We start from the raw sequence: 461,373 nt of genomic DNA, 5'->3' as shown, positions 1-461,373 counted from the left end.
TGACCATCGGCACGTTCATCGGGTATTGGTTCATGAAGGAACTGCAGATCGGCCTGACCGTCGCCACGTTGCCCGTGATGGTGCTGGCGGTGGGCATCGGCGTGGACTATGCGTTCTATATCTACAACCGGCTGCAGCTGCATCTCGCCAACGGCGTCGACATCGTCAAGGCGCTCGAACAATCGATCCTCGAGATCGGGACGGCCACCATCTTTACGGCGATCACGCTCGCGATCGGCGTCGCCACCTGGTCGTTCTCCGAGCTCAAGTTCCAGGCCGACATGGGCAAGCTGCTGGCGTTCATGTTCATCGTCAACATGGTCATGGCCATGACGGTTCTGCCTGCCTTCGCCGTCTGGCTCGAGCGCATCTTCCCGCGGCGCAAGCCCGCCCGTGCCCCCGGCCTGCTCGCCCATTGAAGAAAAAGAGGATTCCATGACCCTGTATCGCAAGGTTCTCTCCCTGTCGGCCGGCGCCGTCGTCTTTGGCGCGCTGCTGGGCAGTACGCCAAGCGCGGTATCCGCATCGGAACTCCGGCCCGTTCCGGCCGTCCAGTCGAGCATCGCGACCCAGTCCGCCGTGCTGGATGCCACCTGGGCCGGCCAGCGGGTCGTGAGTGTCGGCGCGAACGGCATCGTCCTGCTGTCCGACAACCGCGGTGCGACGTACCGCCAGGCCAAGTCCGTGCCCGTGAGCTCGACGTTGACGTCCGTCAGTTTCATCGACGCCAGGAGGGGGTGGGCAGTCGGCCACTGGGGCGCGATCCTGAAGACGACCGACGGCGGCGAGACGTGGGAGGTTCAACGCCTCGCGACCGGCGAAGATCGCCCGCTGTTCGGGGTGCACTTCATCGATGCCAACCACGGCGTGGCCGTCGGACTCTGGTCGCTCATCCTCGTCACCGATGACGGCGGCAAGACCTGGACCAAAAGGGAAGCCACTCTCCCGAACGGCAAGAAGTCGGACCTGAATCTGTTCGGCCTCTTCTCGAACGGCAATGGCGAGATCTTTGCCACGGCCGAGAAGGGGCAGCTCCTGATTTCCAGGGACAAGGGCAACACGTGGGAAAGCGTGGAGACCGGATATAAGGGCTCGTTCTGGTGCGGCGTGGCGCTGCCCAACGGTGTGCTGCTGGTCGGCGGGCTGCGTGGCACGTTGATGCGAAGCGAGGACAACGGCCATACCTGGACACGCGCGACGCTCGACACCAGGAATTCCATTACCGCGCTTGCGTACCGAGGCTCCACGGTCCTGGCGGTAGGTATCGACGGGTTGCAGGCTCAAAGCACCGATGACGGAAAGACATTCAAGCGCCTGCATACCGAGACCGGAACGAGTTATACGGCCGCGCTACCCTCGTCTGGCGACAAATGGCTGATTTTCTCCCGCGACGGGGTCGTCTCGCGGTAACGATTCAATGTTCGTGCGGCGCGGCAGGCCGTGATCGAGAAACACGGCCCGCTGCGTTGCAGCCGATACCGCAGTCGATACCATTGGCCGTCACCTCCCTTGGCAGCAGGGTTTTCGAAGGCGATAGCCGACGCCGTGCACACTCTCCAATACGCCAGATACCCCCGCGTCCATCAGCTTTCTCCGCAGGCGGCTCATGTGGCCGTCCACAGTGCGCGTAGACGCGCTCGCGTCCGTCATGCACGCGTTGAGCAATTCGATACGCGTAAACGCATGGTTCGGCACCTTGGCCATGTAAGCGAGCAGGCGGAATTCAACGAGTGTCACCGATATGGGCTCAACACCGAAGGATGTCCGAACGTACGCGACATGGTGTTCCATGTCGATCTCGAGCATTCCAACCCGCAGGCGGCGCGCCGGGGCGAACGCGCATGATCGCCGAAGAATCGCGAGCAATCGTGCAACGAACACTTCCGGGTTGAAGGGTCTGACAATGTAGTCATCCGCCCCGGCATGCAGTGCTCGCACCCGCTCCTTGTCCAGATCACACTCCGACACGACCACGGCCGGGGTATCGCACTGTCTTCGAAGGTTGGCGAGTATTTCGAGGGTATCCGCACGTAGTTGAAGAACGTCGAGAATGACCAGGTCGGGCTTCAGGTTCAGTCGTGCGGCGAGCACTGGTTGAGCCGTCGTGGTCTGAAATGTTCGGAACCCGTTGCGGATCAGGCAAGTGTCGAGCGTAGACGACATATCTGGCGTGTCATCTACGATGAGTATCAGGGAGTGCATGAGCGAAGTTCAGAGTCGCGGTCTTGCCGGCGTGTGAACATGCTCGGATCACGGACATAACGTGACCCATTGGCGACGATGCTCATCACGGCGCGTACCGACGCCCTTCGGGGAGAGAAGCTGATGACTGCCCCATTCCAGTATGCACGCAGGACCGGAGACGGAACCGGCGTCGATCAGCTAAGCGGCGCATCAATTGGCCTTGCTGCAGCGGACGTTGCAGCGCATACGATGCTCGCTCAACGTCCGCGTACGATCGCGACGCTCGCGCCGACGAATGCCGGCGCGAGAAGACACACGTCAAACCGCGAACCCGGCTTTCACATCGGCACCAGCGTGGAATCTCGAGATTCCGCGAATCAGGTCCGAAGCTTTTTCTCCGATCATGATCGTCGGCGCGTTGGTATTTGCTCCCACCAACGTCGGCATGATCGACGCGTCGACGACACGCAGGCCTTCCGTCCCCCGTACGCGCAATTGAGCGTCGACGACGGCGAGATCGTCGTTCCCCATCCGACACGTTCCCACCGGATGGTAAACGGTGTCGGTCCGCTCGCGCAGCAGCGCACGTATGTCTTCGTCCGTACGCGATCGGGATGCATACAGATCCTTCGTCACGAACGCCGACATCGCCGGCGTCGCCATCAACCGTCGCGTGAGCTTGTATCCCTCGACGAGGACATCCAGATCGTCCGCGTGCTCGAGGAAGGCCGGGTCGATCAGCGGCGCATCCAGCGGATCCGCGCTTCGCAGTTTCACCGATCCCCGGCTTTTCGGCCTCAACACGCATACGTGACACGAAATACCATGTCCGAGCTGCACCTTCCGGCCATGATCGCTGACCGGTCCCACGACAAAGTGCATCTGGACGTCCGGCCGATCCAGATCGGGACGCGTCTTCAGGAAGGCGCCGCCTTCGGCAAAATTGGTTGTCAGCGTACCGCTGCGCGACTTCCGGTATTGCCTGATGTCGGCCAGTGTCTTGATCCCTCCGCGTATCGATACGCCGAGCGCATCGAGGCTATTCGTCTTGTAGCTGACGACGAAGTCCGGGTGGTCCTGCAAGTTCTGACCGACGCCCGGGAGATCGACTACGACGTCGATCCCGTGACGCTGAAGCTCGTCCTTCGGACCGATACCGGACAGCATGAGCAACTGCGGCGACTGAAACGCGCCGGCGCAAAGGATCACCTCTCTCTTCGCCCAAACCGTCTCGACATTCCCCGCACGCGTGACTTCGACACCCACGGCCTTGTTACCGTCGAACACAATGCGCCTGACCTGCGCACTGGTTTCCAAGGTCAGATTCCCGCGCGTCTTCATATGCGGGAAAAGATAAGCACGTGCGGCACTCCAGCGCTCGCCATCCTTCTGCGTCACCTGGTAGATGCCGACGCCTTCCTGCTCCGCACCATTGAAATCGTCCGTGACGGGCAGGCCGCACTGCCGTCCGGCCTCCAGCCAACGCGCCTGAAACGGATTGTCCGTCTTCAGATCGCTGACCCAAAGCGGGCCGTCGCTCCCGTGCCAGTCATTGCTCAGACGCTCGTTATGCTCGCTTCGCTTGAAATAGGGAAAGACGTCGTTCCAGGCCCAGCCTTCGTTGCCGAATGCGGCCCAGTCATCGTAGTCGGCATGATGGCCGCGCGTATACACCATCGCATTGATCGCGGACGATCCACCCAATGCCTTGCCGCGTGGCTGATAGCCGCGCCGGCCCAGCAGCCCTTTCTGCGGCACGGTCTCGAACGCCCAATTGTTCAGCCGGGACGGAATCATCAGCACCAGGGCAGCCGGAACGTTGATTGGCCATCCGTCGCCGGTACCGCCGGCCTCGAACAGGCACAGCGTCGCGTCGGGGTCTTCGGTCAAACGCGAAGCCAGCACACTGCCGGCCGAGCCGCCGCCTACAACAAGATAATCGAATGAATTGTTCACGGGTCTGTGTCCTGGATAGTGCTTGAGCGCTTCACAAGCAACTTCCTGATGTATCGATTCCACCGCTCACGTAGCGCCACCGAGCCGCTGCGCAACCGGCTTCATTCCGTCATGCATCAGCACTGTGGCCGCATCGGCAACGCTGGAGATCGTCCATCGGGCCGCATGCAGCCACTCAATGGCGCAACGCACGATCAAGTCGCAATCGCCGACGTGTCAATGGTGCTGCGCGCTCTCGAGGATCCTGCGAAAGCTTGCGACGCCCTTCTCGATCCATGCCCGAGCGCCAGGCGAGATCGCGCCCATGTCGTAGAAGCCGTGCAGCATGCCATCGCACCGGATCGTCTCGACCTTGACTCCACTTGCGTGAAGCAGGCGACCGTATGCCTCGCCCTCGTCGCGCAGGGGATCGTATTCCGCGGTCACGATGACGGCCGGCGGCAACCCTGCGAAGTCCTTCGCATGGATCGGCGCCAGTCGCACATCCTCCGGGTTCGTGCCGTCGGGAACGTAATGCCCTTCAAACCACGCAATCGACTCGAGGTCGAGCAGATAGCCTTCACCGTTTTCCTTGAAGGACGGAAAGCCTGAACGGTCCTGTGCCACCGCGGGATAGATCAGGAGCTGCGCCGCAAGCGAAATTCCCTCGGCATGCAATTGCTGGGTCACGACGGCCGCAAGATTGCCGCCTGCGCTATCCCCGGCCACCGCCACGACGTCGTTTCCGCCCAATTCGCCTGCGTTGGCGATCACCCATTTGGTCGCGGCAACCGCGTCGTCCGCCGCGGCCGGAAACCGGTGTTCGGGCGCCAATCGGTAGTCCACCGAGACCACCACCGCATTCGCGCCGCGCGCCAGTTCCCGGCAAATGTTGTCGTGAGTGTCCAGATCGCCAATGACGAACCCGCCGCCGTGGAGAAAAACGACCGTCGCCAGACGCGTGTCCGCGCTCGGACGATAGCTCCGCGCCCGCAGCGATCCAGACGCGCCGGGGATGGTCAGGTCTTCCACGCTGTGGAGATCGACAATGGTCTCCGGCGCACGAACGGCCTGAGCCAGATGCAGCATCAGTCCACGCGCTTCTTCAGGCGTTGACTGCGGCAACGGTTTCGCGCCGGACCCGGCCAAGGATTCGAGAAAACCAGCGAGATGCAAATCGAGTGCCATAACATCACCTTGTAATCGAACGTTGCATGGGATCAGCGGTACTCCAGGACTTCGGCATCGGGGCTCAACTCCGGAATGGTCTTGCGCTCCTCCTCGTACTCGAAGTGGTGCTGCCACGGCATGCGATCGCCCCGCATGTGCATCTGGTGTTGCGACCGCATGACGTATCCCGCATTGAAATTGTTCGGGTCCGTCCAGGGCAGCCGCTGCATGTCGGCGTCCTCGGCTCTCAGGCGCGGTTCCACCGTCTTCGCACCGACCTTTTCCATATGCGCAAGGACCCGACAGGTGAATTCGCACACGAGATCGGCGCGGAGCGTCCAGCTCGAACGGTAGTAGCCATAGATGAATGCCATGTTCGGGATACCCTCGATCATCAGCCCTCGATACGAGACCCGCTTGGTCATGTCGACCGGATCTCCATCGATCTGAAAGGCGATCTGGCCGAACGCACTCATGTCGAAGCCGGTCGCCGTCACGACGATATCCGCCTGCAGGTGCTCGCCCGACGCCAGCGTGATACCGGTTTCGTCGAACGATTCGATGGTGTCCGTCACGACGGACGCTTTCCCGTCACGGATCGCCGCGAAGAGATCCCCCTCCGGGACCGCAGCCACGCGCTGCTGCCACGGGCGATAGCTGGGATTGAAGTGCTTGTCGACGTCGAAGCCTTCCGGCAGTTGTTGCCGGATCTCGTTGATCAGCCAGTCGCGAACCGCGTCCGGGTTCGCCGAGGACAGATTGATCAGGTCGAACGTCTGCTTCAGGTGTGCCCGCCGCAGAATCTCTGCGCGCCATTCTTCGGGAAGGTTCAGTTCGCGAAGGGTGGTGTCCAGCTGATGCGTCCACGGAACCGACGTGAAGAACGTCGGCGACCGTTGAAGCATCGTCACATGCGCCGCGGTTCCGGCGAGCGCCGGGATCAGCGTCGCTGCCGTCGCGCCCGAGCCGATCACGATCACCCGCTTTCCGGCATAGTCCAGATCTTTCGGCCAGTGCTGCGGATGAACGACCGTTCCCTTGTAGCGATCAAACCCGTTCCACTTCGGGGTGAAACCCTGACGATGGTCGTAGTACCCCGCCCCCAACCACAGGAAGTCGGTGGTCATCGAAAAGCGTTCGCCCGTATCGCCACGCGATACCTCGACCGTCCAGCGCTTGTGTTCGTTCGACCAGTTCACCGTTTGAACACGATGCCCGTAGCGGATCTTCGAATCGAGCCCGTATTCCTTGATGACCTCGCCCAGATAGCTGTGAATCTCCTCCGCCGTGGCGATCGAGCGCCCCTGCCACGGACGGAATCCGAACGCATACGTGTACAGATCGCTGTCGGAACGTGCGCCGGGGTAGCGGTGGGTCCACCAGGTACCGCCGAATCCGTCCATGGCCTCCAGAATGGCCAACGAACGCCCTGGCAGATTCATGCGGAGATGGCAAGCGGCGTCAATCCCCGATATTCCGGCCCCGACAATTAGTACTTCTACGTGCTCAGGCGAGCGCGAAGTTGTTTGTTTCTCAGTCATGAGATGCCTCCGATGACCAGTTATTGAAGATTTTCGTCAGGCCGCAAGACCATATCGACTGACTTAGTCATTTGACTATCTATATTTGAGACGCTAAACCGTGCTGGTAGCGATAACCCGTGAGACTCGAGGAAGATCATCTACATCCCGCCCGACATGCAAGCAGGTCATTGCAATACGACCCCAGTTCGAGCGGTCATCCCGAATATGATCAAATGACCAAGTCCAATGACTCCCAGTCTTATGCAGCCGAAGGACAATTTGAATCAGGGCTTTCCATTACACGGTCGGTTGAGAAGGAGTCTTCGCGAAGCGCCCTCCGCCGGCGATGTCAAGTCCTTTCCGCCCGCAACTCTCGCCGAAGGATCTTCCCTACGTTGCTCTTGGGCAGGCTGTCGCGAAACTCGATGCTTTTCGGACGCTTGTAGCCCGTCAGTTGATCTTTGCAGAAGGCCATCAGGTCTTCGACCGTCAGCTCCGGCGCTTTCCTGACCACGAACAGCTTGACCGCCTCTCCAGAGTGCTCGTCGGGTACGCCGATCGCCGCGACCTCGTATACGCCGGGGTGTTTGGCCACGACCTCTTCGATCTCGTTCGGGTAGACGTTGAAGCCGGACACGAGGATCATGTCCTTCTTGCGGTCGACGATTCGTACGAAGCCGTCCGCGGAGATCGATGCAATGTCGCCCGATCGGAAGAAGCCGTCCGCGGTCATCACTTTCGAGGTTTCGTCCGGTCGCCGCCAGTAACCCGCCATCACCTGGGGACCGCGGATGCACAGCTCGCCGGCTTGTCCCGGCGGCAGTTCCTTGCCGTCGTCGTCCCGGATCGACACTTCGGTGGAAGGCAATGGCAGGCCGATCGTGCCATTGAACTCGTGACGGTCAACGGGGTTGACCGTCACGCACGGCGATGTCTCGGACAGTCCATATCCCTCGATGATCGGTGCGCCGGTCATCTCTTTCCAGCGCTTTGCGACAGCTTCCTGAGTAGCCATCCCGCCGCCGTTGGCCAGCAGCAGATTGGAGAAGTCGAGGCGCAGGAAATCGGGATGGTGAAGCATCGCGTTATACAGTGTGTTCACGCCCGGAAAGCTTGTGATCTTGTATCCGGCGAGCGACGCGATCATCCCGCCGATGTCACGCGGGTTCGGAACCAGTACGCACATCCCGCCCGTATGCATCGTCAGCAGGCAGCAGACGTTGAGCGCAAAGATGTGATAGATCGGAAGGGCTGCCACCGTGATGAACTGCTTCACGTCGGGACGCCAACTTCGAGCGGGCTTGAGCCAGATGTCCGTCTGCAATACATTCGCGACGATGTTCCGATGCAACAGTGTCGCCCCTTTGGACACGCCGGTCGTCCCCCCCGTATATTGAAGAAACGCAATGTCATCCGGCGACGGGCAGACCGGCGCGAATGTGCTCCGGCCGCCCTCTGCAATCGCGTCGTCAAACGCCGTGTGCGCGTTCGGGATCGCCGCGATGGACGCGCCGTCCTGCGTGGCAATCAGGACATGCTTCACCTGCGTGTGCGCAATGATGGCGTCCAGCGTTGCAGCACAACTGTCGAGTATGACGATCGCCTCGGCACCGCTGTCTTTCAACTGATGTTCCAGCTCACGCGGGGTATAAAGCGGGTTGACGTTGACGACAACGTAGCCGGCGCGCAGGACTGCACAGATCGAGATCGGGTACGGCAACACATTCGGCATCATGATCGCAACGCGCGCACCGCGCTCGAGCCCCCGCGATTGCAGCCACGCGGCCAGCGAGCGCGACATCACGTCGAGTTCACCATACGTCATCAGCGTGCCGTTACACGCAAACGCGGGACGTTCCTGAAACTGGGCGAAGCTTGCCTCGATTAGCTCGCTGACGGATCGATACGCGCTCCAGTCGATCTCTGCCGGCACCTCTGGCGGATAGGAAGCAAGCCAGATCTTTTCCATACCCAATCTCCTCTGTCCTGTTTGAATAATCGTGCAACGCCCGTCGCCTCATCACGATCGCCGCAAGCTCGATGACCTCGCCCGACGCGAGAACGCTGTCCGGCCTACTCGTCGCAAACGGTGTCGCACGGACGGCGAGGCGCCAGGTCGCGCGAAGGTCGAAGCGTCAGATATTGACGCCATGTTTTTCGGCAAGCCGCCGAACGAAGGAAGCGGCTCGCTCCAGCAGATATCTCGCGGTCGCGATATTGCGGGCTGCGGTAACGATGCCGTGATGATGCCCGGGCAGATGGTGATGCTCGACTTTGCTGCCGGCGCGTGCCGCGCACGACGCGTAGGCAACGCCCTCGTCACATAGCGGATCAAGCCCGACCGTTGCGATGAACATCGGCGGCTGCCGCCGGCCCTCCGCATGCAGCAGCGGAGACAGGCGCGGAAGGTCGAGCGGCGTGCCGGCCGGCACGTAGTGATCGCGGAACCAGTGCATCGATTCGGCCACGAGCGGAAATCCGCCTTCAATACGTCGATACGAAGGCAGCGACGCCGTCAGGTCCGTCACCGGATAAAACAGGATTTGTCCAACGATCGAGGTCGCTAACGCCGACGCCGCATTAGCGATGATCGTCGCCATGTTGCCGCCAGCGCTGTCGCCTGCCAGCACCACGCGAGATGCGTCGATGGAGAGCGCTGAGGCATGGGCAACCAGATAGTCCAATGCCCGCTCACAGTCCTCGAGCGGGACCGGCCACCGATGTTCCGGCGATCGCCGGTACTCTACCGAAGCGACCGGGCACCCGCTATGACGTGCGAGATGACGGCAAATGCCGTCATGCGTGTCCACACTCCCGATAACCCAGCCGCCTCCGTGAATGAAGACGACCAGCGGATTGCCGACGACAGCTTCCACATTGCTTGTGCGATAGAGCCGTACCCGAATGCTGCCGCCTGTTACGGGAACAGCTATGTCGTCGTGGACAACAGCGTCGTCAGCGGCGATGCCGTTCAGTTCGCACGCACGCACGAAGTTCATGCGGGACTGATCCACGGAAAGACTGCCGTAGTGCAGTCCGCCCAGTTCGCGGAACGCCCGTACGGCGTCCCGGGCATCGTCAGCCACTTCCGTCAGCGGTAACCAGAGCTCCGATGTCATGCGCATCTCCGCTCAGCGCGTACCGAATACGCTTTGATCCCATCGCGTGACGGCACGATATTCATCGACCGTTCCCGGCCAGTTGTTGATCACTTTCCCCTGCGCGTTCTTGTACCAGCTCGAGCAGCCGGCGGAAAACGCCGAGCCGGCCATCGCTGCCTGCAGCTTGCTGTTGTATTCGTCGAACACCGTCCTGTCGACGTCCACTGCGTCGACACCCGCGGCCGCCATGCCTCCGATCGCATCGATGATGTAGTTCTGCTGGATCTCGAGCATCGACACGATCGAGTTGTGGTTCAGGTTCGTGTTCGGCCCGTACAGCATGAACATGTTGGGAAAGCCCGGCACCGTGATGCCCAGATAGGCTTCCGGGCCGTGTTCCCACGCCTGCGCCAGCGTGCCATTCGTCCCGCGGACCTGCAGACTGCCCTGGAATGCCTGGCTTTCGAATCCGGTTCCGAACACGACCACGTCGAACGGCAGAACACGGCCGTCACGGGTCTCGATGCCGTCTTCGACGAATGCCTCTACGCCTGCCGTTTCCAGCGAGACGTTGTCACGCATGAGCGCCGGATAGTAATCGTCCGAACGCAAAATCCGCTTGCACGCGTATTCGTAGTCCGGCGTCAGCTTCTCGCGCAGTACCGGGTCGGGCACCTGCCGATGAAGATGGGCCAACGCCAGACTCTTGCCTTCCATTTGCGCATTGGATCCGATCCGCGTGCGCTCGAACCCCGATTCGCGGAAGGCGTGTAGCGATTTCCGGCTTTCCTCGAAGAGATGAGGTTCTTCCTCGTACAGATCGAGCTGCTCCTTCGGAAAGATGATCTGGTTGCGCGGCATGATCCAGTTTGCGCTGCGCTGGAACACCGTAAGTTGCGCAACCTTGGGCGCGATGGCCGGCACGTATTGCACGGCGCTTGCGGCATTGCCGATGCTCGCCACACGCTTGGCGCTCAGATCAACATCGTGCCGCCACTCCGCGGAGTGGAAGTAATCCCCCTTGAAGCTTTCCAGGCCGCGAACCGCGGGAATCATCGGCCGGTTCAATTGTCCCCACGCCGGCACAAAGAAGCGGGCGGTCAGCCGCGAACCGTCGCTCAGCTCGAACCGCCAGAGGCGTGCAACCGCATCCCATTCCGCGCTGCGAATCTCGCGATTGAACCGGAGGTGTTCTGCCAGGCCGAACCGCGTGGCAAGCGATTTCAGGTAATTGAGCAGTTCATTTCTTCCCGCATACATCGCGCTGACGCGCAAGTGCGGATGGAAGCTGTAGCAATACAGGTGCGATTCGGTATCGCATGCTGCGCCGGGATACGAATTGTCGAGCCAGACACCGCCAAGCTCCGGACGCTTCTCGAGCACAACGAAGTCGTCGATACCCGCGATTTTCATGCGGGCCGCCATCCCGAGGCCGCCGAAGCCGGCACCCAGAATGACGACCTCGTGATGCTCAATCCTTTCTACAGTATTCACGGTGCACTCTCTCTATTAACGTTACGGCGACAACGGATTGGCCTGCGTCGGTTCAATAGGCCTGTTCATACAGGCGCAAGGCATCGGCATCCGTAACAACGACCGGATTGTTCTGCAGCAGGCGCTGCTGCTTCATGGAATCTGCCGCCAGTGTCGCCAGACTCGAACGCGTGACGCCTACGTCGCGCAGGCGTCGCGGTGCGCCGGATCGTTCCATCAGGTCATCCAGGAATCCGATGAATGCGGCGGTGCGCGCGTGGACGTCGCCCTCTCCGCCCGCTCCTACGAGGTCTGCCAGTTCCGAATATTGCTGAGCAGCCGCTTCGGCGTTGAAACGCAGTACGGGGGCGAGCATCAATGCGTTGGACAAACCGTGCGGGATGTGAAAATGGCCGCCCAACGGATAAGCCAGTGCATGGACCGCGGCCACCGGAGCATTGGCGAACGCTTGGCCCGCCAGGGTTGCGCCCAGGAGCATGGCCTCCCGCGCGCGCTGATCTTTCCCATTCTCGCAAGCGGGGATCAGGTTGCTTGCCAGCAGACGCAGTGCTTCACGTGCAAGCGCATCGGAAATGGCATTCTTCTTGTGCTTGCTGGTATAAGCCTCGATGGCGTGAACCATCGCGTCGATGCCGGTTGCAGCCGTATGACTGCGTGGCAGGCCGACGGTCAGTTCGGCGTCCAAGATCACTTTGTCGGCGTACAGCTGACGGGAGACGATTCCCATTTTGTTCGTTTCGCCTACCGAAACGATGGAAATATTCGTGACTTCCGATCCAGTGCCGGCAGTCGTCGGGATCTGCACCAATGGCAGGCGCTCGCCCTGAACGTTGCCAATGCCGTACATGTCCGCGAGCGACTGCTGCGACACGGTCAGAATGGCGGCCAGTTTCGCAATGTCCATCGACGAGCCGCCACCCAGGCCGATGACGACGTCTGCCTCGGCACTGCGGGCGAACGCTACGCAACGCGATACCACGCTCTCCGGCGGATCGGCCACGACCTCGTCGAAAACAGCCGCACGGAATCCCGAGGCTGCCAGCGATGCTTTCGCCGGCTCCAGTACGCCGGCCTTGTGCAGCCCTGCGTCAGTAACGATCAGCACATTCCGGCGATCCGTCCATCGCGCCATCACTTCGCCCAGGCGGCGCGCACTGCCCCACTCCTGGAGGATCGACGGAACGGTTTCGAAGAGCAGCGACCGCGGGGACATTTCCATTGACGTTTCCTTCATGCCGACATTTGCAGTTAGATCTGGGTACACATGTACTTGATTTCCAGATATTCCTCGATCCCGTAACGGGAGCCCTCGCGGCCGAGGCCGGACTGCTTCACCCCACCGAACGGCGCGACCTCGTTGGAAATCACCCCGGTATTCAGGCCAACCATGCCGTACTCGAGCGCCTCGCCTACCTGCCAGATGCGGCCGTGGTCGCGTGTATAGAGATAGGCTGCCAGGCCATACTCGGTGTCGTTGGCCATCGCAATCGCCTCCGCCTCATCCTCGAAGCGGAACACCGGACCGACGGGCCCGAAGAGTTCCTCGCGCGCCAAACGCATGGCCGGCGTCGCATCCGTGATGACGGTCGGCTCGAAAAACGTCCCACCGAGCGGATGGCGTTTCCCGCCAGTGACGATTCGTGCGCCCTTGCTTACCGCATCGTCGACGAGTTCGTCCAGGTGATCGCAGGCGGACTGCTGGATCAGCGGCCCCTGCTGCACGCCCGGCTCCGTTCCGCTTCCTACCTTGAGCGCCTGGACTCGCCGGGCGAGCGCATCGACGAAGCGGTCGTGAATGCCAGCCTGCACGAGAAAGCGATTGGCGCACACACAAGTCTGGCCGCTATTTCGGTACTTCGATGCCATCGCGCCTTCAATCGCTGCGTCGAGGTCCGCATCGTCGAACACGATGAAAGGTGCATTGCCGCCGAGTTCGAGAGAAAGCCGCTTGATCGTCGCCGACGATTGGCTCATGAGCACCCGCCCCACTTCGGTCGAACCGGTAAACGAAAGCTTGCGCACAATGGGGCTGGCCGTGAGGACCGCGCCGATCTCGCGCGACGGGCCACACACCACTTGAAGGACACCGGCGGGAATACCCGCTCGCTCGGCGAGCACGGCAAGCGCAAGCGCCGTCAATGGCGTGAGGTCCGCCGGGCGCACGATGATGGAACAGCCGGCAGCCAGCGCCGGCGCCACCTTGCGAGTAATCATCGCGGCGGGAAAATTCCACGGCGTGATCGCGGCACAGACGCCGATTGGCTGACGAATGACGCAGATGCGCTTGTCGGATTGCGGGTGGGGAATGACGTCGCCATATACCCGCTTCGCTTCTTCGGCAAACCACTCCACGAAAGAAGCGGCATACATGATTTCGCCGCGCGCCTCGGCGAGCGGCTTGCCCTGCTCCGACGTCATGATGAAGGCAAGGTCGTCCGCATGCTCGACGATCAGGTCATACCATGCGCGCAGTATCCTTGCGCGCTCGTGGCTGGTTCGTGTGCGCCATGCTTCTTGTGCCGCAGCCGACGCCGCAATGGCCTTCTCCACCTCTGCAGCACCGAGACTCGTCACGCGCGCCAGGACTTCACCCGTAGCCGGATTCGTGACCGGAAACGAACGACCCTCCTCGCCTTTTTCCCATCCCGAGGCAAGCCAGACCCGCGTCTCCAGCAAGGAGGCGTCACGCAGTCGGGCGCTCAGCGCCGAAGATACAGTCGTTTGATTCATCCTTTCGTGCTCTGTCTGGTGAAAATTGAATGGATAACAGTCCGAAGTCCCGATGGCGCTAGACGCCCGCTTCGTGATCCGCATGGGTGATCTGTCGTGCATGCAGCGACATCCGCCCCCAATACTCGGTCTTGCCCGACCACGCCCGGCTTCCTTGTCGACGAAGCATCGTTCTGTCGTCACATGCAAAAACCACTTCCTTCTGTCCAGCCTTTCCCGGCCTCCGTCGAACACCGCGCCGCAGGTGATGGCCCATCCCTGAAAACGCGACCTCCTGTTTTGGGATAGATTACGCGCCCTTGGTCAATTGACATGGTCATTTGACCATATTGGGAAATTTGCAGCAACTTAGTAGTTGCACGGGGCTGCGGCACCGGAACCGTTTATGCCATCCTCGAACACAGAATGCGGGCCATGGGTCCTGCGTCTCAAGGAGTCCACATGAAAAATCACAAACGATGCTGCTACAGCGCCGTCGGCGCGCTGGTGACGGCGGCGATACTGGCGGGTTGCGGGCAATCCGAACAGCAAGCCGCTGCACCCGCTACTCCGGTTGCGGCAATGACCCTGGCGACCTCGCGTCTCGACCTGACCGAAGACCTGCCCGGCCGTGTCGCAGCCGTCCGGATCGCCGAGATCCGGCCGCAGGTGAGCGGCATCGTCCAACGACGGTTGTTCGAACAGGGCACGGAGGTGCGCGCCGGCCAGCCGCTGTTCCAGATCAATCCGGCACCGTTCAAGGCCGACATGGACACGGCCGCGGCGTCTCTGCAACGCGCGCAAGCCGCGCTCGAACGGGCCAAGGTCCAGACCACACGACTCAAGCCGCTCGTCGAAGCCGACGCAATCAGCCGTCAGGTCTATGACGACTCGGTGTCCCAACGCGACCAGGCTGCCGCCGACGTCGCGCAAGCTCGCGCGACACTCGCACGTCGCCAACTCGACCTGAAGTTCGCGACCGTCGAGGCACCGATCGCCGGCCGCATCGATCAGGCCCTCGTGACCGAAGGCGCACTGGTGGCAAGCACCGACAGCCAGCCGATGGCGCGCATCCAGCAGATCGACCAGGTCTACGTGGACGTGCGCCAGCCGGCCGCCTCGCTCGAAGCGCTGCGCGGCGCGCTCGCGTCGCAGCCGCAAGCGTCGGACAGCAACGGCGTGCCGGTCGACGTTTTGCGCGACGACGATACACGCTACGACGCGCGCGGCCGCATGCTGTTCTCGGGCGTCAACGTCGATCCTGGCACCGGCGACGTGCTGGTGCGCGTGCTGGTCGACAACCCGAAGCGCCAGCTGCTGCCGGGCATGTACGTACGTGCCCGCATCCCGCGTGGGCATTACGACAACGCGTTGATCGTGCCGCAGCAGGCCATCGTCCGCGCGGGCGGCAAGCCGCAGGTATGGGTGCTCGACGCGAAGGGCACGGCGCATCTGAAAGCCGTCGAGGTCGGCGAACTGACGCATCGCAGCTATCGCATCAAGTCGGGGCTACAGGCAGGCCAGAAGATCGTCGTCGAGGGCATGGAACGCCTGACCGACGGTGCGGCGGTAACGGCGACTGCATGGAAGGCGCCTGAAGCGGTCGAGACCGCTTCGTCGCACTGAGTCACGGGAGCATCCAGTCATGTCCCAATTCTTCATCCGCCGCCCGGTCTTCGCGTGGGTGATCGCCCTCTTCATCATCTTGCTGGGCCTGATCGCCATTCCCGAACTGCCGGTTGCGCGCTATCCGTCGGTCGCACCGCCGACCGTCACCATTACCGCCACCTACCCCGGCGCCACGCCGCAGACGATGAGCGACAGCGTGCTGAGCCTCATCGAGCGCGAGCTTTCCGGCGTACGTAACCTTCTGTACTTCGAATCGTCAGCCGATACCTCCGGCCAGGCGCAGATCACCGCGACCTTCAAGCCCGGTACCGATTCGGCAATGGCCCAGGTGGACGTACAGAACAAGCTCAAGTCAGTCGAACCGCGCCTGCCGCCCGTCGTGCGGCAGAACGGCGTGATCGTGCAATCGGCCGCCACCGGCTTCCTGCTGTTCGTCGGCCTCAAGTCAGACAGCGGCCGCTACGACGAAAACGCACTCGCGGACTACATGGCGCGCAACGTCGTCGAAGACTTGCGACGCGTCGAGGGCGTCGGCAAGGTGCAACTGTTCGGTTCGGAACAGGCCATGCGCATCTGGGTCGATCCGCAGAAGCTGATCACCTACGGTCTGTCGATGAACGACCTGACCACTGCCGTCAGCCAGCAAAACGTTCAGATCGCGCCGGGCAGCCTCGGGGCTGCGCCTGCGATGCGGGGCCAGCGCGTGACGGTGCCGCTCACCGCGCAAGGCCAGCTCACGACGCCGGAGCAGTTCGCCAAGATCGTGCTGCGCGCGAACGCGAACGGCTCGAAGGTCGTGCTCGGCGATGTCGCACGGGTCGAACTCGGCCCGCAGGCGTTCACCTTCGTGAACAGCGAGAACGGCAAGCCGGCCACTTTCGCCGGCGTGCAACTGGCGCCGGGCGCCAATGCGGTGAAGACGGCGGAAGCCGTGCGCGAGCAACTGGACATGATCGCCAAAACCATGCCGGCCGGCATGACCTACTCGATCCCGTTCGATACCGCACCGTTCGTGAAGATCTCGATCGAGAAGGTGATTCACACGCTGCTCGAAGCGATGGTGCTCGTGTTCCTCGTGATGTACCTGTTCCTGCAGAACGTGCGCTACACGCTGATCCCGGCGATCGTCGCGCCGGTCGCGATGCTCGGCACGTTCGCGGTGATGCTGATGACCGGTTTCTCGATCAACGTGCTGACGATGTTCGGCATGGTGCTCGCGATCGGCATCATCGTCGACGATGCGATCGTCGTCGTCGAGAACGTCGAACGCCTGATGGTCGAAGAAGGGCTGTCGCCGAAGGATGCAACGATCAAGGCCATGAAGGAGATTACCGGCGCGATCATCGGCATCACGTTGGTGCTGACGGCCGTGTTCCTGCCGATGGCGATGTCGAGCGGCTCGGTCGGTGTGATCTATCAGCAGTTCACATTGTCGATGGCCGTGTCGATCCTGTTCTCCGCACTGCTCGCGCTGACGCTCACGCCGGCCCTGTGCGCAACGATGCTCAAGCCGATCGAGCACGGTCACCATGAGAAACGCGGCTTCTTCGGCTGGTTCAACCGCCGCTTCGATCGCCTGACGGGCTGGTACGAGACGCGCGTCGGCCGCCTGGTCGGCCGCACGGGCCGCGTCATGCTGCTGTTCATCGCGATTTCCGTCGCACTGGTATTCGGCTTCCGCATGCTGCCGTCGTCGTTCCTGCCCGAAGAAGACCAGGGTTACTTCATGACCGGCTTCCTGCTCCCGGCGGATTCGACCGTCGAGCGCACGGGCGACGTGGTCAAGACGCTCGAGAAGCACCTCGCCTCGCGTCCGGCGATCCAGTCGAGCATCTCCATCATCGGCTACGGCTTCTCCGGTCTCGGTTCCAACGCGGCACTGAACTACGCGGTCCTCAAGGACTGGGGCAAGCGGGAAGGTTCGTCCACGATGGAAGAAGCGATGCACGCGCAGGCTGCAATGGGGGGCGTGACCGAAGGTACGGTCATGAGCCTGCTGCCGCCGGCCATTGACGGGCTGGGCACCAGCTCGGGATTCACGATGCGCCTGCAGGATCGTGCCAACCAGGGCTACGCCGCGCTCAAGGCGGCAGAGATGAAGCTGCTCGAACTGGCCGCCCAAAGCAAAATCGTGACGGGGGTCTATCCGGACAGCCTGCCGGCCGGCACAAGCGTGAAGCTGGATATCGACCGCGACAAGGCCGAAGCGCTAGGCGTGTCGTTCACGACCATCAGCGATACGTTGTCGGCCGCGATGGGCTCGACCTATGTGAACGACTTCCCGAACGCGGGCCGCATGCAGCAGGTGATCATCCAGGCCGATGCCCCGGCACGCATGCAGATCGACAACGTGATGAAGCTCTACGTGCGCAACGCGGCCGGCGGCATGGTGCCGTTGTCCGAGGTGGTGCGTCCGGTCTGGTCAGAGACCCCGCTCCAGTTGGTGCGCTTCCAGGGTTATCCGTCCGCACGCATCTCCGGCGGTTCGGCGCCCGGCTACTCCAGCGGCGCGGCGATGGCCGAGATGGAGCGCCTGGCCGCGCAGTTGCCGCCGGGCTTCACGGTGGCGTGGACGGGCCAGTCCCTGCAGGAGCGCGAGTCGGCCTCTCAGGCGCCGATGCTGATGGCGCTGTCGATGATCGTCGTGTTTCTGGTGCTCGCGGCGCTCTACGAGAGCTGGGCGATTCCGCTGTCGGTGATGCTGGTGGTGCCGCTCGGCCTGATCGGCGCACTCGCCGCAGTCCTGCTCCGCGGGCTGCCGAACGACGTGTTCTTCAAGGTCGGGATGATTACGGTGATCGGCTTGTCCGCGAAGAACGCAATCCTGATCGTCGAGTTCGCGAAGCAGTTGCGCGAGGAAGGCAAGGGGCTGATCGAGGCGGCCGTACAGTCGTCGAAGCTACGCCTGCGCCCGATCCTGATGACCTCGCTCGCGTTCGGCCTCGGTGTCGTGCCTTTGATGATCGCAACCGGCGCCAGCGCCGAAACGCAGCACGCGATCGGTACCGGTGTGTTCGGCGGCATGGTCGCCGCCACCGTGCTGGCCATTTTCTTCGTGCCGGTTTTCTTTGTGTTCGTGATGAGCATCCAGGAACGCATCTCGGCATGGCTCGCGTCTGGCAAGAAGCGCGCCAACGTGACCCCCGAACAAGAAGGTTGATGCCATGCGACTACTCATTCTTTCCGCTGCGGTTTCCGCCGCTCTCGCGTTGTCGGCGTGCTCGATGGCGCCGAAGCTGGTCAGGCCCGAGATGCCGGTGCCGACCGCCTATACGACTACTGCCGCGGCTGACCAGCACGCGAACGCAGCCGATCTTGGCTGGCGCACGATGTTTGGCGATCGTCGCCTGCAGCGCCTAATCGAGCTCGCGCTCGAGAACAACCGCGACCTGCGCCTGGCTGCGCTGAACGTCCAGGCCGCCGAAGCGCAGTATGGCATCCAGCGCTCCGCGCGCCTGCCGTCGATCAGTGCCGGCGCGAGCTTCACGCGCCAGCGCACGGCGGCCGACTCGCAATCGAACCCGCCGCTACTCGAAAACACGCAGAACCAGTATGGCGTGAACGTAGGCGTCAGCGCCTTCGAGATCGACCTGTTCGGCCGTGTGAAGTCGCTGTCCGATGCGGCGTTCGCGCGCTACCTCGCGACCGATCACGGCCGTCGCGCCGTGCAGATTGCACTCGTCGGCTCCGTGGCCAACGCGTATTTCGCCGAGCGCCTCGCGCAGGAGCAGCGCGCGCTGTCCGAGCGCACGCTGAACGACTGGCGCCAGTCGCTCGACCTCGCGCGCCGGCTCAAACTCGCGGATCAAGCCAGCGGCGTCGACATCGCGCAGGCCGAAGGCCAGGTCGCGAGCGCCAGCGCCGATCTCGAGGCGCGTTCGCGCGCCGTCGAGCAGGCCAACAATGCGCTGCGGCTGCTGGTCGGTACCGACCTGCCGAAGAACCTGCCCGACCCGCTGTCGCTGGAACGCCAGCCGGTGATGACGCAACTGCCGGCCGGACTGCCGTCGGAATTGCTGTACCGCCGGCCGGACATCCAGCAGGCCGAGCAGAATCTCGTGGCCGCCAACGCCGACATCGGCGCGGCGCGCGCGGCGTTCTTCCCGCGCCTGTCGCTGACCTCGTCGATCGGGTTCCTCAGCCCGGGGCTGGGCAGCCTGTTCGACGGCGGCCAGCGCGTATGGAGCTTCGCGCCGCAGGTCACGCTGCCGATCTTCCAGGGTGGCCGGCTGCGTTCCGAGCTGAATCTCGCGGAAGTGCGCAAGTCCAGCGCGGTCGTCGAGTATGAACGCGCGATCCAGACTGCATTCCGGGAAGTGGCCGACGGCCTCGCCGGACGCGAGACCTTCAGCCGTCAGATCGACGCGCAGGCGCGGGTCGTCAAGAGCGCCGAGCGCCGTACCGACCTCGTCAATCTGCGTTATCGCGCGGGCATCGAGGATAGGCTGGAGCTGCTCGACTCGCAGCGACAGCTGTATGCCGCGCGTCAGACGCTGTTGGACCTGCGCAACGCCGAACTGGACAACGCGGTCGCGCTCTACAAGGCGCTCGGTGGCGGTCTGATCGACACCGAAGTCCCTCCCGCCGACAGCACGGCGAACTCCTGAGCCATGGGCGGTCGGCGATCCGTTCGCGAGGACTGAAAGCATCGCGAAGTCCGGTGGCGCACGTGCTGCGTCGCCGGCCGCCTCTCGATCACGCCCACTTCCAGTGAACCCGATGAACCCTCTGATACTCATTGCCGAAGACGATCCGGAGATCGCGGAAATACTCGACGCCTACCTCGCTCACGACCGCTTCCGTACCTATCGTGTCAGTCACGGGCAGGCCGTGCTCGACGTGCTGCCGATGCTGAAGCCCGACCTGATCCTGCTCGACGTCAGGATGCCGCAGAAGGATGGCTGGGAAGTCCTCCTCGAAGTGCGACGCCGCAGCGACACGCCTATCGTCATCCTCACGGCGCTGGACCGCGAGATCGATCGATTGCAAGGGCTGCGTTTCGGCGCGGACGACTACATCACCAAGCCATTCAATCCAGCCGAGGTGGTCGCGCGCATTCGTGCGATCCTGCGCCGTTTCGAAACGGCCAAGTCGGGACGCGTCATCAAGGTCGGCAAGCTCGAGATCGACACACAAAGCTATCTGACCACGATCCGCACCGACACCGGAGGGACCAGCGTCTCGCTGACGTTGACCGAGTTTCGGCTGCTCGCCCATCTGGCAAGTTCGCCGAATCGCGTGTTCACGCGCAGCGAACTGGTCAGCGCCTGCCTGCCCGACGGCGATGCACTGGAGCGTACCGTCGATAGCCATATCAGTCGGCTACGCAAGAAACTCGAATGCGCTGGTGCGCCCGGGATGCCGGACGTGATGCGCGGCGTGGGCTATCGACTGCTAGGTGTCCAATAAATGCGTGTCGCCGGTCGTGGTTGCGTAGCATGTATATTCGCGCTACTGATCGCTGCAATCGCACTGGGAATCTTGACCGGGTGGTTCGTCGTCTATGGTTTGATCGTCTTGACCGCGTCTTCAGTCATCGATAACCCGATCGCGGTCGTGATCCGGGAAACGCCGGACTATCTGGTCCTTGCCATTCTGCTTCTGGTCGGGCTCGTCTCGACCGTGGTTGAACTTGTCAAACTGGGGCACAAAGCAGGTTCGTAATTCGTTTTGCTCCGCATGCGGTGACGCCGCCGTTAGCAGGCAGCCGGTGCCTTGATCTGAGCCAACGCATCGACGGACGCAATGAGCCGTGCTATCCGTGTCTCAATCGCCACGTTCGAACCGATGATCAACAGCGACAACACCATGATCTGGTAGACGCGCTTTCTCGGTACCTTGGCCGGCGCCGTCGGGTCGAGCCACGCGTCGTGGCCGGCCAATAGCTCGAGCGTCTCGAGGCCGATAAGAATCGGCCACAGGCACGCGAGCCGCAACCGCACGAAGCGACGCGGGATCGCGAGTGTATACAGACACGCATCGCGATACTGGTCGAGCGCTACGCGCAACAGGTCGATCAGGACGCCGCGCGCACGCGTCGACGCACCCGGCTGCATCAGATCGGACACGCCAAGCCCGTGCGCGGCCAGCACGTCGTCCGGCAGGTAGCAACGGCCAATAGGGAGATCCTTCGCGCAGTCGCGCAAAATGTTGGTCATCTGCAGCGCCTTGCCGAACTGGATCCCTTTATCAAACATGTCCTGGAAGTCCCAGCTGCGTGCAGCACATGTGTGCGCGCCCGTCATATCCGTCCAGAACTCTCCGACGCAACCCGCGACCAGGTAGGTGTAGCGATCGAGCATGTCGTACGTCGGCAGTGAAGCGACCTGCCCCGACTGTTCGTCCGGAAACGTGCGCAGGTCGAATTCCATGCCGGAAGTGAGCGTTGCGACGACCTTGCGGATCGCCGCGCTGTCGGCATCCGTCTGCGCGCGCAGCAGCGCGAGCATCGGCGGTATCGAGCCGAGCAGCACGTGTTCGTGAGAATCCGTCTGCATCCGCGTCACGTCCTCGAGTGCATGGGACAGTGAGACACCGTCGTCAAGCTGCTCGACGTTCTCGCGCAATTGCGTCAGCAGCGCCACACGGCGGTCCGGGGCGACGAGTGCGGTGTCCGCGATGGTATCGGCCGCGCGCGCGATCAGGTATGCGAGCCCGACCGGTTCGCGCATGCCGTCAGGCAGCACGCACAGCGACAGGTAAAAGGAGCGCGAAACATTCTTGAGGAGATTGCCGAGCAGATCGGCGGAATGGGTATCGGTGGTCATGGGTACGAGAATTCAGCGGAGCCGCGCGCCGGACGCACGTGACATCCGCCCCGCCCCGCGGCCGTCAACGCAAGAGTCCGCAGAGTTTAGTGGATATCGTCCGTGGTCGCGCAAAGACGTTCCTCGGTAGTCCCTGCTTTTTTCCACCGCGTTCTGCGAGAACCGTCGTCAACTCGACGCTCATGGCATGTGTATCGTCGGTCTATCTCAATCGGCATGGTGAACCGATGCCTCGGGAGACCGCATGCATCCGGCGTAGCCGCCACGTTAACGCAGCAACCCCATGGCGATGTTCAGCATGCCGCTCTTGAACTGCTCGGGATGCTCGGTAAGATCCGAGAATTTGGCCAGCACGTGACCATAAGAGACCGTGTTGCTTATTGCATTGACGATCATCGCATGCATAAGCTCAGGATCGCATGGCTTTACCTTGCGAGCCTCTATGGCGTCCTGGAGAAGCGGGACGACTGCGTCGCGATAAGGGCCGATCAACCTGTCGACCAGCAGATCCAATCGCGCACCATGTTCTGTCGTCGCGGTCGCAAAAAACATTCCGACGTCAGGCGTTTCGAACAGGCTGTCGATAAAAAGTATCATGGCTTGCCGGACACGCTCGATCGAGGACATGCGGCTATTGCGCAATTGCTTCGTCGTTTCGATCACGGGTCCCAGCTGTACGGCCAGTTGTTCGACTACCGCAGTCCAGAGCCCTTCTTTCGACCCAAAATGATGTGACATCAACGCCGGATCGACCCCGGCAAGGCCAGCGATCTTCCGCACGCTTGTGGCGGCATAGCCTTGTTTGGCAAACATCTGTCGCGCACATCGCAGAAGCGAATCAAATCCCACATGCGTATCGCCAGACGGACGGCCCCTGGCACGTTTTACCGTTGGTAAATGCTGGGTCGAAGTATCAGAGCACGGCATGTCGGAACGACATCAAGGATAGGAAGCCGGAAGTATACCAACCGTATTCGGCATACCGCACTCGCCGAGCTCAAGAAATTCGATCTGCTCTCGCCCTTTCCGCACACACCGGACGATGCCGATCGGCAGTGCCTCATCTGGCTCTTGCTTGTGCTTCGCGAGTCGACGCCAGTACAGCTCCAGTTGGCTCTCGTGCTCTGCCTCGAAGGAACCGCCCGAGCCGGCGCGGTGAAAGAATGAATCCGGCCGAAGCACTACGTTATGAATAACGCAGCCGACTGCGCAACCTTCACGCGAAGTCGGTCAAACTGCACCGTGTGGCGAGCAAAACGCATATCCCGACTTATCGCATGCGCGCTCGCCGGACGCCATCAATCCGCTCAATAATCGTAGTAAGCCTCGTCATAGCGATGCTTGTTGCGGCGCATCCTGCGCATACTGTCGCGGTCTCGCGCATCGTCGCGGTCCCGTGCGTTACGTCCGAGGTTGCCACCCAGCGCCGCGCCTCCGCCACCGCCGAGCGCCGCACCGAGGAGCCCGCCGTTGCGGCCGCCCATCGCATGACCGGCCGCAGTGCCCGCACCGCCGCCGAGTGCACCGCCAATGATTGCCCCGTCGCGCTCGTTGCGGTCCGCCGCGATCGCGCCACCGGCACCGCCGCCGATCGCACCGCCCACTACCGCGCCAGTGCGGCCACCCAGTGCATCGCCGACGGTGGCACCGGCAATACCGCCGAGTGCACCGCCAAGCGCGTTGTCCCAGCTGTCCGCCGCGGCCGGCAGTGAAATCAGCGCGACCGCGGTAATGATGAATGCGGGGGCGATCTTCTTCAACATGCGAATGCTCTTCCTTGTGCTCAATCTCAAGTCCATGTTTCTTGCGTTGCTGCCCATTCGTTTCGACGAACGGGTGGCGAAAGATAGCACTCCCATACAACCCCGGTTCGCCATTGTCGTAACAGATTGTGTGGGCCTGCAGAGCTGAACCAGCATGGCTGTCAGGCGGCCTGCAATTTTTTACATCGATTCAATCATTTCTCCATCAAACCTCACAAAAACGTCCATCGAGTCGAAGCATACTGCGACGCAACTCATCGAATACACGTGCACGAGCAACACGAACACATGGACACGTTTCCGACCCTGATCGTCTGCGAGCATTGCGACAGCGTCTACCGACGCCGCGCACTGGCGCCTCACGAGATCGCGCGTTGCGAACGGTGTTCAGCCGTGTTGTTTCGATCGAGCTGGCTCGATATCGACCGGTGGCTCGCGCTGTCCATTGCTTCAGGCGTCGTCTTCGCCATCGCCAACCTTTGCCCGATCATGCGAATCAGCGTGCAGGGGCGGCATAGCGAAGCCACGCTGTGGCAATCCGCGCTTGCGCTCGCGCAGGGATTCGCCGCGCCGATCGCGATTCCAACGGCCCTTGCCATCGTGGTGGTGCCGTTTCTACAGGTTGCGACGCTGATCTGGTTACTGGCCTTTGCCCGCGCGAGGCATCGCGCGCCCGCGTTCGGCCCGCTGATGCGGTTACTTGTCGCGCTGCGACCATGGAGCATGATCGAGGTCGGATTGCTCGGCATCCTCATCGCCATCATCAAGCTGTCCAGCATCATGCAGATCATTCCCGGCGCCGGCTTGTGGGCCACGGCGGTGCTGATGGTGCTGATTCCGGTGATCGCCGGCCACGATGCGCGCCAGTTATGGGACTGGGTTGTGCCGGTGGAGCCCGCCGGAGGACACCCGTGAGCCTGCCCGTGCGCGCCAGTCAGCTGGGTATGGTCGGGTGCCATGCTTGCGGCCTTGTCTGCCGCCCATCTTCACCCGCCGAGCAGGATGCGGTTCCGCACGCGTCCGAAACGAAACACTGCCCGCGATGCGAGTCCGCGCTGCACCCTCGTCGTTCGAACAGCCTCGTGCGCGCCTGGGCGCTCCTGATCGCCAGTCTGATTTTCTACATCCCGGCCAACCTTTTGCCGGTGATGCGCACCACGCTGCTCGGCAGCCAAAGCGAATCGACGATTCTCAGCGGCGTCGTGATGTTCTGGAATGCGGGTTCGTACGGCATCGCGTCGGTCATCTTCATTGCGAGCGTCGTCGTGCCGTGCACGAAGTTCCTCGCTATCGGAATGTTGCTCGTCACGACGGGTCGGCACAGCGTGTCGGCCATGCGCGAGCGGACCGTGCTGTACCGCGCGGTCGAACTGATTGGCTACTGGTCGATGCTCGACGTGCTGGTCGTCGCGATCATCTGCGCGCTGGTGAGGTTCGGTCCGCTTTCCGAGATCGAGCCACGCGCCGGCATTTTGTTTTTCGGCATGGTCGTCATTCTCACGATGCTGTCTGCGATGAGTTTTGACCCACGCCTCATTTGGGACGCCGAGGAAGCATGAATCCCGCATCCGGCCCGCATGGCCTCGAACCTCACGATCCGCCCGTGACACGCAACCGGATGCGGCTCTCGCTCGTCTGGCTCGTGCCGGTCGTCGCGGCGTTGATCGGCCTGTCGATGGTGATACACGCATGGTTGTCCGTCGGACCGGAAATCACGATCACATTCAACACTGCACAAGGCCTCGAAGCTGGCAAGACGCCCGTCAAGTACAAGGACGTCGTGATCGGCACCGTGACCGCAATTTCGCTGAGCGACGACAGTTCACACGTGGTCGCGACCGTTTCGTTCGTGAAGAATGCGCGCAACCTCATTCGCGACGATACGCGGTTCTGGGTCGTACGGCCCCGCGTCGGCATGAGCGGCGTATCAGGCATCGATACGCTGTTCTCCGGCGCGTACATCGGCATGGACACGGGCCGCTCGGACAAATCGCGGAAAGCCTACACCGGGCTAGAAACGCCACCTACAGTCATCAACGGCATGCCGGGGACAAGCTTCACATTGCTGGCCACCGATCTCGGCTCGCTTGATATCGGCTCGCCGGTCTATTACCACCATCTGCTGGTAGGCCACGTCGCGTCGTACAAGCTGAACATGCAAACTCGCGACATGAACCTGCAGGTGTTCATCGATGCGCCGTACGATCGTCTGGTGACGACCGATACGCGCTTCTGGAACGCGAGCGGCATGGACCTTTCGCTCGACGCGAATGGCCTGAAGCTGAAGACCCAGTCGGTCGCGACGATCGTGGGCGGCGGCATCGCGTTCGCGACGCCGGACGACAGCAGCGCACCGGCCGCGCCCCCCGATACCGTGTTCAGGCTAACCGCCAACGAAGCGTCGGCGATGGCCGTTCCGGACGGGCCTTCGCAGCTCATTCGGCTGAAGTTCGAGCGGCCATTGCGCGGGCTTGCGGTCGGGGCGCCGGTGGAATTCTCCGGCGTCGACATCGGCAAGGTCGTCTCGACCCAGCTCGACTTCGACAGCGCCGCACGGCGCTTCCAGTCGATCGTCATGGTCAAGGTCTATCCCTATCGGCTCGGCCCCGTCGTCGAGAAACTGCAGAAGACTGAAGGCAACGGCAATCCGCGCGTGGCCCAGTTCCTGGCGGGGCTGGTCAAGCACGGGCTCCGGGCGGAGACGCGCACCGGCAACCTGCTGACGGAGCAACTCTACATTTCGTTCGATTTCGTGAAAAACGCGCCGAAGGTACCGTTCGACGCCAATGCCACGCCGCTGACCCTGCCTACCGTCACGAGCACGTTTGACAAACTGCCCGAACAGATCGCCGACATCGTCGACAAGATCAACAAGATGCCGCTGGAGTCGATCGGCAAGCATGTCGATTCGAGCCTGACGACTCTGGACGCAACGCTCAGGCAGGTCAACGGCCAACTGCTGCCATCGACGACACGCGTGCTCGACCAGGCGAACCAAACGTTCGGCACGTTGCGCCAGGGCCTCGCCGAGGACGGCCCGCTTCAGGAAAACCTGACGAACACATTGACCGAAGTCCAGCGTACCGCGCGATCGCTGCGCACGCTGACCGACATGCTGGGCCGCCGGCCCGAATCGCTGCTCCGGGGAACCGGGGCCGATCATGCGCCGATCGCGCCGGCCGATACTTCAACCCCGCCGGTCAAGCAGGAGCCAAGACAACCATGAGCTTCCCGATCCGCGCCAGAACGATCGCCCTGAGCGCCGGCGCCGTCATCGCGCTGACCGCCTGCGCGTCGAACCCGGTCCATTACTACACGCTCGTCTCGCCGGCCACGTCGGCGACGGCGACGACCGCGCGCGGCACCACGCCGCTGGCGATCAACGTGTTCCCCGTCGGCATCCCGGCCCAGCTCGACCAGCAGCAGATGGTCGTTCGCAACGGGACAGGCACCGCGGTGATCCTGGACAACGAACGCTGGGTCGCGCCGCTCGGCGACGAGCTGCGCGCGGCGCTGTCGTCGTCACTCGTCGGGCAACTGGGCGCGCGCAACGTCACCGGCCTTCCACGTCCGTCGAACCAGACCGTCATGAGCATCCGCACGCAAGTGCGTCGCTTCGATGCGTGGCCGGGGCGCATGGCCCAGTTCGAAGCGGATTGGGCCGTCGGTGTGCAACAGGACACGCCTGGCACGCGCATTTCGTGCAGCACGCGGCTCATTGAGGCCGCCCCCGGCAACTACGCCGACATGGTTCAAGTGCAACAACGCATGCTCGAGCAGTTCGCCGCACAGATCGCGAGCGCGGTGCGCAGCTTGGAAAGCGGGCGCCCGGCCTGTCCGGCCGATTCGTAATTCACCCAGCCCCGGGAGCGATCTATCGGGGCTGACCAACAAACAAGGCCGCTTTGGCGGTTACAGACCCGCTTTATCAACAAGGTCGCAAGACCTGCCTCTTTTTAGAAGGAGCTCCACGAATGAACAAGACTCTGATCGTTGCAGCAGTTGCAGCATCGTTCGCTACCGCCGCTAACGCGCAAAGCAGCGTCACGCTGTACGGCGTGCTGGACGCAGGCATCACCTACCAAAGCAACGTCCAGACCGCATCCGGCCAAGGGAAGTCGCGTTGGTCGTTGGGTTCAGGCATTGACCAGAGCCGTTTCGGTCTGCGTGGTTCGGAAGACCTCGGTGGCGGCCTGAAGGCAATCTTCACGTTGGAAAGCGGCTTCAACATCGGTAACGGCCGCTTCGCAAACGGCAACGGCGGCATGTTCAACCGCCAGGCTTTCGTCGGCCTGTCGAGCCAGTACGGCACGGTCACGCTGGGTAAGCAGTATGACGCAACGCAAGACTACCTGGCGCCGCTGACGGCAACGGGCTCGTGGGGCGGCACGTACTTCGCGCACCCGCTGAACAACGACCGTCTGAGCACGAACGGCGACGTCGCGCTGAATAACACAATCAAGTACACGAGCGTGAACTACGCCGGCCTGCAATTCGGCGGCACGTACTCGTTCTCGAACAGCACGAACTTTGCCAACAATCGTGCATATAGCGCCGGTTTGTCGTATCAGTTCGAAGGCCTGAAGCTGGGTGCGGCATACTCGCAAGCAAACAACGCAGGTCTGTCCACGACGGGCGCGGTAAACCCGAGCATTGATTCGACGACTGGTACGGCGTTCGGAGTCCAAGGCCGCACTCGCACCTACGGTATTGCAGCAGGGTACGCGTTTGGCCCGGCGCAAGTCGGCGCAGCGTGGACGCAATCGCGCCTCGACAATCAAACGAGCGGAGCCGGTACGCTGCGCGCTGACAACTATGAAATCAACGGGAAGTACAACCTGACGCCGGCCCTCGGCCTGGGTGCTGCTTATACGTACACGAGCGCAAAGCAAAACGGCCAAAGCACGCACTGGAATCAGTTCGGCGTGCAGGCTGATTACTCGCTGTCGAAGCGTACGGACGTCTACGCTCAGGCAGTGTACCAACGCGGCACGAAGGGTGCCGGTTTGGGCGCTTCCATCTACAACGGCGACGTCAATGCATATCCGAGCTCGAAGGTCAGCCAGACCGCGGCAACGGTGGGCCTGCGTCACCGCTTCTAAGCCTGTGACTGGTTAGTTGGTTAGGAAAAGCGCCTTCGGGCGCTTTTTTTTGACGTGTGTGACTGACTGGTCCTGAAATAGGTTGGCACTTTTTCGCCGAAACGAAGAGCTGCCAAGTGGAGCAAGGGATCAAGCGAACGCAACGGGACTACAATCTGGCTTTTAAGCTGTCCTAGACCGAAATTGAGTGTATGCGGTCTTTTAACGACGCCCATCAGAGGTTGGGAGTGGCAGGCATGCTCCATGGCATGAGGGCGGCATAGTCGTCGGCGGTTGCGGCGAGCGGCAACCTGGTGAACAGCCAGACCAGATAGCGATACGGCTCGACGCCGTTCGCCTTGCACGTCTCGACGAGGGAGTACAGGTTGGCGCTGGCCTGCGCGCCAGCGACAGTATCGGAGAACAGCCAGCCCTTGCGGCCGACGACGAACGGCCGGATCGCGTTCTCGCACAGGTTGTTCGAGATCGGCCAGTTGCCGTTACCGACGTATCGGACCAGCTTGGGCCACTGTCCGCTCATGTACTGCAATGCCTTGCCGAGCAGACTCGACGGCACGACGCCCGGCAGATGCTCGACCAGCATGCGCTCGATGATGGCGAGCACGCGGGCGCTGTACCGAGCGCGCAGTCCTTGCCGACGTTCAGACTTCCACTTCGCGCTGCGCGCCTCGGCCGCGAACAGCTTGCCGATCAGCACGACGAAGCGCGTGGCCAGCAGATCCGGCGAGCGTGCCGCCTTCGGCACCGACTCCTCGGCCTTGATGAAGCCGCGGCGCACGTGTGCCCAGCATCCGAGATGCACGAGCTGGTGATCGTGGGCGATTCCGTTGTAGAGCTCGTACCCGTCAGTCATCAGCACGGTGCCAGGCTGCACGCCAGCATAGAGCTTCTGCGCATGCTGGGCGCCGCGCCCCGGCGAGTACGAGAACATCCGTACAGGCGGCCCCGAGCCGTTGATCTGCGCCCACAAGTAACTCTTCGCCTGCGGCCTTCGTCCCGGTTCCTTCAGCACCTGGAACGTTGTCTCGTCGCCGTAGATCAGGTCCGATTCGAGCAGCGCGTCGCGCATCAGGTTGATCACCGGCTGCGTGGCCAGTCCCACCCGCACCACGCTGGCGGCCAGCGTATTCGACGAGATGTCTCCGCCGAAGCGACGCAGCAGCGTGGCCTGACGATACAGCGGCATACCGTACTGGTACTTGCCGGTGATGATCCACGCCAGCGCGGATTCCGTGAGCAGCCCGCGAGGGATGATACGCGCCGGTGCGGGCGTGACCTTGATACCGAGATCGCAGCATGGGCACGCGTATTTGACCCGTTGGTGCTGAACGACGCGCACTTGCTCGGGAATCACGTCGAGCCGCTCGCTCGTTTCCACGCCGATCTCGACGAGAGCATGGCCATCATGCGCGCAGAACCGTTCTGACTCGGGCAACTCGTGCCGCACGACCTCGCGCGGCAGATTCGGATCGAGTGGTTTGCGCCCGCGCTTGCCTCGCGTGTGGGCAGCGACCGATGTGCCGGGCATATCCTCGCGCGCGGGCGCGTCGGTAGTCGTCGCCAGCGCCTCGGCTTCGTTGAACAGACCGAGCTGGTCGACATGGCGCGCTTCGCTCGATGCGCCGAACAGTTCGTGCTTGTAGGCCCGCAGTTTCTCCTCGGCCAGATCGCGCTGAGCCGTCACGAGTCGAAGCTCACCGCGCAGCGCATCGCGTTCGGCGATCGCGGCAATCAGCGCTTCGTACTCCTCCGCGCTCAACATGACGGGGCTATTCGGCATGGCCGATTAGACCATGCCACCTGCGTAGTGTTCAGCTCATCCGCGCGTAATATCGCTGGGGATGCTTCTGGATCACTGTCAGGTCGATTCCGTCGAGCAGCCAGTGCAACTGCTCGGCGTTGAGCGTGATCGTGTCGCTTCCGTTCGGCCAGATGAAGCGATCGGCTTCGAGTCGCTTGAGCAGCAACCAGAAGCCGTTGCCGCCCCAGCCGAGAATCTTGATGCGATCGCGACGGCGATTGCCGAAGACGAACAGCGCTGAGGTCATTGGGTTCAGGCGCATCGCCTGTTCGACCAGGATCGACAGCCCGTTGATGCCCATGCGGAAGTCGACCGGATCGCGATGCAGGTAGACCTTCAGCCCTTCGTCGAACCGGAACACGGCAGCCTCCCGAGCATCTGGATCACCGTGGCCAGCTCGTCGACGCTCGCCTCGCCAAGATCAAATTCGACACCATTCGACAGGCGCACATGTAACGAGAGCGCCATCAACGACGTGTCCGGTGGCAGTACAGGGGAAACGGCAGGCACTGTCGATGGCGCGGTGACGACAGGGACAAATGCCTGCGCTTCACTCACCGGAACACGACGCGCTGGGCCTGGGATGTCGATCGATACGCCGTCTATCACCAGCGGGTCTGGTCTCATTGGTGTTTGCAGCGTATGCTGCTGATGGCGCGAGATCCAGCGACGCAACTGGTTCGGATTAACGTCATGGTCCATGGCCGCCCGGGCGATCGATACCCCCGGCCTCAGGCAAAACTCGACCAGCTCCCGCACGGCATCTTCATCAAATTCCCGCCGGCCATCCCGTCTGCGGCCAATCACCAGTCTGCTTCGAAGGTCCTGTTTCTCTGTCATCACGGTCTGAGTGCATGTGTCCACGCGGACACTTAGCATCTGACCTTCTGCCTACCATTGGTAGGGCGTCGTTTATTGACGGCTTACAATTGAGTCACCACGGTCGATTAAGAGGTGCGGCGTCACTGGCAAAGAGCGCTGGAAGTCCCGGTCACGGGTTGTTCGGAAGCAGAGTTTGTACGGCCAATCACGCTGTTGCGATAAGGTTCCCTGATTGGATAGTGATCTCACTGGATTTCGCAAACGCGGTTCGGATACGCCAACAGACGTCGCCCGAGTTATTGGTTTTTGATCTTGTACCGTGTGGTTCGGCACACATTCGCATATAGCGTCTAGCGGGGACTATCTGTGCGCGGTTTGCGTGCGCCGCGCAGTGCTATTTTTTTCACCTCGCTTTGAGAAGGATCCGTGCCCAAACATTTCAACGTCCGTGCGCATCGCCTCGAAGGCATCGCTATCGATGTATCTGTTGACGTTTTTTCGGAACGCTTCATCAATCTTCTGATGTCGCTGGCCGGACATGCTCTCCAGGAGGGTTGCCATGCGCTGCGCCGTGACCGAAGCGCTCGTCATGACAAGAATGTGCAGAAATGGATCATCCACGCACCGTGGTGAAACCGTGTGCCAGAGTTGTCGAGATAAGGATGGAACAGTTGCGTTGCAAATGATCGTTCCGAACGGCTGAGCACATTCTCACACGAGGAACAGAGCCAGTGTCGTTTGATCCCGTCTTGAGCACGCTGGTTGGGATTCGTGCCCATTCTGAAATGGCCGTTTCCGCGGACTCCCTCAGCCAACGGAAAGCAAATGCTGGGAAGATATGGCTCAATTGGAGATCAGATTCCTGACCGCAAAGAAGGCAATTGCTGCTCGACATATATTGTGTCCCCGCGTGGATACGCCTGTCCGTGTGCTTCGTTTTTGGTGATTATGAGACTTCGCATAACCCCACCAGCCGGAATCGAGGCACGGCAACCGAGAATTACCGCTCAATCATCGTCATTACCCGCCGATCGGGCCTTGCCCCCTGAGATGACGTGTCGCTGCCGATGACCATGTCGTCCAATGCCGCTCCGCCCCCTCACTTCGGGCGTGAGGGATTGCACAGCGCAAATATGAGACATTGACGCCGATCTAGATTTTGGACGTTGACGAAGCTGGCCCGTAGACTGTTCAATAGAGCAATGGACCTCCTCGACCAGCAACTTCCGGCGCCAAAAAACTGGGACAAGTTCGAAGCGCTGATGCGGGCTCTCTTCGCGGCGGTATGGGAGAACCCGCTCATCCAGCGGCACGGCCGGGCGGGTCAAGTGCAGCACGGCGTCGACGTTTTCGGCCCACCAAAGGACGAGCCGAGTCGCACCTATGGCGTGCAGTGTAAGGGGAAGGATCAACTCTACGGCGCCGCCGCGACGGCTGACGAGTTCGATGCCGAACTCGCGAAAGCGGAACGCTTTTCGCCCCAACTCAGTCAGTGGGTGTTTGCCACCACAGCTCCGAACGAGGGGGCGCTTCAACGACACGTCGCGGCTGTATCGGAGCGGCGTGTAAAGGCTGGCCAGTTCCCCGTGGCAGTACTCGGGTGGGAGTCGATCGTTGGCCTGCTTTCGTCCTACCCCAAGGTCGTCGAGGAGTTCTACCCAGAACGATCTAGCGCGATCCAACAGCTCTTAGGCGCACTGGCTGAAAAGACTGCCGCGGCTCCCGACTGGGCAGAGGTCTCCTTCACGTCGTTGCGCGATCTCGGCCCTGCACTTATGGGACGCCCACTTGGGCCTGCGGACGTTGGCGCCTGCCCGACCTTACCAGAGGCCGAAACCCTGCTTCAGGAGCTTCGCCAAGCCGGGACAGCGCGGCTGGCCGGTGTTCCTGGCGCAGGCAAATCGATATGCGCCTTGCAGGCCGCGCGCGCCATTGGCGCGAGCGGTTGGCGCACCTTCCGTCTTACCGACCCGACGGCGGGTGTTCCGACCGCGGCGTCGACTCCAGAACCGACACTCTACATCGTTGACGATGCCCATCTGGCGCCACCCACGCAGCTACGGGCGCTGGAGGAATCAGCCTCAGCTACCCGATGGGTGCTGAGTGCTCATACGCTGTTGGATGGAAAGGTGACTGGCGCTGGCACCATTCACCTTGACGCCAAGAGAGCAGTCGCGGTCATCGCCCACGGCCTTCGTGCGGATGCCGAGCGCACACTTGCCGCCGTCCGGAAAGCTGACGACCGTGTAGGGCCTGGGTTGTCCCAGGAGCCTCTCGACTGGCGCCTCAATCAGGCCGAAACCGCACAATTTCCATGGCAATTCTGTTTCATCCTCGGTGGAGGCTGGCGACGGTCTAAATCAATGGCAGATTCTGCGCGTGCCGCCGGCGCGGACGTGGTACTGGCTGCTGCAGCCATCCGACAGCTTGCCTCTCGCGACGCGTCCTGTCCTTTTGACAGTCTGAGAGCACAAGTAGAAGGCCACGTCGCAGATGCCGAACTTCAGCCTGCCATTGACTGGTTGGTTGCCCAACGGCTGCTGCTCACGCGTTCCGACTTGCGCTGTCCTCACCAGCGCCTAGCCGGCGTTCTGCTCGGGCAAATTCTCGGCGGCCAGGACGCGGAAGGCATCAATCGAATAGCTCGCCTGCTGCAGTCCACACTTGCCAATCCGATGCTCCCCTTGGGGGGCTTTGCGGTACTTCTTGGTGAGTTGCGGCGCACTGACGACTATGGGCGTTGGTCGTGCCTAATAAAGCCGGAATGGCTGCGTCCGCTGCTCGATCGAGCCTGGGCCGCCTGTACCCCAAGTGAAATCCTCCATGCAAGCTGGGCCCTGAGCGAAGTCAGGAGCTACCTCGAACCTGACGGGATCGGTGCCGCAGACCATCAAGATGTCGTCGTCGGCTGGATCGAGGTCACGCCCAAAGGCGCCTGCTATGCCTTGGGCAGGCTTGTGAACCAAATCATGTCTCATGAAAAAGAACTGGGCGCCGCCATCAAGGCCCGAGTCTCTCCAAACGTCGTGGCGGATGCGATCAGCACTGCTGCCTCGGTCCATGCCTGCGAAATCGCCGAGTTGATCTCCCTGAGTCACTTGACGAACGATGAGCCGTGGAAGGTCGCCTACCTGGCTGCGCTTGATCGCGACCACCTCTTTCGCCTTGTCTCCACTTGGCCCTTCGACGCCCCGCTCTCCCTAGTCGCCGACCTTTGCAAGCACATCAGCTATGTCGATGAGGCTTTGGCCTGCGAGTTGATCGAAGCGCTCGCGCCCTCGATCGCAGAGCGGCTTCAAAACGATCCTCAAGACGCGTTCCACGAGCTTAACGATCTCTTTTGGCATGCGCTGCGAGTCTACGATCCGCTCGGACTGTACGTTGGAAAGCGGCGCCCCACGACCAAGATGAAGCGCGCCGCACGCCGGATGTGCGCCTGCTGGAAGCCGAGACACCTGGCGGACAAGCTGTCGCGAAGCGACCAGCGATCGTTTCAAGCAGCCGCCGGTCTCTTGGATGTCCTGAGAAAAGTCTGCCCAACCGTCTTCGCGGAAACGGTCCAAGCGCTCGATTGGCAAAGGATCGGAACCGCCATCGGCCCCGGCTGGAAGGAGGAGATCGGCGACGCGCGCATGCTGTTGTCTGTGGCTTGGCAGCTTCCCCCGGCCCGGCCGGCTATCAGCGAACTTATTGCACGCAATGAAGCCCAAATCGCCAACCTCTCGCCCCGCCTCGCCTGGATGGCTCCCGAAGTGGCTTTTCGTCACTTGGCTGCGGGCAAACCCGTCTCAATTACCAAGCACGGTCACGGCGAATGGGAGCTCGGCGTAGCCATGCTGGCACGCATCGCGCGCACTAGACCCAGCCTATTGGCCGCCCTCCTGGAGCCGCACTATGCCCCCATCGCAGCGATCTTGTCGCAACAAAGTCCGTCCTTCTGGGACGAGGCGGCCGTGTTTATCCGCGTTCTCGCCGAAGTCGACGAAGCAGGCTTGACCCGCATCCTGGATCAGATCGATCCGGCAAGGGCCACGGAGGGATGGCGCAAGGCCCTGCTCGGTGGGGACGCCCATCGCAAGCATGATAAGGATGCCAACCCGCGCGAAGCTGCGGCGCTCCTCATCCACTATGCCATTGGCCGCGCGGATGCCCTCGGTGATGTGGCGCGGCGTCTGCGCCGCGAGCACCCCAAACGCTCGACCCCTTCCGCGAAAATGCTGGAGCCGATCGTGTGGCCGGAATCGTTCGATGACATGCCCGTTACCGAAAAGCCATCAAATGTTGCGCCGCAGGACGCCTGACAAGGTGTCTCCGCTCGACTCACTGACCCATTTCCTTCATGCTCCGGTAACGATCGCCTGTGCTCGCTTGCCGCTGCTCGCGCGCGATTTTGAGCTGCTGATCGTCGAGGTCCGGGGACGTTCACGGTCGTTCCGGAAAGGGATTAGTCGTTGTCGATTGGCCGCACCTGACGGAAAGGATGACTGAGAAATGGAGCCGCAAGCCTACGTTCGCGCCCTGCACGCACAATTCACCTACTTGTTCGCCTATGCGCGGACGATCAACGAGATCGACACCGCCGCAGCTTTGTCAGGCGAGTTTCGCGGTGCGCAGGACGCCGGCTGGTCAACAGTCCAGACGGCTTACGAGGTGTTTGGGGAGTTGAAGGTGCTCGGCAACAAGGGCGCACCCTTGACCAAACCGGAACTGCGCCAGGTGCTCTGTCTGTACGCTCAGCTTGCCGAAGCCGGCGGAGTGTACGAAGGCCTGCTCAACACCATGCGCGTTGCGCAGCTGAAGGCCTATAACCTCTGGCCCTTTCAGAACCTCGTCCGGGTGCGCCAAGAGCCCCGTGCCGTGATCGGCCCCAACGCCAATGCGATGTTCCGGCACCTAGCGAAGGTCGCAACGGCAATCGGCATGACAGGCCTCGCCCACCTGCTCGAAATCGCTTTCCGCGACGATATCCGCAACGGCATGGCCCACGCCGACTACATCCTGGGTCCAGATTGTCTGCGACTGCGGCGGCGCAACGGCGGTCAGCCGGTCGCCGTCTCATTCCAGCAGATACAGGACGGTTTGCAGATCGCCCTGTTCTTCTTCGAACTGTTGCAAGGCTTTCAGCAGGCAACCATGGAGACTTATCGCTCCCCCAGGACCATAATCGGCCGGTTTAGCGAGAACCCGCCGATGCCCTGGACGATTGAGCTGACCGAGGACGGAAGGTTCAGCATCTCCAGCAGCGCGCCCGGCCCGCAGATTGACGCCGCGTATGAACGCCAGACGCGGATAAACGACAGATTGGGCGGCCGGATGGTGGCCGCCTATATCGGCCCTGGGACCGACGTCCAGCCCGCGCTTATGACCGAGATTGCCGCGGCTGGCTTCGAGGTGCTCGTGATAGCCATGGAGACGACCGACCAATACGAAGCGCTGATCGCCGAGATCGAGGCGCACGGCCTTTGGGACCCAGCGCCGAATCCCGATGGCATCACCGTGCTCATGGTCACGCCCCCTGGTTTCCGGTGGATCGCGACGAGTACCGACTTCCGGGCGTGGCTCCCCGCCGTCGACGAGATCGAGGTTGCCTGATCGCAAGGCGCAGAATGAATCTACGGAGATACGCTGATTCATTAGTATAACCAATATATTAAAAAATTAACGGCAATTTGGCCCGTCAATTTTGGCTGCAATAGCCGTAAGGAGTTTTGTGGCGCGTTTCAAAAAAAACACCGCTTGTTAGACGGCCAGACGGGGATCGATGCGATGATGTGATGTTGAATTCAGAAAGACTTTTTGAAAAATGGGCTGAGTGCTTTCATCAATTCGTTGCATCGACGGGTTGAATCCGCAGGCGATCGCGGTCAGCTGAATGTGGACGGCTTAGACTGAGTAGCTGTTTTTCGCCGTCTTTAGGAGAGATTGCCCGTGGCTGCTTGGTTGCTTGATCTGCCTGCTTGCAAACACATTGATGACCAAGGCCAGCTTACCACTGCTAGCGGTGAGCTGTTCGAGGCCTGTCGACGTCAGAACGAGGTAGCAACCCTCGCCCCACTGAGACTCCGCATCGATGTCAACTGGGCCAGCGTCACGCCACCAATAGAGCTTTGCGACTACAGCCCCGCTCGCGTTGAGGAAGACGCTCGGTTCTTCGTCATGGGTGTGCCAACGAAGCCTCTTCACCCAGTTCGGGCACAACGCGAACGGATAGGCCGCTGCGTCAAAGCCCATGTCCACAGAGCAAACAACTCGTCTTACCAGCGTTGGCGCCAGTTCATTGTCGAGGGCGACATGCTTGCCTAGCCAGACAGCGAGTGGAAACGTGGCATAGCACTGGTCGAAGTCTTCCCTGTCAATTTGTGCCGAGGGTGCTCGAAATCGGTAGAGGCGACGCTCTGACTGGCGTGGCTTGAAAATTTTGATACGCGACACCTCAGCCACGACTTGACCATCGTGGTGTGCCGGGACGGAAGCAACGTCGCTGTCGACCTCGTCAACCCACTTCTGCTCTCGCTCGGACCAACCCACATGTCGGTCCAAGAGCGGCATGCGAATCCATTCGGGGCGCACTTGCGGGAACTTCAGCGGCCGAGGCGGAAGAGGGCAACCCAAACGCTCCAACAGCGTCGGCCTGTCGCGGCCGTTCAGCCTGCCTGCCAACCGTAGCTCTCCCGCGACATGGCGAAGGGCGGTAATGGCAATGTAGGCATGGGGCTTCAGGTATGTGATCTGCATGTCAAGGGCGCGAAGCTGAGCCTCAAGCCTTTCGACACCAGAAGGCCCGAATGCCTCAAGTCCGCCCCAATCTTGGATGAGCATCGCCGCGCGTCGGCGGATTGTCATCTCGTCGACGCCTGCAGCGTGCGCAAGGTGCTGTGCTGTCGAGCGTAGCATCTGGGTCCAGCCAAGCAGCGACTCAACTCGCATCGCACCAGTTCTCTCGTCCTTGAAGGCATGGTCGCCCTCTGAGGGGGCCTCCAGTTCGAGGCTGTAGAAGAGCGGCAGTGGCTTCGCGTCCAAGGATACTGCCACCCCCCACCGATGCGACAAGAGCGCGGCTGACTCTGCCACCGAGATATCGCGGTGACTGACCAACGCAGCCACGGCAGTGCCCAGCTCAGGCGCGAGGTCCGCGCTGTCAACGGCCAGCAGCGTTCCGAGCGCTTGCAGGGGGGCATCGGAATCGCCGGTTAGAAGTCGCCGCATAAGGGACGTGAACAAAGCTTGACCGTGTCCGGCTTGCCCTGCCAAGCGCAGCGTGCAGTTGCGTGCGTGTCGCTGAACTTCGGCGACGGGCAACCGATAGGCAAAGTGCAGCAAGTCCTGCAGAAGATCCGTGTCGCTGAGCGGTAGCTCGCTCGGCTGGAATGACCGTCCCAGCTGGAACTCGCGAGTGCAGGCCATCTGCTCCTCAAGCAGTGACCATATGGCCGGCCAGTCCGGCGTCGCGCTAATTACTGGCAATATCGAATCCAGCTCTGTCAGCAACGACTGGATATTCTCCTCGCCCGCTGTCACTGAATCGACGATGTTGTCGAAGGCGACAGGGGATGTGGATGGTCCCTCCAAGAGCTTCTTCGCCTCAAAGTAGAAGAACTTGCCTCCGCCCATCCATTGGCTCCAGGAGCTCCAGGGTTCCGTGCTTGTCTCGTAGCCCTGCATCAGGTTCTTGGCGTACTCAACCTCACCCGCCGCAGCCAACCGTTTCACCATCAGGAAGCGGCAGCGCGCGTTGTCCCGCAAGACCTGCCAACGCTCAAATATCCTCCGCACTAAATGGAGTGGAGCTTTCTCGGCCAGATCTCTGAAACGGTACGGGGCGTTGTAGTCCAGCTTGTCACCATCCGCTTCAAACGCGCGTTCAAGATCCTCGAGGGTGGCCTCCGAGTCGTACTTGCTGGGCGTATACGAGTGTCGAGGTTCCGGCGCTTCTGACATCCATCTGGCTACAGCGGCTTCAAGCCCCGAGGGCGAGAACTCATGTCTTCCGGCCGCAGTGCGAAGGCGCTGGAGCAGTCCGACCCTCTCGTGTGCTCTGCTTGCTACTTCGATCGCCTCCAATAGCATCAGCGTGAGCGGCTCAATCTGGCTCGGGCCTGCAGCGTTGGCGGCGCTGTCGATGAAGTCGCCGACGTGATACGGATCCCGGTAGTACGGTTCCATGTAGAACGGTAGGCAGAGCCCGCACCAGATGGTAGCGCAAGGCAAGACGAGCTCAGGGCTTCGCCGAACCATCCCCGTCATGAGTAGGTCGATGCGGTTCGGCCACCCGATCAGATGCCAATCCGCCAGTGTCTTTGACACCTCGAAGCCGAAGCGAGGCCCGACCTGCATCGCTTCTTCTATGAGCGACATCGTCAGGCGTTGCGCGGCCGACGACCCTTCCGTTTCGGTCATGCCGCCGACCTGGCGCATCAAGTTTGAGACGCGTTTGACACGGTTCTCTGGATCAGCGGCGTTCGCAAGGACCAGGATGTCTCGCCAGATTGCGTACTGTGGGTCTTTTTTAGGAGCCAGCGCGTAGCCAAGGCATTGCTCCGGAACTGCCGCCAGCAACTGCTTCGCCCGTTCGACGTCCCCGACCGCAGCCAACGCGATGGCCAAATCCGCCAGCCCGTCAATCTGTTCGCTCGGCGTGCTCTCTTGAAGCTCCGTCACGAGGCCGTTGAGCCGGTCGACGGCCCCCGCGCGATCACCGTCAATCCGATACGCATCGACGGACAGCCGGCGCCGTAGATATGCAGTGCCTCCCAGGATCGATGAGGAGATGGCTGCGTCAATTTCTCGGAGTACTGTGCGGTACTCATCCTCGCCACATTTGGCGCCGAGCGTGAGCAGCGCTTGCGCTAGCACAGGGGTCGCTTTGAAGGCCTGCCGGATGCGATATGACTCGGTACCGCCTTCTGACGTCAGACGTAGCACGTACCCAAGGGCAACGCGGGCTTCGGCCTGGACGCTGCCAGCCTGCACGGTCGCGTTGTCGAGAGCGGCGCGACCTAGAAGCACGCCTATTGTCGACGCGTGCTGCTGGAACGGATGAAGGAAGGCATGCTTCGACTGTATCGCGCTTGGCAGCGGCTTGTTGAGCAGCGTGCAAAGCCTTGCGTGATGCATCACCGCGCCGACCAGATAACCCAGCCCAGCCAGGTTCACCTCGTCGTCGCATATGGAGATCATCGGTGCACTCAACTTGTCGAACAGGATCTCGGCTAGGTCACGACGGCCAGCTTGGAATGCAATCAGTGCCATACGGCGGCGGTAACCGTTGGGCACCTCTCCGAAGCCAGGAAGGGTGGTAGCGGCGTCAAACAAGGCAAGCGCTTGCGCGACGTCGCCACGCTGATTTGCCACAAGCCCTGCGTAAGCCATCACAGACGGCTTGTCTTCGTCGACTACCCCGAGCTTGTTGCAGAGTTCTTGTGGATCGGCGTCAATCTCCTGGAGGAGCGTCGCCTCTGCGGCTTCCCTCCTCAAATGCCGGCGCAGCGCGGCGACAGTTTCTGGATCCAGCCTCTCGGGCTGGCGTAGCCCCTCTGCGGTGAGATGGTCAATCGCTGTCTGGACCTGCTCCGTGTCTCGGAAATGGATGGCGCGCCTCACCCACCTCTCGAATTCCTTGATGTTGTGGTCGTGCCCGTGGTTCTCGAACTTGGACGTATGGAGCTGTGATAGTGGCTCGATGCTTTCAAATAGCTCCTTCGCGCGCTCGAAGTCACCTCGCTTCAACAGGACGTCGACAACCTCGTAGCCCTGGGTGGGGAAGTACTGCACGAAAGAAAGGGCTGAATCAATGTCCCCGACCGCCAGCATCGCCAGCGGAAGCTGGTTGGCATACTCAAGAGCTGTTTCGCGCCGCCCCACTTCGTCACGACACAGCAGTAGCCGTGTGAAGGCGGTCGCATCATGCGTTCCGCGCACTGCTAGCAGTGCCAGCCGGATATCGGCGTGGATTTCGGCGATAGAGCGCCCGTCGGCCAGTTGCCGCCTGAAGCGAGCGGGCATCGCTAATGCCAGTACATCGGCACCGTCGCCGGCACGGGCGCGGTAGCGCAGCTCGAGCCATCGCTGCGCCGATTCGTGCGGCGCGTTCTTCGCCAGCTCGGCGAGGTCGCGATACGCGCGCTGGGAATATTCGGCGTCGACACTTCCGAGGCGGGTTCGCGGTTGTGCGATGACGAACAGCCTGAAGCTGTTGTGGAAAACGCTCCATCCCTGGGATGAACTGCGGAGCAGGTGCCGTGCAACGACTAGGGCGCGTTCAATCGCGGACTCCTTGACTATCGTGGTCAGCAGCCGCAGGTCCATGGGCGCCTCAGCCCGGGCGATGAAGCCCAGCACGTCCATGGCATCGCTGTCGCTTGCGATTTCGCGCCAGGCGGCGGTATACACGGTCTCAATGTCACCTTCGAACGGCATCGCGCCACTGAGTAGGTGCACGCGGCCGACTCCGTCCGCGTGCATCAGTGCCTGAATCAAGTAGCGCGTTGCCAGCGGGTGACCATGCGTGAGCTTGCTTAGCTCTAGTCGCGGAATGTCGGTAGGCAGGCCAAGCGCATCCGCCATCCGAGCGACCTCCTCGCGGCCGAGGGGGCTCATGAGGACCAGCCGCTCGCTCTTCTCTGCTTGTTCCTTAACGGCGGGCTTCAGATTCGCGAGATCCAGGCGCTGCGTGCCGAGGACGAACACAACCCCATTTGGGATAGCCGCGGGAAGAGGTAGCTCGCCCAGCAGCGAATTGGTCGGCCGCTCTTCGCGAGGCACATGGTCGAGCCCGTCGACGACGATGATCGTTCGGATCCCGTCGCGGTCGAAGCGTTCCCCAGCCTGCCGCACCAGGACGCCGAACTGTTCGCGTCGCTCATGCAGCGAGTCATCGCGAAGACGCAGTCCAATCAAACCGCTGTTGCGCAGCTGCGTGCCAACATCGGTCAGAAAGTTGTCGGCCTCTCCGCGTCCCACGCCCTGGGCAGCGCCCGGCACGTACGCGAGGTAGCGGACGAGCCGGATATTTGCTTCGGTGGCCAGTGCCACCTGTAGGAGGGTGGATTTCCCGGAGCCAGGCGGACCTATGAGTGAGACGTAGCCCTGGGCGGTGGTTTGCAACGCGGCTAGTAGCTTGACCTCAGTGTCGCGGTTGCGCTGGACATAGGCGCCGACTGGGAACCGATGGATGAGCAGCGTCTTGGCGGGATCGCGCCAGCCAAGCTCACGAAGCAGCTCGTCACGCGTCCACCTGTCCTTGTCGCGTGCGTCGACGACCAGCTTGGGCAGTACGCTGGCAATCTCGGATGCCTGTCGTGCCTGCTCGGCGTTCAGCTTGTGCGATAGGACGAAGTCCGCCGCAGCTCCGCACAGCACACGGAGGCTGTGCAAGAACTGTTCGAAGTCGCCATCACTCAGGCTAGCTTCCCGGCGTAGGTGATTGATCAGTCGGCTCCATTCCGGCGTGTACCAATCCGCCAGCGACCGATGTGTATGCTGCTGGAACTCTTCAAGAAATGCCGCGCTGTGGGGCGGCGTGCCGTCGCCTGGCTTGTCAGTAGTCGATGGAAAATCGTTGATGACCAAGCGAATCTCGACACGGCTTCCCGGGTTGTCCTTTCGCAGGCATTGCCAAGCATGAACAAGGGGCTTCCAGAGGCCATTGGCACCAGTAAACAGCGTCTCAACAGTGAAGGTCCCCGGGAACTTGGACGTCTTGAACTGGTGGCCGACGACCAGTCCATCGAAGCCAAGTACCAGGTCGTCGGCAATACCCGCGTTGCGGTCGGCGACGCCGATCCAGAGCAGCTCGTCGCGCTCGAGCGCTGCGTAGATGGCAGCGCCTGCCCGCTCATACTGGCCGATATATCCACGGAGCGCTCGGCGTTCGCCTTCCGCCGGCGCCGTTGCAGGAGCTACAGCGGTGGATGGATTCGGCTTTTTGGGCTCTTTCGGGGCCATGGAATCGGATTGAATAGTTGATGCCAACATGGATCAAGAGAACGGCGTCAGCATCACCTGGTGCGTCCGGCGCCAGAGAGGCATGCTGCTGACTCATCGAACGCCTTTCTGCTGCGAAGTATGGCATGCGCCGATCGACGACAGCTGATGACCGCGAGCAGCCAGACACAATCGGCCCCGGACGTCCGGCAACACTGCTTTCCAAACATAGGGGACTGGCTCAAGGCAGAGAGCATCCCGTCTGTCCTTGGCGCTTCGACCGGCCGAGCGCTGCGTCGACAATCGGACTAGAAATCAGGACGTTACCGCCGGAACGCTTGGTCCACAACGCGAGTTGACAAATTTAATGCGGACGTAGGCGAATTGACGAAATTATTTTGAAGGGACCGCCAATAAAGTCGTCAGTTCGCGGGCCGGAGGCCTTGATCCACAAGGACTCGAAGTGACAGAATTATTTCGCTCTACGGCACTCGAGCCCCCCAACGCACGAAACGCTCGAGCTCGCGCCAGTACGCGCGCTGCGTCGCGGCCTGACCACCGTAGCGGTGGAGGTACGCGAACACCGCGTCGAGGTCGTGGGCCGCCGAGACTTACGGATACGCCGGCGCGCGATTGGCGCCGCGCGCGCCCGCGGGCCTGTCAGGAATTTTGTGTTTAAGGCATAACATGCTCCCAAGGAGAGTTTATGCCTCGCAAACCGAAAGCCCAGCCGGCGGCTCTGCCGGCGATTCCGGCCGAGCTGCTCGAGCAGTTCGGCAACGGTCCGATGACGGCCGAAGCCATCAACGCCGCGACGCTGGCGCTCAAGAAGGCGCTGATCGAACGGGCGCTGGGCGGCGAGATGAACCATCATCTCGGCTACCCTCCCGGTGCTGCCAAGCCGGTCAACGCCACGAATCAGCGCAACGGCAAAGGGGCCAAGACGGTTCTGACCGAAGACGGCCCGATCCGTATCGAGGTGCCGCGTGACCGCGACGGCAGCTTCGAACCCATCCTGATTCCCAAGCACGAACGGCGCTTCACGGGCTTCGACGACAAGATCGTCGCCATGTATGCCCGAGGCATGACCGTACGCGAGATTCAGGGCTTCTTGCTGGAACAGTACGGCACCGAGGTCTCGCCCGACTTCATCAGTTCGGTCACCGACGAGGTCATGGCCGAAGTAACCGCCTGGCAGGCCCGACCGCTTGAGCCGATGTATCCGGTCGTGTTTTTCGACGCACTGCGGGTCAAGATTCGCGAAGACGCCGTCGTGCGCAACAAGGCGGTCTATCTGGCGCTGGGCGTGCTGCCCGACGGCACGCGGGAAATCCTGGGCCTGTGGATCGAGAATACCGAGGGGGCCAAGTTCTGGATGAAGGTGTTCAACGATCTGAAGACGCGCGGCGTTCACGACATCCTGATTGCCGTCACGGACGGGCTCAAGGGCATGCCCGAAGCGCTGGCCGCCGTGTTCCCGGCCACCACGCTGCAGACCTGCATCGTCCACCTCATCCGCAACAGCCTCGATTACGCCAGTTGGAAGGACCGCCGAGGCTTGGCCGCGGCGATCAAGCCGATCTACGCCGCTCCCAGCGCGGAAGCCGCTCAGGCCGAACTCGATGCGTTTGCGGATGGGCCGTGGGGTCAGAAATTCCCGACTGTCAGTAGCGCGTGGCGCAACGCCTGGGATCGCGTGATCCCGTTCTTTGCGTTTCCGCCGGGTGTGCGCAAGATCATTTACACGACGAACGCGATTGAAAATATCAACTCGCAGTTGCGCAAGATCATCAAGACCCGTGGTCACTTCCCGACCGACGAGGCTGCCACCAAGCTCATCTGGCTGGCCTTGCGCAACATCACCGCGAACTGGGGGAGCGCCGCTCACGACTGGAAGACGGCCATGAACCAATTCGCTATCCTTTACGCAGATCGATTCGTTCGGCCTTCCGTGTAATTACTCCACCCGCCTTGAACACGGAAATCCTGACACCCCCGCGCCCGCCAGATCCTACGGCATCAGCAGCCGGTCGACGCTATCATCGGAGTCAACTGCAATAAACTTGCCGCGACGCAAGCCACTTAGTGGACCGGCTCGCGGCCGGGGATACTTGCTCCGAATAACATACTAGGTGGTTGAGTACGCAACTCAGTCCGGTGGCGCAATCCACTGCGATGGGCTGGCTCGCAGTGAATGCCGCAATTTGCGACTGCAACGGGCTATAGCACTGCCTCTTGCCCTGCAAGTATTCGGGGCACGTCTGCAAGATCTAAAACTGTCAACGACCCGCCATATGCCGCCCCGGTATCAACGTTGATGACATTGGCACGTGCAGTCGGCCGTTTAACCGGTGTATGCCCGACAACGACCGCGACCACACCGTGAACCCACTGATACGGGTCGTGCGTCGTGTGTTTTGCGACGTCTGCAGGCAGGCCGAATAAGCTGTTCAGCTGCGCCGATAATTCGCCAAATCCTCGGGCTCCGGCGCCACGCCAGCGCGAACGCTGCCATAGCACGCGCCTGCGCATTAAGCCATCAGGCCCCTCTAGCTGGATCTGAGTTGTCAGATCAGCCCACTCGCCACAAGGGGCGTCAGCATGCACTAGCGCAATCAGGCCATGCGGACTTTCGATCTCGATCACGTACGGCAACGACGACATGAAGTTGGCAAACCGTCTCGCTCGCCCACTTCCGTCGACCATGTTCATGAACCATGCCCCACCATTTTCGAACATTACGTCGCTAGACACGTCCCCGCGATACCAGCGCAGAATCATGTCCTCATGGTTGCCGCGTATTGCCTTTATCCTGTAACGACCGACTACATCGAGCACGAACACCGATTCATGACCACGATCGATGAGATCCCCGACACTGAAAAGCCGATCGCAACCAGGATCAAAGTTCAATCGCGCGAGTTCGTCGCTCAGCTGAGAAAAGCAGCCATGGACGTCGCCCACCACAAAGTCACGCCCACATGGATTGGGTGGATAGCGCCGCACTGCTCGATAGGGCTTCCGCATATCGCACTCGCCGAGTCAACAACATGGATCAGAACGCAAACGCCGACGCCTTAGTGAACATGGAGCCGCGACAGATCCCATCCGATGTGCGTCAGGATGTTCTCCGCTTGCAGCCTAGAACACGGAATCTCTATGTACGCCAACGATGAGTCAAGTGCAATGCCCAGCGTGCGTGTCTGAATGCTATAGCCGGCATCGGCAACGTCACCGAGACCGACGGCGACACTTAACCGTTGTTTCTCCGCCGTCACCCAAATCAACCCTTCGGCGTAGACGATATCTACGGCTACCCCGCAGTCGGCGGGGCAAGAAACTATTTCTTGTGGCACACGGCTCGGTGTATCGGATTGTTTGCGCATCTCGAGTCCCATGATCGGTGAGAATCTGATGCCGATTGTGACTCAAAAACCACACAAAAGGAAGAAGTATCAGGCGTCAGCTAGCGGGCAACTGGAGTCGCGAAAAATGGGGCTCAAACTCACCCGAACGACCATACTTTTCCTGTCGGACATCAAATCCGATGTCATCCACATGGGCTGGACCTTGACCTCCGAAGCCTGCCCGCCACAACCACGTCAAAGCTCTAACAGCTTGGAGATTGGCACGTCCAGAGCACGTGCCAAGCGTTCCATATTGTCTAGAGAGATGTTCCTGACCTGTCGCTCAACGTGAGCGATGAACGAACGATCCAGCCCGCTATGTTCCGCCAGATCTTCCTGCGTCCAGCCTCGTTCAGCGCGCATGCGGCGAAGATTAATTGCAAGTACTTCACGGGCCGGAAGTGACTGCGGAGGAGGAACGAGACGAGTGCGCGACATGCGCAGAATACTGCGAACACTAGCGGACGGAGTCAGTAGTCTTTAAGTCACAATATTGACGTCTCATCTACAGAGTGCCCAGCCGGCTTTGTCTGGGCTTTGTCGAATAACACAGAGAATGGGAGGCTTGCGTCGGTAGCAGCAAGTGCCCGGTAATCTGGCTCATGCGAGATCAGCCATTCATCCCTATCGGCCACCGCGTGCTGTGGTTCGCGATGAGGCGGTTGCATACTGCGCATCTGATGGCCAGTCGGTCAACAGTGCGTCGCTCGATGAGAGAGCGTGCGGACGCGGCCGACAGCGCTACCGAATTGGCTTACTCACAGATCGGTCTCACAACGCAAAGGAGACTCAACTCGATACGATGCCTGATACGCACATACCACTTCGGATCCTAAATTTGATGTTGGAATTAGAAATACGTACTACGATCTTCGCGCATGAATCGCTCCAGGCTGATCCTGTTAGATCATGCAAATATGCACACACATCTCCGGAGCTCGACTATTCGCCACGCATCCCAACTACAATTGCGTCACGCGATCAAGCACTGATATCTTTTTGGAGCAAATCGCCGAAAGCACTTTATCTTAAATAATATGTCGTTATAGATAATATCAATCCACATATTTCGAGCCTCAATTTCAATATAGGGACCATCGACGCCAGTCATACATTCACGATCACGGCGTCGACGCTTACATCTCTCAGAAGCACGATCCAAGAGAACTTGCCCGTCCGGAACCGTCACCACGAAAGTCCCTTTCGGCTTCACACCAACACCCTCAGAAGGTTCGATGAAAATAGATGGCAGTGGAATCTCGCGATACCCCTCGAAATCAACAAGCGTTCCACTCACCCTTGATTTAGCAATTATTTTCACATTCCATTTCATATCATCCAAATTCATCAGCAACCTTAGATAATCTATATAGAGTAGATTGGCCAAGTCTCGCGACAAAATCGAAGCCCCGGATAATGGGAGATTTTTCAGCTCTTTTCGGGATATACCCCGATAACGATCCGCCGGACGGCTAACGCCCCCCTCGTTAACATGGCGCCACGTGAGATAGGCGACGCAGACGGCACAAACATAGTCCCGCTCAAGATGCAACCAATCGAGTCGGGACAACAACGTCAGTTCTGCGAGACAGGACCGGTGTGTTCGAACGAATGTTCGGAATACTTTGCGCCGTACAGATCGATAGCAGGATCTCGCTAGATATTCGCCATCGCGCCCCTCCTTATCTTTAGCATCAGATTCCCAAGCAATAATTTTGCCCCTTATGGCCTTCTCACCACAAGGCCAGGTCGCTGGCGGTTCTGAAACGCTTTTCAGACATCCACGCCTCAATTCAACATTTTCGAGCCGCTCGGTCTCGACATCTTGCTTACATAACGCGGGCCCGAGGAGTTCCTTGGCGTGAGGAACTTCCACGCAAACTCCATTCCACCAATTTGTGAACTCAGAACATCGCTCTGACGTCTCACGCAAAGTATCGGGATGCATCCCACTTCTAGCGAAAGGATACGTGAGATCGATAATTTTTACTCTACATGCAGGACAAATTAACTTACCTTTATCAACATGTTTAATTATAGTCCGTACAGCCTGACAGCATCGTCGACAAGGAGCCGTCAAAGGGACGCCATGCCACGGACAATGACTTAATGCCTGAATATCAAATAACGCACAGTGATAATCCAATTCCGCACATTCCGGGCAATGTCTAATACCTAAATCGTAGGTCAACAATTTCGGAAATCCGAGTCTATCAAGGAACCCCGAATTTACCAACTCAAGCGGCTCGCGCAACAGAGCAGCGCATCTATCGACGTCAACCCAATATCCGTAAATTAATCCATTGATAACCACATCCGACTTAGCCGACCGAACAGCAATCAAAGACCTTAGCGCATCCCAGCTAAGATAATTAACTGCCATTATTTTTGCAAAGGTTACCCAGGCAGCCTCGAACGGCACAATTGTCCCAGGAATCCATGTAAGCCGTTGATTGATCGTTAATTTCATAACATATATCCATAAATTAAAAATCAAATGCAGCCAGTCGAAATTTACCGGCCCAACTAAAATCCGAAATCTATAATAATCTGACACCCACCATCCTCCGACAGCTACACCTCTGTGGCAGATACGCATTCACGACGCCATCCCTTGACGCCACTCGATCTCGTAGGGCAACGTTTCTCATATCGATGCAATGGAACAACGATAATTAGTGTGATCGCCTCCGCCATGACGAGGAGCAGCCTACCGGGTATGACAGGCACGTTAACAACTTCTCAATGTAGCCCGCCTGACTATAGGCATACGTATCTAAACACTCGAGCACTGCTGTCGTGCCGATAACGCAGCATGAAAAGTAGATCGATCGACTCAGATGGTCGCCAAGTGAAGATCTGCGCATTGACTTGCGGTTGTGCGTCAAACATTGACCAGCTATGCGACTCCCGTTGCGTGCAGCGCTCCCAGGCCTGCCGTGCGAGGGCCAAGGCGTCTGGTAAAACAACCGTCCAGCCCGACACCGCTGCATTTGACAGCAATTCACCTCCATACGCAGATGCCGCAGCCGGTAACTGCAGGTTGCGCGCTCCCAGAGGATTGACGATTATCTTAAGGTTGGTACCAATATGCCCAACCTCGAGTTCCATCCAGATTCTCAAGAATTCAGCATAGAGAACACGCGGCACGAGTTCAATCGACGGAGCCGAGCCACCGAGATTCGGCATTCGAAGCCTCCAGCTTCTAACAGGTCGATCGGCAAACGTGAATGGACGCCCCGTAGGCAAGGTTGGCGGACGGTCTGATAGATATCGAAATACCCGACTACGGGGAAATGCGGTATTTGTTTGCTTCATTTTGTGAAGTACTTGCTCGACCGCATCGAATTCTTGCTCAATTGCACGTCGCCAAGCAATAAAGGCAATGCACACTGCACAGGCTTGCTCACGGTCGAGGCAATAAAGATCCGGCCGCTTTGCCGACGTCAGAATCGATAGACACCGTCGATGCGGGCGGACGAATTTTCGGAAAATCTGTCGCCGAACGGAGCGATAGCATTGAATAAGCGGCGTCCGCCCTGCTTCGATATCATTCACCGCGTCGCGCCTGCACTCTTGCCACCGAACAATGTTGGCAGGCGTTGCACATATATTGGTCAACCAAGATTCCGGTGGCAGAGCAAGCGCACATACGGCCCCCCATTTCAGCGCGATCTGATTCTCAGGATCTGCCTTAGTTGCAGCGCGCAGCGAATCGCCCATCAGTTCATTGGTAGCCTGCTCGTTGGTACTGACGGTGCGCCACCACGCGGTGATTTCCCTGCAGCAGCCTTCGGCTGCTCTGCGAATACCTGGGTCGACGACACCGCAGAGACGATAGGCTGGGTCGACGATTCGCATGCCGCAACCCGGACAAGTGACGATCTCCGAGAAATTGAGCGGTCCCATGGTGCGCACGACCTTCGCGCATTGCACACAGCCCTGCGTGAGTGGGATGCGATGCCACGGGCAATACGTCAGAGCGCCAAGGGAAAACAACGTGCAGTGGTAGCCCGCCTTGGTACACACCGGACAGTGTCGAATGCCCCGCGTGCTCAACAGCGACGCCGGAAAACCCAGCGTGTCGAGAAAACCCGCCTCAAGATCGGCACGCCGCTCGCCTAATAGCGCCGCGTATGTATCGAGCTCGATGTTACGTGCCGAAAGGAATTCATTGCCTGTCCAAACGGCTACTGCCGACGAAAACGATACCAAGCTCCGTAGTTCGCTCCATGTTAGGCGATTCGTTACCATTACTCTCGCGAACACCGACCAGGCCGACTCGTATGGTGCGACACTACCGGCGTGCCACGTAAGCCGTCCGCTGAAAGTCTCACCATCACTTGCATCGAGTCGCTTACGCACCTAATCACCCAATCCGAGATCCGAGGCCTGGATAGCGCTCTGTATGTTGTCCGCCTGCAGCACGAATGCCTCTTCATCGTTTTGGTGAAGGGACAGGAAGAGCCACTCGACCGTCATGGCAACGGCCTCCATACTGAGTCCACGGTCCACATCGGGGATCGCAGCAGTCATCTCGTTCCAAATCAAATTCGCATACTTGCAGAACCGAAAACCTCGGCTAAACGCCAACGGAAAGAAGAATTCCGTATAGCTCCAGCCCGAGCCGTCCGGCCACTCGCTTCTTTCGTCCAGAAAGCGCAGAACGTCTTCGAGCATTTCCCTGGACCTACAACCGTCGAACGACTTGGGCCGCCGGAAGAAGCGGGCGATCAACTGGTGCTTGTTTTGCTCTTGAAGACTGGTAATGAGTTGCTCGACTTCCGGCTGGCCAAATGAAATCGCAGTCATTTTAATGTGACGTAGATGCAACGCATTGCTGAGTTCTAGCAGGTTGACGATATCATGCTGCTTGAACAGATTGATCTCATCAAGAATTAAAACAAAGTGATCTCCCCCTTTTGCATACAAGGCGGTTTCGACGTCAGACACCACATTTCGAAGTAGGATTCCCGCGTCCGTGCGTGAAGCGCAGACGTGGTTTTCGCTCTCGAGAATGACACGGAACGCGTGACCGTCAATGGGGCGAAGCGTCGAGCGCGCAGGAACAACGATGACATGGATTCGAGGAAATTCCTGTAGCAGGTATTGCTGTACTGCCAGTGCGCAGGTGCTCTTTCCGTACCGCGTTTTTCCGACGAACACGAGACCCGTTCGCCTCGCAAACACGCGCTCGCGAATTGCCTGATAAGCGTACCGGACCATCGGAGTGGGAATGGTATAGTCCCGACGCACCAAGGGATGACGGTCCAACAACCCGGCACGGTGCGCGGCCATCCACCCGTCTGGAGGCATCTCGGGTTGAGTGTCAAGCTTCTGACTGCGTTGCCGTTCACCAAAATCTTGATCGGCTGTCTCATCCATATTGCCACCTCATCGACTTTTGGTCCGGTTCTTCACTGTAAAGAAACCCTCGGGTAACGGCTTCAACACAGAGAGCCGCAGTGGCACCGATACCGGCTCAACATGAAGAGAAGACTTGCGCGTGTCGCTGTCATGCCGCACGCGCGGGGGTACTCCCGCGTCATTCGCTACTCGGACAGCTTCAGTCGCATCCTTTGGAGCTGGACCAGGACGCTTCCCCTTCCTCCCAGCCTTGTCGGCCAGATAATCGAGGTACGCGATAACCGGGTCATTCGTCTGGCTGAGTACAATGACTCGTCTATAAATTAGGCTATAAATTGCTTTTCGTGTAGTAAGGTTGTGCTTCGTGATACCCCACTTCGCTTGAGCGACAAGAACGCCGTATTCCCGGCCACTTGCGAGAAACGCCCAAATTTGTCGCAAATCGGAATCGTCGATATAAATCACAAGCTGCTTGCCAACGAGCCATTCGGAGTCGGAAAGCAAGGAATTGGTATAGCGCACATGCTCGAGTTGAATGTACGGTCGACGCCCGGATCTGACTGATCCTCTGACCGTTACCAGTTCTCTACGCAGTGCGAGCTGTGATTTTCCTGCAATACCGGGTGGGATTGTTCTGGCCATACACTTTGGGGAGGCTCCGCAAAGATACTGGCTCATGGTCTCAAGCGGCGACCTGAAATAGTTACGCTCTCCCGGCGTGGCGTTGTGCCCGGCGCAATAGACGTCAACGAGTTGCTCCACCTCGTTTGCAAGGATCGAAAACTTGCTCGCAACCTCTGATGCGTCCTTGGCTCTCCCATGTTTCGGATCAGATCCGGTTGTCGAGGGGAGGCGCTTGAATACGTTGCGCGCAATTTCGTTAAATGTCCTTTCCACATTAGGGCGATGTTCGAAATGACCCGGCGGCCCCCAATTGATCATGAAGCCCGTGCTCTTCCGCACCACATCATGAATCTTGCTGGCGAGATTAGCGAGCGCACCATCGAGCATCGTCACAGTCCAGACGGCGCACGCGGCCTCGCGAATGACTCCGCTCGGCAAGCCACTTCCGGGGAGATAGTCAAGCGGCACCGTCAGCGCCTTGGGTTTCCAAGTTTCGACAATCGCCTTACGAATCAGCTCAGATACATCGTTGGCCGTCACCTCGCTTGCATAGACGATGCTGTATGCAAGTATGGCGGTCGTCATCCGATCAACCGCCGCGAGTAACCAGAGCCGTTGCAATGTCACTTCGCTAGTTGTGCCGTCCGGTGCTTCGAATGCAACGGACAAGAAGGCGTCGACGTGATAGGCGTCGATCTCTACGACGTCGAATGGTTCTGCGCACGGGAGGATTGGCACAAACCCTCTCCCCGTCGCCGCGAGTGCCTTGGCATCAGAGTTCCCATCCTGCTTGATGGCATCACTGAATGAGTCGCGCAATAGGGATCGCATGTACTTCTCGATCGACCGTCTTCCTTGATGCTTAGAACTGAACGGCCATTCATTTGGCGTGACATTCCGACTGCGAAGCGCAGTATGAAAGAGTCGTACCAACGCCATACCGGTCGGTCGATGACCGGCGGGAACACCGTTCCTTTCCCTCTTAAGTTTCGTGATCAGCATTTCCTCAAGGTCAGGAAAGCGCTCCAGCGTGTCGTTGAGCGCACACGACATTCCACCACGTTGCTCCTGCCGTTTCACCGCAATCGGACGGCGCCGCACGTTAGGTTGAAGATGTGCATAGGGCACTACAGCGCGATACCCATGAATCCGGCCATCGTCAGCAATTTCGAGACATTTTCTAACGAGGCTCAGTATCGTGGAGCGATGCTGGCCGGTTACTCGCAAGATTTCTCGAAACGTCCTACCTGCAATCAACATCTCGATCGCTTTTATCCGGTTAGCAATTGTCTCCGTGTACTGACCAGTTCCCAGGGATCCATCAATCGACGGCCATGTATCAAGTGACGGAACACTCGCAATCAGTTCCCTCTTGCTCCGCTGGTCCTGGTGATTGGATCTCATGCCGCGCCCTCCCACTGCCATCGCGTTTCCTGGGTAAAGCTCCGATGTGACAAATCCAAACTCAACCAGCCTTTAATGGCCAGCCGTGCGATCAGCCCTTTCGCAATGGCTTCGCCTACGTCTGGCATTGCATCAAGAAGCTGTTGGACAGTTCCGTTCTCAGTCGAACGAGCGGTTTCGCTTAACAAGATGGTCGGGGCATCTAGCCGTTGCCCCCGTAAAGCAGCAGCAAAGCAAACGACCTTGGCGTAACGCATGGCAAGATTTGCCTTTTCACGCAAGTCGGATTGAAGGATGAACCGAACATTGCTAGCAGTATTCTCCTCGTCTGACCGCGCAACCTTATCCAATTCGGCGCGCTCGTCCGCGACGATTCTGTGGGCAACGACGCGACGGTCTCGCATCGTTGCCCATGCGTGTACGTCATCCCATCCGATGGCCGGGCCATTATCCACAGCCGCGTCGTCCCGTAATTCGAAGGCGATCACATTAGGATCGGCTTCCAGGTATAGGAGCCAATGCAGGAAGCGATAATTTGAAGGAAGAATGCAGTCGCGATCCGTTTTGACACTATATGAGAGATACAGTTGTCGGTCTCTGCGGCCGCGATATCGGTACGCGCGTAACACGTTGGCGCGCTGCTGCGATGACGGCGTGGGATGAGATGCCATGACGCCTCCAATTGTCGGAAACCTATGCGTCTGCAAAGCACACGTTATCCAACTTTAGTTGACACCACGGCCTTATTCATCCTCTCGTTCTACAACGTCGGTGTAAAGTCCGCTCAGTGAGTGACTCGCATTAATGCGGTCTGCAGTTGCCACGAACTCGCCTCCTGGGGCCCAAGTGATGCGGCGAACGCATCAACTTCAGGAAGGCGAAATTTCGTTATCGGACCAGGCAAGCTTACGAACTGGTGCCATGTCAAAGGAAATCGACATGTCGTGCCGGGGATGCATAGTCCGTACAGCCTCAGCGGCATCGATATCGTCCGCGGCTCCCTGCAAGTCGATAACGCCGGTCGCGCCGCAACGGCCAACTAGACCAATATTTCGTCGTTAGGTGGCCCTGACTAACTCGTTTCGTCGCAGGATGCTGCACCCACTAGTCAAACACATCAGATGTTCCGAACCGGGATGCCAAGAAACCATATAACGAATTTGAATGCAGTTGCCGGTGCCCTCCTCCGATACATGTCCTCATACAAGACAAGCCAGTTCCCACCCAAACACATTCGTCCGCGCGGCAGAAATCGCGCAACTCTAGTTCACGCATCAACTTTGTCCAATCTTTTGTTCCGAAATTTTGGCAGTAAACATGCACTCTCAGTAATCAAGTAGCACCGGCGACGCTTGATACACATGCCTTCCTCAGCATTCGAAAAGAGCGCAACTTTAGTTCGTCGGCCTCCCGGCTTGAGGCATCCCCCTCGTCCACTCCGCCGCCCCCCTTTATCCGCCCCCGCGCGGGGACGATAATGAACCTCGGCGTGCACTACCATCACGACATCGACGCTGCACCCCGCGAAAACCGGCGAACACCGCGGAGGACCCACGGCATGACGCAACCCTTCAGGCTGGGCGACTACGTCCGGTGGAATTCGGAGGCCGGCTACGTCACCGGCACGATCATCGCGATCCATACGCAGGATTTCGACTACAAGGGCCATCGCCATCGCGCGTCGCCGGACGATCCCCAGTACGAAATCAAGAGCGACCGGACCGATCACGTCGCCGCCCATCGCGGCCGCGTGCTCGAACGCATTGCCGACGAAGACGACGCATGACGCTCCCGTTCTACACGATCGGCCACTCCAGCCACTCGCTCGACGAGTTCATCGCGATGCTCGAAGCGGTCGACATCGCGTTGCTCGTCGATATCCACAAGATGACGCGCTCGCGCACCAATCCGCAGTTTAACGAAGCGACGCTGCCCGATGCGCTGGCCGCGGTCGATATCGCGTACGAACATGTGGCTGCGCTCGGCGGCCTGCGCGGCAAGTCGCACGACGTGCCCGACGACGTCAACGGCTTCTGGACCAACCGCAGCTTTCACCGTTACGCGGACTATGCGCTGTCGCCGGCATTTCGCGCCGGCCTCGACGAACTGATTGCGCAGGGGCACCGGCAACGCTGCGCGATCATGTGCTCGGAAGCCGTATGGTGGCGCTGTCACCGGCGCATCGTCACCGACTACCTGATCGCGCGCGGCGAAACGGTGCTGCACATCATGGGCGGCAATCGCGTGGAGCCGGCCCGCCTCACGACGGGCGCGACGATCCGTCCCGACGGCACGGTCGTCTATCCGGACACCGAACCATCCGGATCGACGACGCACCCGGACGCGTAACAGCGCGCATGCGGCGCGCCCCGGAGCGAGGCACGCCGCATCGTCACTTCCGCGTCGACGTGGACACAGCCTTCATCTGAATCAGATTCCGCCGCACCGTCGGCAGCGACGCCGTCACCGCGCCGCCCGCCGGAATCGCGCCCGAAGTCGTCGCGCCAACCGGCGAAGCCAGCGCGACGCCGTCCACCGAATTGCCGGACACGACCATGCCGGCGGGCGAGCAACCGTTCGTGATCAGCGACACCGGCACGCCCGCGATCGACGCGAAGGTATTGTCGGCGACCGAGAAATGGCAGACGTTGCCGATCGCCCGGAAGCCGGCATGGCCCGAACCCGATACGCGGTTGCCCCTGACGACGACGTGCGATACCGCCCCCGACCACGTATCGAGCTCGATCGCGCCCTGCTGCGTAGTCTGCAGGCCGTTGTTCGCGTTCGTGCCGTCCTGGATCGCGCTGACGACATTGTTCTCGATCCGCACGTCCGACGCGCCATACGTGTGCCAGCTGTCTTCCTGCGCGACCAGGATGCCTGCCGCCTTCTGCACGCCGGCGACGTCGTTGTTCGAGATCGTTACGGCGCGCCCGCCGACCACCGAAATGCCGCGTCCCCAGTAATTGCCCGATACCGAATTCCTGTCGATCAGCACGTTGCCGCTGAGGCGGCCGTCGCCTTGATAGCTGACGACGGAGATCAGGTCGTCGCCGGTGCCCTTCACCGTGTTGCCCTGTACGAGCACGTCGGTCGAGCCCAGCGTCATGTGGATGCCGTCGGACAGCGTGGCCTCGACGTGATTGCCGACGATCGCGACCTTGCTGGCATCGAGCACGACGATCCCGGCACTGGCGCCGCCGTGGATCGTGACGTCCAGCACCTGCATGTTCGTGCCGCTCACCGCCACCTTCCACGCCCGGAGCGCCGACAGACGCGTGCTGCCCGTGCCGAGCAGCGTGACGCCGACGAGCGTGGCGCCGCTGCCCTGCATCACCAGTGCCTGGTCGTCCGGCGTCGTCGCGACCAGCGTCGCGCCGTAGCCCGAGATCACGACGTCCGGTTTCGAGACCAGCAGCGAGCGGCTGACGAGATAGCGTCCCGGTGCAATCACCAGATGCTGGCCGGGCTGCAATGCATCGAATGCGGCCTGCAGCGCATCGGCCTGATCGCCGCCGTTCGCCGTCGGCCGGACGGTGACGACCGGCTGCACCGGCGCCGTGCCCGACGCGCCCGTCGGCGTGATGGCGACCGCCGGCGATGCGATGAAGCAGGTCGCGCAGGTCAGGAAGACAGCCGCACTCAAGCCGATCGCATGAAACGATTTCTTCATGATTTTTCTCTCTCTCGCACTCGCCCGCGACGGCCGGCGGCAGCCGCGAACCGTTCACGCAAGGGTGGTCGTCGGCGAACGGCCCCGCCGCCGTACGATGTGGACTGCGAAATTCGTTTGCGCCGCCGAAACGGCAGGCAAGGGCAACGCTGCATCGCCGCATGACCGCGATCGATGCCCGTTCGCCCATTCACCCGCCGGCGCACACGCGTATCCCCCGTAAAGGCGGCCCGATTCCGACGGCGCCGGCATTGCATGGCCGGAATCGAACCGATCGACGGCGACTGCATTTCCGAGCGCGGCTGCGGATTTTCCCCGCCGCGCATCAGACAGTCCGTTTCGTCTGCATCATACGTAAACGACAGCGGCCGCGCGATGTCGCAAGACTGCGCGTCGACAGTTTCGGCGCATCGCGCAGCGAGGCCACTGCAGTTGCGGATCTCCCGCTGCCCAGGCAGGGAAAACGCCGCCATCGCAGCCCCGCCGCACGACACCGATCCTGCATTACCATCGTGCGATGCGTCCGTCGCGCCTGCCCGCTTCCGGCATGCGAGCCCAGCCACCTTGCCGCCTTCGCACCCATGCTCGCCCTCGTCATCGTCGCCGGTCTCTGGGCCGGCCTGCAGAACACCCTCGCGGGCGGCGGCTCGTTCGTCACGCTGCCTGCGCTGATCGTGTCCGGCATGTCGCCGCTCTCGGCAAACATCACGTCCACCGTCGCGCTGTTCCCGGCACAGGTCACGACCGGCTGGGCAAGCCGCCATATGGTGCGCGGCGCGGGCCGGCTGTCGTTTCGCGCGCTGTTCGCGATCAGCGTCGTCGGCGGCGCGCTCGGCGGCCTGCTGCTGCTGAAAACCCCGTCGTCGATTTTCTCGCGGCTGGTGCCGTGGCTCGTGCTGTTCGCGACGATCGTATTCGCGTGGGGCAGCTTCTTTCGCAAGCCGGGCGACGCCGCCACGCATCTCGGCCCCGTCCCCGCCGCGATCTCGCAGTTCCTGATCGCGATCTATGGCGGCTACTTCGGCGGCGGGATCGGCTTCCTGATGATGGCCGCACTGACGATGGCAGGCCTGTCGCCGCGTCACGCGATGTCGACGAAAAATGCGCTGGCGGGCGTGATGAATGCGTCGGCCGTCGTGCTGTTCGTCACGTCGCCGCATCTGCACTGGGGCGCGGCGCTCGCGCTCGGCGGCGGCGCGATCGCCGGCGGGCTGCTCGGCACGTGGGCGCTGCACCGCGTCAACGAACGCGTGCTGCGGATCGGCATCGTCTGCATCGGCGTCGCGCTGACGGTCGGGTTGTTTGTCCGGCCGATCTGATGCAGGCGCGCAGCCGGCCGCGACACGCCGGCAATTGATGAGCAAACCGCAAGACGTCTTTCGGATATCTCGTTTGCCGCCGCCCGCCCGTGCACCGCACAATGCGGGGCGGCTTTCGTCGTGGCCCACGCGGCAAGGATCGACGAAGCCCGGCCGGCGCCGGCCGCGTTCGCTGCACCACACGCACCCCGACATCGGCGCCCCGCCGCGACGGCGAAAGATCCGCCATCGCGCCCGCCCGATCCCTTTCCAACCGACAATAATCAGAGGCAGGAGATGCAGGACAACTCATTGAGGCAAAGCCTCAAGCAACGGCATATCACGATGATCGCGCTGGGCGGCGTGATCGGCGCAGGCCTGTTCGTCGGCTCCGGCTCGATCATCGCGACGGCCGGGCCCGCGGCGATCCTGTCCTATCTGTTCGGCGGCATCATCGTGACGCTGGTGATGTTCATGCTCGGCGAAATGGCGTCGCGCAACCCCGACAGCGGTTCGTTCTCCACCTATGCGAGCGCGTATCTCGGCGAATGGGCCGGCTATGCGGTCGGCTGGCTGTACTGGTTCAAGTCGATGATGACGATCACGGTGGAAGCGATCCTGCTCGGCGCAATCCTCCACGACTTCCTGCCGTGGCTGCCGATCTGGGGCGGCGCGCTGTTCATGCTCGTCACGCTGATCGCGAGCAACGCATACTCGGTCCGTTCGTTCGGCGAGGCGGAATACTGGCTGTCGTTCGCGAAGGTTGCGACGATCGTCGTGTTCATGGCGCTCGGCGTATCGATCCTGCTCGGCTTCCAGCCGCGCATTCCCGCACCGGGCCTCGTGAACCTGACGAACCACGGCGGCTTCATGCCGAACGGCGTCACGCCGGTGCTCGCCGGGATCATGGTCGTGATCTTCTCGCTGGGCGGCAGCGAGATCGCGGCCGTCGCGGCCGGCGAATCGGAGAACCCGGCAAAGAACGTGATCAAGGCGATCAAGAGCGTGATCGTGCGCGTGATGGTGTTCTACGTCGGCTCGGTGTCGATCCTGATTCTATGCATGCCGTGGACCGACAAGGCCAACCTGAAATCGCCCTACGTGTCGCTGTTCAGCATGGCCGGCTTCAGCGGCGCGGCGGTCGCGATGAAGATCGTGCTGTTCGTGTCGTTCATGTCGGTGATGAACTCGTTCCTGTTCTCGAACTCGCGCATGCTGTTCTCGCTGAGCCAGCGCGGCCATGCGCCCGCACTGTTCGGCCGCACCAACGCGAAAGGCGTACCGATCAACGCGCTGGCGCTGTGCCTCGCGATCTGCGTGTCGATCCTCGGCGTTCACTTCGTCAGCGGCGGCGACCTGTTCCTGATGCTCGCGAAAAGCAGCGGCGCATTCGTGATGATCGTGTGGATCTTCATCATCGTCGCGCACTTCGCGATGCGCCGGCAGACGAAGCACGTTCCGCACGATCCGTCGGCATTCCGCGCCTGGTTCTATCCGGTGTCGAACTGGATCGCGCTGCTGGCGCTGGTCGCGGTGCTGGCTTCGCAGGCGTTCAATCCGGATTCGCAGTTCCAGTTCTGGTTCACCGTACTGACGGCGCTTGCGATCGTCGCGTCGTATTTCCTGCGCCGCAAACCGGCATCGCTCGGCGAGACGTCCGGCGCGAATCCGCGCTGACAGACGGCGGGCGGTGCGCCGTCGCCAGCCGTTCGCCCGTCGGCCGTCCGCTCAACCGAACGGCCGCACGCCGATCAACCAGCCGTGCAGGAACAGCGCGAACACGGCCCACACGACGACTCCGCCGACGACCGCGACGACGTCGCCGCGCAGTCCGCCGGCCGGATAGCGGACGCCGTCACGCCGATCGCGCGCACGCGACACGATGAAATCGACGAGCGACCATACGAAGAACGCGCCGAACAGCACGACCGCATGCAGCGTGCCGTTGGCGAGCAGGTGCGCGATCGCCCAGACCATCACGCCGGCCACCATCGGGTGGCCAACGAGCGTCTTGATGCGGTTGCGCGGCACGTAGGACGCGGCGATCAGCACGAAGGCGATCGCGGTCAGCATGCCCGTCAGGTGGCGCACGCCGACCGGCGACACCCACAGCAGCGTCGCGTTCTCGCGCGCGATCCCGTAGCCGCGCACGATCAGCACGAACCCGATGATCGATGCGATCGAATAGCCGGCCTTCCAGCCCTTCTCGCCGATCCGCGCGATCGTCGCGGACCGCCAGCCGTCCGCGACGATCCGGACCGAGTGCACACCGAGAAAGATCGCTAAACCGAGAATCAGGACGAGCATCGGCTGTCTCCGTCTGGAATGAAGGTGGGGAATGCAGCCCGCGCGGCATTCTGCGCGCCGTTCGCGGTGCCGGCGACGCCGCCGGCGCGATCGCGCCGGGCACGGACGCGACCGCGCCGATCATAAACGCGGCGAACGTCATTGTGAAGCCCGCGCATCCCGGTCCTGCGCTGCGGCAAACCGTGATCGTGATGCGTCCTCCGAAACGTCGGCGGTTCGTATACCGGAAATAGCGATGGAGCGGAACTCGCGCAGCCTTCGCTTCACGCGCGCGGCGCTAAATCTTGTTGCGCTTCGACGGCGATTTCGCTGCCGGTTTTGCAGCCGGTTTCGCTGTCCGCTTCGACGCCGGTTTCGACGCCGGCTTCACCACCGCCTTCGCCTTGCGTTTCGGCACGCCGGCCAGCAGCGCCGCGCGATACGCGCCGCGACACCAGTCGAACAGCGCGCCCGCATCCTCGAGCACGTCGGCCGGCGTTTCGTAGTAGCCCTCGAGCGCGACGGTCCGCGTCGGCCGCTCGTACGAGAACGGCCCCATCCCGGCCGCCACGAACGCCGGCCGGTTCACGTCGTCGACGCGCAGGAACAGCGAGCCGCGCGACATGAAGCCGAACATCACGCCGTCGAGCCGCATCGCCGCGCCGCTGAAGAAGCGCGCGACCTCGACCTTGCCGAGCGGCGCAAGCCGATACGCGATCTCCTCGCCGTGCGCCTTCTCCGCTTGCCAGCTCATGCCGGCTCCGTGCAGCGCCGCGTCCACGCATCGAGTTCGGCGGCGTCGAAGCCGACGGCCGCCGCGCTGTCGCGAATCTGCCGCCACGTCGCGCGATCGACCGGAATGCCGTTCGCACCGCGTGCGGCTCGGCTGGCCTCTTCCGGCTCGCCGGGCATCTGTACCGGCGCCTCGCCCGCCTGCGGCGACGCCTTCGCCCATGCGACGAACGCATCGGCTTCGCGCTGCGCATCGGCCGCATCGAACGCGTTCGGATCGATCAGCACCGACAGCATCCCGTTGACGATCGCACTCGTCTTCTGCAGCGTGTCGCCATAGGTCGTATGCCCGCCGACGAGCGCGCCGCCGAAGATCTCGCACATCGCCGCAAGCGCGTAACCCTTGTGCAGCCCGAACGGCAGCAGCGCGCCGAACGGCTTCTCGTGCATCACGGCCGGATCGTCGGTCGGCTGGCCGCGATGGTCGATCAGCGAGCCGGCCGGCACGCGCCGGCCCTGGTTGTACGCGACGCGCGTCTTGCCGTATGCGATCGCACTGGTCGCGAAATCGAGCAGCAGCGGCGGCCGGCCCGCACGCGGGTACGCGGCGCAAAACGGATTGGTGCCGAACCGCGGATCGGTGCCATGCAGCGGCGCGACCAGCAGGTCGCCCGGCACGTTGACGAAATGGAACGACACGAGCCCGGCCTGCGCGCACTGCTCGGCCCAGTGCCCGATGCGGCCGAGGTGATGCACGTCGCGCAGGCCGATCGCGCAGATGCCCATCCGCCGCGCGCGCTCGATCCCCTCGACCATCGCCTCGAAGGCGATCACCTGGCCGAAGCCGCGCCCGCCGTCGATGGTCAGCACCGCGCCGCCGTCGCGCACGATCGACGCATGCCGGTTCAAATGCAACTGCCCTTCGCGCCACGACGCGACGTAGTTCGGGATCATGCCGACGCCGTGCGAATCGTGCCCGGCGAGGTTCGCGCCGACCAGATGATCGGCGACGAGCCGCGCCTCGCGCGCACTGCTGCCGGCCCGTTCCCACAGCGCCGCGACGAAGGCATGCAACGGTTCGGCGCGCATGCGCAGCGGATCGGTATCGGGTGTCGTCGGCGCGGTCATCGGCAGGTCTCCTCCTGGTCGAAGCGGATCGAATCGAATGGGCGGCGGCCCGGGCGAGCGGGCCGCCGTGACGTCAGCGTGCGGAGGCGATCACGTCCGCGACCGCCGCGGTCAGTTTCTTCGCGTAAGGCACATGCAGGAACTCGTTCGGGCCATGCGCGTTCGACTTCGGCCCGAGCACGCCGCACACCATGAACTGCGCGGCCGGGAATCCTTCCTGCAGCACGTTCATCAGCGGAATCGTGCCGCCGAGGCCCATATATGCGCAGTCCGCGCCGAAGTGGCGACGCGACGCGGCATCGAGCGACGACGCGAGCCACGGCGCGAGATCGGGCGCGCTCCAGCCGGTCGCGGCGCCCGCATCCGGCTTGAACGTGACCTTCGCGTTGTACGGCGGATCGAGTTCGAGCAGTTCCTTCAGCTGCTGCACGGCCTGCGCGGCATCGACGAGCGGCGGCAGGCGCAGCGACAGCTTGAACGCGGTGCGCGGACGCAGCACGTTGCCCGCGTCGGCAAGCGCCGGCAGGCCGGCCGCGCCCGTCACCGACAGCGACGGCCGCCACGTCGAGTTCAGCAGCGCCTCGCGCGGATCGGTCGTGGTCGGCAGCACCGGCTTGCCGTCCGCGCCGCAGGCCCACGGCAGCCCCTTCCACACCGTATCGCCGAGGATCGCGGCAGCCGCATCGGCCTCGCGCACGCGGCTGTCGGGAATCTCGCAGTGGAACGCGGCCGGCAGCAGGTTGCCGCTCCCTGCATCCTCGAGCCGCTCGAACAGCTGGCGCATCACGCGGAAGCTCGACGGCGCGATGCCGCCGTACACGCCCGAGTGGATGCCCTCTTCAAGCACCTCGACCTGCAGGTCGCCCGACACGAGGCCGCGCAGCGACGTCGTCAGCCACATCTGGTCGTAGTTGCCGGCGCCCGAATCGAGGCAGACGACGAGCGACACCTGGCCGAGCCGGTCGCGCAGCGCGTCGACGTACGGCAGCAGGTCGTAGCTGCCCGATTCCTCGCAGGTCTCGATCAGGCCGACGCAGCGCGGCCGCTCGACGCCTTGCTCGTCGAGCGCGCCGAGCGCGGCGAGGCTCGCGTAGATCGCATAGCCGTCGTCCGCGCCGCCGCGGCCGTACAGCTTGCCGTTCTCGAACTTCGGCGTCCACGGGCCGAGATCCGCGCGCCAGCCGTCGAATTCGGGCTGCTTGTCGAGGTGGCCGTACAGCAGGATCGTATCGGTGCTGCCCGAACGCGTCGCGGGCGTCTCGAAGAAGATCACCGGCGTGCGGCCCGGCAGGCGCACGACCTCCAGCTTCAGCCCCTTCACGGGCTGGCGCTCGGCCCACTGCGCGGCATCGGTGACGACGCGTTCGAGATAGCCGCGCTTCGCCCAGTCGGGGTCGAATGCGGGGCTCTTCGCGGGAATCGCGATGTAGTCGGTCAGGGCGTGGAGGATTTCATCGTTCCACTTGCGCTCGACGAAGGTAACGAGCTTGTCATGGTCGAGGACGGGGGTAGTGTCGACGGAGGTCATGGTGGGGTGCCTGGATCGGGCTGACGAAAATCCAGATGATACGCCGATGCACCGCCGCCGGCGGCCGTTTCCGCGCGACCCGGCGCGGCCGCTATCCGCCAGGCCGAAACGACGATTACGGCGGCCTTTTTTCGTGAAATGAATTAACCGGTTCGGCAAAAAATCGATTATCTGAACCGTTTTAACTTCAATACGTTTCACGCGCCGCTACCGATATCGCGTGCCGCCATAAATTCCCGCCTATATCGCCCGAAAGCCCGTCACACGCGCCTCAGCACCCGACCGATTTATCCCGAAAATGACATATATCAATATTCGGCCGATTAACGACCAGCGTTTACCCTGATTCCCCGTAATTAAGAGATAACATCCGAACGTTCAATAAAACGACGATCCGCGCCGGAATCGTCGATTCGGCGCCGGCCTCGCCACCTCAACCGCATCACGCCTTCTCAAGGAGCCTTGCATGTCGGATGCCAGCTCGTCCTCTTCAAAATCTTCCACGTCGTCCGCGGCCGCGTCCGCGCCGAAGATCGGCGTGATTCCCGCGACGCTGATGGTCGCCGGCAACATGATGGGTTCCGGCGTCTTCATGCTGCCCGCGAACCTCGCCGCCACCGGCGGCATCGCGATCTTCGGCTGGCTGATCACCGTCGTCGGCGCGGTGTCGCTCGCGCTGGTGTTCGCGAAGCTCGCCGCGATCGACCCGGCCGCCGGCGGCCCGTACGCGTATGCGCGCAAGGCGTTCGGCCCGTACATGGGCTACCAGACCAACCTGATCTACTGGCTCGCGAACGTGCTCGGCAACGTCGGCCTCGCGGTCGCGGGCCTCGGCTACCTGACGCACTTCTTCCCGATGCTGCGCGATCCGCTCGTGTTCGCGCTCGCGCAGATCTTCGTGATCTGGCTGTTCACGTACGCGAACATCCTCGGGCCGAACGTCGTCGGCCGCGTGCAGTCGGTCACGACGATCTTCGCGCTGGTGCCGATCCTCGCGATGGCCGTGTTCGGCTGGTTCTGGTTCAGCAAGGACGTCTATCTCGCCGGCTGGAACGTGTCGGGCACCAGCAGCTTCGGCGCGATCGGCGCGACGCTGAACTTCACGCTGTGGGCGTTCATCGGCGTCGAGAGCGCGTCGGTGTCGGCCGGCGTCGTCGAGAACCCGTCGCGCAACGTGCCGATCGCGACCGTCGGCGGCGTCGTGCTGGCGGCGGTCTGCTACGTGCTCAGCTCGACCGTGATCATGGGGATGATCCCGAACAAGGCGCTGCTCGCGTCGAGCGCGCCGTTCGCCGATGCCGCGCGCCTCGCGCTCGGCGACACCGCCGCGAACGCGGTCGCCCTGTGCGCGGCCCTCGGCTGCCTCGGCTCGCTCGCGGGCTGGACGCTGCTGGTCGGCCAGACCGCGAAGGCGGCCGCCGACGACGGCTTGTTCGCCAGCGTGTTCGCGCGCGTGAACGCGAAGAACGTGCCGTCGGCCGGGCTCGCGATCGTCGCGACGATCATGTCGGTGCAGGTACTCGCGACGATGTCGCCGAGCGCCAGCGAGCAGTTCGGCAAGATCGCGTCGATCGCCGTGATCATGACGCTGCTGCCGTACATCTATTCGTGCATCGCGATCAAGGTGCTCGGCTACGGCAAGATGCCTTCGCACCAGTTCACGTTCTATACGATCGTCGGCCTGATCGGCGCGGTCTATGCGCTGTGGGCGATGGTCGGCTCCGACGGCCAGCAGACGCGCTGGTCGCTGATCTTCGTCGTCGCGACGATCGTGTTCTACGAACTGTCGATCAACCGCCAGCGCGAGATCGAGGAAACCCACGTGCATCCGGGCGGCCGCTCGCCGCGCTGGGTGCGCTATCTCGCGCTGGCCGTCACGATCGCCGCGCTTGCCGCGACCTTCTGGATCTCCGTCGGCCGTCACCGCGCCGACATCCTTCACGCGCGCTCGCCGGCCGTCGCCGCGGGCGCCCCTGCAACCCAGCAAACGGGGGAATGACACATGACCGCTTCCTTGACCCAACAGGCGTTCCGTCGCCTCGGCATGAAGGCGCTGCTCGTGCAGCACGACATCGACGCACGCACGGCCACCGGACGCGCCGCGACGGCGCTCGCCGACGAGCTGCGCGCGCGGCTTGTCGACGTCGTGATCGCGACGTCCGCCGACGATGCGCGCGCGGTCGTCGATGCCGATCCGGCAATCCAGTGCCTGCTGCTCAACTGGGAGCTCGGCGACGATTCGCAGCACACGCCCGCGCAGGTCGTGCTCGACGCGATGCGTGCGCGCAATGCGACGGTGCCCGTGTTCCTGCTCGCGAGCCGCGCGAGTGCGTCCGCGATTCCCGTCGACGCGATGCGCAAGGCCGACGACTTCATCTGGCTGCTCGAAGACACCACCGCGTTCATCGGCGGCCGGATCGTCGCCGCGATCGAACGCTATCGCGAAACCGTGCTGCCGCCGATGTTCCGCGCGCTCGCGCAGTTCTCGCGCGTGTACGAATACTCGTGGCACACGCCCGGCCACACGGGCGGCACCGCGTTCCTGAAATCGCCGGTCGGCCGCGCCTATTTCGAATTCTTCGGCGAATCGCTGTTCCGCTCCGACCTGTCGATCTCGGTCGGCGAACTCGGCTCGCTGCTCGATCACTCGGGTCCGATCGGCGACAGCGAACGCTATGCGGCCCGCGTATTCGGCGCGCACCGCACGTATCACGTGACGAACGGCTCGTCGATGTCGAACCGCGTGATCCTGATGGCGAGCGTCACGCGCAACCAGGTCGCGCTGTGCGACCGCAACTGCCACAAGTCGGCCGAGCATGCGATCACGATGTCGGGCGCGATCCCGACCTACCTGATCCCGTCGCGCAATCACTACGGCATCATCGGGCCGATCATGCCCGAGCGGCTGACGGCCGCCGCGGTGCGGCTCGCGATCGACGCGAACCCGCTCGTGCGCGGCCGCGACGGCATCGACGCGACGCCGGTGCATGCGCTGCTCACGAACTCGACGTACGACGGCCTCTGCTACAACGTCGCGCGCGTCGAAGCACTGCTCGGCCAGAGCGTCGACCGGCTGCATTTCGACGAAGCATGGTACGGCTATGCGCGCTTCAACCCGATCTATCGCGATCGCCATGCGATGCACGGCGACCCGGCGCAGCACGACGCCAGCAAGCCGACCGTGTTCGCGACGCAGTCGACGCACAAGCTGCTCGCCGCGCTGTCGCAGGCATCGTTCATCCACGTCCGCGACGGCCGCAACCCGATCGAGCATGCGCGCTTCAACGAGGCGTACATGATGCATGCGTCGACGTCGCCGAACTACGCGATCATCGCGTCGAACGACGTGAGCGCCGCGATGATGGACGGCCCCGGCGGCGAAGCGCTGACGACTGACGCGATCCGCGAGGCCGTCGCGTTCCGCCAGATGCTCGGACGCCTGCACGCCGAATGCGCGGAGAACAACGACTGGTTCTTCAACGGCTGGCAGCCCGACACCGTGGTGGACCGCAGGACAGGCCGGCGCGTGCGCTTCCATGAAGCGGACGAGACGCTGCTCGCGACCGATCCGTCGTGCTGGGTGCTCCATCCGGGCGACGCGTGGCACGGCTTCGGCGATATCGAGGACGACTACTGCATGCTCGACCCGATCAAGGTGTCGATCGTCACGCCGGGCGTCGCGCCGCATGGCGGGCTGATGCCGGTCGGCATTCCGGCCTCGGTCGTCACCGCCTATCTGGACCGGCACGGGATCGTGGTCGAGAAGACCACCGACTTCACGATCCTGTTCCTGTTCTCGCTCGGCGTGACGAAGGGCAAGTGGGGCACGCTCGTCAACACGCTGCTCGACTTCAAGCGCGACTACGACGCGAACGTGTCGCTCGAACAGGCGCTGCCCGACCTCGTCGCACGCTATCCGGACCGCTACCGCAAGCTCGGCCTGCGCGATCTGTGCGACCTGATGTTCGCTGCGATGAGCGACCTGAAGACGACCGAGATGATGTCGCGCGGCTTCTCGACGCTGCCGAAGCCGGATTTCAGCCCGGCCGAGGCGTTCGAGCATCTGGTGCACAACGACATCGAGATGCTGGAGCTGTCGGAGATGGAAGGCCGCACCGTCGCGACCGGCGTGGTCCCGTATCCGCCGGGCATTCCGCTGCTGATGCCGGGCGAGAACGCAGGGCCGGCCGACGGCCCGCTGCTCGGCTACCTGAAGGCGCTCGAACAGTACGACCTGCGCTTCCCCGGCTTCACGCACGACACGCACGGCGTCGAGGTCGAGGACGGCGTGTACCGGATCGCGTGCATCAAGCAGCCGAAACGCGACGGCGGCAATACGCGCTGAGCGTACGCGTCGCGCGCCGTCGAGCCATCGCATGGCGGCGCGCGACACACCGGGCGACGGCCGCCGTCCGTCACGCGGCCGGCTGCCCCGGCAGCTGGCCGATCCATGCGGCAAGCTGCGCCTCGCCCTCTTCGTCGAGCTTGCCCGTCAGTTCGCCGTACCACGACGCGATTGCGTCGGCCGGCTGCGTGGCCTTCAGGATCTCCAGGCTGCGTTCGAGAAACGACGAAAAGAACGGAATGCCGCGCATATAGAGGAAGGTCGAATCGGTGATGCGCACGTGGCCGTAGACGTCGCGCACCCAGGCGAGATGCGGCAGCGCCTCGCGCAGATGGCCGCTTTGCATCAGCGCCGAAATGAAGTTCACGCGCGCGGCGACGTCGGATTGCTCGTGCGTGTCGTGATTGACCTCGGCGGCCTTCTGCATCCACGCTTCGCCGCGCGCCACCTCGCCGCACATCACCGACGTCGTCGCGAGCTGCACGGCGTTGTGCGCGCTCGGCTCCTTGTCGAACAAGGCGAGCCAGTACGGGAACGCTTCCGGATAACGCTGCATCGCCGAGTATGCGAGCGCGCACAGCCGCGCCGCATCGGCGAGTCGCGCTGCATGCGGCGCGGCCGCCGCGATCGCGGCCTCGTGCCGGTCGGACTGGAACGCAGCCAGTGCGGATGCGAGTTCCGGCGCGATGTCGGGGGCGCGTTGCCCGGCTGCTTCGCGAGCTTCGTCGGCTGCATCGACAGTCGAAGTCGACGCGGATGCCGTCGCGTCGCGCGGTTTTTTTCCGAACAGTTTTCCCAGCAGGCCCATGTTGGTTTTCCTTGTAATGATCGTGCGTGAACGGCGGGACATGCGTCGCGCCGAAGGCGTGCGGCGCACTTCGCACCGCCGCACGGCGATTGCAATCCTGCGCCGGTGCCAAGTCGATTGCGAGAAACGCCTGCACCGATCAGCCGGCGCCCGGCGCCCGCACCGGCACGTCGGTCGCGTCGTCGCCGATGCAGAACAGCAGACGGTCGTCGAGCACGTCCCACACTTCGGCGTGGCCGCGCGCGTTTGTCGGCAAACCGGCGAACACGAGGCGATCGCCGACCCAGCCTGCGAGGCTGCGGGTCCACCTGCGCTCGCACCATGCGCCGCGATGCAGCGCGAGCCGCTTGCCGCTGTCGACGTCGAACACGCGCAGCACCTGTTTCGCGTCGCGCGCCACCAGACGTTCACCGTCGGCCGAAAACGCGCACGGAAAGCCGTTGCTCGCGCCGGGCAGCACGCGCTCCGCCGCGCCGTCGGCTCGAATCACGACCCCGCCGTCCCGCACGAATGCGCGGCGGCGTCCGTCGGCGCTTACCGCGAACGGCGCATCGGTGAAGCGCTGGTCGGCCATGTCGTAGTCGAGCACGTCGAGCGTGCCGCCGTCGAACAACGGAACGCGATAGAGGCGATTGACGACGCGCACCCACGCTTCGCGCGCATCGGCCGTCAGATGGACACGCTCGAGATAATCGTAGCGACCGTCGGCGCGCCAGCATTCAGTCGCCGCGCCGCTCGCGGCATCGATACGGTACAGCGCCGCGTCGTCCCAGAACGCGACAACCAGCGTCGACTGCGTCGCGTCGGCCGCGCAGCTCACCGGCAGATCGCGCAGCAAGTCCGTCGGGGACGGCGTTTCGTCGTCCGGCACGACGGTGCACGGCAATTCGAACGACGCGACCACGCGCCGTTGCGCCAGATCCCAGATATCGCAGAATCGCTTGCCCGCCACGACGAGCCGCAACTCGCCCGTGACGTCGCGCGCCCAGTCGAGCACGAACGCCGGACGGGCGGGCGGCGATGCCGCGAGGGGCGACGCCCACGATCCGGCCGCCGGCTCCGCAGCGACCGGCGCACCCGATTCGTGTGCCGCTGCCGCGTGCACGGCGGAAGCATCGTCGCGCTCTCCCGGCACCGCATCGTCAGCCACGGGCCGGTCTTCCGGCGCGTCACCGCCCGGTCCATCGGATTCGGGGCCGGGCGGCACATAGTCGGGCATCGGCTCGCGCTCCCGCGCCTGCCATGCCGCGAGCCATGCCTGGTAGACGTAACGCCGCGTGCCGTCGGTCGCGACCTCGGGTTGCTCGAGCCGGAAACCGGCCGGATCGACACCGGACAGCGGCACGAGTTCGCTGCCGTTGCAGTAGACGTAGGCCCGCGCACGGTCGCGTGCGAAGTATTGCGACAGGAACGTCAGCGTCGGGCCGTGAACGCCGCGACGATACGGCTGGTTGTACTGCAGCAGCCGGCCCTGTCCGTCGCGCAGGAAGCCATGCCCGACGACTTCGAGCGTCGCGACATCGAACCGGGCTTTCACCTCCTTGCCGTAGTAGAACAGGCGATCGCCTTCGCGCAGATGGGCGCCCTCGACGACTTCGGCGCGCTGCGGATCGATGCCGCGCTTGCGCACCAGCATGCACAGCACGCCGTTGCGATCCCTCGCATGGATATCGTTCAGTATCTCGAAGGTTTTTCCGTCGACCTTCGCCGCTTCGGCGTGACCGCGCCATGACAGGCGATAGCAATGGTCGCCGGCCTGGTACCACGGCCCGCCCAGATGGCGCCATTGCGCCGGATCGCCGGGCAGCGGCCCGCCCGTGAGAAAGCCCTTGTGATACTCGGCATACGAATAGAGCCGCTCGCGATCCGCGATGAACGACTCGCCGAGCCAGCGCACCGTCGCGACATCCGGTTCGAGCAGCGCCTGCTCGTTCAGGTACAGCTGATCGCCGACGATGCGGAACCCGCCGCCCAGCTCCGTGACTGCCGGCTCCGATGCCGCTTGTGCGACCAGCGCATGCCACCAGTAGCCTTGCAGTTCGGGGCGTTCGACAAAGAACGGCGACCAGTCGCGCTCCCACCATTCGCGCGGGCCCGGATCGCTGGCAGCGCCGTAACGATAGGGGCGCGCCCGATCGGTCGCCATGTCCGGCGCGACCTCTTCCGGGCTGACGAAGCTCGCCGGGTCGGCGCCCTTCACCTCGCGCCCGGCGTACCAGACGCGCTGCGCATCGACCAGATAGCGGCCGACCCGGCGCAGCGTCGCCGGATCCGCGCCGCGCATGCGCCGGCCGTAGTGGAACAGATAGCGGTCATCGTGCCCCCACGCATGGTCCAGCAGACGGAAGCGCTCCGGCGATGCGCCGTTCAAGCGGCGATTCTGGAAGTACACATGCTTCGCATCGGCCGCATGCGACTCGTCGAGCCGCCGGAACGTCGCCGCGTCGACGTCGAGCACGGTGAAGCGAAGCCACGTGTAGGTCCGCGCGTACGCCCGCACGCCGTCGGTCGCCAGATAGGCAGACAACGGCCGGAAGCCGTCGAGTGCGATTCCTTCGATCGGCTTGCCGTCCCGGTCATGCAACGGGCCGTCGTGGTAGTACACATGCGCGTCGTCGCGCGAAAAGCCGTAGCCGAGGTTCTCTCTCAAGGTCATTGTCATTGTTCTTGCTTCCGTCCGGAATGCCCCGGTTCGGCCGTGCGCCGCCGGGTACGAAAGCCGTCGTCGCGACCGCGCGCGACGCTCAAGCGTTCCCGGATCTTACGCCATGATCCATCTCGCGCCGGTAAGCGGCCGGGCTTGTCGCCGCGACGCGGCGGAAATGCCGGCGCAGCGATTCTTCCGAACCGAAGCCCGCGCGCGCGGCGACCTGCGCGAGCGACAGCGCGGGATGCGCTTCGAGGATGTCCTTCGCGACGTTCACGCGCTCGCGGATCAGCCACGCGACGGGCGACATGCCCGTTGCGTCGGCGAACTGCCGCTGCAGCGTGCGCGGGCTCATCGCGGCCTGCGCGGCGAGCGATGCCAGCGTGTGCGGCTCGGCCGCGTGCGCGCGCATCCAGTCGATCAGTTTCGCGAGCCGGTCGCTGCCGCCCGGCGCAACCGGGCGCGGCACGAACTGCGCCTGTCCGCCGTCGCGATGCGGCGGCAGCACGAGACGCTGCGCGACGCGATTCGCGATCGCGCCGCCGTGATCGCGGCGCACCAGATGCAGCAGCATGTCGAGCCCGGCCGCGGACCCGGCCGACGTGACGATCTGCCCTTCGTCGACGTAGAGCGCGTCGGGATTCACGCGCAGCGCCGGATAGCGCGCCTGCAGTTTCTCCGCATAGCGCCAGTGCGTCGTCACGGTGAGGCCGTCGAGCACGCCGGCCGCCGCCAGCACGAACACGCCCGAGCAGATCGAGCACAGCCGCGCGCCGCGACGATGCGCGGCGCGCAGTTTCTTCAGCAGCGGCTCCGGCGGCGGTTCGTCCGCATCGCGCCAGCCGGGAATCACGATCGTGTCCGCGCGATCGAGCATCGCGAGCCGGTACGGTGCGGCGACCGTGATGCCGCCCGCCGCGCGCACCGGGCCGGGCTCGCTCGCGCAGACCGCGAAGCGATACCAGTCGACGCCGAGTTCCGGACGTTCGAGCGCGAACAATTCGACCGTGCAGCCGAATTCGAAGGTGCAGAGCCGGTCGTAGGCCAGCGCGACGACGAGATGATTTTTCATGGCGCGATGTTACCGGAACTTGTCGATCGCGCCACTGCCGCGCGGCACGCGGAACCGCGATACTGCCCTTCATTCCAGTCCGTTTCCCGACCATTCAAGGAGAACCTGCCCATGTCCTGCGTCACCGACGTTCCCGCCGCCGACAGCCCCGCCGCCCTGGCTCATTTCGAGGCATCGCTGCGCTTCGAGACCGATTGCTGGGACGTGCACGACGCGCTCGCCTCCGGCGCGCCCGATTTCGTGCTGCTCGACGTGCGCGGCCCCGACCAGTACGCGGCCGGCCACGTGCCGGGCGCGCTCAACCTGCCGCGCCGCAAGATCGTCGCGGGCAAGCTCGCCGACTATCCGGCCGACACGCTGTTCGTCGTCTATTGCGCCGGCCCGCACTGCAACGGCGCCACGCGCGCGGCGATCGGCCTGGCGCGCCTCGGCCGGCCCGTGAAGCTGATGATCGGCGGCATCACCGGCTGGCTCGACGAAGGTTTCGCGCTGAGCAACGATGCCGCGCCGGCGGTAGCGGCCGCGGGCTGATCATCACCAAAAGCGCAACAATCAATTGCCGGCACACGAACCGAAAAAGCGCGACAATCAGCCTCATTGCAGTTCGGACGGAGCAGCACCATGCAGAACGCAGTCCTGATTCAAGTCGCCGGTTCGGTTGCCGCGATCGCGCTCTATTTCCTGCCGGCCGTCGTCGCCGACCGGCGCGCCCGGCACGACAAGCTGACGATCGCGCTGTTCAACGCGCTGTTCGGGTGGACCGTCATCGGCTGGCTGATGACGCTCTACTGGGCCTGTCAGCCGAACCCGCAAACCGACGTCGCGCAGACGATCCTCGCAAAGCGCCGCGGCGTCAGCATGCGGACCTTCTCGGCCGGTCTCGTCGAACGCGTGCAGCGCCGCGTCGCCGCCCAGGAACAATGGGCGGAAAAGCAAGGCTGCCGCTGAGCCCCGCTGCTCCCGTTACGGCCTCGCCTCGAACTTCGGCATCCTGACGTTGGTCGAGGCCCGATAGCCCCACTTCAGCGCATCGCGCGGCGGCCCGCCGCCCGCGCGCAACAGCGCCCCGAACGCTCCCACCGTCACCGCCCGCGCGATTCGTTCGCCCGGACAAGCGTGCGGCCCCGTGCCGAAACCGAAATTCGGCCCCGCCGCGCGGCCCGGCATCAGCCGTTGCGGGTCGCTATGCACGGCCGGATCGCGGTTCGCGGCGGCCAGCACGACGAGGATCGCGTCGCCGGCTTCCACGCTCGTGCCTTCGATCGTCGTGCGCGCGGCAACGAAGCGCCGCGTGTTCTGTACCGGCGAATCGAAACGCCCGACCTCGGCGACGAATGCGTCGAGTGCGGCGTCATCCCGCGCCGTTTCGGCCGTGCCGTTCGTTTGATGCCACGCGACGACTGCATTGCCGAGCCACGCGGCCGTCGCCTCGCAGGTCTGCGACAGCAGGCCGACCAGATTCGCGACCAGCGCACCGCTCGCGTGCCAGCCCGTCTCGCGCGCCGACTGCCGGATCGCGTCGACGAGCGTGCCGTCCTGCGCATGCGCGTTCGCGACGCGCTCGGTCATCCGGTCCAGCAGTTGCCGCGCCGCATCGCTCGCCCGCGCCAGCGCCGCGGCGTCCGACAACGGCGACAGCGCGGCGACGAAGTCGACGACCGATGCGGCGATGCCGTCGAACTGCGACTCGTCGAAGCCGAGTTGGGCGGCGACCGCACACACGGGCGTCGTCATGCACCACGCGTTCAGTGCGTCGGCATCGAGCCGCGCCGGCAGGCGCCCGGCTGCGATCCGCGCGGCCCGGTCGCGCAACGCACGCGCATCGACCGATGCGAGTGCCGTGCGCAGCGCCTGCTTCGGCACGTCGTGCCGCAACGCGCCATCGTTCATGCGCACCAGTTCGCCGAACAGCGCGCCCGCCGTCGTGCCGCGCAGCGCGGGCGGCACGGGCATGTCGAGCGGACGAACGCGGCAGGCCGGATGGCCGAGCACGGCCGCGACGCTCGCCGCGCGGCTCGCGACCCACAGGCCGAGCGACGCGTCGAATGCGAGCGGCGGCCCGTCGACGAGCGTCGCGTAATAGGGGTAAGGATCGCGGTGCGTGACCGCGGCAATGGGATCGGTCGGGTTCATGCGATCAGTATCGGCGCAACCGGCGGCCGCATGTTTCGGCCTGGCATGAAATGTCGCTGAACGCGCGGTGTGGAGCGTTTCCGCGCAGCGGCGACGTGCCGGCCTGTATCGGCCGGTACGATGCAACGCATTGCGCGACTGCCAGCGTTCGCGGCAAGCGCCGCGGGCGGCCTCGCCCGATACGCGTCGGCGTCAGGCCGCCGACCGGTAGCGATGCGCCAGCATCCGCACGCGTACGCGCCCGGCCGAAATCGCGCGCGGCTCGGGCACGACCGTCTCGTGATGGAACATTTCCTGGCGGAAATGGCCGCTGTCGTCGAACCACTGGCAGATCAGCCAGTCGGCGTCGTCGAACACGACCGGCCCGGCGTAGGTGACCGTCATGCGCGGCCCGCCGGTTTTCAGCGTCACGACATCGCCGACGCGAAACCTGCTGCGGTGATTTTCTCGGATCGTCATGGTTCTCTCAGTTTTTTTATATATTGATTTTTTTCCGGCGGCTGCCGCCCGATTATCCGGTTTTATCCGGCTGTCACGCAGATTAACAATCCGGAAAACAACCCGCAACGCCCGCGCGTCCAAACAGACCGCTCAGGAAATCGCAACAATCCGCGCCGGCGATGCGCGGCAGGCGCATGCCGGCGCAGTTGCGCCGCAATGCGCGGGCGGCACGCGGAGCATAATCGATGCTTGCCGCGTCGTCATCCGCGTTTGAATCGAACGCTTCGTCGATTGATTATCGTCAATCGCCGTTTCGGCTGAAAACGATTCGGGCTTTTATCCCGCGTCATGGTTCGAACGACACGCGCGCATTGTCCGGCGCCGCGAACCAGCGGTTCAGGTCGCGCCCCGGCACCGCGGCTTCCGCAAACGTAAACGTGCCGTCGCGCGCCATTTCCATCGCGCCGCGCAGGAATGCGCCGAGTGCGGCCCGCGCCAGCGCGCCGCCGACGCTCACGCGCTTCACGCCGAGCGCCGCGAGCGCGTCGAGGCTCAGCAGGCCGCCCTGCAGCCCCATCACGACATTGACCGGCGCGCCCACCGCGCGCGTGATCGCCGCGATCTCGCCGGGATCGGTCACGCCGGGCGCGTAGAGCACGTCCGCGCCCGCATCGCGATACGCGACGAGCCGCGCGATCGTATCGCCGAGATCGCGGCGGCCATTCAGGTAGTTTTCGCAGCGGGCGGTCAGCGTGAACGGGAACGGCAGCGCGCGCGCCGCTTCGACAGCCGCCGCGACGCGCTCGACCGCCGCGTCGAACGCGTAGATCGGCACATCGGCGCGGCCGGTCGCATCCTCGATCGAGCCGCCGACCGCGCCGGCCTCGGCCGCCAGCCGGATCGTGTCGGCGACGATCGCCGGCGCGTCGCCGAAGCCGTTCTCGAGATCGGCGCTGACGGGCAGGCGGCCCGCGGCGACGATGTCGGCGATATGTTCGAGCATCGCGTCGCGCCCGATCGCGCTGTCGGGCAATCCTCGCGAGAACGCAAAGCCGGCGCTCGTGGTGGCGAGCGCCTCGAAGCCGGCCATCGCCAGCAGGCGCGCGGTGCCGGCATCCCACGGGTTAGGGATGATGAACGCGCCAGGACGCGCGTGCAGCGCGCGGAACGCTTCGGCATGACGGGCTTGAAGCTCGGACTGGGACACGGCGTGCTCCTGATCGGGACGAGAGGGATTCAGCATACGCCGCCGACCGGCAAGAACGTTTCGCGCACGGATGAAACGTGTCGATGCCGATGCGCGGGGCGGTACGGCGTCGAGACGTCGAACCATTCGGCAGGCCCCTTCAATAGCACGATCGCAGTCGAATGCCGTGTTGCCGCAATCGGCTGCGTACGCGTCGGACAGGCCCCGACGCGGACTTCCGCCGCCGTCCGCGCGACGCCCGTCCGCTTCCGCTTACCTCGATCCGGCCGGCGCTTCGCGAGCGGCCAGCAAGACCTCGGTCACCGCCTCGGAAAACCGCATCGACCGGCCGTCGATCAGCAGCCGTTCGGGATCCGACGGATCCCGCACCGCGGCCGGCAGACCGTGCGCGACCAGCGCGCGCGCACACGCCGCCCAGTCGGGCTCGCCGACGTCGGCCGGTTCGTTGACCGACGCCCACGACAGCGTGCCGAGCACGTCGCTGCCGAAGCCCTGGGTTTCGCGCCAGCTGGCACCGTGCGACAGCAGAAACGCGGTCAGTGCCGCGTTGCCGCGGAAAACGGCATGGTTCAGCGCGGTCGCGTCCCAGTCGCCGCCGCGCGCGTCGAGCGGCCAGCCCAGTTCCACCATCACCTGCACCGTATCGCCGGAACCCCACGCCGCCGCATCCGGCAACAACCGCAACCGGTCTTCAGGCAGTGCGCGGGGCAGTTCCGGATGCCGCGCCTGAATGCGCCGCGCTTCACCGGCATCCGCCCGCGCGCAAGCCGCCACGAATTCGTCTTCGGGATCCAGCGGTTCCTCCGCGCCCGCTGCGCGCAGCAGGTCCGCGACTTCCAGCAACCCGGTCTGCATCGCCAGACGATACGCCCCGACGCCTGCCGCCGTCTGCACGCGCGGATTTGCGCCGGCCGCCAGCAGCGCGGCGACGTGACGCGCGGACCGCCGCAGCGCAATCGCGCGCAACAGCGGCGCGCCCCACACTTTCGTCGGCCCTTCGCCGGCCGGTTCGTCGGGATCGGCGCCGTGCGCGAGCAGCAATTCGAGCGCGGTCGCATCCGGCATGTCGAGCGCGCGCCGCAGCGCGTTCGTGCCGTCGATGCGCGCACCGCGCGCGAGCAGCATGCGCGTGCAGGCCGGATTCTCCAGCGAGTGATACAGCGACTCGCCGTCGTCCGGATCCGCACCCGCACTCAGCAGCATGTCGGTCAGCACCGGATCGCGATTGATGCCGGCCGCGCCGTAGAGCGCCGACAACGGCTGCGATTCGTCGGGCGCCGCGAGCGACGCCGGCGGGAACCGGTTGCCGATCCGCTGGTTCGGATCGGCGCCGGCGTCGAGCAGATAGCGCGCGCATGCGCGCAGCCCGGCGGCAAACGCGGGAATCTGCGCGAGACGCGAATGCGTGACGGCAACGAGCGGCGGCAGCTTCAGCATGCCGCCCGCGCGTCCGATCCACGCCGGATCGGCGGTCACGGCCTGCTTGACGGCATCGAGATCGCCCGCCGCACAGGCCACGTACGGATCGTCCGCGACGAGTTCGGGATGTTCGTTCAGCAATTGCGCGGCGACCCGCGGCCGGGCCGCGTCGAAACTGCCGGTCACGTCGCCGCCATACGCGAGCCCCAGCCAGCGACGGACCAGACGCGATCGCTCGTGCCCCGCGATCGCATGGGCCTCGACGAACGCGCCGAGATCGGCCCACGACGCAAAGCCGTACTCGCGCGCGACGCAGGACTGTGCGTCATGCAACCGCAGGTCGAGCGCGACCACTTCGTCGGGCGAGCGGTGCGCGGCGGCCGGAAGATGCTCGATGAAACGGGCGATCGCGCTCGCATCGCGATGGCGATACAGGCGCAACAATTCCTTCGCCTGTTTCTTCAGATGTTCGAGATTGGCCTGAAACGGCAGCTTTTTCATGCGGATCCTCGTGCATAAATGGCTGAAGGTCCGCAATACCGCCAGCACAAAGGACAGGGATCGACGAGAGCAATGCGACAGGTGGGTTCAACCCTTTCCGCGGACCCGGAAGCGACCTGCATCGCTGAGCGGTATGCTAGGCGATCGCGAACGACGCCGTCAATCGCGACGCGCGGCTAAAACGCGGGCCGCCGCCGTCGCGACTCAGGGCACCAGGATCTTCTTCAGAAAGATGCGCGCATGCCCGACCGGATAATCCGCCAGCTCGCCGAAGCGCACATAGCCGAGCTTTTCGTAGAACGGCCGGGCCTGGAAGTCGAACGTATCGAGCCACGCGCCGCGGCAGCCGCGCGCCACGGCTTCCTGTTCCGCCAGCTGCATGATGCGCGTGCCGACGCGCTGCCCGCGCGCGGCCTCCGGCACCACCAGCAGATCGACGTGCAGCCAGCCGAACCCCGTGCTGCCCCACAGGCCGCCGACGATCGTCTCGCTCGCATCGGTGACCAGCACCGCAAGCGGGCGATGATCGATCGGCCCCGCCCGGCTTTCGTTGAACTGCACGAGCGGTGCGGCGATCTGCTTGCGGACGTTCGCGTCCGCCGCGTCCGTGACCTGGAAATGGAACGTCATCGACGGGATTCGATAGGGAATGGCGAACGGTCGTCGCCGATCGCGGCGCGCATCGCGATCACACCACGTACGCGCCCTTCGCGTGCAGTTCCGCTTCCGCCCGTTCGAGCTCGGCGATCGCATCGCTGCCTTCGAGCGCCAGCAGCTGCGCGACCAGCGCCTCGGCCATCGCATGCGCGGCCACCAGCGACGGAAAGAACGACGGACTGTCGTGCGTGAAGATCAATTGCGCATCCGCATGCAGCGCGATCGGCGCGACCGCGCTGTCGGTGATCGCGACGATCCGGCTGCCCTGCGCCTTCGCGGCCTGGGCGACGCGCGTCGCTTCGGCCGAATACGGCGCGAAGCTGACGATCACCGTCACGCTGTGCTTCGCGATCGTGCGCAGCTCCATTTCGAGCGAACCGGCGACGCCGTTGAGCAGCGACACGGTCGGCCGGAACAGCCGATAGCCGTAGACGAGCCCGAACGCGACCGGATAGCACGAGCGGAATCCGGCCACATGCACGTGCGACGCCTTGCGGATCAGCTTCGCGGCATCGGCGAGCGCGTGCTCGTTCTGCGCGGCGGTCGCCGCCAGGTTGTGCTGTTGCGCGGCAAGCAGGTCGTGCGCGAGCGACGCCTTCGCGTCGGGCCGCACGAGCGAACGTGCGCGCTGCGTCAGCGGCTCCGGGCGCGTGCGCACGCGCGCGACGCATAGGTCGCGCAACTCGTTCCAGCCGGGAAAGCCGAACTGCTGCGCGAGCCGCACGAGCGACGCCGGCTGCACCTGCGCGCGCTGCGCGACCTTGCGCATCGACGATGTCGCGACTTCGTCGGGATGATCGAGCAGGAATGCCGCGCCCGCCTGGAATTGCGGGCTCAGCTCGGAAAATTGCGCCCGGATCCGGGACGCGAGTTCGTCGAAATTGGCAGCCATCTGGGTGAAAGCGGGAACCGGTCGTCCATGGTATCACCGGCCCCGCGCGCGCCGGTCAGCGCAGCACTTCGACGTGATCGACGTCGACCTTCACGCGGCCCGACCACTTGCGCTCGAACTCGCCGGTCAGCTTCACCTGGTCCTTGTCGCCGACGGGCGGGCGGCCCACCCACAGCTTGTCGTCGATCTCGACGCTGATCGCACCCGTCGCATCGGCGAACTCGTAGTCCTCGCCGCCGACGTGCCGGACGATGCGCCCCTGCAGTTGCACGTGCTGATCGTCCCTGCCGTTCGCGAGCAGTTCCTTCACGGTCGTCGTGGTAATCGCGGACGGCCCCGTATATTGCGCATGGACCGCGGCAGGCAGCACGGCGAGCGCGACGGTCAGGATTCTGGCCAGATGATTCATGATTGCGTTCCCTCTGTTCGATATGGGCTGTCGCGCTCCGTTGAACGCGACGCGTCAAGCTTACGAAACGTAAGATTAAGCAAACCTGAAGGCCGCGCCGAAGTGACACGACGCCGCATCGGACCGGTACGAAAACGCGCCCGCCTGCCTTGCCGGCGCTGCCGGCATTTAAGCTTCGCCTAATACGCGTCCGCTTATCATGGATGCTTCGGGCGCCCGCGCCCTGCTGAAGAGACCTCCCCCCATGCGTGTACTGCTCGTCGAGGACGACCCGCTGATCGGCAGCGGGCTCGAACAAGGCCTGAAACAGGAAGGCTTCGCGGTCGACTGGGTCAAGGACGGCGACGCCGCATCGCTCGCGCTGCGCTCGACCGGCTACGGCCTGCTGCTGCTCGACCTCGGGCTGCCGAACCGCGACGGCCTGTCGGTGCTCGCATCGCTGCGCCGCCGCGACGAAACGCTGCCCGCGATCATCATCACCGCGCGCGACGGCGTGCCGGACCGCATCGCCGGCCTCGACAGCGGCGCCGACGACTATCTCGTCAAGCCGTTCGTGCTCGAGGAACTGCTCGCCCGGATTCGCGCGGTGAACCGCCGCCACGCCGGGCGCGCGCAGACGACGCTCGCGATCGGCGCGCTGCGGCTCGATCCCGTCAGGCACCAGGTCTGGCTCAACGACGACGAAGTGCCGCTGTCGCCGAAGGAGTTCGTGCTGCTGCACGAGCTGATGCGAGATCCGGGCGCGGTGATTTCGCGCGAGCAGTTCGAGGAGCGGCTGTACAGCTGGGGCGAGGAAATCGAGAGCAACGCGGTGCAGGTGCATATCCACAACCTGCGCAAGAAGCTCGGCCACGACATGATCCGCACGGTGCGCGGCGTCGGCTACCGGATCGGTGACGGCACATGACGCGCGTGCGACGCGCGATCGAGCGCTGGCGCGGCGTATCGCTGCGACGACGCCTGCTGATGTGGCTGCTGCCCGCCGCGTGCGTGATCGGCCTGCTCGCGAGCGCGGGCACCTACTGGGGCGCGCTGCGCGAACTCGACGACCTGCTCGACGACCAGATGCGCAGCATGTCGAAGCAGATCGTGGTCGGCCCGAACGGCGAGCTGTCGTTCCGCAATCATGCCAACGGCAAGCACGACTTCGAGGCCAACGATCCCGACGAGGTGCTGCTGCAGATGTGGCGCAACGGCAAGCTCGTCTATTCGACGGACCGCGATTCGAGCCTGCCGCCGCCTGCCCGGAACGGCATCGCGACCATCGATGTCGGCGGCCAGTCGTGGCGCACCTACGTGACCGAGCGCGGCGGCACGACGATCCGGCTCGCGCAGGCGCGTCATGCGCGCTGGGAAGCGATCGCCGGCATCGCCGTGCATCTGCTGTGGCCGGTATTCTCGATGCTGCCGGTGCTCGCGATCGGACTGTGGTTCGGCATCGGCGCGGGACTGCGGCCGCTGCGCACGATCGCGTCCGGCCTGAAACGCAGGAACGCGAACAATCTCGAACCGGTCGACATCGCGTCGATGCCCAACGAGGTGCGTCCGCTCGCCGAAGCGATCAACGACCTGCTCGCGCGGCTCGATCGCTCGTTCACGCTGCAGCGGCACTTCATCGCCGATGCCGCGCACGAGCTGCGCACGCCGATCATGGGACTGTCGATCCAGTCGCAACTGCTGCGCCGTGCGGCAACGCCCGACGAGCGCGAGCAGATCCTCACGCAGATCCATGCGGGTACGACGCGTCTCGGCCATCTTGCCGAACAGCTGCTGACGCTCGCGCGCCTCGAACCCGATGCGCAGGCGTCCGCGTTCGCGCCCGTCGATCTCGCCGCGCTGTGCCGGTCGGTGGTCGCGGATCGCGCGCGCGTCGCCGACGCGCACCGGATCGATCTCGGCGCGATCGTGTCGTCGCCGGTGCCGGCCGCGGGCAATGTCGACACGCTGCGCGTACTGCTGAACAACCTCGTCGACAACGCGATCCGCTACGCGGGCGACGGCGCGCGCGTCGACGTGTCCGCACGGCTCGACGGCGCGACGCCGGTGCTCGAAGTCGCCGACGACGGCCCCGGCATTCCCGAGGCCGAGCGAACCAGCGTATGGGAGCGCTTCTATCGCGGCGAAGGCGCGCAGGCGGCCACGTCGCCGGGCAGCGGGCTCGGACTGTCGATCGTCAAGCGCATTGCCGAACAGCATCGCGCAGCGGTCACGCTCGGCACGACCGCCGGCGGGCGCGGGCTCACCGTGACGGTGCGGTTTCCCGCATCCGCGTGACGCACGCGCGAGGCCCGGCTTGTCCACAGATTTTGTTGGCAAGCTTGTGGATATCCTGCGCATCGCGACGCTAAGCCCTTGATCCGACGGGCTTTGGCACAAGTGATGCAGACGCTGCGTCGCACAGCGGCCGCCCCTTGCGCGCTTCGGCGCACTTCGCATCGGGACGCCTCATCGCTGCATGCGGGGCAATCGCCCGCGCGCGAAACGATGCCGCAGCCCCGCCACTTACCCCCAGATTTTGTTGGCAAGCTTGTGGATATCCTGCGCATGCCTGCGCTAAGCCGTTGATCGCACGACGATTCATGCGTCGCGCCATCGTTTGGGCAGTGTGCCGAGCCGCCGTCGACGATCGGCCGCTCCGGCTGCCGCAGCGGCCCGACACGCCCCCTCCTTGTCCACAGATTGTGTTGGCAAGCATGTGGATAGCCTGCGCATACCGCGATCAAGCGCTTGATCCGTAAGGCTTTGTTCACGGCGCTACGAAAACGGCACGCGACCGGCCGGTCATCGGCGCGCATGGCCGTGTCGCGCGACGCGCGCCGAGCTTGTCCACACATTTTGTTGGCAAGCGTGTGGATAGCCTGCGCATACCACGATCAAGCGCTTGATCCGAAAGGCTTTGTCCGCGCCGCTGCAAATCGGGCACGGCCGCATTCGCGCGCGCCAACCGATGCGTTGCCGTCGCGCACATCGCCTCGCACGCGCGAACCCGCCCGCTTGTCCACACTTTTTGTTGGCAAGGATGTGGATATCCTGAGCATGCGTGAGCCAAGTCGTTGATCTCACAACGTTTAATCGCGCGGATCACGATGGCGGCAACGCGTCGCGCAGACGCATGCCGCCCGCCCGTTTCACGCGGCGCGCAAGCGCAGCGTCGCGTGCGCGCCGCTCAACCGAACGCCGCGACCGCGATCCGCGCGACGGCCGCGATCACGTCGTCCTTCGCGCGCGCATCGGCGCGCGCCTGCGTGTAGTAGACGACCAGCACGATCGGCGCACGCGACGTCGGCCAGATCACGCCCGCATCGTTGGTCGTCCCGTAGTCGCCGGTGCCGGTCTTGTCGCCGACCTGCCAGCCGGCCGGCACGCCCGCGCGAATCCGCTTGTCGCCGACCTTGTTCCCGCGCAGCCATTCGAGCAGCTGCGCGCGCTGCGCAGCGGGCAATGCATCGCCGAGCGCAAGCACGCGCAGGCTCGCGGCCATCGCGGCCGGCGTCGTCGTATCGCGCAGGTCGCCGGGCAGCGCGGTATTCAGTTCGGTCTCCCATCGATCGAGGCGGAACGTGTCGTCGCCGATCGAGCGCGCATACGCGGTCACGGCCGACGGGCCGCCGATCAGCTTCATCAGCAGGTTCGCGGCCGAGTTGTCGCTGTACTGGATCGCGGCCGCGCACAGCTCGGCGACCGTCATGCCGGTGTCGACGTGCTTGCCGGACACCGGCGAATAGTTGACGAGGTCGGCCTTCCCGTACGTCACGCGCTGTTGCAGCAACGCCGGGCGCTCGACGCTCTGCGCGAGCACCGCCGCGGCCAGCATCGCCTTGAACGTGCTGCAGAACGGAAAGCGCTCGTTGGGGCGGTGCTCGACGCTGCGGCCGCTCGCGGTGTCGACCGCGTACACGCCGAGGCGGCCGCCCGCGTCGCGCTCGAGCGCCTGCAGCGCGTCGTATGCCTGCGCGTCGGCATCGTTGGCCAGGGCCGCTGCGGCTGCCGCGGCGGCCGCGCTCGACGGGTCCGGCGCGGCGGTCTGCTGCGCCGCGCGCGCGCCGGCGGCCAGGACGAGCGGCGCCGCCGCCGCGGCCAGCAACAGGGTTCGTCGTTGCGATGAGTAGGTCATGTCGGTTGTCTCGTGATGGAAGAATGGCGTCGATGAAGTCCTGACGTGAACGCAAGGCGGCCGGCCGGCGAGACAGCACTATCGTGACTTTACGGTCCGCTGACAAGCAACGATAATTGAGCACTGACGAAAGAAATTCTTATGGCCAAGCTCCGCCCTCATCTTCCGCTCAATGCGCTGCGCGCGTTCGAATCGTCGGCGCGCCACCTGAACTTCACGCGCGCCGGCCTCGAGCTCAGCGTGACGCAGGCCGCGGTCAGCCAGCAGGTGCGTGCGCTCGAGGAACGGCTCGGCTGCACGCTGTTTACACGGCTGCCGCGCGGGCTCGGTCTCACCGACGAAGGGCGCGCGCTGCTGCCGGTGCTGAGCGACGCGTTCAGCCGCATCGAGACAGTGCTCAAGCAGTTCGAGGGCGGGCGGCTGCACGAGGTGCTGACGCTCGGCGTCGTCGGCACCTTTGCCATAGGCTGGCTAATGCCGCGGCTGAAACGGTTCGGCGATACGCATCCGTTCGTCGAACTGCGGCTGCGCACCCACAACAACGTCGTCGACCTCGCCGCCGAGGGCCTCGACTTCGCGATCCGCTTCGGCGAAGGCAACTGGCCCGCGACGCGCAACGAGCGGCTGCTCGACGCGCCACTCACCGCGCTGTGCGCGCCGGAGATCGCGCGACGGCTCGCGCAGCCGGCCGATCTCGCGAACGAGACGCTGCTGCGGTCCTACCGGATCGACGAATGGCTCGGCTGGTTCGACGCGGCGCAGCTCGAACCGTGGACGGTCAACGGCCCCGTGTTCGATTCGTCGCGGCTGATGGTCGAAGCCGCGATGCAGGGCGCGGGCGTGGCGCTCGCGCCGGCCTGCATGTTTGCGCGCGAACTGCAACTCGGCCTGCTCGCGCGGCCGCTCGACATCGACGTCGAAGCCGGCGGCTACTGGCTCACGTCGCTGAAGTCGAAACCGCTGACGCCGGCGATGACGCTGTTTCGCGACTGGATCGTCGCCGAGGCGGCGGCTGCGGCGCCGGCGGCATAGCGCCGGCCGCGCTTGTCCACAGAAAGTGTTGGCAAGGATGTGGATATCCTGGGTACCCGGGCGCTAAACCCTTGATCGCGCACGATTTACCGCGCCGACGCGGACATCGGGCAGCGCGCGCGCCAAACTTCTCGCGCCGCCCGCATCCGCAACCCACGCGATGCAATCGGGCAGGTCTTGTCCACAGATTTTGTTGGCAAGCCTGTGGATATCCTGCTGACGCGGCACGTAACATCTTGATACAACGGCATATTTTCAGCGCCGGGCCGACCGGGTCAGCGCGACGGCGGCCGGTTGACAGTCGCGCGCATCGCCCGCGCGCGCGGCGCGCACGACGCGCCGGTTCTCCACAGATTGTGTTGGCAAGCTTGTGGATATCCTGCGCATCGCGCCGCCAAGTCGTTGAGCGCACGGGGTTTTGCGCGTTCTCCCCGAAATCGGGCAGCGCCGGCGCGCACGCCGGCGCCCGGCGTCAGTGCCGCTCGAGCCCGCCGCGCAGCTCGCTCGCCTTGTCGCGCAGCGCCTCGTAGCCCGAGCGCGCGTGCTCCGGCAGGTCCGGATCGCCGATCAGCGCGCCCAGCGTCTCGATCAGGCTGAACAGAATGCCCTTCGCCGCGCCGACCGCGATGCTCTGCGACTCGATCGACTTGTGCAGGTGGTCGACCGCCGCTTCGAGGTTCTCGAGCTTGTGCTCGCCGTCGTCGGGCCGGTTGTCGGTCGTCATCGTATGCCTCCACATTTGCTCAAGGGTCATGTGACGATTCTATGCCGCTGCGCGCGAACGTGACGCGACATCGCGCAACGTCCGCGCCGCGCGCCGCTACAGCACCGCGACCACCTTCACGCGCCCCGGCTCGGCGGCCGCGACCACCTGGCCGTCGACGCGGCGGAACGTCAGCGACACGCTCTCGTCACCGACCCGCAGTTCGTCGATCCGCAACCAGTCGACGCCTTCCGGCAGCGCCGGGCGCTCGACGCGCACTTCGTGGCGCGCCGCATCGACGCTGACGCCGAGACACGCCTGCAGCATCATGAACGGCGCACCGGCCGCCCACGCCTGCGGCAGGCACGCGACCGGATACGCGGTCGGCGGCTCGCCGCGCCGGCGCGGGAAGCCGCAGAACAGCTCGGGCAAGCGCATCTCGAAGCTGACCGCGGCCTCGAACAGCGAGCGCAGCAGGTTCACCGCGGCCGTCTTGTCGCCATAGCGCGCGAGGCCGCGCGCGATCAGCGCGTTGTCGTGCGGCCATACCGAGCCGTTGTGATAGGCCATCGGGTTGAAACGCGGCTGGCCGGCCGCGAGCGTGCGGATCCCCCAGCCGGTCTGGAACAGCGTCGAGCCGAGCACGCCGGCGACCGCCGCGCCGCGTTCGGCGTCGGGCAGCCCGAACGCGAGCAGATGCCCGGCATTCGACGCGAGCACGCGGCACAGCTCGCCGTGACCGTCGAGCGCGATCCCGTAGAAGTCGCCGTCCGGCATCCAGAACAGCGCATCGACCTGCTCGCGCAGCATCTTCGCGCGCAGCGCATAACGCGTCGCGTCGGCCGCATGGCCGCGCCGCTTCGAGCATGCGGCCATCGCGTCGAGCGCCGCGCACGCATAGGCCTGCACTTCGACCAGCGCGATCGGGCCGTCCGGGAAGCGGCCGTCGGCGTGGAACACCGAATCGTGGCTGTCCTTCCAGCCCTGGTTCGCCAGCCCGCGCTCCGACGTGCGCTGGTAATCGAGCAGCCCGTAAGGACTGCGGTCGCACTTGTCGAGCACCCATTGCGCGGCGCGCTCGAGCGCGGGCCACAGCTCGTCGATCAGCGCGTCGTCGCCGGTGTGTTCCGCATAAGCGCCCGCCAGCACGATGAACAGCGGCGTCGTGTCGACACCGCCGTAATACAGCGCGAACGGCACCTCGCCGGTCGCGGCCATTTCGCTGCGGCGGAACTCGTGCATGATCTTGCCGGGCTCCGCATCGCGAAACGCGGACGTCTCGCGCGCCTGATGCTCGGCGAGGAAACGCAGCACGCCGCGCGCGAGCGACGGCTCGAGCCACAGCATCTGCAGCGACGTGATCACCGCGTCGCGGCCGAACGGCGTCGAGAACCACGGAATGCCCGCGTACGGGTACGGCCCCGTGTCGAGCTGCGTGGTCAGCAGCCCGAGATCCGCGAGCGAACGGTCGAGCCACGCGTCGAACAACGGGTTGCCGGTGCGCACGCGCGCCATCGTCTCGCGCCGCGCGCGCATCGTGCGGTGCACGCCGACCAGCGCGGTGCGCAGCGCGACGCGGCCGCAGCCCGGCGCCTCGGTCGGCCGCGGCCCGAGCGTCGCGTCGACGGTCAGGTAGATCGAGATGCACGCCTGCGCGGCGATCGTCAGCGTGTAGTCGGCGCGGTCGACCGACAGCGTGTCGGGCGCCGGCGAGAAATTCACGGTCACGTTGCGCTCGACGCCGTCGAGGCCGTCGTAGCGCAGCCGCACCGCGCCCGCCTCGACGCTCGGCGCGGCGGCCGTGCCGCGCTTCGGCCGCGGCGTGCCGCGCACTTCGAACATGTCCTTGAAATCGGCCGCGAACGACACCGACAGCGGCACCTCGGCCTCGCTCGCGCCGTAGTTCGTCAGCGTCAGCGCCTCGTACAGCACGTCGCCCGCGAGCACGCGCTGTCGTTCGATATGGATCACGCCTTCCGGCGTCTCGCGGCCGCCGAGCGGCGGCAGCGGGCGGTTCGTCAGGTGCGCGGTGAACGACGCGTTGTCGGCGCTGGTCGCGCCCGACAGCAGCGACGGCGCGCGGCCGCCGAACGTCAGGCGCCATTTCGACAGCACGCGCATGTCGTCGACGAACAGGCCGTCGTCGCGGCCGCCGATGTCGCCGAGCGCGTCGCTGACCACGAACGCGTCGCCCGATTTCAGCACGTACTGGTTGTTGCGCGCGGGCGCCTGCGAATCGGCTTCCGGGGCGATGAAGGCGGGGCCCGACGCTTTGGCCGGGGGAGCAGGCGCGACTTGCGGCGCCTGGGTCGTCGTTGCTTCGTCGTGATTCGGCATCGATGCTCCTGGGTCGAAACGCCACGCGCGGCGCGCGTCGCGTGTGTTTCGCACAGGATAGGCCAGAACGGCGAACGTGCGCAGCGATCAGCGCGTCGCGCCGGCCAGTGTCGCACCCCGACGGCCGCGCGGCGCGCGACGGACCGTCATCCGAACAGGCGCATCAGATACAGCATCGGCCGGAACGAAACCGGGCGCGCATCGGGATTCAGCCACAGACGCACCGCATACACCGCATAGGCCGGCACTTCGCGCCAGCTCGAATAGAGGTCGCGCCACTGGAAGCCGCGCGGATAGGCGGCGCGGAGGTCGGCCCGCGCGATGCCGACCCGCTCGAACGCGAGGCGCGCCCGCGCGAGGTGGTAGGACTGGCTGACGATCAGCACGCTCGACAGCCGTTGCGCGCGCATATAGGCGAGCGTGTGCTGCGCGGTCGCGAGTGTGTTGTCGCCCAGCTCGTCGACTACGATCCGCTCGGCCGGCACGCCGCGTGCGACCAGATAGTCGCGCATCGCGGCCGCCTCGTTCAGGCCGGGACCGTCGATTGCGCCGCTGACGAGCAGCGTCGGGCACCGCCCCGCGTGATAGCAGCGCACGCCGACGTCGAGCCGCGCCGCCAGCACGGGTTTCGGCGCGCCGTTGTCGTCGAGCGCGTTGCCGAAGATCACCGCGAGGTCGGCCGGGCCGTCCGGCATGCGCATCCCGGATGCGACGAGCGCGACGGCCGCGCCGATCCACAGGCAGGCAAGGACGGCCAGCAGTCGGCCGGTTCGGGCCACGAGGCCCCGTTGGGCGGTACGGTTGTTCAATGTCGTCGGTCTTTCGGAACGGGCGCGTAACGCTACCACGGCGCGCGCGCCGGCCCCAAGCGGCAGGCGGCAGGCGGCCCCACCGGCCGACGGTTCGACGAAGACGGGACGTGCCGGCTGCCGCGCAACGGATGCGCGTCGCCCGGCGTTCGAAAGAATGTCAACGCGTGTTGGTGCGCACGCCTTCGCGCGTCAATCCGCCGGGCACATCGTGAGCCGCCCCATCGCCTCGCCGGCGCCGCGCACCGCGCAGGTGGCCGGCTCGTCGGCGATCCGCGCGCTCAGGCCGGTCTCGTCGTACAGCAGCCGTTCGAGATCCGCGAGCAGCGCGCCGCCGCCCGTCAGCACGATGCCGCGATGCGCGATGTCGGTCACGAGTTCGGCCGGCGCGTTCTCCAGCACCGACTTCACGGCGCCGATCACCTGCTTCAGCGGCGCGGCCAGCGCATCCGCGACATCGTGATTCGACAGCTCGATCGAGCGCGGCAGCCCGTCCTCGACGCCGCGCCCGACCGCGCGCGTCGACGTGCGCGGCACCGCGCTCGTCGCCGAACCGATCGTCTTCTTCACGTGCTCGGCGGTCTGCTCGCCGAGCAGCACGCGATACAGGCTGCGGACGTGATTGACGATCGCCTCGTCGAACTGGTTGCCGCCGACCCGGATCGCCTCGCGGTAGACGATCCCGCCGAGCGCGATCACCGCGACCTCGGTCGTGCCGCCACCGATGTCGATCACCATCGAGCCGACCGGCTCGGTCACGGGCAACCCTGCGCCGAGCGCGGCGGCCAGCGATTCCTCGATCAGCTCGACCTCGGACACGCCGGCCGCGAACGCGGCCTCGCGAATCGCGCGGCGCTCGACGGGCGTCGCGTCGGACGGCACGCACAGCGTCACCTCGACGCGGCGGCCGAACCGCGAGCGCGTGTGCGACATGTCGATGAACCGGCGGATCATCTGTTCGGCCGCATGCGCGTCGGCGATCACGCCGTGCTGCATCGGCCGCACCGCTTCGAGATGGCCCGGCTCGCGGCCGAGCAGCGCCTTCGCGCGTTCGCCGACCGCCTCCAGCGTCGGCCGCGCGTCGGCGCCGCCCGCCTTGCGGAAGCACACGACCGACGGCTGGTTCAGCACCACGCCGCGCGCATGCGTATAGATTCGGGTACTCGCCGTCCCCGGGTCGATCGCGACGGGTTGCGCAAACAACTTTCCGAACAGCGGTGTCGACATATCGAGCCTTTGTTGTACGAACGGACCACACGCCGCCCCATCACGACACTAGCGGCAAATCGTTCCGATACTTTAGGCAATTCCGATGATTTTTTCGCGACGAAATTGCCGAAAGCGGCCGCCCGGGCGCGACAGACTCCGAAACGGCCCCTCGCGCGGCCGCTGTAAAACACGGTAATCTCTCGGTCTTGCCTGCTCCCGGCAGGCCTCCGACGCCCGATCACGCCAGGTATTCCACAATGACAGCGCTTGTCTTCTTCCGCTGGCCGGGGGTGCGCCCGCTCTGCTCGACGCTCGTCGCCCTTTGCTGCGGCACGGCCGCCGCGCAATCGCTGCCGGCCGCCGCACCCGCCGCCGCGCCCGCGCCAGCCGCCACCGCGACCGCATGCACGGCCGACGGCGGCCCGGCCGGCCGCCCGTCGATCGGCCTCGTGCTGTCGGGCGGCGGCGCGCGCGGCTACGCGCACCTCGGCGTGCTGAAGGTGCTCGAGGAGAACCGCATTCCGGTCGACTGCGTCGCGGGCACCAGCATGGGCGCCGTGGTCGGCGGGCTGTACGCGAGCGGCATGGCGGCCGACGAGATGCAGCAGCGCCTGTCGGAGGTCAATCTCGCGGACATCGCCTTCGACGTGACCGAGCGCGCGGATCTCCCGCAAAGCAGCCGCGAAGACGAGCGCCTGTACATCAACGGCCTGACGCTCGGCTTCGGCAAGAAAGGCGTGAAGGCGCCGGCCGGCCTCGTGCAGGGCAACCGGCTGCAGGCGCTGCTCGCGGACTGGACCGCCGCCGTGCCGACCAACCAGCCGTTCGACCAGTTGCCGATCCCGTACCGCGCGGTCGCCACCGACCTGCAGACGGGCCAGATGGTCGTGCTCGACCGCGGCTCGCTGCCGCTCGCGATCCGCGCCAGTATGGCGATGCCGGGCCTGTTCGCGCCGGCCGAGATCAACGGCCGCGCGCTCGTCGACGGCGGCCTGGTCAGCAACCTGCCGGTCGATACCGTGCGCCAGATGGGCGCGAAGGTCGTGATCGCCGTCGACATCGGCTCGCCGCTGCGCCCGCTCGACGCGCTCGCGTCGCCGGCCGACGTGATGCAGCAGATGGTCGGCATCCTGATCCGCCAGAACGTGACGGCGCAGCGCAAGCAGCTCGACGCGCAGGACGTGCTGCTCACGCCCGATCTCGGCTCGCTCGCCTTCACCGACTTCCAGAACGCGAAGCAGGCGATCGCCGCCGGCGCGGCTGCCGCGACCGCGGCGCTGCCGCGGCTCCGGCGTTTCGCGCTGTCGCCCGCCGACTATGCGGCCTACCGGTCCGCGCACGCGCAGCCGCTGCCGCCGCCGATCCGGATCACGCGCATCGAGATCAAGACGAGCGGCGGCGTGCCCAAGCGCGTCGTCAGCGACGCGCTGCACGTGAAGCGCGGCGACATCTACGATCCGAAGGAAGTCAGCCAGGACCTGCTCGGCCTGACGACGGGCGGCAACTTCGAGAGCGTCACGCAGCAGATCGTCAGCCACGGCGACGACAACGTGCTCGAGATCAACGCGCGCGAAAAGTACTGGGGGCCGAATTTCCTGCTGTTCGGCCTGGGCATGTCGAGCAGCTCGACCGACGAGGGCGGCTTCCGCCTGCATGTCGGCTACCGGCGGCCGTGGCTCACCGAATCGGGCCTCGAGTTCCGCGCGGATACGACGATCGGCAGCGACCTGCAGTCGGCGCGCGTCGAGTTGCGCCAGCCGCTGCCGGGCGCCTACGGTCTCTATATTTCGCCCTATGCGGAATACCAGCGCCGCTACGTCAACCTGTACGACGACAGCGGCGAAGTGAAGCTGAACCAGTACCTGATGCAGACGACCCGCACCGGAATGGACTTCGGGCTGCCGATCGCGCGGCTCGGCGACTTCCGGATGGGCATCGGCTATGTGACCGGGCACGGCTCGCCGAACTACAACCTGCCGATCGACGACACCACCGGGACGCTGTTCTGGCCGAGCTTCTCGTCGCAGGCGCTGACCGCGCGCGCACGGCTCGTCATCGATCAGCTCGACGATCCGATGTTCCCGCGCCGCGGCTACTTCACCGAGTTCCGCGTCGAACGCTCGCTGTGGTCGCACAACAGCCAGTCCGCGCAGGAATTCGGCGACGGGATCTCCAATACGCCCTATACCGAGATCTACGGCAAGGCGATGATCGCGCAGCAGTTCGGCCGGCACAGCGTCAGCGCGACGATCGAGGGCGGCAAGAGCATCGGCGGCACCAACCTGATCAACGCGTTCAACTTCACGCTCGGCGGGTTCCAGCATCTGGCCGCGTATGCGGCCGACCAGCTGACCGGCAACGAGCTCGCGTACGGCAACGTGACCTACATGAACCAGCTGATGACGTTCAACGCATCGCCGATCAAGGCGCTGTCGGTCGGCGCGAGCGCGGAAGTCGGCAACGTGTGGTCGAGCGGCGTGAAGGTCGGCGGCGGCGTGCTCAAGCAGAGCTATACGTTCTTCACGAGCCTGTCGACCGCGTTCGGCCCGCTGTACATGGGCGTGGCGCTCGCGCCGGGCGGCCGGCGCAACGTCTATCTGCAGCTCGGCCGCACCTACTGACGTGCGGACGGTGCGGCGAAAACGGGCAGCCGGCCGCCGCCCGTTCTCGCCGGCCGCTCGCTATGCAGGGCGCGCCGCGCGCGTGCGCAGCTGCGCGAGCCCGATCGCATTCTTCACGTCGAGCTTCTCGAACACCCGCGCGCGGTGCACCTCGACGGTCCGCACGCTGATGCGCAGCGCATCGGCGATTTCCCGGTTCGTGCAGCCGGCGACGATCCGTTCGGCGATCGCGCGCTCGCGCGGCGTCAGGTTCGCGAACCGCTCGTCGGGCGTCGCTTCGGGCGGCGCCGCATGCGCGTACGCATGATCGAGCCCGGCGACCACGCGGTCGACCAGCCGGTTGTCGGAGAACGGCTTTTCGAGGAAATCGTAGGCGCCGGCCCGCAACGCGTCGACCGCCATCGGAATGTCGCCGTGCCCGGTCAGGAACACCACCGCATGATGCGCGCCCAGCCCCGCGTCGCGCAGTTGCGCGAACAGCTCGAAACCGCTCATCCCCGGCATCCGGACATCGATCAGCAGGCACGCGGGCGCACGCGCGAGCCCGCCCTCGCGCCACGCATCGAGGAATGCGCGCGCGTCGCCGAACGCTCGCGCGGCCAGCCCGCGCGAACGGAACAGCGCGTCGAGCGCATCGCGAATGACGTCGTCGTCGTCGATCAGGTAGAGGTTCCGCATGATTCTTCGGTCATCCGCAAATCGAAGTAGAAACACGCGCCGTGCTCGGCGGGCGCGTGGCGCAAACGCGAGTGCATCGTCTCGAGCGCTGAGCGGCAGACCGCGATGCCCATCCCCATGCCGTCCGGCTTGGTCGTGAAGAACGGCCGCTCCAGCGCGTCGCGCGCATCGTCCGGCAGCCCGCGGCCGCGATCGCGCACGCTGATCCGCACGACGGCCGGATCGCCGTCCGACGCCGCGATCCGCGCCGCGCGGATCAGCACGATCCGCTCGGCCGCCGGCAAGTGCGCCATCGCGTCGAACGCATTGCGCGTGAGATTCAGCAGCACCTGTTCGAGCAGCACGCGATCGGCCAGCACCGGCGGCAACGCGGGTTCGAGCACCGTGTCGACGCGCTCGCCCGAGCGGCTGGTCTGCAACTGCACGAGCGGCAGCAGGCCGGTGATCACCGCATCGGGCGCGACCGGCCCGAGCGACGGCGTGGTCTTGCGCACGAACTGCTGCACCCGCCGGATGATCTGGCCGGCCCGCTCGACCTGGTGCCGCCCCTTCGCGAGCAGTTCGCGCGGGCCGCCGGCATCGTCCTGCGGCGCTTCGCCCGTCATCAGGTTCAACGCCGCGGTGCAGTAGCTGTTGGCCGCGGCGAGCGGCTGGTTCAGTTCGTGCGCGAGCGCGGACGCCATCTCGCCCATCGTCATCACGCGCGACATGTGATGCAGCTGCTCGTTCTGCGTGCGCTGCAACTCCTGCGTGCGCTTCTGTTCGCTGATGTCGACGATCGACGCGGTCCAGCCGACCTGCCGGCCGGTGCCGTCGCGCAGCGGCGCCTCGTTGATCAGCACCGTCAGTCGCTCGCCGTCGCGACGCAGGAACACCGATTCGTACGCGTGGCGCGGCAGCGTGCCCGACAGCAGCTGCGCGTGGCGCTGCGACGAACGCTCCGAGAACTCGGGCGCCCAGTACGGCATCGGCGGCGCGCAGCCGATCAGTTCGTCCGCGCGATAACCGACCATCTCGCAGAACGCGGCGTTCACGTAGGTAATGCGGCCGTCGAGATCGCGCGTGCGCAGGCCGGACACCAGCGAGTCCTCCATCGCCTGGCGCAGCGCCTGTTGCTCGCGCAGCGCATATTCGGCGCGAGCGCGGCGCACCAGGTCGCGCCACAGCCGCCAGACCGACCAGGCCAGCAGCAGCGACAACGCGGCGACGGCGCCGCTCAGCAGGTTCGGCACCAGGTACGGCGGCCCGCGCGTGCTGTTCGCCTCGAGGTAGAACGTCTGGTCGGCAAAGCCGACCTCGATCCGGTGCGTATAGACGCCGCGCCCGATGACACGCGGATCGTGCACCGCGATCAGGTCGCCGCGCGGATCGGTCAGCGTGATCGCATTCTCGTGCGCGAACCACCACGGCAGCGTCGCCGTCAGCAGCCGCTCGATCGACACGAGCGCGGCCATCGCGCTGCCCGAGCCGCCCGGCGTCGGCACGACGAGCAAGGCGACGCGCGGTGCGCCAGCCTGTGCGTCCGCAAGCGCTGCGACCGGACGGCCGAGCCGCCGCGCACGCTCGGCCGTCTCGCGCCATTCCGCGGCGGCTGCGTCATGCGATATCGCAGCGCCTTCCCGGCCGCCGGGAAAGCACTGCATCGCGGCGAGCGCGCGTTCGAGCCGGCACAGCACGATCACTTCGGGGCTGCGCTGCAGCAACTCCGCCGCGCGCCGCATGAACAGATCCGGCGCGGGATCGGCCGCGAGATCCGTGCCGACGATTTGCATCGCCTCGGCAAGCCGCTGCGCCTCGAAGCCGAGCGACTGCTGCGCCCATAGCGTGTCCGAAATCAGCTGCTCGTGACGCTGCTCGCGTTCGAAGCGCATCGCGAGCAGCGGCGCCGCAAACGCGCCCGCGACGATCAGCCCGATCGCGGCGAACGGCAACAGCACGCGCCAGCGCTGCTGCGCGAAACGGCCGGGCGCGCCACCGCCGTCCGACATGCCCGTCGCGTGTGCCGCTTCCGAATGTGGGAAGTACGTATTGTCCGCCATGCATCGAGAACCGAGACTGGGCGCCACCTGCCGACCGTGCAGGCAAGCATTCAACGAGGAGACAAACCATGAACCTGCGCCGTGTTGTCACGGGTCTGTGCCTGTCCGCCTTCGCGCTCGCCGCGGCCGCGCAGCAGCCGATCGTCATCAAGTTCAGTCATGTCGTGGCCGCCGACACGCCGAAGGGCAAGGCGGCCGACTACTTCAAGAAGCTCGCCGAAACGCGCACCAACGGACGCGTCAAGGTGGAGGTCTATCCGAACAGTCAGCTGTACAAGGATAAGGAGGAACTGGAGGCGCTGCAACTCGGGTCGGTCCAGATGCTCGCGCCTTCGCTCGCGAAGTTCGGCCCGCTCGGTGCGAAGGAATTCGAACTGTTCGACCTGCCCTATCTGTTCGACAGCTACGACGCGCTGCACAAGGTCACCGACGGTCCCGTCGGCAAGCAGCTGATGGCGAAGCTCGAATCGAAGGGCATCACCGGCCTCGCTTACTGGGACAACGGCTTCAAGGTGATGAGCGCGAACCGGCCGCTGCGCGAGCCGGCCGATTTCCGCGGGCTGAAGATGCGGATCCAGTCGTCGAAGGTGCTCGATGCGCAATTCCGCGCATTGAACGCGATTCCGCAGGTGATGGCGTTCTCGGAGGTCTACCAGGGCCTGCAGACGGGCGTGGTGGACGGCACCGAGAACACGCCGTCGAACCTGTACACGCAGCGCATGAACGAGGTGCAGAAGTATGTGACGGTCTCCAATCACGGCTATATCGGCTATGCGGTGATCGTCAATCGCAAGTTCTGGAGCGGGCTGCCCGACGACGTGCGGACCGCGCTCGAAGGCGCGATGCGCGACGCGACGCGCTACGCGAACGAGATCGCGAAACGCGAGAACGACGACGCGCTCGCGAAGATCAAGGCGACCGGCAAGACCGAGCTGATCTCGCTGACGCCCGCGCAGACGGCCGACTGGAAGAAGGCGCTGTCGAAGGTGCATCGCGACCAGGAACAGCGAATCGGCGCGGATCTCGTGCGCGACGTGTACCGCGCGACCGGCCAGTCGATGTAACCGTCGCGAGGGCTGCCGCCATGAAACTGCTCGACCGCCTCGAGGAATGGCTGATCGCGACGCTGATGGGCGTGGCGACGCTCGTGATCTTCGTCGCCGTGATGCATCGCTACGCGTCCGGCGTCGCGATCCCGTACCTGCAGGACTGGCTGCTCGCGCTCGACCTGAGCTGGGCGCAGGAGCTGTGCATCTACCTGTTCGTGTGGATGGCCAAGTTCGGTGCGGCCTATGGCGTGCGCACCGGCATCCACGTCGGCGTCGACGTGATGATCAACCGGCTGCAGCCGCCGGCGCGGCGCGTGTGCATCGTGTTCGGGCTGCTGGCCGGCGCGCTGTTCACCGGCGTGGTCGGCACGCTGGGCGCGCGTTTCGTGTGGGCGCTCGCGCAGACCGACCAGGTATCGCCCGATCTCGAACTGCCGCGCTGGATCGTGTTCCTGTGCGTGCCGCTCGGCTCGTACCTGATGTGCTTCCGCTTCCTGCAGGTCGCGCTGCGCTTCCTGCGCAGCGGTGAACTGCCGAAACACGATCATGCGCAGGTCGACGGGCTCGATGCGCCCGCGCCGTCCACGCCCGTTCCGCAAGGAGTGCAGTCATGAGCCAGAGCCAGCCGCTCGCCGCGCCCGCGGTCGGCAATCCGCGCGTCACGCGCGTCATCTTCGGCATCGTCGTCATGCTGCTCGGCGCGCTGCTCGTCGGGTTCGGCAAGAGCGCGTTCATCTTCTGCCTGCTGATCGGGCTGCTGCTGACCGGCATGCCGGTGTCGATCGCGCTCGGCCTGACGGTGCTCACCTACCTGTTCACGATGACCGCCGTGCCGATCGAATCGGTCGCGCTGAAGCTGTTTACCGGCATCGAGAACTTCGAGATCATGGCGATCCCGTTCTTCATCCTCGCGGGCGGCTTCCTGACGCACGGCGGCGTCGCCCGCCGCATGATCGCGTTCGCGACCAGCATCGTCGGTCACATGCATGGCGGCCTCGGGCTGGCCGGCGTGCTCGCGTGCGCGATGTTCGCGGCGATTTCCGGCTCGAGCCCGGCGACCGTGATGGCGATCGGCTCGATCCTGCTGCCCGCGATGGTGCGCCAGGGGTTTCCGAACCGCTTCGGCGCCGGCGTGATCGCCACCTCCGGTTCGCTCGGCATCCTGATTCCGCCGTCGATCGTGATGGTGCTGTACTCGGTGTCCACCAACACGTCGGTCGGCGACCTGTTTCTCGCCGGCGTCGTGCCGGGCATCCTGCTCGCGCTGCTGCTCGGCTTCGTGACCTGGTTCATCGCGCGCCGCAACGGCTATCCGCGCTTTCGCGAATTCGACGGCCACGGCCCGCTCGCGGCGACCGGGCACGCGCTGTGGGGCCTGCTGCTATGCGTCGCATTCTCCGTCGTGCCGCCCGCGGTGCTGATCGGGCTGCTGTACCTGCTGCTGCGCGCCGCCGCGCCCGGCCTCGCGGGCGGCATCGGGCTGATCGGCGTCGCGGTGGCGCTCGCGTGGCTGTACGTCGCCTACCGCGCCGGCCGGCGCTTCACGCACCCGACGCTGCTGCGCGCCGAGGCGCAGCGGGTCTGGACCACCTACTGGGAAAGCGTGTGGGGCCTGCTGCTGATCGTGGTCGTGATGGGCGGCATCTATTCGGGCGTCTTCACGCCGACCGAGGCCGCCGCGGTGAGCGCCGTCTACGCGTTCCTCGTGTCGACCTGCGTCTACGGCGACCTGCCGCTCAGGCGCGTGCCGAAGGTGCTGCTCGACTCGGCCAGCATGAGCGCGATGCTGCTCTACATCATCACCAACGCGGTGCTGTTCTCGTTCCTGATGACCTCGGAGAACATCCCGCAGCAGATGGCGAGCTGGATCCTCGACCAGGGGCTCGGGCCGATCGGCTTCCTGCTCGTCGTCAACGTGCTGCTGCTGATGGCCGGCAACGTGATGGAGCCGTCGTCGATCGTGCTGATCATGGCGCCGATCCTGTTCCCCGTCGCGCGCCAGCTCGGCATCGACCCGATTCATTTCGGGATTCTGATGGTCGTGAACATGGAAGTCGGCATGTGCCATCCGCCCGTCGGACTCAACCTGTACGTGGCGAGCGGCATCACGCGGATGGGCATCACCGAGCTGACCGTCGCGGTCGCGCCTTGGCTCGCCGCGATGCTCGGCTTCCTGCTGCTCGTGACCTACGTGCCGGCGATCTCGCTGTGGCTGCCGGGGCTGATGCGGTGACGCATGCCGCGTGCGCGTCGAACCGGCGGCCGCGGCGGGCGCGGCCTAGATCGGCCAGCTGATCTCGAAGCGCGCGCCGCCGAGCTCCTGCGGATCGACGACCGCGATCCGGCCGTTGTGCGCGTGCAGCACCTGCCGCGTGATCGCGAGGCCGAGCCCGTAGCCGCCGGTGCGGCGATCGAGGCGCACGAATGCGTCGAAGATCCGCTCGCGCTCGTGCTCGGGCACGCCGGGGCCGTCGTCCTCGACGAAGATGCCGATATTGCCGTGCTCGATCGCGAGGCCGACGACGATCCGCGACTTCGCATACTTGCTCGCGTTGCGCAGCAGGTTGCGCATCGCGTACGACATCAGCCGCCGGTCCATCTTCACGCGCAGGTCCGACGCGATCGCGATGCGCGACTCGATCGCGCGCTCCGGATACAGCAGCTGCGCATCGCTCACCTGATGCTCGAACCATGCAACGGGTGCGGTCATCTCGAGATTCGACTGCAGCGAGCTGTATTCGAGGCGCGCGTAGGTGAGACTCATGTCGATCAGTTCGTCGAGTTCGGTCACGTCCTGCGCGATGCTGTCGAGCGCGCCCTGGTACTCGGCGGCCGAGCCGGGCTCGCGCAGCATCTCGAGCGCGAAGCGCACGCGCGCGAGCGGCGTGCGCAATTCATGCGAAATGCCGTTGGTCAGATCGCGCTGCGCGGCGATCAGCCGCTCCATTCGCATCGCGAGCGCGTTCAGCGTGCGCGCGAGCGGACCGATGATCACGCTGTGCGATTCGCGCGCGCGCGTGTTGAAGCGCCCGCCGGTGAAATCGATCGCGCGCTCGCGCACCATCACCAGATCCGACCAGACCGGCCGCATCCACCGGTAGGCCGCGAGCGCGGGCGCGACGAACACGAACGCGAGCACGATCCAGATGTCGCCCGGCAGCGCGTCGAACGCATGCCACACGACTTCCGGCGACAGCACGACGCACAGCGCCAGCGCCGGCACCAGCGCGGTCAGCAGTACGAGGCCGAGCAGGTGCAGGTAGGTGCGCACGTACAGGCGCGACCAGCTCGGAATGCGGTCGGCGCGCGTGTCGGTCCACGCGCGGCGGAAATGCAGCCAGCGCCATTTGAGGTAGCGCAGCGGCGACAGCCGGTGCGCATCGGCGGGCGAACGGGTCGGTCGGATCATCGCGGGCTCCGGCTAGCGAACGGAACGCCTACGCGCGGATGCGGGCGCGGGCGCGGCGTCATTCCCACGCATGCTTGCTGAACTGGTAACCCTTGCTGCGGATCGTCTTGATCCGCTGCGGGTTGCTTGCGTCGTCGCGCAACTTGCGGCGCAGCTTCGAGATGCGGCCGTCGATCGTCCGGTCGAGCCCGTCGAATTCGACGCCGCGCAACTGCAGCATCAGGTCGTCGCGGCTCACGACTTCGCCGGCATGGCAGGCCAGCGCCCACAGCAGGTCGAATTCCGCCGACGTCAGGTCCGGCACGCTGCCGTCGGGCAGCACGACGCTGCGGTCGGTGCGGTCGATCGAGAACTTGCCGAACGTGTAGCGCTCCGGCTGCGGCGCGGCGCCGTCCGCGACGCGTGCGGGCGCGCGGCGCAGTTGCGCCTTGATCCGCGCGAGCAGGATGCGCGGCTCGACCGGCTTGTGCACGTAGTCGTCCGCGCCGAATTCGAGGCCGAGCAGTTCGTCGAACTGCTCGTCGCGCGCGGTCACCATGATGATCACGCCGTCGTACTGCTTGCGCGCCTCGCGGCAGATTTCGAAGCCGTCCTTGCCCGGCAGGTTCACGTCGAGAATGACGAGATCGGGGCGAATGGACAGGATCGCCGGCACCGCGGCGTCGCCGTGCAGCACAGTGTCGACTTCGTAGTCGTTCTTGCGCAGATAGCCGGCAATCAGCGTGGACAAGCGGGTGTCGTCTTCGACGAGCAGGATGCGGAAAGACATGGGCAACGGTCGATTCATGCGGGAAAGCCGGGGCGGCGCCCTCCACTGCCGGGCGCCGGCCATCGGCCGAAACGTACCGCATGATACTGCGCCTGCCGATTGCCGGTTTGCCGGTCTGAAAAATTAGGGCGCGATATTTCGCGGCGCTTGACGGATCGGCGCCGAAACGGTTCCATACGGGCTCGCCGGAATCCGGGCGGCGCGCCGCCCTCGCCTGACGTGATGAACTACCAACCGATACTCGAACGCATCCAAACCGAACTCGCCCCCTGGATCGGCCAGGGCCGCGTGGCCGACTACATTCCCGAACTCGCGAAAGTGCCTGCCGACAAGTTCGGCATGGCCGTCGTGACGCTCGACGGCAACGTCTGCACGGTCGGCGACGCGCACGAGCGCTTCTCGATCCAGAGCATCTCGAAGCTGTTCGCGTGCACGCTCGCGTTCCAGCTGCTGGGCGATGCGCTGTGGGAACGGGTCGGCCGCGAGCCGTCCGGTACCGCGTTCAATTCGCTGGTGCAGCTCGAAAGCGAGCGCGGCAAGCCGCGCAATCCGTTCATCAATGCCGGCGCACTGGTCGTCACCGACGTGCTGTGCCGCCGCTTCGTGAAGGCGGAGACGGCGCTCGTCGAATTCGTGCGGCGGCTGATCGGCGCCACCGACATCGACTACGATTCGCGCGTCGCGCTGTCGGAGCTGCAGCATGCGGAGCGCAACCGCGCGATGGCACATTTCATGGCGAGCTTCGGCAACATGCAGATGCCGCCGGAAACGGTGGTCGACGCGTATTGCCGGCAGTGCGCCATGACGATGAACTGCGTCGAGCTCGCGCAGGCCGCGCTGTTTCTTGCGAACGGCGGTGTTGCGCCGGTCACCGGCGAGCGGGTCGTCGATCCGAGTTCGGCAAAGCGGCTGTCTGCGCTGATGCTGACCTGTGGCACTTACGATGCGGCCGGGGATTTCGTGTATCGGGTCGGGCTGCCCGCGAAGAGCGGCGTCGGTGGCGGGATCGTCGCGGTGCTGCCCGGCGAGATGGCGGTTTGCGTGTGGGCGCCGGGGCTCGATGCGAATGGGAACTCGTTGGCGGGGACGCTGGCGCTGGAGTGGTTGACGACTTATTCGGGGCGGTCGATTTTTTGAGGCGTCGGAGTTAAGCGTACTTCATCTTGCACAACGGCAGCCGCTTCGTATCGGCACGCGCCGGCGCGCTTGACGGTAATTCGACCATTGGCGGCAATCGACCCAAACCCGCCGCTACACTTAGCTGATCATTGACGACCGCTTCCCGAGCATGATCAGTCATTCGCGCCAGACGGGCTTCGAGCGGTTGCCGCAATGCTCCCGATTTCACGCGCAAAGCGCGACCGCGCAATCCATCAGAGCAATGACCTGCGGCCACTCCGAAACGCCCCTTGCAAAGATCCCGAGGGGCGGCGAATCGTTTTGTAGGCGAATTCGATGAGGTAATCGTTCAGGGCGAGGGAGGCTTGCTCGGCGGCCTGCGGGTCGCTGGCGAGGATCGCGCGCAGGATCGCGAGATGATGCGTCGTGCCATTTCTAATCTCGTCCTCCTCGTCGCGCACATTGGCGAGCCAGAATCGGCGCGAGAGGCCTTGAAGAGGGGCCATCGCGTCCGCAAGGTACTCGTTGTGGCCGGCTGTTGCAATTATCTGGTGCGTGTCTTTGAGCGTTTCGGCGTACTCGGCCAATGGGATGGGATCCCCGGACAGACGACCCACTATGGCCTCCATGCGCGCCCGGTCGATGGCGGACGCGTCATGGCAGGCCAGTCGCACGGCGAGCACCTCAAGAACACGCCGCACCTCGAGCATGCGGAGTTGCGCCTCGACTGACGCGGGCGGAATGAGTACCCCACGGCTGGGATGGATCTCGACCATGCGGTTTCGGGCCAGTTGCTGGAGCGCCTCGCGGATCGGGGTACGGCCAAGTCCCGTCTTTTCCATGAGCACGGCTTCGGACACCAAAGTGCCCGGTGCCAGTTCCTCGGACACGATCAACTTCTCAATCTCTTGGTAGGCCTGTCCGGCCTTGCCCTGGTTCATCATCACGCTCCTCCAGCCGCTGGTGTGGGTATGAAAAACGAAGCATAACTCAACGTCGAGCAAGGGTATACGACCATTATCCAACCGATATATCGGCAGCATACTGGAAGCTCACCCAACAACCCGGAGGTCCCATGACGAAGACCGCCACCATCGAACGCCGCTCGATTGACTTCATTCCTCCAGAAGAACGGCACGGGTCGCCGCGCAGCCTGTTCTTCGTATGGTTTGCCGCCAACACGTCCATCACTGCAGTGGTGACCGGGGCGCTGTTCGTAATTCTGGGGAACAGCGCCATGTGGTCCATCCCCGCCATCGTGCTCGGCAACGCAGTCGGCGGCTTCTTCACGTCCCTGCATTCAGCCCAAGGGCCGAAGCTCGGCGTACCGCAGATGATTCAGAGTCGGGCCCAGTTCGGCTACTACGGGGCAATCCTCCCGCTGGTGCTGGCCCTGATGATCTACGTCGGCTTCTATGCCACCGGGCTGGTACTGGGTGGCCAGGCCATGAGCGCCCTGTTTCACATCTCCCCTCAAGCGGGCGCCGTCGTGTTCGCATTGATGTCCACCGCCCTCGCCATCGTCGGCTACCGGTACATCCACGCGTTCTCACGAGTAGCTGCGGTGCTCAGCGGTGTCGCGTTTGCCATCCTGCTGGTCCGGATCATCGCGGACGGGAACATGCCCATCCCTGCGACCCACGGCTTTGCCGCCGCGCCGTTCGCGCTGGGCATCTCAATCTCGGCCTCCTGGCAGCTCACGTTCGGCCCCTACATCGCCGACTATTCCCGCTACCTGCCCGCGGAAACCTCCACACGAGCGACCATCGGCTGGACGTTCCTCGGCAGTGTGCTTGGAGGCTCCGTCGCGATGATCCTCGGCGCGCTCGCTGCGGCCCTCGGCGGCGCCGCGTTCAGCAGTGACCAGGTGGGTTACCTTGCCGCCCTCGGCGGGGCGATCTGGCCGCTCGTTTTGCTCGCCGTGATTTGCGGCAAGCTTACCGGCAATACCCTGAGCTCCTACGGCGGATGCATGTCGCTCACTACGATCGTCACCAGCCTGACCGGCCAAGACCGCGTGAGCCCCCGGCAGCGCGCAGCCTTCGTTTGCATCATCTCCGCGATCGCGTTAGGCATCGCCCTCGCAGCCAGCCGCAACTTTCTGTCCAATTTCACGAACTTCCTGCTGTTTCTGCTTTACTTCATGACTCCATGGTCGGCTATCAATCTTGTCGACTATTACTGGGTGCGGCGCGAGCGCTACAAGGTCGCCCAGTTCTTCGCCAAGGACGGGGAGTACGGGCTTGTCAGGATCGGCGCCTTTGTCGCGTACTTCTTTGGCGTGTTGATCCAGATTCCGTTCATGAACAGTTCGCTCTACGTCGGCCCCATCGCCCATCTGCTCGGCGGCGCCGAAATCGCCTGGGTGATCGGGCTCGCCGTCGCCGGCGGTCTCTATTACGCCTCCACCGGCTCCATCCGAAGGGTGATGGCCGCGACGTCTGCGAACCAAGGCATTTAATCGATTTCCAAATCCCTATCACTATTCGGAACCGCTATGAAGTACGATCCGTCCCACGAAAAAAGCCCTCTCCCGTTTTCGCCGTTCAAGAGCTGCACAGTACCCCGTCCCATCGGCTGGCTCTCCAGTAGCAGTCCTGACGGCATCGACAACCTGGCGCCATACAGCCAGTGGCAAAATCTAACGTTCGACCCGCCGATGGTGATGTTCGCGGCGAACCAGTACCCGGACGGGCGTCGCAAGGACACCGTGCTTAACGCCGAGCAGACCGGCTGGTTCGTCTGGAATATGGCGACCTACGACCTGCGCGAGGCAGTCAATATCAGCGCCATGGCCCTGCCGCGAGGAGAGAGCGAGTTCGATCGCGTTGGCGTAACCCGGCGACGCGCCGATCTCAGCAATGTTCAAATGGTCGCCGAGAGCCCCGTGCACTTCGAGTGCCGTTACCTATCCACTCATCGCTTCACCGGTAACTCGAACGTAGGCACAATTGACGTGGTCTTCGCGCAGGTGGAGCGAATCCATATCAATGAGGACTTTGTTACGCGCGAGGGCAAACTCGATATCCCACGCATCCGGCCGCTGGCCCGGCTCGGTTACTACGACTACACCAGCGTCACCGAGGTCTTCGAAATGCGGATCCCGAACGCCAGCGAGGAGGAAGCCAATGGGCTCGAAGGGTCGGCTGGCTGACCATCGCTCGAAGGTATCGGCGTGCCACCGCGCCGGCGTGAGGTGGGCGAGGTGATTTCGTCGCGCCCGACTTCCGTGCACGACACCACGAAGGTACGGAGGAAGCTACACGCTGCGTTCTCGTGAAGCTACGTTTCGGCATCCACAGTGACGCCGACGTTCGAATGATCGGTTGCTGTGGTGGAACCGCCGCCATAGCTTCCGGGGAATAGGGCTGACGAGTGCCCTTTTTGGCCGAACCCGGTGGTCGAAGGCGCGGGCACTTGCCCGCGCAGTCTCTCCCCGAGAGATTACCCGTCAGTTATATTGCCGGAGAGCCAGCACGCTGGCGCTGGAGTGGTTGACGACTTATTCGGGAAGGTCCATTTTTTGAGACGTCGCGGGACTGTTATAGAGCGAAAGATCGAGGCGCGCCACGCACCGTTACAGCGTCTTCGCCATGCACGTAGCCGACGCGGGACAGAGAGACGCAAATTGCGAGGTGGACTGAATTCCGCCCGGCGCTACCGCCCTCTCGTACTTGTGATATCCGATGCCCGAGAAATAGTCGGCTGCGGTCGTCGTGAGCAGGAACAGACGGCGCACGCCGTGAGCTATTGCGTCCTGTTCCGCCGCAGCCACAAGTGTGCGACCCAGCCCTTCCCGGCGTGCGCCGTCTGCGACAGCTAGAGATCGCAGCAGCGCATCCGTCCCGTATTGCTCGATCGCAACACATCCGATGAGGCTTCCGTCCGCAACAGATGCAACAAAGAATCGAGGGATGCTCTCGACGGTTACATCCTCGTTTGGCAGATCTTCACTTTCAAGCAGCGTGCGTATGGCGGGATAGTCGGCGGCGTGCGCCCGACGAACAAGATGTGCATTCACACGAAGCCCCCCGAATATCAGCGACAGCCAGGAATGTAGAGCATGTCCGGCAACAAGAAGCAGGGTTCCCGGCATTCGCCGGAATCCCGATTCGGCCACCATTGTCAACGAACTTCGACGCCGGGTCGAATATCCCAGGTGTGGATCACGTTTTGCCGCCCCGTTATTTGTTTCGAAATTGTGACAAATGGAGCATCCAACCATTCGCAACGTCTTCGATATTGCGCCGCAACATAAACACCCGTAAACTGCACTCGGGCTTTCAAAGGAGTTGCCCCTTCAGTCGCTACATGTCGGGAGGGCACGCCATGACGACTTCTGCACCAACCTTGAGCGAGGCGCCCCCTGTTCTCCATGTGTTCGAGCAAGATGGAGGTTGGCATTGGGGCATTACGGTTCCGCGGTCGACAGGATCCGGATTCAAACTGATCGCGTTCAGTCAGCACGTCTTTCCCGCCGAAGACGCCGCTCGACACGATGGCGCGCAGGCATTGGCCGCCATTGCCGACAACAGCGAAAACTGAGCTCGATTCCTCCTTACAGCACGGCACTGCTATAGTTCGACGGTTGCCGCAAATCCCGACCGAAATGTCCTGCGAAGCCTGCGATCACATGCAGTGCAGCGACGCGACCGTGCCACACAACGGATTGCGTGCTTTGCGCAAACCCCGCAAGCTGCGTCCGCTTGGCCGGAACCCGTTGCTGGTTCAGCGCTATGAGTGTCGGCTGTGCGGGACAAACTGGATACGTGAATCCGATCCCCAGACACCCGACCGCATCGAATGGGTCTGTCTGCACCATGCATCGAACATCCTGGATCCGCTTGCGGCAATCGAGCCGCAAGCTTCATCGCCGACGAATAGAACTGAAAGCGCCATCGCCGAGGATCGCGCCGGTCCTTCCGACGCACTGTGCAAGGGAGTCGGCGCCGTACGCCGTGCGGTCTAGCGACCGACCGACCACGCCACGTCCTCGTTCCGCACGAACGCTCCGCGACACCATCGGCCGGCACCGTGGGCACCGGACGCGGAATGCGAAAACCGCGAGGGCGGCTTTTTCATTTGGCGCTCAGCGCCCGCAGATCTGAATTCAGCGGCGAATACGGTTTTCGACCGTCGACAACGCCGTCACGGGTCCGGTGGCGGCCGACTCGTCGGGCAATACGACACCCGGAAAACGCTCGAACACGCTTGCTTTGCGCTGTGCTTTCGGCCGAAAGGATCCGGATTGCTCCGATCTGTGCTGCGCCATAACGATGGCGAACAGGTCCATGCATGGGCAGACACCGACCGTTAAATGGGTTCGTGCGCGAGCCCCATGACCGATATCTTCCGCGAACCGCGTGCGGCGCCACCGCATCACGACGCCAATCGCCGCACGCCCGGCTCGCCCGGATACGACACGTCGAAACCCGGGCGTTCGAGAAAGAACGCGCTGCCCATCAGCATCGACGGCGTCCGATAGCCCGCCGGCACCGGCTCGGTCAGGCAGCGGCTCGCAATCGCGAGCGAGGTATCCGCCGTCATCGCATAGACGTTCGGCGCCGACATCTTCATCGTGACGGTTTCGCCCCGAGGGTTGGTCGCCTCGGCCCAGAACTCCGTTCGCTGCACATCGCGTGCGCCCGCGTCCGGACCGCCGGCAAAGAGCCGCCGTGCAAGCCGGTCCAGTACCCGCGAAACGGCACGAACGGCGAACAGCCCGCGCATGAAGTTGGTGAGCCGCATCGTCAGCCCGAGCGTGAGGGGCAACGCGCAATAGACGAGCCCGTCCGGTACGCCGGTCGATACGCCCGCGGTGAACACGTCGCCCCATGGAATCGACACGCCCCACCGCGCGCCGCCGGGAAACGGGATACGTCTGATGCGCCACGCATTGGGCACGGAAACGAGGCGGTGATTGCGTCGGACCAGCCCGCCGCTTGCCGCGGACTCCAGGATTGTCTTCGCCGTGCCGATGCTCGGTTTCGTTCCGAACGAAAACGCGAGGTCGATCCGCGTTGCATCGGGCATCCGCTCCTTCAGCGCCGCGGCAAGGCTATCGGTGGGCACGATGTCGAACCCCGCGCCGGGGCAGAGCACGATGCCGGCATCGGCGGCGCGTGCGTGCTGCGCATGGCAGAACTGGAAAACCGGAATTTCGCCCGTGATGTCCACATAATGGACATGCGAATCGATGCAGGCTTCGACGAACGCTACGGCAGTCGTCGAGAACGGCCCGGCGCAATTCAGCACGACGGCGACGTTTTCGAGGTTCGCTTTCGCGTTCGCCACCTCGAACGCCCTCGCCTCCAGACCGAACGCATCCGCAAGCGGCTTGAGCTTCCTGCCGTCCCGCCCGGCAACGATCGGCCGCATGCCCTGGCGCACTGCTTCACGCACGACCAGTTCACCCGTGTAGCCGTATGCGCCGTAAATCATCAACGCTTTACTCACCGCTCGATCTCCTTGCACCGGCCGTCACCGTCATTCATTCCCGCACGCATCGTCATGCGACATGCGCCGCTTGCAGGCGCTGCCCGGCGACCTCGGTCCGGACCGGCTCCGCAAGGCCGACGTGCCGGTCCAGAAAGCCGAGCTGCAGTTCGATACTCTGCATGCAAACCGCCTCGTCTTCCAGATGAAGCTCGAAATGGTTGCCATCCAGCAGGTGAAATTCGCACTGCGGAATGCGCATCGCCGCGCGCCACGCCGCCGAAGCCGGCGTAACCGTATCGCGCCGACCGGCGACGATCAGCGTCGGCGCCACGACCCGATGGGCCGAGCGGACCGGACTATAGAACGGCACTTCGAGGAAAACCCGCGCAAGCGTCTTGTTTTCCCAGTTGGCGCCTGCGGGTAGCAGCCGCGCATAACCTTCCCGGCATTCGGCGCTCGTCAGCGCTGCGACGTCGCCCGGACGCCCGACGATCGGCCTGTAATAAGGATGGCCGAACAGCCGGCTGCCATGGTCGAGCAGCGCCGCCATGCCCAATCGCGCCAGCACGTGCACCGGCACCTGCCGGACACTGGCGATGCCGCTCACATGCGGCACCTGGGCGATCACGGCATGAATCCGATGGTCGTTCGCGGCCGTCCGGATCACATGCCCGCCGGAAAACGACGTGCCCCACAACACGATGCGCTCCCGGTCGATACCGGACAGCGTCCGGACATGCGCGACGGCCGCGGCCCAGTCGGCGAGGTGCCGGCGCGGGCTGACCCAGTGCCGGGGCATGCCGTCGCTGTCGCCGAAGTTGCGATAGTCGAACAGGTACACCGCGTACCCGTGCGCAACGAAGCGCCGCGCAAACGCGTGCAGGCCGGCCGCGCGAATCGCGCCGAAGCCGTGCGCCATGACGATGACGGGCGGTCTTCCGTTCCCGTCCGGCAGCATGAGCGTCCCGGCGCAATCCTCGCCCTGGCTCGGAAACCTCGAATCGAAACTGAGCATGGTCGACTCCCGGTCACGCGGACGCGGCTTGCTCGCCGGCCAAACCGGCGACAGCCGCCGCATCCGCGCCGGCCGCCGCACGGCGGAATACCAGCGCGGAATCGGCGATGCCGTCCTTCAGCAGCATGTCGCGATCGGCCTCGAGGCTGTGCAGGACGCGCCACGGCAACGCCCTTCCCTGGCGCGGCAGCACATCCTGGCCGCGCTGCACATAGCCCGACTGCAGCGAACCGAGGATCGATTCGTCGAGCATCTCGCCGCCGGGCGCATGAGCCGTCACCGTCTGGAACCCTTCGGTATCCATATGCTTCAGCAGACGGCACACATAGTTCGCCGCCATGTCGATCTTGAGCGTCCACGGCGCGTTGGTATAGCCGAACAGGTAGGCAAAATTCGGCACGTCCTGCATCAGCACGCCCTTGTACGTCATCGTCTTGCCGACCTCGACCTTTCGCCCGTCGACATGCAGGCTCATGCCGCCAAGCGACTGAAGCTGCAGTCCCGTCGCGGTGACGACGATATCCGCTTCGAGCGTCTTGCCCGATTTCAGCAGGATGCCGCTTTCGGTGAACGTGTCGATATGATCGGTCACGACGGACGCTTTGCCGTCGCGCAGCACCTTGAACAGGTCGCCGTCCGGAACCGCGCACAGCCGTTCGTCCCACGGGTTGTACTTCGGCGTGAAGTGACGCATGTCGACGCCGCTGCCGACCCGCTTCTCGACGTGGGACAGCAGCCAGGAGCGGACCGGGCGCGGCCATCGTTTGGCCGCCTTGTAGATCAGACGCTGCAGGCGGATGTTGCGCCAGCGCGCCAGCCCGTATACCCACCGGGTCGGCAGCACGCGATCGAGCACCGCGGAGATCTTGTCGTAGGCCGGAACCGAAAAGATGTAGCTCGGCGAGCGCTGCAGCAGCGTGACGTGGGCAGCGCGACCGGCCATTGCGGGCACGAGCGTCACGGCCGTTGCCCCGCTGCCGATCACGACGACGCGCTTGCCGCGATAGTCGAGATCCTCGGGCCAGTGCTGCGGGTGAACGCGCAGCCCCTTGAATCGCTCTTGTCCGGGGAAATGCGGCAAGTAGCCCTGATCGTGGTTGTAATAGCCGGTACAGGGAATCAGGTACGCGCAGGTGAAGGTCAACGCTTCGCCCGTGTCCTCCTGCCGCGCACTGACTGTCCAGCGGCGCCGCTCTGTCGACCACGATGCGCCGTCGATTCGGACGCCGAACCGGATGAGCTGGTCGACGCCATGCTCGCGCGCGGTATCGGCGACGTATTGCCGGATCGATGGGCCATCGGCGAGAACCTTGTATTCATGCCACGGCCGGAATTGGTAGCCGAAGCTGAACATGTCCGAGTCGGACCGAATGCCGGGATAACGGAACAAATCCCACGTTCCGCCGATCGCGCGACGGCGCTCGAGAATGCCAACGCGCTTGTCCGGACACTCCCTCGCCAGGTGGCATGCCATCCCGATCCCGGAAATGCCGGCTCCAATGATCAGGACGTCGTAGTCGGTCTTCATCGGATGTCTCCTCGTTGTTGGTGATCGACACCCGCACTCTAGCAATCGCGCCCGCCCGTTATTTGACGTCACGAGACTATTGTTTTACATTTTGAGACATGGATCCCCTGGTCAGAGCGAGCGGCCTTCGCGGCTACCCTGCCCTCATGCGCGACATGGGCTGCGATCCCGTGCCGTTGCTGCGCCGGTATCACATCGCGGAAGCGGCACTGGAACGCGACGACACGCTGATATCGCTGCGCTCCGCCACGCATCTGCTGGAAGCCAGCGCCGAGTTCACCGGATGCGGCGATTTCGGTCTGCGCCTGTCGTCGTATCAAAGCATCGACGTGCTGGGTCCGTTGAGCGTCGTGCTGCGCAACGCGCCAACGATCCGGGATGCGCTGAACGATGTGATCCGCTACCTGTTCGTGCACAGTCCGGGCATTGTCGTGTCGGTCAACGAGCGTAGCCCGCTGGTCGAGAACACCGTCGCGGTGTCCGTCGAGCTTCATCTGTCCGGTCCGCTCGTCACCCGGCAAAACAGCGATCTGTGCCTCGCGGACGCACACAACTTCCTGCGGCTCTTTGCCGGAGACCGATACGCGCTGCAAGCGGTATCGATACCGCACGAACCGGTTGTCAGCCGCGCGGTGTACGAGCGTTTCTTCGGCGCGAGACTGCTGGAGGAACCGGTCGGCGCCACGCTGTATCTGGCGCGCGATACGTTCGCGGCCAATGTGCAGGGCGCGAACGTCTCGTTTCACCAGATCGCGGAAGACTACATTTTCAGGAATTTCGGGGCCGCCCAGGGAAGCACGTCGGATCGCGTCCGCCAGGTATTGCGGCAAACGCTCGGCACGTCGAGCGCCGACAAGGCCGGCGTCGCCGCCGTGCTTGCGCTGCATCCGAGAACGCTGCAGCGTCGCCTCTGCGCGGAGGGCACGAGTTTCGAAATTGTCAGGGACGACGTCCGCAAGCAGCTCGCCGTGCACTACCTTCGCAACACCCGGCTGACCATCGGCCAGGTTTCGTTGATGCTCGGATTTCCTGCGCAATCGGCGTTATCGCGCGCTTGCCGCCAGTGGTTCGATCTCACGCCCTCGGAAATCCGCGTCGGCAATCGGCCGACGTGAGCGCCGCCGGACGGCAAAGTAGACGATCGAGAGCCCACCGACGGAATGAGCGAAGACGCTTCACCGCTGGCGGACTCACCATGTTCGATGCACCATTCGCCCCACGCTGGACGACCCACACCCTTTGCCGGTACAAATAGCGCTATCCGAATCCGCAGCCCTGGGAGACCCTCCGTGACCCATCCGGGAAACGCATCCGATACCGCACCGGCAACCGGTAACCCCTCCGCGCAGCACGAAGCATCGCCGCTGCCGGCCATCACACCCGCGCGCACCGCGCTGCTCGTCATGCATTACCAGACCGACATCCTCGGGCTTTTTCCGGCGGTCGCGCCCACCCTGCTTGCCAACACGCGCGCGCTATGCGACACGGCACGAGCCAGCGGCGTCGCCGTCTATTTCGCGAACCTGCGTTTCAGCCCCGGCTATCCGGAGGTCAGCCCGCTGAACAAGAACGGGCAAGGTATCAAGCAACTGGGCCTGTTCATCGACGACGCGCCGTCGCCGGAACTCGCGCGGCGCGACGACGAGCCGCTGATCGTCGCGCATCGCGCCAGCGTCTTCTTCGGCACCGATCTGCAGGCGCGTCTGACCGCGCAACACATCGACACGCTGATCATGGTCGGCATCGCGTCGACCGGCGTCGTGCTGTCGTCGGTCGCCCATGCGAGCGACGCGGACTTCCGCCTGTACACGGTCAAGGACTGCTGCTACGACCCGGATCCGGTGGTTCACGAACACCTGTTCGCCACCGCGTTCGAAACGCGCACGACGGTGCTGGCGCTCGACGACGCGTTGCGAATGCTCGCATAGCGTCGCGCTCGTCAGGACATCGCCGTCGCCGCGCGGGAACGGCGCATCAGATACGCGGTCAGTGTCGGGGCCTTCGCCGACCCCGCGCCGATTCGCACGACGGCGCCCAAGGCGCCTACCCTGCCTTTGACACGGCAAGCGCCGCGCACCCGCATCATTTCGCGATCAGCACCCCCGAAGTCGGACACGTCCCCTGCGTATTGCCATCGGTCACGAGCGACGCGGCGCTCGGGAACTGCGCGGTCGCGTTCGTCTTCACCGCGATCCACGCCTCGGTGAAATAGCTGACGCCGTTGACCTTCGTGCACTTCAGCGACACCGCGCTGCGCGTGTTGCTGGCGAACGCGCCTTCGAACGCGGACAGCAGCTGGTTGCGCGTCACCGTCTTGCCCGCGTTCGCCTGCAGGAACGCGTTGAATGACGTGTTGCCGAGCCGGCCGATCATGCCGGTCGCCTCGTTCCAGTACGCATCGGGCGACGCCGAATTCGAGCAGGTGCCGTGCTTGAACCATTCGTGCCGGTCGAGGCACGACGCGACGCCCGGCATATAGGTCGACAGCGTGTTGCGGGTCGCGGTGCCGATCGGGTACGCATCCATGCTGCACCACTGGTGCGCGTTGTCGAGATCGACGTCGCTCTGCGGCACGCCGCAGTAGAACGGCTGGTTGCCGTCGTAGTTGTTCGGCCACAGCCCGTGCAGCGACAGGCTCGTCGCCGCATACGAGCCGGCGAGGTTCGTGCACTCGGGCGTATCGTGCGAAGCGCAGAAGCCCGGCTCCCACGATGCGGCGAGCAGCAGGTAGTCGTAGCCGGTCTGCGCGGCGGCGGACAGCGAAGCGGCGGCAACGGCGAGCGCGGCCGCAGCGTGAGTCAGCGTCTTGAGCATGGCGATTCCTCGGAAAGGCTCGCGGTCGCGGGATGCGCCGCAAGATCGTCGAATGTCTGCCCGCGATTGTGACCGCCGTAACATGGCACGCATATGAAGCTCTGCGAAACAGACGTGAGGTAGCCACCGCGTGCCGTGCATTCACTGCGCCGCGGGCGCGCTCACGATCCGCTGCCGAGCTGCGAACACGCGCGCGCCGCCGAATCGGGTCCTTCGAGCGCGAGGATCTGCCACACGCCGAGGCTGACGCGCTGGCGCGCCGCCACCGAGGCATCGGCCAGCAGCGCCTCGACGCGCGGCGCCGCGTCGGGTGCCTGCTGCTTCAGCGCCGCGTGATGCCGCGCGCGCGATTCGGGTTCGGACTCGTAGACGTCGCATAGCCGCACCATGCCGGCGAGTCCGGCGAGGTCGTCGTCCTGGTCGAGCGCGCCCGGCTCGACCGGCGCGAGCCCCTTACGCTCGGCCACCGGCAGCTTGCCGCGCGCGGCTTCGTCGATCGTCACCGCGGACGCCGGCGGCAGCCCGCCGATCGCCGCGACGATCCGGCTGCCCGCGGCGATCATGTCGCCCTGGCACGCGATTTTTTCGTCGGCCGCGACGTTCGAGCAGAACGACACCGAGGTCCGGTACACGTCGTCGCTCATGCGCGGCATCTCGTCCGCATCCGCATGCGCGAGACCGGCGCAGGCAAGCGCCGCGGAAAGGGCAATCAGGAGGCGAGCCGCATGCTTGTGGTTCATTGTTGTCGTTCGTGTTGTCGGTTATTTTTTGCAGGGGAATACGCCGGGCCCTCCGGCGTCGCACGCATCATTTCATCGATGCCGCCTTCGTGCCTCCGGCCGCCAGCGCATCGCTGTCCTGCTCGCGCCATGCACGGCGCGACGCGACGATCGCCCGCACCGCCGAGCGCGCGACCTTCCACCACGCAAACGGCCGCGGGTCCGCCAGCATGCTGAGCGCACGCGCATAGTCGAGCGTGAGCCCGGGCGTCCACGCCATCGTCACCGCGCGCTTGCGGATCTGGGCGGCGACCCACAGCTCGGGCGTCAGCAGCAGCCGCACAAACGCGCCCCACCCGGCGCGCGGGCCCCGCAGCCGCCACACCGCGCCGTCGAGCGCGGCTTCGAGCGCATTCGACACGGTGCTCGAGCAGTTCCGGTGCGTGAGGTTGTAGGTCATGTTCTGCCGGTACGACGACCAGAACGCGGCCAGCTTCGCGGGATCGTAGTTGCGGATGCGCACGCGCACGGTCGACGGGCACCATGCCTTCGACTCGGTCGCATAGTCCGGCTGGAACAGGCCCGGCACGTCGTTTTCTCGCGTGGCGCGCAGGATCCGCGTGAATTCGTCGGGAGACCGATCGATCTCGACGGCCGGATACAGGCTGATATAAATCCCCTCCGGCGATTCCAGCGCCGCGTGCCCGGTCGAGATCACGCCGTTGACGTCCACCGCCGCGATGTAGCGGTCGATCACCGGGTAGCGCTGCGCCTCGGCCTTCGATGTACCGGTCGGCGTCCACACGTGCACGGTCAGCGCATGCTCGTCGTCGGCCGGCGGGCCGTCCCATTCGGTTTGCGTGAACGGCGGGATGTCGGGTGCGGGGTCGACGTCGGGCGCGAGCGCCGGCGCGGGCGACGTCGCGAACGCCGGATTGCGCGTGAGCCGCCGCACGCGCGACGCGAGGCTCAGCATGTGCATGCCGCCGAACATCAGCAGCAGCCCGAGGCAGTACGGAACGGTGCCCGCATAGTGCGTCGGGTACGGCTGGTAGAAGAAGATCGCGAGCAGGATCTCGACCACGCCCCATGCAAACGCGACATGCCAGCGCCGATAGCGCACCATCCACGCGGCCGTGCATTGCAGCAGTCCGTCGACCAGAAACAGCGTGCCGAAGATCATCGACAGCAGGAAGTGGCCGTGGTGATGCCCGGCGAACACGAGCCCGGCGGCCACGACGACCGCGATACCCTTCACGTAGCGCAGGATGCGCTGACCGCCGACGCCGCTGCCGGCCACCGCGAGCGTCGCGAGCCCTTCGATCAGGAACAGCCACGCGAAGAACTCGATCGGAAAATGCAGTGCGCCGTCGAGCGCGTCGACGAAAATGCCGACGCCCGCGACGACCCACAGCCAGCCGAGCACGGTCAGCCCGCGCCAGCGCGTACGCAGATATTCGATGCCCAGCAGCAGCAAGACCAGTCGTACCATCGCGCCCTCGATTCATTTTTCTGAGAAACGCGCGGCGACGCGTTTCCTGTCGTTTCGACCGTGCGTCGCGCGACACACGCATCGGCAAGCGGACGTCGTTGCCGGCACGTCATGCCCCTCGACATGACCGATGGCGGCCGGCACACGCCGCACTGGCCGAATAATAAGACATGGCGCGGCGCGTTGAAAGCCTGCCGAAACCTGTCCCGCCGCGAACGCCGCGCACGGCCGGCCGCGTGCACGTGCATCGACAATTTCCGCGGAATCGGCCAGAATCGCCGGCTCCGAGGGCGAGAGCCACCTGTAACCGCATCAGACGGGACAACAAGAATGACCATTTCGACTACACGCCGACGCTGGCTGGGCGCTGCGCTGGCCGCGAGCAGCGTCATGCTGTCGGGCTGCTTCACGCCGAAACTGTACGAGGAAGGCGGCTACCATGAAGACGTGTCCGGCTTCATGGTGACGGAAGACGGCAAGAAGCTCGTCGTGCTGGGCGCACGCTACCACTACATCTTCGATCTGCCGGACCCGCTGCGGCGCGTGCTGCTGTCCGACTACCGGAAGTCGCTGCGCTCCGACTTCTACGCGTTTCATGCCAGCGGCAGCAGCGTAACGGGCCATTACTCGACCGTGTTGCCGAACGACGCTTCGGCGGAAGACCGGCAGGCGGCTGCCGCGGACGGGTTCACCCTCCGCAACAACAATTTCGAACTCGACGGCGAAGTCAGCGGCAAGCGCTATTCGACGGAAGGCTTCGCCGCGCAGCACAAGGTCGTCGCGCAGCCGTTCAACAAGCCGTATTCGGCGTATATCCGGGAATCGCCGTCCGTGGTCGGCATGGGCCTGCGGATTCTCGCGACGCCGGTCACGGTGGCCGCCGACGGCGTGCTCGTCCTCGGCGGCGTGGTGCTGCTGCCGGTCGCCTATGTCGTGATCCAGAGCAATGGCGGACTGCGCATCGGCCCGTAGCCGCCGCATCCCCTTCAAAGACCGGAGTACCGACATGCCGGATTCGCCGCTTCATGTTCCACCGCTCGGCCCGCTGCTCAGGCGCTGGCGCGCGCTGCACCGCGTGAAGCAGAGTCATGCCGCCGCGCTGTTCGGCGTCGCGCAATCGACGATCTCGCGCTGGGAAGCAGGCCTCCAGCAGATGTCGCCCGACGAGCGCGCGACCGCCGAACGGCTACTCGCCGCGCGCATCGACGCGGCGGGCGATCGCGCGCTCGCGCGGCTCGTCGCGGGCAGCGCCGGCCGCGTGCACCTCGTCTGCGACCTGACGCACCGCCTGCTCGCGTGCTCGCCGGCGCGCGCGGCCGAGTTCTCCAAACCGCTGTCGATGCTGCTCGGCACGTCGCTGTGGCGCTACGCGACAGCGGAAATCGCCCGCATGGAATCCGCACTCGACGCGCTCGGCTGGCATGATCGCGCAGGACCGCCGAGCGTCGAGTTCGACACCGGTGTGAACGCGTCGCGCATCGTGCCGATTCGTCGCAGCCGGTGCCGCTGGACACGGATGACGCTGTCGGACGGATCGGCGGCGCGGCTCGTCGAAACGCTCGACGACGTGCGCCCCGCGGGCGCGCCGCATTCGTGAAGCGGGAACGCGCGCGACAGGCATTCCGCCGCGTCGCTCGGCCGAATCGCCGCATCGACGCTCGCGTCGCCACATGACACGCCCGACAAGTCGTCGTCCACGCATATTCCATGCGTGGACGCACGGCCCGCACACCGCGTACGCTGGATGGCTCTCCCTGGGAAATCCGATCATGAACCCCGACACGATCCACGCGCGCGTCGCGTTCCTGCGCGAAGCCGAACGCCTGAAGGACGTGCTGCGCAGCGGTCACACGTCGGCCGGCCGCGCGGAAAGCACCGCGGAGCACAGCTGGCGGCTGTGCCTGATGGCGCTCGCGTTCGCCGACGCGCTGCCCGGCGTCGATACGCTGAAGCTGCTGAAACTGTGCGTCGTCCACGATCTCGGCGAGGCGCTGCACGGCGACATTCCCGCGAACGAGCAGGCCGCACATCCCGACAAGCACGTCCAGGAACGCAACGACCTGCTGACGCTGACGGCCGGGCTCGACCACGCGCTGCGCGACGAAATCGTGTCGCTGTGGGACGAATACGACGCGGCCGCGTCGCCGGAAGCGCAGGCCGCGAAGGCGCTCGACAAGCTGGAAACGATCCTGCAGCACAGCCAGGGCGACAAACCGCCCGACTTCGACTATGCATTCAATCTCGGCTACGGCCGGCGCTACACGGACGCCGCGCCGCTGTTCAGCGCGATCCGCGCGATCGTCGACGCCCACACGCAACGCAGGATCGACGCGCACGGCCCGCAAGCGTAAGCTCGCGGAGCCGGGCCGGCATCACGCGCCCGGCGCCCCGCCCTTCCGCCACGCGCAACGCACATGACCCGGAACATCTACGACGACCCCGCCTTCTTCGACGGCTACAGCCGCCTGAGCCGTTCGGTCCACGGCCTCGACGGCGCGCCCGAATGGCCGGCGCTGCGCGCGCTGCTGCCGGACCTGGGCGGGCTGAACGTGCTCGATCTCGGCTGCGGCTACGGCTGGTTCAGTCGCTGGGCGGCCGAACACGGCGCGGCGAGCGTGCTCGGCCTCGACCTTTCCGTACGCATGCTCGAACGCGCGACGTCGTCCGCCGCACACCCCGCGATCACGTACCGCCGCGCCGACCTCGAAACGGTCGAACTGCCGGCGGACGCGTTCGATCTCGCGTACAGCTCGCTCGCGTTTCACTACCTCGAACACCTCGACACGCTGCTGCGCACGCTGCATCGCGCGCTCGTACCGGGCGGCCGGCTGGTGTTCTCGATCGAGCATCCGATCTACACGGCGCCGCGTCGGCCGGGTTTCGTCGTCGATGCGGACGGCCACCGTTCGTGGCCCGTCGACGGCTATCAGCGCGAGGGGCCGCGCGTGACCGACTGGCTCGCACCGGGCGTCGTCAAGCAGCACCGCACGCTCGGCACGCTGGTGAACCTTCTGATCGCCAGCGGCTTCACGCTCACGCATCTGGACGAATGGGGGCCGACGCCCGAGCAGGTCGATGCGCAGCCCGCGCTCGACGAGGAACGCGACCGGCCGATGATGGCGATTTTTGCGGCGCGGCGGTAGCGCAGACGTCGCCACGCTTAGCGGTCGATCCGGCACTCCGCGACCGGCGCACGCCGCCGCGCCGGCGCAAACGCCACCGCACTCGCGGTCGCAAGCACGGCCACCCCCACCGCGCCGTACGCCATCACCCAGCCGAATCCATGCACGAGCGCCGCGTGCAACGCCGTGCCCGCCGGATCCGCGCGAACGAGTTCCGGTGCGATCGCCACCGCGCCGCCTGCATGGCCGCCCGCCACCTGCTGAGCCAGCGCGCGCAGCGCCGCGTCGCCGATCGCGCTGCCCAGGTTCGCCTTCAGGCTCGCCACGATCCCCGCGACCAGCACGAAGCCCATCGCGGCGATGTTCAGCGCGAGCGAAATCATCCGCGCGCTCATGTCGATGCCCGATGCCATCCCCGCGCGCGCGCTCGGCACCGCGCCCGTCGTCGTGTTGGTGACGGGCGTATTCGTGAGCCCGAGCCCGATGCCCGCGATCACGCAGCCCGGCAGCATCGTGAGCCAGTTTGCATGTTCGGCCGCGCTGCCGAGCCGCATCAGCGCAAAGCCGGCCGCGATCGTGAACAGGCCGCCCGGAATCACGGCGCCCGGCCCGTAACGCAGCGCAAGCCGTTCGCCGAACGGCGGCACGATCAGCGTCGGCAGCGTATACGCCAGCAGCGCGAGGCCGGCCGTCACGCTGTCGTAGCCGAGCGCGACCTGGAACCAGATCGGCAGGTAGATCATGAACGGCCAAAAGCTGAAATTCATCCCCATCGAACCGAAGATCGCGCCCGTGAATGCGCGAATCCGGAACACCGAGAAATCGAACATCGGCCGCGCGCTCGTGCGCTCCGCGACGAAGAAGCCGGCCAGCGCCAGCACGGTCGCCGCGAGCACGCCGAGACCGGCGGCGCTCGTCAGCCCGAGTGCCGCGCTTTGCGTGATGTAGAACGCGAGGCCCAGCACCGCGAGCGACAGCGTGACGATGCCCGCCACATCGAGCGTGCCCGCGTGCGGATCGCGCGACTCCTGCACCGCGCCGCCGATCAGTGCGAGCGCGACGGCCGCGAGCGGCGCGTGAACGAGAAACACCCACGGCCAGTCGGCAAGCGCGACGATCGCGCCGCCGACGATCGGCCCGAAGCCGAGACCGATCCCGAACACGATGCCCCAGATCCCGAACGCGCGGCCACGTTCGCGCCCCTCACGAAACTGGTGCGACAGCACCGCGATCTGGCAGATCAGCATCGCGCCGCCGCTCGCGCCCTGCAGCAACCGCTCCGCGACCAGCACCGGCACGTTCGGCGCGAGCCCGCACAGCAGCGACGTCGCGCCGAACAGCGCGGTGCCGATCACGTACACGCGCTTGCGGCCGAACCGGTCGGCCAGCGTGCCGGCCGCCATCAGCACCGTCGTGCACGCGATCGTGTACGCGTTCATGATCCACTGCATGCCGTTGAAGTCGCCGTGCAGCACGCGTTCGAGCGTCGGCAGGATCACCGGCACGCTCGAGATCTCGAGCCCGAACATCAGCGACGTGAGACAGACGGCCGCGAGTGCGACCGCATTCCTGCGGGAGTCGGATAGCGTCATGCGAGTTTGCGCCGCGCCCCTGCGACAGGGCGCGCGCCTCCAGGTGTCATATCGAAGAAGGGTCGCCGCGCACGGCCGGCGACGCGCGCAGGGCGGGAATCGGTACTATAGTGAGAATTTCCCTCCCCATTGACGCTGCAATTTCCCTGGATTCGGGAATTGCATACCCCAATAGGCGCTATCCACGATGACCGACAAACTCGACGGCGTCACGACGTTCGTGCAGGTGGTGGAGTCCGGCAGTTTCGCGCTGGCGGCCGAGCGGCTCGACATGACGCGCTCGGCGGTCGGCAAGGCGATCGCGCGGCTCGAACAGCGGCTCGGCACGCGGCTGCTGCAGCGCACGACGCGCAGCCAGAGCCTGACCGACGACGGCCAGGCCTACTACGACCGCTGCGTGCGCGCGCTCGCGGAACTCGAAGCCGCGGAAGCCGATCTCGATTGCGGCCGCCACGAGCCGCGCGGCAAGCTGCGCCTGAGCGTGCCGCTCGCGTTCGGGCATCACTGCGTGACGCCCGTCGTGCTCGATCTCGCGCGCACCTATCCGCATCTGCGGATCGACGTGTCGATCACGGACCGCTTCGTCGATCTGGTCGACGAAGGCATCGATCTCGCGGTGCGCATCGGCCCGCTCGCGGACAGCACGAGCCTCGCCGTGCGCCGGCTCGGCACGCAGTACGGCAGTCTCGGCGCATCGCCGTCGTATCTCGCGCGCTACGGGACGCCGCACACGCTCGACGACCTGAAGACCCACCGTACCATCGCCTACTCGCGCTCGGGCGTGCCGCAGCCGTGGGACTTGCGCGCGCCGGACGGATCAACGGTGCGCGTCGACATGCAGCACCAGCTGAGCTTCGACGACGTGCAGGCGATCGCGGCGGCCGGTGCGTCGGGGTTCGGGATCGCGTGGCTGCCGAGCTGGCTGCTCGACCACTATGTGAAGCGCGGCGAGATGGCGGTCGTGCTCGACCGCTGCTTCGTCTGCGAAGGCGGCATTCACGCGATCTGGCCGAAAACGCGCTACCTGCCGCGCAAGACGCGCTGCGCGATCGACGCACTCGCGCACGCGATTCCGCCGATGCTCGAACGATGAAGGAACGATAGACAAAAAGCACCGCGCGGCACGGCTGTCGCGCCCGCGCGGTGCCTCGACGCATCAACGCGTCATGCTGCGCCGAGATCGGCGAGCGGATGCGCGAACAGCTTCCACGGCGACGTCAGGAAATGCCGCACGCGCTCGGCGCGCAGCTCGACGAGCGACGCGGGCGCCCAGCGCGGCTTGCGATCCTTGTCGACCAGATGCGCGCGCACGCCTTCGCAGAAATCGCCTTCCTCGATCGCACGCGCGACGATCCCGAGCTCCATCCGGAACGACTCGGCCAGCGTCATCTGCCGGCCGCGCAGCAGCGCTTCGCGCGTCACGGCGAGCATCGTCGGCGAATGACCGACCAGCGCGTCGAGCGTCGCCTGCAGCCACTGACGATGCTCGCGCGACAGCTCGTCGCGCGCCAGATCCTGCTTCAGCGTCGCGACGATCCGCTCGACCGTCGAGCGCTTGTCGAAGTGCCGCACGATCCACGCCATCTGGCCGTCGAGCGCCGCGTGCGGCACGACATTGCACGGCGGCTCGAACACCCTGCGCAGCGCCGCCAACACGTCGCTGTCCCATTTGATGCTTTCGATGCGCGTCTCGAACGTATCGAGCCACGACGACGGCACGCACAGATCCGCGAGCTTCGCGGTCAGTGCGTCGGCGCCCGACAGCGTCGCGCCGGTCAGCCCGACGTACAGTTCGAGTTCGACCGGCATCCGCGCGAGGAAATGCGTCGCGCCGACATCCGGCACGAGCCCGATGCGCGTCTCCGGCATCGCGATCTTGCTGCGCTCGGTCGCCACGCGCAGCGCCGCGCCCTGCGCGAGGCCCATCCCGCCGCCCATCGTCACGCCGTCCATCAGCGCGACAACCGGCTTCGGAAACGTATGAATCGCATGGTCGAGCCGGTATTCGTCGACGAAGAACGGCAGCCACGTCTCGCGCTGCGCGACCATCCTGTACAACTGGCGCACGTCGCCGCCCGCGCAGAAGCCCTTCTCGCCCGCGCCGCGCAGCACGACCGCGACGATCTGGTCGTCGTGACGGCAGCGCTCGAGCAGCGTGGCCAGCTCGCCGATCATCGCGTACGACAGCGCGTTGAGCGCGGCCGGCCGGTTCAGCGTGATCAGCGCCACGCGGTTGACCACGCGAAACAGCACCTCGGGCGCGTGTTCCGCGAATGCGTCGTGACTCGTGACCGGCGTGCTCATCGTTGCTGCTCCCCTTCGGTATGCCATTGCGGCGCGCGCTTGCCGAGAAACGCCGCCACGCCTTCGCGCGGATCGCTGGTGTCGAACAGGTCGACGAAACGCTCGCGCTCGACCGCGAGCGCCGCACTGCGCGGCACGCCGCGGCGCGCGAGGCCGATCAGTTCCTTGCTGTATGCAACCGCATGCGGGCTCTGCCGCGCGACGTTGCGCGCCAGCGCGAGCGCCGCGTCGCGCGACGTGCCGGTGTCGACGACGTCCTCGACCAGGCCGATCCGCAGCGCGGTCGCCGCGTCGACGCGCGTGCCGGCGAGGATGATCTTCTTCGCCCAGCCTTCGCCGACCAGCCAGGGCAGCGTCTGCGTGCCGAGCCCGCACGGCAGCAGGCCGACCGACGGCTCGGGCAGCGCCATCTGCGCGTGCGTCTCCGCGACCCGCAGGTCGCACGCGAGCGCGCATTCGAGACCGCCGCCCATCGCGTAGCCGTTGATCGCCGCGATCGTCACGACGCGCGCGTCGTGCAGCGCTTCGAACGCGGCGCCGAAACGCGTCGCCATCGCACGCGCGACCGCGCGGTCGCCGTCGGCGAACGTGTTGAGATCGGCGCCCGCGCTGAAGAACTTCGGGCCGTCGCCGGTGATCACCAGCGCACGCACGCGCGGGTTCGCGTTCAGCTCCGCGACGATCGCCTGCAGTCGCTGCAGACCGTCGGCGGTAAAGGCGTTCGCGGGCGGGCGCTTGAGCGTCGCACAGGCGATCGCGCCGTCGTCGCCGTAGTCCAGTTCGATCATCACGCGTCCTTCTTCGTTGCCGGTTGATACAGGCGGATCACCGCCGAGAAATCGAGCTGCCCGTCGCCGCGGCTGCTCATCGTCTGATAAAGCTGCTGCGCAAGCGCGCCGAGATAAACGGGCTGGCGCGCCTGCTTCGCGGCATCGTTCGCGAGGCCGAGATCCTTCAGCATCAGGTCCGTGCCGAAACCGCCCGTGTAGCCGCGCGACGACGGCGCCGTGCCGATCACGCCCGGATACGGGTTGTAGGTGTCCGAACTCCAGCAGCGGCCGGTCGACGTGTTGACGATGCCGGCCAGCACCTTCGGGTCGATGCCGAGCGCGACGCCGAGCGACATCGCCTCGGCCACGGCCGCCATCGAGATGCCCAGCACGAGGTTGTTGCACACCTTCGCGACCTGCCCCATCCCGGTCGCGCCGCAATGCACGATGTTCTTGCCCATGCCGGCGAGCACGGGCTTCACGCGCTCGAAGTCGGCATCGCTGCCGCCGACCATGAAGGTCAGCGTGCCGGCCGCCGCGCCGCCCGTGCCGCCCGACACCGGCGCATCGACGAACGCGCCGCCGTGCTCGCGCACCAGCGCGCCGAACGCCTGCGCGCTCGCCGGGTCGATCGTGCTCGAGTCGATCACGGTCGCGCCTGCGCCGAGGCCGGCCAGCACGCCGTTCTCGCCGGTCAGCACCGAGCGCACGTGCGGCGCGGCCGGCAGCATCGTGATCACGAACGTCGCGTCCGTCGCCGCCTCGCGCGGCGACGCGGCGGCCTGCGCGCCGGCGTCCTGCAGCGCGCGCAGCGCGTCGGCACTCAGGTCGAACGCATGCACGCGATGGCCCGCCTTCAGCAGGTTCAGCGCCATCGGCGCGCCCATGTGGCCGAGGCCGATAAAACCGATCTTCATCATGGTGTCCTCGCTCAATGCAGCCGGATCGTCGTATTCACCGGGCCGGCCGTCGTATCGTCGTCGAACCAGCGCGCGGTGACCGTCTTCGTCTGCGTGTAGAACTGCACGACCTGCTTGCCGTACGGGCCGAGATCGCCGAGCTTCGAGCCGCGCGAACCGGTGAAGCTGAAGAACGGCACCGGCACCGGGATCGGAATGTTGATGCCGACCTGGCCGATGTCGATCTCGCTCTGGAACTTGCGCGCGGCCGCGCCGCTCTGCGTGAACAGGCCCACGCCGTTGCCGAACGGATTCGCGTTGACGAGCGCGATCGCGTCGTCGAGCGTGTCGACTTCCATCACGACCAGCACCGGCCCGAAGATTTCATGCGTATAGATCGACATGTCGGTCTTCACGCCCGAGAAGATCGTCGGGCCGATGAAGTTGCCGTGTTCGTAGCCGGGCACCTTCACGTCGCGGCCGTCGAGCACGAGCTTGGCGCCTTCCTTCACGCCCGCTTCGATCAGCGACAGGATGCGCGCCTTCGCACCGCGCGACACGACCGGCCCGACGTCGGTGCCGGCTTCCGCGCCCGCGTTGACCTTCAGCGCCTTCGCCTTCTCGACGATGTCCGGCAGCCAGTCGCGCGCGGCGCCGACCAGCACCGCGACCGAGGTCGCCATGCAGCGCTGGCCCGCCGCGCCGAACGCCGCGCCGACGAGCGCGTTGACCGCCTGCTCGCGGTTCGCGTCGGGCAGCACGATCGCGTGATTCTTCGCGCCCATCATCGACTGCACGCGCTTGCCGTTCGCGCTGCCGAGGTTGTACACGTGCGTGCCGACCGCGGTCGAGCCGACGAACGAGATCGCCTTCACGAGCGGATGCGTGCAGATCGCATCGACGACTTCCTTGCCGCCATGCACGACGTTCAGCACGCCCTTCGGCACGCCGGCCTCGAGCGCCAGCTCGACGAGTTCCATCGTCGTCATCGGATCCTGCTCGGACGGCTTCAGCACGAACGTGTTGCCGCAGACGATCGCCATCGGGAACATCCACAGCGGAATCATCGCGGGGAAGTTGAACGGCGTGATGCCGGCGCATACGCCGAGCGGCTGGCGCAGCGTATAGGTATCGACGCCGCCCGCGACGTTCTCCGCGAATTCGCCGAGCTGCAGCGTGCCGATCGAGCACGCGTGCTCGACCACTTCGAGGCCGCGGAAGATGTCGCCTTCGGCGTCGGGAATCGTCTTGCCCTGCTCGGCCGTCAGCGTCTTCGCGATGCGCGGGAGGTTCGTGCGCACCAGGTCCTGGAACTTCAGCATGATGCGCATGCGCGCGGCGATCGGCGTGTTCTTCCACGTCGCGTAGGCGGTGTGCGCGGCCTGCACGGCCGCGTCGACTTCGGCGACGGTCGCGAACGGCACGCGCGCAAGCACCTGCTGCGTCGCCGGGTTGACGATGTCGCGCCACTCGCTCGTGGCGGACTCGACGAAGGCGCCGTCGATCAGCAGCTTGACCGTCGGCACGTCTTGCCCCGTGCGGGGCGTCGGATTCGCACTCATCGCTTCTGTCTCCTTCAGTGCGCCGCCGCGCGAGTGCCGCGCGGCCGGCAGGTTCGGGCCGGCCGCGACGCCTTGCCCGCGGTCGCGGTGCACGGCGCGCAGCGCGGTCGGTTCATTTCAGTTCGGCGGCGAAATCCTCTTCCCAGTATTCGCCGGGCATGCGCGCGCCCGCGTCGTCGCCGCGCTCGATCTCGCGGCGGCGCAGCTCGACGCGGCGGATCTTGCCGGAGATCGTCTTCGGCAGTTCCGCGAACTGCAGCCGGCGAATCCGCTTGTACGGCGCGAGCTTCTCGCGCGAGAAGCGGAAGATCTCCAGCGCGAGCGCGGGACTTTCCTCGTAGCCCTGCCGCAGCGTGACGAAGGTCTTCGGCACCGCCAGTCGCACCGGGTCCGGGCTCGGCACGACCGCCGCCTCGGCGATCGCCGGATGCTCGATCAGCACGCTTTCGAGTTCGAACGGGCTCAGCCGGTAGTCGGACGACTTGAACACATCGTCGGCGCGGCCGATATACACGTAGTAGCCGTCGTCGCCGCGCATCGCGATGTCCGACGTGCGGTAGTGGCCGTCGCGCATCGCATGGGCCGTCGCATCGGGGTTGTTCGCATAGCCGTTCATCAGGCCGACCGGACGCGTCACGTCCGGCCCGATCGGCAAGGCGATCTCGCCTTCGGTCACCGGCGCGCCGTCCGGGTCGAGCAGCGTCACGCGATAGCCGGGCAGCGGTCGGCCCATCGAGCCCGCGACGACCGGCTGGCCCGGCGGGTTGCCGATCAGGCAGGTCGTCTCGGTCTGCCCGTAGCCGTCGCGAATCGTGATGCCCCACGCCTTCTTCACGCGCTCGATGATCTCGGGATTCAGCGGCTCGCCCGCACCGACGATCTCGCGCAGCTTCACGTCGAACGACGCGAGCGGCTGCTGCACGAGCATCCGCCAGACCGTCGGCGGTGCGCACAGCGTCGTCACCTGGTATTTGACGAGCGCGTCGAGCACGACCTTCGCGTCGAAGCGCGCGTAGTTGAACGCGAACACGCACGCCTGCGCATTCCACGGCGCATAGAAACAGCTCCATGCATGCTTCGCCCAGCCCGGCGAGCTGATGTTCCAGTGGATGTCGCCGGGCTGCAGCCCGACCCAGTACATCGTCGACAGATGGCCGACCGGATAGGTGCGGTGCGTATGCTCGACGAGCTTCGGCTTCGACGTCGTGCCCGACGTGAAATACAGCAGCATCGGATCGCCGGCATGCGTGACGGCATCGGGCTCGAACGCGGCGCTGGCCGCATAGCCGTCGTTCATCGCGAGCCAGCCCGCGCGCGGCGCGCCGGCGACGATCTTCTGCGCGAGGCCGAGGCCCGGCTGTTCGAACTTGTCGGTTTCGTTCTCGTCGACGATCGCGTATTTCGCGCCGCCGATCTGCACGCGGTCGCGCACGTCGTCGGGGGACAGCTGCGTGGTGGCCGGCAGCACGATCGCGCCGAGCTTCATCGCGGCGAGCATCGCGTCCCACAGCTCGACGCGGTTCGGCAGCATCAGCAGGATCCGGTCGCCGCGCGTCACGCCGATCCCGCGCAGCCAGTTCGCGATCCGCGACGAGCGCTCGGACATCTGCGCAAACGAATACGGATCACCGGTGCCGGTCGCGGCGTCGACGATCCACAGCGCGGGCTTGTCGTTGCCGCGCGCCATCGGGTCGAAATAGTCGAGTGCCCAGTTGAACGTGTCCAGCACCGGCCATTCGAAATCGCGGTAGGCGGTTTCGTAGTCGGTGCGATGGCGCAGCAGAAAATCGCGTGCGTCCAGGAATGCCTGTGCCGTCATCGTGTCGTCTCCTGTCCCATGCCTTGCGGCGGTGCGCGCCGGCGTCCGTTGCCGGTTTTCGTCCGCCGCCGGGCTGTCTCCATGCGTCCCGGCAGCCGGCGCATGCATGACAGCCATGCGCCGGCGCCCTCTTGCGCGGCGCACGGTCACGTCGTTGCGTGCCGCGTTCACCGCGCTACCCTCGTACCCTTTCCTTGTTGCTTTCGTGGTTTGCCGCTGCCGGTGCTTCTGCTGCTCGCGTTCCGGTCACCGCCGCCGCTCAAAGCTGCCGCGCGATCACCATCCGCTGAACTTCGCTGGTGCCTTCGTAGATCTGCGTGATGCGCGCGTCGCGATAGTGACGCTCGACTTCGTAGTCGGCCAGATAGCCGTAGCCGCCGTGGATCTGGATCGCGTCCGAGCACACGCGCTCGGCCATCTCCGACGCGAACAGCTTCGCCTGCGACGCTTCCGACAGGCACGGCAGCCCGGCCGTGCGCAGCTTCGCCGCGTGGTGCACGAGCAGGCGCGCCGCGTTGATCTGCACGGCCATGTCGGCGAGCTTCTGCTGGATTGCCTGATGCTCGGCGAGCGGCTTGCCGAACTGCACGCGCTCGCCCGCATAGCGGCGCGCCTTGTCGAACGCGGCGCGCGCGATGCCGAGCGCCTGCGCGGCAATGCCGATCCGGCCGCCTTCGAGATTCGACAGCGCGATCTTCAGCCCTTCGCCGCGATTGCCGAGCAGGTTTTCTTCAGGAATCGCGCAGTTCTCGAACGTGATCGGGCAGGTGTCCGACGCGCGGATACCCATCTTCTTCTCGGGCTTGCCGACGATGAAGCCCGGCGTGTCGGTCGGCACGAGGAACGCGGAAATGCCGCGCTTGCCCGCTTCGGCATCGGTGATGGCAAAAACGATCGCGATGCCCGCGCGCTGGCCGTTCGTCACGAACTGCTTCGCGCCGTTCAGCACCCATTTGCCGTCGCGCAGTTCCGCGCGCGTGCGCAGGTTGTGCGCCTCCGAACCGGCCTGCGGCTCGGTCAGGCAGAACGCGCCGATCACGCGGCCGGCCGCCATCTCGGCGAGCCAGCGATCCTTCTGCGCCGGCGTGCCGAAGCCGAGGATCGGCCCGCAGCCGACCGAGTTGTGCACGCTCATCATCGTCGCGCAGGCGGCGTCGCCGGCCGCGATCTCCTCCATCGCGAGCGCATAGGCGACGTAATCGGTGTACGAACCGCCCAGCTCCTGCGGCACGATCATCCCGAGCAGGCCGAGTTCGCCGAGCTGCGCGACGACGGCGTCCGGCAGTTTCGCGTCGAGATCCCACTGCGCGGCGTTCGGCGCCAGCACCTCGGTGGCAAAAGCGCGCGCGGCGTCGCGAATCATCCGCTGGTCTTCGGTGTAAAGCGCGTCCATGGTGCTGCTGTCTCCCGCGGCCGCCTGGCGCGACCGTCCCTCTGTTTCGATGCAACAAGTGTAGGCAAGCGCGCGCGACTGTTCGATGCTCGCGCCGCTCATTTACACTGAGCGTTTTTGCCATACCGGCAACGGCCATGAAGCAGGAAGACAAGGGAACCGTCGCGATCAGCCTGGTGGCTTACAGCGTCGCGCTCGCCACGCGGCGCGGCGTCGCGTCCGCGCCGCTGCTCGCGCAGGCCGGCATCGCGCCCGCGCTGCTCGCGCAGCCGCGCGCCCGCGTGTCCGCGCAGCAGTACGGCGCGCTGTGGAACGCGATCGCGCGCGCGCTCGACGACGAGTTCTTCGGGCAGGACCGCCACCCGATGCGCAGCGGCAGCTTCGTCGCGATGAGCCAGGCCGCGCTGTCCGCGCAGGACGGGCTGCATGCGATGGCGCGCGCGGTGAACTTCATGCACTGCGTGCTCGACGACCTGCACGCGGAGCTCGACGCGAACCCGCAGCGCGTGCGGCTGCGTTTCGTGCATCGCAACAACGGCGCGACGCCCGCGATGTTCACGTACGCGACCTATTTCATCATCGTCTACGGGCTGACCTGCTGGCTGATCGGGCGGCGCATCCCGCTGCTGCACGCCAGCTTCCGCTGCGACACGCCGCCGGCCGACCACGAATATCCGTCGATGTTCTGCGACGACATGCGCTTCAACCAGCCCGATTCCTATGTCGACTTCGACCCGGAATTCGCGACGCTGCCGGTCGTGCAGAACGCGAAGACGCTGAAGACGTTCCTGCGCAATGCGCCGGCAAGCTTCATCGTCAAGTACCGCAACCCGAACGCGCTCGCGCAGCGCGTGCGCGCGGTGCTGCGCGGGATGCCGCCCGCCACGTGGCCGGGCGCGGCGGGAATGGCCGCGCGGCTCTATGTCGCCGAGGCGACGCTGCGTCGCAAGCTGCATCAGGAAGGCCACGCGTACCAGTCGATCAAGGACACGCTGCGGCGCGACCTCGCGTTCGAGGCGCTCGCCGATCCCGCGCGCTCGATCGCCGACGTCGCGGCCGCCGCGGGCTTCGCGGAGCCGAGCGCGTTCTATCGCGCGTTCCGCAAGTGGAGCGGGCGCAGTCCGGCCGAGTACCGCGACGAAGTGCTCGCGCGGATGGGCGATGCGCGCTGAGCGCCGCGCTTTCGCGCTTTCGCCTGAAACCGCCTAATCTTTAAGCGTCGGGCCAACGCCCATTCCGCGAGCCGGACGGCGTGCGGCCGCGCGCCGCCCGGACGTCCCGATGCACATTCACCGTCACCCGCCGCCGCCGGCGCCTGCCCCGCCGCGCGGCCGCCCCCGTCACCCGCTGTCCGCGCGGGTCGCGCGCGCCGCGCTGTTCGCGGCGCTGCTCGTCGTATGCGCGGCCGTCGCGGCTCCGGCTGCCGACGCGCCGCCAGGCGGTACGCCGGTCGCGCCTCCCCCAGTCATCGTGATCCCGGTCAACGGCGCGATCGGGCCGGCCAGCGCCGACTTCATCGTCCGCTCGCTCAAGCGCGCGGCGCGCGAGCACGCGCCGCTCGCGATCCTGCAGCTCGATACGCCCGGCGGCCTCGACACGTCGATGCGGCAGATCATCAAGGCGATCCTCGGCTCGCCGGTGCCGGTCGCCACCTTCGTGGCGCCGAGCGGCGCACGGGCCGCAAGCGCGGGCACCTACATCGTCTATGCCAGCCACATCGCGGCGATGGCGCCGGGCACCAATCTCGGCGCGGCGTCGCCCGTGCAGTTCGGCATCGGCGGCGCGCCGGGCGCGAATCCGGCCACGCCGCAGCCGCCGCCGTCGGGCGCGTCGAGTGCATCCGGCGCCTCCCGCCCGGCCGCCGCATCGGCCGCATTGCCGGCCGACACGCAGTCGACCGAAATCCGCAAGGCGATGCAGGACGCCGCCGCGTATCTGCGCGGCCTCGCGCAATTGCGCGGGCGCAACGCGGAATGGGGCGAGCGCGCGGTGCGCGAAGCCGTCAGCCTGTCGGCGAACGAGGCGCGCGCGCAGCACGTGGTCGACCTGATCGCGCAGGACCCGGCCGATCTCGCGCGGCAGCTCGACGGCCGCACGGTGACGACGACGGCCGGCACGCTGCGCATCGCGACCGCGCACGCGCCGCTCGTCGTGGTCGAGCCCGACTGGCGCAGCCGGTTCCTGTCGATCATCGCCGATCCGAACGTCGCGCTGATCCTGCTGACGATCGGCATCTACGGGCTGTTCTTCGAATTCGCGAACCCGGGCTTCGTGCTGCCGGGCGTCGCCGGCACGATCTGCCTGCTGGTCGGGCTGTTCGCGATGCAGTTGCTGCCGATCAGCTATGCGGGCCTCGGGCTGGTGCTGCTCGGGCTCGGCTGCCTGGTCGCCGAGGCGTTCCTGCCGACCTTCGGCGTGCTCGGCTTCGGCGGGATCGTCGCGTTCACGATCGGCGCGCTGATGCTGATCGACACCGACGTGCCCGGCTACGGGATTCCGTGGCCCGTGATCGCGAGCCTCGCGCTCGGCGGCGGGCTGCTGGTCGCGGGCGTGTCGAGCGTCGCGCTGCGCGCGCGGCGCCGGCCGGTCGTGACGGGCGGCGAGGCGATGGTCGGCAGCATCGGCGAAGTGCTCGACGACGGGCTGCAGCCCGACCAGCCGCACGGCACAGCCGGCGCCGCGCCGTCCGCCGCGGGCTGGGCGCGCGTGCACGGCGAACGCTGGCGCGTCGCGAGCAGCGTGCCGCTCGCCGCCGGCTGCCGCGTGCGCGTGACCGGCCGCCACGGGCTGATGCTCACCGTCGCGCCGCTCTACGACGCGCCCGCGCCGCGCCAACACCAGGGAGAACCTTCATGATGGGTTACACGTTCGGCTTCGGCAGCGTCCTGATCGTCTTCGTCGTGATACTCGTCGCGTCGTCGATCCGCATCTTCCGCGAGTACGAGCGCGGCGTCGTGTTCATGCTCGGCCGCTTCTGGAAAGTGAAGGGGCCGGGGCTCGTGCTGATCATCCCGATCGTCCAGCAGGTCGTGCGGATCGACCTGCGCACCGTCGTGTTCGACGTGCCCGCGCAGGACGTGATCACGCGCGACAACGTGTCGGTGAAGGTCAATGCGGTCGTGTATTTCCGCGTCGTCGATCCGGAAAAGGCGGTGATCCAGGTCGCGCGCTTCTTCGAGGCAACCAGCCAGCTCGCGCAGACGACGCTGCGCGCGGTGCTCGGCAAGCACGAGCTCGACGCGCTGCTGGCCGAACGCGAGCAACTGAACGCGGACATCCAGAAGACGCTCGATGCGCAGACCGATGCATGGGGGATCAAGGTCTCGACAGTCGAGATCAAGCACGTGGACCTGAACGAGACGATGATCCGCGCGATCGCGCGGCAGGCCGAGGCCGAGCGCGAACGGCGCGCGAAGGTGATTCATGCGGAAGGGGAACTGCAGGCGTCCGAGAAGCTGCTGCAGGCCGCGCAGCGGCTCGCGCAGCAGCCGCAGGCGATGCAGCTGCGCTATCTGCAGACGCTGACGACGATCGCGGCGGACAAGAATTCGACGATCGTGTTTCCGCTGCCGGTCGATCTGCTGGGCGCGTTGCTGGAGCGGTGGGGTGGGAAGCGGGAGGGATAGTGCGGGTCCGGGGTGCATCGGCACGCGCGAGCCCATGCCGACTGTCCCGCTGCGTCTGCCGAGTGGTAGCGCCTCGCGCGAAGCCGACTGCGCGCAATCTCGCCCGGTATGCAGCGGAGATGACACGGCCGGAACGCAATACGACGCATTTTGACATCCCGACGACAGTTCGCTACGATCGCCAACGACAACGCTGGGGACGCCTCTCGACGATGCGCAACACCTCAGACGACAAAGGACGCGCAAGCGTCTTTTTTTATTCCCGCCCGTCTTGTCCGGGTCCGCCTCGCAGCTATCTCGCTGACGCCACGATGGAGTCGATCAATTCGGCTCCGCCTTCAATATCCTCGTTACCCACGAATCGGGACACCTCCATGTGTCCGTCGTCGAACACGTCGATCTCGACACGTTGTCCGACTACCGTCACGGAAACGAGAATCGAGTCGGGTCGATGGCGGCGGAGTGCATAGGCTAGATGGGCGCCATCCAGCTTCGTCAGCAAGTCGAAAATCGGATGAGTCATGCCGGATCCTGTTTCCTGAATCGGTTGTCGTTGAGCAGTTCACGGCTCCGAGCCTCTAGAGCCTCCCCTCCATTTCCCCGCTCCATTAGGACAAATCCTCACCCTTCGGGACTGGCGCGCCCCGCCGAACCGGCTATGATTATTACATCAACCAATGGCACATTAAATGCTGACTGAATAACCGGCGACAAAGCAGGCCACCGACGCCCATTCCGGATCAGCATCCCCTGGAGACACCCCATGTCCGATCATCCGCTGCCGGAAGTCCACCTCGACGAGCTGCCGCAATTCCGCGCGGTCCAGCAGCTCGCGTACCGCTGCGTCGAAACCGTCGGCGGCATGCTCTACCCCGGCATCACCGAGAAGGAAGCCGCCCGCCTGCTGACCGAATGGCTGCAGGACCACGGCGTGCACGACTGGCTGCACAAGCCGTTCGCATGGTTCGGCGACCGCACCGCGTTCGAAGGCTTCTCGGGCCTCAAGCACATGGGCGGCTTCAATCTCGCGTTCTTCCCGAGCAACCGGCAGCTCGAAACCGACATGCCGGTGATTCTCGACGTCGCGCCCGTGCTCGACGGCATCGTCGCCGACGTCGGCTACGCGCACTGCCTCGGCAGGAACCCGATCCTCGAGCAGCTGCAGGACGACCTGATGGACCATCGCGACATGATCGTGCGGCTCGTGAAGGCGCGCCGCCCGATGGCCGAGGTCGCGCAGGAAGTCGACGCGCTGTGCCGCCGCCAGGGCGTCGAGCCGCGCCACAAGGCGTATCCGTTCAAGGTGCTCGCGCATCGCGTCGCGAAGATCCACAAGCTGTCGAAGCCGCGCTTCGTCGCGCGCTTCGGACTGAATGCGACGCGCAACCTGCTGCTCGACCAGGGCCGCACGGCGAAGCAGCAAGGCTGGTCGCCGCTGTGGTCGATCGACCGGCGCTCCGAGCATGCGCCCGTGCCGGGCCTGTGGGCCGTCGAGCCGCATCTCGGCTTTTCCGGCGTCGGCGCGAAATTCGAGGAACTGCTCGTGATCACCGACGACGACGCGTACTGGCTCGACGACGACCTGCCGCACGTGCGCCGCTGGCAGCGCCGGCTGGCCGAACGCTCGCAGGCCGCCGCGACCGCGCCGGCCACCGCCTGACCGGCACCGCGCCCCCTGACCGACTTCCCGACGACGGACTCACGATGCAGCCTCTTTCCGACGAAGCACCGCTGGCCCTGTTCGAATCGCTTCACAACGAAACCGCCGTCGCCTCCGGCGACCTGACGCTCGCGGTCAGGACCTGGGGCGATCCGGCCCGCTCGCCGGTCGTGCTCGTGCACGGCTATCCCGACGACAGCAGCGTCTGGCAGCAGGTCGCGCCGCTGCTGGCGCGCAAGCATTACGTGATCGCCTACGACGTACGCGGCGCCGGCCTTTCCAGCGCGCCGAAGCACACCGCCGACTACCGGCTCGCGAAGCTGACCGACGATTTCATCGCGGTGATCGACGCACTCTGCCCCGGCCGCGCCGTGCACCTGATCGCGCACGACTGGGGCTCGATCCAGGGCTGGGAATTCGTCACCGAGCCGCGGCTCGCCGGCCGCATCGCGTCGTACACCTCGTGCTCGGGGCCGTGCCTAGACCATGTCGGCTTCTGGCTGCGCGAACGCCTGCTGCCTCCGACGCCCGCCTCGCTCGGCAAGCTCGGCGGCCAGCTGTTGCGGTCGTGGTACGTCTACCTGTTCCATCTGCCGTTCATTCCCGAACTCGGCTGGCGGCTCTGGCTCGGCCGCGCGTGGCCCGGCCTGCTCCGCCGGATCGAGAAGACGCCCGTCGCGCCGCGCGCGAGGCAGGCCGACGACGGCGCGCGCGGCGTGCGCCTCTATCGCGCGAACTTCATCCGCTGCCTGTTCACGCCGCGCGAACGCTATGCGCATGCGCCGGTGCAGACGATCGTGCCGCTCCGTGACAAATACGTGAGCCCCGCGCTGTCCGAGAACCTGTCGCGCTGGGTGCCGCACTACTACCGCCGCGAAGTCGCGGCCGGCCACTGGCTGCCGCTCGCCGATCCCGCGCGCTTCGCCGGCCTCGCCGAACAGCTGATCGACGCGGTCGAATCGGGCGACGAGCCGCCCGCACTCGCGAACGCGCGTCGCCGCGCAACGAGCGGTCGCTTCAGCGGCAAGGTCGCGGTCGTCACCGGCGCGGGCAGCGGCATCGGCCGCTGCGCGGCGCTCGCGTTCGCGCGCGAAGGCGCGACCGTCGTCGCGGTCGACATCGATCTCGCGAGCGCCGAACGCACCGCGCTGCTGATCGGGCTGACCGGCGCGCAGGCGCATGCGAAGCGCGTCGACGTCGGCTCGGCCGACGAGATGGAAGCGCTCGCGACCTGGGTCGGCAGCGCACTCGGCGGCGCCGACGTGGTGGTCAACAACGCGGGCATCGGCATGGCCGGCGGCATCCTCGATACGAGCACGCGGCACTGGGAGCGCATCCTTCACGTGAACCTGTGGGGCGTGATCCACGGCTCGCGGCTGTTCGCGCAGCAGATGGCCGCGCGCGGCACCGGCGGGCACATCGTCAACACCGCGTCGGCCGCTGCGTTCGGTCCGTCGCGCGATCTGCCCGCGTATGCGACGACGAAGGCCGCGGTGCTGATGCTCAGCGAATGCATGCGCGCGGAACTCGCGGAGCAAGGCATCGGCGTGACGGCCGTGTGCCCGGGTTTCGCGGAGACCGGCATCATGGCGTCGACGCAATACGCGGGCGCCAGCACGCAGGACGAAGCACGCCTGCGCAAGCGCGCGACGAAGCTGTACCAGATGCGCGGCCTGAAGCCCGAAACCGTCGCGCAGGCGATGGTCGACGGCGTGCTGCGCAACCGCCCCGTCGTCGCGGTCGGCGGCGAAGCGCACGCGCTGCGCTTCGTCGGCCGCTTCATGCCGTGGCTCGGGCGGATGATCGCCCGCGTCAGCATGGCATCGCATTGACGGCGCCCGGCGCCGCACAGGGAGACACCGATGACCGATACCGCCGAATACCACAAGATCAAGGCCCGCCACGTCAAGTTCGACTTCAGCGATACGCCGATCACCTGGGTGCCGAACGATCCGGGCAGCACGCACATCATCAACACGCTGAACCTGTTGTTCCCGGAAGGCGAGCTGTGGTTCTGCCGCGTGTACAACAAGGCGCTGCCGCTGATCACCGATGCGCGCCTGCGCGACGAGGCCGAAGGCTTCCTGCGTCAGGAGGCCGTGCATTCGCGCTCGCACGGCGGCGTGCTCAAGCACTACTACGATCGGCACGGCATCGACACGAAGCCGTTCACGCAGAAGCTCAACCGGCTGTTCACGCGCGTGCTCGGCGAACAGCCGCTCGGACTGAAGATCGGCCATACGCGTTTCTGGCTGCGCCAGCAGCTCGCGGTGATCGCGTCGCTCGAGCATTTCTTCGGCTATCTCGGCAACTGGGTGCTCAACGCGCACGGCCTCGACGCAGGCAAGGCCGACCCGACGATGGTCGACCTGCTGCGCTGGCACGGCGCGGAGGAAGTCGAGCATCGCACCGTGGCGTTCGACATCTACCGGCACATGGGCGGCTCGTATCCGGAGCGCTGCGTGCACATGGCGTTCGTGATCGTGCTGCTGCTCTACTACATCACGACGGGCGCGAAATTCATGTACCGGCTCGACCCGGGCGCGGGCCGCTATCCGGGCTTTGCGATGGCGTGGCGGCAAGGTTCGCGGCGCGGTCATCTGCCGTCGTTCTGGAAGGTGATCGGCGCCGCGCTGCGCTACTTCAAGCCCGGCTATACGCCGCACCATGAAGGCTCGACCGAGCAGGCGCTCGCGTATCTGGCACGCTCGCCGGCCGCTCGGGCAGCCGCGCACGGCGGCAACTGGGGCGCCACGAAGGGCGCATGACGACGCACGCGGCGGGCAGCGCCCGCCGAAATGCGTACAATCGCGGCTTCATTTCCCGGAGGTGCCGCGATGGCCATGAAGAAAACCGATCTCGAAAAGAACAAGGCGCTCAAGCTGACGCACGCGATGAAGCAGTCCAGCTCCGCGCGCTTCGGCAAGGGCGTCGAGGCAGCGGCTGCGCTCGACCGTCGCGCACAGCGCAAGCTCGACCAGGAACAGGGGCTCGTGCCGTTCGCATGCAAGCTGAACGCCGAACTCGTCGAGCAGTTGAAGGCGCGCGCGGCGACGCACCCGAACGGGATGACGGGCCTGCTGTCCGAACTGCTCGTGAACGCGCTCGCACAGCGCGACGCATGACCCGCTCCTGTCTCGAAAATAGTCGTTGACAACGCCGCGCGACGGCGACAAACTCGTTCGCATGCCTACGTTCAAGCTCATCGCCATCGCGATTAATGCCCCGGTGAACGCCCATATGGGTGCGTCACGGGAGGTGCTTGTGCGTTAGCAACCGAGCAGTACCGCAGTCACACAAGGCCTCACCGGAAACGGATGAGGCCTTTTTGTTCTGGTGCGCGTCATCCGTCCGGTCAACGAATGGAGCAAGACGATGGACCAGGCAAGCCCGCTGTTTGTTCGTCCCGATCCGCGCCGCACGGGCGCGATCGCCTTACCGACTGTCGTGATCCGTTTCGCGGTGACGCCGCGCACGACGCTGAGCTGGCGCGCGCCGCGCGATGCGGAGATTCGCGCGCACGGCGCGCCGCTGTGGATCACGCGTCCGCCGAGCGTCGACGATTTCTGGGTGCAGCCCGGCGACGTGCTGCGCGTCGCGCGCGGCGAGCGTATCTGGCTCGGCACCGATAACGGGGAATCGGCCGAAGCGTCGATCACGACGGCGTACGTGCAGCGCGGCGAGCGCTTCAGGCGCGCGCTCGCGCAAGTGCAACGTTTGCTCGTCGGACGATGGCGAAGAAGTGGATGATCGACGCGCTCACGCGCGGGGAACGCGGAACGGCCGCGACCGGAAACGGACGCACCCGCGGCGCAACGCGCCGCAGGTGCGCATCGAATGACGCGACATGCCGCTGCATGCCGCGAGCGATCGCGCGCCGTGCACAGCCATCAGTTGCATCAGATGACGGGATTCAGGTGCTGGCGGCGAGACGCGGGCCCGTGCTGCGTGGAGTCGAATCGAGCTCGGGCCTTTGCGTCGCCTGCGAGGTCACCCAGGGATCGATGCCCTGCTTCTGCACTTCCTCGAGGAACGACACACGCGTGCGCCAGTAATCCGCCTGTAATTTCGCGTCGATGACGCGCTGCTCGGCTGCGAACAGTTCCATGCGCGCCGTCACGAGCATCGACGCAGCGGTTTTTTCCGGCGTGGGGGCGTGCCGCATGGCCCAACGGCTGATCCAGTTCAACATGCTGACCTCCGTGATGGCGGACGAACCCGCATCGGGCAATCGCAACCGGCCGTGTCTGCCCGAACCGCACAACGGCCGTCACCGCGCTTCACCGCCCGGGCCCACACGTGCTGCCGCTCCCCCGCGCCGGCAGCAACCGGCACGGGCGTGTGTGCGCGGTTTCTCTATCCTAGAAAGACTTGCCGGTTTACGCGATGGGGTCTTGCAATCTTTTACACAGAAAACCACAGTCGGGCCCGCATCGCGAAATGACAGTTGCGGACGGGACGGCTTCGGCGCACGATAGCCCGATGCCCGCTCCGGCCTGGACTGACGAATGGCCGGCGCATGCCCGTCGTCCCGACAGCATGCGGGCGCTCCGTTTCAGTCGCATGTCATCGCAACGACCCTGCCGCTGCAGCGCCGTTGCGCACGCATCGGCCGCCTGCGCGCGCGCCGCCGTCCCGTTTCTCCTGTCCGCTGCCGCCGAACCGGTAAAATGCGCGCCGTCTTCGCGCGGCCGGCCCGGCCACCCTGCCATCGACCGCCCGCCCGTTCCGCACAAAGACCGCGATCATGCCCCGCGACTATATCGTCGGAGCTATCCGCGCTATTACAATCCGCCGATAGCCGGGCAATAGTGGCTGGTTACAGTTAGCCGGCCGCACGCTGCCCGTACAACAATTCGGCACAACAAGCAACACGACAACCCGACCGGAGAAACGCCTTCATGGAATCCATCAAGCGGTATTTCGGCTTCGCTGAAGCCGGCACCGACTTCCGCACCGAAATACTCGCGGGCGTCACCACGTTCCTGACGATGGCCTACATCATCTTCGTCAACCCCGCGATCCTCGGCGACGCCGGCATGCCGAAGGAATCCGTGTTCGTCGCGACCTGCCTCGTCGCGGCGCTGGCATCGATCATCATGGGGCTGTACGCGAACTACCCGATCGCGTGCGCGCCCGGCATGGGCCTGAACGCGTATTTCGCGTACACGGTCGTCAAGGGGATGGGCTTCACGTGGCAGGCCGCGCTCGGCGCGGTGTTCATCTCCGGCTGCCTGTTCCTGATCGTCACGCTGTTCCGCGTGCGCGAGGCAATCGTCAACGGCATTCCGAAATCGCTGCGCATCTCGATCACCGCGGGCATCGGCCTGTTCCTCGGCATCATCTCGCTGAAGACCTCGGGCGTGATCGTCGGCAACCCGGCGACGCTCGTCACGCTCGGCGACCTGCACAAGCACGACACGATCCTCGCGATCGTCGGCTTCTTCACGATCGTCACGCTCGACCACCTGCGCGTGCGCGGCGCGATCCTGATCGGCATCATCGGCGTGACGATCCTGTCGTTCTTCTTCGGCGACAACCAGTTCCACGGCGTGTTCTCCGCGCCGCCGTCGATCGACGCGACGCTGTTCAAGCTCGACATCGGCGCCGCGCTGTCGACCGGCATCATCAACGTGATCCTGGTGTTCTTCCTCGTCGAACTGTTCGATGCGACCGGCACGCTGATGGGCGTCGCGAACCGCGCGGGCCTGCTCGTCGAAGGCAAGATGAACCGCCTGAACAAGGCGCTGCTCGCCGACAGCACCGCGATCGTCGCGGGCTCGGTGCTCGGCACGTCGTCGACCACCGCGTATATCGAGAGCGCATCGGGCGTGCAGGCCGGCGGCCGCACGGGCGTGACCGCGATCACCGTCGCGGTGCTGTTCCTCGCATGCCTGTTCATCGCGCCGCTCGCGGGCGTGGTGCCCGCCTACGCGACCGCGCCGGCGCTGCTGTACGTGTCGTGCCTGATGCTGCGCGAAATGGTCGAGGTGCCGTGGGACGATGCGACCGAAGCCGTGCCGGCCGCGCTGACCGCGCTGCTGATGCCGTTCACGTACTCGATCGCGAACGGCGTCGCGTTCGGCTTCATCGCATACGGCGGCCTGAAGCTGCTGACCGGCCAGGGCGGCAAGGTCAAGCCGATCGTATGGATCATCGCGGCCGTGTTCCTGTTCCGCTTCTTCTATCTCGGCAGCGAATGACGGACGCGCCGCCGCGCGACGCACGACAAGCAAACGCCACCTTCGGGTGGCGTTTGTCGTTTCAGGGGGATCGCGACGGACGGCCGATACGACACGGGCGCCGGCATACGGCGCCCGTTCCGTCACCGACCGCTCGACCGGTCAGCGCCAGTTCGCCTCGTAGAAGCGCACATAGCCGCTGCGCAGCGTCACGCATTGCGCGCGCGTTTCCGACAACAGCCGCCGCGCGGCCGCCTCGATGCGGTCGCGGTGCTGGTCGAACGCGCCGACCATGTCCTCGAAGCGCGGCGAGGCCGCACCGAAATGATCCTCCAGCGCCTCGGCCGTGATCTGACATTGGACGCGCTCGCCATTGACCAACGCCGTAAACGCAAGCATCAGGTCGCGCCCCGAATATTCGGGCGCATCGTTCGTGAAATGGATCTGCATGGGAGCCGCCTCAATCATCCGGTAGAAAACGAATGACCGCGTCCGTCGTCCGCCACCGGCCGGACGAGAATGACGCGGGCTCGCCGGCGGAGGCATCGGACACGGGGGTTGGCGTGGACAATGCATGCCGGTTGCATTCCACTTTAGACGGTTTCGCGCAGGAGACAAAATTTCGGTGTGCGTTGCCCCGACGCGGATCAACGGCGACCCGCGCGGCATCCGGCACCGTTTTCCCGACGCGCGTCAGTGCGGGTCGGTGGGCCAGACATTGAGTGCAATCGCGGCGGTCGTGGCGCCGGTTGCGATCGCGGCCGCCCCGTATCGCACCGCATCGGTCAGATCGAACAGCAGACCGTGGATCGCCACGGCGATGCCGCCCAGCATGATGAAGGTGGCGATGGCCGCCAGCACGACTCTCAGTTCCGTCCGAACCATGATGGCTCTCCCGAACGGATGCATGTCGCGTCGCATGCATGTTGCAGTGCGGAGTACGGCGCGTGCGTTCTCCATTTCCATCATTGCAGGTAGACGCTTAAAAGCAAGGAGAATTTGCCCGTGGTCGCGCATCGCGCGCGGCGCTTGTATGATGACGGATACTCGAATGACCGGCGCGCGCCGCGCGGAGCTGCGGCGGATGGACCGGCGATGATCGCGGTCGACCGCGAGTGCATGGGACCGCAGCAAGCGCTGACGCGCCAACTGCGGCCGACCGCGAGTGCATGGGACCGCAGTAAGCGCTGAAGCGCCAACTGCGGTCGACAGGAGACAACCGATGCCTCAATCTTCCGTGCTGCCCACCACATCGGGCCGCATCGACCTGCTCGCACAGGCGCATGGCCGTTCGACCGCGGTCGGCCTGCGCGCGGACGAGCGCCCCGATTTCTCGCCGCTGTCGCACATCGCGCTGCGCGAACTGCTCGACACGAATCACGCGCTGTTCGCGCACGCCCGCCCGGTGATGGAGAACCTGCACGCGCAGATCGCCGATACGCAGAGCCTCGTCCTGCTGACCGACTCCGCCGGCGTGATCCTGCACAGCATCGGCGACGCCGACTTCATCGAGAAAGCCAACCGCGTCGCGCTGTGCACGGGCGTGTCGTGGGCCGAACGCGCGCGCGGCACCAATGCGATCGGCACCGCGCTCGCGTCGGGACAGGCGATCGCCGTGCACGGCCCGGAACACTTCCTGCGCGCGAATCACATCCTCACCTGTTCATGCGCGCCGATCGTCGATCCGTTCGGCCGCACGCTCGGCGCGCTCGACGTCAGCGGCGATCCGCGCGGCTTCAGCCCGCATACGCTCGCGCTCGTCAGGATGTCGGCACAGCTGATCGAAAACCATCTGTTCGCGAACCAGTGCGCGGAAGCGCTGCGCCTGCGCTTTCACGCGCACGAGGAATGCGTCGACTCGCTGTTCGCCGGGCTCGTCGCATTCGGCCCGGACGGCGGACTGATCGCCGCGAACCGCAGCGCACAGTTCCAGCTCGGTGCGCCGTTCGATGCATTGCAGCATCAGGGCTGCGACGCGCTGTTCGGGATGCGTTTCGGCGAACTCGCACAGCAGGCCGCCCGCGCGCCGGGCGCGACGTTCCGGCTCACGCTGTCGACCGGCGTGCGCGTGCTCGCGCGCTGCGAATTCGCGGAGGCGCACAAGACGGCCGTCACCGTCGCGCCGCCCGCGCCCGCCGCACGCATGCGCGCACCGGACCCCGACGCGATCACGTTCGCGACGCTCGACAGCGGCGACGCGCGCATGGCCGCGGTGCTCGAACGCGTCGCGAAGATTCGCGGGCGCGACCTGCCGCTGCTGATCCTCGGCCAGACCGGCACCGGCAAGGAATGGCTCGCGCGTGCGCTGCATCACGCGTCGCCGCGCGCGGACGGCCCGTTCGTCGCGGTCAACTGCGCGGCGCTGCCCGATTCGCTGATCGAGGCCGAACTGTTCGGCTACGAAGACGGCGCGTTCACCGGCGCCCGCAAGCGCGGCAGCCCCGGCAAGATCGTGCAGGCCGACGGCGGCACGCTGTTTCTCGACGAGATCGGCGACATGCCGCTGGCGCAGCAGGTCCGGCTGATGCGCGTGCTGCAGGAGCGCGCGGTGATGCCGCTCGGCGGCGCACGTGCGGTGCCGGTCGACGTGCGCGTCGTCTGCGCGACGCACCGCGACCTGCGCGCGATGATCGCGGCAGGCACGTTCCGCGAAGACCTGTTCTACCGGATCAACGGCCTCGCGGTCACGCTGCCGCCGCTGGCTGCGCGTACCGACCTGCCCGCGCTCGTCGAACGCATCCTCGCGCGGCTCGCGCGCAGCGAGCCGATGCCGCGCCGGATCGCGCCGGCCGTGCTCGACGCGTTCGCGCGCCACCGCTGGCCCGGCAACCTGCGGCAGATGACCAACGTGTTGCGCACGGCCGGCATGCTCGCCGACGACGAACCCGAGATCACGCTCGCGCATCTGCCCGACGACTTCTGGCTCGACTGCAACGACGCGCCGGCCGCCGCCGCGCCCTCGCCCGCCGCGCGCGAAGCGGCGACGCTGCAGGACCACCAGGCCGCGGTCATCGACGCGGTGCTGGCGCGCCACGGCGGCAACGTGTCGGCTGCCGCGCGGGAACTCGGACTCGCGCGCAATACCGTCTACCGTTACCTGCGCCGCCACTGACGGCTGTCGCCGGCGGCCCGCCGCGCGCCGGCCGCCGACCGCTTCGGGTATGCTTCGCATCGCCGCCGATTCATCACCCGTCACCCATGACCGATTCCGAACGCCCTCCCGTCGTGCGCATCGAGCCGCTCGGCGTCAGCTTCGACGCGCCCGACTCGCTGACGCTGCTCGAGGCCGCCGCGTTCGCGCGCGTCTCGCTGCCGCGCACGTGCCGCAACGGCACGTGCCGTACATGCCTTTGCCGGATCGTCAGCGGCAGCGTACGCTACACGATCGAATGGCCGGGCCTGAGCCGCGACGAAAAGGCCGACGGCTATACGCTGCCGTGCGTGGCCGTCGCGACGTCGGATCTCGTGCTCGACGTGCCCGACGCGGTCGTGCTCGACTAGGGGTCCAAACGCGCATGCGTGCGCCGCGACCCGCAAACGTCTGATCCCTGCATGGAGAACGTCATGCCACCGCAAGCCGATCGCATCGAAAAACAGGGTCCGAGCCGATGACGCTCGTCACGTTCTCGCTCGCCGATCGACCGGACGGCACGCTGCTGACGGTCGTCGAATCCGGCTTCGACCAGCTCGCCGCGGAGCGCCGTGCGAAGGCATACGAGATGAACGACCAGGGTTGGGCCGCGCAGATGACGCTGATCGCCAAATATCTGACGAAACACGCGTAGCGCGACGGCCGACAGCGCGTACGCGCACGCCGCTGCGCGCCACCCTGACACGCGCAACCCCGCATATCCGCGCCGTTGCGCACATGGCATAATTCCGCTCCATCATCGTCCTCTCGCCGTTGCGCCATCGCATGCTGAGTCGTCGTCTGCGGAAGATCGGCAGTCTGATCGGGATGCTCGCCATCCTGATGGCGTCGCTCGCACCGACGATCTCGCAGGCGCTGACGACCCAGAGCCGCGTGGACGCGCTGCTCGCGAGCTACTGCACCGTGCAGCCGTCATCCGCGAGCGACGCGGCCAACGCATCGTCGAAAAGCCTGTGCGCGCATCTGCAGGCATGCGGCTACTGCAGCCTCCTCACGCATGCGCCCGCGCTGCCGACGCCCGAACTGACGTTCGCGGCCACCGTGCGCGTCCTCCAGCATCGCGAAGCGACCCGCTTCGAAAGCCTGCGCCGCACGCTGCCGCTCACGGCCGCGCAGCCGCGCGCGCCGCCTTTCCCGTCCTGAACCGCCGCTACAGTGCGTGATGCCGACGTGCATCGCGCTCTCCGCGCATGCCGTCGGCGTGCGTGAGCTGTCACGTTCCGAAGGACGATCATGAAGATCCCCGTTGCTGCACCCGCACTGCTCGCGGGCGCGCTCTGCTGCTGTTTCCCCGCTGCCGCCCGCGCCCATGCGATTGCCGGCGACCGTGTATTCCCCGCGACGATGGCCATCGACGATCCCGGCGTCGGCGATGAAATCGACTTCCAGTTCGGCCACATCAAGACGCCGGGCGACAGCGGCGACGTCAACGTCAACACCGCGTCGTTCGAATGGGACAAGCTGATCACGTCGAACCTCGCGTTCAGCGTCGGCAGCGCCTACGTCACGCAGAACGCGCCGGACGGCGGCTCGGCAAAAGGCGCCGACAACCTGACCATCGGCCTGAAATACCTCGCGTACGTGAACCCGGCGCACGAGTTCATGCTGTCGGCCGGCGTCCATGCGACGCTCGGCGGCACCGGCTCGAAGGCGATCGGCGACGCGTTCTCGACGATTTCGCCGGGCGTGTTCTTCGGCAAGGGCTTCGGCGACCTGCCCGACGCGCTCGCCTACCTGCGCCCGCTCGCGATCACCGGCGCCGTGTCGCCGAATTTCACGACCAACGCGTCCGCACCCGATTCGCTCGACTGGGGCATGACCGTGCAGTACAGCATTCCGTACCTGCAATCGTCGGTGAAGAACCTCGGCCTCGGCGCGCCGTTCGCGAACCTCGTGCCGATCGTCGAATTCCCGATGAACACCTGCACCGGCGGTGCATGCTCCGGGCAGACCACCGGCACGATCAATCCCGGCGTGCTGTGGTTGACGCGCTGGGGCCAGTTCGGCATCGAAGCGCAGATCCCGGTCAATCGCGCGTCCGGACGCCATACGGGCGTGCTGCTGCAAGCCCATCTGTATCTCGACGACATCTTCCCCCACTCGATCGGCAAACCGCTCATCCAGCCATGAAAACTTCCGCACTCCTGCGCGGCGCCGCCGCGCTGACCGTCATCGTCGCGCAGGCCGCGCACGCGCACGCGTTCCCGAAAACGCAGCAGCCAGCCGCGGGCGCCACGCTCACCAGCGCGCCGCACGCCGTCACGATCGATTTCGACGAGGCGCTCGAACCCGCGTTCAGCTCGATCGCGGTCACCGACAGCCACGGCCAGTCCGTCGCCGACGGCAAGTCGAGCGTCGACGACGGCAACCGCAAGCGCATGCACGTCGCGCTGTCGAACCTGACGGCCGGCACCTATACGGTCGCGTGGGTCGCAGTGGCCAACGACGGGCATCGCACGCAAGGCCACTACACGTTCACGCTGAAGTGATACTCGCTCGCGCCTTTCAATCAACCCAGGACAACCCACGATGAAGAAATCGCTCTCCGCCGGCCTGATGCTTGCCCTGCTGGGGCTGCACGCCTCGGCAACGTTCGCGGCGCCGGCCGTGCAGGCCGATGCGTGCTGGATTCGCGCAATGCCGGCGACGGTGCCGTCGTCCGGCTATTTCACGGTGAAGAACAACGGCGACAAGCCCGTCGCACTGACCGGCGTCGACACGCCCGCGTTCGGGATGGCGATGCTGCACGAGACGCAGACCAGCGGCAGCACCGCGAAGATGGTCCACGTCGACTCGGTCGAGGTGCCCGCGCACGGCACGCTGACGTTCAAGCCGAAGAGCTATCACGTGATGCTGGAAGAACCGCGCCAGCCCGTCGCGCCGGGCGCGAAGGTGCCGCTCGCGCTGCATTTCGCCGACGGCTCGACGGTGTCCGTGAGCTGCGACGCGAAGTCGCCTTCGTATACCGGCCAGTAAGGCGCATCCGCAACGACCGATGGAGGCACCATGAAAGACCGACTGTTGCTGGCCGACCTGATCGTCCGCTACCGGACGCCGCTGAACGTCGCCGTGCTGATTGCCTGCGGGTTATGGGCCGGATGGATCGCGTGGATGACGCGGCCGGGCGCCATCGATTCGCCGTCCGCGATCGCCGCATACTGCATGCGCGACGCACGTTGACGCCGGGCGTCGGGGTGAAGCACGCCGCCGCGTCGTCATGCGCGGCTTCACCCCGACCGCGGCGCCGCTTGCCGACCGCCGCCTGTCGACTGCGCGGCAGGCGCCAGCATCACCCCTTCGACGCGGCCAACACGGCCGCGATCTCGTCGAACGACGGCCGCGCGTCGATCTCTTCGTTCAGACAGGCGGCGGCAAGCGCATCGAGTACGTCCGAACCTTCCCACGCATGCGGCTCGCATCGCGCCAGCAACTCGTCGAGCAGATAACCGAAGGCCCTGACTTCCAGCCGTTCGAGCCGCGCCGCGCGCACGCGGTCGTTCACGTCGTAGACCGACGCCGCGCCAAAATCGCCGAGCAACGCGCCGCCCGCGCCGTCGTGCAGGATATTGTGCGCGTACAGGTCGCCGTGCATGATGCCGCGCGCGTGCAGATGACGCGCGACCGACGCGATGCCGTGCGCGATCCGCCATGCCGTCGCCGGTGCGAATCTCACATCGGCCGCATATACGTCGCGCGTGCAGGTCGCGAAGCTCGGCGGCCCGGCGAGGGTGTCGAGCGCGGGATCGACCAGTTCCATCACGAGGCCGTGTGCGCCGTCCGGATGACCGCGCAGCTGGCCGATCACCGGGATCATGTTCCGATGACGTCCGGCGTGCAGGCATGCGGCCATTTCGCAATCGGGCAGGCCGTCGCTCGTGACCGCACCCTTGAACAGCTTGACCGCGACCGCGCGCGGCGCCTGCCCTGCCGCGTGCCATTGCGCGCGGTAGATGACGCCCGATGCGCCTTCACCCAGCTTCTCCTCGCAGGCGAGTTCGCTCCAGTCGATCTCCGCGACGCTCCGATCGGTCGACGCTTCGGCCTCCAGCGCCGCACCGAACGGATTGCCCGCATACGCGAGCCACGCGAGGCGCGGCAGGCGCAGCAGCCAGTCCGGCAACGTCTCCAGCCGGTTCGCGGACAGGCGCACGAGTTCGAGCGCGCGGCATGCTGCCATTTCCGCGGGCAGTACACGCAGACGGTTGCCCGCGAGCATCAGCTTCTGCAATCGCGAACAATCGCCGATTTCGGCGGGCAGTTCGTCGATTTCGTTGTCGGTGAGAATCAGCCAGCGCAGCGCACGCGGCAGCGCGTCGCGCGGCACGGTACGGATCCGGTTCGCCTTGAAGCCGACCATGTCCAGCTGCGAACATGCGCCGAGCACCGCGGGCAGCTCGGTGAAACGGTTGCCGGACGCGAACAGGATGCGCAGACGGTGCAGCCTCGGCAGGTCGTCCGGCAGCGACGCAAGCGTGTTGCCGGTCAGGTCGAGCACTTCGAGCGTATCGGCCAGGTCGAAGATCTCGCGCGGGAATTCGGTCAGCCCGCAGGCGAGCTTGAGCTGCCGTGCGCCCGTCAGGCGGCCGGACTGCAGTTGTTCGAGGGTGTTTTTCACGATGGAAGCGGGCGGCAGTAGCGATGATCGTCGGATCGATCGCACGAATTTTACCGGGATCGCTTGCGCGCCTGCATCCGTCGGCCCTCTTCACAAACGCACAATGTGGCGCTAGAATTGCGCCCCTTGACGTGCCGACGTGGTGAAATTGGTAGACACGCTATCTTGAGGGGGTAGTGGCGAAAGCTGTGCGAGTTCGAGTCTCGCCGTCGGCACCAGAAACGATACAGGCGTGTCGCGAACACGTCCGTGGCTGGAAAAAGAAACCCGCGTCGGCGTCAGGCCGCGCGGGTTTTTTCGTGTCCGCAAGCGCCGGGCAGCAGGCAACCCGCGACGCGCCCTCAGTGCTGCAGGAAATCGATCACCATCCGGTTGAACGCATCCGCATGCTCCCACTGCGCCCAATGTCCGCAGCGGTTGAACACGTGCAGTTGCGCGTTCTGCATCCCGGCGATCAGCCGCAGGCCGATATCCATCGGCACGAAGCGGTCGTCGCGGCCCCAGATGACGAGCGTTGGCGCCGCGATTTCACCTAGCCGCGGGCCGTAGTCGGTGAACTGCTTCGGATTCGCCGCGAGGCTCTTCACGAAGTTCTCGAGGTGATCGCGCCGCGCGAGCATGTTGTCGAGGCGCGCCTTCATCAGTTCGTCCGTGATCGCGCTCGCATCGTAGACGAACACGTTCATCATCCGCTTCAGGTTCTCGATCGTCGGCTCGCGATACAGGCCCTGCAACAGCTTGATGCCTTCGGTCGGCATCGGCGCGAAGCTGCTCGGGCCGCCCGTTCCGCCGCCCATCAGCACGAGCTTGCCGACCCGCTCCGGGTTGCCTAGCGCGAACGCCACCGCGCTGTGTCCGCCCATCGAGTTGCCGAGAATATGCACGCGCCCGATGTCGAGTTCGTCGAGCAGCCCTTTCAGCACGCGGCCGTTGAGTTCCGAGCGGGACGACGTGCAGACGACCGGATCGCTCTTGCTCCAGCCCGGGCAGTCCATCAGGATCACGCGATAGCCGGCCGCGACCAGCGGCTCGACGTTGCGGTTGAAGTTCGCCCAGCCGCTCGCGCCGGGGCCTGAGCCGTGCAGCATCACGACCGTTTCGCCGGTCGGCCCGGCGCCCGTGTCGTTGTAGTGGATCCGCAGTTCGAGGTCGCCGTCCTTCACGCGCGCAAACCGGCTCGTGGACGCTTCCGTGATCGGTGCAGTCGTCGCAGTCATGATGATGTCCTTCTCCGTAAAAATGAATGTTCCCGATCGCGGACCGCGCATGCGCGCGGCCCTCACGAATCGCTAAACGCGCTGCGGCTCGCCCGCGCGCTGCTGCGTGAACGCGCCCACCACCGTCAACGCCGCCACCGCGGCGATCACGACCAGCGGAATGCTGGCCGACACCAGCATCGACGGGCTCTGACCGAGCGCGAACAGCTGTCCTGCCACCAGCGGCCCGAGAATCGACCCGAGCCGCCCCACCGCGACAGCCGCGCCCACGCCCGTGCCGCGCACTTCGGTCGGATACGCGTGACCGGCGAGCGCATACAGCACCGACTGGCCGCCGACCAGAAACAGCCCGCACAGCAGGCCGCCCACCGCCATCGACGTCGCACCGCCCGCGCTCGCGAGCGTGGCCAGCGCGACGCCTACGCCGACGTACATGCCGATCACCGTGCCGCGCCGCCCGAAGCGGTCCATCAGCGTCGCGATCGTCACCGCGCCGATTCCGCCGCCGATGTTGAACATCATCAGCACGACGTTGGACTGCACGCGCGTCAGCCCGCGCGACAGCACCATCGACGGCAGCCAGTTCATCAGGAAATACAGCACGACCAGCGTGCCGAGATAGCTGATCCACAGTGCGACGGTCGTGCGCGCGCGGCCGTAGCGCCACAGCGCGTCGCTCACGCCGGGCAGGCCGGCAGCGCGGCCGGCAGCGCTCGATCGCGTCGCCACGAACTGCTGCGATTCGTGCAGGAACAAGCCGAGCAGCGGCACCATCACGAGCGGCCCGAATCCGCCGACATAGAACACATGGCGCCAGCTCGCATCGCCCGCGCTCGCGATGCCGATCACCGCGGCAATCGCCGCGCCGAACGGCATCCCGCAGTACATCGCGCCGACCGCGGTGCTGCGCTGCTGCGGGCCGGCCGCTTCCGAGCACAGCGCGATCAGGTTCGGCATCGCGGCGCCCAGCCCGAAACCCGTCATCAGCCGCGCGACGAGCAGGCTCTCGAAACTCCAGACCTGCGTGGTCGCGAGCGAGAACAGGCCGAACATCGCGACCGACCACATCAGCACGCGCTTGCGACCGAAGCGATCGGCGAGCCGGCCGCCGAACGCGGCGCCCGGCAGCAGGCCGATCGCGCCCGCGCTGAATGCCCAGCCCATCTGCGCGACGGCGAGCGAGAACTCCTTCGCCATGCGCGGGCCGGCCACGCCGGCCGATTGCAGGTCCAGCCCTTCGAGCAACGCGATCGCCAGACACAACGCGATCGTTGCGTGCCCGTTTCGCGCGGTGCCGCCTTCCTTTCGTGACGTATTCATCCAAAGTCTCCAATGATCGATATGCAGGCCGCTCTTGTCGGCGGCTGTCATGGATCGGACCGCGTCGTGCGCGGCCCTGCGGTCCGTTCTTATGCGGCGTGGCCGCGCTTCTTCAGATCGAGCGCAACGTCGACGATCATGTCCTCCTGCCCGCCGACCATCCGGCGCCTGCCCAGCTCGACGAGGATGTCGACCGTCTTCAGCCCGTACTTCTTCGCGGCCACCTCCGCATGACGCAGGAAGCTCGAATACACGCCCGCGTAACCGAGCGCGAGCGTCTCGCGATCGACGCGCACCGGACGGTCCTGCAGCGGCCGCACGATGTCGTCGGCCGCGTCCATCAGCGTGTAGAGATCGGTGCCATGGTTCCAGCCCATCCGCTCGGCCGCCGCCACGAACACCTCGAGCGGCGCGTTGCCCGCGCCCGCGCCCATGCCCGCGAGCGACGCATCGATCCGGTCGCAGCCCTCCTCGACCGCGACGATCGAGTTCGCGACGCCGAGCGACAGGTTGTGATGCGCGTGCATGCCCGTCTGCGTCTCGGGCTTCAGCACGGCCTTCACCGCGCGGAACCGGTCGCGCACGTCGCGCATCGTCAGCGCGCCGCCCGAATCGACGACGTAGATGCAGTTCGCGCCATAGCTTTCCATCTTCTTCGCCTCGACGGCCAGGTTCTCCGGCGTGGTCATGTGGCTCATCATCAGGAAGCCGACCGTGTCCATCCCGAGCGCGCGCGCATATTCGATGTGCTGCTTCGAGATGTCCGCCTCGGTGCAGTGCGTCGCGACGCGCACGATGCGCGCGCCGGCGTCGTAGGCGGCCTTCAGGTCGTGGATCGTGCCGATGCCCGGCAGCAGCAGCGTCGCGATCTTCGCGTGCGTGACCACCTCGGCCACCGCCTCGATCCATTCGAGATCGCTGTGCGCGCCGAAGCCGTAGTTGAAGCTCGAGCCTTGCAGGCCGTCGCCGTGCGCGACCTCGATGCTGTCCACCTTCGCACGATCGAGCGCGCGTGCGATGTCCTGCACGTTCGCGATCGAGTACTGATGCCGGATCGCATGGCTGCCGTCGCGCAGCGTGACGTCGGAGATATAGATTTTCTTGCTCATCGCCGGATGCTCCTTACGCGCTCACGCGCGCCTGCGCCATGCGTTCGGCGGTCGCGAGCGCGGCGGAAGTCATGATGTCGAGATTGCCCGCGTACGCAGGCAGGTAGTGCGCGGCGCCTTCGACTTCGACGAACACCGACGTCTTCAGCCCGCTGAAGCGGCCCAGGCCCGGGATATGGAGCGGCGCATGCGCCGGAATCTCGTCGAACTGCACCTTCTGCTTCAGCCGATAGCCGGGCACGTACGCGTGCACCTTCGCGACGGTGTCCTCGATCGACGCCTCGATCGCGTCGCGGGACGCGAGCGCGGACAGCGTATAGACGGTGTCGCGCATCATCAGCGGCGGCTCGGCCGGGTTCAGCACGATGATCGCCTTGCCCTTCGCCGCGCCGCCGACCGCCTCGATCGCCTTCGACGTCGTCTCGGTGAATTCGTCGATGTTCGCGCGCGTGCCGGGGCCGGCCGACCTGCTGCTGATCGACGCGACGATTTCCGCGTAGTGCACGGGCGCGACGCGCGACACGGCTGCGACGATTGGAATCGTCGCCTGGCCGCCGCAGGTGACCATGTTTACGTTCGGCGCGTCGATGTGCGCGTCGAGATTGACGACCGGCACGCAGTACGGGCCGATCGCGGCCGGCGTCAGGTCGATCATCCGGATCGACGGCCGGAGCGCGCGCAGCAGCGCGTCGTTGCGCACGTGCGCGCCGGCGGAGGTTGCGTCGAACACGAAGTCGATCCGGTCGAACACCGGCAGGCGCGTGAGCCCTTCGACGCCTTCGTGCGTGGTCGCGATGCCGAGCCGCGCGGCGCGCGCGAGACCGTCCGAGTTCGCGTCGATGCCGACCATCGCCGCCATTTCCAGATGCCTGCCATGACGGAGGATCTTGATCATCAGGTCCGTGCCGATGTTGCCGGAGCCGATGATCGCCACCTTGAGTTTTTCGGAAGCCATGCGAATGCCTCGGTTAAGCCGTAAAAGTTGCCCGGACGCTGCCGAGCCCGTCGATCTGCGCGACATGGGTGCCGGCTTCGCGCACCGCGACCATCGGGCCGAGCGCGCCCGTCAGCACCACGTCGCCCGCGCGCAGCGGCGTGCCGAGCTGCGCCATCCGGTCGGCCAGCCACACGGCCGCGTTCAGCGGATTGCCGAGGCATGCGGCGCCGCTGCCTTCGGACAGCACCTCGCCGTCGCGCGAGAGCGTCATCGCGCAGGCCGTCAGGTCGAGTTGCGACAGCGGCACCGGCCGGCTGCCGAGCACGAAGCGCGCGCTCGACGCGTTGTCGGCGACCGTGTCGACGAAGCGGATGTTCCAGTTCTCGATGCGGCTGTCGACGACCTCGATCGCGGCGAGCGCATAGGCGCTCGCACGCAGGATGTCGGCGAAGGTGTGCCTGTCGTGCATGAGATCGCGCTCGAGCACCAGCGCGATCTCGGCCTCGACCTTCGGCTGGATCAGCGTCGACAGCGGGATCGGCTCGCTGTCGCCGTACGCCATCGACGCGAACAGCGCGCCGAAGTCGGGCTGGTCGACGCCCAGCTGCTGCTGCACCGCGCGCGACGTGAGGCCGATCTTGCGGCCGACGACGCGCTCGCCGGCGGCGACGCGCGCGTCGACGTTGGCCTGCTGTACTGCGTAGGCGGTGTTTACGTCGTCGAGCGCGATGCCGCCCGCAGCGGGCTCGCCGCGCACGGGCGCGATCGTGCTGCGCGACGCCTCGGCTTCGCGCAGTCGCGCCGCCAGTGCCGTCACAAGGTTCGAATCGGACATCCAGGTCTCCTGAAGTTCGGTCACGCCGCCGCCGCGACGGCAGTCGACGGCGTGGCATGCATGGTGGCGAAGCCGGCGATCCACTCGGGGATCGCACGGTAGTAGTCGAGCGACGCGCGATACGGGCCATACGCGGCGAGCGCGCCGAACGCGGCCACCCACGTGCGGATCTCGTGCGCGGACTTGCCGCCGTCGCGCGTGATCGCGTCGTTGGTCACGCCGTCCAGCGCGGCCAGCTCGCCGGACTCGAGCTGCGCGAGAAACGCGCGATCCCATTCGGGATTCAGCGGGTGCAGCGGGCTGTCGCCGGCGGCAAACGAACGGGCGGCGGCGACCGTGCGCGCCTGGCGCGCCGCGCGCGATTCGGCCGACGGATTGCGCCCGGCGATCAGCCGCTCCGCCACTTCGGGCGTCGCGCCGATCAGTTCCGGCACCGGCGGCTCGTGCGAGATGCCGCCCGAGCCGACCACCAGCACGCGCTGGCCGGTGCGCGCGAAATGCCGGCCGATCGCGTCGCCGAGCAGGCGCGCGCGGCGCAGCGTCGCCATCGGCGGCGCAACCGAGTTGATGAACACCGGAATCACCGGATAACGATCGAGGCCGCCGGTCAGCACTTCGAGCGCCTGTGCGCAGCCGTGGTCGACCTGCATCCGGTACGACAGCGCGACATCGACGTCGGCAGCCAGCACGCTTTCCGCCAGCGCGTGCGCGAGTTCGGCCGGCACCGGCAGCGCGCCGGCCAGGCTCGCGAAGTCGCCGATCGCGTCGGCACGCGCGCCGATGCAGAACGGCGGCATCATGTCGTAGAAGAAACCGTTGAAGTGATCGGGCGCGAACGCGACGATCAGGTCGGGCCGGAAACGCTCGACGCGTTCGCGCGCGGCCCGTCCGATCCGCTCGACTTCGGCGACCACGCCGGGCACCGGATCGAAGTAGCCGTGCAGCGGCGTATGGGAAAGACATTCGAGATGAATCGGCATACTCATGCTCCTGCCGTTTGCGCGACGACGAGGCGATCGCACGCCGGGCGTTGTGACGAAGACGAAACGTCGCCGTGCTCGTGCTGCGCGTCATCGGTGACGCCGAGCTTGACCGCGAGCTCGACGATGGCCGCGGACACCTGCTGCGGCGTGCACACGCCCGCGACGAAACGATCGGGACGCAGCAGCACGACCGACTCCGGCAGGCGGCTGAACCAGTCCTTCAGCCGGCCCGTGGCATCGCCGATCGCGAGCACGTCGGCGGGGACGTCGTCGGTGTAGGCAAGCTGCGCGTCCGGCTTCGCGATCGCGAAGCGGCCGCCGATCCGTGCCCACAGCGCGCGCGCCTGCGGCGTCATGCCGAAGGTCGGGTCGGCACCCCAGCCGAGTACGACGAAGCCGTTGCCGATCGCGTCGTCGAGCAGCACGGTGCGGCCATCGGCCAGCCGCACGCGCGGCTGGATGAACATGCGCCCGACCGGCGACGCCGCGAACGGATCGCGGCCGTATGCGAGCCGGCCGAGCAGCGAGTCGCGCTTTTCGCTCATCAGGCCGAGCAGCCGGCCCGGCGCGGAATTGCCCGATCGTTCGAGCACGCGCGCAAGCCAGCCGTGCCGCGGCGCGTACGCCGGCAGCAACACCGCGCCCGCTTCGTAACGCGGCATCGGCTTGAAGCGCATCTCGACGAAATAGCGCTTGACCGCCGGAAACAGGTTCAGCGCACGCACGAACGTGTCGCGAAAGCGCGCGCCGAAACGCGTGGTCGGCGCGAAGATGTCGCCCGCCACCTCGGAAAGATGGATCATCGAGCGCGCATGCGCGCGGCGCTCGACGGTATAGGTGTCGAGCAGGCGGCTATCGGCCAGCCCCTTCGCGACCATCGCGAGCTTCCAGCCGAGATTGTTCGCGTCGCGGATCCCGCTGTTGTAGCCCTGCCCCTGCCACACCGGCATGATGTGCGCGGCGTCGCCCGCGAGCAGTACGCGGCCGACATGGAACGTCGACGCGAGGCGCGCGTTGTGCGTATAGACGCGCTTGCGGATGTAGTCGACCGCGTCCGGATCCGCGACCACCTTGCGAATCAGCGCGGCCATGTTTTCGGGTTTCGACAGTTCCTCCTCGGTCTCGCCGGGCATCACCATGAACTCGAAGCGGCGAATCCCGTGCGGCAGCGCCGCCGACACGTACGGCCGTTCGTGGTCGCAATGCAGATAGATATGCGGCGAACCGATCGGATCGTTGCGCACGTCCACGACGATCCACTGGTTCGGCTTCGTGCGTCCTTCGAACGGCACGTTCAGCACGCGGCGCACGAAGCTGTTGCCGCCGTCCGCGCCGACCATGTATGCGGCGCGCACGGTTCGGCGTTCGCCAGCCGCATCGTCCACGTCGATGCTGACGCCGTCGGCGTCCTGCGCGAACGATGCGACGCTGTGCCCGAACAGCACCTGAACCTGCGGAAAACGCGCGAGGCCTTCGTGGAGCACGCGATCCGCGAGCGGCTGGATGAACGCATTGCGGCGCGGCCAGCCGAATTCGTCGGTGCGCGGCTCGATCGATGCAAAGCAGCGGCCGTCCTTCGTCACGAAGCGCATCCAGTGATCGGGCGTCGTATGCGGCACGAGTGCGTCGGCCAGGCCGATCGACTGGAACACGCGCAATGCTTCGTCATCCAGACCAATCGCGCGAGGATAGTCGATGATCCGTTCGAGCTTCTCGATCAGCGTGACACGCACGCCCTGAAGGCCCAGAATGTTGGCGATCATCAGGCCGACCGGGCCAGCGCCGATGATCGCGACGTCGGTGGAAAGCGCACCGCGCGGCTCGCGCTGCGCGGCTGGACTGGATGCGGGGTTCATGTGTCTCCTTCCTCGCGCGACTCGGCGGTCGCTGCGTATGCCGATGGATTCCGGCCGGACGTTTCGCGGGTTCCGTGTCGCGTCGTGTCGGCGGCGGGATGGAGGCAAGTCTAGGGAGCGGCAAATCCGCGCTCAACAATTTCAGCCAAATGTGCACGGGATGCACGCCGTTGATTTGAAAGACATTTTTAGATGAGCAAGTACGCAAATGTTCGAGGGTTGTCGCGCGGCCTGCTGGTGCTGCAGGCGCTCAACGCGCTGGAAAACGGTCGCGCGACGAGCCAGCAGTTGAGCGACGCAACGGGGCTTCACCGCACGACCGTGCGTCGGCTGCTGGAGACGCTGATCGACAGCGGGTTCGTGCGGCGCAGCGATTCCGACGACACGTTTCGCCTGACGCTGCGCGTGCGCACGCTCAGCGAAGGGTTCACCGACGACGAGCACATCGCCACCGTCGCGCCGCCGATCATGGCCGGGCTGCTGCAGCGCATCGTGTGGCCGTCGGACCTGACGACGCCGGACGGCGATTCGATGATCATCCGCGAGACGACGCATCGCTTCAGCCCGTTGTCGTTTCATCGTTCGATGGTCGGGCGCCGGTTGCCGATGCTGTTGACCGCATCGGGGCGCATCTACTTCGCGTCGTGCCAGGACGCGGAGCGCGAGGATATTCTCGACCTGCTGCGCGCCGGCGCCGGCGGCGAACAACAACAGCGGCTCGCGTCGGACAGCGCGTTCATCCGCAACCTGGTGCGGCAAACGCGTGCCGACGGCTTCGGCTCGAATCACGGCGACTGGGCCGACCAGCGCAAGATCGGTTCGCTCGCCGTGGCGATCGGCGCGCACGGGCGCGTGATCGCGGCGCTGAACGTGATCTACCTCGAACAGGCGATCACGCCGGCGGACGCGGTGCGCCGCTTCCTGCCGGAGTTGCAGCGCGCAGCGCAGGAGATGGTGAGCGCGCTTGAAACGTCAGGGGATTAGCCGGACGCCGCGCACTCCATTCACAGCAACGGCAACGCCTGCCGGATATGCTCGGCGAACGCCGCGGTCAGATGCGACGGCCGCTTGCGATCGAACTTCAGCGTGATCCCGACCGCCGGCAGCGGCGGCAGCCCCGGATCGCCGTCGAGGATCGCGAGATCGGGCGGCACGGCCGTCTGCGTGAGCACGGCGAACGCTTGCCCCGACCGCACCAGCGCGGTCAGGCCGGCGAGACTGCTGCTCGCATACGCGATCCGGTAGTCCCGGTTCGCGCGCTGCAACGCTTCGCATGCCGCGACATGATCGAGCGTATCGGGATCGGACAGCGCGAGCGGCAGCGGATCGAAATGCGTGGACACGAGCCCCGGATAACCGACCCACACCAATTGCTCGCGGCGAATGACATCGTCGCTGGCCGCATCGTCCGGCAGCGAAATCATCGCGAGATCGATCGCCCGCTTCTCCAGTCGTTCGAGCAGCCGCGGCGTCGGACCGCACACGACTTCGACGAGCGCCTGCGGATGCTGGCTCGAAAACCGCCGCAGCAGCGAAGGCAGGAACACGGCCGCGTAATCGTCCGGACACCCGAACCGGATGCTGCCCGACAAGCCCTTGCCGCACAGATCGGCCATCGCCTCGTCGTGCAGCCGCAGAATGCGCTGCGCGTGCACCAGCAGCCGCTCGCCGGGGTTCGTCAACACGACGCCGCGCCCGGTGCGCTGGAACAGCGGCTGGTCGACGATGGCTTCGAGCCGCCGCATCTGCTGGCTCAGCGCGGACTGCGTGCGGCCGATGCGCGAGGCCGCGCGGCTGAGCGCGCGGGCGTCGGCGATGACGACGAACGAGCGCAGCAGGTCGATGTCGAGCGAAAGTCCCAAGATATCAGCTCCTTTTCTACCTTGCATAAGAACTATTCGTTTCCATCAAACCAGACGCGCGCCTAGACTGCAAGCCATGCCTGTCCACCTGCCGGGAGCTGCACGATGTCCCTGAACGACGACGCAACCTTCTGGCGCAACGCCAGACAGCATCTGATCCGCTACGGCGGCACCTTCGAGCCGATGATCGTCGAACGCGCGCAGGGCAGTTTCGTCTACGACGCCGACGGCCGCGCGATCCTCGATTTCACGTCCGGGCAGATGAGCGCGGTGCTCGGGCACTGCCATCCGGAGATCGCGTCGGTGATCGGCGAATACGCGGGCCGGCTCGATCACCTGTTCAGCGGCATGCTGTCGCGGCCGGTGGTCGACCTCGCGACTCGCCTCGCCAGCCTCACGCCGGACGGCCTCGACCGCGCGCTGCTGCTCAGCACCGGCGCGGAGTCGAACGAAGCGGCAATCCGGATGGCGAAGCTCGTCACCGGCAAGTACGAGATCGTCGGCTTCGCGCAGTCGTGGCACGGGATGACGGGCGCGGCCGCATCGGCCACGTACAGCGCCGGGCGCAAGGGTGTCGGCCCCGCGTCGGTCGGCTCGTTCGCGATTCCCGCACCGTTCACGTACCGGCCGCGCTTCGAGCGCAACGGCACGTACGACTATCTCGCCGAACTCGACTATGCGTTCGACCTGATCGATCGCCAGTCGAGCGGCAGCCTCGCCGCGTTCATCGCGGAGCCGATCCTCAGTTCGGGCGGCATCATCGAACTGCCGCCCGGCTACATGGCCGCGCTCAAGCGCAAGTGCGAGGAACGCGGGATGCTGCTGATCCTCGACGAGGCGCAGACCGGCATCGGACGCACCGGCGCGATGTTCGCGTGCCAGCACGACGGCGTGACGCCCGACATCCTGACGCTGTCGAAGACGCTCGGCGCCGGGCTGCCGCTCGCGGCCGTCGTGACGTCCGCGGAGATCGAGGAACGCGCGCACGAACTCGGCTACCTGTTCTATACGACGCACGTGTCCGATCCGCTGCCTGCGGCGGTCGGCCTGCGCGTGCTCGACGTCGTGCAGCGCGACGGGCTCGTCGCCCGCGCTCACGCGATGGGCGACCGGCTCAGGCGCGGGCTGCTCGACCTGATGGAGCGCTTCGACTGCATCGGCGACGTGCGCGGACGCGGATTGCTGCTCGGCGTCGAGATCGTCAAGGATCGCCGCACCAGGGAGCCGGCGGACGGGCTCGGCGCAAAGATCACGCGCGAATGCATGAAGCTCGGCCTCAGCATGAACATCGTGCAGCTGCCCGGCATGGGCGGCGTGTTCCGCATCGCGCCGCCGCTGACCGTCAGCGAAGCGGAAATCGATCTCGGGCTGTCGCTGCTCGGACAGGCGATCGAACGCGCGCTGTAACCTCGCGACGTGCGGCCATGCAAGCGCCCCGTCGCACCGGCCTGCATGACCGGCGCGACAGATTCGGATCACTAACCGGTCAGTGCGCTTCGGCCGCCCACGCGACGGCATCGGCGCCGGCCGGAATGCGCATCGGGCACGACGGATCGGTCGCCGCGCGCCACACGGCCTCGGCGACGTCCTGCGCGTGCGTGATCGGCCCGGATTCGTCAAGCAGGCCCGCCAGGACCTTCCCCGCAAACTCCGCATAAGCCTCGTGCTCGAAGCCGTGCATGTGCGCCCGCGCGTTGTCGGCGAAACGCGTGTCGGGCGCGCGGCCCGGCAGCACGAGATGCGCGCGCACGCCGAACGGTTCGAGTTCGAGCGCCATCGATTCGGTATATGCATTGACCGCCGCCTTGCTCGCGCGATACGCGCTGAGCAGCGGCAATGCCTTCAGCGTGACGCTCGACGTGACGTTCACGACGACGCCGGCCGCGCGCCGGCGAAACTGCGGCAGCACCGCTTCCGTGACCGCGATCGTGCCGATCGTGTTGGTGTCGAACAGCGCGCGCACCGTGTCGAGCGGCATCAGCTCGGCGGGCGCGGCCGCGCCGATCCCGGCATTGTTGACGAGCACGTCGAGCGGGCCGGCGGCCTCGATCGCCGCGCGAATGCTGTCCGGTTTCGTCACGTCGAGCGGCAGCACGCGCAGGTTCGGCGAGACCGGCAGCACGTCGTTGCGCGGCGTGCGCATCGTCGCGACGACCTGCCAGTCGCGGGCGACGAAATAACGGGCGATCTCGAGGCCGAATCCGGAGGAACAGCCGGTAATCAATACGGTCTTCATGCGATTTCACTCCTGTGACGGGTTGGGCATGTGTCCGTACGATAGATGGCCGGATCCGTATTCTCTACAATCAGAAATCCGATTTTCTTTTGCGAGAGTCCGGCGATGATCGATCCGCTGGCCGAAGTCGTCACGCTGCTGCAGCCCAGCACGCGGTACGCGAAGCTCGTTCACGGCGCGAGCCCGTGGTCCATCAGCCGGACGGTGGCCGGCGAGCCGTTCTATTGCGCGGTGCTCGACGGTGGGTGCCGGGTTGCGATCGACGGGCATCCGCCGCTCGAACTGCTGGCCGGCGATTTCGTGCTGATTCCGGCCGCCTACGGCGTCGCGATGTCCAGTCTCGACGCTCCGCCGCCGGGGGTCGAAACCGCCGCGCCGGTCGCGCTCGACAACGGCGAATACCGAATCGGCGACGCGGGCAACGCGGTCGACATGCGGATGATGGCCGGCAACTGCAGCTTCAGTTCGCCCGATTCGGCACTGCTGGTGTCGCTGCTGCCGCAATACGTGCACGTACGCGGCGAGCCGCGCCTGACCACGCTCGTGCAGCTGGTGCGGGACGAAGCGCGCACCCAGCGGCCCGCGCGGGAACTGGTGCTGTCGCGCCTGGTGGAAGTGCTGCTGATCGAGGCGCTACGCTTGTCGGCGAGCACGGATGCGTCGCCCGGTCTCGTGCGCGGGCTTGCCGACAGCCGTCTCGCCGCCGCGATCCGCGAGATGCACGCACGCCCCGCGCATCCGTGGACGGTCGTCGAGCTTGCGAAGGAAGCGGCGCTGTCCCGTTCGACCTTCTTCGAACGCTTCAGCCGCGCGGTCGGCGTCGCGCCGATGGAATATCTGCTGACGTGGCGCATGGCGCTCGCGAAAAACCTGCTCCGCCGCAACGAAGCGCGCATCGCCGAAATCGCGGCGCACGTCGGCTACAGTTCGGCGAGCACGTTCAGCGTCGCGTTCACGCGGCACGTCGGCAAGCCGCCGGCGCAATACTCGCGTGACGAACGAGGCGCGACGCCCGGCGAATGAGCGCAGCGCATGCGGGCGGCGCGCGACCTGCGTACACTGGCGAACAGGCAACGACGGGAACGAAACAGCGATGACGACTGCGACGGAAAACGCCGGCGAATCCGACCACTGGCTCGTCGCGCAACGCGATCCGGAAACCGGCATCGAAAGCCTGCGCGCGCATTTCAGCGGGCACGCATACGATCCGCACGATCACGACGACATGCTGGTCGGCTATACCGAACAAGGCGTGCAGCGTTTCCAGTGCCACCGCTCGCTGCATACGAGCGTGCCGGGACGCGCGATCCTGATCGAGCCGGGCGCGCTGCACGACGGCCATGCGCCCGAAGCGGGCGGCTTTACCTACGCGATGCTGTACCTGCCGCAAGCATGGGTCGAGCACGCGGCACAGCGGCTGAATCTGCCCGGCCTGAGCGGCGTCGAGGCGACGTTCGGTCACACGCTCGTCGACGATCGCAGCCTCGTCGATGCGATTCGTCAGGCATTTCTCGCGCTTCACGGCAACGAAGGCAAGCTCGCGCGCGACCAGACACTCGACCGCCTGTTGACGCGACTCGGCGGCGAACTGGGCAATCCGTCTGCCACGGGCGAACGCGTGGTGCCGCCCGCGATTCTGCGCGTGCGCGACCTGCTGCACGCCCACATGGACGGCAATCTCGGCCTCGACGAACTCGCCGCGCAGACCGGCATCGACCGCTTCCGGCTGACGCGGCTGTTCCAGCGCGCGTTCGGCACATCGCCGCATGCGTATCTGGTGCGTCTGCGGCTGCGCGCCGCGCGTCGTCTGCTGGCGGCCGGCCGCACGCCCGCGCAGGCGGCTGCGGACGTCGGCTTCGCCGACCAGAGCCATCTGGGCCGCTGGTTTCGCCGCGCGTACCGGATCACGCCGGCCGCGTATCGTCGGATCTGCACAAACGTTCCAGACTGATCGCGCGCGCCGTCCGATCATCAGCGGCTCAACAAGGAGTCGTTATGTTCGATACCAAAGTGGCACTGATCGTGCGCGACGATCTCGCGGCCTGGCAGAAACTCAACGTGGTCGCATTTCTGGCGACGGGCGTCGCGGCAGAAGCGCCCGAAGCGCTCGGCGAGCCTTACGAGGATGCGGCCGGGCGCCGGTATGGCCGCATGCTCGGCCAGCCGATGCTGGTGTTCGCGGCCGATCTGAACGGACTGCAGGCCGCACACCGGCAGGCGCTGTCGCGCGAACTGACGATCGTGCCCTACGTGCGCGCGATGTTTTCGACCGGCCACGACGCGGCCAACCGCGCAGTGTTTCGCGCGGAGGATGCGGAGAATCTCGATCTGGTCGGCCTGGCGCTGCACGGCCCGAAGAAGGCCGTCGACAAGGCGGTGAAGGGGCTCGCATTGCATGCGTGAAGCCGGCGTGGCCGACGCGTAGTCGGCGGTCAGCGATGCGCGAGCACGTTGACGAGCTTGCCGAACGGATCGCGCACGTAAAAGCGCCGCACGCCCCACGGCTCGTCGGCCGGGCCGTATTCGACGGCAATGCCGGCCGCCCGGACCCGTGCAAGCGCTTCATCGACATCGTCGACCTCGATCGACAGATCGGGCGTCGGCGTGCCCGATCCGCCCTGCGATGCGAAGCTGATCTGCACGTCCATCCGTTCGGCATTGCCGTAGGTCGCGATCCAGCCGTGATCCATCAGCAGGTCGAGGCCGAACAGGTCGCGATAGAAGCGCTTTGCGTCGTCGACCGACTGCGTGTCGATATTGGCGACGATTCGTTTGACTTTCATCGGTTGCCTCCGCAACGCGTATTGCGCGATTCATCTCGAATCGTCATCGAGTCCTCGAAGCAGACGGGATTCGGCAACGCAACGGCTATCGCGCGTGCGGCCACTCGGGTTTGTTTGCAACCAGCCACGCCTTCACGTCGGCCATCAGCGCCGCCGCACTATCGAAGCACTCGCCAACCGCAGACATAGGCACGACGTCTCCCGAATAATCGGATAGATTGCGCTGCTTGCGCAGCGCATCGAGCACGATCATGCGATCGACCGGCAAACCGATCGTCTGCGACAGCGTCTGGATCGCCGTTTGATGATGACCGGGCCGGCTTGTCAATGGACGAAAACCGTTCGCGTGCAATGCCAACATCGCGAGTTGCATGATGGCCTTGTACGCTGCATCAAAACGGTTTTCGTTGCTCAGTCCAGCGAGTCGCGCGTCGGTGAGGTTCCGCTCGGCGGCAGCCAACAGTCGCGTCACCTGCTCCCGGTCCGGTTCGATCGCTTCAAGGCTAATGCCGAGCAAGTTCTGCAAGGTCATCTTCGGTACCGATCAAAAATATCTTGGGTTTTCCAAGCACGTCCCGCAAAAAAGCATCCTTCCCCTCGACGCCTTGACGAAACTCGTCGCGTGACAGCACCTTGGGATTAATGTCCCGCCGCAGCGTCGCCTGCATGTCGTAAAGCAGCCGGACCACGGCTGCGAAACCGACGGTGCCGATCACCATCACGTCGATATCGCTATCCGCCGTCTCCTCACCGCGCGCGACCGACCCAAACACGAACGCCACGTCAATTTGTCCGGCGCATGGCCTCAATGCATCGGTCAATACATCGCCGATGCCCGAAGTCTTTCGCATGATCGCAGCCAGTTCCTCGTAGACCGGACAGCTTCGATTGGCGCGATAGAGCACCTGATTTCCTTGCCGCTCCCGGCTCAAGATGCCGGCTTCGGCCAGTTTGCTCAACTCCTTGTGCAATGTTCCCGGCGCCGTATCCGTCAACCGGGCGATTTCGCGCACGTGCAGCGCCTCGTCAGGCCGCAACAGCAGCAGGCCCAACACGCGGCGCCGATAGTCACTAAAGAGGGTGGAGGCAATAGATCGTAGCATGATGGGCTACGATTGTAGCCTAACTGGCTACAAGGTATAGGCTGCGATATGAGGCGTCTTCGAATTACGGCACTCCCTATGTAGCCGATTCGACTACATTCGAAGCCAAACCGGCTACATGCGCCAGACCGACAAAGCGGGCACCGCTCCCGCATGCCGGTCAAGCGATTCGGTCCGTGCCCCGGCCGTCTCCGTCATCGACCCGGCCTGCCGGATCGATGACGTGTCCGATCAACCGCCCAGATAAGCCTGCTTGATCCGGTCATTCGCGAGCAAATTCGCGCCCGTATCGGCCAGCACCACGCGCCCCGTTTCGAGCACGTAGCCGCGATCGGCCACGCCCAGCGCCTTGTTCGCGTTCTGCTCGACCAGGAACACCGTGACGCCCTCGTCGCGAATCGTCCGGATGATGTCGAAGATCTGCGCGATCACGAGCGGCGCAAGACCGAGCGTCGGCTCGTCGAGCAGCAGCAGGCGCGGCTTGCTCATCAGCGCACGGCCGATCGCCAGCATCTGCTGCTCGCCGCCCGACATCGTGCCCGCACGCTGCGCCGCGCGTTCCTTCAAGCGCGGAAACAGCCTGAACACGTGCTCGATCCCGTCGTCGATCTCGTGACGGCTCGCGAAAAAGCCGCCCATCTTCAGGTTCTCGACCACCGTCAGGCTCGGAAACACGCGCCGCCCTTCCGGCGAAATCGCCATCCCCTTGCGCATGATCTGGTGCGTCGACATCGCGGTGATGTCGTTGCCCTCGAACAGCACGCGGCCCGACGATGCGCGCGGCGTGCCGCACACCGTCATCATCAGCGTCGTCTTGCCGGCGCCGTTGCTGCCGATCAGCGTGACGATCTCGCCTTTGTTCACCTCGATCGACACGCCCGCGAGCGCCTCGACCGCGCCGTAGTGCGTATGGACCTGTTCCAGCTTCAGCATCACTCTTCCCCCAGATACGCCTTGATCACGCGCGGATCGTTGCGGACCGCGTCCGGCGTGCCGATCACGATCGGCCGGCCGTGCTCCATCACGAGGATGCGGTCCGACACGCCCATCACGAGGCTCATGTCGTGTTCGATCAGCAGCACCGACACGCCGAACTCGCGGCGCAGCCGGTCGATCAGGTGCTGCAGCTCGATCTTCTCCTGCGGGTTGAGACCGGCCGCCGGCTCGTCCAGCATCAGGAGACGCGGCTCGGTGATCATGCAGCGCGCGATTTCCAGGCGCCGCTGGTGCCCGTACGACAGCGTGCCGGCAGGTCGATTCGCGACCGACTTCAGCCCCATTCGGTCGAGCCAGACGGCCGCGCGCTCGAGCGCTTCCTTCTCGGCGTGACGATACGCGGGCGTCGCGAACAGGCCGTGCAGCAGCCCCGACTTCACCTTGCGGTGCTGTGCGACGAGCAGGTTCTCGACGACGGTCAGCGACTTGAACAGGCGAATGTTCTGGAACGTGCGCACCAGCCCCTTCAGCGCGATCTTGTGGCTCGGCAGCCCCGCGATCGGGTGGCCTTCGAGCACGACGTCGCCGCCGGTCGGCTTGTAGAAACCGCCGACGCAGTTGAACACCGTGGTCTTGCCCGCGCCGTTCGGCCCGATGATCGCGAACACCTCGTCGCGGCGCACGTCGAAATCGATGCCGTCCACCGCGAGCAACCCGCCGAAGCGCATCTGCAGCCCGGCGACCTTCAACAGTTCTGCTTGTGCGCTCATTGCGGCAGCTCCACGTGAGGACGGCTCGCGGGCAACAGGCCCTGCGGACGCCACATCATCATCAACACCATCACCAGACCGAAGATCAGCATCCGGTACTCGGCGAAACCGCGCGCGACTTCCGGCAGCACGGTCAGCAGGATCGCCGCGAGGATCACGCCGAGCTGCGAGCCCATCCCGCCGAGCACGACGATCGCGAGAATCAGCGCCGATTCGATGAAGGTGAACGACTCCGGATTCACGAGGCCCTGCCGCGCCGCGAAGAACGCGCCGCCGATGCCGGCGAACGCCGCGCCGAGCGTGAACGCCGACAGCTTGATACGCGTCGGGTTCAGGCCCAGCGAACGGCATGCGATCTCGTCGTCGCGCAGCGCTTCCCATGCACGGCCCATCGGCATGCGGATCAGGCGGCTCGTGACGAACAGCGTGAAGCACACGAGCACGAGCGCGAGCAGGTACAGGAAGATCACGACGTGGTCGCCGCTGTATTCGAGGCCGATCAGTTCGTGGAAGGTCTTCGCGCCGTCGACGCTTGCGCTGCGCGCCATCTCGTAGCCGAACACGGTCGGCTTCGGAATCCCCGAGATGCCGTCCGGGCCGCCCGTGAGGCTCGTCAGGTTGTTGGCGAGCAGGCGGATGATTTCGCCGAAGCCGAGCGTGACGATCGCCAGATAGTCGCCGCGCAGGCGCAGCACCGGGAAGCCGAGCAGGAAGCCGAACGTCGCCGACGCGATCGCCGCGAGCGGCAGGCACTCCCAGAACGTGAGCCCGAAATACTGGTTCAGCATCGCATACGTATAGCCGCCGACCGCGTAGAACCCGACATAGCCGAGATCGAGCAGGCCCGCGAAGCCGACGACGATGTTCAGCCCGAGGCCGAGGATCACGTAGATCAGCGCGAGCGTCGCGACGTCCACCGCGCCGCGCGAACCGAAGAACGGCCACACGAGCCCGACCGCGAGCAGCACCCAGATGATCGTGCGCTGCTGCTGCGCGCCCATCGCGGGCATCGCCGGCAGCTGCACCGCGGATTTCGCGCGCATCAGCCACGGCTTGAACAGCTGGAACAGGAACACGGCCGCGACCGCGATCCACACCGGGCGCCAGTGGCGCTCGAGCACGACCTGATAGCCGTCGAGCTTCAGTTGCAGGCCCAGCACGGGCACCGTGAGGATCGCCGTCAGGATCGCGGCGGCCACGGCATTCTTCAGCGCCTGGCCGAACGACGCATCGGCGACCGGGCGGCGTACGGAAATGACTTGACTCATCTGCGTCTCCGTCAAACCTTTTCGATGTCCGACTTGCCGAGCAGGCCGGTCGGGCGGAACAGCAGGATCAGCACGAGCAGGCCGAACGCGACGACGTCCTTGTACTCGGCCGGCATGTAGCCTGCGGCGAAGGTTTCGGCAAGGCCGAGCAGCACGCCGCCGAGCATCGCGCCCGGAATGCTGCCGATCCCGCCGAGCACCGCGGCGGTGAACGCCTTGATGCCCGCGACGAAGCCGATATACGGATTCAGCTTGCCGATCGTCAGCCCGATCAGCACGCCGCCGACGGCCGCCAGCATCGCGCCGAGCACGAACGTGAAGGAGATCACGCGGTTCGTGTCGATGCCGAGCAGGTTCGCCATCTTCATGTCCTCGGCGCACGCGCGGCACGCGCGGCCCATCCGCGAATGTGAGATGAACAGCGTGAGCGCGATCATCAGCACGATCGTCACGCAGACGATCAGCAGGCGCGCATACGGAACCGTCACGTCGAAGTCGCCGCCGAGATGGATGTCGAATGCGCCGGAGATCAGCACGGGCACCGACACGTCGCGCGCGCCCTGGCCGATCTGCACGTAGTTCTGCAGGAAGATCGACATGCCGATCGCGGAGATCAGCGGCACGAGGCGCGGGCCGCCGCGCAGCGGCCGGTACGCGACGCGCTCGACCGCGAAGCCGTACAGGCCGGTGACGATCACCGACACGATCAGCGCCGCGCCGAGCACGAGCGGCAGCGGATAGCCGGCGGACACGCCGATCGCGGTGAGTGTGACGAGGCCCACGTACGCGCCGATCATGTAGATCTCGCCGTGGGCGAAGTTGATCATGCCGATGATGCCGTAGACCATCGAATAGCCGATGGCGATCAGCGCATAGATCGCGCCCAGCGTCAGGCCGTTGACCAGTTGCTGGGCGAATTGAGGAAAGAAGTCAGTCATGTGCGGGAAGCTCCCGTTGGCGCTGTGTCGCATGCCGTCGCCGGATCACGGCGTTCGGCCGCGCGCAACGCACGGTGTCGTCTCGGGCCGCCCGCCGGCCGCGCAATGGGCAGATGCGCGACCAATACGCACCCGCCCCGTCCGGGTCTCGGACAGGGCGGGTGCGCGGGCGGGTACTCCGTCTTACTTGGCGGCGGTCTTCGTCGCGTCCTTGTGCCACGTGTAGACGACGAACTTGAACGCCTTCAGGTCGCCCTGTGCGTCATACGCGACCTTGCCGATCGGCGTGTCGAACGTCGTCTTGTGCATGTACGCGGCGACCTTCGTCGGGTCGGTCGTCTTCGCTCCCGCGATCGAGTCGGCGATGATCTTCACCGCGGCGTACGCCGGCATCTGGAACGGACCGTTCGGATCGCGCTTCTTGTCCGCGAACGCCTTCACGAGCGCCGCGTTGGCCGGATCGGCAGAGAAGTCGGCCGGCAGCGTGACCAGCATGCCTTCCGACGCCGGGCCGGCGATCGCCGTCACGTCCTTGTTGCCGACGCCTTCAGGCCCCATGAAGGTTGCCTTCACGCCCTGCTCGCGCGCCTGGCGCATCAGCAGGCCCATTTCCGGGTGGTAGCCGCCGAAGTAGACGAAATCGACGCCTTGCGACTTCAGCTTGGTGATGATCGCCGAGTAGTCCGAATCGCCGGCGTTGATGCCTTCGAACAGCACGACCGGGATCTTCGCGGCTTCGAGGTCCTTCTTCACCGACGACGCGATGCCCTGGCCGTACGACTGCTTGTCGTGCAGGACCGCGACCTTCTTCGGCTTCACGTGGTTGATGATGTACTGCGCGGCGGCCGGGCCTTGCTGGTCGTCACGGCCGATCGTGCGGAAGATGAAGTGGCGCTTCTTGCCTTCGGTCAGCTGCGGCGCGGTGGCCGACGGCGTGACCATCACGATGCCTTCGTTCTCGTAGATGTCGGATGCCGGGATCGTCGAACCCGAGCACACGTGGCCGATCACGTACTTGATCTTCTGGCTGACGATCTTGTTGGCGACGGCGACGGCCTGCTTCGGTTCGCATGCGTCGTCCATCATCACCACTTCGAACTTGTTGCCGCCCGCACCGCCTGCCGCGTTGATCTGTTCGATCGCGGTCAGCGCGCCGGCTTTCACCATGTCGCCGTACTGCGCGACCGAGCCGCTCATCGGGCCGGCGATGGCGATCTTCACGGTTTCCGCTTGCGCGGCAGCGGCGCCGGCGGCGAACAGCACGGCGGCGACGGAAATGGACGTAAGACGGGACAGCGTCATCAGGAGCTCCTCGATGTTGTTAGTCATACGGGCAAAGGCGGCATGACTTGCGCAATCGAACAGCACCCGGGGCGAGAACATGGGACACGCCCGAGACACTCGAAGACGGACCTGCGGATGAATGATGCGTGCGGGGCCCGGCTCTTGCAGTCCCCGAAAGGGGACGTCTGGTTCGGAAAGACATCGTGATGCGTCTTGCATTGCGCAAGCGTTTCGCCTGCCCCGCTTGCCAACTCGCTGGATCGGAGGGATGGTCCGACAGCCGTTGGCAAGGCAGTCGAAATTATATGGTCGTTTTTAATTCATCTGTCAAAAATGCCGGGCGTCTGAGGGAAAACACGGAGACTTTTTGACGCGGCGGGTGGCGCTCCGGGCGCAACTTTGCGGGAGCGATAACGTTTGCCTTGAGTGCAATCGGGTTGCGACGAGCTGGGGCGGATCGGCTCAACGCCTTGCTGGGCGGGGGATCCGGCGGTTCTTTGATGGCGTTTCGTGGGTTTGCGGTCTATAGAGGGACCGATCGCCGTAAATCAATCAACTGATGATTTGGCGAGCCGGCACCACGGTGGGGCACTGCCGTGAGGTGCACTCTCTTTCTGCTTACCGACACTCACGACTATATGGAAAGCTAGTTGTTATTTTTATGAAATAATACGAATCCGTTTCTGCAATCCAGCCAGCCCTCCTCCGGTTCGCCTCTACCGCGCTTCGAAGTCGCTTCGGAGTCGCGTCAGGGCCGCTTCGACGACCTTCCGTCGCCCAGCCGCCAGCCAGTGATCTGCCGTCTTTCCCTCGCATGTCACCTGCTTCGGATCACACATGAATCACCGTTTCCGTTTTCCTTCCGCCGCCGTTGCCGCCGTTGTTTGTGCGTTTTCTCTTTCCGTTTCTGCAGTCGATGCGTCGGCGCGCGATACGTTGGACGCACGCTCGGGCGGCGCCAATGTTTTTCGTGCGGCGCGTCTTGGCGTCGCTCAGGACGATGGGCATCCCGCACGCGCGCCTCGTCGCGAACGGTACGCTGCGCCCGCCGAACGCAGCCCGTTCGATATGCCGGATACGCGGCCGCTGAGCGTGTCGGGCGATACGCTTGCGCCGCAACCCTCACCGGATCCGCGCGAACACGATCCGGCATGGCCGGCGAATCGCGTCGCGCTGGGTGCCGGCGGCAGCGATAGCCTCGGTCGGGCATTGCCCGCGCCTGAACAGCGCGCGCAGAACTGGAACGAGTATCTGCGGGCCAATGGGTCGCACGCGGCTGGTCGCGGCGGCACGTATGCGCCGACGCGCCCCTTCGATGCGGCGCGCGGCGCGGCGCCGAATCCGTTCGATCCGTCGGTGTCGCAACCGGAGACGCGGACGTTCTACGACAACGGCGCAGGATCGCATTGCACCGCCACGGGCGGTGCGGGGACGTCGCGGTCGTCGTGCAATATTGCGTGGTGATGTTTGATGCTCGCCAGCGATGCGCGGTGCGGTGCCGGGGTTCGGTCACATCGCCGTGAGGATCAGTCTGCCCGGCTCGACCGTTATCCGCGCCTTTCGGCCCGGGATGAATCCCGCGTCGTTGATCAGCCACATTCCGCCGATTCTCAACCACGGGTAGAACGTTTCCGGCTTCCTGCCCCAGGCCTTCGGAATACCCCAGGACTCCTGGATCGTCACGTAACGTTCCGTGATCGGGGGACGTGATTTATCATTTGCCTTAGCCATGGCAACTCCTGCTTAGTTGACTTTGGTTAGCGGGTCGTGAGTGTTCCTAGCACTTGCGGCCCGCGCTCGTTTACTGCGGTGCTTTGATGATTTGGATTCCTCCTTCGTTGCGGCGGTTGGATTCGGGATCAGCAATATACGCGTGAACAACGTCTATTAGATCATTGTTGACGCGCGATGTTTTCGGCTTGAGTGCTTGTTAGCCGTTAGGTATAGGTTCCGGTTGAGCAGTGATTGAAATCGCTGTGTTTTCTGATGGCAAAAAGGGAAACTGCTCTGGGAAGTCGAACGGTGATCCGCGTCGGGACGATATCGCTGAAATTCACTATTCGAAACAGTTCGAATGAATCGATATCGGTCCTGTGTGCATGCTTGGGCGGACATGGTGCTTTTCCGGTCCATATCTTCGAATACAGCCAGGACTTTTCTCGCATGAAACCATCTCGCTTCCTAGTTTCGGCTCTGCTCTCATGCGCATTGCAAAGTGCGTTCGCGCAGACGTGCCCGATGCCCGACGACGTGCTCGGGCATTCGATGGACGATGCGAAGCGCGCCATGTCGAAGGCCATAGGTACGAATTGGTTTTCCAATGACGTCGGATGCACTGATGTCTACGTCAATTTGATGTCCGACTGGGAACACGGTGATTGCAAAATTCCGGGGAGCAGTTCGGCGGCGAGGATCTCGGTTTGGGGGAATGACGGGTCCGGGACTGTGGTCGGGATGTTCTATTTGTTGCGAACCAGGATGCCCGAGTCGGATGTAAAGCGGCTTTTCTCGCGTGGAGAGCTAAAGCGGGTTGATGACTATCCGATGCCGCTGAGGAGTTTGTTTCCCGTTCCGTCGAATGACGCCGTATTTGTGTCGGCGGATGAGGAACGCGTGCTTCGGATCGGTTCGGAGCCGGGAAATGCCGATACGCAGGTTGTTCAACTGTACGATCTGCGTGCGGTTCGAAAGGAAATTGCTTCGTTGCGGGTGTGTGCGCGGGAAACTCGGACACTGCGGCGTGATAGTGCTCAACCGTAGTCGTGGAGGCGAAAATGGTCAGTCGAGATGTGGCTGGCGTTCGTAGTAGATGTCCCACTCCGCTTCGTCGGTTCGCACGAAGCCGTGCCGCTGGTAGAAGCCGTTCGCGTCGCTGTCGCGTAAAGCTCCCACGCGGATCGGCATACGCCGCGCGTCAGCACGCTTGAAGACTTCCTGTAAAACGGCCGCACCAATGCCTTTGCCCTGGTATTCGGGCAAGACATAAAGATGGTCGAGAAGCCAGTAGTCATCCAGTGGACGCACCATGACGAGACCTACTCGAACACCATCGACCTCGATGAACCGGCACAGTGCGGCATCGAATGACGCCAGGAAGCGTTCTCGTGCACGCTGCGGATCGAAGCGACCGATGCGCGACAGACTCTCCCGCATGGCGGCAATACGAATATCGACGAGGATGTCGGCATCGGATGGTGACGTAATCTGCAGAACTGGTTTCATGGGCGCTGGACTGTCAGGAAAGGCTGCTACGCAAGCCATTTGACTGTTGATCTGCTCAAAGACTCAGCTCGAGCACTTCACCATTTTCGGCGGCCAGCGAAAGAAAGGCACGGGTCGCTGCCAAGTGCGAGACCAGAGTCGCTCGAGGTGTTTCAAGAACGTAGACCTCCCCATGCGGCGTCCATCTGTATACGAAGCTGATGACCTCGTCTTCCCGTTCCTCAAGTTCGCAAATTTGACATGCAAGCTCATCTGCGATTTTTCTGAGTGTCGCGGGCCCGGCTACTTCCTCTTCGAACTGATCGAACATTGTTCCGAGCAAGGCGTTCGTCCTTTGCCAAAATTTTGAAACGAACAACCATTCCGAAGCGATCCCGTCCAGGACAAAAACAGGCGCTTCGATATCACCGGCGATGAAGAAGCGGGAGGGCCTGGCGTTCATAGGCGATCGTATGAATGGACTGTCGATGTCAGATTGTCGGCGATCTCGGCCGCGGCGTGGCGCCACCCTTCTCGTAGCCGTTTCGGTGATCCTGTCGTTGACGAACAAACCGATAAATTCGGGCGATACTCCGCTGCCGCAGCTTTCCGAAGGAAGATCCGCTCATCGCTTTCGAGACGACCGAGCCACGGCTGCGGGAAGCGCTGCACAATAGCTATCGTCAGGCCACCTTACGCAGTTCGGTAACTAGCGGCCAGTCGGCATCACTCCTTCATCCGCTCCACTACTAACCGTGCCCGGGTTTTACGCGCCCCGATCTACTTCGCTTTGAAGATCCTGCGCGATAAATTCGACGAAAGCGCGTATGCGGTTCGACATCTGGTGTCGTTGCGAATAGACCGCGAAGATGTCTGCGTTCGGCGTCTCGTAGTCGGGCAGTACACGAACTAACGAGCCATCTGCCAGATACCTCTTTATGTCCCACTCTGCCCTCATCAGGATGCCGTGTCCCTCAAGCGCCCATTTCACGGCAATCTCGCCGTCGTTCGTTGTGAGAGTGCCATTGATTCGGACAGCCTCTGTCTTGCGTGAAGCGCCCCGGCCGGAAGTCAGGCGCCAAACGCCATAAGCTTCGTCGCCCTGACGAATCCCGATGCAGTTATGGCGTGTCAGATCGTGCGCCGTGGTCGGCAGTCCGTGCGACGCGATGTATGACGGGGCGGCGCAGAGCAAGCGCCGATTGCCGGCGAGACGCCGGGCAATCACTCTCGTGTCCGGTGGCTCGCCGAACCGGATACAGACGTCAAAGGCGTCGTCTGTCAGGGGCGGAGGCGTGACCGACAGCTGAAGCTGCACCGATACCTGACGATACTTCGTGACAAACCGCGAAATCGCTGGCGCGACATGGCTGCGCCCGAAGCCCAGCGTCGCATTCACCCGCAATAACCCTTTGGGACTTTTCTTGGCCGTTCCAAGCAACTCGGCCAGCTCGTCAATCTCATCGAGAATCCGGCGCGCATGTTGGAGATATAGCTCGCCCTCTGGGGTCAGCATCATTCGGCGAGTCGTGCGATTGATCAGCCCCACGCCCGCACGGCTTTCCATCTGTGTCAGGCGCTTGCTGATTGCCGCTGGCGTCAGCCCTAATTCGCGCGCCGCGGCGCTCAGGCTGCCCGAGGCGACAAGCGTGGAGAAAAAGCTCAGATCGGACGGCTGGACGGTGTCGTGCACGAGTCCACCTGTGAATTCAGGTTAAAGATGCTTTAAGTTTAGCACCGGTTTTTGCATGCGGAGATGGGTAGAGTTCGCTTACAGCCACGACACCTGATGGACGGAGACATGAAGACCTATCGCATCGCAACTATCCCCGGCGACGGAATCGGCAAGGAAGTTGTACCCGCCGGCGCACAAGTTCTCGAAGCCCTTGCAAAAACCACGAAGTCGTTCGCCTTCGAATTCGAAAACTTCGACTGGGGCGGCGATTACTACCGCAAGCATGGCGTCATGATGCCGGCAGACGGGCTGGAAGCCATCCGCAACAAGGATGCGATTCTGTTCGGTTCCGCGGGCGACCCGGACATCCCCGATCACATCACGTTGTGGGGCCTGCGCCTGAAAATCTGCCAGGGATTCGACCAGTACGCCAACGTGCGCCCGACCCGCATTCTGCCGGGCATTGATGGACCGCTGAAGCGCTGCAAACCGGAGGACCTCAACTGGGTCATCGTGCGCGAAAACTCGGAAGGCGAATATTCCGGTGTTGGCGGACGTATCCATCAGGGACACCCGATTGAAGCCGCGACGGACGTATCTATGCTGACGCGCGCCGGCGTCGAACGAATCATGCGCTTCGCCTTCCGCCTCGCGCAGTCCCGTCCACGCAAGCTGCTGACCGTAATCACGAAAAGCAACGCGCAACGTCACGCGATGGTGATGTGGGACGAGATCGCGCTCGAAGTCTCCAAAGAATTCCCGGACGTCAATTGGGACAAGGAGTTGGTCGACGCCTCGACGGCCCGCATGGTCAACCGCCCAGCGACCCTCGACACGATCGTTGCCACCAACCTGCACGCCGACATTCTCAGCGACCTGGCCGCCGCGCTTGCCGGCAGTCTCGGCATCGCGCCAACGGGCAACATCGACCCGGAGCGCCGCTATCCGTCGATGTTCGAGCCGATCCACGGCTCCGCTTTCGACATTATGGGTAAGGGCCTCGCCAATCCGGTCGGCACGTTCTGGTCGGTCGTCATGCTGCTCGAACATCTCGGCGAATTCGATGCCGCGAAGCGCGTGATGCAGGCCATCGAAGCGGTGACCGCGGACAAGTCACTACATACCGGCGACCTTGGCGGCACGGCGACGACCGCGCAGGTGACAGCAGCCGTTTGCGCCTTCATCGAGAAAGCGGCATCACCTGAAGCCAACGCGGCGTAAGTCTCGTCGTCAACTCCAGCGGAGCCCGACCTACACGGTCCGCCATTCGGCGGCCGTGACCCGGCTCGTCCAGCAAACGCCGAACATAACGCAGGAGACGAGATGTTCACTCCCGTCAAACAAAGGCGGCCTGTTTCTTTTGGAGCGCGGAGATGAAGCCTCCCTCCCATTTCACGCTGCCGGCAGGCGACGGCGCAAATAGCGAGCTTGATGTCGAGCGCCTGTTGCAGGACATGTTCGAGACCGCTATTGCGACCGCACAGCCCGCGCTTCGCGTGCCCGGTTTCCTGCCCAGTCCGCCGCGCGGGCGCACCATCGTTGTCGGCGCGGGCAAGGCGTCAGCGGCAATGGCGCAAACAGTGGAAAAGCACTGGCCTGCCCCGCTCGAAGGCCTCGTCGTCACGCGTTACGGATATGCGGTGCCGTGTGAGAGGATCGAGATCGTCCAGGCTGCGCATCCCGTTCCCGACGTGAACGGCCTGAAGGCAGCGCAACGCATGCTGGATCTCGTCTCCGGCCTGACGGCCGACGACCTTGTTATTTGCCTTATCTCGGGCGGTGGCTCGTCTCTACTACCGCTACCCGCCGAAGGCCTGACACTGCAGGACAAACAGGAAATCAACCAGGCGCTGCTGGCCAGCGGCGCCACGATTGCCGAAATGAACTGCGTGCGCCGGCACCTGTCGGCGATCAAAGGCGGCCGTCTCGCGGCGGCCTGCTATCCGGCGCGCGTCGTCAATCTGATCATCTCCGACGTGCCCGCCGATGCCGCGCGCGACATCGCCTCGGGCCCGACCGTTCCCGATGCGACGACATGTTCGGATGCCCTTGAGGTTCTGCGTCGCTATGAAATTTGCGCTTCACCGGCAGCGATCGCTCTATTGGAGAGCGGCAGCTCCGAAACACTGAAGCCGGGTGATCCGCGCCTGCCTCACATTGAAACCCATCTGATCGCGACGCCCCAGCTCGCACTCGAAGCCGCAGCGAAGCAGCCTCGCGCAGCAGGAATCGACGTCCATATTCTTGGCGATGCAATCGAAGGCGAAGCCCGAGACGTAGGCACGGTGATGGCGGGTATCGCCCGCCAGGTGAACCGGCGAGGCCAGCCCTTTCAGGCGCCCTGCGTTTTGCTCTCCGGGGGTGAAACGACCGTCACCATTCGCGGCGACGGGCGCGGCGGCCGCAACGCCGAATTTCTGCTGTCGCTCGGGATTGCGCTGAACGGCGAGCCCGGCGTGTTCGCCATCGCGGGTGACACCGACGGCGTTGACGGTCAGGAAGAAATCGCTGGGGCGTTGCTACGTCCCGACACGTTGAAACGGGCGCGCGAACGCGGCATCCGTCCAATGGAGCGCCTCGAAAACAACGACGCGCACGGATTTTTTCAAGCCCTGGGCGACTCGGTCATCACCGGGCCAACGCTGACCAACGTCAATGACTTTCGTGCCATCTTCATTGCCGCTCATCACGGTGATATCTCAGGGAGTTGATAGATGCGCCGCAACCGTAATGCCAAAATCGTCGCGACGTTGGGTCCGGCGAGCACCAGCCGCGAGACCATCGAAGCGCTGCTTCATGCGGGCGCCGACGTATTCCGTCTGAACTTCAGTCACGGCACGCACGACGATCACCGGCGACGTCTCGACATCATCCGCTCGATCGAAGAAGACAGTGGTCGTCCGATCAGCGTACTGCTCGACCTGCAAGGCCCGAAGCTGCGAATCGGTACCTTTGCGAACGGTCCGATCATGCTGGAGAAAGGTGCTGCGTTCCGACTCGACCTCGACGCACAAACGCCCGGCGACAACGTACGTGTATCGCTGCCGCATCCTGAGATCTTCGCCGCCCTCAAGCCGCAGACGAACCTCCTGCTCGACGATGGCCGGATCCGGTTGCGAGTCGAACGCTGTGGCGCAGGCTTCGCGGAAACGACGGTCGTCGTCGGCGGCGCGCTCTCGGAGCGTAAAGGCGTGAATGTGCCGGATGTCGTGCTGCCGGTATCCGCAATGACAGAAAAGGATCGGCGCGATCTGGCGTTCGGCATGACGTTGGGCATCGACTGGCTTGCCCTGTCGTTCGTGCAGCGAGTCGACGACATTGTAGAGGTCCGCAGAATTGTCGGCGATAGCGTCGGCATAGTGGCAAAGCTCGAAAAGCCGGCGGCAATCAGCAGTCTCGATGCCATCGTCGAGGAAGCGGACGCCGTGATGGTCGCGCGCGGTGACCTCGGCGTCGAAATGCCAGCGGAACATGTCCCGGCAATCCAGAAGCGGATCGTCCGCGCATGTCGCAAGGCGGGAAAGCCGGTCATCGTCGCGACGCAAATGCTGGAATCGATGGTAGCGGCACCCGTGCCCACACGTGCGGAAGCCTCGGATGTCGCGACCGCGATCTATGACGGTGCTGACGCCGTCATGCTGTCTGCCGAATCGGCAAGCGGCGGCTACCCAGTCGAAGCCGTGCGAATGATGGATCTCATCATCTCCCAGACGGAACGCGATCCCTACTACAGGGAAGTCATCGCCGCATCCCACGCCGCGCCGCGTGCGAACACGTCGGATGCGATCGGCTACGCGATGCGACATGTCACCGGTCTGCTGAACGCGGTCGCGACCGTCGCCTACACGGCTTCGGGATACTCCGCGCTGTGCATGTCGCGCGAACGGCCGTCCGCACCGATCGTTGGCATGACACCGCAAAACGGCACGGCGCGTCGCCTGGCGCTGGTTTGGGGGGTGCACCCGGTCCTGTGCAAGGAAGTCGTCGACGTACTGGAAGTTAGCGATCTTGCGTGTCAGACCGTGCGTGCCGAAGGGTTCGGCGAACAAGGGGAGACAGTGGTCATCTCGGCGGGGATGCCGTTCGGCACGTCAGGCAGCACCAACCTGCTGCGTATCGCGCAGATTCCGTGAAGCGACCCTTGCGCATTATCCAAAGCGTTTGAGCCTCATGCGCGAGCCCCAGACCAGGGCTGCATCCGGAGGCCACGGGCGCGTCGCGCGCTGACTCCGTTTCCAAATAGAGCACTGCTCAAGCCTCCAAGGAGGAGACAATGATTTCTGATCTCGAAAACCGGGTTTCCCGCAAGCTCATGATACGGATCATTCCGTTTGTCATGCTGTTGTATTTCGTGAGCTTTCTCGACCGTGTCAATGTGGGCTTCGCCGCGCTGTCGATGAACAAGGCCATTGGCCTGTCACCGACGGCATTCGGTCTCGGCGGCGGACTGTTCTTCATCGGCTACTTCCTCTTCGAAGTGCCCTCAAACCTGATCCTTCACAAGGTCGGCGCGCGACGGTGGATTGCCCGCGTGATGGTGTCATGGGGAATCGTATCTGCGGCATCAGCATTCGTCGTCGGCCCGAACAGCTTCTATGCGTTGCGCTTCATTCTGGGCGTCGCCGAAGCCGGTTTCTTCCCCGGCATCATTCTCTATCTCAGCCTGTGGTTCCCGTCACGTCAGCGTGCCGTTGCAGCGGCGTGGTTCATGGCTGCCGCGCCGATCTCGACGGCGATCGGCTCGCCGCTTTCGGGTGCGATCATGAAGCTGCCCCCGATCGCCGGGCTGGCTGACTGGCAAATGCTCTATATCCTCGAAGCAGCGCCCGCGATCATACTCGGCTTCTGTGTACTCAAATATCTGACGGATACGCCAGCGAAAGCGCACTGGCTTCAACCGGAAGAGCGCGAATGGCTGATTGCGAAGATGAAATTGGAAGCAGACGCGAAACAGTCGCATGCCGGACATACCGCGGGCGCAATCAGCGCGTTGCGGGATCCGCGAGTGCTGGCGCTTGCACTGATTTACTTCGGCACGTCAGCAGGGCTGTACACGCTCGGGCTGTGGGCGCCGCTGATCATCCGTCAGTACGGCTTCGGCTCGTTTGAGACCGGCCTGCTGGCAGGCGTACCCAGCATCCTCGCCGTGATTGCAATGATCGTTTGGGCAAAGCACTCGGACCATACTGAAGAACGCACGTGGCATGTGGTCATTCCCTGTGTCGTGGCATGCCTCGGATTCATATTCGCAGGCAATGCCACGACTGCCTTGATGATCATCCTGGCGCTCGTGGTCGTGAACGTGGGAATCAGCGCGGCAAAGGCCCCGCTATGGGCGATGCCTAGCATGTTCCTGTCGGGTGCCGGTGCAGCTGCTGGAATCGCGATGATCAACTCGGTTGGCAATCTTGGGGGTTTCGTCGGCCCGTTTGCAATTGGCTGGCTTAAGAACATCACCGGCGGGTATTCCGCAGGGTTATATGTGGTTGGCGCGACGTTGGCGGTATCTGCTGTCGTCACGTTGATGTTGAGCCGGCAATCGAAGCAGGCTCCTGTCCCGGCAGGCCGGCGACACGGCCACTGAACAGCCTGTAAGCCCACCGTCCGGCGGAACATGACGGACGTGGGTGCATGGTCGCCGTAGCCGCCGCGAATCGATTCGTTACAGCGACGAGGTCCGAGCGACCTCGGAGGGCATATCGGGCCCATCGTCGCTTACCGAAGCCGCGGGCGGCTCGCCGTCCTTCTGATTGACTCCCTCTTCTTTATCGTCTTGAGCGTACTGTTGCTAGCACGATATTCAACGTCGACGAATCCAAATCGACGATCGCAGTCGCTGCAGGTATCCCGTTTTTTTGGTGTTTGCGGTCTCTTCGCGCTATCACGGATGCTCCGAAGAATGCCAGCAATTATCCTTGACGATGAAGGACTCACCGACAACACGTCAGCTGCATCGGTAGGGTTTATTCCATGTACCTACTTGCATGTCAGCGAGCAATCACGCTCAATTGCCACGCACGAATGTGGGCTTTAACCCCTCACCCCGGCGAAACCACAATCGCCGCCCTCCGGTTCTGCGCCCGCCCTCCCGGCGTCCGGTTGTCCCCCACCGGATCCTTCTTCCCTCGCCCGACCACCACGATCCGCTTCCCGTCCAGCCCGACATCCACCAGTTCGATCGCCACTACCTCCGCCCGGCGCCTGGACAATTCCAGATCATACGAATCCGTGCCTTCGTCATCCGAGTACCCGTACACCCGCACCCCGTTGATCCCCGCCGACCTGAGCGTGCGCGCGATCCGCTCGACGATCCGCCGCACGTCGGGCTTGAGGTTATACCGATCGAAATCGAACAGAATCGGCCCGGTCGACCCGAACTCGAACCCCTGCCCGGTCTCCTGGAACCCGGCCGACTTGAGCGCCGTGACCTGCGTCTGCGTCAGACCGCGATGAAGCGGCGGCGGCGTCTTGCAGCCCCCAAGCAGAAGGCATGGAAGCAGCACGCTCCCGACACCGATCCGCCAAATGCTCACAGGAAACAAGTTATTCATCGCCGCGTCTCCTTCGATGCGCGCCCGCGTCGCGCGCGTTTTTTCAACCTTTTGCGACACCCCGTCCGCAGAGCGCGGCCCGAAACATCAGGCCGGGCCCGCAACGCCTTCGGCCAATTGCCACGACCCCGGCCGCGTACGCTTGGCCCGATACATCGCAGCATCCGCCGCGCGCACCAGTCCGCTCGCATCCGACGCATGATCCGGATACAACGCAACCCCGACACTCACCATCGTGTTCACCGCGCGGCCATCCGACAGCATGATCGACGGCACCATCCCGGCCAGCATTTCGTCGACGATACGTCCGACGCTCTCCGTGTCACGCACCCCCGTCAGCATCACCGCGAATTCGTCGCCGCCGAGTCGGGCGACCAGATCGGTCTCACGCAACTGCTCGCGCAAGCGCGCCGCGATGCCGATCAGCGCCGCGTCGCCGGCGTCGTGGCCGAAGCAATCGTTGATCTCCTTGAAGCGGTCGCAGTCGAGATACAGGATCGCGACCCGGTGCTCCGTCGCCGCCGCGTCGCCCAGCGCAAGCGTGAGACGCGACTCGAACTGCACACGATTGGGCAAGCCGGTCAGCGCATCGTGGGTCGCCTTGTGCTCCAGCGACGCGTTTTCGTGGCGCAGCGTGTTCTGCCAGTCTTCGAATTCGTCGAGCAATGCATTGAAGTCGTTGCCGAGCTGGTTCAGTTCGGCGATCGGCACGGGCTGGACACGCCGCGCGAACGCGCGCTCGCGCCGCACCGCATGTGCGACGTCGGCCAGCGCGCGCAGCGGCGAGACGATGCTGTGCAGCAGCCGCTTCGAGCTGACATAAGCGCCGAATACGCTGATGGCAAGACAGCCGAGAATGCCGCCGACACCGCCGAGCAGGAAGCCGAAGAACTGATGCCCGCGGCCGCGCACGACGACGTAGCCGACAACCATGCCGTCGTGCATCACCGGAACGGCCACGGGTCCCGGCAGCGCAACATCCGCGACGACGCGCTCGAGCCGCGCGATCTTGCTGGCGGCGGGCAACTGCCACGTCGCGAACGGTCGGCCCTGGCGATCCGCGACGACCACCTGCGCCACATCCTCGTCGTTGGCGATTAGCGCGATCGCCTCGGCCGCCGCGACGCGGTCGCCGAACACGAGCGCCGCCTCGACCGTATACCCGAGCGAGCGGGCCAGCAGGTTCAGATTGTTGCCGGCATACGCGCGCAACGCGATCACAGCGACGACGATCAACGACACGGCGGCCATCGCGACGGCGACGAATGCGAGACGCAGGTGCGCGCGTCGCAATACGCTTTGCAGCGTCGGGCGCGATATCCGCGAGAGGGACACATGAGGCGCGGGACGTGTCATGGCGCCCCCGGACGTCGCGCAAGATTGAGCACGTTCGGATGCACTCGCACGCCGCTGCGCGCGACGGCGTCGAGATTGATGTCGAAGGTCACGCGTTCGCCGTCGACAGTGAGACAGAACATGCTGCCCGCAGTGCACGACGTATCGTGTTCCGCGATCGTCAGCACCGGATGGCCGGCCACGGCGGTTCGCACCCGCGCCCTTTCGTCGTCGCTCAGCGTGCCGAGATAGATGATGTCGCACGCGATGCCGAGTGCGGAATCGTCGAAACCGACATGCTGAACGTCGAGCACCGTCGAACCGGCCTGCAGCGTGTCGGTCAGGCCACGCGCGTAGTCGGGCCGCCCCGTCACGCACAGATGCAGATGGACGGGCGTCGCCGGCCAGCGCGTGAAGCTGACGATGCCGAGTACGACCTGGCGTACGGCGATGTCGCGGGGAGAGATCGCAGGATCGGCGCGGCTCGCGGGAGCAGCGATGCGTATCGTGTCGGCTGCGCCATCCACATCGACGGAAGCCCCAGCGAGTGCAGTCAACGCCATGCCCAGCACGCAAACGATTGCCAACAGCGCGTCGCCTAACCACGTGGCCGCGCCGAGTCGGCCGGACGTCGTCCGCGTGGCGATCGCCGCCGCGCTCGTTGGCGTCTTTACTGTCGCATGACCAGCAGCCGACGCGCGCACTTTCGCATCCATGATGGAAACATCCGCTCGCGTTTCCGGCGCTGCCTCCAGCCTCCCGTCACGCGCGCGCAGGCACCGTTTCGCGCGCATGATTGCTTCATCTTAGGGGGAAAATCACGCGGTCAGCCAGTGGGAAACACCCGCGAGAAAACGTCGGAAGGTATAGGGAATTGAGGCTTGTGTGATGGCGTTGTTGAATAGGGTGATCGTCGTTAATTCGACGCCGAGGTCGATCGGTTATTGGTCGGCGGATTGGATGCCCCCGCTGCGTCAAAACTTCATATGTTCTGATGTGCCAGGCCGGATGGCCCGGCAGGCGGGCCTGTCAGGAATTTTGTGTTTAAGGCATAACATGCTCCCAAGGAGAGTTTATGCCTCGCAAACCGAAAGCCCAGCCGGCGGCTCTGCCGGCGATTCCGGCCGAGCTGCTCGAGCAGTTCGGCAACGGTCCGATGACGGCCGAAGCCATCAACGCCGCGACGCTGGCGCTCAAGAAGGCGCTGATCGAACGGGCGCTGGGCGGCGAGATGAACCATCATCTCGGCTACCCTCCCGGTGCTGCCAAGCCGGTCAACGCCACGAATCAGCGCAACGGCAAAGGGGCCAAGACGGTTCTGACCGAAGACGGCCCGATCCGTATCGAGGTGCCGCGTGACCGCGACGGCAGCTTCGAACCCATCCTGATTCCCAAGCACGAACGGCGCTTCACGGGCTTCGACGACAAGATCGTCGCCATGTATGCCCGAGGCATGACCGTACGCGAGATTCAGGGCTTCTTGCTGGAACAGTACGGCACCGAGGTCTCGCCCGACTTCATCAGTTCGGTCACCGACGAGGTCATGGCCGAAGTAACCGCCTGGCAGGCCCGACCGCTTGAGCCGATGTATCCGGTCGTGTTTTTCGACGCACTGCGGGTCAAGATTCGCGAAGACGCCGTCGTGCGCAACAAGGCGGTCTATCTGGCGCTGGGCGTGCTGCCCGACGGCACGCGGGAAATCCTGGGCCTGTGGATCGAGAATACCGAGGGGGCCAAGTTCTGGATGAAGGTGTTCAACGATCTGAAGACGCGCGGCGTTCACGACATCCTGATTGCCGTCACGGACGGGCTCAAGGGCATGCCCGAAGCGCTGGCCGCCGTGTTCCCGGCCACCACGCTGCAGACCTGCATCGTCCACCTCATCCGCAACAGCCTCGATTACGCCAGTTGGAAGGACCGCCGAGGCTTGGCCGCGGCGATCAAGCCGATCTACGCCGCTCCCAGCGCGGAAGCCGCTCAGGCCGAACTCGATGCGTTTGCGGATGGGCCGTGGGGTCAGAAATTCCCGACTGTCAGTAGCGCGTGGCGCAACGCCTGGGATCGCGTGATCCCGTTCTTTGCGTTTCCGCCGGGTGTGCGCAAGATCATTTACACGACGAACGCGATTGAAAATATCAACTCGCAGTTGCGCAAGATCATCAAGACCCGTGGTCACTTCCCGACCGACGAGGCTGCCACCAAGCTCATCTGGCTGGCCTTGCGCAACATCACCGCGAACTGGGGGAGCGCCGCTCACGACTGGAAGACGGCCATGAACCAATTCGCTATCCTTTACGCAGATCGATTCGTTCGGCCTTCCGTGTAATTACTCCACCCGCCTTGAACACGGAAATCCTGACACCCCCCGGCAGGCCGACGTCGATTCAAGAATCGCAATCGCTGGCGTCACCAGTCAACAAGAACGCAGGCACCGTCTGCGAACTTGCATGCCTTCCGAGTGCTACACGTCCGTTCCACACCGAGATCGCGCCGGCAATAGAAAGGCGGCAAGTCAGCATGGGAAGCGGACATTCAAAGCCGCCTGACTGTCGCCGCCCCTGCCCAATCCCACGCCTCCGCTAGCCCGATCCAAAGTATTCCCAATTCGCCGTCAAGGATCCACTCTGTTCATACAGCGAATCCGGCCAGGGTCGGGGGCGCGGCCTCTACTCCGGCTGATCTTCGTCGTCGCCACTCGACTTGTAGCTCTCGCGCGCCTTCCTGTAACTGTTGTCGAACGGCTTGATCTTCAACATCGCGGCGCGGTTCGTAAAGCCACCGACTGGAGTTGACCCTGTAATCCCGGACACGGCATCACACTAAGGTTGCTGAATCCATCGAGCGCCGGAACTCGCGAGGCGAGCGGTATTTCAGCGCGCTATGGGGATGCTTCTCGTTGTAATGCTCGAACGCGATGGCCAAGTTGCGTGCGGCAGTCGCTGCGTCCGGCTTCGGCATGAAGGCGACGTAGTCGCGTTTCATCGTCTTCACGAAGCTCTCTGCCATCCCATTACTTTGTGGGCTGCACACCGGTGTGGTCAATGGCTTCAGGCCGATGGCCACTGCGAACCGGCGCGTGTCGTCGGCCGTGTAGCCCGAACCGTTGTCGCTCAGCCACTCGATTTCGGACGGGGTATGCAGTTCGTTGCCAAACCGATTTTCCACTGCAGCCAGCATCACGTCGCGCACGATGTCGCCGCTGTGACCTGCTGTCGTGGCTGCCCAGCTCATCGCCTCTCGGTCGCAGCAATCCAGCGCAAACGTCACCCGCAGCGGCTCGCCGTTGTCGCAGCGGAACTCGAAGCCGTCCGAGCACCATCGCTGATTGCTGCGCGCGACGGCCACCTTGCCATCGTGCCGACGTTGCGGCCGAGGCGGGGCTGGACGCCGTTGCATCAGCAGACCGTGAGTGCGCATGATGCGATAGATGCGCTTCGCATTGAACGGCACCTGTCCGGCAGCAATGCGTTCATTGCGCAGCGAGCCCCACACCCGGCGATAGCCATAGCTGGGCAAATCGCCGACGACTCGGCGGATTTCCTCGACCACGCTCGCATCGTCCGTCTGCCGCGATTGACGGCCATCGCGCCACGTCGCCGGACGCGACAGTCGTGCCGATACGTTCGAGCGCGACACGCCGAGAACTTCACAAACCAGTTTCACTGGTCGTCCTCCGGCAGCGAGGGCGAGTGCGCTATCCATTTTTTTGCCCGGCCGTACTCGACTGCTTCGCGGAGAATCTCGTTCTCCATGGTCTTCTTGCCGAGCATCCGTTGCAGCTCGCGAATCTGCTTGAGCGCGTCGGCCAGCTCTGAGGCCGGAACCACTTCCTCGCCAGCCTTGACCGCTGACAGGCTCCCATCCTGGTACAGCTTGCGCCAGTGGAACAGCTGGTTCGGGTTCACGCCGTGCTGCCGCGCGACCATCGAAACCGACTTCCCTGGTTCGAAACTCTCGCGAACCATCGCCAGCTTTTGCTCCGCCGTCCAGCGCCGCCGGCGCTCCGGGCCCGTCAACACTTCCATCACTTCCTGCCTGGTGTTAGTCAAAAACACAGTCTTATGCCTACCCGTTATTGTAAGTGGGTGACTGTGTCCGGCGTTTCAGGGGGCTGCTCCACCGACCAACGCTATCCCGAAACCTGCCAGCAACACGATACCCCCCGAAATAGACGGGTAATAATCTGCACAGCGATATACACCGCCGAGATGCCAATTACGATCAAACTCCACCTTATCCATCGATGAAAATTCCCGTCCTCGATCACCTTAATCTTTCTCACCTCCACCCTCTTCACTTAAATGTCATTCACTCACTTGAACCACGACCCGAATTCTTCCAGGTTGTCACCCCGGATCCCTCTTTAAATTACAATTCAGACACATATTATCTACAAGCTTCCGCTTCGTGCCGCCGGCCGCAATTTCAACAGAAAAATTTTTGCACGGGCTCGAAACCCCCATTCCCCGGTCGACCCAAGCATTCGCAATTCCCCGCGACCTTCAAATTTTCTACTCTCTCAAATGCATCTTTACACTCACATACTTCCACAAACCGAGCACACAAAACGCTAAAGCCATGAGCGAGCCCCGAATCAAGACGAATCTGACGTCTTCGTAGCTCCACTCATATTTTTCTCGATAAAAGAATTCCGCCATACAGACAATAACGATCTTTATAATCGCAACAGTAGATATCGAAACCACAAATGAAAAAATAAAAAACATAATTAAACGAATCATTGCTTGCGGACCCTCACCCACTGCTACAATTTCACCGCTGACCAAACCGCCCGCCAGCTCACAGCCGCCGCCACGCAACGCCGCCCGACAGTCACCGTCCTTTACCTAGCCCCACGCCTCCCACTGATCGAATTCCAAGCGCTTCCAATTCCGCATCAAGGATTAGCTTTATTCACAAAACGAATCTGGAGAAGATCAGGTTCCTGGCCTCTACTTCGGCCGATCTTTGCCGTTGTGGTTGCACCACAAAAAATACCTCGGATGAAACCCAACTTCCCGACCCCTATCTCCTTTTCGCCCAAGCTATGAAAGTAATTGCGATTGCCAAAAGAGTTCCGCGTGCAAACACCCCTCTTCCATTCACGGCAGCCAAAATTTCATTAAATCCCAAATGACCAAGGCACCCTGATATAAAGATACATTTAATACATACCCCTAACACCCACGCGACATAGACACCGGAAGTACAAATAACCCATGCGCCCATAAACGCCAAAAGCCATCTTGTCACTTCTTGCCACCTAAATTCGTGAATGGATTCGCAGCCCCGATAGCCTCTTGCCCCATACCCCCCATCACTCCACCGCCAATCACGCCCGCAGTGTTGGGTCTAAAAATATTCCACCCACTACTAGACCACATATTTACAGAATCCCAATTCGATGCATTAATTGTTGGCTTTATTGTCGAATTGATCCAAGATTCACCCAACTTCCCAATCCCGTAACCCAAACTCGACAGTGCACCACTACCTACCCCCGCCGCTACAACACTATCGTTCTTGCCGTGCAGGTTGTTATTCAGTGCCGTCGTCGTTGCCCCACCAATCGTGTTCACACCAACATTCCACAACAGGCGACCATGCGAGCCAGCTACGATCGTGACAAACGTCCCCCCCAAATCCACCAAATTGATATGGCCGGTTTGCAGGTACTGCGAACCCGCAACAATCCCCGTACCGATCACCGCCGTCCCAACAGGCGACGCCATCGAGTTCGAACCAAGCAACCCACCCGTGCTAAATATCGGCACACCGGGCATCGCCGCGATTGGTGCACCTGCCGCAGTCCCCGTCGCAACCGCCGCCGCACCAAGCGTCAGCCTTCCGTACAAATCCTGGTAGGCCTGATCCCTGCCCGCCGAATTCACTATCGCCTGGTCGCTCGGCACATTCATCCCCGCACCGTTCGAATAGTAGTTCGCGTACATCTCGACATTCGCCTTCTGCTCCGGCGTTGCAAAGAACATATACCCGGGCCCGCTGGCCCCTTCCGATGGCAGCATATGGCCTAGCCGCTGTGCGTTCCCCAGGAATGCCCGCGCGGCCGGATCATCCGCCCCCGGCGAACCATTCTGTACCTGCCTATCCGCTTGAGCCGTCAACGCATTGACCGCTTGTTCCAACGTGATGTCCTGTTGCTTCGCGTAACTTGCCGCATTGTCTTTAATCCACTTCCTCTCATCCGGATGCAACTGCCGATTGAACCGATCCACCGATGCTGACATCGCCGCCCCAGCCCCACCCCCAACCACCGCCCCCGCCCCACCCGCCAGCAGGTTCGAAGCCAGATTCCCCAACAACGCATCCACATTCGCATTCCCCGTCGGCCCTGCATCCCTGATCGACTCGGCAATCTCATTCAACCGAGGCGCAAGCTTCGCCGACAAACCCGCCCCCGCCGCCCCGCCCACAGCGCCCAATCCGCCGCCCGTCAAACCACCCGTCAACGCACCACCGGCAACATGCAACGCCGTCCGGCTGTCGCCGCCCTCTGCCCAGTCACGCGCCTCCTGCTGATACCGAGCCTTGAGCGCCGGATCACTCGCGCCGTCCGCGTTCTTCAGCGCTTCATCGCGCTTCCTGTCCGCGTAGTGACCGATCTGCTTCGCAACCGCTTCCGCCGCCGCCTGAGCCGCGTTGATCAGATCCGACTGACTGCCCAGCACCTGCTGCAAATCCGGCGTCCTGTTCACCGTGCCGTTCAGATTCGACGTATCACGATTGAGCGTCGCCACGTCCTGTTGCTGATTCGCTTCGTCCGTGATCGTGATGCTGCCGACACTGATCCCGCTCTTCGTCGTCGCGCTACTGCTATCGCGCTCGCTGACAAAGAGCGGCAACGCACCGCCGGTGTTCTTCCCGCTCTGCGGCCCATGCGTCGCGTAGCTGTTCCCTCCGTTGCCTACGCCGCCGCCCGCGCTGATCCCGACACTGCTCGCAGCGTATTCCGAACGATTCCGGATATCCGAGAACGTCAGCGCCATGTGCTGCTCTCCGTCAATTACCGCTTCCAGCAATTGACCATCTCCCCCGATCACCACGACCGCATCGCCAATCGCGACATGACCGAACAGGAGATTCAGGACCGCATCCACCACGACGAACAATTCGCCGCTCAACAACGGCCTCGACGTCGTCGGCCTGCAACGTCAGCATAAACACCGAACCCGGCATACGCCGTGCTCGGTCGTTCAACTAAAAAAGATGTTCTTCAACACCACGTACACGATGAAGCCCATCATCGCCGCAAAACAACACCACCAGACGATTTTCTGTGCTCGCGTCTTCGGAACAGATGTAATTGACGGTCCCATGGCTACCACCTAACTCCCGTTTCACCTTGATCAACGGAGAAACCCCAACCAACAGATGCAGGATTGTTCGTTTTCCCTACGTTCACACCTGCACCGAAGCCGATAATGGTGGCCGTACCATTACCAGGCGACACCATAATGCCGCCTCCTAAACCACCATACAGTGCGGCCCCCCCACCTGCGTATCCGTCAGCAAAGTTATTTGTCTGGCCCGGCCTGACTGTACTCGTATTCAAATAGCCAGCCGATATATTCACGCCAGCACCAACCGTGTTCGGCAGCCCCATGTTCAATCCTCCGCCGAAGAATGCGTTTCCATCCCGTGTAAATGTCCCCCACACGCTTCCAACGAAGTAATCCACCTGGAAGTTCACGAAATCCGGTAACCGGAACAACCCCGGATTCTTGCCCGTCGTCGTCGACTGATACGAGAACCCGCTACCCTGTGCTCCCTTCGCAATATACGCCTGCAAATCAGGATCGCCCGGACCCAACGATTGCGTCCACACCGTCTGACCCGCCTTGTTCACGCCATACCGCGCCCACTCCGTCCCGTCCTGCGGCATCTCTCCCGACGCTACTCGCACATTGCCCGGCAACACCCCTCCATCGCTCATCACCAGATCCATTTGCGCCATCTGGTCTTGAATCTGCTGCATCGTATATTTTCCGGCGCTTTCCGCTGCCAGCTTCTTCGCCAGCGTCTGCTCCTTCGCCTTACCGTCCTCGTGCAACTGCCGATTAAACCAATCCACACTCGCGCCAGAGATCGCCCCAGCCCCAGCCCCACCCCCAACCACCGCCCCCGCCCCACCCGCCAGCAGGTTCGAAGCCAGATTCCCCAGCAACGCATCCACATTCGCATTCCCCGTCGGCCCTGCATCCCTGATCGACTCGGCAATCTCATTCAACCGAGGCGCGAGCTTCGCCGACAAACCCGCCCCCGCCGCCCCGCCCACAGCGCCCAATCCGCCGCCCGTCAAACCACCCGTCAACGCACCACCGGCAACATGCAACGCCGTCCGGCTGTCGCCGCCCTCTGCCCAGTCACGCGCCTCCTGCTGATACCGAGCCTTGAGCGCCGGATCACTCGCGCCGTCCGCGTTCTTCAGCGCTTCATCGCGCTTCCTGTCCGCGTAGTGACCGATCTGCTTCGCAACCGCTTCCGCCGCCGCCTGAGCCGCGTTGATCAGATCCGACTGACTGCCCAGCGCCTGCTGCAAATCCGGCGTCCTGTTCACCGTGCCGTTCAGATTCGACGTATCACGATTGAGCGTCGCCACGTCCTGTTGCTGATTCGCTTCGTCCGTGATCGTGATGCTGCCGACACTGATCCCGCTCTTCGTCGTCGCGCTACTGCTATCGCGCTCGCTGACAAAGAGCGGCAACGCACCGCCGGTGTTCTTCCCGCTCTCCGGCCCATGCGTCGCGTAGCTGTTCCCTCCGTTGCCCACGCCGCCGCCCGCGCTGATCCCGACACTGCTCGCGTCGTATTCCGAACGATTCTGGATATCCGAGAACGTCAGCGTCCCGGTCGTCAGCTGGTTCTTGTCCTGCGTCGCGGTACTCGCGATATACGCGCCCTTCAGGTCCGTATTGCCGCCGACCTTGATATCGAAGCCACCGTCTCCCGCCTGAATGCCCGCTTGCTCGTTCACCCCCGCATAGCTGCCGCTCGCGCGGCCAGCCTGCACGCTGACATTCGCGCTCGCACCGCCCATGCCTGCATTGAGCCCGCCGCCCGAACTGGTTTGGCGTGCGGCACTCGCGCTCGTATCCTGCACCGATGCGAGATTCAGGTCGCCGCCAATGTCTGCGATCACCGTGTTCGCTGTGACGTTTGCGCCGACGATATTGGTATCGCCGCCGCTGACGATCGTCGCGGTATTGCGCGCATTGACGTGCGTATTGTTCTGCGTGGCCGCATCCGAGTTCGCATCCCCCTGCGCGCGCGCCATCGACGCCGACACACCGAAGCCGCCCGTGCCATACGACACGCCGAGGCTCGCGCTCTTCGACTCGTTCGTGCTGCGCGTGCTGTCCGTATCGGTGCTGTTGACCAGATTCACCATGTGTGTCGCCCGCAACACCACGTCGTTCGCGGTCACGTCCGAACCCTGGATCGTCACGTTTCCCTGCCCGGCATGCTTGTCGCCGGTCGCGACGAACGCGGCCGTGCCGCCGGCCTTCACGCTGCTGCCGTTGTGCTGCGTGCTGTGCTCGGCGAACGTCGACTTGCTGGACGACGAGCCGAAGCTCAGTTCCAGCTTCGCGTCGATCTTGCCCTTCGGATCGTTCAGCGCGTGCGTCATGTTGCCCGTCGCGCCGACCAGGTCCGCCATGCCGCCCGCCGCCGCGAGTGCATGCAGCGCTGCCGCTCGTCCGTCCTGGCTGGCGCCCGCGCCCTGTGCCTGGCGCGATACGTTCTGCGCAGCATCGATCACCGGCGACTTCACCGCCAGCGCGAAACCCGTGCTCTTCACCTCGCGGACTTCTTCGCGTTGACGATCCGTCTGCGACGCATCGATCGTCACTTCCTTCGCGACGCCCGTCACGTTGCCGCCGGCGACGATGTCGGACCCGGTGATGTGCAGCTTGTTGCCGGCCTGCATCGACACACTGCCGCCCGTGCTGCCGATCAGGCTGCCCTGCGAACCCTTCACCGTTTCGCGGCTGCTGCCGATCGTCTGGTGCGTACCATACGAGATCCCCGCGCCGGCGCTGCCGAGGCCGGATTTCTTCACGTCCTTGTAGTGATATTCGCTCGAGGCCGTGTCCGCGGTCGTCACCCTGATGTCGTGTCCCGCGACGAGGTTCACGTCGCCGGTCGCGGCGATCGCCGCGGCCTTCGCCGTCAGGTCGTTTCGGGCCTCGACGGCGACTGTGTTGCCCGACAAGGTCGTGCCGATCGCGTGGGTATGGCTGCTCGAATCGATCGTGTGCGTCGACTTCGACGACAAAAGCCCGCTTTCCTTGCGATAGTGCGCTTCATGCACGCTCGCACTCTGCTCGCCGGCGTTCAGGGTGACATCGCGCCCGGCGCTGACGCCAATCGCGCCGCCCGCATTCGCATAAGCCGCCGTCGTGTTCACATCACGGCCGGCCACGATCGCCAGGTCGCCGCCCGTCGCGATCTGCGTGCCGGTATCGATCGACACCGTGTGTTGTGCGTGATTGCGATCGTCCCATCTCACCGCGTCCCGGCTGCTCTGGCGAACCGCATTCAGATTGATGTCGTTGTTCGCCGCCAGTACCGCATCCCCCGCCACCGCAATCACGGCCGCATCGGCATTCAGATCGCGGCCGGCGACCGCCTGCAACGTGCCCGCATTGACCGTCGATACGCGGTCGATACCGGTCGCGCTGCCATTCGCGGCGGTCACCGAACTCGTCGTACTCGTCAGGTTGAGGTCGCGGCCGGCCGACAGAGCAACGGCATTGCCGAGAATCAGCCCGCCCAGGTTGTTCAGGTCGCGAGTCGCGCTCGCGAGCACGGTTCCGCCCGACACCGTGCCGCTGTTATCGATCGAATCGGCGCGAATGATCGTCACGTGGCGACCCGCAATCGTGCCCGAGTTGCTGTATGCACCATCCGACTCGATCGTGACGTCCTTGCCGGAAACGATCGTGCCTTCGCCGGTCACGTCCGCCGCGTTCGCGCGCAGATAGACCTGCGGCACCAGCACCGTCTGCTGGCTGCCGTCCGGCAAGGTCACCGTCTGATTCACGAGCCACACGATGTCGCTTGTCAGCGCGGCCATTTGCGCATCGGTCAGCGTGGTGCCGATGTTCAGCCCGAACTGCTGCGCCGCCTTGACGCCATTCGCCATCAGGGCCTGGTATGCGCGCTGGTTGTCCGTATAGTCGCCGATGAAACGCTGCCCCGTCGCCTGGATGATCTGCTGCTGAATCAGTTGCTGCTCGTAGAAGCCGTCGCCGATCCGCCGGAGCACCGTAGCCGGATCGACCTTGAGCGCATCCAGCATCGTGTCGCTCGACGCCCACTGCCGGTAGTCGGTAAAGCGTGGATCGGTCTCGATCAGGAAGCGGCCGCCCGGGTCGGTCGTCACCCGATACAGCGCATTGCCCGGCACGCTTGTGTTCGGCGTGACTGTCCGCACGACCACGCCGCCGACATCGGCCTTCACGGCCGATACGTTCCCGACCGCAACGCCGGCGACGCCCGCCCCAACCCGGACTTCTCCATCGACGTTCTTGCCCGCAACCGGCGTCACGCCGGACCCGCTCGTGCCCTGCGCGGCGGCGATCGCCGCCGCGACACTCTTGACCGGACTGGACGGCGTGCCCGGATCGGTCAGCACTATCGGCAGATCGATCGTTCGCGATGGAATGGCCGGCGAGTAATCGGCGGTCGAGCTCGCGCGCTCGTCGCCCCTGAATGCGCCGCCCGACTGAACCCAGGTATGGATCGCCTTGCCCGAGCCCGTGAACGTCTCGGTGCCCGTCGCACCGATGTTCTGCACGTTTGTCGGATGGTTGCCGTCGCCCGCCACGATCCGGCTCTTGTCGTTGATGCCGGACGCAGCGTCGATCGTGATGTGACGGCCCGCGGTGATCGTGCCGGGCTGCGACGCGGTGACAACGTCCGTGGTCGACTTCACGTCGACGGTGTAGACCGTATAGGTCTCCACGAGCCGCCCAGCCACGTCGCCGTTATACGCGGCGATTGCCTGATTGAGGCTCCGATAGGCGGCTGCGGTCGCGTTGTACCACTGCTGGAATGGCGCACATGCGGCGTGGGTCGAAGTCATGCACGACGGGCTCGGCACCCCGAAAATCGGCCGCTTCTCGCCGGTCACGTCGGCTTCCGTCGGCGGCTTGACGGCAAACCAGTCGCTGCCGACCTTGCTTCGGCCGGCGAACAGGCTGCCGATTGCCGTCATCCAGAACGGTCCCGTCGTCATCCATGCCGGATTTGCGTCCGGGGGCGGAGCGACGCCGAACTGTGCCCAGATATCGGCAGGCACTGTCCGGTATGCACCGGTCTGAGCCGCAGCCCCGCTCGCCCCGAAGTTTCCGGCAGGGTAAGCCGTCACGTCGATCTTGCCGGCTACACCGTTCATCGTGTACTTCGCATACTCGGCAAACGGATATTTCTCCGACGGCAGCAAGATGAATTTCTGGTCGTCGTCCAGCGCCCAACGGTAGTCGGTGCCGGGACGGATTTCCTGACTGTTCTTCTGGTACAGGTAAATGGTCGACGGGTCGATCCTCTCGGTCGAGCCCGGCACCTGATACCACAGCTGATTGCCGCTGTCGGTCGCGATCGTCGAAGTCCGGAAGTTCGAATTCAGGTTCTCGAACCGGGTCGCGTCGATCGCGATATCGCGGCCGGCATCGATCTGTGCGCCGTCGTTCGTCACGGTCTGCGCGCTGCCGGTTGCCTGTCGGTTCGCATCCAGCGCGCCGCCGATGCGAATATCGCTACTCGCGTAAACGAGCGCGTCGTTCCGGTTCTCGAGCATCCGTGCACCGATGTCGAGATCGCCGCGGGAAGCGATCACGCCGCCGATGCCCTCGGCGTTCCGGTCGTTGACGATCGTGTTCGCGCCCATCGTCACGGTATCGCCGTAGATTCGGCCGCCGGCATTCGCGATGGTGTCGCCGGCAGTCACCTTCGTTGCGCCGCCGTCGATCAGGCCTTCGTTCGTCACCGAGTGGCTTGCATGAACATCGGTCGCGTTGCCGCCGAAAATCTCGCCGGTCGAACGGTTCAGCACAGTATCGGCGTACACGTTCGCGGCATTTCCCGCCGACAGCACCCCGCTGTTGTCGAGCACGCTGCTGGTCGTCTTCAAGTCGCGGCCCGCTACGATCCGGCCGCGGTTGTTCAACGCGCCTTGTGTCGTCACCTCGACGTCGCCCGCCGACTGGAGCTTGCCGTCGTTGTCGAGCGTGCCGACCGAGACCGTCAGTTGCCGACCGCCGTTGACGTCGCCCCGGCTGTTGATCAGCACATCCGATGCCGTCAGCGTGGCCACGCCTTTCGACTGGATGCTGCCCGACGTGTTGTCGATGCTCGATGCGGCAAGCGTCGCCGCCTGGTCCGCACGAATCGAGCCGCCGGCGTTGTCGATCGTCCGGCCGGCATCGAGTACAACGCTTGCGCCCTCCATCCCTGCGGCCAGCCCCGGCACGCCTGCCGTCGTCGGCAGCGACGCGTCGACAGTCTGCGCATTGCGGATCGTGTCGCCCGTCACCGACAGCGCGCCGCTCGCATGCATGGCGCCGCGCGTGTTGTCGATCGTCTTGCCGGCGACCGTCACGTCGCCGTTGCCGCCGATCTGGCCTGCGACGCTCGACACCGTGCCGGCACTTCGTACCGTCAATGCGCCATCGGCGACGAGCGAACCGGCGTCATTGGTCACGGATGCCGCGTCGACGCTCGCCGCACCGCTCGACGAGATCGCGCCGCCCGTGTTGTCCAGCGCGCCCGTCGCCAGTATGACGCCATTGCCGAGAACCCGACCGCCCGTCGATTGCCCCGGCAGGACGCCGTTATCGAACGTCCGGCCGTGTGTATCGATGTCGATCGCTCCCGCTGCCTGCATCAGCCCCGACCGGTTATCGAGGGCGCCCGAGCGACTCGTCAGCGACTGGCTCGCCGCCACGTTGCCGAGCGTGTTGTCGATCGCCCCGTGTCCGGCCGCGAGCGTCACATTCGCGCCCGTGATCGTGCCACCCGCGTTCAGCAGGCCCGCATGGGTCAATGTCGTGTCGCCGAAGGCCAGCAGTTTGCCGCCTGCGTTGTCCGTCGTACCGGATGTCGTCACCGACAATGCGCCGGACAGCGACCCGATGGTGCCGGCGCGATTCGAAACGGTCTGCGCCGTCACGGTCGCGTCGTGGGTCGCCGCAATTGTGCCGCCGGTGTTTGTCAACGCGTCGGCTATGTCGAGCTTCGCCGCATCGGCCGCCAGCGTACCGTCCGAATTGTCGAACGCACCGGCCTGCGCGTTCAGCGCGCCGGCGGCGGCAATCGTGCCCCGCGTATTGTCGAGTGCCTGCGAGACGGTCAGCGTCGCCTCGCCGCTGGACGCGCCGATCTGGCCTGCCCGATTGCTCAGCATGGCGGCCTTGACCGACAACCCGGTTGCGCCTGCCAGTTTGCCTCCGTCGTTCGATATCCCGCGCTCGGCGGTCAGCGACAATCTGGCCGACGAAGACCCGATCTGGCCTCCCGCATTGACGAGATCCCCGGCCCGGACCAGCGCGTCGCGCGCGGCCGCGATGCTGCCGTTCGCGTTGTCGATCGTGTCGCTTGCGATGTCGAGCACATTGGCGGAACCCACCGTGCCGCCCGTGTTCACCAGAGACTGATCCGCACGCAGCGTCGTGTCGCCGGCGACCGATCCGATCGTGCCCGATGCGTTGTCGATGCGGTTTGCCGTCAACGAGATGCCGTTGCCGCCGACCATGACGCCGGACCGATTCGAGACGACACCCGTCGCCGTCACAGTCAGTGCATCAGTCGTGCCGATCCGGCCGGCCGTATTTTCGACATCCGTTGCGTCGATTCGCGCGGCGTGCGCGCCGATCGATCCTGCCGAGTTGTCGAGATGCGCTGCGCGGACAGTCAATGCGTCGCCGGATGCGAGCTTGCCGCCCCCGTTGTTCAGCGATTGCGCGACGTCGAGCGACGTATCGCCCGCCACGGAACCGATCTGGCCCTGTGCGTTGGAAACCGTATGCGCGGCCAGCGTCAGGCCGTGGCCGCCTGCGATCTTCCCGTCCCGGTTCGACACGCTGCCGGTCGCCGTCAGCGCCAGCGCGCCCGGCGAGGTGCCGATCTCGCCCGCGACGTTCGTCACATCCTTGGCGGCGATCCGCGCCGTGCGGGCGATCACGTGCCCCTGCGTATTGTCGAGCGCGCCAGCCGCGCTCAGCGACAGCGCGTCCGCCGACAACGTGCCGGACCGGTTCGAAACCGCTTGTGCGGTCACGTTTGCCAGACCACGCGCGCTGATGACGCCTGCATCGTTGAACAGTTGTGCGGCATTCAGCATCAGGTCCCGGCCGCTCACTGTCCCGCCGACGTTCGACAACGTGCCGTCGGCCGTCACGTCGACCGCACCGGCCGCATTCACGGTCCCGCCATCGAGCGTCACGTCGTTCGCGAGCAGATTGACGCTGCCGCCCGCTGCCAGCGTGCCGCGGCTCGTCACCTGTGCGGCGCGCGCCGTGACCGAACCGCCGTCGACCAGTTGGCCCGCGGAATCCACGCCCGCGTACGCATGCCCGCCATTGTCGACCGACAGCGCGGCCGTCAGGTTCGTATTACCGCCCGACACAATCGTTCCGGTATTCGACAGCGCCTGCGATGCGTTCAGATCCGTGGCCTGCGCGCTGACTATCGTGCCTTGCTGCACAACTTCCGCGCCGTCGATCCGGATGTTCGCCGCCGACTGCAGACGCGCGGCCGGCGCAATCGTCACGTCGCCGTTGTTCGACACACGAATATCGCCCGTCAGCGAGGTGATCGATCCGGCATCGCGTACACCCACGCCCGCCTCGGTCCCGATCATTCGCACGCTATTGGCGAACATGCTGCCCAGCGCCTGCACGTCGATCGCGACGCCCGGCGCCCCGCCTGCGCCGTCACGGGCTTGCGCGGCGTTGTCCGCATAGTCGACGCGGTTCGCGCCGGCCACCGCATCGATCGAATCGGCCCACACCTGGCCGTTGATCGTCATCGCACGTGCAATCAGGTCGATCGCACTGCCGCGCGCGTCGAGCCCCGCACCGTCGATCCCGAGTCGCCCCTGCGTCACGTCGAAACCGGCCAGCGTACCGTCCGGATTGAAGGTCGGTGCACCGGTTGCCAGCGTCACGCGCGGGACGTTCAGAAAGCCGCAACCCGCACAGGTGATGCCCGCCGGGTTCGCGATCACGAGATTCGCGCGGTTGCCCGCGATCTCGGTCGGCCCGAGCAGCCGGCTGGGATTGCCCGACGTGACCTGATTGACGATCACGCGCGCCGCCTGATTGCCGAGGAACGGATTGCCCTGGACCCAGCCGGCGAGTTGCGTCTGCGTGTTCCGGCCGCTGTTGACGAGCACGGCGCCCTGCGTGCCGACGTTGTACTGCGTGAAGCTGTTCAGCGAGACGCCGTTCTTCGGCGCGGTGATATTGACGAGCGGCACGCCCGATGCCGACACGCCGACAACCGGATGCGCCGGCCCGCTGCGATCGGGTGTGATCGGCAGCGTGGCCTGCGCCTCGGCGACGAGCGGCTGCATGCCGAAGGTACAAAGCGCCGCAAACGCGATCGCGCGCGCCGCGAACCAGATCGAAACGCCGGATTCCGGCGCCGAGGTCGGTACCGTTCGTCGCATGCGCGCACCTTCGCCGCCTCCATGCGCAGACGCATTTTCGTCGACAGCCACCAGCATGTCGCGTACGGCATTGAACACCAGGCGAAAGATTCCGGAATTCATGTTCGAGGTCTTCCTGAAGAGTCGTGCGACCGGCGGCATCGCACGCGCGTCGATGCCGCCGGTCGCAGTCACGCGTTATTTGCAGCTCAGCATCGCGAGGCCGTTGATGCCGCCCGCCGTCGGCGCGTAGACGCCATACGACACGACGAGATACGGCGTCGCTGCGTTCGGGCCCATGAACGACGAGTAGAGCGACGAGCGCGTCCCGGACGACGTCAACATCGCGCCCACCCGGCTGTTGCCGCTGAAGCTCTGCGCCTTGTCGGTGCCGATCGAGTACTGCAGCGTCAACGCCGCGTTCGCGTAGAACTGGCCCAACGCGTCGCTCTGCCTCTTCACGACAGCAATCGCCACGTCGAGCGAGCCGGGCACGGTATTGCCGTCGGTCGACGTCGGCCGCGTGGCGGCGACCAGCGAGCAGTTCAGCTGCGACTGATCGGTCAGGCTGACCGTGACCGGCGCGCCGACCGCCCAGGTCTGCCCCTGGTTGGCGTTGTAGGAATGGCCGGCGGAGTCGCTGCCCGCCGTCCAGCGACCGATCGCAAAATCGCCGTTGCCGGCGAGGTCGGTCACGGTGCCAGTCGAAAGACTCAGCGTGTCCTTGCCGCGCGGCAGCACCGTATACGCGCCCGGCGCCTCGGACTTGAGCAGCGACGCGTCGACGCTTCTGGCCGACAGCACCAGCGAGCCGCTCGGGAACGACCCGTCTGCGTTCCACGAGACGGGCGGCGTCAGCACGTTCACCTCAGCCAAACTGCTCGACAGCGCCTTCGACTCGCCTTCCACGCGAATCGACGACGAGGACGAGGACGCACCGCCCGCCGATGCATCGATCGACGCGACGTTGCTGCCGCCATCATCACCGCCGCCACACGCGCTCAATCCCAGCGCGGCGGCCACCGCCAACGTCGCCGCCGCGACCTGCACAATGCGATGCTTCTCACCTGGGTGCTGCATGGTTTCTCCTTTCTTCTGATTGACGATCAACACAACGCCGGATCGAGATCCCCGACCTCGCCCGGTTCACCCCGCTACGCTCAGAACAACGTGCTGGCCTGAAACAGCAGTGTTGGCGAATCGGTCCTGAAACCTCGCGGCTTCGACAGTGGCCAGCCGAGCGACGCGTCGTAGCTCAGCGTCGCGCCGAACACGCGTTTCGCCGCGAGACTGCCGCGCACCCCGACGACGGCGCCGACGAGCGTGTCGCCGATCAGGAATTGCGCGGCCGCCCCGCGCACCCGCCCCGCATCGACGCCGGCATACAACGCCTGCGTGCCGACTCGCGTCGGCACATACCAGTCGAGTTCGTTGGAAACCACCCAGCCGCTCTCGGCGGCCAGCGTCAGTTGTTGATCGAAGCCGCGCACCGCATAGCGCGTGCCGATCGTAAAGTAATCCGAAGGAGTCAACGGCGTGCGGGCGTTCTGCATGTTCCAGCCGAACTGGTACGTGAACGCGTGGCCGCCGATCCTGAACGGCGCCTGGGCGCCCAGGCTCGCGAGTACCACCTGCGTCTTGCCGTCGAACGCCGGTGCACCCACCACGGTGCCGGCATGACTGGACCAGCCCGGCAGCGACGCGCGCCATGCGAGCGAGCCGTCGAGCACCACGTTGCCGATGTATTGCCGATGCGCGGCGCCCACTTCGTAGCCGACGATGTCGCGATGCTGGACCGGTATGTCCATTCCGTCGATTGCGTTGCGGCTGATCTTGCGGAACAGGTTGCCGTGCAGCGCCGTCCGCGCGTGTGCGTTCCGGTAAATCACGCCTGACAGGCCGGCTTGAAGCGAAGACTGGACGCCGCTGTATTCGATCGGCTCGCCGAAGCCCGCCGCGGTCTGCTTGTAGCGCGAGCGGCTCGCGTTCAACGTCAGCATCGCGTAGCCGATCGGCACGCTGTAGTTGGCGGACACCGACCGGTTGCCTTTGTCCGACGCGCCGAAGTTCGCGTTCGTCGTGCCGGCGATTTGCAGTTGGTCGTAGAGATGGAGCGGCGAGTCGAGCGTGAGCGAGCCCGACAACTCGTACTTGCCGGTCGAATCGAGACCCGCGTTGTCCGCGCCGATGACGGCGTGCCAGCGCTTGCCGGTACCGGGATGCAGCACGATTTCCGAGTCGCCCGGATGCGCGCCCGGCGCGATGTCGACGACGGCGTCGGACTGCGACTGCAGGCGGCGCAGGTTCTCGAGCCCCTGATCGATGTCGCGCTGGTTCAACAGCGCACCGGTCGAAGTCGGCAGCGCCGTGCGCAGCCAGCCGATGGCGGGGCCGTCCGCCCGCACGTCGCTGATGCGCCCCGGCACGACATGCAGCGTCAGCGTGCCTGCCTGCAGCGACTGGGTCGGTACCAGAACGCGCGCCGTCACGTAGCCGCGCTCGATCAGCGCGTTATTGGCCGCATCCTGAATCTGCCGGAGTGCGGTCTTGCCGACGCACTGCCCCACGACCGGTTGAAGGAAACGTGCGAGCCAACCGGACGTATTGCCTTCCAGCGCGACCGCCTGAATTGGAAAACACGGCGTGTCGAGCGGCAGGTTCGCGATGCCGGTGTCCGCCGGTTTTTCGCCGGTGGGCGCCAGCACGTTCGGGCTCGGATTCAGTTCCTTGACGGCTTCGAGCTGCTGCTGTTGAAAGCGCTGGATTTGCGGGCCGGACGTCATTTCGGACGGCTTCACGCCTTGCGCCAACGCTGAAACGCTCGCCAACGCCGAAATCAACGCTGCCGAAGTTTCTCGATGCTTCATTGGTTAGCGGCGTAATGATTGATCCTCGCCGCATCCTAATTCATCGATGCATTTACAGATATATCTACACCAGCTTCATTAAATCGTTTTTAACCTAGCGCCTTGAAATTATGATTTGTATTTGTCCTATATTTTGCGGGGACGTGGTCGCTTTACTTCCATCATCGACCGAACGGATTTGACGTTTTGAAACCTTTTCCGGCTTGATATCCATATTGCGCAGCCCATCTGAACACTGAAACCCACCACTTCCATTCATCCATCAAGACAGAATCAAGCCGATTCAAAGCATGCTTATTCGCATAAATAGAGATAACTCCGATCGGACGCCACAACGGACCCCGTTTTATCAGATTGACACATCGCCTTTTCTTATTCCTCGCCTCAACGCTTCGAATAAGACGAGTCCGCATTGCATCGATGTCGTGCATTTACAACAGACATCGAACTATCTCGAATTTGACGCGTCATTTTCGTCGTGCGCCAACGCCTTTCACCCGCGCATGTGATCCAGCGCTCCACCGCCCCCAACTCGGCACGATCCGCATTCCACCCGAGCCGCCCGCTCGCGAGTATGCTTGCAACTCAAAGGCTCACCAACAAAGGGCCGGCGCTGCACACGCCGGCCCGCCAACTGCCATTCACCACCACGATCCATGGATTTCGACGTCATCGTTCTCGGCGCGGGCATTGTCGGCGTGTCCGTCGCGCTGCACCTTCAGGATCGCGGCCGCAAGGTCGCGCTCGTCGACCGCAACGCCCCCGGCGAAGGCACGAGCTTCGGCAACGCGGGGCTGATCGAGCGCTCGTCGGTCGAGCCGTATCCGTTCCCGCGCAGCCCGTTCACGCTGATGCGCTACGCGCTGAACCGCTCGACCGATCTCTACTGGCACAGTGCGTCGCTGCCCGCGTTCGCGCCGTGGCTCGCCCGCTTCTGGTGGGAGTCCGCGCCGCAGCGCCACGCGGCGGCCGCGCGCGACATGCTGCCGCTGATCGAGCGCTGCATCGTCGAGCACGATGCGCTGATCGCACGTGCAGGCGCCGGCGAACTCGTGCGCGCAAGCGGCTGGATGGAAGCGTTCCGCACGCCGGCCGCGTTCGAGCGCGGCGTCGCCGACGCGCAGCTCACCGCGCGCCGCCACGGGCTCGGCATCACGCCGCTCGATGCGGCGGCGCTGCTCGCGCAGGAGCCGAGCCTCGCGCCGGGCTTTTGCGGCGCACTGCACTGGCGCGACCCGAAAAGCGTCGTCGATCCGGCCGCGCTCGTCAAAGCGTATGCGCGGCTGTTCGAACAGGGCGGCGGCACACTGCTCGACGGCGACGCCGCGACGCTCGAAGCGCTGTCGCCCGGCTGGCAGGTCAGGACGCGCGACGGCACGGCTGCCGCGCCGTCGGTGGTCGTCGCGCTCGGGCCGTGGTCGGACACCGTGTTCGGCAAGTTCGGCTATCGCATACCGCTGCGCGAGAAGCGCGGCTATCACATGCACTACGCGCCATCCGCGCGCGGCGTGCCGTCGGCGCCGATCGTCGATCGTGAATACGGTTACGTGATCGCGCCGATGCGGCGCGGGCTGCGGCTGACGACCGGCGTCGAGATCGCGCGACGCCGCGTGCCGCCGACCGGCGTGCAGCTCGAACGCGCGGAACGGATCGCGCGGCCGGTGTTCGGCTTCGGCGAACGGCTCGATCCACAGCCGTGGCTCGGCTTCCGGCCGTGCACGCCCGATATGCGTCCGGTGATCGGCCCCGCACCCGCGCATCGCGGACTGTGGTTCGCGTTCGGGCACAACCATCACGGGCTGACGCTGGGCCCCGTGACGGGTCGCCTGCTGGCCGAGATGATGACGGGTGAGACGCCATTTACCGACCCGGCGCCCTATCGCGCCGATCGGTTCTGAGCATGCTGCTGCGCCGCGCCGGCGAACGGTGATATCGCTCGCCTGCCGGCGGGCTGCACGAGACAGATTCGGATTCAGTCCCGAGGGGCAATCAGGATCCCGCGATTGGCAAAGAAGCGATCGAAGGTATCGCGCGGCATCGTCACGTATTCCTGCGTGTGCCGCTCGAAGCCCGACGGATTATGAAACACCCAGTCGCCCGTCTTGCCGTCCATGCCGAGCACCAGGACCAGATGACCGCCACGCGCCGGCGGCTCGGACGGTGCGTGCCGGATTCCCGGATGAACCGACGCCATCAGCATGTATCCGTCGCGCAGCCTGGCTTCGAGCGCCGACGACTCCGTATGTTCGACGACACTGCCCTGTATCCGAAATCGCTCGCCGAGCCAGTTCACGAACGGCCGGTAGTGCAGACGCTTGCCGCTGTCGCCGAGTTCGGGGCGATACACGCCGAACGCCACTGCGTCGCGAACCAGTTCGAGCAACGGGAATACGCGTTTCGTGCGATGCGCGAGCAGCATCTTCAGGCAGGCAATGCCGCAGATGTGCGGGCTCCATCGCGCGTATTCCTCGGGGCTCAGTGCGCCCGACTCGTGCCACAGCGGATCTTCGTCGGAGCGAAGCTCGCCGGACAGGAACTTGTCGATCAGCGTCCTCGACTCCCACTGCGAGAAATACGGTACCCGGGTCATGTGTGGTCCTGAAAATTGAAATGGATTCCGGTGACTGCAGCCCGTCAATCCAGCGCGCGCCCGAAAATCCGGATCACCTCGTCGAGATGCGCGGCCATCGCGTGCCGCGCGGCGTCGGGATCGCGCGCACGAATCGCATCGAGGATCGCACGGTGTTCGAGCTCCGACCGATGCGGCATGTCGTCCGGCATGTACAGCGACTGCAGGCGTCGGAACATCGGATCGTACTTGTGCGCCAGCAGCTGCTTGACCATCAGCGCATAAGCGGGGTTGTCGCTCGCCTCCGCGATGCGGATATGGAACAGCCGGTCGCCCGGATGCGTGAGCGAGCCGCTGCGATTGTCCTCCTGGTTGCGCAGGAATGCCGCGTGGATGCTTTCGAGCTGCGCGTCCGAGCCGTGCTGCGCGGCAAGCGCGGCAGCTTCCGGCTCGATCAGCCGGCGCGCCTGCAACAGCGCGAACGGAGGAATCTCCGTGTCGAGATCGAGCGCGATGCCGAACTCCGGATCGATTTCGACGACCTCGAGCGGCGCAGTATCGACGGCCTCGATGCGCGGCGATGCGGCAACCGGTTCGGCATGCCGGACCTTCACGCCGTCGCCGACGCGCACGCTGACGAGGCCGCCAACCTCCAGCGCGATCAGCGCCTCGCGCACCGACGTACGCGACACGCCGAACTGCTCGGCCAGTTCGCGTTCGGGCGGCAGATAACTGCCCGGCGGAAAATCGCCCGACTCGATCATCGCCGTGAGCTTGTCGGCGATCTGCTGGTAAAGGCGGCGGTTCTGAATCGGCTGGATGGGCATACGTGGACGCAGGGGATCGGTTTCATTGCGGACGCGCCTTCGAATCGGGCCAATCGTCCGCAGGCATTTTATCCGTCGTGTTCACATGGCGGGATGCCAACGCGCGCCTGCGTGCATGCTCGAATTCGGCGGGCGCGGGCTTGCCGGGATGATCGAGCATGAGCCCGTGCGCGTCGTGCCGCGCGCAGAATTCGCCCCCGCGCCGGCAACTGGCGTTCGAAGCCGAGCATCCGACCGAGCCAATACCGGTGGGCCTTTCAGCCGGTTTCCGGCCCCGCCCGGCGCGCCGATCCGCGCCAAACTGACAAAACGGTCATCTTCGCGTCAGGGTTTCAACGGGATGCGCGCGCGATCATGACGCGGTGGACTGCGCACCGGTACGTCGCCTTCCGCCCGCTGCCGATCCCTGCGGGCATCTCCGTCCCACGCGGCGTACCCCGTGACTGAGCGAGCAGACATGGCCGCGCAGCCCGCTTTGCCGCCCCGGACGTTCGCGTCCGGGGCGTTTTTGTCAGTGCTTTCCAAGAAAATAAGCGTGGATTGTTTCTAAATCGGCAAAAGGTAATTTGAGCCAGACAGGATGTTTTTTCCGGTCACAGACGCTTACATTTAGCGCACCACTCATGGAAACCCCTAACGGAATCGCCCTCGCGCAGTAACAGCCCTGCGGGGGCGGAAACCGCACGAGCTTTAGGAAACGGCAAAATGAAGGCTTCCAAATCTCTGCCTGCGCTCGATCCCGCCGACGTCCACGTCGAAATCCTCGAACAGTCCGACACGCTGCTCGTCGTCCGCTGGGTCGAACCCGGCCGCTGCCACTACGGCGAACAGCGCTGGCGCCGCCGCTTCGCCCAGCGCACCGGCACCTGCGCGCTGTCGCGCCAGGTGATCCACCGCGGCGACGAAGTGTTCCGTCCCGCCGAACGCCCGGCGCCCGCGAACGCGGCAGCCATGATCTCCGCCGCCGAAGTGCTCGGCCTGTCCGGCGGCAAGTAAGCTTCAGCGACCCGATACGGGCCCGGCAGCGCGATGCGACGCGCGCCGGCCTGGAAGCGCCGGTCTAATTCCCCGCTTGTCTGCCCGGCCGGCGCCCATTATTGTTACATCACTCAATGTAACGATGGGACGTGACAGCGACCCGTTTGCCCGTCGCGCGCCGTCCCGAGGGAGGCAGACATGCATGCATGGAGCGCGCGCCACGTCCCGGCGCAAGGCGGCAAGGTCGCGGTCGTGACCGGCGCCAACAGCGGCCTCGGCTGGCAGTTGGCGGAAACGCTGGCCGCAAAGGGCGCGACGGTCGTGATGGGTTGTCGCGACGCGATGCGCGGCGCGGCGGCGGCCGATGCGATCCGCCGGCGCCATCCCGATGCGCGTGTCGAAGTCGAGCCGCTCGATCTCGCGGACCTCGCATCGGTCGAACGCTTCGCGGCCGCAGTCGCCGACCGTCACGGGCGCGTCGACACCCTCTGCAACAACGCCGGCGTGATGTTCCTGCCGCTGCGGCATACGCGCGACGGCTTCGAGATGCAGTTCGGCACCAATCACCTCGGCCATTTCGCGCTGACCGGCCACCTGCTGCCGGCGCTGCGCGCGGCGCGACGCGCGCGCGTCGTGACGATGTCGAGCGGCCTCAACCGCGGCGGACGAATCCGCGTCGACGACCTGCGCGCCGAACGGCGCTACAACCGTTATCTCGCGTATTGCGATAGCAAGCTCGCGAACCTCGTGTTCGCGCTCGAACTGCAGCGCCGCTTCGAGCGCGCGGCGTTCGCCGGCATCAGCGTCGCCGCGCATCCCGGCTACGCGGCGACCAACCTGCAGTTCGCGGGCCCCGAGATGGACCGCGCGTCGGCACGGGCCGCGCTGATGCGCGTGGCGAACCGTTATCTCGCGCAGTCCGCCGAACAGGGCGCGTTGCCCGCGATTCATGCGGCGACGGCGCCCGATCTCGCGGGCGGCGCCTATCTCGGGCCGTCCGGCTGGCTGGAGGCGCGCGGCCTGCCGGCACCCGCCAGCGTGCCGTGCGCGGCGCGCGATACGGCCGCCGCCGCGCTGCTGTGGGAAGCATCGGAAGCCGCGACAGGCGTGCGCTTCCTCGATGCCAGCCGGCCCGCCGGTCGCGCGCCGCTCAAGCCGGTCGGCGCGGCAGCCGGAGCGCCATGAAGCCGGCGCGCACATTCTTCATACTTATTACGCCATCTGAGAGAAAGCCCGGTGAAAGATTGATTCGCCGCGCCACTGTTACCACCCAGGAAACAATCTATCGTCAAAATCAGCGTTTACCCTGAAGCCTCCGGTGACTAAGATTTAGTCAATCGCTTAAGACATGGTGTCGAGAGCGAACCGAATAAAACACCGGAGGTCATCATGAAATCGCTCGTTATCGCCGTTGCTGCCGCTGCCGCCCTGTCCGCTTCGTTCAGCACCTTCGCTCAAAGCACCGTGACCCGCGCACAAGTGCGCAACGAACTGGTCCAGCTCGAAAAGGCCGGCTACAAGCCGGGTCTGGCAAGCCCGTACTACCCGAACGACATCCAGGCCGCCGAAGCGCGCGTGCATGGCGCCGACAGCAGCGGCTACGGCGCGCAGCCGGCACCGGTCGTCCACTCGGGCGCCCCGGCTGCCGCGACGTCGAACGCACGCGATTCGATCTTCTTCGGCCAGTAAGCCGATGCGTCCCGAGCGGACGCCGCGTTTCACGCGAATCGCCATCCGGACGAGCCCCTCATGCGGGCTCGTCTTTTTTTGTGAAACGCATACCTCCGCCGCCCGGCAGCGGGTGGCTTCGCCCGGGCGCCTTGCGTCCGGGCGCTTTTTCGCGCGGTTCGGGAATACGCCGGCAGCGATGCCGACGGCGGTCGATCGGGAAATCGGCGGATCGGGACAAAGACGCCGCTAGGCACGCGGCGCGAGCAGAAATTCGCCGACGAGCCGGTGCATGCGCGCGGCCTGCGGGCTCGTCGCGAGCGCGCGCCAGCAGCCGTGCACGAGCCCCGCGCCCATCCAGTAACGCGCCGGCCCGCCGGCTGTCACGATCCGTTCGACATACACGCGCGCGTCGTCGCGCAGCGGGTCGTGCTCCACGCCGATCGCGAGCACCGGCGGCAATCCGTCGAACCGCTTCGCAGCCAGCGGCACCGAGGCGCGCAGCAGCGGATCGTCGTTCAGCAGCGCGTCGAGTGCCGCGTCGTCGTCCTCGAAGCGGCCGTTCCAGTACAGCGCGCGATAGCGATGCACGTCGTCGAGCGTCAGCATCGGCGCGTGCGCTTCCGTTTCGCGCGCCGGCGACTGCGGCTCGATGCCGAGCGCCGGATAGACGAGCGCGATCCCGTCGAGGCCGCCCTCGCCCGCGTCGCGCAGCGCGGTCGCGACCGCCGCGGCGAGATTGCCGCCCGCGCTGTCGCCGGCCAGCGTCAGCGGCCGCACGCACGGCCCGAACGGCAAACGGCCGTCGCGCGCCGCACGCGTGACGGCCAGGCAATCTTCGAGCGCGGCCGGCGCGCGATGTTCGGGCGCGAGCCGATAGTCGACCGCGATCACCGCCAGCCCCGTGTCGGCAGCGAGTTGCGCAGTGATCGATGCATGACTGTCGAGCGAGCCGACCACGAAGCCGCCGCCGTGAAAGAACAGCACCGTGCCGCGCGCTTCGCGATCCGCGGGCCCGTAGCGCCGCAGCGCGATCGCACGCCCGTCGGGCGCGTGCCACACCGCATCGTGCTGCACGACGCCGGCCGGCAACGCAGCGGGCGTCCACGCGGCCGCGAAGCGGTCGTACAGGCGGCGCTGCGCGTCGGGCGAGCGCGAAGCCGCGTCGGCCGGATACCACGTATCGACGGCCGCGACGAACGCCGCGATTTCGGGTTCGAGCATCGGTCGACGGCCCTAGCGGCGCGGCGGCAGTCCGATCACGCGCCCCGCATAGGCGGGCGCCGCGCAGTCGCGCTGCAGCGCATGAAGCTCGGCCACGCGCGCGGCGACATCGTCGTCGAACGGCGCCGACTTCGCGCCGCCGCGCGTATCGACGTGCAGCATCATCTGCTCGCTCGCCGACACCGCGCCGTCATGCCCGTCGGCGAACAGTTCGAGATACAGGTGCAGCCGCTTCGCGTCGTGCGCGAACACGCGCGCATCGACGCGCACGCGCGTGCCTTCCTTGATCTCCTGCAGATAGTTCACGTGCGCTTCGAGCGTATAGACCGAGCGGCCCCGCTCGCGACGCGTCGCGTCGTCGAGACCGATGCGGTCCAGCAGCGCATCGGTCGCGAAGCTGAAGATCAGCATGTAGAACGCGTCGCGCAGGTGGCCGTTGTAGTCGACCCACTCGGGCCGCACGACGTCGCGGTATATCGTCAGCGGGGTATCGCCCGTCATCGTCTAGTCCTCGAATCGCATCCCGTGCCGCGCCTTCACCGCGGCGATTGCCTTCAGCACCTCGGTAATGCACTCGTCGCGATAGCGTTCGAGTTCCTTGATGCTGCGCGTGCCCTGCTGCGCCGAGGTGCCGTCGACGACGCGGTCGATCAGCTCGTCGGTCAGCGTCGGCGCGACGAGCTTGGTCCACGGCAGTTCCAGCGCAGGGCCGAACTGCTGCATGAAGTGTCGCATGCCCGCATCGCCGCCGGCCAGCGTATAGGTCAGGAAGGTGCCCATGAACGACCAGCGGATGCCCGCGCCGAAGCGGATCGCGTCGTCGATCTCGCCCGTCGTCGCGACGCCCTCGTTGACGAGATGCAGCGCCTCGCGCCACAGCGCTTCGAGCAATCGGTCCGCGACGAAGCCCGGCACTTCCTTGCGCACGTGCAGCGGCCGCATGCCGAGCTTGCGGTAGATCTCGATCGCGGCTTCGACCGCTTCCGGGGAGGTCCGCGCGCCGCCGAGCACTTCGACGAGCGGCAGCAGGTAGACCGGATTGAACGGGTGACCGACCACGCAGCGCTCCGGATGCGTCGCGCGCGCGTAGAAATCGGTCGGCAGCAGCCCCGACGTCGACGACGCGATGATCGCGTCGGGCTTCGCCGCGCGGCTGATCTGCTCGTGCAGTTCGAGTTTCAGCGCCTCGCGCTCGGGTGCGCTTTCCTGGATGAAGTCCGCGTCGGCGACGCAGGCTTCGATCGTCGCGACGAACCGCAGCCGCGCGGGATCGGCGCCCGGCGCCAGGCCGACGCGTTCGAGCGCGGGCCACGCGTTCGCAATGTTCGCGCGCAGCTGCTGCTCCGCGCCCGGCGCGGGGTCCCACACCACCACGTCGAGACCGTGTGCGAGCGCGCGGGCCACCCACCCGCTGCCGATCACGCCGGTGCCGATGGCGGCGAACGTCTTGATGTCGGTCTTCACTGCCATGTCAACGCATCCTTCAAATCGAGGGGAATCGGTCGGCCGACGCGCGTGTCGCGCGCCGCCGGCTTGCAATGCAATACGGGTACAACGCTCATGCGTATTCGGCGAGTGCGCGACGTTCGAGCGGACGCTCGCCGCGCGCCGGCAGGCCGAGCTTGCGGCGACCCTCGGCCGGCGTCAGCACGCGGCCGCCGAGGCGTTCGATGATTTCGCGCGCGCGCTCGACCAGCGTGCCGTTGGTCGCGTGCACGCCGCGATCGAGCCAGATGTTGTCTTCGAGGCCGACGCGCACGTGGCCGCCGAGCAGCATCGCCTGCGCGACCATCGGCATCTGCATGCGGCCGATCCCGAAGCCGGCCCAGTGCGCGCCCGGCGGCAGGTTGTCGACCATCGCCTTCATCGTGCCGGTGTCGGCCGGCGCGCCCCACGGAATGCCGAGGCACAGCTGGAACAGCGGCGGATCGTCGAGCAGCCCTTCCTTCAGCAACTGCTTCGCGAACCACAGATGGCCGGTGTCGAAGATTTCCAGTTCCGGCTTCACGCCAAGCTCCTGGATGCGCTTCGCGCCGGCGCGCAACTGCGCGGGCGTCGACACGTAGATGTAGTCGCCGTCGCCGAAATTGAGCGTGCCGCAGTCGAGCGTGCAGATTTCCGGCAGCAGTTCCTCGACATGCACGAGGCGCGTGAGGCCGCCGACCAGGTCGGTGCCCTTGCCGAAGCGCATCGGATCCTCGCCCGGGCCGATCTCCAGATCGCCGCCCATGCCGGCCGTCAGGTTGATGATCACGTCGACGTCGGCCGAGCGGATCCGGTCGACCACTTCGCGATACAGGTTCGGGTCGCGGCTGCCGCGCCCCGTTTGCGGATCGCGCACGTGGCAGTGCGCGACGGTCGCGCCGGCCTTCGCGGCCTCGATCGCGGCGGCCGCGATCTCCTTCGGCGTGACCGGAATCGCCGGATGCTTGCCGACCGTATCGCCCGCGCCGGTGACGGCGCAGGTGATGATGACTTCGTGGTTCATGCTGTTGCCTCGCTTGACTCGGGTTGTGTCGTATTGCGGGTGAATCGTTCGGATGAACGGCCGACGCGCGTGTCGCCGCGCACCGGCCGTGACGGCGTCACAGGCCGAGGTAGGCCTTCACGGCGGGCAGGCCGTCCTTGCCGTCGAAGGTCTTGACGCCCGCAAGCCATGCGTCGAGCACCTGCGGATTCTTCTTCAGGTAGGCCTTCGCCGCATCGGTCGGCTTCGTCTTGTTCATGACCGACTGCATCAGCTGGTTCTCGAGCTGCGTCGTGAAGCGCAGGTTCGTGACGAGCTTGCCCGCGTTCGGACAGCGCGTCATGAAGTCGGGCGACGTCAGCGTGTACACGCGCGCTTCGCCGTAGTTCGGCCCGAACGCCGCATCGCCGCCCGACAGGTAGTTCATGCTGATCTGGATGTTCATCGGATGCGGCTCCCAGCCGAGGAACACGACCCACTTCTTCTCGCGGATCGCGCGCTCGACGGTGACGAGCATGCCCGCCTCGCTCGACTCGACGAGCTTGAAGCCGCCGAGCCCGTACTGGTTCGTGTCGATCATCTTCTGGATCGTCGCGTTCGCGCTGCTGCCCGGCTCGATCCCGTAGATCTTGCCGTCCAGTTCCGCGCGATGCCTGGCGATGTCGTCGAAGGTCTTCAGGCCGGCCTGGTATGCGTAGCTCGGCACCGCGAGCGTCGCCTTCGCGCCCGACAGGTTCGGCGGCTCGACGACGTTGATCGACTTGCTGTCGAGGAACGGCTGAAGCTGCTTCTGCTGCACCGGCCACCAGTAGCCGAGCGATACGTCGAGCTGCTTGCTCTTCAGGCCGGCGAACGAAATCGGCACCGAGGAGATCGTCGTCGTCGGCTTGTAGCCGAGCCCTTCGAACACGGTCGACGCGAGCGCCGTCGTCGACGTGATATCGGTCCAGCCGATGTCGGCGAAACGGACGTTGCGGCACGTCGCGCCGTCCGTCTCGGCCTGTGCGGCATTGGCGAGCGCGCCCGTCGCCAGCGTGACCGCGACGAGCGCGGCGATCTTTGTCGACTTCATGGTTTCTCCCGGTTGGACCGATATGCATCGGGTGCGCGGATTGCGCCCCGGCCTGCATCGTGGACTCAAAAGTAACGGGCCATTTTCAACGCAATACGACCGGCGGCGACCTGTTCTTGCCTGGTTGCGACTATGCGTGGAAACCACTACGGTTCGGCTCGGCCTTGTCGGACGGCGTCCCGGTCAATTTTCCGAGGAATCGGGGCTTGTCCCGATGCGTCATGCGTTGCGGTGCAGCGCGGGGGAGAGTGAGGAGCGGAAAGGCAGCGTTCGATCGGCGCCGAACGCGCGGCGTCGTGCCGGAACACCGGTGCAGTGGCGCAGGCATGGCCGGCGCGCCGGCCATGCGCCCGCCCGCGTTCACGCGTAATTCATCATCACCGATTTGCTTTCGGTGAACTGCTCGATCACCGCGCGGCCCAGCTCGCGTCCGAATCCGGACTGCTTCATGCCGCCGAACGGCATCGCGTTGTCGAGCAGCGAATGGCAATTGACCCACACGGTGCCCGCCGCGATGCGCGGCACCAGCTTGTGGATTGCCGACAGGTCGTTCGACCAGATACTCGCACCAAGACCATACGGCGTATCGTTCGCGAGCTGCACGACGGTGTCGATATCATCGAACGGCATCGCGACCAGTACCGGCCCGAAGATCTCCTCGCGCACGACACGCATCGCGTGCGTCGTATCGACCATCACGGTCGGCTCGACGAAGAAGCCGCGCCCGTCGATTGCACGCCCGCCCGCGAGCGCGCGTGCCCCCTCGTCGAGCCCCGAGCCGATATAGCCGCACACGCGCTCGCGCTGCTTCGCCGACACGAGGGGGCCGACCTGCGTCGCCGGGTCCATGCCCGGGCCGATCTTCAGGCTGCGCGCGATCTGCGCGACGCGCCCGATCACGTCGTCGAATACCTTTGCATGGACATACGCACGAGAACCGGCCGTGCACACCTGCCCCTGGTTGAAGAAGATCGCGTTCGCGACGCCTTGCGCGGCCTTGTCGGGATCGACGTCGGGCAGCACGATCACCGGCGACTTGCCGCCGAGTTCCAGCGACATCCGCGTCATGTTGTCGAGCGCCGCGTGGCCGATGAGCTTGCCCGTCTGCGTCGAGCCGGTGAACGCGATCTTGTCGATGCGCGGATCGCGCGACAGCGCGGCGCCTGCCGTGGCCCCGCGCCCCGTGACGATATTGACGACGCCGTCCGGAAAACCCGCATCGCGGATCAGCTCGCCGAGCCGCAGCGCCGTGAGCGGGGTATCCTCGGCCGGTTTCAGCACGACGGTGCAGCCTGTCGCCAGCGCAGGAGCGAGCTTCCATGCAGCCATCAGCAGCGGGAAGTTCCATGGAATGATCGCGCCGACCACGCCGACGGGCTCCTTGCGCGTGTATGTGAATACTTCGCTGTCCGGCAGATACGGCATGCCCGCGTCGATCACGCTGCCTTCGATCTTGGTCGCCCAGCCGGCCATGTAGCGGAAGCACTGCGCGGCCATCGGCACGTCGAGGCCCTGCGCGACCATCACCGGCTTGCCGTTGTCGAGCGATTCGATTTCGGCGAGTTCGCGTGCGTTCGCTTCGATCAGGTCGGCGAGCGTCAGCAGCAGGCGTTCGCGGTCGGTCGTCTTCGCGGTGCGCCACGGCCCCGCGTCGAATGCGCGGCGTGCGGCCGCGACGGCCTGCTCCACGTCGCGTCCGTCAGCGTCCGGCACGCGCGCGAGCACGCTGCCGTCGGCCGGGTTCACGACGTCGAGCTGGCGGCCCGACACCGCATCGGCCCATTCGGCGCCGACCAGCATCCGCTTCGGTTTCGCGAGAAACGCGCGGGTCGCGTCGAGCAGCGGGAAAGTATCGTTCGTCTCCATGTTCGTCCTTGAATAGAGCGGTCAGTAGCGTTCCGCGACGCCTTCGATCCCGCGTGCACGCAACGCACGAATCAGACCGGTTCGTACTGTCGCGACGTCGGCCAGCGCGGGACGGCGGTGTGCAGCGACTTCGGCGGCCGTATAAGGCCTGAAGTCGCTCGGCAGCGCGTCGCGGTTCATCGTCGTCAGCACCCAGTTCAGCACGTCGGCCAGTTCCTGGTCCGATAGCGCCGAGTTGGACGCGCCGGGCACGCGCATCACGTATTCGCGCCCCGCCGGCAGATGCGCGAAATAGCCGAGCGAATTCGACAGCGGCGGCACCTTGCCGGGAATGCCGCCGCCCGTCGCCGTATGGCAGCCCATGCAGTTGAGCATCCAGTGCTGTCGCACAAGCGCCGCGCCGGCTGCCCCGTCGGCATGCGCCGGTGAAACGGCCGCCCATGCGGCGGCCCAGGCGAGCAGCAGCGCCGGCAGTCGACGCGTCATGCGGCCGGCGCGCGACGGCGGCGAGCGCACGCCCCGGACGCCGTGCGCGGCGTTCACAGCCCGAGCCCCTTCGTGACGATCGCGCGCTGCGCATGAACGGCCGTGCCGTCCATTTCCTTCGCGCGCGCCGCACGGATATCGGCCGGCGTGAACGGCTTCGCGTCGCCATGCTGCGCGTTCAGGTCGAACACGACGTAATTGAGCACGTTCGCGATGTCGTCGTCGCTCGCGCTCGCAAACGACGGCATCTTGAAGTTGTAGTGCTTGTCGTGCACCTGGATCTCGCCGAACATCCCGTGCAGCAGCGTCGCGACGAGCTGCGCGCGGCCCTGCTCGACCGTCGCGTACTTGCCGGGATACTCGATCAGCGGTGGTGCGAGTCCGTCCTGCCCCTTGCCGCCCGCCTGATGGCACACCGCGCACTGCGCATCGAACAGCGTCTTGCCGGCCGGGTAATGCGCGGCCTGCTGCGCGACGGCCGCACCCGACAACGTCAGCGCCGCGATGCCCGCGGCGGCGATCTCGATCGCATGTTTCATCTTCATTGTTTCGCCGCTCCCAGCAGGACCGATACCGAGCAGTGATAGTTCGCGTTGCCGTTCGCCATGCACCAGTTGATGTCGTTGTTCAGCGACAGCTTGTACAGCGGCTTCTCGCGCTCGTTGCGATTGCAGAAGCACTTGCCGCACGACGTCTTGCCGCAGCAGTCGTTGTACGACACGATGTAGTCGGAGCCGTCGTGCGGATTGCGGCAGGTGCCGATCCACGTGATCGGCGACGGTGTCGTACCGGGCGGGCAGCTGCTCGACGTGCCGCCGCAGCAGCTGCACAACCAGCCGTCGATCGCGCAGTACTTCCAGTAGTCGCAGCTGGTCGGGTCGTCGCTGGCGCCCGCTGCGGGCGCACCGGATGCCGCCGGCGCCGCATCGGCCGCGTACGCAGTGCGGTCGACCGGCAGCAGCGGTAGCATCGCCGAGCCGACCAGCACCTTGCCGAGCTTCGCCATCGCACTGCGCCGCGAGCTGTGCTGCGCGACGCCGCGCGCCGACCGCTCGAACCATGAATCAAACAGCCCCATGTCGTTGTTCTCCCGTGATGTTGAAGGCGGTTCGGCCGGTCACGCGTGCTGCGCGTGCGCGCCGTGATCGTGAGCGTGATCGCCGTGCACGAACTGCTGCAGCGACGCGACGCCGCGCTCCTTTGCCTCGAACAGGCTTTCGAGGTGCTCGCGCGTATTGACGAGACCCTTCGCGCGCACCGTGCCGCTTTCGTCGAGCAGCACCGCATACGGCAGCTTGCCGATCTGGTATGCGAGGCCGAGCTCCTGCGACAGCACGTACGGGAAGCGGCCGAGATCGTGCTTCTGCGCGAAGTGCGCATGCTCGGCGAGATCGCCGTCGCTCGCGAGCACGATGTTCACCGGTGTCGATTCGCTCGCCTGCAGCGACGGCAGCAGCGGCAACAGCTTCTTGCAGACCGGGCAGGTCGGCGACAGGAAGAACAGCAGCGTCGCCTTGCCCGTCGCATCGATGCCGCCGACCTTCACGTGCGCGCCGCGGATATCGGTCAGCTCGAAGGTCGGCGCAATCGCGCCGACCGCCGGCCCCTTGTCGATCATCAGCGCGCCGGCCGGCATGATGCGTTCGTACAGAATGCCGATCTGGCGCACGAGCGCGAGACAGATCGCGCCCAGCGCGAGAACGACGACCCAGAGCAGTGCGGTGGAAACGGTGAGAGCGGTTTGCATCATGAATTCCTCAGGTGGGAAAGGCGCGGCAGGTTGGCAAGCAGCACGTCGACCGTGAGCAGCGCGCAAACGATCAGCAATACGGAGAAAAACAGCGTCAGGTAGTCGAACCACACGACCGCGCGCGCACCCGGTTCGACGAGCGCCGTCGCGACCAGCGCGACGAGCAGCAGCACGCGCGCGACATGCAGCCAGCCGATGCCGCGCGGTGCATGCGAAGGCGCGCGGGTCGCACCGAAGCCCGAGCAGCCGCAGTCGATGTCGGTATGGCCGCGCACGATGTTGATCGCGAGGCCGGCCGCAAATGCGGCGAGCAGCACGATCAGGCCGATCGCGCCGGCCACGCGTGTATCGGGGAACAGCAGCGCCGCCGCGCCGGCCGCTTCCGCGAGCGGAATCGCGAACGCCGCGGGCGCGGTCAGCGCGTCGGGCAGCAGCCGGTAGCCGGCCAGTGCGTCGCGGAATGCGGCCGGCCGCCGCCACTTGGCAAACGCGCCGAGCAGCACGACGACGGCCGCGCCGGCCGGTGCGCCGGTAACGAGAACGGGATCGAGCGTCATCGCGGCCTCACGGGTTGACGAGCAGCGTCGACGTATTGCCGATCTGCTTTTCGACGTGCTGCAGCCGGCCGGTGCGCGCGTCCATCACGACGAGGTCCGACGTGCCCGTCAGGCCGTAGAACAGCGGCTTGTCGTCTTCGCTCGCCTGGATCGACACGAGCGGATCGATCTTCTGCTGCGCGAGGTTCCAGCGCGTGATGCGCTGCTTCGTCTGCAGGTCGTACACCCAGACCTCCGTGCCGGGATCCTTGTGCGAGTGCTCGTCGCCCTTGTGCATCAGCACGTAGAAGCGGTTCAGCTTCGCCTGCACGGCGGTCTGCTGCATGCCGCCCGGCCGCCAGCCGTCGGCGCGCTCGGCAGCCGTCACCAGCGACCATGGCTTGCCGAAGACGGGCTGCGCGCCGCTGAAATCGGCACTGCGCACATTGCCGCTGAAGGTCGTGAAGAGATAGCCGCCGCGATACGGCGACGCGTTCACGAAGGCCGGATCCTTGTCGACGTCGATGAACGCGTCCGACATCGTGCGCCGGGTCTCCTTGCCGTTCGCGTCGAGCGCGACGGTCAGCGCCTTGCCGCTTTCGCACAGCGCCGTGAAGCGATCGTTGCCCGACGGATAGGCGAGCACGCACGCGGCCATGTCGACCTCCGACAGCACCTTCTTCGACGCGACGTCGATCACCGTCACCGACGCGGCCGGCGTGATGTTCGCGACGTACAGCCGCTTGCCGTCCGCGCTGAACGCGGTGTTGTACGGCGACGGCACGTGCTGCGCGTGCTTCGGCGGAATCACGATCTCGCCCGCGTGATCGAGCGTCGTGTTGTCCGTCATCTCGACGACATCGGTGCGCGTGCCGTGCGAGCCGCGCGAGAAGTACGTGGTCGCGACGAAGCTCGTGCGGTGATCGGGCGAGATCGCGAGCCCGGGCGCGAACCCGCCGTCGATCTGGCCGAGCAGTTTCCTCGCGTCGGCGTCGTACACGTAGATGCGCCCGTCGGTCATCGACGGCATCGAGATGTCGACCACATAGACCTCGTGCGGATGCCACGGCGGCATCTTCTGCACGACCAGTTCCTCGGGTTTTTCCGTCGCATGCGCGCCGCCGCACGCTGCCGCCGCGAACGCCAGCGTCGTCGCGAACGCGGCGGTTCGTCGCCTTGTCCTCATGTCGCCTCCAGTGGGATTCATGTTGTGTGCGGCGACTGTAGTCCTCCAATAAATGCGCTCAGCACCGAGACCGGCAACCCGTGCGTGCCAATTCGGGATATTGGAAATCGGCGTGAAAGGCACGTGCGGCCTCCGTCACAGGCGTCGTGATATCGCGCCCGGATTAACCCTCGTGGCGGTTGCACCGACCGCGCGGTCGGTTTAATCTTGCGCGGTCTGCTCGATCCCACCGGAGGCGCTGTGTTCGTGTTTCACCAGATGTTCGACGACGCGGACCGGCACGCGGAGGCGCTGCGCGGCTGGGATCAGCGCTATGACCAGATCGGCCCCGGTCCCTACCGCAGCACGGTCAAGCAGGCCGCACCCGACGGCCTGCTGCTGTTCCAGGAAACCGTCAACGTCCGCATCGCGCAGCGCGGACGGATGCCGTCCGGCCATACCGTAGTCGGCATCCCGCTCGCCGGAGCCGGCCCGCTCGCGTTCTGCGGCGCGCCGGTCGAACGCAGCGCGATCGTGATTGCGCGCGGCGGCGTGCCGTTCGAGGTCCATTCTCCTGACGATATGTCGCTGATCTGCGTCGTGGTCGATGCCGCGCTGATGCAGCAGATCGAGGATGCGGCCGGCGTCCGGCTCGACGACGGCGCGTACCGGCGCGGCGTCGTCGACATGCCGGGCGCCGCTCGGATGCGCGCGAGCCTGCAGATCGCGACGCTGCTCGAGCGGATGCTCGCGGCGCCGGACGCCTTCGCCGACGCGCGCGCACAGCGCGAACTGCGCGGCGAAATCGGCAATGTGCTCGTCGATCTGCTCACCTACGGAATGCCCGCGCAGCCGCACGGCCTCACGCATGCGTGCCGCGCCGACATCGTGCGACGCGTCCACGATTACGTGATCGAGCATCCGGAAGCGCCCGTCGACATCCTGAGCCTGTGCACGCAACTGCGCGTGAGCCGGCGCACGATGCAGAACAGCTTTCAGTCGGTCGTGCAGACGGGGCCGCTCAATTACGTGCGCTCGCTGCGTCTCGCGCAGGTGCGGCGGCTGCTGCTCGATACGCGACAGGCCGACCTGTCGATCGCCGATGCCGCCGCCCGCTGGGGCTTCATCCATCTCGGCCATTTCGCGCGCGCATACAAGGCCCAGTTCGGCGAACTGCCTTCGACGACGGTGCGCCGCTCGGCACGCCATACGAAAACCCGCTGACCACGCAAAACCCGCGATAATCACGAACGGCCAGCCCGACTCCCGCCGGGCCGGCCCCGGCGCACACCCGTGTGTGCACCGCCCCGCACGATGCAAGACGTTCACCGGATTTCATTCCCACTGCAATGCCCGAGGATTTCCACTTCCTGCTGCTGCCCGGCTTCTCCGCCCTCGGCTTCATGTCCGCCGTCGAGCCGCTGCGCGTCGCGAACCGGTTTCGCGCCGAGCTCTACCGCTGGCACGTGATCAGCGTCGACGGCGCGCCCGTCGCCGCGAGCAACGGCATCCCGGTCGCGGCCGAAGCCGCGTGTGCGGACGTCGAGCGTGTCGACACGGTCTTCGTCGTCGCCGGCTTCGATCCGCTCGTGTGCTACACACGCCCGCTCGCCGACTGGCTGCGCCGCCAGCACCGGCACGGCGCGACGCTCGGCGGGATCGACACGGGCAGCTTCGTGCTCGCGGAAGCCGGGCTGTTCGATGCATCGCAGCCGCTCACGCTGCACTGGGAAGCGCTCGCCGCATTCCGCGAACGCTATCCGGATCTGAACGCGACACAGGAGCTGTTCGAGATCGACGATCGACGCATCACCTGCGCGGGCGGCACCGCGTCGATCGACATGATGCTCGACCTGATCGGGCGGCGGCATGGCGCCGATCTCGCGGCCGTGATCTCCGAGCAGTTCGTGGTTACCCGGATCCGGCAGCGCTCGGACAGCCAGCGGCTCGAGATCGCCGCGCGCTACGGCGTGCACAACCGCAAGCTGATCCAGGTGATCGGCACGATGCAGCGGCACATGGAGAATCCGCTCGGCTCCGATGCGCTCGCGGAAGAAGTCGCGATCACGCGGCGTCAGCTCGAACGGCTGTTCAGCACGACGCTGAACGACACGCCGACGCGCTTCTACCAGAACCTTCGTCTCGAACGCGCGCGCGAGCTGCTGCAACAGACCGACATGAGCATCACGTCGGTGTGCGTCGCGTGCGGGTTCGAATCGCCCTCGCATTTTTCCCGCACCTATCGCGCGCGGTTCGGCGTGAGTCCGCGCAGCGACCGGCGCGCGACGCGCTGACGCCGGGCGCTGCGTTGTTGCGCGGCCCCGCGTTCGCATCCGGATAGAATCGTCGTTCGATCATTACCGCCCGCACCGGCTCCGCCATGAACGACACTTCCCGCTCCCTCGACGACCTCTCGCCCGATCGCGTGACGACCGCGTTCGATCTGCCCGGCCATACGACCGTACGCTCGCTCGGTGTCGCGCAAGGCATCGTGGTGCGCTCGCGCTCGATCGTCGGCTCGTTCGGCGCGGGCCTGCAGACGCTGTTCGGCGGCAACATCACGCTCTATACGTCGCTGTGCGAAAAAGCACGTCAGCAGGCCTTCGACAAGATGCTCGCCGAGGCGCGCCGGCTCGGCGCGAATGCAATCGTCGCAATGCGCTACGACTCGACCGAGATCGGCACGGGCGTGACGGAAGTCATCTGCTACGGCACGGCCGTGCGCGTGGCGCGCGACAGCGGGGCATGACGGTGGCCTCGCCATCACGCGACGGCACCAGTCGCCGCCGCGCCTGACGAGCGTCACGCATCGCGTTCGAGCGACTTCATGTTCGTCAGTTGCGGGAACAGGCGCATCCATGCGAGCGCGACGGCAATCGTCGCCGCCCCGCCGACGACGATCGCCGTCGGCGCGCCCCACCATGCGGCGGTCACGCCCGACTCGAATTCGCCCAGCTGATTCGATGTACCGATGAACAGCGCATTGACGGCGCTCACACGCCCGAGCATCTCGTCGGGTGTGCGCAGTTGCACGAGCGACAGGCGCACCACCACGCTGATCACATCCGACGCGCCGAGCGCCGCGAGTGCGAGCAGCGACAGCGCGAAATGCCGCGACAGCCCGAACACGATCGTCGCGATGCCGAACGCGAGCACGCCGCCGAACATCGCGCGGCCGGGCCGCGCTTTCAGCGGAAAGCGCGTGAGCCACAGCGTGCCCGCGAGTGCACCGACCGCGGGCGCCGCGCGCAACGCGCCGAGCCCCCACGGCCCGACCTGCAGGATGTCGCGCGCATAGATCGGCAGCAGCGCGGTCGCGCCGCCGAACAGCACCGCGAACAGGTCGAGCGACAGCGCACCGAGAATCGCCGGCTCGCGCCGGATGAATGCGATCCCCGAGAACACCGACCTCAGCGTGACGGGCTCGCGCGAAGGCGGTGCGCTGCGCAGCGGAATCCTGCCGCTCAGCATCGCCGCGATCGCGAACGCGACCACGCTGGTGCCGAATGCGACCGGCGCGCCGAAGCCGTACAACAGCCCGCCGCATGCCGGGCCGAGGATCTGCGCGGCCTGGTTCGCGGACGTCGACAGCGCGGTGGCGCGCGGCAGTTCGGGGCGCGGCACGACGGCCGGCAGCAGCGACGACACCGACGGCGACTCGAATGCGCGCGCAGTACCGACGATGGCGGCCAGTGCATAGACGCCCGGCGCGCCCAGCCAGCCCTGCGCGGCGCCCAGCAGGAACACGCCGGACGCGAGCGCCTCGACGCTCTGGCAGATCGTCGCGATGCGCCGCCGGTCGTAGCGGTCGGCGACCTGCCCGACGACGAGCGTCAGCGCGAACATCGGCACGAACTGCGCGAGACCGACGAGCCCGAGTGCGAACGCGCTGTGCGTGATCGCGTAGACATGCCAGCCGATCGCGACCGACAGGATCTGGAACGCCAGCGACGACATCACGCGCGTGCCCCAGAAGCGCAGGAACGGGACGTGGCGGAACAGGTTGGCAGGCGGGTCGGACGGCAGGCTGGCTTCGGGTAACGGGGTCGTCATCGGGGTCTCGGCGATCGGCGCATGGCGAGCGGCGGCACGGTGCATCCGGTCGCGGGCCGCTCGACCGGCGGCCGTGCCGCGGCCAAGTCGCGATGATATGACAAACGACGGAAACGAGCCGACGCCCGGGTCGGCGCGTGACGGCGAAAAAATTCGCCGGAATCTTGCGGACGGCGTGCAGGTTGGGGTATTCGGTCATCGCGTGAGTCGCTTTTATTGCGCCGCTCACGGCCCGCCCGAGGTCGTCCCGCTTGCAACGATCAACCGCGCCGGATACGAATCGCTGCGGAAAATCATTTGACGATTGGCAGGGCATCCGATAAATAGACGAACAGAGAGCGAAAGACGGGGTTGGCCGGCGATGCCGCGAATGTCGGGGCGCCCGCCCGCAGGCCACCACTGTCCGTCTTCCGGAACGTCGAAACACGGCAATCGACAAAAACATGTCGATTCAATAACGACAAGACACCATGATCAGCAAGGCCGGGATTACCAGAACAAAATATTGGCAACGGGCCAGATGGCTCGCGCTGTTACCCGTCAGCGCGTTGCTCGCGGGCTGTCCACCGTTGATCGTTCCGAATGTCCAGACGGAGACGTACCACAGGATTTACAGCATTCCCGCCAATCCGGTTCCGTGGCTTGCGCTGGAAAAAGACGGTATCGACCTTTACATGTATCAGGATTGCTTCCAGGGTAAGTGCGAAGAGCAAAACCTGGTTGCGTTGAAGAGCGGCGCCGCCCCGGACTGGAAAAATCTTCTTGATGCGCCCAAGCTCAGCTGGCAGGTTCAGGGTGAGAACGTGCCCATGCGTCGCCCGCTCTCCGCCTATGTTCCGGGAACGAAATATCGTTTGATGGGGGCATTCGGCCGCTATCCGGAAATCGTGCTGGCCAATCCCGGTTATCTGGCCAACAACAAGAACACCAGTTCGTCGCCGCCCGAGGTCCTTTACCGGAAAGTCGAGGATTTCAACACGCTGGCTTATCCCGGCAACATCGACATCCAGCTGGTGATTTACGACGACGATCATCAATGGATTTTTGCGAATCAGCCCGAATTCCATCCGGATCTCAAGGATCCGCCCACCGACCTGTTCGTGCCCGGCAAGCTGTTTCGCTTCGAAGCCAGCGACGACGCACGGTTGAACCGGCCGATGGCACTCTATTATTCGTCCCCGAAGCTCGCGCCTTCAGGTTATCGCGTCGTAGCCGGCAAAGCAGCGGAATGGCGCATCGACAAATACCGGACCAAACATGACGCCCGCCAGATCGCGCTGGCCGATGTCGTCTTTCCTGCGGTGCCGCTCAAGCTGGATACGCTGGCCGTCGATAGCAAGACCGTGTCCACTCGGCCCACGCTCCGGTGTCGTTACAGTCATACCCAGTTCAACCTCGGCTGGTTGGATGCCGCCCAGCATGGCGCCCCAACGGAGAAGGACCGGAAGGGCTGCGCACCATATCAGGAATAGACCGCGGCGAAGTGCCGATCGCCACGTGATCCGGAACGGCGCGCCCCCTGCGAATACGACTGCGACGACTACGATGATTTCCACCCAGTACATCAGCCGAATTTCCCTGCTGCGGGACAAGGTCGAGTCGTTCGACCGCTACCCGTTTTCATTGCCGGCGATCCGCTCGCTCATGCAGGCCTTTCTGAAGAATCCGAAGCGCATGCTGCACAAGCTGCTGGAGGGCGACTGAAAAAATCTGCCGATAACCGCGATTGTCGGCAACGTGATCGTACGGCCCGAAAATTCGGTCATGCCTCGCATGCCAGGATCGTACGCAATATTCCCTGTCCATGGATCGAGAACGGTGATGAAAGATGCTTTCGGTGTACGTCGGATCAAAGGCGATATCGTCGAGGCGATTTGCAAGAATCATTTTGCGGCAATGGGTTTTCAGATCGAGAATGCCGGTGTCGAGCATTTCGCATCCCAGTTTGCCAATCGGTCGTCGCGTGCGCGCAGCGACGCTGGCCGTAGCAACGCCAGCAAGATCCAGCGCTACATCGGCAACCTTCCGGATCTGCTGATCGGCCACGAGTCATACGATCATCATTTCGTCGAAGCCAAGTTTCGCACCAACATCTCGATCGACGAGTGCGCGAAGGAACTGCTGTGGGACTACCGCGAAACGCTGTTCGGCCGCGACTTCAACAAGGATCTCTGCGGCGCGATCACGCCGATGCAGTGGGCGGCGCAAACGCATGCGTTCGACCTGCCCGACCATGATCGCGCCCATCTTGCCAAATTCAAGGACATCCTGATGCGAGGCGGGATCGACGCCTCGTTGATCCAGGTGCCGGTGATGTTCTACGTCGTCGTCAAGGAAAACAGGAAGTTCTCGCTGTTCCTGATCCGCTTCAACGACGAAGACGGTTGTTTCCAGATCCATCAGGCCGGCAAACCCAAGGAGATTGCGGCGGAAGACGTCGCAACCCGGGATTTTCTCGATCGCTTCGACAAGTCTTACGGGGAAGTCGTCGCGCCCGTCCTGCGCGACGTGTTTTCGGCGGAAATCGATGAAACGGCGTCCCCCCAGCCCGACGCGACGAAAATCGTACCGGCGGGCTCGATCCTCGATATCTGCCTGCGCGCCGCCCTCACGCTGAAAGTGAAGCCGCGCCATGGCGTCTATTTCGGCAAGCTGCTGAAGCACCCGCCGATCGCTGCGTGGTTGCAGGAGAGAAAGCTGCCGGTCAACAAGGAGAACCTGCGCGCCGAGCTGGAGAAATGCGGCATCGACGCAACGCCGACAACCTTCGAACTGGATGGCGAAAAGATCGATCTGAGCATCCGGACCTACGATGCGGAGTTCGACTTTTACATGAAGTAACCGATCACCGAAATCGACAGGCAAAAAAAAGCGCGAACCGCAGTTCGCGCCAAAGAGAGACCTCGCTGAAGACGTGGAAAACCCGACCTGCCCCGCTCAGAACGAATGCCGCATCCCGATCCGCACGTCGGCCTGCGTCTGCGTCGTCGACGGCGTGAAGCTGTAGCCGATCACCGCGTCGACACCCTGCGACGCACGCAGGTAGTCGCCCGAGATATAGACGTCGGTGCGCTTCGACAGCAGGTAGTGGAGGCCGGCCGTGCCTTGGTTCCAGTGGTGGCCTTCGAAGCGCGTGTGCTGGTAGCCCGCGATGAAGCTCAGCGCCGGCGTGAACTGGTACAGGCCGCCGCCTTCGTACACCTGCATGTGCGACGACTGGCCAAAGCCCTTGATCGTCGTGTACGAGAAGTTCGCGTCGAGCGACAGCTTGCCGATCGTGTAGCTCGTGCCGACGCCGAACGTGCCCTGGCTGTCGACGTTCATCGGCGTGTTCGCGTACAGGTCGGTGCGCGCGCCCGTGACCGGATCGACGGTGACGGTCTGCTGGCCGAGGAACGTATGCGTGCCGATCATCGCGTACGGGTCGAACGCGTAGATGCCGTTCGGGTTGTTCAGGCGCGTGTAGGCGGCGCCGATCGAGAAATCGCCCTTCGTGAAGCTCGCGCCCGCGCTCCATGCGCTGTTGCGGTGGAAGTTGCCGGCGACGTTGCCGAACGAATACATCGCGCCGACCTTGAAGCCGTTGAGATCGTTCGACAGGAACTTCACCGAATTCGGCAGGCGGTCGCCGTTGAAGCGGTCGAAGTCGCCCTGGTGGATCGCATAGCCGCTGCCCCACGCCGAGATGTTGTAGATCGATACGAGTTCGTTCGTGATGTCGAGCTGGTTGCCGAACGACAGCGTGCCCCAGCCGTTCTGCAGGCCGACATAAGCCTGGCGGCCGAATTCGGCGCCGCCGAAGCCGAGCTGCCCGTTGCCGAGATGGAAGCCGCTCTCGAGCGCGAACACGGCCTTCAGGCCGCCGCCGAGATCCTCCGTGCCCTTGAGCCCGAAGCGGTTCCCGTATGCGACGCCGTCGTCGAACTTGACCACGTGCGAGCCGCCCGTGTTGTTCACATACGTGACGCCCGCGTCGAGAATCCCGTACAGCGTGACGCTGCTCTGTGCATGACCGATCGCGGGAATACACGCCGCGCACGCCAGCGCGACTGCCACGGCAACTTTCGATTGCTTCATTGTCGACCACCCTCCCTGACCCGTTCGATGGAAAGAATCCTTGCCGGCCACGTACCGCCGTGGGCCGGTTGATTCGTATTCGGTACATCCGATGGCTTCGGTATTGCGTTTTTCGCAATAACCCGGCCATTGGCGAAAAATACAAACCCATATTTCCCGTCACCCGTCTGAAGGCGACACCAAATGGTCTCGATGCGACCCGCTCGGGAAAACACGGATGACGGGCGGCGGCCGCAAAGGCCGCCGCCGGAGAACCGCCGGCGCCCGTCAGTGGCCGTCGAGCGCGGCCCGCACGGCGGGCAGGCCGGGCGCGCCGGCGCTCGTCGTCACGCCGTCCAGCCAGCCCGCGACGAGCGCGGGATCGGCCTTCAGCGCATGCTGCGCGGCCAGCGCGGGGGAGGTCTTGTTGTCGAGCATGTCGGCGATCATCCGGTTCTCGACGTCGACCGAGAACGTCATCTGCCGGAACAGCCGCGCGAGGTTCGTGCACTGGTCGGCAAATCCGGCACGCGTCACCGTGTTGACCGTCGCGCCGCCGTAGTTCGGCCCGAAATACGCGTCGCCGCCCGACAGGTAGGTCAGGTGGAACTTGGTGTTCATCAGGTGCGGCTCCCACGCGAGGAACACGATCCAGCGCTTGTCGCGCACCGCGCGCTCGACCTGCGTGAGCATGCCGGTCTCGCTCGATTCGACGAGCGACCAGTTCGCCGTGCCGAGCGCGTGGTCGGACAGCATCCGCTTGATGTTCTGGTTCGCCGGCGCGCCGGGCTCGATCCCGTAGATCTTGCCGCCGAAGCGGTCCGCGTAGCGCGCGAGATCGGCGAAGGAATGCACGCCGGCGGCCGCCACGTAGTCGGGCACGGCCAGCGTGAACTTCGCGCCGCTCAGGTTCGCGTGCAGCACGTCGATCGACTTCTCGTCGACGAACGGCTTCACGAGCGGCCCCTGCGCCGGCATCCAGTTGCCGAGGAACACGTCGACCTGCCCTTTCTTCAGCCCCTGGTACGTGATCGGCACCGACAGGTTCGCGATGTCCTGCCGATAGCCGAGCGCCTTCAGCACGACGCCCGCCATCGCATTCGTCGCGTCGATGTCGGTCCAGCCGGGCGCGGCCATCCGCACGTCGCGGCAGGTCTGCGGCTCGGCCGCGTGTGCCGCTGTCGTTGCCGTCATGCAGGCGGCCGCGGCAAGCGCCGCGCCGATCCGGGTTGCTGCATTGCATTGCCGTTTCATCGTCCGCTTCCTCCGTCGTTCATTCATGATCGCGATGTGGGACGCTCAGCGCCCGACGCGCGGAAAGCGCGCCATCGCTTCGAGCGTATCGAGCTCGATGTGATTGCGCATGTAGCGCTGGCTCGCGTCGGTGAACGGCTGCCAGTCCCACGCCTGGATGCGGCCCTGCGTCGTGGCCGCGTAATGGAAACGCCGCCGGCGCTGGCTCGCGCGCACCTGCCGGTCCAGCTCGGGCAGGTTCCAGCGCCGCGCGGCCTCTTCGCGGAACGCCGCGAGCATGTCGGCCGCCGCCGGCAGGCCGGCGAGGTTCGTACGCTCGCGCGGATCGTCGGCCAGGTTGTAGAGCTGGTCGGGATCGGCCGGGCAATGCACGTACTTCCAGTCGCCGCGGCGGATCATCACGACCGGCGCGACCGCGCCTTCCGCCAGGTATTCGCCGAGCGCGACGTCGTGCGAGGGCGCGCCGCGCAGGTGCGGCACGAGGCTGCCGCCGTCCACCGGGTCGGGCCAGCCGCCGTCGGGCGCGGCGCCGGCGAGTTCGACCAGCGTCGGCAGCAGGTCGACGTGCGACACCGGCCCGCGCACGCGCGCGGCGTCAAAACGGCCCGGCGCATGGACGATCAGCGGCACGCGGCAGCCGCCCTCGAAGAACGTCATCTTGTACCAGAGCCCGCGCTCGCCGAGCATGTCGCCGTGGTCGGACGTGACGATCACGATCGTGTCGTCGGCGAACCCGCATTGCTCGAGCGCGGTCAGCACGCTGCCGAACTGCGTGTCGACGTACGACGTCGCGCCGTAATACGCGCGGCGCGCGGCGCGGATCTGCGCATCGGTCGGCGGCGTACGGTCGTTTTCGCAGACGAATCGCAACCGCTGCGAATGCGGATCGCTGTCGGCCGCGTCGAGCCGCACGGCCGGCATGTCGATCTCGTCGTCGCTGTACAGATCCCAGTATTCGCGCGTGATCGCATACGGATCGTGCGGATGGGTCAGCGACACGACCATGCAGAACGGCCGCGCGTCGTGGCCCGCCGCGCGCTCGCGCGCGACGTCGTAGAGTTTCTGCTTCGCGGCAAAGGTGACTTCGTCGTCGAAGTCCAGCTGGTTAGTGCGCACGCACGGGCCGGCGTCGAGCACCGAGCTCATGTTGTGATACCAGCTCGGCCGCTCGGTCGGGCGATCCCAGTCCGGCACCCAGCCGAAGTCGGCCGGGTAGATGTCGGTGGTCAGCCGCTCCTCGAAACCGTGCAGCTGGTCGGGGCCGCAGAAGTGCATCTTGCCGGACAGCATCGTCCGGTAGCCGGCCGCGCGCAGGTAGTGGGCGAACGTCAGCGTTTGCGCCGGCAATTCGGCCGCGTTATCGTAGGCGCCGATTCCCGACGGCAGCTTGCCGGTCAGCAGCGAGAAGCGCGACGGCGCGCACAGCGGGCTCGCGCAATACGCCGCGTCGAACACCACGCCTTGCGAGGCGAGCCGGTCGAGCGTCGGCGTGCGGGCGACGTGGTTGCCGTACGCCGGCAGCGCGAATGGCGTCAACTGGTCGGCCATCAGGATCAGAATGTTGGGTGTCGGGTTCGTCATCGGCGTTCGTGGAGAAATCGGTGTTCGAATGGAGCGACGCGCCGTTTGCACGACAGTGCGTCCGGCATGACGGACGCCACGCGAAGAAAGTGCCGCGCGACCGTGCCGCGACTGGCTAGAATCGCGGAAAGCCTTGCGCGGCGCAGCTTGGCGCCGTCCGATGCACTATCGCCCGCCCGAATTCGCGCGGGAAGGCGTCCGGCCCTTATGGGGCCATTAGAGAGACTTATGTCGAAATCCGAAGCGTTACCGTCGATGCAGGCGCTGCGCGCGTTCGAGTCGGCTGCGCGGCTCGCGAGCTTCACGGCCGCCGCGCGCGAGCTCGGCTCGACGCAGCCGGCCGTCAGCCAGCAGGTGTTCCAGCTCGAAGCGGAGCTGGGCGTGCCGCTGTTCGAGCGCAGCCCGCGCGGCGTCACGCTGACGCACGACGGCGAATGCCTGTACGAAGCCGTGCGGCTGAGCCTCGACACGCTGCGCGGCGCCACCGCGACGCTGCGGGCGCGGCGCCAGCACGGATCGCTGACGATCGTCACCGATTTCGGCTTCGCGACCTACTGGCTGATGCCGCGTCTGGCGGGGCTGAAGCATGTAATGCCGGGCGTCGACGTGCGCGTGGTCACGTCGCAGGATTACGACGCGCAGCGCGACCATGCGGACATCGCGATCCTGTTCGGCGACGGCCACTGGCCGTCGTGCACCGCAGCACGGCTGTTTCCGGAAGCCGTCACGCCGGTATGCTCGCCGGCGTTCCGCGACGCGCATCCGCACGTCGCGCGCGCCGACGACCTGCTCGCCCTGCCGCTGCTGCACGTGCAGCCGACGCGCCCCGAGCGCTGGCTGTCGTGGGCCGGCTGGTTCGACGCGCACGGCCTCGATGCGCCGGCCGCCGCGCGCGGCGTGACCTTCAACAGCTACGCGCTGGTGATCCATGCGGCGCTGCTCGGCGAAGGCGTCGCGCTCGGCTGGGCGCCGCTCGTCGACGAACTCGTCGCCACCGGGCAGCTCGTGAAGCTCGTCGACGCGCCCGTCGTCACGTCGCGCGGCTATTTCCTGGTGCGGCCGCCGCAGCGGCCCGAGCCGGACGCCACGCACGTGTTCCGCCGCTGGCTGCTCGACGCGTGCGCGGGCGCGTAGCGCGGCCGGCCGTTTCCGGCGCGCTGGCGCGCCGATACCAGCCACACGGCGGGTTGGTTCTATCCGCTGCCAAATCGTCCTGATTTACTTGAGCCTCCCGCAAGCCATGCGGCGCGCCGTTTCCGGCCGCCGCCGCGCGGCTTCGCGCCCCCTGACATCCGAGGAGTCTCATGAGCGCCGACCCACGCCCCGATCAATTCGTCCTGACGCTGTCGTGCCCGAGCGCGGCCGGTCAGGTCGCCGCCGTCGTCGGCTTTCTCGACCGCCATCGCTGCTATGTCGATGCGCTGAACGTGTTCGACGACGATCTCAGCAACCGCTTCTTCGTGCGCTGCGTATTTCATCCGACGGATGAAACGCTGCAGATCGACGCGCTGCGCCACGAGTTCGCGCCGATCGCGGCGAGCCTCGCCGGGCCAGGCGGCGACATTCAATGGGCGATACACGACGTCAACGCGCGGCCGAAGGTGCTGATCATGGTGTCGAAGCTCGAGCACTGCCTCGCGGATCTGCTGTTCCGCTGGCGGATGGGCGAGCTGAAGATGGACATCGTCGGCATCGTGTCGAACCATCCCGACTTCGAGCCGCTCGCCGCGCAACACGGGCTGCCGTTCCGGCATTTCCCGATCACGCCCGAGACCAAGGCGCAACAGGAAGCGCAGTGGCTCGACTTCTTCGAGACGAGCGGCGCCGAACTCGTGATCCTCGCGCGCTACATGCAGGTGCTGTCGCAGGAAACGAGCGCGAAGCTCGCGAACCGCGCGATCAACATCCATCATTCGTTCCTGCCGGGTTTCAAGGGCGCGAAGCCGTATCACCAGGCACATGCGCGCGGCGTGAAGCTGATCGGCGCGACCGCGCACTTCGTCACCGACGATCTCGACGAAGGCCCGATCATCGAGCAGGTCGTCGAGCGCGTCGATCACGCGTTGCGTCCGGAGCAGTTGCTGGCGGTCGGGCGCGATGTCGAGTGCATCACGCTCGCGCGCGCGGTGAAGGCGTTTATCGAGCGAAGGGTGTTTTTGAACGGGGATCGGACGGTGGTGTTTTCGTAAGGCGCGCGCGGTCGTCGTTGCGGTCACGGCCGGCGCGGACGCGCACGATGCGCGGGTCGTGCGTGCTGCGTCCAGGCCGGACAAGAACTCAAAAAATCCGGCCTGGAAATCTCCGGATCGATCTCGATCACGCGCGCATCCGCCATTCCATCCGCGCGGTTTCCCGACTCAGCGCTGCAGCGCGTGGCTGCCGCTCAACGCGGTTCGCGCGCTTTCAATCCGCGGATCGATCGGCTCGCGATGCGGCGAGCAAATCCTCGGCAAAGTGATAAAACCCGTGCGCCGCGTGCGTATTGACGATCCACCTGACGGGAATCCGCGTCTCCCCGTAGCTCGCGCCGGCCACCTGCCCAAACACGGCGCCGATGGTATCGGCGTCCCCCGCGAGATTGACCGCCGCGAGCATTCCCGACTCGAAGTCGTCATGGTGATAGAACGCCCACAATGCCGCTTCGAGCGTATCGATCACGTAGCCCGACGACGATATCTCGCTGCGGGATTTTTTCTTGTACGAGCCGCGTGCGATTCGCTCGACCGCCGGCGCGAGCGGATTTTCATCCCAATACCCAGGCAGCGGCGAGAATCGGTCGCCGAGCATGTCTTCTTTTGAAAACCCGGCGAACGCGCCCCACAGCAGCGCGGCAAAAAAACGGCAGGCATCGACGGCCTCCTTCGCGCCATGTGTGAGCCTCGAGCTTTCGGCCGCGAAATGCACGGCCTTGTCGAAATCGTGCGCATAGAACAGCACGACCGGAGCCAGCCGCATCAGCGATCCATTCCCCGCCGAATGCGGATCGGTATCTCCGGCGAACGCATTTCCCGTTTTCAGGAAACGATCGAGCGCGGCCCGCGTGGTGCCGCCGATATCGAAGCACTCTCCAGTCGGGCTGTATGCACCGAATCGATACCAGTAGGAAAAGGCCAGCATCACATGGTCGGGATCGAATCGATGCGAATGCAGAAGACTGTACGCGAGACAGCACGCCATGCTCGTATCGTCGGTCCAGTCGCCGGGCCTCAGGTGAAAGGGGCCGCCGCCGACGATATCGGTAACCGTGGCGCTGTCCCGCGGCGAAAACTCGAGCGTGGTGCCCAGCGCATCGCCAATTGCCAGTCCCAGCATTGCGCCGCGGAACCGGTCGACGATGTCCGAGCAATCGGCGCCGAGCTGCTGCTGAACGGCCCGCAGCGTATCGCGATCGGCGTGCGGATGCCGGTTCCTGAACTTGAAATACTCGCTCAGCCACGGCGTCTTCAGCGTCACGTCCGCGTTGGTAAATCGCCCGGAATAGGGCTGAAAACCCATATCCTCGGGATACTGGCTACGTCGCGCCGCACGTGCGGCCGCGCGCTCGACGGCCGCACGCTGCTCTGCCGACAGCGCTGCACTCTTGTCACTCATCACAGCTCTTCCAATGTGATATTCCAGGACCCGTTCGCGGCATCGTGCGTACGGTCGAGAACCTTGAACGGGGTATCAGGCTTGAACAATACCTCCGCTTCCCGAGGATATTCGGAAAGCGAGCTGACCGATACGCCGCTGCGTGACGAGATGTTCATCGTCACCTTGCCCGGGAATACGCCATCCAGGTCGGAAGTCGTCGACAGGAATGCCTTGTCCTGGAAAACGCCGCCGACCGGGAACAACTGTTCGACCTGTTCATTGGTAAGGCGCAGGTTTCGCACGACGTCGCCCACATGCGCGTAGCCGTTGTCCGCGAGCTTGGTCAGCCCGTTCGACGCCTCCGTGGTCAACCGCCCCCATTCGCCCGGATTACCGGCGCGCAGCGCCGGGTTGATTTCCTCATACAGGTTGGACGTATAGCCGCGTATCGCAAGGTACTCGTTGTCGGTCAGCAATTTGTCGAGTACCGGATTGCCGCGTTTCGCCTCCAGCGCGTCCGCGACGTCCTTGCTGCCCCACTTGTCCTTCAGGAATTCGCGGAACTCGCATCCGGCAAGGCCGAGCGGGTCGATCCACTGGGTGGGATTGGCGACGTAGCCGTGAGTGCGGATGCCGCCAGCCAGTCCTATCGGGTCGATGGACAGATACTGCCCCGAATCCGGATCGTAGTACCGGTTCAGGTTGTAATGCAGCCCGCTCTCGTCATCGGCCCACTGGCCGGGAAAGCGCAGCGCCGTATCGATCGACGCGCCGCGTGCATCGTTCGCGGCCCGCCTGGCCGGCAGCAGTTTTCCCCACAACGCGTACGACGCCTTCCAGACGGACTGGCCGCGTTCGTCGAATACCGCGGTCGGCAAGCCCACCTGATCGGTCAAAACCGGATACACCCCGTCGTCCGTCTCCTGCGCGAGCGGCGAGAAACTGCCCGGCTCGATATGCCAGGTCACCACCTGTCCGGTCGTGCCGTCCCGTTGTTCGACCCAGCGCTCCGCCACGGTCGAGCCATCCCACAGAAACCGGACGGTTTCGCCGCTGCCGACCTGCTGCTTCCCGACCCGGCGGTTGAATGCGTCGTAGCGATACAGCCAGACACCGCGCTCGGGCGTCACGACCTTGACGAGCCGGTTGAGACCGTCCCACGTGTATTGCCACGTCTTCGGCCGGAACCCGGGCTGCTCGACCGTCTTTTCGATCGTGCGGCCGCGCGCGTCGTATCGATAGCGCGCATGACCGATCCGTTCCGGCAGGCCGCCTCGGCCGTAGTGGTGAACGTCGACCGGCGCCTGCCGCCCGTGCGCGGCGACGTTCATCGCCGCGTCGTAGCGGTAGTGCTCGGCCGGCTGCAGCAGACTGTCCGCCTGCACGACCTGGCCGCGCACGTCACGTCGGTAGGTGAGCGTATCGGCGTCGGTGTCGACGCGCTCCAGTTGCCCGGCCGCGTCGTAGTGATAGACCTGCCGCGTCAGCTGCTCCAGCGCACGTGCGGGGTCGGCCTGCAGGACCTCGATCGCCGCCGCCGGGCCGGCGATCTGCCGGCGGATGCGACCGAGCGCATCGTATTGCCGGTGCGTGGCGAATTCGCCCGCCTGCCGGCCCGTCTCGCGCCCGAGACCGTCGCGATGGATCGTCAACCTGCCGACCTGCGTCAGCGCGCCCAAGGCGTCGTACGCGTAGGCCGTCTCGCGGTGCGGCGTCATCCGCAGACGACGCAGCCCGTCGGCGTCGTAGACGTGCCGCAGCAATTCGCCATGCTGATCCTCGCCGATCAGACGCCCGTTTCGGTCGTAAGCGAAGCGCGTCACATGCGCGTGCCCGTCGTCGCCGTGCACCTCCGCGGACGCCAGCCGGCCCGATCGGTCGTAGCGATAGACGAGCTTCACGTCACCGGCGTCTACCTCGATCAGCCGGTCCTGCGCATCGTACGCATAGCGCCACTGGCCACCGTCGGGCAGCGTCCTGGCGAGCAGGCGGCCGGCGGCGTCGCGCTGGTACGCGGTCACGCGGCCGCCCCAGTCGATTTCGTCAGCGAGACGCCCGGCCGCGTCGTAGCGATACGTATAGACCTCGCCCAGCGCGTTGACGACCTTCGTCAGCCGCGTCGCGTGATCGTACTCGAACCGCGTTTCCTGGCCGGCCGCATCGATCGACGCCAACAGCAAATCGAACGGGCCATAGGCACGCCGGACCGTGTGCCCGAGCGGATCGGTCAGGCCGACCAGCAGGCCCTCGCTGTTGTATTGCGCCCGCGACACCGAGCCGTCCGCGCGCGTGACCGTCCGCAGCCGGCCGCGTGGATTGTCCGGGCCGTCGGTATAGTCGAAGCGCCTCGTATGCCCGTCGGGCGAGGTTTCCTCCAGCACCCGGCCGAGCACGTCAGTCCTGCGCCTCAGGCGCGCACCGCCGGGCAATGCGATGTCCGTCAGCCGCAGTCGCCGGTCGTAGTCCAGCCGCGTCTCGCGATCGCCATGAACCACGCGCAGCAGTTCGCCGCGGGAACCGTAGCGATACGTCGTCCTCGCGCCATCCGGCTCGGTTCGCGCAATCACCCGCTGCGCGTGATCGTATTCGAGCCGGATCCGGCCGCCGTTCGGCAAACCGACCGACGTCAAGCGCTGCTCTTCGTATTCGAGGTCGATCCTCCGGCCCGAACTTTCGGTAATCGAAACCAGCTGGCCGACATCGTCGTAGCGGTAGTCGGTCCGGCGCCCGAGCGGATCGATCCGCGCCATCAGGCGGCCGAGCTCCCATTCGGAGCGCGTGCAATGGCCGAGCGGATCGGTTTCGGCCGTCACGAGACCTTCGCCGTTGTAGTCGTAGATCCACTCGCCGTCGGCGTCGATCACGCGCGTGCGGCCGGTCTCGTAGACGAACCGCCCCGTGTGGTAGCCCTGCCGGGTGCCGGTCTCGACGACGCGCCCGGCCGTGTCGTACCGATAGCGCACGTCGGTCTGGTCGGTATCGCGCCACTGGGTCATCCAGCCGTGCTCGTCGTACGCGTAATGGAACCGGCCGAACTGAAAGCTCGCCACGCGGGCAAGCATGCCGTCCTGGTAACCGTAGTCGACGAGCGTGCGAACGCCATCGTCCGGATCGTGAAGCACGATCCGCCCGGGCTGGACATCCCGGCCGTGATACACGACTTCCAGCCGGTAGCCGTCGCTGTGGGCCAGGTCGCTCACGCGCCCGGCCGCGTCGTAGGAGAAGACGATGGCATTGCCGTCGAGATCCTCGATCCGCTCGAGGCGGGACGATTGGCCTTCGACCAGCGGCGAGAAAATCCGCAGTTGCCGCGTGTCGCGATCGAGGATGCGCGGCTCGAGCCGGCTGCCGACCAGCCGATAGCGCGGTTCGCGCAGGTTGATGCCGTCGAGCGGCAGTCCCGGCGGCGCATCGAAGCCGGTCACCAGGCCTGCGCCGTCGTGGAAATACACCAGCCGGCCGGCCTCGACGGTCAGGTGCTGCGACCAGTTGTCCGACCAGCGGCGGCCCAGCATTCCGCGATCGTCCGAGCGGGTCCGGTAGCGCCGCCTGAGTTCGAGCGGCAGCACCCCGGGAATCGCCAGATCGACGCGCACCTCCAGCACTTCGCCAGTCACGACGTCGACCGGGTCGTCCACACACTTGCTCTGCTCGTCCTTGATGCCGCGCTGCTCGGCCGATTCGGTCGATTTCGGCTTGAATCCCTTGCCGATGGTCCGCCCGACCGCCCCGCCCGCGAACGCGCCCAGCAGGCTCGCCCAGAACTCCTCGGCGGCGGTCAGCTCGGGATTTTTCGGACCGTACTGGGCGGTCGTCTTGTCGATCCAGATGCTCTTGCGCCCTGCGTTGACCTTCGCGCTGCAGTGCGTTTCATGGCCGATCCGCACGAGCGGCAGGTCGTTCACGAATACGGTCCGGCTGCCTTCGACGAGAGGTTGTGGCACGTCCGAGTGCTGGTCGCACTTGACGAGATCGGTGACGCGCGCAACCTGCCGCCCCTCGAAGTACACGTCGTGCGAGCCGGTCACGATCTGTCCGCAGTCGCTGCCCATCTGCTGACTCGCGGAGGCCAGCGCGCTGCCGAGGCTGAGGCCGCCCGCCATGCACGCGCCGACGATCAACGCGCCCGCCAGCCCGCCGGTCGCGACCGTTGCGACCACCGCCGCCGCCACGATCGCACCGACCGCGACGCCGACCAGCATGCCGCCGAAAAGGCCCCACGCGCCCATCGAGTGCGCGACCGCATCGCCGACGCAAGCGGGATGCGGATCGCCGTGGCCGATCGTCAGACCGAGCTCGTCGCCCACCCACACGAAGCCGCGCGACATCGCGTCGGTGACGCCGAGCTTGTCCAGCGCCCACGCGCCGCCGATCGCGACCGCAACCGGTGCGAGCTCGACCGCCAGCGCGCCGGCAATCGCCGATCCCGATGCGCCCGCGGTGATCCCCGCGTCGAGGACGCTGGCAGTCGCCCAGCCGATATCGCCGCCAAGCATCACATGGTTGACGTTCTCGTAGAACGGCTGCTCGGCGGCCTTGGCCGCCTCGCCATCCTCGAGATGGCGGAGGCGCTCCATACGCTCGGCGGCGCGTCCGCCCGGCTCGTCGTAAACAAGCGTATCCGACATGGCCCGCCCCGTCAGTCCGGCACGCGCAGTTGCAGGCTCTGGATCACCGCGTTGACCTGCTCGCGCTGCGTATCGCTCAACGCGCCCGGCGCCGTGAAGGTCAGCATCATCACGACCTGCCCGTATTCGACCATCGTCAATTGCTGATGAATCGACGCGCCATTATTGGTCCACGTGAACTCGTGGACGTGCGCATCGCGGCCCGACACGGTCGTGCCCGCGCTCGATACTTCCGCGTAGTCGGGCACCTTCTTCGCGACCTTGCGCGTCTCGTTCGCCACGTATTCGGCGAACTTCATTCCCCATGGCAGCCGCTCGCGCGTAATCACCAGGCTCACGCCCTCGGTGCCGGTCGCCGCCGACACGAACACGTTCATCGTCTTGTCCTGCCACTCGACCGGCAGCGCCAGCGTGCCCTCATGCATCTGGTACATGTGTTGTTGTCCTGTTGAAGATCAGCCGTTCTTGGGATTGATGTCGGTGCGCGACGCCTGGATGCTGATGTTCGCGTCGTCGAGGTGGATCACCGACGCGCCCTTGTATATGTCGATCCCGTCGGCCGTCATGTGGATCCGCGTCCCGCCTGCGCCGCCGATCTTGATCCACAGTTCCTTCGCCTCGATCGTGTGAACGCCGAGCGGCGTCTGCTGCAGCGTATTGCCTTGCGACACCACGTCCGACAGATTGCCGACCGACACCGTCGTCGCCTGGTTGCCCTTCGCGACCTGAACGGTCCGGTCGCCCTTGAGCACCGCGGTGAGCTGCGCATCCTCGACGATGACGTTCATGTCCTTCTGCGCGTGCATGTACAGCATCTGCGCACCGGCGACGTCGCTCATCAACAGTTCGTTCGAGCCTTCGCCCTTGTGCGTCTGGCTCTTGATCCCCATGGTCTGCCCGGCCGCACCATGGTACGGATTGCCCTGCTCGCCGTTGAACATGCGGCCGACGATCACCGGATTGTCCGGATCGCCCTGATTGAACGCGACGATCACTTCCTGCCCGATCCGCGGAATCGCGGCTGCGCCCCAGCCGTCGCCCGCCCACGGCTGCGACACGCGAATCCACATGGAATCCGAACCATCGCGCTTGCCGCGCCGATCCCACAGGAAGTGCACCTTGACACAGCTGCCGTTGGTATGAATCTCCTCGCCCTTCGGACCGACGACGATTGCGGACTGCGTGCCGTGAATCACCGGTTTCGGCGTCATGCGCGGCGCCCTGAACGGAATCTTCATCGGCAGCAGCACGAAGCTGTTGCGGTACGGCAGTTGCGCGGCGTTCTGCGTATAGTCGTTCACCGCCTCGTGGCGCACATGCAGGATCGCGTAATCCTGGTTGTTCGACTGCACCGGATGATCGACGACCTTGACCTGGCCCGCGGTGGTCATCTGCCACGCGTAGCCGCTGCCGAGGAAGCGATGCGCGATGGCCTCCTCCGCCTCCATCGCATAGCGTGCGTAGCGATTGCCGTCGTCGCCGTGATCGTAGAGCGACTGGTGCTCGAACCGTTCGGTGGACGCGAGCCGCGCATGATCGAGATTCTGCGAACCGGCCTCCACCAGCATCAGCGGCGACGATGGCTGATGATGATTGAAATCCTGGTAGGTGATCTTGCCGACGCCGAAACGCCGCCCCTCGTCGAGCCGGTCGATGCCGTTGAGCTCGCTCGATTCGGTATGGGAGAACGGCACCGTCGCGAGGCCGTCGATCGGACGGAATACGAGGTTGCTGTCCGCAATGACGAGGATATGCTTGTCCTTCTCGTAGCGATGCGTCCAGACCAGCCCTTCCTGCTCCATCAGGCGGGCGCAGAAATTGAAGTACGACTCCTGGTACATCACCACGTACTCGAGCGGCTTCTGCGTGCTGCGAATGTCGAACGCGAAATCCGGAAAGCCGTGCTCCTGGAAAATCTCGCGCAGGATGTCCTGCGCGGTCTTGTTCTGGAAGATCCGGCAGTCGGTCGAGCGCGTCAGGAACCAGAACCACGGCACGACGGTCATCTGGTACTGCGTGACCTTGCCGGGATTGCCGAGCCGATCGAACGACGACACATATCCGTCGAAGTGGCGCGTCGTGTCTCCGTCGCCTGAAGCAGTCGCGCGCGCGAGCGACAGCAGCGTCGACTCCTGGTCGAACTTGATCCGGACCGGTTGACCGATCAGATGCTCGGGCGTCAGGTTGTTCCGGTGCGACAGCAGATCCAGGTGGATCTCCGGCAGCCGGTTCACGTACTCGTCGACGATCGCCGCGCTGACTAGCAGCACGTCGGGCCCAAGCGGCGTATCGATCGTCACATAGCGGTTGAGCTGGGTCAGGCGCGCGACGCCGCCAGCCGCATCGTTCAATGCGTCGGCGATCGCGCCTGGCGTCTTCTGCATCAGGGAAAAGCCCGTTTGCGCGAGTTGCAGCGCGCGCTGCACGGTGTCGATGTGGCCGGCCACGCCGGCCAGCGGCCCGACATTGCCCGCGATCGTGGATGCGACAGGGCCGGCCAGGCCGCCGAGCGCACTCAACGAGCCCAAGGGGCTGCCGCCGAGACCGCCCGGCAGGCCGCCATTCGGAGCAAAACTCATTGTTCTTCCTTTCCGTCTCAGGTTCTGCCCGGCGGGCCGTAGGCCCGAGGCACGCTAACTTTAGGGGAAATCGTTGCGGAGTGGAAGTGTAGCCGAAGCGGATGACCTTGCCCGCAAACCGGCCGACGCGGCCGTCGGCCCGACGCCGCATTGCGCCGGCGCTTCCTTTACATTCTTACGAAGCAGCCGGCACATCGACCAGTCTCGACCGGCAAAAGGCGGGAGGAGGGACAGAGGGGGAAGGGTGAAAAAGAGAATGCCGCAGAACGCGGCCGCAGAGAAGAACGGTTCAGGCCAGCGCGCCTACCTCGCGCACCGCGATCGCGCGACAGCCCCGTGTGCGGTTTCCGGGACCGGCGCGCGAATCGCGCACGCGTAAAGCGCCTACTTCACCCACGCAAAGTAATACGACAACCCGATCGTCAGCGCCGCGCCGACGAGCGCCGCATACGGCGCGAGATTGAGCCACATGCTGCGCTTCGGCACCTCCAGTTCCATGTCGCGCTGCATCTGCGCGGGGAAGCGGCCGCGATCCTGCCAGTAGTGACGATAGAGGAACACCGGCACGATCAGCAGCATCGCGATCAGGCCGTTGCGCAGCGTACCGTCGCCCTGCAGGTTCGCGCCGGCGCCGACATAGACGAGGTTCGCGTATCCGCACAGCGAGCCGGCGACCAGCAGCCACGTCGGACAGCGGAACGGACGATCCCAGCTGCCGCGATCCATCCGGTGGATCCATCCCGACTGCAAATTCAGGAACACGAACAACATGTAGCAGACGTTCGAGATCGACAGCACCGTCATGTAGTCCGACATCATCAGCAACACGAGGTTGAAGCCGAGATCGGTCCACATCGCGCGCGTCGGCGAGCCGTGCTCGTTCACGTGCGACAGGTACTTCGGCAGCCAGCCGTCGACCGATGCCTGGTACAGCGTGCGCGACGAGCCCATCATCGACGTCATCACGATCAGCAGGATCGACAGCATCAGCATCACGACGACCGCATTCGCGACCCACGCGCCGCCGCCGACGATCTTCGCCATCGCGGCCGCCACGCCGGTGCCGTCGCCGATCGCCGGATCGAGCATCGCCTGCGTGCCGAGCGCGCCCTGGAACGCCATCGGCACGAGCGTCATCACGACCAGGCACAGCGCGCCCGACCAGAAGATCGCTTTCGCGGTGTCGCGGCGCGGATCGCGGAATTCGCGCGTGTAGCAGACGGCCGTCTCGAAGCCGTACGACGCCCAGCCGGCCATGAACATCGCACCCAGCGCCATCGTCACGCCCTGCCCGTTCCACGCGCCGAACGTCGCGGCCGTGAGGTTGCCGTGCGCGTCGTGACCGAGCGGCAGCAGCGGAAGCAGGTTCGACATCGGCACGTCGCCGGTGACGAACGGCACGATGCCGACGATCAGCAGCGGCGTGAGCGACGCGATGCCGAGAATGCGCTGCGTGCGCGCAGCCTTGGACGCACCGCTGTGCTGAAGCTTGAACGTGATGAGAAGCAGGATCGTCGCGATGATGAACGTCGCGTTGATCCGCAGCGACAGACCCGGCTTGATGAAACCAAGATCCGCAACCTTGAGCTGCCAGTGCAGCACCGCCGCATCGGCGGGAAAGAGACTCGTGAGCGCATAGCTCGCCGCGAGGCCGCAGCCGAGCGCAAGCATCGGCGACCATGCGAGCCAGTTGCACCACACGGAAACCGGGGCAATCAGCTTGCTGTAGCGAACCCAGCCGATCGCGCCGTACACCGACGCGCCGCCCGATTTATGAGGAAATAGCCCCGATATTTCCGCATAAGTCGCGCTTTGAATCAGCCCCATCGTGATCGCGGCGATCCAGATCGCCCACGCGGGCTGGCCGATCGTCGCACATACGCCGCCGATCGTGAACAGCACGCCTGCCGGCACGCCGCTCGTCACCCAGAATGCGTCCTTCCAAGTCAGGCCACGATGCAGCGTGTGGCCCGTCGAATCATGTGAGATGGTTGCCTCAACATCACTGGTGCGGTTCGCACGCAGTCCTGCCTGACTCATCCAAATCCTCCTGTGATGACTCTGCACAAGCGCGCTAGTGTAACAACATACGCACTTTTTTGCAGAATCGGCAAAAAAATTCCGGGATATGGCCGCAGTGCATCGCGATTATTTCGGATTCCTGCAAGCCATTCCCGGACTGTCTCTTTGGTTATTTCGTGTGACGAATCGCCGCGTGCTTACTGCGCACCCTCCGTCCATGCATTCACGCGGTCCGCATGCGCCGCGATCCATGCATCGGCAGCCGCTTCCGGCTTCGAACCGTTCTGGATCGACAGCATCACGCTGTCGATTTCGCCCGGCTTCCACTGGAACTTCTTCAGGAACGCGACCACCGGCTTCGCCTTCGTTTCGAGCGCCGGATTCACGACGCTGTCGACGTGCTCGGCTTCGCCGTACACCTTCTTCGGATCCTCGAGGAAGCGCAGCTTCCACTTCGCGAACATCCAGTGCGGCGCCCAGCCGGTGATGACCACCGCCTTGTTCGCATGGATCGAGCGGGCGAGTTCGGCCGTCATCGCGCTGCCCGAGCTCGGCATCAGCGTGTAGTTCAGCCCGTAGCTCTTGATCGCGTCGTCGGTCTTGCGCATCACGCCCGCGCCGGCATCGATGCCGACGATGCGGCCGCCGAAATCGCCCTTCTCCGCGTTGAGGTCGTCGATGCTCTTCGCCTTCACGTAGGCCGGCACGATCAGGCCGATCTTCGCGTCGGGGAAGTTCGTGCCGAGATTGACGACCTTGGTCTTGAACTGATCCCAGTACGCGCCCTGCGTGACCGGCAGCCACGCGGACAGCGTGCCGTCGAGGTCGCCGCGCGCGACGCCCTGCCACATCACGCCGGCCGCGACCGGCACCAGCTGGACCGGGTAGCCGAGCTTCTTCTCGATGATCCGCGCGGCGACGTTCGACGTCGCGACGCTATCGTCCCAGCCTTCGACGTAGCCGATCTTCAGCGTCGGCTTCGTATCGGCGAGCGCCGATGCGCTCAGTGCCACCATCGCCGACAGTGCGCCGGTCCACAACAGTTTTCCGAGTAGCTTCATGGTCGATCTCCTTGAAATGCGCGTCCGCGCGTTGTCTCTCTAGGTTCTTCAACCACAAATCCGCGGTAGCGTTTTTTTCCGACAGATGCTTGTCCGGATGCGACGCATCGCGTCGCATCGCGGCCAGTCGTCACTTATCGATCACCAGATCCGACAGCGGCTTGCTGCAGCAAAGCAGCACCATGCCCTGATCGATCTCGCGCTGGCGAATCCCGCCGTTGTGCTTCATGTCGACCTGCCCCGACACGAGCTTCACCTTGCAGGTGCCGCACATCCCCTGCGTGCACGATGCCGGCAGCCGCACGCCGGACTGGCGCGCCGCGTCGAGCACGTGCTGCTCCGAGCCGCATGCGATCTCGCGATTGCTCTTCGCGAAGCTGACCGTGTACTGCTTCGTCGCGACTCCACCGTCGTCGGCGACCGGCGCGAGATCGGCGAGCAGTTCGTCGCTCGCGGTCTGCGCGAGCGTTTCGAACGAGAAGCTCTCCTCGTGATAGCGCTTGCGATCGAAGCCCGCTTCGTCGAGCAGGTCGCGCACGGCCTTCATGTACGGCGCGGGGCCGCACGTGAAGATCTCGCGCTCCATGAAGTCCGGTGCGATCAGCTTCAGCAGCGGCAGCGTCAGGAAGCCCGTGACGCCCGGCCAGTTCGTGCGCGCACCGACGCGCTCGACGACGTACGACGCGCGGAAGTTCGTGTGATTCGACGCGATCAGGTCGAGCTCGCGCGCGAAGATGATGTCGTCCGGCGTGCGCGCGCTGTGCACGAACACGATGTCGCGATCCTCCGCGAGATCGTGGTGCGCGCGGCTCATCGACATCAGCGGCGTGACGCCCGAGCCCGCCGACAGGAACAGGTACTTGCGCGCCGGATGCCGCGCGCACGTGAATTCGCCGGCCGGCCCGAGCACGCGCACCGACGCGCCCGGCTGCAGGTTGTCGTGCAGCCAGTTCGACACCTTGCCGCCCGGCACGCGCTTGACGGTGATCGACACCGTATGCGGCCGCGTCGGCGACGACGAGATCGTGTAGCAGCGATTGATCGTCTCGCCGTCGATGTCCAGTTCGAGCGTGAGGAACTGCCCGGGCTCGAACGAGAACGTGCGGCCCTGCGGCGAACGGAAGAAGAAACTCTTCACGTCGTGCGTTTCCTGCCGCACGTGGCAACACACCAGCGTTTCCTCGACGTCGCTCGTCCAGCGCTCGGAAAGGGCGTTCCAGAAAGCCGGGCGCGTCACCCGGCTGTCGGTCGGCTCGAAATTGGCCGCATCTCGCATCATGTCTGACTCCGCTGCTAAATCGCTAGATCGCTAATCGCTATGCGCCGGTTTTTTCGGCGAGCCGGCCGATGTACCAGGCCGAGAATTTTTCGACGAGCCCTTCCGTGTACGGCGAGTACGGGCCCGGCTCGTATGCGCTGCTGTTCGCGCCGCGCTGCGAGAACTCGACCAGCGCGCGGTCCTGGTCGTTGGTCGCGTTCCACACGGCCGTCAGGTTCTTCACGTCGTAGTCGATGCCTTCCTTCGCGTCCTTGTGCACGAGCCACTTCGTACGCACCAGCGTCTTGCCGGCCGACAGCGGGATCACCGAGAACGTGACGATGTGATCGCTCATGAAGTGGTGCCACGAATTCGGCTGCGTCCAGAACGACAGCCCGCCGAGATCGGCCTGGTCGAACTTGCCGAGCAGCTTCTTCGATGCGACCTTCGCGTCGAGCGTCTGCGATTCGCCACTGCGGTCGAGCGGCAGGCGCTGCGTGCGGAACCCCGTCACGTCGAGCAGCTTCTCGATCTCGGCGGACGGCAGGCCCATCTCGGCCCATTCCTTGCCGCGCCGGACGCAGGTCTCGGCGAATGCATCCATGCCTTCGGCGTTCGCATCCGAGCGCTGGTAGCCGAAGCCGTACTCGTACAGCGAAATGGTCAGCTCCGGATGGTTCGCGACGCAGTGATAGCACTCGCGGTTGTTCTCCATCGTGAGCTTCCAGTTGCCTTCCTCGATGATGTCGATCTGCGCGGCGATCTTCGTGTTCGGCAGGTCGTGCGGCAGCAGGTACGGCTCCATCTCGGCGCGCATCTTCGCGAAGTCGACGGGCGGCTCGTCGGCGAGGCAGATGAAGATCAGGCCCGCGAGGTTCTCGACGTGCACCGACTTCAGGCTGTGCTTGCAGCGGTCGAACTTCTCGCCCATGTGCTCGGCGAACATCAGCTGGCCCGTCAGGTTGTAGGTCCAGCTGTGGTACGGACACACGATGTTGCCGACCGAACCCTTGTCCTCGTTGCAGAGGCGCGCGCCGCGGTGACGGCACACGTTATGGAACGCGCGGATCGCCATGTCGTCGTCGCGCACGATCAGGATCGAATCGCTCCCCAGTTCCACCGTCACGTAATCGCCCGGTTCGGGGATATCGGGTTCGACCGCCACCTGGATCCAGTGCTGGCGGAAAATCGTCTCCATGTCCAGCGCGAAGATCTCCTCGCTCGTGTAGAACGGCGCCTCGAGGCTGTAGCCTTCCTTGCGCCGCTCGATCAGTGCACGAATGTCTGCCGATACTTTCATCGTTTGCTCCGGATTCCTTGCATCCCTGGGTTCTTGCCGACAGGCATCAAAATCAATAGTCGATGAGCTGATGCTCGCGCAAATACGTGAGGATCACTTGTGCTTTTTCGACTGAACTCCCCTCAATTACGACGTTGCCGCCGCGGCTTTCGGTCGTCGTCGCCGACAGCATCCGGGCATGCCCGGAGCGCTTCTCGGCCGCGACCAGCTTGACGGGTTTGCGCTCGATCGCGCCGACCGTCCACGCCGCCGCTTCGGCATCCCGGCCGGTCGCCGTGCGGCTCGGACGGATCGCGCCGGCGCGCAGCCGGGCGTACGCGTAGCGCGGCTGCGCATTGGCAAGCGGATGGACCGCGACGACGGCCGGCAGCGCCGCATCGACGCGCCGCCGCAAACCTTTCGGCAAAAATTGCCGGACTGCTGCGCGGTCGCCGTCGATCGTCACGTCGACGGCCGAGCCGACGAGCGGATAGCCGAGCAACGCAGCGACGCGATACGGCAGCATCCCGGTGTCGTACGCGCCCTCGGCGCGCGTGCCGGTCAGCACGAGGTCGTAGCCCTCGACGCGCGCGGCGAGCGCATGCGCGACATCCTCGCCGTCGTCGCAGACCAGCACCTCGACCTCGCGCGCGCCGAGCGCCAGGTATTCGGCGAGCGCCGGATTCGCGGGATCGCCCGCATGGATCACGTCGAGCTTCGCGCGATGCCGCTCGGCGAGCGCGCGGCCTGTCTCGAGCGCGGCCGCGTCGTTGCGGCTGTAGCGCGCGGCGCCGCTGACGGGGTGCCGGCCGACGGACACGAGCACCGCGATGCGTTGCAACTGGCGGGGGGCATTCATGCTGCAACTCCTTCCGGTTCACGGGCGCCGACCGCGGCCGGCGATTGTCCGCGCGCGGCGCGCGCGGCCTGCACCTGTTCGATCAGCGCGGCGATCGTCGCCTGCGCGTCGCCGACCACCGTCAGGTTCGCGCGCTTCGCGATCGGCGCGCTGCCGTCGAGGTTCACCGCGATCACGTGGCGGCAGTCCTTGATCCCCTGCAGATGCTGCACCGCGCCCGAAATGCCGAACGCGATGTACACGCTGGCCTCGACCGTCTTGCCGGTCGCGCCGACCTGCTTGTCGCGCGTGAAATGGCCGTTGTCGACCGCGACGCGGCTCGCGCCGATCGCCGCGCCGAAGGTGGCGGCCAGCCGCTCGAACGCGCCGATGTCGGTCACGCCGTTGCCGGCCGACACGATGAAGTCGGCTTCCTCGAGCGCGACCTGCGCGGCGTCGAGTTCCTCGAGGCCGAGATCGCGGTACGGTTGCGCGGCGTCGCCGGCCGGACGGATGAAATCGGCGGCCAGGCGCTCGCCCGCGCCGACGAACGGCAGCTTCGCCTCGACCGCGTTCGGCGCGAGCAGGATCACGTCGGGCAGCGCGCGCGTCGCGAACGCGCGCTTCGCATGCACATACGCGCCGACGTGCTTCGCGTCGATCTCGACGACGTGCGTCGCGACGCTTGCGCCGGCCGCCGCCGCATAGCGGCGACCGAGATCGCCGTCGCCGGTCGCGTTGTCGGGCAGGAATACGTGCTTCGGCGCGAGCGCCGCCACGCAGGCCTGCAATGCTTGCAGTTCGCTTTCGGGCGCGAACGCGCGGCGATCGAAGCCGGCGAGTTCCACCAGCTTGTCGACGCCCAGTTCGGCGACGTCGTCCTTCAGTTCGCCGAACGCGAGCAGCGCGACTTCGGTCTGCGCATCGGCGAGCAGCGCGGCGGCCGCGATCGCCTGGCGCGCCGGGTCGTCGAGCGCGCCGCGCTCGCTGTGCGCGACCACCAGCAGCACGTGCTTCGGATCCTGCAGCGCGCGGCGCGGCTTGGCGGCCGACGCCGCGTGGCCGTGCCCGGACCAGTTCGCGGCGCTGGCGTCGGCGCTGCCTTCCTCGCCGAGCGTGATGCGCTTCAGGCCGGCCGGCGTGATGATGAAGGGCCGGCGCGGATCGATTCGTTTGATCGTGTTCATCCGGTTCACTCCAGCGAGGCAGCGACGAGTTCAGCCACATCGAGCACGTCCGGGCGCGGGCCCACGACGCCTTCGAGCATGGCCGTGCAGTTCGGGCATGCGACCGCGACCACGTCGGCACCGATGGTGCGCGCGTCGGCGATGCGAATGTCCGGGATGCGCTGCTTGCCGGGGATGTCGGTCAGCGGCGCACCGCCGCCACCGCCGCAGCAGCGGCCGCGCATGCCGTTGCGCTCCATCTCGACGACCTGGATCCCGATCGTCTTCAGCAGCTTGCGCGGCGCTTCCGTCTCGCCGTTGTAGCGGCCGAGGTAGCACGGATCGTGATACGTGGTGCGCTTCTCCTGCAGCGCCTCGACGGCCTTCGGCGCAATCCGGCCGCTGTCGGCGAGCTCCGCGAGATAGGTCGTGTGGTGCTTGACCGTCACGCGCAGTCCGAGCGCGCGATATTCGTTGCGCAGGCTGTGCATCACGTGCGGGTCGGCCGTGACGATCTGCTGGTACGACAGCTCGCCGAGCGTGCCGATCAGGCGTTTCGCCATCTGCTGGAACGTCGCCTCGTCGCCGAGCCGGCGTGCGACGTCGCCCGTGTCGGTCTCGGTGGGGCCGAGCACCGCATAGTCGACGCCGGCCTTGTTCAGCACCTTGACGAACGCGCGCAGCGTGCGCTGGTAGCGCATGTCGAACGCCCCCTCGCCGGCGACGAACAGCACGTCGACCCGCTTGCCCGGCTGCGCGACCGGCGCGTTCAGGTCGACCGACCAGTCGTAGCGCGCGGCCGTGTCGTAGCCGCCCATCGTGCCGGTCTCGCGCAGATTCGCGAGCACTTCCTGGCCCTTGCCCGGCACCGTGCCGTGCACGAGCGTGCGGTTGCGGCGCATGTCGACGATCGCGTCGACGTGCTCGATCAGCATCGGGCACTCCTGCACGCAGGCGCGGCAGGTCGTGCACGACCACAGCGTCTGTTCCTCGATCAGGCCCGACACGATCGGGCCGTTCGGCTCGCCGCGATGCTGGCCGACCGCGAGGCCCGGCGTCGGGCTGCCCGCATACGCGGCATCGGTGCCGCCCGCCATCCCGACCACGAGATCCTGGATCAGCTTCTTCGGGTTCAGCGGCTGGCCCGACGCGAACGCGGGGCACGCGGCTTCGCACTTGCCGCACTGCACGCAGGCGTCGAAGCTCAGCAGCTGGTTCCAGCGGAATTCGACCGGCTTCGCGACGCCATACTCCTCGTGCTCGATGTCGGGCAGCTTCAGCGCGGTCGGCGGCGTCGCGTCGCCGTCGCCGGTGAACGACTCGCGGGTCGCGGCGAAACGCTCCTGGCGCGGGTGGAAGGCCAGGTGCAGCAGGCCGGCGATCGCATGCTTCATCGGGCCGCCCTTTGCGGCGCCGATCGTCATCGTGAACGCGCCGGCGCCGATCAGCAGCGCGCAGAGCACCGCGAACGCACCCGACATCGCGCCGGTCGGCACCAGCATGAACAGCACGAGGCCGAGCGCGAACGAGCCGAGCAGCCAGGGCAGCGCGTTCCACGGGCCCTTGGAGAGCCGCGCCGGCACGTCCTTCGCTGCGCGGCGGCGCCATACGAACACCGCGCCGACCAGCATCGCGAGCGCCGCCAGGAAGATCAGCTTGTCGAGCCACGGCGAATAGATCGCGAGGCCGTAGTTGACGAACACCAGCGCGAGCGCGGCGATCGCGCCGCCGGCCGTCGCGACGTGCGTCTTCGCGATGTACGGATCGCGCGCGACCACGTGGTGCAGGTCGACGAAGTAGCGCTTCGGAATCGCGAACAGGTTCGCGATGCCGAACGAGCCGGGCGCGGTGGCCCGGCCGAGACGCCAGTACGACGAGCGCTTCGCGACCGCGAACGCGAGCCCCGCCACCGACAGCCACAACAGTGCGGTAATCAGGAAAGCCGGATTCATCTTTAGAAATCCTTGACGAGACGCAGCGAGTCGTAGATCGCGCCGTGGACGTTGTGCATCGAGATGCAGTCGCCGACGCGGAACAGCAGGAAGCGGCCGTTGCCGAGTTCTTCCGACAGGCACGGCTGCGGCTCGGCCGCGAACAGCGTGTGCGGATCGATCTGGCCGCGGTTCACCGATTCCGGCTTCAGCTTCCAGTACAGCTCGTCGTTCGGCGACGAACCGTTCTCGATCACGACCTGGTCGACCGCGCGCTCTTCCAGTTCTTCCGTGTACTCGTTGCGCAGCACGGCGATCTTCTTGCCGTTTTCTTCATAGACACGGTCGAGCATCGTGTTCGGCGTCGCGATCACGCCGAGCGCGTACAGGCGGCGATAGAAGATCGGGAAGGTCGTGCCGCCGCAGTCGTCGGCGACCTTCACGTCCGGCGTGACGACCTCGACCTTCGAGCCGCGGCTCGCCATGAAGTCGGCCACGCCCGCGCCCGCGTGAGTGCTCACGCCGTCGAACAGCAGCACGTTCTGCTTCGGCTCGACCTTGCCGGTCAGGATGTCCCACGAACTGACGGCCAGCCCTTCGGCCACGCCCCAGCCCGGCACCTGCCACGTGAAGCTCGAACCGCCGGTCGCGAGCACGACGATGTCCGGCTTCTCGGCCATGATCGTCTTTTCGTCGGCCGCCACGCCGAGGCGGCGATCGACGCCCAGGCGCTTCGTCTCCATGTCGAACCAGCGGATGATCCCCGACATCTGTTCGCGCTGCGGCGCCTTCGCGGCGATCATCACCTGGCCGCCGACTTCCGCGTTCTTCTCGAACAGCACCACGTCGTGGCCGCGCAGCTTCGCGACGCGCGCCGCCTCCAGCCCCGCCGGGCCCGCGCCCACCACTACCACCTTGCGCTTCGGCCCGCGCGACTTCTCGATGATGTGCGGCATCGTCGCTTCGCGCGAGGTGGCCGCGTTCTGGATGCACAGCACGTCGAGGCCGTTGTACTGGCGGTCGATGCAGTAGTTCGCGCCGACGCACTGCTTGATTTCGTCCTCGCGGCCGTCGCGGATCTTGATCACCATGTGCGGATCGGCGATCTGCGCGCGCGTCATGCCGACCAGGTCGATCATCCCGTTCGCGAGCAGGCGTTCGGCCTGGCCCGCGTCGCGGATGCTCTGCGCATGCATCACCGGAATCTTCACCACCGACTTGATGCCGGCCGCGAGATGCACGAACGGCTCCGGCGGCAGCGCCATCGGCGGCATGCAGTTCGCGATCGTGTTGTGCGTGTCGCCGCCCGAGCCGACCACGCTCAGGTAGTCGATCAGCCCCGTCTCGGCCATCGCCTGCGCGATTTCCTTCAGCGCTTCGTGATCGAGGCCGTCCTCGTGGAATTCGTCGCCGCACATGCGCAGGCCGACGCAGAAGTCCTTGCCGACCGCTTCGCGCACGGCCGTCAGCACCTCGATGCCGAAGCGCAGACGGTTCTCGAGGCTGCCGCCCCATTCGTCGGTGCGATGGTTCGAGCGCGGGCTCCAGAACTGGTCGATCAGGTGCTGGTGCGCGGCCGAGATCTCGATGCCGTCCATGCCGGCCGCCTGCACGCGCTTCGCGGCCGCGGCGAAATCGCCGATGATGCGGCGGATCTCCTCGATCTCGATGATCTTCGCGTTGCCGCGGTGCACCGGCTCGCGCACGCCCGACGGCGACATCAGGTGCGGCCAGTGCTCGCCGTGGAACGACGAGCGGCGGCCCATGTGCGTCGCCTGGATCATGATCTTCGCGCCGTGCTTGTGCATCGCGTCGGCGAGCCGCGTGAGCGGGTCGATGATCTTGTCGTTCGACAGGTTCACCGATTTCCACCAGCCCTGCGGGCTGTCGATCGACACGGGGCTCGACCCGCCGCAGATCGCGAGGCCGACGCCGCCCTTCGCCTTTTCCTCGTAGTAGCGGATGTAGCGGTCGCCCGGCAGGCCGCCCGGCTCGGCATACACCTCCGCATGCGCGGTGCTGACGATCCGGTTGCGCAGCGTCAGCTGGTTCAGCTGCATGGGTTTGAACAGGTGGGGATAACGCATCGCAGGCGACCTCTGGCGTTCGAATGTCTCGTGTTGCGGGTGTTTTCTGTATCAGTGCATCAGTGCGCGATCGGCGACACTTCGAAGACGCAGTGGTCGTGGTGCTCGGCCGCACACTGCACTTCCCTCGACTGCGCGCGCGGCGCATCCTTGCCTTCCGGCGTCGTGTCGTTGACCCAGTCCATCGCGCCGGCGAACCAGCCGGCGAACATGTAGCAGAGCTTGCCTTCCTTGCCCGGCTGCTGGAGCACGAACGACGAGTGGCGCAGTTCGATCTTCGCGTGCGCGCTGGCCGGGTCGGCCTCGATGATCGAGAACAGACCCCAGCCGCGCTGCGACAGGCGCTTCAGGTAATGCTCGAACACCGCCATGCCGGTCAGCCCGTGCTGCTTCGCTTCCTTGTCGCACCAGTGGTATGCGGACTTGTAGCCGGCCTTGTACAGGATCGCGGCGTACGCTTCGACGCCGAGCGCTTCCTCGACGGCGACGTGGTTGTTCGTGAAGAAGTGACGCGGCACGTACAGCATCGGCAGCGCGTCGGTGGTCCAGACGCCGGTATCGGGATCGACATCGATCGGCAGTTGCGGTTGCATCGTGGTGACTCCGTGAGGAAAAACGCCGCGCGGCTCGGGCGCAGGCATGTGTTCGTCCGCGCGCCCGCGCGACTGGCGCGGGCACGTCCCGTTTTTTTGTATCGAATCGCTGGCGGCTAGGCGGTCGGGCAGCGCGCGGCGCTTACGCGCCCCACACGTCCTTGAACACGCGCACCCAGTTCTCGCCCATGATCTTGCGGATCCGCGACTCCTTCCAGCCGGCGCGTTCCATCGCCGCGGTCAGGTTCGGGAACTCGCCGATCGTGCGGATGCCGTCCGGGTTGATCACCTTGCCGAAATTGGTCAGCTGGCGATAGCGGCCCTTGTCATGCGTGAGCATGTCGAAGAATTCCTTCGCGAAATCCTGCGTGAAGTCGGTGCCGATGCCGACCGCGTCCTCGCCGATCAGGTTCACGACGTAGTCGATCGCCTCGATGTAGTCGTCGATCGTCGCCTCGATGCCGCGCTTCAGGAACGGCGCGAACATCGTCACGCCGACGAAGCCGCCCGCATCGGCGATCTCCTTCAGCTGCGCATCGCTCTTGTTGCGCGGATGCTCCTTCAGCCCCGACGGCAGGCAGTGCGAGTAGCACACCGGCTTCTTCGAGAACGCGATCGCTTCCGACGACGTGTTGCCGCCCACATGCGACAGGTCGACCATGATGCCGACGCGGTTCATCTCGGTGATCACTTCGCGGCCGAAGTCGGACAGGCCGCCGTCGCGTTCGTAGCAGCCGGTGCCGACCAGGTTCTGCGTGTTGTAGCAAAGCTGCACGACGCGCACGCCCATGTCGGCGAACGCCTCGATGTAGCCGAGGTTGTCCTCGAACGCGTGCGCGTTCTGGAAGCCCAGGATGATCCCGGTCTTGCCTTCCTTCTTCGCGCGGAAGATGTCTTCCGTCGTGCGGACCAGCGTCAGCAGTTCGCTGTTGTCGCGGATCTTCTTCTTCATCACGCCGATGTTGTCGACGGTCTTCGTGAAGTTTTCCCACACCGACACCGTGCAGTTCGCGGCCGTGATGCCGCCCTTGCGCATGTCTTCGAACACCGGCTTCTCGAACTTCGAGATGTTCAGCCCGTCGATGATGATGCTGTCCTGATGCAGCGTACTCATGGTTTTCTCTCGCTCCAGTCGTGTCGGTGTCGATCAGTAAATCGGGAAGCGCTCGCAAAGCGCGAAGATCTCGCGGCGCACGCGCTGTTCGGTCGCGCGGTCGCCTTCCGGGTTCGCGCGCAGCGCGTCGAACACCTCGAGGATCAGACGGCCGATCTCGCGGAACTCCGCGACGCCGAAGCCGCGCGTCGTGCCGGCCGGCGTACCGAGACGGATGCCCGACGTGACGGTCGGCTTCTCGGTGTCGAACGGAATGCCGTTCTTGTTGCAGGTGATGCCGGCGCGCTCCAGCGCCTGCTCGACCGGCGCGCCCTTCAGGCCCTTCGGGCGCAGGTCGACCAGCAGCAGGTGGTTGTCGGTGCCGCCGGTGACGAGATCGACGCCGCCCGCCTTCAGCACTTCGCCGAGCGCCTGCGCGTTCGCGAGCACGTTGTCGATATAGGTCTTGAAGTCCGCGTGCAGCACTTCGCCGAACGCGACGGCCTTGCCGGCGATCACGTGCATCAGCGGGCCGCCCTGCAGGCCGGGGAACACGGCCGAGTTGATCTTCTTCGCGATCTCCTCGTCGTTGGTCAGCACGAAGCCGCCGCGCGGGCCGCGCAGCGTCTTGTGGGTGGTCGACGTGACGACGTGCGCATGCTCGACCGGGTTCGCGTGGCGGCCCGCGGCGATCACGCCGGCGATGTGCGCCATGTCGACCATCAGCTTCGCGCCGACGCTGTCGGCGATCGCGCGGAAGCGCGCGAAGTCGAGCGCACGCGGATAGGCCGAGAAGCCGGCGATGATCAGGCTGGGCTTGTGCTGCTGGGCGAGTTCCTCGACCTGGTCGTAATCGATCCGCATCGTGTCGCGGTTCACGCCGTACTGGACCGCGTTGAACCACTTGCCCGACAGCGCCGGCTTCGCGCCGTGCGTCAGGTGGCCGCCCGCGTCGAGCGACATGCCGAGCACCGTGTCGCCCGGCTTGGCCAGCGCGAGCATCACCGAGCCGTTCGCCTGCGCGCCCGAGTGCGGCTGCACGTTCGCATAGCCGGCGTTGAAGATCTGCTTCACGCGCTCGATCGCCAGCGCCTCGACCTCGTCCGCGAATTCGCAGCCGCCGTAGTAGCGCTTGCCGGGATAGCCTTCCGCGTACTTGTTGGTCAGCACCGAGCCCTGCGCCTCGAGCACGGCGCGCGACACGATGTTTTCCGACGCGATCAGCTCGACCTGCGACTGCTGACGCTCGAGTTCCTTGAGGATGGCGCTGCGCACCGGCGCGTCGCGCTCGGCAAGGGGCTGCGAGAAGAAAGACTGGGTGTTCGACATAGTGCGTCCGTGGCGAAGATTGGGGGGCTGCAACCGATGCTCAAGGCCCGCCGTACCTGGGTTTTCCGTCTGTCCCGGGCAAGGCTGCCGACGGCTCTATTCTTGTCGTTCGGATTTTCGGCAGATTGATGAATTTAGACGCGTTCTTTGCCTTTTCCGCCATGCGCGTCCGTTTTGTACAAGTAACCGGTCGTGCTTTTTCGGATGACCGACAAAACCGACGAACCGATTCACCTATGAACTGGCACGCCGGCAGTGCCACCGACGCCCGATCGGGGTGCAGGCCGTCACGGATTCGGTGCAGTGCAACATCGCGCTTCAGCCCAGACAACGTATGGAGCTAGGGTTTAGCCGTATGGCACGCTTGTTGCGCTCGCTCACACAATACCGTAGCCCGATCCGTGCCTCGGGCCAAAAGCTATTAGAGATTCAAGGAACGCTCCCCATGTCGCCCGACCGCACAGCGTCGCTGTCCCACTTCGCGTTCATGCCCTTGCCGAATTTCACGATGATCGCGTTCACCAATGCGATCGAGGTGCTTCGGATGGCGAACTACCTGAGCGGCCAGCCGCTCTACCGCTGGTCGGTGATCAGTCCGGACGGCGGCCCGGTCACGGCGAGCAACGGCCTGACGGTCGATACCGGCCCTGCCGAATGCGCGGGGCAGCCCGACATCGTGTTCGTCTGCGGCGGCGTCGACGTGCAGCGCGCGACGACGCCTGCCCATCTGTCGACGCTGCGCCGCTTCGCGCGCTCGGGCATTCCGCTCGGCAGCCTGTGCACGGGCACCTACGCCCTCGCGAAGTCGGGGCTGCTCGCCGGCTACGCGTGCGCGATCCACTGGGAAAACATGTCGGCGCTGAAGGAGGAGTTTCCGGACACGCGCTTCCTGAAGGAACTGTTCGTGATCGACCGCGACCGCATCACGTGCACGGGCGGCGTCGCGCCGCTCGACATGATGCTGAACCTGATCGCCGCGCGCGTGGGCACCGCGCGCGTCACGCAGATCGCCGAGCAGTTCATCGTCGAGCATGTGCGCGACACGAGCGCGCAGCAGCGCATGCCGCTCGTCGCGCGCCTCGGTTCCGCGAACAAGTCGCTGTTCGAGGTGATCTCGCTGATGGAGAACAACATCGAGGAGCCGCTGTCGCGCGAGGAGCTCGCGCGGCTCGCGAACATGTCGCAGCGGCAACTGCAGCGCCTGTTCCGCGAGCATCTCGGCATGACGCCGACGCACTACTACCTGACGCTGCGGCTGCGCCGCGCGCGCGAGCTGCTGTTGCAGACCGACATGTCGATCATGCACATCACGATGGCGTGCGGCTTCCAGTCCGCGTGCCATTTCAGCAAGAGCTATCGCGACGCGTTCGGCGTCGCGCCGACGCGCGAACGCCGCAAGCAGGTCGCCCCGCTCGCCCAGGGCGCGGCCGCCGGCGGCCCGGCGTTTCCGGCGCTCGTGATTCACGCGTGAGCCGAGCGCGCCGCGCAACGAAAAAAAGCGACCCGTCGAGGTCGCTTTTTTCATCTGCCGCCGGCGCGGCGCGCCGGCGCCGCATGGCTTACGATCCCCACACCTGCATCTGGTACAGCGAGTAGCCCCACTGCGTCGCGCGCTTCGTGCCGAGCATCCGCACGTAGCGGCCGCGACCGTTGAGGTTCGGCAAGGTCACGTGCTGGTACGACACGCCGTTGTTCGTCGAGTAGATCGTCGTCCAGTTCGCGTTGTCGTTCGACGTCTGGATCTGGTAGACGAGCGCGCCCGCGTCCCAGTACAGGTCGATGCTGCTGATCGTCTTCACCGCGCCGAGGTCGACCGAGATCCACTGCGGATCGACGCCCGTGCCTTCCGGCGAATCCCAGCGCGTGCTGGTCGTGTTGCCGTCGAACGCCTTGTCCGGCGTCATCGACGCGTTGTAGCTCGCCGATGCCGCGGCCGGTCGCCCTTGCGACAGCAGCGTCGGCTGCGCCGCGGCCGGACCGCCGTAGTAGCTCGCGCCGAGCTTCGCCTTGGTCGAGTCGGCGTTCACGCCGAACGGCGTCAGGCTCCAGCGCTGACCGGTCGTCACGTCGCCGACATACAGCTGATAGCCGCCCGCCGTCGTCGACGAGAAGAACAGGTAGTTGGTGCCGTTCACCGGCGCGGGATCCGAGTTGTTGCTGACGCAGTCGTTGAGCGGCAGCGCGTTCGGCGTCGCCGCCGGGTCGGCGCTCTTCGCATAGATCTGGTCGAGCCCGCCGCTGTCCTTCCAGCGCGCGTAGAACACCATGCCGTCTGCGCGCACGATCGGATAGTAGGTCTGCAGTCCGGCCGGATGATCGAACGTGGCGGTCGCGCCGGTCGCGATCGTGCGCTTCATCAGGCCCATGTTCGCGCCGGTGCCGGTCGCGTAGTAGACGGCGCTCGCATCCGGCGCGAGATACGGCATCGAATACTCGGCGCCGGACGGCGCGTTCGTCAGGCTCACGATCGACGTGAACACCGGACCCGCGCTCGTATACGACAGCGTGCCCTGCTTCACGTCGCCGTTCTGCTTGAACACGAGCGTCTTGCCGTCCGGGCTGAACTTCGGATCCTCGTTGCGCGTCGCGCCCGTGCTGTTCGTCATGTTGACCGGCGGCGTGCCCGCGCCGAGCTGCAGCATGAACACGTTCCATGCGCCGTTGCGGATGCCCATGAACGCGAGCCACTTGCCGTCGGGGCTGAACACGCCGTTCATCGGATCGGTGATGCCCCAGGTGCTCTTGCTCAGTTGCGTCAGCGTATGCGCGGAGAAATCGTAGAGGAACAACTGGCTCGTGCCGTCGCCGTATTTCACGTAGCTGTGATAGACGAGCTTGCCGGTCAGCGCGGCGGGAAACGATGCGCTCGACTGCGCCGGAGGATTGCTGATACAGGCCGCGATGGCGGCGTGGCCGAACAGGCCGAACGTCATGCCGGCCACGATGGCGGCAAGAACGGATTTCGATTTCACGCTGAATATCCTGACAAATGTGAGACGCCGGCAGACGAAGCCGCGCGCGGATGCGCGCGGCCACGGATCAGCCGTCGTGCAGCGTGAATTCCGTATTTCGAGTGGACGTCGGGTTGAAGGTGGCGAGAGCATGCCTGCGAATCGCTCGAGAAAACAGGATCAGAGCCCATCGAAAATAAACGGATCACGATGGAAGACCGGTGCCCGAGCGACACGCGCCGTGCTACTCTTTTTTCGGCAGGAACGCGCTCGACTTGAGGCAGGCATGAAGCGTTATGCGATGCTCGCCGGAACGATCGCCGATTCGATCCGGCGCGGAGATCTGGCCCCGGGTGCGCGCATCCCGACGGTGCGCGCCGCCTGTCGCGCGTATCACGTCAGCCCGTCCACCGTGTTCCGCGCGTACTACGCGCTCGAGAGCGAGGGACTGATCGTCGCACGTGCACGGTCCGGTTATTTCGTGGCGAACCTCGACGACCGCCACCTGCGCACCGGGCACGATCTGCCGCGCAAGCGGGCCGTGGCGCCGCCCGACGACGGCGCGCTGTTTCGCCTGCTCGATTCCATCAGCTGCGAGGACATCGTTCCGCTCGGCTCGGCGTTCGCGAGCTATTCGCTGTTTCCGATGAGCAGCCTGTGGCGATACGCGGCGACGGCAGCGCGCAACATGGATCGCAGCCAGGTGCTGTCCGGCTTCCCGCCCGGCGACGACGGACTGCGTCGCCAGATCGCGCTGCGCTACCTGACCGCCGGCGCGGCGCTCCCGCTCGACGAGATCATCATCACGACCGGCGCGCTCGACGCGCTGACGCTCAGCCTGCAGACGCTGACGCGCCCCGGCGACGTGGTCGCGATCGAGCGCCCCGCATTTCACGCGGCACTGCAGGCCGTGCGGCGGCTGCACCTGAAGGCCGTCGAAATCCCGGTCGATCCGCGCACCGGGCTCGATCTCGATGCGCTCGCCGAAGCGCTCGACACGCATCCGGTACGCGCCTGCTGGTTCATGACGTCGTTCCACAATCCGACCGGCGCGACCTTGTCCGACGAACGCAAGCGCGCGCTGATCGAGCTGCTCGCCGCGCGCCGCGTGCCGCTGATCGAGGACGACGTGTACAACGAACTGCATTTCGGACCGTCGCCGGCGCGTCCCGCGAAGCTGTATGACGATAAGGGGCTGGTGCTCCACTGCGGGTCGTTTTCGAAGTGCCTCGCGCCCGGCTTCCGGATCGGCTGGGTCGCGGCCGGACGCTACGTACAGCAGATCAGGCACGCGTCGTGCACCGGCGCACCGTCGGCCGACCTCACCGCGCAAATCGCCATTTCCCGCTATCTGCGCGACGGCGGCTACGACCGGTTCCTGCGCAGGCTGCGGCGCAATCTGGCCGCGCACCAGGCGCAGATGCTCGCGGCCGTGCGCGCGTATTTTCCACAGGGGACCGAAGTATTTGCACCGCGCGGCGGCTATTTTCTGTGGATCGAGCTGCCGCCGCGCGTCGATGCGCTGCGCCTGTTCGGCGCCGCGATGGAAAACGGCATCAGCATCGCGCCCGGACCGATCTTTTCGATGACCGGCGGATTCCGTCGCTACGTCCGGCTCAACTACGGCCGACCGTGGACGCCCGCCGTGGAGAGCGCGATGCAGACCATCGGTACGCTGGCGACCCGCCAGCGCGATTCGGAGTAGCGCAGATCATGCATATCCTGCCCAACCGGAACATCCGCGCACGCGAGACCGTGCGCGGCATCGCGCGCACACGCGCCGACGCACGTCGCACGACCAGCTGCCGATGCCGGCAATGCGGCTTCGTCGCGTTTCGCGCGCTCGAGCACTGCCCGGCCTGCGGTCGGCCCAGCTGGCCGTTCGAACCGCTGCCCGAGCGGACCGGCGATGCGCGCACCCGATACGCGGTGCGCTCGTTCGACAGCTGGTCGGCGCGCGTTGCGCGCGCGCTGCGCAACGCGTCGTTCCGGCGCCCCAGCGCATCGACCGCGCCGCTGCTGAGCATCGCGACGGTCGTGCTGCTGGTCGGCGGCTACGTGGCGACCGACCGGATGTGCAGGGCCGATCCGACCTGCCGCCCGCCCGGCGCATCGCGCGTGACCGTCGCCGACGCACACGCGTCCGACAATCCGGCGGCGTTGCAGGGCGATCCGTCGTTGCCGGTGCTGCCGGTGCCCGTCTATCCGTTTCATTCGGTCGACGCGCCGCAACTGGCGATCGACCGGCACGGCGCAACCGGCGCCGGCGCGCAGTGGGTTCGCGCGGCACGACCGGCCGGCACGATCGCGACGGCTGCCGCGGGCGGCAACGCATCGCTGTCCGCACCGAATCGCGCGCTTGCCGCACGAGCCTGCACGCGCCATGCGGACCCTGCCTGTCCGCACGCGACGCCGCCCGCGTCGGTCCGCACGGCCGTCTGGCACAGCCCGCGCGATCCCGCGCACCGGTCGCATGCGCTGCGTCGCGTCAGCACACACGGCGGCCATGGGCGGCGACACGCATCGAATACCTTCGAGGTCGCGAAGCTCTATCGCGGTCATTGAGCGGCCGCGGCCGGCGCTCGCCGCTCGATTCATTTTTCTAAACCGGCCCGCAGAAAACCTCGTTTGCGCCGCAGCGGCCGCCTCGCGTTCAATGGGTCATCCGGTCGCGCCGACGCGCCTCGCATGTCGCGCGTCGCGCCGGCCGCCCGAGCCAACGAACGGAGTTTCTTCATGAATGCATTGCAGCTCGTGACCCTCGCGGCAATCTGGGGCGCGTCGTTCCTGTTCATGCGAATGGGCGCGCCGGCGTTCGGCGTCGTCCCGCTGATCGCACTGCGCGTCGCGATCGCCGCGCTGCTGTTGTCGCCGGTGCTGCGCGACGCCGGCGCGCGGCGCGAACTGCGTACGCACGTCGTGCCGCTGTTCGTGGTCGGCGTGACCAATTCGGCGCTGCCGTTCTGCCTGCTGACCTATGCGGCGCTGTTCGTGACGGCCGGCACCGACTCGATCCTGAACGCAACCACGCCGCTATGGGCCGCGATCGTCGCCTACCTGTGGCTGCGCGCGCCGCTGACGAAACCGCAGGCGATCGGGCTGGCACTCGGCTTCGCCGGGGTCGTCGTGCTCGCCGGCTCGGCGGTCGGCGCGGGCACGGCCGGCGCGCCGGGCGCGATCGCCGCCGCGATGATCGCGACGCTGTCGTACGGATTCGCCGCGCACTACTCGAAGCGCAGGCTCGCGAACGTACGGCCGTTCGTGTCCGCGTTCGGCAGCCAGTTGTTCGCCGCGCTCGTCCTCGCGCCGCTGGCGGCGCCGATGTGGCCCGGCAGCGCCGTTCCGGCCGCCGCATGGATCGCCGTCGTGCTGCTCGGCGCGCTCTGCACGGCCGTCGCATACCTGCTGTATTTCGGGCTGATCCGCAGCGCCGGCGCGCAGTACGCGGCGTCGGTCACGTTCCTGATCCCGATCTTCGGCGTCGTCTGGGGCGCGATCTTCCTGCACGAAACGGTCACCGTGCAGACCGTCGCCGGCTGCGCGATCATCCTGCTCGGCACCGCGCTCGCGACCGGCAAGATCAAGGGCTTCACGGCTGCCGTCGCGCGCGGCTCACGGCAATAGCGCGTGCGGCGCGTCGGCGCCGTCGTCGCCGATTTCCCGCGCGAGCCAGTCGCGAAACGCGGCGATCTTCCATTCGTGCTGGCGGGCCTCGCTGCACACGACGTAATAGGACAGCTCGGTCGGCCAGGGCCGCGCCAGCACGCGCACCAGCCGCCCGGCCGCGACCTCGTGCTGCGCATAGATGTCGCGCACCAGCGCGATGCCCTGCCCGGCCACCGCGGCGCGAATCAGCAGCGCGTCCTCGCTGAAGCTCGCGCCGCGCTGCGCGCGCGCATCGTCGATGCCCTGCGCGCGCAGCCACAGCGCCCAGTCGGCGCGGTCCGCATCCTGCAGCAGCGGGTATGACAGGCAGTCGGCCGGCTGTTCGATCGGCCGCGCCGGATCGAGCAGCTGCGGGCTGCATACGGGCCACAGCTCCGGCGTCCAGATCCGGAACGACGCATGGCCCGGATAACGGCCCAGCCCGTGCCGGATCGCGACGTCGACGTAGTCGCGGCGCAGGTCGACCAGTTGCGCGCGCGTCTCGACGGAGATTTCGATTTCGGGGTAGCGCGCATTGAACGAGCCGAGCCGCTGCACGAGCCACGTATTCGCGAACGACGCGGTGGTCGTCACCGTGAGGCGCACGACGCGCCGGTTCGCGCCGTGCACGTTCGCCCACGCGGCCTCGATCTCGCCGAAGCCGCCGGCGAGCTGGTCGAACAGCGCCCGCCCGGTTCCGGTCAGTTCGAGCTCGCGGCCGTTGCGTTCGAACAGGCGCACGGCGAGCCGGTCCTCGAGATTGCGGACATGCTGGCTGACGGCGCCGGGCGACAGGCACAGCAGCTCGGCCGCCTGCTTCATGCTGCCGCATCGCGCCACCTCGACGAAGGTGTGCAGCGCGGCGAGAGGGAGTGACTTGGCCATCCGGGGATCCGCCTGCGGTCGGCGGCGGCAGGTTCGGGAACAGGGCGTCGATTATCGCAGCAATCCCGGACGGCGGCGACGGTCGCCCGGCCGGGCATCGCGCCCGACGCATGCCAAATCGCACCGCAAAAAAAACGGGCGGCGCCGTCGCCGGCGCCGCCCGTTTCATGTTCCGCCGAGGCGCGTATCGTCAGGCCGCGAGCAGGCCGTGCGGATCGATGACGAATTTGCGCGGCGCGCCGCCGTCGAACTTCTTGTAGCCTTCCGGCGCATCGTCGAGCGAGATCACCGACACGTTGACGATCTTCGCGATCGGCAGCCGGTCGAACAGGATCGCCTGCATCAGGTTGCGGTTGTATTTCAGCACCGGCGTCTGGCCCGTGAAGAACGAATGCGACTTCGCCCAGCCGAGGCCGAAGCGGATGCTCAGGCTGCCGTGCTGCGCGGCCTTGTCCTTCGCGCCCGGATCGTCGGTCACGTACAGGCCCGGGATGCCGATCGCGCCGGCCGGCCGCGTGATTTCCATCAGCGAGTTCAGCACCGTCGCGGGCGCCTCTTCCGAGTGGCCCGACGAGCCGTGGCCATGCGCTTCGAAGCCGACGCAGTCGACCGCGCAGTCGATCTCCGGCACGCCGAGGATCTGCTCGATCTGCTCGCCGAGCGTCGCGTCCTTCGACAGGTCGACCGTCTCGAAGCCCATCGCCTTCGCGTGCGCGAGGCGTTCAGCGTTCATGTCGCCGACGATCGTCACGGCCGCGCCGAGCAGGCGCGCCGATGCGGCGGCAGCCATCCCGACCGGGCCCGCGCCCGCGATATAGACGGTCGAGCCGGGCTTCACGCCCGCGCTGACTGCGCCGTGATAACCGGTCGGCAGGATGTCGGACAGGCAGGTCAGATCGCGGATCTTCGCCATCGCCTGGTCGCGGTCGGGGAATTTCAGCAGGTTGAAGTCCGCGTACGGCACCAGCACGTACTCGGCCTGGCCGCCGATCCAGCCGCCCATGTCGACATAGCCGTACGCGCCGCCGGCGCGCGACGGGTTCACGTTCAGGCAGACGCCCGTATGCGTGTCCTTGCACATCGCGCAGCGGCCGCACGCGACGTTGAACGGCACCGACACGAGATCGCCGAGCTTCAGCGTCTCGACGTCGCGGCCGATCTCGACCACCTCGCCGGTGATCTCGTGACCGAGCACGAGACCGATCGGCGCCGTCGTGCGGCCGCGCACCATGTGCTGATCGGAGCCGCAGATGTTCGTGCTGACCACCTTGAGAATCACGCCGTGGCCGATCGCGCGGCCGCTCGGATCGACCATCTTCGGATAATCGATCTTCTGCACCTCGACCTTGCCCGGCCCAAGATAGACGACACCTCGATTGCTGCTCATCGTATTGTCTCCATGTCTCGTTGGATGGCGCCGCTGCGCGCCGGCGGATGCGGTGCGCACACAGCGTGCTGTTCGAGAGTAGTCCCGGAGACGGGGGCGCCGATGTCCAAAACGCGACACCGGTTTGAACGGCGCCGACATGAATGGCGGAAATGCGAAAGTCGGGCGGGAAAGCGGCCGGGAGCCGTGCGCGGCGACGGCGCGCCGGAGGCCGGTCGCTGCGGGCGGCCCCGCAGCCCGGCCGCCGCTGCGGGCGCCGGCCCCGGCGGCACGCAGGCCGGCGCAGGAGGTCGGCCGCGCGCGTCAGCCGCCCTGATTGTCGCGAACGATCGCCGCGACCGCCGCGTCGGCCTCGCTGGCGACACCGTCGTGCACGCGCGTGGCGACGGCCGGCGTCGGCGGCTCGCTGTCGAGCGCGTGTCCGTTGCGATCGTGCGTGTCGACCGTCACGCGCATCGACAGGCCGACGCGCAGCGGATGCGCGGCGAGCTCCTGCGGCTCGAGCGCGATCACGACCGGCACGCGCTGCACGACCTTGATCCAGTTGCCGGCCGCGTTCTGCGACGGCAGCATCGAGAACGCGCTGCCGGTGCCTGCCGAGAAGCCCTGCACGCGGCCGCGATAGACGACGCGCGAGCCGTACAGGTCCGACACCACCTGCACCGGCTGCCCGACCCGCATGTGGCGAATCTGCCCTTCCTTGAAGTTCGCCTCGACCCACAGCCGGTTCAGCTGCACGACCGACATCAGCGGCACGCCGGGCCCGACCTGCTGGCCGACCTGCACCGCGCGCTGACCGATCGTGCCGTCGACGGGCGCGACGATCGTCGTGCGCTTCAGGTTCCGGTACGCGAGCCTGAACTGCGCGGCCGCCTGCACGACGGCCGGACTTTCGTCGACCGGCAGCCTGCTGCCGAGCGCGCGCGCCGCGTCGAGCTGCGCCTGCGCGGCCGCGAGGTTCGCCTGCGCGCCCGCGACCGCCGCCCGCGCGCGGGCCAGCTCCTCGGGCGCGACGATCTCGACCGACGCGCCACTGCGCGCCGCCAGCGCGCGCTGTGCAAGCGACAGGTCGGCGCGCCGCGCATTCACGGCCTCCACGTACATCGTGTTCGAGATCCGCGCGTTCGCGACCTGCCGCACCGCCTGCACGAGCTGCGCCTTCGCCTGTGCGAACGCGACCGACGCCTCCGCGTCGTCGAGCCGCACCAGCGGCTGGCCGGCGCGGACGGTCTGCGTATCGGCGACGAGCACGTCGGTCACGGTGCCGGGCACCTGCGCGGCGACCTGCACGATGCTGCCGGCGACGTACGCGTCGTCGGTGTCCTCGTCGTAGCGGTCGAGCAGCAGCCAGAACGCGAGCCAGGCGAGCGCGGCCAGCAGCACCACGGCAAGGAACAGCGTGAAGCGCTTGCGGCGCGTCGCCCGGCGGGCATCGAGCGCCGCGTCGGACGACGCGGCCGGCGGTAGCGCGGTATGGAGATTGTCGTGGTGCATCAGTCGCTTTGCGTAACGATCAGACGATCGTGCTGGAACACGGGGATGGCCGGCAGCGCGGCCGGTGCGGGGCTGGAAGGCGTCACCGCCGCCGGACGCAGCACGGCGAACGTCGATGGCGCGGCGATCGCGCCGGGCGCATCGCCGGGCCTTGCGCGACGCCCGGCGCCGGCGGCGGCCGACGTATCGCCCGCTGTCGCGAGCGACGCCGCATCGGCATGCGGGACGACGGCGCGCGCGCCGGCCTGCGCGGACGACGAAGCGGTCCCGCCCGCCGGCGCGTCCGTCCTGCCGGCCAGCGCATTCGCCGCCGCGCCGCGTTTCGCGCGCACGCCCCGCGCCGCATGCGCCGGCGCCGCCTGCGCCGCGGCCACGGCCGGCCCCGCATCGAAGCCGCCGCCGAGCGCGCCGATCAGCGCGACGCGCAGCGTCCGCTGCCGGCCGAGCAAGCCGATCAGTTGCGCGCGCTCGTCGACCAGCGTCAGCTCCGCGACGTCGACGTCCTTCTGCATCAGCACGCCGCGCCGATGCCGGTCGCTCGCGATCTGCACGATCTTCTGCGCGGCCGCGACCGCGTCCTGCTGCTGCGCGACCAGCGTCTGCGAAGTCTGCAGCGACGTGACGAGCTGCGCGACCTGCCCGAGCGCGTCGTCGACGGTCTTGTTGTACAGGCCGATCGCGACGTCGGCCTGCGCGACGTCCGCGCCGAGCTTCGCCTTCAGCCGGCCGCGATCGAAGACCGGCAGCGAGACCGCCGGGCCGACCGAGCCGGCGAGCGCGTCGCGCGAGAACAGCGACGCGGGCGTCAGCGCGAACACGCCGCCGAGCGCGACGAGGTTCACGTCCGGATAGAACTGCGCACGCGTCGAATCGGCGTTCGCGAACGCGGCTTCGACACGCAGCCTCGCCGCGACGATGTCGGGCCGGCGGCCGAGCAGCTCGGCCGGCAGGCGCGCAGGCAGCGCGGGGCCGGCGAATGCGCCGACGCGCGGCCGCTGCAGCGCGAGCCCGCGCTCGGGGCCGCGCCCCGACAGCACGCCGAGCTGCAGTTGCGCGAGCTTGATCTGCTCGTCGCTCAGCGCGATCTGTTCCAGCAACCGGCTGCGCTTGATCGACGCGTCGCTCGCGTCGTACGCGTTGTCGAGGCCGCGCGCGGTGCGCTCGCGCAGCACGGCCGTCACGCGCTGGCCGATCGCCAGCTTCTGCTGCAGCAGGTCGCGCGACGCATACGCCTGGTCGAGCTGGCAATACACGGTGACGATCGCGACGGTCAGCGCGAGCCGCACCTGTTCGGCCTCGACGCGCGCCGCGTCGCGCAGCGACATCAGGCTCTTCGTCGCGGCGCGGTTCCGGCCCCACAGGTCGAGCTGGTAATTCAGCCCGACGAATACCGACGACGGCGACACGACCGGGTCGCCGAAGATCTCGACCGGCACGCGATAGCCGCCGACCGACACGTCGGCGACGTTGTCGCCCGGCTTCGGCATCCGCGCGCGGCTGACCGTCGCGCCGGCAGTGCCCGTCAGCCCGGTCAGCGAGTCGAACTGCTGCAGCTGCGCCTGCGCGATCCGCAGCCGCGCCTGCGCGACCTGCAGGTCCGGATTGTTCTGCGTCGCTTCGGCGACGAGTGCGTCGAGCTGCGGATCGCGCAACTGCGTGACCCAGTCGGGCGCGGGCCATGCGCCGTTCGCGCCGGGGCCGGCCGTGCGCGCGAGCGCGTCGTCGGCCGGGGCGCGCAGCGACAGCGACGGCAGGAAGCCCGCCGGCGCGCATCCGCCCAGCGCCACCAGCGCGGCCGCCGCCACGACCGTCCAGCCGCGCCCTGCCCGCCGCCGCTTCGTCCAGTTCCGCATCGCGCGCCTCACCGCTGCGCCACGCCGCGTTGCGCACGCTCGGCGAGCCGCGGCCGCGTGCTTTCGAGCGGGCCGAGCCGGCCGAACAGGCCGTCCGCGACGCCGAACAGGATGCCGGCGAGCTTCGCGCGCTTGTCGCGTTCGACGAGCGCGATCTGCACGACCTGCCAGACGGTCAGCAGGTTCGGCACGATCGCCACCGGAAAGCGCAGCCCGTACTGCATGCCGAGCTGTACCGCATTGCGCGCGCTGTAGTAGCGCCGTTGCCACGAATGATTCATCGACGTCATTTCGAAAGGGCCGATCGCATGGCGCTGCTTCGCGCCGATCCGGTGCGGCATGACCAGCGAAGGCACGACATAGAGCGGCACGTTGCGCGCGAGCGCGCGGAAGCTGTACTCGGTATCGACGTGGTCGATGAACAGCGTTTCGTCGAAGCGGCCGAGCCGGTCGAACGCAGCGCGCGACACCATGCAGCCCGACGAGATCAGGAACGCGCAGCGCTGCATCGGCGCGTCCGGCTCGATCCGCAGCCGGCGCAGCGCGATGCCGTCGGTCGACAGCTCGGGCAGGAAGCTGCGCGCGTGCTCGTCGAAGATGCGCGGGCCGGCGAGAAAGGCGCGATCGCTCATCCGTGCGCCGACCTCGCGCATCGCCGCGAAGTAGCCGGCCGGCACCGACGAATCCTGGTCGAACAGCGCAACCGCCTCGATGCGCTCGCGAAACAGCGCGGCCAGCCCGGCGTTGTACGCGCCGGCGATGCCGCCGCGATTGCCGTGATGCAGCAGCGCGATGCCTTCGCGCGCGCACAGCTCGCGCGCACGCGCGTCGGGCTGCGGCGCGTTGTCGACGACCAGCAGCGCGTCGCAGGCGTGCCGCCATGCGGCGAGCGCCGCGAGCTGTGCGTCGGTCGGGTGATACAGGACCACGAGTGCGCCAAGCGTCGTCATGGCTTTCTCCTCAATGCCCGAAGGAGGCCGCCGCGCCGCGCTTCGGCCGCGTCAGCCACATCATTGCCGCGAGCACGATGCACGTGACGCTCGCCATCCAGAACATGTCGCCCGTTGCCATCATGTACGCCTGCTGCATCACGACCTGATGCAGCGTCGCCAGCTCGCGCGTGCCCTCGACGCCCATCGCGTTCAGCGCATGCACGAAGCGCTGCGTGTTCGCCGACGCATGCGTGACTGACTGCGACACGACGTCGTAGTGATAGGTCGCGCGGTTGTCCCACAGCGTCACGCTCATCGCGGTGCCGAACGCGGCCGACAGCGTGCGCAGGAAATTCGACAGGCTCGACGCGGCTGCGAGCCGGTCGTCGGGAATGCGCGACAGCGTCGCGGCCGTCAACGGAATGAAGAAGCACGGCAGCCCGATGCCCTGGATCAGGCCCGGCGTCGCGATCTGCACGAACGTCATCTTCAGCGTGAAATGCGCGTCCCATGCGAGCACGCCCGCGAACACGAGAAAGCCGAACGTCGCCAGCACGCGCGCGTCGAAGCGGTGCGCATGCAGGCCGACGACGATCGAGAACACCAGCGCGAGCACGCCGAGCGACGCGGTCGCGAGCCCTGCATGGAACGCGTTGTAGCCCATCACGGCCTGCATCCACAGCGGAAACACGACGCCGACCACCGAGAAGCTCATCATCCCGAGCGACACGATCAGCACGCAGAACGAGAACGTGCGGTCGCGAAACAGGCTCAGGTCGACGACCGGATGCGCTTCGCCCGCCTCCCAGATCAGCAGCGACACGATCGCGAGCGCCGCGACGACCGCAAGCGCTACGATCAGCGGCGAGCCGAACCAGCCCTTGTCGTGGCCGAGGTCGAGCATCGCCTGCAGTGAGCCGACCCCGATCACGAGCAGCACGATGCCCGGCACGTCGATCGGGCCGGCCGCGCCGCGCTGCGCGTCGGGCCGCAGCATCGCGGTGCACACCGCGAACGAGAACAGCCCGATCGGCAGGTTGATCAGGAAGATCCACGGCCACGACAGGTTGTCGACGATCCAGCCGCCGACCACCGGCCCGAAGATCGGCGCGAGCAGCACCGTCATCGCCCACAGCGCGAGCGCGACCGTGCGCCTGGCCGGCGGGAAGGCGCGCAGCAGGATGGTCTGCGACAGCGGCACCATCGGCCCCGAGCACAGCCCCTGCAACGCGCGGCAGACGACCAGCACGTGCAGGTCGCGCGCGAGCCCGCACAGCAGCGACGTCAGCGTGAACAGCAGCACCGCGCCGACGAACAGCCGCAGTTCGCCGATGCGGCGCGCGAGCCAGCCCGTCAGCGGCACCGCGATCGCGGCGGCGACCGAGTACGAACTGATCACCCACGTGCCCTGGCTGTTCGCGACGCCGAGGCTGCCGGAAATGGCCGGCACCGCGACGTTCGTCACGGTCGAGTCGAGCACCTCGATGAAGGTCGCGAGCGACAGCGCGAAGGTCAGCAGCGCGAGACGGATGCCGTGCACCGGCGCCGATGCCGGCGCGAGCGCGGACGCGTCGAAGGCGGCCGGCGCATCGTGAAGCGGCGACGCGGTACTCATGCGCCCGCCGTCGCGGTATCGGCCGGCGCCGCCGCACGGCCACGCGCCGGCACGAAGCGCTCGATGAAGTCGGCGGCCGCCTCGCAGCCGTCCGGCTCGGCCGTCAGCCGTGCGCGCACGTGCGCCGCGCGCGACGCGAATGCGGGTTCGCCGAGCACGCGCACGAGCGCCGCGCCGAGCCGCGCGCCGTCGACCGGGCCATCGACGCGCACGCCGCAGCCGCTCGCCGCGACGCGCTGCGCATTGTCGAACTGGTCGTGCGCGAACGGCGTGACGACCTGCGCAATGCCGGCCTCGAACGCGAGCGCCGCGGTGCCGATGCCGCCGTGATGCACGAGCGCGCGGCAGCGCGGCAACAGCGTGCGCATCGGCACGAAGCGGCGCGCCAGCAAGCGATCGGTGCCGGCGGCGGCAGCGTCCGGCGTCAGCAGGAGGCCGCGCGCGCCGGTCGCGCGCAGCGCGTCCGACACCGCGCGCGCATACGCGGCGTGATCGACGCGCGTCGAGCCGGCCGTGAACACGACAGGCGGCTCGCCGGCCGCGAGAAACGCGTCGAGTTCGGCGTCGTCGTCGCTCGTCGCGATATCGTTGAACAGCGGAAAGCCGCTTTGCCGATGATTCGACGGCCAGTCGCGCTGCGGCGGCGCGAACCAGTCGGGAAACAGGCACAGCACGCCGTCGGTCGAATGCAGCCAGCGGCCGAGCACGCGCCGCGCGGGCGCCAACCCGAGCGCGGCGCGCACCGCATTGAGCGCAGGCCCGCATACGCGGTCCAGCACCTGCCGCTCGATCAGCGTCATCAATGCCGACTTCAGCGGCAACGGCCAGCGCGCGGGAATCGTCAGCCGCTTGTGCGTCGGCGGCGCATGCGCGGACAGCAGCGTCGACGGCGACACCTGCACCGACACGTACGGCGTGCCGTGCAGCTCCTGCATGAAGCGCGCGGAAAACGCCCACAGCGTGCCGACCAGCACCGTGTCGGCGTCGGTCAGCGCATGGAGCGCATCGTAATGCGGGCGCAGCACCGGCGCGATCACCTGCCACAGCGTGCGGAACGACGTGCGCGGATCCCACAGCGCCGGGTTCGCCATCGCGGCCTCGTACTCGGCCGCGGTGCCGACCGGCACGAACGCGAAGCCGCAGCGGCGCACCGCCGGCTCGAACGGCGGATGCGTGCAGAACGCGAGTTCGTGACCGCGCGCGGCGAGCGCGCGGGCGACGCCGAGCAGCGGATGCACGTCGCCCGCCGAGCCGATCGCGGTCACGATCACCTTCGCCACGGTGCGCGCCGCCAGATTCAGTAGACGCCGGGGATCAGCGCCGCGACTTCGCGGCGGTACTGCGTATAGGCCGGCCCGAAATAGCCGGTCAGCCAGCTCTCCTCGACGCGCACCTTGTACGCGAGCGACGCGAACACGAGCAGCACGCCGAGCGCACCGCGCCATTCGCCGCCGATCAGCGCGGCGCCGACGAGCGCGACCAGGCAGCCCGTATAGATCGGATGGCGCACCAGCGCGTACGGCCCCGAGCGCACCAGTTCGTGGTTTTCCTTCAGCGTGACGGACACGCTCCAGTTGCTGCCGAGATGCAGCCGCGCCCATACCGAGAACAGCAGCCCCGCGACCAGCACCGCGAGCCCGCACTGCGCGGACAGGCCGAACCGCTGCCAGTCGGGCGCCAGCGCCTGCAGCGTCGGATCGGGCAGGATGATCAGCGCGCCGCCGACGATCAGCGGGATCGACTGCAGCGTGCGCGAACGCGACGCCTCCTTGCGCACGGTCGATTTCACGGCCCGCGAAGTCGCGATCCAGTAGGCGAGCCATGCGGCCCAGGGAACGACGATGGCGATGGACTGAACGATATTCACGGCTGGCCTGCCTCGTAGGATTGGAATGCGGGATGCGCGGGGCGCGGCGTCACGACGACAGCGCCGGCATCGGCGCCGGCATGCACGCGCCGAGATTGATGCCGGGCGCCGCGGCCGGTGCGTCGCAGAAGAAGCCGAGCAGCGCCGCGCGCGTGCGTTCGCGCTGCGCGCGGCCTTCGATGTCGAGGAAATGGCCGGCGTCGGCGATCGTCTGGAAACGCGCGCGCGGCACGTGCGCGGCGAGCTGGCGAACGTCGGCCGGCGTCGTGTAGTCGTCGCGCTCGCCGTTCAGGAACAGCAGTTCGCAGCCGATGTTCGAGAACTCGCTCAGGTAGCGCTCGGGCTGCAGCGACAGGATCTGGTCGACGTGGAACGCGACCTGGTCCTGTTCGTCGCGCGGCAGGCGCGTCAGGTAGCGGTAGTTGTACAGCTTCATGATGCGCGGCAGGTAGCGGCCGACGGTGTCGTTCAGCAGCTGTGCGGCCTGCAGGTTCTCGCCGGCCGCGATGTGGTCGCGCGCACGCGTCACGTAGTCGACCATCGCGTCGTTCAGGAACGGCGAGAACGAGCAGATCGCCGCGCGCCGCACGCTCGGGCAGCCGCGCGCGAGCGCGAACAGCGAGGCGACGCCGCCCCACGACACCGACACCAGGAACGCCGGCGCAAAACGCTCGACCAGATACTGGAGGATCGCGGCCTCGTCGTCCTTCGTCAGGATGAAGCAGCCCGGGTTGTGCTGGCGCGACTGCCCCGCATACGGCAGGTCGAAGCAGATTGTGTTCATCCGCTCGCCGAGATACTGGACGGTCTGCCCGAACGACGCCGTCGTCGCGAGTGCGCCGTTGACGAGCATCGCCGTGTCGAACGCCGGGTCGAACACGTTCCGTTCGACGTAGACCTTCAGACCATTCGGCAGCGGGACTACGTGTTTTTCGGTCGGCATCGTCGTTCTCCGGTGGCTGCGGCGTCTCGACGTCGCGTCATGCTGCAGGTGCGCAATCGTGCGCGGCGGCTCACGCGCGCATTCCATTCGCGCGCATTGCCGATACACCGCGGCGGATGCGGGCGGCATCGATTCGTTCCTCGTAGTGCGGCGCCATACTAATACGGACAATATTACTGACTCAAGTCGCCCCAACGATCCCCTCTATTCAGGCGGGAAATACGACCGATTCAAATTCTTCACGCATTTTTTATGGTAGGCGGAAGTGCCCGAAAGGCGAATCGCAATCGTTTGCGAGTTGGCGCGCAATCACCCTGAAAATCATCAATTTCCTTGTTCATTCAATAGCTTATCCAACTTTAATTCTCCGTTTGAAACGCATTTCCAAAAATTACCGGATCTCCTCAACGGGATCGCCATTTTCATATTATGAATAATGTTTCGATCCTCCACATTCTTTCGCTTCGTAATAAAACAAAATCCGCCATTTCGCCACTTCAGACGGCGGGTTTTCCGGATCCGTTTTAAAAAAACTTCAATTTATTTAACCCCCTTTCAATCCGTTTTTCCGCACCTGCACAATTTCCGCTTGCAACGGCTCGCCCGCCTTCGCCGCCTCGCCTCAGACCTCCGACCCCGATTTTTTTGTTGATTGAACGATCAATAAAAAACCGCTAAGCTCTCGACTTCCATGGGCGGCCCGTGCGGGCGAAGGAGTCGCGATGCCGAAAGTCGGAATGCGGGAGATTCGCCGCGCGCAGTTGATCGACGCCACGCTGCGGTCGATCGACGAAGCGGGGCTGCCCGGCACGACGCTCGCGTCGGTCGCGCAGCGCGCGAACATCTCGACGGGCATCGTCAGCCACTACTTCGGCGACAAGGACGGCCTGCTCGAAGCGACGATGCGCCATGTGCTGCGCGATCTGTGGGCAGCCACCACGCGCCGTCGCACGAACGCCCGCAAGGATCCGCGGGCCCGGCTGCGCGCGATCGCCGCCGCGAACTTCGACGACACGCAGGTCAGCGCACCGGTGATGAAGACCTGGCTCGCATTCTGGTCGCAGAGCATGCACGACCCGATGCTCAAGCGCCTGCAGCACGTCAACACGCGGCGCCTCCATTCGAACCTGTGCGCCGAATTCGCGAAGGCCCTGCCGCATGCGAAAGCACGCGAAGCCGCCAGCGGCCTCGCCGCACTGATCGACGGCCTGTGGCTGCGCGGCGCGCTCGCCGGCGGCCCGATCGACACCCGGGCGGCACTGAAGCTCGCCCACGATTACATCGACCTGCTGCTCGCGTCCGCGTGACGCGGCACGCAGTCGCCCTCAAGGAGATCCTCATGTCCGTATACGGTTTGCAGCGCCTCTACATCGGCGGCGGTTACGTCGATGCCACCAGCGGCAAGACTTTCGACAGCTTCGACCCCGCCACCGGCGAACTGCTCGCGCAGGTGCAGCAGGCGAGCGCGGCCGACGTCGAGCGCGCGGTCGCGTCCGCACGCGAAGGCCAGCGCGAATGGGCGGCGCTGACCGCGATGCAGCGCTCGCGCATCCTGCGCCGCGCGGTCGAGCTGCTGCGCGAGCGCAACGACGAACTCGCGGCGCTCGAAACGCGCGACACCGGCAAGCCGATCGCCGAGACGCTCGCGGTCGACATCGTCACCGGCGCAGACGTGATCGAGTACTACGCGGGCCTCGCCACCGCGATCGAAGGCCTGCAGGTGCCGCTGCGCGCCGACTCGTTCGTCTATACGCGCCGCGAACCGCTCGGCGTGTGCGCGGGCATCGGCGCATGGAACTACCCGATCCAGATCGCCTGCTGGAAGACCGCGCCCGCGCTCGCGGCCGGCAACGCGATGGTGTTCAAGCCGAGCGAAGTGACGCCGCTGAGCGCGCTGAAGCTGGCGGAAATCTATACGGAAGCCGGCGTGCCGGCCGGTGTGTTCAACGTCGTGCAGGGCGACGGCTCGGTCGGCGCGCTGCTCACCGGCCATCCGGACATCGCGAAGGTGTCGTTCACCGGCGGCGTCGAGACCGGCAAGAAGGTGATGTCGCTCGCGGGCGCGTCGTCGCTGAAGGAAGTGACGATGGAGCTCGGCGGCAAGTCGCCGCTGATCGTGTTCGAAGATGCCGACCTCGACCGCGCGGCCGACATCGCGGTGACCGCCAACTTCTTCAGCTCGGGCCAGGTCTGCACGAACGGCACGCGCGTGTTCGTGCACCGCTCGATCAAGGACGCGTTCACGCAGAAGGTGCTCGAACGCGTGAAGCGCATCCGCGTCGGCAAGCCGACCGATGCCGACACGAACTTCGGGCCGCTCGTATCGGCTGCGCAGCTCGACAAGGTGCTCGGCTTCATCGAGAGCGGCAAGGCCGAGGGCGCGAAGCTGCTCGCGGGCGGCACGCGCCTGACCGACGGCCATTTCGGCAGCGGCCAGTACGTCGCGCCGACCGTGTTCGGCGACTGCCGCGACGACATGAAGATCGTGCGCGAAGAGATCTTCGGGCCGGTGATGAGCCTGCTCGATTTCGAATCGGAGGACGAAGTGATCGCGCGCGCCAACGACACGCACTACGGCCTCGCGGCCGGCGTCGTGACCGAGAACCTGTCGCGCGCGCACCGCACGATCCATCGCCTCGAAGCCGGCATCTGCTGGATCAACACCTGGGGCGAGTCGCCGGCCGAGATGCCGGTTGGCGGATACAAGCAATCCGGTGTCGGACGCGAGAACGGCATCACGACGCTCGAGCACTACACTCGGATCAAGTCGGTGCAGGTCGAGCTCGGCCGCTACAACCCGGTATTTTGAGTCCTAAAGGAGTTCAACCGTCATGACGACACGCGAATACGACTACATCATCTGCGGCGCCGGCTCGGCGGGCAACGTGCTCGCGACGCGCCTGACGGAAGATCCGAATGTGACGGTGCTGCTGCTCGAAGCCGGCGGCCCCGACTACCGCTTCGACTTCCGCACGCAGATGCCGGCGGCCCTCGCCTATCCGCTGCAGGGCCGCCGCTACAACTGGGCATACGAAACCGATCCCGAGCCGCACATGGACAACCGCCGGATGGAGTGCGGCCGCGGCAAGGGGCTCGGCGGCTCGTCGCTGATCAACGGCATGTGCTACATCCGCGGCAACGCGCTCGACTACGACAACTGGTCGACGCACAAGGGTCTCGAGAACTGGACGTATCTCGACTGCCTGCCGTACTTCAAGAAGGCCGAGACGCGCGACGTCGGCCCGAACGACTATCACGGCGGCAGCGGCCCCGTGTCGGTCACGACCAGCAAGCCGGGCGTGAACCCGCTGTTCGAGGCGATGGTCGAAGCGGGCGTGCAGGCCGGCTATCCGCGCACCGACGACCTGAACGGCTACCAGCAGGAAGGCTTCGGCCCGATGGACCGCACCGTCACGCCGAAGGGCCGCCGCGCCAGCACCGCACGCGGCTACCTCGACCAGGCGAAGACGCGGCCGAATCTCGAGATCGTCACGCACGCGCTCGCCGATCGCATCCTGTTCGACGGCAAGCGCGCGTCGGGCGTCACGTACCTGCGCGGCAACGAGCGCGCGAGCGCGCATGCGCGTCGCGAAGTGCTGGTGTGCAGCGGCGCGATCGCGTCGCCGCAGCTGCTGCAGCGCTCGGGCGTCGGCCCCGGCGCGTGGCTGAAGGAACTCGACATTCCGGTCGTGCTCGACCTGCCCGGCGTCGGCCAGAACCTGCAGGACCACCTGGAGATGTACATCCAGTACGAGTGCAAGGAACCGGTGTCGCTGTATCCGGCGCTCAAGTGGTGGAACCAGCCGAAGATCGGCCTCGAATGGATGCTGAACGGCACCGGCCTCGGCGCGAGCAACCACTTCGAGGCGGGCGGCTTCATCCGCACGCGCGACGACGACCTGTGGCCGAACATCCAGTATCACTTCCTGCCGGTCGCGATCAACTACAACGGCTCGAACGCGATCGAGATGCACGGCTTCCAGGCGCACGTCGGTTCGATGCGCTCGCCGAGCCGCGGTCGCGTGAAGCTGCGCTCGCGCGACCCGAACGACCATCCGAGCATCCTGTTCAACTACATGGCCGAGGCGCTCGACTGGCGCGAGTTCCGCGACGCGATCCGCGCGACGCGCGAGATCATGCGCCAGCCCGCGCTCGACCGCTATCGCGGCCGCGAGCTGAACCCGGGCGCCGAGTGCAAGACCGACAAGGAACTCGACGCGTTCGTGCGCGCCCGCGCGGAAACCGCCTTCCATCCGTCGTGCTCGTGCAAGATGGGCTACGACGACATGGCCGTGGTCGACGAGGAAGGCCGCGTGCACGGGCTCGACGGGCTGCGCGTGGTCGATGCGTCGATCATGCCGATCATCACGACCGGCAACCTCAATGCGCCGACGATCATGATCGCCGAGAAGATCGCGGACCGGATTCGCGGCCGCAAGCCGCTCGAACGCGCGAACGTGCCGTATTTCGTCGCGAACGGCGCGCCGGCGCGCAATGTCGCGAAGGCCGTGCGCCAGCCGGAAACGGTCTGACCGACGGCGAGGGCGGCCGCCCTCGCCCGCGGCGCCGCCACTGGGACGCCGTCGACCACCTCGGTCGGCGGCGTTCGTTTTTTTCAGCTCATTCGTCGACTTCGCGCCGCAGCTTCGCAACGTCGACGTTCTGCAGGTAGGACGTGATGTTGCGCCAGACCGGATGGAACCCGTATCCGCCATGCTGCAGCTCGTCGAGCGCCTGCTCGCGCGTCCAGCCCTGGTACACGACGCGATACAGCGCCGACACGAGGCCGGTGCGGTCCGCGCCGTGCTGGCAATGGATCAGCACCGGGCCGTCCTGGTCCGCGGTGCGCAATGCCTTGAGCGCGGCGACCATGTCCTGGTCGCGAATGTGCCAGGTATTGATCGGAATCCGCAGCATCGTGATCTGCGTGCCGACCAGGATGCTGTCGTCCGAGTGGAACGCGCGGAAGCTGATGACCTTGCGAATGCCGAGCTTCTCCAGCTGCGGCACGTCCGCACGCGACAGCTGCGCGCTGCGGTACAGCGATGGCGTGATCCGGTAAAGATTGTTCACGCGTGTGTCGGTCATGCCCAGCGCCCAGTCCAGCGGCCGCGCGGGAACGCCGGAAGCCGGCGTCGGTGCGGCCTCGGCCGGCACTACGATGCCGGCAAGCGCGGCGGTCATCATCGCAACGATGGCAGTCTTCATGGTGTTTCAGCCTGGAATGGATTGCCGCTCGCGGGACAGCACAAACAGGACGATCGCCGCGGCGCTCATCGTCCAGTAGTCGGTCGGCGCGACGCCTGTCCAGTGGATATGCCACGGCACGTGGGCCGGGTTGAAGCGCGCGAGGCCATACGCCGGGTTCAGCACGAACCACAGAAAATCCTCGACCAGCCAGAACACCATGATGCACGCGACGATGCGCGCCTCGATGCGCCACGACCATCGCCCGTTGAAGACCGGCGGCAGGTGGAAGAACAGCGCGACGAACGGGAACACCCACGCGTGGTAGCCGGTCATCGGGCGGCCGCCCCAGAAGATGTCGAGCAGCCAGTGATGCTCGATGCGCCAGGTCGGCAGGTTCGCGGCCCAGCCGGCGCTGCCTTCGATCTGGATCTCGACGTTCGCGAAGAAGAACGCGAGCAGCACGACCCAGGCGACGACGAACAGCGTATGGCGCGTCGGCATGAAACGCGCGACGCTCATGCCGCCGGCTCCAGGCCCAGCACGCGGTCGAGCACGAAGCGGCCGGCCAGCGGCCGCCCGAGCGGCGCCAGACGGCGGCGCATGTCGGCGAGGCGCTCGGGCGTCTGCAGCAGCGCACGGATGCGGTAGACGAGCGCATCGTCGTCGATCGCCTTCAGCGCGACACCCTGTTCGAGCAGGAAATCCGCGTTGCGCTCCTCCTGGCCGGGAATCGGCGAGTTGACGATCATCGGCAGCTGCATCGCGAGGCACTCGGAGGTCGTCAGGCCGCCCGGCTTCGTGATCACGAGGTCGGCGCAGGCCATCAGGCGCTCGACGTGGTGCGTGAAGCCCTGCGGAAAGAGCCGCGCGGGATGCCGCGCGGCGAGCGCCTGCAGCGACGCCAGCATTGCCTGGTTCTTGCCGGCCAGCGCGATCAGCTGGAAGTCGGCGTCCATCTCCAGCAGGCGCGCGGCCAGCACGTCGAGACCGCCGAGCCCGGCGCCGCCGGACATCATCAGGAAAGTCGGCTTCGCCGGATCCAGCCCGAACTCGGCCGCGCACGCGGCGCGATCGAGCGGCCGGCCGAATGCCGGCATGATCGGGATGCCGCTGACGTGCACCGTGTCGGGCGCCATCCCGCGCGCACGCATGCGCCACGCGATCTCGTCGTTGGCCGCGAAATAGCCGCGCATGTTCGGCACGACCCACATGCTGTGCAGGTCGAAGTCGGTCACCTGCACCCACACCGGCGTATCGACGCGCCCCTTGCGAATCTCGCGCGACAGCAGCTCGGCCGGCAGGAAGTGCGTGCAGATGATCGCGTCCGGGCGCTGCCGTTCGATTTCCGCGAGCAGTTGCCGGCAATTGAGCCGCTCGATCGCGCGGCGGATCTTCTGCGACGCCGCGGCGGGATCGACCTCGTCGGTCTTCTGGTACAGATAGCCCCACAGCGCGGGCTGGCTGCTGACGAGCTTGAGGTAGAGATCGGTGTACAGCTTGCGAAAGCCGGTGGAAACGAAGTCCATCACGTCGAGGTGCGTGGCCTCGATGCCGGCCGGATGATCGTCTGCGAACGCGCGGATCGCTTCGGCCGCGCGGGTATGACCGGCTCCCGCGCTGACGCTCAGCAGCAGGATTTTCTTGCGTTGCTTTGACATCTGACTGACCGTTTTCGAATTGTCTGATCCGGCGGCGCCGCCTGCGGCGGGCAAGGCACGTCCGCCATTGGAGCATACTTTGGCGCTCCGTCGTCAAGCGGGGCGCTCGCGCCCGATGGCGGGCGCACGCCGGATCGAACGGAACCGCCGATGCGAATCAGTCCGTCCCGGCGCCGCCGCGGCCGAACGGCGCGATCGCGACGGCCCGCGTGCGCAGGCGCTTCGCCCGGACGATCGGGTTCCGGCGCGACGTCAGGCTCATCGCGCCGCGCAGCCGCTCGAACGCAGCGTCCTCCTGCGACCCGAAGCGGCCGACCGCAGGCGATGCCAGCACCGCATCGAGCCATTCCCGCCACGCGTCGCCATGAAAGCGGCGCCCGAATGCGTGCACGACGCCCGGCGCCGCGATCGCGATGCCTGCCAGCAGGTAGTACGCCCAGAAGCTTCCGGCGCCGACGAGTCGTTCGAGACGGCACACGGACAGCGACGCCAGCAGGCCGTCCACCGACGCGAGATCGGCGCGACGCGTGCGGATCGCGCGCGCGACGAGGTTGTGCGCACCGCCGTAGGCCGCGATCGAGATCGCATCGCCGGCTGCCAGCGCGGCGCAGAACGTCGCGAGCGCGGCCATCTCGTCGATACGCGAGGCGTCGTCGCGCGCACCGCAAATGCGCAGCACGACCGCATCGACCAGCGCACCGGGACGCGTCGACGGCTGCGCGCCGGCCGCCGCCACGGCGATGCGTTGTTCCGCCAGATGCTTCGCCGGCGGCACGGCAGCTCGCCCGCGCTCATGGCCCGCGTCGCGTGCGGCCGTCTCGTCGCTGTTGCCGACGCCTTCCGCGATCCGCTCGAGCGCGGCCCAGCCGGTCTCGCGATCGTCGAACGACCATGCATCCACCACGCCGTGCGCCGAGTCGTACACCGCGCGCGAGCCCGGGCAGCAACGCTCGGCGTGCGCGAGCTGCTGCGCGTTCGGCACATGCGTGCACGCGTCGTCGCGCGCGCATGCGCAGCCGCTGCCGTCCGTCGCGAGCCACGGCGCCAGTTCGTGCAGCGCGGCACGCGCATCGCGAGACAGGCCGGCGCGCGAACGCACGGCGATGTCCGCGGCGCCGGCCGCATCGTCGAGACGGTCGATCAGGTATTGCAGCCACGCGGCCGTGCGCAGCCGGTCGGGCAGCGCGCCGCGGGTGTCGCCGTCCTGCTTCGGGTCGGTGATCATGGTTCTTTCCGGGAAGGTTCTCGCAGATCGGTATTGCACCGTTTCAGTCGCTTCGGCCGGTGCGCGATGACGCACCGGCCACCGCACGACCGCACGCGCCGGATCGCGGCGCGCGCGGCCGGCCGTCGCGCCGCAATGCGCGCGACGGCATCAACCGTCGGAGATCGAGGCAGCGGACAGCCGCCGCACCTTGCATCACGGCCCTCGAATGGCAGCCGTCCGGCCCCGGTCCGCGACGCTTACTGCACGTGGAACTTCGGCGAGGTCGCGACCGTGCCGCTCACCGTGCAGTCCGGCGTCAGCAGCGCGTTGTTGAACGTCAGCGACGAGTTCGGGTCGCTCCACGTCGTCACGATCTTGCTCGGCCCGCACGCGCCGAGCAGCGAAACGGTCACCTTCGCGTTGTTGATCGACAGCTGCGTCGTGCTGTCGGCCTGCCCCGTCCACGGCGTCGTACTGCTCGCGCTGCCGCTGATCAGCCCGCACGTCGGCCCGCCGGAAAACGTCGTCGACGTGATGTTGACGATGCCCGTCGCGGTGATCGTGCCGTTGAACGTCGCGTTGCAGTTGGCGTTGATCGACCCCTTGGCGAGGGTCGTCAGGCCCGATGCGGAAAACGGTTCGCCGTTCGGATTCATCGGCTGGCCGTCGGCGCGCGATACGGTGACCGCGAAAGCAGGCGCGGCCGAAACCGCGGTGAAGGCCACTGCAGCAACAAGCGAGGCGATTTTGCGTATGCTCATTCGAACTGCCCTCTCTTCACAAATGGCGGCACGCCGCCGGGAACGCGCCGCTCCGGCCGCAACCACACCGGCCAGCCGGTCGCAGGAAACCGCCGGCGCGCGCCATGCGCGCCGGTCGGCTCAGAACTTGTAGGAAATCCCGACGAACGTGATCAGCGGATCGGCCTTCAGCCGCGTGCGCGTGGTCGCGAGCGTCGAGCCGTCGGCGGCGCGGATCACGAGCGACGAGTAGGTCTTCAGCGGCATGTAGGTCAGCGTCGCCGTCAGGCCCCAGTGCTTGTCGATCGCATAGCTCGCGCCGACGTTGTAGACCGGCGTGAACGACGACGATGCCTTGCCCTCGACCGACGTCGGCCCCGGCTTGCCGGCGCCCGCCGCGAGCACGCTGCCGAGGTTCTCGTTGATGTCCTTCGCGAAGTTGCCGTTCAGCTCGATGTTGCTGAACCAGCTGTAGGCCACGCCGATCCCGACGAACGGCCGGAACCTCGCGGTCGGCGAATTGAAGTAGTACTGCAGGATCACGGTCGGGCTCCACTGCCGCGCGTTCTTCACGGCCGGCTGGTTCGCCGACTTGTCCATGTCGACGTTGCCGAGCGCGCCGGCCGGGCCCGGCGGGCGGATCACGCCGTGCCCGGTCAGCGTGAACTCGGGCGGCACGCCGAGCACCGACGTGACCGCGATATGGTCGGTGAAGAAGTGCGTGAGCGTGAGGCCGACCGTATCGGCGTTGTTGACCGTCAGGCTCGTGCCCGGCGACGTAAACGAACCCGGCAGCCGCAGCGGCCCGTTGATCGGCATGTTCGCGAGATTCGTCGTCAGGCCGTTGGTCGAATCCTGCGGCATGATGTGCAGCCATCCGAGCGTCGCGACGTTGTCGCCCGCCTGCTGCGCCGATGCGAGCGTCGATGCAGCTGCGACGACACCCGCGACTATCAGCTTCTTCATGAGATCTCCCCCTCGTTCTGTCCGGGCGCCGCGCACCCGCGCGCGGCGCCGCCGTGTCTCCATCCATGCGCTCACTGCACGAACGCGCCGACCGTGAAGTACGGATTGCTCGTATCGTTCATGTCGAGGAAGCCGAACACGCCGCCGGTGAACACGAACTTGCCGGTCGCCGGCCCCGACGCCGCGTCCGCATGCACGGTCGTCACGACGCCCGGCACCTTCTGCGTGTAGTCGAGGTTCAGCGCGCGCGTGAGCGCGGCCTGCGACGCGTTGAACGGATCGAGCAGCGTCGCCTGCGCGCCGACCAACGCGGTCGCGCGGTAGTCGAACGCGCTGTCGACACCCGTGTACTCGCCGTTCTGCGAACCGGGCGCGACGGCCGTCTGCGGGCTCAGGAACGAGATGCCCGATTCGTCGTCCGCGCTCGGCGCGCCCTGCGTGAGATCGGCGTTCGCCGCGCCGGTGCGGATGAAGATCGGCACGAGCTGGCTGCGCAGCCGGCCGACGATCAGGATCCCCTTGCCGGCCTTTGCCGGATCGAGCGCGGCGAGCGTCGGCGCAACCTGCGGCTGGTAGTTCAGCGACTGGAACGCCGGCGCATCGCCGCGCAGCGTGAACGGCTGGTTCACGGTCGCGCTCGACGCGAGCGGCTGCCCGCCGTTCTTCTTGCCGAAGTTGTCGGTCTCGACATAGCTGCCGTCCGCGTGGATCGTCACCTGCTGGTCGAGCGCGACCGGCTGGAAGTTCTGCGACGGCACCTGGTGATAGCCGAGCTGGTTGTAGGTGCCGGCGATCTTCGTCAGGTCGGTTTCCAGCGACGAGAAGCTGATGAACGGGTAGTACGGGAACGTCGTCTTCGGAATCCGGCCGACGCCGATCACGCCGTCGAACTGGATCGTCGCGCCGGGGATCGCGCCGCCCAGCACGCCCTCGCCGAGGAACAGCCGCGCGGGCCGGCTCGGATCGAGGCTCGCGTTCTGCATCCGGAACGTGCACTGGTTCAGCTTGACGGTCGGCAGGCCGGTCTCGTCGACCAGCGTGCCGTCGACCACGTTGGCCGGCGCCGCATCGCGCGTCGGCTGCACGGTGCCGGTCGTGACCGGCACCGGCGACGCGAGGTAGGTCATCCGGTAGGTCATCTTCGTCGTGTCGAGCTGCACCTTCACGAGTTCGCCCGAGCCCGAGCCGCCGATGAACACGGTGTTGTAGTCGATCGTCTGCGGGCACAGCCGCACCACCGGCGCGGGCGGCGGATCGCCGTCGCCGCCGCAGGCGGCCAGCACGGGCGCGAGCGTCGCGGCCACCATCCAATGCTTCACATTCATAGGGAATCCTCTCGAATATCGATTCGCCGGCGGCGACGCCTGCGCCGCCGGTGTTCCGTGTCCGCTACGCCGTTACTGCACGAACGCGCCGACCGTGAAGAACGGGTTGACCTTGCTGTTGTTGACGACCATCGCGTAGACGTTGCCGGCCGTCACGATCCAGCCCGTATCGCCCTTGCTGAAGATCGCCACGTCGCCGTTCGCGCCCTTCGCGTTGAAGTCCTGCGTGGCCGTGACCTTGACCTTGCCGGGCGTGGCCTGCGTGTAGTCGAGCGCGAATTGCGACGTGACCGACGACGTCTGCGGATCGATGAAGGCCGCGGTATTGCCCTGGAACAGCGTCGACGTGTAGTTCGCGGCGAGCGTCGAAACCGCGGTGCCGTCGTTGCAGGTGCCCGCTTCCGGCATGAAGCTGCCGTTGACGAAGCGTCCGGGCAGGTCCGGGTGCGGCACGTTCGGATTGAAGCTCGGCCCCGCGATGGCAAAGGAGTTCACCTCGCCGCCGGATACCACGACGCCGCATGCGGATGCGCTGGTCGCGCCGATGTAGCCGCCCTTCAGCGAATTCGCGGCGATCGCGGTGGTCGGCGACAGCATCGAGATTCCGACCTCGGCATCGCCGACCGACGCGAGCGGATTGGCGGCATCGACGTACGTATAGCCGACCCGAATCACGACCGGCACCAGCACGCCGTTCAGCTTGCCGACGATCATGATGCCCTTCGCCTGGCTCGGCGAAAGAATCATCAGGTTCGCCGCCTGGCCCGCCATCGGATACACGGGCAGCCCGAACGCGTTCGGCACCGGATGGCTCACGAACACGTTGTCGGCCGAGCCGTCCGCGTTCTTGCGCAGCGTCCACGGCGTGCCGGTCGTCTGGCACGAGTAGTCGCTGCCCGGCGTGATCGTGCACGAACCGTCCGCGTTGAAGGTCTGGTTCCAGTTGACGACATCCGGCTCCCAGCCGACCAGTCCGGCCGCACTCTGCGCAGCGCCGCCGAGCGGCGACAGATGAATCCCGACCTCGTTGTAATTGCCTGCGACCTTCGCGAAGTCGGTTTCCGTTTTGACGAAGCCGATGAACGGATAGAAGTCGAACGTGCGCGACGGCACCGTGCCGAGGAAGACGCCGGGCACGACTTCGAGCCCCGCGAACGCGATCGTCGCGCCCGGAATCCCGCCGCCGACCACGCCGTTGCCGACGAACAGCATCGGCGGATCGGCGCGGTTGATCGTCACCGAGTACGCGCCGTCGCTCGTCGCGCCGCTGTCCAGCACGAAGGCGCAGCGATTCTGCTCGGCCGTCGGCAGATTGGTCGGATGATGGAACGTGCCGCTGATCGTCAGGCCCGCGCGCGTGTTGTTGACCTGCCCCGCCGAGGTCGGCACCGACGATTCGAGGAACTGCAGCTGGTAGGTGAGCTTCGTCGTGTCGAACTTCACCTTCACGTATTCGCCGCTGCCGGCCCCGCCCGTGTAGGTCGTCGTGTAGTCGAGCGCGTCGGGGCACAGCTTGTTGACCACGGGCGGCGTCGTGATCGGGCCGCTCGGCCCGCATGCGCTGCCCGAGCACTGCGGCACGTTGATCGGCCCCGGATCGTCGCCGCCGCCGCAGCCGGCGACGAACGGCATCGCCAGCACCGCGCACGACAGGATCATCTTCCGCCATTCAGGAATGCAAATCATCAACCCCTCCTTTTCGGATACGACAGGCCTCGTCCGGGCAGGCTGCATGGCCCGCCGGTTGGTATCGCGCCGCCGCCCGCGCGCGGCGCATGACGTGTGCGCGCCGCGGCCGGCACCGGTCATGCCGCATGAGCGGCGACGGCGGAACGGCGCGAGCGCGTTCCCGCGGCGCCGTGATCCGGCACGGCGCCGTCGGAACTTCAGGTCGGAATCGGATTCGCCGCTAGGCGGCGCTGCGGCAACGCGGGCGCGCGACTCGCGTCACGCCCGCATGCGCGGAAAAAACGGAAAAAGCGGAAAACGGCAGTCCGGCTAGCCTCGTGGATGCGCGTGTCATGGATGGTCTCCGTACGTACGCTTGATTCGTTATCGTGATGCGTCGTTCGGCAAACTATGATCGGACGATACGCACAAGTAAATGGATGCAGAGTTCCAAACGGGCCGGATCGCGCAGTCCCTGTCCTTGCGTGGTTTTTGACAGATTTTCAAACAGCCTACATTGCCTTTGCTCAGACAAATATCCAGCCGGTATAACAGGCGTTTGATTCGTCATGCGCGAACCGCGCGCGGCCCGACGCGGCGGCCCGCGCGGGCGGTCGTCCCGCCTGCGGCGCAAGCTTACACATCGACGATCGCCAGCGTGCCGTGACTGCCGGGCAGCACCGCGTGACGTACGCCCGCGTGCGCGAGATACATCTGCCCGGCTTCGACCACGATCGTTTCCCCGTCGACCTCGAGCATCAGCCGGCCGTCGAGCACCAGCAGCCCTTCGTTGTAGTCGTGGACTTCCGCGGCATACGGCTGCGCATCCATGCGCAGCACCTTGATCCGCGCCGGCCCGACTTCGCCGACGATCACGGACTTCCACGCGACGGCCTGCGCGGCCGCAACGGACTTGAAATCGATCAGGGACATGCATGCCGCTCCTGGAAGGGGAAGACATGCATTTATCACGAGCGCGCCGCGAGCCGTCCCGATACGGCGCGGCGAGGTCCGGGCAGCACAGTCGGCCGGCCGACGACCGCCGCCGGCGCGCAAAACGCGGATCTGCATCGATCGGCGCGAATCGATGCATATTGTTCGCCTTACTCGAATAAAAACCCGCGGCATTCAACGCACGCGCGATATTTCGAGCAAATCCCGCACGCCCGCCCCACTGCCTTTCCATCAGCATGCATTTCGATCTTCCGATTGCTAAGATGGCGGTCCCGCGATCCCGCACCCTGCACCGTTCGACATGACGCCTGCCCGCCATGCCGCGCCCGCTCTCGCCCGCTTGCCCGCGGCCGGGAAGCCGGGCCTGCATGACCGGCGCCGCGCTGCCGGACGGTCGTGCCATCCGTGAGCATGCAACCGATCCTCTCCGTTTCCGATCTCTCGAAAACCTACGCGTCCGGCTTCCAGGCGCTGAAGCACGTGACCCTCGACATCCGTCCCGGCGAGATCTTCGCGCTGCTCGGGCCGAACGGCGCCGGCAAGACGACGCTGATCGGCTCGATCTGCGGGATCGTCACGCCGACCGAAGGCCGCGTGACGGTCGGCGGCCACGACATCCGCGATCGATACCGCGCCGCCCGCGAAATGATCGGCCTCGTGCCGCAGGAACTGACGACCGACGCGTTCGAGACCGTCTGGGCGACCGTGTCGTTCAGCCGCGGGCTGTTCGGCAAGGCGCCCGATCCCGCGTACATCGAGAAGACGCTGAAGGCGCTGTCGCTGTGGGACAAGCGCAACAACAAGCTGATGACGCTGTCGGGCGGCATGAAGCGCCGCGTGATGATCGCCAAGGCGCTGTCGCACGAGCCGCGCATCCTGTTCCTCGACGAACCGACCGCCGGCGTCGACGTCGAGCTGCGCCGCGACATGTGGAAGCTCGTCGATACGCTGCGCGAGGACGGCGTGACGATCGTGCTGACCACGCACTACATCGAGGAAGCCGAGGAGATGGCCGACCGGATCGGCATCATCCTCGGCGGCGAACTCGTGCTCGTCGAAGAGAAGCGCGAGCTGATGCGCAAGCTCGGCAAGAAGCAGCTGACCGTGCAGCTCGAACATCCGCTCGCGACGGTGCCGGCCGAACTCGCGCCGTTCGCGCTCGAACGCGCGGACGACGGCGCCGCGCTCGTCTACACCTACGACTCGCAGCGCGACGACGCGAGCATCGCGAAGCTGATCAATGCGCTGGGCGCATCCGGCATCGGCTTTCGCGACCTGCATACGACGCAGAGCTCGCTCGAGGATATTTTCGTCAGCCTGATCGACAACCGCCGCAACGGCGCACAAGAGGCCCAGACCCGATGAATCTCCAGGCGATCCGCGCGATCTATCGCGCCGAAATGGCCCGCACGCGCCGCACGCTGATGCAGAGCATCATCGCGCCGGTGATCTCGACGTCGCTGTACTTCGTCGTGTTCGGCTCGGCGATCGGCTCGCGCATCAGCGACGTGAACGGCATCGGCTACGGCTCGTTCATCGTGCCGGGCCTCGTGATGCTGTCGCTGCTGTCGCAGAGCATCTCGAACGCGTCGTTCGGCATCTACTTCCCGCGCTTCACCGGCACGATCTACGAGATCCTGTCCGCGCCCGTGTCGTACTGGGAGATCGTGATCGCGTACGTCGGCGCGGCCGCGTCGAAGTCGATGCTGCTCGGCCTGATCATCCTCGCGACCGCCGGCCTGTTCGTGCCGCTGCACATCCTGCATCCGTTCTGGATGGTGCTGTTCCTCGTGCTGACGTCGATCACGTTCAGCCTGTTCGGCTTCGTGATCGGCATCTGGGCCGACAGCTTCGAGAAGCTGCAGCTCGTGCCGCTGCTGATCATCACGCCGCTGACGTTCCTCGGCGGCAGCTTCTATTCGGTCGACATGCTGCCGCCGGTGTGGCGCGTCGTCACGCTGTTCAATCCGATCGTGTACCTGATCAGCGGTTTCCGCTGGTCGTTCTACGGGCTCGCGGACGTGCACGTCGGCATCAGCCTCGCCGCGACCTCGCTGTTCCTCGTGATCCTGCTCGCGATCGTCGCGTGGATGTTCCGCACCGGCTACAAGCTGAAGAACTGACCGGCGCGCGCCGCGGCGATGACGCATTTGTTCAAGCCCGCGGCGCTTTTCCTCCAATGCGGCTTTTTGTGGTCGCGTCTACTGAATGCTCGAAGCCTTGAAGCCGCCCGCTTCGAGGCTTTCCTTCTTCAGAGGACGCCATGCCCGCCGCCACCGCTCCCGCCTCCGCCGCCGCCCGGCTCGAACGCCTGCCGTTCTCCGGCTATCACAAGCGGATCTTCTTCATCATCGCGATCGCGTTCTTCTTCGATTCGGTCGACCTCGGCACGATGACCTTCGTGCTCGGCTCGATCCGCAAGGAGTTCGGGCTGTCGACCGCGGCCGCCGGCCTCGTCGCGAGCGCGAGCTTCTTCGGCATGGTGCTCGGCGCGGCCGTCGCCGGCCTGCTCGCCGACCGCTTCGGCCGCCGCCCCGTATTCCAGTGGAGCATGGTGCTGTGGGGCGCCGCGTCGTACCTGTGCTCGACCGCGCAGAGCGTCGACGCGCTGATCGTCTATCGCGTGCTGCTCGGCATCGGCATGGGCATGGAATTCCCGGTCGCGCAGACGCTGCTGTCCGAATTCGTGCCGACCGAGAAGCGCGGCCGCCTGATCGCGCTGATGGACGGCTTCTGGCCGCTCGGCTTCATCACGGCCGGCATCGTCGCTTACTTCGTGCTGCCGCAGTTCGGCTGGCGCACGGTGTTCGCGCTGCTCGCGATTCCGGCTGTGTTCGTGCTGGTGGTGCGCCGCATCGTGCCCGAATCGCCGCGCTGGCTCGAACACGCGGGCCGGCACGCGGAAGCCGACACGGTGATGCGCACGATCGAGGCGAAGGTGATGCGCTCGGCCGGCGTCGCGACGCTGCCGCCGCCGTCGCGGCTCGCCGAGCCGGCCGCCGCGCGCGGCCGCGGCGCGCTGCGCGAGATCTGGAGTGGCGCATATCGCCGCCGCACGACGATGGTGTGGCTGCTGTGGTTCTTCGCGCTGCTCGGCTTCTACGGGCTCACGTCGTGGCTCGGCGCGCTGCTGCAGCAGGCCGGCTTCGAGGTCACGAAGTCGGTGTTCTACACGGTGCTGATCTCGCTCGGCGGCGTGCCGGGCTTCCTGTGCGCCGCATGGCTCGTCGAGCGCTGGGGCCGCAAGCCGACCTGCATCGCGTCGCTGGTCGGCGGCGGCATCATGGCCTACGCCTACGGGCAGAGCGCGCTGTACGGCGGCAGCATGGCGCTGCTGATCGGCACCGGCCTCGCGATGCAGTTCTTCCTGTTCGGGATGTGGGCCGCGCTGTACACGTATACGCCCGAACTGTACGGCACCGGCGCGCGCGCGACGGGCTCGGGCTTCGCGTCGGCGATCGGGCGCGTCGGCTCGCTGATCGGGCCTTACGTGGTGGGCGTCGTGCTGCCGGTGTTCGGCCAGGGCGGCGTGTTCACGCTCGGCGCGCTGTCGTTCGCGGCCGCCGCGATCGCGGTGTGGACGCTCGGGATCGAAACGAAGGGGCTCGCGCTGGAAGAACTCGCGACGGGCGACGATGCGGCCGGCGGCCGCTATCCGGCAACGGCCGACAAAGTGTTGTGACCGCGGCACGGCGCATTCGCAAGCAAGTCATCGGCGGAAACGGGCGCTGGACCGGCGCTTCGGTTTCCGCCGACACCCGCCCCACTGCCCATGCGAGGTGACCCCGACGAGCGCGTCCCGCATCGAATACAGTGCCTTCCCCGCCCGCTCCATCTTGCTCCAGGGTCAATTGGGAAGCTCGCTATCGACAATGAAGGTGCCATTCGCATAGCGATACTGTCGTGTAAGAGGTTCTGGTTTTGCGTAATTCGCCCAGTGAATACGGAAATCGTCTCCCGCCTCAGTCCAAGCGATCGCAAGATAGGGAGACTTGTTCCCTGAATCGGTGAACAAGTCGATGTTCTTGATGCAGCTCTGCACCAGCGTCGAGTAGACAGGTTCTGCGCGTTTTCCATCTAAACGAAGGACGTAAAGCGTTCCTTCCTCGCCGGCCCCGCAGTAGCCCGTTGGATTGTCGCTGGACGATTGATTGATCACCACCATGAGGAACTCATGCCCATCGATTATTCGGGAGCGCGCCGCTGGAAATGCGACGCTCGATGACGACGTCAATGCACGCCGTATCGCGCCAGGAACCTCCAGGGTCCGCAATTTTCCATGCCGCGCGTCAGTCACGACGAGCCGGTGCGCATGTTGCTGCACAATCGGTCCCGCGCTCAGTTGTACATACTGCGGCTCCGGTGTTTGTGCAATCGCGACGGCACTAAAAGCGCCGACAACCATTCCACACAATGCCGTCTTAATTGTTCGCCATGTGGTCTGCATAACAGATACCCGAATAGATCCAAGCGTGTTCATCGGTGGAGTTGACCCTGTAATCCCGGACACGGCATCACACTAAGGTTGCTGAATCCATCGAGCGCCGGAACTCGCGAGGCGAGCGGTATTTCAGCGCGCTATGGGGATGCTTCTCGTTGTAATGCTCGAACGCGATGGCCAAGTTGCGTGCAGCAGTCGCTGCGTCCGGCTTTGGCATGAAGGCAACGTAGTCGCGCTTCATTGTCTTCACGAAGCTCTCGGCCATCCCGTTACTTTGCGGGCTGCACACCGGCGTGGTCAATGGCTTCAGGCCGATGGCCACTGCGAACCGGCGCGTGTCGTCGGCCGTGTAGCCCGAACCGTTGTCGCTCAGCCACTCGATTTCGGACGGGGTATGCAGTTCGTTGCCAAACCGATTTTCCACTGCAGCCAGCATCACGTCGCGCACGATGTCGCCGCTGTGACCTGCTGTCGTGGCTGCCCAGCTCATCGCCTCTCGGTCGCAGCAATCCAGCGCAAACGTCACCCGCAGCGGCTCGCCGTTGTCGCAGCGGAACTCGAAGCCGTCCGAGCACCATCGCTGATTGCTGCGCGCGACGGCCACCTTGCCATCGTGCCGACGTTGCGGCCGAGGCGGGGCTGGACGCCGTTGCATCAGCAGACCGTGAGTGCGCATGATGCGATAGATGCGCTTCGCATTGAACGGCACCTGTCCGGCAGCAATGCGTTCATTGCGCAGCGAGCCCCACACCCGGCGATAGCCATAGCTGGGCAAATCGCCGACGACTCGGCGGATTTCCTCGACCACGCTCGCATCGTCCGTCTGCCGCGATTGACGGCCATCGCGCCACGTCGCCGGACGCGACAGTCGTGCCGATACGTTCGAGCGCGACACGCCGAGAACTTCACAAACCAGTTTCACTGGTCGTCCTCCGGCAGCGAGGGCGAGTGCGCTATCCATTTTTTTGCCCGGCCGTACTCGACTGCTTCGCGGAGAATCTCGTTCTCCATGGTCTTCTTGCCGAGCATCCGTTGCAGCTCGCGAATCTGCTTGAGCGCGTCGGCCAGCTCTGAGGCCGGAACCACTTCCTCGCCAGCCTTGACCGCTGACAGGCTCCCATCCTGGTACAGCTTGCGCCAGTGGAACAGCTGGTTCGGGTTCACGCCGTGCTGCCGCGCGACCATCGAAACCGACTTCCCTGGTTCGAAACTCTCGCGAACCATCGCCAGCTTTTGCTCCGCCGTCCAGCGCCGCCGGCGCTCCGGGCCCGTCAACACTTCCATCACTTCCTGCCTAGTGTTAGTCAAAAACACAGTCTTATGCCTACCCGTTATTGTAAGTGGGTGACTGTGTCCGGCGTTTCAGGGGGCTGCTCCAATCGGAACGACCTGCCTTCCCACTCTTGTATGTGTCCTTGTCGCGTTTGTGCAATTCTTCCACAGTCTTATCCTTGTTCGCATCTTTCGACATATCCCAGCCAATGTTGCTGGTGTCCGGATCGCACATAATCGTCCCATTCGGCACCCAAGCGTTCGATGATTCGTCCCACCGGTAGTAGACGCTGCCATTCCAACGAGAAAACGTCGCACGGATCAGTTGATCTTCGGTATATGGATGACCAGCCAAATCTTTCTTGGCATACCCCTGCTTCTCTTGATAGAGCTTGATGCCCACCTTGATATTCTCTTTCCAATTCCACACTTGTTCGTAAGTAGGCGCTGGATTGGTCATCTGTGTCATGCCGTACCCGTTGTCAAAGGCGACGACGGGTTCCTGATCCGCATTGATGAAGTTCTTGTAGTGACTTTCCTGATTGATCACACGATCGAAGCCGACGGCGTCCTTCTGGGTCTTCAAAAATTCGAGCACAGCGTCTTTGCTCGGGTTTGTGCCGACGATAAAAACCGTGCGTCGGAATTGCTCCGTACCTGCAGTGACCTCGACCACCAGTTTGCCGCCCAAGATCTTCCCGCCCAGATCGGCGACCCAGGTTTTGTCATTGCTCGAGAACGAGCCGGTATCCGAGAAGGTTTTGAGCTTTTTGCCGCGTGGTTTCTCCCGAAGTCCGCTCACCTGCGCGTCCCACGTGATCGTCCACTTCCATTGATACGGTGGAGGCTGCTCTGTCTTTATCTCGAATGTGATCTCCGGAAATTTGGTTCATCGCAGAAAACCGTGGAGGGTTTTCGAGCGATTGCATAATGTGACACCTGATTCTAAGGATGTCGGAGGAGGCAATTGCTCGATCGAAAGGCACTTCAGGCACTGGGCTGCTGGACCGGCTATCGGTTGGAGCGTGTGGAATGGCCGCAAGGAGAAAAGCGCACGCTATCGCTGCATTTGAAGCCGGTCAGCAAGGTGATGTACTGCGAGCAATGCGGTGCGCGGTGCAATCAAATCCACGAGACGATAGTTCGCCGCGTGCGCGATCTGCCGCTGTTCGAGTACCGAGTAGTGCTGCACGTCCCCCGCCGCCGGGTCTGGTGCGAACGCTGCGGCGGTCCACGGCTGGAGAAACTGGCGTGGCTGGGCCGTTACCAGCGAGTGACGGAGCGATTTGCCAAGGCCTGCGAGAAACTGCTGCAAGCAGCCAGCGTGCAGGCAGTGGCGACCTTCTACGATCTGGGCTGGCACACGGTCAAATCGATCGACAAGATGCGCTTGCAAGCGCGTGTGGCTGAGCCGGACTGGTCGACGATCCGTTATCTTGCGATGGACGAGTTTGCACTCCATAAAGGCCATCGATATGCCACGGTGGTGGTCGATCCGATCGGCCGGCAGGTGCTTTGGATTGGATCGGGACGCTCACGCGAGACGGCCCGCGCCTTCTTCGAGCAGCTTCCTGAGGGTGTCGCCGAGCGCATCGAAGCAGTCGCGATCGACATGACCACGGCCTACGAGCTGGAAATCAAGGCGCAGTGTCCGCAGGCCGAGGTGGTCTACGACCTGTTCCACGTCGTGGCCAAGTACGGGCGCGAAGTGATCGATCGGGTGCGAGTGGATCAGGCCAATCAGTTACGCCATGACCGGCCGGCCCGCAAGGTATTGAAATCCAGTCGCTGGCTGCTGCTGCGCAACCGCCACAACCTGAAGCCCGAGCAGTCCGTGCATCTGAAGGAACTGCTGGCTGCCAATCAGCCGTTGCTGTGCGTCTACGTGCTACGCGACGAACTCAAACGGCTCTGGTTCTACCGAAAGCCTGCCTGGGCGGAAAAGGCCTGGGAACACTGGATCGAACAAGCCCGGCAAAGCGGGATTGCCGCGCTACAACTGTTCGCGCAGCGCCTGCAGGGGTACTGGCACGGAATCCTCGCCCGCTGCCGCCATCCGCTCAATACCAGCGTCGTCGAAGGCATCAACAACACCATCAAGGTCATCAAGCGTCGGGCCTACGGGTACCGCGACGAGGAATACTTCTTCCTCAAAATCCGCGCCGCGTTCCCCGGTAATCCTCGATGAACCGGAAATTTTGGCGTCTCGTCGAGGTAGGCGCCTCGTGCATTGCCGGCCTGCTGGATCAGGTAGCCGAGATGGAGCGCGGAGTTCCCCTGACTGCTGAACAACGGCACCGCGGACTTCGCCGCAGCGTTGCGCGTCGCCGGGTGGCAGACCTGATCAACAGTCGCCGGGTCGAACCGAACCAGCCCGTCTCGAGGCACGAACTGGGCGACCCGCCGAACCGGACCGTAGACGGCACAGCCGGTGCTGGCGCAGGTGATCGAAAAGCCGGCGTAGCGCACCGTGGCGCTACCGATCGCGCGCTCGATGAACACCGGTTTGTACGTCGGCATCGGCAGTTGAGCCAGGTCGCACGACGTCATGGCCTGGCGCTGCTCTATACGGCACCGGCGCGCGCGCGACGGGCTCGGGCTTCGCGTCGGCGATCGGGCGCGTCGGCTCGCTGATCGGGCCTTACGTGGTGGGCGTCGTGCTGCCGGTGTTCGGCCAGGGCGGCGTGTTCACGCTCGGCGCGCTGTCGTTCGCGGCGGCCGCGATCGCGGTGTGGACGCTCGGGATCGAAACGAAGGGGCTCGCGCTGGAAGAACTCGCGACGGGCGACGATGCGGCCGGCGGCCGCTATCCGGCAACGGCCGACAAGGTGTCGTGACTGCGGCGCGGCGCGCGCCCGCGCGCCGCAAACGCGCCTTTGCGCCCGCAGGGCGGCGGCATTCGTCGTTACAATAGCCGGCAGCTGCCGCGCCTCGCCCCGCTCCGTTGAAGGCAGGTGACGCCGCGCATTCGCAAGCAAGTCATAGGCGGAAACGGGCGCTGGACCGGCGCTTCGGTTTCCGCCGGCACCCGCCCCACTGCCCACGCGAGGTGATCCCGATGAACGCGTCCCGCATCGAAGAAATCCGCAGCGGCCTGTTTCGCGCGACAACCTACGTCGACGCGCTGAACCTCGGCTTCAGCCAATTCTTCGTCCGCTCGCCGAGCGGCGAGGTCGTCTGCATCGAAACCGGCACCCGCGCCAATTTTCCGCAGCTGCGCAACAGTCTCGCGACGGTCGGCATCGCGCCGTCGAGCGTGGCGGGCGTCGTCGTCCCGCATTTCGAGGCCGACGAGATGGGTGCGCTGCCCGAATTCCTGGCCGCTAATCCCGCGCTCGTCGCCTACGGCCATCCGATCTGTACGCACGGGCTGGCCGACGTGTTCGGCGTACGCGTGAAGCCGCTGAAGGACGGCGAGCCGACGACGATCGCCGGCGTCGAGATCGTGCCGGTGTTCACCAAGCACGTGCACCAGTGGGATGCGATGGTCGTGTATCTGCCGGCCTACCGCGCGCTGCTATCGTCAGACATACTGATGCGCTTCGGCGACGACGACGCGGACGATCCGCTGCCCGTCATCCTCGACTCGATCAGGCGCTCCGACTATCTGCCCTCGCTCGCGCACATGGCGGCTGCGCTGCGCCGGATCCAGGCGCTCGAGCTCGACATCATCCTGCCGATGCACGGCGCGGCCATCACGCGCGACATCCCGCGCGTGCTCGCCGGCGCGATCGCGCATTGCGACGCGGCCGCCGCGTAGCGCCGCCCGCGCCGGTCAGGCGCCGGTGACGACGAACTCTTCGGCCGCCTTGCGCTGGATCGCGGCCATCATCGCCAGCTCGCGCTTGCTGCGCGGCTCGCTGGAAACGACGCCCGTCGCGTGCTTCGCCTTCGCACCCGGCGGGTAGAAGACGAACGACACGCCGGCCGGCGCATCCGGCTCGGCACGCAGGCGCTTGTTCAGGATCTTCAGATACTTCTTCTTCGAGACTTCCTTCGCGGCCATGACGCCCTCCGGCATGAACGTGGTGCCGGTCAGCATACCAGTTTTGCCCGCCGGCCCGGCGAGACCGGCGGCAAGCTGGCGGACCGCGCCAGGATGCGCGGTCACGCCGCGGGCGCCGCGTCCCATCGCCCGATCTCGTCGAGCGGATACACGGGCCGCGCGAGCCGCTCGTAGCGGAACAGCCCGTAGTCCGACCCCGTGACGCCGCGGCTGTCGCATTCGACGAGCGCGGCCGCGATCGGCACGAACACGGGGCGGCAGTACATCCGCGATTTCAGCAGCAGAAACCGCGCGCGGCGCGGATCGATGCCGACGCTCTCGAACACGCCGAGATCCCACGGCTCCTGCGTGCGCTCGGTGACGACGAGCGTCGCCGCGCCGATGTCGAGCACGACCGCGCGGCCCATGTACGCGCGCTGGCCGGTATAGGTCGGCCCCGTGATCACGTATTCGCCGTCGGTGATCGCGCGCACGACGCCGGTCGCGCGAAACGGCTCGCGCCGCGCGCCGCCGTGCGACGGCAGCTTGTTGCCGACCGGCACCGTGACGGTCGCGCCGACGCCGGCGTCGATCAGCCGCGCGACGGCCTCCGGGTCGCACAGCGGCCCGCTGACGAGGCCGTCGAGCCCCTGCGCGAGCGCTTCCTCGAGCACGTCCATCGTGTCGCACGGGCCGCCCGACATGCAGTTGTCGCCGTGGTCGAGCAGCAGCACCGGACGATCCGCACCGCGCGCGAGCGCCGCGGCCTGCGCGACCGATTCGGCGAGCGGCGCGCTGCGGTAGACGAATTCGTCGCGCGCGTCCCAGATCTGCCGCGCGATGCGTTCGGCGAGGGCGTCGGCCGCCGCGCGATCGCCGTCGCCGACCACGACGACGCTGATGCACGGCGCGGGAATGTCGGCCAGCGAGAACCCCGACAGCACCGACACCGCGAGCATTCCGTCGGCCTCGGCCGCGCGCGCGGCGTCCAGCGCGCGCCGCATCGCGCCTTCGGCGCTCGCGCTGCGCAGCGTCGAGGTCATCAGCGGCGGCTGCCGCCATGCGAGCACCGGCCGCGCACGGCCGTGGATCCGGTCGAGCAGCACGCGCGCGGCATGCTCGCCGGTCTCGTACATGTCGACGTGCGGGTAGGTCTTGAAGCTGACGATCACGTCCGCGTGGTCGATCATCTTCTGCGTGACGTTCGCATGCAGGTCGAGCGCGACCGCGATCGGCGCATCGGGCAGCGCCGCGCGCACGCGTTCGAGCAGGTCGCCCTCGCCGTCCGCGCTCTGCTCGGCGACCATCGCGCCGTGCAGGTCGAGCATCACCGCGTCGCAGCCGGGCGCGGCCGCGACGATCGCGTCGCAGATCGCCGCATACGCGTCGGCCGCGACCGGGCCGCTCGGGTTCGCGGCCGCCGACACGGGCGTCACGACCTCGGCGCCTTCGCGCGCCGCCGCATCGAGGAACGCGGCCATCGCGGTGCGCATCCCGCGATTCGCGCGATCCGCGTCGTCGCCCCAGTCGGGGCCGTTGCGGCCGAACGCCGACAGCGGCGTCGGCACCGGCGAGAACGTATTGGTCTCGTGATTCATCCGGGCAATCAGGATCTTCATCGTGCGTCGCCCTCCGCAATGCCGGCCGCGCCGAGCATCGCCTGCAGCAGCACGTTGCAGCCGGCTTCGAGATGCGCGGGATCGGCGTCCTCGATCTCGTTGTGGCTGATGCCGTCCTTGCACGGCACGAAGATCATCGCGGTCGGCGCGACGCGCGCGAGATACACGGCGTCGTGCCCTGCGCCGCTGATCACGTTCATCGACGACAGCCCGAGCGCGTTCGCGCCCGCGCGCACCTGCTCGACGAGCGCCGCATCGAACGGCTGCGGCGGGAAGTACACGACCTGCTCGACGTCGATCCGCATGTCGGCCTGCGTCGCCGCGTCGGCGCAGGCCGCGCGCAACGCGGCGTCCATCGCGGCGAGCGTGGCGTCGTCGACCGCACGCAGGTCGACCGTCAGCGTCACGCGCCCGGGAATCACGTTGCGCGAGTTCGGATGCACGTCGACCCAGCCGACCGTGCCGCGCCCGTGCGGCGCATGCGCGCGCGCGATGCCGTTCACCGTGCGGACGAGGTCCGCGGCCGTCAGCAGCGCGTCGCGCCGCAGTTCCATCGGCGTCGGGCCCGCATGCGCCTCCATGCCGTGCACGGTCACGTCGTACCAGCGCTGCCCGAGCGCGCCCTCGACCACGCCGATCGTCGTCGCATGCGCTTCGAGCACCGGGCCCTGCTCGATATGCGCCTCGAAATACGCGCCGACCGGATGCGCGCCGGCCGCGTCGCCCGCATAGCCGATCGCGGCGAGCGCATCGCGCACCGACACGCCGTCCCGGTCATGCTGCGCGAGCGCATGTTCGAGCGCAAACGCGCCGGCGAACACGCCCGAGCCCATCATCACCGGCACGAAGCGCGAGCCTTCCTCGTTGGTCCACACCGCGACCTCGAGCGGCGCGCGCGTGCGCACGCCCGCATCGTCCAGCGCGCGCAGCACCTCGAGGCCGGCCAGCACGCCGTAGTTGCCGTCGAACTTGCCGCCGGTCGGCTGCGTGTCGATATGGCTGCCGGTCATCACGGGCGGCAGGTCGTCGCACGCGCCCGCGCGCCGCGCGAAGATATTGCCGATCGCGTCGATCCGCACGCTGCAGCCGATCGCCTTCGCCCACGCGACGAACAGATCGCGCGCCTCGCGATCGCGCTCGGTCAGCGCGAGCCGGCACACGCCGCCCTTGCTCGTCGCGCCGATCTGCGCGAGACGCATCAGGCTGTCCCACAGCCGCGCGCCGTCGACGCGCAGCGCGCGCGTCGCGACGTCCGGTCCCGAATCCTCTACTTGCATCGATGGAACTCCTCGCAATATAAGAACGCGGCGCTCACGCGACGCCGACGCCCAGGTAACGGTCCTTCACTTCGTGGTCGGCCGCGAATGCCGCATTGCCGCCTTCGTAGACGATCACGCCCTGTTCGATGATGAAGTGGCGATCCGCGAGCTGCGTGCACACTTCGAGGTTCTGCTCGACGAGCAGGATCGCGACGCCGGCCGCCTTGATCTGCTTCAGCTGTTCGACGATTTCCTCGACGATCACGGGCGCGAGCCCTTCGACCGGTTCGTCGAGCATCAGCAGGCGCGGATGGTTCATCAGCGCGCGACCGATCGCGAGCATCTGCTGCTCGCCGCCCGACAGCTGCGCGCCGCCGTTGCGGCGACGCTCCTTCAGCCGCGGGAAGATCCGGTAGATGTCGTCGAGCTGCCACGGCGAATCGCGGCGCGCGCCGAGCCGCAGGTTCTCCTCGACCGTCAGCAGCCGGAAGATGCCGCGATGCTCGGGCACGAAGCACAGCCCGCGCGCGGCGATCCGGTGCGCGGGCTGGCCCGCGACGGGCCGCCCCGCGAACGCGACCGCGCCGCCGCTCGGCGCGACGACGCCCGCGATCGTCTTCAGCGTGGTCGACTTGCCCGCGCCGTTGCGGCCGAGCAGCGTCACCGTCTCGCCTTCCCGCACGTTCAGCGACACGCCCTGCAGGATATGGCTCTTGCCGTAGCAGGCGTGCAGGTCCTTCACGTCGAGCATCATGCGCGGCCTCCGGTAATCATGTTGCCGAGATACGCGGTGCGCACGCGCTCGTCGCCGCGAATCGCGTCGGGCTTGCCTTCGACCAGCACGCGCCCTTGCTGCATCACCGTGATCGTGTCGGAGATGTCCATCACGATCCCCATGTTGTGTTCGATCAGCACGACCGTATAGTCGTCGCGCAGGCCGCGGATCAGCGCCTTCATGTCGTCGAGATCGTCGATCCCCATGCCGGAGGTCGGCTCGTCGAGAAAGATCGCGCGCGGCCGCGCCGCCAGTGCCATCCCCACTTCGAGCCGGCGCTGCTGCCCGTGCGACAGCGCGGCCGCCGCGGTGCCCGCGAAGCGCTGCAGGCCGAGCCGCTCCAGCACCTCGTCGACGATGCCGTCGTGCGCGAGCGCGCCGCGCGGCGGCGTCCACGGGTTCAGCGCGCGGCGCGACTCGACGCCCTGCGCGGCGACGCGCAGGTTCTCGCGCACGCTCAGGTTCGGAAACAGGCTCGTGACCTGGAACGAGCGTGCGATGCCGCGCCGCACGCGCTTGTAATCCGGCTCCTGCGTGACGTCGTGGCCGTCGAACACGATCGAACCCGACGTGATCGGCAACGTGCCCGTCAGCGTATGGAACAGCGTCGTCTTGCCTGCGCCGTTCGGGCCGATCACCGAGTGCACGGTGCGCGGCATGATGCGCAGGTCGACGCCGCCGAGCGCCGTGAATTTGCCGTAGCGCTTGACGATGCCGCGCGCTTCGAGAATCGCTTCGCTCATGCCTGCTCCCCGCTCGTTGCCGTATTGCGCCGCAGCGACGCCGCGACGCGCTCGCCCAGCCCCCACAAGCCGCGCTGCATGAACAGGCTGACCGCGATCAGCACGAGGCCGAGCAGCAGCAGCCAGCGCGGCCACAGCGTCGACAGCCAGTCCGCGAACAGCACATAGAACGCCGCGCCGAGCACCGACGCGAACAGGTTGCCGGTGCCGCCGATCACCGTCATCACGAGGATCATCTCGCTCGTGTGATAGTCGATGTTCGACAGCGGCGCGATTCCCGTCATCAGCGCATGCAGCGCGCCCGCGAAACCCGTCACCGCGCCCGACAGCACGAACGCCGCGAGCTTGAAGCGCTTCACGTCGTAGCCGGCCGCCGCCGCGCGCGCCTCGTTGTCGCGGATCGCCAGCAGCGTGCGGCCGAATACCGAGCGCGACACGCGCAGCAGCAGCCAGAACACCGCGACGAACAGCACCGCGACGAAGCCGTAGTAGCGCCACGGCGAATCGAGCGACACCAGCGGATGCCCGAACGCGGACAGCGCGGGACGCGGAATGTCGAGCAGCCCGTTGTCGCCGCCGGTGAGGTCCGGCGTCGTATACGCGAGAAAGTAGAACAGCTGCCCGAACGCGAGCGTCAGCATCACGAAGTAGGTGCCGCGCTGCCGGATCGAGAACCAGCCGACCAGCGCAGCCGCGACCGCGCCGAGCGCGCCGGCCGCCAGCAGCGCGAGCGGCACCGACGCGACGCCGCGCGTGAGCATGAGCCCGGCCGCATAGCTGCCGAGCCCGAAGAAAATGCCCTGCCCGAACGACAGCAGCCCCGTCAGCCCGAGCAGCAGGTTGCAGCCGAGCGCGGCGAGCGCGAACACGAGCACTTCGGTCGCGAGCGACCCGGAGCTCAGCGCCAGCGGCAGCACGCATACGACCACGACCGCGAGCCAGCCTTCCGGCCGCCGCAGCGCGCCGCGCCATGCGGACGAACGCCGGGCGGCGGAGGCGCCGGGCGGCAGCGATTTCGACGATTCGATCATGCGGTCCTCCCCAGCAAACCGTTCGGGCGCAGCAGCAGCACGGCGGCCATCGCGACATAGATCATCAGTCGCGCGCCTTCCGGCCACAGCGTGCTCATCAGGCTCTGCACGATGCCGACCAGCAGCCCGCCGACCAGCGCCCCGAGAAAATTCCCCATCCCGCCGACGACCACCACCACGAACGCGACGCCGAGCGCCTCGATCCCCATGAACGGATCGACGCCGCGGATCGGCGCGGCCAGCACGCCCGCGAGCGCGGCCGTCGCGGCGCCCAGCGCGAACACGAGGCTGAACACGCGCGTCACGTTGATGCCGAGCAGCGACACCATTTCCGACGACTCGCTGCCCGCGCGCACCGTGCTGCCGAGCCGCGTGCCCTCGAGCACCCACCACAGCAGCGCGGCCAGCACGGCCGTGAAGCCGATCACGAACAGCCGGTATTTCGGATAGACGAAGCTGCCCCAGATCACGACGCCGCTCAGCGCGTCGGGCGGCGGCACGTTGTCGCCGAGCGGGCCCCACGCGAGAATCGCGCACTCCTGCAGCACCAGTGCGAGGCCGACCGTCGCGAGGATGTGGAACTCGTGCTGCTGCGCATACACGTGACGCAGCACGAGCTTTTCGACGAGCCACGCGAACGCGCCGACCACCAGCGGCACGATCGCGAGCGCGACCCAGAAATTCGCCGACCATTGCAGCGCCTGGTAGCACAGGTACGCGCCGAGCAGGTAGAACGCGCCGTGTGCGAAATTCACGAAGCGCAGCAGGCCGAACACGATCGACAGGCCGACGGCGAGCAGGAAGTACAGCATGCCCACGCCGATGCCGTTGACGATCTGCAGCAGATAGACGTTCATGGCTTCCGTATCGGAAAGGAGGAAACGGACGTCCGCGGCGCGCAGCGGCCGCGGACGCGCCCGGCGCGTTACGCGAGCTTGCAGCCGGTCTTGTCGACGGGCAGGAACGACTGCCCCGAGCTGACGATGTCCGCGTAGTCGTCCGCGTTCTTCATCCGGCTCTTCGGCTTGCCCTTCAGCAGGTAGTAGTTCTTCAGCACCTGATGGTCGCCCTTGCGGATTTCCTCGGGGCCGGTGAGCCCGTCGTACTTCATGCCTTCCATGGCGGCGACGACCTTCTTCGGGTCCGCGGTGCCGGCCTTCACCATCGCGTCGAGCAGGATCTTCGAGCAGATGTACGAGCCGGCGAGGCTGTAGTTCGGGTTCGACTTGAAGGTCGCGTTGGTGCGCTTCACGAGATCGCGGTTCAGCGGCGAGTCGATCCCGTGCCAGTACTGCGCGCCGAAGTAGACGCCGTCGCAGATGTCGGCGCCGAGCGTCTCGAACTGTTCGAGGCCCGACGCCCATGCGAGCAGGATCGTGCAGTTGCGCTTCATGCCGAAACTCACGGCCTGGCGCAGCGTGTCCGACGACTGCGAGCCGAAGTTCAGGATCAGCAGCACGTCGGGCTGCGCGGCCGCCGCGTTGGTCAGGTAGCCGCTGAACTCCTTCTCGGCGAGCGAGTGGTAGCTGTTGCCGACGTGCTCGATGCCCTTTTCCTTGAAGATCGCCTTCGCGGCCGACAGCAGCCCGTCGCCGAACACGTATTGCGGCGTGATCGTGTACCAGCGCTTCGCCTTCGGAAGCATGCCGATCAGCGGCCGCACCGTCTGCTCGATCGCGCCGAAGGTCGGCACCGACCAGCGGAACGTCGCGTCGTTGCAGTCCTTGCCGGTGATTTCGTCGGCGCCGGCCGTCGTGATGAACACGCCGCCGGCCTTCTGCACTTCCTTGCCCATCGCGAGCGACTCGGACGACAGGATCCCGCCGGCGAAGAAGCGCACGCCCTTTTGCTGCGCGATCTCCTGCACGCGCCGCACGGCGGTCGCCGGCTTGCCTTCGGTGTCGAGCGCGGTATAGGCGAGCGGTGCGCCGAGCACCTTGCCGTACTGCTTGACGACGAGCTGCATGCCGAGGTCGGCGTATTTGCCGTTGGCGGCGAACGGTCCCGACATCGGCACCGGGCATGCGAGCTGGAGCGGTGCGCCCTGCGCGAAGGCGGCCCGCGACGACAAGCTGCCGAGCGCGCCCGGCACGGCCGACAGAGCGGCCAGTTTCAACAGTTCTCGGCGATTCAAGTTGATGCTCCTGGTAAGAGGGACATGCGCGATACGACCGACTGCGGGCACGCTCCCGCCCGGCGCGGGCGGAGACCGGCCTCCACGATACGTTTCACCGGTTGATCCTATTTATCATGATAAATAGAATGAACCCGATCCTAGGGAGGATCAAAATTAGTGTCAATCAGGCAAAATTCCGTACCCCGCGCCGGAACGGATCGTCGACGATGACGGGCGCGCAGTCAGACAAAGGAGTCTCGAAGATGGTCATGGACCGAGCCAGGGCGGGCCTCGCGGTCGAAATCAAGCAGCCGAAGCGCGCGGATCTCGTCGCGGAGGAAATCAAGCGGCTCATCACCGAGAAGGACCTGAAGCCCGGCGACCGGCTGCCGCGCGAGGCCGAGTTGCAGCAGCTCTACGCGGTCAGCAAGAGCACGATCCGCGAGGCGCTGAAGTCGCTCGAGGTGCAGGGGCTGATCAAGGTCACGACGGGGCCGTCGGGCGGCGGGATGGTGGTCGAGGTGCCGCTCGACCGCACGCTGCAGCTGCTGCAGAACTACCTGTTCTTCAAGGACGTCACGATCGACGACATCTACACGGTGCGGCAGCTGCTCGAACCCGAGCTGGCGGCGGGCGCCGTCCCGCACCTGACCGAGCGCCACTTTGCGGCGCTGGAGGCGAACATCGCGTGCTGCGACGGCGCGTCGGGCGTGCACGATCGCGGGCACATGCTGCGGCAGCGACAGGAGGACACGACGTTCCACGACATCCTCGCCGCCGCGAACCCGAACCCGTTCCTGCGCTTCAGCTGCGAACTGATCAACGAGATGATCCGGCAGCTGATCGAGTTCCGGAACGACACGCCGCTCGCGGAACACAAGCGCTTCGGCGAAGCGAACGTGCAGATTCATCGCGCGATCCTGCAGGCGGCGCGCGAGCGCGACACGGAGCGCGTGCGCGCGCTGATGGTCGAGCACATGACCGAGGCGCCGAAGCACGTGAAGCGGATGAAGGGCAAGCTGCGCGGGCGGCTGATTCTCGATTCGGAGATCCGCAAGCGCGCGAGGGCGGAGATTGCGCCGGCCGATGCCGAGGAGACGGCCGACGACTGACGGCCGCCGCGCACCCGCCCCGCCGACGCGCGGCGATTCAACGCCACGATTGTTGTTCCGCGATGTCGATTTCCGTGCAGGTCGCCCGTCGTATCCATGCACGCCCCCGTTCGCGCTGCCGCGCGGCGGGGCCTGCGCCCCGTCACTCAACCGAAGGAGCAACGACAATGCGCGTCATGGTGATCGTCAAGGCGACGGCCGATTCCGAAGCGGGCGCCCTGCCCGATACCGAACTGCTGGCCGCGATGGGCCGGTTCAACGAGGAACTCGTCAAGGCTGGCGTGATGCTCGCCGGCGAAGGGCTGCACCCGAGCTCGCGCGGCAAGCGCGTGCGTTTTGCCGGCGAGGGCCGCACGGTGATCGACGGCCCGTTCGCCGAAACCAGGGAACTCGTCGCCGGGTTCTGGCTGTGGCAGGTGAAATCGATGGACGAGGCCGTCGAATGGGTGAGGCGCTGTCCGAATCCGATGCCGGGCGAATCGGAGATCGAGATCCGCCCCGTGTTCGAGCCCGAGGCGTTCGGTGCAGAATTCACGCCGGAACTGCGGGAGCAGGAGGCGCGACTGCGCGCGGAAATGGACGCGCGGAAAGGCACGTAGGCCGCCGCGCATGCACGGCGGGCGCGCCCGGTCACGCCGCTCGATCGCCGGCCGCCCCGCCGCACAAATCGATTGACGCGGCGCGTTTTCGTAACGTATCGTTTTGCGACGTTATTAAAACGCGCTGCATCGCATGCATTCCCGTTTCGACCGCTTCCGTTCGACGCCGCTCGGCGCGCAGCTCGAAGCGCTGATCACGCACCCCGATCGCTACCTCGAATTCGCGGCGCTGTCGCGCGTCGGCGTGGCCGCGATCGGCGCGATCCAGGACGAGCTCGCGCGGACCTTCCCCGAAATCGCCGCCGACACGACCGCCCGGCAGTTCTGCGGCGCGATGGTGGCCGACGTGATGCGCCGCCACGGCCACGAGGTCGTGCAGCCGCGCGGCCGGCTCGGCGGCGCGCTGTTCAGCTACGGTGCGGTGTTCAGCGCGGCGCCGTGGCGTGCGCCGTTCGCCGAGGTCGTCGCGGCGCTGTCCGCGATGCCCGCCCGGCTCGCCGGCTACGCCGCGCATGTGCCGGCCGCGCTGCAAACGCGCCGCCCGCCGGGCACCGGCTTCTCGCTGGTCGAACATGCGTGCCATCTGCGCGACCTCGACGCGGTGTTCGCGGCCCGCATCGACGCGGTCCGCACGCACGATCTTCCGCTGCTCGAATCGGTCGACGGCACCGCGCTCGCCGAACAGCGCGACTATCGCGCGCAGCCGCTCGACGAAGCACTCCACGCATTCCGCACATCGCGCGCCGCGCTGTGCGCCGACGCCGCCGCGCTGCGGCCGTCGCAACTCGCGCGCTGCGGACTGCGCGACGGCATCCGCCGCATGTCGCTCGACGACCTCCTGCGCGAACTGCTCGATCACGACCGCACGCACATGCTCGAACTCGACGAACTGCTCGCCGAGCTCGCGCTGCCGCCCGTTCCTTCATCGCCTGCCCCATGAGCCAGCCCACCCCCGTCGTCTTCGTTCACGGCTTCATCGGCACGTTCGACGTGCCCGCATGGAACGGCCCGCATCTCGCCCCCGACCTGCTCGGCTACGGCGCACACCGCGCGACGCCGTTCGACGCGATCACGCTGGCTGCGCAGGTGGCGCATCTGCGACGCATCGTCGACGCGCACTTCGGTGCCGCACCGGTCGATGTGGTCGGCCACTCGGTCGGCGGCGCGATCGCGATGCTGTTCGCGCATGCGCATGCCGAACGCGTGCGCCGCGTCGTCAACGTCGAAGGCAACTTCACGCTCGACGATGCGTTCTGGTCGGCGTCGGTCGGCCGCATGACGCCGGCCGAAGCCGACGCGATGCTCGACGGCCTGCGCGCCGATCCGCCCGGCTGGCTGCGCGGCGCGATCGACGCGCCGCCGCCGCGCCTGCACGACGACGCGCGCCGCTGGCTCGCACATCAGCCCGCCTCGACGCTGCGCGCGATGGGGCGCTCGGTCGTCGAGACGACCGGCGCGCCCGGCTATCTGCACACGCTCGCGCAGGTGTTCGACCGCCATCCGGTCTGGCTGGTCGCCGGCGAACGCTCGCGCGCGGGCTGGCACGTGCCGGACTGGGCGCTGGCCCGCTGCGCCGGCATCGAGACGATCGAAGGCGGCGGACATCTCGCGCCGGCCGAACGGCCCGACGCGTTTCGCGCGGCGCTCGAGCGCTGTCTCGCGTAGCACGCGAACGCAGGCGCGCTCGCCTACAACCCGTAGGCTTCGTCGAAATATGGTTGAAAGGCTCGGTTGCTAGAGTCGGTCGGCAGGGTTTTCCCGCGAATTCCGGACCTTCATGCACGAGCGACCCATGCGACGACCGACGACCCTCGCACGCGCCTTCTGGCTGCTTCTGCTGCTCGCCCTCGCCGGCCCCGCGCATGCATTCCAGACGCGGGTCGTCGCGATTCCGAGCGCCGCGATGCATGAAACGCTGAAGGCGACGGTCGTGCTGCCCGACGACTATGCGCGCGGCACGCGCAACGCCGAGCGCTACCCGGTCGTCTATCTGCTGCACGGCTCGGGCGGCGACCATACCGACTGGACGTCGAACACGCGCATCGGCGAGCTGGCCGACCGCTACCGCGCGATCCTCGTGATGCCCGACGGCGGCCACGAAAGCTGGTACATCGACAGCCCGTACGAATCGGGCAGCCGCTACGAGACCTTCATCGGCGACGAAGTCGTCGCGTACGTCGATGCCCATTTCCACACGCTCGCCACGCGCCATGCGCGCGCGATCACCGGGCTCAGCATGGGCGGCTTCGGCGCGCTGCGCATCGCGCTCGACCGGCCCGACACGTTCGGCGCGGTCGGCAGCATCAGCGGTGCGGTCGATCCGCGCAACTGCGAGGACGAACCGGGCATCGACCATGTGTTCGGCGATCCGGTCCGCCATCCGTCGTTCTGGAATCGCAATGCGATCGTCGAAAGCGCGCGCGCTTTCCTGCGCGCCCATCTCGACCTGACGATCGACTGCGGCCGCGACGACGCGTTCGTCGGCTCGAACCGCACGCTGCACGAACGGCTGGTTGCGCTCGGCGTGCCGCACGACTACGCGGAGCGGCCGGGCGGCCACACGTGGGACTACTGGGCGAACGCGATCCGCTACCAGATGCGCTTCTTCGCGGCGTCGTTCCAGCACGGCGGCTACGCATTCCATCCGCATCCGGCCGGCGCCGGCCGCGCGCCGGGCTTCACACGCGCGAGCTGAGCGGCGGCGCCTCGCGGCGCGCCACGGTGGTACGATGCGCAAGCTCCTACCATTCGACACGCTCCATGCCGCGCGACAATTTCGCGGACCTGCTTGCCTTCATCGCCGTTGCGCGCGAGCGCAGCTTCACGCGCGCGGCCGCCCGGCTCGGCGTATCGCAATCCGCGCTCAGTTACACGATCCGTGCACTCGAAACGCGCCTCGGCGTGCGGCTGCTCACGCGCACGACGCGCAGCGTGTCGCCGACCGAAGCCGGCGAGCGCCTGCTGCGCAACCTCGCGCCGCGCTTCGACGAAATCGAGGCCGAGCTGTCGGCCGTCGCCGAGCTGCGCGACAAGCCGGCCGGCACCGTGCGCATCAATGCGACCGACTACGTGATCCGCACGCTGCTGTGGCCGAAGCTGTCGCCGATGCTGCGCGACTATCCGGATCTGAAGGTCGAGTTCGTGACCGACTACGGGCTGTCCGACATCGTCGCAGAACGCTTCGACATCGGCGTGCGGCTCGGCGACCAGGTCGCGAAGGACATGATCGCCGTGCGCATCTCGCCCGACCTGAAGATGGCGATCGTCGGCGCGCCCGCGTACTTCGCGCAACGCGCACGGCCCGTCGTGCCGCGCGATCTCGTCGCGCACGACTGCATCAACCTGCGGCTGCCGACGCACGGCGCGCTGTATGCATGGGAACTCGCGAAAGACGGCGAGACGCTGCAGGTGCGCGTCGACGGGCAGGTCACGTTCAACGGCACCTACGAGATGCTCGACGCTGCGCTGGACGGCTATGGTCTCGCCTACGTGCCCGCCGATCTCGCGGCGCTGCATGTCGCCGCCGGCCGCCTCGACAGCGTGCTCGACGACTGGTGCCCGACCTTTCCCGGTCATCACCTGTACTACCCGAGCCGCCGGCAGTCGTCGCGCGCGCTCGCGCTGATCGTCGACGCGCTGCGCGAGCGCGCATGAGCGCCGTTTGATGAATCGGCGCGATAAGTGCATGCGAATTGTCGGGGATTATCGATAAGCGCCGAAACCGCTACGCTCTGCGGTGTTCCACTCCAGCCGGCCGGCGGGTTCCCGCAGCGGCGCACGCGCCGCGCGTCGCGCACGCGACCGCGCCCGGCCTGCCTTCCGATTCGAACCGACGCGGGCGCGCGCCCGCATGGAGCATGCACATGGATTACCGCTATCTCGGGCGCAGCGCGCTCAAGGTGTCGCCGCTGTGTCTCGGCGCAATGATGTTCGGCGGCGAGACCGACGAAGCAACGTCGACCCGCATCATCGACAAGGCCTTCGACCAGGGCGTCAATTTCATCGACACGGCCGACGTCTATCACGCCGGACGCTCGGAGGAGATCGTCGGCCGCGCAATCGCGCCGCATCGCGACAGCTGGGTCGTCGCGACCAAGTTCGGCTACCCGGCCGGCCCGGACGCCGGGCCGAACCGGCAAGGCCAGTCGCGCAAGTGGATCTGCCAGGCCGTCGATGCGAGCCTGAAGCGCCTCGGCACCGATTACATCGACATCCTCTATTTCCATCGCGCGGTGACCGACGCGCCGCTCGAGGAAGCGCTGCGCGCGGTGGGCGACCTGATCCGGCAAGGCAAGATCCGCTACTACGGGCTGTCGAACTTCCGCGGCTGGCGCATCGCCGAGATCGTGCGCATCGCCGATCAGCTCGGCATCGACCGGCCGGTCGCGAGCGAGCCGCTGTACAACCTCGTCGACCGCAGCGCCGAAGTCGAGCAGCTGCCGGCGGCAGCACACTACGGAATCGGCGTCGTGCCGTACAGCCCGCTCGCGCGCGGCGTGCTGACCGGCAAATACGCAACCGACGGGCAGCCGCCCGCCGATTCGCGCGCAGGCCGTGGCGACCGGCGCATTCAGCAGACGGAATGGCGGCCCGAATCGCTGCGGATCGCGCAGCAGGTCGCCGCGCATGCGGCCGCGCGCGGCACGACGTCGATCGCGTTCGCGCTGGCGTGGGTGCTGAACAATCGCGCGGTCAGCGCGGCGATCGCGGGGCCGCGCACCGAAGCGCACTGGGACAGCTATGTCGAGGCGCTCGCGCTCGAACTCGGCCCGGACGACGAACGCTTCGTCGACGCGCTGGTGCCGCCGGGGCATGCGTCGACGCACGGTTATACGGATCCGAACTATCCGGTCGAAGGCCGGAAGGTCTGACCGCGCGGCGCGCGCGGCGCGGCGCGGCGCGCGCGACCTTATCGCTCGCACGCAGTCGGGATCGACACAATGACATGCCGCGCGGCATCGCCCGGCAGGATGACGAAAGCGCGTCGATCGACGCGCCGGAGACGACAGCGGAAAGTGCGGGAATCAGAGGCTGCGCGCCGCGTCCGCGCTCACCACGCGGTCGAAGAATTCCTGCGCACGCGCCAGTTCGTCGAGCGCGCGATCGAGGCGCGACATCGCGCGTGCGTATTCGTCCGACGCGTGCTCGTCGTCGCGCTCGCCGCGCACCGCGCGAAACGCCTGATCGACGTTGCGCGTCGCTTCGACGAAGCGCTGCGCAGCCCGGGCTTCCCGCGAACAGATGTGACTCGGCATCGACACTTCTCCCTCAGGTTGCTTGAGTGAAGCAGGCCGACGCAGTGTGCGCGGTGCGCATGTCGGCGGCGTGAACGACAGGTTCCGCCGCCAGGCGACGCATCGGCCATCGTGCGGCGCGGCGCGCTTCGACCCGATTGTCCCTCTGCGCTCGCCGAACCGCTATCGCGAGATTGCAACAAATTCTTGCGCGCCGAACCGGCGCGCGCGTCATGCGCGCCCGATACGCGGATGCGCGATGCCGCCGAACGCCGCGGGCTCTCCCGGCGACAGGTCGAACAGATCGCCGGTCAGGCCGCGCGCATGCTCGGCCGCGGGACGGCTGCGCAAACGCGCGACATGCGCGGGCGCGACATACGCGGCCGCCGTTTCGATCGGCGGCACGTCGAACAGGTCGCGCGTGACGCCGCGCACCGCCTCGGTCGGCGACTTGCCGCGCAAGCGTGCGACCAGTTCGACGAAGCGGTCGAAATCGCCCGCGCGCGTCGCCTTGTTCACCTCCGCGAGATCGCGCGCCTTCAGCACGCACGGCTGCGCGAGCCGCACGAAATACGGCGCTTCTAGCTCGACCGACAGCGCGAGCGGATAGCTCTTGCCGGTCTGCTCCTTCGCGCGCCCGACGCAATCGACGACGGCCGCGCCCTGCGCGACGCCGAGCGGCTTGCCCGTGCTGACGCTGCGCAGGTGATCCGGATACACGCGCAACTGCGTGCCGACCGTCAGCGCGGTGGACGACGCGCATACCAGCGCGTAGTGCTGCTCGCGACGCCGGCCCGACGGCAGCCTCGCGCGGCTCGCGATGAACGTATGCGGCGGCAGCGGCCGCACCTGGCCGCTTGCGTCGATCCACGCATTCCACAGCAGCGCATCCTTGCGCTCGCCCGCCCGCGTGCGCGATGCGACCGGCGAGAACAGCGCGAGCAGCGAGCCGGTGCGATGCGCGGCGACCTGCGCGCTGTTGCCGAGCGGCTGGTTGATGCCCCACAGAAAACGACCGCCTCCGAGCCGGCGTTCCCATTCCTTGCGGAGCACGACGGTCGGCAGTTCCTCGCCGGACTCGGTACCGATCTTTGTCCAGCAGAACGTGGGAGGGAGGTGTTTCAGTGTCATCAACTTTCTCGGGATACAGCCTCGCCGGCGACAGCAAGCCCATTCAACAGCCGTAACTGTATAGGTATAATGCATCGCATGGAAGCCCCGGACCAAGATTTTCCCGTTCAAGACCTGTTACGCTGCTTGCTGGCGGATACGCGTTCGTCCAGCGAAATCGCGCGACTTTCCGGGGTCAGCCAGCCGACCGTGTCGCGCCTGCGGCTGTCGGACGGGCGTCGGCTGCGCCGCAGCGCGCCATTCAATAAGCTATGCACTTTCTATGGCGTCGAGATCGGTCCGTCGCGCCGCCGCTATAACGAACTGCTGCGCGACGCGATCGTCGACGCGTGGGACGGCTCCGACGAACACGGACGTGCGCTGCTGGTCGTGATTCAGGGCTTGAAGGATCTGCAGGCGAAGGCGGACGACGGGTGACGATGTCACTCCATCAGCGCAGCGACGTCCGGCCAGGCAACCGGGCGCGCGAGCGGAGCGCGCTGCGTTCTGCCGTGACCGATGCCGTCGGTCGTGATGGCAAGGTGTCCTGTCAATCGTCGAGATCGAACCTGACCGGCACGCGCGCACGCATCGGCGTCGGCACCCCGTTCTCGCGATACGGCGTGCAGCGGCTCGCCAGCACCGCGTCGCGCGCGGCCGCATCGAGGCGCGCGTAGCCGCTGCCGGCGGCGACATGCGCGGCGGCCACATGTCCGGCCGCATCGGTTTCCAGTTCGACGAGCACGGTGCCGTGCTCGCCCGCCCGCAGCGACTGCGGCGGGTAGTCGGGTTGCGTCAGCGCGCATTCGGGACGGGCGACGAAACGCGGCGCCGCCGGTGCGGGAGCCGTCTCGGGCGCCGGCCGGGAAGAGGATTGGGGTTGCGGTTGAACCTCCGCCGGCGCGTTCGGCGCGTCGGTCGCCGCATCGTTTCGCGCGACATGCTGGCGCACGTCCGGCGCGACCGGCCGCGACGGCGCGAGCCCGTGTGCATCACGCGCCGGCGATCGCGCGCGCGCAACCGGATGCGGCCGTATCGCCGATGACGCGACAGCGGACACGGGCCCGCTCGCAGGCTTCGCTCGCTGCATCGTGCGCGACGCCGTCATCGCGTCCGGCGCGGCCGCCGGGGCTGCGGTGGTCGGCACGATCAGCGTCGCCATCATGACGCGCGGCTGCACCGAAACGCGCCGCAGCGTCGTCGGCTGATGCGCGAGCAGCACGAACAGCGTTGCATGCAGCGCGCATACCGTCGCGACGACCGCCGCGATGCGCGCCGCACGCATACCGAAGCGCGTGCGGACCTCGCCGCTCGCCGATGCCGCGCCCGGCACGGCAAACGCGGTGGTACTCATCGTCACCTCCGTCCCGCGTCGATCCATGTGCGCGCGAACGCGCGGCTCGGCCGCCACGAAGCGCACGCCGCATCGCTCGTTCCGAGGTGCGTCGCTTGGCGCCGCGCGCATCGCCGGTCAACGCGCCAGCGAATTCTCCCGGCTGCGAAACACCAGCGGCTGCACATCGGTTCGCACGCGCTCGCGCGCGAACCGCACCGCCTGCTCGACCTGCCCGTGATGCGCGGATTTCGCGCACACCGGATCGGCCTCTGTCGGATCGCCGGCCAGCAGGTAGGCCTGGCAACGGCAGCCGCCGTGATCGACATGCCGCTCGTCGCAACTGCGGCATGGCTCGCGCATCCAGCCGTCGCCGCGAAACGCATTGAACGCGTCGCTGTCGTACCAGATCTCCCGCAGCGAAAGGTCGCGCACGTTCGGCAGCGCCAACCCCGGCAACCCGCGCGCGGCATGGCACGGCAACGCGGTGCCGTCCGGCGCGACGCCGAGGAACACCGATCCCCAGCCGTTCATGCAGGCCTTCGGCCGCTGCTCGAAATAGTCGGGCACGACGAACAGGATCCGGCAGCGCTCGCCGACCATCTTGCGATAGCGATTGACGGTGTCCTCCGCGTCGCGCAACTGTTCCGCGGTCGGCATCAGCTGGTCGCGGTTCAGCATCGCCCAGCCGTAGTACTGCGTGTTCGCGAGTTCCAGGTAATCCGCGCCGAGGTCGAGCGCCATCTCGATGATGCGGTCCACGTGCGCGAGGTTGTAGCGATGCAGCACGCAGTTCAGCACCATCGGATAGTCGTGCGCCTTGATGAGCCGCGCGACGCTGCGCTTCAGCTCGAAGGTGCGCGTGCTGGTCAGGAAATCGTTCAGCTCGCGCGTCGAGTCCTGCAGCGACAACTGGATATGGTCGAGCCCGGCGGCCTTGAGCCGTTCGATGCGCGCCGCATTCAGCCCGATGCCCGACGTGATCAGGTTCGTGTAGAAGCCGAGGCCGCGCGCATGTTCGACGAGCGTCTCGAGGTCGTCGCGCTGCAGCGGCTCGCCGCCCGAGAAGCCGATCTGCGCGGCGCCGAGCGCGCGCGCATCGCTGATGACGGTACGCCATGCGTCGGTATCGAGTTCCGCGCCGTGCTTCGCGAAATCGACCGGGTTGTAGCAGAACGCGCAGTGCAGCGGGCAGCGGTACGTGAGTTCCGCGAGCAGCCACAGCGGCGCCGATGGACGATCGAGGTCGGCCGTCATGTCAGTCGAGCCAGCCGCGCAGGCGTGCATGATCGAGGAACCGGTAGACGTCGGTCGCGAGGTCCGACTGGCTGAACAACTGCTCCAGCTCGCCGATGATGTCGTCCAGCTCGCGCGTGCCGTCGCAGCGCAGCAGGATCTCGCCCGCGCTCGGGTTGAGCTTGACCATTCCTTCCGGATAGAGGAGCACGTAGGCATCCTGGGCCGCCTCCCATTGCAGGCGGTACATGCCCCTCAGGCAGGGGCGCAGCGGCACGCCGCTGACGGCATCGATCGCGTTCATGCGGGATAGGCCTTTTCGACTGCGTCGAGGATCGACCACAGAATGTCGAGCTTGAATTGCAGGATGCCGAGCGCGCGCTGCTGCGCCTCGGGCGTCGTGAAGTGCTGCAGCGTGACGGCCAGCCCGTGCTCGACGTCGCGCTGCGCGAGCGGCACGCGGCTGCGGAAATAGTGCAGCCCGTCCGGCTCGATCCACGGATAGTGCGACGGCCAGCCCGCCAGCCGGTCGAGATGGATCTGCGGCGCGAACATCTCGGTCAGCGACGAGCACACGGCTTCCTGCCACGGCGCACGCCGCGCGAAATTGACGTATGCGTCGACCGCGAAACGCACGCCGGGCAGCACGTGTTCAAGCGACCACAGCGCGTCGCGATCGAGGCCGACCGCTTCAGCCAGCCGCACCCATGCCTCGATGCCGCCCGCGTTGTCGCCCTGCCCGTCGTGATCGATCAGCCGCTGGATCCAGCGCCGCCGCGTGTCGCGATCGGGGCAGTTCGACAGGATCGCCGCATCCTTGAGCGGAATGCTGATCTGGTAGTAGAAGCGGTTCGCGACCCAGCCGCGGATCTGCGCGGGCGAACACGCGCCGCTGTTGAGCCGCCGGTTGAACGGATGATGGATGTGGTAGCGCGACTCGAGCGCGCGCAGGCGCGCCTCGAACTCGGTCGCGGTCCAGGGCGTCGCGTGCAACGCCGCAGCGGGGATCGGTGCGTTCATCGTCATACCTGGAATTGCATGCCGTCGTGCGCGACGTCGATGCCGTGCGCGCGCAGCTGCGCGTGCTCGACGGAATGCGGGTCGAGAATCGGATTCGTGTTGTTGATGTGCGTGAGCACCTTGCGCGTCTGCGCGGGCAGCATATCGAGCCAGTCGATCATGCCGGGACGGCCGGCCTCCGCGCACTGCGCGAGATGGCCCATGTCCGCCGCGTGCTTCGCCGACAGCCCGAGGTCGATCATCTCGGTGCCGGTCCAGAACGTGCCGTCCACCAGCACGAGATCGGCGCGCTCCATCGCGGCGCGCACGTCGTCGGTGATCGCGGCGAGGCCCGGCGCATAGAACGCACGCCGGCCGCTCGCAAGGTCCTCGATCGACAGCGCGACGTTGTCGCCGGGCGCGGCCGATGCGCGCCGCGGCGAATACGGCGGCGCCTTGCTGTCGACCGGAATCGCGGTGAAGCGGATCCCGGGCGTCGCCGGCACCGCGAACGGCTCGCCGAGCGCGATCGGGTGCGCGTCGACGCCGCAGTAATGACCGAGCAGCGGCACCAGCGGCAGCCCGGTCGACAGGTCGTCGAGCACCGGCGCGCTCGCATACAGCGGCAGCGGCGTCGAACGCTCGCGCAGCATCAGCAGGCCGGTCACGTGATCGATCTGCGCATCGCACAGCACCACGGCGGCGATGCCGCTGTCGCGAATCGCGCGCGCGGGCTGCAGGTCCGGATCCGCGCGCAGCTGGGAAAGGATGTCGGGCGACGCGTTGACGAGGACCCAGTCGACGCCGTCGTCGCTGACCGCGATCGACGATTGCGTGCGCGGCAGCACATGGCCGCTGCCGCTGCGCGCGCGCCGGCAGTTCGCGCAGTTGCAGTTCCACTGCGGCAGGCCGCCGCCGGCCCCCGAGCCGAGTATCTTGATCTTCATGAGCGTCCGGTTCCGAGGCCGTCCGCGCCGCGTGTGCGGCACGAACGGCGTCTCGCGCGTCGATCAGCGGTTGGCGATGTACATCGTGATTTCGAAGCCGAAGCGCAGGTCGGTGTAAGACGGGGTCGTCCACTGCATGATGTGTCTCCTTGTTGAGTTGGTGAGTCGAGGAACCGCGCCAGTCGAGCGGTCGGTTCTTCTTCAGCAAGGAGCGTGCCGGTCGCGCATCCGGCGCATTGCGGCGCGGCGCAGGGCCGTCGCCCGGGCATCGGGACGGAATCCTTACGATCTGCCGACAGAACGCGGGCGCACGCGCCGCATCGCCCGGTCCGCATCGCGCGCGGCAGCCGTGACAGGTGTTGAATCATTGAACACCGGTGTTGCATCCTGACACACCGGCTGTGACAGAGGCCGGCCTGGCGAACCGACAAATACGGCGGTACGCGGCCGCGGATGCCGGCCCGTTGCGCGTCAGCTTTCGTCGCGCGCCAGCCGGCCCGGTTCGGCCGCCGGCATCTTCCGGTAGATCGTATTGCGCGACACGCCGAGCGCGCGCGCCGCCGCGGACACGTTGCCGCCGTGGCGGGCCAGCGCGGCCGCGATCGCCGACGCGGCGACATCCTGCAGGCGCGTATCGCCGAACGGGGCGGCGTCCGCCGCACCGGGCGCGGGCGCGGCCGCGGGCGCGTCGTGCGCGGGCTGCGCATCGACGTCGGGCAGGTCGTCGAAGAAGTCGTCGGGCAGGTGTTCGCGCCGGATCTCGCCGTCGTCGTCGACCATCGCCGCGGCCGTGCGCAGCAGGTTGCCGAGCTGCCGGAAGTTGCCGGGCCAGCTGCTGCGCACGAACAGCGCCATCACTTCCGGCGCGACGCTCAGCGGCCGGCCGGCGCCCGCGAAGGTTTCCCGCTGCAGCATCTTCTGCACGACGATCGCGAGATCCGTGCGGTCACGCAGCGGCGGCAGGCGCACCACGAGGCCGTTCAGCCGGTAGTACAGATCCTCGCGGAAGCGGTTCTGCGCAATCATCTCGCGCAGGTCGCGGTGCGTCGCGCAGATGATCGAGATGTCCACCGCGATCGTCTTGGTCGAGCCGAGCGGATTCACGAGGCGCTCCTGCAGCACGCGCAGCAGCCGCATCTGCAGCGGATACGGCATGTCGCCGATCTCGTCGAGGAACAGCGTGCCGCCGTTCGCCTGCAGCAGCTTGCCGATCGCGCCCTTGCGGCGCGCGCCGGTGAACGCGCCTTCCTCGTAGCCGAACAGCTCGGACTCGATCAGCGTCTCCGGAATCGATGCGCAGTTGACCGCGACGAACGGCCCGTCGCGCCGCGGCGAATCGTTGTGGATCGCCTGCGCGAGCAGTTCCTTGCCGGTGCCGGTCTCGCCGGTGATCAGGATCGGGATGTCCTTGCCGAGCACCTTGTGCACCTTCGCGATCACCGACGCGACCTGCGGATCGCCGGTGTCGAGGTAATTGAGCCGCGACAGGCCGGCCGCCGGCTGCTGCGCGGCCGGCGCCGTCGCGGCCGGCGCGCGTGCCGCCGGCGCGCCCGTGTCGTGCACGCCCGTCGGGCGGCTGCCCTCGGCCAGCGTCGCGCGCCGGAAATGCACGCGCGCGCAGACCACCGCGCCGTTGCAGAGATTCAGCGTCTGGTGCGGCGCGGTACTCATCCGCATCCGATCGATCAGCTGCGCGCTGGTGACGTCGAACAGCGACGACAGCGTATGCGCACGCAGCGCGGCAAGCGGCATCCCGAGCTGGAACTGCGCGCTGCGGTTCGCGGACAGGAAGCGGCCGTCGGCCGTAAACGCGACGATGCCTTCCATCAGCGTGCCGAGAAACTCCGGGCGGCCATGGAACGACACCTGCAGCGTCTCCTGAAAGGTCGTCGTAAACAGGTGATTCTCGATCATCTGCACCGACATCTTCGCGAGCGCCATCGTGTGCTGGTGGTAGCTGCGATGGTCGCCCGTCACGTCGAGCACGCCGATCGCGTCGCCGTACGGGTCGAGGATCGGCACGCTCGAACAGGTCAGGAAGCGGTTCGCGGCCAGGAAGTGCTGGTCGCCGTGGACGACCATCGGGCACAGCTCGGCGAGCGCGGTGCCGATCGCGTTGGTGCCCTGCCGGTTCTCCGCCCAGTTCGCGCCCGGCCGCAGCGCGACCTTCTCCGCGCGGCGCAGGAAGTCGTCGTCGCCGATCGAGTGCAGGATCAGCCCTTCGGCGTCGGTCAGCACGATCATGCTCTGCGTATTGACGATCTGCTCGTGCAGCGTCTCCATCACCGGCATCGCATGCACGCACAGCACGCGGTTCTGCTCGCGCTTCAGCACCAGGCCGGCGTTCGACAGCACATCGTAGTCGGGTCGCTCGGACACGCGCAGGCCGAACGTCTCGGAGCGCTCGTGGGCTTTCTGGATCGACGGCGGGGGCCAGCCAGCGGAAAGCGTTGCCTGTGATCCGGCCGCCTGATGTACGTCATCGCGCATTGTCTCCTCCGGGGGATCCTTCCGGTCATCTGCCGGACTCTTTGTCGTGATGGCAAGCAAACATCGGGCCATGGTTTTGCCATCGTGCAATACGCGTCGCACTGAAAGATAAATGCAAGAAACCGCGTGCGGTGCAGCGCGATGTCAGGGACCCGGCGCGCAGCCGCCGATGCCTCTCCCGATCTTCACGGCTGGCCCGATTCTGGCTTTGAGCAGGATCCAATCCGGTCGCCGCCCCGCGCGCACGGCCGGCCCACAGTTACGCCCTTTCCCCGCACGCCATCGACATGACGCCGCTTCCCGCTTCTCCCGTCCTCGCCTATCGGCGCCTGCGCCGCGACGCGCACTCGATCGCGTACGCGGTGGTCGGCGCTGCGAACGGTCACACGGTCGTCGTGCTGCACGGCGGGCCCGGCAGCGGCAGCCAGCCCGGCATCCTCGGCCTGTTCGACCTGACGCGCACGCGCGTCGTGCTCGTCGACCAGCGCGGCGCGGGCCGCTCGGCGCCGCGCGGCGGCACGCGCCACAACGACACCGCGCGGCTGATCGGCGATCTCGAAGCGATCCGCGAACGGCTCGGCATCGCGCGCTGGGGCGTCGTCGGCGGATCGTGGGGCGCGGCGCTGGCGCTCGCGTATGCCGGCGCCTGTCCCGATCGCGTGACCGGCGTCGTGCTGCGCGGGCTGTTCCTGACGTCCGCGCGCGAAGTGCGCGGGCTGTTCGTGCAGTCGCGCACGCGCGCGCCGCGCGAATGGCGACGCCTGTGCGACGCCGCCGGATGCCGGCGGCCCGCTCGCCTGCTGTGGTGCTGCGCACGACGCCTGCGGCGTGGCGCGAGCGCGGCCCGGCAGCGCGAAGTCGCGCTCGCGTGGCATGCGTACGAGAGCGCACTGCTCGCTTCTTCGTTCACGCGCCGCACGCGTGCGCGCGCGATCCGCTCGCGGCGAACCGTGAACCGGCTGATCGACAAGTACCGGATCCAGGCCCATTACCTGCAACACGACTGCTGGCTCGGCGAACGCCGGCTGCTCGCGCTGGCGCGCCGCGCCGCGGACGCCGGCGTGCCGCTGTTCGCCGCGCACGGCACGCGCGATCCCGTGTGCCCGGTCGACAACGTCGCGCGGCTGCGGCGCGCGGTGCGCGCCGCCCGCATCGAGCGCGTGCCGGCCGGCCATCTCGCCGGCGATCCACCGCTCGCGCGCAGCGTCGCGCGCGCACTCGCCGCGATGTTCGCCGCGCCCGCCGCCGCGTGATCGCGCCTCGACACAACGCGCAACGCCGGCGCGGCATGCGGCCGCGCCGCCGTCAGTCCCACGCATAACGCACGCCGACCCACGCGCCGCGCGGCGCCCCGGGTCCGACGAACTGCTCGTTGACCGGCTGCGCGCCATCGAACGTATGGTTCGGACCATTGAAGAAATTCTGGCCGAGCACGCCGAAGCTCGCGTAGCGCTTGTCGAACAGATTGGTCACGCTCGCGAACACCTCGAAGCGCTTCGTGATCCGGTAGCGCATGTCGAGATCGACGAGCAGATAGCCGGCGATCCGGCCGTTCGCGTCCTGGTTGTTCTCGTCGCCGCGCGCATAGACACCGCTGCGCCAGGTGGCGTTCATTCCGATGTCCCAGCTCGGCGTCGCCGCGTAGTCGAGCCGCAGCTTGACCGTATGCGCCGGAATGCCGGGGATGCGGTCGCCGGGTTTCACGGTCACGTTGCCGCTGGCGTCGGCAGCCGAGTTCGCCGGGCTGCGTTCGGTCCACGACGAGCGATAGGTCGCATCGACATAGCTGTACGAGAGCCCGACGCCGAGCGGCCCGAACTGCGTGCGGCCCGCCAGCTCGATGCCCTGGCGCCGCGTGTCGCCGACATTGCGGAAATAGCCCTGCGCGCTCGCCGGGTCGCTGATGAACGCGATATCGTCGGTCAGCGTCGTGCGGTACGCGGCGGCGCTCCACGTCGTAGCCGCGCCGATGCGGCCGCGCATGCCGGCCTCGAAGGTCTTCGAGATCACCGGCTTGAGCGCAGGATCGGCGACGAAGTCGTTCGGCAGCGAACACGGCGCGGCCGGGTCCGCGCACGCAAGCTCGATCGCGGTGGGCGCACGCATCCCCTCGTTGTAGGTCGCATACGCGGTGAAGCCGGGAACCGGATTCCAGTTCAGCCCGACCGCCGGATTGAAGCGCGAGAACGTGTGGTCGCCGTCGAGCAGCGGCTGCACGCCGCTCTCGTCGCCGATCTTCGAGCGCGAACGATCGTAGCGGCCCGACAGCGTCAGCGTCCAGTGCGGCGTGAGCGACAACGCATCGCTCACGTAAATGCCGAGGTTCGCATTGCGCGTGTTCGCGTCGGTCCGCGGCACGAAACCGCCGATGCCGACCGCCGCGCGCGTGTCGGTGAAGTAGGCGTCCTGCGACGACGCGACATAGCTCGAATTCGCGACATCGACGGCGACGCCCGAGACCAGCTGGTTCGACAGCCCGAACAGCTTGCCGAGCAGCGTCAGCTGCAGGCTGCCGCCGTAGCTGTCGGTGACGATCGTCGACTGCGCGTTGCTGCCCTGCAGCGTGTCGACGCCGCCGTCGTCGTCGACCGATCCATAGTCGGTGTTGTTGTTGCTGCTGGTATTGGTATTGCGCAGGTGCCGGTAATACAGGTTGCCGCTCAGCTCGACGTGATCGCTGAAGAAGTGGTCGCCCGACAGCGTCAGGTAGGCGGCGCTGTTGCGGTTCAGGTCGGGATACGTATACGCCTGCTTCCGGTTGTCGAGAAACGAGCGCGGGATCGTCTGGCTGCCGTACAGCGCGTTGTCCGCACCGCCCGCGGCGACCGACAGCGTGGTGTCGGCATCGGTATAGCGCAGCTTGCCGAACACCTGCCGCACGCGGCTTTCGTTGTGATCCGCCCACCCGCCGTCGTGCGCGACGTTCGCGGTCGCGTAATAGTCGAGGTTCGACCCGATCGTGCCGCCCTGCTCGACCGACCCGCCGACGCGGCCCCACGAGCCGCCCGACACCTCCGCCTCGCCGCCCGGGCTCGACTTGCCGTTCTTGGTCGTGATCGCGAGCGCGCCGCCGAGCGTATTGCGGCCGTATACCGGATTGGAGCCGGGAATCAGCTGCATCCGGTCGATCGCCTGCATCGGCAGGATGTCCCAGTTCACGACGTCGCCGAACGGCTCGTTGACGCGCACGCCGTCGACGAACACCGACAGGCCCTGCGGCGTGCCGAGCAGCGGCGACGCAGTGAAGCCGCGATAGTTGAGATCGGCCTGGTAGGGATTGCCCTGCGCATCCGAGATCGTCACGCTCTGCAGGTTCGCGGCAAAGTAGTCGGCCAGCGTCATCCGGTGCTGCGCGTCGAGCGCCGCTGCGCGCACGGTCTGCACGTTCGCCGGCACCTTCGACAGCGGCGTGCCGATGCCGAGCAGCGGCGTCGTGCCGACGACGACCACTGCCGGCAGCGTGACCGTCGCCGCCGCTTGCGGTGCGCCGCCCGCCGCCGCGTCGTCGCCCGCATGCTGCTGCGCGCGAACCGCGTCCGGCGCCAGGCCGAACAGCGCGATCGCGCCGAGCGCGGCGCCGACCCGGCGCGTGCGTCGACGCATCGGCGGCGGGCTGCGCCGTGCCGGTGTCTTTGGTCTCCTGATCATCGAGGTCTGTCTCCGTAATCGTTTTTTGCGTGCGACGTCGTGGCCGCACGACGCGGTCTTCCGCGCTCACGAACAGCGAGAAGCATGCCAGCGCAGCGCGCGTGCGCCGGCGCGCCGCATGCGCGACTGCGCCGGCCGTCGGCACATCACCTGTGATGTTTGGCAACACCTCGCACGCAACGGTGTACCGGAATGCAACACCTGCGCCGGCGATGCGCCACGCCGCCGGCGGCGCCCCACCGCACGCGACTCGGCGATGCGCCGCGTCGCGCGGCCTTTCCGACGCGATGGCATGCGACTTGCGTGAATGGCATCGCACTCGGCCCGGAATCCCCACCCGTGCCGGCGCGACGATGCGTTCGCGGCGGTGCGACCACAATGACTCAGGAGACAACCATGAAGAAACTCTCGGCTTCGACGAGCCGACTGGCAGCGATCGGCATCGCGACGGCAGCGGCCATCGCACTGAACCCCGGACTCGTCGCCGCGGCGGCCGACTATCCGGCCGTGACCTACCAGCGCTTGACCGATGCGCAGCGCGACCCGGGCTGGCTGACCTACTACCGCACCTACAACGGCCAGTCGCATTCGCCGCTCAAGCAGATCGACCCGTCGAACGTGAACCGCCTCACGCAGGCGTGGAGCTACAAGTTTCCTGCGGAGCTGAAGCAGGGTTTCGAAGCGACGCCGATCGTCAACGGCCGCTACCTGTTCGTGACGACGCCGAAGGACAACGTCTACGCGTTCGATGCGACGACCGGTGCGCAGCTGTGGAAATTCGAGCCGAAACTCGGCGCCGAATCGTTCAAGACCGCGTGTTGCGACGTCGTGAACCGCGGTGTCGCGCTGTACGGCAAGAATGTCTATGTCGCGATGCTCAGCGGCGAAGTGGTCGCGCTCGACGCGCAGACGGGTACGCTCGTCTGGAAGAAGCAGATGTTCGAGCCGGGCCTCGGCTACGCGTTTTCGCTCGCGCCGCTCGCACTCGACGGCGCGATCGTGGTCGGCAGTTCGGGCGGCGAGTACGGCGCGCGCGGCTTCATCGCCGCGCTGAGCCCGAACGACGGTGCGCTGTTGTGGAAGCGCTTCACGATCCCCGGCCAGGGCGAGAAGCATGCCGATACGTGGCCCGACGGCATGCAGGCGCACGGCGGCGCACCCGCCTGGCTGACCGGCACCTACGATGCCGCGACGCGCACGCTGTACTGGGGCGTCGGCAATCCGGGGCCGTGGCTCGCGGACCTGCGCCCCGGCGACAACCTGTACTCCGACTCGCTGCTCGCGCTGAACCCGAAGAACGGCGACCTGAAGTGGCACTACCAGTACACGAAGCACGACACCTGGGACTATGACGGCGTCAACACGCCGATCCTCGCGACGATTCAATACAAGGGCAAGTCGCGCGACGCGATCCTCCACGCGGACCGCAACGGCTACTTCCACGCGATCGACCGCGATACCGGCAAGCTGATCTACGCGGAGCCGTTCGTGAAGGCCACGTCGGTCACCGGCTATACGGAAGACGGCGCGCCGATCCAGGATCCCGCGAAATACCCGAAGGTCGGCACGACGATCGACACGTGCCCGAGCTTCCTCGGCGGCAAGAACTGGTGGTCGGTGTCCTACGATCCCGCGCGCCATCTGGCGATCGTGCCGTCGCTGCATGCGTGCATGAGCCTGTCCGGCAAGTCGGTGAACTACATGGAAGGGCTGCCGTATCTCGGCGAAGGCTTCGAGATCAAGCCCGAGCCCGGCAGCGAAGGCTACGGCGAGCTGCAGGCGATCGACGTGAACACCGGCAAGAAAGTGTGGAGCCACTGGAGCAAGCTGCCGTGGAACGGCGGCGTCGCGACGACGGCCAGCGGCCTCGCGTTCAGCGGCTCGCTCGACGGCCACCTGTACGCGTTCGACGTAGCGACCGGCAAGGTGCTGTGGGAAAGCCCGCAGCTCGCGAGCGGGATCATCGCGCAGCCGTCCGTGTTCGAGGTGGACGGCAAGGAATACGTCGCGGTCCTCGCCGGCTACGGCGGCGCCAACCCGATCTGGGGCGGCCCGATGGCCAAGGCGGCGGAAGACGTGCCGCGCGGCGGCACGCTGTACGTGTTCGCCCTCGACCACAGCTGAGCCTCGCCGCCCGGCCACCTCGCGCCCGCACCCGCCTCACGCGGGCGCCCCTCCCCGTTTTTGACCTGAGCGCACGATCATGAACACTCGACTCATTCCTCTCGCTGCGGCCTGCGCGCTCGCGGCCGGCGCGGCCCTGACGCCTGCGCCCGCCGCGGCCGCGGCCACGGTCCGCGTCTGCTCGCTGCCCGGCACGCCGACGGCCGCGCTCGACACCGCGGTCGCCCGCGAAGCGTTCCGCCTTGCGGGCATCGCGGCGACCTTCAGCACCCGCGGCATCGACGGCGGCGACGACGACGACGGCATCTCCGCGCACGAGCTCGTCAAGTCGCTCGACCGCCACTGCGACGTGATCGCGGGCTTCCCGCGCTCGGCGATCGCCGACGCGTCGGATACCACGCTGCTGTTCTCGCAGGGCTACCTGCGTTCCGGCTACGTCAGCGTCGCGCTGCGCCACGCTCGCACGGCGCCGGCCGGCAAGGAAGTCGTCGCGGCCACCTATGCGAGCCCCGCGCAGCTGATCGCGGTGCAGCAGCAGAACGTGCGCTTCGATCTCGAGAACACGTCCGAGCGCACCGTCGATGCGGTGGCGACCGGCCGCGCGCAGCGCGCGATCGTCTGGTATCCGGCGGTCGTCGCGTACCAGGCCGCGCATCCGAAACAGGCGTTCCGCATCGGGCCGACGTCGTCGCCGTACGCAGGCTGGCAGCTCGTGTTCGCGTTCGGCGCGCGCTCGGCCGAGCTGCAGCAGCGCGTCGACGCGGCCTTGTCGCGCATGAAGGACAACGGCCGTCTCGCCGCGCTGACCCGCAAGTGGACGCTGCCCGACAACGCCCAGGAAGCGCGCGACACGCATGCGGCGCCGCGCTTTCTCGACGGCGCGGTCGCGTCCGCCGGCCGGCTGCGCGCCGCCGTCGTCGCGGTGCGCGGCACGGCCGCCGCGGGCGGCTTCATCAAGGTAGCGGCCGGCACCGGCGGCGACGCGCCGGCATTCGATGCCGCGCAGGTTGCGCATGGCAAGCAGTTGTACGGCGACGCGTGCGCGAAATGCCACGGCGCGAACCTCGAAGGCAATACGGCGCCCGCGCTGAGCGGCCCGTCGTTCGCGCCGTTGTCCCACTCGCACCTGACGATCGGCGGCATCTTCGGCTACATGTCCACCAACATGCCCGCCGACCAGCCGGGCAAGATGAAGGACGAAGAGTATGCCGACCTGATGGCGTTCCTGCTGTCGTCGAACGGCTACCTGCCCGGCAAGGACAAGCTGACCGCCGATGCGGCGCGCGCATCGACGACGCCGCTCGTCGTCGGCCCCGCCGGTCACAAGGAAGCCAGCCAGTAAGCGGACGCGGCGCGCGCTTCAGCGTCGCGCCTCGTTCGATCGCCATTGTTCATTCATCAGGAAACCAAAGTGACTGTCCAGACTCGCAGAACCTTCATCGTCCGCACGATCGGCCTGTGCGCCACGCTCGCCGCCGCGCGCACCGCACTCGCCGCGCCGCCCGTCGTCGACGAAGCCGACGCCAGCGCCAAGACCCTCGGCTATCGCGCGAAGGCGTCGACCGTCGATGCCGCGCAATTCCCGAAGTACCAGCCCGGCCAGCGTTGCGCGAACTGCCGCTTCTACAGCGGCGGCGCGTCCGATGCGACCGGCACGTGCCCAATGTTCGCGGGCAAGCTCGTTGCCGCCGAAGGCTGGTGCAACGTGTATGCGAAGCGGGCCTGACCGCGCACGCGATCGGGCGGCGCACGAAGTCGGCCACGCGTGCGCACCGCTGGCCGCCGACGGCGGCCGGCACGGCGTGGCGCCCGGCCAGCACGTCGACGCACTGGCCGGCGCCGAGCGCGATGCGCCGGACGGCGCCGCGCCGCGCCTGCATGCGCTGATCGCGACCGGTCTCGCGCGCGGATTCGTGACGCGCGGCGACATCGTCGACGCGCTGCCCGACGAGGACGCCGACGACGCCGGCATCGCAGCCGCGGCTTCGACACTCGGCGAACTCGGCATTGCGGTGCACGACGCCGTCGACGCGCGTGGCGGCTGGGCGCTCGACCGCCATTTCTCGCCGGCCGCACGCTCGCCCGCGTGGCCCGACGGCGCGGGCGCCGTCGCCGCGCTCGACCTGCTCGCGCCGCGCACGACCGACCCGATGCGGCTCTACCTGCGCGAGATGGGCGCGACACCGCTCCTCGAGCGCGACGACGAGATCGATCTCGCACGGCAGCTCGAAGCGGGCCGCGCCGCGTGCATCGATGCGTTGAGCGGCGATCCGGCGGCGCTTGACGTGCTGTCGGCGATCCATCGGGACATCGTCGAGCGCCGCGCGCCCGCATCGGCCTACGTGACCGGCCTCGTCGATGCGGGCGATGCCCGGCCGCAGGCACCGGGCGCAGACGCGTACCTGGCCGAGCCGGACGACGACGCCAGCGACCGCGACTGTCCCGCAACGCGCAGCGCCGTGATCGAACGCCTCGCCGCCGTCGCCGCGCTGGCGGCCGCGATGCGCGACGCCGTGCGCACGCATGGCGCCGCATCGCCCGCGTATCTGTCGCTGTGCCGCGAATCCGCCACGCTGCTCGGCACGCTGCGCTTCTCCGCGCGGGCGGTCGAACGAATGCTGGCGCGTTCGCCGGACCTGCCGCCCGACACGATCGCGGCCCTCGACGCGCGCATCGAACGGATCGAACGCGCGACGCGCCCGGCGCGGACGAAGCTGGTCAAGTCGAACCTGCGCCTCGTCGTGTCGATCGCGAAGCGCTATCCCGATCGCGGACTGCCGTTGCCCGACCTGATCCAGGAAGGCAACATCGGCTTGCTGAAGGCCGTCGAGCGCTACGATCATCGCCGCGGCTTCAAGTTCTCGACCTATGCAACGTGGTGGATCCGGCAGGCGATCACGCATGCGCTCGCGGATCTCGGCCGGACGATTCGCGTGCCCGCGCATACGGTGGACGCCGTCAACAAGCTCGCGCGCATCGCCCGCGACCACGTGCAGCGTGCGGGCGTCGCCGCCACGCCTGCCGAGCTGGCCGACCGGATGGATCTGCCGCTTGCGAAGGTGCTCGACCTGATGGCGATCGTCAGGGAGCCGGTATCGACCGACGTGCCCGTGTCGCCGGATGGCGACATGACGTTCGGCGAGGTCGTGCCGGACCAGGCCACGCCGCTGCCGGAAGACGCGGCCGCGGCAACGCAGCTGCGCGCCGCGATGGCCGCCACGCTCGGCGGGCTGCCGGCGCGCGAGGCGACGGTGCTGCGCCTGCGCTACGGCATCGGCACGGCCGACGGTGTGTCGCTGCGCGACATCGGCCGGCAACTGAACCTGTCTGCCGAGCGCGTCCGGCAGATCGAGGCGTCGGCGCTCGAGCGCATTCGCGCATCCGGCGCGCTGCACGGCTTGCGCTCGTTCATGGCGTGACGCCGATCGACAGCGCGCGCGACGCCGCGCCTGTTGATCCCTGCAACAGCCGTTGATGCATTTCGGCGCACCGTCGCAATGAAACGCGTGCAGCCGGTGTGGTTCCGACCGACCTCGCACATCGCCTTTCTTCCGTGATCCTTACGATCACGAACACGTCCGTCGTCCCGCCCGGCTCATGCATGCGTCGCCACGGCCCGCCACCCGCGGCGCTTCCCGCGTCTCGACGGCCCGCGCGACCGATCGCACAAGCCGCGGCCGGAACGCTTTCGTCGCGCATCGACCAGCCGCGCGCCGCGACTGGCATGCAAGTTGCGTTTGATCGTCCCGCACCGGGTGACACCGTGCCGCCCCAACGGCACGGCATTCGGGCGGCGCACTCCCGGGGCGCTTCCCGATATTGATTAGCGATACGTAATACAACACTCAACAACACGGAGACAGACGATGAAGAGCAGGACACGGACGATCTGCGCGGCGCTGCTGGGCGCGGCCGCCAGCACGGGCGCCTTCGCGCAGAGCAGCGTGACGCTGTACGGCAACCTCGACACCGCGCTGCTGTACACGAGCAAGACGCTCGATTCGACCACCGGGCAGAATGCCGGCCATCAGTTCGCGATGACCGATACCGGCATGACGCCCACGACCTTCGGGCTGACGGGCACCGAGGATCTCGGCGGCGGCCTCAAGGCGATCTTCAAGCTCGAAAGCGGCTTCGCGGTCACCAACGGCGCGTTCAACCATTCGAACGGCAACTTCTTCGGCCGCCAGGCGTGGGTCGGACTCGACAGCGGGTACGGCCAGATCAAGGCCGGCCTGCAATTCTCGCCGTTCGTGCTCGCGGTGCTCGACTCCGACCCGCGCGGCTTCTCGCATTTCGGCAGCGGCCTGATCAACTATGTCGACAACGTGCTCGTCACCGGGCTGTTCAATGCGAATGCGGTGTCGTATACCAGCCCGACGATCGACGGGCTCACCGGCAGCGCGCTGTTCGCATTCGGCGGCAAGGCCGGCGACTTCCAGGCGGGCCGCCAGTATTCGGCAAGCCTCAAGTACGAGAACGGCGGCTTCATGCTCAATGCGGCGTTCTACGACGGCAACGGCGGCGGCACCGCAGCGACGCCGGTTCCCGGCACGGTCGCCTTCGTCGGCCGCACGATCGGCGCCGCGTACCGCTTCGGCCCCGTCACCGCGAAGGCCGCGTTCACGAGCTACAAGGTCGGCGGATCGTTCAGCAACAACGTCTATGGCGGCGGCCTCGACTATCAGGTGACGCCTGCGGTCGACGTCAACGGCGGCGTGTGGGTGACGAGCGATCGCAACGACACGCACAACCATTCGGTGCTCGCCGCGCTCGGCACGAGCTATGGCCTGTCGAAGGCGACCGCGCTGTATGCGCAGGTCGGGCTGGTGAACAACCACGGGGCGATGGATACGGGGCTCGGGATCAACAACGCGCTGTTCGGCGTCACGGGCACGACCGTCGGCGCGAACATCGGCATCCATCACATGTTCTGACCTGTGCGGGCGGGGCGCCACGGCTCGCCGCGGCGTCCTCACTGCTCCAGGCCGACCGCCAGCGGCCGCTGGTCGCTGCGGCCGTGGTCGTCGACCACCCGCACCGTGTAGCCGCCGGCCGTGTGCGGCTGCCAGAACAGCGCTTCGCCCGGCGCGCTGCGACCCACATACGCATCGTTGACGAACCAGTACAGCGTGTGCGCGCTCGCGTCGGCCGTCGCATTGAACGCGATGCGTGTATCGTCCGCGCTTTTCACGCGCATCGCATAGGTGCTGCCGCGCAGCGGCGACGTGATGCGCGGCGGATCGCCGTCGACCTGCCCCGCGTCGCGGCAGTCCGGATTCTGCGGCGGACGCCGGCGCGGGATGCCGGCCTGTACGAACACCTGCTGCAGATCCGACGGCCAGAACTCGAAGACTTCGGTATGCGTGCGCTTGCCGTCGTACGGCGGACACGCGGCGTTGCCGGTCGCGTCGTCGATCACGACCGGCCGGTGCACGGTGCTCACACGGATCGGCGACGTGCCGGGAATGAACCAGGTCCAGCCCTGCTGCGGACACCACTGGTTCGGCAGATCGCCGCTCGCCAGGCAGATCCGCACGCGCTTCAGGTTGGCCGGCACCGGGCGCGGCGGCTCGGCCAGCGTGCGCTCGGCGTTCAGTGCGTCGATCACCTGGAAGAACAGCGGTGCAGCCGCATCGACGCCGACGAAGGCCGTGTTGCTCGAATTGTCGAAGTTGCCGACCCACACGACGAGCACGTACGGGCCCACCACGCCGGCCGTCCATGCATCGCGGAACGACCATGACGTGCCGGTCTTCCAGTAGACGGGCACGCCCGACGGCTGCGCGCCGCTGGTCTCGTCGGGGCGCAAGTGCTGGCGCAGCATGTCCATCGTCATGTAGCTCGCCTCCGCGCTCAGCAGCCGGCGGCCCGGCGCCACCGGCTCGTCGTCGCGCAGCCGCAGCGGCCGGAACACGCCGCGATTCGCGAGCATCGCGTAAAGGCCCGCGAGATCCTGCATCGTGACCTCGCCACCGCCGAGCACGAGCGCGAGCCCGTAGTGCTGCGCGCTCGCGAGCCGGCGCACGCCGGCTTCCTGCAGGAACCGGTACAGATCGGGCGACTTGAGCTGCGACGCGACCCACACGGCCGGCACGTTACGGCTGCGGTTCAGCGCGTCGGTCGCGGTGATCGGCCCGAGGAAATGGCCGTCGAAGTTCTCCGGCGCATACGGGCCGAACGCGGTCGGCACGTCGCGCAGCACGGTTTGCGGATGCAGCACGCCCTGGTCGAAACCCAGCGCATAGATGAACGGCTTCAGCGTCGAGCCCGGCGAGCGCCGGGCGAGCGTGCCGTTCACCTGCCCGTCGATCGACCGGTCGAAGAAGTTCGCGGACCCGACCAGCGCCTTCACGCCCATGTCGCGCGTATCGACGAGCAGCGCCGCCGCGTTGCGCACGCCGCGCGTGTCGTTGCGCGCGACGTAGCGCGCGATCTGCCGTTCGAGCAGGTGCTGCAGGTCGAGGTCAAGTGTCGTTGCGAACGTGGCATTCGCCTCGTCGCCGTCGCCTGCATCGCCCGCTTCGCCCGAGCGCATGCGCCATGCGCGCCGCGCGGCGAGCGCCTGGTCGACCGCATGCGGCGCCTCGAACGGCAGCGCCGACAGCGGGCGCATCGCGAGCGGCAACGCGAACAGCGGTCGCAGCGACGCATCGCGCGGATGCACGCGCAACCAGCGCGCGTAAAGCCGGTTACGCGACAGGGCGAGCGCGCGGTTGATCGCCTCCTGCCCGCCGCGCACGCGCCGCGCCGGGTCCTGCGGAATCACCGCCAGCGCGAGCGCCTCGGGCAGCGTCAGCGCGTCGGGCATCTTGTCGAAATAGACGACGCTCGCGGTGCCCGCGCCTTCGACGTTGCGGCCGTACGGCGCATCGTTCAGATAGGCTTCGAGGATCTGCCGCTTCGAGTAGAAGAGTTCGAGCTGGATCGCGCGCGCGACCTGTTCGAGCTTGCCGAGCGGCGTGCGCGTGTTGATCCGCCAGAGCGAACGCGCGAGCTGCATCGTCAGCGTCGAGCCGCCCTGCGGGTTGCCGCCGCGCACGTACGTGACCCATGCGCCGCGTGCGAGCCCGTACGGATTGAAGCCCGGATGCCAGCGGAACCAGCGGTCCTCGTGCAGCATCACCGCGTCGACCAGCTGCGGCGACATCCGGTCGAGCGGCACCCACAGCCGGTAGCGGTCGTCCTTCGCGAGCGTGAGCCGCAGCAGCCGGCCGTCGGCGGCGACCACCGCGGTCGACGATGGCTTCCAGTCGCGCAGCGGCGGATGCGGCCACAGCCGGCATCCGGCCAGCACCGCGAACACGAGCAGTGCGCCGACGATCCAGTTCTGCCAGCGCTGCAGCCAGCGGCCCGCGCCGCGCAGCACGCGCCGCAACGCCGATGCGTCAGCCATGCACCGGCACTCCCGCGCGCCCGCACCGCGTCATCGCGCGCGCTCCACCGTCAGCGCCGCCCCGCCCGGCGCCTGGGCCTGCAGCCGGCGATCGTACATCGACTCGCCGTAGGCGGGCGGCACGATGAAGCGGCCCGCGTTGCTCGCCTTGATCCGGTACACGAACTCGCGCACGTCGCTCGTCGCGGTGCCGTAGATCACCACGCGATCCTCGCGCACGTCCGCAAACTGCGGCTGCCAGGTCGAGCCGGCCACGCCGATCGGCGAGCGCCACGGCGCATCCGCGGCCGGCGCCGACGCACCGCCGTCGCCGCCATCGCCGTTGCTGCCGTCCTGCGCATCGGTCGCGGGCGGCGGCGCGATCACCGGATCGAAGCCGCCCGGCAGCAGATCGACGATCGCGACGTTGCCGACGCTCGCCGAGCCGGTCGCCCGGATCTTCAGATGCACGTCGATCTCCTGGCCGAGCACGATCTTGTCGAGCGGCTTGCCGTTCGTGTCCGTGTAGTCGCGCACGATCTCGAGGCCGTTGCGAATCGCCTGCTTCGACGTGCCGCGGTCGTAGCCCGACTGGCTCGCGACCCACCACGCGGGCAGCGCGCTGCCGTTCACGAAGTCGACGCGCGATGCGCCCGCCGCCCACGTGCCCGAGCGCACGAGATTCGCCCGGATCGACGACACGTCCTTCGTCGCGGCGCCCGCGCGGATCTCGTCGATCGCGAGCCGGTCGAGCTGGCTCGCGTTCGACGCCGCGTACGCATCCAGCGCGAGGATCGTCATCGCCGACGACAGCGTGTTGAAGCGGTTCTCGACGATCGGCGCGGCAATGTTGTCCATCGCGCGCGGCGACAGGCTGCGCGCACGCTCGGGGAAATGCTTCGCGAGCAGGTACAGCACGCTTGCGTCGCGCGTCAGCGGATCGAGGTAGTAGCCCGTCGCGTAGCCGTCGTCGGCGCGAGGCCGCCGCTCGAGCAGCGCCTGCGGGCCCGCGATCAGCGTGGCGGCCTCCTTGTCCTGCTTGAGCAGGCGGTACGATGCGGCCAGCCACGCGGCCGCGAGATCGTTCTTCCACGCGTCGGGATACGCATCCTGCAGGCGTTTCTGCACGGTCGCGAGGCTGTTGGTCGTCACGTTGCCCAGACGCGTCAGCAGGTACACCGCATACGCACGCTGGCGCAGCAGGTCGAGCGAACCGAGCGCGTCGTTCGCCGCGAGCTTCTGCAGATACTGCGTGCCGGCGTCGAGCATGTCCTTCGGCACGGCCGCGCCGCGCTCGCGCGCGTCGATCAGCACATGCATCGCGTAGGCGGACACGAACGGATCGGCGTCCGGCGTCGCGCTCCACAGGCCGAAGCCGCCCTGCGCGTTCTGCCGGCCGCGCAACACGCCGAAGAACTGCGCGACCGCGTTCGCATTGGCCGCATCCGCGCCGGCTTCCGGCGCATGCATCGCGCTCGTCAGCGCGCGCACCGACAGCCAGTTCGACGCAAACAACCGCGGCACGACCGCGCTGACCATCTGCTCGCTGCAGTAGTGATCGAAATTGACCAGATACGACGACAGCCCCTCCGACAGCACGAGCGGCGCGGTGGACATGCTTGCGTCGCGCGACGCATACGCGTCGTACATCGGCCGCAGGTTCGGCACGCTCGCCTTCTTGCCCGCCTCGAGCCGGCCGGCGTCGAGTTGCGTGCGGAACGCGGCGGCCGGCCGCACCGACACGTCGACGTTCTGCTGCGCGCCCTTCGCGCCATAGCGCGCGCCGAACGACAGCGTGCCCGAGCCGAGCGTGTCGGTCGCCCTCACGCGGAACAGCGCGACGCCCTCGTGCTGCGGCGCGAGCGCGACGTTCTGCGTCGCCGCGCCGATCACCTGCAGCTGCGGGCCCGTCTTCAGCGTGACCGCGACCGGCACCGGCTGGTTGCCCGCGCCGGTCAGGTTGTTCGCGACGCCGACGCTGACGTCGGCTTCGTCGCCCGGCGCGAGCGTGGTCGGCACGTTCGGCGACAGCACGAAGTCGCCGCGCACCGTGGTCGCGCCTTCGAACGTGCCGACCAGATCCGGCGACACCGACACCGCCATCACGCGCAGCTTCCCGTTGAAGTAGTCGGGCACCGTGTAGCTCACGCGCGTGTCGCCGTTCACGTCGACGATCCCCGACCAGTAGACGACCGGCTTGTCGCGCTTGCGCCTGAATGGATTGAGCTGGCGGCCGATCGCGTCGTCGGCGTCGCCGCCGGGCGCGGCCATCGACATCAGCTTGTCGAAGTCCGGCAGGATCAGGTCGAGGATCTGCGACGTGCCGACTTCGAGCATCCGCTTGCGGAAGAAGAACTTCAGCGGATCGCCGAGCTTGTAGCGCGCGACCTGCAGGATCCCCTCGTCGACCGCGAACACGACGACCTTCGCCGGCTTCGCCGAATGCACGGTGAAATTCACCGTGTCGCCCGGCTTCACGAGCGCCGGCGCATCGACCGTCAGCGCGTTGCGGCGCGCGTCGAGGTTCACCGAGAACGGCACGACGCCGTAGCTCAGCGGGCTCATGAAGATCTCGTCCGACGAGGGATCGCGGATGTACTGCACGTTGATGTAGCCGTTGCCCTCGAAACCGGCCGGCACCGTGATGTGCTGGATCGAGCTCGTCGTGCCCGCATGGAACCACGCGTGCGCGTACACCTTGTCGCGCTCGATCGTGATCAGGCCGCTGCCCGCGTACGGCGCACGGATCGCGATCTCGACCTGCTCGCCCGGCTTGTAGTCGTGCTTCGCGAGGCTCACCTGCAACTCGGCGTTGCGGTCGAGCGAGCGCGTGACGTTCGCGTCGCCCGCCACCGCATAGCCGATCCGGTTCACCGCGCCGCCGTTCGCGTCGCGGATCACGAGCGCGTAGCTGCCCGGCTTGTCGGTGCGCAGCGCGAAATCGACGCCGGCCGCCGGGATCGCCAGCGGCTTGTCGTCGACCGGCACCTCCTTCAGCCGCGAGTCGTATTTGTATACGCCGGAATCCTGCCGGGTCAGCACCGACACGTAGCGCTCCTCGACGAGCTGCGCACGCAGGCCCTTTACCTCGATCGCCTTCGCGTTCGGATCGATCGCGACCAGCCGCACCGTGCGCGGGCTGCCGCGCTTCACGTAACCCAGATCGTCGACCGACCGGTAGCCGACCAGCCAGTCGTTGTTCGACACGAGCGTCTGCGCGTTCGCCGCGACGTTGCGTCCGCCCTCCGCTTCGTATGCCTTCGCCTGGAAGTAGAGCTGGTACGTCGCGTCCGCGTACTTGTCGAGATCGAGGTCGAACTCCGCGTGCCCCTTGTCGTCGGTCGTGCCGTCCTGCAGCGTGGTCGTATAGCCTTCCTTCGCGCGCCGCGCGTCGAAGAAGCGGTAGCCCTGCCAGTTGCGGAACGACGGCCACACGGGGCGCAGCGTCAGCGTCGCAGCGACGCGCCGCTTCTCGGCCGGCGTGCCGAACAGGTTCTGCGCGTCGACGATGCCCTTCAGTCCCTTCGGCTTCACCCAGCCGTCGAGCACCTGCTGCGACAGCCTCGCATCGACCTTCATCCGGTCGGGCAGGAACTCCTTCACCTGCACCGTCGTGCTGCCGATCGGCTCGTCGCCGGGCTGACCGTTCTTCATGATGTACAGGTTGACCGTCCAGGTGCCGGTCGGCGCCGTCTCGGCCGTCGTATAGTCGAGCTCGGTGAAACCGGTCGCATCGACGCTCACCGGCTTGCGCTCGACCGTGATGCCGCGCGAATCGACGATCTCGGCCTGCAGCGGTACGCCGGCCGGGCTGCGCGCCCAGCTCGCCGCGCGCACGATCAGCCCGATATGGAACGGGTCGCCGGGCCGGTACAGTCCGCGATCCGAGAACAGGTATGCGGACAGCTGGCCCTGGCCCGTCGCGTTGCGCTCGCCGTCGACGTCGAAGCGCGAGAAGTCGAGCTGGCGGTCACGGCCGCCGACCGGCAGGAACGACAGGTCGCCGTCCTTCTTCACGACATAGAGCTGCGGGCGCTTCTCGCGGTCGAGGCCCTTGAACGCGGGGAAATGCACGACGCCGTCGGCGCTCGTCGTCTGCGTGAACAGCGCCTGCCCGTTCACCGCGAGCACCGACACGGTCGCGCCCGCGACCGGCCGGCCGGAGCGGATCGACTGGATGAACACGTCCTGGCTGCCGTCGAGCGCGCGCTTGACCAGCATCCCGAGATCGGTGACGACGATCAGCCGCGTGTCGCCGAGCGCGCTGTCGTCGTCGCTGCCGGCGTCGCCGGAATCGGCCTGGTCGGACTGATCCTGACTGTTGTCGCCGTCGGAAGATGCGTCGCCCTCCTGCGCGTCGTCGCTTTTCTTCTTCTCGGCGGCCGGGTCGTACTTCGACAGGTGCAGCAGGAACACGCCGCGCTTGCCGCCCTTCAGGTACTGGCCGAGATCGATGCCCTCGTAGTGCGCCTTGCCCGGATCGCCGGCCGGGAATGCGCGCTTCTGCACGAAGCGCTCGACGATATGATCCTCGCTGAACGAATACGACAGCTCGGGATGCGAGTACGAGCCGTTGTTGAAGCTGACCAGATGCTGAAGCTGGTCGGGCACGACGCGGCCGATCTCGACCTTCATCCCCGGCAGGTTGCGCGACACCACCGACAGCCGCTTGCTGCCGCTCATCGACAGCAGCGAGCCGTCGGCCATGAAGCGCAGCAGCTTCGGATAGTCGGGCACCGTGAACGCGCGCGTCACCGGCTTGCCGAGCAGGTAGCCGCCCGCCGATTTCAGCCCGTCGTCGAAGCGCACGTAGACGCGGTCGCCCGGCGTCGCGTGGTACTTGAAGCTCTGCATCGTCGCGTAGTCGTCCTCGGTCGGGATCGCTTCGAGCGGCAGCGGCTTCGACTGCTTCAGCACCGCGTCGCTGATGTCGGCGAGGTTCCATTCGTACGGAGGATCGTCGTCGGACTGGTCGACGCCCGGCTTGCGCTTCGGCAGCACCCAGGCCTTCGCGCGCGCGGCGAGCTCGGCGCTGCGCACGCCGTCCGACGCTTGCGCGACGAGCACTTGCTCGGGCTCGTAGCGTTCGTTGTCGACGAGTGTCGGCGATACGTCGCCGATCGACAGGCTGTACAGGCCCGGCACCGCAACCGCCGCCTGCAGCGCGGCCTGCGTGCCGGCGCCGCCGCGTGCGCTCTTCACGCCCTTGTCGACGTCAAGGCGCGCGGACAGCGGGTCGTGCGGAATCTCGAGCGGCTGCGAGCGGACCCACGCGCGCATTTTCATCGTGTCGTAGCTGACCGTGTAGCGCAGCGGCGTCGTGGTCTTGCCGTCGCGGCCGACCAGCACGAGGCCGATGCGCTTCTCGAGCTCGGCCGGATCGACCGGATAGTTGAAGTTCAGTTGCAGCAGCGCCTGCTTTTCCGCCGGATTGTCGGGGTTCTGGTAGAACGCGTTGTCGCTCGACTGCATCGCGAATGCCGGGATGTCGAACGCGAAATGGTCGTCCTGCAGCGTGACCTGCGGCGCGAACGCCTGGCGCACCGCGAACCGCACCTCGACGTGCGCGCCAACCGGCCAGTCGGCCGCCGGCGTGAAGCGCAGCGTCTTGTCGTCGGCCCATTCCCATGCGCCCTTCAGCGCGGGCGTCATCTCGATGCCCTGCCCGGCCGGCTTGCCGACGAGTTCGATCGGCGCGGCCGATTGCGCGAACGCGACTTCGAGCGGATGCACGGTCACCTTCGGCTTGCCGCTGTCGTCGACCTCGTAGGCCGTGACGGCCGGCGCCTTCACGGTGAAGCCGACGGTCGCCGGCTCGGGCGGTTTCGGACGATGCTTGTACCAGTATCCGCCGGCGGCGAGCGCGGCCGCGAGCAGTACCGCACCGCCGGCATGCCACGGGCGGCGGCGCACGGCCGTAGCGGTGAGGCCGAGCCATGCGGGCGCGGTCCACGACACGTCGCCGACCAGCGGCCGCAGCACGCGGCCGAGCAGACGCCAGACAAAACCGATCGCACGAATCGGCAAGAGCAGCAGGAAGCGCAGCAAATCCATTTTGTTATTTCCTTGTCCAGGACATGCTGCCGGTACGGCAACGCTCCCCGAATCGTTCTCTCAGTGACGGCGCGGCCCGGTTGCGCCGTGGGTCTTCGACCCGATGTTGGTCGCCATTATGGGTCAGAGCGGGAACGATGGAAATATCGGCGTGCCGGCGCGCAACATCGGCCCATGCCGGCCGGTCGGCGGTTTGCCGGTATGCTGGCGCGTGCCGCCGCGCCGCATGCGACAGTCCGGAGCGCCGCGGTCCGACGCCATCTTCGACCGGAGGAACCGTTGAACTTCGAACGACTCGCCGCTGCGCTGCAGGACCTCGACACGCCGGTCGCGCTGTTCGCCACCGGCGACGGCCTCGCCACGCCCTGGAGCGCCGCGCACGGCGTCACGAACGCCGCGACGGGGCAGCCGTTGACCGCCGATACGCCGCTGCGCGTCGCGAGCAATACGAAGACCTTCGTCGCCGCGTCGCTGATGCGCTTGTCCGAGCAGCGCCGCATCGACCTCGACGCGCCGGCCGATGCGTCGCTCGATCGCGAACTGGTCGCGCTGCTGGCCGACGCCGGCTACCGCCCGTCGTCGATGACGCTGCGGCAACTGGCGAGCCATTCGGCCGGCCTGCCCGACCACGCGGACGAAAACTATCTGCGGACCGTGCTGGCGAACCCGGCGCGCCGCTGGAGCCGGGCGGAACAGGTCGGTCTCGGCGTCGGCCGCGAACGGCCGAGCGACGCGCCGGGCACGCGATTCCGGTATTCGGACACCGGCTACCTGCTGCTCGGCGACGCGATCGAACGCGCGACCGGATGGCCGCTGGCGCGCGCGGTGCGGCGCCTGCTGCGCTTCGACGCGCTCGGGCTCGCCTCGACCTGGTGGGAAGACGCCGAAGCGCCGCCGGCCGGCGTTGCGCCGCGCGCGCACCAGTCCTTCGGCGGCGTCGACGTCACGCACGTCGATCCGACGATGGACCTGTACGGCGGCGGCGGCCTCGTGATGACCGCGCGCGACCTCGCCGCGTTCATGCGCGGGCTGTTCGAGGGGCGCGTGTTCGACGCACGCGGGACGCTGGACGAGATGTTGCGGCCCGGCCCGCACGCGGGTGCGGACGGCTACCGAATCGGGCTCGCGGCCCAGACGATCGCTGGCCGGCCCTGCTATTCGCACGCCGGGTTCTGGGGCACGGTGGCCTACTACGTGCCCGCGCTGCGCATCGCGATCGCGGGCTTCACGACGTCGCGCGAAACGCGCACCGGGCTGGTCTCGCTGATCGAAGCCGCGCTCGGCGACGCGTTGCGCGAGCCGGCGATACGCCCGGGCGCGTAGGCGCCGACGTCAGGCGATCGCGTGGAAGCCGAGGCGGTTGCCGTCCTGCGCGCCGGGCGCGGCGAGCACCGCGAAGTCCATGTCGATCAGCATCGGCCGCATGCCGTACGTCTTCTGCCCTGAACCGTCGACGAAGACCGCCGTGCCGGACGACAGCTGGCGGTCGATATCCAGCAGCGCCAGCGTGCCGCGCGCGGTGCCGGCCGACTGCTCGACCTTCAGCGGCGTGCCGTCCTGCGCGACGTAGTGTCCGCCGGCTTGCAGCAGCTCGTGATTGCGCTCGACGGCCGCATTGATCAGGTCCATGAAGCGGAAGCGCCCGTCGGCGCGCTGACTGGCCGCCGCGCGATCGTCGGCGCTGAACGGCGTCTCGCCGCGCACCAGCGCGCCCTGCGCGTCGATGTCGACCGCCTGGTCGTGAAACGCGCGCGTCGCCAGCACCAGGTTCGCATTGCCGTTCAGCGTCTGCTCGATCCATGCGCGATCGCTCTCCTTCATCGTCTTCGATACGACCTGGATGGCGCCGTCGTCGGTCTGGAAGTCGAATTGCGCGTCCGCCAGATCGGGGCGCTTCGCGACAATCTCGCTCATGCTCGACGCGAGCGCGTCGGTCACCCGGTTCAGCTTCGTCGACAGCTCGCCCGCCATCGACAGCTGTTTCGTCAACGCCGCCTGCATCGCCTGCAAGTCGAGCGCCCGCACCGCCAACGGCGGATCCTGCGGCCGCGCGGCCGCCGCGCCCGCAAGCTGCCGGTCGTCGAGCGCCGCCTGCGCCATTTGCGCAGGCGACAGGCTGCCCGCCGACGTGACCGAACTCGTCATGGCCCTCTCTCCTTTCAGATGGTTTTTTCAGGGTTTACGGACCGATTCCGAAGAAGTTGAGGGCGACCGCTCAGCTCGCCGCCAGACGCCTGAGCACGACATCGAGCAACACGTTCGCGCCGTCGAGCAGCTGATCGTCGTCGGTGTGCTCGCGCGGGTTGTGGCTGATCCCGCCGCGGCTCGGCACGAAGATCATCGCGGCCGGTGCGATGCGCGCGATCATCTGCGCGTCATGCCCCGCGCCCGACGTCATCCGCCGATACGACAAACCGGCGCGGCGCGCCGACGCCTCGATCTCGTCGGCCAGGCCGGCGTCGAACACGACCGGCTCGAAACGGGCCAGCCGCTCGGTCGAGATCGTCACGCCCTCCCGCTCCGCCGCCTGCACGAGAAACTCGGCCAGACGCCGCTCCGCATCCTGCAGCCGCCGTTCGTCCGGATCGCGCAGATCCACCGTGAACACCGCCTTGCGCGGAATGACGTTGATCACGTTCGGCTCGATGCGCAGCATGCCGATCGTCGCGAGCGTCGTGCGCGACTCGACCGCCAGCGTGCGCAGGAAGGTCGCGACGGCCGCCGCGACCCAGCCGGCGTCGTGCCGCAGAGGCGTCGGCGTGGTGCCCGCATGGTTCGCGTTGCCCTGAACGGTGATCTGCTGCCACGAGATGCCCTGCAGGTTTTCGACCACGCCGATGCGCAGCTGCTCGGCCTCGAGAACCGGACCTTGCTCGATATGCAGCTCGAGGTATTCGTGCGGCACGATCGCGCCGGGCTCGAGATCGCCCGCATAACCGATGCGCGCCAGTTCGTCGCCGAGCCGCGTGCCGTCGATGCCGACCGTATCGAGCGCCGCTTCGACCGGCATGCCGCCCGCGTACACGAGCGAGCCCATCATGTCGGGCTGGTAGCGGATGCCCTCCTCGTTGGTAAACGCGCCGATCGTGATCGGGCGCGGCGGCCGGATGCCCGCATCGCGGAACGCCCGCGCGACGGCGAGGCCCGCCAGCACGCCGTAGCAGCCGTCGAGGGCGCCGGCGTTCGTCACGGTGTCGATGTGGGAGCCGATCATCAGCGGACGCAGTTGATCGGCATCGGCGTGCGCGCGCAGCGTGCCGAACAGGTTGCCGATCCGGTCGACGCGAACGTCGAGGTCCAGTTCGCGCATCCATGCGGCGACGAGATCGCGGCCGGCCCGCTCGTCGTCCGTCAGCGCGATGCGGGTCCGGCCGCCCGCTTCGCGGTCCGCGCCGATCTCGCCGAGCTGCCGCAACTGGTCGAGCAGAAGGGGACCGTCCAGTTTCAGGGCCGGCAGAGGTGCTGCAGAGGGATTCATCGGTCGTCTCCATGAGGCGCGCAGGTCCGGCCACGCAGCCGGACGTCATGGAGAAAAATATTATTTCAGGCCGCTCGATATTTCGGCTCTCAATGACCGGGCGCGGCGCAACTTTTTTTCATATTGGGCCGCCCGACGTGAACAAATGCGCGGAAGAGCGCGCGCCGCTGCGGTCGATCGCCGTACGACGCATTCCTTCGCTGCAGCACGCATCCCGCCGCTACAGCAGACGCAAGACTCACACCGGCGTCAGTACCGGTTGCCCGGCGAAATGCCGTGCGGCGTTGTCGAGAAACTGCTGCACCGAGCGATCGAGCGCCTCGGGCGACCAGCCGCCCATGTGCGGCGTCAGCACGACGTTGTCGAGATCGGTCAGCGCGCGCGGCGGTTCGGGTTCGCCTTCGTAGACGTCGAGCCCCGCGCCCGCGATGCGCCCTTCGCGCAGCGCTTCCGCCAGGGCAGCGGTATCGACGACGCTGCCGCGCGACACGTTCACGATGAAACCGTCCGGGCCGAGCGCATCGAGCACCGCGCGATCGACGAGGTGCCGCGTGCCCGCGCCGCCCGGCGTCGCGACGATCAGGAAATCGGCCCATTGCGCGAGCGCGTCGAGCCGGTCGAAATAGCGGTACGGCACGTCCTTGCTCGACCGGTTGTGATAGCCGATCTCAATGTCGAAGCCGGCCGCGCGGCGCGCGCATTTCTCGCCGATCTTGCCGAGCCCGACGATGCCGAGCTTCTTGCCCGACACGTTCGGCGGCATCGGCAGTCCGTCGCGCCACACGCCGGCGCGGGTGTGCGCGTCGAGCCTGACGACGCCGCGCACCGTCGCGAGCAGCAGCGCGAACGCGTGGTCGGCCACGCAGTCGTCGTTGGTGCCGGCGCCCGTGACGACCGTGATGCCGCGCGCCTTCGCGTGCGCGACGTCGATCTGCTCGTAGCCCGCGCCCAGCGCGCTGACGAACGTCAGTTGCGGCAGCCGGTCGATCTCGGCGGCGCCGAGGCCCGTGCTGCCATTGGTCAGCACCGCGCGGATCGTGCCGCCATGCTCGGCGATCGCGCGTTCGCGCGCTTCGGGCGTCGACGCGTCGTGCACGACGAACGACGCCGCTATCCGGCGCTGCGCGTCGCCGCGCAGCGCGATGAGGACCAGCAGTTCTGGCTTCATGACAGGAGATGTCCGCAGGGCGGGAACGGCTTGCAGTGTAGCAAGCGTGAGACGGATGCGGGTTATCCCCACACGAGATGTGGACACGCCGCCGCACGCGGTTTGCCAAAGCCGGCTCAGTCAAGTAAGTTTCGGCGTACGCCCCCGTCCTGGAGATTGGCCCAGATGAAGCTCGCCCTGCCCGCCCGGATCCTGGGCCTCGCGCTCGCCGCCGCGTTCGTCGCGCCCGGCGCGCACGCCGACACGCCCGTCGTGGTGTCGTCGAAGATCGACACCGAAGGCAACCTGCTCGGCAATCTCATCGCGCAGGTGCTGAAGGCCCACGGCATTCCGGTCACCGAAAAGATCGCGCTTGGCGCGACGCCGATCGTGCGCAAGGCGCTCACGAGCGGCGAGATCGACATCTATCCCGAGTACACCGGCAACGCCGCATTCTTCTTCAACAAGGCCGACGATCCGGTCTGGAAGAACGCCGAGCAAGGCTACGATACCGCCAGAAAACTCGACTACGCGGCCAACCATCTGGTCTGGCTCGCGCCCGCGCCCGCGAACAACACGTGGGGCGTCGCGGTGCTCGCGCAGGTCGCGCAGTCGCAGCACCTGAAGACCTTCTCCGAATTCGGCAAGTGGATCGCGGGCGGCGGCAAGGTGAAGCTCGCGGCTTCGGCCGAGTTCGTCAACAGCGCGTCGGCGCTGCCGTCGTTCGAGAAGGCGTACGGCTTCAAGCTGAAACCCGAGCAGCTCGTCGTGCTGTCGGGCGGCGACACGGCCGCGACGATCAAGGCCGCCGCGAACCAGACCGACGGCGTGAATGCCGCGATGGTCTATGGCACCGACGGCGGCATCGCGTCGAGCGGCCTCGCGGTGCTCGACGACGACAAGCACGTGCAGCCCGTCTATGCGCCCGCGCCCGTGATTCGCGAAGCGGTGCTGAAAGCGCATCCGCAGATCGCCGACTACCTGAAGCCCGTGTTCGCGAGTCTCGACCTGAAGACGCTGCAGACGCTGAACGCGCGCATCCAGATCAACGGCGAGCCGGCGGCCGGCGTCGCGAAAAGCTACCTGAAGTCGAAAGGCTTCGTGAAATGACGGGTCGCGCGGCGGCCTCCGCGCGGCGCATCGCGCCCGACAAGGTCGGCATCCTGATCGGAATCCTGACGATCGTCGCGGTGCTCGGCCTGCCGTTTGCCGTGCTGCGGCCGAACCGCATTGCGGCCGGCACGGGACTGTCGGTGTTCGCCGCACTGCCGGCCGCGCAAGGCGCCGCGCTCGCCGCGCTGTGGATCGCCGGCGCGCTGTGGGCGATGACGGCGAGCCGCCCTGCGTGGCGGCTTGCGGCCGGCTGCACGTGGCTCGCGACGCTCGCGTACGCGCTCGGCGCGGCCACCGCGCACATCGTCGCGCCCGACGACATGCTCGCGCGCGTGTCGCCCGCCGCCGGCGTGTGGCTGTTGCTGTTCGCATGGGCCGTGCTGGTCGCGGACGCGCTCGCGCGGCTCGCGTTCGGCCCGTGGCGACGGCTCGCCGCGCTGCTCGTCGCGGTCGCGGCGGTCTCGGCGCCGCTCGCGAGCGGCTGGTGGGACGGCCTGTCGGTGATGCGCGAATACGCGGTGCGCAGCGACGACTTCTGGCGCGAGGCGATCCGCCACGTGTCGCTCGCCGGCGGCTCGGTCGCAGCCGCGCTCGTCGCCGGGCTGCCGCTCGGCATCGCCTGCGCGCGCGTGGCAGCGGTGCGCGCGATCGTGATGCCCGTGCTCAATATCGTGCAGACGATCCCGAGCATCGCGATGTACGGGCTGATGATGGCGCCGCTCGGCCTGCTCGCCGCGCACGTGCCGCTCGCGGCCGCGCTCGGCATTCGCGGGATCGGCGTCGCACCGGCCGTGCTCGCGCTGTTCCTCTATTCGCTGCTGCCGATCGCGTCGAGCGTCGCGGTCGGTCTCGCGCAGGTGCCGCCGCACGTGACCGAAGCCGCGCGCGCGATGGGCATGACGCGCGCGCAGCGGCTGCTGTGCGTCGATCTCGTGCTCGCGCTGCCGGTGATCCTGAGCGGCGTGCGCATCGTGCTCGTGCAGAACATCGGGCTGACCGCCGTCGCCGCGCTGATCGGCGGCGGCGGCTTGGGCACCTTCATCTTCCAGGGCATCGGACAATCGGCCGCCGATCTCGTGCTGCTCGGCGCGATCCCGACGATCGCGCTCGCGCTGATGGCCGCTGTCGTATTCGAAGCCGCGACGTCGCTCGCGAAAGGACGTGCCGGATGATCGAAATCGAACGCATCGGCAAGCGCTTCGGCGACGTCGTCGCCGTCGACGACGTCTCGCTGACGGTGCAGCGCGGCACGATCACCGCGCTCGTCGGCGCGTCGGGCAGCGGCAAGTCGACGCTGCTGCGGATGATCAACCGGCTGATCGCGCCGACCAGCGGCACGATCCGCATCGACGGCACCGACACCGCGAGCCTGTCTCCCGAGCAGCTGCGGCGTCGCATCGGCTATGTGATCCAGGGACACGGGCTGTTCCCGCACTGGAGCGTCGCGCGCAACATCGCGACCGTGCCGCGCCTGCTCGGCTGGTCGGCCGAGCGGATCGACGCGCGCGTGCGCGAGCTGCTCGAACAATTCCATCTCGCGCCGGCCGAGTTCGCCGGCAAGCTGCCGCACGAATTGTCCGGCGGACAGCAGCAGCGCGTCGGCGTCGCGCGCGCGCTCGCGGCCGAGCCCGCGATGCTGCTGATGGACGAACCGTTCGGCGCGCTCGACCCGATCATTCGCGGCAAGGCGCAGGACGAGCTGTTCGCGCTGCAGCGCCGCCTCGGCATCACGGTCGTGATCGTCACGCACGACATCGAGGAAGCGCTGAAGCTCGGCGACACGATCGCGGTGATGGACGGCGGACGGCTGCTGCAGGTCGCGTCGCCGGCCGAGATCCTCGGCAAGCCCGCCGCGGGCGTCGTCGAGCAGCTGGTTGCGGGCGTCGACCGGCCGCTGCGGCTGCTTGCGCTGACGCCGGTCGATGCGGTGGCCGAAACCGGCGAGGCGGATGGCGAACCGATCGCCGCGACGCGCACGCTGCGCGACGCGGTCTCCGAGCTGCTGTGGCGCGGCGTCGACGCGCTGCCGGTCGACGACGGCCACGCTCGCCGCATGCGCCGCATCACGCTCGATGCGATCCGCGCACACGCGAGGAAGCCGGCATGACGGCGCGCAACGCGGCGTACGGCACGCGCGCATCGCGCACGTCGCTGCCGCGCCGGCTGCCCGCGTATGCGGCCCGCGCGGCCGCGCTCGCGCTGCTGCTCGTGCTGCTGCTGCGCCCCGCATGGCTGCAGGGACTGTTCGCGCCGTTCGCGGACAACGGTGCGCCCGTCATCTACGATCGCGCGAGCCTGCTCGACCTCACGCTCGCGCACCTCGGCACGGTCGCGCTGTCGAGCCTGATCGGCACGCTCGTCGCGGTGACGGCCGGCATCGCGGTCACGCGGCCGTCCGGCGCGGATTTCCTGCCGGTCGCGCGCAGCATCGTCGATATCGGCCAGACCTTCCCGCCGGTCGCGGTGCTCGCGCTCGCGGTGCCGGCCGTCGGCTTCGGGCTCAAGCCGGTGCTGATCGCGCTCGTGCTGTACGGGCTCCTGCCCGTTTTCGAGAGCACGATTGCCGGGCTGGAGGACGTGCCGCGCGATGTCGTCGACGCCGCGCGCGGGATGGGCATGAGCGGCTGGCAGCAGCTGGTGTCGGTCGAGCTGCCGCTCGCGTTTCCGGTGATCGTCAACGGGATCCAGCTCGCGGTCGTGATCAACCTCGGCACCGCGACGATCGGCTCGACCGTCGCCGCGCGCGGGCTCGGCGACGTGATCATCGCCGGCCTGCAGACGTCGAACACCGCGTTCGTGCTGCAGGGCGGCGTGATCGTCGGGCTGCTCGCGGTGCTCGTCAGCGACGCGATCGGCGCACTGGCGAAGATCGCGACCGCGCGACGCGCATAAGGCGGCGCGACGCGCGCGTCCGGCACTCGTGCGGACTCCGATGCGTGTCCGTGCAACGATTTCGCCGCCGCGCGCCGACACAAGCCTACATCCCGCTTTCATTCGAGCGCACCTTCAGCCGCCCGGCGCGATTGGTCGATATACTATGCGCCTCCCGATTCCCCCACTTCGACCATGCGACGATTGCTCTGGCTGATCGTGCTTTCGTTTGGCGTCGCGCATCATGCGTCGGCGCAACAGGCGTCCGCAGCGGCGGCGCCCGCGCTCGCGGCATCCGCGCCGAACGTTGCCGCCGCATCGAGCTTCGCCTCCGATCCGCTCGCGAACGATCAGCCGAACGAAGCAAACCGCCGCATCACGTCGTACCTGACGAGGAAATTCGGCGTCGCGAAGGAAAAGGCCGTGAAGCTCGCCGACATCGTGAGCGTCACTGCGACGAAATATTCGCTGCCGCCGGCACTCGTTTACGCCATCATCTCGATCGAATCGCGCTTCCAGGAAAAGGCGCGCGGCCAGCATGGCGCGACGGGGCTGATGCAGGTCGTGCCGGCCGCGCACCGCGGGCTGCTGCGCAACGTGAAGGACCTGACGGAGCCGAACGCGAACGTCGAGGCCGGCTCCGCGATCCTGTCGGGCTACGTGAAGGCCGCCGGCGGCAACGTGCAGGCCGCGCTGAAGAGCTATGGCGGTTCCAGTGCGTACGCGTCGAAGGTAATGCAGCGCGTCGATTCGTTCCGGTTCGTGCTGGAACCGGCCGACGAGGCGAAAGCCGGCAGCGATGCGAAGGCGCGCATGGTGCCGGTCAGCGATTCGTCGGCGGGGCCGCGTAATCCGTAAGCGCGACGACCGCTCGATCGGCCGCCTCGCGCTTGCGCGGCCCGATCCCGCTTTTACCCCCGGCTCGCACAGAAACTCGATGAAATGCTGCGCGTTCGCGCGCGGGTAGTCGACTATCCGGCGCCAAGCGCGGCGGCGGCACGATGAATCAGGACTTGCTGCAGCAGCGCGCCGGTACGGGTGTAGTCCGGCACCCAACTGAAATCACGACAATGCTCGGTTGCCCATGCAAAACGGCCAATTGTTCCGATATTTCAGGAACAATTGGCCGTTTCTCGCCAGGCCGATCGATTATTCCGACATTCCAGGAATAATCCGTCCCGCACCCGCCAGCGCTCAGATCTGCCCCGCCGCCCCCGTCCATCGCAGGTAATCGCCGCGCGTCCAGTCCAGCGACACGCCGACACGCTTGGTCCCGGGCCGAATCTTCGGCTTGTGCACCGACAGCGTCAGCGACTCCAGCGCCGACCACTCGCGGAACGACAGCACCGCGATATCGGCGACGAGCGTTTCGAGCAGCCGCGTATGCGGCTTGTGCGCGAGAAACGACGCGACGCGCGCGCAGTAGCCGTCGTAGTCGATCCACTCGCCCTGCTCGCTCGGCTCGCAGCGATACTCGAGCCGCGCATCGATCACGATCGGCTGCGGCGCTTCGTGCTCGTGCGCGTGAATGCCGACGCGCGCGGGCACCTTCAGTTCGTCGACGAACACGCTCCAGCCACGCCCGCGCAGGCGCGGCGCGTCGATCGCCACGAACGGTTCGTCGAACGGCTTCATGACATCAGCGGCGCGGCCGCGTCGAGCATGATGCGCACGAAATAGTCGGCGAAACTGCGACGCAGCACGATCTCGAACGCATCGTCGCCGGTCGGGATCAGCACGATCGACGCCTTGAAGTAGTGCGACTGCGCGCACTGACCCGGCTTGAACATGCGCGGATGCAGGTCGAGCGGGCAACCGCGCGCAAGCACGTCGCGCACGCGCTCGCCGCTGATCTCGACGACCGTGTAGCCGCTGCCGACGTCCACCGCCGCCGCATACGAACCCTGCACGGCTTCCGCGAGCTTCGCTTCGAGCACGCCCGCCTGCACGGGCCCGTTCGAACGCACCAGCCACTCGTCCGGGCCGAGCCACAGCACGTCATACTCGGCGCTGCGCGCAACCGTATTCGGCTCGGCCGGCGGCCGGCAGCCGACCACCCGCTCGAACGCACTCACGAACGCCGGGTCGTGCAGTTCGCCGCGCACGTTCACGAGATCGAGGAACGCGCGCTCGCGCAGCGCGAACTTCTTCGAGGCGCGCGCCTGGTGCGCCTTCAGCACGTCGGCCGCGCCGACGAACGGCGACTCGAGCTGCACGCCGCCCGCGCCCGCCACCGGCGCCTGGTTTCTCGTTTCATTCCACATGCTGACGCACCCCTTCGGTATCGTAGAAAACCGGGCTCGAGATCTTCGCGGTGATGCGCTTGCCGTTGGCCAGCGGAATCACGACGCTCTCGCCCATCTTGTCCAAGCCGCCCTTCACCACCGCCAGCGCGATCGAGCGCTTCAGGATCGGGCTGTAGTAGCTCGACGTTACGTGGCCGATCATCGGCGTCGGCTCGGTCGTGGACACCTGCGTGTCCTTCGCGATGATCTGCGCGCCTTCGGGCAGCACGAACTGCTCGTCCTCGGTCAGCAGGCCGACGAACTGCTTGCGGCCTTGCTTCGCGGTATCCGAACGCGACAGCGAACGCTTGCCGAGGAAGTCCTTCGACTTCGCGACGACGCCGCCCATCCCGAGGTCGTACGGCGTGATCGAGCCGTCGGTGTCCTGACCGACGATGATGTAGCCCTTCTCCGCACGCAGCACGTGCATCGTCTCGGTGCCGTACGGCGTGATGTCGAACTCGGCGCCGGCCGCCATCAGCGCTTCCCACACCGCGCGGCCCGCATTGGCCGGCACGTTCACTTCATAGGCCAGCTCGCCCGAGAAGCTGATCCGCATCACGCGCGCCTTCGCGCCTGCGACCGTGCCGTTCCGGTAGCTCATGAACGGGAACGCCTCGTTGCCGAAGTCGATGTCCTGGCACACCTTCTGCACGACCTTGCGGCTCTTCGGGCCGACCACCGCGAACGTCGCCCAGTGATCGGTGACCGACGACAGGCGCACCTTCATGTCCGGCCACTCCGTCTGCAGCCAGCGCTCGAGCCAGGTCAGCACGCGCGCCGCGCCGCCGGTCGTGGTCGTCATCATGAAGTGCTGATCGGCGAGGCGCACCGTCACGCCGTCGTCGAACACCATGCCGTTCTCGTCGAGCATCAGCCCGTAGCGGCACTTGCCCACCTCGAGCTTGTTCCACGGGTTCGTGTACATCCAGTTCAGCAGCTTCACCGCGTCCGGGCCCTGGATGTCGATCTTGCCGAGCGTCGACGCATCGAGGATGCCGACGCTGTTGCGCACCGCGAGGCATTCGCGCTTCACGGCCGCATGCAGGTCCTCGCCGTTCTTCGGGAAATACCAGGGCCGCTTCCAGTTGCCGACGTCCTCGAACAGCGCGCCGTGCTCGACGTGCCATTCGTGGATGCAGGTCTTGCGGATCGGGTCGAGGAAATCGCCGAGCTCGCGGCCCGCGAACGTGCCGAACGACACCGGCGTGTAGTTCGGGCGGAACGTCGTCGTGCCGGTTTCGGGGATCGACTTGCCGAGCGCCTGCGCGAGGATCGCCATCCCGTTGATGTTGCCGAGCTTGCCCTGGTCGGTGCCGAAGCCCATCGCCGTGTAGCGCTTCACGTGCTCGACCGACTCGAAGCCTTCGCGTGCGGCCAGCAGGATGTCGGCGGCCGACACGTCGTTCTGGAAATCGACGAACTGCTTCGGCCCGCGCGACGCGGCCTCGCGGCTGCCGACCAGCCAGAGCGGCTGCAGCGCGCCTTCGACGGTTTCCGCGACCTGCGGCGCGACAGGGCGCTGCGCGGCCGTGAAGCCCGCGGCCTTGGCCGCCTCGGCGCCCGCGTCGAGCGCGAGGCGCAGCGCGCGCGCCAGCCCGAATTCACCGGCGGCCGCGCCGACGCTGGCTTCCGCCTGCACCGGCTTGCCGGGCAGGAAACACGCCTTCTCGTCGTTCCAGCATGCCTTGCCGCCCGACTGCGCGAACAGGTGCAGCACCGGGCTGAAGCCGCCGGACATCGCGACGAGGTCGCACGGCAGCGACTGCAGCTTGCCGCCCGTCTGGCCGTTCGTGTACGACGCGACGTCGACCGACGATACGCGCAGCTTGCCCGACGCGGCCGTCACGACCGCGCCGCTCAACACCGTCACGCCCTGCCGCTTCGCGGCCGCAGGCAGCGCGCCGTTCGACGAGGCGCGCGCATCGACGACCGTCACCTTCGCGCCGCACGCCTTCAGGTCGAGCGCGGTCTGGTACGCGCGGTCGTTGTTCGTGAACACGACCACGTTGCGGCCCGGCAGCACGCCGTAGCGATGAATATAGGTCGACACCGCGCCGGCGAGCATCACGCCCGGCAGGTCGTTGTTGCCGAACACGATCGGCCGCTCGTGCGCGCCGGTCGCGAGAATCACCTGCTTCGCGCGGACCTTCCACAGCAGTTCGCGCGTGCCCTTGCGCATCGACACGGGCATGTGATCGGTCAGGCGCTGCGTGACGGTCACGAGGTTGTGATCCTGGTAGCCGAACGCGGTGCTGCGCGACAGGATCGTCACGTCGGGCAGCTTGCGCAGTTCGGCCTCGATCTTCTCGACCCACTGCAGCGCGGGCTTGCCGTCGATCTCCGCACGGCACGACAGCAGGCTGCCGCCCAGTTCGCGCTGGTCGTCGACGAGGATCACGCGCGCGCCGGCGGTGGCCGCCGCGTGCGCGGCGGCGAGACCCGACGGGCCACCGCCGACCACCAGCACGTCGCAGTGCGCGTAGCACTTGTCGTAGCGATCGGCGTCGAGCGCGTCGGGCGCCTTGCCGAGACCGGCCGCTTCGCGGATCTTTTCCTCATACTTCGGCCACATCTTGCGCGGCCACATGAAGGTCTTGTAGTAGAAGCCGGCGGGCAGGAAACGCGACAGCTTCTGGTTGATCGCGTACTTGTCGTTCTCGAGCGACGGCTCCGCGTTCACGCTCGACGCGACGAGCCCCTGATACAGCTCGATCTCGGTCGCGCGCGCGTTCGGCACGCTGTACGGGCCCGATTCGAGCTGCACGACGGCATTCGGTTCCGCGACGTCCGCCGTCACGATCCCGCGCGGACGGTGGTACTTGAAGCTGCGCGCGACGAAGTGCACGCCGTTCGCGAGCAGCGCGGACGCGAGCGTGTCGCCCTGGAAGCCCTGATACGTGCGACCGTTGAACGTAAACGTCAGCGGAATCGCGCGATTGATGCGGCCACCGGTGCCGAGGCGGTCTTTCTGGCTCATTTGCTCGTGCCCTCTTCGTGTGCGTTGCCGGCGGTCGCCCCACCGAACTTCTCATAGCTCTTGATTTCGTACGTGACGGTGTCGCGCGTGACCTTGAACCAGCGGCGGCAGCCCTGCGTGTGCAGCCATTGCTCCTTGTGCAGCCCGCGCTTGTTCTCGCGCATGAACACGTACTCGCCCCACTCGCGGTCGGTCATGGTTTCGTTCGCGACCGGGCGCACGATGTCGGCTTCGCCGCCGCACGTGAACTCGGATTCGGCGCGCGGCCCGCACCACGGACATTCGATCAGCAACATGTTGGTTTCTCCTCGTTCAGTGCGCGACGGCGGCAGCGCCGTGTTCGTCGATCAGGTGGCCGGTGTAGAAGCGGTCGAGTGCGAACGGCGCGTTCAGCGGATGCGGCTCGTCGCGCGCGATCGTGTGCGCGAACACCCAGCCCGAGCCGGGCGTCGCCTTGAAGCCGCCCGTCCCCCAGCCGCAGTTGAAATAGAGGCCCTTCACGTCGGTCTTGCTGATGATCGGGCACGCGTCCGGCGACACGTCGACGATGCCGCCCCACTGGCGGTTCATCCGCACGCGCGAGAACACCGGGAACATCTCGACGATCGCCTGCAGCGTGCCTTCGATGATGTGGAAGCTGCCGCGCTGGCCGAAGCCCGTGTACTGGTCGATGCCCGCGCCGATCACGAGGTCGCCCTTGTCGGACTGGCTGATGTACGCGTGCACCGCGTTCGACATGATCACCGAGTTGACCACCGGCTTGATCGGCTCGGACACGAGCGCCTGCAGCGGATGGCTTTCGATCGGCAGGCGCACGCCGGCCATGTCGGCGAGCGTCGTCGTGTTGCCGGCCGCGACCACCGCGACCTTCTTCGCCTTGATGAAGCCCTTCACCGTGTCGACGCCGACCACCGCACCGCCTTCGCGACGAATGCCCGTGACCTGGCAGTTCTGGATGATGTCGACGCCGGCGCGGTCCGCGCCGCGCGCGAAGCCCCAGGCCACCGCATCGTGGCGCGCGACGCCCGCGCGGCGCTGGATCGATGCGCCGAGCACCGGGTAGCGGCTGTTGAGGTTGATGGTCGGCTCGATTTCCTTGATCTGCGCGGGCGTCAGGAATTCGGCGTCGACGCCGTTCAGCCGGTTCGCGTTGACGCGGCGCTCGGTGTCGCGCACGTCCTGCAGCGTGTGCGCGAGGTTCATCACGCCGCGCTGGCTGAACATCACGTTGTAGTTCAGGTCCTGCGACAGCCCTTCCCACAGCTTCATCGCCTTCTCGTACAGCGCGGCCGACTCGTCCCACAGATAGTTCGAGCGCACGATCGTCGTGTTGCGCGCGGTGTTGCCGCCGCCGATCCAGCCCTTCTCGAGAATCGCGACGTTCGTGATGCCGTGCTCCTTGGCGAGGTAGTACGCGGTCGCGAGCCCGTGCCCGCCGCCGCCGACGATCACGACGTCGTATTCCTTCTTCGGTTCCGGGCTCTTCCACTGCTTTTCCCAGTTCTCGTGATACGAGAGGCCGTTGCGGAACAGGCTGAATATCGAGTAGCGGCTCATTTTGATGGACCCTTCGTTAGCATTCGATGACGTTCACGGCGAGACCGCCGCGCGACGTTTCCTTGTATTTCGTCTTCATGTCGGCGCCGGTCTCGCGCATCGTCTTGATGACCGAGTCGAGCGACACGTAGTGCTGGCCGTTGCCCTTGAGCGCCATGCGCGACGCGTTCAGCGCCTTGATCGCGCCCATCGCGTTGCGCTCGATGCACGGGATCTGCACGAGCCCGCCGACCGGATCGCAGGTCATGCCGAGGTTGTGCTCCATGCCGATCTCGGCGGCGTTCTCGACCTGGTCGGGCGTACCGCCCATCACGGCGGCGAGCGCGGCGGCGGCCATCGAGCACGCGACGCCGACCTCGCCCTGGCAACCGACTTCCGCGCCGGAGATCGACGCGGTTTCCTTGTAGATGATCCCGATCGCCGCGGCCGTCAGCAGGAATTCGACGATGCCCGCTTCGTTCGAGCCCGGCACGAACTTCACGTAGTAGTGCAGCACCGCCGGAATCACGCCGGCCGCGCCGTTGGTCGGTGCGGTAACGACGCGCCCGCCCGCCGCGTTCTCCTCGTTGACGGCCATCGCGTACAGGTTGACCCAGTCGAGCATCGACAGCGGGTCGCGCAACGATTCCTCCGAACGCGCGCGCAGGCGGCCGTACAGCTCGGCCGCGCGGCGCTTCACGCGCATCGGGCCCGGCAGGTCGCCCTCGACCTTGCAGCCGCGCTCGACGCAGGCGGCCATCGTGCGCCAGATCGCGAGGAGTCCTGCACGCACTTCGTCTTCCGGGCGCAGCGCGCATTCGTTGCGCATCATCAGCTCGGCGATCGACAGCCCGTGCTCGCGGCACTGGCGCATCAGGTCGTCGCCGGTGCGGAACGGATAGGGCACCTCGGCCGCGGCGCGCACGCCGTTGACGCGATCGCCGTCGCGGTTCACGACGAAGCCGCCGCCGATCGAGTAATACTCTTTCTCGACGAGCAGCTGGCCGTGCTCGTCGAACGCCTGGAAGCGCATCCCGTTCGGGTGCACGATGCTGGTGCCCGTCATCAGCTTGCGATAGAAGCCGATATGCTCCTTCTCGTCGAAACGGATCGACTGCCGGCCGAGCAGCGACAGCGACTTTTCCGCGCGGATCGCCGCGAGGCGCGGCTCGATCAGGTCCGGATCGATGGTGTCCGGCAGATGGCCCTCGAGGCCGAGCAGCACGGCCTTGTCGGTGCCGTGGCCCTTGCCGGTCGCGCCGAGCGACCCGTACAGCTCGACCCGCACGCGACGCACGAAGCCGAGCAGGTTCGCGTCCTCGACGTGCGACGCGAAGCGGCACGCGGCGATCATCGGGCCGACCGTGTGCGAACTGGACGGGCCGATGCCGATCTTGAACAGGTCGAAAACGCTGACGTTCATCTGGCTTCCTTTGAGTGGATACAGGCGAAGTGACGCTGGACGCCAGTACATCAAAGCGTAAAATCCGCCGATAGAACAAAAACGGCATCGGCGTGGGATACCGCCGCCAAGCGCGCGGCCCCGTGGCCCGAAAGTGCGCTTTGGCGATGGTTCGCGACGCAAAACGACAAGTCGGGCCGACGCGCCGCATGCGCGTTGCCCCGTCGCCCTCCGCTTGCCGTATCCTGAATGGCGTGAGACCGCCCGCCCGGCGTAACGAGACTGGCTGCAATGACACCCGACGTACCCGCTTCCCCCCTCGCAGAACCCGCGCCGCAGCGCATCCGCTTCGGCATCGTGCTGCTGCCGAATTTCACGTTGACCGCGTTCTCCGGGTTCGTCGACATGCTGCGGCTGTCGGCCGACGACGGCGACTACAGCAAGCCCGTGCGCTGCGCGTGGAGCGTGATCGGCGATACGCTCGCGCCGGTGCGCGCGAGCTGCGGGATCCAGATCACGCCGTGGGAGACGTTCGACGCGGCCGAGCCGTTCGATTACGTGGTCGTCGTCGGCGGGCTGCTGCACTCCGGGCCGCAAGCCGGCCCCGAAACGCTCGACTTCATCCGCCGCGCGGCTGCGCGCGGCGCGACGATCGTCGGGATCTGCACGGGCGTGTTTACGCTGATGCGCGCCGGCGTGCTCGACGGCTACCGCACCTGCGTGAGCTGGTTCCACTACTGGGACTTCATCGAACGCTTCCCGAACGCCGATCCGGACCTGCTGATCGCCGACCGGCTGTTCGTGATCGACCGGCGCCGGATCACCTGCTCGGGCGGCCGCGCATCGATCGACGTCGCCGCGGCGATTTTGCTGCGCCACTTCGACCATGCGACCGTGCAGAAGGCGCTGCGCATCCTGCTGGTCGGCGAGATGCAGAAGGGCAACGCGCCGCAGCCGCATCCGCCGGGCCTCGAACCCGCGACGCATCCGAAGGTCAAGCGCGCGATTCTTCTGATGGAACAGCACGTCGGGCGCGCGCTGCCGCTCGACGAACTCGCGTGCAAGCTCGACCTGTCGACCCGGCAGCTGGAACGGCTGTTCAAGGCCGAGACCGGCAAGAGCCCGCAGGCGTTCGCGAAGCAGGTGCGGCTGCGCACGGCCGCGTGGCTGCTGACCAGCTCGGACCGCACGGTCGCCGACATCGCGAGCAGCTGCGGCTTCGCCGATGCATCGCACCTCGGGCGCGAATTCCGCAAGCAGTTCGGCGTGCCGCCGGCAGCGTATCGCGAGCGCGGCGGCGAAGGCGCGACGGCGGACGCGACGCACGATGCGCCGATGGCCGACGCGGCCGAGGACATCGTCGACTGACGGCCGGCGCCGGCGCTGCCCGCGGCCGCAAGTCGTCCAGAGGAAACTCCCCCACCCATCGGCAAAACCGTCCGAATCGCGTCCGTTTGACGTCTTTTGGAACCGGTTCCACTCAATTTAGCCGACGTTGAGCCCCGTTAACCGAGGGTTATCCCGGATGCTCGCACTCGCCCAAATTTGTATGATGACCCAATCACCTTACAAACCTGGACGCCATGTTCGAGAAAATTCCGGCCCGCGCGATGAGCGATCACGTCGCGCAGCAACTGCTGAAGCAGATCGAGGTCGGCAGCTTTGCGGCCACCGGCAAGCTGCCGACCGAAGCCGTGCTCGCCCAGGAATTCGGCGTCAGCCGCACCGTGATCCGCGAGGCGATCTCGCGCCTGAAGAACGAAGGCGTCGTCGAGCCGCGCCAGGGCAGCGGCGTATACGTGAACCAGCACGGCGCGATCCGCCCGCTGCGGATCGACTACGCGGAAGCGGTCGAGGCGAGTTCGCTGCCGCACCTGCTCGCGGTACGCCGTGCGATCGAGGCCGAGGTCGCGGCCGAGGCCGCGCTGCACCACACCGACGACGACATGGCCGACATCGACGACGCGCTGCGCAAGATCGACGACGCGGTCGCCGAAGGGCGCGACGGCGTCGCCGAGGACGTCGCGTTCCACCGCACGATCGCCGCCGTCACCGGCAACCCCTATTTCCTGAAGACGCTGCAGTTCCTGAACCAGTACCTCGAAGCCGGCGTGAAAGTCACGCGCCGCAACGAAGCGACGCGCGAGGATTTCTCGCGGCAGGTGCGCGAGGAACACGCGGCGATCGCCGACGCGATCCGCGCGCGCGACCCGATGGCGGCGCGCAACGCGGCGCGCACGCACATGTACAACGCCGCGCGCCGCCTCGCGGAAGCCGGCATCTGTTGAACCGGGCGGCCTCCGCTGCCGCGGACGCCGCCTCTCCCCGAATCGATCAAGGTTTTGACCATGTCACGAAATGTTGGAGTCATCGGCCTCGGCGCGATGGGCCTCGGCGTCGCCCGCTCGCTGCTGCGCGCGGGTTTCCGCGTGCACGCGTGCGACGTGCGCGATCACGTGCTGCAGGCCTTCGCGGCCGAAGGCGGCATCGCCTGCGCGACGCCGGCCGAACTCGGCGCGCAGTGCGACGTCGTCGTCACGCTCGTCGTCAATGCCGCGCAGACGGAAACGGTCCTGTTCGGCGAACACGGCGCGGTCGCGTCGATGAAGCCGGGCGGCGTCGTGATCGCGAGCGCGACCGTCGCGCCCGAATTCGCGGTCTCGCTCGGCGCGCGCATCGAGGCCGCCAGCCTGCAGATGCTCGACGCGCCGGTATCGGGCGGCGCCGCGCGCGCGGCCTCGGGCGAGATGACGATGATGACCTCGGGCCCCGCCGCCGCGTACGCAGCCTGCGAAGACGTGCTCGCCGCGATCGCCGGCAAGGTCTACCGGCTCGGCGATGCGCACGGCGTCGGCTCGAAGGTGAAGATCATCAACCAGCTGCTGGCCGGCGTGCATATCGCGGCGGCCGCTGAAGCGATGGCGCTCGGCCTGCGCGAAGGCGTCGATCCCGATGCGCTGTACGACGTGATCACGCACAGCGCCGGCAATTCGTGGATGTTCGAGAACCGCGTGCCGCACATCCTGAACGGCGACTACACGCCGCTGTCGGCCGTCGACATCTTTGTCAAGGATCTCGGCCTCGTGCTCGACACCGCCCGCCGCAGCAAATTCCCGCTGCCGCTGTCGGCCACCGCGCACCAGATGTTCATGAGCGCATCGAGCGCCGGCCACGGCGGCGAGGACGATTCCGCCGTGATCAAGACCTTCCCCGGCATCACGCTGCCGCCTGCCCGCTGACTCCCGCTTTCGCCATGACCGCTTCCGCTTCCCGTCCCCTGCTCGGCTGCATCGCCGACGATTTCACCGGCGCGACCGATCTCGCGAACATGCTCGTCAAGAGCGGCATGCGCACCGTGCAGACGATCGGCGTGCCGGCCGAATCCGCATCGATCGACGCCGACGCGATCGTCGTCGCGCTGAAGTCGCGCACGATCCCTGCCGCCGATGCCGTCGCGCAGTCGCTCGCCGCATACGAATGGTTGCGCGCGCAAGGATGCCGGCAGTTCTTCTTCAAGTACTGCTCGACCTTCGACTCGACCGACGCGGGCAATATCGGCCCGGTCGCCGACGCGCTGCTCGACGCGGCCGGCGGCGGCTTCGCGATCGCCTGTCCGGCCTTCCCCGAGAACGGCCGCACGATCTATCGCGGCCACCTGTTCGTCGGCGACGTGCTGCTGAACGAATCGGGGATGGAAAACCATCCGCTCACGCCGATGAAGGACGCGAACCTCGTACGCGTGCTGCAGCGGCAGACGGCGTCGCAGGTCGGGCTGATCCGCTACGACACGATCGCGCTCGGCGCGGCCGACGTGCGGGCACGGATCGACGCGCTGCGCGCCGACGGCGCGCGCTTCGCGATCGCCGATGCGCTGTCGGACCGCGACCTCCACGTGCTCGGCGAAGCCTGTGCGAACCTGCCGCTCGTCACCGGCGGCTCGGGCGTCGCGCTCGGCCTGCCCGCCAACTTCCGCCGCGCGGGGCTGCTGCCCGAACGCGACAACGCCGCGTCGCTGCCGCGCATCGACGGGCTCGCGACGGTGCTCGCCGGCAGCGCGTCGAAGGCGACCAACGCGCAGGTCGCCGCGTGGTGCGCGCAACGGCCGGGCTTTCGGATCGACCCGCTCGCGGCCGCGCGCGGCGAACCCGTCGTCGAGCAGGCGCTCGCGTTCGCGCGCTCGCATCTGCCGGAACCGGTGCTGATCTATGCGACCGCAACGCCCGACGAGGTGAAGGCCGTGCAGCAAGCGCTCGGCGTCGAGGCGGCCGGCCATCTCGTCGAAAGCACGCTCGCGGCGATCGCGAAAGGCCTGCGCGAACTCGGCGTACGCAAGTTCGTCGTGGCGGGCGGCGAGACGTCCGGCGCGGTCGTGCAGGCGCTCGACGTGAAGTCGCTGCAGATCGGCGCGCAGATCGATCCGGGTGTGCCGGCCACCGCGACCATCGACGCGCAGCCGCTCGGCCTCGCGCTGAAGTCCGGCAATTTCGGCGCGCTCGACTTTTTCGACAAGGCGCTGCGCGCACTCGACGGAGCCGCACGATGAGCACCGAAGCGAAACTGCGCGAGGAAATCTGCGTCGTCGGCGCGAGCCTGTACGCGCGCGGCCACGCGGTCGGCAGCGCGGGCAACATCAGCGCGCGCCTGCCCGACGGCTGGCTGATCACGCCGACCGACGCGTGCCTCGGCCGGCTCGACCCGAACGACATCGCGAAGGTCGACCCGAACGGCCGGGCCGTGTCGGGCGGCAAGCCGTCGAAGACGCTGACGCTGCATCGCGGCATCTATGCGCGCAACGCCGAGGCGAACGGCATCGTCCACACGCATTCGACGCACCTCGTCGCGCTGACGCTCGCGGGCGTGTGGCGCGACACCGACGTGCTGCCGCCGATCACGCCGTACTACGTGATGAAGGTCGGCCACATTCCGCTGATCCGCTATCGGCGTCCGGGCGACCCCGACGTCGCGGCCGAGGTCGCGGCGCTCGCCGAGCGCGTGCGCGGCGTGCTGCTCGACCGTCTCGGCCCGGTGATGTGGGGACCCTCGGTGTCGCACGCGTCGTATGCGCTCGAAGAGCTCGAGGAAACCGCGCGGCTGTGGCTGATGACGAACCCGAAACCCGAGCCGCTGTCCGACGCGGCGCTCGACGCGCTGCGCCAGGCCTTCGGCGCGCGCTGGTAGCCCGGCGCGCCGCCGCCCGAATCCCATGCCCGCCGTGTGCGCGGGCCTTTCCGTCAGCACACACACCTACGACCGGCAGCGTGCGCGCCGCCGGCACTCGCCACCTTTGGAGACGACGATGACTGCTCTCGACGCGGCCGCAGGCCGTACGCCCGCCGCGGCCGCCAGCGCGGCCGAGCTTGACCTCACCTACAAGAAAGTGTTCTGGCGCATCGTGCCGTTCCTGATGCTCTGCTACGTGGTCGCGTATCTGGACCGCGTCAACGTCGGCTTCGCGAAGCTGCAGATGTCGCAGGATCTCGCGTTCAGCGAAACCGTGTTCGGGCTCGGCGCGGGCATCTTCTTCCTCGGCTACTTCCTGTTCGAACTGCCGAGCAACATGCTGATGCACCGGATCGGCGCACGCATCTGGATCGCGCGGATCATGATCACGTGGGGGCTGCTGTCCGCGCTGTTCGCGTTCGTGAAGACGCCGACCCAGTTCTACGTGCTGCGCTTCCTGCTCGGCCTCGCGGAAGCGGGCTTCTATCCGGGCGTGATCCTGTACCTGACGTACTGGTTCCCGTCGCACCGCCGCGCGAAGATCATCGCGGTGTTCATGTCCGCGATTCCGGTGTCGGGCATCTTCGGCAATCCGCTGTCCGGCTGGATCATGGAGACATTCCACGGCGGCTCGGGCTTCCACGGCTGGCAATGGATGTTCATGATCGAAGCCGTGCCGGCGGTGCTGGTCGGCATCGCGACGATCCTCTATCTCGACAACAACATTCGCAGCGCGAAGTGGCTGAACGAGCGCGAAAAGCAGCTGCTCGAGGACGAGATCGCCGCGCAGCCGCAGGAGCAGCAGAAGCACGGCCATTCGCTGAAGGCCGTGTTCGCCGACCCGCGCATGTGGTGGATGTCGCTGATCTACTTCGCGTTCGTCACGGGCCAGTACGGCCTCACGTTCTGGATGCCGACGCTCGTAAAATCGACGGGCATCACCGATACGCTCCAGATCGGGCTGCTGTCGGCGATTCCGTTCGTCGTCGCGATCGTCGTGATGAACCTGTTCGGCCACAGCGCGGACAAGCGCCGCGAACGCCGCTGGCACCTGATCGTGCCCGCGCTGATGGGCGCGGTCGGGTTTGCAGTCGCCGCGTCGTATTCGCACAATACGGTCGTGTCGATCGTGTTCCTGTCGCTCGCGGCAGGCGGCGTGCTGACCTGCGCGCCGCTGTTCTGGTCGCTGCCGACCGCGTTCCTCGCCGGCAGCGCCGCCGCGGCCGGGATCGCGATCATCAACTCGGTCGGCAATCTCGCCGGCTTCGCGAGCCCCTACGTGATCGGCTATCTGAAGGACCTCACGCACAGCACGTCGTCCGGCATGTACGTGCTGGCCGGGATGCTCGTGATCGGCGCGATCGCCGTGTGGCTCACGCCCGCGAAACTCGTGAACCGCTGAGCCCGTTCGACGCGGGGCGCGCGGCGCCCCGCCCCCTTCATTCACTGGACCCGTCGCCATGCCACGCTTCGCCGCCAACCTCTCGATGATGTACAACGAGCATGCGTTCCTCGAACGCTTCGCCGCTGCCGCCCACGACGGCTTCAAGGCCGTCGAGTACCTGTTCCCGTACGACTTCTCCGCCGACGACATCCGCGCGCGCCTCGACGCGCACGGCCTCGAACAGGCGCTGTTCAACGCGCCGCCCGGCGACTGGGCCGCCGGCGAACGCGGCATCGCGTCGCTGCCGGGCCGCGAGGACGAGTTCCGGCGCGGCATCGACCAGGCGCTCGACTATGCGCGCGTGCTCGGCAACAAGAAGCTGCACGTGATGGCCGGCCTGGTCGCGCCGGGCGCCGACCGCGCGCGCCATCGCGACACCTATGTCGCGAACCTGCGCCACGCGGCGCAGGCCGCCGCCGCGCACGGCATCACGGTCCTGATCGAGCCGATCAACCAGCGCGACATGCCCGGCTATTTCGTGAGCCGGCAGGACGATGCGCACGCGCTCTGCGCGGACATCGGCGCGCCGAACGTGAAGGTGCAGTTCGACTGCTATCACTGCCAGATCGTCGAAGGCGATCTCGCGATGAAGCTCAGGCGCGACTTCGCCGGCATCGGCCATATCCAGATCGCGGGCGTGCCCGAGCGTCACGAGCCGGACCTCGGCGAACTCAACTACCCGTATCTGTTCGAGCTGATCGACGCGCTCGGCTACGACGGCTGGATCGGCTGCGAGTACCGACCGAAGGCCGGCACGTCGGAAGGACTCGGCTGGCTGCGCGCCTACCTGTAATTCAAGCATTCCGAAGAGGATTCACACCATGAAAGTACTGATCACCGGCGGCGCCGGCTTTCTCGGCCAGCGCCTCGCGCGCAAGCTGCTCGAGCGCGGCGAGCTGACCGGCCCCGGCGGCCGTCCCGAGAAGATCGACGAGCTGGTCCTGCTCGACGTCGTCAAGGGAAGCGATTTCGGCGATGCGCGCGTGACGTCGATCGTCGGCGACATCGCCGATCGCGCGGTGCTGGAAAGCGCGATCGACACGCAGACGGGCGCGATCTTTCATCTCGCGGCGATCGTCAGCGGGCAGGCGGAAGCCGACTTCGATCTCGGCATGCGGATCAATCTCGACGCGTCGCGCGCGCTGCTCGAAGTGTGCCGCGCACGCGGCCACCAGCCGCGCGTCGTGTTCACGAGCTCGGTCGCCGTCTACGGCGGCACGCTGCCCGAGGTCGTGCAGGACGACACCGCGCTGAATCCGCAATCGTCGTACGGCGCCGAGAAGGCGATCGCCGAGCTGCTGCTGTGCGACTACGCGCGACGCGGCTTCGTCGACGGCCGCGTGCTGCGCCTGCCGACCATCAGCGTGCGGCCCGGTCGGCCGAACGCGGCCGCGTCGTCGTTCGCGAGCGGCATCATCCGCGAACCGCTGAACGGCGAGGAAAGCGTGTGCCCGGTGCCGGGCTCGACGCGGCTGTGGCTGCTGTCGCCGCGCGGCGCGATCGATGCGCTCGTCGCGGGCTGCGAGCTCGACGGCGCGCAGCTCGGCAACAAGCGCGTGATCAACCTGCCCGGCCTGTCGGTCTCGGTCGACGAGATGATCGCCGCACTGCGCGACGTGGCGGGCGACGAAGTCGTGAAGCGGATCCGTCATGAGCCGGACGAACGCGTCGAGAAGATCGTCGGCAGCTGGCCCGGCCGCTGGGACACGACGCGCGCCGAAGCGCTCGGCCTCAAGGGCGACACGTCGTTCGCGGACGTGATCCGCAGCCATATCGAAGACGAACGGCGCTGATGCGCCGCGCACCGTCGCCGCATGCGGCGGTGCACCGCCGTTCATCGCGGCGACGCCGACCGGCGTCGCACCGCGAACTGCCACGCCAACAGGCCGGGAACGTAGAACAGCAGGTCGCGCACGCGCCGCGCACCGGCCAGCGCCAGGCAGGTCGGCGCATCGAAGCCGAGCAGTCCGCCGATCAGCACGAACCCGCCCTCCTGCACGCCGAGCCCGCCCGGCATCGCGAACGCGATGCTGCTCAGCATCTGGATCAGCGCCTCGATCACCAGCGCCTGTGCAAAGGTCGCGTCCGCGCCGAGAAAACGCAGCGCGATCCACAGTTCGAGCGCATGGCCGACGAACTGCAGCGTCTGCCAGATCGCGACGTAGCGCACCACGATGCCGGTCTTTCGCCAGATCAGCCGCAGCGACTGGTCGGTCCGCGCCGACTCGCCGACGAGCGCGACCACCTTGCCGCTCGTCACGCGATTGATCGCGCGCATCGCGCGTTCGAACGGCCGCGCATGCTGCACCAGCACGAACAGCAGCAGGATCGGCATCATCGCGGCCATCCCGAGCGTGAGCTGCGCCGCGATGCGCGCGGTATCGGACGACACGTGCCCGAGCACGTAGCCGATCGCGGCGAGCGCGAACACGACCTGGCTGACCAGCGTGAGCTGCATGTCGGCGACGAGGCTCGCCACGGCCGTCGCGGGCCGCACGCCCGCGCGCCGGAGCAGGCCGAACGACACGATCTCGCCGCCGATCCGTGCGACCGGCAGCAGGCCGTTGATCGATTCGCGGATCCACACGAGCTCGAGCATCGTCGCGAACGACGGCCGGCGCGCGCCGCGAATCAGCATCCGCCAGTCCCACGCATTCGCGAGCATCGGCAGCACATGCACCAGCGCGGCGAGCAACAGCCCGGCGCCGGCCGTCTGCAGCCGACGCAGGATCTCCAGCGGATGCTCGCGCCCGATCAGCCAGACGGCGATCAGCAGCCCGCCGAGCGCGGCCACGCGCCCCGCATGCCGCAGCCGCGCCTCGCGGCGCACGGACAGCCCGTTGCCGCCGGCCTCGCCGGAACAGGCATCGCGCATCACGCCTCGCCCGCCGGCGAGAGCCGGCCCTGACGATCGACGCGAAAGCGCTTGCCGCGCCACACGACATGCGACGAAAAGAAGCTCGACACGAATACCGCGAACTGCACGACATCCACCAGCGGCAGCCAGACCGCGCCGCGCATGCCGGCGCCGGTCGCGCGGCTCGTCCTCAGCACCAGCAGCGCGCGCGCCGCGAGCGCCGCGACGGTCAGCCCCCACGCGGCGCTCGTGCCGCCCGACAGCAGCGCGGTCAGCAGCGCGAGCGGAAACGGATGCATCAGCACCGAGCCGGCATGGCCGAGCCGGTCCGCCGCGCGAATCGTGCAACTCCAGCGCAATTCGTGCGCGTACAGCGTCGCGAAGGTCTGTTCGACGCACGCGTGCCCGACCACGAACGGCGGGATCACGACGCGCGCGCCGACCTGCCGCACCGCTTCGCCGAGCGCGTGATCTTCGGCCAGGTGATGCGCGAAGCGGGCAAGCCCGCCGATGCGTTCGAGCGTCGCGCGCGTGATCGCGATCGTCTGCCCGAAGCACGGCCGCGCGCGCCCGATGAACAGCCCCGTAATCACGCCCGGCAGGAAATGGAAGTTGGTCATCGCGGCGGCGAAGGCAGGCCAGACACCCGGCGACGGCACCCCGCGATACACGCTCGTCACGATGCCGACATCGGGCTGCTGTAGCGCGCCGACGACCGCGCGCAGATAGTCGCGCTCGACGAGCACGTCGCTGTCGGCCAGACAGAGCACCGCGTGTTCCGCGTGTTCGAGCATGTTGACGAGATTGGCGATCTTGCGGTTCGGGCCGTACAGCCGCGCATCGGCGACGACCTTGATGTTCGCGTCCGGATAACGCACGCGCAGCGCGTCGACGGCCGCCAGCGCGGCATCGCCCGCATCGTGCACGCCGAACAGGTGCTGTACCGGCCCCGGATAATCCTGTACGAAGAAGCTTTCGAGATGCTGTACGAGATGCCATTCGTCGCCGTGCAGCGGCTTCGCGACCGTGACGCCCGGATAGTCGCGCGGCGGCGCCGAGGGCCGCGCGAAGAACCTGCCGACCAGTACGCTGGCCGTCACCGTATAGGCGATGCCCAGCAGCACGGCCAACCCGCAGACCATCGACATCGCGCCGTCAAGCGCGTGCAGCTCATGCAGCAAAACCATGCTTTCCCCCTGTGGTGACCCATCCGGCGGCAACGCCCGCGCGCAGGCGGGCTCACCCGGGCAGGCGGCCGAACCGGTTCCCGTGAAGCCGGATGTAAAGGACGACCAGCAGACGGTACGCGCAATCAGATGACACGACTACCTTGCGGCGATCGATTCCGGCCGCGCGCACGTGTCCGCACACGAGCGCGGCCCGGAACGCCGCATCGGCAAGCTTGCGGGCCGCCACGATGGCGGTCGCGACGGCCACGACGGTCCAGCCGCGAAACGCCGTCGTGGTGAAGAAGCCCGCGGGTACGCGCAACACCAGCAACGACACCAGCACGAAGCACTGGATGAACATGCCGGCCAGCGCGGCGATCAGTAGGTGGGCGCGCCATCGCTCGATCGTCGAGGGTGCCATCGTGAGTGAATCTCCCGTAGGACGACTGTCATCGACCCGAAAGGTCGGGACGGCGCGCGAGCGCGTTCCGCGCCGTGGCAGAGGCTCCGGACCGGAGTCGGGATCAGGGGAGTCGGAGATCGACCGAAGAAATGCTGTGGCCGATAGTAGCGGGAATGCCGGCGGCGAACCTTAAGCGTTCTTCAGAATCGCCCGGCAGTCGATACCCGTCGATTACAATCCGTTGCACGGCGCGCGCGGTCGGCTCGTACAATCGCGGCGCGTGCATCACGAATCGACCATGCGACTCCTTCTTGTTGAAGACGACGACCTGATCGGCAGCGGCCTCGAAATCAGCCTGAGCCAGGCCGGCTATCACGTCGACTGGCTGCGCGACGGTCACGCGGCCGCCGCCGCGCTCGCGACCACGCGCTTCGCGCTCGTCGTGCTCGATCTCGGCCTGCCGGGCAAGTCGGGCACGCAACTGCTGCGAGCGCTGCGCGAGGCGGGCGACACGGTGCCGGTGCTCGTGCTGACCGCGCGCGGCAACGTGGCCGATCGCGTCAGCGGACTCGACGACGGCGCCGACGACTATCTCGCGAAACCGTTCGATCTGTCCGAAGTGCTCGCGCGCTGCCGCGCACTCGTGCGGCGCTCGCAGGGACGCGCCGGCGACGAGATCGTGTGGCGCGACATCACGATCGACCTGGGCACCCATACCGTGACGCGCGATGCAGCGCGCATCGCGCTCACCGCGCGCGAATGGGCGATCCTGGTGCAGCTCGTCAGCCACCCGGGCATCCCGCAGTCGCGCGCCCGCCTCGAGGACGGCCTGTACGGTTGGCAGGAAGGCCTCGAAAGCAATGCGATCGAAGTCCATGTGTCGAACCTGCGCAAGAAGCTCGGCGCGGACCTGATCCGCACCGTGCGGGGCATCGGCTACGTCGTCGACAAGCCATGATGTCGCGCTCGATTCGACGCCGCGTGTCGTTGATGGCGGTCGGCTGCGTGACCGTCGTGTGGATCGCCGCGGTGTTCGGCAGCTTCCGGCATGCGACGCGCGAAATCGGCGAATGGGACGATGCGCGCCTCGTCGAATACGCGTCGCTGCTCGCCGTCCTGTCGCCGGGCGATCTCGACCGGCTCGCCCGCTCTCCGCCCGATGCGCGCGTCGAACTGCCCGGCCGCGGCTCCGACCCGGAAAGCGACGGCGATCGCCTGCCGCGCGACGTGCTGTTCGAGGTGCGCGATGCACGGGGCAGCGTCATCGCGTCGAGCCTTCCGGCCGCTGCCGCCGGCCTGCCGGACGTGCGCGACATGCGCAATGCACCGGAAACGATCGTCATCCGCGGCGCCGAATGGCGCACGCACACGTTGCGCGATCACGCATCGGGGCGGTCGATCCGCGTGATGGAGACGGCGAACACGCACAGCGATCTCGCAACCGGCATCGCGCGCGGCATCGTCTGGCCGCTGATCGGCGCACTGCCGGTGCTGGCGCTGCTGCTCTGGTACGCGATCGGGCGCAGCCTCGCGCCGCTGAAAACCTTGTCCACCGCAATCGGCGCGCGCGACGCGCGCTCGCTCGAGCCGCTCGCCATCGCGACCGTGCCCGATGAAGTGCGCACGCTGGTCGACGCGATCGATCGCCTGCTCGCGCGGCTGCGGCAGTCGATCGGGCGCGAGCGCGCCTTCACGTCCGACGCCGCGCACGAACTGAAGACGCCGCTGGCCGCGATCAAGGTGCAGGCGCAGGTGGCGCTGACGACCGACGATCCGGCGCGCAAGCAGCTCGCGATGCAGCGCGTCGTGCAGGGCGTCGATCGCAGCGCACGCCTCGCCGAGCAATTGCTGCTGCTCGCGCGCCTCGACGAATACGAACCCATTCCGACGCGCGCCGTCGGCATCGGCGAACTCGTCGGCGCGGCCGTCGAGCGCCATCTCGCGCAGGCGTCGGACAAGGCGATCGAGATCGTCGCCGGCGAGCTCTCCGCACGGGCGATCCAGGCCGATCCGATCCTGATCGGCATCCTGCTCGACAATCTGCTCGACAACGCGATCAAGTACGGCCGTCGCGGCGGCCGCGTCGAGATTGGAGCGCACGACGACGGCGCGACCCAGCGCATCGTCGTGCGCGACGACGGGCCGGGCGTCGCCGCCGACGAGCACGAGCGGATCGGCGACCGCTTCTATCGCGGCAGCGGCACGCAAGCGCCCGGCAGCGGGCTCGGGCTGTCGATCGTCAAGCGCATTGCGCAATACTTCGGCGGCAGCGTGCAGTTCGGGCGCGGCATCGACGGCGCGGGCCTCGGTGTCGCGATCGTGCTGCCGTCGGCGAATGCCGTCGCGTCGGCCGCGCCTGCTTAACGATTCGTTAAGGATTCCGCCGTAGAATCCGCGTGACCCCACGCCCCGATCCGAACACCTGGAGATGCCCATGTCCACGCCCGCCCGATACGATGCAGTCGCACGCCTTCTCCACTGGTTGATCGTGGCGCTCGTCGTCGCGCAGTATGCGATCGGCTGGACGATGCCCGACATCCATCGCGGCACGCAGCCGGTCGGCCTGATCGCCGCGCACCTGATCGTCGGCACCGCCCTGCTCGCCGCGATGGTGTGCCGCGTGCTGTGGCGCGCGACGCACCGGCCGCCCGCCAGCGAGTTGTCGCCCGCGATGCGCGCGCTGTCGGGCGTCACGCATGCCGGGCTCTATGTGCTGCTGATCGTGGTGCCGCTGCTCGGCTGGATCAACGCGTCGTCGCGCGCATGGACCGTGACGCTGCTCGGTGTCGTCCCGTTGCCGGCGCTGTCGGCGGCCGGCTCCGGGTTCGGTCACGCGATGGGCGACGTGCACGGCATCCTCGCGTGGGTGCTGCTCGCCTGCATCGGCCTGCATGTCGGCGCCGCGCTGCTGCATCGCTTCGTGCTGCGCGACGGCGTGGTGCAGCGAATGATGCCGTGGTGAGCGCGCGCCTGCTTCAACGTTCATCCTGCGCATGACGCGCACGGCGAATCGCCCGATCGTCAGGAATCCTGCTTTCGTGACGAATGCGAACGCAACGACCGAGCCGCCGCGTCAGCTTCCGAAATACACCGAACAGTAGCTCACCGGGCCCACACACGCGCCGGCAGCCGGGACCGCCGGCATCGCGGCCGGCCTGCCCGCCTCGGACGCACCGCCGGCATGGCCGCCGACCCCGCTGTTCGCCTGGTCGCGCTGCAGTGCGGCAGCCGCGCCTTCGAACAAGGGGCTGACGGCCGGATACGACGTGTCGGTCACGAAGCGCGAACCCTGCTCCTCGGCCTCGATCAATGCCTGGCGCACTTCGGCGCGCGTCAGCGCCTGCGCCGATGCGGGCGCGGCGAAACCTGCGAACGAAACGACCGCCATCGACGCGGCGATCAACATGGACGTGTTCATGGTCAGCTCCTCGGGAAGGTGAAAACGACTTGCCACACCCGTAGGACGCGCACCGCCAATCGTTTATTCCCGCCATCCGGCTGCACGCGCATTCATTTCTCTGTCATTGATTCGTCAGTCGGCGTAACCTGACGTAACGCAGTCGCCACCGTGCCTGGGGCAGACTGACGCCACCCTACGGACCGCCATCGACCGCCCATGTCCGCCGTCTACGATTACGCCGCCGGCCTGCTGCGCACGCTGTACGACCGCCATCTCGACAGCGGCGCCGTGCTCGATACGGCCGCCTTCCCCGACGCCGATCGTTTCGTTCGCGCGTGGCCGGCGATCCGCGCCGAAGCGCTGGTCGTCGCGCGCGACCTGCCGCGCATCCCGCGCTTCCACGAAATCATGAGCGAGCAGCGCGACATCTCGGCCAACGACGCACGCGACTGGCGCATGTTCATCATGCAGGCGTACGGGCAGCCGTTTCCGCGCAACCTGTCGCGCTGCCCGAGCGTCGCGTCGCTCGTCGCGGCGTCGCCGGACGTGCTGTCGGCATCGCTGTCGTTCCTCGCGCCGGGCAAGCACATCCCGCCGCATCGCGGCCCGTTCCGCGGCATCCTGCGCGGCTATCTCGTGCTGTCGATGCCGAAGCGCGCGGACGGCACGCCGGCGGCCGTGCTGAAGGTCGACGGTCGCGAGTACCGGCTCGACGAAGGCCGCTTCCTGCTGTGGGACGACACGTTCGAGCACGAGGTGTGGAACGACAGCGACGAAGTGCGGATCGTGCTGCTGCTCGACATTCGCCGGCGCGGGATGCCGCGCCTGCTTACATGGCTGTCGAATGCGGTGATCGGCGTCGTGCGGCTCGGCATTCGCATTCGCGGCGGATCGATTCCGGTCTAGGGTCTGCCGGCGACGCAAGGTCGCGCAGCACCCTACGGATCGCCTACACTACAGAACCGACGGCCGCCGCCCGCCTGCGCGCGGCCCCCTTTCCGGCGACCCGCGATGGCACACCTTTTCTTCGCCGCTTCGATCCAGCGGCATATCGAAACGCCCGAGCGCGACGTCGACGCGCGCACGCTCGGCGACGCGCTGGAGACGGTGTTCGGCGAGCAGCCCCGACTGCGCGGCTACATCCTCGACGACCAGGGCGCGCTGCGAAAGCATCTCGCGGTGTTCATCGACGGCCGGCCGGTGCGCGACCGGCAGCATCTGTCCGATGCGCTCGACGCCGCGAGCCGCGTCTATGTCGTGCAGGCACTGTCCGGCGGATAAAGGGTTCGATCCTGAGCGGCCCGCGTGCCGCACGCGCCATTCGAACCCGCAACAGACAAGGAGACACCCGGCATGAACGATCGATTGCTTGTCGCCACCCGCAAGGGGCTGTTCGTGCTGCGGGCCGACGGCGCCGGCGGCTGGTCGCTCGACGCGCCGCATTTCGTCGGCGAGCCGGTCAGCATGGCGCTCGCCGATCCGCGCGACGGCACGCTCTATGCCGCGCTCAATCTCGGTCATTTCGGCGTGAAGCTGCATCGTCTGCGAAGCGGCGCCGCCGATTGGGAAGCGTGCGCGGTTCCGGTCTATCCGCCGCAGCCCGCCGACGAAACCGCTGCGGATGCCCGCTCCGCCACCGACGAAGACGACGCGCCGCCGTCCGCGCCCGGCCCCGCATGGTCGCTTCAGCAGATCTGGTCGCTCGAAGCCGGCGGCGCGGACGAACCGGGCGTGCTGTGGGCCGGCACGATTCCCGGCGGCCTGTTCCGCTCCGACGACTGCGGCGACACCTGGACGCTCAACCGCGCGCTGTGGGATCGCCCGGAACGGCGCGAATGGTTCGGCGGCGGCTACGATGCGCCGGGCATTCACTCGGTGATGGTCGATCCGCGCGACAGCCGGCACGTGACGGTCGGCATCTCGTGCGGCGGCGTCTGGCAAACCGGCGACGGCGGCGCGACCTGGCGCGTGAGCGCCGACGGCATGGAGGCCGACTACATGCCGCCCGAGCGGCGCGGCGAGGCGAACGTGCAGGATCCGCACCGCGTCGTCCAGTGCGCGGCCGCGCCGGACGTGCTGTGGACGCAGCATCATTGCGCGATCTTCCGCTCGACCGACGGCGCGGCGCACTGGCAGCGGATCGAGGCCCGGCCGTCGAGCTTCGGCTTCGCGGTCGCCGTGCATCCGCGCGAGCCGGACACCGCGTGGTTCGTGCCTGCCGTGAAGGACGCCTGCCGGATTCCGGTGAACGGCGAGTTCGTCGTCACGCGCACGCGCGACGGCGGCCGCAGCTTCGAGCCATTCTCGAACGGCTTGCCGCCCGCGCCCGCCTACGATCTCGTGTACCGGCACGGGCTCGCGGTCGACGACTCGGGCACGCGCCTCGCGATGGGATCGACGACCGGCGGGTTATGGACGTCCGCAGACGGCGGAGAAAACTGGCAGCAGGTGTCCGCGCACCTGCCGCCGATCTATTGCGTCCGGTTCGGGTGACGGCAGGCGGCGCGGGCGGCTTCGGCCAGCCGCGCGAGACCGGCTGCGTCGAACTACGCGCCCGGTCTCCGTGCGCCGCGCGGGTTCGCCGTTTGCTGCCCGGGCACTGCGCCCGCCCCGCTCACGCACGTGCGCCGATCCGCGCGACCGCCGCGCGCGTCAGCGCGATTTCATCTGCCAGCCAGTCGAGAAACCGCCGCACCCGCGGCTCGCGCTCGCGCCCCGGCCGGCACAGCGCGACGAAGCGCGCGCCGTCCAGCCGCACCGACGGCTCGATCGGCGCCAGCGCGCCGCGCTCGACGTGCTCGGCGGCCAGCACCGAACTCGCGAGCGCGATGCCCTGCCCGTGCAGCACGGCCTGCAGCGCGTACTGCTCGTCGTCGTAATGCCGGAACACCGCGCGTTCGAGCCACGCGTCGCGACCGGCCGCGCGGCACCACGAAGGCCAGTCGATCGTCGTCGGCAGCGGCGTCTCCCACACGGTCTCGATCAGGTCGAGCCGTTCGCCGCTGCGGTGCGCGTCGAAGCCGCGCGCCGCATACGCACCGAAATATTCGTCGATCAGCGCGATCTCGTGCAGCGCCGGAAACGTGCGCGACGTCGCGCGGATCGCCAGGTCGACGCGCGCGTCGCGCTCCAGATCGACGAGCGCATTGCCGGTTTCGACCTTGATGTTCAGGTGCGGATCGACGCCGCGAAACCGGCCGAGACGCGGAATCAGCCACATCGCGGCGAACGCGGGCGTGGTGGTCAGCACGAGCGCACGCGCGCCGCCCGCATCCGGCCGCACCGCGTCGAGCCCGCGGCTCAATCCGAGCAGTGCGTCGTGACACGCGCGGAACAGCCGCTCGCCGTCGCCCGTAAGCCGCACGCCGCCTGCGTTGCGCTCGAACAGCAGCACGCCGAGCCGGCCTTCGAGCGACTTGATCTGATGCGATACCGCAGCCGGCGTGACGGCCAGTTCGTCTGCGGCGGCCTTGAACGTACCGAGCCGCGCGGACGATTCGAATACACGCAACGCGGTCAGGGGAATTTTCGAGAACACGACGCCTCGCGGGCCGGCCGCAGCCGGGTTGAATTCGATTCAATCGGGGTGAGATTAGGTCAATTGAGGCGCGTCCGCAACGCACGTAGCCTTGCGGAACGTCGCGACATGCCGCCGCGACGCTGGCCGTCGACGGAGGAACACGGTGCAAGGCCTACCGCGCAGGATCACGCAGGCGGTGCTCTACGAAGCGATCGCGATTGCCTGCATCTCGCCCGCGATCTCGGCGGTCTTCAAGCAGGACCTCGTCTATTCGGGCGCGCTGTCGGCGACCATGTCCGCGATCGCGATGCTGTGGAACCTGGTCTTCAACGCGCTGTTCGAGCGCTGGGAGGCGTCGCGCAGACGGCGCACGCGCACACTGGGCCGCCGCATCCTTCACGCCGCCGGCTTCGAGGGCGGGCTCATCTTCATCCTGGTGCCGGTCGTGTCGTGGTGGCTCGAGATCTCGTGGTTCGACGCATTCGTCGTCGATATCGCGCTGTTCGCGTTCTTCTTCTGCTACGCGTTCGTGTTCCAGTGGGCGTTCGATCGCGTGTTCGACGTGCCGGCGGCGACCCGGCCGCGCTGAAAAACGACGCGGCCCGCCCGCATCGCGCGAACGGGCCGCGTGTCGCCATGTCGGCACGCCGCCGCAGCGGCAGGCGCGTCGGCGGCCGCGCTGGCCGCCGCGCCGGCGGCCGCGCCGATCGTCGCGACGCTCAATGCACGCCGAGATACGCCTTCACTGCGGGCAGCCCCGGCTTGCCGTCGATCGTCGTCACGCCGGCCAGCCACTTGTCGAGCATCTGCGGGTTCGCCTTCAGCCACGCGGCCGCCGCCTTGTTCGGGTCTTCCTTGTTCATGATCGGCACCATCACGTGGTTCTCGATCGCGGTCGTGAACTGCAGGTTCGACACGAACTTCGCGACGTTCGGGCAGCGCTGCGCATAGTCGGGCGGCGTCGCCGTCAGCACCTTCGCCTCGCCGTAGTTCGGGCCGAATACGTCGTCGCCGCCGCTTAGGTAGTCGATCTTCATCTGCACGTTCATCGGATGCGGCTCCCAGCCGAGGAACACGATCCACTGCTTGTCGCGGATCGCGCGATTCACCTCGACCAGCATCCCGGCCTCGCTCGACTCGACGAGCTTGAACTTGCCGAGCCCGAACTGGTTGCCGTCGATCATCTTCTTGATCAGCGCGTTGCCGTCGTTGCCCGGCTCGATCCCGTAGATCTTGCCGTTCAGCTTGTCGGCGTACTTCTGGATGTCGGCGAACGACTTCAGGCCGCCCTGGTACACGTAGTCGGGCACCGCGAGCGTGTACTTCGCGCCGGTCAGGTTCGGCGTCGCGAGCACCTTGATCGTGCCGGCCTTCGTGAACGGCTGGATGATCGGGTCCATCGTCGGCGACCAGTAGCCGAGGAACACGTCGATCTGCTTGCTCTTGATCCCCGCGAACGTGATCGGCACCGACGCGATCGTCTTCGTCGGGTTGTAGCCGAGCCCTTGCAGCATCGTCGACGCAAGGCCCGTCGTCGCGGCGATGTCGGACCAGCCGACGTCCGCGAACCGGACGTTCCTGCACACCGGCGGATCGGCCGCATGAACGGCCGACACCGGTGCGGCGGCGATCCCGACGCCACATGCCGCTGCGATCAATAGGCGCTTCATCTTTCTTCTCCTCTAAGTGATGCTGTTTGCACGAGTACGGGATCGTCATGAAAGCCGCGCGCCGCGATCCCGGCGGCGTCGCGGACCTGCCGCCGCGCTCCGCGCAGCGGATGATTCGGGCCGGTCAGCGCCCCGGCAGCCGGCGTTCGTAGCTCGGCGCATGGCCGAACTGCGCACGATAGGCCTTGCTGAAATGACACGGCGAATGGAAGCCGCAGACGGTCGTCACGCGCGCGATCGACGCGTCGGTCGTGCGCAGCAGGTCGCGCGCGCGCTTGAGCCGCAGCGTCAGGTAATAGTGGGTCGGCGACACGTTCAGGTACACCTTGAACATCCGCTGCAGGTGCCGCTGCGACAGGCGCACGAGCCGCGCAAGTTCCTCGAGCGACAGCGGCTCCTCGATGTTCGCTTCCATCAGCCGCACGACCTCGATAAGCTCCGCGCGCGAAAAACCGACGCGGGCGTCGACCGGGATCGGCTGCGTGTCGGTCGAGCTGCGGATGCGTTCGAGGATGAACTGCTCCGATACCTGCGCGGCAAGCTGCTGGCCGAAGCGCATCCCGACGAGGTTCAGCATCAGGTCGAGCGGCGCGGTGCCGCCGGTGCAGGTCAGCCGGTCGCGATCGACGACGAACAATTCGTCGGCGAAGCCCACCTGCGGAAACTCGGTATGCAGCGCGGACAGGTTTTCCCAATGCACGGTGCAGCGATAGCCGTCGAGCAGCCCGCTCGACATCAGCGCATACGCGCCGGTGCAGATCCCGCCGAGCGGCAGGCCGCGCTCGGCGAGCGCCGCCAGCGTATCGCGCGCGCCGTCGTCTACCACGTCGCGGATGCGGATCCCGCCGCACACGATCATCACGTCGGGCAGGCGCGTGTAGTCGAGCGCCTGCGTCGGGCGCACCGCGATCCCGTTGCTCGCATGCACGGGCGCACCGTCGAGCGAGTAGATCGACCACCGGTAGTGGTCTTCCCGGGCCACGTAGTTCGCCATCCGAAGCACTTCGACCGCGCTCGAGAACGCGATCATCGAGAAGTTCGGCAGCGTCAGGAAGCCGAAGTGCGCAAGGGACGAAACCGGTGAAACGCAGGCAGCGGGCGCGACAGCGGCGGCGGACGTCACATCGGTCTCCTATCGACGAGGTTGCAGAAGCCCCGCCCCGCGGCGCATGCCGCGGGAGCCGGTGCTTGAGTGGAGGAAGGCGGCCGGACGAGAGGCGCCGGCCGCCGGTCGATCAGATCAGGCCTGCGCGGTTTCGGCCTTCACGCGGAACAGCTGCTTCAGGCCCGAGAACAGCGGTGCGCGGACGGTGCCCGGTGCGCGGCCGAAGCTTTCGGTGATGCGGTCGAGAATGATCGCGAGCAGCACGACCGACAGGCCGCTTTCGAAACCGAGGCCGATGTCCAGGCGCTGGATACTCGCGAGCACGTCGTTGCCGAGGCCGCCCGCGCCGACCATCGACGCGATGATGACCATCGACAGCGCCATCATGATCGTCTGGTTCACGCCTTGCATGATCGACGGCAGCGCGTTCGGGAACTGCACCTTGTACAGCAGCTGCCACGGCGTGCAGCCGAACGCCTGGCCGGCCTCGACGATCTCGCGGTTCACGTGGCGGATGCCGAGGCTCGTCAGGCGCACGGCCGGCGGCATCGCGAAGATCACCGTCGACAGGATCCCCGGCACGCGGCCGAGGCCGAACAGCATCGCGGCCGGAATCAGGTAGACGAAGGCCGGCATCGTCTGCATCAGGTCGAGGATCGGACGCACGACCGCGGCCACCCACTTGCTCTTCGCGGCCCAGATGCCGAGCGGAATGCCGAGCACGAGGCTGATGATCGTCGACGACAGCGTGAGGCCGAGCGTGATGACGGTCTGGTCCCAGAAGCCGGTCGCAAAGATCAGCAGCAGCGACGCGGTCGTAAACAGTGCGAAGCGCCAGCCCACCCGCCACAGGCCGATGCCGATGAAGATCGCCATCATCAGCCACATCGGGATCGCCTGCAGCCCATGCTCGACGAATGCCGCGAGGCCCTCGATCGCCTGACCGATCGCGTCGAAGGTCTTCGCGTCGTGATCGAGCAGGTAGTGAACGGACTGGTCGACCCAGCTACCGAGCGGAATCATTTCAGACATGGGAACCTCGCGAACGCGTGATGGCCTTCAGGATAAGAGCGCGGTCGACCGAGCCGCAGTAGCAGCCGTCGTCGTCGACGACGGGCAGTGCGTTCGGATTCGCCACCACGCGGGCGACGACGTGATCGAGCGTCGCGTCGCGGCGGATGCTTTCGATCGGCCGCACCGCCGGCGTGTCCTGACCGATCGCATCGCGCGTGACGAAGCCGCGCAGCTTGCGTTCGGCGTCGAGCACGAACGCGTATTCGGCGCTGCCGTTCAGCGTCGCGGCGACGTGCGCGGCATCGCACTTCGACACGATCGGCACCGCGCCCGTCTGCATCAGGTCGCCGGCCGTCAGGTAGCGGCTCGTGTCGATGCCGTCGAAGAACGCGCGCACGTAGTCGTCGGCCGGGTTCGCGATGATGTCCTGCGGCGTGCCGACCTGCACGAGCTTGCCGCCTTCCATGATCGCGATGCGGTTGCCGATGCGCAGCGCTTCCTCGAGATCGTGCGACACGAACATGATCGTGCGGCGCTGCTCCTTCTGCAGTTGCAGCAGCACGTCCTGCATCTCGCGGCGCTTGAGCGGATCGAGCGCGGAGAACGCCTCGTCCATGATCATCAGCGACGGGTTCACGGCCAGCGCGCGAGCGAGGCCGACGCGCTGCTGCATGCCGCCCGACAGCTCGGACGGCAGCTTGTGCGAGAACGGGGCGAGGCCGACCTGTTCGAGCACTTCCATCGCCCGCCGTTCGCGCTCCTTCTTGCCGACGCCGGCAACCTCGAGGCCGAACGCCGCGTTCGACACCACGGAGCGATGCGGCATCAGCGCGAACGACTGGAACACCATGCTCATGTCCTTGCGGCGCAGCGCGGTCAGCGCCGAGCGGCGTGCCGACGCGACGTCGAGCCCGTCGATCAGCACCTTGCCGGCGCTCGGATCGACCAGCCGGTTCACGAGGCGGATCAGCGTGGATTTGCCGGAGCCGGACAGGCCCATCAGCACGAAAATTTCGCCTTCCTGCACGTCGAACGATACGTTGTGCACGCCGACAACCTGGCCCGTGCGCTTCAGTACGTCGTCCTTCGTCGCACCGGCGGCGAGCATGTCGAGCGCCTGTTGCGGATTACTTCCAAACACCTTGCACAGACCTTCGACTACGACCTTGGGGGCATCCATCGAAACCTTCTCCTCGTGTAGCGGGGACTCACGCGTGTCACAGCGTGCCTACATAGTTGCCAGAAAAAACCCCGGCCTGCCGACGAATTACGACAAACGCTTGCGCAAATACGACACACCCCACAGCCCCGCCGGGCGGGCAGGCGCCTGCGGCGGCCCCCGATTGCGGCGATGCAAAACGCGTACAGCCAGCAACGACGGGCATTGCATCGCCGTCTTGTGCGCAGCAGCGGATGCCTCGCGAGGCGCTCTTTTGCGACAAGCCCGAGCGCACGCGCGTCGCTTTGCGACAATTTCACGTCCGATCAGACCGACTCGCCAATAAAAAGCATGACCGTCCGCAAAAGCGACGCGAGACCTGCGCCGCGACCCGATCGCGCGCCCGTCGCGACGCCGCTCCAACCTTGAAAATCGCCGTCGCCAGCTGTGATACATTCCCCGCAATCCAGCGAGGCCGCGCGCCCTTGTGGCGCGACGCCCCGCTGACGATGCACGCAAGCCGGTTCGCCTGCCGGCCGTGCCGACACAACCTCGATCCGGCACGACCCGCGATCGAAGGACGATAAAGATAGAGAGAGGGAGCAAGGCGATGAACTGGGCCTTTGCCGTAATCGGCTTCGTCGTGGGCGGCATCGCCGCATTGATCGGGGATTTCTCGGCCGCCAACGGCTCGCTGCTCGGCGCGGTGGCCGGCTTCTGGGTCGGCCATATGCTGCGGCGGCGCAAGCGCGGCGACAACGACGGCAACAACACCTCACGCGATCCGTTCGCGCTGCCCGCGCAGCCGCAACAGCCGGTCGTGCCCCTCGCCGATCGCGTCGCGCGCCTCGAGGCGACGGTCGAATCGCTGAACCGCGAAGTCGCCTCGCTGCGTGCTCAGCTGGCCGGCGCGAAGGCCGGGACGACGGCTGCCGGCGCGGTTGCGGCCGCTTCGACCACGGCCAGCGTCACGGCCGCGCCGCCGGCGCCTGCACCTGCCGCATCTGCCACACCTGCCGCACCACCGCCGCGCCCGCCTGCGCAACCGGCGGCCGCGCGCCCGGCCGCGCAGGCATCCCCCTCTGCACCCGCACCGACGCCCGCTCCGCTCGCGACGTCGATGCCAGCTGCAACGCCACGCACGAACGACGTCCCCGCCGCCGCACCGACGCCCGCCACGCCGCCTCGCCCCGCCGCGCCCGTGCCGCGCGAACCCGGTTTCGCCGAACGCGCGTTCCGCGCGGCGCGCGACTGGCTGCTCGGCGGCAACACGGTCGTGCGCGTCGGGATCATCGTGCTGTTCTTCGGCGTCGCGTCCCTGCTCAAGTACGCGGCCGACAACAACCTGCTGCCGATCGAATTCCGCCTCGCGGGCACGGCGCTCGGCGCGGCCGCGCTGCTCGCGCTCGGCTGGCGCATGCGTGCGCGCCGCGCAGCATACGGCCTGGTGCTGCAAGGCGGCGGGGTCGGCATCCTGTACCTGACCATCTTCGCCGCGACCAAGCTCTATGCGCTGCTGCCCGTCGGCGCGGCGTTCCCGCTGATGGTCGCGGTCTGCGCGCTGAGCGCGTTCCTCGCGGTGAAGCAGAATGCGCTGCCGCTCGCCTTCATGGGCAGCGCCGGCGGCTTTCTCGCGCCGGTGCTGCTGTCGACCGGCCACGGCAGTCACGTCGCGCTGTTCAGTTACTACGCATTGCTGAACGCCGGCATCTTCGCGATCGCATGGTTCAAGGCATGGCGGCCGCTGAACCTGCTCGGTTTCGTGTTCACGTTCACGATCGGCTCCGCATGGGGCGTGACCGCGTACCGCCCCGCGCTGTTCGCCAGCACCGAACCGTTTCTGCTGCTGTTCTTCCTGATGTACGTGGGCATCGCGCTGCTCTACGCGGTGCGGCGCGAACTGGCGCTCCGGCACTACGTGGACGGCACGCTCGTGTTCGGCACGCCGATCGTCGCGACCGCGCTGCAGGCCGCGCTGGTGAAGGACATGCCGTTCGGGCTCGCGTGGAGCGCCGTCGCGCTGTCGGCGTTCTACGTCGCAGTCGCCGCGTGGCTCGCGCGGCGGCGCGCGCGCCTCGCGCTGCTGTTCGAAGCGATGCTCGCGCTCGCGGTGATCTTCGCGACGCTCGCGGTGCCGCTCGCCTTCTCCGGCCCGACGACCAGCGCAGCCTGGGCGATCGAGGGCGCGGCGCTGGTCTGGATCGCGGTGCGCGAGAAGCGTCTCGCGCCGTTCTGCTTCGGTCTGCTGATGCAGGTCGCGGCCGCCGGCGCGTTCTTCACGAGCCTGCTCGGACCGGGCGACGCGAACGCGCTGCCGGTGCTCAACAGCGCCTATATCGCGATGCTGCTGATCGCGCTCGCCGGCCTGTTTACGGGCTGGTGGCTGCACGGGCGCGACGAGGCGCGCGCGTGGCGCGCATGGACGCCGGAGATCGGCGCCGCGGCCGCCGCGTGGGGCTTGCTGTGGTGGATCAGCGGCGGCCTTCATGAAATCCTGTTGTACGCGAGCCGGCACGTCGATCTGCATGCCGACCGCTTCGTCGTCGACACGATCGCGCTGTTCGCGGCCGGCACCGCGTGGCTCGCACACGTCGCGCGCCGCCGGCTGGCATGGCCGCTCGCCGAATGGCCCGCGCTGGCCCTGACGCCGGTGCTCGCGCTGCTCGCGATGCGTGCATACGAAGCGCTCGAAGCGCCGCTGTCGGGCATGGGCGCGTTCGCCTGGCCGATTGCCGTGATCGCGTGTTATGCGCTGCTGTGGCGTCAGTCGCGCGACGGCGCCATCGACAACGCCGCGAAAGAGGCGGCGGCTCCCGGCCACGTCGCCGGCTTGCTGGCCAACCTGATCGCGCCGCTGCATACACTGATGTTCTGGACGCTGTGCGGACTGCTGTCGCTCGAAGGGTTCTGGCGCCTGCGCACGTTCGTGCCCGAAGGCGCATGGAGCTGGAGCGCCTGGGCGTACGGCTTCGGCGTGCTGCTCCTGCTGGTGTCCGTCCCCGGCTCGCGGCTGCGCTGGCCTGTCGCGGCGTTTCCGCGCGCGTACCAGGTGTGGGGCGCGGCGCCGCTCGCCGTGCTGCTGTGGGCGTGGAGCATCGCCAGCGTGACGAGCGACGGCGACGCGGCGCCGCTGTTCTGGCTGCCGCTGCTCAATCCGCTCGACGTCGCGCAGGGCCTCGTGTTCGTCGCGATCGCGGCATGGCTGCGCCGACTGAAATCGCTCGGTATCGAATGGCATGCGCGCGTCGTCGACTTCGCGGCGATCGCGACCGCATTCCTGTGGTTCAACGCGCTGCTGCTGCGCACGCTGCATCACCGTTTCCACCTGCCGTACGACGTCGATACGGTGCTCGCGTCGTTCGGCCTCCAGCAGGTGTTCATGGTCGGCTGGAGCCTGTTCGCGTTCGCCGGGATGTGGCTGACGCGCCGCGACGGCATCGCGCGCGCGTGCGCGCTCGCATCGCTGCCGCTCGTCGTCGTGATGTGGGTGTGGACCTTCTACGCGAACTTCACGCAGGACGGCGGAAGCTGGGCGCGCGTGCCGCTGTTCAATCCGCTCGACCTGGTGCTGGTGGTCGTCTATGCGCTCGCGGTGTCGTGGTTCGTGCGCGTGCGCCGCTTCGGCTGGTCGTTCGAGAACTATCGCGTCGAACTGCTGAGCGCCGCCGGCGCCACCGCGTTCCTGTGGCTGAACGCCATCCTGCTGCGCACGCTGCATCACTGGACCGGCGTGCCGTACGAATTCGGCGCGATGGCGGCGTCGACGCTCGTGCAGGCCTCGGTGTCCGTGTACTGGACGCTCTGCGCGCTCGCGACGATGATCTGGGCGACGCGCCGCGGGCTGCGTCCGCTGTGGTTCGTCGGCGCCGCGCTGCTCGCGCTGACCGTCGTCAAGCTGTTCCTGTTCGACCTGTCGCACGTGACGGGCATCGAACGCATCGTGTCGTTCATCGGCATCGGCGTGCTGCTGCTGTTGATCGGTTATTTCTCGCCGCTGCCGCCGAAGGCCGCGGCCCATCGCGAAGACACCCCATGAAGTCGCTTACCGCCCTGCTCGGACTGAGCCTGCTGGCGTCGTTCGCGGCGGCGGCCGACGGTGCGCCGCCCGCCGATCGCGTCGCGCAGCGTTTTGCGCTCGACCTCGACGGCAACGCCGCGTACTACCAGCTGACCGTGCCGCAGCCCGTCTATGCGGCAAGCCGGCGCGCCGATCTCGGCGACGTGCGCGTGTTCAACGGCGCGGGCGAGCCGGTGCCGTATTCGCTCGACGCGCCGGCCGCCGCGACGCCCGCAGCGCCGCCGGCACGTGTGCCGGTGCACTGGTTTCCGCTGCCGGCCGCCCGCGCCGACGACGGCCACGCGCCGCTCGGCGTGTCGGTCGGGCCCGACGGATCGTTGCGGGCGGCCGTCGCCGCGCCTTCGCGCGCGAAGCACGGCGCGGATCTCGTCGACCTGTCGCATGCGGACGGCCAGCCCGACGCGCTGCTCGTGCACGTGAGCGACGACAGCTACCAGGGCTGCGTCGCCGTCGAAGCCAGCGACGATCTGCGAAGCTGGCGCCTGCTCGGCGATACGCAATTGCTGAAGGTCGGTCGCGGCGACGCGATGCTGGTGCAGGAGCGCATCGCGCTCGACGGCGCCGCGCCGCGCTATCTGCGGCTGAACTGGCTCGACGGCGCCCCTGCGATCGCGTCGATCGAGGTGGAAACGCATCCGCGCGACGCGCGCGCGACCGACGCCGCGGCCGTGCCGCGCCAATGGCGCGATGCCGTCCACGTGCGGGCCGGCGATGCGGCGGGCGAATACCGGTTCGAGACCGACGGCGCGTATCCGGTCGACCGGCTGCGCATCGAGCTGCCGCAGCCGAACACCGTCGCGCGCGCGACATTGCAGAGCCGGCCGGACGCGCAGACGCCGTGGCGCGACGTCGCGGACGTCGCACTGTTCCGGCTGCAGGGCAAGGCCGGCGAGCAGCGCAATCCGCCGCTCGCGTTCGCCGCGAATACGGACCGCGCGTGGCGGCTCGTCGTCGACATGCGCAACGGCGGGCTCGGCGGCGGCCAGCCCGCGATCTCGATCGGCTGGCATCCGGCCGCGCTGACCTTCGTCGCGCGCGGCGCGCCGCCGTTCACGCTCGGCGTCGGCAATGCGTCGCTGGTATCCTCGGCCGTGGGGCGCGACGCGCTGCTGGTCGGCATGGCGCCCGAGGTCCGGCCCGCGCGCGTCGGCGCCGCGCTGCCGGTCGCGGCGCCCCCGCCGGCGCCGGTCGACGTCGATACCGACGCGAAGCGCCGCTACGTGCTGTGGGGCGCGCTGGTCGCCGCGGTCGGCGTGCTCGGCACGATCGCGTGGCGACTCACGCGCGGCAGCGGCACCACGCGCAGCGGCGGCGAATGAGCTTGCGCGGAACGAAAAAAAGCCCCGCCTGCATCCGCGCGGCGGGGCCAACCCATGTCAGTAGAGACATCATGGAGGAGACGGATTCATCATATCGACGACGACGCATCATCCCAACCAAGCATTTCTGCTATCGATCTGCGCCGCCGCACGCAGGATCCACCCGGCTGCACGGCATATCGATAGAACGAAAAGTCGTTTTCACAGCGGCTGCGGGGTCGTTACCATGCTGTTTTAAGCCTGTGCTTAGCCGGGCAAGCCATCGCTGAGGAGCGCCCCTTGACTGCATTCGATCAACACCGCCGCCCGTTCGTCGTCGGCATCGGCGGCACCACCCGCGCAGCGTCGTCGACCGAGCGCGCGCTGTCGTTCGCACTGCGCGGCGCGCAGGCAGCCGGCGCACGCACGCGCCTGTTCGACGGCCCGTTCCTGCACACGCTGCCGCACTACGCCCCCGAGCACAAGACGCTGACCGACGCGCAGCGCGAGCTGATCGACGCGGTGCGCGAGGCCGACGCGATCATCATCGCGACGCCCGGCTATCACGGCGGCGTCTCGGGCCTCGTGAAGAACGCGCTCGACACGCTCGAGGAACTGCGCGCCGACGAACGCCCCTACCTCGACGGCCGCGCGGTCGGCCTGATCGTCACCGCCTACGGCTGGCAGGCGGCCGGCACCGTGCTGACCTCGCTGCGCTCGATCGTGCACGCGCTGCGCGGCTGGCCGACGCCGTTCGGCGCCACCGTCAATACGCTCGAAACGCGTTTCGACAGCGCCGACAGCTGCTCGGACCCGAAGGTGGTCGCGCAGCTGGAGACGGTCGGCGCGCAGGCCGCCGAATTCGCGCTCGCCTTCGCGTCGCATCGCGCCGCGTCGCACGCGGCGTCGGTCGATGCGCTCGCGCCCGTGCTGAAGATCGCCAACAACAAGTAACGCCTCCGTCCTTGCCGCTGCCCGCGTCCGGCCGACGAGATTCGCCCGCGCGGGCGGCGCATCTGCGGCACGCCGCCGCGGATACCGCCCCGCCGACACAAGCGCACACGCACCCGCCCGCCGATAAGGATTCGGCCCGACTCCTGATTTGCATTGGCCGAAAGATTGGTTCACGCGGGCCGCGGGATTTCGTACGCTGAAAGCCCGAACCTTCTTCGCGCAAGCCATGAACCGCACGATCCGCTACAAGGGCTACGAAGTCGCCCCCGCCGCCGCCCGGCTGCCGAACGGGCTGTTCGCCGCCAACCTGACGATCGAGAAGGCGAGCGGCGGCCCGTCGTCACGCGCCGTTTCGTTCGACGCGATCGATTTCTTCTTCGAGGAGGAGCACGCGCTCGCCTATGCGTCCCGCTGGGGGCGCCTCTGGGTCGACACGCACGCCTGATGCGCGGGGCGCGGCGTGCGCATGGCCGCATGAAAATACGCGAATACGGAAGCTATGTGAGAATCTTTCGATCCGTAATCGCATAACAACAGCCATGACTGACACGCTGCACGAAGAGCATGCAGCAGCAGATCACGCGATGCGCAACTGGACCTTCGAGAGAACGGGTCCGGTCCGGATCGGTTCCGATGCGCACAAGCAGATGTTCTGCCGCATGCTGCTCGATACACACAACCCGTACAAGCCGGCCGTGATCGACTGGCCGCCGCTCAAGCCGAACGAGCTAGAACGGCTCACGTCGCTGCCGATCTGGGACATCGCGGTCCAGACGGAAGGGCGCGCGTCGATCCGCGTCGCGACGTTCGCGGCGACCGTCGACGATCCGCTGCTGCGGCAGGCGCTCGACATGGACGGCAGCGAGGAAGCGCGCCACAAGGTCGTCCTGTCGAAGCTCGTCGACGCGTACGGCATCAAGCTCGCGCCCGAGCCGGCCTATCCCGCGCCGAAGGATCCCGAGTGGTCGTGGATGGTGACGGGCTTCAGCGAATGCATCGACAGCTTCTTCGCGTTCGGGCTGTTCCGCTCCGCGCAGCGCTCCGGCTACTTCCCGCCCGAACTCGTCGATACCTTCGAGCCGGTGATCCAGGAAGAAGGCCGCCACATCCTGTTCTTCGTGAACTGGTTCGCGTGGTACTGGCGCAACATGCCGTGGTGGCGCCGGCCATGGTTCTTCGCACGCGTCGCGGCGGTGTGGGCGTTCCTGGTATGGGAGCGCATCGGCATCGCGCGCGGCATCGACGCTGACGGCGTCGCGCATGACGCGAACTTTCCGGCGACGGGCACAGCCGCCGTCGGCGACGCGCTCGACCCGCGCGAACTGATCGAACTGTGCCTGTCGGAGAACGACCGGCGGATGGCCGGCTACGACGGGCGCCTGCTGCGTCCGACGTTCGTCCCGCGCATGGCGCGCCTCGCGCTGCGCTTTATGCGGAAGAAGTAGGCCGAACGGGCCGGCCGGGGCCGGATCGTGATCCGGCGGCGGCGGCCCGTTTGGTTTTCATCCCCGCGTCCGGTGTCGCGGCCAGTCGTTCATGACGCACGGCGCGGGTTGCGCAGGGCCGATCGGCCACCGGCGGCCGATCGCGCGGCTCGCGATCGCACGCTGGCCAAACCATGCGGCGATGCCCGGTCGCGGCCTCGACCTCCGTTTCCGCCGGCTTGGGCCACATGCGCCTTCGCGCGACACGGCGCCTTCGGTCAGAAGGCCGTTTTCCCGGGCTTGCGGCGCCCCCTTCACAGAATTACACCCCGCCTCGGCCGCTGCGTGCCGGCCGGACACGGCTGCATCCCGCCCCTTTTTACCCGTCCGAGACCTTGCAGGGTGTCAGGGCGAGCAAATCGGCACGTCGGCAAACCTTGCCGAAAATGCCGTTTTTCGATCCCGCCAATCGGAAAAATTTGACGGCAAATCGACAGCGTCATGTCTCGGCTTCGGTAGCAAATTCTTACAAATCCGCCGGACAGACCGCTTCGGGACGCCCGTCCCACGGGCGATCGCACGGCGGGCGATGCGCAAACCTGCATAATCGGAATTCCACGATTTACCAGTTATTAAATTAAATATAATCCCGACAAATTTGAGATAGCCTAATTATATAGAACACCTAAAAAATCCCAACGAGAGATCTTATTTATTCAGAACCAATCATCCGGAAAATATTACATTGATGAAAGGATTCCATGGCGCGCAAACGTTTGCTTTTTCGTTTTCCTTTCGATTTAGTATGATGAATGCTTGTGTCGGACTATATATTTGCTGCACCTAGTTGATTTCAAAGGAAAAACTATCCTCCAGAAGATTCGCAAGACTTCTTACACAATACCTCCGCACACCTTCCAGAATCATTACCGTCAACTACATCAAAATGTGACAAATTAACGATCTTTTGACTTTCAAAACCGGCAATTTGTCATTCCTTTGCAGTCTCCAAAATCGCCCTCCAATAAACTCCGCCGATATTTTTGAGATTCGCGCGAGCGCACGGCATATTCATCTAACGAAAGAGACCGGTGTGTTGCGTGCTTATTTGGAGGTAGCAGGACATGAACCGCACATACCGCTCGATCTGGAACGAAGCACTCGGCGCCTGGGTTGCCGCATCGGAAATTTCTACCGCGCGCGGCAAGCCGAACAAGTCTGCCGTGGCGGTCGCCGCCGCCGTCGTGCTGACGGCGCTGCCCGGCCTCGCCGGCGCGAACACGCTCGTGCCCGGCACGACGAACGGCTCGCAATTCACCGTTTCGTCGTGTACGTCGAGCGGCGGCAACGGCACCGTCGGCCGCACGACCACCGGCAACACGAACGCGTATGCGTCCGACGGCTCCGGCACGTATTCGACCGTCGCCGGCTGTAACGCGAGCGGCAACAACAACCTCGCGGCCACCGTGTACGGCGCGTTTGCGCAGGTCACCGGCACGGGCGGCACCGCGACGGGCTTCCTGTCGTCGGCCGCGCTGTGGGGCACCGCGGCCGGCCTCGAATCGACTGCGAGCGGCGCCGGTTCGACCGCGCTCGGCTTCGGCGCAACCGCGAATGCGCTGAACTCGGTGGCGATCGGCGGTGCGGCGGGCAACGGAACGACGCCGCTGTCGTACGCGAACTCGACGATCGCGTCGGGCGCCGGCGCGGTCGCGATCGGCAGCAATGCTACGAAGGGTGCGCAAGCGGCCGCGTCGGACGGCATCGCGATCGGTGGGCAGTCGTCGGTCGCGTCGGCGGCCACGTCGGGCATCGCGGTCGGCCGCGGTGCGACCGTCAACGGCGCATACGGCATCGCGCAAGGCGACGGTGTCGTGTCGGGCGCGACCGGCCGCAACGTCGCGATCGGCTCGACCGGCACGACGGCGAACGGCAGCACGGCAGGCGGCGGCGCGGTCGCGATCGGCCGCGGTCAGACGGCGACCGGCGACGGCGCAGTGGCGATCGGCGACCCGAACAGCGCGACCGGCACCGGCGCGGTCGCGGTCGGCGCGAACAACACGTCCAACGGCCAAGGCGCGGTGGCGCTCGGCAACGCGAACTCGGCGAGCGGTACGGGTTCCGTCGCGATGGGCAACAGCAGCACCGCGTCGAACAGCTCGGTGGCAATCGGCAGCTCGGCGAATGCGACGGGCACGAACGGCTCGGTGGCGATCGGCAACTCCGCGACCGCGAACGGCACGGGCGCGATCGCGCTCGGCAATGTCGGCAGCTTCGCGGCCAATACGCAGGCGATCGGCACGGACGCGCTCGCGCTCGGCAACGGCGCGACGGCGAGCGGCAACGCGGGCGCGGTGGCGGTCGGTGCGGCAGCGGTCGCATCGAACTCGTACGCGACCGCGTTCGGGTCGAACTCGACCGCGTCGGGCGCGGGCTCCGTCGCGTTCGCGCAAAACGCGACGGCGTCGGTGACCAACGCGATCGCGCTCGGCGTCGGGTCGACCGCGAACGTCGCCAATTCGGTCGCGCTCGGCAGCAGCTCGGTCACAAGCAGTGCGCTGACGTCGACGTCCGGCGGCACCACGTCGGTCAGCAACACGACGATCGGCGGCCAGACCTTCGGCAACTATGCGGGCGCGGGCGCGGCCGGCGGCGTCGTCAGCGTCGGCCAGCCGAACGCGGAGCGCCGCGTGCAGAACGTCGCCGCGGGCCTCGTCAGCGCGACCAGCACGGATGCGATCAACGGTAGCCAGCTCTATGCGGTCGCGAGCACGACGACGTCGAGCATCACGAGCCTGTCGACTTCGGCTTCGACCGGGATTTCGTCGGCGAACAGTTCGATCGGGTCGTTGTCGACGGGGCTCAGCGCGACCAACAGCTCGGTCAGTTCGCTGTCTACCGGCCTTAGCTCGACCAATAGCAGCGTCGCTTCGCTGTCGTCGTCGACGTCGACGGGGCTCTCGTCGGCGAACAGTTCGATCGGGTCGTTGTCGACCGGGCTGAGTTCGACCAACAGCAACGTCGCATCGCTGTCGTCGTCGACTTCGACGGGACTTTCGTCAGCGAATAGCTCGATCGGTTCGCTCTCGACCGGCCTGAGTTCGACCAATAGCACGGTGCTGTCGCTGTCGACCTCGACCTCCACCGGCATCAGCTCGCTGTCTACCGGACTGAGCTCCACCAACAGCAACGTCGCTTCGCTTTCGTCGTCGACCTCGACGGGGCTCTCGTCGGCCAATAGCTCGATTGGGTCGCTCTCGACCGGCCTGAGTTCGACCAATAGCACGGTGCTGTCGCTGTCCACGTCGACCTCCACCGGTATCAGCTCGCTGTCGACCGGCCTCAGTTCCACCAACAGCAACGTCGCTTCGCTTTCGTCGTCGACCTCGACCGGGCTCTCGTCGGCGAATAGCTCGATCGGTTCGCTGTCGACGGGCCTGAGCTCGACCAACAGCTCGGTGCTGTCGCTGTCCACCTCGACCTCGACCGGTATCAGCTCGCTGTCGACTGGCCTCAGTTCCACCAACAGCAATGTCGCTTCGCTTTCGTCGTCCACTTCGACGGGACTCTCGTCGGCCAATAGCTCGATCGGTTCGCTGTCGACGGGGCTCAGCTCGACCAATAGCACGGTGCTGTCGCTGTCCACGTCGACTTCGACCGGTATCAGTTCGCTGTCCACCGGCCTCAGTTCCACCAACAGCAACGTCGCCTCGCTTTCGTCGTCGACTTCGACGGGCCTTTCGTCGGCCAATAGCTCGATCGGTTCGCTGTCGACGGGGCTCAGCTCGACCAATAGCACGGTGCTGTCGCTGTCCACGTCGACTTCGACCGGTATCAGTTCGCTGTCCACCGGCCTCAGTTCCACCAACAGCAACGTCGCATCGCTGTCGTCGTCGACTTCGACGGGACTTTCGTCAGCGAATAGCTCGATCGGTTCGCTCTCGACCGGCCTGAGTTCGACCAATAGCACGGTGCTGTCGCTGTCGACCTCGACCTCCACCGGCATCAGCTCGCTGTCTACCGGACTGAGCTCCACCAACAGCAACGTCGCTTCGCTTTCGTCGTCGACCTCGACGGGGCTCTCGTCGGCCAATAGCTCGATTGGGTCGCTCTCGACCGGCCTGAGTTCGACCAATAGCACGGTGCTGTCGCTGTCCACGTCGACCTCCACCGGTATCAGCTCGCTGTCGACCGGCCTCAGTTCCACCAACAGCAACGTCGCTTCGCTTTCGTCGTCGACCTCGACCGGGCTCTCGTCGGCGAATAGCTCGATCGGTTCGCTGTCGACGGGCCTGAGCTCGACCAACAGCTCGGTGCTGTCGCTGTCCACCTCGACCTCGACCGGTATCAGCTCGCTGTCGACTGGCCTCAGTTCCACCAACAGCAATGTCGCTTCGCTTTCGTCGTCCACTTCGACGGGACTCTCGTCGGCCAATAGCTCGATCGGTTCGCTGTCGACGGGGCTCAGCTCGACCAATAGCACGGTGCTGTCGCTGTCCACGTCGACTTCGACCGGTATCAGTTCGCTGTCCACCGGCCTCAGTTCCACCAACAGCAACGTCGCCTCGCTTTCGTCGTCGACTTCGACGGGCCTTTCGTCGGCCAATAGCTCGATCGGTTCGCTGTCGACGGGGCTCAGCTCGACCAATAGCACGGTGCTGTCGCTGTCCACGTCGACTTCGACCGGTATCAGTTCGCTGTCCACCGGCCTCAGTTCCACCAACAGCAACGTCGCCTCGCTTTCGTCGTCGACTTCGACGGGCCTTTCGTCGGCCAATAGCTCGATCGGTTCGCTGTCGACGGGCCTGAGTTCGACCAACAGCTCGGTGCTGTCGCTGTCCACGTCGGCCTCGACCGGCATCAGCTCGCTGTCCACCGGCCTCAGCTCCACCAACAGCAACGTCGCTTCGCTTTCGTCGTCGACCTCGACGGGTCTGTCGTCGGCGAACAGCTCGATCGGTTCGCTGTCGACGGGGCTCAGCTCGACCAATAGCTCGGTGCTGTCGCTGTCCACGTCGGCCTCGACCGGTATCAGCTCGCTGTCCACCGGCCTCAGCTCGACTAATAGCACTGTCACCTCGCTGTCGACTTCCACGTCGACGGGTCTGTCGTCGGCGAACAGCTCGATCGGTTCGTTGTCGACGGGGCTGAGCTCGACCAACAGCTCGGTGCTGTCGCTGTCCACCTCGACCTCGACCGGTATCAGCTCGCTGTCCACCGGCCTCAGCTCGACCAACAGCAACGTCGCTTCGCTTTCGTCGTCCACTTCGACGGGGCTCTCGTCGGCCAATAGCTCGATCGGTTCGCTGTCGACGGGGCTGAGCTCGACCAACAGCACGGTGCTGTCGCTGTCCACCTCGACTTCGACCGGCATCGGCTCGCTGTCCACCGGCCTGAGCACGGCCAACAGCTCGATCACGTCGCTGTCCACTTCGACCTCGACGGCAATCGAAGCCGCAAAGACGCATTACTACAGCGTCAACGACGGTGGCACGCAACAGGCCAACTACGACAACAAGGGCGCAGTCGGCGTCAATTCGCTGGCCGCTGGCGTGGCGGCAAGCGCGGCAGGCACGAGCAGCGTCGCGGTCGGCGACAGCGCGAACGCGAAGGCAAACGGCGCGGTCGCGATCGGCCGGAACGCCGCCGCCAACAACGCCGGCGACGTCGCGCTCGGCAGCGGTTCAGTCACGTCGGCACCGAACCCGACGCCGACCGGTACCGTCGGCGGCACGACCCACACGTTCGCTGGCGGCAATCCGACCAGCGTGGTCAGCGTCGGCAGCCAAGGCGGCGAGCGCCAGGTCACGAACGTCGCGGCCGGGCGAATCACCGCCGACAGCACCGACGCGATCAACGGTTCGCAGCTCTTCGCAACCAATTCGACGCTGGACTCGCTGTCGACGACCGTGTCGTCGTCCAGCGGCGAGATCGCATCGCTTTCGACCGGACTCAGCTCGACCAATAGCACCGTGGCTTCGCTGTCCACGTCGACCTCGACCGGTATCAGCTCGTTGTCCACGGGTCTCAGCTCGACCAACAGCACCGTGACTTCGCTGTCGACTTCTACGTCGACGGGGCTGTCGTCGGCTAATAGTTCGATCGCGTCGCTGTCCACGTCGACTTCGACGGGTATCAGTTCGCTGTCCACGGGTCTCAGCTCGACCAACAGCACCGTGACTTCGCTGTCGACCTCTACGTCGACGGGTCTGTCCTCGGCTAACAGCTCGATCGCGTCGCTGTCCACGTCGACTTCGACCGGCATCAGTTCGCTGTCCACCGGCCTCAGCTCGACAAATAGCACCGTCACTTCGCTGTCGACCTCCACATCGACGGGTCTGTCGTCGGCTAATAGCTCGATCGCGTCACTGTCCACATCGACTTCGACCGGTATCGGTTCGCTGTCCACGGGCCTGAGCTCGACCGATAGCACGGTCGCTTCGTTGTCGACCTCCACGTCGACCGGCCTGTCCTCGGCTAACAGCTCGATCACGTCTCTGTCGACGTCGACTTCGACCGGTATCAGTTCGCTGTCCACCGGCCTGAGCTCGACCGACAGCACGGTGGCTTCGCTGTCGACCTCCACGTCGACCGGCCTGTCGTCGGCTAACAGCTCGATCACGTCGCTGTCGACGTCGACTTCGACCGGTATCAGCTCGTTGTCCACGGGCCTCAGCTCGACCGACAGCACGGTGGCTTCGCTGTCGACTTCCACGTCGACCGGCTTGTCGTCGGCTAACAGCTCGATCACGTCTCTGTCGACGTCGACTTCGACCGGTATTAGCTCGCTGTCCACCGGCCTCAGCTCGACCGACAGCACCGTCGCTTCCCTGTCGACCTCCACGTCGACGGGCCTGTCATCGGCTAACAGCTCGATCACGTCGCTGTCCACGTCGACTTCGACGGGTATCAGCTCGCTCTCGACCGGCCTGAGCTCGACCGACAGCACGGTCGCTTCGCTGTCGACCTCCACGTCGACCGGCCTGTCGTCGGCTAACAGCTCGATCACGTCGCTCTCGACGTCGACCTCGACCGGCATCAGCTCGCTGTCCACGGGCCTCAGCTCGACCGACAGCACGGTGGCTTCTCTGTCGACTTCCACGTCGACCGGCTTGTCGTCGGCTAACAGCTCGATCACGTCGCTCTCGACGTCGACCTCGACCGGCATCAGCTCGCTGTCCACGGGCCTCAGCTCGACCGACAGCACCGTCGCTTCCCTGTCGACCTCCACGTCGACCGGCCTGTCATCGGCTAACAGCTCGATCACGTCGCTCTCGACGTCGACTTCGACCGGTATCAGCTCGTTGTCCACTGGCCTGAGCTCGACCAACAGCACCGTCGCTTCCCTGTCGACCTCCACGTCGACCGGCCTGTCCTCTGCGACCAGCTCGATCACCTCGCTGTCCACGTCGACTTCGACCGGTATCAGCTCGCTGTCCACGGGTCTCAGCTCAACCGACAGCACCGTCGCTTCCCTGTCGACCTCCACGTCGACCGGCCTGTCCTCGGCGACCAGCTCGATCACGTCTCTGTCCACGTCGACTTCGACCGGTATCAGCTCGCTCTCCACCGGTCTGAGCTCGACCAACAGCACGGTATCCTCGCTGTCCACCTCGACTTCGACCGGTATCAGCTCGCTGTCCACCGGCTTGAGCTCGACCGACAGCACGGTAGCTTCGCTGTCGACCTCCACGTCGACCGGCCTGTCGTCCGCAACGAGCTCCATCGGCTCGCTGTCCACCTCGACCTCGACCGGTATCAGCTCGCTGTCCACCGGCCTGAGCTCGACCGACAGCACCGTCGCGTCCCTGTCGACCTCGACCTCGACCGGTCTGTCCTCCGCGACCAGCTCGATCAGCTCGCTCTCGACCTCGACCTCGACCGGCATCAACTCGTTGTCGACCGGCCTCAGCTCGGCCACCAGCTCGATCGCGTCGCTGTCCACCTCGACCTCGACCGGCATCAGCTCGCTGTCCACCGGCCTGAGCTCGACCAACAGCACCGTCGCGTCGCTGTCCACCTCGACCTCGACCGGCATCAGCTCGCTGTCCACCGGCCTCAGTTCGACCAACAGTACGGTCGCATCGCTGTCCACCTCGACCTCGACCGGCATCAACTCGCTGTCCACCGGCCTGAGCACGACCAACAGCTCGATGCTGTCGCTGTCCACCTCGACCTCGACCGGCATCGGCTCGCTGTCCACCGGCCTGAGCACGGCCAACAGCTCGATCACGTCGCTGTCCACGTCGACGTCGACCGCGATCCAGGCCGCGAAGACGCACTACTACAGCGTCAACGACAACGGCACGCAGCAGGGCAACTACGACAACAACGGCGCAACGGGCGTGAACGCGATCGCGGCAGGCACCAACGCCAGCGCGTCGGGCGCGAGCAGCGTCGCGGTCGGCGACGGCGCCAGCGCGTCGTCGAACGGCGCAGTCGCGATCGGCCAGAACGCGTCAGCCACCGGCGGCAAGGCCGTGTCGATCGGCTCGGCGAACACCGCGAGCGGCGACGGTGCGGTCGCGATCGGCGATCCGAACGTCGCAACGGGCACCGGCGCGGTCGCCCTCGGTGCCAACAACACGGCAACCGGCACCGGCGCGATCGCGATCGGCAACGCGAACACGGCCACCGGCGACGGCTCGCTCGCCCTCGGCAACACGTCGACGGCCGCCGCGGCCGGCTCGCTCGCGTTCGGTGCGAACGCGGTCGCGAAGAACGTGAACGACGTCGCGCTCGGCACGAACTCGGTCACCGGCAACGCGAATCCGACGTCGAGCGCCACGATCGGCGGCGTCACGTACTTCTTCGCCGGCAGCACGCCGACCAGCGTCGTCAGCGTCGGCGCGCCGGGCGCGGAACGCCAGATCACGAACGTCGCAGCCGGCCAGATCTCGGCCACCAGCACGGACGCGATCAACGGCAGCCAGCTCAACGCGACGAACCAGGCGCTCAACAGCCTGTCGACCTCGACCGCGTCGAACATCTCGTCGCTGTCGACCGGCATCGGCTCGCTGTCCACGGGCCTCAGCGCAACCAACAGCACCGTGTCGTCGCTGTCCACGTCGACCTCGACCGCAATCAACTCGCTGTCGACGACCATCAGCTCGACCAACAGCAACCTCACGTCGCTGTCCACGTCGACCTCGACCGGCATCGGCTCGCTGTCGACGGGGCTGAGCACGACGAACAGCAACGTGGCGTCGCTGTCGACCGGCGTGACCAACATCACCAACACGCTGACCCAGCTGTCGACGACGATCAACAACAACACGACGCGTACGGCGAACAGTTCCGGCATCGCGGCCGACATGAACGGCACCGGCTCCGACAGGCCGACCGTCACCGCCGGCTCGAACTCGGTCGCGATCGGCGCGAATTCGACGGACGGCGGCCGCTCGAACGTGGTGTCGGTCGGCAGCGACACGCAGCAGCGCCAGATCACGAACGTCGCGCCGGGTACGCAAGGCACCGACGCGGTCAACGTGAACCAGCTGACGGCGGTGCAGACGACGCTGTCGACGGCGCTGTCGGGCCAGCAGACGCAGATCAACACGCTGGGTTCGCAACTGCAGCAGACCGACCAGATGGCGAAGCAGGGTATCGCGGCCGTCGGCGCGATGGCGTCGATCCCGCAGCTCGATCGCGACGCCAACTTCGGGATGGGGATCGGCACCTCGACGTTCCTCGGCCAGAAGGCGATGGCGGTCAACATGCAGGCGCGCATCACCGAAAACCTGAAGGCGTCGATCAACGGCGGCTTCAGCGGCAACCAGAAGGTGATCGGCGCGGGCATGCTGTACCAGTGGAAGTAACGCGTCGCGCCGCCAGGCCGGCCGGTTCCCGCAGGCCGGCCGCGGCGGCACCGACGGCCGGCCGAGCCCGCCGCACGCGCTGCGGCGGGCTCCCGTCAATCCAGTTTTGAGGATGTCATCGTGAATAAACTCGCTCTTGCGCTCGCCCTTGCCGCAACGGCCCTCGCCGCCTGTTCGACCGCATCCGGTCCGACCTACAGCGCGTCCGAACTGCAGCCGCGCGACGGCGTGCGCACCTTCCAGGTGGACTGCCACGGCCTGCTGTCGGGCCCGCAGACCTGCATGAAAGCCGCGCGCAAGATCTGCGGCGACCAGCCCGTGCGCACCGTCGACGCGGCGCGCGCGCTGCGCGACGGCTCGGATCCAGCCTCGCTCGTGTTCCAGTGCGGCGCGGCGCCGGCCGAACCCGCGCCGGCGGCAACGCCCGCGCCGGCGCCCGCCGCCGTCGAGCACGTGAATCTCGCCGGCGACGCGCTGTTTGCGACCGGCCTGTCCACGCTGACGCCGGCCGCACGCACATCGCTCGACAAGCTGCTGAGCGAACGCGAGGACCGCACGTACACGCAGGTAACGATTACGGGCTATACGGATTCGGTGGGCAGCGACGCGTCCAACCTCGCTCTGTCGAAGCGCCGCGCGGAAACCGTCGCGGCCTACCTGACGCGCCACGGGCTGAAAACGCAGGCGCTGACGGTCACGGGCCGCGGCAGCGCCGATCCGGTCGCCTCCAACGCGACGGCCGAAGGCCGCGCCAGCAACCGTCGCGTCGAAATCTCGCTGCAGCGCTGAGCCGTACACGGGCCGCCACACGGCTTCGCCGACCTCCAGTCCGCTCGCCGGCAGCAGTGTCAAAGTTGGTCATGCGCCTCCACAAACCGGCGATTTCCGTGCCACAATCGCCGCAGACAGCCGCCGGGCGGCCTGTCCGGGCGCCGCGAACGGCCGGCCCGGCGGTGCGCTGCACAAGGCGGCCGTCGACGCCGCGACTCGCGCGCCGCGCTCCGTGTGCCGGAGCGCGCCCGCGCCTGCGCGACCATGACAATCCACGGCGCGACGATTCCGTGCCGGGCGCCCGACGCCACGGCCGAACGCACGACGCCGCAGAGGAACACAGCCGGTGACGGACATCAATGAAACCGCCTCGGGCGGCACCCGCAGACAACGGCCAGCCGTCGGCATCTCGCTGTTTGCGCGCGACGGCCAGGCGATCTGGGAAAACGGCATTCACCAGAACATCGCGTTCCTCGCGATGATGCTGAAGCGTTCGGAGCGCGTCGGTCCCGTGTATTTCCTGAACGGCGGCGACGCGCAGGCGCTGCCGGCCGGCCTCGACCTCGACGGCCTCGACGTGCCGCTCGTGAAACCGGCCGACGTCACGCACGAACTCGACGTCGTGATTGAAATGGGCGCGCAGCTGCCGGTCGACTGGCTCAAGCACATGAAGGCGCTCGGCAAGAAGCGCGTCGCATTCTTCTGCGGCCACACATACGCGGGCCTGTGCGAAACGCCGATCTTCGACAAGCCGTCCGGGCACATCATCAACGGCGCGCCGTTCGACGAAGTCTGGCTGCTGCCGCAGTACGACAAGACCGCCGCGCCGATGCTGCGCACGCTGCTGCGCGCGCCGGTACACCTGATGCCGCACATCTGGTCGCCCTACTTCCTCGAGCGTCGCCTCGCCACGCTCGCCGCCGAAGGCGCGACGTTCGGCTACCAGCCCGGCCGCCGTCCGTGGCGGCTCGCGACGCTCGAACCGAACATCTCGGTCGTGAAGACCTGCCATTACCCGATGCTCGCCTGCGACGAGTTCTATCGCGCGCGGCCCGACGCGGTCCAGCACCTGTTCGTCGTCAACGCGATGCACATGAAGACGCATTCGACCTTCGTGCATTTCGCGAACAGCCTCGACCTCGTGCGCCACCACAAGGCGACCTTCGAGCCGCGCCTCGACCTGCCCGGCTTCATGGCTCGCCACGCGGACGCCGTCGTGTCCCATCACTGGGAGAACGGGCAGAACTATCTGTACTACGACGTGCTCTACGGCGGCTATCCACTGTTCCACAACTCGACGCTGCTCGGCGACGCCGGCTACTACTATCCGGACTTCGACTCGCAGGCGGGCGGCCGTGCGCTGCTCGACGCGTGGCTGCATCACGACGAGCGCGCCGACGACTACCGCACGAAAACCGACCGGCTGCTGAAGTCGGTATCGATCGACAACCCCGCGAACCTCGACGCGTTCGTCTCGCGTCTGGTCGCCTGAACCGGAGCATACGCATGTCGGACTCCAATGCCCGTCACGCGCCCGGCGACGGCAAGCGCCTCGTCGTCGGCGTGTCGCTGTTCGTGCGCGGCGCCGGCCAGTCGCTGTGGGAAAACGGCATCTTCCAGAACTGCCTGCTGCTGATCCTGCTGCTGCGCCAGTCGCCGCTCGTCGCGGAAGCGGTGATGGTGAACGGCGGCGAACAGGTCGCCGATCCGCAGATGATGCTCGGCGAATGGAACGTGCCGCTGCTGTCGATGGACGAAGCGATGCAGCGCTGCGACGTGCTGATCGAGATGAGCGCGCAGTTCGGCGCGGATTATCTGCGCGCGTTCCGCGAACGCGGCGGCAAGGTCGTCACGATGCGGGTCGGCAACGACTACGTGATCGACATCGAGCGCGCGATGTTCAACAAGCCGTCGGGCTTCCTGTTCTCCGGCGCGCCGTACGATGCCGTGTGGACGATTCCCGAGTTCGAGCGCTCGTGCCTGCACTATTACCAGACGGGCCTGCGCGCGCCCGTCACGATCGTCCCGCACATCTGGCATCCGCTGCTGTTCGACAAGGCGCGCGCGTCGCTCGGCGGCGGCTTGTCGTACGGCTATCAGCCCGGCAAGCCGCGCTGGCGCGTGACGATGTTCGAGCCGAACATCTGCATGGTGAAGACGAGCATCATCCCGATGCTCGTGACCGAGGAAGCGTATCGCGCGCGGCCCGACTTCGTCGAGATCGTGCGCGTGTGCAATACGACGCACCTGAAGAACCACACGACCTTCGTCCATTTCGCGAAGAGCCTCGACATCGTCGACCACGGGATCACGACGTTCGAAAGCCGCTACGCGGTGTACGAGTTCATGGCCGCGTATGGCGACGCAGTCGTGTCGCATACGTGGGAGAACGCGCAGAACTACCTGTACTACGAACTGCTGTACGGCGACTATCCGCTGATCCACAACTCGCCGTTCCTCGGCAAGGCCGGGTATTACTATCCCGACTTCGACTGCCAGGCCGGCGGCCGTGCGCTGCTGCAGGCCTTCGCCGAACACGACGCGAACCTCGATGCGTACCGCGAGCAGTCGAAGCACGTGCTCGATTCGGTCAGCATCTACAACCCCGACAACGTCGCCGCGTATACGGATGCGATCGCGGCCCTTCATCGCGACGCGTGATGCGCCGCCTATCTCCCCGGACACCGTCATGACCGCACGCTCCTCCGTCACTCGCGCGAAATGGCTGATCGCCTGCGCCGCCGCCTCGATCGCCTTCGGCGCCCATGCACAGTCCGGCGGCGAGTCCGCGGACGAACTGCTGCAGGACGCCGATACCGTGTTCAAACGGCTCGACAACGGCCAGTTCGACGATCTGTGGATCGATTCCGCCAGCTTCGTCAAGACCCGGATCGCGCAGCCCCAGTTCGTCACCGACATGCGACGCGCGCGGCAGACGGTCGGCCTCGTGCGACATCGCGGGTGGGCGCAAATCACGCGGATCCGCTACGCGGGAGTGCCGTCGACGCCCGACGGGCTCTACGCGAACATCGACTACGCGACCACGCTGACCACCGGCACGACGATGTACGAGAAGCTGAGCTTCCGCCTCGAGGACGACGGACACTGGCGCCTGACCGGCTACGTGCCGCGGCAGGCGCAGAACTACACGCCGCAGTGAGCGTCGCGCGGGAGCCGCCATGAAAATCAATGTCGCGATTACGATGAACGTGCAGCGCGACGCGACGCAGTCGATCTGGTACAACGGCGCGAATCAGCACTGCGTGTACCTGTACATGCTGCTGAAGCAGTCGCCGCTGATCGGTGAAGTCTGGCTCGCGCACGACGACGGCATTGCCGAGTATCCGCAGGCGCTGATGATGGACGCGTTCCGCGACGCGCTGCGCCCGCTGTCCGCGGTCGTTCATCAGACCGACCTGCTGATCGAGATGAACGCGTTCATCGACCAGACGCACGCGGACGCCGTGCGCCGGCACGGCGGCAAGTGCGTGTCGTACCGCTTCGGCAACGACTACGTGATCGCGGTCGAAACGATCAACTTCGAGAAGAACAACTGGCGCCCGAACCCGAACCGCGTGCAGTTCGACGCGATCTGGACCAATCCGCAGCACATGCATACGTGCGCGGCTTACTTCCAGGCCGTCTATCGCGCGCCGGTGATCGAGCTGCCGCACATCTGGTCGCCGTATTTCATCGAACGCAGCCTCGATGCCGATCCCGAACTGAAGGCGCGCTTCGGCTACCGGAACCACGGCCCCGCGAAACGCATCGCGTTCTTCGAGCCGAACCTGAACGTCGTCAAGAGCGCGATCGTGCCGATGCTGGCCGCAAACGCGTGCTACGTCGAGCATCCGGAACTCGTCGAGCACGTATATATGACCAACACGTTCGACAAGAAGGAAAACGTCGCCTTCAAGCATCTCGCGCTCGGGCTCGAGATGGTGCGCGACGGCAAGGCGACGGCCGACGTGCGCGCGCCGTTCGTCGCGTGGGCCGCGCATCACACCGACATCGTCGTGTCGCACCATTGGGAAAACGGTCTCAACTACCTGCTGTACGACGCGCTGTACGGCAACTATCCGCTCGTGCACAACTCGCCGTTCCTGCGCGACGTCGGCTACTACTATCCGGACTTCGAGATCTTCGACGCGGCGCGCGCCATCGCGACCGCCGCGCAGACGCACGACGCGCGGCTCGACGACTACGCGGCGGCCGCCCGCCGCTGCCTGCATCGCGTCGATGCGCTTGCCGAACCCAACGTGCGCGCGCATACCGAACAGGTGCAGCGCCTGTTCGCCGGCCGCGTCCTCGGCTGACCGCGTCCGCACGCCCCGCGCCATGAATCAGGCCATCCGCAACTTCGTCGTGATCGATTCGGTCTACGGCCCGTTCGTCATCAACCGGCACTGCGCGCATCAGGCCGAGGCGCTGATCAAGACCGGCCGGCCGCACATCCAGCAGGAACTCGACACCATCATGCAGGTGATCGACCAGTTGCCCGACGACGCGATCGCGGTGGACGGCGGCGCGAATGCGGGGCTCGTCTGCGTGCCGATCGCGCACCGGCTGCGCGAGCGCGGCGGCCGCGTCTATGCGTTCGAGCCGCAGCGCACGCTGTTCCATGCGCTCGGCGGCACCGTCGCGCTCAACCAGCTCGACAACCTGCATCTGCGCAACATGGGGCTCGCGAGTCATAACGGCACGATGACGGTGCCCGAGATCGACTACGGGCAGGCAGCCGATTTCGGCGCGGTGTCGCTCGTCGACGGCCACGGCGCAGACGGCTCGCCGACCCCGGTCGTCGCGCTCGATTCGCTCGGCCTGCCGCGGCTCGATTTCCTCAAGCTCGACATCGAAGGAATGGAGATCGACGCGCTGCGCGGCGCGCGCCGACTGATCGAGACGCATCTGCCGTGGTGCTGGATCGAGTACTGGAAAGTCGGCGAAGCAGCGATCATCGCGACCTTCGCGGGTCTCGACTACACGTTCTACCGGATCGATGCGCTGAACCTGCTGTGCGTGCCGAACCCGCGCTGGGACCGGCAGCGCCTGTTCATCACGGGCGAACCGCTCGCCGCCGCGCCGCCTGTCGATGAACCCGGCCCCGCCGCCGGTGCGCGCGCCGACGACGCGCCCGAAACGTACTGGAACCGCGCGCTCGAACACGAGGCGCGCTGCGAATGGGGCCATGCGATCGACTGCTGGCAACGCGCGCGCGAGCGCGGACTCGACGACGACGCCATCGCACTCCAGCTCGCATCGTGCTACGGCTTCGCCGGCGCGCCCGACGCGGGGCTCGCGGCGCTCGAGCGCTTCGGCGATCCGGCCGCGCTGCCCGACGCGCAGCGCGGGCGCGTCGAGCTGGCGCGGTCGGGCCTGCTGCTGCGCGCCGGCCGGCGCGACGAGGCCGCGCGCGCGACGCTCGCGAGCGAGAACGTGCTGACCGCCGCGCAATTCGGGCTGCCAACGGACCGGCTCTACCAGGGCCAGCCGCTGCAAGGCAGGCGGCTGCTCGTGATCAGCTACGGCGGCGTCGGCGACCAGCTGCAGTACGCGCGCTACCTGCATGCGCTCGACGCGCTCGGCTGCGCGAGCGTGACCGTCGTCGTGCCCGACACGTTGACGGGCCTGCTGCGCCACACGTTCCCGCACGTCGCGTTCGTCGGCTCGCATGGCCCGTGGGCCGACACGTCGCAGATCGCGTACGACTACTGGTGTTCGTTCCTGGTGCTCGCCGCGCAGTTCGGCTATGCGCCCGCGCCGGCGGGCGTGCCGGCCGCGTACCTGTCGTGCCCGCCCGATCGCGCCGACGCGTGGCGCGAGCGCGTCGCGCGCGACGGCAGCGCGCCCGGCACGCGCCGCATCGGACTCAACTGGCGCGGCCGCGACGAAAGCGATGCGCGCTTCCATCGTGCGGCCAGCCTGCGCGATCTCGCGCCGCTCACGCGGATGCACGGTCACGCCGCGTACTGCATCAACCGCGACCTGTCCGCGCACACCGAGCAGTCGGACCTGCCCGTGACGTTCCCGCACCACGCGATCGGCGACTTCAGCGATCTCGCGGCGCTGATGCTCGCAATGGATGCCGTCGTGACCACCTGCACCGCGCACGTCCATCTCGCCGGCGCGCTCGGCGTGCCGGCCATCCTGCTGTTGAGCCCGAAGGCCGACGCGCGCTGGGAAACCGGCTCGCGCACCGCGCTCTATCCGGGGATTCGCATCGTGCGCGCCACGCGCCGCGGGCAGTGGGACGACGCGGTCGATCGCGCGATGGCGCTCTTGCTCGGCGGTTTCGGGCCGGACTGACCGGGCCGCCCGGCCCGTGCCGGCATGTCCGGCCGCCGCCGCTATGCATGCACGCGACGGCCGCTGTACAGGGCGAACGCGCGGCCGTGCCGCCTGCCCACACGCGCAAGCATCGCAAAACGGCGAACCGACGCCGGGCTTACGCCGCCCGTCTGCTGCGCAAGACGGCCTGCCACGCCGCACGCGATGGCCGAATCGTCGCCGCATGCGCCCGCGAACACGCCCGCGTAATAGTGCCGCGCCGCCAGCTCGCGGCCTTCGGCATCGAGCGGCTTCATCCGGTGAATATGATCCGACACGACCTTCAGCCCGTCGACGAACGGTGCGACATCGATCGGCGCATCGCCCGATTCGGCAGACTCCGCGCCGAGTTGCCGCAGCATGTCGGCCAGTTCGTCGAGCGCGACGAGGCCGCGCGCCTGCTTCGCCTGCGCGCCCGTTCCGCTCCCGGTCGTCGTCCCCGCCATGCTCAAGCCCCTTTATGTTCGATTCCGGCGCGCCGTCACGCGAAGGCCGGCGCCGGCGCGCGACACGAGAAACGGATGCCCTGCGCCCATGCGACCCCGGCCTCCACGATCATCTGCCGGTCCATTTCGTTTTCCACGCCTTCGACGACGACGTGCCGCGCCCCTTCGTGCGCGAATGCGATCAGCCGGCGGAACTGGTAGCGCCCGATCGCGTTGCGCTTGATCATCGACAGGATCGACTTGTCGAGCTTCACGATGTCGGGATTGCCGACCACCAGGTTGTTCAGCGCGCTGAAACCGACGCCGAAATCGTCGATCGCGACGCGGCATCCGGCCTGCCGGAACCGCGACACGAACGACCGCCCCGCGACCGGATTCAGCGGCCCCGTCTCGGTGATCTCGATCACCAGCCGCGCGGCCACCGACGGCTCCCTCTCGAGCCGCCGGAAGATCGCCAGCCACGCGTCGTCCATCACCGCGCTCGCCGCCGACACGTTGCAGCCGTAGACGGCCGTCGGATCGGCACGCAGGCCGTCGATGGTGCGGCCGACCACGAGCCGGTCGAACCAGTGCATCAGCCCGAACGATTCCAGCCGCGGCAGAAACGCGAGCGGCGGCAACGCGTCGTCCGATTCGCGCTGCAGCCGCGCGAGGCATTCGTGATACAGCACGCCGCCCGACAGGTCGGCGCGACACACCGGCTCGTAGACGAACGCGAGCCGGCTTTCGACGAAACTGCGTACCGACGCGAGATTGGCGTGACGGTCGGGCCCGCCGAACACCAGACCGATCTCGTCGTCACGATTGACTTCCCGATTCGCCTCCAGGCGAGCTTTGACCGCATTCATCCGGCGCTCCGGCAAATGGCGAACCGCCGTGCGCGGTCCGACCTGACGCTATATGCGGAGCGAGCGACGCTCGCGTGCTCCGCTGCCTTCCCGGCTCATCCAGTTTCTCGATCTTTTTCGGGAGCGTACTTTTGGTTTCGGCGCGCCGACAAATTCGATATTTTAAAGTCATTCCAATATCGAAAATACACACCGCAACGGCACGCCACAGTGCGACAGATTACACAATGGGACGACCGAATGCGAATCGGCGCAGCGCTTTGCGCCAAATAATGCGACAGTCGAAAATGAGAAGAAGGCAGCGGGATTCAGAAGCGCAACCTGATTCTGCCCGTTTGATCTGATAAATCGGCATGCCCGCGACGGGGTGCATATTCGCTTCGCCGTCAGTCTCGGATGCCCTTCCGGCAAGGGCAACCGTCGCCGAAGCACCCGCCGAAGTTTAGCATTCAATCGCTTTGAAACCTAATTTCCGCGTTTGATTCGATATTATCAATCACACCAGATCAATCGACCCCATTCAAAGCGAAAATCCACGCCGAATTATACTATCAATACCATCCGGAAGAAATTTAACAATCCTTCCGACTTGTTAACCTATAAAATGATTTTTGACGGACTTCCCTCGGAGCCGTCAAATTCGTGCCTTCAAAACCGCCGAATCGACCAATTCGGCGGTTTCTTTTTAAAGGCTCAATTCTTCATACGATAATCGCGACGCGGCATGCGCCGGAACAGGCACGGCTGTCGTACCGGAAGTTCGCGTTACGCGCCCGTCGCGCCGACGAGGTTCGCGAGCAGCGCGTCGTACTCGGCAACGAGCGCCGGATTGGCGGACGTGTAGCGGCGCAGGATCTCGCGCTGACGCCGCGCATACGCCTCCCACGCGTCGTCGTGCGTATGGAGCGCGCGCAGCAGCGCATCCGCGCCCTGCTGCACGTCGTTGTCCGGATAGTAGTAGCCGAGATCGGGGGCGAGGCTCGCGTTGTGCACCAGCGGGTAGCCCTGCCAGCAGACGTCGAAATAGAAGTAGTTGAGCGGGTTCGACCACTGGTGCGACACGACGACGTCGGTCAGGTCGGCCAGGAACACCGGCGTGTCGAAGCGTCCGACGAAACTCGCCTTGCCCGCGCGCACGATGTCGAGATAGTTCATCAGCATCACGAACTCGGCGCTCTCGCGCGCGAGGCGATCCGCGTTCGTCACGTGCGTGAACACGATCGAATCGGGATCGCGGCGATACGCCTCGTCGATGATCAGCATCGGATACACGCAGAACTTCACGACGTTGTGGTTCGGCTCCATCACGGTCAGCCGCTTGCCGCGCTCGCCGCGCGGCCGGTATTCGCCGAGCTCCGGCAGCGACTGCGCGCGTTGCGTCAGGAACATCGGATCCCATACGAACGGCACGACGCGCCCCGGGCAGCGGCGCAGCGACTGCAGGAACGGCAGCGACGACGGCGCGATCTGCGGAATCGCCCAGACCTCGTCGTAGCCGCGGTTGATGAACAGCGAATCCCACAGCCGGCGGCCGAACAGCATCGACTCCATCGCGTTGATGTACTCGACGCCGCAGCAGTAGCTGACGATCTTCGCGCCGCGCGCCTTCAGGTAGGCCGTCTGCTCCGCGTCGATCTGGCCGCCGAGTTCGATCAGCACGTCGAGCGAATCCTTCGTGTCGGCAAAGGTGCGCGTGTCGTACACATGGCGGTCCCACGGCAGCGCATCGGTCAGCGGCACGCCGGTGGTGTTGACGAGCGTGACGCGATAGCCGTGCGGCGACGCCATCAGCAGCTTCGCGAGAAACAGTGCGTTCTGCTTGATGCCGTTGATCCACAGGCTTTCGTCGGGGGTGCGCAGGCCGATCGTGATACCGATGCGCAGGCCGTTCAGGACAGGAGACGTCATCGTCGGCGGGGATGAAGATTGAATGGTCGCAGTGTAGCGCGCGCAGCGCCGGCCGCGTCAAGCAGCCGTGCGGCGCGCAATGCGCCAGTCTAGCGGAGTGCCGGCCGACAGACTGTCATGGATGGTCAGCGCGGCACGCGCCGAGGCCCGGTCCGGCCCGCCCCGATCCCGGGCGACCGGCCGCGCACGGGCCGGTCGCGAACCTCGCGTATCAGGCGACTTCGGCCATCGTCAGCAGCTGCGCACCGTCCGCGACCTGGTCGCCGACGCCGTACAGCACTTCGGCGACGACGCCCGCGCCCGGCGCGCCGATCGTGTGCTCCATCTTCATCGCTTCCATCACGATCAGCGGCGTGCCGGCTTCGACCTTCTGGCCCGGTTCGACCAGCACCGCGATCACCTTGCCGGGCATCGGCGCGGTCAGGCGGCCGCCGCCGTGTTCCGCGTCGCCCGCATGCGCGAGCAGATTGCGCCATTCGAAGGTCTCGGCCGCGCCCTGCGTGAACACGTGGAAGACGTCGCCGTCCGCGTAGACGCGGCCGCTGCTGCGCACGCCGTCGAGCGTCACGTCGAAGTCGAGCGGGCTCGCGCCGCGCGTCCACGCGAACGGCTGCGCAGCCGCATCGCCCGCCGCGAGACGCGCGCCGGCGCCGTCGTCTTCATACACGACCGTGTGGTCCGTGTCGCGCTCGACCGCGCGCCATTCGAGCGTGCGGCGATAGCCGCCGTTCAGCCGCCAGTCCGGCAGCGCGGCCCACGGCGACGCGCCGTTCGCGGCCGCGCCCCGCTCGCGCGCGAGCAGCGCCGCACAGGCGAGCGCGAGCGCCGCGCGCGGCGGCTGTTGCGGCGCGAACAGCGCACCGTGGTTGCGCTCGATCAGGCCGGTGTCGAGATCGGCCGACGCGAACGGCGCACACGCGACGATCCGCTGCAGGAACGCGGCATTCGTGTGCAGGCCGACCACCTCGCACGCACGCAGCGCACGCAGCATCAGGCCGAGCGCTTCCGCGCGGTCCGCGCCGTGCACGATCAGCTTCGCGATCATCGGGTCGTAGAACGGCGTGATCGCATCGCCCTCGCGCACGCCGCTGTCGACGCGCACCGGCGCGCCGATGTCGAACTCGACGCCTTCCGGCAGTCGCAGGTGCTTCAGCGTGCCAGTCGACGGCAGGAAACCGCGCGCCGGGTTCTCCGCGTAAAGGCGCGCCTCGATCGCGTGACCCTGCACGCGCAGTTCGTCCTGCTTCAGCGGCAGCGGCTCGCCGGCCGCGACGCGCAACTGCCATTCGACCAGATCGAGCCCCGTCACCATCTCGGTGACCGGATGCTCGACCTGCAGCCGCGTGTTCATTTCCATGAAGTAGAACGCGTCGCCGGTCATGATGAACTCGACCGTGCCCGCGCCGACATAGCCGACCGCACGCGCGGCCGCGACGGCCGCCTCGCCCATCGCGCGGCGCAGGTCGTCGGGCAGGCCCGGCGCCGGCGCTTCCTCGAGCACCTTCTGGTGACGGCGCTGCACCGAGCAGTCGCGATCGAACAGGTACACGGCATTGCCGTGCGTATCGCCGAACACCTGCACCTCGACGTGGCGCGGGCGCGTCAGGTATTTCTCGATCAGCACGCGATCGTTGCCGAAGCTGCTCGCGGCTTCGCGCTGGCACGACGCGAGCGCCGCCGGGAAATCCTCGGAGCGCTCGACCACGCGCATCCCCTTGCCGCCGCCGCCCGCGCTCGCCTTCAGCAGCACCGGATAGCCGATCTCGTCGGCTTCGCGATGCAGGTTGCGCGCGTCCTGGTCGTCGCCGTGATAGCCAGGCACGAGCGGCACCGCGGCCGCGTGCATCAACGCCTTCGCGGCCGCCTTCGAGCCCATCGCGGCGATCGCGTCGACCGGCGGCCCGATGAACACGATGCCGGCCGCGTCGCAGGCCTGCGCGAAATCCTCGTTCTCCGACAGGAAGCCGTAGCCGGGATGGATCGCCTGCGCGCCGGTCGCGCGCGCGGCGTCGATGATGCGCTCGATGCGCAGATAGCTGTCCGCGGCCGCCGAGCCGCCGATATGCACGGCCTCGTCGCACGCGGCGACGTGCTTCGCGTTCGCGTCCGCGTCGGAATAGACGGCAACGCTCGCGATCCCGAGACGTTTGCACGTCGCGGCGACGCGGCACGCGATTTCGCCGCGGTTGGCGATCAGAATCTTGTCGAACATGGCTTCGATGTCGTCCGGAAAAGGTTGGTCACGCGACGCGGGCGGCATCCGCCGCCGCGATGTCATTCACGCCACGACGGCGTGCGTTTCTCCAGGAAGGATGCGATCCCTTCGCGGGCTTCCGCGCCCGCGCGGGTGCGCGCGATCCAGTCGGCGGTCTGCTCGATCAGCGTCGCGTCGAGCGCACGGCCGGCGACGTCGGCGACCAGCCGCTTGCACGCGCGCACCGCGTCGGGGCCGTTCGCGACCAGCGTCGCCGCGAGCTTCGCGACCGTGTCGTCGAGCGCGTCGGCCGGCACCGCGTCGTGAATGAAGCCGAGCGACGCCGCACGCGCGCTGTCGAACACCTCCGCGGTCGTGAAGTAGCGGCGCGCGGCGCGCTCGCCCATCGCACGCACGACGTACGGTGCGATCGTCGCGGGGATCAGCCCCAGGCGCGCTTCGGACAGGCAGAATTTCGCGCCGTCGGCCGCGATCGCGATGTCGGCCGCAGCGACGAGCCCGACGCCGCCCGCATACGCATCGCCATGCACGCGCGCGATCACCGGCTTGCCGCAGCGATGGATCGCCTCGAGCATCCGCGCGAGCTTGCGCGCGTCGGCCCGGTTCTCGTCGTCCGAGTAGCCGGCCATCTTCTTCATCCAGTTCAGGTCCGCGCCCGCGCAGAACGCCGCGCCTTCGGCCGCGAGCACGACCGCGCGCACGCCGGCGTGCGCATCGAGCCACTCGAACGCGGTGGTCAGCTCGGCGATCGTCGTCTCGTTGAACGCGTTGCGCACGTCGGGACGCGCGAGCGTGACAGTCGCCACGCGGCCGGCTTCGCTTACCTTGATGGTTTCGTATCGCATGGTTCAGCCCTCCCTGCCGTTACATGCGGAACACGCCGAAGCGCGTGTCCTCGATCGGCGCGTTCATCGACGCGGCCAGCCCGAGGCCGAGCACGTCGCGCGTCTGCGCGGGATCGATCACGCCGTCGTCCCACAGCCGCGCGCTCGCATAGTACGGATGACCCTGGCGTTCGTACTGGTCGCGAATCGGCTGCTTGAACGCTTCTTCCTCGTCGGCGGACCACGCGCCGCCCTTCGCCTCGATGCCGTCGCGCCGCACGGTCGCGAGCACCGACGCGGCCTGCTCGCCGCCCATCACCGAGATACGCGCGTTCGGCCACATCCACAGGAAGCGCGGCCCGAATGCGCGACCGCACATCCCGTAGTTGCCCGCGCCGAACGAGCCGCCGATGATCACCGTGAACTTCGGCACCTTCGCGTTCGACACGGCCGTCACCATCTTCGCGCCGTGGCGCGCGATGCCTTCGTTCTCGTACTTGCGGCCGACCATGAAGCCGGTGATGTTCTGCAGGAACACGAGCGGAATCTTGCGCTGGCAGCACAGCTCGATGAAATGCGCGCCCTTCACCGCCGATTCGGAAAACAGGATGCCGTTGTTCGCGACGATCCCGACCGGATGCCCCCAGATATGCGCGAAGCCCGTGACGAGCGTCGTGCCGAAGCGCGCCTTGAATTCGTCGAACTCCGAATCGTCGACGATGCGCGCGATCACCTCGCGCACGTCGAACGGCTTGCGCGTGTCGACCGGAATCACGCCGTACAGGCTCTTCGCGTCGTAGCGCGGCGGCTTCGGCTCGCGCAGCGACACCGGCGAGGCGATCTTCGGCGCGAGATGACCGACGATGCTGCGCGCGATCGACAGCGCATGCGCGTCGTTCTGCGCGAGATGATCGGCCACGCCCGACAGGCGCGTATGCACGTCGCCGCCGCCGAGATCCTCGGCGCTCACTTCCTCGCCGGTCGCGGCCTTCACGAGCGGCGGCCCGCCGAGGAAAATCGTGCCCTGGTTCTTCACGATGATCGACTCGTCGCTCATCGCCGGCACATACGCGCCGCCCGCCGTGCACGAGCCCATCACGACCGCGATCTGCGCGATGCCGGCCGCCGACATCGTGGCCTGGTTGTAGAAGATGCGGCCGAAGTGGTCGCGATCGGGAAACACGTCGTCCTGGTTCGGCAGGTTCGCGCCGCCCGAATCGACGAGGTACACGCACGGCAGCCGGTTCTCCGCGGCGATCTCCTGCGCGCGCACGTGCTTCTTCACCGTCATCGGGTAGTAGGTGCCGCCCTTGACCGTCGCGTCGTTGCAGACGATCACGCATTCGCGGCCCGCGATTCGGCCGATGCCGGTGATCACGCCCGCGCCCGGCGCATCGTCGTTGTACATGCCGTTCGCCGCGAGCTGCGAGAGTTCGAGGAACGGCGCGCCGGGATCGAGCAGTTGCGCGATCCGGTCGCGCGGCAGCAGCTTGCCGCGCGACAGGTGCTTGTCGCGCGCGGCCGGGCCGCCGCCCTGCGCCAGCTGTTCGATCTTCGCGCGCAGGTCGGCGACGACCGCCTCGAGCGCCGCGGCGTTCGCGCGGAATTCTTCCGAGCGCGGATTCAGTTTGGATTCGATGATCGGCATCGACGGGGCTCCGTTCGCGTGACGTGGGGCGTTACATCGTTTCCGCGAACAGCTCGCGGCCGATCAGCATCCGGCGGATCTCGCTCGTGCCGGCGCCGATCTCGTACAGCTTCGCATCGCGCCACAGCCGGCCGACCGGGTATTCGTTGATGTAGCCGTTGCCGCCGAGGATCTGGATCGCCTCGCCGGCCATCCACGTCGCCTTCTCGGCCGTGTAGAGGATCACGCCCGCGCAGTCCTTGCGCACCTGGCGGATGTGGTCGCTGCCCGCGGAGTCGAGATGGCGGCCGACCGCGTAGAGATACGCGCGGCACGCCTGGAACGTCGTGTACATGTCGGCGACCTTGCCCTGGATCAGCTGGAACTCGCCGATCGACTGGCCGAACTGCTTGCGGTCGTGGATGTACGGGACCACCGCGTCGAGACACGCGGCCATGATGCCCGTCGGGCCGCCCGACAGCACCGCGCGCTCGTAGTCGAGGCCGCTCATCAGCACCTTCACGCCGCCGTTGAGCTGGCCGAGGATGTTCTCTTCGGGCACCTCGACGTCCTGGAACACCAGCTCGCCCGTGTGCGAGCCGCGCATGCCGAGCTTGTCGAGCTTCTGCGCAACCGAGAAGCCCTTCATGCCCTTCTCGACGATGAACGCGGTGATGCCGCGCGGGCCGGCGTCGACGTCCGTCTTCGCGTAGACGACGAGCGTGTCGCAGTCGGGGCCGTTGGTGATCCACATCTTCGTGCCGTTCAGCACGTAGCGGTCGCCGCGCTTGTCCGCGCGCAGCTTCATGCTGACGACGTCGGAACCCGCGTTCGGCTCGCTCATCGCGAGCGCGCCGATGTGTTCGCCCGACACGAGCTTCGGCAGGTACTTCTGCTTCTGCGCGGCGGTGCCGTTGCGGTGGATCTGGTTCACGCACAGGTTCGAGTGCGCGCCGTACGACAGGCCGATCGACGCGGACGCGCGCGAGATCTCCTCCATCGCGACCATGTGCGCGGCGTAGCCCATGTTCGCGCCGCCGTATTCCTCGCCGACGGTCATCCCGAGCACGCCCAGCTCGCCGAACTTGCGCCACAGATCCATCGGGAACTGGTCGGTGCGATCGACCTCCGCCGCGCGCGGCGCGATTTCTTTCGCCGCGAAGTTCGCGACGGCGTCGCGCAGCATCTCGATGTCTTCACCGAGCATGAATTGCACGCCGGGCAGGTTGCTCATGTCTCCTCCGTCTCCAGAAAGTGCGTTGCGCGCACCGATTTCTGAGTTTTGCTCAAAACCGGTTGATGCGCCGATTTGTTGACCAATACTGCGGAAATTTTGCGTAGTGTCGCGCGCCGCCCGGGCTGGCGTCAATGACTTTTTTGAGTAATACTCAGATCTGTTTCCGAATCGCTGCCGCCTCCTGCCGACACCATGACCGCCACCGCCAAAGCCGACCGCGCCGACGCCTCGCGCGCGCCCGCCGGCCGCAAGTCCCTGCAGCGCGTGCAGGACATCCTGCGCGCCGGGCGCGAAGTCTTCGCCGAAAAAGGCTACGAATCCGCGACGACCGCGGAGATCGCGCAGCGCGTCGGCGTGTCCGAGGCGACCGTGTTCAGTTATTTCCGCGGCAAGCGCGAGCTGTGCGCGCGCGTGATCGCGGACTGGTATGACGAAAACATCACGGCTTTCGAGGACGGGATGCCGCTCGACGCGCCCGTCCGCCAGCAGTTCGCGTTCGTCGTGCGCACGCACCTGCGGCTGATGCTGGTCAGCGGCACCGGGCTGTGCGCGCTGGTGCTGTCGGAGGGCCGCGCAAAGCAGCATGCGCTGAGCGACGAGCTGACCGCGCTGCAGCGGCGCTACACGGCGCCGCTGATGGACGTGCTCGCGCGCGGGCAGGCGGCCGGGCAGGTGCGCACGGACATGCCGCTGAGCCTGCTGCGCTCGATGGTGTTCGGACCGGTCGAGCATGTGCTGTGGGATGCGATCCTCGGCCGCCGCAAGCTCGACACGGAAGCCACGGCCGCGCAGCTGATCGACATGCTGTGGGCGGCCGTGCAGCCGCCCGCGCCGGAACAGGCGGCGCTGGTGCGCTTCAGGAACGAGGTGATGGAAGCCGCGCGGCGGCTGGAAGGCTCGCGCTGACGCGCGAGCCGGCGCGGCGGGCAGCCTGCCCGCAAGCCGTCATTCGTCGCCGACGCGCAGCGGCGCGCGGCTCTGCTCGTTGTTCAGATGGACGAACTTGCGCAGCAGGCGGATCAGGTCCTCCGCATCGTCCTCTCCCATGCCTTCGAACAGCCCGGCGCGCAGTTCCTTGACCGACGGAATCAGCCGCGTGAGCAGCGCTTCGCCCGCCGGCGTCAGCAGCAGGCGGCGCTGCCGGCGCGGCAGCACCTCCCGCACGATCAAGCCTTTCGCCTCGAGCCGCACCGCCAGGTCGGCGGTCGTCGACGTGTCGAGCGCGACGCGCTGCGCGAGCGTCACCTGATCCAGCCCCGGGCATTCGAGCAGCATGCGCAGCACCGCGTACTGCACCGGCGTCACTTCGCGCCCCAGCTTTTCGTGAAACATCGCCACGGCGATCTGGTGCGCGCGACGAATCAGATGGCCTGGCTCGTCGTATAGGTCGAGTCCGAACGTCGGGGTTTCGGCAGCGTGTGTTTTTTCCATGGATGAACAAGTTGCAACGGCGAACGTCGGACGCATGCGTCGCCGGGGTGGCGCGCGTTTACGCCGATTTTCGGGAAAACCAGTATACCGCTCGCCTTGTCCGATGCCCGCTCAATGCGTACACTGAATCTCATTCAGTGTACGGAATGATGAGGCGCCGGCATTTGCCGGCCCCGATCCGGAGGAGATGACGACGTGTTTCTGAAGAATGCGTGGTACGTGGCCTGCACGCCCGACGAAATCGACGGGAAGTTGCTCGGGCGCAAGATCTGCGGCGAATCGATGGTGTTCTACCGCACGGCGGACGGCAGCGTCGCCGCACTCGAGGATTTCTGCCCGCATCGCGGCGCACCGCTGTCGTTGGGCTTCGTGCGCGACGGCACGCTCGTGTGCGGCTATCACGGGCTCGAGATGGGCTGCGACGGCAAGACGACCGGCATGCCGGGCCAGCGCGTGGGCGGCTTTCCGGCGATCCGCAGCTTTCCCGCGATCGAGCGGTACGGGTTCATCTGGGTGTGGCCGGGCGACGCGACCCGCGCGGATCCGGCCAAGCTGCACCACCTGCCGTGGGCGGACGATCCCGCGTGGGCGCACGGCGGCGGCCTCTATCACATCCGCTGCGACTACCGCCTGATGATCGACAACCTGATGGATCTCACGCACGAGACCTACGTGCATGCGAGCAGCATCGGCCAGCGCGAGATCGACGAGGCGGCGCCGCGCACCGTCTGCGAAGGCGACGAGGTCGTCACGAGCCGCTTCATGGAAAACGTGATGCCGCCGCCGTTCTGGCAGATGGCGCTGCGCGGCAACGGGCTCGCCGACGACGTGCCGGTCGATCGCTGGCAGATCTGCCGCTTCTCGCCGCCGAGCCACGTGATGATCGAGGTCGGCGTCGCGCATGCGGGCCACGGCGGCCATGCGGCGTCCGCTGACGTGAAGGCGTCGTCGATCGTCGTCGACTTCATCACGCCCGAAACGGAAACGTCGATCTGGTATTTCTGGGGCATGGCGCGCAACTTCCGGCCCGAGGATGCCGCACTGACCGACACGATCCGCGAAGGCCAGGGCAAGATCTTCGCCGAGGATCTCGAGATGCTCGAGCGCCAGCAGCGCAACCTCGAAGCGTGGCCGGATCGTAATCTGCTGAAGCTCAACATCGACGCCGGCGGCGTGCTGTCGCGCAAGGTGATCGAGCGGCTGCTCGCCGAGGAACGCGCGGCGGCCCCGCAGCGCCCCGTCATTCCGGTTGCCCGTGCGACGGAGGCGTCATGAGCGATGCCTCGCTGACCGTCAAGGTGGCCCGCAAGTGGCAGGAAGCCCGCGACATCTGCGGATTCGAATTCGTCAGCGACGACGGCTCGCCGCTGCCGGGCTTCACGGCGGGCGCCCATATCGACGTCCATCTGCCGGGCGGGCTCGTGCGCCAGTATTCGCTGTGCAACCATCCCGCGCAGGCCGACCGCTATCAGATCGCCGTGCTGCGCGACGCCGAAGGTCGCGGCGGCTCGCGCGCGATCCACGACGCGGTCCGGCCAGGCGATACCGTGCGGATCAGCGCGCCGCGCAACCACTTTCCGCTTGCGACCGGCGCGGCGCACCACCTGCTGCTCGCCGGCGGGATCGGCGTCACGCCGATACTCAGCATGGCGGAACGGCTGTCGTCGTCGGGCGAACCGTTCGCGATGCATTACTGCGCGCGTTCGACCGAGCGCATGGCCTTCGTCGAACGGATCGCCGCGTCCGCGTTTCGCGACCGGGTGCGCCTGCATGTCGACGACGGCGAGTCCGCGCAACGATTCGATCTCGCCGCGGTGCTCGCGGCGGCGCCGGCAGGCACGCATCTCTACGTGTGCGGGCCGCGCGGCTTCATGGACGCGGTGCTGAACGAAGCGCGCGCGCGCAACTGGGCCGAAGAACGGCTGCACTACGAGTTCTTCAGCGGTGTGGTGGAAACGTCCGCTGCCGACCGTCCGTTCCAGGTCCGGATCGCGAGCAGCGGCCGGGTGATCGACGTGCCGGCCGAATGCACGGTCGTCGCTGCGCTCGCGGCCAATGGCGTCGACGTGCTGACTTCGTGCGAGCAGGGCGTATGCGGTACCTGCCTGACGCGCGTGCTCGACGGCGAGCCCGAGCATCGCGATTCGTACCTGACGGACGACGAGAAAGCAGCCGGCGACCAGTTCCTGCCGTGCTGCTCCCGTTCGCGTACCGCGATGCTGGTACTCGATCTGTAGAAGACGGCCCGCGCGGCGCGCCGCGCGCGGCGGCAATACGATACTGGAGACAATCGATGGCACCTCGCACATCGCAAGAAATAAGCGATCCTATCTTTCCCGCCAACCGATGGTGGGTCGCCGCGCTCGCGTCCGAACTGACCGACCGCCCGCTTGCCCGCACGCTGCTCGGCCGCCCGGTCGTGCTGTTCCGGCTACCGTCGGGCGAAGTCGGCGCACTGGAGGATCGCTGCTGCCACAAGTCGCTGCCGCTGTCGTGCGGCTCGCTCGAATCGCGCGGCCTGCGCTGCGGCTATCACGGGCTGCTGTTCGACCGCGCCGGAACCTGCATCGAGATTCCCGGGCAGGAGCGGATCCCGGCCAGCGCATGCGTCTCGTCGTATCCGGTCCAGGAGCGGGACGCGATCGTATGGATCTGGATCGGCGACGCCGCCAACCGCGAGCCGACCTGCGCGCCGCCGTCCTATTCGTTCCACTCGGATCCGCGCTACCGGTTCGGCGGCGGCAACTACCACTACGACGCGCCGTACCAGCTGATTCACGACAACCTGATGGACCTGAGCCATCTCGGCTACGTCCACCTGAAAACCATCGGCGGCAACGCCGCGCTGCACATGGGCGCGGAAACGCGCGTCAGCAGCGAAGGCGACACGGTGAAGCTGGTGCGCCGGATGCCCGATTCGGATCCGCCGCCGACCTACACGGCTGCGTGGCCGTTCGCGGGCCGCGTCGATCGATGGCAGGAAATCGAATTCCACGTGTCGCATATCCGGATCTGGACCGGCGCGATGGACGCCGGCACCGGCGACCTCGGCGATCCGTCGCGCGGCGGCTTCCATATGCGCGGCTTCCACGGCATCACGCCCGAGACGGCCACCACGACGCACTACTTCTGGACGATCGCGACCAATCCGCAAACCGACGTCGAGCGCGTCGCGCAAACGGTCATCGAGCAATCCGCGGCCACCTTCGACGAGGACAAGACCGTGATCGAAGCGCAGTACCGCAATCAGCTGCGGTTTCCCGACCGCCGGCAGATCGACATTCACGTCGATGCGGGCCCGAACCGCGCGCGGCGCGTAATCGAGCGTCTGCTGCTGCAGCCTGCGCACGCCGCCTAGACGCCCGGCACCCGCAAACGATCGGGGAACGCGACCGGAGACCGAACGCGCCCCGCTCGCCCCACGCAATCCGAATCGCAGTCACCCGCTCGACTCCCCCGGCTTCGGCCGGCTCCAATCAATTAGTCATACTATTCTTGCAGGGGTCTTAGACGTGAGCGTCCCTATCCGCAATACGATCGATGCGTCTCCGATGAGCGCATTCCAGACGCTGGCCGTCACGGCCTGCGTCGTGCTGAACATGCTCGACGGTTTCGACGTGCTCGCGATGGCGTTCGTCGCGCCGCGCCTCGCGGCCGAGTGGCAGTTGAGCGGCAAGGAAATCGGCATGCTGCTGAGCGCCGGGCTGGCCGGCATGGGCCTCGGCTCGGTGCTGATCGCGCCGCTGGCCGACCGGGTCGGCCGGCGCCGGATCATCCTGTTCTGCCTGGTCGTCATCTCGACCGGGATGCTCGCCTGCTCGGCCACCCACGGCACGCTGCAGCTGGCGGCCGCCCGCGCGTATACGGGGCTCGGCATCGGCGGCATGCTGGCCAGCCTGACCGTCATCAGCGGCGAATACGCATCGAACAAATGGCGCAGCGCCGCGATCGGCATGCAGTCGGCCGGCTATGCGATCGGCGCGACAGTCGGCGGCGTGATCGCCGGCTACCTGCTGTCCGTGTGGGGATGGCGCAGCGTGTTCGCGTTCGGCGGCGTGCTGACGCTGATGGCGATCCCGATGGTGCTCGCGCTGCTGCCGGAGTCGCTCGACTTCCTGCTGGTCCGCCGTCCGGCGAACGCGCTGCAGAAGATCAACCGGATCCTCGCGCGGATGCAGCGCGCGCCGCTCGACGCCCTGCCCGCGGCCGCGACCGCGGCGGACGCGGCCGGCCCCGATGCAGGTCGCGCGGCCGTGCTGCGCGGGCCGCTCGCGCGCCGGACGATCGCGCTGTGGATCGCGTTCTTCCTGGTGATGGGCAGCTTCTATTTCGTCGTCAGCTGGACGCCGAAGCTGCTGGTGCAGGCCGGGCTGTCGGCGTCGCAGGGCGTGACCGGCGGCGTGCTGCTCAATCTCGGCGGCATTGCCGGCGCATCGCTGTTCAGCCTGCTGTCGGCCCGGTTCGGCCTGCGCAACCTATTGGTCGCCACGCTGCTGACGGGCGGTGCGCTGCTGGTCGTGTTCGGCGCGAACACCGGCTCGCTCGGCGTCGGGATGACGGTCGCGGTGTTCCTCGGCGCGATCATCAATGCGTGCGTGGCGGGGATGTACGCGCTGTCGCCGACGCCCTATCCCGCGCAGATCCGCACGACCGGCATCGGCCTCGCGGTCGGCATCGGACGGCTCGGCGCGATCCTGTCGCCGCTGACGGTCGGCGCGCTGCTCGATGGCGGCTGGTCCGTGTCCCATCTCTATTTCGCGTTCCTGCTGCCGATGATCGGCGCGGCCATCGCCGTCGCAGTCGTCTGCGCGCCGGCCCGCGCCGCGCGGCGGCAGGCCGACCCCGCGCTGTCGTAACACGCCGGCACCCACGGCCGGCTTCCGGGCGTCGCGCGCGGATGCCGTCCGATAAAAATCGATAAGCATCACTACATACCAGGTTTGGAGACAAGGATGAAGAAGAAACTGTGCGCCGTCCTCGCGATGGCACTGGCCGGCCCGGCTGGCGCGCAAAGCAGCGTCACGCTGTACGGGATCGTGGACACCGGCGTGTCCTACTACAACCACGCCGCGCATGGCGGCTCGTTCGTCGGGATGCCGACGCTGACCGGCGAAGTGCCGTCGCGCTGGGGGCTGAAGGGCACCGAGGATCTCGGCGCGGGCTACCAGGCGTTCTTCGTGCTCGAAAACGGCTTCCAGCCCGGCACCGGCGCACTGAACTACGGCGGCCGTCTGTTCGGGCGTCAGGCGAACGTCGGCGTGAGCGGCGGCTTCGGCGCACTGACGCTCGGCCGCCAGATGAACATGACGATGATCGTGCTCGCCAATGCCGACGTGATCGGCCCGTCGATCCACTCGATGGCGGATTTCGACTCGTATCTGCCGAACGCGCGCAGCGACAACGCGATCGGCTACAAAGGCACGTTCCACGGCGTCACGCTCGGCGCGACCTACAGCTTCGGCCGCGATGCGGCCGGGCCCGCCGGGCCGTCGGCGACCGGCTGCGCCGGACAGGTGGCCGGCGATTTCGTCGCGTGCCGCCAATACACCGCGATGATCGCGTACGACACGAGCCAGTTCGGGCTGGCCGCATCCCATGACGTGATGCGCGGCGGCGCCGGCGCGCTGGCGCCGCTGAACGGCTCGGGCTACACCGACACGCGCGACATCGTCGCCGCGTACGTCAAGTGGGGGCCGGCCCGGCTCGGCGCCGGCTGGATCCGGCGCAACCTCGCGGCGGCGCGACACCTGCAGTCCGACATCGTGTTTGCCGGCGGCACCTACTACGCGACGCCGGCGCTCGCCTTCGACGTGCAGGGCGTGCGCTACCTGCAACGCGGCGAACGCGAAAGCGGCACGAACGGCACGCTGGTCGTCGGCCGCGCGAACTACTTCCTGTCGAAGCGCACGACCGTCTATACGTCGGTGGGCTACCTGTTCAACAGCGCGCAGGCGGCGAACCCGGTCGCCGCCGGCGGAACGGTCGGCCTCGGCATGAACCAGCTCGGCGTGATGGCCGGCATACAGCAGAAGTTCTGAGCGACGACGCGCGGCGCGGCGTCAATCGACCTTGCGGCAATGCGTGAGCTTCAGGCCGGGCAGCACGGGCGCATCGACATAGCCTTCGTTCAGGCAACTGAACCGGAACGCCGCCGACGTGACGAACGGCTTGATCTCGCCGCCGGGGAATTTCGCTTTCAGCGCCTCCTGGTCGGCGACGTCGAAATGCGTGTCGAACTGCTCGCCGTCCGCCGTCAGCGCGCCGAAATAGGTACCGCCCGGATCGCTGCCCATGCGGATCACCGCACCGACGAACGCGAGGCGCTGGCCGTCGTATTTCGACCGGGCCGCGGCCATGTCCTGCGTGTAGGCCTCGATCACCGCACCGTAGTGCGTGTCGATCGCGGCCGCGTCGGCGGGCGCGGCGATGGCCGGCCGCCAGGCGGCCGACAGCGCGGCGAACGTTGCGAACGCAGCGATCGCGAACGATGCGGGAAGCTTCTTCATCTGCAAGGTCTCTCAGGTCTCGAGTGGTTGAAACGCGCGTGTCGCGCAGGCACGGCACGCGCGGCGTGGATTCGCCTGTCGTTCTTTTCGGTGATTCGATCGGCGAGGCGCGGCTTCGCTCGCCTTGTCGCCGGCACAGCCCGTATCGGCGCGCGGCCTGCCGTCGCTCCCGGCGCGACAGAAGGATGACATGGCCCGGCCCCCGCTCTCGTTGATTCCGATGCTTCGAATTCGGGCGCTACGGTAGCAGACGGCCTGGCGCCGTGCAATCGCGCCACCGGCCCGCGCTCGCACGCCGATCGTCGGACGAATCATCGCGCGCGCCAATATCAGTCATCCGATATCGCGATTTTGCCGAGCCGTCGTGCGCCTCTAGACTGGCTGCGCACAGTCGCGATGCCGTCCCGCCGGGCGGCACGACGGCTCGCCGCTCATCAGGAGACACGCCCATGACGGACCGGCATGCGCGCCGCGGCGCGCTGAAAACGCTCGGCCTCGCGGCCGGCACCGCACTGCTCGGCGCCGCGCCTCGCGCGCACGCGGCGACGCCCGCCGCTGGCGCACTGCTGCCCGACGGCGCCGCGCGGCTCGCGGACCTCACGCGCCGCGTCGCGGCCGCGCCGAGACGGCGCGACCTCAAGACCGTACCGATGATTCTCGAGCGCGCCGATCAATGGGATCACGCGGCGCTCGCCGAAGTGCTCGGCTATCGCGGCGGACCGAAGCAGGTGTGGGACAACACCGAGCTCGGCGGCCCGTGGCTGAACCTGATGCGCAATGCGCTGAACGCGCAGGTCTGGTCGTACGGTCATCCGGATTTCCTGGTCGTGTCGGCCACGCACGGCAGCGCGCATCTCGCGCTGTTCGACCAGGCCGCGTGGGACAAATACGGCCTCGCGCGCTTCGCCGGCGCGGCATTCCCGACCAACACGCTGCTCGACGCGAAGCCTGCGCAGTCGAAGGACGCGCACGACCACGAACGCGCCGACGGCGCCTTCTCGTCGCACGACAACAGCATCGCGGCGCTGCAGCAGCGCGGCGTCGTGTTCCTGTCGTGCCACAACGCGATCTGGGAACTCGCGGAGCGGCTCGACGGCGCGAACGCGAATCCGGACCGGCTGCCGCTCGACGCGCTGGCCGCCGATCTGACCAACCACGTGATTCCCGGCGCAATCGTCACGCCGGGCGTGGTCGGCACGCTGCCCGAGTTGCAGCAGGCCGGCTTCACGTACGCGAAATGAGGCCCTCGATGACCTCCGCTCATTCGACTCCGAAACCGCGCCGCCCGCGCCTGCGCGCGCTGCTCGCCGCCTGGCTGTGCTGCGCCGGCGGGTTCGCGCTCGCCGCGCCCGTCGATTCCGCCTCGACCGTCTTCCCGCCGTGGCAGAACGGCCGCAACAACGACGCGCTCGATCGCGGCCTCGAATTCACGGTCCCGCAAGTCGACGTGCTCGCCGATTTCCACGGCGACCTCAGCGCGCCGAAGCTCGTGCTGTTCGTCGGCGGCAACTACTTCTTCGCGATGGCGCCGCTCGTCGCGAAGTTCGAGCAGGACCATCCCGAGTATCGCGGCCGCATCTACTGGGAGACGATCCCGCCCGGCCTGCTCGTGAAGCAGATCCATGCGGGCGGCACGATCACCGTCGGCAACATGACGTGGACGGTGAAACCCGATGCATATTTCGCAGGACTGGGCAGGATCGACGCACTGATCGCGGACGGCACGCTCGCCGGCCCGGCCGTGCCGTACGTGACGAACCAGCTGACGATCATGGTGCGCGCCGGCAATCCGAAACACATCGCGTCGCTGAACGATCTCGCGCGGCCCGACGTGAAGCTCGCCATGCCGAATCCGGCATTCGAAGGCGTCGCGCGACAGATCCGCGCATCGCTCGTGAAGGCCGGCGGCGACGCGCTCGCGCACACCGTCTACGAGGACAAGGTCCGCGCCGGCACGACCGAACTCACGCATATCCACCATCGCGAGACCGCGCTGTTCCTGATGCAGGGACGCGCGGATGCCGGCGTGCTGTGGCAGTCCGAAGCCGCGTTCCAGGAACAGGTCGGGCATCCGCTGATGCACGTCGACATTCCTTCCGCGCATAATACGACGGCGATCTATGCGGGCGCGATGGTGAAGGACGCGCCGCATCCGGAAGCCGCGCGGGCGTGGCTCGCGTTTATCCGGTCGCCGGATGCATTCCGGATTTTCCGGCGCTACGGTTTCGGCCGATACGAGGGCACGACGCCCGAGTCGAGCGCCGCGCCCGCGCGCGAGCAGCCCGGCGCGGGCTGACGACGCCGGCCGCACGGGGCGCGCAGTACGTGCGAGACACAAGACAGACAACAAAGGAGGAGACGTGAACGATCCGGTCGAAACACCGCGACGCCGGTTCGCGCCGCTGCTGCTCGCGACGGCGGCGCTGCTGGCCGGCGCCGCGCACGCGGACGACGCGACGCTCGGCAGGACGCTGGCGACACAGGGCACGACGACGGGCGTGGCCGCTTGCGTCGGCTGCCACGGCGCGCACGGCGAAGGCAATGCGGCCGCCGGTTTTCCGCGTCTCGCGGGCACCAGCGCCGCGTATCTGTCCGCGCAACTGTCGGCGTTTGCCGACGGCACGCGCCAGAACCCCGTGATGCAGCCGCTCGCGAAACGACTGTCGGCGCGCGAGCGCGATGCGGTCTCCACGTACTTCGCGAGCCTGCCCGCCGCACCGGCCGTCGCGACATCCGACGACACGTCGATCGACCCGGCCAGCACCGGCGCGTGGCTCGCGACGCGCGGCCGCTGGTCGGAGGGCCTCCCGGCCTGCGCGCAATGTCATGGCCCGGGCGGCATCGGCGTGGGCGCCGCGTTTCCGCCGCTCGCAGGCCAGCCGGCCGCGTATCTCGCCGCCCAGCTGAACGCGTGGAAGCACGGCACGCGCGCACCCGGACCGATGGCGCTGATGCCGATGATCGCCGGCAAGCTGTCCGACGCCGACATCGACGCGCTCGCCGCGTACTACGCTCGCGGCGGCGCCGCGCAGGGAGACCAGCCATGACCGATTGCACGACACCGATCCGCCGCGCGCTGCTGGGCGCCGCGTGGCTGCCCGCGCTCGCCTTCGCCGCGGCGCCGCAGGATGCACCGGCCGCCGCTTCGTCGCCCGCACCCGCCGTCGCCGCGACGGCCGCCGCCACGGCCACGGCGCAATCGTTCACGCCGCCGGCCGAATCGGCGATTCCCGCCGACGCGTTCGGCAAGACCGTGAAGCTCGGCGAGCAGATCTTCCTGCACACGCCCGAGTTTGCCGGCAAGTACGTCGGCAACAAGCTGACCTGCGCGAGCTGCCATCTCGACGCGGGCCGCCGTCCCGATTCGAGCCCGATGTGGGCCGCGTACCCGCTGTATCCGGCCTACCGCAGCAAGAACGGTCACGTGAACACGTTCGCCGAGCGCCTGCAGGGCTGCTTTCGCTACAGCATGAACGGCAAGGCGCCGCCGGCCGGCGACCCGATCCTCGTGGCGCTCGAAACGTATTCGTACTGGCTCGCGAAAGGCGCGCCGGTCGGCGCGAAGCTGCCCGGCCAGGGCTTCCCGAAACTGCCGCCGCCGACGCAGAAGGCCGACTACGCGCGCGGCGCCGCCGTCTACACGCAGCACTGCGCGCTGTGTCACGGCGCGGACGGACAGGGCCAGTCGAGCGGCGGCAAGCCCGTGTTTCCGCCGCTGTGGGGCGCGCGCTCGTTCAACTGGGGCGCCGGGATGGGCGACATCCGCAACGCCGCCGGCTTCATCAAGGCCAACATGCCGCTCGGGCTCGGCGGCACGCTGACCGATCAGCAGGCGTGGGACGTCGCGACCTTCATGGACAGCCACGAACGTCCGCAGGACCCGCGCTTCACCGGATCGGTGGAAGACACGCGCGCGAAGTTCCACGATTCGCCCGACTCGATGTACGGGCGCAGCGTGAACGGCCGCGTGCTCGGCGCGCCCTGAGCGCGATCCGCGCGCTCACGGATGCCAGCGATACACGACGAGGCTCGTGCCGTTGTAGTTGTCCTTCGTGATCACGTATTCGCCGGTCGAGCGCAGGTACGCGCGGATGCCGTACATCGAGTCGACGTCGTTGCCGACGTCCATCGCCGGCGTGTTCGAGTTGGTCAGCGTGGTGACGAGGTTGCCCGTGTTCAGGTCGAACACGTCGACGTTCGGCACGGTGTGCACGTAGCCGACGAACAGGTAGTGCCCGGCCGCCGCGATCGATTTCGGATTCGCGCTCGTCAGGTTGATCACCGGGTTCGGCGCACTCGTATTGCCGCCCTTCCAGCCGCGATAGACCTCGATATGGCCGTTCATCGCGGTCCAGTCCCAGCTTCCGGAGATGCCCTGCGCGAGGATCATCGTGTCGCTGTCGGACTGGTAGATGATCCGCGTGAGCGGCAGCACCGTGCGCGGGATCGGGATCTGCGTCGGCGCGCCCCACGACGGCTTGCCGTTCGCGTCGAAGCCCGTCATCGGGTAGTGCGAGATGTTGTTGGTGCGGTCGAGCCCTGCCCACACGTCGCCGTTGCCGTCGATCGCGAAGCCGGCCGTCACCTGCAGGTTCGTGTTGAACGGCTTGCCCGGAATCGAGCCGTCGGGAATCGCGATGTAGCCGCTCGCCGGATTGAAGTGGTAGAAGTTGAAGTTGCCGGGGTTCTGTCCCGACGCGACGAGAATCCGGTTGCCGCCGACCGTCACGAGCTGGCCGAAGTGCTGGCCGCGCTGGTAGTCGTTCATGTCGAGGCGCGGGTCCTTCGGATAGGTGAACGGATCGACCGTATTCGCGACGAACGTGCCGCCCGCCGAACCCGTGTAGACGTTGTTGCCGCTGTAGAAGAACGCGCCGTCGGTCGCCGGATCGGGCGCGGCGGCCGCCTCGAAGTTCAGCGCCTGCAGTTTCCATTGCAGCGTGCCGGTCGGGCTGTACGCATGGATGTCGGTGCTGCCGTTGCGGCCCAGATCCCAGCCGCCGCCCCACGCGTTGTTGAGCACGTACAGGTTGCCGGCCGAATCCTTGCCGATGCCGACGACGCGCGTGAAGCGCTTGTCGCCGACCTGCCCCTTGATGCCCGAGGTCGTGTCGAGATAGCCGCCCTGCACGCCGAAGGTGCCGACCTGCAGCGGCAGGCCGAGCAGCCCGTAGACCTTGATGTTCATGTCCGGGCCTTCATCGCCCACCAGCAGCTGCCCCGCCGCCGCATCGAAATACAGCGACGCCGGCCGCGCGCCGGCCGCCATCTGGATCGTGTTCATCTGGGTGCCGGTCGAGCTGTACTGCACGACCACGCCCGCGCTCATGCGCGCGACCCACAGGTTGCCGGCGGCATCGAGCGCCAGCGCGCCCGGCCCCTGCACGCCGATGTCGCGCTGCCACACGCCGTCGGTCGTATAGACGCGCACGCGGTTGCCGTAGAAGTCGCTCGCATACAGCAGGTTGCCGCCCGTCGCGAGGCCGGTGATCACGTCGGCGTACTGGATGCCCGTCCACGTGCTGACCGGGATGCGCAGGTCGCGCGTGTTCGTGCCGCGGTTGTAGCGGCCCACCGAGCCGCTGCCGAAGGTGCGGTTGTAGCCGAGCGCGACGAAGATCGAGGTCGCGTTGCCGGTGATCGCGCCGCCCTGGAATTCGTCGTGGATGCCGATCGTGCCGAGCGTCTGTCCGTTCTGGTAGATCGCGACGCCGCCCGCGTTCTCGTCCCAGCGCGACGACGTATAGATCACGCCTTCGGGCGCGACCCACATCGAGCGCGCGCCGTTGCCGACGTGTGCGGCCAGCGTGCCGAACGTGTTCGCGAGCCAGTCGGTCGTGTATTGCGCATGACTCGCCGCCGCCAGCATCGCCATGCACATTCCCAGTAATGCTGCGCGAATTTGTTTCATTGCCATGAACGATGCTCCCCAGACGGACGTTTTTCGACACTGTAAATCGCGACGTATGAAACATTGGTGATTCCGGTGAATGGCATTTCACCGTTCATACCTATTATTCACGTCATTATTTCGCTGCGCGACACAGCTTCGTCGATCACGAGCCAGTCCGGTGCCTGCGCCGCGACAGCCTGCCAGGCCTGCGATTCTCGGCGCATTTTCCCCGGCATTTTCTTCCGGATCGCTCAATGCAAATGCGTCATTTTTTCTGATGGCCGCATGCTGCTTTTGATTTTCCGGAAAATCCGGTCAATGATTACAAATCGAAATTGAAATGAAAGAGAAAAAATATTATCCGGCGCGCGTCTTTTGAAGACGCGGCAAAAAAAGGCAGCGGAAGTCGGGCGCGCGCCGCCATGGCGCGGCGGCGGCGCAGGTTCAATTCGGGGTGTCGAGCGTCGGGCCGTCCCAGCCGTCGAGGAATTTCGGCAGCGCGTCGACGACGTCGATCACGCGCTGCCGGTAGAACAGGTGCATCGTCGGCTGCAACGCGTCGGGCAGTCGGCCGCCGTGCGCACGCGCGGTCACGCTGTTCGGCACCACGCGCATGCCGAGCCGGTTGGTGCCGAACACGATCTCGCCGCACGCCGCGCACCACGTGCGCGACATCGACTTCGACGGATGCCGGAAGGTCGCGTCGCCGCCGGCGACCAACACCTGCTCCGGCTGCCACGCGGTCGCGGACAGCATCGCCGTGCCGTAGAAATCGCGGCATGTCGCGCAATGACAGTTCGCGCGCGCGGCCGGCTCGCCGCGCAACGTGACGGTGACGGCGCCGCACAGGCAGCGCACGGATTGCGTTTCGGTCATGTCCCCTCCATTCGACGAGGCGACAGTATAGAGGCGCGCGCGCGGCGCGCCCGCGACGCGTCAGAACCGCTGACGCAACCCGAGGCTGACGATCGCCTGCGAGCGCGAGTCGGACGAGTGGCCGTTCGCCTTGTCGGACACCGACGCGGTCGCGGCGACCGGCCGGCCGAGCGCGTCGAGCGTCGTGCCGGACGCGTGCTGGTACGCGCCGAGCAGGTACACGCTGGTCCGCTTCGACAGGTCGTAGACCGCGCCGAGCGTCACGTTGTGATACTGCGCCCGGTTGTCGATGCCGTCGACGTCGCTGCCGCGCGTGTAGCTGTAGCCGGCGAACAGCTGCGTGTTCGGCTGCACGTTCCAGCGCGTGTACACGCCCGCGATGTTGAAGGTCGCGTGCCCCGAGAACAGCGACTGGTCGCCGGCGCGATACTGCACGTTGCTGTAGTTCACGCCGACCACGGCCGGCCCGAAGTCGTACGTCGCGCCCGTCGCGATGATCTGCTGCGACTGCGCGCTCGCATAGCCTTCGTTGATCGACGAGTTGAACAGCCCGTCGTCGGTGCTCTGCCACTTGCCGGCAGTCGAGTCGGTCGCGCCGGTCTTGCTGTTGTCCGAACGCTCGTAGCCGACGCCGATGCGCAGCGGGCCCGCCGCATAGGCCGCGCCGACGCTCCACGTATTGCGCTGCTTCATGCTGCCCGGCTGGCCGCCGAACCCGTACAGCGCGCCGAACGTGAAGCCCGCGTAGTTCGCGCTCGTGTACTTGATCGAGCTGTCGACGCGCGCGGTCTGGTCGAGATCGTCGATGTCGCCCGGATGCGCGCCGAAGCCGCCGATGTACGACGACGGGCCGACCGGGCTCACGAAGTCGTCGAGCGACGTGTACTGGCGGCCGAGCGTGATCGAGCCGTAGCGGTCGCTGCCGATGCCGACGAACGCCTGGCGGCCGAACTGGCGGCCGCCCTGGCCGGAGGTGCCGTTGGTGATGTCGAAGCCGTTCTCGAGCACGAACAGCGCGCGCAGGCCGCCGCCGAGATCCTCGGCGCCCTTGATGCCCCAGCGGCTGCCGGACAGGTTGCCGGTCGTCAGCCCGACGTTCGAATGTCCGGTGTAGGCGCCGGCCGAGCCCGTCCGCTCGTTGCTGCGATAGGTGATGCCCGCATCGACGATGCCGTACAGCGTGACGGAGCTTTGCGCGGATGCGATGCCCGCGAGCGTGAGCAGCAGCGGTGCTGCGATCAGTTGCTTGTTCATGATTGTCGTGTCTCCAGGCGCGAGGCCCGTTGTTCTGGCTGCGAGTGCGTGCGGGCGGCGAGATCCGCCGGCGTTGCGAGACCGGCGGCGTCCGCACGTGGGGCGCGCGCATGCGACGCGCGCGCGACGTCGCGACGGGCATGCCCGCCGCGGCCGCCATGTTAGATGGAACCGGTTCTATTCGATAGCGGAATAGTGAAAACAATTTATTGCAGAGATTGAGATAGTCGGAACGCGACGCGACGGCGCCTGTACAGCACGGAGCGGCGCACCGGATAATCGAACCCGCGTCGTCCGCCCTCGGGAGCCCCGTCATGCCTCCAACGACCCTGCCGATCTTCGCCGCCGTCGCGTGCGCCGCCGCGCCACGCGCATCGCTCGCCGGCAGGCGCGCGCGATGAGAATCGACGCGCCGCCGTGCGCCGGCTTCCCGGGGCTGTCGCTTCGACAGCTCGAGCGCACCGATCTCGACGCGTGGTACGCCTATCTGTCGAATCCCGACGTCGTCCGTCACACGAGCTGGAACCTGCGCTCGCGCGACGATCTGCGGCCGCTGTTCGACGGCATCGAATCGCCCGAGCCGGACTCGATCCGCCGTCTCGCGATCGTTGACGACGCAACGGCCGCGCTCGTCGGCACGATCGGGCTGCACACGGTCTCCACCGCGAACCGCTCGGCCGAAATCGCGTACGATCTCGCGCCGTCGCACTGGGGACGCGGCATCGCGAGCGCGCTATGCGCGAGCGTGACGGGCTGGGCATTCGCCGAATGCGGCCTGTTCCGCGTGCAGGCCGTCGTGCTGACCACCAACCTCGGCTCCGCACGCGTGCTGCAGAAGTGCGGCTACCGGCGCGAAGGCCTGTTGCGCGCGTACCGGATGGTGCGCGGCACGCCCGGCGATTTCGCGATGTACGCGCGCCTTGCGACCGACTGACGCGCGCCGTGCGATGCCGCCGCCGCGCGCCATGGACGGCCCGCGCCGATTTGGCGACAATCTGCGTTCCCCGCACCGACGCCCAGCCATGAAAATCGCCGCGCTCTCCGACATCCACGGCAACCTCGCCGCACTCGACGCCGTGCTCGACGACATCCGCCGCCGCGGCGCCGACGTGATCGTCAATCTCGGCGACATCGTGTCCGGCGCGCTGCATCCGGCCGAAACGGCCGATCGCCTGATCGCGCTCGACCTGCCGACCATCAAGGGCAATCACGAACGGCAACTGCTCACCGGCGATCGCGACGCGATGCGGCTGTCGGACCGCTGGGCGCACGACACGCTGCGCGACGCGCACTTCGCATGGATTGCCGCGCTGCCCGAACGCCTGACGCTCGACGACGACGTGCTGATGGTTCACGGCACGCCGGACAGCGACCTCGTCTATTTCCTCGAAACGGTGACGCCCGACGGCTGCCGCGCGGCGACGCCCGACGAGATCGCGCAGCGCGCGGGCGACGAGCCGGCATCACTGATCCTGTGCGGCCACACGCACGTGCCGCGCGCGGCGGCGCTCGACGACGGCCGGCTGATCGTCAACCCGGGCAGCGTCGGCTTGCAGGCCTACGCCGACGACCAGCCGCGCCCGCACCGGATCGAAACGGGCACGCCGCACGCGCGCTACGCGATGGTGTCGCGTACGGCATCGGGCTGGCATGCCGAATTCCATGCCGTCGAATACGACTGGCACACGGCCGCCGCCACCGCGGCCGCGCGCGGTCGCGACGACTGGACCGTCGCGCTGCGCACCGGCCGGTGCTGACGCGAACGCGTCCGCGTCCGCGCCTGCGCCTGCGCCTGCGCCTGCGCCTGCGCCTGCGCCTGCGCCTGCACCCATTCATTCACCGGGAAACCGAACCGTCATGACCGTTCCGTCGCAACTGCTTTTCCTGCCCGGCGCATCGGGCAGCACCGCGTTCTGGCAGCCGCTCGCCAGCCGGCTCACGCATCCCGCCGCGCGACGCATCGTCGGCTATCCGGGCTTCGGCGACACGCCGCACGATCCGGCCGTCGACGATTTCGACAGCCTCGTGCGCTACGTGCTGGCGACGATCGACCGGCCGACCGCGGTGATCGCGCAGTCGATGGGCGGCGTGATCGCGATGCGCGCGGCGCTCGAGCGCCCCGAACTGGTCACGCAGCTCGTGCTGACGGTCACGTCGGGCGGCCTCGACATGCGCGGGCTCGGTGCGCAGGACTGGCGCGCGGGCTTTACCGAGGCGAACCCGCAGCTTCCCGACTGGTTCCTGACCTTTCACGCCGATCTGTCGCAGGAGATCGGCCGCATCGCGCAGCCGACGCTGCTGCTGTGGGGCGACGACGATCCGCTCAGCCCGGTCGCGGCCGGCCGGCGCCTGCTCGAACGGCTGCCCGACGCGCGGCTGCACGTCGTGCCGGGCGGCCGTCACGATCTCGCGGCCGTGCATGCGGACGCGCTCGCGCCGCTGGTCGACGCGCATCTGCCGCGCGCCTGACATCGCGCCCGCCGCCGGCCCGAGCTGACGCGGCGTGCGCGCCCGTGCGCGCTTCGTCCGGCCTCAATCGCCCTCAACCGGTCTCGCCGGCATCGCGCAACGTCAGCCGCGCTTCGAGGCCGCCGCCGTCGGTGCGGTTGCGCAGCGTCAGCGTGCCGCCCATCGCCAGCGCGAGCTGCCGCGCGATCGCGAGGCCGAGCCCCGTGCCGCCCGTGTCGCGATTGCGCGACGTCTCCACGCGCCGGAACGGCTCGAACACCGCGTCCAGCTGGTCCTCCGGGATGCCGGGCCCGCGGTCGCGCACGACGATCGCCGCGCCGCCGGCCGGCCCGGCCTGCACGTCGAGCTCGGCCGCGCCCGCGAACTTCAGCGCGTTGTCGACGAGATTGCCGACGATCCGGCGCAGCGCATTGGGCCGCGTGACGAGCGCGAGCGGCGCGCGGCTGTGCAGCGTGACATCCTGCCCCGCATCCGCGTAATCGCACACGATGCTGTCGAGCAGCGCGTCGAGGTCGATGCGGCGCGCGGCCTCGTCCGTGCCGTGCAGCGTCCGCGCATACGCGACGCCCTCGCGCACCAGATGCTCCATCTCGATCAGGTCCTGCCGCAGCTTCGCGCCCTGCGCATCGTCGTCCATCACGTCGACGCGCAACCGCATCCGCGTGATCGGCGTCTGCAGGTCGTGCGAGATCGACGCGAGGATCTGCATGCGCTCCGCCATGTACTGCGCGATGCGATCCTGCATCGCGTTGAACGCGCGCGCCGCGCGCGCGACTTCGGATGGCCCGTCCTCGTTCAGCCGCTCGCCCTTCAGGTCGGGGCCGAGCGCGTCGGCGGCCTGCGCGAGCTGCTTCAGCGGCCGCGTCACGAGCCGCACCGCGAGCCAGCAGCACGCGGCCAGCACCGCGAGCTGCAGCGCGAGCACGACCGGCAGCCAGCCCGACAGCGGCACCGTCGACATCGGATGGATGTCGATCGTCAGCGGCGAGCCGTCGCTCAGCCGCAGATGCACCTGCAGATGCTCGCGGTCGCCGTGGATCGCGTTCGCGGTCAGCGGGTAGGCGCCGCCGATGCCGTCCGAGATCGACCGTTCGACGCGCGCCGACAGCCGCGCTTCCGGCGGCGTGCCGGTCTCGCCGGGCCCGAGGATGAACGTGTAGCTGCGCCGCGCGAGACGCGGCAGCCATGCGGCCCGCTCGGCGGGCGGCAGATGGTCGAGCAGCGCGACCGAGCTCGCGACCTCGCGCTCGATATAGCCCATCATCAGGTTGGTGGTCGCCTGGTCGCGCTCGGTCACCGTGAGCCAGAACGACAGCGTCTGCGCGAGCGCGAGGCCGACGCAGAGAATCAGCGCCAGCCGCGCGAACAGCGAGCGCGGCCAGCGCCACCTCGTGCGCGCGCTCATTGCGCGCCTTCGATCACGGTCACGGCCGACGAAAACACGTAGCCTTCGTTGCGCAGCGTCTTGATGTAGCGCGGCTCGCGCGCGCCGTCGCGCAAGCGCTGGCGCAGCCGGCTCACCAGCAGGTCGATCGAGCGGTCGAACGGATCGGACTGCCGGCCCTGCGTGAGGTTGAGCAGCTGATCGCGCGTCAGCACGCGTTGCGGATGGTCGAGAAACACGCGCAGCAACCGGTATTCGGCGCCGCTCAGCGCGACCAGCGTGCCGTCCGTGTCGAGCAGGTGGCGCCCCGTCGTGTCGAGCCGCCATTCGCCGAAGCCGAGCATGCCGGCCGTCTCCGTCACCTGCATGCCGGGCGGCAGCATGCGCGCGCGGCGCAGCACCGAGCGGATCCGCGCAAGCAACTCGCGCACCGCGAACGGCTTCGCAAGGTAGTCGTCGGCGCCCATCTCGAGGCCGACGATGCGGTCGGTTTCCTCGCCGCGCGCGGTCAGCATCAGCACCGGCACCGTACGGAACTTGCCGGCGCGCAGGTCGCGGCACAGCGCGAGGCCGTCCTCGCCCGGCAGCATCAGGTCCAGCACGATCAGGTCGGGCGCGCCGTCGTCGAGCACGCCGCGCATCTCGCGGCCGTTCGCGGCCAGCGACACGCGCATGCCGTTCTTTTCCAGATAGTCGGCGATCAGTTCGCGAATGGCGCGATCGTCGTCGACGATCAGCACGTGGTCGATCTTGTCCATGGGCACAGGTCGGAAGCGTGGCGCACGCCCCGCCGGCACAGGGTGCGGGGCGCCGCCGCGCGGTTTCGGGCAGCCGATGTCCGCTTTATACCGCACTGCGGGCGCGCGTTTGTATCCCACTGTATCGCACGTGCACGGCGATACATGCGGTTGCACACGCGTGCGTGGCCGGACACATCGCAGATACGTCGGCGCGGCCCAATCGGGTTGTCGAAACCTGTCAGGCCGCCATACGCGGGCGGCCTCCCGATCCGGAGAACGCCATGCTGCCCAGACTCAAGACCGCCGTCCTCGGCATCGCCCTCGCCGCCGCGGCCGGGCTCACCGCCTTCGCGGGCACCCGCGCCGACGCCGACATGCCGACCGCGGCGGCCGGCGCGGCGGCGCCCGACTTCACCGGCATCGAGCGCTGGCACAACAGCGCGCCGCTGACGCTCGACCAGTTGCGCGGCAAGGTCGTGCTCGTCGATTTCTGGACGTACTCGTGCATCAACTGCATTCATACGATTCCATACGTGAAGGACTGGGACCGCAAGTATCGCGACCAGGGGCTCGTCGTGGTCGGCGTGCATACGCCCGAGTATCCGTTCGAGCGCGATGCCGGCAACGTCGCCGATGCGATCCGGCGCTTCGGCATCCGCTATCCGGTCGCGCAGGACAACCGCTACGCCACCTGGCGCGCGTACGACAACCAGTACTGGCCCGCGCTGTACCTGATCGATGCGAGCGGCAAGGTCGTCTATACGCGCTATGGCGAACGCGGGTACGACAAGACTGAAGCCGCGATTCGCGGCGCGCTCGCTCAGGCCGCGCAGGCCGCTCAGGTCGCTCAGGTCGCTCAGGTCGCTCAGTCCGCTCAGGTCGCGCAGGCGGCGCCGGCTGCGCGGCCTGCGACAGGCACGCGCTGACGCGCAAGCGACGCGCCGCGCCGTCAGGCCCCGCCCTGCGCCTCCCGTTCGCGCTTCGCGTCGGCCTCGGCCAGCATCGCGTCGCCGATCGCCGCCTGGCCGTTCGCGATCAGCGCATCGGCCGCACCGCGAATGTCCGCGGCCGCCTTGTTCTGCCCGAGCTTGCGCTTGCCCACCAGCCGCGTGATCTCGATCTGCAGCCCGACGATCGACTGCAGCATCGTGTCGAGATAGTCCTGCGGCGCATCGCCCATCTTCCATGGCACCGGCTGCGACGCCTCGTGCGTGCGCGTCAGCCGCGCGACCACGCCGCGCACGAACTTCTCGTCGTCGCGCACGGTGATGCGCCCGTGCGCATGCACGACCACGTAGTTCCACGTCGGCACCTGCCGGTGCGTCGCGTGCTTGCTCGGATACCAGTTCGGCGAGATGTACGCGTCGCCCGCGCGGAAGATCGCCAGCACCTCGTCGCCGTTCGCGACCGCCCGCCAGACCGGATTCGCGCGCGCGACGTGCGCGTGCAGCTCGCCGAGCCCGCCGTCGACCGGCACCAGCTCGAACGGCAGGTGGTTCGCATCGAGCCCGTCCGCGCCGTGCGTGATCAGGCTGGCGAACGGATGCTGCACGATCAGTTCGCGCAGCGCGTCGGGGCGGGATTCGTCGAAATCGGCGGGGACATACATGGCGGCTCCACGGTCGGACAGGATTCGGGAAAGCGCGGGCCGGCGCGAGCGTCGTCATCGAAGCGAGCCAAGCCGGCACACATCATGGGCCGATTGTGAACGCTAACTGGTTTATGCTGTAGAGCCGGTTTGGAACATTTTCAGCAGACCAGAATCATGGCTAGAACGCCCCGGATCGTCGAAATCCCGTCGCTCGGCGCACTCGACCGTGCGGCCGGCGACCTGAGCCGCCAGCTCGCGCAGTCGTTGCGGGAAGCGGTGCGCCGAGGCGACGTGCGGCCCGGCGACACGCTGCCGTCCACGCGGCTGCTCGCGGCGTCGCTGCAGGTCGCGCGCGGCACCGTCGTCGACGCGTACGCGCAGCTCGTCGCCGAAGGCTGCCTCGAATCGCGCGGCGGCGCCGGCACGCGCGTCGCGAACGCGCTCGCGACGCCGGCGCCGCCCGACGCCCGCCAGACCGAACGCCAGCCCGCGGCCCGCGCCGGCCTGCCGGAGCCGGCCGCGACCTTCGCGCGGATCGCCCGCGAATTCCGTCCGCTGCCGGCCGTACCGTTCGCGGTGTCGGTGCCGGTCGGGCTCACCGCGCCCGACGACATCTGGCGGCGGCTCGGCAACCGCCTGCGTGCACGCGGCGCCGGCGCGCCGGCCGGCTATGCCGATCCGCAGGGCGCGCTGCCGCTGCGCGAGGCCATCGCCGACTACGTGCGCCGCTCGCGCTCGGTGCGCTGCGAAGCCGGCCAGGTCGTGATCACGAGCGGCACGCAACAGGGGCTGCATCTCGCGAGCCAGGTGCTGCTCGGCGCGGGCGATCGCGCATGGGTCGAGAATCCGGCCTATCGCGGCATCACGTCGCTGCTCGAAAGCACGGGCCGGGGCGACGCGATGGTCCGCGTGCCGGTCGACGCGGACGGCATCGACGTCGAAGCGGGGATCCGCGCCGCGCCGCACGCGCGCGCCGCGTTCGTGACGCCGTCGCACCAGTATCCGCTCGGCATGCCGATGAGCATGGCGCGCCGCAATGCGCTGCTCGCGTGGGCGCGCACGCAGCGCGCCTGGGTGGTCGAGGACGACTACGACAGCGAGCTGCGCTACGAAGGCTATCCGTTCCCGTCGCTGCAGGGCCTCGATCCCGATCGCGTGGTCTATCTCGGCACCTTCAGCAAGATCCTGTTCCCGTCGCTGCGGCTCGGCTACGTGATCGCGCCCGACGAGCTCGTGCCCGCGTTCTGCGGCGCCCGCGCGCTGATGGATCGTCATGCGCCGACCGCCGACCAGCACGTCCTCGCCGCCTTCATCTCGGAAGGCCATCTCGACCGCCATATCCGCCGCGTGCGCGGCGTGTACGCGGAGCAGCGCGCGCTGCTGATCGACACGCTCGCCGCACGGCTGCCGCGCGAGCGCGCGTGGGTGCAGCCCGGCGACCAGGGCATGCACGTCGTGCTCTGGCTCGCCGACGGCATCGATGATCTCGACGTGGTGGCCCGCGCGGCCGATGCCTGCATCGCGGTGCGCGCCGTGTCGCCGATGTTCGCGCCGGGCACCGCGCGCCCGGGGCTCGTGCTCGGCTTCGGCGGGTTCGACCGCGCGCAGCTGGAGGCGGCCGCGCAGCGGCTCGCGCAAGTCGTCGCGGCCGCCGGCCCGGCGCGTCGCTGAACGCCGCGGCGGTCCGGCGCCGGGCGCGATTCGTCAGACCGATGGCGGCGCGCGCAGCGATAAAGGTTGTCGGCGGGCAACAAACGTAATCGTCTGTAAATCCTGCAAGCAAAACCCGGTTTCGGGCCCCGGCCTGCCCGTCCCGTTTGCTAGGATCGCGCCTTTTCCGCCCGTGCCCCCGCCGTGAGTCGCTTCGTGCCGTTCCTTCGAGATTCGTGGACCCGCTGCCGCGCCCGCATCGCGCCGCTCGCCGCCGCCTGCGCCGCGCGCGCCCGGATGCTGTCCGGCCGCGGCCTGCACGCGCTGCGCCATCCGACGCGGCGCGGCGTCGCGCTGACGCTTGCCGCGATACCGGTGCTCGGCGTGCTGGTCCTGCTCGCGTTCGTGCCATTCACGCCGAGCATCGGCGACATCCGCAAGGCGCGCATCGATCGCCCCGCGCGCGTGCTGTCGGCCGACGGCCGGCTGATCGCCGAATTCCGCCCCGTCAACCGCGAATGGGTGCCGCTCAAGCTGATCTCGCCGCACACCGTCGATGCGCTGATCGCGACCGAGGACCGCCGCTTCTACGCGCATCACGGCATCGACTGGCGCCGCACGATCGCGGCCGCACTGCATACGTTCTCCGGCGATCGCCAGGGCGGCTCGACGATCACGCAGCAGCTCGCACGCAACCTGTATCCGGACGAAGTCGGCCGCGCGCCGACGCTCACGCGCAAGCTCAAGGAGCTCGTCACGGCGTTCAAGATCGAGATGGTGTACAGCAAGGCCGAGATCTTAGAAACCTACCTGAACACCGTGCCGTTCCTGTACAACGCGTACGGCGTCGAGATGGCCGCGCGCACCTACTTCGGCAAGTCGGCGGACCAGCTCGATATCGTCGAGAGCGCGACGCTGGTCGGGATGCTGAAGGGCAACAGCTACTACAACCCGGTGCTGAATCCCGAACGGGCCCTGCAGCGCCGCAACATCGTGCTCGACCAGATGGCGAAGGCCGGCATGCTGTCGCCGGCGCAGCTCGCGAAACTGCAGCGCCGGCCGCTGCGCGTCGATTTCGAGCGACAGACGCCGGAGCCGGGCCCCGCCCCGCACTTTGCGGTGCAGCTGCGCAAGTGGCTGATCGCATGGGCCGACAGCCACAACTACGACCTCTACTCGGACGGGCTCGTGATTCGCACGACGCTCGACGCGCGGCTGCAGGACATGGCGACGCAGGCGCTCGAGACGCAGACCGCGCGGCTGCAGGCGGTCGCCGACGCCGCATGGCGCGGCCCGTCCGGCTGCGGGCTGCGCAACGACCTGTTCCGCGGCTTCATGCGCCAGACGCCCGACTACCGCGACGCGCGCGACGCGGGGCTGGCCGATGCGGCGGCCCTCCGCCAGCTCGGCGCGAATCGCGCGTTCATGCGCGCGCTGTGCGAGCGCAAGACGCAGGTGCAGGCCGGCTTCATCGCGATCGATCCGCGCAACGGGGCGATCCGCGCGTGGGTCGGCAGCCCCGACTTCGGCGACGAGCCGTTCGACCACGTGCAACAGGCGCGCCGCCAGCCGGGCTCGACCTTCAAGCCGTTCGTGTACGGCGCCGCATTCGCGGACGGCGCGCGCCCGGACGACACCTACGTCGACCGCGACGTCGCGATTCCGCTCGGCCGCCATGCGGTCTGGCGGCCGACCGACGCCGACCCGCCGACCGGCGAGCCGATGACGCTGCGCGACGCGCTCGCGCAGTCGAACAACCGCGTCACCGCGCAGCTGATGCAGCGCGAAGGCGCGGCGAAGGTCGCGCAGCTCGCGCGGGCGATGGGCGTGCGCGACAGCCCGCTCGACGCGGTGCCCTCGCTCGCGCTCGGCACGAGCCCGGTCACGCTGAAGGAAATGGTGTCCGCGTACGGCACGATCGCGAACCGCGGCGTCTATGTCGCCCCGCAGATGATCACGCACATCGAGGATCGCAACGGCAAGGTGCTGGCCGCGTTCGGCAGCGCGCCGCCGGAACGCGCGCTGTCGGCGAGCGCCGCGCTGACGCTCGTCGACGTGATGCGCGACGTCGTCGATCGCGGCACGGGCGCCGACATCCGCATGCGCTACGGCATTCGCGACGACGTCGCCGGCAAGACCGGCACGACGCAGGACAACGCGGACGGCTGGTTCATCCTGATGCATCCGCAGCTCGTCGCCGGGGCGTGGGTCGGCTTCGACGACGGCAGCGTGACGCTGCGCAGCAACTACTGGGGCGCGGGCGCGCACAGTGCGCTGCCGATCGTCGGCACGTTCTTCGACGACGCGCTACGCGCGCGGGCGATCGACCCGCGCGTGCAGTTCTCGCCCGACTTCCGGCCGCGCAGCGCACCTGCGCCGGCGCAGCGGCGGCGTGCGCATCCGGGGCTGTTCGACTGGTTGAGGCTGTTCCGCTAGCGCCGCGCGGGCGCCCGATTCGATTAGTCCAACTGGACGAAGCGGGCGCGACGCCCGCCGCGCACCATCGCCTTCACCGACAACCGGCAACGGAGGCCGCATGACCCAGAGCGCCGTCGATATCGCGAACCTGCTGTACCGCTACGCGGAGCGGCTCGACGCCGGCGACCTGCCGGGCGTCGCCGAGCTGTTCCGGCATGCGCGCATCAGGACGCACGCAGGCGCGCCGCCGATCGACGCCGACGCGCTGCTCGCGCTGTTCGACGCGCGCGTGAAGCGCTACCCGTGCGGCACGCCGCGCACGAAGCACGTCGTGACCAACCCGATCATCGAGATCGACGAAGCCGCGCATCGCGCGACCGCGCGCTCGTACTACACGGTGCTGCAGGCCGTCGAAGGACTGCCGCTGCAGCCGATCGCCGCGGGCCGCTATCACGATGCGTTCGAGCGCGTCGACGGCGCATGGCGCTTCGCGTTCCGCGACTACGCCGGGTTCGATTTCGCGGGCGACCTGAGCCATCACCTGAATCCCGCGCCGCAGCCGTGACGCGACAGGTTCGCGTCAATCCGCCGTATCGCCGCCCTTCGGCACCTTCGACCATGCGCTGCGTCCCGGCAGCGGCGACCACGCCGGCCGCGTCTTGCGCGCGCTGTCGATCACGACCAGATAGCGGCCGGCGATCGGCGTGATGTCGCGATCGGCGCGCAGCACCCAGAACGACTTGCCGGCTTCGACACGCGCCTGGTAGTCGTCGTCGAGAATGCCGTGCCGGTCGAGGAACGTGTTCAGCGACGCGGGGATCCGCACGCATCCTTTCGAGTGCCGGATGCCGAGCAGCGGCTCCAGTCGATCGGGATCGGTCGCATGCATCTGGAAGCGCATCTGCGACGTGCCGCCCTTGCCCCAGCCACGCTCGCCGTCCACCCAGCCGAAATCGTAGATGCGCATGTCGCGGCGACCGTAGCCGCGAATGCCGTTCTCGTTGGTCGTGCCTTCCGCGCGAAAGTCCATGTTGTCGGGCGTGTGATGGAACACGCCGAGCGGCGTCAGGAAATGGTCGTACTGGCCCGGCAGCCCGGTGCCGACCGGCGATGCGCCGATCATCAGCCACGCATTCGCCGGCGTCGCGCGAAAGTAGATGAAGATCGCCTGCACGTTCGGCGCGCGATCGACCATCGCCACGTATTCGCCGGCCAGGTCGCCGAGGTTCGCGTCGTCGAGCGCCTTCTGCAGCCGCACGCCATATGCGCGCTGCTCGCTCGCGGGCACGTTCAGGCGACGCGTGACTTCCTGCGCGAACCGCTTGCGCATGTCGATCGCGCGCACGGTCGCGCTTTCGGCCTCCTGCGCGGACAGTGGCGGATGTCGGCGCGGCGGCGTGGGCGGTGCGGCCTCGCTCGCGGGCGTGGCGGATGCGGCGGAGGCGGCCGAAGCAGGCGATACGGGCGACGCCGCCGAGGCCGGCGATGCGGACGATGCGCCGGACGCCGCCGACGCAGGTTTCGCGGCGGAAGCCGCGTGCGCATGGGAAGCGGCCGACGCGGGCGACTCGACGGACGAGCCCCCTGCAGCCGACGACGACGCGTCGGACGCGGCCAGCGCGGCCGGCGCGGTCAACAGGGAAATCGGCGGGACGGCAGCCAGCCACACGCAGGTGGCGATTGCGAGGGTCAGGCAGCGCGGCTTGTTACGACGCCGCGTCAGGTCGGGAAGCATCATGCGATCGAGAACCATCGGCCGGCCTGGCCGCCGCACAGGGCGAGCGGCACGCCTGTCGCGCGAACCATCGATGCATCCGGCGCATCGTGTGCGCCGATGTCGACGCCTCTGCGCGGCGAGACCGTTTGCGTATGCAACGTGTCCGGTCCAATGGCGGTACAAGAGTCGTCAGATATTTCATTCTACGCGCCCGCGTCAGAATCGGCAGCGATGAAGCCCCGCTTTTGCGACGAATTTGCGTTTCGTCACCGGTTGTTTCAACTCGTTGCCGCTTGCTCGGCGATCGCGTGTCACGCTTAGAAGTTAAACCCTCATGGCGCCGCGGCCATGCCGCGCCCCGGCCGCTTCCGCGAGAGGAATGCCGCGCCTTCCGTTCGCATCCCGAATGATTTCCGGCATGCAGTTTTCCCGAATAGCGTCGCGCCCCACCCCTTCCAGGGGCACGACGCGACGCACGCGCCGAGCAGCCTTCAGCGGGAAATCGTCTCGAGCGCGATGCCCTTGGTCCGCGGCCCCATCAGCCCGATCGCGGCCATCACGATCACCATCGCGCCCGCGATGAACGCGAACACGCCGACCGTGCCGAACCCCTTGAGCACGGCCGCGATCACGAACGACGAGAAGATCGCCGAGAAGCGGCTCCACGAATAGACGAAGCCCACCGCGCGGGCGCGGATCGAGGTCGGGAACAGTTCGGCCTGGTACGCGTGGAAGCTGTACGACATGATGTTGTTCGCGAGCGTGAGGCCGATGCCGAGCACGATCAGGAACGCGCCGACCGTGGTCTGGCTGAACATCAGCCCGCAGACGATGATGGCCGCGGCCATCGCGACGATCACCGACTTGCGCTCGAAGCGATCGGCGATCACGAGGCCGATCAGCGGGCCGATCGGCGCGGCGAGCGCGATCACGCTCGAATACATCAGGCTCGACGTGATCGTGATGCCCTGCTTGATCAGCAGCGTCGGCACCCAGTTCGCGAAGCCGTAGAAGCCGACCGTCTGGAACACGTTGAAGATCGTCATCATGATCGTGCGGCTGCGATACGGCGACACCCACATGTCGCGGAAACGGCCGCGCTCCGTCACCGGCTGCGCGGGCGCGGGCGCCGGCAGCGGGCGCCCGTACTCGGCCTCGACCTTCGCCTCGAGCGCGCGCATCACGCGATCGGCTTCGTCGAGCCGGCCCTGCTGCGCGAGCCAGCGCGGGCTTTCCGGCAAGCCGCGGCGAATCCACCAGACGAAGATCGCGCCATGCGCGCCGATCAGCACGACCCAGCGCCAGCCGTCGAGGCCGAACGGCGCGCGCGGCACCAGCAGATAGGCGAGAAACGCGACCACCGGCACCGCGACGAAGCCGACCGCCTGCTCGCACGCGAACGCGCGGCCGCGAATTTGCTTCGGCACGAGTTCGGAGATGTACGTGCCGATCGTCACCATCTCGACGCCGAGGCCGAGGCCGACGACGAAGCGCCAGAAGTTCAGCCCCGCTGCGGTGTCCTGGAACGCCATCACGACGTTGGCGGCCGTGTACCACAGCAGCGACCACGTGAAGATCGCGCGGCGGCCGAACCGGTCGGCGAGAAAGCCGCACGCGATCGTGCCGATGAACAGCCCGGAGAACAGCGCGGCGATGAAGCTCGCGACGCCCGTCGTGCCGAACAGGCCGTGCGTCGTCGCGCTGAGGATGCCGCTTTTCACGAGGCCCGGCGCGACGTAGCCGCTGTAGAGCAGGTCGTAGAGCTCGAAGAAGAAGCCGAGGCTCAGCAGCACGACGAGTTTCCAGACGCTGCGCGTCGGCGGCAGGCGGTCGAGGCGTGCCGAGATCGAGCCGGCGTCGATCGGCGAAGATAAGGCGGGTGCCTGCGGAATGCTGTCCGTTGAGGCCATCTTGGATGCGTCTCCTGATCGTGTCGTCTGTTGTTGTCGGCGGCGTCGGGGGTGCGCCGCGCGCATCGCTGCATTGTACCGGCACGCCCCGCCGTCACGGGTGCGGGCCGGAACACGCGTTTTCGCGCCCGATAATGTGTAAATTGCGTAACCGTCTGTCGGGCCCGGCGTGCGCCGCGAACCGCGCCTGCGACGCCGCCGGCCGGTGCCGACTGCCGCCTCCGGCCCCGCGGCACGGGGCGCGCGGGACGATTTCGCGCCGACGCGCCCCGCCCCGACCGCCACGAATCGCAGCGGCGATCCGCGCGACCGCCATCGCCGCGCCCCGGTAACATGCTACCGGGCCAACCGCCGGCCAGCGGATGCCGTTCGGCAATCGACAGTGTCGGCAAATCGTAAGCATTCCATGTCCATACAACGACTCTCCACCTACGCACGCCGGATCGCGCTGATCGCATTGCTGCAGTTCGCGGCGATCGCGACCGCGTCGGCGTTTCCGGCGGCGGCGTCCGCGCCGGGCGCGAGCGCCGTCGGCGCGCCGGCCGCCCCCACCATTTCGCTGACCGAAGCGGTTGCGCAGCTGAAGCAGATGCAGGTCGAACAGGACCGCATCAAGCAACAGACGGCGACCGCCGACAACAGCAAGGCGCTCGACGCGCTCGACGACGCGACCCAGGAACTCAGTACCGCGGTCGGCAAACTGCAGGGCGAGCTCGTCCCGCAGCGCGCGCAGATCCAGGCGCAGCTCGACGTGCTCGGGCCGCCGCCCGCCGCGGGCGCCGCGCCCGAAACGCCGGCCGTCGCGCAGCAGCGCGCGGCGCTGAACGCGCGCAAGACGCAGATCGATGCGGCGCTGAAGCAGGCCGCCGACCAGAAAACCAATCTCGCGAACCTTTCCGACCAGTTCGCGAAGCTGCATCGCAGCCTGCTGAAGAATCAGCTCGCGTTCCGCTCGGGCAGCATCTTCGGCGCGCAGTTCTGGCTGCCGCTGTTCCACCTGTCGCCGGAAGACGTGCAGCGGCTCGCCGACTTCAACGCGGAACTGCGCGACATGCTGCAATCGTCGTGGACGCCCGGCCAGCGCACGATCACCGTGCTGCTGCTGGTCGCCGCGCTGGCCGTCTGGAGCGGCGGGCGCCGGCTCGTCGAACGCGCGCTCGCCTGGTTCTGCCTGAACCGCCTGCCGCCGACGCGCCTGCGCCGCAGCGCGCTGGCGCTGTCGACGGCCGTCTCGACCCTGCTGACGACCGCGATCGCGGTCCAGATCCTCTACCTCGCGGTGGCGCGCCACTACGAGCTGACGCCGGCGATGACCGACCTGTGGGACCAGTTCGCGAAGCTGGCCGCGACCTGCGCGCTGATCGCCGGGCTCGGCCGCGCGCTGCTGTGCACGAACCATCCGACCTGGCGGCTGCCGGCGCTCGCCGATCCGGTCGCGCTCGCGATGAAGCCGTTTCCGGGCGTGCTGGCCGGGCTGCTGCTGGTGTCCGGCGCGCTCGAGTCGATCAACCGGATCGCCGACACGAGCCTGTCGGTCACGCTGTTCGGTCGCGGCATCGTGTCGCTCGTCGTCGCGCTGACGGTCGGCGCGTCGCTGTTGCGCTCGAACCGCGTGCGCAGCGCGCTCGCGGCGGCTGGCGAGTCGCCCGAGCAGCGCTCGACGCTCGCCGGGCTGATCCACGCCGGCGTGACGCTGGCGATCGTCGCGTCGCTGGCCGCGCTCGCGATCGGCTACATCACGGTCGCACGCTTCATCACCTACGAGCTCGTGTGGTTCGAGATCGTGCTGTGCAGCGTGTACGTGCTCACGCAGCTGATGCGCGACGCGAGCGAAAGCCTGTTCTCGGCGAACCTGTCGACCGGCAAGCAGATCAAGCACCTGTTCGCGCTCGACGACAAGCATCTCGAACAGGCGCATACCGTGCTGTCGGGCCTCAGCACCAGCCTGCTGATGCTGCTCGCGGCGATCGCGCTGCTGACGGGCGGTTTCGGCACGACGCCCGGCGACCTGCTCGACAGCGTGACCGCGATGGTCGGCGGCCAGCGGCTGCAGAGCCTGAACATCATGCCCGACCGGATCATGAACGCCGTGATCGGCTTCGCGATCGGCTTCTACCTGCTGCGCTCGGTGCGCCGCTGGCTCGACGACGAGTTCATGCCCGCGCTCGGCATGGACGCCGGGATGCGCGTGTCGCTGATCACGCTGTTCACCAACGTCGGCTACGTGCTGCTCGTGCTGATGACGCTCGGGCTGCTCGGCGTCCGCTGGAACAACCTCGCGTGGATCGTCAGCGCGCTGTCGGTCGGTATCGGCTTCGGCCTGCAGGAGATCGTGAAGAACTTCGTGTCGGGGCTGATCCTGCTGACCGAGCGTCCGGTGAAGGTCGGCGACATGATCAGCATCGCCGGCGTCGAAGGCGACATTCGCCGCATCAACGTGCGCGCGACCGAGATCCAGCTCAGCGATCGCTCGACCGTGATCGTGCCGAACTCGCAGCTGATCTCGCAGAACCTGCGCAACGTGACGATGGGCAACAGCACGCAGGGCGTCGCGACGCTGGTGCTGACGTTTCCGCTGAATACCGATCCCGAGCAGGTGCGCGACCTGCTGCTCGACGCGTATCGCGAACACCCGGCGATTCTGGAAAAGCCCGCGCCGTCGGTCACGTTCAGCCAGCTCGCGCCGGACGGCATCACGCTGAGCGTGACGGGCTACGTGTCGAGCCCGCGGATCGCCGGTTCGACGAAGAGTGACCTGCTGTTCGAGATCCTGAAGCAGCTGCGCGCGGCCGGCATCACGCTGTCGAGCCCGCAGATGCTGGTCGTGCAGAACATGCCTTCAGCCGACGGCGCCTGAGCGCGGCGCGCGCCGCCGGCGCGCATCGCTTCCCCGCAACGAAGAAGGCCGGTCGCCGCATCGCGGCAACCGGCCTTTGGCATTGACGCGCAGCGCCCTTCCGGGCGCGTCGCCTTACACGTCGAACTTCACGCCCTGCGCGAGCGGCAGTTGACGGCTGTAGTTGATCGTGTTCGTCGCGCGGCGCATGTAGGCCTTCCACGCATCCGAGCCCGACTCGCGGCCACCGCCCGTTTCCTTCTCGCCGCCGAACGCGCCGCCGATCTCCGCGCCGCTCGTGCCGATGTTCACGTTGACGATCCCGCAGTCGCTGCCGGCCGCCGACATGAACTGCTCGGCCTCGCGCATGTCGTTCGTGAAGATCGCCGACGACAGGCCCTGCGGCACCGCGTTGTGCACCGCAATTGCGTCGTCGAAGTCGTCGTAGACCATCACGTAGAGGATCGGCGCGAAGGTCTCGCGCTCGACCACCGCCGACTGCTTCGGCATCCGGACCAGTGCCGGGCGCACGTAGTACGCATCCGCATGACCGACGTCGACGCGCTCGCCGCCCTTCACCTCGCCGCCCTGCTCGCGCGCATCGGCCAGCGCCTTCTGCATCGCGTCGAACGACGCGCGGTCGACCAGCGGGCCGACCAGCGTGCCTTCCTCGAGCGGATTGCCGACCTTCACCGACGCGTAGGCCTTCTCGATGCGCGGCAGCAGCTGGTCGACGATGCTGCGATGGACGATCAGGCGGCGCAGCGTCGTGCAGCGCTGGCCGGCCGTGCCGACCGCCGCGAACGTGACCGCGCGCACGACGAGATCGAGATCCGCGCTCGGCGCGACGATCATGCCGTTGTTGCCGCCGAGTTCGAGGATGCCGCGCGCGAGACGCTGGCTCAGCACCTTCGCGACTTCCGTGCCCATCCGCACGCTGCCCGTCGCGCTGACGACCGGCACCTTCTTCGACGAGGTCAGCACCTCGCCGACGTCGCGCATGCCGAGCACCAGTTGATGCAGGCCTTCCGGCGCCACGCCCGGATGGGTCTTGTCGAATTCACGCAGCGCCTTGCCGAGCAGTACGTGGCACGCGATCGCGGTGAGCGGCGTCTTTTCCGACGGCTTCCACACGACCGGGTCGCCGCACACGAACGCGAGCGCCGCATTCCACGCCCATACGGCGACCGGGAAGTTGAACGCCGAGATCACGCCGCACACGCCGATCGGGTGCCACGTTTCCATCATCCGGTGGCCCGGGCGCTCCGACGCGATCGTCAGGCCGTAGAGCTGGCGCGACAGGCCGACCGCGAAGTCGCAGATGTCGATCATTTCCTGCACTTCGCCGAGGCCTTCCGACGTGATCTTGCCGGCCTCGAGCGTGACGAGACGGCCGAGCGCGGCCTTGTGCTCGCGCAGCACGTTGCCGAACACGCGTACGAGCTCGCCGCGCACCGGCGCGGGCACCGTGCGCCATTTGAGGAATGCGTCGTGCGCGGCGTCGATCTTGCGCTCGGCGTCGGCGGGCGTGTCGACCGCCAGCGTCGCGAGCGTCGCGCCGTCGAGCGGCGAGCGCGCGGTCAGCGCGCTGCCTTTCCACTGGGCGAGATCGATGTCGAGCGCAGCAAGAATGTCGTTGAATTGCATCACTTCCTCTTCAGGGACAGATTGATCGGTGCGGCGGCGACGCCGCCCGCGTGATTCGATTGGAGCGCGTTCGCGCGCCCTGTGCAAGCGGATGCGCGCCGCGAGCGGCCCGCTGCGCGAGCGCCGCGGCCTCGCCGGAAACACGTCCGGCCGGCGCAGGCGCGCCTCGCGAGGCACGATCCATGCATCGCATTGTCGGTGGCCACAAGTCGGGCCGCTATTGATATTAACTCACGACTTCATTCCCAAAACGCAACACCTCGACGGCGTGAAACGCCCCGTTCCGGCGTGCCGACGGGATACCGCCGAAGCCGGCGCCGCGCAGCGGCGCACGCCGCGATCCGGTACGAGTTGATGAGCCAACCGCATCAACCAGTTCGGAAATATCGTTTGCAGGCGGTTTGCGGACCCCACACAATCGGGGCCGCGTCGAGGTGCCGCCGCGGCCGGCGCGCCGACGGCCGCCTGCGCCTCATATCGAAAAAACAATTCCGGAGACAGCGCCCAGCACCCGCCATGCACTCAGATGCCCGCCCCGATTCCTCTCGCCCGCCCGGCTCGCGTCCCGCGAAGCCGGCCCTTCACCGCAGCCTGCAGGCGCGCCATCTGCGCATGATCGCGATCGGCGGCTCGATCGGCACGGGCCTGTTCGTCGCGTCCGGCGCGTCGATCTCGCAGGCCGGCCCCGGCGGCGCGATGGTCGCGTACATGCTGATCGGCCTGATGGTGTACTTCCTGATGACGAGCCTCGGCGAAATGGCTGCCTTCATGCCGGTGTCGGGCTCGTTCGCGACCTACGGGTCCAAGTTCGTCGACGAGGGCTTCGGCTTCGCGCTCGGCTGGAACTACTGGTACAGCTGGGCCGTCACGCTCGCGGTCGAGCTGGTCGCCGCGCAGCTCGTGATGAACTACTGGTTTCCGCACGTGCCGGGCGTCTGGTGGAGCGCGCTGTTCCTCACGCTGATCTTCGCGCTCAACGCGCTGTCGGTGCGCGGCTTCGGCGAGGCCGAATACTGGTTCGCGCTGATCAAGGTGCTGACCGTGATCGCGTTCCTCGGCATCGGGCTGCTGATGATCTTCGGCGTGCTGAAGGGCGGGCCGAGCGCGGGCCTCGCGAATTTCTCGATCGGCGACGCGCCGTTCGCGGGCGGCTGGGCGGCGATGCTCGGCGTCGCGATGATCGCGGGCTTCTCGTTCCAGGGCACCGAAATGATCGGCGTCGCAGCCGGCGAATCGGAGAACCCGCGCACGACGATTCCGCGCGCGGTCAGTCAGATCTTCTGGCGGATCCTGCTGTTCTATGTGCTCGCGATCTTCGTGATCGGCGTGCTGATTCCCTATACCGACCCGAGCCTGCTGAAAAGCGACGTGACCGATATCGGCGTGAGCCCGTTTACGCTGGTGTTCCGCCACGCGGGCCTCGCGTTCGCGGCCGGCGTGATGAACGCGGTGATCCTGACGGCCGTGCTGTCGGCCGGCAACTCGGGCATGTATGCGTCGACGCGGATGCTGTACAACCTCGCCGTCGAAGGCCGCGCGCCGAAGCTGTTCGCGAAGCTGTCGCCGGGCGGCGTGCCGCGCAATGCGCTGTATGCGACGACCGCGGTCGGCGCGCTGTGCTTCCTCACGTCGCTGTACGGCAACAAGACCGTCTACCTGTGGCTGCTGAACACGTCGGGGATGGCCGGCTTCGTCACGTGGCTCGGCATCGCGGTCAGCCATTACCGGTTCCGCAAGGGCCTGCTGAAGCAGGGCTATCGCCTCGACCAGCTGCCGTACCGCGCGAAGGGGTTCCCGTTCGGCCCGATCTTCGCGTTCGTGCTGTGCGCGATCGTCGCGCTGGGCCAGGACTATCAGGCCTTCCTCGCCGACCGGATCGACTGGGCCGGCATCGCGGCGACCTACATCGGCCTGCCGTTCTTCCTCGTGATCTGGCTCGGCTACGCGCTGGTGCGCAAATGCCGCCTCGTTCGCTACGAGGACATGGAGATCGCGCCGTGGATCGAGCGCAACGCCGTACCCGAGCCCGCGACCGATAGCACCGCCAGCTACCCGTCCGGCGTCGCGCGCGCGGCGAACCCGACGCCGGGCATCTGACCACCCGGGAGGCCGCCCGGCGCGGCGGCCCGACAACCATTCGACGCGGCGCGCGCATTCAGGCAAGATCGACGCGCGCCGCCTGTTTTTCCGCCGTTACGAGTCATCGAATCGCATGCAGAACTTCTACGAAGCCACCGTTAGCCGCCAGCCCTATCCGCAACTGAGCGGCACCCTCGACACCCAGGTCTGCATCGTCGGCGGCGGCCTCGCCGGCCTGTGCACGGCGCTCGGTCTCGTCGAGCGCGGCGTGCGCGACGTGATCGTGCTCGACGGCGAGCGGGTCGGCTTCGGTGCGTCGGGCCGCAACGGCGGCTTCGTGTTCGGCGGCTACAGCCTCGACAACGCCGACCTGCTGCGCACGCTCGGCCGCGACGAAGCGCGCCGCCTGTACCGCCTGACGATCGACGCGGTCGACCTGATCCGCGCGCGGATCGCGCGCTACGGCATCGACTGCGACATCGTCGACGAGGGCGTGATGCTCGCGAACTGGTTCGACGATCCGTCGCGGCTCGACAGCGTGCGTTCGCTGATGAAGCGCGAATTCGACGTCGACTGGGAACCGGTCGCGACCGACGCGCTGCGCGCGCGGCTGAAAAGCACGCGCTACTACGGCGGCCTGTTCGAGCCGAACGCATTCCACTTCCATCCGCTCAAGTACGTGCTCGGCGTCGCGGCGGCCGCGGCGCGCGGCGGTGCGCGCATCTACGAACGCTCGGCTGCGCTCGGCATCGCGCGCGAAGGCGCCGGCTACGTCGTGCGCACGGCGCAGGGCGCGGTGCGCGCGAAGGACGTCGTGTTCGCGGGCGGCGGCTACGCGCGCGGCGTGTCGCCGCGCATCGAGCGCGCGGTGCTGCCGATCGCCACTTACGTGATCGCGACCGAGCCGCTTGGCGACCGCCTGAAGGCGGCGATCGACGCGCCTTACGCGATCTACGACACGCGCTTCGCGTTCGACTACTACCGTCCGCTGAAGGACACGCGCATCCTGTGGGGCGGCCGGATCTCGGTGCTCGACCGCGGCCCCGACGCGATCGCGCGCCTGCTGCGGCGCGACCTGCTGCGCGTCTATCCGCAGCTCGCGGACGTGAAGGTCGAATACGCATGGGGCGGCCTGATGAGCTACGCACGGCACAAGATGCCGCAGATCGGCCGCGACGCGGACGGCGTGTGGCACGCGATCGCGTTCGGCGGTCACGGGATGGCGCCGACCACGGTGGCCGGCGAGACGCTCGCCGCCGCGCTGGCCGAAGGCCGGCCGGTGCCGGACGGCTTCGGCGCGTTCGGGCTCACGCGCACCTTCGGGCTCGCGGGGCTGGCCGCCGCGCAGCTCACGTATACCGCGTACCAGGCCCGCGACGCGCTCGCGTCGTGCCGCCGCTGAGCGCGTCGCGGCGGCGAAAACCGCGCCGGGATTAGAGCGGAGGGTCGGCGGGACGCCGGTTTTCCGCATGCTAGAATGCCCGTTCCAAGCCGCCGCTAAGCCACAACAACGTCACATGAAAGCAGGAAGCAAGGCCGCCACGTCCGCCCCCCGCGCGCTTCCGTCCGATGCGCGGCGCAAATACGATCCCGAGCAAACCAAGCGCAACATCCTCGACGTCGCCACGCAGGAATTCTCCGCGATGGGCCTCGCCGGCGCGCGCGTCGATGCGATCGCCGAGCGCACCAACACGACGAAGCGCATGCTCTACTACTACTTCGAAAGCAAGGAAGGCCTGTACGAGGCCGTGCTGGAGAAGGTCTACGGCGACATCCGCGAACTCGAGCAGGAACTGCACGTCGGCGACATGGAGCCGCGCGAAGGGATGCGCCGGCTCGTCGAATTCACGTTCGACTATCACGACAAGCATCGCGACTTCGTCCGCCTCGTGTCGATCGAGAACATCCACGGCGCGAAGTATCTCGAACAGCTGAAGTCGTTCAAGAACCGCAACGTCAGCATCATCAAGACGCTCGAGGAACTGCTCGAGCGCGGCGCGGCGAGCGGCGTGTTCCGCCAGGACATCGACGCATTCGACCTGCACCTGCTGATCAGTTCCTTCTGCTTCCATCGCGTGTCGAACCGCTACACGTTCGGCGCCGCGTTCGGCCGCGACCCGTCGGCGCCGCGCCTGCGCGCGCGGCATCGCGAGACGATCGCCGACTCCGTGCTGCGCTACGTCGCCGCATAACGCGATATCGCGCGGTGTCGCGCGCCGGCTGCGTCGCAGCCGCGCGCGTGCATCGGTCCGTCAGTTCGTCGGCGCGCTCGACGCCAGCGCGATCCGCGCCTTCTCCTCGGGGCTGCCCGCCACGTAGTACTTCTTCGCCCAGCTCGAATCGGGCGCGAGCGCGAGCCGCGCATGCGCGCCCGTGCCGCCCTGCTTCGCCTCGATCGCGAGCGCCCGCGCCCGGTAGTGCTCGTAGAGCCGCAGGAATTCCGCGAGATAGGTGCCGGCGATCCGCGCGTCGCGTATCTCGAGCAGGTTCTCGTCGTTGTACTGCTCGGAATTGCGGCTCATGTTCGCCGAACCCGTATAGACGACCGGATTCGCGCCTTCCGCATCGATCACGATGAACTTGTGGTGGATCACGACGGGCGGATAGGCCGGCGCCGGTTCGCCCGGGAACAGCCGCAGTTCCGGTTCGAAACCCTGCGGCACCGTCGCCGGCGAGAAATACGCGGCGTCGATCACGTCGCGATGGTCGCGCCGGCGATGGTACAGCTCCAGGTTCGCGAGCGTCGCCGCGTCGAGCGACTGCCCGGCCCGCTGCGCGGTATCGGCCTTCGTCGCGCTGCCGGCGTTGATCCGGTTCACGAGCCCGAACATCATCAGCCCGCGGTCGCCGGCCGCGAAGCATGCGTCGCGCAGCGCCGCGTCGGTCGGCATGAACAGGCAGAACGACACCGAATGCCGCGCGGCCGCGATCGCGGCGACGATCGTGTCGATCTCGGTGCGCTGCCCCGCCGGCTCCGGAGAAAACGCGACGCGCACCTGCGCGCTGCCGACCGTCAGCGGCGCCGACCAGCCCGACGACAGGCGCGCGGTCTCCGCGATCGACGGATTCGCGGCCAGCGCCCGCGCGCGCTCGTTGTACAGCGCGGCGAGCGCGGGCGAGTCGAACGCGTGCAGCACGTTGGCCTGCTCGGTCAGCCCTTCGGTCGTGAAATTCGCGGAGCCGGTCAGCACGCGCGCGGGCGCGACGCCCGCGCCCGTGTTCGTCACGATGAACTTGTCGTGCATGATGTGCGTCCTGTCGCGCGGCGCGAGCGTCGCGAGGCCCTGCAGCGCGTCGACGGCCGGCTGGTTCGGCGACGGCAGCGGCGGCTTGCCCTTGCGGGCGGTCACGTGCGCGTCGTAGACGATCGCGAGCGACGCTTCGCCGTGCGCCCGCCCGAACGCTTCGAAGGCGGGCAGCGCCCACAGCGTGTCGATCAGGTGATAGACGGCCGACGCCGCGCGCGACGCAGGATCGAGCATCTCGGCGAACACCTGCTCCATGTCGTTCGCGAGCCAGGTGCGCAGCTTCAGCGCCTGCGCGTCGCTCGGCGCTTCGCCCGGTGCGAGGCCGAGCGCCGCGACCTGCTTCGCGAACGCCTGCGAGCTGACCACCGCGCGGTTGAACCACGTGCCGATGCCGTCCTCCACGTGCGCGGGCAGCACGACGCGACACTCGCCGGCCTGCGCGTCGAGCACCTGCAGGTTCGCCGGCGTGCCGACGACCGGATAGACGTCGTAACGGAACGCGGCGCCGCGGTCCTGCGGATCGATGCGCGCGTCCCACCACATGAATTTCTGGATCGGCGCCTGGTCGGTCGGCGCGTCGCCCTGCGTATCGGCGGCCGGACCGTCGAAGGTCAGGCGGTTCGGCAGCCAGTTGTACGGCGCGCGCGTCCTGCCGTCGGCCGACCAGAAGCCGGGCGTGCGCCGGATCGCGAAACCGAGGAAGTCGGTGCGCGACGCCGCGTCGGGCCAGTCGAAGGCCAGCAGGACCAGGGTGGGGGACAGATAGCTGCGCACGCTGACGGACATCGTTGCTCCCAGGCTCGGGGCCGGTCGAATGGACGAATCGGGAAGGTTCTCGACGGCGGCGGAATCGCGGAATCGCGCGGATCGCGGCCCGGCCTGCGCGCGGCTCTCACCGGCCGGGCCGGCGAGGCGCGCGAAATTCGACGAGAACATGCCCGAGTGTCCGCAACGGTGTTGCCGTCCGGATGACGGTGCGATGAATCTTGTGTGTCAGGCGTGCGTCAGTCGCACAGCAGCAGCTCGATGCCGCGCGCGGTCAGCGCACGGCGCACGGCCTTGTCCGGCGCGCGTTCGGTGACGAGATAGCGCGCGGCCGAGGTGCCGTTGATCCGCACCGGCGTCACGCGGCCGAACTTCGAGTGATCGGCGACGATGATCGCCGTGCCGGCCGCCGCGATCATCCGGCTGCGCACCTCGGCCGCCAGCCGCGAGTAGTCGGTGCATTCGCCGTCGGCCGTGATGCCGCCCGCGCCGACGAACGCGAAATCGACGTGGTACTGCGCGAGCTGCTGGATCGTGTCGAGCCCGAAGGTCGCGTCCTCGTCGTCGGACAGCTCGCCGCCGAGCAGCGTCACGCGGTTGCCGTTGCGCCGCGCGAGCACGAACGCGGTGCGCCAGTCGTTCGTGTAGATCGACAGCCGGTGCCGGTCGGCCAGCGCCAGCGCGACCGCGTGCGGCGTGCTGCCCGAGTCGATCAGCACCGATGCGTCGTCGGGCACGAATTCGGCCGCGCGGCGCCCGATCAGGCGCTTCGCATCGGCGTTCGCCGCCTCGCGTTCGGACAGGCTCGGCTCGCGCCGGTCGGCGGCCAGCGCGCCGCCGTGCGTCATCACGAGCAGGCCGCGCGCGGCCAGCGCGTTCAGGTCGCGCCGCACCGTCTCGCGCGATACGTCGAGCGAACGCACGAGTTCCGCGACCGACAGCGCGCCCGATCGCCCGAGTTCCGACAGGATGTATTGGTGACGTTGTTCCGCGAGCATCGTGTGATGCGCCCGAGGCGGCAGGTAATGGGAAAGCCGCCCATTGTATTACGGACGTTTGACGGCGATTTGACGACGGCGCGTCATGCGACGGCACGTCATGCGTCCGCGCCGCCCGGCAGCCGGGGCGGCCAAAAGCGAAATTCTGTATTGCCTGACGCGTGCGAATCGGCGCGGCGCCGGTTGCTACACTCTGCGCTTCGCCAAACGACAGACCATGCAGGGGGCTTGCGCAATGTATCGCAAAGGCAGTGTGCTCGAAATCCAGTTCTCGCCCGACCGGCTCAACGACGCGGCCGGCGATCCGTACTGGATCGACCTCACGCTCGACGAGGCGCGCCGCCTGTACGAGCAGCTCGCCGCGCGCTTCGCGACCGATGCGCGCGCCAACCAGCCGCTCGACACGTTCTCGCTCGACGACTGATCGCGCCGTCGCGCCGCTCGGCCCGCGCCGCCGGTCACAGCACGGCGGCGGCCGTTCGTGCAAGACGTCCCGGCCGTCCGCTTTCGCGCACGGCGCCCGACGAGTGCAGGATTCGACAAGACGCGCGCGCCGATTCGCCCGATACTGGCCGACTTGATGAATTTGTCGGCCGCGCCGCGGCCTGCTCCGCATGCTTACCTCGATCGTCGCCGCGCTGTTCGTCGCGCTGTGGTCCACCGGCTTCATCGTCGCCCGGGCCATCAAGCCCTACGCCGATCCCAACCTGTTCCTGCTCGCGCGTTTCGCGGGCACCGCCGCGCTGTTCGCGGCGGTTGCGCTCGCCGCGCGCGCGCCGTGGCCGGCCCGCCGCGAATGGCCGCGTCACCTGATCGCGGGCGCGCTGCTGCAAGGCGTCTACCTCGGCGCGAGCTACTGGGCCGTCGCGCAGGGGCTGAACGCGGGCGTGATGGCGCTGCTGGGCGCGTTGCAGCCGCTCGCCACGGCCGTGCTCGCGGTGCCGCTGTTCAACGAGCGCCTGCCCGCACGCGGCTGGATCGGCATGGCGCTCGGCCTCGCCGGCGTCGCGCTCGTGCTCGCACCGAAAGTCACGGGCGGTGTCGCGCCGCCGCCGGGCGCCGCACCGGCGTGGCTGGTCGTCACAGTGTCCGTGCTGGCGGTCGGCTCGATCACCGCGGGCTCGCTGTACCAGAAAGGCAGGCTCGCGCAAAGCGACCTGCGCACGGCGGTCGCCGTGCAGAACTTCGGCGCGGCGCTCGTCGCGGCCGTGTTCGTCGTGCTGCTGCATGAAACGCGCTGGATCGACGCGCCGGCGCTGTGGGTGTCGCTCGTGTGGGGCGTCGTGTTCCTGTCCGGCGGCGCGGTTACGATGCTGATGTGGATGCTGCGGCGCGGTAACGCGGCGCGCGCGACTGCGCTGCTGTTCCTCGCGCCGCCGCTGGCCGCGCTGCAGGGCTATCTGCTGTTCGGCGAAACGCTCGCGGCGATCCAGCTCGCCGGATTCGCGCTCGCGCTGGTCGGCGTCGTGCTCGCACGGCGCTGACGGCGGCGCGACGCGCGTATCGCGTGTCGCCGATGCAACGCACGCCCGCCGCAACGCCGGCGCGGCGCGGCACCGCGCCGCGATTGCGCTTATGATGAGCGCCTTGCATTTCGTTCCGGAACCCTTCCCATGACAGCCGCCGATTACGCCAGCCGCCAACGCGCAATCATTGCCGAACTGAACGTTGCCCCGCATTTCGACGCCGACGCCGAGATCGCCCGCCGCGTCGACTTCCTCGCGCAGTACCTGCGCTCGACCGGCCTGCGGACCTACGTGCTCGGCATCAGCGGCGGCGTCGATTCGTCGACGGCCGGCCGGCTCGCGCAGCTCGCCGTCGAGCGCCTGCGCGCCGAGGACTACGACGCGCGCTTCATCGCGATGCGCCTGCCCAACGGCGTGCAGAACGACGAAGCCGACGCGCAGCGCGCGCTCGCCTTCGTGCGCGCGGACGAAATCCTGACGGTCGACGTGAAGCCGGCCGCCGATGCGATGCTCGCGTCGCTCGCGGCCGCCGGCCACGCGTTCGAGACGCCGGCGCAGCAGGACTTCGTGCACGGCAACATCAAGGCGCGCGAGCGCATGATCGCGCAGTACGCGGTGGCCGGCGCCACGCGCGGCATCGTGATCGGCACCGACCACGCGGCCGAATCGCTGATGGGTTTCTTCACGAAATTCGGCGACGGCGGCGCGGACGTGCTGCCGCTCGCGGGCCTGAACAAGCGCCGCGTGCGCGCGGTCGCGCGCGCGCTCGGCGGCGACGAGGCGCTCGTGATGAAGGTGCCGACCGCCGATCTCGAGGAGCTGCGCCCGCTGCGCCCCGACGAGCACGCGTACGGCGTCAGCTACGACGAGATCGACGACTTCCTCGAAGGCAAGCCCGTCAGCGACCACGTCTACGAAACTGTGCTGCGCTTCTTCGACGGCTCGCGCCACAAGCGCGCGCTGCCGTACACGCCGTTCGACTGGCCGGGCCTCGGCTTCGCCTCGAACGCCGGCCACTGCGGCTGACGCGCGGGGGCCGGTCGATACCGACAACCGGCCGCGCGCGGCACCGCTTGCGCACGCGGCCGGACAACCGGCGCGGCGCTACGCGTGCCCGCCCGCCTTCTTCGCCTGCAGCGCGCGAATCCGCATCCGCGCGCCCGTATCGCCGACCGTCGCGTCGTACATCGCCGCGAGGTCGCGCTTCAGCGCGGTACGCGAGCCGCCGTCGAGATACACCATGTGCCCCGACGGATAGAACCGCGCAGACAGGTTCTGCCGCACCTTCTGATCCTCGAGCGGCATCTGCTGCAGGTCGATCACGGTCTGGTAGAACGGCGTGACGAAATCGTAGAGGCCGTTCGCCGACAGCACCTTCAGGTCGACGTTGAGCGCCATCACCGCGGCGAGGTCGCCGGCCGTATAGAGGATCACGTTCCCCTTCGCGTCGACGCCCTGCTGCGCGCCGGTCGGGTCGATGTGGCTGAAATCCCAGTTCTGGAATGCCTGGTCGTTCAGGTCCGTGAACGCGGAATTCGACGTGAACTTCAGCTGCTCGTTCAGGTAGTTGTTCCACATCGCCGTGTAGACGCCCGTCACGGCCGTCATCGTCGGGTCGTTGCCGCCCGAGTTCGGATCGATCTTGCCAGCGATGCCGGTCGAGATCGCCGTCACGCGACCGTCGTACGAGCCGAGCGCGAGCCCCTGCGAACGCAGCAGCGTCGTCAGGAACACCGAATTGCCGCGCGCGTCGTAACCGGCGATGTCGAGGCTCCACGACTGCAGCGTCGCCGTGTCGATGCCCGTGTATTCGGACAGCTTCTGCACGACCGCCTGGTCGGCCTGCGGAAACTTGCGCAGCGCGTTCAGGTAGTCGGTGCGCGCGAACTGCGCGACTTCCTCGACGAACGCACCGAGATCGGTCGGCGTCGGCGATACGCCGAGCCGCTTGTGATACCACGCGTCGGCGGCCGCGGTCGGCAGCGCGCCGACCGGGTTGCCGGCCTGGCGGTAGTCGAGGATCGACGACTGCAGCGTGACGCCGTTCAGGTCGACGCCGTCCTCGTGCAGCTTGTACGCGAGCACGCAGCTGCGCGCAGTGCCGTACGACTCGCCGAACAGGTATTTCGGCGAATTCCAGCGATTGTTCTTCGTCAGGTAGCGCTTGATGAACTGCTTCAGCGAATCCGCATCCTGGTCGACGCCCCAGAAATTGCGGTTCTTGTTCGGCGCGATCGCCGCCGAATAGCCGGTGCCGACCGGGTTGATGAACACCAGGTCGCTGTGGTCGATCATGCTGTCCGGGTTGTCTTCCATCTGGTACGGCGCGGGCGGCGTGAAGCCCGGCATCGACGTCCGGATCCGCTTCGGCGCGAACGAGCCGAGCAGCACGAACACCGACGACGAGCCGGGGCCGCCGTTGTAGAAGAACGTGACGGGACGCGTTTCCTCCTTCGCGCCGTCGGCCGTAAACGCGACATAGAACAGCTTTGCGGCCGGCTGCGAACTGCTCGGGTCGACCGTCACGAGATGGCCGGCCGTCGCCGTATAGGCGATGCGCTTGCCGTCGATCAGGATCGTGTGATGCGTGATCGCGGCCGCCTCGGTCGTGTCGGTCACCGAATCGTCGGGGCCGTTGCCGTATGCAACCGGATCGAAGAACGGCTGGTCGCGCCCGTGGCTCAGCGCGACCGGATTGACGCTCGGCGGCACGCCGTGCGAATTGTGGTCGCCGTGATGCAGCGGATACACGCCGCCGGAGGATGCGGAATCGATGCCCATCGTGCTGCTCCTGGAGGTAAGAAAAGACGCGGGGGCCCCCGCGTCGAACGAAAAGGCGTGTATCGCGGCCGTCAGCTCGACGGCTTGCGCGCGAGGATCGCGGCGAGCTTCGCGCCGTCGGGGCTGCCGAGCCCCGTGCAGGCGTCCCACCCCGCGGCGGCCGCATAGGTGCCGTTCGATCCTTTCGTGATGTCGCGCAGCGCGCCCGGATTCTTGTACAGCGTCGGATTGATCCAGCCGGCCGATGCGCCGGCCGCCGCGTTGATCCGCGCGATCAGCGCGGCCCACAGCGGCGCGACCGCGCTCGTGCCGCCCATCACGGCGGTCGTGCCCGCGATCGAGACTTCATAGCCGGTTTGCGGCGACGCATCGCCGGCGACGTCCGGCACGCCGCGTTTCGCGAGCGGCGCGCTGCTGCCGTCGGCGCGCGTCACGGCGAGCCCCTGCTGCCATGCCGGCACGTCGAACATCGTGCTGACGCCGCCGCCGCCCGCGCCGCCGCCCGACGCCTCGTCGTTCCACGCGACCTCGCTGCGGATGCCCTGGCCGGGCAGCGCGTCGAGCTGCGTGCCGCCGCATCCGAGCACGTACGGGCTCGATGCGGGGAAGTCGACATGATCGGCGCCGTCCTGCAGGCCGTCGCCCGAACCGCTGTCGCCGGACGCCGCACACACCGTGATCCCCTGCGCGGCGGCCGCCTGCAGCACGCGGTTGAATGCCTGCGCCGACTGCGCCTGCCAGATCGCTTCCGGGCCGCCCCAGCTGATCGAGATCACCGACGGCTTGTTGGTCGTGTCGGTGACGGCCGCGTTGACGGCCTGGATGAAGCCCGCGTCGCTGTTCGGCGCGAAGTAGACCGCGATCTTCGCGGCCGGCGCGATCGCGCCGGCGATCTCGATGTCGAGCGCGACCTCGCCGTCCGGGCCGTTCGGCTCGCCGGTCGGCGCATTGCGGCCGGTGCCGACGTTCACGTCGACGAGCGTCGGCGGCGTGGTGATCCCGAGCCCGCGGAAATACTGCGCGATGTCGGCCGCGCGATAGCCGCCACCCAGCTCGATGATCGCGATGCATTGCCCGGCGCCGTCGCCGGCGGGAAAGCCGTACAGCGACGCCAGCTGCGGCGGCGTGAACGTGACGCCGGCCGCCGCGCCGCGCGCGGGGGTGAACGGCGGACGCATCCGGAAGTGCGGCCGCGCCTGCGGGCGGCTGTCGAGGCCGAGCACGGCCGTGACGGCGTCGCCGAGCTCGTCGGGCAGCGCGATCGGGCCCGAGCGGCCGCGATACTGGCCGATCGCATGATGCTCGAAACGCTCGAGCGTGACGCCGAACGCGGCTTCGAACTGCTTGATCGTGCCGGACAGCACGACGACGCTTTCGACCGGATCGACGCGATCGACCGTCAGCTGATGACGGTGCGCGAAGTCCTCGGTCTTGCGGATGTCGTCGGGATTGGCGGAGAACCGCTGCGCGAACGCCTCGCGCGACAGCGGCCTGGCTTGCGCGTCGCCGGTGGCGAGCTGGTGAGTCAGTGTGTCGAGTTGCCCTTCTTCCTGCCGCCGCAACATGATCGTGACGTGGATGCGTTCTGCCGGATCGCACGGGCCGAGACACTTGGAGTCGGCGACGATGCGGGGTTCACGGTCGGCGTGAAGATGCCTTGCCATGTTCAGACCCTCCTTGGTACCGCGTTGCACGGAACAGCCAGGAATTCGGACAGGGCCGGCGGAAGACGGTTCCGTTCGGTCAGTCGGGTTCGACGCAGCGCGAAGACACAGGAAGTTTAGAACAGTCAGATGATTTGCGCGCACACCGTTGTGCGGCGGGAGGGCCGCGAGGCCGGCCCGGAAAGCCGTCTCGCGCGCAACGGGCACTGCGCTGCCGTGGCGCTCAGTCCATCGACAAGCGCAGCGCGAAGCCGATCAGCGCCGCCGAGAAGGTCCAGCGCTGCACGGTCTGCGCGAGCGGATGCGCGCGCATCCACGACGCGATCCGCGACGCGCCGAACACGCAGGCGAGATCGAAGCAGACGCCGGCCGCGACCAGCAGCGCGCCGAGCGCGAACATCTGCCAGACGACCGGCCCGGCCTCCGGCCGCACGAATTGCGGCAGCAGCACCGAGCAGAACAGCAGCGCCTTCGGATTCAGCAGGTTGGTCAGCAGCCCCTTCA

General features: G+C 66.7%; 383 protein-coding genes, 1 tRNA gene and 4 pseudogenes (2 of these 388 running past the window's edge). 172 read left to right on the top strand and 216 right to left on the bottom strand.

The window, feature by feature from the left end:
* Both WS57_RS03630 and WS57_RS03625 read left to right on the top strand, forming a co-directional pair.
* Nucleotides 1–419 carry the final stretch of an efflux RND transporter permease subunit gene (locus WS57_RS03630; protein WP_059468322.1) on the top strand. It extends 1,981 nt beyond the left edge of the window, so only the last 419 of its 2,400 coding nucleotides appear in the window; the start codon falls outside the window, past its left edge; its stop codon occupies nt 417–419.
* A gap of 16 nt (nt 420–435) precedes the next feature.
* On the top strand, nt 436–1,410 hold the full coding sequence (locus WS57_RS03625; protein WP_059468321.1) for a WD40/YVTN/BNR-like repeat-containing protein: 975 nt from the start codon (nt 436–438) through the stop codon (nt 1,408–1,410).
* Between the two features lie 90 nt (nt 1,411–1,500).
* Here WS57_RS03625 and WS57_RS03620 read toward each other — a convergent pair whose 3' ends face one another.
* From WS57_RS03620 to WS57_RS03580, 9 genes are all read right to left on the bottom strand, one after another.
* Nucleotides 1,501–2,202: a response regulator transcription factor gene (locus WS57_RS03620; RefSeq protein ID WP_059468320.1), complete on the bottom strand. Its 702-nt coding sequence runs from the start codon at nt 2,200–2,202 to the stop codon at nt 1,501–1,503.
* 300 nt (nt 2,203–2,502) lie between these two features.
* Nucleotides 2,503–4,140: a GMC family oxidoreductase gene (locus WS57_RS03615; RefSeq protein ID WP_059518799.1), complete on the bottom strand. Its 1,638-nt coding sequence runs from the start codon at nt 4,138–4,140 to the stop codon at nt 2,503–2,505.
* A gap of 216 nt (nt 4,141–4,356) precedes the next feature.
* Complete coding sequence (locus WS57_RS03610; protein WP_006498935.1) at nt 4,357–5,307, bottom strand: alpha/beta hydrolase; 951 nt, start codon at nt 5,305–5,307, stop codon at nt 4,357–4,359.
* Nucleotides 5,308–5,339: 32 nt separating this feature from the next.
* Nucleotides 5,340–6,830 carry a flavin-containing monooxygenase gene (locus tag WS57_RS03605; protein ID WP_059518801.1) on the bottom strand — a complete coding sequence of 497 codons (1,491 nt, stop codon included), beginning with the start codon at nt 6,828–6,830 and terminating at the stop codon, nt 5,340–5,342.
* A gap of 331 nt (nt 6,831–7,161) precedes the next feature.
* On the bottom strand, nt 7,162–8,781 hold the full coding sequence (locus WS57_RS03600; RefSeq protein ID WP_059518803.1) for an AMP-binding protein: 1,620 nt from the start codon (nt 8,779–8,781) through the stop codon (nt 7,162–7,164).
* A gap of 166 nt (nt 8,782–8,947) precedes the next feature.
* Nucleotides 8,948–9,931, bottom strand: a complete 984-nt coding sequence (locus WS57_RS03595) for an alpha/beta hydrolase (RefSeq protein ID WP_059518805.1) — start codon at nt 9,929–9,931, stop codon at nt 8,948–8,950.
* A 12-nt stretch (nt 9,932–9,943) separates the two neighbouring features.
* Nucleotides 9,944–11,407 (bottom strand): flavin-containing monooxygenase, encoded by a 1,464-nt coding sequence (locus WS57_RS03590; RefSeq protein WP_081056887.1) that lies wholly within the window; start codon nt 11,405–11,407, stop codon nt 9,944–9,946.
* Between the two features lie 52 nt (nt 11,408–11,459).
* The gene (locus tag WS57_RS03585) at nt 11,460–12,626 is read right to left on the bottom strand and encodes an iron-containing alcohol dehydrogenase (protein ID WP_059518806.1); all 1,167 of its coding nucleotides are present in this window, start codon (nt 12,624–12,626) and stop codon (nt 11,460–11,462) included.
* A 29-nt stretch (nt 12,627–12,655) separates the two neighbouring features.
* Entirely contained in the window at nt 12,656–14,137 is a 1,482-nt protein-coding gene (locus WS57_RS03580) for an NAD-dependent succinate-semialdehyde dehydrogenase (protein WP_059518807.1), read from the bottom strand.
* 441 nt (nt 14,138–14,578) lie between these two features.
* On the opposite strand from WS57_RS03580, the gene WS57_RS03575 reads away from it, so the two are divergent.
* From WS57_RS03575 to WS57_RS03555, 5 genes are all read left to right on the top strand, one after another.
* Nucleotides 14,579–15,742 carry an efflux RND transporter periplasmic adaptor subunit gene (locus WS57_RS03575; RefSeq protein WP_058903341.1) on the top strand — a complete coding sequence of 388 codons (1,164 nt, stop codon included), beginning with the start codon at nt 14,579–14,581 and terminating at the stop codon, nt 15,740–15,742.
* A gap of 19 nt (nt 15,743–15,761) precedes the next feature.
* Nucleotides 15,762–18,905 (top strand): efflux RND transporter permease subunit, encoded by a 3,144-nt coding sequence (locus WS57_RS03570; protein ID WP_059518808.1) that lies wholly within the window; start codon nt 15,762–15,764, stop codon nt 18,903–18,905.
* A 4-nt stretch (nt 18,906–18,909) separates the two neighbouring features.
* Complete coding sequence (locus WS57_RS03565) at nt 18,910–20,352, top strand: efflux transporter outer membrane subunit (protein ID WP_059518809.1); 1,443 nt, start codon at nt 18,910–18,912, stop codon at nt 20,350–20,352.
* 112 nt (nt 20,353–20,464) lie between these two features.
* The gene (locus WS57_RS03560; protein WP_006498920.1) at nt 20,465–21,154 is read left to right on the top strand and encodes a response regulator; all 690 of its coding nucleotides are present in this window, start codon (nt 20,465–20,467) and stop codon (nt 21,152–21,154) included.
* On the top strand, nt 21,155–21,409 hold the full coding sequence (locus tag WS57_RS03555; protein ID WP_059518810.1) for a hypothetical protein: 255 nt from the start codon (nt 21,155–21,157) through the stop codon (nt 21,407–21,409). It begins immediately after the preceding gene.
* Nucleotides 21,410–21,441: 32 nt separating this feature from the next.
* Here the strand turns inward: WS57_RS03555 and WS57_RS03550 are convergent, their stop codons facing one another.
* The 3 genes from WS57_RS03550 to WS57_RS03540 all read right to left on the bottom strand — a co-directional run bounded on the left by WS57_RS03550 (nt 21,442) and on the right by WS57_RS03540 (nt 24,275).
* On the bottom strand, nt 21,442–22,512 hold the full coding sequence (locus tag WS57_RS03550) for a phytoene/squalene synthase family protein (RefSeq protein WP_059518811.1): 1,071 nt from the start codon (nt 22,510–22,512) through the stop codon (nt 21,442–21,444).
* Between the two features lie 267 nt (nt 22,513–22,779).
* On the bottom strand, nt 22,780–23,325 hold the full coding sequence (locus WS57_RS03545; RefSeq protein WP_230945490.1) for a TetR/AcrR family transcriptional regulator: 546 nt from the start codon (nt 23,323–23,325) through the stop codon (nt 22,780–22,782).
* 494 nt (nt 23,326–23,819) lie between these two features.
* Nucleotides 23,820–24,275, bottom strand: coding sequence for a hypothetical protein (locus tag WS57_RS03540; protein WP_059518813.1), 456 nt, complete (start codon nt 24,273–24,275; stop codon nt 23,820–23,822).
* Between the two features lie 288 nt (nt 24,276–24,563).
* Here WS57_RS03540 and WS57_RS03535 point away from each other — a divergent pair, with 288 nt between their 5' ends.
* The 5 genes from WS57_RS03535 (at nt 24,564) to WS57_RS03515 (ending at nt 29,377) form a co-directional block, all read left to right on the top strand.
* Entirely contained in the window at nt 24,564–25,190 is a 627-nt protein-coding gene (locus tag WS57_RS03535; protein ID WP_059518814.1) for a paraquat-inducible protein A, read from the top strand.
* Nucleotides 25,187–25,834 (top strand): paraquat-inducible protein A, encoded by a 648-nt coding sequence (locus tag WS57_RS03530; RefSeq protein ID WP_059518815.1) that lies wholly within the window; start codon nt 25,187–25,189, stop codon nt 25,832–25,834. Before WS57_RS03535 ends, WS57_RS03530 begins: the two co-directional genes overlap by 4 nt.
* Entirely contained in the window at nt 25,831–27,501 is a 1,671-nt protein-coding gene (locus tag WS57_RS03525) for an intermembrane transport protein PqiB (RefSeq protein WP_059518816.1), read from the top strand. Before WS57_RS03530 ends, WS57_RS03525 begins: the two co-directional genes overlap by 4 nt.
* Nucleotides 27,498–28,127 carry a PqiC family protein gene (locus WS57_RS03520; RefSeq protein WP_059518817.1) on the top strand — a complete coding sequence of 210 codons (630 nt, stop codon included), beginning with the start codon at nt 27,498–27,500 and terminating at the stop codon, nt 28,125–28,127. Before WS57_RS03525 ends, WS57_RS03520 begins: the two co-directional genes overlap by 4 nt.
* A gap of 122 nt (nt 28,128–28,249) precedes the next feature.
* On the top strand, nt 28,250–29,377 hold the full coding sequence (locus tag WS57_RS03515; protein ID WP_059518818.1) for a porin: 1,128 nt from the start codon (nt 28,250–28,252) through the stop codon (nt 29,375–29,377).
* A gap of 214 nt (nt 29,378–29,591) precedes the next feature.
* On the opposite strand, the gene tnpC is transcribed toward WS57_RS03515, so the two are convergent.
* Genes tnpC through WS57_RS35390 form a run of 3 tightly spaced genes read right to left on the bottom strand, consistent with a single transcriptional unit; the run spans nt 29,592 to nt 32,057 of the window.
* A complete protein-coding gene (gene tnpC, locus WS57_RS03510) occupies nt 29,592–31,157 on the bottom strand; it encodes an IS66 family transposase (RefSeq protein WP_069243764.1) in 1,566 nt (521 codons plus the stop codon).
* 31 nt (nt 31,158–31,188) lie between these two features.
* A complete protein-coding gene (gene tnpB, locus WS57_RS03505; protein ID WP_017335001.1) occupies nt 31,189–31,539 on the bottom strand; it encodes an IS66 family insertion sequence element accessory protein TnpB in 351 nt (116 codons plus the stop codon).
* Nucleotides 31,515–32,057, bottom strand: a complete 543-nt coding sequence (locus WS57_RS35390) for a transposase (protein ID WP_081337577.1) — start codon at nt 32,055–32,057, stop codon at nt 31,515–31,517. Before WS57_RS35390 ends, tnpB begins: the two co-directional genes overlap by 25 nt.
* Before the next feature lie 369 nt (nt 32,058–32,426).
* Between WS57_RS35390 and WS57_RS36825 the strand changes: the two genes are divergently transcribed.
* From WS57_RS36825 to WS57_RS03490, 3 genes are all read left to right on the top strand, one after another.
* Nucleotides 32,427–32,633, top strand: a complete 207-nt coding sequence (locus tag WS57_RS36825; RefSeq protein ID WP_155741078.1) for a hypothetical protein — start codon at nt 32,427–32,429, stop codon at nt 32,631–32,633.
* Between the two features lie 569 nt (nt 32,634–33,202).
* Nucleotides 33,203–36,301: a hypothetical protein gene (locus WS57_RS03495; protein ID WP_059512886.1), complete on the top strand. Its 3,099-nt coding sequence runs from the start codon at nt 33,203–33,205 to the stop codon at nt 36,299–36,301.
* Between the two features lie 190 nt (nt 36,302–36,491).
* Complete coding sequence (locus WS57_RS03490) at nt 36,492–37,592, top strand: hypothetical protein (RefSeq protein WP_069243763.1); 1,101 nt, start codon at nt 36,492–36,494, stop codon at nt 37,590–37,592.
* Between the two features lie 291 nt (nt 37,593–37,883).
* On the opposite strand, the gene WS57_RS03485 is transcribed toward WS57_RS03490, so the two are convergent.
* Nucleotides 37,884–43,943: an ATP-binding protein gene (locus WS57_RS03485; RefSeq protein WP_059512890.1), complete on the bottom strand. Its 6,060-nt coding sequence runs from the start codon at nt 43,941–43,943 to the stop codon at nt 37,884–37,886.
* Nucleotides 43,944–44,628: 685 nt separating this feature from the next.
* Here WS57_RS03485 and WS57_RS03480 point away from each other — a divergent pair.
* Nucleotides 44,629–45,879, top strand: a complete 1,251-nt coding sequence (locus WS57_RS03480; protein ID WP_038455837.1) for an IS256 family transposase — start codon at nt 44,629–44,631, stop codon at nt 45,877–45,879.
* A gap of 263 nt (nt 45,880–46,142) precedes the next feature.
* Here the strand turns inward: WS57_RS03480 and WS57_RS35380 are convergent, their stop codons facing one another.
* The 8 genes from WS57_RS35380 to WS57_RS36805 all read right to left on the bottom strand — a co-directional run bounded on the left by WS57_RS35380 (nt 46,143) and on the right by WS57_RS36805 (nt 55,395).
* Nucleotides 46,143–46,949, bottom strand: a complete 807-nt coding sequence (locus WS57_RS35380) for a metallophosphoesterase (RefSeq protein ID WP_081051555.1) — start codon at nt 46,947–46,949, stop codon at nt 46,143–46,145.
* Between the two features lie 50 nt (nt 46,950–46,999).
* Entirely contained in the window at nt 47,000–47,308 is a 309-nt protein-coding gene (locus WS57_RS03470; protein WP_155741079.1) for a hypothetical protein, read from the bottom strand.
* 216 nt (nt 47,309–47,524) lie between these two features.
* Nucleotides 47,525–47,692, bottom strand: a complete 168-nt coding sequence (locus WS57_RS35375; RefSeq protein ID WP_335645796.1) for a helix-turn-helix transcriptional regulator — start codon at nt 47,690–47,692, stop codon at nt 47,525–47,527.
* A 610-nt stretch (nt 47,693–48,302) separates the two neighbouring features.
* Complete coding sequence (locus tag WS57_RS36820) at nt 48,303–49,886, bottom strand: hypothetical protein (RefSeq protein WP_155623298.1); 1,584 nt, start codon at nt 49,884–49,886, stop codon at nt 48,303–48,305.
* 203 nt (nt 49,887–50,089) lie between these two features.
* Nucleotides 50,090–51,544: a hypothetical protein gene (locus WS57_RS36815; protein ID WP_155741080.1), complete on the bottom strand. Its 1,455-nt coding sequence runs from the start codon at nt 51,542–51,544 to the stop codon at nt 50,090–50,092.
* A 150-nt stretch (nt 51,545–51,694) separates the two neighbouring features.
* The gene (locus WS57_RS03465; protein ID WP_059512894.1) at nt 51,695–52,714 is read right to left on the bottom strand and encodes an AAA family ATPase; all 1,020 of its coding nucleotides are present in this window, start codon (nt 52,712–52,714) and stop codon (nt 51,695–51,697) included.
* Nucleotides 52,715–52,723: 9 nt separating this feature from the next.
* Nucleotides 52,724–54,724, bottom strand: a complete 2,001-nt coding sequence (locus WS57_RS36810; RefSeq protein ID WP_155623296.1) for a hypothetical protein — start codon at nt 54,722–54,724, stop codon at nt 52,724–52,726.
* On the bottom strand, nt 54,721–55,395 hold the full coding sequence (locus WS57_RS36805) for a hypothetical protein (protein WP_155623295.1): 675 nt from the start codon (nt 55,393–55,395) through the stop codon (nt 54,721–54,723). The genes WS57_RS36810 and WS57_RS36805 overlap by 4 nt, the downstream gene beginning before the upstream one ends.
* An 887-nt stretch (nt 55,396–56,282) precedes the next feature.
* On the opposite strand from WS57_RS36805, the gene WS57_RS03460 reads away from it, so the two are divergent.
* Nucleotides 56,283–56,510 carry a DUF2945 domain-containing protein gene (locus WS57_RS03460; protein ID WP_009690824.1) on the top strand — a complete coding sequence of 76 codons (228 nt, stop codon included), beginning with the start codon at nt 56,283–56,285 and terminating at the stop codon, nt 56,508–56,510.
* Nucleotides 56,507–57,073, top strand: a complete 567-nt coding sequence (locus tag WS57_RS03455) for a DUF488 family protein (protein ID WP_069243762.1) — start codon at nt 56,507–56,509, stop codon at nt 57,071–57,073. Before WS57_RS03460 ends, WS57_RS03455 begins: the two co-directional genes overlap by 4 nt.
* Nucleotides 57,074–57,116: 43 nt before the next feature.
* On the opposite strand, the gene WS57_RS03450 is transcribed toward WS57_RS03455, so the two are convergent.
* Nucleotides 57,117–58,397: a right-handed parallel beta-helix repeat-containing protein gene (locus WS57_RS03450; RefSeq protein WP_069243761.1), complete on the bottom strand. Its 1,281-nt coding sequence runs from the start codon at nt 58,395–58,397 to the stop codon at nt 57,117–57,119.
* 581 nt (nt 58,398–58,978) lie between these two features.
* Between WS57_RS03450 and WS57_RS03445 the strand changes: the two genes are divergently transcribed.
* Both WS57_RS03445 and WS57_RS03440 read left to right on the top strand, forming a co-directional pair.
* Nucleotides 58,979–59,716 (top strand): sulfite exporter TauE/SafE family protein, encoded by a 738-nt coding sequence (locus tag WS57_RS03445; RefSeq protein WP_059512898.1) that lies wholly within the window; start codon nt 58,979–58,981, stop codon nt 59,714–59,716.
* A gap of 276 nt (nt 59,717–59,992) precedes the next feature.
* Nucleotides 59,993–61,372 carry an amino acid permease gene (locus tag WS57_RS03440; RefSeq protein WP_069243760.1) on the top strand — a complete coding sequence of 460 codons (1,380 nt, stop codon included), beginning with the start codon at nt 59,993–59,995 and terminating at the stop codon, nt 61,370–61,372.
* Between the two features lie 51 nt (nt 61,373–61,423).
* Here the strand turns inward: WS57_RS03440 and WS57_RS03435 are convergent, their stop codons facing one another.
* The 4 genes from WS57_RS03435 to WS57_RS03420 form a co-directional block, all read right to left on the bottom strand.
* A complete protein-coding gene (locus WS57_RS03435; protein WP_059512902.1) occupies nt 61,424–62,002 on the bottom strand; it encodes an NnrU family protein in 579 nt (192 codons plus the stop codon).
* Nucleotides 62,003–62,279: 277 nt separating this feature from the next.
* Nucleotides 62,280–62,735: a TfoX/Sxy family protein gene (locus WS57_RS03430; protein WP_059512925.1), complete on the bottom strand. Its 456-nt coding sequence runs from the start codon at nt 62,733–62,735 to the stop codon at nt 62,280–62,282.
* Nucleotides 62,732–63,841 carry a malate/lactate/ureidoglycolate dehydrogenase gene (locus WS57_RS03425; protein WP_059605818.1) on the bottom strand — a complete coding sequence of 370 codons (1,110 nt, stop codon included), beginning with the start codon at nt 63,839–63,841 and terminating at the stop codon, nt 62,732–62,734. Before WS57_RS03425 ends, WS57_RS03430 begins: the two co-directional genes overlap by 4 nt.
* 73 nt (nt 63,842–63,914) lie before the next feature.
* Nucleotides 63,915–65,369: a M20 family metallopeptidase gene (locus WS57_RS03420; RefSeq protein ID WP_060299604.1), complete on the bottom strand. Its 1,455-nt coding sequence runs from the start codon at nt 65,367–65,369 to the stop codon at nt 63,915–63,917.
* Between the two features lie 466 nt (nt 65,370–65,835).
* Here WS57_RS03420 and adiC point away from each other — a divergent pair, with 466 nt between their 5' ends.
* Entirely contained in the window at nt 65,836–67,368 is a 1,533-nt protein-coding gene (gene adiC / locus WS57_RS03415; protein ID WP_009690814.1) for an arginine/agmatine antiporter, read from the top strand.
* 3 nt (nt 67,369–67,371) lie between these two features.
* Nucleotides 67,372–69,714 carry an Orn/Lys/Arg decarboxylase N-terminal domain-containing protein gene (locus WS57_RS03410; protein ID WP_069243759.1) on the top strand — a complete coding sequence of 781 codons (2,343 nt, stop codon included), beginning with the start codon at nt 67,372–67,374 and terminating at the stop codon, nt 69,712–69,714.
* Nucleotides 69,715–69,784: 70 nt separating this feature from the next.
* Here WS57_RS03410 and WS57_RS03405 read toward each other — a convergent pair whose 3' ends face one another.
* The 3 genes from WS57_RS03405 to ftrA form a co-directional block, all read right to left on the bottom strand.
* Nucleotides 69,785–70,522 carry a hypothetical protein gene (locus WS57_RS03405; RefSeq protein WP_059605829.1) on the bottom strand — a complete coding sequence of 246 codons (738 nt, stop codon included), beginning with the start codon at nt 70,520–70,522 and terminating at the stop codon, nt 69,785–69,787.
* A 139-nt stretch (nt 70,523–70,661) separates the two neighbouring features.
* Entirely contained in the window at nt 70,662–73,178 is a 2,517-nt protein-coding gene (locus WS57_RS03400) for a DKNYY domain-containing protein (RefSeq protein ID WP_069243758.1), read from the bottom strand.
* Nucleotides 73,179–73,266: 88 nt separating this feature from the next.
* Nucleotides 73,267–74,241 carry a transcriptional regulator FtrA gene (gene ftrA / locus WS57_RS03395; protein ID WP_059605836.1) on the bottom strand — a complete coding sequence of 325 codons (975 nt, stop codon included), beginning with the start codon at nt 74,239–74,241 and terminating at the stop codon, nt 73,267–73,269.
* Between the two features lie 111 nt (nt 74,242–74,352).
* Here ftrA and WS57_RS03390 point away from each other — a divergent pair, with 111 nt between their 5' ends.
* Both WS57_RS03390 and WS57_RS03385 read left to right on the top strand, forming a co-directional pair.
* Nucleotides 74,353–74,772: a rhodanese-like domain-containing protein gene (locus WS57_RS03390; RefSeq protein ID WP_009690806.1), complete on the top strand. Its 420-nt coding sequence runs from the start codon at nt 74,353–74,355 to the stop codon at nt 74,770–74,772.
* Nucleotides 74,773–74,862: 90 nt separating this feature from the next.
* On the top strand, nt 74,863–75,189 hold the full coding sequence (locus WS57_RS03385) for a superinfection immunity protein (RefSeq protein WP_009690805.1): 327 nt from the start codon (nt 74,863–74,865) through the stop codon (nt 75,187–75,189).
* Between the two features lie 15 nt (nt 75,190–75,204).
* On the opposite strand, the gene WS57_RS03380 is transcribed toward WS57_RS03385, so the two are convergent.
* Together WS57_RS03380 and WS57_RS03375 are read right to left on the bottom strand one after the other, a co-directional pair.
* A complete protein-coding gene (locus tag WS57_RS03380; RefSeq protein ID WP_069243757.1) occupies nt 75,205–76,374 on the bottom strand; it encodes a cytochrome P450 in 1,170 nt (389 codons plus the stop codon).
* A gap of 192 nt (nt 76,375–76,566) precedes the next feature.
* Nucleotides 76,567–76,833: a YodC family protein gene (locus WS57_RS03375; RefSeq protein ID WP_059481449.1), complete on the bottom strand. Its 267-nt coding sequence runs from the start codon at nt 76,831–76,833 to the stop codon at nt 76,567–76,569.
* On the opposite strand from WS57_RS03375, the gene WS57_RS36800 reads away from it, so the two are divergent.
* Nucleotides 76,832–77,089: a hypothetical protein gene (locus WS57_RS36800; RefSeq protein WP_155774256.1), complete on the top strand. Its 258-nt coding sequence runs from the start codon at nt 76,832–76,834 to the stop codon at nt 77,087–77,089. The two genes, WS57_RS03375 and WS57_RS36800, sit on opposite strands and share 2 nt — an antisense overlap.
* A 72-nt stretch (nt 77,090–77,161) precedes the next feature.
* Here WS57_RS36800 and WS57_RS03370 read toward each other — a convergent pair whose 3' ends face one another.
* From WS57_RS03370 to WS57_RS03350, 5 genes are all read right to left on the bottom strand, one after another.
* Entirely contained in the window at nt 77,162–78,022 is an 861-nt protein-coding gene (locus WS57_RS03370) for an isocitrate lyase/PEP mutase family protein (RefSeq protein ID WP_069244332.1), read from the bottom strand.
* A 252-nt stretch (nt 78,023–78,274) separates the two neighbouring features.
* The gene (locus tag WS57_RS03365; protein WP_069243756.1) at nt 78,275–79,942 is read right to left on the bottom strand and encodes an ankyrin repeat domain-containing protein; all 1,668 of its coding nucleotides are present in this window, start codon (nt 79,940–79,942) and stop codon (nt 78,275–78,277) included.
* A gap of 204 nt (nt 79,943–80,146) precedes the next feature.
* Nucleotides 80,147–80,572: a GNAT family N-acetyltransferase gene (locus WS57_RS03360; RefSeq protein WP_009695060.1), complete on the bottom strand. Its 426-nt coding sequence runs from the start codon at nt 80,570–80,572 to the stop codon at nt 80,147–80,149.
* 58 nt (nt 80,573–80,630) lie between these two features.
* On the bottom strand, nt 80,631–81,491 hold the full coding sequence (locus WS57_RS03355) for a MurR/RpiR family transcriptional regulator (RefSeq protein ID WP_009695059.1): 861 nt from the start codon (nt 81,489–81,491) through the stop codon (nt 80,631–80,633).
* Nucleotides 81,492–81,546: 55 nt separating this feature from the next.
* Nucleotides 81,547–81,900 (bottom strand): YgiW/YdeI family stress tolerance OB fold protein, encoded by a 354-nt coding sequence (locus WS57_RS03350; RefSeq protein WP_009695058.1) that lies wholly within the window; start codon nt 81,898–81,900, stop codon nt 81,547–81,549.
* Nucleotides 81,901–82,144: 244 nt separating this feature from the next.
* Here WS57_RS03350 and WS57_RS03345 point away from each other — a divergent pair, with 244 nt between their 5' ends.
* On the top strand, nt 82,145–82,807 hold the full coding sequence (locus WS57_RS03345) for a response regulator (RefSeq protein ID WP_069243755.1): 663 nt from the start codon (nt 82,145–82,147) through the stop codon (nt 82,805–82,807).
* Nucleotides 82,804–84,174 (top strand): ATP-binding protein, encoded by a 1,371-nt coding sequence (locus WS57_RS03340; protein ID WP_069243754.1) that lies wholly within the window; start codon nt 82,804–82,806, stop codon nt 84,172–84,174. The genes WS57_RS03345 and WS57_RS03340 overlap by 4 nt, the downstream gene beginning before the upstream one ends.
* A gap of 892 nt (nt 84,175–85,066) precedes the next feature.
* On the opposite strand, the gene blaPEN-bcc is transcribed toward WS57_RS03340, so the two are convergent.
* Nucleotides 85,067–86,014, bottom strand: a complete 948-nt coding sequence (blaPEN-bcc, locus tag WS57_RS03335) for a PEN family class A beta-lactamase, Bcc-type (RefSeq protein ID WP_069243753.1) — start codon at nt 86,012–86,014, stop codon at nt 85,067–85,069.
* Nucleotides 86,015–86,155: 141 nt separating this feature from the next.
* On the opposite strand from blaPEN-bcc, the gene penR reads away from it, so the two are divergent.
* On the top strand, nt 86,156–87,046 hold the full coding sequence (gene penR / locus WS57_RS03330; protein ID WP_040131212.1) for a beta-lactamase transcriptional regulator PenR: 891 nt from the start codon (nt 86,156–86,158) through the stop codon (nt 87,044–87,046).
* 472 nt (nt 87,047–87,518) lie between these two features.
* Here the strand turns inward: penR and WS57_RS03325 are convergent, their stop codons facing one another.
* The 4 genes from WS57_RS03325 to WS57_RS03310 form a co-directional block, all read right to left on the bottom strand.
* The gene (locus tag WS57_RS03325) at nt 87,519–87,770 is read right to left on the bottom strand and encodes a hypothetical protein (protein WP_009694579.1); all 252 of its coding nucleotides are present in this window, start codon (nt 87,768–87,770) and stop codon (nt 87,519–87,521) included.
* A 96-nt stretch (nt 87,771–87,866) separates the two neighbouring features.
* Nucleotides 87,867–90,086, bottom strand: coding sequence for an amylo-alpha-1,6-glucosidase (locus WS57_RS03320; protein ID WP_069243752.1), 2,220 nt, complete (start codon nt 90,084–90,086; stop codon nt 87,867–87,869).
* Nucleotides 90,087–90,232: 146 nt separating this feature from the next.
* Complete coding sequence (locus tag WS57_RS03315; protein WP_009694575.1) at nt 90,233–90,865, bottom strand: YdcF family protein; 633 nt, start codon at nt 90,863–90,865, stop codon at nt 90,233–90,235.
* Nucleotides 90,866–91,087: 222 nt separating this feature from the next.
* The gene (locus WS57_RS03310; protein ID WP_009694574.1) at nt 91,088–92,122 is read right to left on the bottom strand and encodes a rod shape-determining protein; all 1,035 of its coding nucleotides are present in this window, start codon (nt 92,120–92,122) and stop codon (nt 91,088–91,090) included.
* Nucleotides 92,123–92,361: 239 nt separating this feature from the next.
* On the opposite strand from WS57_RS03310, the gene WS57_RS03305 reads away from it, so the two are divergent.
* Entirely contained in the window at nt 92,362–94,725 is a 2,364-nt protein-coding gene (locus tag WS57_RS03305; RefSeq protein WP_069243750.1) for a patatin-like phospholipase family protein, read from the top strand.
* Nucleotides 94,726–94,785: 60 nt separating this feature from the next.
* Here WS57_RS03305 and WS57_RS03300 read toward each other — a convergent pair whose 3' ends face one another.
* On the bottom strand, nt 94,786–95,403 hold the full coding sequence (locus WS57_RS03300) for a response regulator transcription factor (RefSeq protein WP_039216995.1): 618 nt from the start codon (nt 95,401–95,403) through the stop codon (nt 94,786–94,788).
* The gene (locus WS57_RS03295) at nt 95,385–97,391 is read right to left on the bottom strand and encodes a sensor histidine kinase (RefSeq protein WP_236871902.1); all 2,007 of its coding nucleotides are present in this window, start codon (nt 97,389–97,391) and stop codon (nt 95,385–95,387) included. The genes WS57_RS03300 and WS57_RS03295 overlap by 19 nt, the downstream gene beginning before the upstream one ends.
* Nucleotides 97,392–97,510: 119 nt before the next feature.
* Between WS57_RS03295 and WS57_RS03290 the strand changes: the two genes are divergently transcribed.
* From WS57_RS03290 to WS57_RS03280, 3 genes are read left to right on the top strand one after another with little or no spacing between them, the layout of a single operon-like run.
* On the top strand, nt 97,511–98,506 hold the full coding sequence (locus WS57_RS03290; RefSeq protein ID WP_009688830.1) for a TRAP transporter substrate-binding protein: 996 nt from the start codon (nt 97,511–97,513) through the stop codon (nt 98,504–98,506).
* A 20-nt stretch (nt 98,507–98,526) separates the two neighbouring features.
* Nucleotides 98,527–99,105, top strand: coding sequence for a TRAP transporter small permease (locus tag WS57_RS03285; RefSeq protein WP_059481433.1), 579 nt, complete (start codon nt 98,527–98,529; stop codon nt 99,103–99,105).
* Nucleotides 99,102–100,724, top strand: coding sequence for a TRAP transporter large permease (locus WS57_RS03280; protein WP_069243748.1), 1,623 nt, complete (start codon nt 99,102–99,104; stop codon nt 100,722–100,724). Before WS57_RS03285 ends, WS57_RS03280 begins: the two co-directional genes overlap by 4 nt.
* Nucleotides 100,725–100,769: 45 nt before the next feature.
* Here the strand turns inward: WS57_RS03280 and WS57_RS03275 are convergent, their stop codons facing one another.
* Nucleotides 100,770–101,900 (bottom strand): ATP-binding protein, encoded by a 1,131-nt coding sequence (locus WS57_RS03275; protein ID WP_059481430.1) that lies wholly within the window; start codon nt 101,898–101,900, stop codon nt 100,770–100,772.
* 58 nt (nt 101,901–101,958) lie between these two features.
* Entirely contained in the window at nt 101,959–102,669 is a 711-nt protein-coding gene (locus tag WS57_RS03270) for a response regulator (RefSeq protein WP_069243747.1), read from the bottom strand.
* 222 nt (nt 102,670–102,891) lie between these two features.
* Between WS57_RS03270 and WS57_RS03265 the strand changes: the two genes are divergently transcribed.
* Nucleotides 102,892–103,806: a glutaminase gene (locus WS57_RS03265; protein ID WP_069243746.1), complete on the top strand. Its 915-nt coding sequence runs from the start codon at nt 102,892–102,894 to the stop codon at nt 103,804–103,806.
* 236 nt (nt 103,807–104,042) lie between these two features.
* On the opposite strand, the gene WS57_RS03260 is transcribed toward WS57_RS03265, so the two are convergent.
* Complete coding sequence (locus tag WS57_RS03260) at nt 104,043–104,729, bottom strand: GntR family transcriptional regulator (RefSeq protein ID WP_230945628.1); 687 nt, start codon at nt 104,727–104,729, stop codon at nt 104,043–104,045.
* 134 nt (nt 104,730–104,863) lie between these two features.
* Here WS57_RS03260 and WS57_RS03255 point away from each other — a divergent pair, with 134 nt between their 5' ends.
* Both WS57_RS03255 and WS57_RS03250 read left to right on the top strand, forming a co-directional pair.
* On the top strand, nt 104,864–106,249 hold the full coding sequence (locus WS57_RS03255) for a purine-cytosine permease family protein (RefSeq protein ID WP_059605871.1): 1,386 nt from the start codon (nt 104,864–104,866) through the stop codon (nt 106,247–106,249).
* Nucleotides 106,250–106,285: 36 nt separating this feature from the next.
* Nucleotides 106,286–106,942 carry a flavin reductase family protein gene (locus WS57_RS03250; RefSeq protein ID WP_059605874.1) on the top strand — a complete coding sequence of 219 codons (657 nt, stop codon included), beginning with the start codon at nt 106,286–106,288 and terminating at the stop codon, nt 106,940–106,942.
* 423 nt (nt 106,943–107,365) lie between these two features.
* Here the strand turns inward: WS57_RS03250 and arsN2 are convergent, their stop codons facing one another.
* On the bottom strand, nt 107,366–107,884 hold the full coding sequence (arsN2, locus tag WS57_RS35360; protein ID WP_081074499.1) for an arsenic resistance N-acetyltransferase ArsN2: 519 nt from the start codon (nt 107,882–107,884) through the stop codon (nt 107,366–107,368).
* 233 nt (nt 107,885–108,117) lie between these two features.
* Between arsN2 and WS57_RS35355 the strand changes: the two genes are divergently transcribed.
* Nucleotides 108,118–108,333 carry a hypothetical protein gene (locus tag WS57_RS35355; RefSeq protein WP_081074500.1) on the top strand — a complete coding sequence of 72 codons (216 nt, stop codon included), beginning with the start codon at nt 108,118–108,120 and terminating at the stop codon, nt 108,331–108,333.
* 565 nt (nt 108,334–108,898) lie between these two features.
* Here the strand turns inward: WS57_RS35355 and WS57_RS36795 are convergent.
* From WS57_RS36795 to WS57_RS03235, 4 genes are all read right to left on the bottom strand, one after another.
* Nucleotides 108,899–109,081: a hypothetical protein gene (locus tag WS57_RS36795; RefSeq protein WP_155774255.1), complete on the bottom strand. Its 183-nt coding sequence runs from the start codon at nt 109,079–109,081 to the stop codon at nt 108,899–108,901.
* An 86-nt stretch (nt 109,082–109,167) separates the two neighbouring features.
* Complete coding sequence (locus WS57_RS03245; RefSeq protein ID WP_069243745.1) at nt 109,168–110,244, bottom strand: saccharopine dehydrogenase family protein; 1,077 nt, start codon at nt 110,242–110,244, stop codon at nt 109,168–109,170.
* Nucleotides 110,245–110,296: 52 nt separating this feature from the next.
* Complete coding sequence (locus tag WS57_RS03240; RefSeq protein WP_069244331.1) at nt 110,297–111,241, bottom strand: alpha/beta hydrolase; 945 nt, start codon at nt 111,239–111,241, stop codon at nt 110,297–110,299.
* 13 nt (nt 111,242–111,254) lie between these two features.
* On the bottom strand, nt 111,255–112,769 hold the full coding sequence (locus WS57_RS03235) for a flavin-containing monooxygenase (protein WP_069243744.1): 1,515 nt from the start codon (nt 112,767–112,769) through the stop codon (nt 111,255–111,257).
* Between the two features lie 98 nt (nt 112,770–112,867).
* On the opposite strand from WS57_RS03235, the gene WS57_RS03230 reads away from it, so the two are divergent.
* Nucleotides 112,868–113,884 (top strand): AraC family transcriptional regulator, encoded by a 1,017-nt coding sequence (locus WS57_RS03230; RefSeq protein WP_040131194.1) that lies wholly within the window; start codon nt 112,868–112,870, stop codon nt 113,882–113,884.
* Between the two features lie 174 nt (nt 113,885–114,058).
* Entirely contained in the window at nt 114,059–114,697 is a 639-nt protein-coding gene (locus WS57_RS03225) for an isochorismatase family cysteine hydrolase (protein WP_069243743.1), read from the top strand.
* Between the two features lie 154 nt (nt 114,698–114,851).
* Here the strand turns inward: WS57_RS03225 and WS57_RS03220 are convergent, their stop codons facing one another.
* The 3 genes from WS57_RS03220 to WS57_RS03210 all read right to left on the bottom strand — a co-directional run bounded on the left by WS57_RS03220 (nt 114,852) and on the right by WS57_RS03210 (nt 117,794).
* Complete coding sequence (locus WS57_RS03220) at nt 114,852–115,583, bottom strand: ribonuclease T2 (protein WP_069243742.1); 732 nt, start codon at nt 115,581–115,583, stop codon at nt 114,852–114,854.
* Nucleotides 115,584–115,744: 161 nt separating this feature from the next.
* Nucleotides 115,745–116,323, bottom strand: coding sequence for a hypothetical protein (locus WS57_RS03215; protein WP_060254449.1), 579 nt, complete (start codon nt 116,321–116,323; stop codon nt 115,745–115,747).
* A 67-nt stretch (nt 116,324–116,390) separates the two neighbouring features.
* Nucleotides 116,391–117,794: an HdeD family acid-resistance protein gene (locus WS57_RS03210; RefSeq protein ID WP_069243741.1), complete on the bottom strand. Its 1,404-nt coding sequence runs from the start codon at nt 117,792–117,794 to the stop codon at nt 116,391–116,393.
* Nucleotides 117,795–118,124: 330 nt separating this feature from the next.
* On the opposite strand from WS57_RS03210, the gene WS57_RS03205 reads away from it, so the two are divergent.
* The 4 genes from WS57_RS03205 (at nt 118,125) to WS57_RS03190 (ending at nt 120,937) form a co-directional block, all read left to right on the top strand.
* A complete protein-coding gene (locus WS57_RS03205) occupies nt 118,125–118,766 on the top strand; it encodes a hypothetical protein (RefSeq protein ID WP_069243740.1) in 642 nt (213 codons plus the stop codon).
* A 34-nt stretch (nt 118,767–118,800) separates the two neighbouring features.
* Nucleotides 118,801–119,391, top strand: coding sequence for a helix-turn-helix domain-containing protein (locus WS57_RS03200; RefSeq protein ID WP_069243739.1), 591 nt, complete (start codon nt 118,801–118,803; stop codon nt 119,389–119,391).
* Nucleotides 119,392–119,563: 172 nt separating this feature from the next.
* A complete protein-coding gene (locus WS57_RS03195; RefSeq protein WP_069243738.1) occupies nt 119,564–120,145 on the top strand; it encodes an HD domain-containing protein in 582 nt (193 codons plus the stop codon).
* A gap of 63 nt (nt 120,146–120,208) precedes the next feature.
* Nucleotides 120,209–120,937, top strand: a complete 729-nt coding sequence (locus WS57_RS03190) for a class I SAM-dependent methyltransferase (RefSeq protein WP_009692651.1) — start codon at nt 120,209–120,211, stop codon at nt 120,935–120,937.
* Nucleotides 120,938–120,954: 17 nt separating this feature from the next.
* Here WS57_RS03190 and WS57_RS03185 read toward each other — a convergent pair whose 3' ends face one another.
* Nucleotides 120,955–122,508, bottom strand: coding sequence for an MFS transporter (locus WS57_RS03185; protein WP_069243737.1), 1,554 nt, complete (start codon nt 122,506–122,508; stop codon nt 120,955–120,957).
* A gap of 187 nt (nt 122,509–122,695) precedes the next feature.
* On the opposite strand from WS57_RS03185, the gene WS57_RS03180 reads away from it, so the two are divergent.
* Complete coding sequence (locus tag WS57_RS03180; protein WP_069243736.1) at nt 122,696–123,601, top strand: LysR family transcriptional regulator; 906 nt, start codon at nt 122,696–122,698, stop codon at nt 123,599–123,601.
* Between the two features lie 71 nt (nt 123,602–123,672).
* Here the strand turns inward: WS57_RS03180 and WS57_RS03175 are convergent, their stop codons facing one another.
* From WS57_RS03175 to WS57_RS03150, 6 genes are all read right to left on the bottom strand, one after another.
* Nucleotides 123,673–124,812, bottom strand: a complete 1,140-nt coding sequence (locus WS57_RS03175) for an enoyl-CoA hydratase/isomerase family protein (RefSeq protein ID WP_040131183.1) — start codon at nt 124,810–124,812, stop codon at nt 123,673–123,675.
* Nucleotides 124,809–125,600, bottom strand: a complete 792-nt coding sequence (locus WS57_RS03170; protein ID WP_059517026.1) for an enoyl-CoA hydratase — start codon at nt 125,598–125,600, stop codon at nt 124,809–124,811. The genes WS57_RS03175 and WS57_RS03170 overlap by 4 nt, the downstream gene beginning before the upstream one ends.
* Entirely contained in the window at nt 125,600–126,499 is a 900-nt protein-coding gene (gene mmsB, locus WS57_RS03165) for a 3-hydroxyisobutyrate dehydrogenase (RefSeq protein WP_040132065.1), read from the bottom strand. The genes WS57_RS03170 and mmsB overlap by 1 nt, the downstream gene beginning before the upstream one ends.
* Before the next feature lie 14 nt (nt 126,500–126,513).
* Nucleotides 126,514–128,043, bottom strand: coding sequence for a CoA-acylating methylmalonate-semialdehyde dehydrogenase (locus WS57_RS03160; protein WP_069244330.1), 1,530 nt, complete (start codon nt 128,041–128,043; stop codon nt 126,514–126,516).
* 112 nt (nt 128,044–128,155) lie between these two features.
* Nucleotides 128,156–129,862, bottom strand: coding sequence for an AMP-binding protein (locus tag WS57_RS03155; protein WP_059517028.1), 1,707 nt, complete (start codon nt 129,860–129,862; stop codon nt 128,156–128,158).
* Between the two features lie 259 nt (nt 129,863–130,121).
* Entirely contained in the window at nt 130,122–131,255 is a 1,134-nt protein-coding gene (locus tag WS57_RS03150) for an acyl-CoA dehydrogenase family protein (RefSeq protein ID WP_059605906.1), read from the bottom strand.
* A 137-nt stretch (nt 131,256–131,392) separates the two neighbouring features.
* On the opposite strand from WS57_RS03150, the gene WS57_RS03145 reads away from it, so the two are divergent.
* The 3 genes from WS57_RS03145 to WS57_RS03135 all read left to right on the top strand — a co-directional run bounded on the left by WS57_RS03145 (nt 131,393) and on the right by WS57_RS03135 (nt 134,881).
* A complete protein-coding gene (locus tag WS57_RS03145; protein WP_059605909.1) occupies nt 131,393–132,427 on the top strand; it encodes an AraC family transcriptional regulator in 1,035 nt (344 codons plus the stop codon).
* Nucleotides 132,428–132,536: 109 nt separating this feature from the next.
* Nucleotides 132,537–134,111 (top strand): NfeD family protein, encoded by a 1,575-nt coding sequence (locus WS57_RS03140; RefSeq protein WP_069243735.1) that lies wholly within the window; start codon nt 132,537–132,539, stop codon nt 134,109–134,111.
* A complete protein-coding gene (locus WS57_RS03135) occupies nt 134,108–134,881 on the top strand; it encodes a slipin family protein (protein WP_040131178.1) in 774 nt (257 codons plus the stop codon). Before WS57_RS03140 ends, WS57_RS03135 begins: the two co-directional genes overlap by 4 nt.
* 292 nt (nt 134,882–135,173) lie before the next feature.
* Here the strand turns inward: WS57_RS03135 and WS57_RS03130 are convergent, their stop codons facing one another.
* A complete protein-coding gene (locus tag WS57_RS03130) occupies nt 135,174–135,404 on the bottom strand; it encodes a hypothetical protein (protein WP_009688155.1) in 231 nt (76 codons plus the stop codon).
* A gap of 240 nt (nt 135,405–135,644) precedes the next feature.
* Between WS57_RS03130 and WS57_RS03125 the strand changes: the two genes are divergently transcribed.
* The 5 genes from WS57_RS03125 to WS57_RS03105 all read left to right on the top strand — a co-directional run bounded on the left by WS57_RS03125 (nt 135,645) and on the right by WS57_RS03105 (nt 140,291).
* Entirely contained in the window at nt 135,645–136,541 is an 897-nt protein-coding gene (locus WS57_RS03125; protein ID WP_059517032.1) for a M24 family metallopeptidase, read from the top strand.
* 44 nt (nt 136,542–136,585) lie between these two features.
* Nucleotides 136,586–138,373, top strand: coding sequence for an SDR family oxidoreductase (locus WS57_RS03120; RefSeq protein ID WP_069243734.1), 1,788 nt, complete (start codon nt 136,586–136,588; stop codon nt 138,371–138,373).
* 30 nt (nt 138,374–138,403) lie between these two features.
* Nucleotides 138,404–139,309, top strand: coding sequence for a metal-dependent hydrolase (locus WS57_RS03115; RefSeq protein WP_040131174.1), 906 nt, complete (start codon nt 138,404–138,406; stop codon nt 139,307–139,309).
* Between the two features lie 69 nt (nt 139,310–139,378).
* The gene (locus WS57_RS03110; RefSeq protein WP_009695844.1) at nt 139,379–139,666 is read left to right on the top strand and encodes a hypothetical protein; all 288 of its coding nucleotides are present in this window, start codon (nt 139,379–139,381) and stop codon (nt 139,664–139,666) included.
* A gap of 250 nt (nt 139,667–139,916) precedes the next feature.
* Complete coding sequence (locus WS57_RS03105; protein WP_009695843.1) at nt 139,917–140,291, top strand: DUF2917 domain-containing protein; 375 nt, start codon at nt 139,917–139,919, stop codon at nt 140,289–140,291.
* A 163-nt stretch (nt 140,292–140,454) separates the two neighbouring features.
* Here WS57_RS03105 and WS57_RS03100 read toward each other — a convergent pair whose 3' ends face one another.
* A complete protein-coding gene (locus WS57_RS03100; RefSeq protein WP_009695842.1) occupies nt 140,455–140,733 on the bottom strand; it encodes a hypothetical protein in 279 nt (92 codons plus the stop codon).
* Between the two features lie 709 nt (nt 140,734–141,442).
* On the opposite strand from WS57_RS03100, the gene WS57_RS03095 reads away from it, so the two are divergent.
* Nucleotides 141,443–142,744 (top strand): NCS2 family permease, encoded by a 1,302-nt coding sequence (locus WS57_RS03095; protein WP_009695841.1) that lies wholly within the window; start codon nt 141,443–141,445, stop codon nt 142,742–142,744.
* 141 nt (nt 142,745–142,885) lie between these two features.
* Here WS57_RS03095 and WS57_RS03090 read toward each other — a convergent pair whose 3' ends face one another.
* The gene (locus tag WS57_RS03090) at nt 142,886–143,173 is read right to left on the bottom strand and encodes a DUF1488 domain-containing protein (RefSeq protein ID WP_009695840.1); all 288 of its coding nucleotides are present in this window, start codon (nt 143,171–143,173) and stop codon (nt 142,886–142,888) included.
* A 243-nt stretch (nt 143,174–143,416) separates the two neighbouring features.
* Entirely contained in the window at nt 143,417–143,608 is a 192-nt protein-coding gene (locus WS57_RS03085; protein WP_040132061.1) for a DUF2964 family protein, read from the bottom strand.
* A 337-nt stretch (nt 143,609–143,945) separates the two neighbouring features.
* On the opposite strand from WS57_RS03085, the gene WS57_RS03080 reads away from it, so the two are divergent.
* The 8 genes and pseudogenes from WS57_RS03080 (at nt 143,946) to WS57_RS37525 (ending at nt 149,054) form a co-directional block, all read left to right on the top strand.
* Complete coding sequence (locus WS57_RS03080) at nt 143,946–145,835, top strand: sigma-54-dependent Fis family transcriptional regulator (RefSeq protein ID WP_040131173.1); 1,890 nt, start codon at nt 143,946–143,948, stop codon at nt 145,833–145,835.
* Between the two features lie 86 nt (nt 145,836–145,921).
* Nucleotides 145,922–146,224, top strand: a complete 303-nt coding sequence (locus WS57_RS03075) for a 2Fe-2S iron-sulfur cluster-binding protein (RefSeq protein WP_069243733.1) — start codon at nt 145,922–145,924, stop codon at nt 146,222–146,224.
* A 98-nt stretch (nt 146,225–146,322) separates the two neighbouring features.
* Nucleotides 146,323–146,508 (top strand): annotated as a pseudogene (locus tag WS57_RS03070) (SRPBCC domain-containing protein); the annotation flags it as partial.
* A 131-nt stretch (nt 146,509–146,639) separates the two neighbouring features.
* Nucleotides 146,640–147,017 carry a DUF2946 domain-containing protein gene (locus tag WS57_RS03065; RefSeq protein ID WP_040131171.1) on the top strand — a complete coding sequence of 126 codons (378 nt, stop codon included), beginning with the start codon at nt 146,640–146,642 and terminating at the stop codon, nt 147,015–147,017.
* Nucleotides 147,018–147,107: 90 nt separating this feature from the next.
* Nucleotides 147,108–148,004 (top strand): hypothetical protein, encoded by an 897-nt coding sequence (locus tag WS57_RS03060; protein WP_069243732.1) that lies wholly within the window; start codon nt 147,108–147,110, stop codon nt 148,002–148,004.
* Nucleotides 148,001–148,363 carry a copper resistance CopC family protein gene (locus tag WS57_RS03055; protein WP_069243731.1) on the top strand — a complete coding sequence of 121 codons (363 nt, stop codon included), beginning with the start codon at nt 148,001–148,003 and terminating at the stop codon, nt 148,361–148,363. Before WS57_RS03060 ends, WS57_RS03055 begins: the two co-directional genes overlap by 4 nt.
* A gap of 40 nt (nt 148,364–148,403) precedes the next feature.
* Nucleotides 148,404–148,850 carry a copper chaperone PCu(A)C gene (locus WS57_RS03050; RefSeq protein WP_009692776.1) on the top strand — a complete coding sequence of 149 codons (447 nt, stop codon included), beginning with the start codon at nt 148,404–148,406 and terminating at the stop codon, nt 148,848–148,850.
* 30 nt (nt 148,851–148,880) lie between these two features.
* Nucleotides 148,881–149,054: a hypothetical protein gene (locus tag WS57_RS37525; RefSeq protein WP_009692777.1), complete on the top strand. Its 174-nt coding sequence runs from the start codon at nt 148,881–148,883 to the stop codon at nt 149,052–149,054.
* Nucleotides 149,055–149,163: 109 nt separating this feature from the next.
* On the opposite strand, the gene WS57_RS03045 is transcribed toward WS57_RS37525, so the two are convergent.
* Entirely contained in the window at nt 149,164–150,489 is a 1,326-nt protein-coding gene (locus tag WS57_RS03045; protein ID WP_069243730.1) for a leucine-rich repeat-containing protein kinase family protein, read from the bottom strand.
* A gap of 133 nt (nt 150,490–150,622) precedes the next feature.
* Between WS57_RS03045 and WS57_RS03040 the strand changes: the two genes are divergently transcribed.
* Nucleotides 150,623–150,707, top strand: a tRNA-Leu gene (locus WS57_RS03040).
* A 123-nt stretch (nt 150,708–150,830) separates the two neighbouring features.
* Here the strand turns inward: WS57_RS03040 and WS57_RS03035 are convergent.
* The 7 genes from WS57_RS03035 to WS57_RS03005 form a co-directional block, all read right to left on the bottom strand.
* Nucleotides 150,831–151,706: an alpha/beta fold hydrolase gene (locus WS57_RS03035; RefSeq protein WP_059517048.1), complete on the bottom strand. Its 876-nt coding sequence runs from the start codon at nt 151,704–151,706 to the stop codon at nt 150,831–150,833.
* 72 nt (nt 151,707–151,778) lie between these two features.
* Entirely contained in the window at nt 151,779–153,026 is a 1,248-nt protein-coding gene (mhpT, locus tag WS57_RS03030; RefSeq protein ID WP_009692781.1) for a 3-(3-hydroxy-phenyl)propionate transporter MhpT, read from the bottom strand.
* An 89-nt stretch (nt 153,027–153,115) separates the two neighbouring features.
* Complete coding sequence (dmpG, locus tag WS57_RS03025) at nt 153,116–154,135, bottom strand: 4-hydroxy-2-oxovalerate aldolase (RefSeq protein WP_069243729.1); 1,020 nt, start codon at nt 154,133–154,135, stop codon at nt 153,116–153,118.
* Nucleotides 154,136–154,148: 13 nt separating this feature from the next.
* Complete coding sequence (locus WS57_RS03020) at nt 154,149–155,090, bottom strand: acetaldehyde dehydrogenase (acetylating) (RefSeq protein WP_069243728.1); 942 nt, start codon at nt 155,088–155,090, stop codon at nt 154,149–154,151.
* 13 nt (nt 155,091–155,103) lie between these two features.
* The gene (gene mhpD, locus WS57_RS03015; RefSeq protein ID WP_069244329.1) at nt 155,104–155,907 is read right to left on the bottom strand and encodes a 2-keto-4-pentenoate hydratase; all 804 of its coding nucleotides are present in this window, start codon (nt 155,905–155,907) and stop codon (nt 155,104–155,106) included.
* A gap of 20 nt (nt 155,908–155,927) precedes the next feature.
* Nucleotides 155,928–156,887 (bottom strand): 3-carboxyethylcatechol 2,3-dioxygenase, encoded by a 960-nt coding sequence (locus WS57_RS03010; RefSeq protein WP_059513192.1) that lies wholly within the window; start codon nt 156,885–156,887, stop codon nt 155,928–155,930.
* Nucleotides 156,888–156,889: 2 nt separating this feature from the next.
* Complete coding sequence (locus tag WS57_RS03005) at nt 156,890–158,746, bottom strand: bifunctional 3-(3-hydroxy-phenyl)propionate/3-hydroxycinnamic acid hydroxylase (protein WP_009687617.1); 1,857 nt, start codon at nt 158,744–158,746, stop codon at nt 156,890–156,892.
* A gap of 192 nt (nt 158,747–158,938) precedes the next feature.
* Between WS57_RS03005 and WS57_RS03000 the strand changes: the two genes are divergently transcribed.
* On the top strand, nt 158,939–159,730 hold the full coding sequence (locus WS57_RS03000; RefSeq protein WP_059513190.1) for a DNA-binding transcriptional regulator: 792 nt from the start codon (nt 158,939–158,941) through the stop codon (nt 159,728–159,730).
* Between the two features lie 20 nt (nt 159,731–159,750).
* Here the strand turns inward: WS57_RS03000 and WS57_RS02995 are convergent, their stop codons facing one another.
* The gene (locus WS57_RS02995; RefSeq protein WP_059513188.1) at nt 159,751–160,635 is read right to left on the bottom strand and encodes a LysR family transcriptional regulator; all 885 of its coding nucleotides are present in this window, start codon (nt 160,633–160,635) and stop codon (nt 159,751–159,753) included.
* Nucleotides 160,636–160,713: 78 nt separating this feature from the next.
* Here WS57_RS02995 and WS57_RS02990 point away from each other — a divergent pair, with 78 nt between their 5' ends.
* Nucleotides 160,714–162,015 carry an aspartate aminotransferase family protein gene (locus tag WS57_RS02990; protein ID WP_009687614.1) on the top strand — a complete coding sequence of 434 codons (1,302 nt, stop codon included), beginning with the start codon at nt 160,714–160,716 and terminating at the stop codon, nt 162,013–162,015.
* Nucleotides 162,016–162,094: 79 nt separating this feature from the next.
* Here WS57_RS02990 and WS57_RS02985 read toward each other — a convergent pair whose 3' ends face one another.
* Nucleotides 162,095–162,844, bottom strand: a complete 750-nt coding sequence (locus WS57_RS02985) for an SDR family oxidoreductase (RefSeq protein ID WP_069243727.1) — start codon at nt 162,842–162,844, stop codon at nt 162,095–162,097.
* A 45-nt stretch (nt 162,845–162,889) separates the two neighbouring features.
* On the opposite strand from WS57_RS02985, the gene WS57_RS02980 reads away from it, so the two are divergent.
* The 3 genes from WS57_RS02980 (at nt 162,890) to WS57_RS02970 (ending at nt 165,247) form a co-directional block, all read left to right on the top strand.
* Nucleotides 162,890–163,867 (top strand): AraC family transcriptional regulator, encoded by a 978-nt coding sequence (locus WS57_RS02980; protein WP_069243726.1) that lies wholly within the window; start codon nt 162,890–162,892, stop codon nt 163,865–163,867.
* A gap of 70 nt (nt 163,868–163,937) precedes the next feature.
* Nucleotides 163,938–164,795, top strand: coding sequence for an AraC family transcriptional regulator (locus WS57_RS02975; RefSeq protein ID WP_069243725.1), 858 nt, complete (start codon nt 163,938–163,940; stop codon nt 164,793–164,795).
* Between the two features lie 44 nt (nt 164,796–164,839).
* On the top strand, nt 164,840–165,247 hold the full coding sequence (locus tag WS57_RS02970; RefSeq protein ID WP_059513182.1) for a DUF2000 domain-containing protein: 408 nt from the start codon (nt 164,840–164,842) through the stop codon (nt 165,245–165,247).
* 29 nt (nt 165,248–165,276) lie between these two features.
* Here the strand turns inward: WS57_RS02970 and WS57_RS02965 are convergent, their stop codons facing one another.
* The 8 genes from WS57_RS02965 to WS57_RS02930 all read right to left on the bottom strand — a co-directional run bounded on the left by WS57_RS02965 (nt 165,277) and on the right by WS57_RS02930 (nt 171,944).
* Nucleotides 165,277–165,627, bottom strand: a complete 351-nt coding sequence (locus WS57_RS02965; RefSeq protein ID WP_009687608.1) for a VOC family protein — start codon at nt 165,625–165,627, stop codon at nt 165,277–165,279.
* 85 nt (nt 165,628–165,712) lie between these two features.
* Nucleotides 165,713–166,159 (bottom strand): hypothetical protein, encoded by a 447-nt coding sequence (locus WS57_RS02960; protein WP_059479744.1) that lies wholly within the window; start codon nt 166,157–166,159, stop codon nt 165,713–165,715.
* Nucleotides 166,131–166,682, bottom strand: coding sequence for a nucleotidyltransferase domain-containing protein (locus tag WS57_RS02955; RefSeq protein ID WP_230973879.1), 552 nt, complete (start codon nt 166,680–166,682; stop codon nt 166,131–166,133). The genes WS57_RS02960 and WS57_RS02955 overlap by 29 nt, the downstream gene beginning before the upstream one ends.
* Before the next feature lie 279 nt (nt 166,683–166,961).
* Nucleotides 166,962–167,663 carry an ABC transporter ATP-binding protein gene (locus WS57_RS02950; protein ID WP_040131158.1) on the bottom strand — a complete coding sequence of 234 codons (702 nt, stop codon included), beginning with the start codon at nt 167,661–167,663 and terminating at the stop codon, nt 166,962–166,964.
* Nucleotides 167,663–168,436 carry a high-affinity branched-chain amino acid ABC transporter ATP-binding protein LivG gene (livG, locus tag WS57_RS02945; protein WP_059513180.1) on the bottom strand — a complete coding sequence of 258 codons (774 nt, stop codon included), beginning with the start codon at nt 168,434–168,436 and terminating at the stop codon, nt 167,663–167,665. The genes WS57_RS02950 and livG overlap by 1 nt, the downstream gene beginning before the upstream one ends.
* A complete protein-coding gene (locus WS57_RS02940) occupies nt 168,433–169,704 on the bottom strand; it encodes a high-affinity branched-chain amino acid ABC transporter permease LivM (RefSeq protein ID WP_040131156.1) in 1,272 nt (423 codons plus the stop codon). The genes livG and WS57_RS02940 overlap by 4 nt, the downstream gene beginning before the upstream one ends.
* An 11-nt stretch (nt 169,705–169,715) precedes the next feature.
* A complete protein-coding gene (gene livH / locus WS57_RS02935) occupies nt 169,716–170,642 on the bottom strand; it encodes a high-affinity branched-chain amino acid ABC transporter permease LivH (protein WP_009687599.1) in 927 nt (308 codons plus the stop codon).
* Nucleotides 170,643–170,825: 183 nt separating this feature from the next.
* Nucleotides 170,826–171,944 (bottom strand): branched-chain amino acid ABC transporter substrate-binding protein, encoded by a 1,119-nt coding sequence (locus tag WS57_RS02930; RefSeq protein ID WP_009687598.1) that lies wholly within the window; start codon nt 171,942–171,944, stop codon nt 170,826–170,828.
* 819 nt (nt 171,945–172,763) lie between these two features.
* Between WS57_RS02930 and WS57_RS02925 the strand changes: the two genes are divergently transcribed.
* Nucleotides 172,764–173,390: a hypothetical protein gene (locus tag WS57_RS02925; protein ID WP_069243724.1), complete on the top strand. Its 627-nt coding sequence runs from the start codon at nt 172,764–172,766 to the stop codon at nt 173,388–173,390.
* Nucleotides 173,391–173,435: 45 nt separating this feature from the next.
* On the opposite strand, the gene WS57_RS02920 is transcribed toward WS57_RS02925, so the two are convergent.
* A complete protein-coding gene (locus WS57_RS02920) occupies nt 173,436–173,657 on the bottom strand; it encodes a SymE family type I addiction module toxin (RefSeq protein ID WP_059513176.1) in 222 nt (73 codons plus the stop codon).
* Between the two features lie 432 nt (nt 173,658–174,089).
* Here WS57_RS02920 and WS57_RS02915 point away from each other — a divergent pair, with 432 nt between their 5' ends.
* Nucleotides 174,090–174,686: a hypothetical protein gene (locus WS57_RS02915; RefSeq protein WP_167361715.1), complete on the top strand. Its 597-nt coding sequence runs from the start codon at nt 174,090–174,092 to the stop codon at nt 174,684–174,686.
* A gap of 18 nt (nt 174,687–174,704) precedes the next feature.
* Here the strand turns inward: WS57_RS02915 and WS57_RS02910 are convergent, their stop codons facing one another.
* The 3 genes from WS57_RS02910 to WS57_RS02900 form a co-directional block, all read right to left on the bottom strand.
* Complete coding sequence (locus WS57_RS02910) at nt 174,705–175,148, bottom strand: GNAT family N-acetyltransferase (RefSeq protein WP_009687595.1); 444 nt, start codon at nt 175,146–175,148, stop codon at nt 174,705–174,707.
* 55 nt (nt 175,149–175,203) lie between these two features.
* Nucleotides 175,204–175,590 (bottom strand): hypothetical protein, encoded by a 387-nt coding sequence (locus WS57_RS02905; protein ID WP_009687594.1) that lies wholly within the window; start codon nt 175,588–175,590, stop codon nt 175,204–175,206.
* A gap of 303 nt (nt 175,591–175,893) precedes the next feature.
* Nucleotides 175,894–176,820, bottom strand: a complete 927-nt coding sequence (locus WS57_RS02900; RefSeq protein ID WP_009687593.1) for a LysR family transcriptional regulator — start codon at nt 176,818–176,820, stop codon at nt 175,894–175,896.
* A gap of 108 nt (nt 176,821–176,928) precedes the next feature.
* Between WS57_RS02900 and WS57_RS02895 the strand changes: the two genes are divergently transcribed.
* From WS57_RS02895 to WS57_RS38350, 5 genes are all read left to right on the top strand, one after another.
* Entirely contained in the window at nt 176,929–178,023 is a 1,095-nt protein-coding gene (locus WS57_RS02895) for a tartrate dehydrogenase (protein ID WP_059513174.1), read from the top strand.
* Between the two features lie 152 nt (nt 178,024–178,175).
* Complete coding sequence (locus WS57_RS02890) at nt 178,176–179,513, top strand: glycerate kinase type-2 family protein (RefSeq protein WP_009687591.1); 1,338 nt, start codon at nt 178,176–178,178, stop codon at nt 179,511–179,513.
* 3 nt (nt 179,514–179,516) lie between these two features.
* Complete coding sequence (gene pyk / locus WS57_RS02885; RefSeq protein ID WP_069243723.1) at nt 179,517–180,935, top strand: pyruvate kinase; 1,419 nt, start codon at nt 179,517–179,519, stop codon at nt 180,933–180,935.
* Between the two features lie 140 nt (nt 180,936–181,075).
* Nucleotides 181,076–182,386: an MFS transporter gene (locus WS57_RS02880; RefSeq protein ID WP_040131142.1), complete on the top strand. Its 1,311-nt coding sequence runs from the start codon at nt 181,076–181,078 to the stop codon at nt 182,384–182,386.
* Nucleotides 182,387–182,575: 189 nt separating this feature from the next.
* Complete coding sequence (locus WS57_RS38350) at nt 182,576–182,836, top strand: hypothetical protein (protein WP_420481034.1); 261 nt, start codon at nt 182,576–182,578, stop codon at nt 182,834–182,836.
* Between the two features lie 4 nt (nt 182,837–182,840).
* On the opposite strand, the gene WS57_RS02875 is transcribed toward WS57_RS38350, so the two are convergent.
* The 3 genes from WS57_RS02875 to WS57_RS02865 all read right to left on the bottom strand — a co-directional run bounded on the left by WS57_RS02875 (nt 182,841) and on the right by WS57_RS02865 (nt 185,404).
* On the bottom strand, nt 182,841–183,353 hold the full coding sequence (locus tag WS57_RS02875; RefSeq protein WP_059513170.1) for an OmpA family protein: 513 nt from the start codon (nt 183,351–183,353) through the stop codon (nt 182,841–182,843).
* A gap of 87 nt (nt 183,354–183,440) precedes the next feature.
* Nucleotides 183,441–184,709, bottom strand: coding sequence for a diguanylate cyclase domain-containing protein (locus WS57_RS02870; protein ID WP_069243722.1), 1,269 nt, complete (start codon nt 184,707–184,709; stop codon nt 183,441–183,443).
* Nucleotides 184,706–185,404 carry a YfiR family protein gene (locus WS57_RS02865; RefSeq protein ID WP_059513165.1) on the bottom strand — a complete coding sequence of 233 codons (699 nt, stop codon included), beginning with the start codon at nt 185,402–185,404 and terminating at the stop codon, nt 184,706–184,708. Before WS57_RS02865 ends, WS57_RS02870 begins: the two co-directional genes overlap by 4 nt.
* 359 nt (nt 185,405–185,763) lie before the next feature.
* On the opposite strand from WS57_RS02865, the gene WS57_RS02860 reads away from it, so the two are divergent.
* Nucleotides 185,764–187,014, top strand: coding sequence for an IS256 family transposase (locus WS57_RS02860; RefSeq protein WP_038455837.1), 1,251 nt, complete (start codon nt 185,764–185,766; stop codon nt 187,012–187,014).
* A 488-nt stretch (nt 187,015–187,502) separates the two neighbouring features.
* On the opposite strand, the gene WS57_RS02855 is transcribed toward WS57_RS02860, so the two are convergent.
* The 5 genes from WS57_RS02855 to WS57_RS02825 form a co-directional block, all read right to left on the bottom strand.
* Nucleotides 187,503–188,713 (bottom strand): IS3 family transposase gene (locus tag WS57_RS02855; RefSeq protein ID WP_155774291.1). Its coding sequence is split into 2 segments (ribosomal slippage): nt 187,503–188,398 and nt 188,398–188,713, totalling 1,212 coding nucleotides; the frame shifts between segments, so codons are not numbered across the junction.
* A 1,224-nt stretch (nt 188,714–189,937) separates the two neighbouring features.
* Nucleotides 189,938–191,830, bottom strand: a complete 1,893-nt coding sequence (locus WS57_RS37905) for a hypothetical protein (RefSeq protein WP_230945522.1) — start codon at nt 191,828–191,830, stop codon at nt 189,938–189,940.
* Nucleotides 191,831–192,027: 197 nt separating this feature from the next.
* The gene (locus WS57_RS02835; RefSeq protein ID WP_155774254.1) at nt 192,028–201,555 is read right to left on the bottom strand and encodes a hemagglutinin repeat-containing protein; all 9,528 of its coding nucleotides are present in this window, start codon (nt 201,553–201,555) and stop codon (nt 192,028–192,030) included.
* 3 nt (nt 201,556–201,558) lie between these two features.
* Nucleotides 201,559–202,440: a hypothetical protein gene (locus WS57_RS02830; RefSeq protein ID WP_069243721.1), complete on the bottom strand. Its 882-nt coding sequence runs from the start codon at nt 202,438–202,440 to the stop codon at nt 201,559–201,561.
* An 80-nt stretch (nt 202,441–202,520) separates the two neighbouring features.
* The gene (locus WS57_RS02825; RefSeq protein WP_069243720.1) at nt 202,521–204,227 is read right to left on the bottom strand and encodes a ShlB/FhaC/HecB family hemolysin secretion/activation protein; all 1,707 of its coding nucleotides are present in this window, start codon (nt 204,225–204,227) and stop codon (nt 202,521–202,523) included.
* Nucleotides 204,228–204,883: 656 nt separating this feature from the next.
* On the opposite strand from WS57_RS02825, the gene WS57_RS02820 reads away from it, so the two are divergent.
* Nucleotides 204,884–206,125, top strand: coding sequence for an NAD(P)/FAD-dependent oxidoreductase (locus WS57_RS02820; RefSeq protein WP_040131138.1), 1,242 nt, complete (start codon nt 204,884–204,886; stop codon nt 206,123–206,125).
* A 74-nt stretch (nt 206,126–206,199) separates the two neighbouring features.
* Here WS57_RS02820 and WS57_RS02815 read toward each other — a convergent pair whose 3' ends face one another.
* The 3 genes from WS57_RS02815 to WS57_RS38345 are packed head-to-tail and all read right to left on the bottom strand — an operon-like array spanning nt 206,200 to nt 207,783.
* The gene (locus WS57_RS02815; RefSeq protein WP_040131137.1) at nt 206,200–206,817 is read right to left on the bottom strand and encodes a hypothetical protein; all 618 of its coding nucleotides are present in this window, start codon (nt 206,815–206,817) and stop codon (nt 206,200–206,202) included.
* Between the two features lie 44 nt (nt 206,818–206,861).
* Nucleotides 206,862–207,623: a FadR/GntR family transcriptional regulator gene (locus tag WS57_RS02810; RefSeq protein WP_069243719.1), complete on the bottom strand. Its 762-nt coding sequence runs from the start codon at nt 207,621–207,623 to the stop codon at nt 206,862–206,864.
* A 22-nt stretch (nt 207,624–207,645) separates the two neighbouring features.
* Nucleotides 207,646–207,783 (bottom strand): hypothetical protein, encoded by a 138-nt coding sequence (locus WS57_RS38345; protein ID WP_155755041.1) that lies wholly within the window; start codon nt 207,781–207,783, stop codon nt 207,646–207,648.
* A 545-nt stretch (nt 207,784–208,328) separates the two neighbouring features.
* Here WS57_RS38345 and WS57_RS02805 point away from each other — a divergent pair.
* The 3 genes from WS57_RS02805 to WS57_RS02795 all read left to right on the top strand — a co-directional run bounded on the left by WS57_RS02805 (nt 208,329) and on the right by WS57_RS02795 (nt 210,290).
* Nucleotides 208,329–208,619: a DUF3331 domain-containing protein gene (locus WS57_RS02805; protein ID WP_009692763.1), complete on the top strand. Its 291-nt coding sequence runs from the start codon at nt 208,329–208,331 to the stop codon at nt 208,617–208,619.
* A 180-nt stretch (nt 208,620–208,799) separates the two neighbouring features.
* Nucleotides 208,800–209,786, top strand: coding sequence for an oxidoreductase (locus tag WS57_RS02800; protein ID WP_069243718.1), 987 nt, complete (start codon nt 208,800–208,802; stop codon nt 209,784–209,786).
* Between the two features lie 204 nt (nt 209,787–209,990).
* A complete protein-coding gene (locus WS57_RS02795; RefSeq protein ID WP_009689260.1) occupies nt 209,991–210,290 on the top strand; it encodes a DUF4148 domain-containing protein in 300 nt (99 codons plus the stop codon).
* Nucleotides 210,291–210,518: 228 nt separating this feature from the next.
* Here the strand turns inward: WS57_RS02795 and WS57_RS02790 are convergent, their stop codons facing one another.
* The 12 genes from WS57_RS02790 to WS57_RS02735 form a co-directional block, all read right to left on the bottom strand.
* On the bottom strand, nt 210,519–211,493 hold the full coding sequence (locus tag WS57_RS02790; RefSeq protein WP_059515259.1) for an alpha/beta hydrolase: 975 nt from the start codon (nt 211,491–211,493) through the stop codon (nt 210,519–210,521).
* 12 nt (nt 211,494–211,505) lie between these two features.
* Nucleotides 211,506–211,994: a thioesterase family protein gene (locus WS57_RS02785; RefSeq protein WP_009688380.1), complete on the bottom strand. Its 489-nt coding sequence runs from the start codon at nt 211,992–211,994 to the stop codon at nt 211,506–211,508.
* Between the two features lie 3 nt (nt 211,995–211,997).
* Nucleotides 211,998–212,963: an L-carnitine dehydrogenase gene (locus WS57_RS02780; protein WP_009688379.1), complete on the bottom strand. Its 966-nt coding sequence runs from the start codon at nt 212,961–212,963 to the stop codon at nt 211,998–212,000.
* 88 nt (nt 212,964–213,051) lie between these two features.
* Complete coding sequence (locus WS57_RS02775) at nt 213,052–213,981, bottom strand: 3-keto-5-aminohexanoate cleavage protein (RefSeq protein ID WP_009688378.1); 930 nt, start codon at nt 213,979–213,981, stop codon at nt 213,052–213,054.
* A 97-nt stretch (nt 213,982–214,078) separates the two neighbouring features.
* The gene (locus WS57_RS02770) at nt 214,079–215,032 is read right to left on the bottom strand and encodes a choline ABC transporter substrate-binding protein (protein WP_059515255.1); all 954 of its coding nucleotides are present in this window, start codon (nt 215,030–215,032) and stop codon (nt 214,079–214,081) included.
* Nucleotides 215,033–215,392: 360 nt separating this feature from the next.
* Nucleotides 215,393–216,898 carry an aldehyde dehydrogenase family protein gene (locus WS57_RS02765; protein WP_069243717.1) on the bottom strand — a complete coding sequence of 502 codons (1,506 nt, stop codon included), beginning with the start codon at nt 216,896–216,898 and terminating at the stop codon, nt 215,393–215,395.
* Nucleotides 216,899–216,919: 21 nt separating this feature from the next.
* Nucleotides 216,920–217,384: a c-type cytochrome gene (locus WS57_RS02760; protein WP_236871901.1), complete on the bottom strand. Its 465-nt coding sequence runs from the start codon at nt 217,382–217,384 to the stop codon at nt 216,920–216,922.
* 53 nt (nt 217,385–217,437) lie between these two features.
* A complete protein-coding gene (locus WS57_RS02755; protein WP_059515251.1) occupies nt 217,438–217,929 on the bottom strand; it encodes a c-type cytochrome in 492 nt (163 codons plus the stop codon).
* Nucleotides 217,926–218,462, bottom strand: coding sequence for a methylamine dehydrogenase light chain (locus tag WS57_RS02750; RefSeq protein ID WP_059515249.1), 537 nt, complete (start codon nt 218,460–218,462; stop codon nt 217,926–217,928). Before WS57_RS02750 ends, WS57_RS02755 begins: the two co-directional genes overlap by 4 nt.
* Before the next feature lie 39 nt (nt 218,463–218,501).
* Nucleotides 218,502–219,134 (bottom strand): methylamine dehydrogenase accessory protein MauD, encoded by a 633-nt coding sequence (gene mauD / locus WS57_RS02745; RefSeq protein ID WP_069243716.1) that lies wholly within the window; start codon nt 219,132–219,134, stop codon nt 218,502–218,504.
* Complete coding sequence (locus tag WS57_RS02740) at nt 219,131–219,691, bottom strand: MauE/DoxX family redox-associated membrane protein (protein WP_069243715.1); 561 nt, start codon at nt 219,689–219,691, stop codon at nt 219,131–219,133. The genes mauD and WS57_RS02740 overlap by 4 nt, the downstream gene beginning before the upstream one ends.
* Before the next feature lie 7 nt (nt 219,692–219,698).
* On the bottom strand, nt 219,699–220,856 hold the full coding sequence (locus WS57_RS02735) for an amine dehydrogenase large subunit (protein ID WP_069243714.1): 1,158 nt from the start codon (nt 220,854–220,856) through the stop codon (nt 219,699–219,701).
* A gap of 240 nt (nt 220,857–221,096) precedes the next feature.
* On the opposite strand from WS57_RS02735, the gene WS57_RS02730 reads away from it, so the two are divergent.
* The 3 genes from WS57_RS02730 to WS57_RS02720 all read left to right on the top strand — a co-directional run bounded on the left by WS57_RS02730 (nt 221,097) and on the right by WS57_RS02720 (nt 223,584).
* Nucleotides 221,097–222,059 (top strand): helix-turn-helix domain-containing protein, encoded by a 963-nt coding sequence (locus tag WS57_RS02730; RefSeq protein WP_069243713.1) that lies wholly within the window; start codon nt 221,097–221,099, stop codon nt 222,057–222,059.
* A gap of 125 nt (nt 222,060–222,184) precedes the next feature.
* Nucleotides 222,185–223,129 carry a GlxA family transcriptional regulator gene (locus WS57_RS02725; RefSeq protein ID WP_059515239.1) on the top strand — a complete coding sequence of 315 codons (945 nt, stop codon included), beginning with the start codon at nt 222,185–222,187 and terminating at the stop codon, nt 223,127–223,129.
* Between the two features lie 86 nt (nt 223,130–223,215).
* Entirely contained in the window at nt 223,216–223,584 is a 369-nt protein-coding gene (locus tag WS57_RS02720) for a YbjQ family protein (protein ID WP_009688512.1), read from the top strand.
* A 53-nt stretch (nt 223,585–223,637) separates the two neighbouring features.
* On the opposite strand, the gene WS57_RS02715 is transcribed toward WS57_RS02720, so the two are convergent.
* The gene (locus WS57_RS02715; RefSeq protein WP_009688511.1) at nt 223,638–224,888 is read right to left on the bottom strand and encodes an MFS transporter; all 1,251 of its coding nucleotides are present in this window, start codon (nt 224,886–224,888) and stop codon (nt 223,638–223,640) included.
* Between the two features lie 97 nt (nt 224,889–224,985).
* Here WS57_RS02715 and WS57_RS36785 point away from each other — a divergent pair, with 97 nt between their 5' ends.
* The 4 genes and pseudogenes from WS57_RS36785 (at nt 224,986) to WS57_RS02705 (ending at nt 227,729) form a co-directional block, all read left to right on the top strand.
* A complete protein-coding gene (locus WS57_RS36785) occupies nt 224,986–225,189 on the top strand; it encodes a hypothetical protein (protein ID WP_155774252.1) in 204 nt (67 codons plus the stop codon).
* Nucleotides 225,190–225,358: 169 nt separating this feature from the next.
* Nucleotides 225,359–226,360, top strand: a complete 1,002-nt coding sequence (locus WS57_RS36780; protein ID WP_155774251.1) for a hypothetical protein — start codon at nt 225,359–225,361, stop codon at nt 226,358–226,360.
* A gap of 73 nt (nt 226,361–226,433) precedes the next feature.
* Nucleotides 226,434–226,532 (top strand): annotated as a pseudogene (locus WS57_RS36775) (AAA family ATPase); the annotation flags it as partial.
* Nucleotides 226,533–226,709: 177 nt separating this feature from the next.
* On the top strand, nt 226,710–227,729 hold the full coding sequence (locus WS57_RS02705) for a hypothetical protein (protein ID WP_069243711.1): 1,020 nt from the start codon (nt 226,710–226,712) through the stop codon (nt 227,727–227,729).
* A 96-nt stretch (nt 227,730–227,825) separates the two neighbouring features.
* Here the strand turns inward: WS57_RS02705 and WS57_RS02700 are convergent, their stop codons facing one another.
* From WS57_RS02700 to betC, 3 genes are all read right to left on the bottom strand, one after another.
* Nucleotides 227,826–228,965, bottom strand: a complete 1,140-nt coding sequence (locus WS57_RS02700; protein WP_040131129.1) for a porin — start codon at nt 228,963–228,965, stop codon at nt 227,826–227,828.
* Between the two features lie 267 nt (nt 228,966–229,232).
* Nucleotides 229,233–230,198 carry a choline ABC transporter substrate-binding protein gene (gene choX / locus WS57_RS02695; protein WP_059515231.1) on the bottom strand — a complete coding sequence of 322 codons (966 nt, stop codon included), beginning with the start codon at nt 230,196–230,198 and terminating at the stop codon, nt 229,233–229,235.
* 45 nt (nt 230,199–230,243) lie between these two features.
* The gene (gene betC, locus WS57_RS02690; protein WP_059515229.1) at nt 230,244–231,779 is read right to left on the bottom strand and encodes a choline-sulfatase; all 1,536 of its coding nucleotides are present in this window, start codon (nt 231,777–231,779) and stop codon (nt 230,244–230,246) included.
* A 207-nt stretch (nt 231,780–231,986) separates the two neighbouring features.
* Between betC and WS57_RS02685 the strand changes: the two genes are divergently transcribed.
* Entirely contained in the window at nt 231,987–232,913 is a 927-nt protein-coding gene (locus WS57_RS02685; RefSeq protein WP_194794580.1) for a choline sulfate utilization transcriptional regulator, read from the top strand.
* 170 nt (nt 232,914–233,083) lie between these two features.
* Nucleotides 233,084–233,968 carry a formyltetrahydrofolate deformylase gene (gene purU, locus WS57_RS02680; protein WP_059515227.1) on the top strand — a complete coding sequence of 295 codons (885 nt, stop codon included), beginning with the start codon at nt 233,084–233,086 and terminating at the stop codon, nt 233,966–233,968.
* Nucleotides 233,969–234,182: 214 nt separating this feature from the next.
* Here purU and WS57_RS02675 read toward each other — a convergent pair whose 3' ends face one another.
* The 15 genes from WS57_RS02675 to WS57_RS02605 all read right to left on the bottom strand — a co-directional run bounded on the left by WS57_RS02675 (nt 234,183) and on the right by WS57_RS02605 (nt 257,216).
* The gene (locus WS57_RS02675; RefSeq protein ID WP_069243710.1) at nt 234,183–235,370 is read right to left on the bottom strand and encodes an ADP-ribosylglycohydrolase family protein; all 1,188 of its coding nucleotides are present in this window, start codon (nt 235,368–235,370) and stop codon (nt 234,183–234,185) included.
* Nucleotides 235,370–239,980 (bottom strand): RHS repeat-associated core domain-containing protein, encoded by a 4,611-nt coding sequence (locus tag WS57_RS02670; RefSeq protein ID WP_059515223.1) that lies wholly within the window; start codon nt 239,978–239,980, stop codon nt 235,370–235,372. The genes WS57_RS02675 and WS57_RS02670 overlap by 1 nt, the downstream gene beginning before the upstream one ends.
* 11 nt (nt 239,981–239,991) lie before the next feature.
* Nucleotides 239,992–240,414, bottom strand: a complete 423-nt coding sequence (locus tag WS57_RS02665) for a DcrB-related protein (RefSeq protein WP_009695762.1) — start codon at nt 240,412–240,414, stop codon at nt 239,992–239,994.
* A 21-nt stretch (nt 240,415–240,435) separates the two neighbouring features.
* Nucleotides 240,436–242,559, bottom strand: coding sequence for a type VI secretion system Vgr family protein (locus tag WS57_RS02660; RefSeq protein ID WP_009695761.1), 2,124 nt, complete (start codon nt 242,557–242,559; stop codon nt 240,436–240,438).
* Between the two features lie 384 nt (nt 242,560–242,943).
* Entirely contained in the window at nt 242,944–244,599 is a 1,656-nt protein-coding gene (locus WS57_RS02655) for an APC family permease (protein WP_009695760.1), read from the bottom strand.
* A 179-nt stretch (nt 244,600–244,778) separates the two neighbouring features.
* On the bottom strand, nt 244,779–245,642 hold the full coding sequence (locus tag WS57_RS02650; RefSeq protein WP_009695759.1) for a glycine betaine ABC transporter substrate-binding protein: 864 nt from the start codon (nt 245,640–245,642) through the stop codon (nt 244,779–244,781).
* Nucleotides 245,643–245,772: 130 nt separating this feature from the next.
* On the bottom strand, nt 245,773–246,921 hold the full coding sequence (locus WS57_RS02645) for a hybrid-cluster NAD(P)-dependent oxidoreductase (protein ID WP_009695758.1): 1,149 nt from the start codon (nt 246,919–246,921) through the stop codon (nt 245,773–245,775).
* Nucleotides 246,922–246,958: 37 nt separating this feature from the next.
* The gene (locus tag WS57_RS02640; RefSeq protein ID WP_009695757.1) at nt 246,959–248,200 is read right to left on the bottom strand and encodes an aromatic ring-hydroxylating oxygenase subunit alpha; all 1,242 of its coding nucleotides are present in this window, start codon (nt 248,198–248,200) and stop codon (nt 246,959–246,961) included.
* Nucleotides 248,201–248,252: 52 nt separating this feature from the next.
* Entirely contained in the window at nt 248,253–249,038 is a 786-nt protein-coding gene (locus WS57_RS02635; protein ID WP_009695756.1) for an electron transfer flavoprotein subunit beta/FixA family protein, read from the bottom strand.
* Nucleotides 249,035–250,204 carry an electron transfer flavoprotein subunit alpha/FixB family protein gene (locus tag WS57_RS02630; protein WP_069243709.1) on the bottom strand — a complete coding sequence of 390 codons (1,170 nt, stop codon included), beginning with the start codon at nt 250,202–250,204 and terminating at the stop codon, nt 249,035–249,037. The genes WS57_RS02635 and WS57_RS02630 overlap by 4 nt, the downstream gene beginning before the upstream one ends.
* A 5-nt stretch (nt 250,205–250,209) precedes the next feature.
* Nucleotides 250,210–252,135, bottom strand: a complete 1,926-nt coding sequence (locus tag WS57_RS02625) for a (Fe-S)-binding protein (RefSeq protein WP_009695753.1) — start codon at nt 252,133–252,135, stop codon at nt 250,210–250,212.
* A gap of 2 nt (nt 252,136–252,137) precedes the next feature.
* A complete protein-coding gene (locus WS57_RS02620) occupies nt 252,138–254,201 on the bottom strand; it encodes an NADH:flavin oxidoreductase (RefSeq protein WP_009695752.1) in 2,064 nt (687 codons plus the stop codon).
* Nucleotides 254,202–254,260: 59 nt separating this feature from the next.
* The gene (locus WS57_RS02615) at nt 254,261–254,794 is read right to left on the bottom strand and encodes a DUF5943 domain-containing protein (RefSeq protein ID WP_009695751.1); all 534 of its coding nucleotides are present in this window, start codon (nt 254,792–254,794) and stop codon (nt 254,261–254,263) included.
* Nucleotides 254,795–254,936: 142 nt separating this feature from the next.
* Entirely contained in the window at nt 254,937–255,908 is a 972-nt protein-coding gene (locus WS57_RS02610) for a dipeptidase (RefSeq protein ID WP_009695750.1), read from the bottom strand.
* A 33-nt stretch (nt 255,909–255,941) separates the two neighbouring features.
* On the bottom strand, nt 255,942–257,216 hold the full coding sequence (locus WS57_RS02605) for a serine hydroxymethyltransferase (RefSeq protein ID WP_040131111.1): 1,275 nt from the start codon (nt 257,214–257,216) through the stop codon (nt 255,942–255,944).
* Nucleotides 257,217–257,571: 355 nt separating this feature from the next.
* Here WS57_RS02605 and WS57_RS02600 point away from each other — a divergent pair, with 355 nt between their 5' ends.
* Nucleotides 257,572–258,687: a GlxA family transcriptional regulator gene (locus tag WS57_RS02600; RefSeq protein ID WP_081056742.1), complete on the top strand. Its 1,116-nt coding sequence runs from the start codon at nt 257,572–257,574 to the stop codon at nt 258,685–258,687.
* Nucleotides 258,688–258,775: 88 nt separating this feature from the next.
* Here the strand turns inward: WS57_RS02600 and WS57_RS02595 are convergent, their stop codons facing one another.
* Nucleotides 258,776–260,149 (bottom strand): discoidin domain-containing protein, encoded by a 1,374-nt coding sequence (locus tag WS57_RS02595; RefSeq protein WP_409070468.1) that lies wholly within the window; start codon nt 260,147–260,149, stop codon nt 258,776–258,778.
* Nucleotides 260,150–260,453: 304 nt separating this feature from the next.
* Here WS57_RS02595 and WS57_RS02590 point away from each other — a divergent pair, with 304 nt between their 5' ends.
* From WS57_RS02590 to WS57_RS02580, 3 genes are all read left to right on the top strand, one after another.
* Nucleotides 260,454–261,872, top strand: a complete 1,419-nt coding sequence (locus WS57_RS02590) for a PLP-dependent aminotransferase family protein (RefSeq protein WP_059515215.1) — start codon at nt 260,454–260,456, stop codon at nt 261,870–261,872.
* Nucleotides 261,873–261,880: 8 nt separating this feature from the next.
* On the top strand, nt 261,881–262,732 hold the full coding sequence (locus WS57_RS02585; RefSeq protein WP_069243708.1) for a hypothetical protein: 852 nt from the start codon (nt 261,881–261,883) through the stop codon (nt 262,730–262,732).
* A gap of 171 nt (nt 262,733–262,903) precedes the next feature.
* Nucleotides 262,904–263,791, top strand: coding sequence for a DMT family transporter (locus WS57_RS02580; RefSeq protein WP_069244327.1), 888 nt, complete (start codon nt 262,904–262,906; stop codon nt 263,789–263,791).
* Here WS57_RS02580 and WS57_RS02575 read toward each other — a convergent pair.
* The 9 genes from WS57_RS02575 to WS57_RS02535 all read right to left on the bottom strand — a co-directional run bounded on the left by WS57_RS02575 (nt 263,780) and on the right by WS57_RS02535 (nt 274,788).
* Nucleotides 263,780–264,697, bottom strand: a complete 918-nt coding sequence (locus WS57_RS02575; protein WP_069243707.1) for a LysR substrate-binding domain-containing protein — start codon at nt 264,695–264,697, stop codon at nt 263,780–263,782. The two genes, WS57_RS02580 and WS57_RS02575, sit on opposite strands and share 12 nt — an antisense overlap.
* Before the next feature lie 190 nt (nt 264,698–264,887).
* Nucleotides 264,888–266,084, bottom strand: a complete 1,197-nt coding sequence (gene fdhA, locus WS57_RS02570; protein ID WP_009688903.1) for a formaldehyde dehydrogenase, glutathione-independent — start codon at nt 266,082–266,084, stop codon at nt 264,888–264,890.
* A gap of 303 nt (nt 266,085–266,387) precedes the next feature.
* Complete coding sequence (locus WS57_RS02565) at nt 266,388–267,578, bottom strand: efflux RND transporter periplasmic adaptor subunit (protein ID WP_069243706.1); 1,191 nt, start codon at nt 267,576–267,578, stop codon at nt 266,388–266,390.
* The gene (locus tag WS57_RS02560) at nt 267,578–269,431 is read right to left on the bottom strand and encodes an efflux transporter outer membrane subunit (protein ID WP_069243705.1); all 1,854 of its coding nucleotides are present in this window, start codon (nt 269,429–269,431) and stop codon (nt 267,578–267,580) included. The genes WS57_RS02565 and WS57_RS02560 overlap by 1 nt, the downstream gene beginning before the upstream one ends.
* Before the next feature lie 8 nt (nt 269,432–269,439).
* Entirely contained in the window at nt 269,440–270,381 is a 942-nt protein-coding gene (locus WS57_RS02555; protein WP_069243704.1) for a glycosyltransferase family 2 protein, read from the bottom strand.
* Nucleotides 270,382–270,391: 10 nt separating this feature from the next.
* Nucleotides 270,392–271,978, bottom strand: coding sequence for a DHA2 family efflux MFS transporter permease subunit (locus WS57_RS02550; RefSeq protein WP_069243703.1), 1,587 nt, complete (start codon nt 271,976–271,978; stop codon nt 270,392–270,394).
* Nucleotides 271,975–273,258 carry a glycosyltransferase gene (locus tag WS57_RS02545; RefSeq protein WP_069243702.1) on the bottom strand — a complete coding sequence of 428 codons (1,284 nt, stop codon included), beginning with the start codon at nt 273,256–273,258 and terminating at the stop codon, nt 271,975–271,977. Before WS57_RS02545 ends, WS57_RS02550 begins: the two co-directional genes overlap by 4 nt.
* A gap of 17 nt (nt 273,259–273,275) precedes the next feature.
* Nucleotides 273,276–273,845 (bottom strand): methyltransferase family protein, encoded by a 570-nt coding sequence (locus WS57_RS02540; protein ID WP_009693770.1) that lies wholly within the window; start codon nt 273,843–273,845, stop codon nt 273,276–273,278.
* A 49-nt stretch (nt 273,846–273,894) separates the two neighbouring features.
* Nucleotides 273,895–274,788: an alpha/beta fold hydrolase gene (locus tag WS57_RS02535; protein ID WP_040131099.1), complete on the bottom strand. Its 894-nt coding sequence runs from the start codon at nt 274,786–274,788 to the stop codon at nt 273,895–273,897.
* Between the two features lie 722 nt (nt 274,789–275,510).
* Between WS57_RS02535 and betI the strand changes: the two genes are divergently transcribed.
* Genes betI through betA form a run of 3 tightly spaced genes read left to right on the top strand, consistent with a single transcriptional unit; the run spans nt 275,511 to nt 279,320 of the window.
* On the top strand, nt 275,511–276,095 hold the full coding sequence (gene betI / locus WS57_RS02530; protein WP_040131098.1) for a transcriptional regulator BetI: 585 nt from the start codon (nt 275,511–275,513) through the stop codon (nt 276,093–276,095).
* 32 nt (nt 276,096–276,127) lie between these two features.
* Nucleotides 276,128–277,597 carry a betaine-aldehyde dehydrogenase gene (gene betB / locus WS57_RS02525; RefSeq protein WP_009693766.1) on the top strand — a complete coding sequence of 490 codons (1,470 nt, stop codon included), beginning with the start codon at nt 276,128–276,130 and terminating at the stop codon, nt 277,595–277,597.
* Between the two features lie 22 nt (nt 277,598–277,619).
* Nucleotides 277,620–279,320 (top strand): choline dehydrogenase, encoded by a 1,701-nt coding sequence (gene betA, locus WS57_RS02520; RefSeq protein WP_069243701.1) that lies wholly within the window; start codon nt 277,620–277,622, stop codon nt 279,318–279,320.
* A gap of 88 nt (nt 279,321–279,408) precedes the next feature.
* Here the strand turns inward: betA and WS57_RS02515 are convergent, their stop codons facing one another.
* From WS57_RS02515 to WS57_RS02475, 9 genes are all read right to left on the bottom strand, one after another.
* Nucleotides 279,409–279,996, bottom strand: a complete 588-nt coding sequence (locus tag WS57_RS02515) for a dual specificity protein phosphatase family protein (protein WP_069243700.1) — start codon at nt 279,994–279,996, stop codon at nt 279,409–279,411.
* 6 nt (nt 279,997–280,002) lie between these two features.
* Nucleotides 280,003–280,497 carry a hypothetical protein gene (locus WS57_RS02510; protein ID WP_009693763.1) on the bottom strand — a complete coding sequence of 165 codons (495 nt, stop codon included), beginning with the start codon at nt 280,495–280,497 and terminating at the stop codon, nt 280,003–280,005.
* Nucleotides 280,494–281,636, bottom strand: a complete 1,143-nt coding sequence (locus WS57_RS02505; RefSeq protein WP_059602480.1) for an MGDG synthase family glycosyltransferase — start codon at nt 281,634–281,636, stop codon at nt 280,494–280,496. Before WS57_RS02505 ends, WS57_RS02510 begins: the two co-directional genes overlap by 4 nt.
* Before the next feature lie 157 nt (nt 281,637–281,793).
* Nucleotides 281,794–282,861 (bottom strand): hypothetical protein, encoded by a 1,068-nt coding sequence (locus WS57_RS02500; protein ID WP_059602477.1) that lies wholly within the window; start codon nt 282,859–282,861, stop codon nt 281,794–281,796.
* A 239-nt stretch (nt 282,862–283,100) separates the two neighbouring features.
* Nucleotides 283,101–283,604, bottom strand: coding sequence for a hypothetical protein (locus WS57_RS02495; RefSeq protein WP_040131092.1), 504 nt, complete (start codon nt 283,602–283,604; stop codon nt 283,101–283,103).
* Between the two features lie 120 nt (nt 283,605–283,724).
* Entirely contained in the window at nt 283,725–284,549 is an 825-nt protein-coding gene (locus WS57_RS02490) for an OmpW/AlkL family protein (RefSeq protein WP_059479637.1), read from the bottom strand.
* A gap of 71 nt (nt 284,550–284,620) precedes the next feature.
* Nucleotides 284,621–285,874, bottom strand: a complete 1,254-nt coding sequence (locus tag WS57_RS02485; RefSeq protein WP_060299502.1) for a DUF2957 domain-containing protein — start codon at nt 285,872–285,874, stop codon at nt 284,621–284,623.
* A 72-nt stretch (nt 285,875–285,946) separates the two neighbouring features.
* Nucleotides 285,947–287,560, bottom strand: coding sequence for a DUF2957 domain-containing protein (locus WS57_RS02480; protein WP_069243699.1), 1,614 nt, complete (start codon nt 287,558–287,560; stop codon nt 285,947–285,949).
* Nucleotides 287,561–288,178: 618 nt separating this feature from the next.
* Entirely contained in the window at nt 288,179–288,475 is a 297-nt protein-coding gene (locus WS57_RS02475) for a cupin domain-containing protein (protein ID WP_009690292.1), read from the bottom strand.
* Nucleotides 288,476–288,907: 432 nt separating this feature from the next.
* Here WS57_RS02475 and WS57_RS02470 point away from each other — a divergent pair, with 432 nt between their 5' ends.
* The 3 genes from WS57_RS02470 to WS57_RS02460 all read left to right on the top strand — a co-directional run bounded on the left by WS57_RS02470 (nt 288,908) and on the right by WS57_RS02460 (nt 292,178).
* The gene (locus WS57_RS02470) at nt 288,908–289,861 is read left to right on the top strand and encodes an ABC transporter ATP-binding protein (protein WP_069243698.1); all 954 of its coding nucleotides are present in this window, start codon (nt 288,908–288,910) and stop codon (nt 289,859–289,861) included.
* Nucleotides 289,858–290,619 (top strand): ABC transporter permease, encoded by a 762-nt coding sequence (locus tag WS57_RS02465; RefSeq protein ID WP_009690290.1) that lies wholly within the window; start codon nt 289,858–289,860, stop codon nt 290,617–290,619. The genes WS57_RS02470 and WS57_RS02465 overlap by 4 nt, the downstream gene beginning before the upstream one ends.
* A gap of 140 nt (nt 290,620–290,759) precedes the next feature.
* Nucleotides 290,760–292,178, top strand: a complete 1,419-nt coding sequence (locus WS57_RS02460; protein ID WP_069243697.1) for an MFS transporter — start codon at nt 290,760–290,762, stop codon at nt 292,176–292,178.
* Nucleotides 292,179–292,343: 165 nt separating this feature from the next.
* On the opposite strand, the gene WS57_RS36770 is transcribed toward WS57_RS02460, so the two are convergent.
* The 3 genes from WS57_RS36770 to WS57_RS02445 form a co-directional block, all read right to left on the bottom strand.
* Nucleotides 292,344–292,943, bottom strand: a complete 600-nt coding sequence (locus WS57_RS36770) for a hypothetical protein (protein ID WP_155755106.1) — start codon at nt 292,941–292,943, stop codon at nt 292,344–292,346.
* Between the two features lie 67 nt (nt 292,944–293,010).
* Nucleotides 293,011–294,221 (bottom strand): IS3 family transposase gene (locus WS57_RS02455; protein WP_155774291.1). Its coding sequence is split into 2 segments (ribosomal slippage): nt 293,011–293,906 and nt 293,906–294,221, totalling 1,212 coding nucleotides; the frame shifts between segments, so codons are not numbered across the junction.
* A 40-nt stretch (nt 294,222–294,261) separates the two neighbouring features.
* Entirely contained in the window at nt 294,262–295,011 is a 750-nt protein-coding gene (locus WS57_RS02445) for a hypothetical protein (RefSeq protein ID WP_069243696.1), read from the bottom strand.
* Between the two features lie 165 nt (nt 295,012–295,176).
* Between WS57_RS02445 and WS57_RS02440 the strand changes: the two genes are divergently transcribed.
* On the top strand, nt 295,177–296,397 hold the full coding sequence (locus WS57_RS02440) for an ISL3 family transposase (RefSeq protein WP_069243695.1): 1,221 nt from the start codon (nt 295,177–295,179) through the stop codon (nt 296,395–296,397).
* Here the strand turns inward: WS57_RS02440 and WS57_RS36765 are convergent.
* Nucleotides 296,328–296,759: a hypothetical protein gene (locus WS57_RS36765; protein ID WP_155774250.1), complete on the bottom strand. Its 432-nt coding sequence runs from the start codon at nt 296,757–296,759 to the stop codon at nt 296,328–296,330. The two genes, WS57_RS02440 and WS57_RS36765, sit on opposite strands and share 70 nt — an antisense overlap.
* A 14-nt stretch (nt 296,760–296,773) precedes the next feature.
* Between WS57_RS36765 and WS57_RS02435 the strand changes: the two are divergent.
* Together WS57_RS02435 and WS57_RS02430 are read left to right on the top strand one after the other, a co-directional pair.
* Nucleotides 296,774–297,046 (top strand): annotated as a pseudogene (locus WS57_RS02435) (MFS transporter); the annotation flags it as partial.
* 221 nt (nt 297,047–297,267) lie between these two features.
* Complete coding sequence (locus tag WS57_RS02430; protein ID WP_009687822.1) at nt 297,268–297,969, top strand: MBL fold metallo-hydrolase; 702 nt, start codon at nt 297,268–297,270, stop codon at nt 297,967–297,969.
* Nucleotides 297,970–297,984: 15 nt separating this feature from the next.
* Here WS57_RS02430 and WS57_RS02425 read toward each other — a convergent pair whose 3' ends face one another.
* From WS57_RS02425 to WS57_RS02390, 8 genes are all read right to left on the bottom strand, one after another.
* Entirely contained in the window at nt 297,985–298,215 is a 231-nt protein-coding gene (locus WS57_RS02425) for a hypothetical protein (protein WP_009687821.1), read from the bottom strand.
* A 101-nt stretch (nt 298,216–298,316) separates the two neighbouring features.
* Entirely contained in the window at nt 298,317–299,813 is a 1,497-nt protein-coding gene (locus WS57_RS02420; protein ID WP_059515192.1) for a M81 family metallopeptidase, read from the bottom strand.
* Nucleotides 299,810–301,090 carry a Zn-dependent hydrolase gene (locus tag WS57_RS02415; RefSeq protein ID WP_069243694.1) on the bottom strand — a complete coding sequence of 427 codons (1,281 nt, stop codon included), beginning with the start codon at nt 301,088–301,090 and terminating at the stop codon, nt 299,810–299,812. The genes WS57_RS02420 and WS57_RS02415 overlap by 4 nt, the downstream gene beginning before the upstream one ends.
* 34 nt (nt 301,091–301,124) lie before the next feature.
* Complete coding sequence (locus WS57_RS02410; RefSeq protein ID WP_059515187.1) at nt 301,125–301,826, bottom strand: ABC transporter ATP-binding protein; 702 nt, start codon at nt 301,824–301,826, stop codon at nt 301,125–301,127.
* The gene (locus tag WS57_RS02405; RefSeq protein WP_040131081.1) at nt 301,823–302,590 is read right to left on the bottom strand and encodes an ABC transporter ATP-binding protein; all 768 of its coding nucleotides are present in this window, start codon (nt 302,588–302,590) and stop codon (nt 301,823–301,825) included. The genes WS57_RS02410 and WS57_RS02405 overlap by 4 nt, the downstream gene beginning before the upstream one ends.
* Nucleotides 302,587–303,621 (bottom strand): branched-chain amino acid ABC transporter permease, encoded by a 1,035-nt coding sequence (locus tag WS57_RS02400; RefSeq protein WP_059515185.1) that lies wholly within the window; start codon nt 303,619–303,621, stop codon nt 302,587–302,589. The genes WS57_RS02405 and WS57_RS02400 overlap by 4 nt, the downstream gene beginning before the upstream one ends.
* The gene (locus tag WS57_RS02395) at nt 303,618–304,478 is read right to left on the bottom strand and encodes a branched-chain amino acid ABC transporter permease (protein ID WP_009688863.1); all 861 of its coding nucleotides are present in this window, start codon (nt 304,476–304,478) and stop codon (nt 303,618–303,620) included. The genes WS57_RS02400 and WS57_RS02395 overlap by 4 nt, the downstream gene beginning before the upstream one ends.
* Nucleotides 304,479–304,546: 68 nt before the next feature.
* Nucleotides 304,547–305,755: an ABC transporter substrate-binding protein gene (locus WS57_RS02390; RefSeq protein ID WP_059479613.1), complete on the bottom strand. Its 1,209-nt coding sequence runs from the start codon at nt 305,753–305,755 to the stop codon at nt 304,547–304,549.
* A gap of 245 nt (nt 305,756–306,000) precedes the next feature.
* Between WS57_RS02390 and WS57_RS02385 the strand changes: the two genes are divergently transcribed.
* The 7 genes from WS57_RS02385 to WS57_RS02355 all read left to right on the top strand — a co-directional run bounded on the left by WS57_RS02385 (nt 306,001) and on the right by WS57_RS02355 (nt 312,319).
* Nucleotides 306,001–306,849 carry a FadR/GntR family transcriptional regulator gene (locus tag WS57_RS02385; protein ID WP_009688861.1) on the top strand — a complete coding sequence of 283 codons (849 nt, stop codon included), beginning with the start codon at nt 306,001–306,003 and terminating at the stop codon, nt 306,847–306,849.
* A gap of 167 nt (nt 306,850–307,016) precedes the next feature.
* Nucleotides 307,017–307,448 carry a YciI family protein gene (locus WS57_RS02380; protein WP_059605992.1) on the top strand — a complete coding sequence of 144 codons (432 nt, stop codon included), beginning with the start codon at nt 307,017–307,019 and terminating at the stop codon, nt 307,446–307,448.
* A 133-nt stretch (nt 307,449–307,581) separates the two neighbouring features.
* The gene (locus tag WS57_RS02375) at nt 307,582–308,388 is read left to right on the top strand and encodes a DinB family protein (protein ID WP_059515179.1); all 807 of its coding nucleotides are present in this window, start codon (nt 307,582–307,584) and stop codon (nt 308,386–308,388) included.
* A complete protein-coding gene (locus tag WS57_RS02370) occupies nt 308,385–309,113 on the top strand; it encodes an alpha/beta fold hydrolase (protein ID WP_059605995.1) in 729 nt (242 codons plus the stop codon). Before WS57_RS02375 ends, WS57_RS02370 begins: the two co-directional genes overlap by 4 nt.
* Before the next feature lie 127 nt (nt 309,114–309,240).
* Nucleotides 309,241–310,143 carry an alpha/beta hydrolase gene (locus WS57_RS02365; protein ID WP_059605998.1) on the top strand — a complete coding sequence of 301 codons (903 nt, stop codon included), beginning with the start codon at nt 309,241–309,243 and terminating at the stop codon, nt 310,141–310,143.
* A gap of 65 nt (nt 310,144–310,208) precedes the next feature.
* Nucleotides 310,209–311,102, top strand: coding sequence for a LysR family transcriptional regulator (locus WS57_RS02360; RefSeq protein WP_069243693.1), 894 nt, complete (start codon nt 310,209–310,211; stop codon nt 311,100–311,102).
* A 209-nt stretch (nt 311,103–311,311) separates the two neighbouring features.
* Nucleotides 311,312–312,319, top strand: a complete 1,008-nt coding sequence (locus WS57_RS02355) for an aldo/keto reductase (RefSeq protein ID WP_069243692.1) — start codon at nt 311,312–311,314, stop codon at nt 312,317–312,319.
* 153 nt (nt 312,320–312,472) lie between these two features.
* On the opposite strand, the gene WS57_RS02350 is transcribed toward WS57_RS02355, so the two are convergent.
* Together WS57_RS02350 and WS57_RS02345 are read right to left on the bottom strand one after the other, a co-directional pair.
* Nucleotides 312,473–312,703, bottom strand: a complete 231-nt coding sequence (locus WS57_RS02350; protein ID WP_009688853.1) for a hypothetical protein — start codon at nt 312,701–312,703, stop codon at nt 312,473–312,475.
* Nucleotides 312,704–312,913: 210 nt separating this feature from the next.
* Nucleotides 312,914–313,813, bottom strand: coding sequence for a hypothetical protein (locus tag WS57_RS02345; RefSeq protein ID WP_009688852.1), 900 nt, complete (start codon nt 313,811–313,813; stop codon nt 312,914–312,916).
* Nucleotides 313,814–313,891: 78 nt separating this feature from the next.
* On the opposite strand from WS57_RS02345, the gene WS57_RS02340 reads away from it, so the two are divergent.
* Complete coding sequence (locus tag WS57_RS02340) at nt 313,892–314,230, top strand: helix-turn-helix domain-containing protein (protein ID WP_009688851.1); 339 nt, start codon at nt 313,892–313,894, stop codon at nt 314,228–314,230.
* A gap of 112 nt (nt 314,231–314,342) precedes the next feature.
* Here WS57_RS02340 and WS57_RS02335 read toward each other — a convergent pair whose 3' ends face one another.
* The 7 genes from WS57_RS02335 to WS57_RS02310 form a co-directional block, all read right to left on the bottom strand.
* Complete coding sequence (locus tag WS57_RS02335) at nt 314,343–315,146, bottom strand: TonB family protein (protein ID WP_167361714.1); 804 nt, start codon at nt 315,144–315,146, stop codon at nt 314,343–314,345.
* A 117-nt stretch (nt 315,147–315,263) separates the two neighbouring features.
* Nucleotides 315,264–316,382, bottom strand: a complete 1,119-nt coding sequence (gene pqqE / locus WS57_RS02330; protein ID WP_059479597.1) for a pyrroloquinoline quinone biosynthesis protein PqqE — start codon at nt 316,380–316,382, stop codon at nt 315,264–315,266.
* Nucleotide 316,383: 1 nt separating this feature from the next.
* Nucleotides 316,384–316,665 carry a pyrroloquinoline quinone biosynthesis peptide chaperone PqqD gene (gene pqqD / locus WS57_RS02325; RefSeq protein ID WP_009692128.1) on the bottom strand — a complete coding sequence of 94 codons (282 nt, stop codon included), beginning with the start codon at nt 316,663–316,665 and terminating at the stop codon, nt 316,384–316,386.
* Entirely contained in the window at nt 316,662–317,381 is a 720-nt protein-coding gene (pqqC, locus tag WS57_RS02320; RefSeq protein ID WP_009692127.1) for a pyrroloquinoline-quinone synthase PqqC, read from the bottom strand. Before pqqC ends, pqqD begins: the two co-directional genes overlap by 4 nt.
* Nucleotides 317,382–317,383: 2 nt before the next feature.
* A complete protein-coding gene (gene pqqB, locus WS57_RS02315) occupies nt 317,384–318,307 on the bottom strand; it encodes a pyrroloquinoline quinone biosynthesis protein PqqB (protein WP_069243690.1) in 924 nt (307 codons plus the stop codon).
* Between the two features lie 63 nt (nt 318,308–318,370).
* Complete coding sequence (gene pqqA / locus WS57_RS35325; RefSeq protein ID WP_006485436.1) at nt 318,371–318,445, bottom strand: pyrroloquinoline quinone precursor peptide PqqA; 75 nt, start codon at nt 318,443–318,445, stop codon at nt 318,371–318,373.
* Between the two features lie 333 nt (nt 318,446–318,778).
* Entirely contained in the window at nt 318,779–320,797 is a 2,019-nt protein-coding gene (locus WS57_RS02310) for a sigma-54-dependent Fis family transcriptional regulator (protein ID WP_069243689.1), read from the bottom strand.
* A gap of 287 nt (nt 320,798–321,084) precedes the next feature.
* Between WS57_RS02310 and WS57_RS02305 the strand changes: the two genes are divergently transcribed.
* On the top strand, nt 321,085–322,050 hold the full coding sequence (locus tag WS57_RS02305) for an alpha/beta fold hydrolase (RefSeq protein WP_059515165.1): 966 nt from the start codon (nt 321,085–321,087) through the stop codon (nt 322,048–322,050).
* A 52-nt stretch (nt 322,051–322,102) separates the two neighbouring features.
* Here the strand turns inward: WS57_RS02305 and WS57_RS02300 are convergent, their stop codons facing one another.
* Nucleotides 322,103–324,445 (bottom strand): TonB-dependent receptor, encoded by a 2,343-nt coding sequence (locus WS57_RS02300; protein ID WP_069243688.1) that lies wholly within the window; start codon nt 324,443–324,445, stop codon nt 322,103–322,105.
* Between the two features lie 396 nt (nt 324,446–324,841).
* Here WS57_RS02300 and WS57_RS02295 point away from each other — a divergent pair, with 396 nt between their 5' ends.
* From WS57_RS02295 to WS57_RS02275, 5 genes are all read left to right on the top strand, one after another.
* Nucleotides 324,842–326,569 carry a methanol/ethanol family PQQ-dependent dehydrogenase gene (locus WS57_RS02295; protein WP_009687374.1) on the top strand — a complete coding sequence of 576 codons (1,728 nt, stop codon included), beginning with the start codon at nt 324,842–324,844 and terminating at the stop codon, nt 326,567–326,569.
* Nucleotides 326,570–326,648: 79 nt separating this feature from the next.
* Complete coding sequence (locus tag WS57_RS02290; protein WP_069243687.1) at nt 326,649–327,911, top strand: c-type cytochrome; 1,263 nt, start codon at nt 326,649–326,651, stop codon at nt 327,909–327,911.
* A 69-nt stretch (nt 327,912–327,980) separates the two neighbouring features.
* Nucleotides 327,981–328,295, top strand: coding sequence for a high-potential iron-sulfur protein (locus WS57_RS02285; RefSeq protein WP_069244325.1), 315 nt, complete (start codon nt 327,981–327,983; stop codon nt 328,293–328,295).
* Nucleotides 328,279–329,988: a sigma-70 family RNA polymerase sigma factor gene (locus WS57_RS02280; RefSeq protein ID WP_081337574.1), complete on the top strand. Its 1,710-nt coding sequence runs from the start codon at nt 328,279–328,281 to the stop codon at nt 329,986–329,988. Before WS57_RS02285 ends, WS57_RS02280 begins: the two co-directional genes overlap by 17 nt.
* 447 nt (nt 329,989–330,435) lie before the next feature.
* Entirely contained in the window at nt 330,436–331,506 is a 1,071-nt protein-coding gene (locus WS57_RS02275) for a porin (protein WP_069243686.1), read from the top strand.
* Between the two features lie 38 nt (nt 331,507–331,544).
* On the opposite strand, the gene pbpC is transcribed toward WS57_RS02275, so the two are convergent.
* Complete coding sequence (pbpC, locus tag WS57_RS02270) at nt 331,545–333,965, bottom strand: penicillin-binding protein 1C (protein ID WP_069243685.1); 2,421 nt, start codon at nt 333,963–333,965, stop codon at nt 331,545–331,547.
* Between the two features lie 30 nt (nt 333,966–333,995).
* A complete protein-coding gene (locus WS57_RS02265; protein WP_069243684.1) occupies nt 333,996–339,998 on the bottom strand; it encodes an alpha-2-macroglobulin family protein in 6,003 nt (2,000 codons plus the stop codon).
* Nucleotides 339,999–340,277: 279 nt separating this feature from the next.
* Between WS57_RS02265 and WS57_RS02260 the strand changes: the two genes are divergently transcribed.
* Nucleotides 340,278–341,321, top strand: a complete 1,044-nt coding sequence (locus tag WS57_RS02260) for a serine hydrolase domain-containing protein (protein WP_063888045.1) — start codon at nt 340,278–340,280, stop codon at nt 341,319–341,321.
* Nucleotides 341,322–341,330: 9 nt separating this feature from the next.
* Here WS57_RS02260 and WS57_RS02255 read toward each other — a convergent pair whose 3' ends face one another.
* From WS57_RS02255 to WS57_RS02245, 3 genes are all read right to left on the bottom strand, one after another.
* Entirely contained in the window at nt 341,331–342,143 is an 813-nt protein-coding gene (locus WS57_RS02255; protein WP_059515153.1) for a hypothetical protein, read from the bottom strand.
* A gap of 70 nt (nt 342,144–342,213) precedes the next feature.
* Complete coding sequence (locus WS57_RS02250; RefSeq protein WP_059515152.1) at nt 342,214–343,476, bottom strand: Zn-dependent hydrolase; 1,263 nt, start codon at nt 343,474–343,476, stop codon at nt 342,214–342,216.
* 238 nt (nt 343,477–343,714) lie between these two features.
* Entirely contained in the window at nt 343,715–344,644 is a 930-nt protein-coding gene (locus tag WS57_RS02245) for a 2-hydroxyacid dehydrogenase (RefSeq protein WP_059515150.1), read from the bottom strand.
* A 165-nt stretch (nt 344,645–344,809) separates the two neighbouring features.
* Between WS57_RS02245 and osmF the strand changes: the two genes are divergently transcribed.
* The 5 genes from osmF to WS57_RS02220 all read left to right on the top strand — a co-directional run bounded on the left by osmF (nt 344,810) and on the right by WS57_RS02220 (nt 349,465).
* Nucleotides 344,810–345,733: an ABC transporter substrate-binding protein gene (osmF, locus tag WS57_RS02240; protein ID WP_059515149.1), complete on the top strand. Its 924-nt coding sequence runs from the start codon at nt 344,810–344,812 to the stop codon at nt 345,731–345,733.
* Nucleotides 345,730–346,908, top strand: coding sequence for an ABC transporter permease (locus tag WS57_RS02235; RefSeq protein WP_069243683.1), 1,179 nt, complete (start codon nt 345,730–345,732; stop codon nt 346,906–346,908). Before osmF ends, WS57_RS02235 begins: the two co-directional genes overlap by 4 nt.
* Entirely contained in the window at nt 346,905–347,843 is a 939-nt protein-coding gene (locus WS57_RS02230) for an ABC transporter ATP-binding protein (RefSeq protein ID WP_069243682.1), read from the top strand. Before WS57_RS02235 ends, WS57_RS02230 begins: the two co-directional genes overlap by 4 nt.
* Entirely contained in the window at nt 347,840–348,628 is a 789-nt protein-coding gene (locus tag WS57_RS02225) for an ABC transporter permease (RefSeq protein ID WP_059515142.1), read from the top strand. Before WS57_RS02230 ends, WS57_RS02225 begins: the two co-directional genes overlap by 4 nt.
* 174 nt (nt 348,629–348,802) lie before the next feature.
* Nucleotides 348,803–349,465 (top strand): lytic transglycosylase domain-containing protein, encoded by a 663-nt coding sequence (locus WS57_RS02220; RefSeq protein WP_059606027.1) that lies wholly within the window; start codon nt 348,803–348,805, stop codon nt 349,463–349,465.
* Nucleotides 349,466–349,801: 336 nt separating this feature from the next.
* Here the strand turns inward: WS57_RS02220 and WS57_RS02215 are convergent, their stop codons facing one another.
* Genes WS57_RS02215 through WS57_RS02190 form a run of 6 tightly spaced genes read right to left on the bottom strand, consistent with a single transcriptional unit; the run spans nt 349,802 to nt 356,831 of the window.
* The gene (locus WS57_RS02215) at nt 349,802–350,242 is read right to left on the bottom strand and encodes a dihydroneopterin aldolase (RefSeq protein WP_009689856.1); all 441 of its coding nucleotides are present in this window, start codon (nt 350,240–350,242) and stop codon (nt 349,802–349,804) included.
* Nucleotides 350,239–350,871, bottom strand: coding sequence for a sarcosine oxidase subunit gamma (locus WS57_RS02210; RefSeq protein ID WP_009689855.1), 633 nt, complete (start codon nt 350,869–350,871; stop codon nt 350,239–350,241). The genes WS57_RS02215 and WS57_RS02210 overlap by 4 nt, the downstream gene beginning before the upstream one ends.
* Entirely contained in the window at nt 350,861–353,872 is a 3,012-nt protein-coding gene (locus tag WS57_RS02205; protein ID WP_060254563.1) for a sarcosine oxidase subunit alpha family protein, read from the bottom strand. Before WS57_RS02205 ends, WS57_RS02210 begins: the two co-directional genes overlap by 11 nt.
* The gene (locus WS57_RS02200; RefSeq protein WP_006396311.1) at nt 353,869–354,168 is read right to left on the bottom strand and encodes a sarcosine oxidase subunit delta; all 300 of its coding nucleotides are present in this window, start codon (nt 354,166–354,168) and stop codon (nt 353,869–353,871) included. The genes WS57_RS02205 and WS57_RS02200 overlap by 4 nt, the downstream gene beginning before the upstream one ends.
* Before the next feature lie 16 nt (nt 354,169–354,184).
* Nucleotides 354,185–355,429 carry a sarcosine oxidase subunit beta family protein gene (locus WS57_RS02195; RefSeq protein ID WP_010089369.1) on the bottom strand — a complete coding sequence of 415 codons (1,245 nt, stop codon included), beginning with the start codon at nt 355,427–355,429 and terminating at the stop codon, nt 354,185–354,187.
* A 16-nt stretch (nt 355,430–355,445) separates the two neighbouring features.
* On the bottom strand, nt 355,446–356,831 hold the full coding sequence (locus WS57_RS02190) for an L-serine ammonia-lyase (protein WP_059515135.1): 1,386 nt from the start codon (nt 356,829–356,831) through the stop codon (nt 355,446–355,448).
* Nucleotides 356,832–357,101: 270 nt separating this feature from the next.
* Here WS57_RS02190 and WS57_RS02185 point away from each other — a divergent pair, with 270 nt between their 5' ends.
* The 8 genes from WS57_RS02185 to denD all read left to right on the top strand — a co-directional run bounded on the left by WS57_RS02185 (nt 357,102) and on the right by denD (nt 365,267).
* Nucleotides 357,102–358,178 carry a GlxA family transcriptional regulator gene (locus tag WS57_RS02185; protein ID WP_009689848.1) on the top strand — a complete coding sequence of 359 codons (1,077 nt, stop codon included), beginning with the start codon at nt 357,102–357,104 and terminating at the stop codon, nt 358,176–358,178.
* A 215-nt stretch (nt 358,179–358,393) separates the two neighbouring features.
* Nucleotides 358,394–359,098, top strand: coding sequence for a FadR/GntR family transcriptional regulator (locus WS57_RS02180; RefSeq protein ID WP_009689847.1), 705 nt, complete (start codon nt 358,394–358,396; stop codon nt 359,096–359,098).
* Between the two features lie 60 nt (nt 359,099–359,158).
* The gene (ltnD, locus tag WS57_RS02175; protein WP_059515127.1) at nt 359,159–360,049 is read left to right on the top strand and encodes an L-threonate dehydrogenase; all 891 of its coding nucleotides are present in this window, start codon (nt 359,159–359,161) and stop codon (nt 360,047–360,049) included.
* Nucleotides 360,050–360,063: 14 nt separating this feature from the next.
* The gene (gene otnK / locus WS57_RS02170) at nt 360,064–361,353 is read left to right on the top strand and encodes a 3-oxo-tetronate kinase (RefSeq protein ID WP_060254565.1); all 1,290 of its coding nucleotides are present in this window, start codon (nt 360,064–360,066) and stop codon (nt 361,351–361,353) included.
* Nucleotides 361,350–361,988, top strand: coding sequence for an aldolase (locus WS57_RS02165; RefSeq protein ID WP_009692673.1), 639 nt, complete (start codon nt 361,350–361,352; stop codon nt 361,986–361,988). The genes otnK and WS57_RS02165 overlap by 4 nt, the downstream gene beginning before the upstream one ends.
* Before the next feature lie 118 nt (nt 361,989–362,106).
* On the top strand, nt 362,107–363,432 hold the full coding sequence (locus tag WS57_RS02160; protein ID WP_040131047.1) for an MFS transporter: 1,326 nt from the start codon (nt 362,107–362,109) through the stop codon (nt 363,430–363,432).
* Nucleotides 363,433–363,490: 58 nt separating this feature from the next.
* Nucleotides 363,491–364,267 carry a 2-oxo-tetronate isomerase gene (gene otnI / locus WS57_RS02155; RefSeq protein WP_009692670.1) on the top strand — a complete coding sequence of 259 codons (777 nt, stop codon included), beginning with the start codon at nt 363,491–363,493 and terminating at the stop codon, nt 364,265–364,267.
* A 28-nt stretch (nt 364,268–364,295) separates the two neighbouring features.
* The gene (gene denD / locus WS57_RS02150) at nt 364,296–365,267 is read left to right on the top strand and encodes a D-erythronate dehydrogenase (RefSeq protein ID WP_009692669.1); all 972 of its coding nucleotides are present in this window, start codon (nt 364,296–364,298) and stop codon (nt 365,265–365,267) included.
* A gap of 41 nt (nt 365,268–365,308) precedes the next feature.
* Here denD and WS57_RS02145 read toward each other — a convergent pair whose 3' ends face one another.
* The 3 genes from WS57_RS02145 to WS57_RS02135 are packed head-to-tail and all read right to left on the bottom strand — an operon-like array spanning nt 365,309 to nt 367,921.
* Entirely contained in the window at nt 365,309–366,349 is a 1,041-nt protein-coding gene (locus WS57_RS02145; protein WP_081056740.1) for a lysylphosphatidylglycerol synthase domain-containing protein, read from the bottom strand.
* Entirely contained in the window at nt 366,349–367,518 is a 1,170-nt protein-coding gene (gene hpnI / locus WS57_RS02140) for a bacteriohopanetetrol glucosamine biosynthesis glycosyltransferase HpnI (protein ID WP_069243681.1), read from the bottom strand. Before hpnI ends, WS57_RS02145 begins: the two co-directional genes overlap by 1 nt.
* A gap of 52 nt (nt 367,519–367,570) precedes the next feature.
* Nucleotides 367,571–367,921 (bottom strand): hypothetical protein, encoded by a 351-nt coding sequence (locus WS57_RS02135; protein ID WP_009694000.1) that lies wholly within the window; start codon nt 367,919–367,921, stop codon nt 367,571–367,573.
* A 280-nt stretch (nt 367,922–368,201) separates the two neighbouring features.
* Here WS57_RS02135 and WS57_RS02130 point away from each other — a divergent pair, with 280 nt between their 5' ends.
* The 3 genes from WS57_RS02130 to WS57_RS02120 all read left to right on the top strand — a co-directional run bounded on the left by WS57_RS02130 (nt 368,202) and on the right by WS57_RS02120 (nt 370,865).
* Nucleotides 368,202–368,861, top strand: coding sequence for a response regulator (locus WS57_RS02130; protein ID WP_009693999.1), 660 nt, complete (start codon nt 368,202–368,204; stop codon nt 368,859–368,861).
* The gene (locus WS57_RS02125; RefSeq protein ID WP_330769356.1) at nt 368,861–370,267 is read left to right on the top strand and encodes an ATP-binding protein; all 1,407 of its coding nucleotides are present in this window, start codon (nt 368,861–368,863) and stop codon (nt 370,265–370,267) included. Before WS57_RS02130 ends, WS57_RS02125 begins: the two co-directional genes overlap by 1 nt.
* A 70-nt stretch (nt 370,268–370,337) precedes the next feature.
* Complete coding sequence (locus WS57_RS02120; RefSeq protein WP_059515119.1) at nt 370,338–370,865, top strand: cytochrome b; 528 nt, start codon at nt 370,338–370,340, stop codon at nt 370,863–370,865.
* A gap of 111 nt (nt 370,866–370,976) precedes the next feature.
* On the opposite strand, the gene WS57_RS02115 is transcribed toward WS57_RS02120, so the two are convergent.
* Nucleotides 370,977–371,321: a DUF4148 domain-containing protein gene (locus WS57_RS02115; protein ID WP_009693996.1), complete on the bottom strand. Its 345-nt coding sequence runs from the start codon at nt 371,319–371,321 to the stop codon at nt 370,977–370,979.
* A 198-nt stretch (nt 371,322–371,519) separates the two neighbouring features.
* Here WS57_RS02115 and WS57_RS02110 point away from each other — a divergent pair, with 198 nt between their 5' ends.
* The 3 genes from WS57_RS02110 to WS57_RS02100 all read left to right on the top strand — a co-directional run bounded on the left by WS57_RS02110 (nt 371,520) and on the right by WS57_RS02100 (nt 373,796).
* The gene (locus tag WS57_RS02110; RefSeq protein WP_040131042.1) at nt 371,520–372,209 is read left to right on the top strand and encodes an aspartyl/asparaginyl beta-hydroxylase domain-containing protein; all 690 of its coding nucleotides are present in this window, start codon (nt 371,520–371,522) and stop codon (nt 372,207–372,209) included.
* Between the two features lie 105 nt (nt 372,210–372,314).
* Nucleotides 372,315–372,584: a MoaD/ThiS family protein gene (locus WS57_RS02105; protein ID WP_040131041.1), complete on the top strand. Its 270-nt coding sequence runs from the start codon at nt 372,315–372,317 to the stop codon at nt 372,582–372,584.
* 72 nt (nt 372,585–372,656) lie between these two features.
* A complete protein-coding gene (locus WS57_RS02100; protein WP_059515117.1) occupies nt 372,657–373,796 on the top strand; it encodes a WD40/YVTN/BNR-like repeat-containing protein in 1,140 nt (379 codons plus the stop codon).
* 121 nt (nt 373,797–373,917) lie between these two features.
* Here WS57_RS02100 and WS57_RS02095 read toward each other — a convergent pair whose 3' ends face one another.
* Nucleotides 373,918–374,841, bottom strand: coding sequence for a LysR substrate-binding domain-containing protein (locus WS57_RS02095; RefSeq protein WP_059515115.1), 924 nt, complete (start codon nt 374,839–374,841; stop codon nt 373,918–373,920).
* A 145-nt stretch (nt 374,842–374,986) separates the two neighbouring features.
* Here WS57_RS02095 and WS57_RS02090 point away from each other — a divergent pair, with 145 nt between their 5' ends.
* Nucleotides 374,987–375,412, top strand: a complete 426-nt coding sequence (locus WS57_RS02090) for a PACE efflux transporter (protein ID WP_059515113.1) — start codon at nt 374,987–374,989, stop codon at nt 375,410–375,412.
* Between the two features lie 130 nt (nt 375,413–375,542).
* Here WS57_RS02090 and WS57_RS02085 read toward each other — a convergent pair whose 3' ends face one another.
* The 4 genes and pseudogenes from WS57_RS02085 to WS57_RS02070 all read right to left on the bottom strand — a co-directional run.
* A complete protein-coding gene (locus tag WS57_RS02085; protein ID WP_059606044.1) occupies nt 375,543–376,493 on the bottom strand; it encodes a choline ABC transporter substrate-binding protein in 951 nt (316 codons plus the stop codon).
* Nucleotides 376,494–376,617: 124 nt separating this feature from the next.
* Nucleotides 376,618–377,616 (bottom strand): GlxA family transcriptional regulator, encoded by a 999-nt coding sequence (locus tag WS57_RS02080; RefSeq protein WP_009692992.1) that lies wholly within the window; start codon nt 377,614–377,616, stop codon nt 376,618–376,620.
* 117 nt (nt 377,617–377,733) lie between these two features.
* Nucleotides 377,734–378,630 (bottom strand): choline ABC transporter permease subunit, encoded by an 897-nt coding sequence (gene choW / locus WS57_RS02075; RefSeq protein ID WP_009692993.1) that lies wholly within the window; start codon nt 378,628–378,630, stop codon nt 377,734–377,736.
* Nucleotides 378,623–379,939, bottom strand: a pseudogene (locus WS57_RS02070) (quaternary amine ABC transporter ATP-binding protein); the annotation flags it as partial. The pseudogene WS57_RS02070 and the gene choW, both read right to left, overlap by 8 nt.
* 442 nt (nt 379,940–380,381) lie before the next feature.
* On the opposite strand from WS57_RS02070, the gene WS57_RS02065 reads away from it, so the two are divergent.
* The 12 genes from WS57_RS02065 (at nt 380,382) to WS57_RS01985 (ending at nt 404,420) form a co-directional block, all read left to right on the top strand.
* Nucleotides 380,382–383,807 (top strand): DUF2339 domain-containing protein, encoded by a 3,426-nt coding sequence (locus WS57_RS02065; protein WP_069243680.1) that lies wholly within the window; start codon nt 380,382–380,384, stop codon nt 383,805–383,807.
* Nucleotides 383,804–385,168 (top strand): DUF3999 domain-containing protein, encoded by a 1,365-nt coding sequence (locus WS57_RS02060; RefSeq protein ID WP_069243679.1) that lies wholly within the window; start codon nt 383,804–383,806, stop codon nt 385,166–385,168. The genes WS57_RS02065 and WS57_RS02060 overlap by 4 nt, the downstream gene beginning before the upstream one ends.
* 279 nt (nt 385,169–385,447) lie before the next feature.
* Nucleotides 385,448–386,101, top strand: a complete 654-nt coding sequence (locus WS57_RS02055; protein ID WP_009687262.1) for an NADPH-dependent FMN reductase — start codon at nt 385,448–385,450, stop codon at nt 386,099–386,101.
* Nucleotides 386,102–386,327: 226 nt separating this feature from the next.
* The gene (locus WS57_RS02050; protein WP_009687263.1) at nt 386,328–386,546 is read left to right on the top strand and encodes a hypothetical protein; all 219 of its coding nucleotides are present in this window, start codon (nt 386,328–386,330) and stop codon (nt 386,544–386,546) included.
* Between the two features lie 94 nt (nt 386,547–386,640).
* The gene (locus WS57_RS02045; RefSeq protein ID WP_009687264.1) at nt 386,641–387,546 is read left to right on the top strand and encodes a hypothetical protein; all 906 of its coding nucleotides are present in this window, start codon (nt 386,641–386,643) and stop codon (nt 387,544–387,546) included.
* A gap of 1,103 nt (nt 387,547–388,649) precedes the next feature.
* Complete coding sequence (locus tag WS57_RS36760) at nt 388,650–397,343, top strand: ESPR-type extended signal peptide-containing protein (protein ID WP_155774293.1); 8,694 nt, start codon at nt 388,650–388,652, stop codon at nt 397,341–397,343.
* A 120-nt stretch (nt 397,344–397,463) separates the two neighbouring features.
* On the top strand, nt 397,464–398,132 hold the full coding sequence (locus tag WS57_RS02010) for an OmpA family protein (protein ID WP_059605155.1): 669 nt from the start codon (nt 397,464–397,466) through the stop codon (nt 398,130–398,132).
* 328 nt (nt 398,133–398,460) lie between these two features.
* Entirely contained in the window at nt 398,461–399,606 is a 1,146-nt protein-coding gene (locus WS57_RS02005) for a DUF2827 domain-containing protein (protein WP_040131030.1), read from the top strand.
* A 14-nt stretch (nt 399,607–399,620) separates the two neighbouring features.
* On the top strand, nt 399,621–400,775 hold the full coding sequence (locus WS57_RS02000) for a DUF2827 domain-containing protein (RefSeq protein WP_069243676.1): 1,155 nt from the start codon (nt 399,621–399,623) through the stop codon (nt 400,773–400,775).
* Nucleotides 400,776–400,803: 28 nt separating this feature from the next.
* Nucleotides 400,804–401,274 carry a DUF4019 domain-containing protein gene (locus WS57_RS01995; RefSeq protein WP_009689359.1) on the top strand — a complete coding sequence of 157 codons (471 nt, stop codon included), beginning with the start codon at nt 400,804–400,806 and terminating at the stop codon, nt 401,272–401,274.
* A 19-nt stretch (nt 401,275–401,293) separates the two neighbouring features.
* Nucleotides 401,294–402,430 carry a DUF2827 family protein gene (locus tag WS57_RS01990; RefSeq protein ID WP_009689358.1) on the top strand — a complete coding sequence of 379 codons (1,137 nt, stop codon included), beginning with the start codon at nt 401,294–401,296 and terminating at the stop codon, nt 402,428–402,430.
* A 22-nt stretch (nt 402,431–402,452) separates the two neighbouring features.
* Complete coding sequence (locus WS57_RS01985) at nt 402,453–404,420, top strand: FkbM family methyltransferase (RefSeq protein ID WP_069243675.1); 1,968 nt, start codon at nt 402,453–402,455, stop codon at nt 404,418–404,420.
* A 41-nt stretch (nt 404,421–404,461) separates the two neighbouring features.
* Here the strand turns inward: WS57_RS01985 and WS57_RS01980 are convergent, their stop codons facing one another.
* The 7 genes from WS57_RS01980 to WS57_RS01950 form a co-directional block, all read right to left on the bottom strand.
* Nucleotides 404,462–404,887 carry a hypothetical protein gene (locus WS57_RS01980; RefSeq protein ID WP_009695610.1) on the bottom strand — a complete coding sequence of 142 codons (426 nt, stop codon included), beginning with the start codon at nt 404,885–404,887 and terminating at the stop codon, nt 404,462–404,464.
* A gap of 35 nt (nt 404,888–404,922) precedes the next feature.
* The gene (locus tag WS57_RS01975; protein WP_069243674.1) at nt 404,923–405,735 is read right to left on the bottom strand and encodes an EAL domain-containing protein; all 813 of its coding nucleotides are present in this window, start codon (nt 405,733–405,735) and stop codon (nt 404,923–404,925) included.
* A gap of 765 nt (nt 405,736–406,500) precedes the next feature.
* Nucleotides 406,501–407,643 (bottom strand): DUF2827 domain-containing protein, encoded by a 1,143-nt coding sequence (locus tag WS57_RS01970; protein ID WP_009695612.1) that lies wholly within the window; start codon nt 407,641–407,643, stop codon nt 406,501–406,503.
* Nucleotides 407,644–407,854: 211 nt separating this feature from the next.
* Entirely contained in the window at nt 407,855–409,855 is a 2,001-nt protein-coding gene (locus tag WS57_RS01965) for an acetyl/propionyl/methylcrotonyl-CoA carboxylase subunit alpha (protein WP_040132030.1), read from the bottom strand.
* A gap of 62 nt (nt 409,856–409,917) precedes the next feature.
* Nucleotides 409,918–410,703, bottom strand: a complete 786-nt coding sequence (locus tag WS57_RS01960; RefSeq protein ID WP_009694465.1) for an enoyl-CoA hydratase/isomerase family protein — start codon at nt 410,701–410,703, stop codon at nt 409,918–409,920.
* A 19-nt stretch (nt 410,704–410,722) separates the two neighbouring features.
* Nucleotides 410,723–412,330, bottom strand: a complete 1,608-nt coding sequence (locus WS57_RS01955; protein WP_059479536.1) for a carboxyl transferase domain-containing protein — start codon at nt 412,328–412,330, stop codon at nt 410,723–410,725.
* Between the two features lie 31 nt (nt 412,331–412,361).
* Entirely contained in the window at nt 412,362–413,543 is a 1,182-nt protein-coding gene (locus WS57_RS01950) for an isovaleryl-CoA dehydrogenase (protein ID WP_069243673.1), read from the bottom strand.
* 195 nt (nt 413,544–413,738) lie between these two features.
* Here WS57_RS01950 and WS57_RS01945 point away from each other — a divergent pair, with 195 nt between their 5' ends.
* Complete coding sequence (locus WS57_RS01945) at nt 413,739–414,452, top strand: TetR/AcrR family transcriptional regulator (protein ID WP_059605150.1); 714 nt, start codon at nt 413,739–413,741, stop codon at nt 414,450–414,452.
* 39 nt (nt 414,453–414,491) lie between these two features.
* On the opposite strand, the gene WS57_RS01940 is transcribed toward WS57_RS01945, so the two are convergent.
* Nucleotides 414,492–414,977: a MarR family winged helix-turn-helix transcriptional regulator gene (locus WS57_RS01940; RefSeq protein WP_009694459.1), complete on the bottom strand. Its 486-nt coding sequence runs from the start codon at nt 414,975–414,977 to the stop codon at nt 414,492–414,494.
* Between the two features lie 195 nt (nt 414,978–415,172).
* On the opposite strand from WS57_RS01940, the gene WS57_RS01935 reads away from it, so the two are divergent.
* From WS57_RS01935 to WS57_RS01915, 5 genes are all read left to right on the top strand, one after another.
* A complete protein-coding gene (locus WS57_RS01935; RefSeq protein ID WP_069243672.1) occupies nt 415,173–416,252 on the top strand; it encodes an aromatic ring-hydroxylating oxygenase subunit alpha in 1,080 nt (359 codons plus the stop codon).
* Nucleotides 416,249–417,214: a PDR/VanB family oxidoreductase gene (locus WS57_RS01930; RefSeq protein ID WP_059518247.1), complete on the top strand. Its 966-nt coding sequence runs from the start codon at nt 416,249–416,251 to the stop codon at nt 417,212–417,214. Before WS57_RS01935 ends, WS57_RS01930 begins: the two co-directional genes overlap by 4 nt.
* 56 nt (nt 417,215–417,270) lie before the next feature.
* Nucleotides 417,271–418,335 carry a Rieske 2Fe-2S domain-containing protein gene (locus tag WS57_RS01925; RefSeq protein ID WP_069243671.1) on the top strand — a complete coding sequence of 355 codons (1,065 nt, stop codon included), beginning with the start codon at nt 417,271–417,273 and terminating at the stop codon, nt 418,333–418,335.
* A gap of 154 nt (nt 418,336–418,489) precedes the next feature.
* Complete coding sequence (locus WS57_RS01920) at nt 418,490–419,833, top strand: MFS transporter (protein ID WP_059479528.1); 1,344 nt, start codon at nt 418,490–418,492, stop codon at nt 419,831–419,833.
* A gap of 96 nt (nt 419,834–419,929) precedes the next feature.
* Nucleotides 419,930–421,015, top strand: coding sequence for a porin (locus WS57_RS01915; protein ID WP_059518244.1), 1,086 nt, complete (start codon nt 419,930–419,932; stop codon nt 421,013–421,015).
* 21 nt (nt 421,016–421,036) lie between these two features.
* On the opposite strand, the gene WS57_RS01910 is transcribed toward WS57_RS01915, so the two are convergent.
* A complete protein-coding gene (locus WS57_RS01910) occupies nt 421,037–421,483 on the bottom strand; it encodes a hypothetical protein (RefSeq protein ID WP_009694450.1) in 447 nt (148 codons plus the stop codon).
* A gap of 449 nt (nt 421,484–421,932) precedes the next feature.
* Here WS57_RS01910 and WS57_RS01905 point away from each other — a divergent pair, with 449 nt between their 5' ends.
* From WS57_RS01905 to WS57_RS01890, 4 genes are all read left to right on the top strand, one after another.
* A complete protein-coding gene (locus WS57_RS01905; RefSeq protein ID WP_059518242.1) occupies nt 421,933–422,724 on the top strand; it encodes a hypothetical protein in 792 nt (263 codons plus the stop codon).
* 8 nt (nt 422,725–422,732) lie between these two features.
* The gene (locus WS57_RS01900) at nt 422,733–423,779 is read left to right on the top strand and encodes a molybdate ABC transporter substrate-binding protein (RefSeq protein ID WP_009687281.1); all 1,047 of its coding nucleotides are present in this window, start codon (nt 422,733–422,735) and stop codon (nt 423,777–423,779) included.
* A gap of 64 nt (nt 423,780–423,843) precedes the next feature.
* On the top strand, nt 423,844–424,530 hold the full coding sequence (locus WS57_RS01895) for a c-type cytochrome (RefSeq protein ID WP_059605144.1): 687 nt from the start codon (nt 423,844–423,846) through the stop codon (nt 424,528–424,530).
* Entirely contained in the window at nt 424,527–425,468 is a 942-nt protein-coding gene (locus WS57_RS01890) for a c-type cytochrome (RefSeq protein WP_059518235.1), read from the top strand. Before WS57_RS01895 ends, WS57_RS01890 begins: the two co-directional genes overlap by 4 nt.
* Before the next feature lie 15 nt (nt 425,469–425,483).
* Here WS57_RS01890 and WS57_RS01885 read toward each other — a convergent pair whose 3' ends face one another.
* The gene (locus WS57_RS01885; protein WP_059518233.1) at nt 425,484–427,400 is read right to left on the bottom strand and encodes an SMP-30/gluconolactonase/LRE family protein; all 1,917 of its coding nucleotides are present in this window, start codon (nt 427,398–427,400) and stop codon (nt 425,484–425,486) included.
* Nucleotides 427,401–427,460: 60 nt separating this feature from the next.
* On the opposite strand from WS57_RS01885, the gene WS57_RS36755 reads away from it, so the two are divergent.
* Nucleotides 427,461–427,715, top strand: coding sequence for a hypothetical protein (locus WS57_RS36755; RefSeq protein ID WP_155774249.1), 255 nt, complete (start codon nt 427,461–427,463; stop codon nt 427,713–427,715).
* A gap of 105 nt (nt 427,716–427,820) precedes the next feature.
* Here WS57_RS36755 and WS57_RS01880 read toward each other — a convergent pair whose 3' ends face one another.
* Nucleotides 427,821–428,252 carry a GFA family protein gene (locus WS57_RS01880; protein WP_069243670.1) on the bottom strand — a complete coding sequence of 144 codons (432 nt, stop codon included), beginning with the start codon at nt 428,250–428,252 and terminating at the stop codon, nt 427,821–427,823.
* Nucleotides 428,253–428,312: 60 nt separating this feature from the next.
* Nucleotides 428,313–429,506, bottom strand: coding sequence for a porin (locus WS57_RS01875; protein WP_069243669.1), 1,194 nt, complete (start codon nt 429,504–429,506; stop codon nt 428,313–428,315).
* Between the two features lie 397 nt (nt 429,507–429,903).
* Here WS57_RS01875 and WS57_RS01870 point away from each other — a divergent pair, with 397 nt between their 5' ends.
* From WS57_RS01870 to WS57_RS01860, 3 genes are all read left to right on the top strand, one after another.
* Entirely contained in the window at nt 429,904–430,440 is a 537-nt protein-coding gene (locus WS57_RS01870) for a GNAT family N-acetyltransferase (RefSeq protein ID WP_060299453.1), read from the top strand.
* Between the two features lie 88 nt (nt 430,441–430,528).
* Complete coding sequence (locus WS57_RS01865) at nt 430,529–431,263, top strand: metallophosphoesterase family protein (RefSeq protein WP_069243668.1); 735 nt, start codon at nt 430,529–430,531, stop codon at nt 431,261–431,263.
* Nucleotides 431,264–431,363: 100 nt separating this feature from the next.
* Nucleotides 431,364–431,975: an alpha/beta fold hydrolase gene (locus tag WS57_RS01860; RefSeq protein ID WP_059518229.1), complete on the top strand. Its 612-nt coding sequence runs from the start codon at nt 431,364–431,366 to the stop codon at nt 431,973–431,975.
* A gap of 73 nt (nt 431,976–432,048) precedes the next feature.
* Here the strand turns inward: WS57_RS01860 and WS57_RS01855 are convergent, their stop codons facing one another.
* Both WS57_RS01855 and WS57_RS01850 read right to left on the bottom strand, forming a co-directional pair.
* Complete coding sequence (locus WS57_RS01855) at nt 432,049–433,380, bottom strand: ATP-binding protein (RefSeq protein ID WP_059605133.1); 1,332 nt, start codon at nt 433,378–433,380, stop codon at nt 432,049–432,051.
* The gene (locus WS57_RS01850) at nt 433,377–434,117 is read right to left on the bottom strand and encodes a response regulator (protein WP_059605130.1); all 741 of its coding nucleotides are present in this window, start codon (nt 434,115–434,117) and stop codon (nt 433,377–433,379) included. The genes WS57_RS01855 and WS57_RS01850 overlap by 4 nt, the downstream gene beginning before the upstream one ends.
* A gap of 263 nt (nt 434,118–434,380) precedes the next feature.
* On the opposite strand from WS57_RS01850, the gene WS57_RS01845 reads away from it, so the two are divergent.
* Nucleotides 434,381–435,025, top strand: a complete 645-nt coding sequence (locus WS57_RS01845; RefSeq protein WP_069243667.1) for a thioredoxin family protein — start codon at nt 434,381–434,383, stop codon at nt 435,023–435,025.
* A 23-nt stretch (nt 435,026–435,048) separates the two neighbouring features.
* Here WS57_RS01845 and WS57_RS01840 read toward each other — a convergent pair whose 3' ends face one another.
* A complete protein-coding gene (locus tag WS57_RS01840; protein WP_069243666.1) occupies nt 435,049–435,708 on the bottom strand; it encodes an FMN-binding negative transcriptional regulator in 660 nt (219 codons plus the stop codon).
* A 156-nt stretch (nt 435,709–435,864) separates the two neighbouring features.
* Between WS57_RS01840 and WS57_RS01835 the strand changes: the two genes are divergently transcribed.
* The 3 genes from WS57_RS01835 to WS57_RS01825 all read left to right on the top strand — a co-directional run bounded on the left by WS57_RS01835 (nt 435,865) and on the right by WS57_RS01825 (nt 440,323).
* Entirely contained in the window at nt 435,865–437,361 is a 1,497-nt protein-coding gene (locus WS57_RS01835; protein ID WP_069243665.1) for a PLP-dependent aminotransferase family protein, read from the top strand.
* A gap of 183 nt (nt 437,362–437,544) precedes the next feature.
* Nucleotides 437,545–439,776 (top strand): penicillin-binding protein 1A, encoded by a 2,232-nt coding sequence (locus tag WS57_RS01830; RefSeq protein WP_059605121.1) that lies wholly within the window; start codon nt 437,545–437,547, stop codon nt 439,774–439,776.
* Nucleotides 439,777–439,876: 100 nt separating this feature from the next.
* Nucleotides 439,877–440,323, top strand: coding sequence for a nuclear transport factor 2 family protein (locus WS57_RS01825; protein ID WP_009691235.1), 447 nt, complete (start codon nt 439,877–439,879; stop codon nt 440,321–440,323).
* A gap of 15 nt (nt 440,324–440,338) precedes the next feature.
* Here the strand turns inward: WS57_RS01825 and WS57_RS01820 are convergent, their stop codons facing one another.
* Both WS57_RS01820 and WS57_RS01815 read right to left on the bottom strand, forming a co-directional pair.
* Nucleotides 440,339–441,511, bottom strand: coding sequence for a hypothetical protein (locus WS57_RS01820; protein ID WP_009691234.1), 1,173 nt, complete (start codon nt 441,509–441,511; stop codon nt 440,339–440,341).
* A 455-nt stretch (nt 441,512–441,966) separates the two neighbouring features.
* Entirely contained in the window at nt 441,967–443,385 is a 1,419-nt protein-coding gene (locus tag WS57_RS01815) for an MFS transporter (RefSeq protein ID WP_009691233.1), read from the bottom strand.
* 406 nt (nt 443,386–443,791) lie between these two features.
* Between WS57_RS01815 and WS57_RS01810 the strand changes: the two genes are divergently transcribed.
* Nucleotides 443,792–446,242, top strand: a complete 2,451-nt coding sequence (locus tag WS57_RS01810; protein WP_059518218.1) for a DUF3772 domain-containing protein — start codon at nt 443,792–443,794, stop codon at nt 446,240–446,242.
* Nucleotides 446,243–446,356: 114 nt separating this feature from the next.
* Here WS57_RS01810 and WS57_RS01805 read toward each other — a convergent pair whose 3' ends face one another.
* The gene (locus WS57_RS01805) at nt 446,357–447,868 is read right to left on the bottom strand and encodes an aldehyde dehydrogenase family protein (protein ID WP_059518216.1); all 1,512 of its coding nucleotides are present in this window, start codon (nt 447,866–447,868) and stop codon (nt 446,357–446,359) included.
* Nucleotides 447,869–448,384: 516 nt separating this feature from the next.
* Between WS57_RS01805 and WS57_RS01800 the strand changes: the two genes are divergently transcribed.
* The 3 genes from WS57_RS01800 to WS57_RS01790 all read left to right on the top strand — a co-directional run bounded on the left by WS57_RS01800 (nt 448,385) and on the right by WS57_RS01790 (nt 452,139).
* Entirely contained in the window at nt 448,385–449,965 is a 1,581-nt protein-coding gene (locus WS57_RS01800) for an amino acid permease (protein WP_069243664.1), read from the top strand.
* A 115-nt stretch (nt 449,966–450,080) separates the two neighbouring features.
* On the top strand, nt 450,081–451,349 hold the full coding sequence (locus WS57_RS01795; RefSeq protein ID WP_040132027.1) for an NAD(P)/FAD-dependent oxidoreductase: 1,269 nt from the start codon (nt 450,081–450,083) through the stop codon (nt 451,347–451,349).
* A gap of 115 nt (nt 451,350–451,464) precedes the next feature.
* Nucleotides 451,465–452,139: a TetR family transcriptional regulator gene (locus tag WS57_RS01790; RefSeq protein ID WP_009689240.1), complete on the top strand. Its 675-nt coding sequence runs from the start codon at nt 451,465–451,467 to the stop codon at nt 452,137–452,139.
* A 60-nt stretch (nt 452,140–452,199) separates the two neighbouring features.
* Here WS57_RS01790 and WS57_RS01785 read toward each other — a convergent pair whose 3' ends face one another.
* Together WS57_RS01785 and WS57_RS01780 are read right to left on the bottom strand one after the other, a co-directional pair.
* The gene (locus WS57_RS01785) at nt 452,200–453,981 is read right to left on the bottom strand and encodes a phospholipase D-like domain-containing protein (RefSeq protein ID WP_069243663.1); all 1,782 of its coding nucleotides are present in this window, start codon (nt 453,979–453,981) and stop codon (nt 452,200–452,202) included.
* A gap of 218 nt (nt 453,982–454,199) precedes the next feature.
* Nucleotides 454,200–454,958 carry a DeoR/GlpR family DNA-binding transcription regulator gene (locus tag WS57_RS01780; protein WP_009689238.1) on the bottom strand — a complete coding sequence of 253 codons (759 nt, stop codon included), beginning with the start codon at nt 454,956–454,958 and terminating at the stop codon, nt 454,200–454,202.
* A 235-nt stretch (nt 454,959–455,193) separates the two neighbouring features.
* Between WS57_RS01780 and WS57_RS01775 the strand changes: the two genes are divergently transcribed.
* The 3 genes from WS57_RS01775 to nadE all read left to right on the top strand — a co-directional run bounded on the left by WS57_RS01775 (nt 455,194) and on the right by nadE (nt 457,450).
* Entirely contained in the window at nt 455,194–455,382 is a 189-nt protein-coding gene (locus WS57_RS01775; protein WP_040130995.1) for a hypothetical protein, read from the top strand.
* Nucleotides 455,383–455,572: 190 nt separating this feature from the next.
* Nucleotides 455,573–456,442 (top strand): DMT family transporter, encoded by an 870-nt coding sequence (locus tag WS57_RS01770; protein WP_059518212.1) that lies wholly within the window; start codon nt 455,573–455,575, stop codon nt 456,440–456,442.
* Nucleotides 456,443–456,571: 129 nt separating this feature from the next.
* Nucleotides 456,572–457,450 carry an ammonia-dependent NAD(+) synthetase gene (gene nadE, locus WS57_RS01765; RefSeq protein WP_059518210.1) on the top strand — a complete coding sequence of 293 codons (879 nt, stop codon included), beginning with the start codon at nt 456,572–456,574 and terminating at the stop codon, nt 457,448–457,450.
* Nucleotides 457,451–457,528: 78 nt separating this feature from the next.
* Here nadE and WS57_RS01760 read toward each other — a convergent pair whose 3' ends face one another.
* The 3 genes from WS57_RS01760 to WS57_RS01750 form a co-directional block, all read right to left on the bottom strand.
* On the bottom strand, nt 457,529–459,205 hold the full coding sequence (locus WS57_RS01760) for a S10 family peptidase (RefSeq protein WP_059518208.1): 1,677 nt from the start codon (nt 459,203–459,205) through the stop codon (nt 457,529–457,531).
* A 71-nt stretch (nt 459,206–459,276) separates the two neighbouring features.
* A complete protein-coding gene (locus WS57_RS01755) occupies nt 459,277–460,869 on the bottom strand; it encodes a S53 family peptidase (protein ID WP_069243662.1) in 1,593 nt (530 codons plus the stop codon).
* A 223-nt stretch (nt 460,870–461,092) separates the two neighbouring features.
* Nucleotides 461,093–461,373 carry the 3' portion of a LysE family translocator gene (locus tag WS57_RS01750; RefSeq protein WP_040130991.1) on the bottom strand. It continues 340 nt past the right edge of the window, so the window shows 281 of its 621 coding nt (coding positions 341–621); its start codon lies beyond the right edge, outside the window — the gene reads right to left on this strand; its stop codon occupies nt 461,093–461,095.

It is taken from the genome of Burkholderia pseudomultivorans, assembly GCF_001718415.1.
In the GTDB taxonomy this organism is placed as follows: Bacteria; Pseudomonadota; Gammaproteobacteria; order Burkholderiales; family Burkholderiaceae; genus Burkholderia; species Burkholderia pseudomultivorans_A.
This window is presented reverse-complemented; position numbering and strand designations above follow the sequence as displayed.

Bases quoted from the DNA above. Each gene is read 5' to 3' on its own strand.
- WS57_RS37525 (WP_009692777.1), top strand. From the start codon at position 148,881: ATGAAAGACCGACTGTTGCTGGCCGACCTGATCGTCCGCTACCGGACG.
- pqqC (WP_009692127.1), bottom strand. From the start codon at position 317,381: ATGAACGCACCGATCCCCGCTGCGGCGTTGCACGCGACGCCCTGGACC.
- WS57_RS01900 (WP_009687281.1), top strand. From the start codon at position 422,733: ATGACCTCCGCTCATTCGACTCCGAAACCGCGCCGCCCGCGCCTGCGC.
- WS57_RS03130 (WP_009688155.1), bottom strand. From the start codon at position 135,404: ATGACTCATCCGATTTTCGACTTGCTGACGAAGCTGGATGGCGCCCAT.
- WS57_RS02795 (WP_009689260.1), top strand. From the start codon at position 209,991: ATGAAATCGCTCGTTATCGCCGTTGCTGCCGCTGCCGCCCTGTCCGCT.
- WS57_RS03360 (WP_009695060.1), bottom strand. From the start codon at position 80,572: ATGACGTTCCATTTCCAGGTCACGGACGCGGCGGACGCGAACGTCCGC.
- WS57_RS02990 (WP_009687614.1), top strand. From the start codon at position 160,714: ATGTCCCTGAACGACGACGCAACCTTCTGGCGCAACGCCAGACAGCAT.
- WS57_RS03010 (WP_059513192.1), bottom strand. From the start codon at position 156,887: ATGCCGATTCATCTCGAATGTCTTTCCCATACGCCGCTGCACGGCTAC.
- WS57_RS03340 (WP_069243754.1), top strand. From the start codon at position 82,804: ATGACGCGCGTGCGACGCGCGATCGAGCGCTGGCGCGGCGTATCGCTG.
- otnK (WP_060254565.1), top strand. From the start codon at position 360,064: ATGACCGCTTCCGCTTCCCGTCCCCTGCTCGGCTGCATCGCCGACGAT.
- WS57_RS03255 (WP_059605871.1), top strand. From the start codon at position 104,864: ATGACGAAGACCGCCACCATCGAACGCCGCTCGATTGACTTCATTCCT.
- WS57_RS02785 (WP_009688380.1), bottom strand. From the start codon at position 211,994: ATGACGGGCGATACCCCGCTGACGATATACCGCGACGTCGTGCGGCCC.
- WS57_RS02810 (WP_069243719.1), bottom strand. From the start codon at position 207,623: ATGCCCATCCAGCCGATTCAGAACCGCCGCCTTTACCAGCAGATCGCC.
- WS57_RS01990 (WP_009689358.1), top strand. From the start codon at position 401,294: ATGAAAATCAATGTCGCGATTACGATGAACGTGCAGCGCGACGCGACG.
- WS57_RS03095 (WP_009695841.1), top strand. From the start codon at position 141,443: ATGGAATCCATCAAGCGGTATTTCGGCTTCGCTGAAGCCGGCACCGAC.
- WS57_RS02085 (WP_059606044.1), bottom strand. From the start codon at position 376,493: ATGAAGCGCCTATTGATCGCAGCGGCATGTGGCGTCGGGATCGCCGCC.
- WS57_RS02130 (WP_009693999.1), top strand. From the start codon at position 368,202: ATGCGACTCCTTCTTGTTGAAGACGACGACCTGATCGGCAGCGGCCTC.
- WS57_RS02665 (WP_009695762.1), bottom strand. From the start codon at position 240,414: ATGTACCAGATGCATGAGGGCACGCTGGCGCTGCCGGTCGAGTGGCAG.
- WS57_RS02135 (WP_009694000.1), bottom strand. From the start codon at position 367,921: ATGGCACCCTCGACGATCGAGCGATGGCGCGCCCACCTACTGATCGCC.
- denD (WP_009692669.1), top strand. From the start codon at position 364,296: ATGAAAGTACTGATCACCGGCGGCGCCGGCTTTCTCGGCCAGCGCCTC.
- WS57_RS02000 (WP_069243676.1), top strand. From the start codon at position 399,621: ATGTCGGACTCCAATGCCCGTCACGCGCCCGGCGACGGCAAGCGCCTC.
- WS57_RS03565 (WP_059518809.1), top strand. From the start codon at position 18,910: ATGCGACTACTCATTCTTTCCGCTGCGGTTTCCGCCGCTCTCGCGTTG.
- penR (WP_040131212.1), top strand. From the start codon at position 86,156: ATGGCCAAGCTCCGCCCTCATCTTCCGCTCAATGCGCTGCGCGCGTTC.
- WS57_RS03350 (WP_009695058.1), bottom strand. From the start codon at position 81,900: ATGAATCATCTGGCCAGAATCCTGACCGTCGCGCTCGCCGTGCTGCCT.
- WS57_RS36765 (WP_155774250.1), bottom strand. From the start codon at position 296,759: ATGACGTCGTGCGACCTGGCTCAACTGCCGATGCCGACGTACAAACCG.
- arsN2 (WP_081074499.1), bottom strand. From the start codon at position 107,884: ATGCCGGGAACCCTGCTTCTTGTTGCCGGACATGCTCTACATTCCTGG.
- WS57_RS03400 (WP_069243758.1), bottom strand. From the start codon at position 73,178: ATGACCTTGAGAGAGAACCTCGGCTACGGCTTTTCGCGCGACGACGCG.
- WS57_RS02370 (WP_059605995.1), top strand. From the start codon at position 308,385: ATGAGCCAGCCCACCCCCGTCGTCTTCGTTCACGGCTTCATCGGCACG.
- WS57_RS01845 (WP_069243667.1), top strand. From the start codon at position 434,381: ATGCTGCCCAGACTCAAGACCGCCGTCCTCGGCATCGCCCTCGCCGCC.
- WS57_RS03055 (WP_069243731.1), top strand. From the start codon at position 148,001: ATGAAAACTTCCGCACTCCTGCGCGGCGCCGCCGCGCTGACCGTCATC.
- WS57_RS35380 (WP_081051555.1), bottom strand. From the start codon at position 46,949: ATGCGGAAGCCCTATCGAGCAGTGCGGCGCTATCCACCCAATCCATGT.
- adiC (WP_009690814.1), top strand. From the start codon at position 65,836: ATGTCGGATGCCAGCTCGTCCTCTTCAAAATCTTCCACGTCGTCCGCG.
- WS57_RS03110 (WP_009695844.1), top strand. From the start codon at position 139,379: ATGGCCATGAAGAAAACCGATCTCGAAAAGAACAAGGCGCTCAAGCTG.
- WS57_RS02495 (WP_040131092.1), bottom strand. From the start codon at position 283,604: ATGAGCATACGCAAAATCGCCTCGCTTGTTGCTGCAGTGGCCTTCACC.
- WS57_RS03540 (WP_059518813.1), bottom strand. From the start codon at position 24,275: ATGTTGAAGAAGATCGCCCCCGCATTCATCATTACCGCGGTCGCGCTG.
- WS57_RS36800 (WP_155774256.1), top strand. From the start codon at position 76,832: ATGGTTCTCTCAGTTTTTTTATATATTGATTTTTTTCCGGCGGCTGCC.
- WS57_RS03515 (WP_059518818.1), top strand. From the start codon at position 28,250: ATGAACAAGACTCTGATCGTTGCAGCAGTTGCAGCATCGTTCGCTACC.
- tnpC (WP_069243764.1), bottom strand. From the start codon at position 31,157: ATGCCGAATAGCCCCGTCATGTTGAGCGCGGAGGAGTACGAAGCGCTG.
- WS57_RS02490 (WP_059479637.1), bottom strand. From the start codon at position 284,549: ATGAAGAAGCTGATAGTCGCGGGTGTCGTCGCAGCTGCATCGACGCTC.
- WS57_RS02355 (WP_069243692.1), top strand. From the start codon at position 311,312: ATGGATTACCGCTATCTCGGGCGCAGCGCGCTCAAGGTGTCGCCGCTG.
- WS57_RS02685 (WP_194794580.1), top strand. From the start codon at position 231,987: ATGGGGCCATTAGAGAGACTTATGTCGAAATCCGAAGCGTTACCGTCG.
- WS57_RS03485 (WP_059512890.1), bottom strand. From the start codon at position 43,943: ATGGCCCCGAAAGAGCCCAAAAAGCCGAATCCATCCACCGCTGTAGCT.
- WS57_RS03155 (WP_059517028.1), bottom strand. From the start codon at position 129,862: ATGACGGCACAGGCATTCCTGGACGCACGCGATTTTCTGCTGCGCCAT.
- mhpD (WP_069244329.1), bottom strand. From the start codon at position 155,907: ATGTCCGATTCGAACCTTGTGACGGCACTGGCGGCGCGACTGCGCGAA.
- WS57_RS02705 (WP_069243711.1), top strand. From the start codon at position 226,710: ATGAAAGATGCTTTCGGTGTACGTCGGATCAAAGGCGATATCGTCGAG.
- WS57_RS02400 (WP_059515185.1), bottom strand. From the start codon at position 303,621: ATGATCGAATCGTCGAAATCGCTGCCGCCCGGCGCCTCCGCCGCCCGG.
- WS57_RS02375 (WP_059515179.1), top strand. From the start codon at position 307,582: ATGCATTCCCGTTTCGACCGCTTCCGTTCGACGCCGCTCGGCGCGCAG.
- WS57_RS02645 (WP_009695758.1), bottom strand. From the start codon at position 246,921: ATGATGCGAGATGCGGCCAATTTCGAGCCGACCGACAGCCGGGTGACG.
- WS57_RS02505 (WP_059602480.1), bottom strand. From the start codon at position 281,636: ATGTCAAAGCAACGCAAGAAAATCCTGCTGCTGAGCGTCAGCGCGGGA.
- WS57_RS01785 (WP_069243663.1), bottom strand. From the start codon at position 453,981: ATGTCCGTCAGCGTGCGCAGCTATCTGTCCCCCACCCTGGTCCTGCTG.
- WS57_RS03290 (WP_009688830.1), top strand. From the start codon at position 97,511: ATGAACCTGCGCCGTGTTGTCACGGGTCTGTGCCTGTCCGCCTTCGCG.
- WS57_RS02185 (WP_009689848.1), top strand. From the start codon at position 357,102: ATGACACCCGACGTACCCGCTTCCCCCCTCGCAGAACCCGCGCCGCAG.
- WS57_RS01815 (WP_009691233.1), bottom strand. From the start codon at position 443,385: ATGGCCTCAACGGACAGCATTCCGCAGGCACCCGCCTTATCTTCGCCG.
- WS57_RS02895 (WP_059513174.1), top strand. From the start codon at position 176,929: ATGAAGACCTATCGCATCGCAACTATCCCCGGCGACGGAATCGGCAAG.
- pqqB (WP_069243690.1), bottom strand. From the start codon at position 318,307: ATGAAGATCAAGATACTCGGCTCGGGGGCCGGCGGCGGCCTGCCGCAG.
- WS57_RS03425 (WP_059605818.1), bottom strand. From the start codon at position 63,841: ATGACCGCGCCGACGACACCCGATACCGATCCGCTGCGCATGCGCGCC.
- WS57_RS02775 (WP_009688378.1), bottom strand. From the start codon at position 213,981: ATGAACCACGAAGTCATCATCACCTGCGCCGTCACCGGCGCGGGCGAT.
- WS57_RS02965 (WP_009687608.1), bottom strand. From the start codon at position 165,627: ATGAAAGTCAAACGAATCGTCGCCAATATCGACACGCAGTCGGTCGAC.
- WS57_RS02275 (WP_069243686.1), top strand. From the start codon at position 330,436: ATGAAGAGCAGGACACGGACGATCTGCGCGGCGCTGCTGGGCGCGGCC.
- WS57_RS02160 (WP_040131047.1), top strand. From the start codon at position 362,107: ATGACTGCTCTCGACGCGGCCGCAGGCCGTACGCCCGCCGCGGCCGCC.
- WS57_RS02265 (WP_069243684.1), bottom strand. From the start codon at position 339,998: ATGGATTTGCTGCGCTTCCTGCTGCTCTTGCCGATTCGTGCGATCGGT.
- WS57_RS03560 (WP_006498920.1), top strand. From the start codon at position 20,465: ATGAACCCTCTGATACTCATTGCCGAAGACGATCCGGAGATCGCGGAA.
- WS57_RS02380 (WP_059605992.1), top strand. From the start codon at position 307,017: ATGCGCGTCATGGTGATCGTCAAGGCGACGGCCGATTCCGAAGCGGGC.
- WS57_RS03575 (WP_058903341.1), top strand. From the start codon at position 14,579: ATGAAAAATCACAAACGATGCTGCTACAGCGCCGTCGGCGCGCTGGTG.
- WS57_RS03235 (WP_069243744.1), bottom strand. From the start codon at position 112,769: ATGAAGACCGACTACGACGTCCTGATCATTGGAGCCGGCATTTCCGGG.
- WS57_RS02500 (WP_059602477.1), bottom strand. From the start codon at position 282,861: ATGATCACCGACCCGAAGCAGGACGGCGACACCCGCGGCGCGCTGCCC.
- WS57_RS03215 (WP_060254449.1), bottom strand. From the start codon at position 116,323: ATGAACCACAAGCATGCGGCTCGCCTCCTGATTGCCCTTTCCGCGGCG.
- WS57_RS02660 (WP_009695761.1), bottom strand. From the start codon at position 242,559: ATGAGTTTTGCTCCGAATGGCGGCCTGCCGGGCGGTCTCGGCGGCAGC.
- WS57_RS02395 (WP_009688863.1), bottom strand. From the start codon at position 304,478: ATGAACGTCTATCTGCTGCAGATCGTCAACGGCATCGGCGTGGGCATG.
- betC (WP_059515229.1), bottom strand. From the start codon at position 231,779: ATGACGAACCCGACACCCAACATTCTGATCCTGATGGCCGACCAGTTG.
- WS57_RS02565 (WP_069243706.1), bottom strand. From the start codon at position 267,578: ATGCACCACGACAATCTCCATACCGCGCTACCGCCGGCCGCGTCGTCC.
- fdhA (WP_009688903.1), bottom strand. From the start codon at position 266,084: ATGAGCAGCAATCGAGGTGTCGTCTATCTTGGGCCGGGCAAGGTCGAG.
- WS57_RS36780 (WP_155774251.1), top strand. From the start codon at position 225,359: ATGATCAGCAAGGCCGGGATTACCAGAACAAAATATTGGCAACGGGCC.
- WS57_RS03175 (WP_040131183.1), bottom strand. From the start codon at position 124,812: ATGAGCACGCCGGTCACGAGTCACGACGCATTCGCGGAACACGCGCCC.
- betA (WP_069243701.1), top strand. From the start codon at position 277,620: ATGACGACACGCGAATACGACTACATCATCTGCGGCGCCGGCTCGGCG.
- WS57_RS02750 (WP_059515249.1), bottom strand. From the start codon at position 218,462: ATGGGGCTGTTTGATTCATGGTTCGAGCGGTCGGCGCGCGGCGTCGCG.
- WS57_RS01915 (WP_059518244.1), top strand. From the start codon at position 419,930: ATGAAGAAGAAACTGTGCGCCGTCCTCGCGATGGCACTGGCCGGCCCG.
- WS57_RS02205 (WP_060254563.1), bottom strand. From the start codon at position 353,872: ATGAGCCAGAAAGACCGCCTCGGCACCGGTGGCCGCATCAATCGCGCG.
- WS57_RS03140 (WP_069243735.1), top strand. From the start codon at position 132,537: ATGCACATTCACCGTCACCCGCCGCCGCCGGCGCCTGCCCCGCCGCGC.
- WS57_RS02250 (WP_059515152.1), bottom strand. From the start codon at position 343,476: ATGAATCCCTCTGCAGCACCTCTGCCGGCCCTGAAACTGGACGGTCCC.
- WS57_RS02950 (WP_040131158.1), bottom strand. From the start codon at position 167,663: ATGCTGAAGCTGGAACAGGTCCATACGCACTACGGCGCGGTCGAGGCG.
- WS57_RS03300 (WP_039216995.1), bottom strand. From the start codon at position 95,403: ATGCGGAACCTCTACCTGATCGACGACGACGACGTCATTCGCGATGCG.
- dmpG (WP_069243729.1), bottom strand. From the start codon at position 154,135: ATGAGCAAGAAAATCTATATCTCCGACGTCACGCTGCGCGACGGCAGC.
- WS57_RS02600 (WP_081056742.1), top strand. From the start codon at position 257,572: ATGGCACGCTTGTTGCGCTCGCTCACACAATACCGTAGCCCGATCCGT.
- WS57_RS03420 (WP_060299604.1), bottom strand. From the start codon at position 65,369: ATGACCTCCGTCGACACTACCCCCGTCCTCGACCATGACAAGCTCGTT.
- betB (WP_009693766.1), top strand. From the start codon at position 276,128: ATGTCCGTATACGGTTTGCAGCGCCTCTACATCGGCGGCGGTTACGTC.
- WS57_RS02635 (WP_009695756.1), bottom strand. From the start codon at position 249,038: ATGAATGCCCCCCGCCAGTTGCAACGCATCGCGGTGCTCGTGTCCGTC.
- WS57_RS02765 (WP_069243717.1), bottom strand. From the start codon at position 216,898: ATGGAGACGAACGATACTTTCCCGCTGCTCGACGCGACCCGCGCGTTT.
- WS57_RS02555 (WP_069243704.1), bottom strand. From the start codon at position 270,381: ATGACGACGCTTGGCGCACTCGTGGTCCTGTATCACCCGACCGACGCA.
- WS57_RS01755 (WP_069243662.1), bottom strand. From the start codon at position 460,869: ATGGCAAGGCATCTTCACGCCGACCGTGAACCCCGCATCGTCGCCGAC.
- WS57_RS02515 (WP_069243700.1), bottom strand. From the start codon at position 279,996: ATGAAGACTGCCATCGTTGCGATGATGACCGCCGCGCTTGCCGGCATC.
- WS57_RS03545 (WP_230945490.1), bottom strand. From the start codon at position 23,325: ATGTTTGCCAAACAAGGCTATGCCGCCACAAGCGTGCGGAAGATCGCT.
- WS57_RS02790 (WP_059515259.1), bottom strand. From the start codon at position 211,493: ATGCTCGAACCCGAAATCGCGGCGTTCGTCGCGGCCGTCGATACGTGG.
- choX (WP_059515231.1), bottom strand. From the start codon at position 230,198: ATGAAACGGCAATGCAATGCAGCAACCCGGATCGGCGCGGCGCTTGCC.
- WS57_RS03380 (WP_069243757.1), bottom strand. From the start codon at position 76,374: ATGAACCCGACCGATCCCATTGCCGCGGTCACGCACCGCGATCCTTAC.
- WS57_RS35375 (WP_335645796.1), bottom strand. From the start codon at position 47,692: ATGCGCGCTGAACGAGGCTGGACGCAGGAAGATCTGGCGGAACATAGC.
- otnI (WP_009692670.1), top strand. From the start codon at position 363,491: ATGCCACGCTTCGCCGCCAACCTCTCGATGATGTACAACGAGCATGCG.
- WS57_RS01970 (WP_009695612.1), bottom strand. From the start codon at position 407,643: ATGACGTCTCCTGTCCTGAACGGCCTGCGCATCGGTATCACGATCGGC.
- WS57_RS02880 (WP_040131142.1), top strand. From the start codon at position 181,076: ATGATTTCTGATCTCGAAAACCGGGTTTCCCGCAAGCTCATGATACGG.
- WS57_RS01965 (WP_040132030.1), bottom strand. From the start codon at position 409,855: ATGTTCGACAAGATTCTGATCGCCAACCGCGGCGAAATCGCGTGCCGC.
- purU (WP_059515227.1), top strand. From the start codon at position 233,084: ATGAGCGCCGACCCACGCCCCGATCAATTCGTCCTGACGCTGTCGTGC.
- WS57_RS02605 (WP_040131111.1), bottom strand. From the start codon at position 257,216: ATGTCGAACACCCAGTCTTTCTTCTCGCAGCCCCTTGCCGAGCGCGAC.
- WS57_RS03120 (WP_069243734.1), top strand. From the start codon at position 136,586: ATGCAGCCTCTTTCCGACGAAGCACCGCTGGCCCTGTTCGAATCGCTT.
- WS57_RS02915 (WP_167361715.1), top strand. From the start codon at position 174,090: ATGAAACCATCTCGCTTCCTAGTTTCGGCTCTGCTCTCATGCGCATTG.
- WS57_RS02920 (WP_059513176.1), bottom strand. From the start codon at position 173,657: ATGGCTAAGGCAAATGATAAATCACGTCCCCCGATCACGGAACGTTAC.
- WS57_RS03535 (WP_059518814.1), top strand. From the start codon at position 24,564: ATGGACACGTTTCCGACCCTGATCGTCTGCGAGCATTGCGACAGCGTC.
- WS57_RS03035 (WP_059517048.1), bottom strand. From the start codon at position 151,706: ATGACTGCGACGACTGCACCGATCACGGAAGCGTCCACGAGCCGGTTT.
- WS57_RS01865 (WP_069243668.1), top strand. From the start codon at position 430,529: ATGAAAATCGCCGCGCTCTCCGACATCCACGGCAACCTCGCCGCACTC.
- WS57_RS02195 (WP_010089369.1), bottom strand. From the start codon at position 355,429: ATGAGCCGCTACTCGATATTCAGCCTGTTCCGCAACGGCCTCTCGTAT.
- WS57_RS01775 (WP_040130995.1), top strand. From the start codon at position 455,194: ATGTATCGCAAAGGCAGTGTGCTCGAAATCCAGTTCTCGCCCGACCGG.
- betI (WP_040131098.1), top strand. From the start codon at position 275,511: ATGCCGAAAGTCGGAATGCGGGAGATTCGCCGCGCGCAGTTGATCGAC.
- WS57_RS02300 (WP_069243688.1), bottom strand. From the start codon at position 324,445: ATGATCAGGAGACCAAAGACACCGGCACGGCGCAGCCCGCCGCCGATG.
- ftrA (WP_059605836.1), bottom strand. From the start codon at position 74,241: ATGAAAAATCATCTCGTCGTCGCGCTGGCCTACGACCGGCTCTGCACC.
- WS57_RS02610 (WP_009695750.1), bottom strand. From the start codon at position 255,908: ATGAGTACGCTGCATCAGGACAGCATCATCATCGACGGGCTGAACATC.
- WS57_RS03580 (WP_059518807.1), bottom strand. From the start codon at position 14,137: ATGAATCAAACGACTGTATCTTCGGCGCTGAGCGCCCGACTGCGTGAC.
- WS57_RS03410 (WP_069243759.1), top strand. From the start codon at position 67,372: ATGACCGCTTCCTTGACCCAACAGGCGTTCCGTCGCCTCGGCATGAAG.
- WS57_RS03385 (WP_009690805.1), top strand. From the start codon at position 74,863: ATGCAGAACGCAGTCCTGATTCAAGTCGCCGGTTCGGTTGCCGCGATC.
- WS57_RS03265 (WP_069243746.1), top strand. From the start codon at position 102,892: ATGAACTACCAACCGATACTCGAACGCATCCAAACCGAACTCGCCCCC.
- WS57_RS02385 (WP_009688861.1), top strand. From the start codon at position 306,001: ATGGTCATGGACCGAGCCAGGGCGGGCCTCGCGGTCGAAATCAAGCAG.
- WS57_RS02200 (WP_006396311.1), bottom strand. From the start codon at position 354,168: ATGTTGCTGATCGAATGTCCGTGGTGCGGGCCGCGCGCCGAATCCGAG.
- WS57_RS01820 (WP_009691234.1), bottom strand. From the start codon at position 441,511: ATGGTTCTCGATCGCATGATGCTTCCCGACCTGACGCGGCGTCGTAAC.
- WS57_RS02340 (WP_009688851.1), top strand. From the start codon at position 313,892: ATGGAAGCCCCGGACCAAGATTTTCCCGTTCAAGACCTGTTACGCTGC.
- mhpT (WP_009692781.1), bottom strand. From the start codon at position 153,026: ATGAATACGTCACGAAAGGAAGGCGGCACCGCGCGAAACGGGCACGCA.
- WS57_RS03115 (WP_040131174.1), top strand. From the start codon at position 138,404: ATGACCGATACCGCCGAATACCACAAGATCAAGGCCCGCCACGTCAAG.
- WS57_RS02925 (WP_069243724.1), top strand. From the start codon at position 172,764: ATGAATCACCGTTTCCGTTTTCCTTCCGCCGCCGTTGCCGCCGTTGTT.
- pqqD (WP_009692128.1), bottom strand. From the start codon at position 316,665: ATGAACGCGATCGATGCCGTCAGCGGCGTGCCGCTGCGCCCCTGCCTG.
- WS57_RS03625 (WP_059468321.1), top strand. From the start codon at position 436: ATGACCCTGTATCGCAAGGTTCTCTCCCTGTCGGCCGGCGCCGTCGTC.
- WS57_RS01795 (WP_040132027.1), top strand. From the start codon at position 450,081: ATGCAGAACTTCTACGAAGCCACCGTTAGCCGCCAGCCCTATCCGCAA.
- WS57_RS01945 (WP_059605150.1), top strand. From the start codon at position 413,739: ATGACCGCCACCGCCAAAGCCGACCGCGCCGACGCCTCGCGCGCGCCC.
- WS57_RS02425 (WP_009687821.1), bottom strand. From the start codon at position 298,215: ATGGCCGCGAAGGAAGTCTCGAAGAAGAAGTATCTGAAGATCCTGAAC.
- WS57_RS03195 (WP_069243738.1), top strand. From the start codon at position 119,564: ATGAACCCCGACACGATCCACGCGCGCGTCGCGTTCCTGCGCGAAGCC.
- WS57_RS03270 (WP_069243747.1), bottom strand. From the start codon at position 102,669: ATGTCTTTCCGCATCCTGCTCGTCGAAGACGACACCCGCTTGTCCACG.
- WS57_RS02815 (WP_040131137.1), bottom strand. From the start codon at position 206,817: ATGACCCGGGTACCGTATTTCTCGCAGTGGGAGTCGAGGACGCTGATC.
- WS57_RS02105 (WP_040131041.1), top strand. From the start codon at position 372,315: ATGGCACACCTTTTCTTCGCCGCTTCGATCCAGCGGCATATCGAAACG.
- WS57_RS02740 (WP_069243715.1), bottom strand. From the start codon at position 219,691: ATGACGCTCGATCCCGTTCTCGTTACCGGCGCACCGGCCGGCGCGGCC.
- WS57_RS02805 (WP_009692763.1), top strand. From the start codon at position 208,329: ATGAAGGCTTCCAAATCTCTGCCTGCGCTCGATCCCGCCGACGTCCAC.
- blaPEN-bcc (WP_069243753.1), bottom strand. From the start codon at position 86,014: ATGACCTACTCATCGCAACGACGAACCCTGTTGCTGGCCGCGGCGGCG.
- WS57_RS03280 (WP_069243748.1), top strand. From the start codon at position 99,102: ATGAGCCAGAGCCAGCCGCTCGCCGCGCCCGCGGTCGGCAATCCGCGC.
- WS57_RS03180 (WP_069243736.1), top strand. From the start codon at position 122,696: ATGACCGACAAACTCGACGGCGTCACGACGTTCGTGCAGGTGGTGGAG.
- WS57_RS03465 (WP_059512894.1), bottom strand. From the start codon at position 52,714: ATGGATGAGACAGCCGATCAAGATTTTGGTGAACGGCAACGCAGTCAG.
- WS57_RS03075 (WP_069243733.1), top strand. From the start codon at position 145,922: ATGACCGATTCCGAACGCCCTCCCGTCGTGCGCATCGAGCCGCTCGGC.
- WS57_RS02735 (WP_069243714.1), bottom strand. From the start codon at position 220,856: ATGAGGACAAGGCGACGAACCGCCGCGTTCGCGACGACGCTGGCGTTC.
- WS57_RS01885 (WP_059518233.1), bottom strand. From the start codon at position 427,400: ATGGCAATGAAACAAATTCGCGCAGCATTACTGGGAATGTGCATGGCG.
- WS57_RS02475 (WP_009690292.1), bottom strand. From the start codon at position 288,475: ATGTCCCTGATCGATTTCAAGTCCGTTGCGGCCGCGCAGGCCGTCGCG.
- WS57_RS03050 (WP_009692776.1), top strand. From the start codon at position 148,404: ATGAAGAAATCGCTCTCCGCCGGCCTGATGCTTGCCCTGCTGGGGCTG.
- WS57_RS36785 (WP_155774252.1), top strand. From the start codon at position 224,986: ATGACAAACGACGGAAACGAGCCGACGCCCGGGTCGGCGCGTGACGGC.
- WS57_RS03305 (WP_069243750.1), top strand. From the start codon at position 92,362: ATGACAGCGCTTGTCTTCTTCCGCTGGCCGGGGGTGCGCCCGCTCTGC.
- osmF (WP_059515149.1), top strand. From the start codon at position 344,810: ATGAAGCTCGCCCTGCCCGCCCGGATCCTGGGCCTCGCGCTCGCCGCC.
- WS57_RS03450 (WP_069243761.1), bottom strand. From the start codon at position 58,397: ATGAAGAAATCGTTTCATGCGATCGGCTTGAGTGCGGCTGTCTTCCTG.
- WS57_RS02575 (WP_069243707.1), bottom strand. From the start codon at position 264,697: ATGGCCAAGTCACTCCCTCTCGCCGCGCTGCACACCTTCGTCGAGGTG.
- WS57_RS03220 (WP_069243742.1), bottom strand. From the start codon at position 115,583: ATGCTCAAGACGCTGACTCACGCTGCGGCCGCGCTCGCCGTTGCCGCC.
- WS57_RS03460 (WP_009690824.1), top strand. From the start codon at position 56,283: ATGACGCAACCCTTCAGGCTGGGCGACTACGTCCGGTGGAATTCGGAG.
- livH (WP_009687599.1), bottom strand. From the start codon at position 170,642: ATGACTGACTTCTTTCCTCAATTCGCCCAGCAACTGGTCAACGGCCTG.
- WS57_RS02655 (WP_009695760.1), bottom strand. From the start codon at position 244,599: ATGAGTCAGGCAGGACTGCGTGCGAACCGCACCAGTGATGTTGAGGCA.
- WS57_RS02230 (WP_069243682.1), top strand. From the start codon at position 346,905: ATGATCGAAATCGAACGCATCGGCAAGCGCTTCGGCGACGTCGTCGCC.
- WS57_RS03525 (WP_059518816.1), top strand. From the start codon at position 25,831: ATGAATCCCGCATCCGGCCCGCATGGCCTCGAACCTCACGATCCGCCC.
- WS57_RS03570 (WP_059518808.1), top strand. From the start codon at position 15,762: ATGTCCCAATTCTTCATCCGCCGCCCGGTCTTCGCGTGGGTGATCGCC.
- WS57_RS03200 (WP_069243739.1), top strand. From the start codon at position 118,801: ATGCCGGATTCGCCGCTTCATGTTCCACCGCTCGGCCCGCTGCTCAGG.
- WS57_RS03310 (WP_009694574.1), bottom strand. From the start codon at position 92,122: ATGTCGACACCGCTGTTCGGAAAGTTGTTTGCGCAACCCGTCGCGATC.
- WS57_RS02060 (WP_069243679.1), top strand. From the start codon at position 383,804: ATGAAGTCGCTTACCGCCCTGCTCGGACTGAGCCTGCTGGCGTCGTTC.
- WS57_RS02725 (WP_059515239.1), top strand. From the start codon at position 222,185: ATGCCCGAGGATTTCCACTTCCTGCTGCTGCCCGGCTTCTCCGCCCTC.
- WS57_RS03125 (WP_059517032.1), top strand. From the start codon at position 135,645: ATGTCCGATCATCCGCTGCCGGAAGTCCACCTCGACGAGCTGCCGCAA.
- WS57_RS01980 (WP_009695610.1), bottom strand. From the start codon at position 404,887: ATGGCGGGGACGACGACCGGGAGCGGAACGGGCGCGCAGGCGAAGCAG.
- WS57_RS03145 (WP_059605909.1), top strand. From the start codon at position 131,393: ATGAAGCAGGAAGACAAGGGAACCGTCGCGATCAGCCTGGTGGCTTAC.
- WS57_RS01975 (WP_069243674.1), bottom strand. From the start codon at position 405,735: ATGAATGCGGTCAAAGCTCGCCTGGAGGCGAATCGGGAAGTCAATCGT.
- WS57_RS03020 (WP_069243728.1), bottom strand. From the start codon at position 155,090: ATGGCTTCCGAAAAACTCAAGGTGGCGATCATCGGCTCCGGCAACATC.
- WS57_RS03365 (WP_069243756.1), bottom strand. From the start codon at position 79,942: ATGAAAAAGCTGCCGTTTCAGGCCAATCTCGAACATCTGAAGAAACAG.
- pqqE (WP_059479597.1), bottom strand. From the start codon at position 316,382: ATGACGGCCGACCTCGATCGTCCATCGGCGCCGCTGTGGCTGCTCGCG.
- WS57_RS02180 (WP_009689847.1), top strand. From the start codon at position 358,394: ATGTTCGAGAAAATTCCGGCCCGCGCGATGAGCGATCACGTCGCGCAG.
- WS57_RS02670 (WP_059515223.1), bottom strand. From the start codon at position 239,980: ATGTCGGATACGCTTGTTTACGACGAGCCGGGCGGACGCGCCGCCGAG.
- WS57_RS02550 (WP_069243703.1), bottom strand. From the start codon at position 271,978: ATGAGTACCGCGTCGCCGCTTCACGATGCGCCGGCCGCCTTCGACGCG.
- WS57_RS02485 (WP_060299502.1), bottom strand. From the start codon at position 285,874: ATGAATGTGAAGCATTGGATGGTGGCCGCGACGCTCGCGCCCGTGCTG.
- WS57_RS03065 (WP_040131171.1), top strand. From the start codon at position 146,640: ATGCTGAGTCGTCGTCTGCGGAAGATCGGCAGTCTGATCGGGATGCTC.
- WS57_RS02820 (WP_040131138.1), top strand. From the start codon at position 204,884: ATGGATTTCGACGTCATCGTTCTCGGCGCGGGCATTGTCGGCGTGTCC.
- WS57_RS03240 (WP_069244331.1), bottom strand. From the start codon at position 111,241: ATGCTCAGTTTCGATTCGAGGTTTCCGAGCCAGGGCGAGGATTGCGCC.
- WS57_RS03105 (WP_009695843.1), top strand. From the start codon at position 139,917: ATGGACCAGGCAAGCCCGCTGTTTGTTCGTCCCGATCCGCGCCGCACG.
- WS57_RS01910 (WP_009694450.1), bottom strand. From the start codon at position 421,483: ATGAAGAAGCTTCCCGCATCGTTCGCGATCGCTGCGTTCGCAACGTTC.
- WS57_RS02045 (WP_009687264.1), top strand. From the start codon at position 386,641: ATGACTGACACGCTGCACGAAGAGCATGCAGCAGCAGATCACGCGATG.
- WS57_RS03275 (WP_059481430.1), bottom strand. From the start codon at position 101,900: ATGATCCGACCGACCCGTTCGCCCGCCGATGCGCACCGGCTGTCGCCG.
- WS57_RS02870 (WP_069243722.1), bottom strand. From the start codon at position 184,709: ATGACACGTCCCGCGCCTCATGTGTCCCTCTCGCGGATATCGCGCCCG.
- WS57_RS02620 (WP_009695752.1), bottom strand. From the start codon at position 254,201: ATGCGTTATCCCCACCTGTTCAAACCCATGCAGCTGAACCAGCTGACG.
- WS57_RS01955 (WP_059479536.1), bottom strand. From the start codon at position 412,330: ATGCCGATCATCGAATCCAAACTGAATCCGCGCTCGGAAGAATTCCGC.
- WS57_RS02420 (WP_059515192.1), bottom strand. From the start codon at position 299,813: ATGAAGATCCTGATTGCCCGGATGAATCACGAGACCAATACGTTCTCG.
- WS57_RS01875 (WP_069243669.1), bottom strand. From the start codon at position 429,506: ATGAACAAGCAACTGATCGCAGCACCGCTGCTGCTCACGCTCGCGGGC.
- WS57_RS02890 (WP_009687591.1), top strand. From the start codon at position 178,176: ATGAAGCCTCCCTCCCATTTCACGCTGCCGGCAGGCGACGGCGCAAAT.
- WS57_RS02290 (WP_069243687.1), top strand. From the start codon at position 326,649: ATGAACACTCGACTCATTCCTCTCGCTGCGGCCTGCGCGCTCGCGGCC.
- WS57_RS02875 (WP_059513170.1), bottom strand. From the start codon at position 183,353: ATGAATAACTTGTTTCCTGTGAGCATTTGGCGGATCGGTGTCGGGAGC.
- WS57_RS02410 (WP_059515187.1), bottom strand. From the start codon at position 301,826: ATGATGCTCGACGTGAAGGACCTGCACGCCTGCTACGGCAAGAGCCAT.
- WS57_RS03185 (WP_069243737.1), bottom strand. From the start codon at position 122,508: ATGACGCTATCCGACTCCCGCAGGAATGCGGTCGCACTCGCGGCCGTC.
- WS57_RS01890 (WP_059518235.1), top strand. From the start codon at position 424,527: ATGACCGATTGCACGACACCGATCCGCCGCGCGCTGCTGGGCGCCGCG.
- WS57_RS02145 (WP_081056740.1), bottom strand. From the start codon at position 366,349: ATGCGCGATGCCTGTTCCGGCGAGGCCGGCGGCAACGGGCTGTCCGTG.
- WS57_RS02115 (WP_009693996.1), bottom strand. From the start codon at position 371,321: ATGAACACGTCCATGTTGATCGCCGCGTCGATGGCGGTCGTTTCGTTC.
- WS57_RS02825 (WP_069243720.1), bottom strand. From the start codon at position 204,227: ATGAAGCATCGAGAAACTTCGGCAGCGTTGATTTCGGCGTTGGCGAGC.
- WS57_RS02675 (WP_069243710.1), bottom strand. From the start codon at position 235,370: ATGAGTGACAAGAGTGCAGCGCTGTCGGCAGAGCAGCGTGCGGCCGTC.
- WS57_RS01805 (WP_059518216.1), bottom strand. From the start codon at position 447,868: ATGCAATTCAACGACATTCTTGCTGCGCTCGACATCGATCTCGCCCAG.
- WS57_RS02415 (WP_069243694.1), bottom strand. From the start codon at position 301,090: ATGCAAGTAGAGGATTCGGGACCGGACGTCGCGACGCGCGCGCTGCGC.
- mauD (WP_069243716.1), bottom strand. From the start codon at position 219,134: ATGATGCAAACCGCTCTCACCGTTTCCACCGCACTGCTCTGGGTCGTC.
- WS57_RS02830 (WP_069243721.1), bottom strand. From the start codon at position 202,440: ATGCAGCACCCAGGTGAGAAGCATCGCATTGTGCAGGTCGCGGCGGCG.
- WS57_RS02865 (WP_059513165.1), bottom strand. From the start codon at position 185,404: ATGGATGCGAAAGTGCGCGCGTCGGCTGCTGGTCATGCGACAGTAAAG.
- WS57_RS01760 (WP_059518208.1), bottom strand. From the start codon at position 459,205: ATGGGCATCGATTCCGCATCCTCCGGCGGCGTGTATCCGCTGCATCAC.
- WS57_RS02770 (WP_059515255.1), bottom strand. From the start codon at position 215,032: ATGAAGTCGACAAAGATCGCCGCGCTCGTCGCGGTCACGCTGGCGACG.
- pbpC (WP_069243685.1), bottom strand. From the start codon at position 333,965: ATGGCTGACGCATCGGCGTTGCGGCGCGTGCTGCGCGGCGCGGGCCGC.
- WS57_RS02780 (WP_009688379.1), bottom strand. From the start codon at position 212,963: ATGGCAGTGAAGACCGACATCAAGACGTTCGCCGCCATCGGCACCGGC.
- WS57_RS03230 (WP_040131194.1), top strand. From the start codon at position 112,868: ATGGATCCCCTGGTCAGAGCGAGCGGCCTTCGCGGCTACCCTGCCCTC.
- WS57_RS02225 (WP_059515142.1), top strand. From the start codon at position 347,840: ATGACGGCGCGCAACGCGGCGTACGGCACGCGCGCATCGCGCACGTCG.
- WS57_RS01825 (WP_009691235.1), top strand. From the start codon at position 439,877: ATGACCCAGAGCGCCGTCGATATCGCGAACCTGCTGTACCGCTACGCG.
- WS57_RS02430 (WP_009687822.1), top strand. From the start codon at position 297,268: ATGAACGCGTCCCGCATCGAAGAAATCCGCAGCGGCCTGTTTCGCGCG.
- WS57_RS02720 (WP_009688512.1), top strand. From the start codon at position 223,216: ATGAACGACACTTCCCGCTCCCTCGACGACCTCTCGCCCGATCGCGTG.
- WS57_RS02465 (WP_009690290.1), top strand. From the start codon at position 289,858: ATGAATCTCCAGGCGATCCGCGCGATCTATCGCGCCGAAATGGCCCGC.
- WS57_RS02215 (WP_009689856.1), bottom strand. From the start codon at position 350,242: ATGAAGCCGTTCGACGAACCGTTCGTGGCGATCGACGCGCCGCGCCTG.
- WS57_RS03260 (WP_230945628.1), bottom strand. From the start codon at position 104,729: ATGAACCAGGGCAAGGCCGGACAGGCCTACCAAGAGATTGAGAAGTTG.
- WS57_RS03595 (WP_059518805.1), bottom strand. From the start codon at position 9,931: ATGACATCGGAGCTCTGGTTACCGCTGACGGAAGTGGCTGACGATGCC.
- WS57_RS02245 (WP_059515150.1), bottom strand. From the start codon at position 344,644: ATGAAGCCAGAACTGCTGGTCCTCATCGCGCTGCGCGGCGACGCGCAG.
- WS57_RS03390 (WP_009690806.1), top strand. From the start codon at position 74,353: ATGTCCTGCGTCACCGACGTTCCCGCCGCCGACAGCCCCGCCGCCCTG.
- ltnD (WP_059515127.1), top strand. From the start codon at position 359,159: ATGTCACGAAATGTTGGAGTCATCGGCCTCGGCGCGATGGGCCTCGGC.
- WS57_RS03205 (WP_069243740.1), top strand. From the start codon at position 118,125: ATGACCATTTCGACTACACGCCGACGCTGGCTGGGCGCTGCGCTGGCC.
- WS57_RS02350 (WP_009688853.1), bottom strand. From the start codon at position 312,703: ATGCCGAGTCACATCTGTTCGCGGGAAGCCCGGGCTGCGCAGCGCTTC.
- WS57_RS01855 (WP_059605133.1), bottom strand. From the start codon at position 433,380: ATGAGCGCGCGCACGAGGTGGCGCTGGCCGCGCTCGCTGTTCGCGCGG.
- WS57_RS01840 (WP_069243666.1), bottom strand. From the start codon at position 435,708: ATGTATGTCCCCGCCGATTTCGACGAATCCCGCCCCGACGCGCTGCGC.
- WS57_RS01860 (WP_059518229.1), top strand. From the start codon at position 431,364: ATGACCGTTCCGTCGCAACTGCTTTTCCTGCCCGGCGCATCGGGCAGC.
- WS57_RS01950 (WP_069243673.1), bottom strand. From the start codon at position 413,543: ATGAGCAACCTGCCCGGCGTGCAATTCATGCTCGGTGAAGACATCGAG.
- WS57_RS02365 (WP_059605998.1), top strand. From the start codon at position 309,241: ATGCGACGACCGACGACCCTCGCACGCGCCTTCTGGCTGCTTCTGCTG.
- choW (WP_009692993.1), bottom strand. From the start codon at position 378,630: ATGTCTGAAATGATTCCGCTCGGTAGCTGGGTCGACCAGTCCGTTCAC.
- WS57_RS02125 (WP_330769356.1), top strand. From the start codon at position 368,861: ATGTCGCGCTCGATTCGACGCCGCGTGTCGTTGATGGCGGTCGGCTGC.
- WS57_RS03550 (WP_059518811.1), bottom strand. From the start codon at position 22,512: ATGACCACCGATACCCATTCCGCCGATCTGCTCGGCAATCTCCTCAAG.
- WS57_RS02860 (WP_038455837.1), top strand. From the start codon at position 185,764: ATGCCTCGCAAACCGAAAGCCCAGCCGGCGGCTCTGCCGGCGATTCCG.
- WS57_RS02560 (WP_069243705.1), bottom strand. From the start codon at position 269,431: ATGCGGAACTGGACGAAGCGGCGGCGGGCAGGGCGCGGCTGGACGGTC.
- WS57_RS03295 (WP_236871902.1), bottom strand. From the start codon at position 97,391: ATGTCGGACGGCGGTGGCGCGCCCGGCCGTTTCGCGCAGCAGCGCTGG.
- WS57_RS02405 (WP_040131081.1), bottom strand. From the start codon at position 302,590: ATGAGCGAAGCGATTCTCGAAGCGCGCGGCATCGTCAAGCGCTACGGC.
- WS57_RS03000 (WP_059513190.1), top strand. From the start codon at position 158,939: ATGAGCAAGTACGCAAATGTTCGAGGGTTGTCGCGCGGCCTGCTGGTG.
- WS57_RS03470 (WP_155741079.1), bottom strand. From the start codon at position 47,308: ATGCGCAAACAATCCGATACACCGAGCCGTGTGCCACAAGAAATAGTT.
- WS57_RS02585 (WP_069243708.1), top strand. From the start codon at position 261,881: ATGCATATCCTGCCCAACCGGAACATCCGCGCACGCGAGACCGTGCGC.
- WS57_RS02460 (WP_069243697.1), top strand. From the start codon at position 290,760: ATGCCCGCCGCCACCGCTCCCGCCTCCGCCGCCGCCCGGCTCGAACGC.
- WS57_RS36810 (WP_155623296.1), bottom strand. From the start codon at position 54,724: ATGAGATCCAATCACCAGGACCAGCGGAGCAAGAGGGAACTGATTGCG.
- WS57_RS03005 (WP_009687617.1), bottom strand. From the start codon at position 158,746: ATGAACCCCGCATCCAGTCCAGCCGCGCAGCGCGAGCCGCGCGGTGCG.
- WS57_RS36805 (WP_155623295.1), bottom strand. From the start codon at position 55,395: ATGGCATCTCATCCCACGCCGTCATCGCAGCAGCGCGCCAACGTGTTA.
- WS57_RS02640 (WP_009695757.1), bottom strand. From the start codon at position 248,200: ATGAAAGTATCGGCAGACATTCGTGCACTGATCGAGCGGCGCAAGGAA.
- WS57_RS01800 (WP_069243664.1), top strand. From the start codon at position 448,385: ATGCACTCAGATGCCCGCCCCGATTCCTCTCGCCCGCCCGGCTCGCGT.
- WS57_RS03320 (WP_069243752.1), bottom strand. From the start codon at position 90,086: ATGCCGAATCACGACGAAGCAACGACGACCCAGGCGCCGCAAGTCGCG.
- WS57_RS02510 (WP_009693763.1), bottom strand. From the start codon at position 280,497: ATGAGCGTCGCGCGTTTCATGCCGACGCGCCATACGCTGTTCGTCGTC.
- WS57_RS02630 (WP_069243709.1), bottom strand. From the start codon at position 250,204: ATGAACACGATCAAACGAATCGATCCGCGCCGGCCCTTCATCATCACG.
- WS57_RS03405 (WP_059605829.1), bottom strand. From the start codon at position 70,522: ATGGGCCTGCTGGGAAAACTGTTCGGAAAAAAACCGCGCGACGCGACG.
- WS57_RS02995 (WP_059513188.1), bottom strand. From the start codon at position 160,635: ATGCAAGGTAGAAAAGGAGCTGATATCTTGGGACTTTCGCTCGACATC.
- WS57_RS02280 (WP_081337574.1), top strand. From the start codon at position 328,279: ATGCGAAGCGGGCCTGACCGCGCACGCGATCGGGCGGCGCACGAAGTC.
- WS57_RS02120 (WP_059515119.1), top strand. From the start codon at position 370,338: ATGTCCACGCCCGCCCGATACGATGCAGTCGCACGCCTTCTCCACTGG.
- WS57_RS03435 (WP_059512902.1), bottom strand. From the start codon at position 62,002: ATGCTCGTCCTGATTCTCGGTTTAGCGATCTTTCTCGGTGTGCACTCG.
- WS57_RS03610 (WP_006498935.1), bottom strand. From the start codon at position 5,307: ATGGCACTCGATTTGCATCTCGCTGGTTTTCTCGAATCCTTGGCCGGG.
- WS57_RS02305 (WP_059515165.1), top strand. From the start codon at position 321,085: ATGACGCCGCTTCCCGCTTCTCCCGTCCTCGCCTATCGGCGCCTGCGC.
- WS57_RS02295 (WP_009687374.1), top strand. From the start codon at position 324,842: ATGAAGAAACTCTCGGCTTCGACGAGCCGACTGGCAGCGATCGGCATC.
- WS57_RS03150 (WP_059605906.1), bottom strand. From the start codon at position 131,255: ATGGACGCGCTTTACACCGAAGACCAGCGGATGATTCGCGACGCCGCG.
- WS57_RS02940 (WP_040131156.1), bottom strand. From the start codon at position 169,704: ATGAGTCAAGTCATTTCCGTACGCCGCCCGGTCGCCGATGCGTCGTTC.
- WS57_RS02190 (WP_059515135.1), bottom strand. From the start codon at position 356,831: ATGAACGTCAGCGTTTTCGACCTGTTCAAGATCGGCATCGGCCCGTCC.
- WS57_RS03620 (WP_059468320.1), bottom strand. From the start codon at position 2,202: ATGCACTCCCTGATACTCATCGTAGATGACACGCCAGATATGTCGTCT.
- WS57_RS03490 (WP_069243763.1), top strand. From the start codon at position 36,492: ATGGAGCCGCAAGCCTACGTTCGCGCCCTGCACGCACAATTCACCTAC.
- WS57_RS03375 (WP_059481449.1), bottom strand. From the start codon at position 76,833: ATGACGATCCGAGAAAATCACCGCAGCAGGTTTCGCGTCGGCGATGTC.
- WS57_RS03250 (WP_059605874.1), top strand. From the start codon at position 106,286: ATGAAGTACGATCCGTCCCACGAAAAAAGCCCTCTCCCGTTTTCGCCG.
- WS57_RS03080 (WP_040131173.1), top strand. From the start codon at position 143,946: ATGCCTCAATCTTCCGTGCTGCCCACCACATCGGGCCGCATCGACCTG.
- WS57_RS03090 (WP_009695840.1), bottom strand. From the start codon at position 143,173: ATGCAGATCCATTTCACGAACGATGCGCCCGAATATTCGGGGCGCGAC.
- WS57_RS02760 (WP_236871901.1), bottom strand. From the start codon at position 217,384: ATGACGCGTCGACTGCCGGCGCTGCTGCTCGCCTGGGCCGCCGCATGG.
- WS57_RS02985 (WP_069243727.1), bottom strand. From the start codon at position 162,844: ATGAAGACCGTATTGATTACCGGCTGTTCCTCCGGATTCGGCCTCGAG.
- WS57_RS02590 (WP_059515215.1), top strand. From the start codon at position 260,454: ATGAAGCGTTATGCGATGCTCGCCGGAACGATCGCCGATTCGATCCGG.
- WS57_RS01905 (WP_059518242.1), top strand. From the start codon at position 421,933: ATGACGGACCGGCATGCGCGCCGCGGCGCGCTGAAAACGCTCGGCCTC.
- livG (WP_059513180.1), bottom strand. From the start codon at position 168,436: ATGAGCGCACAAGCAGAACTGTTGAAGGTCGCCGGGCTGCAGATGCGC.
- WS57_RS01925 (WP_069243671.1), top strand. From the start codon at position 417,271: ATGGCACCTCGCACATCGCAAGAAATAAGCGATCCTATCTTTCCCGCC.
- WS57_RS36795 (WP_155774255.1), bottom strand. From the start codon at position 109,081: ATGGACCTGTTCGCCATCGTTATGGCGCAGCACAGATCGGAGCAATCC.
- WS57_RS02065 (WP_069243680.1), top strand. From the start codon at position 380,382: ATGAACTGGGCCTTTGCCGTAATCGGCTTCGTCGTGGGCGGCATCGCC.
- hpnI (WP_069243681.1), bottom strand. From the start codon at position 367,518: ATGGTTTTGCTGCATGAGCTGCACGCGCTTGACGGCGCGATGTCGATG.
- WS57_RS02905 (WP_009687594.1), bottom strand. From the start codon at position 175,590: ATGAACGCCAGGCCCTCCCGCTTCTTCATCGCCGGTGATATCGAAGCG.
- WS57_RS02210 (WP_009689855.1), bottom strand. From the start codon at position 350,871: ATGTGGAATGAAACGAGAAACCAGGCGCCGGTGGCGGGCGCGGGCGGC.
- WS57_RS01780 (WP_009689238.1), bottom strand. From the start codon at position 454,958: ATGCTCGCGGAACAACGTCACCAATACATCCTGTCGGAACTCGGGCGA.
- WS57_RS02700 (WP_040131129.1), bottom strand. From the start codon at position 228,965: ATGAAGCAATCGAAAGTTGCCGTGGCAGTCGCGCTGGCGTGCGCGGCG.
- WS57_RS01850 (WP_059605130.1), bottom strand. From the start codon at position 434,117: ATGGACAAGATCGACCACGTGCTGATCGTCGACGACGATCGCGCCATT.
- WS57_RS03285 (WP_059481433.1), top strand. From the start codon at position 98,527: ATGAAACTGCTCGACCGCCTCGAGGAATGGCTGATCGCGACGCTGATG.
- WS57_RS01790 (WP_009689240.1), top strand. From the start codon at position 451,465: ATGAAAGCAGGAAGCAAGGCCGCCACGTCCGCCCCCCGCGCGCTTCCG.
- WS57_RS02975 (WP_069243725.1), top strand. From the start codon at position 163,938: ATGACGACTGCGACGGAAAACGCCGGCGAATCCGACCACTGGCTCGTC.
- WS57_RS01930 (WP_059518247.1), top strand. From the start codon at position 416,249: ATGAGCGATGCCTCGCTGACCGTCAAGGTGGCCCGCAAGTGGCAGGAA.
- WS57_RS02110 (WP_040131042.1), top strand. From the start codon at position 371,520: ATGTCCGCCGTCTACGATTACGCCGCCGGCCTGCTGCGCACGCTGTAC.
- WS57_RS01940 (WP_009694459.1), bottom strand. From the start codon at position 414,977: ATGGAAAAAACACACGCTGCCGAAACCCCGACGTTCGGACTCGACCTA.
- WS57_RS01870 (WP_060299453.1), top strand. From the start codon at position 429,904: ATGAGAATCGACGCGCCGCCGTGCGCCGGCTTCCCGGGGCTGTCGCTT.
- WS57_RS02930 (WP_009687598.1), bottom strand. From the start codon at position 171,944: ATGACGCTGTCCCGTCTTACGTCCATTTCCGTCGCCGCCGTGCTGTTC.
- WS57_RS03555 (WP_059518810.1), top strand. From the start codon at position 21,155: ATGCGTGTCGCCGGTCGTGGTTGCGTAGCATGTATATTCGCGCTACTG.
- WS57_RS02050 (WP_009687263.1), top strand. From the start codon at position 386,328: ATGAACCGCACGATCCGCTACAAGGGCTACGAAGTCGCCCCCGCCGCC.
- WS57_RS03430 (WP_059512925.1), bottom strand. From the start codon at position 62,735: ATGAGCTGGCAAGCGGAGAAGGCGCACGGCGAGGAGATCGCGTATCGG.
- WS57_RS02755 (WP_059515251.1), bottom strand. From the start codon at position 217,929: ATGAAGATGAAACATGCGATCGAGATCGCCGCCGCGGGCATCGCGGCG.
- WS57_RS03160 (WP_069244330.1), bottom strand. From the start codon at position 128,043: ATGAGTGCGAATCCGACGCCCCGCACGGGGCAAGACGTGCCGACGGTC.
- pyk (WP_069243723.1), top strand. From the start codon at position 179,517: ATGCGCCGCAACCGTAATGCCAAAATCGTCGCGACGTTGGGTCCGGCG.
- WS57_RS02235 (WP_069243683.1), top strand. From the start codon at position 345,730: ATGACGGGTCGCGCGGCGGCCTCCGCGCGGCGCATCGCGCCCGACAAG.
- WS57_RS36770 (WP_155755106.1), bottom strand. From the start codon at position 292,943: ATGCAGACCACATGGCGAACAATTAAGACGGCATTGTGTGGAATGGTT.
- WS57_RS02970 (WP_059513182.1), top strand. From the start codon at position 164,840: ATGTTCGATACCAAAGTGGCACTGATCGTGCGCGACGATCTCGCGGCC.
- WS57_RS03600 (WP_059518803.1), bottom strand. From the start codon at position 8,781: ATGGAAAAGATCTGGCTTGCTTCCTATCCGCCAGAGGTGCCGGCAGAG.
- WS57_RS02625 (WP_009695753.1), bottom strand. From the start codon at position 252,135: ATGAATCCGGCTTTCCTGATTACCGCACTGTTGTGGCTGTCGGTGGCG.
- WS57_RS03520 (WP_059518817.1), top strand. From the start codon at position 27,498: ATGAGCTTCCCGATCCGCGCCAGAACGATCGCCCTGAGCGCCGGCGCC.
- WS57_RS02255 (WP_059515153.1), bottom strand. From the start codon at position 342,143: ATGACGAGTTCGGTCACGTCGGCGGGCAGCCTGTCGCCTGCGCAAATG.
- WS57_RS03345 (WP_069243755.1), top strand. From the start codon at position 82,145: ATGCGTGTACTGCTCGTCGAGGACGACCCGCTGATCGGCAGCGGGCTC.
- WS57_RS02595 (WP_409070468.1), bottom strand. From the start codon at position 260,149: ATGACGTTCGGCCTGTTCGGCCACGCCGCCATCGCGGCCTGTATCAGC.
- WS57_RS35390 (WP_081337577.1), bottom strand. From the start codon at position 32,057: ATGCTAAGTGTCCGCGTGGACACATGCACTCAGACCGTGATGACAGAG.
- WS57_RS03445 (WP_059512898.1), top strand. From the start codon at position 58,979: ATGCTCGCCCTCGTCATCGTCGCCGGTCTCTGGGCCGGCCTGCAGAAC.
- WS57_RS03605 (WP_059518801.1), bottom strand. From the start codon at position 6,830: ATGACTGAGAAACAAACAACTTCGCGCTCGCCTGAGCACGTAGAAGTA.
- WS57_RS01770 (WP_059518212.1), top strand. From the start codon at position 455,573: ATGCTTACCTCGATCGTCGCCGCGCTGTTCGTCGCGCTGTGGTCCACC.
- WS57_RS02100 (WP_059515117.1), top strand. From the start codon at position 372,657: ATGAACGATCGATTGCTTGTCGCCACCCGCAAGGGGCTGTTCGTGCTG.
- nadE (WP_059518210.1), top strand. From the start codon at position 456,572: ATGACAGCCGCCGATTACGCCAGCCGCCAACGCGCAATCATTGCCGAA.
- WS57_RS02480 (WP_069243699.1), bottom strand. From the start codon at position 287,560: ATGATTTGCATTCCTGAATGGCGGAAGATGATCCTGTCGTGCGCGGTG.
- WS57_RS03355 (WP_009695059.1), bottom strand. From the start codon at position 81,491: ATGGCTGCCAATTTCGACGAACTCGCGTCCCGGATCCGGGCGCAATTT.
- WS57_RS02715 (WP_009688511.1), bottom strand. From the start codon at position 224,888: ATGACGACCCCGTTACCCGAAGCCAGCCTGCCGTCCGACCCGCCTGCC.
- WS57_RS02800 (WP_069243718.1), top strand. From the start codon at position 208,800: ATGCATGCATGGAGCGCGCGCCACGTCCCGGCGCAAGGCGGCAAGGTC.
- WS57_RS03585 (WP_059518806.1), bottom strand. From the start codon at position 12,626: ATGGAAATGTCCCCGCGGTCGCTGCTCTTCGAAACCGTTCCGTCGATC.
- WS57_RS36760 (WP_155774293.1), top strand. From the start codon at position 388,650: ATGAACCGCACATACCGCTCGATCTGGAACGAAGCACTCGGCGCCTGG.
- WS57_RS03060 (WP_069243732.1), top strand. From the start codon at position 147,108: ATGAAGATCCCCGTTGCTGCACCCGCACTGCTCGCGGGCGCGCTCTGC.
- WS57_RS02615 (WP_009695751.1), bottom strand. From the start codon at position 254,794: ATGCAACCGCAACTGCCGATCGATGTCGATCCCGATACCGGCGTCTGG.
- WS57_RS03440 (WP_069243760.1), top strand. From the start codon at position 59,993: ATGCAGGACAACTCATTGAGGCAAAGCCTCAAGCAACGGCATATCACG.
- WS57_RS02335 (WP_167361714.1), bottom strand. From the start codon at position 315,146: ATGAGTACCACCGCGTTTGCCGTGCCGGGCGCGGCATCGGCGAGCGGC.
- WS57_RS01995 (WP_009689359.1), top strand. From the start codon at position 400,804: ATGACCGCACGCTCCTCCGTCACTCGCGCGAAATGGCTGATCGCCTGC.
- WS57_RS02165 (WP_009692673.1), top strand. From the start codon at position 361,350: ATGAGCACCGAAGCGAAACTGCGCGAGGAAATCTGCGTCGTCGGCGCG.
- WS57_RS02980 (WP_069243726.1), top strand. From the start codon at position 162,890: ATGGCCGGATCCGTATTCTCTACAATCAGAAATCCGATTTTCTTTTGC.
- WS57_RS03325 (WP_009694579.1), bottom strand. From the start codon at position 87,770: ATGACGACCGACAACCGGCCCGACGACGGCGAGCACAAGCTCGAGAAC.
- WS57_RS03135 (WP_040131178.1), top strand. From the start codon at position 134,108: ATGATGGGTTACACGTTCGGCTTCGGCAGCGTCCTGATCGTCTTCGTC.
- WS57_RS02310 (WP_069243689.1), bottom strand. From the start codon at position 320,797: ATGCGCGATGACGTACATCAGGCGGCCGGATCACAGGCAACGCTTTCC.
- WS57_RS02580 (WP_069244327.1), top strand. From the start codon at position 262,904: ATGAATGCATTGCAGCTCGTGACCCTCGCGGCAATCTGGGGCGCGTCG.
- WS57_RS38345 (WP_155755041.1), bottom strand. From the start codon at position 207,783: ATGCTCGATCATCCCGGCAAGCCCGCGCCCGCCGAATTCGAGCATGCA.
- WS57_RS03085 (WP_040132061.1), bottom strand. From the start codon at position 143,608: ATGGTTCGGACGGAACTGAGAGTCGTGCTGGCGGCCATCGCCACCTTC.
- WS57_RS03480 (WP_038455837.1), top strand. From the start codon at position 44,629: ATGCCTCGCAAACCGAAAGCCCAGCCGGCGGCTCTGCCGGCGATTCCG.
- WS57_RS03210 (WP_069243741.1), bottom strand. From the start codon at position 117,794: ATGGTACGACTGGTCTTGCTGCTGCTGGGCATCGAATATCTGCGTACG.
- WS57_RS02345 (WP_009688852.1), bottom strand. From the start codon at position 313,813: ATGACACTGAAACACCTCCCTCCCACGTTCTGCTGGACAAAGATCGGT.
- WS57_RS35355 (WP_081074500.1), top strand. From the start codon at position 108,118: ATGACGACTTCTGCACCAACCTTGAGCGAGGCGCCCCCTGTTCTCCAT.
- WS57_RS03170 (WP_059517026.1), bottom strand. From the start codon at position 125,600: ATGATCGAACTGGACTACGGCGACGACGGCGCGATCGCCTGTGCGACG.
- WS57_RS02220 (WP_059606027.1), top strand. From the start codon at position 348,803: ATGCGACGATTGCTCTGGCTGATCGTGCTTTCGTTTGGCGTCGCGCAT.
- WS57_RS02960 (WP_059479744.1), bottom strand. From the start codon at position 166,159: ATGACCTTGCAGAACTTGCTCGGCATTAGCCTTGAAGCGATCGAACCG.
- mmsB (WP_040132065.1), bottom strand. From the start codon at position 126,499: ATGAAGATCGGTTTTATCGGCCTCGGCCACATGGGCGCGCCGATGGCG.
- WS57_RS01960 (WP_009694465.1), bottom strand. From the start codon at position 410,703: ATGCGATACGAAACCATCAAGGTAAGCGAAGCCGGCCGCGTGGCGACT.
- WS57_RS03100 (WP_009695842.1), bottom strand. From the start codon at position 140,733: ATGTTGAACTGGATCAGCCGTTGGGCCATGCGGCACGCCCCCACGCCG.
- WS57_RS03190 (WP_009692651.1), top strand. From the start codon at position 120,209: ATGACCCGGAACATCTACGACGACCCCGCCTTCTTCGACGGCTACAGC.
- WS57_RS02360 (WP_069243693.1), top strand. From the start codon at position 310,209: ATGCCGCGCGACAATTTCGCGGACCTGCTTGCCTTCATCGCCGTTGCG.
- WS57_RS01835 (WP_069243665.1), top strand. From the start codon at position 435,865: ATGGCTAGAACGCCCCGGATCGTCGAAATCCCGTCGCTCGGCGCACTC.
- WS57_RS02470 (WP_069243698.1), top strand. From the start codon at position 288,908: ATGCAACCGATCCTCTCCGTTTCCGATCTCTCGAAAACCTACGCGTCC.
- WS57_RS02910 (WP_009687595.1), bottom strand. From the start codon at position 175,148: ATGAAACCAGTTCTGCAGATTACGTCACCATCCGATGCCGACATCCTC.
- WS57_RS01985 (WP_069243675.1), top strand. From the start codon at position 402,453: ATGAATCAGGCCATCCGCAACTTCGTCGTGATCGATTCGGTCTACGGC.
- WS57_RS01810 (WP_059518218.1), top strand. From the start codon at position 443,792: ATGTCCATACAACGACTCTCCACCTACGCACGCCGGATCGCGCTGATC.
- WS57_RS03455 (WP_069243762.1), top strand. From the start codon at position 56,507: ATGACGCTCCCGTTCTACACGATCGGCCACTCCAGCCACTCGCTCGAC.
- WS57_RS02650 (WP_009695759.1), bottom strand. From the start codon at position 245,642: ATGAAGCTACTCGGAAAACTGTTGTGGACCGGCGCACTGTCGGCGATG.
- WS57_RS02535 (WP_040131099.1), bottom strand. From the start codon at position 274,788: ATGCCGACCGAAAAACACGTAGTCCCGCTGCCGAATGGTCTGAAGGTC.
- WS57_RS03495 (WP_059512886.1), top strand. From the start codon at position 33,203: ATGGACCTCCTCGACCAGCAACTTCCGGCGCCAAAAAACTGGGACAAG.
- WS57_RS01880 (WP_069243670.1), bottom strand. From the start codon at position 428,252: ATGACCGAAACGCAATCCGTGCGCTGCCTGTGCGGCGCCGTCACCGTC.